A 380,365-nucleotide genomic window follows, 5' to 3' on the forward strand; every position below is an offset into this window, starting at 1 on the left:
CGTCTTCGTCGAACGAGGTCCACTCTTCGGTGTTCCGGTATATGTCCAGTCTCCTCCGGATCAGGCCCGAGTCAAGCCCTGAACCCCAGGTAGTGGAGATATTCTGCCGAGATCCCGGTGGTTCGGTGCGGCAATCTCCCGGGTGAATTCCCCGGGTCCCGCGCCCAGCGTGACGCCGTACTCCGGGTGTGTGACGGCCAGGTGCGGCGAGGCGGCGGTTCATCTCTCGTGCTCGGTCGGCTGCGAGGCGTCGGAACCTGTGCCGACCTGCGTCGATATCCATTCCGACTCGTGCGCGGCGGCCCGGCGTATTTGCCGTGCACCGTCGTTCGGTGATGTTCTGCGGCGGTGACTTTCCCTGTACTTGCCCAGCTCGACCCACCGCGCCCTCGACGGTTCCTGGCCACCGTGCTGGCTGCGTCCGCGCTGGCATTCACCGCTGCCTGCGATTCCCAGGCGGAGTCCGCGGCGCCGTCCGACCCCGCAGGTGTCACCGCGCCGGCGGCCACCACCCAGGCATTCGCCGATCTGGAGACGACCCACGGTGCGCGGCTGGGTGTTTTCGCCCTCGACACCGCTTCCGGTCGCAGCGTCGCGTACCGCCCGGAGGAACGGTTCCCGATGGCCTCCACGTTCAAGGGTCTCGCCTGCGGTGCCCTGTTGCACGAGCATCCGCTGTCGTCGGGGTTCTTCGACCAGGTGATCCACTATCCGCGGCATGAAATCGTCGAGTACTCGCCGGTGACCGAGCAGCATATCGACACCGGAATGAAGGTCGCCGACCTCTGCCACGCGGCGATCACCGTATCCGACAACACCGCCGGCAATCAGCTCCTGAAACTCCTCGGCGGCCCCGCCGGCCTCACCGCGTTCCTGCGCTCGATCGGCGACAACACCTCCCGGCTGGACCGCTGGGAAACCGAACTCAACACCGCCATACCCGGCGATGAGCGCGACACCACCACACCGTCCGCGCTGGCCACCGACTACCACACCCTCGTCGTCGGCGACGCTCTCCGGGCACCCGAACGCGACCAACTGAAGTCCTGGCTGGTCGCCACCACCTCCGGTGCCGACCGCATCCGCGCCGGCCTGCCCGCGGACTGGACTGTAGGCCACAAGACCGGGACCCCCGCCTACGGCTCCGCCCTCGATGTCGCCGTCGCCTGGCCCCCGGGCCGCGCCCCCCTCGTGATCGCGGTACTCAGCACCAAATCCGAGCAGGACGCCGAACCCGACCCCAGCCTCCTCGCCGCCGCCACGCGGGAGGCGGTCGCGGCACTCGGAACCGGCGAAACCGGCTGAGAAGCGACAGCGCGGGAGTCGAGTGCCGCGGCGGTCCTCATCGCGAGCGGTGATCGCCGAGCGCGCGGCGCAGACCGTAGACGAGGGCCCCCACCACAACGACCCCCGCGCCGGTGAGCACCGAAGGCGGCGGCAAGGTGACCGCCAGGACGACGCAACCGGTCAGGCCGACGGCCGGGATGACCCGCGGTGGCCGGTTCTCGCCACGGGTCAGCGTCGCGGCCGCGGCGTTGGCGATCGCGTAGTAGAACAGCACACCGAACGAGGAGAACCCGATGGCGGCGCGGATATCGGCGGTCGCGGCCACCACGGCGACGACCACCCCGACGGCCACCTCGGCGCGGTACGGCACCGCGAACCGCGGATGCACCGCCGCCAGCGCGGGTGGCAGATGCCGGTCGCGGGCCATCGCCAAAATGGTGCGGGAGACCCCGAGGAGCAGTGCAAGCAGCGCACCGAGCGCGGCCACGGCCGCCCCGGTGCGCACCACCGGCTCCAGCCATCCCGCCCCGGCCGCACGCACGACCTCCGACAGCGGTGCGGTCGCGGTAGCGAGCCGGGCCGGCCCCAGCACCAGCAAGGCGGCGACGGCGACGAGCGTGTAGACGATCAGGGTGATGGCCAGGGCGATCGGGACGGCGCGCGGGATGGTGCGGGCGGGGTCACGGACTTCCTCACCGAGGGTGGCGATGCGCGCGTATCCGGCGAACGCGAAGAACAACAATCCCGCCGCCTGCAGGACCCCGGCCGTGGTGATATCGGAGCCGAGTGCGAGCCGTGCGGTGTCGGCCTCGCCGGACCCGAACGCGACCACCACGACGGCGGCCAGTACCGCCAGCACGAACCCGACGATTGCCCTGGTCAGCCAGGCCGATTTCTGCACACCGGCGTAATTGACCGCGGTCAGTGCGACCACCGCGCCGACGGCCACCGCATGCGCATACTGCGGCCAGGCATAGAAGCCGACGGTGAGGGCCATCGCCGCGCAGGAGGCGGTCTTCCCGACCACGAACGACCAGCCCGCGAGGTAACCCCAGAACTCGCCGAGTCGTTCCCGCCCGTACACGTAGGTGCCGCCGGATGCGGGATACCGTGCCGCCAGCCGCGCGGACGAGGTCGCGTTGCAGTAGGCGACCACCGCCGCGATCCCCAAGCCCAGCAGCACCCCCGACCCGGCCGCCCGGGCAGCGGGCGCGAGGGCGGCGAAGATCCCGGCGCCGACCATCGCACCGAGTCCGATGACGACGGCATCACCGACACCGAGCCGTCGGCGCAAACGGCTCGTCCCCGCGCCACCGGATGTGGCGTCGATACGGTCGGCTGCGGCCATCATGCTCCATACCGTATTCCAAGGCGCTCCCGCACGGGCGCGGGCAGATCATCATCCGGCGCCATGAGCGCCCGGACACCAGTCGGTCGAGCTCGGGATCGTCAATCGTCACCATCCATCCGGCGCAGACCGATTGCCTGCCTCGCTTCGGTCGGGTCCGTGCCGCCGACGCGAATTTCGCCGCTGTTTCGTAGCGCCGTTGGCGCGGTGGAGGTCCCGCATCTTCTGCGACCGGTGGTTAGAATCGACGTATTCGCAGGCCGGCGTGACGGGCTTCGTGTCACGTGACTTTTCGATTCAACTCACCGGGTCCATCGACGAATCGGGTCAAGGATCGACCATGACAATGTCGAACACAGTTTTCCGCGGCGGGCAGCCAGGGCGGGTGCCCGGATGAACACGGCGGCCCGGGTCTCGGACCTCGGGTATGCGGCGGCGTGGCGGCTGATCCGTCTGCTGCCGCAGCGGTGGGCCTTGCGCTCGTTCGAGATCGCGGCCGATCGTGCGGCCCGCGATGGCGGACCGGACCAGTTGCGCCGCAACCTTTCCCGGGTACTCGGAACCACTCCGGACGCGGTACCCGACGACCTCGTCCGCGCGAGTCTGCGCTCCTACGCCCGGTACTGGTGTGAAGCGTTCCGGCTGCCGTCGATGGATCCCGTGCGACTGGCCGACACGATCGAATCCTCGGCCACCGGGGTCGAGCACATCCGTGACGCGGTCGCGCGGGGTCGGGGCGTATTGCTGGCGCTGCCGCACAGTGGAAACTGGGACCTGGCGGGGGTCTGGGTGGTGCAGCGGGTGGGCCCCCCGACCGTCGTGGCCGAACGGCTGGCACCGGAATCGCTGTTCCAGCGGTTCGTCCGGTTCCGGGAAGGTCTGGGGTTCGAGATCATCCCGCTCACCGGTGTGGAAACGCCACCCTACGAACAGTTGACGGCCCGGCTCCGGCAGGGCCGGGTGGTGGGTCTGCTGGGCGAACGCGACCTGTCCGGCGCGGGCGTCACGGTCGACTTCTTCGGCGAACCGGCCACCATGCCCCCGGGGCCCGCCAAGCTGGCAATCGACACCGGCGCGCCCCTGTTGCCGGTGCACTGCTGGTTCACGCCCGGCGGCTGGGGGTTCGATATCGGCGCGCCGGTCGACACCACGGGTGGCGTCGCCCCGACGACGCAGCGGCTGGCCGATCGATTCGCCGCGGGTATCGCCGCGCACCCCGCCGACTGGCATATGTTGCAACCGGTGTGGACCGCCGACTTCAGCGCCGAGCGGCTCGCCCGGATGGAAGCCCGCCGCAGCCGATCACGCTGACCATCGCCCTCCGGGATCCGATTTCCCCTGGTCATACCCGCGGCGCCATGCGATGTTTCGTTGCGAGGGGGGCACTGTCCGGGATTCCGGCTCGCGCCGCCATCTCCGGAGTGAAGACGACGAGGACGTCATCGGTGCCGAGAGAGAACTCCGATGCGGCCCCGGGGTCCGCGGGGCGTCCCGCGATTATCCACACCGCCGAGTCGCGGAGGCCGAGGTGGACAGCCACGGGCTCCCGAACCGTGCCGAGCGGATCTTTGGCCCAGCAGATATCGGCGGTGACGATTTCCTGTCCGATCAGCTTCACCCACTCCGGATGCCCCGAAACCGGGACCGCCATCGAGCCCCATGGCCGGCCGGCAGTGAGGATTTCGGTCATCGGTTTCGGATAGGTTTCGAGCGCGTAGTAGGTGAAGGTGTGATCCCAGATCATCGAGTAATGCTGACCGGAATCGGTGATCAGCTCCACGCCCATCGTCGGCACATGCCAGTCACCGAAGTCCCATTCCTCGGGGAGTTCTCCGTTGTCGCCCTCGCTCAACACGTAGTACACGACATCGGCAAGGTGCTGCTCGCGCAACTGCGCCACCGTTGCTTCGAGCTGTTCCGCGGCAATCTCCGATGATGAAGGCACGCCCTGGATTCTCCTCGAAGCTCGGGGTCGCCGTGACGAGTGGTAGCGACGGATCGTGCTCCGAAACGAACTCGGCGCATTCGCCGTCCCGGACGGGTTTGCCTGGGAGCACGCCAGAGCGAGCCGGTTATCCGGGTAGTGCGGCCGGTTCCGGCGGCGTGGGTCAGTCGTCGGTTTTGATCTTTTTCATGATCAGGTGGGAATCCACCCGGGCGACCGCCCGTAGGCCCATGAGTTTGCCGGTCAGGAAGGTTTCGAAGGTCTCCGGGTCGGTCACCGCGACGCGGACGAAGTAGTCGGGGCGGCCGAAGAGACGGTGGAACTCCACGACCTCGTCGTAGGAGGCGATGGCGTTCTCGAATTCCTCCACCGTCTGCAGGTCGTTGATGCTGATCTCCACCGAGACGATGACCTCGAACCCGCGGCCCATGGCGGCCGGGTCGATCCGGGCCCGGTAGCCGCTGATCACTCCGGATTCCTCGAGCCGCTTCACCCGGCGCAGGCATGGAGGCGGTGTCAGCCCCACGCGTTTGGCCAGTTCGACGTTCGTGAGCCGACCGTCCTGGTGAAGGTGAAACAAAATATCTCTGTCCACCGAATCGAGGTGCATATATGTCTCTCGATCGCCGATTTCGATCAGATCCGGAAACCATATTACGCGGAGAAAAACATAAAATAACCAGGTGAGTACGGCACAGACGACATCATCCGGTACGGCGGTCTCGCCGCACCCCGGGCCACCGCGGTCGGATCTGCGGTCGGCGCTGGTGGATACCAGCTCGGTCGGACTGGCTCTATTTCCGCTCGGTCTGGCGCTCGGAATTCTGGTGGTGCACAGTCAGCTGGCCTGGTGGTGGGCGCCGGTATTCGCCGGTCTCGTCTACGCGGGATCGCTGGAATTCCTGCTGATCGGACTGGTCACTGCCGCGACACCGCTGGCGCAGGTGGCGTTGACGGCATTCCTGGTCAATTTCCGTCATGTCTTCTACGCCCTGTCCTTTCCGCTGCACCGGGTCCGTGGCCGGTGGGCCAAGGGCTATGCGACCTTCGCGTTGACCGACGAGGCCTACGCCCTGACCACCGGCCCATCGGCCCGGCGCTGGAGCGGCCGGCGCATCCTGTGGCTGCAGGTTCTGTGCCAGGGCTACTGGGTTGCCGGGGCCACCGCCGGCGCCGCGGGCGCGGCGCTGATCCCGGTGCAGCTCGACGGTCTCGATTTCGCCTTGACCGCCCTGTTCATCGTGCTCGCCGTGGACGGTTACCGAGCGAACCGGGATATCCCGGTTCCGGTGATCGCCCTCGTCTGCGCGCTGATCGCCCGGTTCCTGCTGCCCGGGCAGATGTTGCCCGTCGCGCTGGGGCTCTTCCTCGCGGCGTTGCTGATCAGGCGAGTCCGTGCCGGGAAGGTGGTGCCCGGCCATGCCTGACACCGGTTATCTGATCGCCGCCACCGCGCTGTGCTCCGTGATCACCTGGTCGCTGCGCGCGCTGCCGTTCGCCGTGCTGGCCCCACTGCGGGCCAGCGGCACCGTCGAATATCTCGGCCGGCATATGCCCGTCGGGGTCATGCTCATCCTCGCCGTGTACACCCTGCGCGATATCGCCCCGGCGCAACTACTGGTCACCGGGCCCGCCCTCGCGGTCACCCTCGCCCTGCACCTGTGGCGCCGCAACGCCGTGCTCAGTGTGCTGACCGGCACGGCGCTGCACGTCGCGCTGACCACGATCCTCGCCCACACCTGACCGCATGCCCGGCTTCGGAGCACTCGCGGTGGTGCGTTCGGGCTGCTCTCAGCGTGCCCGGGTGCGGGCGAGATTCCAGCTGTTCCAGGTGTCGTCGTCGAGTTGGTACTCGAGCCGGTTGCGGAGGTCCGTGCGGAGCGGCGCGGGAAGCCGGTCGATCGCGGGGACGATATCGGCCGACAGCCCCGCCAGGTAATCGATATCGAGCTCTTCGCCGCGCTGCCAGCGGTCGATGTTCTCGGCGGCGACCAGGCCCTCCGGGTTCAGCGCGGCGAGTGCCAGCAGCGCGGCCACGGCGGTCGCGACGGTGGTGCGGGGAAGCCAGGCCGTTTCCAGACGCAGGACGGCGACGATCACCAGGACGTACACGATGCCGAGCCAGAGTTCGCAGGTGCCGACCAGCAGCCGCAGCACGGTGAACCCGTATGCCTGCTGGTAGGTCCACATGCGGCCGAGTGCGGAAACGATCATCACCAGGGTGAGCCCACTGATGGCGCACAGCAGGATCCGCAACCACAGGCGGTCCACGGCCGTATCCCGGGCTGCCCTGTGCAGTACAGGCAGGATGACGGCGAGGGTGAGCACGGTGACCGCGGACAGTTGCCAGAACCCGCCGCGAGCGTATTCGGCGTAGGTCAGGCCGGCGGTGCGCTGTACGTAGTCGTCGCCACCGAACAGGGCCACCAGCTGCGCCCCGACGAACAACGCGAACACCAGTGTCAGCGCACCGACAGGCAGACCCCATTCCAGCCGCGCCAGGGTCCGATTCGGAACTTTCGACTGTGCGTTCTCAGGGGTCGGCGGCCCGGCGAGCAGATACACGGCGCTCAGACTTCCCGTGGCTGCCAGCAGGAACACCACGATCCACCGCGTGACGGTGATGCCGTCCATCCGCGGTATCAACCCGTCGACGAACGCGGCGAAAGTAGCGTCGGCGCCGGCCAGCAGGGGCACGAATACCGCCAGCAACGCGACGGTGACAGCCACGGAGACTCCCAGACGCCGGTTACGCAGGCCGCCACCGTTCCGGCGTCTGCCCTGCTCGGTGTATGCCCAGGCGACGGCTCCGAACGAGGCCAGCGGGACGGCGACCACATCGTGGAACAGTCCGTGCACCGATCGCCGGCCCACCACCGCGAGCGACCCGGCCACGGCGGCCGCCGCCACGCACAGGACGAACAACCACCCGGCCGCCCGGAAGGTGCCGACCGCCAGCAACGCCAGCGCCGCGATCGCCCACACCAGACTCTCCCGAGTCGGGCCCGCCGTCACCGCTTCCCGCCGTTCCGGCCGGGCCTCCGCCGCTTCGCGCGGATTCCCGCTCGGTCCCGCCCCGTCGTGTTGCTCGGGGTTCGGTCCCGCCGTGTCGTGCTGCTTCGGGTTCGGTCCCGCCGTGTCGTGCTGCTTCGGGCTCGGCTTCGCTGTTTTGTGCTGGTTCCGGCCGGCCGCCACCGTTTCGGGTGGGTTCTGGCTCGGCTCCACCATTTCCTGCCGTGTTCGGTCCGGCGCTACCGGTTCCTGCCACTCGCTGTTCGCGGCTCGGCGGGCGCGCCGATGGACCACGGTCACCGCGGCTGCCGTGGCGGAACCCGCGAGCAGCCAGCCGATACCGGGTCGATCCAGGGGAACGGTCGCCGCCGCGACCAATCCGGCGATCCCCGCCGCGGGCAAGACGCCGGCCGGGTAGGCGACCCGCTGCCATCGTGGTGGCGGGGGCGGCGGGAATGTTCGATTCGGGTACTCCGGCATACCCGCAGCCGCCGGTATCTGCCAATGCGCTCGGCTGCTGGGGCTCGCGTCGACGGCGGTGGGCGGAGCGCCGGTGGGTTCCGCTCGAGGCACGCCGGGTTCGGAATTCGCGGCCGCATCCGGCTCGGTGGGGGAGACCACGGTCGAATCGTGAGCCGCGGCCCGTGACCAGTAGGAAACGGTCGAACTACTCGGGGACTGATCCGTTGGTGCTGCGCCCCATGCCGGGCTCGTGGTGCCGGCCGGTGCTGCACCGTCGCTTGGTGTCGCAGTGTTGCCGGGGGTCGCACCGTCGGCTGGTGCCGTGGTGCCGACGGGTTCGGCGGGGTCTGCTGGATCCGCCGATTCGACTGTGTCTGCGGGTTTTATCGATTGCGCTGGGTTCGGCCCCGTCGGTCTCGCTGATTGCGGCGAGTCCGTCCGGTCCGCGGTGTCGTCGTCCGGGGTGGGTTGGTCGGGCATGGGTCCCCTCCTGTGGGTGTGCGGTATCGACCCGGGGCCGAGCGGCAGCCGGGTTCTGGAGATCGGAGTGTCAGGGTTCGGGTGAGTCGGCGGTCGGCAGGATCACGCGGATCCGGGAGCCGGGATCGGCCACGGCGATGGAGCCGCGGTGCAGGTCGATCACCCAGCGCGCGATGGCGAGGCCGAGGCCCGTACCGCCGCCGTCGGTGCGGCCGCCGCGAGTGAAACGGTCGAAGATCCGTTCCCGTTGCGCCGGCGGGATGCCGGGTCCGTCGTCGTCGACATCGATGACGAGGTCCTTGCCCGCGGTGTGCGCGCGGAGCCGGACCTCGCCGCCGGCCGGACCGTGCCGGGCGGCGTTGTCCAGCAGGTTCAGCAGAACCTGGTGGAGGCGGGCGCGGTCGGCGTACACGGTCGCGGTGCCGGGGTCGGTGTCGCCGTGGAATCGGATACCGCGGCCGAGGGCGGCTGTCATCACCTCGGCCTCCGCCACGACATCCGCGAACAGCGGTGCGATGGCGAATTCTTCGCGGTCCAGCGGGACCGCCCCGGCCTCGATGCTGGAGAGGTCGAGGAGTTCGGAGACCAGCCGGCCGAGCCGTTCGGTTTGGGCGAGCGCCGTTTCGAGTGTTTTCGGCTCGGGTTCGGACACCCCGTCCACCAGGTTCTCCAGCACGGCGTTGAGCGCGGTGATCGGGGTGCGTAGCTCGTGCGAGACATTCGCGATCAGCTCACGGCGCTGCCGATCGGCGGCGGCGAGATCGGCCGCCATCCGATTGAACGCCTCGGCCAGCTGACCCACCTCGTCCCGGGAGGACGCGCGTACCCGGCTCGTGTAGTCGCCGCGTGCCATTCGCTGGGCCGCGGCGGTCATTTCCCGCAGTGGCATGGTGATGCCGTGTGCCAGGAACTGCGAGGTCACCAGGGCTATGACCATCGCGGTGAGCGTGGTCATCGGCGGCAGCCAGCCGATCTGTAAACGGAAGTAGCCGAAGGCGAGCCCACCCGCGAAGGTCATCAGCACGGCCAGCTTGAGTTTGATGGAACGGATCCGGTCCAGCGGCCGCGGCAGGACCGCCGCCACCCGGTCCGACGTCCGCCGCACCCCGCCCAGAACCCGGACCTTGCGGCCGGCACCCGGCCGCGTGGCCACCTGCTCGCTCATCTGGCCTCCAGGGCGTAACCCACACCGTGGACCGTCCGGATCACGTCGGCCCCGAGTTTCCGGCGCAGCGCCTTGATATGACTGTCGACCGCGCGGGTTCCGGCGGCATCGGCCCAATCCCATACCTCTTCGAGGAGGCGTTCGCGGGCGAGTACCGCGCGCGGCCGCTGGGCCAGCCGGGCCAGCAGATCGAATTCCAGCGGTGTCAGCTGGGCTTCGACCCCGCCCCGCCACACCCGGCGCTGGTCGGCATCGATCCGTAGATCACCGACCACGATGCTCGCGCCGTTCGGTGTCCCGGCGCGTTCGACCCGGCGCAGCAGGGCGTGCACGCGGGCGGTGAGGACCCGCAGCGAGAACGGTTTGGTCAGATAGTCGTCGGCCCCGACGCCGAGCCCGATCAGCTGATCGGTTTCGTCCGTCCGCGCGGTGAGCATCAGCACGGGTATCGAGCGTTCGGCCTGAATCCGCCGGCAGACCTCCAGCCCGTCATAGCCGGGCAACATGACATCGAGTACGACGAGGTCGGGTTCGAAGGTTCCCGCGGCCGCCACCGCCGCGGGTCCGTCGTGTGCCGTCTCCACCGTGAATCCCTCGGCCCGCAGCCGCGCCGCCACCGATTCCGCGATCGTGGGCTCATCGTCCACCACCAGAATCCGCCGCGCGGCCGCTCCCCCTACCGGTGCCTTCTGTTCCATGCTCGGGGAGCCTAGCTACCCCGTGTGGAGAGAACAGGTGCCAATTGTGGAGATTTCGTGTGCCCGGGCCGAGCGGGAACCCGGGCGAACGACCGTGCGCGACAGTTTCCGCGGTGCCGGCTCAGAGCGCGAGCACCGCGGGAATCGACAGCACCGCCACGTAGTAGCCCATGAACAGCACCCCGGCGTGGATCTTGAAGAACCGGGTCAGTAGTCCACCCACGAGGCCGACCGTGAGTGTCACGGCGAGTCCGAGGATTCCGCCTTCCCACACGCTGATCACCACGACGAGGCCGGCGAAGGTGGCAATGATCGCCTCGTGGCTCACGTAGCGCACGACGATACTCGCGGCGCGATGGGCGAAGTTCATCGCGAAGGGGTAGGCGATGACCGCGGCGATGGCGACGGCGGCGAGTCCGTACAGGAGGAACTCGGTGTTGGTGAGGGCCGTGGACAGATTGTCGATATTGCCGTTGCCGTCGTCGGTGGTGAACACCGGTGGTGCGTTGAACAGCGGTGCGGCGGGACCGGCCGCGACCGGGCTCAACGGGAGCCCGAACGCGATGAGCGGGATCAGCGCTTCGGCGATATAGGTCGATTCGGTGGTGCCGTTGCGGGCGGCGATCACCGAGGTGAGGCGGCGGTAGCCGTGTTTGATGCGGGTACCGACCAGCTCGCCCATCAGCACCGTCATGGCCACGGGGCTGAAGACGAAGGTGGCGCTGGAAACGGTGGCCGTGGCCGCGACATAACCGGTCTGTCCGCGGTCGAGAATCCGGAACGGGTTGGGGAAGTAGCCCTTCCAGGTTTTGACATCGGGAGCGAGCCACACCGTCGCCGGTTCCTTGCGCGCCATGTCGGCGCGTCCCTGCGGGCCCAGCGACAGGAAGAGGTCGGCGATCAGCGGTCCGACGGCGATACCGAGGAAGTAGCTGATGTTGAGCGCGACATCGTAGGACTCCGTGAGTTGTTTGAGACCGAGGATGAGGACGACGAACGGAACGAGCGCGACGACGCCCGCCCATTTGCCGGGTGACGCGTAGGCGATGCCGATGGCGGCCAGCAGGAACAACCACGGCGCGGCGGACTGGACGGTGTCGGAGATCGGGGCCATCAGCGTGGCGAACAGGACCGCGGCGGGCACGGCGATCACCGCGGCGATGAGCGCCGCCGAGATCGCTTTGCGCAGTGCGATATGCGGTACGCCCAGCGCGCGCAGCATCCGCGCTTCGCGCATGAGCGGGACCGCCATCGTGTCCCCGGGGATGCCCAGGAGTGTGGTCGGCGCCGCGTGCGTCATATGTTTGGCGACGGCTCCGGCGAGAAAGAATGTGAACACGGCGGCCGGCGGCGCGCCCAGCAGGATGACCAGCAGCGTCAGCGGGGCGATGGTCGCGGTTTCGTCGGTACCCGAAACCATCCCGATCAGCGAGAAGACGATCGCGCCGATGATGCCGAGGATGAGGGCCAGCGCGATATCGCTGGTGAGGATCGAACTCATGACACAGCCCCGGTGTTGTCGCGTTCGGCTTGGGCGAATCGCTCGTGCAGACCGAGCTCGTCGAGTTCGCGGCGGGTGTGCTCGGGCAGCTCGTCGAGCGATCCCAGGCCCTGGCGTTCTTCGCGCAGCGTGTTGATGACCTCGCCGACCGCCGCGTCTTCGGTTACGTCGGTGACCACGATCCGCTTCGGCCGGAACAACCGCCCGCAGATCAGACCGGCGATCACACATCCGGCGATCCCCACGAGCAGGGCGTAGGCGTCGGCGAGCGAATCGTTCGTCACGAAGGAGGAGAACGCCCAGTTGGACAGCAGGAGCGCGGCCAGGCTCACCCCGACGCCGATGACCACGGAGACGGCCAGATGGCGGCCGACGACGGTGTCACCCCACACCTCCAAGTACTGCGGGTGTTCACCGCCGGGGTCGGCCGGTGTGGTGGCGGGCGGGTCGGCCGGTGCCGCCACGGCTGGTGGCGAGGGGTCGGTGGGCATGGGTACTCCGTCGGCGTCGAGGGGGTCGGGCAGGTCAGGAAGTCGAGGCGAGGGCGGTGACCACTCGCGAGGGGCTGGGCCGGCCGAGGACGCCGGCCATCCACCGGGAGGTCGCGGTGAGCGCGTCCAGGTCGATACCGGTGGTGATACCGAGGCCGTGCAGCATCCACACCAGGTCCTCGGTGGCGAGGTTGCCGGTGGCTCCGGCGGCGTACGGGCAGCGGCCCAGACCACCTGCGGCACTGTCGAATTCGGTGATACCCGCGGTCAGGGCGGCATAGACGTTGGCCAGCGCCTGACCGTAGGTGTCGTGGAAATGCACGGCCACGGACTCCGGGCGGACACCTCGCGCGAACAGGGTGTCCAGGAGGTCGTGGACGTGGCCGGGAGTGGCGACTCCGATGGTGTCGCCGAGCGAGATCGAGTCCACCCCCATATCGAAGAGGCGTTCGGCGATATCGGCGACCGTCCCGGTGTCGACGGCGCCCTCCCAGGGGTCCCCGAAGGCCATCGAGATATACGCACGACTGGCGAGCCCGTGTGCGCCGGCGCCGTCCACTACGGGGCGTGCGGAGTCGAGCGCGCCGTCGACCGTGGTGTGCAGGTTCTTATCCGCGAATGTCTCGGTCGCGCTGACGAACACCGCGAGTTCCGTGGCACCGGCCGCCAGCGCCCGGTCGAGCCCGCGGCGGTTCGGGGCCAGGACGACCTGCCGGATATCGCCGGGCAGCTCGAGCTCGGCCAGCAGTTCTCCGGCATCCGCCAGCTGGGGTATCCACCGCGGTGAGACGAAGCTGGTGAGCTCGAGTTCCGTGACGCCGGCGGCGACGAGCCGCCGGCAGAATTCGGCCTTGGCCGAGGTCGGCACGACGGTGGTTTCGGCTTGCAGACCGTCGCGGGGGCCGACTTCGTAGACGCGGACCGCGGCCGGCAGACCGGGCCTGCGGTGTACGTGTGGTGCGGGCCGCCGGGTGGCGGCGATATCCGAGGTCATCAGCTCCGGCCCCGCAGATCCGCGAGTACCTTTTCGGCGTGCTCGACCCGGATGTTCTTGTCCTGGATGAGTTGTGCGACGACGACATCGAGTTCCGCGGTGCTCGCGCCGGCGGTCACCGCGATGGTCCGGGCATGCAGGCTCATATGACCGCGCTGGATACCTTCGGCGGCGAGGGCGCGGCAGGCACCGAGGTTCTGGGCCAGCCCGACCGCGACCACGACCTCGGCGAGTTCGGTCGCCGTGGTCACGCCGAGGATCTTGATCGCTGCCTGCGCGACCGGATGTGCTTTGGTGGCGCCACCCACCAGGCCGACCGCCATCGGCACCTCCAGGGTGCCGGACAGATGTCCGTCGGCGGTCTTCTCGAAATGCGATAGCGCCGTATACCGGCCGTCGGGGCCGACGGCGTGCGAGTGACAGCCCGCTTCGACGGCGCGGGTGTCGTTGCCGGAGGCCAGCACCGCGGCGGTGATGCCGTTCATGATGCCCTTGTTGTGCGTGGCGGCGCGGTAGGGGTCGGCTTCGGCGAGCGCGGACGCGTGCACGATATCGTCGACGACCTGTTCCCCGCCCAGCAGTTCCCGGTCGAACACGGCGCGGGCCCGCACGATTCGCCGGTCGGCCATATTGGTGAGAATGCGGAGCAGGGGCCGGCCGCCGGCGATGGCCGCGAGCCGGGGTGCGATGGCTTCGGCCATGGTGTTGACCGCGTTCGCGCCCATCGCGTCGCGGACATCGACCACCAGGTGCACCACGAGATGGGTGCCGGTCCGCGTCGGGATCAGGCGAACCTGCAGGTCCGTGGCGCCGCCACCGAACCGGACCAGGGTCGGGTCCTGCTCGTTGGCGAGGTCGACGACGGCCGCGCGGTGTTCCAGGATGCGTAGTCGCGCGGCCTCGGGGTCGGGTAGGTCGAGCAGTTGGATCTGCGCCTGCATCACCGGCCCGGTGCCGGAGGTGAAGAATCCGCCCTGTTCGCGGGCCATCCGTGCGGCATTGCTGGCCGCGGCGACGACCGACGGCTCCTCGGTCGCCATGGGAACCAGATAGTCCCGGCCGTTGATCCGGAAATTGGTGGCGATGCCGACCGGGATACCCATCACACCGATCACGTTTTCGATCATGTGATCGGCATGCTCGGTATCCAGGCCCCGCATGGGTTCGAGAACATCCAGGTCCGTGACGGCAACCCCGGTCCGTTCGGAAACCACCGAGCGGCGCTGCTCGGCGGACGAGTCCTTGAATCCGGGAATCCTGCTGTTGACCGTCACTACGCCCTCCACATCGCGGGGTCACGGTATCCGCGACCCCGGTGAATATCTACCGAGGTACGACGCTACGACCGCGCTGTAATCCGCGACATGTAGTCAGAGCACATGAAATCTCGATCTCGGTGGGTGGAGGACACATTCTCGCTGGTCACTGCCGAGACACCGAACGCAACTCGTCCAGCCGGGTGGCGAGCGAGATGCGGAACAGGTGTTCGTCCCGGCGCCAATCCTCGCCGAGCAGGGCTTTGAGGCGGTCGAGGCGCTGCAGGATGGTGTTGGTGTGGTAGTTGAGCGCCCGCGCGGTCTTCGTCGGGCTCGCCTCGTGCCGCACGAACATGCGCAAGGTGGTGAGCAGATCGGTGCCGTGCCGGGCGTCGTAGTCGACGACCGGCCCGATGGTGAGGTCGAGGAAGGACTGCAAACCCTCCGGATTCGCCCCGAACAGCACGGTGTACGGGGCGTAGGCGTCGGTGGCGACCGCCCGGTTGTCGATTCCCAGCCCGGCCAGCAGGCGCACGGTCTGTTGCGCGGTGCGGAACAGGCGCGGGAGTTCGTCGGGTGAGTCGGCCCGCGGTGGTGCGACAACCAGGACCGGGGCCCCGAGCGCGCCGATGAGGTGGGTTCGGAGGTCGTTCGCCAGGACCATCGGATCGGCCGCCGCCCCGATGACCGCGATGGCGGCGGTGTGCTCGCCCACCAATCCGTCGTCGCCGAGAAAACCCGCGGCGGCGCGTTCGGCGCTCGCCCGCCGGGCAGGGGGTACCTCGACGAGGAGGACGGTGTTCAGTTCGGACAGGGTCAGGCGGTGGCTACGCGCCCGCTGTTCCATATCGCGACGCCGCTCCGGCGACGTATCCAGCAGATCGGCGATGAGTTCCCCGCGCTCCCGCCGGTAGGCATCGGTGACCGCCCGCTGCTGCAGCGCGAGCAGGGCCGCGACCTGCGCCGCCCGCTCGATCGTGCGCTGCTCCACCGGGCCGAGGTCCACACCACCCGGGGTGAGCAGCAGGGCACCGAAATAGAGTTCACCGGCGGTCACGGCGGCGACCACCTCGACCGACCTGTTGTTCTCGACCGACCGGCAGTGCCCGCTCGCCCGGCTCAGGGAGATCGCGCCGCGCACCTCCGGCGACAGGCTCATCGTCACCTGCTCCTGGCCCGCCGCCGCGGACGTGGCGATCGGAAAGGACTCGCTGTCGATGATCGTCACCCGCCGGTCCAGCGCCGCCGCCAAGGTGCCCGCGACCTGGGTGAAGCCGCCGCCGGACAGGACTGCGTCGACGAGTTCCTGATGGACCGCGCTCGACCGGTCGCGGGCTTCCAGGTGCGCGGTCAGCTTCTCCAGGGCGCCGCGGGTGCGGTCCTGGGACTCCCGGAGTTGCGCCAGGATATTCGCGGTCTGCAGGACCACCGAGGCGTGGTCGGCCAGCGCCGACAGCAGCGCGATCTCCTCCGGGGTGAACCGGTGTTCCTGCCGGGTCGCGGCGAACAGGACTCCGAGCACGGTGCCGTCGGAGAGCATGGGCACGCCGAGGATGGAGATGATCCCTTCGGCGAAGACGGCATCGTCGATGGTGTGCTCGTGGGTGCCCTCCACGTATTCGCTGTACCGGGGCACCCACTGCGCCGACCGGGTATCCGCGACCCGGCTCGCCAGTCCCGTACCGGCGGGGACGTGCAGATCCTGGAATTGCGGGGTCACCGATCCCATCGTCTTGCGGACGTGCAGGTCGCGGGTGGTGGGGTCGAACTCCGACAGGTAGGTCACGTCGGTGCCCATCATCTCGTGCGCGCGGGCCACCAGCCGGGCCAGCAGCGCATCGATATCGCGTACCTCCGCGAGATCGCGGGCACTGGAGAACAGGGCGGTGAGTTCCTGTTCGCGCCGTCGCAACCGCGCGACCTCGGCCCGGTCGCGCCGCGCCCGGGCGACGATATCGCCGATCGTCCCGGCGTCCAGGCCCAGCTCGGTCAGCGAGCCGGCCAGTGCGGTGATATCCGGCTCGCCATGAGTGACGGTCCGGAGGACTTCCTGGACGATCCGCGCGACGTCACTGCTGCTCATGGCTTACAGACTGCCTCTACGCTGCCGGCCCGGGCCACCGCGCACCCCTGGGAGCAGCGCCGGGTTGCCTTGTGTGCGCCTTCGCGGGGTGTGGATCGCGACGGCCAGGGTGGTGTCGCCCTGGCCGTAGTAGGCCAGCCGGCGTCCGTGGAAGTGGACCAGCTCCTCGACGAACGTGACACTGCCGGCGAGCCCGCCGGTTTCCGCGGACGTCGTCGGCCGGAGCCACGGTTCCGGGTGGATGACCACGGCTTTGCTCCACGGCCGGCCGGGTCCGTAGGGCAGGGTTCTCCAGGTGTTGAAGCCGGGGAAGAGGGGGCCGTGCTCGGTCCAGGTGCGCAGATCGCTGGAGGTGGCCAGGCACAGCTGGGCGGTGGTCCCGTCGAAACCGGTGTAGGTCAGGTAGAAGATGCCGGCGATCCAGGTGATGCGCGGGTCCTCGCAGCCGGCGCTCTCGTACGGGTGCTCGGGCACCGGGACGGGGCGGGGTTCGCGGTCGAACCGGATACCGTCGTAGCTCCAGGCGAGCCCGGTCCGCGAGACGAGGTCGGCGGCGTGCGCGCGGTACAGGAGTGCCACCCTATGGCGTGACTCGGAAGGGACTCATGACGACTCTCACCCTCGACCTTGCCGGATCTCGCGTGCATCGTCTGGGCTTCGGTGCGATGCGGCTGTCCACCGAACCGGATGATGCCCGCTTCGCTTCGATCGGGTTGCTGCGCAGGGCTGTCGAACTCGGTGTCACATTGATCGACACGGCGCATCTCTACGGTTGGGGCGCCAACGAGGAACTCGTCGCCGAGGCCCTTCATCCCTATCCCGAGGGGCTCCTGGTGGCGACCAAACTCGGCGTCGAGCGCCGGCGCGACCACCCCGACGGGGCGGTTTACAACGGCAGTGAACGTTTTCTGCGCCGTCAGGTCGACGATGCTCTGCGTCGGTTGCGGGTGGACCGGATCGCCCTCATGCAACTGCACCGCATCGACCCGGCTATTCCGCTCGCTGACCAGGTCGGGGTGCTGGGCGACCTGCGTGATGAGGGAAAGATCGGCCACATCGGCCTGTCGGAGGTCACCGCCGCGCAGCTCGCCGAGGCTCGCGAAACCGTGGAAATCGTGAGTGTGCAGAACCGCTACAACATCCTCGACCGCGAATACGACCCGGTCGTCGATGCTTGCGAGCAAGCCGGTATCGCTTTCCTGCCGTGGCGGCCTGTGGTCGCCGGCACTGCGGGCGCGACTGCCGTGATCGCTGCGGTTGCTCGCGAGCTCGACGCTACCGCCACCCAGGTCGTCCTCGCCTGGCTGTTGCGTCGGTCGCGCGTCGTCGTGCCCATCCCGGGCACCGCCTCGCCCAGCCACCTCACCGAGAACCTCGGGGCAGCCCGTTTGGAACTCACCGACCATCAGTACGAGCGTCTCGACCGTATCGCCGCATCGAAAGGCCGATGATCCGAGTCACTCGTCGGACTGCCCGGCACATGGGGTTCGAACCGCCTGATTCCGGCGGCCGGGGTTCCGGTAGTAATCGCCGAAAAGCAACCGATATGCCCATTCTCCCTGGTCGCTGTAGCCGCAAAGGAGAGAACGAGCAGGCGCTGGTCGGCTCGCGGCGCGCGACTGTCGGCGCCGCGAGCCCGCGCGCCGCGGTGCGGTACGGGTTCACCGTGGCAGGGCAGGTGCGGGTTCCCTGGGCTGTGTGGCCGGGTTATGGGTTTCCGAGCGCAGGTAACTGCGGGTGAGAACGGCGGATCGGAGACGGCAGAACCCGGAGGGTTCGGCCGGGTCGAGTCCGGTCAGCTTGGCGATGCGCTGGAGCCGGTAGTCCACGGTATTGGTGTGCACGTGGAGCGCGCGGGCGGTGCGCCGGCGATTGAAATCGGTGGCGATATGGCATTCGAGCGTCCGCAGCAGATCGGGGTGTGCGTCGAGCGGATCCAGTACCGCGCCGAGCGATTTCCGGGCGGGACCGCGGCGAGTGAGCTGGAACTCCAGGGCCAGATCGTCGAAGCGGTGCAGGCCCCGGCGATAACCGAGGCGGTAGACCATATCCAGTAATTCGCGAGCCTGCTCGGCCACGGCGGGGATTCCGGGGCCCGACCCCGTGACTGCGGCCGCGAGGACGGGGAGGCCGAGCGCGTCCGAGAGCCGGGCGATCAGATCGTCCAGGGTGTGGGCGTGCATCGCGGAATCCGGGAGCATTATCGTGCCACCGTTATCGGACACCTGGGACAGCGCCGAGTCGCCGTATATTTCGGCAAGGGTTTCCCTGACGCTTGCCGCATAATGCCCGGACCCGTTGTGCCGGTGCGTTTCCGGGTCGTCCGAAGCCGGGATCATCAGCGCCAGCACCGAATAGGCGCCGTCGATATCGAATCCGATTTCGCGAGCCACCGCCGAGGTGCGGCGGCCCGCCAGTAGTGTGGAGACGAGGGTGAGTGCGCTGCTGTGCTGTTCGTCGCCGATCGCCTGCAGTTCGCTGAGGTAGGACCGGGACAGGGTCGCGGAGATGGTGCCGAGCGTGTCGATCATTGCGCGGGTCGTGCGGCGCAGGGTCTCGAACGCGTCGGCGGAGTCGGGTGGTCGATCTGTCGAGGCAATACCGAGCAGGAAGCCCTGGCAGACGGCGTGGTGAACGTCTTCGATCGGCCGGCCGGTGCGCGCGCTCCAGGCGGCGGCCTGCTGGAATCGTGCCAGATCGAGTTCGGGTAATGCGCCGTCGAGGATGCTCTGGGCGGACTCGATACACATTCGCAGGATCATGGATTTCCTACTGCTGGAGCTTCGTCCCGGGGGTGGGCCGGACGTGCGTGCGCACGGAGTGCCGGTCGATTCGATGGATGAGCAATCGGATCGCCCCTTCGAGAATTATCGACGTGAATAACGAGAAGATAACTCGTGGATTAAGAGAATAACATTCTCTCAGCCAGGTAAACATCCTCTCTTTGTAACCCCCGTTGCGCCGATGTTCCGCTGTGTTCCCACCTGGACCCGCCTGGTGGCCGACGGTCGGACAGCCCACCCCGCTGCTGCCGGAACCGGCCGGCGGCAGCGGAATCGCAGGAGCCCGGCCGGGCGGCGGGTTGTCCGGTGTATGGCTTCTCCCCGAGGCGACGGAGCCTAGTCGGGGAGCCCCGAGACTCGTTCCACCACTACGAGGGGGATCTCCCGCTCGGTCTGCTGCTGGTGCGCGGCCATATGGGGAAACCGGTCTTCCAGCATTCCGAACAGGCGCTCGCGTTCGGCCCCGGTGGCGGTGCCCGCGGTGCCGGTGAACAGGTCGATACCCGCCGGGGTGGGCCGTTCCACGATGACCTGCGGATTGGCGACCAGATTCCGGTACCACGCCGGGTGTTCGGCCGCGGCCATGTTGGACGCCCACAACACGATTCGATCGTCGTCGATCAGGTAGCCGAGCGGCACGATATGTTGCCGCCCGCTCCGGCGGCCGACGGTGGTCAGCAGGACGAGATCGGCCCCCTTCAGCATCCCGTCCATCGTGATCTCCCCACCGCCCGCGCGGAAGTTCTCCACCACTGACCGATTGAACGCAGGCATATCACTCGGCAACGACATCTGCCGGATACTAGTCGCCGCAAGGAGCGGGCCGTCACCGCCGCCCGCTCGAATCGCCGTTCCGCCGCGACGGCCGCGTGTCTCAGCGGTGCCGGATCTCCAGATCGATGATCTCCAGGTCCTTTTCGATCTGGGCCTTGGTGTCGAGCAACAGGGGGACGAAGGTCCGGTCGGCGGGCCCGGTGAAACGCGCGGCATGGCTGGATACCGACACCGCGCCCACGGCACGACCCGCGCGGTCGTTGATCGCGACCCCGACAGCCGCGACGCCGCGTTCGGTCTCCTCGAAGTTGATGGCGAACCCGCGTGCTGACACCTGTGCGAGAGTCCGTGTCAGGGAATGAAATTCGTCCTCGTCGAGAATCGCGGTGCCGCTGGGACCCGATCGGCGATAGAGCTGACGTAGCTCTTCCTCGGGCAGGGTTGCCAGCAATACCTTTCCGCCCGACGCCCGGTGCGCCGGCATCACTACTCCGTTGCGGTCGTTGGTGGCGTACACCGACTGGGCGCGGACCGTGACCAGGAACCGTACGGTGTCGCGGACCCGGAACATCAGGTTGGCCGATTCGCCGCTGCGCCGGGACAGGACTTCGAGATGTGGCTGGCAGAGCGCGCGGAAGGTTTTGGTCCAGGCGAGCCGGGCCGGCGCCGCGTCGAGCGAGGGGCCGGGGAAGTAGACGTGGGATTCGTCCTTTACCGCGAAGCCTCGGTAGGCCAGAGTCTGCAGCAGCCGGTGCGCGCTGGAACGGGAAATATCCAGATCGGCGGCGGCGTCCATCACCCGCAGGCTGCCGTAGTCGCGCAGTAGTTGCAGCAGGCGGAGTCCGCGGTCGAGGGAGCCCACCGCACTGGGCGGCCGTTCGGGCAGTGGTGGGTTGCGCATAGCGGAATCTTATTCCGTCCGCCGGGGCGCTGCACTCATGCTTCTTCGCATGATTGAGTGTGACCTGGATAACGGTGTCCTGGTGGTCGGTGGAGGCATCGGCGGTCTCGCGACCGCACTCGGCCTCGTCCGAGCCGGCCGGAAAGTCGTGGTAGTAGAGCAGGCCGGCGAGTTCGGTGAGATCGGCGCCGGGCTGCAGCTCGGTCCGAACGCCACCCGGATCTTGGATTCGTGGGGCCTGCTGGATCGGGTGCGGGCGGTGGGTGTGGCGCCGGAGAATATCGCTATGCGGGACGCGATCTCCGGTGCGGAGATCGCCCGGCTTCCGCTGACCGAGGATTTCCGCGCCCGCTACCGCACCCCGTACGTGGTGATCCACCGGACCGATCTGCACGCGATCCTGCTCGACGCCTGCCGCAAGGCGGGGGTCGACTTACGCACCGATGTGCGGATCGAACGGGTCGACACCACGCCCACCGGGACCGTCGCCCACGCCGCCGGCGGCCGGACCTTCGCCGCGCAGGCCACGATCGGCGCCGACGGTCTGCATTCGGTCCTGCGGCAGGCCATCGTCGGCGACGAACTCCAGCCGTCCGGGTATGTCGCCTACCGCGGCACCGTCCCGATCGACGAGGTTCCCGCGGGTGATCGCGAACTCGACGATGTGCTGGTCTGGGCCGGGCCCGGCTGCCATCTGGTGCAGTACCGGCTGCGTTCCGGCAAGGTACTCAACCAGGTCGCGGTCTTCGAATCACCGGGCTTCCTGCGCGGCGATGCGGACTTCGGCGGGGTCGACGAACTCGAGGCCGCCTTCGCGGAATGCCATCCGCAAGTGCGGGCGGCGATCGCGCATATCGGCAAACAACGCCGGTGGCCGCTCTACGATCGGTTGCCGGCCGACGACTGGGGTCGCGACCGCCTGGTCCTCACCGGCGACGCGGCCCATCCCATGCTGCAGTACCTGGCCCAGGGCTGCTGCCAGGCACTCGAGGATGCGAGCACCCTCGAAACGCTGGTCCGCGAGCGATCCGGCGATATCGAATGGCCGGAGGTGATCCGCCGCTTCACCGAAGCCCGGATTCCGCGGACGGCCGAGGTGCAGACCAAGGCGCGCATGTTCGGCGAGATCTGCCACGCCCGCGGCGTGCACCGCCACGTGCGCAACGAACTGCTCGACCGGCTCGATACCGCCGACCTCTACGACCACGCGGATTGGGTCTATCGCGGCCCCCTCTTCGACCCGGTTCCCGAACCGGTCCACTCCTGAGCCCGAATTCTCTCCCAGACAAGGTATTTCGCTCATGCGTCTAGCAGTTCTCGACGGCGATCGCGCCGCCGTCGTCTCCGGTGGTGGCGTCTACGACGTCACCGAACACCTGCCCACCACGCCCGGTCCCTACGGCGGACCTTGGCTGCCGTGGCTCGAACAGGGCGGTCGGGTGGCCGACCTCGTCGCCATAGACTCGTCCGCATGCCCCGTCCAACCGCTGGACGGCGCCGCGTTACGGGCACCGCTCTCGCGTCCCGGCAAGATCGTCGCGGCTCCGGTCAACTACCTCGATCACAAGGTCGAGATGCACGAGCAGAAGACCATCGCCGAATACGGTGTGTTCCTCAAGGCCAACTCCTCGGTGATCGGCCCGGGGGAGCAGGTGGTGCTCCCGTACAGCGATATGCGGACCGACCAGGAAGGCGAGCTCGCGATCGTCATCGGCCGCACAGCGCGGAACGTGAGCGTCGACGACGCGCTCGACCACGTATTCGGTTACACCGGGGTCCTCGATATCACCGTGCGCTCCACCGAGGACCGCTCGACCCGCAAATCGTTCGACACCTTCACCCCGCTCGGACCGTGGATCGTCACCGCCGACGAGATCGGTGACCCCGGCAACCTGTCGCTGCGCTGCTGGGTCGACGACGAGCTACGGCAGCAGACCGACACCTCCGAGCTGATCTTCTCGGTCGCCGAACTCGTCGCCTACAGCAGTTCGGTGATGACCCTGCACCCCGGTGACATCATCGCCACCGGCACACCCGCCGGTGTGGGCCCGCTACACGACGGTGCGCGGATCCGGTTGGCGATCGGCGGTATCGGAACGCTGGAGGTCGGCGTCACCGGGCGGGACGCCATCGCCTATGCCGACCGGCCCGGCGCCCGGCACGACGTCCATGCGGCCAGGGGATAAGACCATGGATATCAAGTCTCGGATCGAATCGTCGCCGATGCGGCCGGTGCAGTACGCCGTGGTCGCGGTATGCGTACTGCTGAACATGCTCGACGGATTCGATGTCCTCGCGCTGGCGTTCAGCGCCTCGCATATCTCCGACGAATGGGAACTGTCCGGCTCCCAGCTGGGGGCGCTGCTCAGTGCCGCGCTGATCGGGATGGCCGTCGGGTCGATCGTCCTCTCGCAGGTCGCCGATATCGTCGGCCGCCGCCGGACCATCGTGGTGTGCGCGTTCGTGGTCGCGGCCGGGATGGCGCTGTCCGCGCTGGCCACGGGGTTCACGATGCTGCTCGCCGTACGGGTTCTCACCGGGCTGGCCATCGGCACGCTGCAGGCCTGCCTGAATGTCATGGTCGCCGAATACTCTTCGGCCCGCTCCCGGTCGACCGCGATCAGCGTCTACACGGCCGGCCAGCCGATCGGCGGTACGGTCGGCGGGATCATCGCGGGTGTGCTGCTGGCGCAGTTCGATTGGCGGGCAGTGTTCCTGTTCGGTGCCGCGGCGACGCTGGTGACGGCGCTGGTCGCACTCGCGGTACTGCCGGAATCGCTCGACTATCTGCTCACCCGGCGTCCGGCGAACGCGCTGGAACGGGCGAACGCGATCCTGGTCCGGCTGGGTCAACCGGAACTGGCGACACTGCCACCGGCACCGCAGCGTGCCCGCGGCTCCGCCGGCCGCTGGAAAGAACTCGCCACGGGTGCGAATCCGGTGACGACCCTGCTCCTGGGATTCAGCTTCTTCGTGCTCATGGCGGGCTTCTACTTCGCCAATTCGTGGACACCGAAACTCGTCACCAGCAGCGGCTTCACCAACGCCGACGGTGTGCAGGCGGGCGTGTTGTTCAGTGCCGGCGGAATCGCCGGTGCACTGATCTTCGGACCCCTGGCCGGCCGGTTCGGTGTGCGCCGGACCCTCACCGCGCTGTTCGTTCTGGCGGGCGCCGCCTTCGGGCTGTACGCGGTCTCCGTGGAATCGCTGAACGCGGCCTTCGCGACCGCCGCGCTGCTCGGCCTGACCACCAGCGCAGTGATGGCGGGCATGTTCTCGATCGGGCCCATGTACTACGGATCCTCGATCCGGGCGACGGCGGTCGGCCTGATCATCGGCCTGGGCCGCGTGGGCGCCATCCTGTCGCCGATACTCGCCGGTGCGCTCCTCGACCTCGACTGGGCTCCCCGCAGTATCTACTTCCTGTTCGTGCTGCCCATGCTCGCCGGTGCCGTCGCGATCTACGCCATGCGCACCCGCCGCCCGGTGCTCGCGGAACGCCGCGGCAGCGCCGCCGAACCGGAGCCCGGCGCGGGCGCCTCTGTTGTCGCGCGCTGACCGGCGAACCCCTCCCACTCCACCTACCGAGGAATATTCGTGACCAGCGAGAACATCACCACCGAGGAATCGACTGCCGAACTCGACCGCCTCTACGCCGATTTCGCGCGCAACTCGACGGCACCCCTGTGGACCCAGACCGGCGATCTGATGCCCGCCGCCCCGGCCCCTGCCGCACTACCGCACGTGTGGGAATGGTCGGAGCTGCTCGATATCGCCCGGCGCTCGGGCGAATTGGTGCCCGTGGGCCGCGGCGGGGAACGCCGGGCGATCGGGCTGGCCAATCCCGGTCTGGCGCCCACCGCATACGCCACCCCGACGCTGTGGTGCGCGATCCAATGGCTCGGGCCCCGCGAAACCGCCCCGGAACATCGGCACGCCCAGAACGCCTTCCGTTTCGTGATCGAAGGTGAGGGCGTGTGGACGGTCGTCGACGGCGACCCGGTCGCGATGCGGCGCGGCGATCTGCTGATGACCCCGGGCTGGTGCTTCCACGGCCATCACAACGAAACCGACGAGCCGATGGCGTGGATCGACGGCCTCGATGTCCCCCTCGCCCACGATCTCGATCTCGGGTTCTTCGAATTCGGCCCGGAATCGGTGACCGATACCAGCACACCGCCGGTGTCGCGGTCGGAGCGCTTGTGGGCGCATCCGGGCCTCACCCCGCTCGTCGCGCGGGAACCATCGGGGTCGACCCCGATAGCCGCCTACCGCTGGGAACACACCGACCGGGCGCTCACCGAACAACTGCTGCTGGAGCAGGAGGGCTACGCGGCCACCGTCGAACCGGGTCATGCGGCGATCAAATACACCGACCCCACCACCGGCGGCGATGTCCTGCCGACGATCCGCTGCGAGTTCCACCGCCTCCGCGCCGGGGCCGCCACGGCGCCGCGCCGCGAGGTCGGTTCCTCGGTCTGGCAGGTGTTCCAGGGTGACGGCCGGGTGACACTGGGCGCCGAGGAACGTGCCCTGACCACGGGAGATCTCTTCGTGGTCCCGTCGTGGGTGCCGTGGTCGCTGGAAGCCGATACGGAACTGGATCTGTTCCGCTTCTCCGATGCACCGCTGGTCGAAAAACTGCACTACCACCGGCCCCGGGTGCCGTCGGCCTGATCGGCGCGCCGCACAGTGGCTGCCTCGGCACGGGCGCTGTGTTCGCCCACGGCCCGGACTTCCCGGATCACGACCGGTGCGGTCCGGGCCGTCCCGGTGTGTGCTCGCCGGCGGCGCCGAGTTCGGATCCCACCTCGCGCAGGACGGTCCGCAACCACTGGTGGGCCGGGTCCGCGCGATGGGTGGGATGCCACCAGAACGCCTCCACCAGCGGCACCACCTCCCATGGGCAGGGGAGTATCCGGACGTTCGCCGCGGCGGCCAGCCGGTCGGCGAGCCGGCGCTGGAGCAAGGCGACGCAGCGGGTGCCGGTGACCATGAACGGCACGGCGAGGAAACTCTGCACCACCACGCGGATATCGGGTTCGATACCGATCATCCGCAGCTGCCGGGCCGCGGGGGTGAAGGCGGTCGGCGCGTGATAGGTGACCACCCAGGGCAACTCGGCGAGCTGCTCGAGAGTGACCGTGTCACCGACCTCGGAATTGTCCGCCGACACGATGAGCACCCAGCTGTCGGTGAACATATCGATGGACGGTATATCGGACAGGAAACCGTGCGGCAGGAAGGTGCCGTCGGCGGTGCGCAGTGATTCGGGGGCCTGGTCGATATGGGCGCCGGTCTGCTGGTCCAGGCGTAGCCGCACGCCCGGGGCCCGGTCGGCGAGGACGGTCGCGAGCTGGTCGCAGAAGACCGTCGCCGCGTAGTCGGAGACCAGCACGGTGAACTCCCGGCTGGACCTGGCGGGGTCGAAGGTGGGGACGGCGTCGAAAACCCGCTGGATCCCGACCAGGGCCGCGGCGGTCGGCTCGCGGAGCTGTTCGGCCAAGGGGGTGAGTTCGTATCGGTTACCGCTGCGGTGCAGCAATTCGTCGTGGAAATGGCGGCGTAGGCGCCGCAGCGCGGCCGAGACCGCGGGCTGGCTCAGGCCCAGCTGTTCGGCGGCGCGGGTGACGTTGCGGTCGGTCAGCAGCGCGTCGAGTGTTGTCAAGAGGTTCAGATCCAGGTTTCGCAGCGCGCCGGAGGTCATACCTCGAACCATAAACGCGATGGATGGTGAGCATAAGTGATCTGCTCTTCCGTGATGGTGATCTGGGTCGCAGAGTGGTCGCTACCACCTCGCTGCGGAGGACGCGGCGAGGTCACGAGAGCCACTGGAGTCTGTTGTGTCTGCTGTCCGGAATGTGTTGGTGATCGGCGCGGGTTCTGCCGGTACGGCCACCGCGATCCTGCTCGCCGAGGCCGGAATATCGGTCGATCTGGTCGAGTCGAAGCCTGATATCGCTGCCCTGGGGTCGGGTATCACTCTGCAGGGCAATGCGTTACGAGTCCTTCGTCAGCTGGGGGTCTGGGAGCTGGTGCGGTCGAAGGGCTACGCCTACGACACGCTGGGCCTGCGCGCCCCGGACGCCGAGGGCACCCTGCTGGTCGAACTCGACGAGCTGCGCTCCGGCGGGCCGGACCTGCCGGCCAATATGGGGATGTTCCGCCCGGACCTGGCCCGCATCCTGGTCGACCGGGCCCGCGCGGCGGGTGCGAAGCTCCGCTTCGGGCTCGCCCCCACCGGCCTGGCCGCCGACGAAAGCGGCGTGGCTATCGATTTCTCCGACGGGTCCGCCGGCCGCTACGACCTCGTCATCGGCGCGGACGGAATCCATTCGTGGACGCGTCGCGCCCTCGGTATCGATATCGAGCCGCGGCCGACCGGTATGGGTATCTGGCGGCTGTTCGCCCCGCGCCCGGCCTCGATCACCCGCACCGATCTGTATTACGGCGGCCCGGCCTATATCGCCGGTTACTGCCCGACCGGGCCGGACACCCTCTACGCCTACCTGGTGGAAGACGCCCGCGACGACGCCCGGCCCACCCCGGAACACGGGCTGGCCGCGATGCTGGAGCTGGCTTCGGCGTACCACGGGCCGTGGGACGAGGTCCGGGCCTCGATGACCGATCCGAACCGGATCAATTACGCGAAATTCGAAAGCCATGTGATCGACGGCCCCTGGAATCGCGGCCGGGTCGTGCTGATCGGCGACGCCGCCCACAGCTGCCCGCCGACCCTGGCACAGGGGTGCGCGCAGGCCCTGGAAGACGCCGCGGTACTGGCCGATCTGCTGACCACACACGATGCGGTGTCCGAGGACCTGTGGCGGGAGTTCACCGGCCGCCGGCTGCCGCGCGCGAAGGATGTCGTCGAATCGTCGGTCCAGCTGGGGCAGTGGCTGCTCGACGGGGAACGGGGCGATGTCGCCGGCCTGATGACCCGTATCTCCCACCTGGTTTCCGAGCCCGCCTGAGCAGGGTCCGGGAATTGGTTCCCGGGCAAGTCAGCGACCCGAAAGGAAGGGCAACAGCATGAACGAACGACTGATCACCCATTTACGCCATGTCGATCTGGCCGTCCCCGACTACGACAAGCAGTTCGAGTTCTACACGAATATGTGGGGGCTGGAACCGGAGACGACCGAGAAGGACGTCGCTTTCCTGGCCGCGGCCGGCTCGCCCGAACAGTATTCGGTGCGGTTGCGCAGGGCCGAGGAGAAGCGGCTCGACCTGATCGCGTTCGGCGCGGCGACTCCCGCCGATGTCGACACCCTGGCCGAACGGCTGGGCGCCGACGGGGTGCGGCTGGTGACACAACCCGGTGAGTTGCAAACCCCTGGTGGTGGTTACGGATTCCGCTTCTTCGACAACGACGGCCGCACGGTCGAGGTGTCGGCGGAGGTGGCGGTGCGGCAGCACCGCCGGGTCGAGATGGGGGAGGCGGTGCCGGTCAAGCTGTCGCATGTCGTGCTCAACTCACCGAATCCCGAAGCGACCGTAGCCTTTTACGAGAAGCATCTGGCGTTCGCGCTGTCGGACACGCTCATGCACCCGCATATGGGGAAGATGATGTGGTTCCTGCGCACCAACCGGTTCCACCACAGCATCGCCATCGCCCGCTGCCCGCACGTCTCGCTGCACCACGCCTCGTTCGAAATGCGCGGTATCGACGAATACATGCGCGGTACCGGCCGGCTGCTGCGCGGTGGGGTCGAGAAGGTGTGGGGCCCCGGCCGGCACATGGCGGGTAACAACACCTTCAGCTACTTCCTCGACCCGCACGGCAACACCGTCGAATACACCACCGAACTGGAGGAACTGGACGAGGACACCTGGCATCCGCATCTGTACGACTTCTCCGATCCCACGGTGAGCGACCAGTGGGGGACCGCGAACCCGATGGAGGAATTCGTGGCGAAGAAATCGTTCAACGACCCCGATCGCGGCTGCTTCGTCGCGCCTCCGGTCTGATGCGGCTCGCGACATTCACCGCGCCCGGCCTCGCGGAAACCCGGGTCGGGGTCGTCGACGGTGACACGGTGTACCCGTTTCCCCCGGGCCTGAGCATGCGGGATGTGATCGACGCCGGATTGCCCGAGGCACACCGGCTGGCGGAACATGCACGCGCGCAGGCGACCGCGCTCCCGCTGGACGAGGTGCGGCTGCGGGCCCCGCTGCGGCCGGCGTCCATTCGCGACAGTGTGGCGTTCGAGGAACACGTCGAAGGCGTGCGCCGCAGCGTGGACGGCAAGTCCGGGGTGCCCGAGGCCTGGTACGACGCGCCGACGTTCTACTTCACCAACCCGCACGCCGTCCTCGGTCCGGACGAGGAAGCACCGTTCCCGGCGAGTTGCGTGGTCCGCGATTTCGAGCTCGAGGTCGCCGTGATCGTGGGCCGGGCCGGCCGGTCGCTCACCGAGGAGCAGGCGCGGGAGGCGATCTTCGGGTACACGATCATGAACGACTGGTCGGCGCGGGATCTGCAGAGCCGGGAGATGCAGGTTTCGCTCGGGCCGGCGAAAGGTAAGGATTTCGCGACGAGTCTGGGGCCGTGGATCGTCACCGCCGACGAACTCGACCCGTACCGCGACACCGACGGCTTCCTCGACCTCGCCTGCGCAGTCACGGTGAACGGGAACGAAATCGGCCGCGATGTGCTCAGCAATGCGGGCTGGACCTTCGAGTCGATGATCGCCTACGCCTCCCGCGACAGCCGGGTCGTCCCCGGTGATGTGATCGGCTCGGGCACCGTCGGCAACGGTGGCTGCCTCGGCGAACTCTGGGGCCGGCGCGGCGAACAGGACCCGCCGCCGCTGCAACCGGGCGATGTCGTGACGTTGACCGTCGAGGGCATCGGTTCCCTGAGCGGCCGGGTCGGAATCGCTGATCCCGCACCTGCCCTGAGTTCGGTACGGCGCCGGGACTACCCGGCATTCCGGAGAGGAGCGGTATGACGCTCGCCGGACGCACCGTGGTCGTCACCGGGGCCGGGTCCGGGATCGGTGCCGCGGTCACAGCGGCGGTCACTGCCGCCGGCGGCCGGGTGATCGCGGTGGATCGAGTCGCGGGGACCGATATCCGCCGGCTCGACGTGCGTGACCCGCGGGACTGGGCGGCGCTGGCCGCCGACCTCGCCGGTGCACCGGTCCACGGTCTGGTCAACTGCGCGGGTGTCACCTGGCGCGCGCGGCTCGGGGATGTCACCCCGGACGCCCTCGCCGACACCCACGCGGTGAACGTCGGCGGTCCGCTGCAGGCGATCCAGACGCTGGCTCCGCTGATGCCGGCCGGCGGCTCGATCGTTCTCATCGGGTCCCTGGCCGGCAACCAGGGGCACTACCCGCTGGCCTATACGACCAGTAAATGGGCGGTCCGCGGGCTCACCCGGACGGCGGCGCTGGAACTCGGCGAACGCGGAATCCGAGTGAACACCGTGCATCCCGGTTTCATCGAAACCCCGATGACGGCATCGGCACCCACGGAATTCCGGGCCGCTTCGATCGCGGCCGCGCCGCTGGGCCGCGCGGGCAGCCCGGACGAGGTCGCGTCCGTTGTCGTGTTCCTCCTCGGCGACGGCGCCTCGTATGTGACAGGTGCCGAGATCCCCGTCGACGGCGGTACCGCTTCTCACGCGGGCGCAAAACCCGTCTCCGACGCCCTGCGCCCGCTCTACCAGCCCCCACATTCCACCCACTGAACAGAGGAAATCATGTTCGAATACTTCCCGGGCAATTACGTCTGGAACCTCGGCGTCGTCGCGACGCTCAACAGCGGCGGCCTGATCGACGAGGTCGACCGCGCCTGCCGGCCCATCCGCGAACTCGCCGCCCAGGGCTCCGATGTGGGTACCGCCGAATTCATGGCGGCGTGGCGGGCCGTGGCCGACCGGCTCGAACAGCAGGCGGCGGACGCGGAGAAAGCGGGCCACCCGCGCACCGCCGGGCAGGCGTATTTCCGCGCCTCGGTGTATGTCGCGCAGGCCGAGCGCATGCAGCGCGCCGGGGATCCGAGTCGCAATGCCGAATATCAGCGCAGTGTCGATCTGCTGCTGAAGTCGTGCGCGCTGATCGACCCCGCGACCACCAAGGTCGCGATCCCCTACGAGGACACGACTCTTCCGGCGTACTTCCACAACGCCTCGGCCGACGGTTCCCCGACCCCGGTGATCATCATGTGGAACGGCCTGGATTCCACCAAGGAGATGATGGTCGGCGCCGGAATCCATACCGAGCTGGCGGCCCGCGGTATCTCCACGCTGATGGTCGACTGCCCTGGCAGCGGCGAGGCGCTGCGGCTGCAAGGGCTCACCGCGCGGATCGACACCGAGGTGTGGGCCGCCGCCTGCGTCGATTGGCTCGAAGCTCGCGCCGATATCCGCAACGACCGGATCGGGCTGGCCGGCTGGTCGCTCGGCGGCTACTACGTGCCGCGGGCCGCGGCCTTCGAGAAACGCCTCGCGCTGTCTGTGGCCTGGGGTGCCAACCACAACTGGGGCGCGGTGCAGAAACGGCGGCTCGACCGCGAAGGTGAGAACCCGGTCCCGCACTACTGGGATCACGTGCTGTGGGTGTGGGGGCAGCCCGATATTCCGACCTTCATCGAGTTCGCCGAGGATATCCACCTCGACGGCGTCGTCGAGAAGATCACCGTGCCGTTCCTGATCGCCCACGGGGAGAAGGACCGGCAGATCCCCCTCGAATACGCGCACCGGTCCTACGACCAGGCGGTCAACAGCCCCAAACGGGAGCTGCGGATCTTCACCCCGGAGGAGGGCGCGACCGAACACATCGGCCTCGACCACCTACCGCACGTCACCACCTTCGTCGCCGATTGGGTGAGCGACACCTTCGCCGAACTCGACGAGGGACGGCTGTCGTGAACCCGGACGAACTGGACCGCACCGATCCCGAGGCCGCCATCGCCGCCGCGGCCGCCCGGGTCTCGAATTGGGGCCGCTGGGGCACCGACGACGTCCTGGGCACCATGAACTACCTCGACGACGCCACCCGCCGCGCGGCGGCCGCCTCGATCCGCACCGGCCGGTCGTTCTCCCTGTCGCAGTCCTTCGATATGGACGGCCCGCAGAAGGGCTGGCGGCGGCGCACCAATCCGGTGCACACCATGCTCGACACCGGAACCGACGCCGTCGCCGGGATCCAGGGTTTCCCGCACGGACTCGGCGGCGCCGACGATGTAATCGCCATGCCCCTGCAATGCTCGACCCAGTGGGACGGACTCGGCCATATCTTCGACCACGGCCACGCCTGGAACGGCCGCCCGGCCGACCAGGTCGTCACCAGTCTCGGCGACCAGGTCACCGGTATCGAAACAGTCGCCGACGTCATCTGCGGTCGTGGCGTCCTGCTCGATGTGGGCCGGGCGATCGGCGAAAATGGTGAACTTCCGGACGGTTTCGCGATCACCCAGGCCCATCTCGAGCAGACCATCGCCGCACAGGGACCCACATCGGAGGTCCGCCGCGGCGATATCGTCGTGCTGCGCACCGGCCAGTTGACCCGCGTGCGCCGCGAAGGCTGGGGTGAGTACGCGGGCGGCCCCGCCCCGGGCCTGTCCTTCACCACGGCCGACTGGCTACACGACACCGAGATTGCGGCAATCGCCACGGACACCTGGGGTTTCGAAGTACGGCCGAACGAATTCGACGTTGCCTTCCAGCCCCTGCATCAGGTCGCGATCCCGAATATCGGTCTCTTCCTGGGCGAGATGTGGGACCCCGACGCGCTGGCGCAGGCCTGCCGGGAAGACGGACATTACGATTTCTTCCTGACCGCCGCCCCGATCAAGGTAACCGGCGCCGTCGGCGCACCCGTCAATCCGATAGCGGTCCGCTGAGCGGCAGGCTCCGGAAAGTCGCCCTGATCACCGGAACTGCCGGTGATCAGGGCCGGGTCGCGGCCCGGTGAATCCACCGGATTTTCATCGGACCTGTTGATCACCGGCACACTATTTGTAAAAGCCGTCGCGCAGGTTGATTCCGTGCTCGACCCACATCTTGAGGGCGGCCAGCATTCCGGTCCATCCTTCGCAGTTGCCGAAGGCGTTCTTCGCGCCCTCCTCCGACGGCCGCCACGCGGATTCCGTGATGGTGACGAGGGTGCGGGTGTCGTCGTCGATCGGTTCGAATTCGAATGTCGTGGTGGTGACGCCGGCCTCGCCGGCCGCCGCTTCGCCGCCCCACTGGATGACGATGGTGCGGGGTGGGGCGGCTTTCAGTACCTGTACCGGGAAGGCGCCCGGGAAGTCGTGGAAATCCCAGGTCACCTCGGATCCCGGGGTGAGCCGTCCGCGCGCGCCGCCGGTGGTGAAGTACCTCGACAGCTGGGCGGGATCGGCGACGGCCTCGTACACCTCGGCGCAGGGGCGGGCGACTCGGCCGGACACGGTGAAGGAGAGTTCTTTCAAATCTGACATGTGATAAATTTACAACATGTCTGCGGTTGATGACAAGGACCCCGACGACCTCGTGTTCAAAGCGCTGGCGTCGGCGACTCGGCGCGCCATGCTCGACGCGCTCAGGGAATCGCCACGCACCACGGGTGGGCTGTGTGAGATTTTTTCCGCACTGGACCGCACGACGGTGCTGCAGCATCTGCGCGTGCTGGAGCGGGCGGGCCTGGTGACCGGCCGCAAAGTGGGCCGTGAGCGTCATCTGGCGCTGGCCCCGATGCCGATCAAACGGATCCACGATCGCTGGATCGGCGAATACACCCGCGCCGCGGTCGAACTACTCGATCAGCTGGAGGCCGAGTAGTTCCGGCCGGCGGGCGGGGTTCACGAGATTTGTTGAACTGGAGTGCTATTCGCGCAGAACGGGCTGGTGGTCAGCGACGGCGGCCGGCGCAGGGGGAGTGCTTGGCGTGCTTGGCCTGATCGACCTCGTCGTCGGTCAGCGCGCGGACCGGTAGTTCCCGGCGCGGGACCGTATCGGTGCGAATGCCGTTGAGCGCGATCGCCATATAGCGCCGCCAGATCTCGGGATTGATCGGTTTGGCGAACTCGGCGAGGCCGTCGACCATATGGATCATCGCGAAAAGGTCCGACGGTTCGATATCGGGCTGCAGGACTCCGGCGTCGCGCGCGCGGGTGACGATCGCGGCGACGGCCGGTTTGATCCGGTCGCGCAGGCGGTGGAACCGCTCGGTGTCGAGGTCGAGCTCGAGAATGACATTGCTGAACCCGCGATTGGCGGCCAGGTGCCGGCAGGCGTACTCGACGAACTGGACGAGCCCGAGCCACGGGTCGGGTTCCCGTTTGCTCGCTTCGGCGGCTCCGGCGAATTCGTCGAGGTGGTGTTCGAAGACCTCGGAGATGAGTTCGGTCTTGTTCGCGAAGCGGCGGTAGACCGTGCCGACTCCCACGCCCGCGCGTTCGGCGACATCGTCGAGGGTGATCTCGAGCCCGCGGTCGGCGAATAGCTCGCGGGCGGCCTCGACGATGCGTAGCTGATTGCGGGCGGCGTCGGCACGCAGACGCCGAGGTGAGCGCAGGGTCGTGGCGGGTTTCACAGCCGCAGTCTATCAACGCCGGGATTAAGTGGAGGTGTTATCTCCGTTATTGTGTTAGCGTTCAGGTAAGCGGAGGAACCTCCTCCGGTTGAATCATACTTCAAGGGGCGAGATGACCACCACGATCGATCGCGGTCCATCCGCGCAGGAAATACCGACAGGCAGGCGCGGTTCGCACGCGCTGCGATGGTGGGTCCTCGCCGTGCTCGGTGTCGCCCAGCTCATGGTCGTGCTCGACGCGACCGTGGTGAACATCGCACTCCCCGAGGCCCAGCGCGACCTCGGTTTCGACGACGCCAGCAGGCAATGGGTGATCACCGGCTACGCCCTGGCCTTCGGCAGCCTGCTGCTGCTCGGCGGCCGGCTCAGTGACCTGTTCGGCCGGCGCAACACCTTCATCATCGGCCTGATCGGGTTCTCGGTGGCGTCCGCGCTCGGCGGTGCCGCCGCCAACTTCGAGATGCTGGTCGCGTCCCGGGTCGGCCAGGGCGTCTTCGGGGCGCTGCTCGCGCCGGCGGCATTATCGCTGCTCACGGTCACCTTCACCGAACCGTCCGAACGGGCGAAGGCCTTCGGTATCTTCGGCGCCGTCGCCGGTACCGGTGGCGCCATCGGCCTGCTGCTCGGCGGCGCGCTCACCGAATGGGCCTCCTGGCGGTGGGTGATGTTCGTGAACCTGATCTTCGCGGCCGTCGCCCTGGTCGGCGCGGTGCTGCTGCTGGCCAAGCATGCCGGCGGCGCGCGGCCGAAACTCGATATCCCGGGCACGGCCGTGGTCACCGCCGCGCTGTTCAGCATCGTCTACGGGTTCTCGCACGCCGAGAGCGAGGGCTGGACGGATTCGGCCACCCTCCTGTTCCTGATCGGCGGCGCGGCACTGCTCGCCCTGTTCGTCTGGCTGGAGACACGGGTGGCCCACCCGCTGCTGCCACTGCGTATCGTGCTCGACCGCACCCGGGGCGGCGCGTACCTGGCAGTGTTCGTCATGGGAATCGGGATGTTCGCGATCTTCCTGTTCCTGACCTACTACATGCAGCTGACGCTGGGCTACTCGCCGATCATGACCGGTGTGGCGTTCCTGCCGATGGTGGCCGGGATGGTGGCCTCGTCCACCACGACCCCGTCGCTGCTGCTGCCGAAGGTCGGCCCGAAGGTAGCGGTCGCCGGCGGATTCGGGATCGCCGCGATCGGCATGCTCTGGCTGACGCAGATCGGTCTCGATACCGGATACGCCACCCACATCCTGCCGGCTCTGGTGCTGCTCGGGCTCGGCCTCGGTGCGGCGATGTCGACCGCGTTCCAGAGCGCGACCGCCGGGGTGCGGCACGACGACGCCGGGGTCGCGTCGGCAATGATCAACACCAGTCAGCAGGTCGGCGGTTCGATCGGCACGGCGTTGCTGAGCACCATCGCGGCCTCGGCCGCCGGTGACTACCTGGCCGGCCGGACACCGGACGGGATCACCGTCGCGCAGTCGGCGATCGAGAGCTACATCACCAGCTTCGCCTGGGCCGCCGGTGTGTTCGTCCTGGGCGCGGTGGTGCTCGCGGCACTGCTGCCGAACACGCTCCCCGCTCCGGCCGAGGGCGAACCGGTGCTCGCGCACTGAGCCACCGGTCGACACGATTGCCCGCCTTCGCGATACGCGGAGGCGGGCAATCGTGCTTTTCGCCGAGGGGTGGTGATCGCCGAATAGCGGCCACCGGTGCTATGGCCGCGTGCAGACGAACGGGTCGACAGCGTGGCCGGGCTGAGGTGTACGCGTCGAGTGGTGCGCCCGAAATGTAATTCCGTTGCGGTGCTGTTGTTTTCGCTACCGATCAGGACTCGGGCGGGAGGATGGGGGAGGAGAACACGTCCTCCAGCGGGGTCGGTCCGGTGTAGCGGCGGCAGTGGCACTGAACCCACTCGCGCAAGCCGTGGGTGCCCCTCCGGGAATCCTCGGCGTGACAGGTACCGGTGGCACGGTCGTGCAGCGCCAGATCATGACCGCAACCACAGCGCGCGGGAAGTTTCCGCCCCGATCGTGCCCGGCGGACCCCGAACCGGCCACCGGCCCAGCCGATTACTACGAGGCCGGCGCCGACCGCAAGGCTGAGGGGATCAAGCATTGCCTGAGTATATGTACGGGCACAGCGGCAGTACTACTCGCTCTGCGGGACAGGATCTGGCTGCTGATCACCTTCGGCGCCGCGCTGCTGTTCGCGTTCCTGGTGGCCGGCAGGCCTGGTTGGCGCCCGGAATATCAGGCTCCGCTCGCACCATCCGTCGGGTGGACCACACGCTCACGGTCGCGGGATCGGGGTGGGCAGGGTGTACCCGCGCTCGGTCAGCAGGGCACGCAGTTCGTCCGGGCGGTTCGTGATGAGACCGTCTACGCCGAGATCCAGCAGGTGGGCCATGGTAGCGCGATCGTCGACGGTCCACGGCACCACCCGCATGCCGTGGCGGTGCGCGGCATCGACGAGAGTCGCGGTGGTGAAGGGCTCGTAATCGGGGTCGGTGATCGCACCGTCCTGCGGGTTACCGTGCACCGGGGAGACCGCGTCGGCGCCGAGTGCCGCGGCGGCGGCCACGAACTGCTCCGGCAGGGAACCCGCGAAATCGTCGATATCCATCCCGCCCAGCCACGGTGAGGCGCCCGGCCGGCCGGGCTGCAGGAATTGCGAGCCGTTGGTGAGCGCCACGATCGGCAGTTCGGGGGCGCGGTCGCGCACCAGGCGCAAGGTCGCCCAGTCGAAGCTCTGCACCGTCACCTGATCCGCCAGACCGGCGCGCCGGATCTCGTCTACGACGATGCGGGCGAAATCGTCACGCGGCATGGTTTCGTGGGGTGCCGCGGCCTCCACCTTCGTCTCGATATTGAGCATCACCGATTCGGCGCGATAGGTGTGGACGAGGTCGAAAACCTCCGACAGCTGCGGCATCCGCGCACCGGGGGCCTGCCGTTGCCCGGGATAGCCGGGCAGCGGCCGGGAACCGCAGTCGATCGTGCGGACCTGCTCGAGGGTGAGCTCGCGGATCAGTGCCGGTCCGGATACATAGGGGAATTCGGGATCGTCCGGGAAAGCGGCCGTGGTGTCGGCGCATTTGGCGGGGTTCGGGTCGCGGTCGTGGGTGACGACGGCGTGTCCGTCCGCGGTGATCTGCACGTCCAGCTCCAGTGTGCTCACCCCGAGTTCGAGCGCGTTGCCGAACGCGGCCAGGGTGTTCTCCGAGACCAGGCCCAGCCCGCCCCGATGCGCCTGCAGGTCGAAGGTGTGCCGGTTGTGCGGCTCGTCGGTTCCGCCCGGAGCGCATCCGGTGACGAGAACCAGCAGCAGCACCAGGCTCGTCCATCGCATATCCCCATGCTGTCGCAGACTCGGCGACGACGGCTCCGGTAATCCGGGACCGTCCCGGGTTGTTCACGAAACGTTCGCACCGACCGCCGAGGCAGCGTGCGCGGGATCGTGCGGGGAACCACGGCCCAGCGATAATCGCCAGCTGCCTTCCGGGTGTGCGACGCGGTAGTGGGTCAGCCGGGATAGTTCCGGACGCCTATCGCGTCCGGCCGAAATCGGTCACCTGCGCCGGACCGGCAGAAATAACCGATGCCCCCGGCACAGGGCCGGGGGCATCGATCAGGGGTTTCGGTCAGCCTGTCGGCCGGGTTGCCCGGCGCGGGTGGCGGCTCCGCGCGGCGTCGCCGGTCGCCCCGGTATTCGCCGCCGCCGAACCGGTGGCGCGGTTGGCGCCCGATGCTTGCTTCCGTGCCGGGGTGGCGGGCCGCTGCGGGGCCTCATGGCTCGACCCGGCCGCCCGTGTCCCGGAGCGACCGGCGGAGTTTCCGCGCCGCCCGCTCGACCCGCGCGCCCCGGCGTGTTCGGCCGCACCGGACCGTTCACCCTGCCGCGAGCGGTGACCGCCGCCTTCCGGCCGCCGCTCACCTGTCCGTGCGGCATCCGACCGCACCGAACCGGAATTGCCCGCGACGCCGCCGCCGGCCGTCGTGCGCCGGCCACGCGATCCGCGCCTACTTCCGCCACGGGTGTTTGCGTTCGCCGCGCGCGAGGTGTCCCGACCGGAAACGTCCGGCCACGACTCGTCCGGAACCGGCGCAGTGAACACCGCACCGCCCGAGAGGTCGGCGATGATCGGCGAATCGACGGTCACCGCGCGTGGTTTCACCGTGATACCGGCTTTGCGCAACAGCGCCGCGACATCCTTGCGCTGCTCGGGCAGCACCAGCGTGACCACGGTGCCCTCGGTACCGGCGCGCGCGGTGCGGCCGGATCGGTGCAGGTAGGCCTTGTGCTCGGCCGGCGGATCGACGTGCACGACCAGTTCGAGTTCGTCCACGTGGATGCCGCGCGCCGCGATATCGGTGGCGACCATCACCCGGGCGGTGCCCGCGGCGAAGGCGGCGAGGTTGCGGTCGCGGGCCGGCTGGGAGAGATTCCCGTGCAGGTCGACCGCGGCGATACCCGCCTTGGTCAGTTCCCCGGCCAGCCGCCGGGCGTGATGTTTGGTGCGCATGAACAGGATGCGCCGGCCGCTGCCCGCGGCCAGCGCCCGGACGATGTCCTTCTTCGCCGCGGCACCCGCCAGTTCGAAGACGTGATGTTCCATCTTCGGCGGCGGTGCGTCGATATCGTCGACCGAATGCGTGACGGGCTCCCGCAGGAAGCGGTCGACCAATTTCCCGACACCGTTGTCCAGCGTGGCCGAGAACAGCAGACGCTGACCGCCCGCGGGCGTCGCCGCGAGGATGCGTGTCACGCCGGGGAGGAAACCGAGATCGGCCATATGGTCGGCCTCGTCCAGGACGGTGGTCCGCACGGCGTCCAGTGCGACCGCCCGCTGCTTCATCAGATCTTCGAGCCGGCCCGGGCAGGCGACAACGATATCCACACCCTGCTTCAGGGCCTTGACCTGACGGTTCACCGGGATACCGCCGAACACGGTGGTCACCCGCAGCCCGCGCACCGCGGCCAGCGGGGTGAGGGTGGCGGCGATCTGGGTCGCGAGCTCACGGGTCGGCGCGAGGATCAGACCGGTGGGCCGTCCGGGTACCCGGCGGTCACCCGCGAGCCGTTCGACCAGCGGGATCGCGAAGGCCAGCGTTTTTCCGCTCCCGGTCTTGCCCCGGCCGAGCACATCGCGGCCGGAGAGACTGTCGGGGAGGGTGGCGGACTGGATGGGGAACGGCGCGGTGATACCCGCGGCGGTGAGTTCGTCGACGATCCCGGTGGATACGCCGAGGGAGGAGAAAGACTGCGCGACAGCAGCGTGGGCAGGCATGAAAGTATGGGCGCCTTTCGGCATCGGAGGTGATACCGCGACGTCCGATCGGACCGATGTCCGCGCCTACACGAGGTGGCGGCGTCGCGGGTCCCGACGCGAAAGGTTGTGATCAGATCCGCGACGGAGTACTTGCAGCTCGCCGGCGCAGGTACTCGGATCACCCTACAGCACGGGCGCCGCGGTTCCGGCATCCTGCGCGCCGCCGGCAGCGCCGATCGGTATTCGGCATGCGGTATTTCCGCATGTCCGCGCCGGTATGCGCCGTGCCGCCGAACGCGACGTAAGTCACGTCGGCGCCTGCCGGGGCTCTGCGCGCCGGGCCGGTGTTCACGGTGTCAACGGGTCCCGTACTCGTCGCCGTTCCGCATTCCCGCCGGACCCGGAATTCGGCGGCTGTGGCAATCCGCCGAATCGTCCGAACCCCGCACCGAATCGGACGCGGGCTCCACCGGCCGGAATGGTCTGGTCCTATGTTGCTGAATTATCAATGCGCACCGCGTTTTTCGCGATCTGTGCGGACATAACCGCATTGCCGGGATTACGCTGTCCCCGGCGGAACAACCGACCGAAGCGCTCCAATTCCATACGCCTGCCGGGCGTGGTATATCTCTGCTGCGGCGTCCGTCCGGGCTCCGGCGAGTTCGTTGAAGAAGAGTGTGCGCGTGTCCAATCCAACCGATCCCACCCGCGGGCAGAATTCGAGTACCCGCTCACCGGCACGTGTCGCTCCGGGCGCCCGGGCCGATGATCCCGTGCAGCGCGTGATGCTCGTCTCAGGGATCGGCGTCGTTCTGGCGATCGTGGGTTTGGTCGTCTCCCTTCTCGTCGCCCCGGCGTCGGGCGAGGCGGATTCCGAGACCTCCGTCGACGCGTCCGCCACCGAAAGCCAGGCCGCACCGCAGCCCGCCGCGCCGGTCCCGGCCGCCACGGCGCCCATCCAGCAGTACCTGGCCGATCTGCCGCCCGTCGGCAGTACCGCCTACACCGGGGCGATCGCGGTGAACGGCGTGTCCTATCCGCACGCGATCTACCAGCAGTTCAGTGGCTGTGCCACGGAGGTGAGCCACACCTATGACCTGAACGGTGAATGGTCGCGTTTCTCCTCGTCGATCGGGGTGGCCGACGGCGGAAACACCGGATCGGTGTTGCGGTTCGAGGTGATCGCCGACGGTGCATCGGTCTTCTCATCCGGAAATATCCGGGTGGGCGAGCCGCCGAAGGTCGACGTCCCGGTGGCGGGCGTGCAGGACCTGACGATCGGCTTCACTCTGGTGGACGGCAGTTCGGCGAGCTGCACCGCGCTGGGTAACGGCGTCTGGGGAGATCCGACACTCACCAAGTAAGCCCGGCCTGCGCTACGGGGCGAATCGATCATCAGCGCCCAAGATTTGGTCGTCCGCGCATTCTTCGGCTGTGGTGGAAGCGACGGCTTCCGACGAGCCTGTTGGCCATAACCGGTATTTAGCGGACGATTTCGCGAAAAAATACACGGCCGGGCCTGCGCGCAGCTATTTCTGGTAACCGTCGATCGGTGTGACTCTCGATCATCTCGGGGGTACTACGGACCCGCATCCTCTTGGGTTCGCCGACGGCTGTGCCGGGCTCGAAAGAGGTAGTGTTTCTGTTCTCGGCGGTGCAAAAGTGAATCCGGTCGGTTCTGCATCCACCCCGGTGTAGTCGCAGCCAGTGAATCCACACTTCGCACCCGCTGGCCCGGGCACACAACTGAAGAATCGTTCCACACATCTGAATACCGCAAACGAACTGAGACTCTTCGAGTTAGGGGATGCAGATGCGGGTGATGGTTCTGGGTGGGGACGGATTCTGTGGCTGGCCGAGTGCGCTGCACCTTTCGGCATCCGGCCACGACGTCACGATCGTGGACAGCTTGGTTCGCCGGGAAACAGACGATGAGCTGGGGGTTCGATCGCTGACGCCCATCCATGAGCCCGTCGAACGACTGGCCGCGTGGCGCGAGGTGAGCGGGCAGGACATCGATCTGGTGCGCTTGGATGTCGCCCACGACTACGAGCAGCTCACCGAGGTGCTCGCCGCGGTGCAACCCGATACCGTCGTGCACTTCGCCGAACAGCGGTCCGCGCCGTATTCGATGAAGTCGCCGTGGCACAAGCGCTACACGGTCGACAACAACGTCAACGGGACGCATAACCTGCTCGCCGCGGTGGTGGCGCTCGAACTGGATGTTCATATCGTCCATCTCGGGACGATGGGTGTGTACGGCTACGAAAGTGTCCCGGTGGACCTGCCCGAGGGTTATCTCACCGTCAGCTATCCCGGCCGGGACGGCAGAATGTATTCGCGCGAGATCCTTTATCCCACGAAGCCGGGCAGCGTCTACCACCTGACGAAATCGCTGGACCAATTGATGTTCCAGTTCTATGCCCGCAACGACGGAGTGCGGATCACCGACCTCCATCAGGGAATCGTCTGGGGCACGCAAACCGAGGAAACCGCCCGCGATCCGCGCCTGATCAATCGTTTCGACTATGACGGTGAATACGGCACCGTGCTCAATCGGTTCCTGGTGGAGGCCGCGATCGGCTATCCGTTGACGGTGTACGGAACAGGCGGGCAGACAAGGGCATTCATCAATATCAACGATTCGATCCGCTGTATCCGGATGGCGGTCGAATCGGGGGGCGAGGTCGGCACATCGGTGCGGGTGATGAATCAGATCACCGAAACCCATCGGGTCGCCGATCTGGCGCGGCTGGTGTCCAGAACGATCGGTGCCGAGATCCACCGGGTTCCCAATCCCCGGCAGGAAGCCGTCGAGAATGAGCTGGCGGCCCGGAACGACCACCTGCTGGAGCTCGGGTTGAATCCGATAGCACTGGATTCGTCCCTGCTGGAGGCCGAAGCCGAGGTAGTCCGGAAATACTGCGACCGAGTCGACTCCAGCCGGATACCCAGTCACTCGTACTGGAACGAGGCCCGTAAAACCGTGGTCGAGGAGCAGGAGGTTTGAGCGAAGACGACAAGGAACCGGCAGGTACACCGAACGACCGGACGCAGAAACCCGAGTCCGAGTATTTCCCGGGGGAGCGCGGGCGCACCGTTCCCCGCTCCGCCTGGTGGATTCTAGGTTTCGCGCTCGTTGTGCTGCTCGCTTTCGTCGTCGTCCGGCCGGCCTGGTTCACCCGCGATTTCGACGACAACAGTCTCCATGTGCCCGCGGAGCGTCATTTCACCGAAACCCTCGCCGGCCTGGGTTACCCCGACGGGACCTGGCTCACCGACGGCTCGCCCTCGCTCAGCTTTCCGGTGACGCTGCCGGTCGATTCCACCCGGGAACAGACCCGGCTGCGGCTGCGCGGATCGACGCAGGTGGCGCAGGACAGCACGGTCTTCCTGGTGGTCGAGATGAACGGCCGGCAGGTGTACAAGAGCGAACTCGCCCGCGGGGACAACGGGCTCGACGTCCTGGTGGACGTCCCCGAGCACCTGGCCGAGGACGGGCAGCTCCGCGTCCGGGTGCGCGCCGAAGGCACACTGAACAACCAGGTATGCGTGAACGACAGTTCCGCGGGCATGCAGGTTCATCTTTCCCCCGAGACCGTGGTCGAGGCCGCGCTCGAGGAGCCGATCCACACCATCCGGGATGCCGTGGCGGCCTGGGACCGCCGGTTGACGGTGTTGCTCGCCGACCGGAGCGATATCTGGCGCACCACCGCGGCTCAGCTCGGGGTAGCCCTGACCCGCGCCGGGTACGAGGTGGAGTTCACCGACCGGCTCCCGGAGTCCGACGTGCACAGTCTGCTGATGGTCGGCCCGTCGCCGCGGCTGACCGAGCTGACCGGCTGGGACGCCGGGGACACCACCGGGAACGGAATCGGGCTGGGCACGGTCTCGGATACCGCCGTCCTCGGGGTGATCGAGCCGGACGGGGGACCGGCCGCGGATTTTCTGACCGACCCGGTGTCGATCACGGCGGATTCCGCCGGTAGTGCGCCACGCGCCCTGGCCCCGCCGCCCGTTTCAGGAGACCAGGTGAGCCTGGAAGCGCTCGGCGCGGATATGTCGGTCGCGCAGATCGCCGAATCCCATCGGTGGCGGGCCGGGTATTCGCTCGCGGACCTCCCCGGTGGCCGGCTGCCCCGGGCGGTCCGGGTGGCGCTGCAGCTGCCCGCCTCGCCCGACGATCTCACCTGGGTGCTGAATGTCGACCTCAACGGTCAACTCCTCGACAGCCGGCGGCTCGACCGGAACGCGGCCGAGGTCGTCATCCCGCTGTCCGCCGAGGCCCAGCGGCTGGACAACCAGCTGACTTTGACCGTCCAGCGCGATCGCGACCTCGGTGGCTGCGATGTGCGAATTACCAGCTACCCGATTCAACTGACCGGCGCGTCCGCCGTCGAACTGGGCGACGAACCGGCGCCGGGTTTCACCGGACTGCCCCGCGAGCTGGCCGGCGGTTTCTCGGTCTACGTACCCGAGGCGCCGGACGCGGAGGTCGTGAACCTGCTGAACGCGACCGTTCCGGTGCTGAGCGAGTTCGTTCCGGCGCAGTACAGTCCCGCGTTCTTCTGGAACTCCCAGCCGGAACCCGGTAAACCTTTCGTGCTGATCGGGCAGAGCCCGGAGGTGGACCCGCCGGTGAATGTCCGGGAGGGGCGGCTCGTGGCCGGCCCGGGGGAGCCGGCGCTGGATATCTCCTCGTTCGACAATGGGATCGTGGTCGAACGCGCCACCGGCCGCAGCGGCGCCGCCGGACTCGTCATCCAACCCGTCGGCGATATCGGACCGGTGCCACTACCCGCCTTCGGACCCGAGAACGCCCAGGTAGTGACCGCTCAGGGCAGCTTCGTTGTGAACGTCGACGGTAGCGTCGCCGCGACCGGAACCGGGCGCACGGATCGACCCAGATGACCGACGTGCCCGCCCCCGCCCAGTCGCCCTCGGCGATCAGCGATTACTTCCGTTCGGTCGACAGCGCGCCCGCCGAATACGCCGTGGACCGGCCGGCCGCCGCCGCCAACGGCTTCCTGATCACCTTTGCCGGTTTCAGTGTCCTGGCCATGTGCCTGCGCACCTGGCTGGTCCATGTGGAGTTCTTGATCCAGCCGGCCGACTTGATCTTCTTCGCCGACGACCGCGGAAAGGTCGCCGTACCGACGCGGCTGTTCATCATCGTCTTCTTCGCGACATACGCCTTCTATGCGTACTCGAACATCTGGCGCAGGGTGTTCCTCGGGTTGGCCCTGCTGGGAAAATTCGCCGTGTTCTGCCTCGTTGTCGATTTCATCGGCTGGGCGCTCGACCACGTCGACCTCGTCGCCATCCCGGTGCTCGGCCTGCAGGCGGCGTCCGGCCTCGCTGCCCTGGGCATCTTTCCGCATACGATCCTGAAACAGGCGCAGTTGCCCGATCGTGGCCCGCCGCCGCTGAACCCCCGGACACCGCTGTCGGCGTATTTCACCTTGTTCGCCTGTCTGACGGTCGCGGCCCTGGGAGCCGTTGCCGCGATGGAGCTTTTCTTCGGTGCGGTGGTGACGATGCGGGCGTGGGCACTGCTCGGCGGTATCGGCCCCGGTGTCTTCCTGGTCCAGCAGATCTTCGCGGTCTCGACCGCGCTGTTCGGGTGGCGAATGCTGCGGCGGTCCCGGCGCGCCGAATTCGCGCCACCGGTCGCGGTGCTCGTCCCGGCGCACAACGAAGCGCACGATATCGCGGCAACTATCGAGTCGGTCGATCGCGCGGCCCGCACCTATACGGGCCGGATCCGCCTCTATATCGTCGACAACGCGTCGAGCGACGATACCGCCGCGGTGGCACGGCAAGCGATCAGCGAATGCACCGCCATCACCGGCGAATTACTCGACTGTCCCAAGCCCGGGAAAGCCATCGCCCTGAACCTGGGAATTCAGCGGATCGCCGAGGACTTCGTGGTCCGGATCGACGCCGATACGGTGATCGGTCCCGGCTGCCTGCAGACCGCGATGCGGCATTTCGCGAACCCGCGGGTGGGTTCGGTGGGGGGTATGCCGATGCCCGCCGCGGAAAGAACGTGGATCGACAAGGTCCGGCTGGTGGAAGTTCTCATGCGCCACGGCTTCTTCCAGGTTTCCCTGGACGGTTACCAAGGGGTGCTGGGCGTTCCGGGGATGTTCGCGATATACCGGCAGAGCGCTTTACGCAAGGTCGGCGGAATGGTGGAGGGCATGAACGGTGAGGACACCGATATCTGTATCCGGCTCACCGCCGCCGGATACCACACCCTCGCCGACCCGAAAGCGGTCTATTTCAGCGAGACCCCGCTCTCCTACGCGCATCTGCGCGAACAGCGGGTTCGCTGGTTCCGCAGTATTTATCACATCACCGCCCACAACCGATCGACCTTGCTGGACCGGCGATCGATGACAGGGACCTTCGTGCTGCCGTTCCAGCTGGTCAACGCCGCCCGCCGGGCGATGCTCGCCTCCCTGCTGCTGTTCGCGTTCATCGCCCAGTTCGGTTTCCAGGCGATTTTCACCGGGATGCGCTGGGAGCCGGTATTGGCCACCGTGCTGGGGATGCCGCTCCTCATGACGGTATTCATCTGCCTCCTACTGCGGCCGAGCGCACTGAAATACGTTCCGGCCTACCTGTGTTTCCGAGTGCTGCGCAGCTACTTCACGCTGGCCGCCGCGCTCACCCTGGTCTATCCCCCGATGCATCCGCGGCGCGGACTACCTCGCTTTCGCGAGCGGATGCGAAATATTGTGCGATAGCAGGTTTCCTGTCCGGGGCCGGTCTACCCGCGGCGCAGCGGGATCTCGAGGTGCACCGTTTGGAAACCGCTGTGTGATCCGCGGGCGTCGTGGATGATCCGGCCGAAGGTGAGCCAGAAGTCCAGGGCGCCAGGAGTTCTGGCATCAGTATGGAGGTACAGGCGGTCGAACTCCGGTGCCGCTCGGACGTGGTCGACCGCGGTGCGGACCAACCGGCTGGCCAGGCCGCGCCGATGGTGCTCGGGCCGCACGTAGACCCGGAACAGTTGCGCGGTGCCGCCGTCGGGGAACTCGTCGGCCAGCCACGCCGGATGTGGTGGGTGGCGCGGGCCTTGTGCGCGGATCGCGGTGGTGGCGACGATGCGGCCTTCGTGCTCGGCGATCCAGAGCCGGTTCAGCGGATGACGGAGATACACCGTTTCCGGGTCGATCACGTCCTGGTGGTGCTCGGGCAGATAACCGATGCCGAACACCTCGTAGAAGGTGTCGAGCATAACGCTGCGGGCGCCGGGCAGATCCTCGGCGCGGGCCACCCGCAGCCGATAGCCGGTGGTTGCGGGCGCGCTCACGGCTGCGCCTCCAACTCTCGATCCAGCACCTCGAGACCTTCGACGGCGACCGGCCCGGGACCGGTGTAGCCGAACGGGACCGCGATGACCCGGTTTGCCCGGATCGCCCGCAGCCCGGCCAGTTCGGGACGTGCGCGCAGAGCGGCGCGGGCCGATTCCGGGGTCTGACTGCCCTGGGTGAGCAGGATGATCACCTCGGGATCGCGCTGGATCAACGTTTCGGTATTGGCATCGAAACTGCGTTTCGCGACCTCACCGAAGACGTTGTCCAATCCGAGGATTCGCATCTGGGTCGCCACGGTGCTGGTGCTGCCGTAAGCACTGAGCTTGGCACCGTCGCGGGAGATGATCAGGGCCGCCGCGGACCGGGCCGCCCGGTCGTCGCGGTGGCGGTCCGTGACCGCGGCAACTTGCTGTTTCAGTGTCGCCACCTCGGCATTCGCCGCCGCGGATGTGCCGAACAACCGGCCGTACAGCTCGATATCGGCGAAGATATCGTCGAAGCCTCCCGAGGCGTCGCGGCAGTAGCCGCGGCTGACCAGCAGCGGAATATTCACCTGCGCCAGATCGTCCGGTGTCACCGCGGCGCCCTCGAAACTCACCACGAGGTCGGGCGTGCGGGCGATGATCTCCTCGCGTGCGAGTTCCCCGGTGGGGGCGGTGACTTCGATGCCCTGCAGCGCTGCGCCGTACCGGCCGGGAAAAGGGGCAGTTTCGAAGGTGCGGGTGGTGATGCGGTCGGCGGCGCCCGCGGCCGCGATGAGCGGGCCCGCGACGGATCCGACCGTGACCACCCGCTGCGGCGGGGCGGGGAAGGTCACGTCGCGCCCGCAACTCGAAATCGTCATCGGGAAACCTTCCGACGTGCCGGCGACGGTGGGGCCGGGGCCACCGCAGCCGGTGAGCAGCGCCGCGGTGAGCAACGCGACCGGTAACGGCGCGAACCTGGTGAGACTGGTGGACACGATGATCGGTGTTCCTTTCCTGCGCAATCGGTTCAGTGGAGGGGCTGCCGGGATCGGCGGATCAGCACCAGCAACAGCGGAGCCCCGACGACAGCGGTGACAATTCCCAGGGGAAGTTCCCGTGGCGCGAAGACGACGCGGGCCGCAATATCCGCGATAACCAGGAACAGCGCCCCCAGTACGGCCGCGAGCGGGATCAGCCGGCGATGCGTCCCGCCGCCGCACAGGCGGGCGATATGCGGCACGATCAGGCCGACGAAGCCGATCGCACCTGCGACCGCGACGACGGCGCCGACCGCGAGTGCGACGATGCCCAGGGTGAGCATGCGGAGCCGGACGGGAGAAAGTCCCAGCGCGCGTGCGGTGTCGTCACCCGCTGCGAGCACGTCCAATCGCGCAGCGAGCAGCAGCAATGCCCCCACCGCGGCCGCCGTGACCAGTGCGGTGGTGGCCACCGACGACCAGCCGGCCGAACTCAGCGAGCCGAGCAGCCAGAACAGGACCGTCCGGGCACCTTCCTGGTTGTCGGACGCGAAGATCAGGAAACTGGTGGCCGCCGAGAACAGGTAACCGATCGTGACCCCGCCCAGCAGCAACCGCAAGGAGGTCATTTGCCCGTTGATCCTGGCGATGGCGAACAACAGGACCGTCGCGGCCAGCGCGCCGGCGAACGCGCTGGCCGCCAAGGCGCTCGCCGTGGCCGCGGTGACACCGAACAGCAGTGACACGGCCGCGCCGGTCGAGGCACCGGAGGTGACGCCGAGGATGTGCGGGTCGGCGAGGACATTGCGTACCAATGTCTGCAGCACCGCACCCGCGACCGCCAGTGCCGCGCCGACCATGGCACCGAGCACTACGCGCGGCACCCGCACCAGCCAGACGATGGAGTCCTGGGCCGGCGTCCAGTCCGCCACGGCCGGCACCGCGAACAGATGGTGGCCGACGATGCGTGCGACGGTGCCGGGTGGCACCCACACAGGGCCGAGCCCGGTGGCCACGATCAGCACCACGACCAGTGCGGCCCCGAGCCCGCCGAGCCACAGTACGGTCGTCCTACGGTGCCGGGCATGGTCCAGATCGTCGGGGTCGTCCTCGGTGCGGGGCAGGGTCGCGGTCATCGGGCGGCCGCCTTTCCGGTATCGATCATCTCCGCGGGCGTTTCCGCGGCGCGCGGGCCGAACAGCAGTTGGATCGCGCCGAACGCGGACGACATGTGGACGGAGACGTTGTAGACGGGTTCCAGGACGGCCGGTGTCAGCACTTCGCGGACCGGGCCCGCGGCGGCGACCCGGCCCCGGTTCAGCAGCACCAGCCGGTCGCAGTAGCGGGCCGCCAGATTGAGGTCGTGCAGCACCACCAGCGTGGTCGTGGTGCTCAGTTCCCGGATCAGGCCCAGCAACTCGTGCTGGTAGCCGATATCGAGATGGTTGGTCGGTTCGTCGAGCAGCAGATGGTCGGCCTGCTGGGCGAGCGCCCGGGCGATCAGCACGCGCTGGCGTTCTCCACCGGAGAGTGCGGTGTAGGGGCGATCGGCCAGGTGCCGGGCGCCGACCCGGGCCAGCGCTGTCGCGGCGGTGATCCGGTCGGCCCGTGAGTAGCCGTGCAGCGCACCGGCCCAGGGGGCCCGGCCGAGCAGCACCGTCTCGGCGACCGTGATCGGAGTTTCGGCGGGCGACTCCTGCGCGACCACGGCCAGCCGCTCCGCCAGCGCCCGCCCGCGCAGCGCCGCGACCGGAACATCGTCGACGGCCACCACACCCGACCGCGGCCGCAGTGCCCGGTAGAGCAGGCGGAGCAGGGTCGATTTGCCCGAGCCGTTGGGCCCGATGAGGCCGACAGTGGTGCCGGGCTCGGCGACCAGCCCGACACCGTCGAGCACCACCTGACCGCCGTAGGAGAAGGTCACGTCGTCGACTGTGATCATCGGCCCGCCCCCGACATCAGGAACCGGGCCGGTGCGGTCCAATCCGGCGGTGCGGGCTGCCACGTGCGATGCACGGTGACCGCCGTGGCGAATCCGGCGCAGATCCGGCGGGCGGCCCCGATCTTCGCTGGCAGCGCCGGATCGGCCTCGTCCAGCAGGATGCCGGTCACGGTGCCGCTATGCGCGACGACCACCCCCGCCGCGCCCAGGTTCCGGGCCGCGGTGATGGTCGCGTCCAGATGTGGCCGCGCCCGCAGCACGGTACTCAGTTCCGCGCTGCGGGTCGCCACCGCACCGATGGCGGTGACATCCCGGCGGGCGACCGCGGCGGTGAGTTCGGTGAGCAACGCGCTGTATTCGCGTTTGGCGGCCGTGGTGAACCCGGGTCTGCGCCGGTTGAAAGCGACCGTGTCGACGTGGCCGCCTTCGTCTCCGGTGACAACGGTCAGCGGTGGCAGAGTGCCGAGCGGCGCCAGCAGCCGCACGTCCCGGTGGTAGAAGGCCACCGCGCCGGGATACATCACTCCGTCGGAGGGTTCGATCCGCCGGAGTTCGGATTCGATCTCGGCGGAGCGGATCGGCCGTCCCTCGGCGTCGGCGACGGCGCGGGCGGTGGCGACCAGGTCGGCGGTGGAACTCGCGAGTCCTTTGCCCTCGGGCAGATCCCCGAGCAGGGTGAGCACGCCGCCCCGGAGGACCGCGGAACGCGCGAGCAGCGCCCGGGCCAGCATGCGGGATTTGGTCTTGTGCGCGGGAATCACGCTGACCGTGCGCCGGTGCGGATCGGGTTCGAAGATCGCGACCGTGCCGCGCGTAATGGGCAGGGTGACCAGGAAATCGCGGTCGTGCTCCGCGGTGACGCCCTGTAGCAGCTCCCCGCAACTGCCGAACGCACTGCCGACACCGACCCGCGGGTCGCCGGTCATCGCGGCCCCGCGCCGGTGCGCCGCGCGACCACGTGCAGCCGGTCGCCGTCGAGCCTCTCGGACAGCACGCCGTCGGCGGGCCAGCCCGGTGTGGTCAGCGGTCCCGGCGCGTCGAACAGTGCGAGCACCTCGAATCCGGCACCGGTCAGCAGATGGCGCAGCTCCTGCGGGAACAACAATCGCCAGGCGGTGTGCTGGGTGACCGGCTCGGGACAGCCCGGCCAGGTCCAGACTCGTTGCCTGCGCAGCAGTTGGGCCGGCAGGTCGAGGGCGAGCGAGGTATGCGAGGTGTAGGTGACGCCTTCCCAGTCGACGTTCCTGACCAGCTGCTCGTCGAGCAGTTCGCGCCGCCCGCGATCGGTCAGCAGGAAAGCGCCGTTGCGCATTTCGAGGATCAGCAGACCGCCGGTGCGCAGGCAGGTCGCGAAACGGCCCAGGGCGGCGGCCAGATCGGCGGTGTCGTGCAGGTGCAGCAGGGTGCTGCCCAAACAGGTGAGTACATCCACCGACGCGTCCGATCGCAGGGTGCGGGCGTCGCCGGTGCGGAAATCGACTGCCGGATAGCGGGTCCGGGCGTACTCGACCATTCGCGGTGCGATATCCACTCCCCGCACCCGATACCCGAGCTCGGTCAGGTTGGCCGCGTCGCGACCGGTGCCGGACCCCACATCGAGCAGATCGGCGAGCGGGCCCGTGCCGAAGCGGTCGAGCAGATCGGCGACGAAGCGCGCATTGCGTTCGCCGGTGCCGGGAAAGGTGCGTTCGTAGAGCGCGGGATTATCGGTCAGCAGGTTTTCGCTGAGCACGACCGGCCCCTGATCATGGGCTGTCATCGGGCGGAATCGCCTTTCGCTGTGGTGCGACTCGGGGTCGCGTTGATCGGTCGGGGGTGCGCTGTTGTGGCCGCGGGAAGGCAGCCGCGCCTGCGCAGTAGCAGTACGGCGCCGGCGGAAAGTGTTCCGATGGCCACGCAGAGCAGGGCAGGCGGCCAGGTCAGCGGCCCACCCGCGTAGTCGACGGCGGTACCGGTGAGGGTTGTGGACGCCACCGTGAATACACCGGAGGCCAGGTAGAACGCGCCGAAATAGGTGCCGGTCAGCTGAGGCCCGCTGAAGCGCGGGATCGCCTCGTTCACGAAGGGCTGCACGGCCATCACCCCGAGCGCGAGCACCACCGCGGCGGCCACGACCGGCGCGACCCGCACCACCACGGCGACCGGACTGTCGCCCTCCGGCGCCAGCACGGCTCCCGCCGGCGGGATCAGGAAGGCCGCCCCCGCTACGGCCATTCCCAGCGCCATGGCCGAACCCCGGTCGGTGCGCCGGGAGAGCAGCCGGGTGATCGGAACCTGTAGCGCCACCACGGCGATCGTCTCGACAACGAACAGCGCCGCCACCGCCGCCGGTCCGGCGAGATCTTGTACCTGCAGGGTGAACAGGAAATAGATCTGGCTCTGCAGGGCGAACATGCCCATGAGGGCCACCGCGAACGCCCAGAACCGGCCGTCGGCGAACACTCGCGCGAAATCCGCGCGCAATGCGGTATCCCGGGGCGGCGCCGGCCGGGCGGGCAGCAGGAGGAGCTGCGCGACGGTCAAACCGGCGAAGACCGCGGCCGCGGCGACCGCGGTCAATCGGAATCCGACCCCGACCAGCAGGGTCCCGACGAGAGGTCCGAGGGCTGAACCGGTATTGCCGAAGACATTGAACAGGGCGAACGCATCGGCCGCGCGGTCACCGCTGTCCCGGGCGATGTAGGCCCGCACCGCCGGGTTGAACAGGGCTCCCGCGAACCCGGTGAGCACCGACGCGAGCAACACCACCGGCAGGGACCCGCCGACAGCGAAGAGTGCGAAGCCGGCCGCCCGGATTCCCGCGCCCACGATGATCACGCCGCGTGCACCGAGGCGATCCGCTGCCGAACCGCCGATCAGGAACAGCCCTTGCTGGCTGAGATTGCGTACCCCGAGAACGATCCCGACCACCGCGGCCGACAGCGCCAGATCGGTGCTCAGGTACTCGGCCAGGAACGGCACCAGCATGTAGAACCCGGTGTTCCCGATGAGCTGGTTCACCAGCAGCAGCCGCACCGAGAGCGGAAACGAACCGAACAACCGCAGCCCCGTCATGCGATCGCTCGCACGCGCCGCACCCCGAGCCCGGGTCCCGCGGGGCGCCGTAATACGCCGTCCGCTCCACCCAAGCCTGTCCACGGATCACGCGCCAGCAGCAGGTGACCGTCCAGATCCACCCAGCGCGCGGCCCCGGCGAGCTGCACTGCGGGCGCGATGCCCAGCGAGCTGGCGACCTGGCAACCCAGCATCACCGGCAGCCCGCGCGCTCGGGCCCAGCCGAGCATGGTGCGGGCCGCGTCGATTCCCCCGCATTCGGCGAGTTTGATGTTGATGCCGCCGATGCCCGCCGGGAGCCGATCCAGATCGGCGATCGACCCCGCGTCCTCGTCGGCGAGGACCGGTATCGGGACCCGCCGGGCGACTTCGGCGAGCTGTTCGGGAGCACCGGCGGCGACCGGCTGCTCCACAGCGGCGATGCGCTCGCCGGCGAGCGCATCGAGCACCGCGACGGCGGTGCCGACGTCCCAGGCGCCGTTGGGGTCCAGCAGTAGTTCCGTGTCCGGTGCCGCGGCGCGCACCGCGCGGACCCGTGCGATATCCGCGGCCGGGTCCGGGGCACCCGCCTTGACCTTGAGCACGGTGAATCCGGCGCCCGTCATCCGGCGCGCGGCGGCCTCGGCCTCGGCGGGGTCCCCGAGGCCGATCGTGTACGCGGTCGGCACCGAAACCCAGGGCGGCAGACCGAGGTACTCGGCCAGCGGCAGCCCCGCGCGACGGGCGAGCGCATCGTGCACCGCGCTGTCGAGCGCGGCCACCACCGGCAGCGGGAACTCCGAGCGCAACCGCGGAAGCAGCGCCCGGACCTGTTCGTGGCCGGTGCAGCGCGCGATCCGAGCGGCGATACCGTCCAGCGCGGTACCGATCGTGGCGCGGTCGAGGCCGAGACGGGGGCTACCGACGACCTCACCCTGCCCGGTCTGCCCGCCGGCGGTCAGCGAGACCCACACCGCGACCCGATTCGCCATCGTCGCACGCGAAATACTGAGGGGCCGATCCAATTCCAATGTTTTCGAAGTCCACGTCAGATCCATGCGCGGACCTCCTTGCCCAGCGGATCGCGGATGACCGCACAGCGGGCCCACCCGCGCGCTTCCGCCGCATCCGGTTCGGGAAGTTCCACCGGTTCGGTGACCGTCGCGCGGAACAGGTCGTGACGCCGGCACCAGTGGTCGTCGTAGATGCTGCGCAGATAGCGGTGTGGTCCGTCGGGGAAGACGGTGAGTACGCGGAGGCCCGGCTCGCGTCGCGCGACCCATCCCGCGACGAGTGCGGTCGCCCCGGTGCTCCAGCCACCCGCGATACCCGTTTCGGCGGCCAGCCGCCGGCAGGAAGCCACGGCTTCGGCCGGACCGATCCAGTGCACCTCGTCGAAGTCGCCGTAAGCGACATTGCGCGGCAGGATACTGCTACCCAGGCCGCGCATCAGCCGTGGGCGGGCCGGCTGCCCGAAGATCCGCGAGCCGACCGAGTCGACGCCGACCACCCGCAGGTCCGGCCATCGCGTGCGCAGACTCCGGGTGAGGCCGGCGCAATGGCCGCCGGAGCCGACACCCGCGACGAGCACATCGGCCCGCTCGACCTGTTCGATCAGTTCGCGGGCCATATCCGCGTAACCGGCGGCGTTGTCGGGGTTGTCGTACTGGTCCGGCCAGTACGCGCCGGGGGTCGCCTCGAGCAGTTCGGCCAGCCGGTCGAGCCGGGCGCGCTGCCACCCGCCTTCCGGGTGCGGGTCGCGGACCACTTCCAGGCCGACGCCGAAGGCGGTGAACAGGGCCCGCATATCCGGCTCGAGTTCGTCATCGACCACGAGCACTACGGGACAACCGAATGCCTTGCCCGCCAGTGCGAGTCCCAGTCCGAGTGTGCCGCTGGTGGATTCGATCACCGTCGAGCCCGGAGCCAGGTCACCGCGGGCGCGGGCGGCGCTCAGCATGGACACCGCCGCTCGCGCCTTCATCCCCGCGATACTCGCGGCCTCGAGCTTGGCCAGGTAGCTGCCTGTTCCGGCCGGAATCGGAACCACCGGGGTGTGGCCGACCAGCCCGAGGAGCGCGGGTTGCGGGGCTGTTATCGGGTCCACGGGGGTCCTTCGTGTCGATAGTGGTACAGGGTGCTGGGGCCGCCGTCGAGGGAGAAGAACGGATACGGTTCGGCGGAGACCGCGGTGACGCCACGGCCCAGGAACCACGGCAGTACGGCACTGCCGGTCTGGGCGAACAGCACCAGCGGTAGCGACCGGCCGGCCGCCTCGGCCAGCAGGGGGTCGAAGGTGTCGTTGCCCAGCGTCATTCCGGTCACCAGCAGGGCGTCGTAGTCCGGCGGCGCCGCCGCGATATCGCGGTACACGTGCTCGTCGAATTCGGTCCGGCCGCCGGCGAGATCGCACGGGTAGTAGGCGATACCCCGGTCCCGCAGTGCCGCCAGCAGCGAACCGACCACCCCGACGACCAGCACACACCGCACGCCCGGCGGCAGCAGACCCACGACTGCCTCGGCACGCCGCCGGGACTTCTCCAGGGAATTCGCCCCCGCCACCTCGACGAGCTCGGCGGTGGCACCGCCCGCACTCGGATGGGGTCGCAGATGCATGAGATACGCGTCCAGTACAGCGATCCGGACCGCCCGCTGCGGGTGGTTCAGCAGCTGCCCCACCGTCGCGCCGACACAGTCGTCGAGCACGTCCACATCGCCGGTGCCGGGCTCGATCCCGCAGGAGCCGACGGCCGCACCGATGCGAACGCTCAGTACCGCGTTCCGGTAGCCACCGCGCCGGCCGGTGTGCCGGGTCCCGTAGTGGGTGTGGAAAGCGCTGGTCACTGTCGGACCGGCCGGATCGGCTCCCGGGCGGGCCGTCCGGGCCCACTCGAGGAGTTCACCGACCGAGTGTGGTCGCGGGGTCACCGTGTGGTCCGTGGTGGTCACGACGAGACCGCCACGGCGAGATCATCGATGAGACCGGACGCGAGAGCGCCTGCGGTTCCAGGTCTTTCGTCGACCACCATGACATGACCGAGGTAGGTGTTGTTATCGGTCGCGATCCGGACCCGGGTGCCCGGCTCGGCGAGGGTGTGCTCGACAACGCGGGGATCGCCGGCCCACGGCTCCGCGCCCGATATCGCGGTCAGCACACCCGCGCGATCCGCTACCGCGAAGGCGATGGCGGCACTGCCTGTGCCGGTCGGGCGCGGTGTCAGATCAGGTATGCCGCCCGCTGCCACCTCGGCATGGACGGCGGCGAGGTCGATGCCGGTCACCCTGCGTACCAGTTCGGTGATGCGATTACCGGCGGGCCGGGGATTCACCTCGATCAGCCGCGGACCGTCCGCGGTCCATTTGATCTCGGTGTGCGCGACCGTGTCGTCGAGCCCGAGTGCCGCGATCGCCGACCGGGCCACCGCGCTCACCGCCGCCTGCTCGCCGGGGCCGAGCGCGGCCGGGAACATATGGCCTGCCTCGATGAACGCGGGTGCGCCGGTCAGTCGCTTGTCGGTTACGCCGACCACGGTGGTCCGGCCGCGGACGGTGACCGTCTCGACGCTGAATTCCGGCCCGTCCAAACATTCTTCGAGCAGGATCTGCGGTGCCCGGACCTGTCCGCGCGCGTTGACCGGGAACCCGGTGATCCGCTCGACGGCTGCCCGCAACTCTTCCTCGTCGTCGACACGCCGGACATACATGCCGCCGCACAGGTCCACCGGCTTGACGACCAGTGGGTATCCGAGATGCCGGGCCGCGCGGGCCGATTCGTCCGGGCTCTCGGCGACGGCGAAGGCCGGGCCCGGCACACCGGCGGCCCGGCACAGCGTGCGCGTCCGGTGTTTGTGACAGGCCGCGGCGACGGCTTCCCTGCTGGGGCCGGGTAAGCCGAGGTCCGCGGCGATCGCCGCGACGTTGGGCAGGTAGTAGTCACACGAGGAGAGCACCCCGTCGAAGCCCAGTACCTCATGCAGGTTGCGCACATAGCGCACAAGCGTTGCCTCGTCGTTGGTTTCGGCGGTGACGATATTGGCCGCATCCAGTAGTGGATGGGTAGCCGGCTTCCCGCGCAGGTAATGACCCAGATCTCGGGTGAGGAAGCTGAACCTGTGCCCTCCGTCGCGAATGCCGGCCGGAAGCAGTGTGCTCATCGAGCCCACCCAGCTCTCCACCATCAGTAGATGTCCCACGAACCCTCCAAGCTACGAGCAGGGCATAATGATAACCGTTTTCATTAGCTTGGCAAGGGGTTTCAGTTCGATGCGGCTTTCGCTCTGGGCGGAACCCTGGGCTTTCGTAACGGCGTAATCTTGTAATCAAGTAATCGACGAGAAAACGAGAAGGTGATCCTATGAGGCACGGACACCGGGGGCGTGGCTTCGGCCGGCCGGGTGGCTGGCAGCAGGCCGACCTGCCCGAGGCGACCGATGTACCGGAGTGGTTCGCGGGACGTCTGCCGAGCGAGTGGTTCACCGGACCGCCCGTCATCGAGATCGACCGCGACGAGATCGTGGTGATCGGCGAACTGCCGCTCCCGCAGCCGGAAGCGACATCCGGCGACAAGGAATCCGCGGAAGGGGAGGCTGCTCCCGTTCCGGACGCGACGAAGGAGGGGGCGGTCGCCCGGTTCCGGGAATCCACCCGGTCGGCGCGGATGCAGATCGCGGACGAGGCGCAGGAGCGTTACCGGCGCAGTGTCGCGTGGGGTGTCTCGATCGACGGACAGCGAATCCTGTTCACCCACTTGGCCGTACCGGTGATGACCCGTCTGCGGCAGCCGGAACGCAAGGTGCTCGACACCCTGGTGGATGCGGGCGTCGCGCGGTCGCGGGCCGATGCGCTGGCCTGGGCCGTGCGGCTGGTCGGTGAACACACCGAATCGTGGCTGGACGAGTTGCGCGCGGCCATGCGCACGGTCGACGATCTGCGTTCGCAAGGTCCGCAGGGGCTGTAAGAGAACCTCGGTGCGGGAGGACGCAGCCTCCCGCACCGGGGTGCACCGGGATCGAAGGTCAGCTGGGCCGATAGGTCATGCAGCGCGCGGAGTGCTCGCCGCTGCCCGGGCCGACCCGGATCTCGCCGGCGGTGCATTCGAGGTCGGTGTTGTGCGTGCAGTCGGCGCGCTGGCAGGCGCCGACCATGCTGGTGACCGTGTCCAGGCCGCCCTTGGTGGCCAGCGGGATGAACGTCGCGCAGTCGGCGCTGCCGTTCTGCCCGGAGACATTGATGGCGTAGGCGTGGCAGCCGTCGTGATCGTTGTACGAACAGTCGTTCACTGTGCATTCGCTGACGTGCGGCATTTCCATGGTTGTCATGCGCTTCGTCCTCCTGGGCTGTGGGAGTCTTGCTCATGCGGCTACCACAATAGACCCCGGTGGCTCGCTGCTGAATACCTGATGACGGCTGTTCTCGCGCCATCGCGTCAAGGTTCGCCCGTGATTTGCAAAAGATTAGCTGCAGGGCGGTTCGGGTAGGTTCGCGCGATTAAGTGAACGCAATTTACTAAAGGGTGTTCACAAATGATGTGTGGTGTGGTTCACTCCTGGTAGCCGTGTTCCCCGAGGAGTCGTAGCGATGCCATACCCCCTTCGCTACGGCGTCCGCGAACCGCATGCACCAGCCCTGAAGGAGTTAGCGTGACCGCACCGTCCCTGTCCCACGACTTCGATTTCACCGACCCCGACCTCCTCGCCACCCGGCTGCCCATCGAGGAATGGGCCGAGCTGCGCCGGGCCGCACCCGTCTGGTGGGTCGATCAGCCCGACGGTGTCAGCGGGTTCGACGACGGCGGCTACTGGGTGGTCAGCAAGCTCGACCACATCAAGGAGATCTCCAAGAACTCCGAGGTCTTCTCCACCCACGCCAATACCGCGGTGATCCGCTTCAACGGCGAGATCACCCGCGACGAGATCGATATCCAGCGCGCCATGCTGGTCAACACCGACCCGCCGGAACACGACAAACTGCGCCGCATCATCTCCCGCGGTTTCACCCCCCGCGCGGTGCAGAGCCTGCGTGACGCCCTGCACGAGCGCGCCGAGCGTATCGTGCACGAGGCCAAGAAAACCGGCGGCGGCGATTTCGTCGAACAGGTCGCCTGCGAACTGCCGCTGCAGGCCATCGCCGAACTGCTCGGTGTGCCGCAGGACGACCGCGGCAAACTCTTCGAGTGGTCGAACCAGATGATGGGCTACGACGACCCCCAGTACGCCGACAGCTACCGCATGGCCAACGCGCAGGTCATGGGCTACGCCTGGAACCTCGCCGAAGAACGCCGCGGCTGCCCCGCCGACGACATCATCACCCAGCTGCTCAGCGCCGATGTCGACGGCGAGGCCCTGAGTTCGGAAGAATTCGCCTGGTTCGTCATCCTGCTCGCGGTCGCCGGTAACGAAACCACCCGCAATGCCACCACCCACGGCATGAAAGCCTTCATCGACAACCCGGACCAGTGGGAGCTCTACCGGGCCGAGCGTCCCCGCACCGCCCCCGACGAGATCGTCCGCTGGGCCACCCCGGTCATCGCGTTCCAGCGAACCACCCTGCAGGACACCGAAATCGGTGGCCAAGCCATCAAGAAGGGCCAGCGGGTGGGCCTGTTCTACTCCTCCGCCAACTTCGACGAGGACCACTTCACCGAACCGTTCAAATTCGACGTCACCCGTAACCCGAACCCGCACGTCGGTTTCGGCGGCACCGGCACCCACTACTGCGTCGGCGCGAACCTCGCCCGCCTGCAACTGGACCTGATCTTCAACGCCATCGCCGACGTGATGCCGAATCTGCGTGAGGTTTCCGAGCCGGTTCGGCTACGGTCGGGGTGGTTGAACGGAATCAAGAGCTGGCAGGTCAAGTACGAATGACACCACCCGCGCGGCGGGGCCGGATGCCCGCGGTCAGCGACGCGGACATCCGGCGCGTAGCCGCGGCACTCCTGGTCGAACAGGGTGCAGAGGCGTTGTCCCTGCGCGCCATAGCGCGTGAACTGGGCATCACCGCCCCCGCCCTCTACCGCTACTACCCGTCCAGGGAAGACCTCCTTGTCACCCTGCGCCGCGATATCTGCAAACGGCTGGCCGACGACCTTGCCGGGCAGGTCGCGGAGCTCCCCGACGACGGTGTGGTCCGATTGTTCGCCATCTGCCGTGCATTCCGGCACTGGGCCCTGGCCCACCGCAACGAATTCACCCTGGTCTTCGCATCACCGACCGAAAACGGCTCGGGTACGGTGCGGCGCTTCGACGAATCGTTCGGCCTGGTCTTCCTGGAAGCCGCAGGCAAACTGCTCGCGGCCTACGACCTGGCAACTCCACCGGTCGAATCGATCCCGGAAGCGCTCCGCACGGACCTGCTCGCATTCCAGGGCGAACTCCTGGCGCTGCTGGCGGGGTCGGACCAGAAGTTCCCGGCCGAGAAGTTCGACCTCGGAGTGGCGTACCTGATGATGACGGTCTGGGTTCGGCTATACGGTCACGTGACGCTGGAAGTCTTCGGCAACTACCCGATGCCCGTGAGCGACCCGGATGTACTGTTCGATGCCGTACTCACCGACCTGGCCGCCGGAATGGGTCTCACTACCGGAGGAGTCGCGTAGATCCAGGCCCGTCCAGGATGGCCGTAGCCGAGGCGGTACCGATCTGCCGAAACGTGACGTGCAAACCGAGGCATGATTCTGCCATGCCATCGACCCGGATCACCGTCACTCTGCCTTCTGAGCAGGTCGAAGGACTGCGGAAGATCACCGACAATGTGTCGTCCTATGTCGCTGTCGCGGTGGATCGGCAGATCCGCCACGATCTGCTGGACGAAGACCTCCGCCAGTACGAACAGGAACACGGCGAATTCACCGAGGAGGAACTCGCGGCGGCCCGAGCTGAGCTCTCGGCCGACGGCGCCGAGGACCGCACCGCGTGACCTCACCACCGGTGGAACCTTTCTCGATCCGGTCCGTGGTCGACCCGGCCGTGCACATGTGGCAGTATCTGATACGGACATCTCGGAAAACGTAGGGGGGCTACGATGCACAGACACCTTTAGTCGAAACTCGAGACCTTTCATCGAGTAGAGAACATGTAGATTCGCGGAACATACGAATCTGTTCCCGTGGCGAACCAGACGAAGGTTGATGTGGTTTACGAATTCAAGGTGGTGCCCGCTCATTTGGACTTGGCGGCACGTGACCTGTGGAAACTGAGTGAGGACAACCCGCAGGCTGTGGCCTATGCCAAGCAATGGCTGACCCTGGATCAAAGCGCAGGCGAGATCCTCAAACCCGTGTTCTCGGGGCTCCAAAAGGCTGGCGAACGGCTGCAGAAGAATTATGAGACGTTGGGTCGTGTCACGGACTCGTCATCGACAGAACTGACAAATTCCGCCGCAATGTATAGGTCGACGGATACGCAAACTGCCGAAAATTTGGATCGCAGCTACGAAAAACCGGAGTCAGGAAATTGAGCACCGAGTGGCCGGTGGCCAAACTTGCCGCACCGAGCGAAGATACAGATCCCGTATCCAACTTGGCCGAACTGATGCTCAACGGCAACGGTGTGAGCATGAGTTACATGATCAATGCTGTAATCTCGTACGTCACCGGATTCGACCCCATCGGCACAGTGACGAACTATGCTTCGGGTGATTGGTCCACTCTGTACCAGTCGGCAGAAGCGATCCGGAACATGGCAGGTTACAACAGCACCTACCAGGGTTCCATCGACTCGGCCGCAGCCCACTTCGCGGCATCATGGACAGGGAACGCGGCGGATAACGCGCGCACGTTTTTCACGACATTAGGCGACAGTCTGACCGGGCAAGTCGATCCGATGAACGAGATGGCCGACAAGATAGAAGAGTTCGCCCTCAACTCATACGAGATGGCCAACGGTATCGCCGCTGCGATCCAAGGGCTGGGTGACCTGGCAATTGTGTTCCTGGTGAACCAGGCAGCGGCTCGCCTTCCGACTCCCAGTGCAGCAGTATTCCAAGCCGTCGCGGCCGCGATCGCAGCAGTGATGGCAGTGAAAACCGTGCAGGTCATCAGCGCATTCGGCAATTGGTACAGCGGCGGGATGGCGCTACTCAGTTACCTCGAGAGCGGCGAGAATTATCAGGTCAGCATTCCCGAACTTCCGGAGCAGACCTACGACCACCCCGGAGTGTCATGAACAAGCGTGAAGAACCGATGCTCGATCCGAGCGGAGATATCGGTGTATCTCGGGTGCTCTCACAGGCATTGAAGGTCCTTGCCGACAATACCGTCGACAAGAATCTGGAAAAGCAGTTGCGGGAAATCCGCAACGGAACCGGAAGTTTGCGCGATCTGGAGGCCAGCGAATCGTTCTTGCGGCTCGGTGACTCGGTACTCGAGCAGGTACGGCAAGACCAGGCGAACCGGACCGACGAGGAGAAGCAGCAGCTGGTCGACTCGGGCAACGCCATCCTCGAACGCTACCGGCGCGAGGATCCCCACACCGCGGATCACGAAGCACCGGTAGCTCCGCAAGCCCACCCCGCGCTCGAACGCCCCGTCGAGCCCGTTCCACCACACAATCCAGCGCCCCGGCCGGCGAGCAACCCGCGACAATCCTGGCGCGATGTCGTTGTCACTCCTGACGAGCCAGATGAAGACGACCTCTATTTCCAGGAGCGGCGGCAACGCGGCTGGTTGCAATGAGTGAGGTGTCGGACCCCGGGCAGCGTCGCCAGATCAACGCGTACGGCCGGACCTGGCTGTATTCGGAACATCCGGTGCGCAACCCGGGCGCGGCCGGGCGGGAAGGACAGCACGAAACGGCGGATGCGGCCATCCCGCTCCGCCGCCGACCGAGCTCGCAGGGCGATGCCAAACCTCTACTCCGGATGTCACGACGACGACTTACCGGAAACGTGGTGCCACTCGACCTGGAGTTCGCGCAACCGCTCCCGAATGTCTGTACCGCACACGGCCGGCCCGGTGTGGCGTGGCTGCGGATGAGATCTGTCTTCTACGAAACCGCGGTCCACCCCCGCGACCCGCACCTATCGTTCCATGCACCGCATCGGTATCCGCCGCCCTCGACCGTGGTCGAAGGCGAGTGGCCTGTATGCGACCTGTGTAGCCGCTATCGACGTCGCTACCGCTGGGTGGCCGGGCTTCTCGCGTTAGTCATGGTCATCAACCTGATCGCGGCGGTTGTCGTCGCGCGGATCGTGCACTACGACCCGCTGATACCGCCACTGGCACTCGGCGTATTCCCGGGTTCGATTCCGCTCGGATTGCTCGTCATGTCGTGGCTCTACAAGAAGGGCGATCCTCGGATGACACTGCGGCCCATCGACGATGAACGTTTCTTACGGGTCGCGGCGCACCCGAACTTCGGAGCCGCCATCCAACGTGTGATCACGGCGCCCCAGAGCGAGCCTCCCGCCGTGCAGCACTATCGCCTCGAACACGGCCGGGTGGTGCCGGACCATTCGGCGCAGAGCGGGCAAACAGGCGCGGGTCCCTACCGTATGGAGAACGGCAGAATCGTACCGAACTATGCCGCGAGGCCCGAAAATGATCTCTGACGCGCGTAATGGTGCCGGTTCGAGAAGGTGTCCGAACCGCGTATAGGCTGCGGGCTGAACGCAGTTCGAATCTGAGGGTGGGGAATCAATGGTGCAGCGGGTAGGGATTCTGGTGGCGCTCGCGCTGGCCGCGGCGGGTTGCGTGGACGGCTCATCGAGTGCACCGGCACCGGTCGTCGAGACCGAGCCTTCGGCCGAGGCGCTGGCCCGGCTCCGCGATACCGATATCTGTGCGCTGATACCGCGCGCCACTTTGGCGGAGCACGGCGTAACCGCGGTCGGCACCGATGAACTGTACGGTTGCACCGCGGCGCTCGGCGGCGGCTCCGGGCAGTCCAGCAGAGCCGATTGGGTGGTGCGGGCGCTCGGCGACACCAGCCTGGATTCCGGCGAAACCGTCACCATCGATGGCGTCGTTGTCACCCTGCTCGGCGACCACCATGTCCTCTCGCCCGAAGAGATCGCCACCTTCCCGCAGCGAACGTGCACCGCGTATGCGCCGTTGCCGACAGGAGGTTCGCTCGAGGTCGAGCTCACCCTCGGCCCGGACACTGCGCCGTGCACCGCGGTTCAGCCCCTGGTCGGTGCTGCGTTGTCCGAATGGAAACGCCACCCACCATCGGGCGAATCGCCGGCCACGGTGCACACCGCAGTGACCGGCGCGGACCCGTGCGACATGCTGACCCAGCTGCCCGACGCTCGGCGAAGTGAGACACAGTGGGTTGATCGTTGCTGGTTCGATCTCGACGGCGATCACATGTACGTGGGCTACAGCCACGCCACGGCCCGCGAATTCCAGAATTACGAACCGGTCGAGATCGCCGGGCGACAGGTATTCCTGACAAGTGAAGACGGGTCACCGTCCTACATCGTCCGAGTCGGCCCGACCTTCGACCCGGTCGCCGACGGCTACGAATTCGACGATGTACCCGCAGTACGAATCCAAGGACAAGATCACGCGGCGGTGGAGAAGGCCGTGGCCGCGGTACTCGACACCTTCCCGGAAGCCGGGTGAACAGCGCCGACGCGTTAGAAATATCCGGGCGATCAGCCTCCGGGCGACAGCAATTTTGAATTCCCCGCTACAGGCGTAGGAGTCGACGAGCCGCCCGACGTCGTACCGACCTCACGGGAGGACGGATCGCCGACATGAAAGGTCGTTCCTCGAGTCCGACGAGCGGTACTGGGCTACTGCTAGATTGACATTTCCATGCGCGTTCGCGCTGGTCCACGCGCTGACCCTCCCGGTTGCCGCGGTCATGTCCAATGTGAATGTCCTTGACAACGCAGAAGCGCCGGCAGCGGCCGCCACACTTCTCGCAGTCATGCTGGTGATGGCGATCTTGCTGGCCCGGTCTCGATCGCTCGTGATTCGCGGCGCAGCGTGTGGTCTCTCGCCCGCAGGTCTGCTGGTCATGGTCGCCGGCGTGATCGCGTGAAATCCGCTGGTGCAGGTAGGTCTGTCGATGCGGAACGGCCGGTCGCCGGTGGCTGGTTCGGCCCGGCCGTGCGACCGTAGTCCTGGTGTTCTCGATGCTGTTCCTTCTGGTTTCGATGACCGAGAGCTTCGAAGCCTCCGGCTGGTGGTGGCTCGTATTGGCTGCGTTGGGTTTCGGTGCGCCGCTGACCTTGTCCCATGGTGCCGCCCGGCAGATCGGAGTCGCACTGATCGTGGCCTCATCGGCGGTCGTAATTCCATACTCGGTCTACCCGATCCTCGCTGTACTGCTGTTTGCCGTGCCCATCGCCTCGATCTGCGCCCTTGTCGGGGGAGCCCCGTATCTGGTCTGGCTCCGTCGCCACCGACGAAATTCAGAGTGATCCGGTCCGGTTAGCCATGTTCGATGCGCTTCGCACTGTCCGATGGATCCAGCGGCCGTAGGGCCCGGGTCGGCGCGGCAATTGGAGGGTGACAGGGCGAGCGGTACTACGACCATTGCGAGGTGAGCCGGCCGCAGTATTCCGCGCTGACGCGGTGTGGAGCCCAGGCGTGTAGTGGTTAGGCTGAACCGGGCCTCGATAGTCACTGGCCGGATAAAGCCAAGGGGGGAACATGATCGGACGTCTCGTCGCTCTGTGTCTGCTTCTCGGGTGTCTTACCGCGTGCGGCTTCGGATCCGGCGACGTCAGCAATGTCGACGACTACTGGCTCACCGAGTCGGCCACCGATGCCGAACGGCTGGAGTTATTGCGGCGCGCGCGTGACGTCGACCCGTGCGCGCTACTGCCGCGGGAAAACCTTGCCGAATTCGGCACGGTGCTGCGCGTATTCAACCACGGGCCGAGTGCATGTACCGCCACCCTCGACTCCGACGAGATAAGCGAGCGCACACAGTTCCGCTTTTTCTTCTTCGTGCGGAAACCCGGTGTCCCGGCCCATGTAGCAGGCGCGCCGGTCCGGACGGTCGACGGTGTGGAAATGACGTCCGTCCGCGAGCTGGACCAGCTCGGCGAGGAGTACGAGGACCAACTACTCGAGCGCACCTGCGTAGTGACCGCCGGTTTCCCGTCTCTGCTGACATTCAAGCTCCACAGTTCGAACCCTCTCGGCGCCGAGCCCTGCCCGGTCGGCGAGCAGGTGATGCACGCCGCGCTCGCGACGTGGAAGGCTGAGCCGCCTATGGGCTCCTCACCGGACACCGCGTCCACGGTGGTCGACGAGGTCGATCCCTGTGGCCCGGCCGCTGCCCTCGGAGTCACGGCCCCGGCGGATCGCCAGTCCACGTGGTCGTGCGAGTTCGAGTACCGCGGCGATCGGATCTCTCTCGAATATGTGTACGTCGCGGAGAGATACACCATGGGACCGCCGACATTCTCTGTGGGCACGCACCGGGCCTACCGCGTCGACGAGCCCGGCGACGACCTCGTTCGCTACTACGGCCGGATCGGCCCACCGATCGAGAACGCCGACAAGGTGGGGTACACGGGGCCGAGCTTGCCCACGATCACAGTGACGGGCAAGGATGTCGCGGCGGTCGAAGATGTGGTCCGCCGAGCGTTTTCGCTGATTCCGGGATGGTAGGAAGCCGAAGGATATCGGTTGTCGCCACGACCAGGCAATGCCGTATCGGCGGCCCCGCATCGGCGGTCCGTGAGCGTGGACGGAGTAGGCGGCACGGACTGCGAACGGAAGTGCGAGCACGCTCGGCTCTATGAGGAGACCCGGGAGAGGCCGAACTGATCATGGCTGTCATCGAGGGCAGTCCAGGTGAATTCGTCGTCCCGGTCGGTCGACGGGATAGATACCGAGGGTGTTGAGAATTCAGCACCGGTCGATGAGAGTTCCGTGGCGCGATCGACCCTCGGGCCAGTTCGTGTGTGACGATCATAAATATGCCCTGGACATGCAAGGAGAACGATGCCTGCTATTCGTCGCGTGCACTTGTGCTCGCGAGGAACTCGTCGCCACTTGGCACGGATAACGCAGTGAATTCTTGGCTCACCTACCGGATTGAGCACTGTCCGAGCCTCGACTGGTGCGGCGAGAGTTCCCCGCGTGGAAAGCAGGGATCCGTGAGGGCACAGACCGGACGCCACGGGCTTTGAAACTGAAACTGCGGAAGTCCCAGGTCAGCGAAACGGTCAGTGGCGTCTGGTGGACGTTACGAACGCGTCCCACTCGGCGGGAGAGAAGACGAGTACCCCGGCGTCCAGGTTCTTGGAATCACGAACCCCAACCGCTCCGTCGTCCAAGTGTGCGATCTCGACGCAATCCTTCGTTCCGGTGCTGTAGCTGCTCTTGAACCAATTCACGCTGGATAGGTCATGCACGTTCGTACTCCTCTGCGATCTCCCGGATCAGAGCCCGGCTGCCTTTGTTGTCCAAGGCCCGGCGACCGATCTCGGCACGGACTTCACGATACTGGGCGATCTCGGTGGGTTTCTCGAGGTATAGGTCCCCGGTGTAGCCCTGCACGTACACCACCGGTGGCGTACTGAGGTCGGCCTTCGGGTGGCGGGGGAACTCCAGTAGCACGAAGGAGCCGACGATCAGCCCTTTGTATGTGCCGATCGAGGTGGGTACTACTCGGATCGAGACGTTGGGTCGTCGACTGATCGCGTCGAGATGTCGCAGCTGTCCGGCCATGACTGCGGTACTGCCGGTGGCTCGGCGCAGCACGGATTCGTCGATCAGGACGTCCATGTCCAGCGGATTTCGGTCGTCGGTGAGGCGCGCTTGACGCTGGAGTCCGCCGGCCAGCGTTCGTTCGACCTCATCGGCGGGCGCGTTGGGTAGTTCCAGCCAGATGAGCGCGCGGCGATACTCGGGGGTGTGCAGCAGGCCTGGCAAGAATGTGGTCTGGTACGAGGTGAGTCGATTCGCGGAATCCTCCAGGCCGACGAACAGGCCGAAATCCTTCGGAATCGTATCGGTGAAGGCACGCCACCAGCCGTTGGTCTTGGTTTCCTCGATCAGTCCGAGTAGCGCGGAGGTCACCTCCGGGCCGGCGCCGTACAGCTGGCAGAGCCGTTCCAGCAGCACGGGGTTGAGTCGAACATGCTGTCCGGTTTCGATCTTCCACAGCGTCGACTTGCCGACCGCGATGGCTGCCGCGGCAGCAGCCATTGTGATCCCTGCTTGTTCTCGTAGCTCCGCCAACTGTCTTCCGAGCAGTCGTCGCGGAAGTGTCGCCCCAACAGTCAATGCCCCACCCTCTTCGGCCTTCGCGGTTTCAGTTGAAACCAGAATCGCACCTCCACCGAAACCGTGGACGTTTTTGACGAAACGTTTTAGTTGGAACCTTGCACCTAGGGCAGCCGAGGCGTTCTCTGGAGGTCGGACCCGACATGAGTTCCGAATATGTTCCGACACAGCCGCTTCTAACCGGCACTCATCGAGCCCGGGTCGATTCACCCACACCCTTGAGGAGGGCACACTTGTGTCTGTTTCCGTTGATGCCGCCCGCCGGCGGGCGGCGATCGCCTATGTCCGGCGCGATCTGCCCGGATCCGGTGCCGATCTCCACGCGCTCGCCGAACGGCACGGGTACCGGCTGGTATTCACTGTGGTTGCCGATACCGGGCCGATGGTGTCTGGGCTCGTTGTCGCTCAACATCTTTACGAATACGACGCCTGGGCGGTCGTCGTTCCGGGTTTCGAGCACGCCGAGGCGATCCGGACCCTCGTCACGGACCTTGCTGCGCTCATCACCCCGATGCAGCTCTATCCGCGCGGGTTTCGCTGGCTGGTAGCCGATTCCGGAGACAGGTGATGTCGATCTGGGACCTCCTGCTGGTCATCCTGGCGCTCGTGCTGGTGTGGTTCACAGTGGCGCTGTTCCGTACCGGCGATGATCGTTGACGGGTTGATACCGCGCTGCCGGGCTCGGCGACCGCAGGAGAATTTCAGATGTCCGGCTGCTCCGAATGCCGACCCTGGTCGACAAGAGCCCAGCCTCCGGAACCGTGCTTCCGCGGCTGCCATGCGAACGGCCCTATCTGGACCCTGATCGACGGGTACGATCCTTCTGACGCTGGCGGCGGTATCGAATAACGTTTCCGCACAACCCCGTCGGGCGGTATCGCAGAGGGGAAGCGGTCATGGGGTCCGAGGTTTTCATCAGCCACGCATCGGGTGATGCGGTGCTGGCGGAGGCGATTGTGCATGCGCTGGAGGCGGCCGAGCTGTCCTGCTGGATCGCGCCCCGGAACATCCTCGCGGGTACCGACTACGCCGAAGCGATCATCGAGGCGATCGAAGAAGCTGCGGTGATGGTGGTCGTGGTGTCCGATCAGGCGAACCGGTCGCGGCACGTGCCGCGGGAGGTAGAGCGGGCGATCGCGCGCGATGTGAGTCTGGTGCCGTTCCGGATCGCTGATATCGCGCCGTCGAAATCGTTGGAGTACTTCCTGTCCAGCCAGCACTGGCTGCACGCGTTGCCGCCGCCCGTCGAGGCTCATATCGGCAAGCTCGTGGACGCCGTGTCGGCTTTGGTGCGCCTGCGCCGGGCGGGGACGGCGGATACGTCGGTGGCCACCATCGCGAACGCGGTGCGACGTCGTCCGATAAGGGTGCCTGCGCCCGTTGGAGTGTTCACCGGGCGCGCCGGTGAGCGGGAGAAGATCGCACAGGAGTTGAGCCGGACCACGGTGGTCACCCTCGTCGGGCCTCCGGGGGCCGGGAAATCCGAGCTTGCCCGGAGGGCCGCGGCCGACCTCGGTGCCGGGGTGGTGTTCGTCGATCTGTCGACGGTGACTGTGACCAGCTCGCTGACGTCGGTGGTCGCCGCGGCGTGCGGGTTGGATCCGGCTTGGGACTGGCGCGATGTGCTGGCGGCGCTGGACGACACCGACACGGTTCTGCTGCTCGACAATGCCGAGACCGCGTTGTCGGTGGACGCTTCAGGATTCCGGCAGGTCGTCCGGGACGTGGTGACGGAATGTCGTCGTGTGCGGGTGCTGGCCACCTCGCGGGAGCGGATCGGGCTGCACGGGGCCGAGTCGCTGTTGCGGGTGGGGCCGCTGCCGGATGCCGAGGCGGAGGAGCTACTGGGCAAGCTGCTGTCCGGTGGGTCGGTGGTGCTCGGCAAGAACGACGAGCAGGCGGTCGCTCAGATCCGTTCTCTCGCCGACGGACTGCCGCTGGCCCTGGTGATCTCCGCGGCCTGGCTGGCCGAGATCCCGGCAAGTGCATTTCTGCGCTCCTGGGAGCGGTCGCGGGAGATGCTGTCGACACTTCCGGGTTTCGAGGAGGCGGATCGCGCCGCGAGTATTTACGTCTCGGTAGCGGTCTCCGTCGACGCGGTCGGCATCGAGGCACAGCGGCTGCTTCGTGTGCTGTCGATGCTGCCGGCCGGTGCCTCCAGCGAGTTGCTCGACGTCGTACTCGGTGAACATTCGCTTTCCGCTACGGCCGAGCTGGTGCGGAAATCTTTGGTGGAGAGGTCAGGAACGCAGCTGAGGATGCTCGTGCCGATCCGTGAGTTCGTGCTGGCGCGTGCCGGTGTGGAATCGCTGAGCCCGCTGGTGCGCGCGGCGATCGCTGTCCATATCGATAAGCTCCGGGACATCACCGGGTCGGCGTATCGGCTCGATACCGCGGCCGAATGGGACTCCCTTCAGGACACGCTGGCGAACGTCGGTGCGTTGGTGGATCGCGGTCTCGGCGACTCGACAACCACGGAAGTTGCTATCCAACTGGCGGTGGCCGCCGCACTCGCATTCCGCGCCACCGGACGGATCGGTGAGGGCGTCGACCATCTTCAGAAGGCATTGACGCGCGTACCGGCGAACAGTGAGACAGCGGGCAACCTCCAGGAGGAGAGCGGGCATGTGCTGCGTGCGGGTGCTCGTCTGCAGGAAGCTGCAGCGTGTTACCAGGCGGCACTGACAACCTGGACCGAGCTGGGGCGGACGGATCGGGAAGCCGTATGCCGGCTGCGGCTCGGTGATGTGCTTCGACTACTCGGTCGCTACCCCGCTGCCCACGAGAACTACACGACCGCGCTGGGTCTGTATCGGACTTTCGACGATCAACTCGGTCTCGCGGACGCTTATGAATGTGTCGGCGATGTGGAATGTATGACCGGCGAATTCGCGGCGGCCGCGCGGCACTACGAGCAGGCACAGGATATGTTCCGAGCGATTCCCGACGGGACGGTCGGGATGGTCAACACGGCCCACAGCCTGGGTGAAACCAGGCTGGCCATGGCCGATGTGGCCGGGGCGCGCGTCGACTACGACCAGGCCCTGTCGATCGCGACGCGAATCGGTGATCTCCAGGGCCGGGCGAACGCGCTGCTGGGTCTCGCGAAAACGGATCTCCACGAGGGCGAACTCGAAACGGCGCGTGACCGGATCGATCAGGCGGAGGGTCTCTACCGGCAGATCGATGACCGGCTCGGCCTCGCGAATACGCAGATTGCCCTCGGCGACCTCCACGCCGCTACCGGGGACTCGACGGCTGCGGACGCGGCATACGAACGGGCAGAGGTAGCGTTGACCGCGATGGCCAGCCCGGCCAACCGGATCCTGACCTCGCTGCGGCGGGTACTCGGACGGCAGCTCGCCTGGGACAGTCCGCAGGTTGTGCGGATCCGGGACGAGTTCGCGCGGCTGGTCGACCGCAGCGTCGATGTGGAGGAGTGTCGCCGATGGCCGTTGGAGCGGAAGGGAAGCGTCTTCCACGGTGGGCTGGAGCTGTCGAGCTGAACCCGATACTCGCCACCGTCACGCCCTTCACCAGCGACTATCGAGTGGATACGGGTGCGCTCGGCGACTACCTCAACTTCCTTCACGAGTCCGGGGTGCGGACTGTCCTGGTCAACGGCACAACGGGGGAGTTTCCCGCGCTCACGGTCGCCGAGCGGAAGTCGGTCCTCGAATTCACCCGGTCCCAATGGTCCGGACAGCTCATCGCGCATATCGGCACATCGGCCGTCGGTGACGCGATCGAGTTACTCGACCACGCACAGGACCATGCGAACGCGGTCGCTGCCATCTCTCCCTACTACTTCGCCGAACCGCCCGAAGCCGGTATCCGCGAATTCTTCCGCCTGCTGCTCGACCGGACGAAGTTGCCGCTGCTGGTGTACAACTTTCCCCGCCATACCCAGTCACTCCTCTCGCCGGCGCTCCTCGGCAGTCTCGCCGCGGAATATCCGATGCTTGTCGGAGTGAAGGACTCGGGGACCGATCGTGGGGTCACTCGGGACTATGCGGACACCGGACTCTCGGTGTTTGTCGGGTCCGATGGTGCTGCTGCGCACATCGCCGAGCACGGTGCACTCGGGATCGTCTCGGGCGGTGGTAGCCCGGTGCCCGAGCTGCCGGTCCGGATCGCACAAGCACTGCGAACCGGCGACCAGAACGAGGCGAGCCGGTGGCAGACGGTGTTCGACGAATGCCGTGCACTGCGCCGGCAATCCGGCCTCACCGATACTGCGTTTGTGAAAGCTGCACTTGCCGAGCGTGTTCCGCGTTTTCCGGCAGTGGTCCGGCCGCCGCTGGTGGCGGCGGACAGCGTGCAAAGGCAGGAGATCGGCACCTACCTCCGCGCCAAGATCCTGCCGCAGATCGACGCGAGCTGATCATGGCTCGACTCGGCGTGACCGGTCATATCCATCTCACGGCGGATACGGTCGATCTCATCCGGCGGGAGCTCTCGACTCGGCTGCAGAGGTATGGCGGCGACGTCGTGGGGGTCAGCTGTCTTGCGCCCGGTGCGGACACGATGTTCGCGGCCGCCGTCCTGGCCGCTGGTGGGCGGCTCGAGGTAGTCCTGCCGGCCCGCAGGTATCGAGATCATGCTGTCCCGGCAGAGGCACTGGACGTCTTCGACGAGCTGCTCGCCCGAGCGGAGACGGTCCAGGTGATGTCATATGAGGACCCCGCTGCAGACGCCTACCGTGCAGCCAACGAAGCGGTCCTCGGCTCGATCGAACATCTCTTCGCAGTGTGGGATGGCGGCGGGGGCGGGACGGGTAGTACAGCCGAGACAGTGAAATCCGCCCGCGATCGCGGCATACCAGTGGATATCGTGTGGCCTGCCGGATCTCGTCGTGAGGTGAAATAAGCCGTTCGGCAACGTAATTGGACAAGCCAAATCGAAAGCTGTGCACGTGCCGCCCTGCTACGGTGACACCATGATCGCCGTCGAAACCGGTCGATGCGATGCTCCGGAATGAGGACCTGCCCGGTCTTTTCCAAGCCGCCGATGAAGCGGCAGTAGGGGGTCAGCGCTCTTACCTGCGCAACTATGGTCTCCGGCTGGTGCTCGCAGTCGTCGCCGCCGTGTGCGCCGCACTCAGTCTGCGGGTGGGTTCACACGCCACTGATCTGGCAGCGCTCGGTACAGCTCTGGCCTTTGTCTGCATCCTCACATTGGATATCGGGTTGCTCAGCTCCCGGCCCAACAGGACATGGCACGAAGGCCGCGCGCTGGCCGAATCGGCGAAAACCCTGGCCTGGAAGTACGCGGTAGGCGGCGCTCCGTTCGACCACATGTTGACAGGATCAGCAGCCGATACGCAGCTGATCGACCGGACTTGGCAGCTACAGCACAGCTTTCCGGAGGTCCAGCTCGAGCCCACCACGGTCGCCACAATTTCCGACCGCATGCGTGAACTTCGCGGCTGCACATTCGCTGAGCGCAGACAGGCATATCTGGAGCACCGTATCCAAGACCAGCAACGTTGGTATGCCGCAAAATCGAAACAGCACCGTCGTCGCGGGGGCAACCTCCGGGCAGCCGCCCTGGTTCTCGAGATCGCGGGCATCGCCGCCGCGCTGGCGAAAGCGTTCAACGCTATAAATTTCGATCTGGCCGGCGTAGTCGCCGCGGCCATCGCCGGTATTGCTGCCTGGACGTCCGCCCGGCAGGACAACCGGCTCTCCGCAGCCTATGCGACCACGTCGAACGAACTGGCGCTGATCGCCGAAAACATCCGCAACTCCAGCGAAACAGACTGGGGTGCGGACGTATCCGGCGCGGAGGAAGTGATCAATCGTGAGCATGCGCTGTGGCGAGCCTCCCATGTCGAGTAGCCCGGACGAGATGGTGGGAAGACAGCCGCACTCACGCGATCTCGACCGCTGTCAGCCGATGGTCGAGCGCGGGATGCCTTCGAGCTCAACCGGGTTCTCACGAATCGCTCAGTGATTCATATATCGATCATTCGGCGTTTGTGGGCTGATGATCGTTTTATGTATCACCGCGGCTCCTCTACCGGGCGTGTCATCCGGTAGTACCTTGCGGCACGTCGGCCTAGCATGCTCCTCATGAGCGCTCCCGAGATCACCCAGCGGGATCTGCGGAGCAAGTCCCGAGAGATCATGGACGCTGTCCAGAACGGGCAGACGTTCACGGTCACCCGCAACGGGCACCAGATCGGGCAACTCGTTCCGCTTCGCCGCCGCCGTTTCGTCTCTCGCGACGAATTCGCGGCGATGTCGAGGACCTCCGGGGATATCGACCTGGAGGGATTCCGGGAAGGTCAGGACGTCAACGCCGAGAGCTATGCGGACAGATCCTTTGACCGCTGAAGCGGAGACAACCACTGGGGCCTGATCGGCGCGATCGCCATCGCCGAAGGTCTACCGTGCTTCACTACCAATCCCGACGATTTCAGGGGGTTCGACAACCTGCTCACCGTCGTTTCGGTGACTCGGCCCAGGGTTCCCCACGAGGGCTGATCAGTGCTCGACGACAGGCTGGACGGCGGCGGAACTCCCTGCGTGGTCGCGGTGTAGCTGAGTACTGCTGTGCGTAGGATCGCCTCCATTGTGTGCCGAGCAAGCCCACTCCGTGGGCGGACGCGAACCACAGGAGGCGGGCCTTGCGTGGACTGTCGAGGGTGGCGGCCGGGATGGCCGCCGTAGCGTTGGTCGCGGTATCCGGGACGGCCTGTGGACGGGACAGCACGGAAGGTCTCGTGGTCCACGCTGCTGCGGACACGATGAAAGTTGTCTACGGAGATCATCGCGACAACTACGGGATTCTGCATCTGCCGGAAGGGGCGGGGCCGTATCCGGTGGTGGTGATGGTGCATGGGGGTGGGTGGCTGGAGGATCACGATCTGGGCTACTTCGAACCGCTGGCGGCTTCGCTGGCCGAGGCGGGGGTTGCGGTGTGGAATATCGAGTATCGGCGGGTGACCGGGGAGGGTGGCTGGCCGGCGACCCTGGCCGATGCCGATGATGCCACCGAAGCGCTGGCCACCGTGGTTCAGCAGGCGGCGGGGGGACGGCTCGATCTGGGGCGGGTGCATCTTGCCGGGCATTCGGCCGGTGGGCATCTGGCGGCCTGGATTGCGGGGCGGCACACCCTCGGGCCGAGCGCTCCCGGGGCGCAGCCGCGGGTTCGTCCGCGGAGCGCGACCATTATGGCCGGTGTGTTCGACCTGGCCCTGGCGGTGCGCAAGGGGCATGACGAATTCGTCGGAGGGTTGCTCGGCGGGGCGCCGTCCGAACAGCCCGCGCGTTATGCCATCGGATCACCCATCAGGCATCTGCCGGTGGGGATTCCGGTGGTCGCCGTGCACGGGTCGGCCGATTCGGTGGTCGACCCGGTGCAGTCCCGGGCCTATGTGCGGGCCGCGCAGGCCGCCGGGGATCCCGCGCGCCTGGGGTGGCTCGAGGGGGTCGGTCATGCCGACTTCGGTGATATCGATTCGCCGGCCTGGGCTACGGCCCGCGCGATCATTCTCGAGCATGTGACAGGTGCGCACGCCCATCGGTGAATGGGATGACGCGCCGCCCGTCACGCGGGGGTTCCGGAAAGGCCACGAGCGGGTCGCAGATGACTTTTGGGTCGCGGACCGGTCATAACCAGCGACGGAACGCAGTGAAAGGACGGATCGATGAAGCTCACCGTGCACGAATTCCTCACTCTGGACGGAGTGATGCAGGGGCCCGGTGCTCCCGACGAGGATGTCAGTGGTGGTTTCGAGCGTGGTGGATGGCAGGTGCCGTTCACCGCGGACGAGGACTTCGGGCGGATCGTCGGCGGGTGGTTCGAACAGGTCGAGGAGTTTCTGCTCGGGCGCAGTACCTACGACATGATGTACGAGTACTGGTCGCAGGTCACCGACCCCGGCGATATCGTGGCGACGAAGTTGAACGGGCTGCCGAAACATATTGTGTCGAGCACCCTGGTCGATCCGGAGTGGCAGAACGCGACCGTGATCGGCGGGGAGGTCGTCGAGCGGGTGCGGGCTTTGAAGGAGCGGCCGGGTGGCGAACTGCAGGTGCACGGGAGCTGGCAGCTGGTGCGTACGCTGCACGCGGTGGGGTTGATCGACGAGTATCGGCTGATGGTCTTTCCCGTGGTGGTCGGCCCGGGGAAGCGGTTGTTCGACTCGGACTCCCCGGCCTCGGGGTTCAACCTGGTCGACAGTGCAGTGACCGGCTCGGGGGCGGTGTATCAGGTGTTGCGGCCCGCGGCGTTCCGGGCCGGCCGGTATCTGGTCGAGGACGGTCGTGAGGTTTCCGAGGTCGGTTGAGCGCAATTCGAACCGGCCAGGTGGTGAGCGGGGATGCATGGCCGCCCGCGTCGGAAGGCTTCGGGCCGTCCGGGAGATGACGGCTCGGGGTCGGAAACTCGCAGTGTGACGACCACGTGGGGCTAGACTCAGTGGCCGTATGACCTGAGCGCCCCAGATCTTGGCGCTGACCTGCTCGAATTCGTGAGAAACCGATCGAGACCGGACAGGGAAACCATGACCATATTTCGCACTGTGCGCGTTGCGTTGTTCACTGTGATCGTTGCTATGGCCGCGGCGCTGGGGGGCGCGATTCCGGCGGCTGCCGCCCCGCTGCCGACCGTGGTGCTGGTGCACGGCGCCTTCGCCGATCCGACAGGCTGGGACGGTGTCGCCGCGCAGTTGCGCGGGCAGGGGTATCCGGTGTTGACACCGTCGAATCCGCTGCGTGGGCCCGCGCACGATGCCGCGGCCATCCAGTCGGTTCTCGACACCGTGGAAGGCCCGGTGGTGCTGGTCGGGCATTCGTACGGCGGGTTCGTGATCAGTAATGTGCACGACCCCGACGTCGTGTCGATGGTCTATGTCGCGGCGTTCGCGCCCGCCCAGGGTGAGGTCGCGCAATTGGCGCTGGATCCGATCCGCTTCCCTGGTAGCGAGCTGCTGCCGCCGACGCTGCAGGTGGAACTCGTCGACGACCCGCAGGGGCCGATGGGCCGCAACCTCGACGGGTATGTCGCTCCGGATCGTTTCCACGATGTGTTCGCCCAGGACGTGGACGACGCCACGGCCGCCGATATGCTCGCCCATCAGCGTTCGATCGCTGTCTCCGCCAACCTGGAACCTTCCGGCCCGCCGGCGTGGGCCGACGTGCCGACCTGGTATCTGGTGTCATCCCAGGACCGGGTGATTCCGGCGTCGTCGCAGCGGTTCATGGCGGGCCGGATGGGTGCGCAAACCACTGAACTCGACTCTTCGCACGCGTCGCTGGTCTCCCATCCCGACGAGGTGACGGCGGCGATCACGGCCGCGGCCGGCTGACCAGTGGAGTTCTGGGCCGGGACGACTGGTGAGCCGGTTCAGAGCAGATCGTCGAGGACTGTGGGTGCCAGGCCCAGGGCGGTGGTCATGCCGATACCGGAGGTCACCGAGACGACTCGGACGCCGGGCATGGGTGTGGCGACGAGGAAGTCGGTTTTCGGGGAGTCGGCGTAGATCCCCCGCCACCGGCGCCGGACGGTGAGCCGGTCCGTGCCGAAGAGGCGGGCGCCTTCGCGGAGCAGCAGTGCGGTGACCGACTCCTCGTCGAAGGGGAGGTGGGTGCGGCTGTAGTGGTGGGTGTCGCCGAGGACGATGGCGCCGTCGGGGCGCTGGGTGAACATGAGGTTCATGACCACGTCCAGCGTTTCGGGGGCGCGGTCGGTGATTTCGCGGCGGACCTCGGTGGCGGCGGAGGTGGCGGCGAGGCCGCCGTAGCGGAGCATCGAGTAACCGGTGAGGACGGCGGGGTCGATCCGGACGTCGCCGGGTGGGTCGATTTCCAGCATGTGCAGGCGGCAGCGGCGGACGTCGTATTCCTCGGCGAGAGTGGGGAACAGGCGGTCGACGTCGTGTCCGGTGGCGTGCACGATGGTTGTTGCAGGGAGGTCGCCACGGGCGGTGTGCACGAGGCCGGGGGAGAGTGCGCCGGCGTGGGTGTGCCAGTGGAATTCGACGCCGTTTTCGGCGAGCCAGGCCGCCACTGCGGGGATTGCGGCGCGGGGGTCGACCCGCAGGTCCAGCGGGAGATGGGCGCCGCCCTCGCTCTCGCTTCCGGTGCGGGCGGCGGGGAAGGAGCGCTCCACGCCGGCGCGGTCGAGCAGACGCACATGGTCGGTGCCGCGAGCGGCGGCGAATTCCTCGAGGACACCCATCTCGGCGGCGCTGCGGGCGACCACGAGTGTGCCGGCGCGGACGATATCGAAGCCGGCCTTGTCGGAGAGCTGTAGCCATTTCTCGCGAGCCGCCATGGCGTAGTCGAGGGCGGTGCCGGTCTGCGGGGTGGCGCAGAGATGACCGAAGTTGCGGATCGACGCGCCGACCGCGCGGGCGTCGCGTTCGACGACCGCGACCCGCATCCCGCGCTCGACCGCGTCGACGGCATGGGCGAGGCCGACGATGCCGGCGCCGACGACGGCGAGGTCGACCGGCTGGGCCGGCAGGGTGGGGGAATCGGGTGGCGGGGCAGCTGTCATGGCTGGAATGGTCGCAAGTCCGATCGCAATGGCTCAAGAGTCGCGGCCAACTTGTATAGATAAGTTCATCCGCTATTTCATGAGGCCAGCAGGATAGTTGGATCCGACAGGTGGTCGTATCTCTACACTTGTCTGGTCAAGTAAGGGGCAGATTTAGCGAACCGGGAGGACGATGTGGCCGTACCGCTGCACGCCAGGGTTTCCGCCGAACTCCGGGAGCGGATCCACCGCGGCGAACTCCCGCCCGGTGCGTCCCTGCCCTCGGAGGCGCGGTTGTGCGACGAATTCGGTGCCTCCCGGGGCACGATTCGCAGTGCGCTGGCGACCCTGCGCCACGAAGGGCTCATCGTCGGCGGGCAGGGCAGACCGCCCGTGGTGCGCGATACCGCGCTCGGGCAGCCGTTCGAAACCCTGCTCTCGTTCACCGCCTGGGCGGAGCGGATCGGCCGGACCCCCGGGCAGCGCACCGTGGAGATCGCCCGGCGCGGCGCATCCGCCACCGCGGCGGCGGCGCTGCGGATCGACGAGGGCACTCCGGTGGTCGAGATTCTGCGGGTGCGGCTGCTCGACGGCGAACCCGTTCTGCTGGAACGTGCCGCGTTCGTCGAGGCGGTGGGCCGGCTGCTCTTCGATTTCGACCCGGACACCGCCTCGATCTACGCCTCCCTCGCGGACCGTGGCGTGGACCTGCACTCGGCCCGGCACACCATCGACGCGGTCGGCGCCGATCAGGGCGACGCGGCACTGCTGGGAATCACCCCGGGGGCACCGCTGCTGCGGGAACGCCGGTACACCTCCTCCGCGGCGGGCGTCGTGCTCGAATACGGCGACGACCGCTACCGGCCGGACCGGGTCAGCTTCACCATCGACAACACCCGGGACGCGGCGGCCGGCCGGGATCTCCGGGTCCTGAAGCAGGCGCACCGGTGACGAAAGAATGACGGCGGCGTCACCGGCGAAGGGCGCCCCGAAATGCGGAGCCGGAACGAATTCGCCTGCTCATCCATGATATCGACGGGGCCACACCGACGTTCCGTGTCGCCGTACCGAAGCCGTCGAACCGATTGAGCGCGAGAGGGTTTGGTTAGCCTCGGGCTCGTGGCGGCACTGCCCGCGTCACGGACAGAGCGTCTGTACCGGACCTGCCTCGAAGGCCGGAAGGGCATCGCATAAACCGGGCACCGCGTAGCTCCGGTGAAAGGAACGAACATGGAGAACACACCAGTGAACGAATCCGCCGGCAACGGCGTAGCACCGGAAACCTCCTCGGCCCCGGGCATGATACAACTGCTCGCCGGCTTCCAGATCTCGCAGGCGCTGTATGTGGTCGCCCAACTCGATATCGCCACCCAACTCGACGACGGGCCCCGGACCATAGACGATCTCGCGGCGACCTGCGGCGCGCGACCCGAGGTGTTGCGCCGGCTCGTGCGGAGCCTGGCCCCGCTCGGTGTCTTCCGCGGGCTGGACGGGGACAAGGTGGAGACCACGCCGCTCGGCGCCACCTTGTCCACCCGGCGCCCGGATTCACTCCGGGATATCGCCATGTACTGGATGGAGACGCACTACCTGCCGTTCAGCGAGCTGCTGCACACCGCCCGGACCGGGGAGACGGCGGCGCACCAGTATCTGGGTCAGCCGTTCTTCGACTGGGTCGTCGCAACCCCGGGCATGCCCGAGCTGCAGAGCCGGGCGATGGCCGGTCTCACCAGTGGACTGCGCGACCGGATGTTCGAGGAATACCGTCTTCCCGCAGGCGATGTCGTCGCCGATATCGGCGGAGCCGACGGTACTATCCTGGCCCGGCTGCTCCAGGCCGATCCCACTCGCCGCGGAATCCTGTTCGACCTGCCCGAGGTGGTCCAGTACGCGCAGAAGAAGATCGCGGAGCTCGGGATGGCCGATCGCATCGACACGGTTGCCGGAGACTTCTTCGAATCCGTGCCGCAGGCCGACGTGTATGTGATGGCTGCGATCCTGCACGACTGGGACGACGCCGCCTGCGTCCGCATCCTGAACTCCATCAAGAGTGCCGCGGCTCCGGGCGCGCGGGTCGTGCTGATCGAGGGCATCGTGCCACCGGGCGACGAACCGCACGCCACCAAATTGATCGACTTGACCATGCTCGGCGTCAACACCGGAAAAGAACGCAGCGCCGCCGAGTTCACCGAACTCCTGGCCTCCGCCGGGCTCACCCTGGACCGGATCGTTCCCACGCCGGAGCAGTACTCGTTCATCGAGGCGCATTTTTCGTGACGGCCCGGCCGGCGGCGGCCCGGAACTTACGGTTCGGTGCGCGGAAGTATCGGTAGTCGGCAGAATCCCCGGCACCGTTTGTGCGGTGCCGGGGTGCATCGGACACTGGCGCGGTAGATCGAAAAGACCAGGGAGGCAATATGTCCGAGTCGCGAATTCTGCTGCCGACTCCCGGTGAGTCCATGCTCCGGACCCACGAGCGCATTCTGCAGGCCGGTGAGATCGTTCCGGTCGAACTGCCCGGCGGGGTGCCCGCGTGGATCGCGGTCAGTCATCGCGCGGTCAGCGAAGTGCTCGACGACAAGGTGTTCCCGAAACACCATTCGCGGTGTCCCGCACTACACGACGGCACCATTGCCGCGGACTGGCCGATGCGGCCGCTCACCGATGCCGAACATATGCTCAACCAGGACGGTGCCGCGCATCGCCGGCTGCGCCAGACCATCAACAAGGCGTTCACCCCGGCCCGGGTGGCGGCGATGGAACCGCGGATCCAGCAGATCGCCGACGAACTCATCGACAGTTTCCCGGCCGGCGACGAGATCGACCTGATCGCGAACTACACCACGCCGCTGCCGGTCCGGGTGATCTGCGAACTGTTCGGAGTGCCGATCGACGAGCAGTCCCAGCTGAAGAACTGGACCCTGACGATCGTCTCGGCCACCGCCACCGGTGCGGAAACGCAAGCGGCCATGATGGCCATGAGCGGGTACTTCGCCGAACTGCTGCAGCGTAAACGCGCTGAGCCCGGCGACGACCTCACCTCGGCGCTGCTGGCGGCCAACACGGACAACGAGCTCACCGAAGAGGAACTCATCAGCATGCTGTGGCTGGTGATCGTTGCCGGGCACGAGACCACGGTGCATCTGCTGGGCAGCGCGGTGGTCGCGTTGCGGGAGTTCCCCGAACAGCTCGCTCGCGCGCAGGCCGAGAACCGCTGGGCCGATGTGGTGGAGGAGGCGCTGCGCTACCGGTCCTCGGTGGTCGGCGCGCTCATGCGCTATCCGCAAACCGATGTGACGGTCGCCGGTGTGGACATCCCGGCCGGCAGCATGATCATCTGGCACGGCGGCGTGGGCCGCGACCCGCTGAAGTACCCCGATGCCGGTACTTTCGATATCGATCACGACCACAAGGATCAGCTCGCGTTCGGCCGCGGCCCGCATTTCTGCCTGGGCGCCCCGCTGGCCCGGCTGGAGAGCCGGATCGCCCTGTCCACGCTGTTCACCCGGTATCCCGGCCTGACTCTCGCGGTGGACCCGAAGGACATCGAGTACACCGTGCAGATCCCCACGGTCGGCCCGGTCACGCTGCCGGTGCGGCTCGGGTCCGCGGAGTAACCGAGCGACGAGGTGGGTCATGCCCGCTGGGCGGCGATCTCGCCGCGGCGGCGCTGCCGGAACTCCCGCGGCGTCTGACCGAAACGTTCCTTGAATGCGGCGGAGAACCAGGCGGGCGTGAACCCACAGCGGGTCGCGAGTTCGGCGATGGTCAGGGTGGTGCTCGGGTCCTCCAGCATGTCCCGGGCGACCCGCAGCGCTTCCTCGCGCCGGACATCGCGGAAGGTCGTGCCCGATTCCTGGAGCAACACGCGCAGTTGACGTTCCGACCAGCCGAGCGCATTCGCGACTGCCGGTAGGCGCACATCGCCGCGGCCGATATGCGCCCGCAGATAGCGGCGAATGCTCTCGGCCACCTCGGCACGATGCGCGCGCTGCGGTTCGGTTTCCCCGGCCACCATCATGCACAGCAGTTCGGTGATCCGATCGCACACTGCGTTGAATTCGCGTTCGGACAGCCGGGACTGCTCGGCGTGCGCGCCGCGGATCATGGCGTCGGCGACGCGGCCCAGCCCGCGGGTCATATCGAGGACGACGTTCATATGCGCGCGCGGGCGCACCCGGTGGTCGAATTCGGTGCGCGGCACCTCGAGTGCGTAGGCCGCGGTATCGGGGATATCGATCCGGCACGGGATCTCGAGGCCGACCACGGCCGCCTGCCCGGTTTCGGCGCGGGTGATGGTGTCGCGGAAACGCACGCCGAACGAGTGGCGCTCGGGAATCACGACCCAATAGAAGTTGTCGCCGGGGTCGGCACGGATATGCCTGCCGCTTCGGTTGCACCGGCGCCGGCCGTGTTGGTCCCAGCGCAGCAAGGTGTAGGTGCGGGACTCCTGTGTGGTGAGGTCGGCCTGCCAATCCGGTTCGTCACCGAATTCGTGTGCCATCGGCACGAATCCGTCGGCCAGGCCCGAGAACGATTCGGGACCACACCCGGCCACGCTGTGCCAGCGCAAAGCGACCCTCCCGTCGATCCGGATCGGCCGCTGCCCGCCGATACGATCCGCGCAATCACCATACTGGGCCGGCCGGTCACCGGCCCGCCGAGCGCGCTCGCGGGCCTGTGTTCACGACAGGGCCGCGACCACCTCGCGGTATCGGGCGGCGTCGGCGGGCCGGTCGTCCTCGATCGACCAGGCGATCTCCTCCACGCCCCGCAGATACGCCCAGGCGCGGGCGCGTTCCCGGTCCACCTCGAGACCGTCGGCGGTGGCCGCGACCATCCGGCTCGCCCTGATCGGATCGGGTTGTGTTTCGACCTGTTTCAGGATGAGGAAGCCGGCGTCGAAGGCTGCCTCACCCAGGAAGGCTTTGGGATCGATGAGTAGCCACGGCTCGCGTTCGGCGGCCACGATATTGCCGAGATGGGTATCGCGGTTGACGATCACCAGCGGCCCGTCGGGGACGGTCAGCCAGGCGCGGAGCTCGCGGGCTCGTGCGGTGACCGCCAGGGGGAGGTAGCCGGTCAGTGCGGGGGCGGACAGCTGCTGTTCCCACTCGGACACGATATCGGTCACCAGCGGCAGCGCGGGAAATCCCGCCGGTATCTCGGTGGGTGGGCGGCGGAGCCGGCGATACAGCGCGCAGGCGATCTGGATCTTCCTCGCGTTCTCCGCCTTGCCCTCCAACGGGATTCGCGGCTGCGCGATCAGCGGGATCCCGGGACGCGCCCATTCGAGCAGCAGGGCGCCGCTGCCGGGATCGAAATCGTACAGGTGCGCGGCACCGTCACCCCGGTAGCAGTACATCCCGGTGGCTTCGCCGGCGTTCTCCTCATCGGGCACGGCGATCTTCAGCACCGCGACCGAGCCGTCACCGCGCCGCACCGGCGCCACGAAGGAATGGGTACCGCCGGCGAACGGGCGGCCGATCAACTCCAGCTCCCACGCCCGGCGCCGCCGGTCCACCAGCGCGGGCAGCTCCGCGAGCCAGCGTTCGCCCTGTTCCGCGAAGATCGTCCGGATGGTGTCCACCACATCGGGCGGGAGGCCGAGCGTCATCGGACCAGCTTGCGTATCCGGCGGGCGATCGACAACCGAATTTCCGGGACAGCCGGCGCGAACCGCGCGATACAGCGGGCCCGGCTCGCGTACGCTGCGGAAGCCGGGCAGATCCGGGCCCGGTTCGACAGCGAGAGGACGGCTTGTCGGTGCCTTCGAATACTTTCCACCCTGAACTGCGCCTTGCCCGGCTGCTGCCACGGTCCATCGTGAGCCCGCGCACCCTTCCCGTCATCCGCCGCCTGCAGATCCGCTCCGGGAAAGCCCAGCCGGTGGGCGGGCGGATCGAGCGGGTCGACGAGACGGTGACGGTCCGGGTGTTCCGTCCCGCGGCGAGCGGGCAGCCCGTGCCGGCGCTGCTGTTCATCCACGGCGGCGGTTACGTGATCGGCAACGCCGCGATGGGGGACCGGTTCTGCCGGCTGGTCGCCGACCGTCTCGGGGTGGTGGCGGCATCGGTGGAATACCGGCTGGCGCCCGATCACCCGTACCCGGCACCCCTGGAGGACTGCTACGCGGGCCTGTGCTGGCTGGCCGGGCAACCGGACGTCGACCCGGACCGGATCGCGATCGCGGGCGAGAGCGCGGGCGGTGGCCTGGCCGCGGCGCTGACGCTGCTGGCCCGGGACCGCGGTGAGGTGCGGCCGGTGTTCCAGCTGCTGTCCTATCCGATGCTGGACGACCGGACCTCCGCGCGCGCCGATCTAGATCCGCGCCGGATGCGCATGTGGAGCCCGCGGAACAACGAGTTCGGATGGTCCTCCTATCTGGGCGGCGTGGCGGCCGGCGAAGTTCCGTCGCCGGCTCCTGGGCGTCGCGACGATCTCGCGGGTCTGCCGCCGGCTTGGATCGGGGTCGGTACCAACGACCTCTTCCACGCCGAGGACGTGGCCTACGCCGGCCGGTTGCGCGCCGCGGGTGTGCCCTGCGAGCTGTACGAGGTCGACGGGGCCTACCACGGTTTCGATCTGGTCGAAGGCCGCGCGGGTGTCGCGCGCGCGTTCCTGCGGGCGCGGATCACCGCGCTCTCGGCGGTGCTGGGCGAAGGCGAGCGGGTGTCGTAGCATCCGGCCGAACCCCGGTCCACCGCTCGGTCTGCCGCCACGACGAGCGCAGAGACTGTTCCGGTGTGCCCTGGTCCGGCCGGTTACGCCGGTGTCTCCGGCCTCACCGGTGATGTCGGCGTCCCTGGTTCCGCCGGTGGTCGAAGCCCCGGCCCGCGTCCAGTACACCCGCGACCACGCCAGTGAGCACATCGCCGCCGAGGTGACAGGCGGGCCGGCCGCCCTGCTGTGGCTACGCGACCGCCTCACCGGCGTACCCGCCGCACCGGGCTGCACCACCACCGATGTGCCCACCATGCCGACCACGCCGGGCGAGTTACCTTTCCTGGCTTCGGTATTCGGTGAAACCGTGGCATCGTTCTTCGGCAAGCCGATCGGAAACCCGCTGACTTGATCGGTACCGGTGACCGAAGGCGCCCGGTGACAGTGGTGACGGTGGGGGTCCCGCCGTTACCGGCCTCGTTACCGCTCCCGTCGGCAGGCGGCGGTCAGGTTCGGCGCGACCGGGCGGACCCGTACTGTCGCAACACAACCGGGACCGTCACGACCAGCGCGACCACCAGCCAGACCGCGGACGCCGTCACCGGTTCCCGCAGCGGCCACGCCGCATCGCCGGCGACCGTGCCCGGTGCGCCGAACAGTTCCCGCAACGCGGCGACGACGGCACTGATCGGATTCCACTCCGCGAAGGCGCGCAGGGGGCCGGGCATGGTCTCGGTCGGGACGAAGACATTGGAGAACATGATCGTCCCGAAGATCAAAGGTGCGGTCTGCTGGAGCATCTGTTCGTCCCGGATCACCGCGCCGAGACAGATCCCGGCCCAGCTCAGCGCGAACCGGAACAGCAGCAGCAGGATCACCGCGGCGAGTATTTCCGCGGGTGTCGCATCGATCCGCCAGCCCGCCACCAGGCCGATTCCGGCCATGATGAGCAGGGCGAGACCACCGGTGAGGGTTTCGGCGAGCGCGAGTCCGGCGGGAACCGACAGGGCCGGGAGCGGTAACGCCCGGAAACGGTCGGTGAGGCCGCTGTGCAGATCCGCGTTGGCGGTCGACGCGGTGGCGGTGAGCCCCATGGCCGCGACGAGGACGAGAACACCCGGGGTGAGATAGGACCGGTAGGCCGCGGCGTCGGCGGTTCCGGCGAGCGCGCCGCCGAAAACGAAGCCGAACAGCAGCATCATGCCCGCCGGTGCGGCCAGGGTGATCGCGAGCAGGCCGGGGGAGTGGCGGTAGGCCGACAGGATTCGCACGAATGCGGTCGAGGTGGCGGCGGATACGGAAGGGGAGCGCGGAGCGAGCGTGTTCATCGGGGCGTCCTTGCGGTGGGTCCGGTGAGGGTGAGGAAGGCATCGTCGAGGGTGGCGCGGCGGCGGCCGATATCGTGCACCTCGATACCCACCGCGTCGAGCGCGCGCAGGATGGGTAGTAGCGGTATCTCCGCGTCGGGGAACGAATATGACAGGGGCGCACCGAGTTCGGGATCGCTCGCCGAATCGCCGGCCGGTGCGGCGATCCCGCCGAAATCGGCCAGCACGGTGTCGATCTCGCCGCGGTGGCGTGGATCGGCCACCAGGTCCAGGCCGCCGCCGATACTTGCCGTGAGCTCGTGCGGGGTGCCCGTCGCGATCACCCGGCCGCCGTCGAGGATGGTGACGGTATCGGCGAGGCGGTCGGCTTCGTCCAGGTACTGGGTCGTGAGCAGCACGGTGGTGCCCTCGGTCACGAACTCCTGGACGTACCCGTAGATCTGGTTGCGGCTGCGCGGGTCGAGCGCGGTGGTCGGCTCGTCCAGGAACAGGACGCTGGGGCGGACCACCATGGCCGCGACGATATCCAGCCGCCGCCGCATCCCGCCGGAGTAGTCCCGGGCGAGGTGATCGGCAGCGTCGGCGAGGTCGAATCGTTCGAGCAGTTCGCCGGCGTGGGCGCGGGCCCGGCGGGCCGGGAGTCCGTTCATCCGGCCGAACATGGTGAGGTTCTCCAGGCCGGTGAGCCGGGGGTCGACCGCATGGAACTGCCCGACCAGGCCGATGCGTTTCTTGACCTCGGTGGTTTCCCGCACGGTGTCGTAACCGGCGACGCGGGCGGACCCGGCATCGGGGCGCAGCAGGGTGGCCAGCATCCGCACCGTCGTGGTCTTCCCGGACCCGTTCGGCCCGAGCAGGGCGTGCACCCGGCCCGGGTCCACGTGCAGGTCGACGTCGTCGACGACGGTCCGTTCCCCGTACCTCTTCGTCAGTCCGCCGGCCTCGATCGCCGTCATATCCACTCCTCAATTGGGAACACCGTTCGCATATAACGCTAGCTGAATGCGAACGGCGTTCGCAACTGGCTCGAGGCATGCTTACCGGATGCCATCCGCTGAACCGACGAACGCGCTGTGGCTACGGGCCGGCGATTCCAAACCCGGCCCCCGACCCGCCCTGACCCTGGACGACATCGCGGCGGCCTGCGTCCGGCTGGCCGACGCGGAAGGTATGCGGTCACTCTCGATGCGGCGGGTCGCCGAGGAACTCGGCACCGGCGCCGCCTCCCTCTACCGCTACGTCTCGGGCAAGGACGACCTGGTCTCGCTGATGTACGACCGGGTCGCCGCGGAGTACGAATTCGGGCCCCCCACCGGCGATCTGCGCGCCGACGTCCTGGCCGTCGCCGAACAGGCCCGCGCGATGCACCGCCGCCATCGCTGGCTCACCGAGGTCACCCCGGGCAGCCTCGGCCCGAACGGCCTGCGCTACCTGGACCACATGGTCGCGATCCTGGCCCCCGCCGGCTTACGGCCCGCCGAGACGATGACCGGTATCGCCATGCTCTCCGGCTGGGTCACCGTCTTCGCCGGCCAGGAAGCCGCGGGCCGGCCGGTACCCGCCACGGGCGGCGGCGCCGAGCACATCTCCGCGATGCTGTCCCTGGGCAACTACCCGAACCTCACCGCACTCTTCACCGAGCCCGACGCCCCCGGCGAATCCGGTGTGGACAACGACGCCGTCTTCCGGGCCGGCATCGACGCCCTGCTGTTCGGTATCGCCGGCCCACGCTGACGCACCGCGGCACGGATTCCGTGTCCGGCGGCCGGGCGCCGTGGGTGGCAGACTGCGGATATGAGTACACCCGATTGGGCGGACGTGGACCGGTACGTGGTGGATCATCTGGTGCGGGATCCCGAGGCGCATGCGACCCTGGCGGCGAATGCGGCGGCGGAACTGCCGGCCATCGATGTTTCCGCGGCTCAGGGGAAATTTCTGTATCTGCTTGCCAGGTCGACGGGGGCGCGGCGGGTGCTGGAGATCGGGACGCTGGGCGGGTTCAGCACACTGTGGCTGGCCCGTGCGGTCGGTGCGCAGGGGCGGGTGACGACGCTCGAATTCGAACCGCGGCATGCCCAGGTGGCCCGGGAGAATCTGGACCGGGCCGGGGTCGGGAGTGTGGTCGATATCCGGATCGGTGCGGCGATCGAGAGCCTGCCGGTGCTGGCGGACGAGCAACCCGATCCGTTCGATCTGGTCTTCATCGACGCCGACAAGGTGAACAACAGCAACTACGTGCAGTGGGCGCTGCGGTTGGCCCGGTCCGGTGCGGTGATCGTCGTCGACAATGTGGTGCGCGGGGGCCGGTTGGCCGACGAGACCTCCGACGACCCCGCGGTCCGGGCGAGCCGGGACCTGGTCGAACTGCTGGAGAAAGAACCGCGCCTGGACGCCACGGTGGTGCAGACGGTCGGGTCGAAGGGCTGGGACGGGTTCGCCTTCGCCGTGGTGAATTGACCTGCGGACTCGCCGAGCGCGTTTCGTAGGTGGCGATCGTGGCTTGGGGCGCGGTCGCGCAGGCCCAGCTCGTCCGATGTCCGGTCGACGTGGGTTTCACTCGCTGATCACGGTCCGAGGTGAGCCGACCGGGTATTGGTCCACGGGCCGATCTTTGTGAGTAGCCCCGGAGAGCGACCGGCGCGAAGGCCGGGCTAGGTGGTGGCCGGGGCCGCGGCGATCCGGTCGTCCGATATCGCTTGGAGTAGTGCGGTGTGGTCGAGGGCGCTGAGTTCGGCGTAGTCCTCGGCGAAGGTGGCCATCGCCGTATCGAACTCGTCGCCGGAGCCCAGATAGCCCGCGATGGCGAAGCGGTCGCCGCCGCGTGCGTGTGCCTGGGCCAGGACTCGCGCGCACAACCGGCCGTACAGTGCCATCAGGTCGGGTGACATGGTGTCGATCTCGGCAGAACCCTTGCCGTCGCGGAGCTGGCGGATGTAGAAGTCGCGCGGGACGCCGTCGGAGTCGGGTCCCTGATGCCAGCCCAGGAAGATATCGCTGGTCGCCTGCATCAGCCGCTGACCGGTCACCACCCGTTCCGCCTGGTTGGGGTAGGTGGGACCACCGACATAGCCGGCGAGTACCGAGGGCGGCGCTTCCTTGGCCTGCAGGAACAGCGGGTCCCCGGCGGGGCCCTGCAGCAGGACGATCCAGCAGCGGGTGCCCACACTGCCCACCCCCACGACCTTGCGCGCCGCGTGCACATAGGCGAACCGGTCGAGCAGGAACCGGCGGTCGGCCTGCAGGGTGGTGCGGTAGTCGACGAGGCGGTTCCGCATCGTCCGGTGCACCTGTTCGGCGTCGGCGCCGCTGAACAACTCCTCGACCGGGACGATCAGCGGCGGCATGCTCACGATCCGCGGCTGCCCGTCGGAGCCGGTGGTGGTGAGTTTCGACAGTGCATGCGCACTGTCGCGGCCCCACGCCTTGTCGATCGTCTTCTCGACCCGTTTCCGCGCCGAGGCGTCGAGTACCGCACGCAGTTCGGCCATCCCGGTCTCGGCTTCGATATGGGAGTACCAGACCGGGAGCTCACCGAGTCCGGCCTGGTAGGTCATGGTTTCGCGGTACTCCGCCGCGCAGGCATGGAGGATGCGCTGCCGGTGTTTGGTCTTGAAACCGTTGTCGCGACCGGCGACAGCCAGGCTCGCGACGAGTCGTTTGACGTCCCATTCGAAGGGACCCGGGTAGGTCTCGTCGAAATCGTTGACATCGAAGGCGAGCCGGCGTTCGGGTGTCGCGAACAGGCCGAAGTTGCTCAGATGCGCGTCCCCGCACAGTTGGGTGTGCACGCCGGTGCTCGGGGTGCGCGCCAGATCGTCGGCCATGACCAGCGCGGCGCCGCGGAAGAACGCAAAGGGTGAGCTCGCCATCCTGCCGTAGCGCACGGGGACGAGCTCGGGCACGCGGGTGGTGGCTTGGGATTCGAGGAGGGCGAGCGGGTCGCGGCCGCCGCCGGGATCGACGGTCGCCAGCGCCTCGAACGAGGTCCGCTCGCGCTGCCGGGCCCCGTACTCGGTCCGCTCCGCGCAACCGGCTCCGGCGGTCACCGCGGGCTCGGCAGCTGAGTGAGGTCGGGCCATGGTGGGACGTTAGGCGCGATACGGCCGGCCCGTCGTCACCCGTCGCGGGTGAGCTGTTCTCGCATCTGACGAGCCCGAAATACCCGGTGCGGTTCCAGTGGGACGCGCACAGTGTCGCGTTCTGGGACAACCGGGCCACCACGCACCAGGTTTCGCCGCGACTACTTCAGGGTGCGGTCGAACAGTTCCCGCAGCTCCTGGAAGTGACGCTCGGCGGCCGCCTCCTGATAGGCGGCGGTATCGGCCATGGTGTAGCCGTGCAACGCCTCCGGGTAGACGGCGGTGCGGTAATCGACGCCGGCGGCCTTCAATGCGGCATCGAAGGCGGCGATCTGCTCGGGAGTATTGGAGCCGTCGTTGTCGGCATGCCCGGCCAGCACGGCGGCCCGGATCCGGGGGACCACGGTGAGCGGGCTGTCCGGGTCGTCGGTGACGATCCCGCCGGTGTGGAACATCCCGATCGCCATGACCTCGTCCGGGCGGTGCGCGGCCAGGCGCAGCGCGATCCGGCCGCCGAAACAGTATCCGGTCGCACCGACCGCTGTGCCGGTCACACCGGGCAGCCCGTGCAGAGTGTCCAGCCACACCTCGCCGTCGGCCCGCAGCACATCCGGCGTGAGCCGGGCCATCCGCGCGCCCACCCCGGAGGCGAAGAACGCATCACGACTCGCCGGATCACGCAGGTCGACGGTGGGCGCGAGTTCCGCGGCTCGCCCGTCGCGCCAGAAAACGTGCGGCGCCAGTACCACATAACCCCACGATGCGATCCGATCGGCCATCCGCTCGATCTGCGGACGCAACCCGATCGCATCCTGGAAGAGGAGAACGCCCGGACCGGACTCACCGGCCACATAGCCCTCCGCACTGCCACCGGGAAGCGATATCTCGATCATCGTCACGCCCGCGACCCTACCGTCCGCGAAGGAAAGTACCGGCTTGCCTCAGGTTATCGGTTTGGTCGGTTCGCCCGGGGTGATCCCCGCGATACGGCGATACCTGTCGGCTCTTCCTGCTGCTCGGTGTATTCGAGCAATCGCGACCCCCAGAAGGTGTGATACCGGTATTGCTTGTCCGCGACGACCCGGCCCGCGGTCATGGTTTCCCGGGCCAGCATGTACCGGGCGTATTCCTCGACATCCGTGAACGCGCACAACCAGCCGAGCCCGCCGGAACGGACGAGGAACAACCGGTCGTCCTCGGTTACCGGAACCAGCAGTGCGGCCTCCCGCAGCGCCGACACCAGCGCGGTGGGCTGTCCGAAACCGGCGTAATACGATCTGATCTCGTCGCGGAGCACCGCCGGCCCGTCGTTCTCCGGGACCCCCGCACTCCCTCGTGACGGATCCCCAGCCCGATTAACGAATACGACCCATGCTACGTATCCGTCATTCCGCTGTAACCGTTATCGGGTGGTGGCCGCAAGATGGGCCACCAGGCGTGTCCCCCTCTGTCCGCACGTGTTATCGCCGATACTCGGCGGATGACCGGCACCCGCGAGGCCCTCGACACCGCGCCGACGCTGGACAGTCGCCGCCGCAACATCGTCTTCGTGACGATCGTGCTCGGCATGCTGATGGCCGCGCTGGACCAGACGATCGTGGCGACCACCCTGCCGACAATCGTCGCCGATCTCGGCAGCGCCGGTCATATGGCCTGGCTGGTCACCGCCTATATGCTCACCGAGGCGGTGGCCACGGTGCTGGCCGGAAAATTCGGTGATCTCTTCGGCCGCAAACTCGTCTTCCAGCTCAGTGCGGTGATCTTCATCGCCGGGTCGGTCCTGGCCGGGTTCGCGCAGGACATGCTGACGTTGATCATCGCCAGGGGGATCCAGGGTGTCGGTGGGGGTGGGCTGATGGTGACCGCGATGGCCTTGATCGCCGATGTCATCCCGTTGCGGCAGCGCGGAAAATATCAGGGGGCGATGGGGGCGGTTTTCGGAGTCACCACGGTACTCGGGCCGACGCTGGGTGGTCTGTTCACCGATCACGCCAGCTGGCGCTGGTGCTTCTACGTGAACGTGCCGATCGCGGTGGTGATGATCGCGCTGGCCGCCAAAACCATTCCGACTGTGCGCCCGGCGAGCCGTCCGGTCGTCGACTACCTCGGGATCGCGCTGGTCGCGCTCGGTGTGGCCGGCTTGATCCTCGGATTGGAATGGGGTGGTTCCGAATACGCCTGGGGTTCGCCCATGATCATCGGGCTGTTCGCGGGCTCGGTGGTACTGCTCGCGGCGTTCGTTCTGGTGGAGACCAGAGTGCCCGAGCCGATGCTGCCCATGGGCCTGTTCCGCAACCGGGTGTTCACGGTGTGCTCGATCCTCAGTTTCATCGTCGGGTTCACGATGCTCGGCGCGATGACCTACCTGCCCACGTATCTGCAGTACGTGGACGGTGTCTCGGCCACCGAATCCGGACTGCGCACGCTGCCGATGGTGCTCGGCCTGCTCGTCACCTCGATCATCTCCGGCAATATCGTCTCGACCACGGGTCGCTACAAACCCTTCCCGATCGCGGGCGCCGCGGTGATGGCACTCGGCCTGTACCTGATGTCGACGATGGGCCGGGATACCGGAATCTGGCTGGAATCGCTGTACATGCTGATCTTCGGGCTCGGGATCGGGCTGTCCATGCAGGTGCTCACCATCGTCGTGCAGAACACCGTGCCCTACGCCCAGCTGGGCACGGCGACCTCCGGGGTGACCTTCTTCCGGACGGTGGGAAGTGCCTTCGGGACGGCGGTATTCGGCACTCTCTACACCGGCAAGCTCGATCCGGCGCTGGCCGCGGCGCTGGCCGGAACCGGGATACCGCCGGAAGTCGCGCAGAGTCCGGCGGCGTTGCGGGCGCTACCCGACGAGGTGTCGGCGCCGATCGTCGAGGCGTATACGGCCGCGATCGACAGTGTCTTCCGTTGGGTGGTGCCGGTGGCGCTGGTCGGATTCGTGGTGGCGTGGTTTCTCCGGGAGATACCGCTACGCGACAGCACCCGGGCCCGCGCCACGGAACTGGGGGAAGGGTTCTCGATGCCCGATTCCGCGGACCGGGTCGACCAGCTCGAACACGCCATCGCGCAGGTGCTCCGGCGGGAGCAGCGGAAAAAGACCGGCCCGCCGGGGCCTTCGGTGCGTGTGCTCACGGGCGGGACCGTCCCGGAGACCCTTGTCTGGGCCATCGGGGCGGTACATCTACGCACCCGGGTGCGCGGTGGCGCGACGCTGACGGGTATCGCCGAAGACCATATGGTTCCGGTAGGTGTACTGGAACCGGTCTACCGGGAGGCATCACAGGCCGGATTCGTGGCCATCGAGGGTGATTCGCTGCGCCTGACCGACAGTGGTGCGCAGCAAGCCGCGGTCTTCCGGCGCGTGTGGCGCGTCTGGCTCGACGGAAAGCTCGAGGACTGGACCTTCGACGATCCCGCCGACCGGGCACTGCTCGACCCGGCCCTGGACAAGATCGCCGGCGACCTGCTCGACGAACAGAGCAGCCGGCCCGCGTTCGCCCCGCTCACCCGATAGGACCGGGCCGGCAGACGTGCGGTGACGAGCTGCCGGCGGACTGTACGGGCGTCTCGGTGACGATGGTCCGGTCGGTGACCTCCGCCGGCATCCGGGCCCAGTCCGGATAGGCGCGCACCTTCGCCAGGTGCAGGTTCTGGATCTTCTCGGCGAGTTCGGGATCCGGGTCGTCGGACAGGCGGACCGCGGACAGGGTCGAGAAGAAGAGGCGGCATCCTGCGCGTGCGAGCCCGGCAGTTTCACCTGCTGCGGCGGAGCGGCACGATTGTCTCCTTCGGAAGCCCGAGCTGGTCGCCGTAGCTCCGAACCCACTCGGCGAGCGATTGGAGCGGACCCGCCACCAGGCTCGCGCCCAGTGCGGTGATTTCGTACTCCACTCTCGGCGGCGCGCCCGGGTGGGGCTGCCGGGACACCAGACCGCGTGCCAGCAGCCGCCGCAGGGCCTCGGTCAGTGCCTTATCGCTGATACTTCCGATTCCGGCGCGCAGCGCGGCGCGCCGCCGGGGGCCGTCGCGCAGGGCGGCCAGGACGACCGGATCCCAGGTGTGGGCGAACAGGTCCAGTGCCCCGCGCAGGCGGCAATCGGCGATCGGCTCGTAGTGGTTGTCGGCGGTCATCGCTCACCAGCGTTATCGGTCGTTTCGCACCGATCGGTGCGTATCGGAGTACCTACGGTAGCCGTCGAACGGAGAACACGGATGTGGAGGAGTGCGACGGTGCGGATCGGAATTCTGGGAGCGGGCAACCTGGCCGAGGCTCTCGGCGGGTGCTGGGTGCGGGCGGGGCATCGGGTGACGGTGGCCGGACGGTCGGCGGAGCGGGCGGCCACCCTGGCGGGACGGCTCGGCGGGACGGCGCGCGCCGCCGCCCCGGTCGAGGCGGTGCGCGACGCCGACGCGGTTCTGCTCGCCGTGCCGTGGGGTGCTGTCGACGCTGTGCTGCGGGAAGCGGGTGCGGCGCAGGGGTCGCTGGCGGGCGTCACGATCATCGATCCGATCAACGCTGTCGAACACGGAGTGGGCGTCCTGCTCACCGAACCGGGCGCGTCCACCGCGGGCCGTATCGCCGATCTCGCTCCGGGGAGCCGGGTGGTGAAGGGTTTTCATATGGTTCCGTCGACGCAGTGGGGTGCGGCATCGATCACGGTGCCGCTCTGCGGTGACGACCCGGCGGCCCTCGCCGTGGCCGAGACCCTGGTGCGCGATACCGGCGCCGTTCCCGCGGTGGTGGGCGGATTGTCGCGGGCCCGGCAGCTCGACGAGGCGGCGGGGCTGTTCATCTCCCTGGCGTTCGCGGGCGTGGATCCCCGGACGGTGCTGCCCGCGGTGCCGCCGGTAGGCCCGTAAACCCGCTGGCTGCAAGGTGTTCCGCGGTTCGACCCCCGCGCCGCCCGGTCTCATCGTCGCCGATCCGGTCTCGCGGGCGCCATCCGCGGCAACGGTGGTACGAACAGTTCTCCATACTCGACGAGAACTCGCTCCGCCACGCCCTGGACAGCACCGGCATCCCGCGATGCCCGCGGGCCCGGGTCGTCCGGACCTGCGGTGGTCGCGCATGACCCGAAACGTTCTGCTCGACCGAAGCAGGGCGGCGTTCGAGTCACCGCGGTTACGAGGGGACTGCGTTCCGATCGATCTGCTGTCCGCGCGCACCAGCTTCGTGCGGTAACCGATGACGGAACGCAGTCAGGATCCCCGCCACCTGTTCCGGGTGGGTGAGATGCGGGTAGTGGCCGGTGCCGTCGATCACCGTGGTCGGTGCCGCCACCGGGGTGGCGAGCGGGTCCTGGGAGCCGACGATGATGTGCACCGGCACCGCGACCTGCTCGAGCAGCCGGCGGGCGGCCGCGCGGTGGCGCGGCCGGCTCGCGGCGCGCAGGGCGGCGACGGTGCGCCGCGCGACTCCGGGGCGGCGCAGATTCGCGCTTGCGCTCTCGATCGCCGGGCCGGCCGGCACTCCCAGGATTGTGGCGAGCCGTTCCGGGGTCAGGCGGCGCAGAATCGGGGTGGTGATCGGGGACCGGGTGAGCCATGAACCGCGGGTCTGCAGGAAAGCCGGTGCTACCAGGACGATTCCGGAGATCCGTTCGGGGTGGGCGGCCGCGTAGCGCAGCACCGGCAGGCAGCCCAGTGAATGCCCGACCAGGATCGGGCGGCTGGTCACGGTGGCGAGGAGACGGTCCGGCCGGAAAGCGGCCGGGTCGGGTCCGGGTGCGGAACGGCCGAGGCCGGGCAGGTCGACGGCGTAGGTGGTGGTATCGGTCGCGTCCGTGACCCTGCGCCAGGCGTCGCTGTCGGTGGGCAGTCCGTGGAACAGGACGATATCGGGCGTGCGCCGATCACCGGTGCCCCAGAGGCCGTGGTCGAAACCCGCGGACGGGTCCGCCTCGGTGGCGCCGAAGCGGCTGCTGATCAGGTGATCCGCCCAGTTCTGCAGTGTCACCGTGACGGGTGGCATGGTGAGTCCGGCGGCCGCGGCGACCGCGTCCGCGGCCGAGGTGTCGTATCGGTCGTCCGCGATGAAGGTCAGACGCTCGCGGTCCACCCCGGTCAGCCGCCGCGGTAGCCGTGCGACGAGATCGGCCGGGATCGTGAAACGTGGTGCGCGGACGTGCAGATGGCGGGCCAGGACACCGATCAGCTCGGGGAGTGGGGGAGTCGCCTGGTCCAGGACGGTGTAGGACCGGCCCGAGGTGTCCGGGGATTGCGGGAGAAGGGTGAGGAATTCGACGAAATAGTCGAGGTCCAGGACGGGGAGCAGGGTGCGGGAGTTGCCGGGCAGGGCGGGTAGCTTGCCGTACCACAGGTCCCGGGCGAGTTCGGCCAGGCCGATGTACTGGCCGGGCCCGATCACGGTGCTCGGGTCGGCGACGGTCAGCGGGACCGCGGCGGCCGCGGCGCGTTCGCGCAGGACGGTATCGGCTTCGGATTTCGAGGCCTCGTAACCCCCGACCTCGTAATCGTGCTCGGCGGAATCGGGGATGCTGGCCCGATACCCGGTGATATGGACCAGCCGGCGCAAGCGGGGCAGTCGCTGTGCCCAGTCCAGAACATGCAGTGCGCCGTCGACATTGACCGCGCGGGCGAGCGCGGCGTCGAGTCCGAACGCGAAGCGGGCGGCGCAGTTGTACACATCGCGCACCGCGCTCAGCTCCGCCCGGCCCACGGCGCCCAGGCCGGGATCGGTGATATCGCAGTCGATCACGGTCAGCCGAGTTCGATCGACCTGCTGGTTGTCCAGCCAGGTGGTGAGCCGGGCGGCGGTGCCGGGACGGACCGCGGCCGCGACAGCGTGGCCCTGGGTCAGCAGGCGGGCGACGAGGGCGCGCCCGATGAATCCGGCGGCGCCGAACACCGCGGAATCGGGAGAGGTCATGACTAGCTCCTAACTAGACTGGTCTACATATTTTGTGGATATGCCGAAAGCGCGGACGTGCAATGCGGGGTCAGAGCAGGCTTCGCGCGACCCGGGCCGCGCGGTTCAGTGGTTCACGGTTGCGATGGGTCTGGGCGAGCAGGAGTGCACCCTCGATCAGGGCCAGTAGCGACACCGCCAGATCCTCCGCATTCCGGTAGCCCGCGGTGTGCAGGCTGATGCGCAGGGCCTCGGTCCATCGTTCGTACACCTGGGTGCAGGCCTGCTGCACCGCGTCGTTGGTGCCGGCGATCTCCAGCGCGACGGTCGCGACCGGGCAGCCGCATTCCCATCCGGACGCCTCGAGCCGGTTGCCGAGCAGGGCGATCAACTCGGTGACCGCGCCGGCCGGATCGGTGATATCGGCGGCCGCGATCGCGGAGTCGATAACGCCCGACGTCTGGGTGATCGCCGCGGCGACGAGTTCGTCCTTACCGCCGGGGAAATGGAAGTACAGCGAACCCCGCGGGGTATCGCTGTCGGCCAGTATCTGGTTGAGTCCGGTGCCGAAATATCCGCGGCGCTCGATGGATGCCCGAGTGGCCTCGATCATCCGCTGCCTGGTTTCGGCGCCTTTCGTACCCATCCCTGAAAAGTAGACCGGTCTGCATAAAAAGTCAACCAGCCGGCGGCGGTGCACACGCCGGTCAGGAGCGGGAGCGTGCGGACTTGTTGCGGTACATGGCGGTATCGGCGGCCTGCATCGCCTCATCGATGTCCATCGGCGCATCCTCGAGATACGCCGTGCCGATACTCGCGCCGATGGTGATCGTCCGGCCGCGGATCTCCATGGGTGCGGTCAGCGCGGCGAGCAGATCGTTACTGAGCGCGGACAACTCGCCCGTTCCGGCGCACCGCTCGACCACGGCGATGAATTCGTCGCCGCCCAGCCGGGCCGCGAGCCCGCCCGCGGCGGTGACGATCTGCCGCAGCCGCGCGCCGGCGATCCGCAGCACCTCGTCCCCGACGGTGTGTCCCCAGTGATCGTTGACCTCCTTGAACCCGTCCAGGTCCAGGTAGGCCACTCCGACCGGCGGGGTGGCCACGGCCAACCGGTCGAAGAAATGGCCGCGGTTGGGCAGGCCGGTGAGTTCGTCGTGATTGGCGTCGTACCAGAGCCGGGCGGCCAGTTCCCGGCGTTCGGTGACATCCACCGCCACGCCGATCAGAAAACGGACCTGCCCGCTGTGGTCGCGGACCGCGGACATGGACAGGTCGATACCGGTGGTCGAACCGTCGGGGCGGCGATGGTCGAGCTCCATCCGGAAATGGTCGATACTGCCCGCCAGCAGACGCGTCATCCGCGCATATGCGTCGCCGATGTTGGCCTGTCCGACCAGGTCCGCCACCGGCCGGCCGGGCATCTGCCCGACCTCGAGGCCGAGCATTTCCGCGAACGCGGCATTCGCCTCGAGAACCTGACCGTGGGTGTCGACGGTGCCGATACCCACCGAGGCGCCGGCGAACACCGCCGCAAACCGGGCCTCGGACAGTTCGCGGCGTCGCTCGGCTTCCTGGGCGGCGGCCAGCGCCGCGGCCAGGGTGGCTTCCTGCTCCGAGAGCGAGACCGAGCGCAGCGCCGCGGTGAATCCCGTGGCGAACTCGGCGCCGACACGCACGGCCCGGTCGTGCACCGCACCGCCGGCACCGCCGGTCGCGCGGACGTAGTCGGCCAGGTCCCGGCAGATCAGCGGGACCGTTCGCCCGGCCACCCGGGGGTCGCGGTAGTTCGCCGCGACCAATGCCTCGGCCACATCCTGGGCACTCTCCGGTTCGGCGGTGCCGCGCAGCGCCTCGAGTAGCCGCTCGACCAGCCGGGTCAGCAGATCCTCGATACGGTCCCGGGTCAAGGTAGGCGCCACGGTGCCGTCGAGCGCATCGGCCCAGCCGACCGCGAGTTCCCGTGCCGTCACCCGGATCGCCCGCGCCGAGCCGCCCGGGTCAGGACTTGCACGCCACGCCGGCCAATCCGAGGGAGCGGCCCGCTGGTTCGTGCCGGTCCCGGTCCGATTCCGGTCGCCAGTCGGGCAGTTCGACCACACCGGGCTCCATCAGATCCCAGCCGTCGAACATCGCGGTGATCGCGGGCCGGGACCGGAACTGGATCCCGACCTGGTTGCCCTCCCGCGAGGATCGGTGCAGGGCCGCGGCATCGTCGGGGCGCAGTGCGGAGGTCAGATGAGAAATGGCGACATAGCTTCCGGCGGCTACCGCGTGCCGGAGCGCGGCCACCTGCGCCGCGGGCCGATCGTCGTCGGCGAGCAGATGCAGTACCGCGATGAGCAGGATGCCGACCGGCTGCCCGACATCGATCAGCCCGGTCGCGCGGACCCGGTCCAGCAATTCGGCCGGTTCCCGGAGATCGGCTTCGACAGCGCCGTAACGCTCGTCACCGACCAGGATCGCCCGGGAATGAGCCACGGCGATGGGATCGATATCCGCGTACAGCACCCGGGCGTCCGGTGCGCATTCCCGGACGATCTCGTGCACGTTGCCGGCGGTGGGGATGCCCGAACCGATATCGAGGAACTGGGTGATACCCGCATCCGCCAGGAAACGCACTGCCCGGCGCAGGAATGCGCGATTGCTCAGTGCGAGCCGGGGGAGATCCGGAACCAACCGGCTACCGCGCTGCGCGGCCATCCGGTCGACCTCGAAGTTGTGCGACCCACCCAGCAACGCGTCGTACATCCGTGCCGGGCTCGGCTGCATCATATCGACACCCTCGGGTGCCCATGCCGGCCTGTCCATCTCGTCCCCTCTGCGCTCGATATCCGTATCCGGCGGCAGCATTGCTCCGCCGTGCACGAGACCCCTGCGCTGCGCTCCGGGCCGTCAGTGATGCGAGGGCCCCGGTGCCGACCGGCCGGAGGTTTGCTCCCGCCGGAAGGCACTGTGCGAATAATAGCCGGTGCGTGCGGGGCCGGTCGGTCGAGTGGACACCGGGCGTACTCGGGGGCGAAAGGTCTTACCGAGCAGCCGAACCGGCGACGGCCGGGGTGGTCGCCGGGAGTTCCGCACGCGGGATATCGGATGAGGCGCCGGTGGAGTCCGGATGCACTCGGGTGAGGAACAAGAAGGAGAGTATGGGCTTCTTCCTGGATGTGGAGATGCAAACCCATAACAGTTATGAAAACATATATATGTCAAAAGATGCGATACCCTGGCCTCATGAACTCCGATCGTCACGCCCACGACGGCCGTGACCTGCCCACGGTCCTGCGTGATCTGGCCTGGACGGTGCACCGGCTCGTTCCGGAAGTCGCGGGTGTACCGCATCTGCCGACCACCGAACTGGCGGTGCTCAAACAGATATTGGCCGCGCCCGGTATCACCGTGACCGAACTGTCGGCCCGGCTCGGTATGCGGCAGAGCAATGTCAGTGTCGCGGTCCGCGGATTGGTGGACCGTGGACTGGTCGCGCGCTCGGCAGATCCGGCCGACCGCCGAGTGACCCGCCTGGCGCCGACCGAGAGTTCCTTCGACGCCCGGGAAACCATCCGATCCGTCTGGTCGGGCACGGTCGAGCAGGCCATGGCGCGACTCGACGATCACCAGGTCGCCGCGCTGCGGTCGGCCGCCGACGCGCTCGAGGCGCTGGACCGGGTACTACGCGACGAGCGCGGCGACCCTCGAGTTCCACTGCCCCGATCGGTATCCGGGTAGACCCCGGCCCGGGGTTGGGTCGCGCCGCGTTCGAATCCGCGCCGGTGAGCCCGCCCGCGGTTACCCGATACCGGGCACGACTCCGCGCGGCTGGATCAGCGGCAGATCGGTGTACGTGACGATTTCCGGGGGTGCAGCCACCACGGCCGGAATCGCATTGATCACCGGCATCGCCGTCATGATGTGACCCAGGGTCATGAAATCGGCGATGGTCTCGGCTTGGAAATCCGCGGGCGGCAGGAAACTCACGATGTTCTTCACCGTCGGCCTGCCGTCCACCTGGAGTACCCAGCCGTCCTGATCGATCTTCCAGTCGGGTTCCAGCGTCTGGCCCTTGCGCCAGCGCACGGTCAACTCGACCAGCGTCCGGCCGGCGACGATACCCTTCCAGCTCGCGAACACCCCGGCCACGCAGCCGGCCGGGATGGTCCACGAACCGAGGTCCAGATCGGCTGTGGTCTGCGCGTATTCGGCGTCGCAGCGCACCTCGTCGAGCTCGGCGCCGAGTGCGTCGGCGATCATCCGGACCGCTTCGCCGAATACCGCGGTGCCCTCGGCGGTCATATCCGGCAGCCCCGGGTGGTCGATCGGCTGCCCGAAACCCACCGGCCGTTCGGTGGCCGGGGAATCGTAGAACGTGGTGTCCGCCGCTTCGGTCACGGTCACTTTGTCGACGCGGTCGCATATTCCGGCCGAGACGATGGCCAGTAGATTCACGAAGCCCGGGCTGATCCCGGAACCGAACATCGTCGCGCCACCGCGGCGGCAGGCCTCGATGATGCGGTCCCGCCCGGGGCCCTGGCGATGGCCGGTGATGAACGACGCTGTCGCGACGACGTTCACCCCCGCCTCCAGGATCCGGACCAGTTCGTCGACATCTATCCACATCGGGTTGTAGACCACGCAGTCCGGCTTCAGCGCGAGCAGAGCGCCGATGTCATCGGTGGCCGCGATGCCGACAGGGTCGATTCCGGCGAGTTCGCCGATATCGCGGCCCACCTTGTCCGGTGACCACGCATAGCAGCCCACGAGCTCCAAAGTCGGATTCGCGACTATCGCGCCGACCGAGCTTTTTCCGACATTGCCGGTCGTCCACTGGACGACCCGATACCGACGATCTTTGGGCACGCGCTCAGCATAGGGCTCGGCACCCAGGTTAGGAACGAATACTCTGAAATTTGAGAATATGATTCTCATGCAGGGCGGTCGAGCCGGGCGAGTGCCGAAGCCGTCACGGAAGTGGTTTGTGTCACGATGAGACGGTCGGCGCACCGGCCGGTCGTGAATCCGGCGTGAACCACAGGTGAATCTGTGCGTTTGCCGAGTCGTTCGTCACAGTGCCCGGGGTGCTAATCGTTCGCGTGCGCCCGTGTTCCGGGGCGCCGTTGAGAACCGTTTGTGGGCATGCCGAATTCCCTGGTCCGCAACCGTGTTCACCCGAATGGACCGGTCCGGCTCCCGGTAGCCGGTGAACTCCCTGCGTATGGGCCCGGCGCGAGCTGTGGAATCGCTCGACTCCGGTCAACGTGTGTAATGAGTAGGTCACGGCGCGGTAATATCGAGTAGTTCGTCCAGACAGTTTCGGGCGAGCCCCGCCCGATCGAAGGTTGGTGAGACCACCCATGTCGGTATCGATGTTCGACGAGACCCTGCCACGTGGTGAACAGGACGGGGTCGGGCTGCGGGTCGGCGCGATCATTGATCGGGGCGGTGAGGTCCTGCTGCTGGAACTGCCCAGTACCGGTCCGATTCGGCCCACCCGTAAGCTTCCCGGCGCCACCGTGGAACCGGGGGAATCGGTGGCAGGCGCGCTGATCCGCGGTGTGCACGAAGAAACCGGGCTCACGGTGACCGATATCCGGCATCACATCGGCGACTTCGACTATCTGTCACCCGCGGGTAAACCGGTGCGGCGGCTGCATTTCGCCGTCGAGGTGGAATCGCCCGGTCCGGTGGTACTGAGCGCCCACGCCGGCTACGTCTGGGCACCACTCGATGGTGACGGCCTGTCGGTCACCTCCTCCATCCAGAAGATCCTGGACGACTACCGCGAACTCGTCTATCCCCGGTAGCCCGACTGCCGGAGCGAGCCGGAATTCGATCCGGCGGCCGGTGCATCGCCGGTCACGGCAGCCTGAGCCCGTTGTGCGGAAATCGCATCGTCCGGGTAGTCGTGCCCCCGGCTCGCACCGGAAACCGGAGGCCGGCGCAGCCGGCTACGCACCGCGCTGCCGGCGCACGCGATCACCGCGAGGGCGCCGAGTGCGGTCGCCCAGGTCAACTGTTCGCCCAGCAGGAGCGCGGCCCAGCAGAGCGTGAAAACCGGCTGGGCGAGCTGCACCTGGCTGACCTGTGTCATCGGGCCGAGCGCCAGGCCGCGGTACCAGGGGAGAAAGCCGAGGAACATGCTCACCACGCCGAGGTAGGCGAACGCGGACCACTGCGCCGGAGATCCGGTCGGCGGCTGCTGGACCACGGAAATGCCCGTGAGCACGGCCATCACCGGTGTGGACAGGACCAGGGCCCAGGAAATGGTCTGCCAGGCGCCCAGTTCGCGGGCGAGAAGCCCGCCCTCGGCGTATCCGGCGGCCGCCGCGCCGACCGCGGCGAGCAACAGCAGATCGGACCAGCGCGGTCCGCCGAATCCGTCACCGCGGAACGCGGCGAACCCGACCGCGGCGAATGTCCCGGCCAGCGCGGTGAACCAGAAAGCCCGCGGCGGCCGCTCCCGTCCGCGCAGCACCGCCAGCACGGCGGTCGCGGCCGGGAGTAGTGCGATCACGACGGCGCTGTGACCGGCGGATGTCTCGGTGAGCGCGAAGGTCGTGAGCAACGGAAACCCGGCGACCACGCCCCCGGCAACCACTCCCAGCCGGATCCACTGCCCGCCGCGCGGCAGGCGCTGTCTGGTGAGCGCCAGCGCGGATACCGCCAGCAGGGTGGCCACGATCGCGCGTCCGGAGGCGATGAACAGCGGGGAGAGGCCGTCGTCGGCGACTGCGTATTTGGTCATCGGGACGGTGAACGAGAAGGCCGCCACACCGAGTAGTCCCCAGGCCGGGCCCGCCCACCGGGGCGATAGCGGAGTGGTGTCCGTTCCGATAGCGCTACTATGATCCTTCATGTCTGACGATAGCAGCTCCCGGATCGCCGCGGACCTCCGTGACTGGATCGCCGCGGCCCCGCCCGGCGCGCAGCTGCCGGCCACCCGCGCCCTGGTGACGCGTTATGCCGCGGGTCCGGTCACGGTGCAGAAGGCCCTGCGGATCCTCACCGCGCAGGGCCTGGTCGAAAGCCGGCCCGGAGTAGGGACGTTCGTCCGCACCGTGCGCGCCGCCCGGCCCCACGACTACGGGTGGCAGACCGCGGCGCTCGGCGCGCCGCGCAACCGGGTGACCCTGTTCAGCGCGCTCCGGACGGTCCCGAACGACCGCATCGCGCTGCACTCCGGCTACCCGGACCGGGAGCTGCTGCCCGAACGACTGGTCCGGAGCGCCTTCGCCCGTGCCGCCCGCGGCGACGCCGCGGTCAATCGCCCACCGAGCGGCGGTCTGCCGGATCTGCAGGCGTGGTTCGCCACCGAACTCGCGGCGGTGACACCGGCCGGGGTGATGCCGCCGTCGCCGAGCGATGTCGTGATCTTCCCGGGCAGTCAGAGCGGGCTCAATACGACCTTCCAATCGCTGGTCGGCTCCGGGCGGCCCTTACTGGTGGAATCACCGACCTACTGGGGCGCGATCCTCGCCGCGACTCGAGCCGGTGTACGGGTGGTGCCCGTCCCGAGCGGTACCGACGGGCCGCGGCCGGAGGATCTGGCGCGGGCATTCCGGCAGACGGGCGCCCGCGCGTTCTATGCCCAGCCACACTTCACCAATCCCACCGGCGGCCAGTGGAATCCGGAGAGGTCGGCGGGGGTTCTGGAGGTGGTTCGCGAGCACGGCGCGTTCCTGATCGAGGACGACTGGGCACACGATTTCGGTATCGACTCCGTGCCGATTCCGCTGGCCACCCGGGACGACGCGGGTCATGTGGTGTATCTGCGGTCGCTGACGAAGAGCGTGTCCCCGTCGGTCCGGATCGCCGCCGTCGTCGCCCGGGGACCGGCCCGGGAGCGGATCCTGGCGGATGCCCAAGCGGAATCCATGTACGTGAGCGGCCTGCTCCAGGCCGTCGCCCTCGATGTGGTGACCCATCCCGGCTGGCGGACGCATCTGCGCGCGCTCGGCCGTCAACTCGCCGGCCGGCGTGACCTCCTGATCACCGCGGTGCGCGACCACATCCCGGACGCGCATCTGGCGGTGGTACCGCGCGGCGGGCTGAATCTGTGGGTGCGGTTGCCCGAACCTGTCGACCTGCCCCGGCTGGTCCGGGATTGTGAGGACGACGGCGTCATCATCGCGCCCGGCGACGAATGGTTTCCCGCCGAACCGACGGGCGCCTTCCTGCGCCTCAACTATTCCGGCCCGAATCCGGGGGCCTTCCCGGAGGGCGCCCGGCTCATCGGCCGGGCGCTCGCGCGACAGCGGTAACAGGACTGCGGACGGCCCGGAAACGGTCGCGAGGACAGTTCGCGCGACCGGGCCGAGGTCGTGGATCGGGCCGGGCGAATAGAAACGGTGCCCCGGCACACCGCGTGCCGCCGCAGCTTCGGTACGTCGTCAGGCCTCCACGTGGTCCTCGACGAACACCTTGCGACAGGACGGGGCGCAGAACGCGTAATCGACCCCGTCGTGGGTGTAGGTGAATTGCGCGGTGGCCCATTCGACCTGCATTCCGCACGTGGGGTCGACGGTGAAACCCTCGGGGGCGGTGGGGCGGAGCCCGGATTCGCGGAAGTCCTGGGTCATCAGGCGGGTGAGTTCGGTACTGGTGGTGGAGTGGCCGAGCAGGCCGACACAGTGTTCGCGCAGACCGACGATCTGGACGACACAGTGGGGTTCGCGGAGCAGCCGGCCGGGGTCGGGTTCGGTGGCGGCGATCGCCTCGGTGATCATCGGGACGATGTTCTTGCCGAATTCCGGATCACCGCTCCAGGAGCCCGGCACCGTCAGCCGGACCAGGTAGCGCGGTGCGGAATCCGTGGTGGGACCGCCGGTGATCCAGGTCCGGGGCCGGTGCACCAGGACGTGGGTGAATTCGCGGGCCTTGCCCATGGTCTCGTCCGGCGCGGTGTCGTAGCCGGTGAGCGTCGCCAGAACGCGGTCGGCGAGATCGCGTTCGGCTTCGGCGTCGAGTTCGCGGCCGGTGACCGATATTTCGAGGGTCATCATGCTGGGTCAGTCCTTCGGTGAGGTGGTGGGGATCGGGCTGCCGGGTGCGCCCCGGCGGGTGGCGAGGGTGAGCAGGTCGTCGACCGACCACTGGTCGTCGGCGTGGGCGCCGTACTTCGCGGCCAGGACCGTGCCGTCCGGATGGATCAGGAAATCGGCGGGCAGACCCAGCCGGCCGCCGTCGGGCCGGGCCGGGGGAGCCGGTTTGTCGCCGCGACCGGACAGTTCGGCGCCGACCGCGCGGGCGATGGTGGTCCAGCCGCGTGGGTCCAGCAGGGCGCGGGCGCCGCTTTCGACGCCGAATTCGCGATACAGCTCCCGTTCCGGGTCGGCGATGAGGTCCAGGGGCAGGTCGGCGGCGTATCGGCGGAGCTCCTCGGGCCGGGAGTGGAAGAGCACCACCTCCCGGATGCCGGCCGCCCGGATCTCGTCCCGGCGGGTGACGACGGACCGCAGGTGCAGGGTGCAGACCGGGCAGCCGGCGAAACGCCGGAACTGCAGATGGGTCAGGAGCGTGGGATCGGGGACGGGTATCGGCTCACCGGTGAGGCTCGTCAGGGTGCGGGCCGGTACCGGGTTCGGCGGTGACATCGGATCTCCTTTAGGTGTACTACGTACGCTTACAGTCGAGTATCCGCGTATCCAGTACGCTGTCAATCCGTGCCCAGGCCGCGTTCCCTTACCGACGAGCAACTGGTCGGCGCCGCACTGCGGGTGATCGATCGCGACGGCCTGCCTGCGCTGACCATGCGCGCCGTCGCCGGAGAGCTCGGGATCGCCACCATGGGGCTGTACCGGTACGTCGCCGACCGGGAGGCGCTCGAAGTGCTCGTCGTCGATCATGTGTTCCGGACCGTCGACCTGACGCTGCCCCCCGCGAGCTGGACGGACCGTATCCGGGCGCTGATGGACCGATTGCGGATCGCCGTGGCCGAACATCCGGCCGTGGTGCCGCTGGTGCTCCGGCACCGGCAGGCCGCGCCGGGTTCACTGCGGTTGATCGAGACCATGCTCGCCGTACTCACCGAGGGCGGCTATACCGGTGTCGACCGGGTCGTCGCCCAGCGCACCCTGATCGATTATCTACTCGGGTTTCTGCAGAACGAGCACTACGCGGCGCTGTCGGGGACGGGCACGATCACCATGTCCGAACTGGCACCGGAGCAATTCCCGCACCTCGCCCGCACCGCGACCGACGCGCGGACGTTACCGCCCGGCGAGGAATTCCGGCGCGGGCTCGATGTCGTCCTGCGCGGTCTGGCCGGCTGACTCCCGGTATCCGCGTACGGTCACCGGGAGTTGCCCGGGTCCGGGTCGCGGTCATCGTCGGATGCCGCGGCATCGGGGCAGTTCCCGGACAGGATCGCGCCCAGTCGTGCCCGTTCGGGTGGCGTCACAGCCTCCTCGAGGATGGCCAATATTTCCGCTTCCGTGCTGCGGCCGTGGTTCGTCGCGCGTATCCGCAGGGCGCGGTAGATCTCGTCCGGTACATGTCGAACAGAGAGCGTCACCATGGAGTCGTCTTTCCTCGACGGTGGTCGGTAGCCCGATTATATTTCCGCCGGGTACGCGTTTCCGGTTCTGCCGGAGTCTCGTTCTGATATCGAGTCGCCTCATCTCACTCCGCCTCGCTGGGCCGGGGCGTGTCCGATACCGCCGATAATCCGAAAGACCTTCCGGCGCTGGGAATTATGGCGCAATATCGACACCTGTCGATGCGATAGGAAAGCCGGGCCGGATGGTCCGGCGCGGTGCGCGGTCGCGTGATGCGCGCATCCGGAAAGTGGGGCGAAGATGAATCACAAACTCTGGTTGCTCGGACGGCTGGTCGCGGTAGGCGGGCATATCGTCGGGGAGAAGATCACCGGGCATCGTGCGCGCACGATCGACGATGTGCCCGCGTCCGGTGCGGCACTGACTACGGAATGGCTGACGGCGGTCCTGTGCCGGGACGCGCCGGATGCGGAAGTGGTCTCGTTCGAGACCGACGGCGGGAGCAGCGGAACATCCACCCGGGTCGCGATCCGGGTGGCGTACAACGAGGCGGGGCGCGCGGCCGAGCTACCGGAGGCGCTGTTCGCGAAGACCACCACATCGCTCAGTCAGCGCATCCTGCTGGGTGGCGGCAAGATGATCGACGGCGAGACCAGGTTTTTCCGGGATTTCCGGCCGAAACTCGATATCCAGGCGCCGCTCGGCTATTGGGGGGCCTCGGATTCCGCGTCCTGGCGGTCGATCGCGTTGATGGAGGATATCGCGGTAACCCGCGGCGCGGTATTCAGCGAGCCCACCGAGCCGATCGGCCGCGCGGAGATGGAGGATCTGGTCCGCAACCTGGCGCGGTTGCACGGCACGTTCTGGGAGAGCCCGGCGATCGAGCCGCTGAAGACGACCAACGAGGCGCTGGCCGCTTACCTCGCGGCGATCGATATGAAAACCCGGTGCGGGGTGGGCCTCGAACGGGCGGCGGAGGTGGTTCCCGACGCGTTGCACGGACAGGCCGATCGGCTGTGGACGGCCGTGGAGCGGGCGGTGGACCTGGCGACTCGGGAGCTGCCGCACACTCTGCTCCACGGTGACCCGCATATCGGTCAGACCTACCGGACGGCCGAGGGGCGGATGGGGTACGTCGACTGGCAGGTGGTGATGCGTGGCGGCTGGGGGCACGACTTCGCGTACACCGTGAACTCCGGATGTGAGCCCGCGGACCGGCGTGCCTGGGCCGAGGATCTGCTGAGGGCCTATCTGGACGAGCTGTCCCGCGCCGGTGGTCGCGCCCCGGCCTTCGACGATGCGTGGCTGATATACCGGCAGCAGTCGATGTTCGCGTATGCGGCATGGGCATTCACGATCGGCCGGGCGGCCTATCAGCCGGAGATGCAGTCGCGGGAAACCTGTCTCACCTTGATGCGCCGGATCACCACAGCGGTGGACGACAACAAGTCGCTGGACGCGCTCGGCGTATGAGGCCCGGGGGCCGGGCGCCGGACCCGGCCCCCGTCCTGCGGGTGGCCGTTCCGGGCCCTCGAAAATGTGCGGACTGAACCAATGAATTCGCCGAAAAGTGCGGCTGTACAACATAATTAGAAGTTGAGCAGATACCCGGTCTATGTCATACCATCGCTTGGTTCCGGCTCGAGTCAGTTTTGCAGGAGGAGGCTCGAACCGGTGCCCGGCCGGTGGAAAACCATCGGTCCCGCTACCAGTGCATGGAGTTTGTCTCTTGACCGGACCGGACTACCGACCACATGTCCACGCTCCGATCGGACCCGGTTCGCCGGGCGATTTCGACGATCCCGGAGTCGCCCTTTACGGCCCGGAGTTCGCTGCCGATCCGCATCGGTTCTATCGGGCTATGCGCAGCCGCTACGGATCGCTCGCTCCGGTGGAACTGGCGCCGGGGGTGCCCGCCACTTTGGTGATCGGCTATTCGACGGCGTTACGAGTACTCAACGATCCGGACCGCTTCCCCGCGGACCCGCGTACCTGGCAGAAGGACGTTCCGGCCGGCTGCCCGGTCCTGCCGATGCTGGAGTGGCGGCCGATGGCCAGTCGCTGCGCCGGGCAGGAGTTCCTGCGCTACCGGCAGGCCATCACCGCCGCGGTCGACGAGGTCGATATGTATGCCATCCACTCCGTGGTGGAGAGCCTCGCCGGTCCGCTGATCAATTCGTTCTGTGCGGACGGCCGGGCGGAGCTGATCCAGCAGTATGTTTTCCCGCTGTCGTTCCAGGTGATCAACTATCTGCTCGGCAGCCCTCCGGAAATCGGTCAGCAGGTCGCCGCAGGCATCGCTGCCATGCTGGAGGGAGAGGATGCCGAAGCGGGCAGCCGGATGCTGGGTGAGGCCCTGATGAACCTGGTATTGCTCAAACACGAGGAGCCCGGCCGCGATATCACCTCGGTCCTGTTGCGGCATCCGGCCGAGCTCTCCGACGAAGAGGTCTCCCACCATGTGTCCCAGGTGTTCGGCACCGGGATCGAATTCGAACTGAACCTGATCGTCAACACTCTGCTGCTGATCCTCACCGACGATCGGTTCGGGGGCAGCGTGCTCGGGGGCAACCTGACCTCGCGCGACGCGTTGGACGAGGTCTTGTTCAACGACCCGCCGCTGGCCAATCTGCTGGTGACCTATCCGCGGATGCCGATTCTGCTCGACGATGTCTGGCTGCCCGCCCATCAACCGGTCGTGATCAGCATGGCCGCATGCAACAACGATCCCGCCATCCGGGCATCGGAATTGACCGGCAACCGCGCCCATCTGGCCTGGGGATTGGGTCCGCATGCCTGCCCCGCGCAGTCGCTGGCCTACATCATCGCGGAGGGCGCCATCGACCAGCTGCTGGACGCGCTGCCGGAGATGCGCGCGGAATTTCCCGGCGGTGAACCGGCCTGGCGGCCGGGCCCGTTCCATCGGTCACTGGCGGCCCTTCCGGTGACCTTTCCACCCGGGATTCCACTGGCCATGGAGGGGGATCCGTCCGCCCGTCCGGCTGTGCGTCAGTGACGGATGGTGGGTGCGGGACGTCCCGCGAAAGTTGAATCCGGATTCAACTTCGTTTACCGTCGGAGGCGTCGAACGCCCCGCCGCAGGCGCATCGAGCCGCGCCCCGAAGATCGGAGTTCCGAGTGGAACTGTTCACCTCGACCGACCGTGCTCGCGAATACCACCGGACCCTGCTCACGTTCATGGACGAATGTGTGTACCCGGCCGAACCGGTCTACGCCGAGCAGATGGCCGCGGCCGGCGATCCGCACCATCACCCGCAGATCCTCGAGGACCTGAAAACCGAGGCCAAGAAGCGCGGACTGTGGAATCTCTTCCACCCGCACGAAGAGTGGGGCCCCGGGCTGACCAACCTGGAGTACGCGCCGCTCGCCGAGATCATGGGTCGTAGCCCGGCGCTCGCCCCCGAGGCGTGCAACTGTTCGGCACCCGATACCGGGAACATGGAGGTGTTCACCCTCTTCGGCACCCAGGAACACAAGGAACGCTGGCTCGAACCGCTGCTCGACGGCACCATCCGGTCGGCATTCGCGATGACCGAGCCCGGGGTGGCCAGTTCCGATGCGACGAACGTCGAGATGCGGATGGAACGCGACGGCGATCACTATGTGCTCAACGGCCGGAAATGGTTCGCCTCCAACGCCATGCACCGCAATTGCAAGGTGCTGATCGTCATGGGCAAAACCGATCCGGAGGCGCCCAAACACCGGCAGCAGTCGATGATGGTGGTGCCGATCGACGCGCCGGGGGTCCGGGTCGTTCGCAACCTCCCGGTGTTCGGTTATGTCGACCGCGAGGGTCACGCCGAAATCGATTTCACCGATGTGCGGGTGCCGCTGGCCGACGTCCTCAAAGGGGAGGGCGAAGGGTTCGCGATCAGCCAGGCGCGGCTGGGCCCGGGCCGTATCCATCACGCGATGCGTGCCATCGGGATGGCCGAACGCGCCCTGGAACTCATGTGCGCCCGCGCCGAATCCCGCACCACCTTCGGCCGGAAGGTCAGTGAACGCGCCAATATCCGGGACTGGATCGCCGAGGCCCGGATCGATATCGAACAGGCACGGCTGCTCACCCTGAAAACCGCCTGGATGATGGATACGGTCGGCAACAAGGAGGCCCGGACCGAGATCGCCGCCATCAAGATCGCCGCACCGGTGATGGCGCTGCGCATCGTGGACCGCGCGATCCAGGTCTACGGCGCGGCCGGTGTCACCGAGGATTTCCCGCTGGCCAGCATGTACGCGCATCTGCGGACCCTCCGCATCGCCGACGGACCGGACGAGGTCCACAAGCTGACGATCGCCCGCGCCGAACTCGGCAAAGCCCGCGCCGCCGCCGAAGCCGCCGGCTGACGACGTAGCTCCGCCGCACGGCCCCGCCACCGGATACGTTGAATATGTCCGGTCGGCACCCGCCAGGCGCCGTCACGGACGCTCACGAGGAGGCAATCTATGACGGTCGAGACCGGTACGGAACCGCGGCGCCGGCGGCATATCCTGCTGGAACTGGGCTTTGCGACCACGCTGGTGGGTGAGGAACTGCACGGATCGGCGACGATCACCCCGCAGATGCTCGTGCCCGGTACCGAGCGGCTGCGCACGTCCGTGCTCGCCACCTGGACCGATACGGTGACCGGTCTGCTGGCCGCGCTCACCCTGGGGCCGCGGGTGCCCGTCACGCTCGAACTCGACGTGCATCTCTACCGGCCCGCGCCCGGTGCCGGTGAGGTGCGGGCGGTGGGTCGCAAGATCAAAGCGGGGCGTTCGGTCTTCGTCGCGGAGGTCGAGTGGACCGTCGACGGTGAACCCTTCGCGTTCGGCGGCGGGTCGTTCATGGTGTCGCCGAACGAGGAACTGCGGCTACCGGAGGAGCTGAGCATCGATATGCCGGTCTCCGACCGGTTGCTCGCCGTACCGCTGGCCGAGCGGGCCGGCTGCGAGCGGCGGGCTCCGGGAACCGCGGTGCTGCCGCGCACCGACGACGGGCTGAACGCCTCGCGCACGGTCAACGGGGGCCTCATCGCGCTGGCCGCCGAGGAAGCGATCCTGTCGCTGGCACCCGGCGCGACCCTGAGCACGCTCGGCCTGCGCTACCTGCAACCTGCCCGGGTGGGTCCGGTGGTCGCCGACGCGACCCTGCGGGCCGATGTCGGGCGGGCGACTCTGCGCGACGCCGGAAACGGCGACCGGATCACCACCTTGGCGACCGGCCGGCTCTTCCCGGCCTGAACGGCGGCTCGGCGGTCGGGCACACGGTCGCGTGCGATGTCCCGGGAGGCCGGACCGCGAAGCCGAGACCGAGACCCGCGGCGCCGCAAGTAAACACAGTTGTACGATCCAGCGATCCCAGACAATCGAGGACGGCGAGTAATCGGTGAATGCCCAGGAAGACAGCGCTTCTGCGGGCACAGCGGCCGATTCCGGACAGGGGTCGCCGACTGCCACCGCCCGCCCGGCCCCGAAGAGCCGGCGCGGTATCCGGACCCGTGCCGCTCTGGTCACCGCGGCGCGTCAGGTTTTCGAAGCGGATGGGTTCGTGGACGCCCGGATCAGCGATATCACCCGGACCGCGGGTGTCGCGTCGGGTTCGTTCTACACCTATTTCGACAGTAAGGAAGAGATCTTCACCGAGGTCGTCGCGCAGGTACGGGACGAGATGTTGCACCCGCACGTCCGGGCCCGGGGCGGTAGCGACGATCCGCGGGACTGGATCGCCGCCGCGAACCGCGAGTACCTGCGCTCCTATCGGCGTAATGCCCGGTTGATGGCGGCACTGGAACAGGTCTCCCGGGTGGATCAGCAGTTCGCGGCCCTGCGCGCCGAACGGGCCTCCGCATTCATCGACCGCAACGCGGCCCTGATCCGGGATCTGCAGGAGCGGGGCCTGGTCGCCACACAATTGGACGCGCGGGTGACGGCACTGGCGCTGTCGAGCATGGTCAGCCGGATGGCGTCCCTGGTTTTCGTCGAGGGCGAGAAGATCGGTTTCGAAACGCTGCTCGACACGTTGAACTGGATCTGGTTCAACGCCCTGCGATTGCCCGGCGCGCAGTGAGGTCGTGCGGGGCACCGCTGTCCGGGCGCGGAGTCGAGTTGCGCCCGGGGTATGGGCCCGGCGCGGGCCGCCGTGGACCGGCATGAGTGTTCGGGCCGCCCGCGCCCGGGATTCTCACCCGTTGCGGGTGACGGCGAATCCCCGGAACTTGCGCAGATAACCCACGATCCGGCGCAGCGGGACGGCGCGCGGCCAGTCGTCCGGGCGGAAGTAGGCGTCGGTGCCGCCGTCGACGAAAAGTATGCTGCCGCAGAGGAACTCGGCTGACGGGGAAAGCATCATGCAGACCCAGTCGGCGATGTGCTCGGGTTTGCCGAAGCCGCCGGTGGGCACCGGGAAGGCTTCGACGGCCTTGGCTTGTGTGGCGGATGCCAGCTGGCTTTCCAATAGCGGGGTGAGTATCGCGCCCGGGGCGATGACATTGAGCCGGATACCGGCCCCGGCCCATTCCGGGCGGACGGCGTGGCGGCGCACCCAGCGGCTCACCGCGATCTTGGACGCCGCGTAGACGAACGGCGCGGCCTGCCGGCCGAAGATCTTCACGCTCCGCACGGCGCGGTCGGTGTCACCGGCCAGGAAGGCTTTGACCGTCCGGCCCGGGACCGCGGGAACCGTGGTGGAGGAATTGCTGCCGAAGGCCACCACGCGCGCGGCGCCGGTCGCGGCCAGCGCCGGTCGCCAGCCCTCGAGCAGATCGACCACGCCGAGATAGTTCACGGCGGCGATCATCGGTAGCCGGGCAGGATCGGGTACCGGTCCGAGGCCGGCAGCCAGGACGGCGCCGTCGAGCCGGCCGTCCGCCGCGGCGAGAACGTCGTCGATCGCGTTGCGCCGGCCCGCGGCGGTGGAGAGGTCGGCGACGATATCGGTTTCCTGGATATCCACGCCGATCACCCGGTGTCCCTCGGCGGTCAGCTTGTCGGCGACCGCCCTGCCCATACCCGAGGCCGCTCCGGTCACCGCGTAGACACCCATCCGAAATCCCTTCGTCCGACCCGGCCGACGCGCCGGGCGATTTCGTCGGAGTCTGTCAAAAGTCCGGAGTCTGTCAAGAGCGCTGGAACCCTCGCAGTCGGGTTCGTGCCCCTGCGGCAAGGGGACGGGTGGGCCGGCGGCCGAGGTCAGAACGGCAGGTGCACGTGTTCGGGCAGGGTGAAGCAGATGATGCCGAAGTCGTATCCGGTTGCGACATTCACTGTGGTGGAGGCGCCGTCGGCGGAGACGGTATGCCTACCGGTGACGGCCGGGCTCCAGTCGGCGCTGAAGACTCCGGGCTCCTCCTCCTCGACCGGCCCGAAGGTGCCGCCGGATTGCCCGTTCACCTGATCCACGAAGGTGACCGCGTCGCCGGGCGCGCCGGTGGCAGTCACCGTGTAGGTGCAGTCGACGCCGTACTGGACGAAGCCGAGGCCGAACCCCCCGTAGATGGCGACGTCGGTGATGGTGGCGGAGGCGGTGGCCGGCAGGCCGAAAACGGCTGCCGCGGCGAGCGCGCAGGCGGTGAGCCCGGATCGAATACTTCCCGCAGAGTTCATGGCCGGCTCCGGTCGTCTCGGCAGTGCATCGGACACCCTGATAAGTAGTGCAGCACTTCCGGAACGCCGGGCACAGACCCCTTCGGTCACGAAGCGTGTGCGCGGGTCACGAATCGGGTACTGATTGCGCAGTGGATCGCGACATTCGGGTGCACGTGTAACGGATGCGGGCCCGCTCATGAATAACGGTGCGTAAATGTTATCGGGCAGTACGGATAGCCGGGCGAATGCTGACGGCCCCGTGGATCCCCTGCGGAAGATATCGCAGAAGCGTATAACCTTTGCACCGGGGAGTCCGGGTGAATTCCACTCGCGAAAAGCGGTTATTCTGTAGCAATTTAAATGACGAATATTCCTGTTAAATTCCGATATGCATCTGGACGCCGAATATCGGTATGGTCCTGTGCGCGAAGTGAAATCGCAGCCACCCGGGTTCGGGAGGTCCCCGTGAGAAGGAATAGAGCGTCATGAAGTTCGGCACTTTCGCCGCAACCGCACTTCTGTCCGTCGCCGCCGTCGGTATGTCGGCCGCGACCGTGCATGCCGAACCGGCCGCGCCGGCCCCGGTGCTCGAGAGCGAGGGCGTCGACCAGGGCGTTGCCTACGAAACCAGCGTCGATCAGCGGACGCAGACCATCACCACCGAGGTGGAGAACGGTCTGTTCGAACTCGCCCCCGACGGCACCAAGGCGATCCTGAAAGCCGTCAGCGGCGCCGTGGTGGCCGAGCTGCCGCTGCAGTACGAGGTCTCCGGCAGCGAAGTGGCTGTGGCACACGAGATCAGCGAGGACGGCGCCACTCTTGCGCTGACCCCCACCGTGACGGCCGAGAACATCGGTGAGATGCGGCCGGTCAGCTCGATGACCCGGCTCACCGCCGAACTGGAGAAGAACGTGACCGGCGTCGCGGTCGGCGCCGTGCTGGGCGGTCTGCTCGGCGCACTCGTCGGCCTCGGCTTCCTGAGCATCCTCACCGGGCCGATCGGACTGGTCGTCGGCGGGATCGCCGGTGGTTACATCATGGGTGGGCAGTCGTTCGGTGACGCCGTGACGGCGGTCCTGCGCGGCGAGCCGTGACCGAACCGGTACCGGGTGAGGGTGGCGGGCAGCCGCCGCTCTCGCAGCAAGAAAAACGCGCCCGGGTCGGGGCCACCGCGGCGGCCATCGCCATTGCCGCCGTGGTGACCTCGATCGTGCTCGGTATCGGTATCGCCGCGCTCATGGCCACCGCCGGTGGCGACGACCAGGCCACCGAGGACCTGGCCGTCCCGAGCACCGAGGGCACCACCGCGGTCGCCGGTACGACCGCGACCCCTGCCGCTCCGGTGGCGCCGCCGCCGGCCTCGGGGGCGCCCAGCGCACCTCCCACCACCACGACAGTGGTGCTGGGTACGGCGGGTGAGGCCAACAAAGAGGCGAAGGAGGCCCCGCCGAAGGTCGAGGTGGTAGCCGGGGAATGTGTGAGCGGATTCGGCGAGAAGGAAGTCACCGAAGCGTCTTGCGGTAGTGCGGAATCCCGCTACAAGGTGTCCGCGGTCGGCCCGGCGGGAACGGCCTGCCCCACCGACTCCGATTCCAGTCACACCATCGCCGACACCACCCTGTGCCTCGATATCGACTGGGTGGTGGGCAGTTGTGTCGACGTCTCGGGCGACGAGCCGCAGCGCACCGAATGCGCCCCCGGTGGGGTGCAGGTGATCAGCATCCTGCCGGATACCAACAGCGTGAACGCCTGCCCGTCGGCGGATAGCGGTTTCGCTTACGACCAGCGCCGTTTCGTGGTGTGCTTCGCCGACCTCTAGTCCGCGCCCGGCCGGTCGGTATCGTCCCGGCCTGTCGCCGCCGCGCCGCGCTGCCGGGTATCCCGGCCGCGGGATAATCTGAGCTATGGACCTGTCCCGTCGCGCACTGCTGCACACGGGTACGGCCGGTGCCGTCGCGGTATTGGCCGGAGCGGGCCTGGTGAGCAGTGCCCCGTTCCGGGCCCCGCGCACGCTGGGCGATCCGTTCACCCTGGGCGTGGCCTCGGGTGATCCACTACCCGACGGTGTGGTGCTGTGGACGCGACTGGCTCCTGACCCCTTCGCCCCCGACGGGCTGGGCGGGACCGGGCGGGCGCCCGTCACTGTTGACTACGAGGTCGCCGAGGACGAGCAGTTCCGCCGGATCGCCGCCCGGGGGAGTACGGTCGCCACCCGGGAACTGGGCCACAGTGTGCACCCGGAGGTGCGGGGTCTCGCCCCGGATCGCTGGTATTTCTACCGGTTCCGAGCGGGTTCGGCGATCTCGCCGGTGGGCCGCACCCGGACCGCCCCGGCTCCGGGAGCACGGGTGGATCGGCTCCGCTTCGCGTTCGTTTCCTGCCAGCACTGGAGTTCCGGTTACTACACCGCGTACCGGCATCTGTGCGACGAGGATCTCGAACTGGTCGTGCATCTCGGCGACTACATCTACGAAATGGAATGGGCCCGTGGCCGGGTGGGGGCCGCGATACCGGACACCCTGCGCGCGGAGGCGGCCGACCTCACCGGATATCGGCTCCGGTACGCGCAGTACAAGGCCGAACCCGAACTGCGGGCCGCGCACGCGCTGTTCCCCTGGGTCTGCACCTTCGACGATCACGAGATCGACAACAACTGGGCCGGTTTCGAGCCGGGCGCCGGTATCGATATCCACCTGCTGCCCGCGCTGTTCCGACGCCGCCGCGCCGCCGCCTTCCAGGCGATGTACGAACATCTGCCACTCCGGATCGAACAGTTGCCGTCGGGGCCCTACGCCCGGATGCACCGCCGATACACGTTCGGCGACCTCGCCGACCTCACCATGCTGGACACCCGCCAGTACCGCTCGCCACTGGTCTGCGGCGACGGCGCGAACCTGGTGGTGGACTGCCCGGACCGTTTCGCCGCCGACCGGACGATCCTGGGCGGCGAGCAGCGTCACTGGTTGATCGACGGTCTCACCCGGTCCCCGGCACGGTGGCAGATCCTGGGCAATCAGGTCGCCATGGCGCAATCGGATTACGACCCCGGCCCGGCGGTGGCGGTGGGGACCGACGCCTGGGACGGTTACGTCGCCGACCGCGACGCGGTACTGGCCGCGGCCGCTGCCCGCGGCCGCGGCGATCTGGTGGTGCTCACCGGCGACCGGCACGAGAACTATGTGGTCGATATCCGCGGGAACTACCGCGACCCGGACGCACTGGTCGTCGCCACGGAATTCACCGGGACCTCGATCACCACCGGCCGCGACGGCGCCGATCTGACCCCGCGCGGCCGGACCTTGCTGGCCGCCAATCCCGATATGAAGTTCTTCAACGGCCAGCGCGGCTATGTGCGGGTGGCGGTTGATCACGACCTGTGGCGCAGCGATTTCCGGGTGGTGCCCTATGTGCGGGAACGTGGCGCGCCGGTGACCACCCGCGGCAGCTTCGTCGTCGAACACGGCGTGCCGGGCGCCCACGCCGCCTGGGACCCGGGACAGGAGCAGGCGGGAGGGGCGCAGGCTTCGGAAGAGGTCGAAACGGCCGGTCGCTGACCGGTTGCGCGGCCGCGGTCGAGTGCGCGCGTCGCCCGGTCGGTGGTCGAGTACGGGGCGGAGCCGGCGACTCGGACGGGCTGGAGTGCGAGGTGAGGCGCCGGTGACCCGGATGCGCGACACTGGCTCGCGACCAGTTCGAATCCCGATTGCGGCGGAGGTTGGCCGGAATTGCCGATTTCGTGTCCGCGGGTATGTTCCCACCGGGGTGACCCAGGCCATAGTCTCGGAAGAATGTCCAGTTCCGCAACAGGGCCCAATGCTGGGCCCGGCCAGACCTTCGACTACGACGTGCTCGTCATCGGCTCCGGCTTCGGGGGCAGTGTGAGTGCCCTGCGGCTGACCGAAAAGGGGTACCGGGTCGGCGTGCTCGAGGCCGGCCGCCGCTTCGCCGACGACGAATTCGCGAAAACGTCCTGGCGGGCCAGGCAATACCTGTGGGCGCCCTATCTCGGGTGCTTCGGTATCCAGCGGCTGGCGCTGTTGAAGGACACCTTGATCATGGCCGGGTCCGGGGTCGGCGGGGGCTCGCTGGTCTATGCGAACACGTTGTACGAACCGCCGGAGAAATTCTTCCGCGACGGCCAATGGGCGCACATCACCGACTGGAAGGACGAGCTGGACCCCTACTACGACCAGGCCAAGCGCATGCTGGGCGTGACCACCAACCCGGCGACCACCCCCAGCGACCGGGTGCTGCACGAGGTCGCCGAGGAACTCGGGGTGGCCGATTCCTATCAGCGCACGCCGGTCGGGGTGTTCTTCGGCGGTCCGGGCGCCCGCCCCGGCGAGGATGTGGCCGACCCGTACTTCGGCGGCGTGGGCCCCGCCCGGCGCACCTGCACCCACTGCGGTGAATGTATGACCGGCTGCCGCCACAACGCCAAGAACACCCTGGTGAAGAACTACTTGTACCTGGCCGAGCGGGCGGGTGCGACGGTGCATCCGCTGTGCACCGTCACCGATGTGCGGCCGCTCCCGGAGGGTGGATACGCGGTGCGGACCGTGGCGACGGGCCGCTGGGTGCGGAAGAAGCGCACCACCTTCACCGCCGAACAGGTGATCTTCTCGGCCGCTTCGCTGGGGACGCAGCGGCTGCTGCACAAACTCCGCGATTCGGGGTCGCTGCCGAATATCTCCGATCGTCTCGGGTTCCTCTCGCGCACCAACTCCGAGGAGTTGCTCGCGATCCGCAGCCGCGACAAGAACAGCGATTTCACCAAGGGCGTGGCGATCACTTCCTCGATCCATCCTGACCCCGACACCCATATCGAACCCGTGCGCTACGGCAAGGGCAGCAATGTGATCTCGCTGATGGGCAGTGTCATGGTCGACGAGGAGCCGGGGGTCTCCAAACGCCGGTTGTGGCTGCGCGAGATGTGGCGCAGCCGTCGCGATCTCCCGCATCTGCACAATCCGCGCGGCTGGTCGGAGCAGATGATCGGCCTGCTGGTGATGCAATCGGTGGACAACTCGATCACCACCTACACCAAGCGCGGTCTGTTCGGGCGCAAGATGACCACCCGGCAGGGCGAGGGCGCCCCCAACCCGACCTGGGTCCCGGCCGGTCACGAGGTCGGACGCCGGGTCGCGGAGAAGATCGACGGTATTCCGGGCGGGGCCAGCAGCAGCGTGTTCAATATCCCGATGACCGGTCATTTCATCGGTGGTTGCGTGATCGGCGACAGTGCCGAATCGGGTGTGGTGGATCCCTACCACCGGCTCTACGGTCACCCCGGCCTGCATGTGATCGACGGTTCGACCATTTCGGGCAATCTGGGCGTCAACCCGTCACTCACCATCACCGCGCAGTCCGAACGGGCTGTCGCGCTGTGGCCGAACAAAGGCCAAGCCGACCCCCGGCCGCCGCTGGGATCGTCGTATCGGCGGATCGCGCCGGTCCCGCCGGTTGCCCCGGCGGTGCCCGTCTCGGCGCCGGCCGCTCTGCGCCTGCCGCTGGTGGAGGTGAAACACCGCGCGCGTCCGGAGGCCGTCGCGGAGCAGTCGCGCTGATCTGTCCTGCGGTGGCGCGGGCGCCGTGGCCTCGGGGTGCCGAGCGGCATTCGCGGGGCCTCCCGGCGACCTCGTGGGCCGATGTTCCCGGTGCGTCGCAAGCCCACAACCGCGACCGTGTGAGTGCCTTCACTTAAGCTGGGAAGTAGCTGGTCGGAGCCGTTGCGCGGGTGGGTCCGGAGCGGGTCTGCGTTTACCCCCGGAAAATCCCGGGTAACGGTTTGTAGTCGATACTCGCCGGAACCCGGTCGCCGGCGGGCGCGACACCACAGGTCGGCCGGGCCGACATGGCCGCGCACGCCGGAGAGGACTGACCGTGACGGAGCAGCAGCCGGAAGCACCACAGTTCGAGAAGCAACCAGAAGTGGTGCCACTGGAACAGCAGCCGGAATCACCACATCTGAAGAGGTCCGTAGCGGCCTCGGCAATGGGTAATGCCACCGAATGGTTCGACTACGGCGTCTACGCCGCGACGGCCACCTACTTGACGGACGCATTCTTCCCCGGCGACCTCGGCACCCTGGGCACCATGCTCGGGTTTGCGATCTCCTTCGTCCTGCGCCCGGTGGGTGGCATGGTCTGGGGGCCGCTCGGTGACCGAGTGGGCCGCAAAGTGGTCCTGGCCACCACCATCCTGCTGATGGCCGCCGCTACCGGCCTGATCGGTGTCCTGCCGACGCACGGCCAGGTCGGGGTACTCGCCCCAATTCTGTTGATCCTGCTGCGCGTGGTGCAGGGCTTCTCGACCGGTGGCGAATACGGTGGCGCCGCCACCTACCTGGCGGAATGCGCCAGCGACAAGAAGCGCGGTTTCTTCGGCAGCTTCCTGGAGTTCGGCACGCTCGGCGGGTTCGTCGGGGGTTCGGCGGTCGTGCTGCTGTGCCAGTTGATCCTCGGTACCGACGCGATGCACGACTGGGGCTGGCGGATTCCGTTCCTGATCGCGATTCCGCTCGGTGCCATCGGCTGGTATCTGCGGACGAGGCTCGACGAATCGCCGGTGTTCACCGAGGTGAACGAGAAAGAGCACCCCGACAGCGGGCTGCGGGTCCTGCTCACCACCTACTGGCGCGAAGTACTGATCCTGGGCGGCCTGGTCGTCGCGCTGAACGTGGCGAACTACACGCTGCTCACCTACCAGCCGACCTACCTGCAGAACACCATCGGCCTCGGGGAGTCCACCACCACCGCCATGATGCTGGTCGGCCAGGTGATCATGATGCTGTGTGTGCCGTTCTTCGGCCGCTTGTCCGACCGGGTCGGCCGTCGGCCACTGTGGTTGTTCTCGCTGGTCGGGCTGGCCGTATTCGCGATCCCGATGTACTGGCTGATGGGCGTGGGCACCGGCTGGGCGATCTTCGGCTTCGTGGTGCTGGGCCTGCTGTACGTCCCGCAGCTGTCGACAATCAGCGCGACCTTCCCCGCCATTTTCCCGACCCATGTCCGGTACGCGGGTTTCGCGCTGGGTTACAACCTGTCCACGGCCGCGTTCGGCGGTACCGCGCCGCTGGTGAACGAGGCGGTGATCGAGGGCACCGGGTGGACGCTGTTCCCCGCCGTCTACATGGTGGGTGCCGCCCTCGTCGGCCTGGTCGCCTGGGCGTTCCTGCGGGAGACCGCCGGTACCTCGCTGCGCGGAACCGAGGTACCCGACGCCGCCGATCCGGAACCGGCCGAGCCGAAACAATCCGTCGCATGACCCCGGAAGGGCCGGCCCTGTGATGAGTGACACCCGCACCCCGCCCATCGCCGAGATCGTGAACTCGGCGCTGGAGCAGACCATCCCGGTGGCCCACCGGATGGGCGTGCACGCCGAGGAGGTGCGGCGCGGCTACGCCGCGGCCACCGTGCCCGTCGAGGGCAACGGCAATCATTTCGGGGTCATGTACGCCGGGGTGCTGTTCACGGTCGGCGAGATCCTGGGCGGCGCGATCGCCGTGGCGAGCTTCGACACTGCGAAGTTCTATCCGCTGGTGAAAGATTTGCGGATCGCGTTCCGGAAGCCCGCCACCACGGCGGTGCGGGCACAGGCGACGCTGGACGAGCCGGAGATCGAGCGGGTCGCCGCCGAGGCCGCCGCGAACGGGAAGGCCGATTTCACCTTGCGCGCGGTGCTCACCGATGTCGACGGTGTGGTGGTCGCCGAGACCGAGGGTTTGTACCAGCTGCGCGCACACACCTGATCCGAGCGCTACCCGGCGAGCCCGGTTCCCGTCACCCGGGGACCGGGCTCGCCGGGCGCACGGCTCAGAAGCCGGCCGAACCGGTGGGTGCGGGCGGCACCATCCGCCACGGCCCGCAATTGGTGGTTTTGAAACCGGCGTCGGTCGGTTTCACGGTCACCCGGATGGGGCCCAGCTTCGTGTAGTTGTTCTCGATGATGTACTCCATATTCGTGTTGTCGCCCTCGACCAGCCGCAGCCGCCGCCAATCGCAGCTCTTGGCCGGGTCCACCGGACCGGGCGATTCCCACACTCCGGGCCGGATATCCACGCCGACCCGGTAGACGCCGTCGTTCGGTATGAAATCGGCGGGTTGGGCCGCCGCACTACCGCTGCCCAGCACGGTCGCCGCCGACAGCAGGGCTGTGGCGACCAGCAACGTGCCTGCACGCATTCGATACTCCTAGATAATTCTGTTTCTTTTCTTCTGCAGCCGAGATTCCCCGCGATCTCCCCGGCACATTTACCAGAATCGCGATACCTATTTCAGGGAATCGCAATTCTTTACGGCATTCCACCAAGAGGAAAACCGGTGAACGGGATACCGGTACAGTCCGGAAATTTGAAACGTAAACAATTCTGTTGGGCGACCCCGGCCGGGACGCCGTGCGGCACTCAGTAGGGTGGTCGGGTGGCTGAGCGCATACCCGTGGTGATCGTGGCCGGATTCCTGGGCGCCGGGAAGACCACCCTGCTCAACGATCTGCTGCACAACAACCGGGGCACCCGGATCGGCGTGGTGGTCAACGATTTCGGCTCCGTCAACATCGACGCGATGCTGGTTGCCGGGCAGGTCGACGCGATGGTTTCGCTGGGCGGGGGGTGTGTCTGCTGTGCGGTGGATGTCAGCGAACTCGACGATCTCTTCACCCGGCTCACCGATCCGCGTGCCGGGATCGATGTGATTGTGGTGGAGGCCAGCGGATTGGCCGAACCGCGGAACCTGGTGCGGATGGTGGTGGGCAGCGAGAACCCCCGGATCCGCTACGGCGGGCTGCTCCAAGTGGTCGACGCCGCCGAATTCGCGAGCAGCCGCGACCGGCATCCGGAGCTGGCGAGCCACCTGCGGCTCGCGGATCTGGTGGTGGTCAACAAGGTCGACCGGCTCGGTGCGGACGACGTGGAGCGGCTGCGGTCCGAGATCGCGGCGATCGCCGACGGTGCGCCGGTCTACGCCACCACCCGCGGCCGGATCGACCCCGGGCTGCTGTTCGACACCCGCGACCGCGACGCCCCGCGGATCGGTGAGCAGCTGAGCCTGGACGAACTGCTGCTCGACCACGACCATCACGACGGCGACGGGCACCGGCACCTGCACGACGACTACACCAGCGCAGTGTTCAACTCCGGGACGGCGCTGCATCCCCGCCGCCTGATCGACTTTCTGGAGAACCCGCCCCGAGGGTTGTTCCGCGCCAAGGGATTCGCGACATTCGCGGTACCGGGTGCGCAGCGGTATGTGGTGCACCTGGTGGGCCGGGCGATCACCCTGGAACCGGTCCGCCGGGGCCGGGCCGGGGATACCGAGCTGGTGCTGATCGGCACCGGTCTGGACACCGAGGCGGCACTCGACCGGTTACGCGAGACCGTGCACACCGGCCCGGAACCGCTGGACGAACAGGCCCTGCTCGCCGTCTGGCGCTACGTTCCCGAGGAGATCACGGCCTGAGTCCGGTCAGCGAGGGACCGCAGCGCGGACTCATTTGTGGGGGACGAAGTCAACCGCAGGCGTTCACCCATTCGGACAGCCCGTCGGCGAACATCTGCCGCTTCCAGATGGGCACCTCGTGTTTGATCCGGTCGACCAGCGCCGCGCAGGCCGCGAACGCCTCGGCACGATGCGGCGCCGCCACCGCCGTGACGATCGCCAGATCGCCCACCTCCAGATTGCCGATCCGGTGCACGGCCGCGACCGGCAGACCCGTCGATTCCGCGACCGCGGCACAGCATTCGCGCAGGAACCGGGCCGCCTCCGGATGCGCCGAATACTCCAGCGCCGAGACGGCCTGACCATCGTCGTGATCGCGGACGACACCGGTGAACACCACGACCCCGCCGTAACTCGGACCGCGGACCGCGGCGTCCACCACGGCGGGATCCAGTGTCCGGTCGCTGATCTCGGCGAGCCGGACCCCGCCGCCGGTCCCGCCCCGTTCCGGGTGCTGCGCGGATAGTTCAGGCATGAGCGCTCTCGTTTCCCCTCTTGGCATCCGGTGCCCCATGGCTGTTCTCGTGCGCGCCACCGCCCGCCACCTGCGCCAGCAGATGCGACAGCAACGGTTCGAGCACCGCGATACCGTCTTTCACCCCGCCCGGTGAGCCGGGCAGATTCACCACCACCGACCGTCCGGCCAGTCCCGCGATTCCCCGGCTCAGCGCCGCGAGCGGGAACTTCGCGGTACCCCGCTGCCGGATGGCCTCGGCTACCCCGGGCAGTTCCCGATCCAGGAGTGCCGCGGTTGCTTCCGGGGTCCGGTCGGTAGGTGACGCGCCGGTACCGCCGGTGGTCACCACCAGGGCCGGTCGCGTCCGCAGCGCCTCGGTGAGACCTTCGGCGATATCCGCGTCCGCGTAGACCAGGGGGCCGCGCGTGGTGTAGCCGAGGTTGCGCAACCAGGACACCAGCTGCGGTCCGGTGGTGTCGGTGCGCGTCCCCGCGGCCGCCCCGGTCGAGGCCACCACTACCACCGCGGTGCCGTCCGTACCGTCGTCGCGGGTGGGAGGCTCGCTGTCCGGAACGCGCGTGTGAGGGCCCCGTGCCGGGGCGGGCGCGCGGGATTCGTCGCCGGTGGTGTGTGCGTGCGTGTCGCCCGCGGTGGCGTGCGCGTGGGAGTCGCCACCGGACCTGCCTACGTGCGTGTCGCTGCCGGGGGTGCGCGCGTGGGAGTCGCCTACGGGGGTGTGCGCGTGGGACTCGCTGCCGGCGGCGGTCGCCTCGGTGCCGTGCTGTGGCCGGGAGTCCGCGGTCGTGCCGGGGCGGGTCCAGTGTCCCCGTTTACCGCCCTCTTTGGTGAGCAGCCGGACGTCGTTCAGTACTGCCGCCGGATCGACCGCTTTCACCATGTCGTGCAGGGTGAGTCCGGCGACCGCCACGGCCGTCAGGGCTTCCATCTCCACGCCGGTCGGGCCAGTGGTCTTCGCGGAGGCTTCGATCGTGATCGCGGAATCGGTGAAACCGAACTCCACCTTCACCGAGGACAGCGCGAGCTGATGGCACAGCGGAATGAGTTCGGACGTCTTCTTGGCCGCGGAGATACCGGCCAGCCGCGCGGTCGCCAGGACATCGGCCTTGGGCATATCGTCGGCGCGCACCAGCGCCAGCACCTCGGGTGTGGTCCGCAGTTCGCCGCCCGCCACGGCGATCCGGGTGGTGTCGGCCTTGGCGCTGACGTCCACCATCCGGGCCCGCCCCCCGGAATCCACATGCGACAATTCGCTCATAACGTCCACACTCGCACAGTCGCCCCGGCCGGAAGTTCGGTGACCGCCGCCGGGATATCGATCAGGACATCGGCCGCCGCCATACTCGCGACCAGATGCGATCCGGGCCCGGAGACCACCTCCACCGCATGCGGTCGCGAACCCTTCCACACCAGTTTGCCGCGCAGGAACTGACGCCGCCCCTCCGGTGACCGGTGCACCGCACCGAGCAGCGGTAATTCGTATTCGGGTACCGGTCCCAGCCCTGCCAGCCGCCGCAGGATCGGCCGGGCGAGCACCTCGAAGGACACCACCGCGCTCACCGGATTACCCGGGAAACTGAGTACCGGCACACCGTCCACCACGGTCAGCCCCTGCGGCCCGCCCGGTTGCATGGCGATCGAGCCGAAGTCGCCGCCGAGCGGGATCAGCACCTCCCGTACGACCTCGAAATCTCCCTTGGACACGCCCCCGGTGGTGATCACCAGATCGGCCGCCGCCGTCGCGGAGTGCAGCAGCCGGCGGAATTGCGAAAGGTCGTCACCACTGTGTTCCACCCCCACCACGGTGATGCCGTTCGCGGTGAGGGCCGCGGCCAGCGCGATACCGTTCGAGTTGTAGATCTGCCCCGGTCGCAGCGTGCTGCCCGCCGCGACCAATTCGTCGCCGGTACTGATGACCACCGCCCGGACCGGCGCGAACACCGGCAGTCGCGCCAGCCCGGCCGCGGCGCATGCCGCGATATGCCGCGGCGCCAGGGTCGTCCCGGCGGGCACCAGTTCGGTGCCGGTGCGCACATCGCTGCCCGGTTCCCGGACGAACTCACCGGCCGCACGCCCGCGCGTGATCCGCACCGTATCGGCGTCGGCGGTCGTATCCTCCACCGGAATCACGCAGTCCGCGCCGACGGGCACGGGGGCGCCGGTCATCACCTTGCGCGCCGTCCCCGGTGCGAGCCGCTCCAGCCCGGGGTCGCCGGCGGCCACCACCCCGGTCGACGGCAGGACGACCGGCGTGACGGCCACATCCTGCGCCCGCACCGCGTACCCGTCCATCGCCGAGTTACGGAACACCGGCAGATCGATCGGGGCGTGCGTATCCGCGGCCAGCTGCCTGCCGAGCGCCTCGGCCACCGGCACGGTGTCGACCGACCGGGCGGCGAGCGGGCGCAACAACTGTTCGATGGTGTCGCGGTAGTCGTCCGCCGACCGGACCGAGGGACTGGCGGGCCGAGAGATCATCTGCTCAGACTAGTGGCGGCGGCCGGGCGGGCGTCACCGTATCGGCCGCCGTTACCGGGACGGCCGCCACGCCCGCGCGATGGCCGGGCCGGGCATTATGGGTCGATCGCGCGGAGGAAGGGTGCGCGGCGCGAGCCGACGTCCATAATGGAGGCGTGACGCTGGTCGATATGGGCATTCCCACAGTGCGGTCCGGGCGCCCCTCGCTGGACGGGCGCCCGGAAACGCCGCTGCTGGTCGATCGCTTCGGCCGCATCGCGCGTGACCTGCGGGTTTCCATTACCGAGAAATGCTCGCTGCGCTGTACCTACTGCATGCCCGAAGAAGGTCTGCCCGCGATTCCGGCGGAGGAATTGCTCACCGCCGGCGAGATCGTCCGGCTGGTCACCCTCGCGGTGCGTGAGCTGGGAATTCACGAGGTCCGGTTCACCGGCGGCGAACCGCTCATGCGGCGCGATCTGGAGGAGATCGTCGCCGGTTGTCATGCGGCGGTGCCGGAGATCCCGCTGGCCATGACCTCCAACGGGATCGGTTTACAGCATCGTGCGGCCGGATTGGCGGCCGCCGGATTGTCCCGGGTCAATATCTCCCTGGACACCGTGGACCGCGACGGTTTCGCCCGGCTCACCCGCCGCGACCGCCTGGAATCGGTGCTGTCCGGTATCCGGGCCGCGAACGCTGCCGGATTGGCACCGGTGAAGGTGAACGCGGTACTCATGCGCGAAACCCTCGACGGTGCCGCCGACCTGCTGCGCTGGTGCCTCGACGAAGGCTGTGAACTGCGGTTCATCGAGGAGATGCCGCTCGACGCCGACCACGAATGGGCGCGCGCGAACATGGTGACCGCCGCCGAACTGCTCGACGTACTCGGCACCCGCTTCCGGCTCTCCGCCGCCGGTCGCGCGGATCCGTCCGCGCCCGCCGAGACCTGGCTGGTGGACGACGGCCCGGCCACGGTCGGCATCATCGCCTCGGTCACCCGCAAGTTCTGCGATACCTGCGACCGCACCCGGCTCACCGCGGACGGTATGCTCCGATCCTGCCTGTTCAGTGATCAGGAGTTCGACCTCCGCGGCATTCTGCGCGCGGGCGCGGGCGACGAGGAGCTGGCGCAGCTGTGGCGCGGTGCGATGTGGCAGAAATGGGCGGGTCACGGTATCGACGCCGCGGACTTCGTCCCACCGGAACGCACGATGGGAGCAATAGGTGGTTGAGGTCCGCTATTTCGCCGCCATCGCCGACGCGGTCGGCAAGGATGCCGAAACCCTGGACCTGCCGCCCGGCGCCACCGTCGCGGACCTCCGCACCCGCCTCGCCGCGACCTACGGCCCGGACCTGGACAAGATGCTCGCCGTCTGCGCCTACCTGGTGGGCGACGAGCTGACCCGCGACACCACGGTCTCGCTGACCCCGAGGGTGGACGTCCTGCCACCCTTCGCCGGCGGCTGAGCGCACCATCGGCGTTCGTGGCGCCGGGCAGCGTCGATTTGTAGGTCGGTGACGGCGCACACGCCCGGCTCGCGCTCTCGATGTCGTGGTGCCCGGCGGTTCGTTCACCCCGATGCGCCGCGGTTCGCCGAACTCTCCGGCGTGGCGTTCGCCGGGACAACGCGCACCGGTCGCGCGGTCCGGCGGCGGTTTCTCGAACCGAATATCGCCGGCCCTGTCGAAGAAATGCCTCTCCGCTCGTCGCATTGATGAGAGGGGTATCGCACTCCTCCGGTACGCGGAAGGATGATGTTATGCATTACCTGGCATTGCTGACCGGCAACGAAGGCGAAACCGTGCCACAACCGGGCACGGCGGAGTTCGACGCGGAGGTGGAACAGTACGCGGCGTTCGACGCCAGGGTCGCCGAGGTCATCGCCGGCGGGGCCGCGCTGTATCCGTCGGAAGCCGCCGTCACCGTTCGCCGCAACGGCGCGGAAACGCTGGTCACCGACGGGCCGTTCGCCGAGCATGCCGAAGTGGTCGGTGGGTTCTATGTGTTCGAGGTGGCCGATCTGGATGCGGCGATCGACCTGGCTCGGCAGCTGCCGGCCGTAGCGACGGGATCGGTCGAACTGCGGCCGCTGGCCCAGTGGCTGCCCCATGACGAGCCGGGGCCGGACTGGTGGATGGCGCTGCTGTGGGAGCAGGCGGATTCGACGCTGACACCGGGAACACCGGAGTGGGACACCGCCGTCGCCGAGCACGAACGATTCGGTGCCCGAGCCGGGGCGGTGCTGCGCGGCGGCGGCGCCCTGCACCCGCCGACGACCGCGACCACCGTGCGCGGCGCCGACGGTCCACCGCTGCTCACCGACGGCCCGTTCACCGAAACCGCGGAGGTGGTGTGCGGTCTGTACCTGTTCACGGCACCGGATCGCCGCGCCGCAACGGAGATCGCCGCGACGATCCCGATCGCACCCGGGGGCGGCACGGAGCTCCGTCAGGTGGTGGATCTCGCGGCATGAGCGGGTCGGGCCCGGAGGCGGCAGCGGAGCGTCACCACGCAGGGTCCCCGCTCATGCCCGATGGGCACAGCATGAGCGGGTCAGGCCCGGATATCGGAACGGAGCATCACCACGCAGTGCCCATGTACAGGTGGGCACAGCATGAGTGGTGAGCGGCCGGTGGTCGATCTCGACGGTGTATATCGCGCCGAGTTCGGCCGCGCCGTGGCTACTCTCGCGCGGTTCACCGGTGATATCGACCTGGCCGAGGACGCGGTGCAGGAGGCATTCGCGATCGCGTTGCGTACCTGGGACCGCGACGGTGTCCCGGCGAATCCGGGCGCCTGGATCACCACGGCCGCCCGTCGCCGCGCCCTGGACCGGTTGCGCCGGGAGTCCGCGCGGCACGGGAAGGAACACGAGGCCGTGCTGTCGGCGCCGGGGCCTGCGGATATCGAGGTGAGCGAATTGCCCGACGACCGGCTGCGGATGATCTTCACCTGTTGCCATCCGGCGCTGGCCCCCGAATCCCGGGTGGCCCTGACCTTGCGGTTGGTGTGCGGTTTGCGGACCGCGGAGATCGCCCGTGCTTTTCTGCAATCGGAGGCGACGGTGGCGCAGCGGATCAGCCGGGCGAAGGCCAAGATCCGGCAGGCGGGGATACCGTTGCGGGTCCCGCCCGCGCGCCTGTTACCGGAACGGGCGCCGACGGTGCTCGCTGTGGTGTACCTGATGTTCACCGAAGGGTATTTCGCGACCGCCGGGCCCGCCGCGGTGCGCGACGAACTGTGTGACGAGGCGCTGCGCGTCGGGCGTTTGCTGTGTGCCCTGTTACCGGCCGGGGAACGGGCCGTGCGGGCGGAGGCGCACGGGCTGCTGGCCCTCATGCTGCTGACCGACAGCCGGCGCGCACAGCGCCGGACCGGGGACGGCGAACTCGTCCCGTTGGACGAGCAGGACCGCAGCAGGTGGGATCGCCGGGCCATCCGGGCCGGGCTGAACTGTCTGCTGACCGCGGCCGAAGGCGGAGGTCCGTATCTGGCACAGGCCCGGATCGCCGCGGCGCACGCCGTCGCACCGAGTTGGGCAGCCACCGATTGGCGGGCCATTGTCGCGGCCTACGACGAACTGCTCGGCTACACACCGTCACCGGCGGCACGGGTGAATCGAGCGGTCGCCGTGGGCTTTCGCGACGGCCCGGGCGCGGGCCTGCGGGCGCTGGACGAGATCGCGGGAGACAGCCGAGTTGCCGGCGGACAGCCGGTAGCGGCCGCCCGCGCCGATCTGTACCGCCGGGCGGGGCGGTTCACCGAGGCCGCACAGAGCTACCGGACCGCGCTGGCGGCCGCCGGAAACGATGCCGCGCGCCGATATCTGCGGCGCCGGTTGCGCGAGGTCGAGGACCTGGTCGGGGGCAGGATCAGCACCTGAAGCGTGGGCCGGAAGCTGTGCGGGGCGGATAGGGTCGACGATCTGCACCGGAGCCTGAAGCGGAGTTGCCGGCCCCCGGCTTCCCTGCCGCCCGGGCGGGGCCGGGCAGGATATGGGCAAGGGCTGCTTGCGCTTCCGCGGATCCGCCGGGCCGGACGTCGAGCTGGTGCGTGACCTGCTGCGCGCCGTGGCTCGTTGTCCGGGCGGCCGTGTCTGCTGAATCGCCGGTCAGCGCCACCAGTCGTCGAGCGGGGTGACCGGGACCGCTCGCTTGTGCCGGGTGTTGGTGAAGGTCGTCTCGATCCGCTCGGCGACCTCGGCGGTGACCTCTTTGCCTTCGAGGTAGTCGTCGATCTCGCTGTAGCGCAGGCCGAGGGCTTCCTCGTCGGGCAGGGCGGGGCGGTCGTCCTCGAGGTCGGCGGTCGGCACCTTGGACCACAGCCGCGACGGCGCGCCCAGCTCCTGCAGCAGGGCGGCGCCCTGCCGTTTGGTCAGGCCGGTCAGCGGGGTCACGTCGACACCGCCGTCGCCGTATTTGGTGAAGAATCCGGTGACCGCTTCGGCGGCGTGGTCGGTGCCGACCACCAGCAGGTTGTCCTGCCCGGCGATGGCGTACTGGATCACCATCCGCTCGCGGGCCTTGATATTGCCGCGCACGAAATCGCGGAGCTTGCCGACCTTCAGCGCCGAAGCCACCTCGGCCGCCACCGCGTTGGCGCCGGGCCGGACGTTGACCACCACCGATTCATCGGGTGCGATGAAGGTCATGGCGACCCGGGCGTCCGCCTCGTCGGCTTGCACACCGTAGGGCAGGCGCACCGCGACAAAGCGTGCTTCGCCCCCTTCGGCGCGCAGTTCCGCGGCGGCCAGCTGGCAGAGTCTGCCGGTGAGCGCACTGTCCTGACCACCGCTGATGCCCAGGACGAAACCCTTTGCGGGGGTGGCGCGCAGGTAATCCTTCAGGAAATCGACGCGGCGCCGCACCTCGTCCTTGGGTTCGATGCTCGGTTGTACACCCAGTTCGGCGATGATCTGATCACGCAGGTTTCCCATGCCGGATCACTCTACTGCGCGAGTTGTCCGGTGACCCGGCGAACCAGGGCTTCCCAGTTGTCGCCGATCTGTTCGCGCGTGTACCCGAGTGTCCGGATCTGGTGCAGGATCAGTCCGGCGGCGAGCGCGGACAGCAGCGCGTCGGTCAGCAGTCCGCTGTCGCCGGGGGTGTCCGCTTCGCGGAGCAGCATCGCGACATGGGTTCGCAGCACGCGATACGGCTGGCTGCTGTAGTGCCGTTCAGGGGACCCCAGTTCGGCTGCCCGATACAGTTCGCCCTCCACTTCGATATCGAGCAGGCGCGCCCGCCCGAACGCGATGAGCCGGTCCACCGGTGGGGCGCCGGGCCCGAGCGGTGGCGGGCCGAAGATGAAGGCCTCCTGTGCCAGGCTCTCGGAGTGGTCCAGCAGGGCGTACATCAGGCCGGTGCGGTTGCCGAAACGGCGGAATACAGTGCCTTTGCCGACGCCGGCCCGTTTGGCGAGGGCGTCCATGGTGAGTGCGTCCACGCCGTGTTCGCGGACGAGTTCGCGGGCGGCATCGAGCAGTCGCCTACGGTTGCGGGCGGCGTCGGCGCGTTCGGCCGGTTCGGTGATGCCGGGGAGGTGCGGACCGATCTGCCGGCCCGGCCGGAGGGGTACGAGGGGCAGCATGCTGTCTGCCGGTGGCTGCTGGAGCCGGGAGGTTTCGCCGGGGCTCGCGGGATCCGCCGGGCCCGGACGGGTTGTGTCGTAGTTCACGGCGGGGAGCGGGCCTCCGGGGAATGTAGCGGACCGTGGTCCGGTTAACTTGGACAGTGCGATCACCACACAACTAGTACCGCAGGAGTGAACATGAGCCAGACCCGTATCGTCGTTCTCGTCGGCAGCCTTCGTGGCGCCTCGATCAGCCGGCAGCTCGCCGAGGCCGCGGTCTCCACCGCACCCGCGGGTGCCGACGTCTCCATCTACGAGGGTATCGGCGAAATTCCCTTCTACAACGAGGACATCGACGTCGAGGGTTCGGTGCCGGCCTCCGCCGGGGCGCTGCGCGACGCGGTCGGCGCGAGCGACGGCCTGCTGGTGATCACCCCGGAATATAACGGGACCCTGCCCGCCGTACTGAAGAACGCGGTCGATTGGCTCTCGCGGCCGTACGGCGCCGGTGCCATCAGCGGTAAGCCGGTCGCGATTCTGAGCGGGTCCATCAGCCCGAACGCCGGCAAGTGGGCGCACGGGGATTCGGTCAAGAGCGTGGGGATCGCCGGCGGCAAGGTGGTCGACTCGGCGCATCTGCACTTCGCGTCCTGGGGCGATACCTTCGGCGCGACCCACCCGCGCGAGCATGCCGAGACCCAGCGTGAGCTCAGCGAGGCGCTGCAGGCTCTGGTCACCGCAGCGAGCGGCGAACTGGTCGACGCCTGATCGCACGAGCGAGTCGGGCTCGGGACCGGCAGCGCCGCGTAACCACGTAGGGCCCTCGCTCGTGCGTCCATAGGCAGAGCGCTAGCAAATCGTGCGATACGTTCTCCTGCGCTATGGCCTCCGCGGCAGGGTGACGGCCCATTGCCGCCCTGGCTCATGCGCAACAGGTATGTAATAGGATCTGACATCCCCGGCTTCGTGAAGGCCGCCCCGTCATCTACGGGGCGGCCTTCGGCTTTGCTGGGCTCGGGCGTGCTCCGGCCGGGGCTCGAGCGCTTGCTGGGGCTCCGGCGACTGGTGTGACAGACGGTGCTCCTGCGTTTGCTGAAAAGGAACTGGCCCGGGAAATTGTGATCTGGACCACGGTGAATTCGGCGTGTCGCAGTGCTGTCCTGCGGCTTACAGCCGTGAAATCACATGCTTGTGACTCGCAACATGTCGTGTTGTTTCTTTCTGTCGGCCACTAGGTGTAGTGTCATCGGTACCCGAAGGCGGCGGTGCGACAGACCCGCTGGAGTCGGGCGGAACCGGCCCGGACATGGCGTTTCAGGGCTGGTCCTCGGAGTTTGCGCAGGATCATCCGATCGTGCCGGCACCGCGCCCCGCATCCCGGATCAACCGGTTGCGGATCAGCCACGCGGCGGGCACAGAGGCGGCGGTCGGGCACCACGAAGACCGCGAAACACCGCACATTGGCACAGGAGAGAGGGACTCGAATGATCACCGTGTACACCAAGCCCGCTTGCGTCCAGTGCAATGCCACCTACAAGGCTCTCGACAAGGCCGGGGTGGACTACGAGGTCGTCGATATCTCCGAGAACGCCGATGCCCGCGACTACGTGATGGCACTCGGCTACCTGCAGGCCCCCGTCGTCGTCGCCGGTGACGAGCACTGGTCCGGTTTCCGCCCGGACCGCATCAAGGCCCTGGCCACCGTCGCCGCCTGAGCGCGTCAGGCCCGGAGGCGGTAGCGCAGCGTCACCACGCAGGGCTCGCGCTCAGGCGCAACAGACACAACCCGAGCGAGTGTCGCGCCCGATTCGGTTCGGGGAACAGGGGAGGTGAGTGGATGTCCGAAACGCATACGCTGGTCTATTTCTCCAGCGCTTCGGAGAACACACACCGTTTCGTCCGGAAGCTGGACCTGCCGGCCCAGCGGATCCCCCTGCACACCACCGAATCGCTGCGCGTCGACGAACCCTACGTGCTGATCGTCCCCACCTACGGGGGCGGTCGGCACGTCATGGGTTCGGTGCGCTCCGACAAGGAATTCGTACCGCGCCAGGTCGCCAAGTTCCTCAACGATCCGCACAACCGCGCCCTGTTGCGCGGGGTGATCGCCGCCGGGAACACGAACTTCGGCGACACCTTCTGCTTCGCAGGTGATGTGATCTCCCGCAAATGCGGGGTGCCCTACCTGTACCGCTTCGAACTCATGGGAACCGCTGAGGACGTCGCCCGCGTCCGAGAGGGATTGGGATTGTTTTGGCAACAGCAACAACGACAGCACCAGCAGGTATGACGGCCCGGCTGGAGCAGCGCGAAGGCGTAACCGGTGAGGTGCTGGACTATCACGCCCTCAACGCGATGCTGAACCTGTACGGGCCGGACGGCGAGATCCAGTTCGACAAGGACCGCGAAGCCGCCCATCAGTACTTCCTGCAGCACGTCAACCAGAACACCGTCTTCTTCCACAACCTCGACGAGAAACTCGACTACCTCGTCGAGGAGAACTACTACGAGCCCGAGGTGCTCGAGCTGTACAGCCGCGCCTTCGTGAAGAAGCTGTTCCAGCAGGCCTACGCCAAGAAGTTCCGGTTCCCCACCTTCCTCGGCGCGTTCAAGTACTACACCTCCTACACGCTGAAGACCTTCGACGGGAAGCGTTACCTGGAGCGGTTCGAGGACCGGGTGTGCATGGTCGCGCTCACCCTCGCCGCCGGTGACGAGGTACTCGCGGGCAAACTCGTCGAGGAGATCATCGACGGCCGCTTCCAGCCGGCCACCCCGACCTTCCTCAACTCGGGCAAGAAGCAGCGCGGCGAGCCCGTGTCGTGCTTCCTTCTCCGCATCGAGGACAATATGGAGTCCATCGGGCGCTCCATCAACTCCGCACTGCAGCTGTCGAAGCGCGGCGGCGGGGTTGCGTTGCTGCTCAGCAATATTCGGGAGCACGGGGCGCCGATCAAGAAGATCGAGAACCAGTCCTCGGGCGTTATTCCGATCATGAAGCTGCTGGAGGATTCGTTCTCCTACGCCAACCAGCTCGGGGCCCGGCAGGGCGCGGGTGCGGTGTACCTGCACGCCCACCATCCCGATATCTACCGCTTCCTGGATACCAAGCGGGAGAACGCGGACGAGAAGATCCGGATCAAAACCCTCTCGCTGGGTGTGGTGATCCCCGACATCACGTTCGAACTGGCCAAGAACAACGAGGACATGTATCTGTTCTCGCCCTACGATGTGGAACGCATCTACGGGAAGCCGTTCGCCGATATCGATGTCACCGAGAAGTACTACGAGATGGTCGACGACAAGCGGATCCGCAAGTCGAAGATCAAGGCGCGCGAGTTCTTCCAGACCATCGCCGAGCTGCAGTTCGAATCCGGCTACCCCTACATCATGTTCGAGGACACGGTGAACCGGGCCAACCCGATCGCCGGCAAGATCACGCACTCGAACCTGTGCTCGGAGATCCTGCAGGTCTCCACCCCCTCGGTCTACAACGATGATCTGACCTACGCCGAGGTGGGCAAGGACATCTCGTGCAACCTGGGGTCGCTGAACATCGCGAAGACCATGGACTCCCCGGATTTCGCCCGCACCATCGAGGTCGCGATCCGCGGGCTGACCGCCGTGTCCGATCAGACCCATATCCATTCGGTGCCCTCGATCGAACAGGGCAACAACTCCTCGCATGCCATCGGCCTGGGGCAGATGAATCTGCACGGCTTCCTGGCGCGGGAACGGATCCACTACGGGTCCGACGAGGGCCTGGATTTCACCAATATCTACTTCTACACGGTGGTCTACCACGCGCTGCGCGCCTCGAATCTGATTGCGCGGGAACGGGGTACCTCGTTCGGTGGGTTCCCGGAGTCGAAGTACGCCAGCGGTGAATACTTCGACAAGTACACCGATCAGGTGTGGGAACCGCAGACCGAGCGGGTGGCGACGTTGTTCGCCGACGCCGGCATCCGGATTCCGACCCAGGACGATTGGCGGCAGCTGAAGGCCGCGGTCATGGAACACGGCCTCTACAACCAGAACCTCCAGGCCGTCCCGCCGACCGGTTCGATCTCCTATATCAACCACTCCACCAGTTCCATCCACCCGGTGGCGTCGAAGATCGAGATCCGCAAGGAAGGCAAGATCGGCCGCGTCTACTATCCGGCCCCGTACATGACCAACGACAACCTGGACTACTACCAGGACGCGTACGAAATCGGCTACGAGAAGATCATCGACACCTACGCCGCCGCCACCCAGCACGTGGACCAGGGCCTGTCGCTGACTCTCTTCTTCAAGGACACCGCCACCACCCGTGATCTCAACCGCGCCCAGATCTACGCCTGGCGCAAGGGCATCAAAACCCTCTACTACATCCGCCTCCGGCAGATGGCGCTCGAGGGCACCGAGGTCGAGGGCTGCGTGAGCTGCATGCTCTGATCGGTCCGCCAGAACAGGCAGTGGCGCGCAACGGCTTCCGAGCTGTTGCGCGCCACTGCTGTCAGCGGCTCAATCGCCCAGCCACTGCGTTGCATCGAGCCGGAACGCGTTGGGGGCGGCCACGGCGCGCAGACCGTCTTCCATCGCGCGTAACTGTTGCTCGCCCAGTGTCTCTGCCCACTGCTCACGCAATCGGTCGAAGATCGCGGCCGAGCGGGCGAGCATGTCGTATCCGTGCGCGGTGAGGCGAACGAGCCGGCGGCGCGCGTCGGCGGGGTCGGCGGCGCGTTCCGCGTAGCCGAGTGCGATGAGGCGGTCGACGGTTTTGCCCGCGGCCTGTTTGGAGATGCCGAGCCGGCGGCCGATATCGCTGGCTGTCGCTCCGTCGGATCCGATCGCCTGCATGGCGAAGCCGTGGGCGGGTCGCGCCTGGGGGTGGCCCCGGCGTGTGAGTTCGGCGTGTAGTTCGTCGATGAGGGTGCGGAAGCCCGCCAGGAGCAGCAGTGGGAGTTCGTAGCCTGCCACGGGGCGGTCCATGTCTTCCTTGGTCATCGCACCGCCTTGGCATTATGGACAACCTGGTTTACCATCATCTCGTCAACCATGTTGTCTATAGTAGGAGGCCGGGATGTTCGCCCCGCATACACTCGAAACCGCCCCGGAGGGATCGCGCGCAACGATGGCGGCCATGGCCGACGCCGGGGGTGGGGTGGTGCCCGATGCTGTCGCCCAGTTGGCCGCCTCACCGGAACTGCTGACCGGATTCCTGGATATGACCGCGCGATTCGACCAGTGCACGCTGGAACCGATCGCGCGGGAAGTGGTCATCATGACAGTGGCGGTCCACAACGACTGCCATATCTGCATCGCCATGCACGCCGGGAAGCTGCGCAAACTCGGCGCTGCGCCGCAACTGGCCGCGGCCCTGCGCGAGAAACGCGCACTCGACGACGAGCGCCTCGAGGCGATCCGGGCATTCACTCTCGAGGTCATGGCCACCGCCGGGGCCGTGGATGCTCAGGCGCTCGAGGCTTTCTCGGCGCACGGATACACGGAGCGCAACGCGCTCGAGGTCGTCCTGGGCGTCGGCACCTACACGATCTCGACGTTCGCCAACCGGCTGGTCAGGGCTGTGTAATCCGGCGCGTCCGACGTAGGCAACGCGGGAGGCAGCTACCGAGTTGCTGCTCCGCCGGCAGGTGAAATCCGCAGCGCGGCCGTTCATCGAAATGATCTTCAGGCAGTTCTCACCCCGCCGACAGTGTTCCTGCGTACCCATGCGGCACATGAACTGGCGCCGCCCGAGGCCAGGGTACGGCGGCCGCACGCCCGGCCGCGGCCCCTCTGTGCCCGGATCGCCGATCAGGTCAGCGCCGGAATGACCTCGCGTTCCAGGAGTTCGATACCGCTGGTGTCGTAGGCTGCCTCCGGGAAGTTGAAGATGGCGTACCCCAGGCCGCGATCGCGGACGGCGGACAGTTTCTCCACGATCTGTTCCGGGGTTCCGACAGCAGCACCGCCATTGGTGAGGTTGTCGATGTAGGCGCGGGCCTTCTCCTCGCCCAGGACCGGGGCCAGCCGTGCCGCGTTCTCGGACTTGCGCTGTTCGACTTCGGCCTCGGTGGCGCCGATGACGACATTGAAGTTGGCGCTGCGCACGATGGCGTCGAAATCGGTGCCGACATCGGCGCAGTGGTCGCGCAGGATCTCCGATTTACGGGTGAACTCCTCGGGGTTGCCGGCGAAGTTCGTGTAGTTGGCGTATTTCGCGGCGATCCGCAGGGTTTTCTTCTCGCCGCCCCCCGCGATCCACAGCGGGATACCGCCCTCCTGCACCGGTAGCGGGCGCACGATTGCCCCGTCGACCTGGTAGTACTTGCCGTCCAGGGTCGCGCTGCCCGAACTCCACGCCTGCCGGAAGATCTGCACGCCCTCGTCGAGCCGGCCCAGCCGCTCACCGGCGGTGGGGAAGCCGTATCCGTAGGCCCGCCACTCGTGCTCGTACCAGCCGCCGCCGATACCCATCTCGGTTCGGCCGCCCGAGATCAGGTCTACGGTCGCCGCGACCTTCGCCAGGTAGGCCGGGTTGCGGTAGCTCATCGCCGTACACATCTGCCCCAGACGCACCCGCGACGTGGTGGCCGCGAACGCCGACATCAGGCTCCACGCCTCGTGTGTGGCTTCCTCGCTGGGCTCCGGGACGGTGTGGAAGTGGTCGTACACCCACAGCGACTCCCACACCGGGTTCGCGTCGGCCCGGGCCGCGAGCCCCCGCATCACCTCCCACTGCGCGGCGGGTTCGATACCCACCAGATCCAGCCGCCAGCCCTGGGGGATGAAGATTCCGAAGCGCACAGCACTCTCCTCAGTTGTCGGGCCCGCGGGCCACACGAGACATACCTCGTTCTCCACTCTGTCGGCCGAGCGCCCTCCGGGCAACGATTCGGCGCCCGGCGCGCGTAATCGATACCGCGGCGTCCGGCAGCCGAGCGTGGGCCGCGCCTGCTCTTGACTACGACCCAGCGTCACACCTCACGCTTGACGGCATGAGGATCAGCGAAATAGCCGCGGCCGCCGGAACGACCCCGCGCGCCGTCCGCCACTACCACCGATTGGGCCTGCTCCCGGAACCCGGCCGCCCGGACAACGGTTACCGCGACTACGGCATGGCCGAACTGACACGGCTGATGCGTATCCGCTGGCTGGCCGGCAACGGTCTGCCGCTCGGTGCGGTGGCCACCGTGTTCGCGAACGAACACGGTGGCTCGGACACCGAGGACCTGCGGGCCGATCTCACGGCGCTGCACGACGAGATCACCCAGCGCATCACCCAGCTCACCCGCAAACAGGAGGGTGTGGCCCGGATGCTGAGCGCGGTCGCCGCCGGCCGCCGCCTCACCGCGCTCCCGGACGAGGTCGCCGACGCCTTCGACCGGGCCCGCGAGCAGGCCGACGAACCGGAACGCGCCGCGCTCGACCAGGAACGCGACATTCTGGAGGTTTTCGCGCTCTCCGGTGACACACCCGCCGAAATGTTCACGTGGTTCACCCACGCCCTCGCCGACCCGGCCGCCCGCACCGGTTACCGCCGGTTGCTGCGCGGCTGGGAGAGGTTGCACGGCCGCCCGGTGGCGCAGTCCGCCGAACTGATCGAGGAGATGGCCCAGGAAATCGCCGGACAGTTACGGCGGCTCGGATTCGACAGCGTGATCGCGGCGACGGCGAATATTCCGGAAAGTGCATCGGCGCTGACGGAGGACACCCTCGTACCCGACCCGGCGCAACGCCAGGCGGTACGCCGCGCGATGGAATTGCTGAACATCGCCCCGGACACCGGCGGGGGAGCGTCGTGACCGGGTTCCCGCGGCTCCTCCGCAACCAGGCCCGCCTGTATCGGGGCCTCTGGCTGTGGCTACGCCGTACCACCGACCGCGGCAGCCGCGAGCGGCAGCCGCTCACCGCCACCCGCGGTGTCCTCGCCCTGCCGATGGCCTTCCTCGCGGCGACACTGATCGAAGTGGTGGTGCTGCACCTGGTGATCCCGTGGGCGTGGCTCGGCATCACGCTGGCCGTACTGTCCCTGTGGTCACTCGTGGTGCTGTTCGCCGTGGCCGTCGCCGATATCGCCTATCCGCACTATGCGACCGGGCAGGAACTGGTGCTGCGCCGGTCCGGCCGGGTGGTCGCGCGAGTGCCCCTCGACCGGATCGCGGCAGTAGCCGACTGCCGCCGCTACAACCACACCGCGACCGCGTTCGAGAACGGCCGGTTGTTCCTCGCGGGCCCGGACGGCACCACTGCCGACCTGACCCTGCGCGTCCCCGTCACCGTGCGCATCGACTCCCTGCTGCCCAGTGCTCGCATCGCTGCCGACGCGACCCGGATCAGCCTCGCACTCGACGACCCCACCGCGCTGCGCAGCGTGCTGAACGCAGCACGCACCGCCCCGGCCACGGATAGTCAGCCGAGCCGGTAGAAACGCCAGAAACCGAAGTCCTCGATCGGCAGGACATCGAATCTCGTGAAACCGGCTTCGAGCGCGTACGCCCGCAAGGTCGCCGGCCGCATCACCGTGCCGGTTCCCGCGCTCGGTGGGCTCGACATCCCGTCGGGCAGGCAGACGAACAGGCTGAAGCCGTACATGAGCCGTTCCAGATCGTCCCCGCCGGGCGCGAAATCCGGTGCGACCGCCTCGTCCATCACCACCACGATCCCGCCGGGCCGCAGTGCCCGGCGCACGGACGCGAGTACCTCGACCGGCCGGGGCATATCGTGCACGCATTCGAACGCGAACGCGATATCGAACCCGCTTGCCGGAAGCTGAGCGGCATCGGTGACCGCGAAATCCGTCCGATCCGCGACCCCTGCCGCGGCGGCATTGGCGACGGCCATCCGAACGGAAGGCGCATCGATATCCACGCCCTGGATCCGGGCTGCCGGATAAGCACGTGCCAATGCGATGGCCGACCAGCCCGCACCGCAGCCGACGTCGAGGATCCGAGCACCGTCGGCACGCAGGACGTTCGCCACCTCGGGGACCCCGTTCAACGCGTCGGCGAGTCGATGCTCGTACCAGGGCCGGTTACCGTCGGCCTGCGCCTCCCGCGCGTCGTCACCGAGATCGTCCCAGCTGACCCCGCCGCCGGTGCGGTAGGCGTCGAGCAGTTTCGGCAGCACCGGCCCGGTAGCGCCGAACAACCGGCTGAACGGTGCCAGGTAGTCGAGGCTGTTCTCATCGGTGAGCACCTCCGCGGTCCCCGCCGGGATGGCGAACATCCGCTCGTCGGCCGAGCCGTCCCGGTGCACAGTCAGCAACCCCGTCACCGCCTGCTGTTCCAGCCACTCCCTGGTGTACCGCGGATGGGTCGCGGTACGGTCGGCCAGTTGTCCGGCTGTCGCCGGGCCGTCGTCGGCGAGGCTTCGGTACCAGCCGAGCCGGTCGCCGACGAAGATCGCCAGCATATCGACGGCGCCGAGGACCGCATGGAAAACCCGGTCGGCCACTGCCGTCGCGGAACCCCTGTCGGTGTCCATGCCGCTACTATCCTCCGTCACCGGCATCCTGTCAGCTAACGGATGGCGGTGAGCCTGTGGTCGCCGGAGCTGCCCGTCGGTTGCGTGCGGGGCTGTGGCGGAACCGCGTGGTGTCCTGGGCCGGCCGGTCCGGGTACGGTGCCGAGCCCTCGACCACCTGGATATCCGCCGGCGCGCAGATGTCGGCGTCGGCGGGCACGACCGCCGAGAGGGCGTTCGTCCCACTGCACACGAAAAGAACTGGCCGGTCCTGGTTCTGTGGCTCACACTGAATACGAAATGAATAGAGATAGACCGAGACTCGGAATAGATTTCGGCCGAGTGATTCAGGGGGCGGCGCTGCCCGACGGCGGCGCGGATACGACGTTTCTGTCGGGTGGTGAGGCGGCAGCGATGCGAACACCGCCCAGCGACAAGGCTTTCGACGTGCTGGCACGGTTGGTGAAATGCTTCGCGGGGGAGGCGTGGGTGATTTCCAAATGTGGGCCGCGGGTGCAGCAGCGCACGGTGCGGTGGCTCGACCACCACGACTTCTACCGGCACACCGGCGTGCCCCGCGGGAATGTGCGGTTCTGCCGCAAACGTGCCGATAAGGCGGCGCACTGTGCCGACCTCGGTATCACCCATATGATCGACGACCGGATCGAGGTGCACGAGGCGCTCCGCGGCCTGGTACCTCACCTTTTCGTCTTCGGGGTACATACCGGGCCGATACCGTCCTGGGCCCACCACACGCGCACCTGGCCGGAAGCCGAGGTCGCGGTGCGGGCGACTCTCCGTCCCGGATAGTTCACCGATGCGGGCCGAACCGTTGCGTGATGTGCGGCGCCGATTGCGGAATCCGCCTCGCATCGGTCCGTCGATACGGCCGTGAGCGGGTATCCGAGCCGATCGTGGGCAGGCGGTTCGGTCGTATGCGGTGCATCCGAACCAACCGATAGGGCCCCGTTTTTCGAGGCCTTGTTCGACAGGAGCCGCCGCTGGTGCGCTGTTATAGTTCAGAATCAGCCGGCCGCCGGTGTCGTACCCGGGAGGAGTTCGACGGCGGGCCGGAGACAGTTGAGCGGGAGGGAAAACCCTGTTGAGCGTCGCCGAAGGTTCGACCTTCGCCGGCTATCGGATCCAGCGCCGCCTCGGTAGCGGGGGTATGGGCACAGTCTATGCGGCAACCCATCCGCGGTTGCCCCGCACGGACGCGCTGAAGGTTCTCTCCGATACCCGTGCCGGCGATCCCGAGTTCCGCGCGAGATTTCTGCGGGAGGCCGAACTGGCCGCGCGGGTGCAACATCCGAATCTCGTGGCGGTGCGTGACCGTGGTGAATCCGAAGGCCGGCTGTGGATCGCCATGCAGTACGTGGAGGGCGTGGATCTGCGGGAGCTGATCCGGCGCGGGCCCCACGTGCTCGATCCCGCCCGCGCCGTCGGGATCATCACTCAGGTCGCGCAGGGACTGGACGAACTGCATCGGGCGGGCCTGCTGCATCGCGATGTGAAACCGGCCAATATCCTCGTCGCCGAACAGGCCGACGGTATCGACCGGGTCCTGGTCACCGATTTCGGGATCGCGCGCACCGCAGACGACGCCGAAACCATTTCGGGATCGGGTGGTTTCGCCGCGACCCTCGCATATGCCGCCCCGGAACAGCTCACGGGCGATCCGGTGGACCGGCGCGCGGATATCTATGCCCTCGGCTGCACCCTGCACCAGATGCTCACCGGCAGTGTGCCGTTTCCCCGGCACAGTCCGGGTTCGGTGCTCTACGCACATCTGCACGAGCCGCCGCCCCGGCCCTCGCGGGTGAACCCCCGGGTGTCGCGGGCCTTCGATCTGGTGATCGCGAAGGCCATGGCGAAACGACCGGAGCACCGCTATCCGAGTTGTGCTGCACTGGCGGCGGCCGCGGCGACCGCGCTGGCGGCGCCGGTCACCGCACCGGCCGGGACGAGCGTCCGGCCGCGGCGGGGCCGCTTGCCGATCGCGCTGGCCGGACTGCTGGTTTTCGCGGTGACTGCGGCGTTCCTGTGGTCGTGGACGAGCGACCCGGCGGTTTCCCGGGCGGTCGAACCGGTGGCCGCGAGTACGGACCCGGCACACTGGGGCGGCTACGCCTATATCCCGCAGACCTTTCCGGAGTTGCTGCCGCCCTGGCCGTACGGGGCGGGCTATCAGGATCTGTCGAACTGCACCCCGCAGAGCGAGAAGTACGAAAGCCTCCCGCTGGACGGGTCCGTCGCGGTGGCCCGGCTGTTGTGCACAGGTGATCGCGATCCGGTCGAATCCGTCGAGGTCGTCTGTAATGCCGACCGTTCCCCGATCGGCCTCGCCCGTCCGCCCCGCCGCCCGGAGGGTGACGAGCACTGGACGCGAGCCGGTGGAACCGGTCATGTGTTCTGGGGGAGCACGTTTTTCGCCCCGGACGGGTCCGATACCGGTGGCCGCTGGTGGGGTGTGCTGGAGGTCTACTTCGACGATCCCGGCCGTAACTTCTGCCGGGTGGAGGTTATCGGTGAAGGTCCCAGCGGGTCGGCACTGCTGGAGAGGTGGTGGCCCGATGCGCCGCTGTAATCGGGCGGGCGGCACGGGTATCGCCGCGATGCTGCTGGTCACCGCGCTGCTGTCCGGATGTGCGGGCCGCCCGGCCGACACGATCGATCTCGCCGCACTGGACACCGGTGACTACGGTGTGGAACCGCTGGAGGTACCGGACAGCGGCGATCTCCGCCGCGGCCGCATCCTGGAATCGGTCCGGATGACCGAAGCGCTCATCGACCCGGTCGAGGTGGATCCGGTGTTACGCAGCTCGGCCGATGCGGTGGGGCTCCTGCCGCTACCGACGCCTGCCAAGGTCGCGTCGATCGTGCTCGCCGAACAGGTCGGTGATGTGCTCGAACGCCACGGGATGCTGGCCGGTGCCGCGGTGACCGGAGCCGATATCGAACCCGGCACGGATCGGCCCGCGGTGGGCACGGCGCGGGTCCTGCTGGTACTCGTCCTGCGCTTTCCGGATACCGCTGCCGCGCAGCGGGCGGCGCGGGAGATCGATGCGGCGGATGCCGCAATGAACCGGGACAATGTTCCGATCGCAATTCCGGATCACCCGGCGGCGCACGGGCATTGGCGGCCCGGTGTCCCCACGCTGGCGGCGTCGATCGCCCACGAATCCTATGTGGTCAATGTCCTGGCCGGGGATACGGCACCGGATTCGGCGGTGCTGGGTGATCTCGTCGCACGGGCCATGGACACCCAGATTCGCCGGCTGCGCGAGTTCGTGCCGACACCGCCCGACCGGATAGCGGACCTGCCGCTCGACCCGGACGGTCTGGTCCGCCGGATGATCCCGCAGGCGCCGCGACGCTGGGAGTATCCCGCGGTCACCGCGATGTCCAGTCAGCGCACCGCCGGCTGGGAAGCCACCGCGCAGGTGTCCGGGGTGTCTTTCGGCCCACGAGCGACCTATCTGCGGGGAAACCGGAAACAGCCCCTCATTGCGGAGGCGAGCGCGGTGAGCGGATTCAATCAGCTCCGCCGCTATGCCGATCCGGCGGCGGCACGGACGGCGTTCGACGGGCAGGTCCGCTTCAATCTCGACGGCGGACTGCTTCCGGTCGAAGGGCCGGTGGGCGTTCCCGACGTGCGCTGTCTGGAGAATCCGGACCTGGATCTGCTTTCGCTCACCCGGTTCGTCTGCCATGTGCACTACGGCCGCGACCTCGTCACACTGTTCGCCCGCGAGGTCGGTAGTGCCCGGCAGCGGGCGGCGGCGCAATACGGTCTGCTGGTGAACGGTGGGTAGGCGATGACCGGAACATGGGACCCCGGAACGGTGATCGGGGGATACCGGATCGAGCGGGTGCTCGGCGGCGGGGGGATGGGCACCGTGTACTCGGTCGCCCACCCCCGGCTGCCGCGCCGGGACGCGCTGAAGGTACTGGCCCGGGAACACGGCGCCGATCCGGAATTCCGGGCGCGGTTCCTGCGGGAGGCCGAACTGCTGGCCCGGCTGGACCACCCGAATATCGTCGCCGTCCGCGATCGCGGTGCGGAGGGCGAGTTCCTGTGGCTGGCCATGCAATTCGTGGACGGTATCGATGCCGCCGAGCTGCTGCGCCGCCATCCCGGAGGGCTCGCGCCGGCGGTGGTGGGGCATATCGCCGAGGAGGTCGCCCAGGGTCTGGACGAGGCTCATCGGGCCGGTCTGCTGCACCGCGATGTGAAGCCCGCCAACATCCTGCTCGAACCACGGCCCGGCGCCCCGGATCGTGTGTATGTGACCGATTTCGGTATCGCGCGACCGGCCGAGGGCACCTCGCTGACCGAGACGGGCATGGTCCTGGCGACGCTCGCCTATGCCGCGCCGGAGCAGATCAGGGGCGTGGCGGTGGATGTCCGCGCCGATGTGTATTCCCTCGGCTGCACCCTGTACGAACTGCTGGCCGGTACCAAACCCTTTCCGCACGAGGATGCCGTCGCGGTGATGCGCGCGCACCTGGAGGAGCCGCCGCCCCGGCTGTCGCTGGCCGATCCGCGCCTGCCGGCTGCCGTCGACGAAGTGTTCGCGACCGCGCTGGCCAAGGACCCGGCGCACCGCTATCCGTCGTGCGGTGCGCTGGCCCGAGCCCTGGCGGAGGCGTTCGCCCCCGGTACGCCCGGGACCCCGTCGTCCGCTCCGCACGATCCGCCGCCCGCTCCACCGGACCGGCCGTTCGTTCCGCGACCGCTGCCGGACCTCACCCCGCCCCCGCCCGCCCGGCGCACCGGTGTGTTCGTGGCCGGCGCCGCGGTGGCGCTGGTTCTGGTGATCGTGGCGGCGGTCGCGGTGTTGCGCGGCGGCGATACACCAGGGTCCGAGAGCGATTCCTCCGGTGGCGCCACTCCGACCGTGGCCGGGCCGGGTCCGGCGACCTGGGGTCAGTACGATCCCTTCCTCGCCGAGTTCCGCGAGCTGCTGCCACCGGCACCGATCTCCGGCGGGTACCAGGGGATACGTTGTGCACCGGTGAATCGGGAGCTGGAACCGATCGAGGTGTCGGCGCCACTCGATTCCCTGATTCAGCTGGACTGTTACGGCAACGGGGACCCGGTCGGCTCGCTGATGCTGGTGTGCAATGGGAACCGCACTCCCATTGTCGTTCGCGCCTTCCCCGATATGGTGAATATCCGGGAGGAAGCATGGGAACGGCCGTCGGGACGTGGCCGGGTGCTCTGGGGCGACAGCCGGCGCGGGAACGGTTCTCCGACCGGGACGCTGCGGGTCCAGTTCGACGATCCCGACCGGAACTTCTGCAGCCTGATGGTGATCGGCGGGGCATCGGGACAAGAGCTCGCGGATCGGTGGTGGCGTGATGCACCGGTGTGATCGAGGGGCGTCGTGCTGATGCGATACCTCTGCCTGCGCTGCGGCCTCCGCCGACCGCAGGCAACAGTTTCGGAGGAGGCGCCATGACGAGCGTGGGGGAAGCGACCGTTGCCGAGATGGTGCCGCGGGGATCGCTCGACGGAGCGCGGACGGTCCGGATCGTGGCCGAGATCGCTCGTCAGCTGGGGGAGTACCGGCGGGCGGGGCACCCGGTGCCCGGTCTGGATATGACGCAGATCCTGGTCGCGGAGCAGCCCGGTGCACCCGATACGGTTCGGCTGGCGCCGTTGGTGGCCGCACCCCGATATCGTGCGCCCGAACAGCTCGCGGGCGGTCCGGGGGACGAGCGCACGGATGTGTACGTGCTGGGCTGCGTACTGTTCGAGATGCTCACCGGCCGGGAACCGTTCGCGCCGGGCGACGGCGGTCCGGGTGTCGCCCCGCCCGCCGTCACCACGGTGAATCCCTGGGTACCGGCGGCCTTCGATACGGTCGTCGCGAAGGCGCTGACCGCGGATCCGGCCGGGCGCTATGCCGATGGCACCGCACTGGCGACTGCGGCCCGGGCGGCCGCGGCGCCGCGGCCGGAAGCCGGCCCGCCACCGCCGGATCGACGGCGGCGGACCGTCGCGTATGTGGCGGTTGCCGTGGTGGCGGTGCTGATCGCGGTGATCGCCGTGGCGGTGGTGCGCCGGCCCGCCGATCCGCCGCCGAGTGCCGCGGCGACGACGGAGACTCGCTCCCCCGAATTGAAAGCGGCGCTGTGGGGTTCCTACGCCTATATCGCCGACGCCTTCCCGGATCTGCTGCCCATCTCGGTGGACGGGATCGGTTATCAGGGCCTGGTCGATTGCCGGCCGGTCGACAGAGTCCTGAATTTGGTATCGCTCTACGAACCGCCGGAGGTGGGCGGGGTGGCGTGTTACGGCAATTACGAGCCGGTGGTGCTCGTCATCGCGACCTGCCGCGCCGACCTGGCACCGATCGCCCCGGACTCGAGTCCCTGGGACATCGCCGGACAGGAAAGCTGGACCCGGCCGTCCGGGGCGGGCCGGCTGGCCTGGGGCGAGATCACCACCGTCGGCGGTGAGCGGCGCGGCCGTCTCGATGTGTTCTTCGACGATCCCGGCCGGGATCACTGCCGGCTCGAGGTGAACGGGGTCGGTACCGGTGCCCTGCTACACGATCGGTGGTGGCCCGATGCCCCGCTCTGAGTTCGGATCCCGGCGGGTGCGGGCTACCGTCGCCGCCGTACTCCTGCTGGCCGGAGTGGCCTCCGGGTGCACGGTCGACGGGAATCCCGTGGCGGCACTGCCTGACCTGACCGCCCTGGATACCGGTCCCTACAGCCTCGACCCGCTGGTCCCCCCGGACGACCACGACGACAAGTACGGCCACATCCTGGAGTCGATGCGGCTGGGGGAGGCGGTCATCGATCCGGTGGAGGCCGATCCGAGCCTGACCTTCGGTCTCGGCAGCACCGCCTCCGTGCCCATCCCGACCCCGGCCGCTGCCGGTTTTCTCGCGCGTCCGGTGCGTGCGGTGCTGGAGCGGCACGGCATGCTCGCCGGTTTCTCCGTGGGCGGAATGGACCAGGGCATTCAGACCGAACTGGCAGTGGGCCGGGCCCGGCTCCTGACCGTTCAGCTCCTGCGCTTCCCCGACGACGAGTCCGCCCGGCAGGCTGCCGCCGAGATCGATTCCGCCGATGCCGCCGTCAGCGCGGACAATGTTCCCGTCGAGATTCCGAATCATCCGGAGGCGCACGCTCATTGGCGTCCGACCGTGCCGACGCTGGCGGCCGGTCTCGCGCACGGTCCGTTCGTCATCAGCGTGCTGGCGGGCCACACCGGCCCCGACGCGGCGGTTCTCACCGGTCTGGTGGACGCGGCGTTCACCGCCCAGGTCCGCCGGTTGGCGGATTTCGTGCCGACCCCGCCCGATCAATTCGCCACCCTGCCCCTCGACCAGGACGGAATGCTGGCCCGCCTGCTCCCGGAGGCGCCCGGAGTGTGGCCGTATCCGGTGGTGCTCACCGACCGGAGCGACCCGAATGCGGGCTGGCGGACCGGATTCGATATCCGCGGAGTGGTGTACGGCCCGCGTGCGGGCCTTCGCTGGGGTGACTGGGAGAAGACCGGGTCGGGCCGGGGATTGATGCTGGCGGTGAACGGCCGGCATCATCTGGTGCGGCATCCGGATGTGGTGGCGGCCCGCAACGGTTTCACGGATACCGGTGAGATGGAGGCCGTGGAATCGGGGGTGCGGGCGGCGCCGGCACCGTTCGGGCTGCCGGACGCACGGTGCCTGGAATCGCTGACCGTGCCACCGCATCACGTGCGGTTCGCCTGCCGGGTGCTGTACCGGGAGTACGAGGGGATCGTCTACGGCCGGACGATCCGGGATACCCAGCAGCGCGCCGCCGCCCAGTACGTGCTGCTGGTACGCAGTGATCAGGCGGACGGGTGACCGAACCCCGGCCCGGCACCCTGTTCGCCGGCTATCTGATCGAACGTGCCCTGGGCGGTGGCGGTATGGGGACGGTGTACCTGGCACGCCATCCCCGGCTGCCGCGGTACGACGCGATCAAGGTGCTCTCCGCCGAACACAGCGCCGACCCCGGCTACCGTGCCCGGTTCATCCGTGAGGCCGAGCTCACGGCACGGCTGAACCATCCGAATATCGTCGCCGTGCACGATCGCGGTGTCCAGGACGACCGGCTCTGGATCGCCATGCAGTACATCGCGGGCACCGATGCGGCCGCGCTGGTCCGTGCCGAGATATCCACCGACCCACGGCGAGCCGTGCACATCGTGGTGCAGGCCGCGCGGGGGCTCGACGAAGCCCACCGCGCCGGAATGGTGCACCGGGATATCAAACCCGCGAACCTGCTGGTGGATTCGGCTCCGGGGCGTCCCGATCGGGTCCTGGTCACCGATTTCGGGATCGGCCGGTCCGCGAGCGAATCCACCGCGCTCACCGAGGAGGGCGCGGTCCTGGCCACCCTGGCGTACGCGGCGCCGGAACAGCTGCGGGGTATGCGCGTCGATCATCGCGCCGATATCTACGCGCTCGGCTGCACCCTCTACGAATTGCTCACGGGCGTGAAACCTTTCCCCAGGCCCACGCCCGCCGCGGTGATCAACGCCCACTTGGTCGATCCGCCGCCGCGGGCGAGCGCGGTGAACCCCGCATTACCGCCGGAGCTCGATATCGTCATCGCCCACGCGCTGGCGAAGGATCCCGGTCACCGCTTCGGCACCTGCGGGGCATTCGCCGCCGCCGCCGAGGCCGCGCTGTCGGGAATCCGCCCGGCCGCACCGGCACCGGGAGGTCGTCCCGACGCCGTGTCCGCGCCGACGGGGACCACGCGGACGTCCGGCGCGGTCTCCGATTCCTGGGGCAGGGCCGCCGCCCCGCCGGACGGTACGGGCGCCGATCCGTGGCGGCATGCCGCCGGTGGCGGAACCGATCCGTGGACCGGTGTCCGCGAGCCGGTCCGCCGGCGGTCCGCCCGGGTCGCGGCGGTGGTGGGTGCGCTCCTGCTCGCGGTCGTCCTGGCCGTGGTGGTCGTTGTCGTCTCGACGAGAGATACCGGGGGAACGGACGCTGCGGCATCGTCGGCCACGACACCCGCCGCCGCTACCTCGACGTCCGCGCCGCCGGTGGCCGGCTGGGGCAGCCACACGTATATCGCGAAGGCATTCCCCGGTCTGCTGCCGGCGACTCCGGAGGAAGCCGGTTACGGCGGGATCCGCTGTTCCGCGGTCGACGGCGACCGCCGTCCGGTGGATATGAGCCGGCCGGCGACCGGGGTGAACCGGCTTGCGTGCAACGGTGACAAGAACCCCTTGCACGTGCTCCGGGTGCAGTGCTTCGCGGATCGCAGTGCGGTGACCGAACCAGGCCTGACCGGCGATGTGACGCCCATCGGCCGGGAGCGCTGGGAGCGGCCGTCCGGTACCGGGGAGATCGCCTACGGTGATGTGCCCGCCCCCGACGGCACACCCTCGGGTGGTTTTGTCGCGATCTTCGACGACGGCATCCGTGCCCCGTGCCTGCTGCGCGGGTACGGCGGTACGTCCGGCCGGGACCTGGTCGACCGGTGGTGGAATTCCGCGCCGATCTGAACGCAACAGGCCGTCGTGGCCGGCCGCTGTCCAGCCCGGTGGACACGCCCGGGTGTGTGAAACGCCGTGTGACGGACATTGCGATGCGAACATCCCGGCTGGGGGATGTATCCTGCACAGGAGTGCGTTCGCATTCCTAGACTATTGATCCGGATGAGCGGCGCGCCCCAGCGCGCGGCGGCGACCGAGAAGGAGGTGGTGTTGCAATGCGCAGCGAACCTCCCAGTCGAAGGCCGCGCGGCGTCGTCCGTCCGCGTTTCCGCTAGCGGTATCTGCCGGCGGAGCGGCCCGGCTCGGCGCCTCGCGGTGTGACTTCTTTCGAATCACTCGCTACTCAACGCTGTGCCGAGGACCTCTCATGTCGCAGATCGAACTCATCGAAGCGCCGACGACGCTGTCGGAATCCCTCCAGAATGTCGTCGAAAGCCATCGCGTCGACGCCGCATTGCACTGGCTGGACAATCATCCGCCGCACGTCATCGCCGATGAACTCGCGCGCATGGACGCGGTCGAGGCCGGGGTGGCGTTCCGCCTGCTGGACAAAGATCTGGCGCTGGCGGTGTTCGAGGAACTCGAACCCGTCGATCAGCAGCAGATCCTGCAGGGCCTGCGTGACCAGAGCTTCCGCGAACTGGTCGAGGGCATGGCCCCCGACGACCGCGCCCGCATGCTGCGCGAAGCGCCCGCCAAGGTCGCGAAGAAGGCACTGGCCGGGCTGAGCCCGCGCGAGCGGCGGATGACCGCCGCGCTGCTGGGCTACCCGGAAGGGTCGGTCGGGCGGTATATGTCGCCGGAGGTCGTGGCGATCCCGGGCACCCTGAGCGTCGCCGAAGCGCTGCGTACTGTGCGGGTCAAGGGCGGCAACGCCGAAACCGTATACACCCTGCCCGTCGTCGATTCCGGCCGCCGGTTGCAGGGCATCGTCGAACTGCGGGAGCTGGTACTCAGCGGTCCGGAGACGATGGTCGCGGAGCTGGTCGTCACCGAACCCGCGTTCGTCCGCGCCACCGATTCGGCGGAGAAGGCCGCGCGGCTGATGCGCGAGACCAACGACATCAACCTGCCGGTGGTCGACAGCGAGGACCGGCTGGTGGGGTTGCTCACCATCGACGATGCCGTCGAGGTCATCGAAGCGGCGGACAGCGAGGACGTCGCCAAGCAGGCGGGTTCGGCGCCGTGGGAGGGCCACTACATGGCGGCGGGTGTTTTCCAGCTCGCCCGCTACCGCGCACTGTGGCTGATGCTGCTGCTGGTCGCGGCCACGCTCACGGTCAGCGTCACCGGTTTCTTCGAGGCCACCCTCGAACAGGCCGCCCAGCTGGCGCTGTTCATCCCGCTGCTGATCGGTGCCGGCGGTAACGCGGGCGCCCAGGCCGCCACGGCCTGCGTGCGTGCGGTCGCCGTGGGCGAGGTGCGCGGTGGCGACCTCTTCAAGGTGATCTGGCGCGAGTGCCGGGTGGGCTTGGTGCTTGGCTCCATGCTGGCCGTGGTGGGTCTGGTGATCGGCGGCCTGTTCGTCGGGCCGAAGGTCGCGGTGGTCGTCGGGGTCACGCTGGTACTGATCTGCGCCTGGGCCGCCACCATCGGCGGAACCATGCCGCTGCTGGCCAAGCGGCTGCGAATCGACCCGGCCGTGGTGTCGGCGCCGATGGTCACCACCCTGGTGGACGCGACCGGCCTGATCATCTACTTCACCACCGCGAAGCTGGTCCTCGGAATCTGAACGCCCGACTCCGCATTACGTAGGGCCGGACCCCTACGTAATGCGCAGTCTGTGGGATCGCCGCCCAGCCGATCATCTACCGCTGCCTGCGCTGACCAGGCGCAACGAGACCTCCCACAGTTTCCGGGCGGCTTCGGGGTCCAGGGCCCATTCCTTGACGCCGTGGCTGTTGCCGAACAGATCCGCGTCGTCGGGCACGGTGTGGGCCTCGCGTCCGTCGTCCAGGTAGTGACCGCCCGTGTGGGCGAATTCCGGGGCCACCGCGGCAACGAGTGTTGTGGCCGCGCCGTGCTGGGGGGTCTTGTAGGTGAAGACGCCGGAGGCCTCGGCTTCGGCCAGGTAGTCCTTTTGTTCCTGCGTGAAGTCTCTTTGCAAGCGGGTGGCAACGCCGCCCGGGTTGACCGCGTTCGTGATGATTCCGTCGGCGGACCACCGGCGCGTGGCCTCGACCGCGAAAAGCGAATTGGCGGTCTTGGATTGCGAATACGCGGCCTGGGGGTCGTAGGCGCGTCGCTCGAAGTGGATATCGTCGAAGACGACCGGCGACCGCATATGCGCCGTGGAGCTGACCGCGACGATACGGGCTTCGCCCCGTTCCCGGGCGCCCGCGGCGAGGGCTTCCTGGAGGCCGAGACTCAACGCGAAGTGGCCGAGATGGTTGGTGGCGAATTGCTGTTCCCAGCCGTCGGGGGTCCGGGACAGGCCGCTCACGATGATCCCGGCGTTGTTGATCAGGATGTGCAACGGCCCGGTCCAGCGGTCGGTGAACCCGGCGATGTAGGAACGGTCGAGGAGATCCAGCGTGCGGACGCGCACAGTGTGGTTACCGGTCGACGCGGTGATGTCCCTGGCGGTCCGCGCGCCCGCGCCGGGGTCGCGAACCGCGAGCGTGACCTCGGCACCGGCCCGCGCGAGGGAGCGGGCCGTCTCTACGCCTATTCCGGACGATGCGCCGGTGACGACGGCGCGGACACCGGTGAGGTCGACTCCCGCGACGACGTCGTCGGCGGTGCTACCGGCGTCGAATCGGGTGGTGATCAGTTGCTGAGGTGTGGGCACGGAAACTCCAAGGAGTGGGCGAACGAAGCGGCGCGGCCGATCGTGGCCTGGTGAGAGAACCGCTGCATCAACTGTACTCAATATGTCTACTCTGTCTAGTATGCCTATCGCTCGGTATGCTCGTCTCCGTGAGCGAACCGCAGCCCGCCGTCGCCGACGAGCACCGGACCGAGAGCAGTCGACGGGAGCACGTCCTGGCGGCGGCGCTGGAAACCTTCGCCCGCTACGGGTACCGGAAGGCGTCGATGGACGACATCGCCGCGGCCGCGGATATCTCCCGTCCCGGCCTGTACTTCCTCTTCACGTCGAAGCAGAACCTGTTCCGGGCCGCGGTCACCCACGCCCTCGACCGCGACGTCGACGCCGCGAAGCGCTCTCTGGCCGACGCCGGCCGACCGCTCCGCGATCGACTGATCGACGCTTTCGACCTGTGGACCGGTCGCTATATCGGTCCCATAGCCAAGGAAGTGGCCCTGTTGATCGAGACCAATCCGGACCTGCTGGGCCCGGTTGTCGTGGACTATCCGAAGCGTTTCCGCGAGATGGTCACGGAGGCCGTCGCCACCGATCTGTCCTCCGGGCGCGCGGCCACGGCGGACGATGTCACCCGGACCTTGCTGAGCCTCGCCGCCGGCATCAAACACGAGGCTCGCACCCGGGAAGATTTCGTCGCGCGGATGACCATCGGCATCGACCTTCTCCTGCCCGCCCTCGAATCCGGCCGCGGCAAGACCGGTCGGAGACCGTAGGAATCGCCCCGGTTCCAGGTGACCGCCGCGGCCGGTGCGCTGCGAGTAGGCTGGTCAGCACTGTGCTCCGACGTTCGAAGGAGTGCGAGCAATGGAGTGGATCCTGATCGCTGTGGTGGTCGTCCTGGTGGCGTTCTACCTGGTGTGGCGCTCCCAGCAGCGCAAACAACGCGACGCGACCGAACTGGCCGACGCGCTGGCCGACGCCCGCCAGGTCAACGAACGCCTCGGCGGCCAGATCTACAACCTGACCGGCAGCAATACCGCCGCTCAGCAAGCACTCGCCGACGGCGCGGAACGCCACATCGCCGCGGGCTCGCAGCTCGAACAGGCCAGGAGCCCGAGGCAGGCGCGGCTGGCGAAACAGACCGCGGTCGAGGGCCTGTACTACATCCGCGCCGCCCGCACCGCCATGGATATGGACCCTGGCCCCGCCATCCCCGAACTCGAGGGCCGGGCACCCGCGGGCGAGGTCAGCGAGGACCGCGTGATCGACTTCGAGAACCGCCGCATCGCCGCCTCACCCAAGCCCTCCTCCGCGACCCCGAACTACTACCCGGGCGGCCGCGTCGCCGGACGGCCGGTACCGGCCGGCTGGTACTCCGAACCCTGGTGGAAACCGGCCATGGTCGCCGGCGTCTGGGGCGTGGGGTCGGCGTTGCTGTTCACCTCGCTGTTCTCCGGTATGGCCGGGGTCGGCTACGGCGCCCAGGGTTTCGAGAGCGGGTACGGCGAGGGATATGAAGACGCCATGAACTCCGGAGATATGGGCGATGCGGGAGGTCAGGACAGCTGGGGCGGCGATTCCGGCGGCGACTGGGGCGGGTTCGACGGTGGCGGTTTCGATGGCGGAGGTTTCTGACTTCTGAACCCCTGCCCGCCGGGCCGATGTGCTTATTCACCGCAAAATTTGCGGTGAATAAGCGGTATTATCACCGCATGGTATCCGAATACCGCAGGTACATCTGGCAGCATGCCGACTGGCCGGCATTCGGATACGACGCTGCGCGATTGGCTGCCCCGCTCGCGGACGTCGCGCACCAGCAGGGACGGCTGCTCGGCCGCCTCACCGAAACCGCCGAAACCGTGCAGGACGAGGCAAGCCTGGCCGTGTTGACCCAAGACGTGGTCAAGACCAGTGAGATCGAGGGCGAACTGCTCGATGTGGCCTCCGTTCGCTCTTCTCTCGCGCGCCACCTCGGCGTGGATATCGGGGCGCTCGCTCCGGCTGATCGGCATGTGGACGGTGTAGTCGAAATGGTCCTCGATGCCACCGCGCATCACGACCACGCGGTCACTGCGGAACGGCTGTTCGGCTGGCACGCCGCGCTCTTTCCGACGGGATATTCCGGCAGAACCCGGCTCACCATCGGTGCCTGGCGCACCGACGACTCCGGCCCCATGCAGGTGGTTTCCGGCGGCTACGGCCGGGAGCGGGTCCATTTCGAGGCGCCTCCAGCAACGCGGCTGGACGCCGAAATGCGGCAGTTTCTGAACTGGGTGAACACCGATGCCGTCGAACATCCGATCGTGAAAGCGGGTTTAACGCATCTGTGGTTCGTCACCGTGCATCCCTTCGACGACGGAAACGGACGTATCGCGCGCGCCCTCGGAGACCTGTGGCTGGCCCGCGCCGACCATAATTCCCGGCGTTTCTACAGTCTTTCCGCGCAGATCCAACACGATCGCGCGGCGTACTACCGGATTCTGGAGCGTACGCAGAAGGGCGCCCTCGATGTGACGGACTGGCTGATCTGGTTCCTCGAGGCGCTACGCCAGGCTATCCAGAACTCGGACGAAACGGTCGACGAAGTCCTCCGGAAAACCCGTTTCTGGCGACACTGGCAGCCCGCCCCGATGAACGACCGCCAGATCGCCATGCTGAACCGGCTCCTGGACGGGTTCGACGGCAACCTCACGACCCGCAAGTGGGCGATCATCACCAAATGTTCCCAGGACACCGCGCTCCGAGATATCAACGAACTGGTCGATCTCGGTGTGCTCGAACGGTCGAACTCGGGCGGCCGCAGCACCTCGTATGACCTTGCCGGATCGTGACGCCTGCCGCCGGGAACTCAGCGCAAATTCGGCCTCTTCCTGATTTCTGCCGTTGAGAAGGCCCACTATCTCGTCGAGGTCATCACAGAGAATGCTCAGCGTATCGCCCTGGATCAGCAACCCCGGAAACCGTCGCCCGACATGGGCGACGCGGGAGGTCAGGACAGTTGGGGCGGTGATTCCGGTTCGGGATGTTCAACGGCGATCGAGTCCGGACAGACGCCAGGCCAGGCGGTTCCGCACGGGCGCGACCTTGCCCGCCAGCGCCATGGCTGTGTTGCGCATCGGCCGCACCCGTGCCGACGCGGTGGCCAAATCGGTGAGCCGGCTCGCGATGGAGACCACAGCTCCGGCCGTGCGGTGACGGATCTCGGCGTATTCGTCGAGCAGGGTCTCCGGTTCACCGGCCAGAACGCGGGACAGGGTCGTCGCGGCCGTCACGGCGTCCTCGATACCGAGGTTCATCCCTTGTCCGCCGGCCGGCGAGTGCACATGGCCGGCATCACCGGCGAGCAGGACCCGGCCGTGCCGGAAGGTGTCGGCAATGCGGTGGTGTACGCGGAAACGCGAACCCCACACCACTTCTTCGACCGTGGCCGGATGAGCCTGCGGACCGCGTTCGTCGAGCAGTCCTTGCACGAACGCGATGTCCGGTTCGTGCGGCGCCTCGTCCACAGTGGCCACGATCCGGTACCTGCCGTCGGGCAGCGGCGCGACCACGACGAGCCCGGCCGGTGAGAAGTACAGGATGACCTCGTCGGCGGGTACCCCACCGGAGAGGCGGACATCGGCGAGGGTGAACGATTCGGCGTAGGTGCCACCGGTGAATCCGATACCGGACTGTTCGCGGGCCAGGCTGTGCATACCGTCGGCGGCCAGCAGATACCGCGCCTGGATCGGGTTCCCCTCCGCCAGGGTGGCGGTGACCACGTCCGGCGATTGCGTTATCCCGGTGACCGTGGCCGGGCGGGTCACCTTCCCGCCGAGTGTGGTGAGCCGGTCCAGCAGGAACTTCTCCGTATCGGCCTGGGAGATCATCAGCGTGTACGGGTAGGCAGTGGGCAGGTCGCTGAACGGGACCTTCATCAGCAGCCGGTCCCTGTCGCGGATCGCGAAAGCCGGGGTGTGCACACCACGGGCCACCAGTGCCGGGACCACGCCGTAGGGCTCCAGTATTTCCAGGGTGTGCGGGTGCACCACGGCCGCACGGGAAGTGTTGGCGCCCTCGGCCTGCTGGTCGACGATCACGACTTCGTGGCCGAGTTGTTCCAGCACGACCGCGGCGGTGAGGCCGACCGGGCCCGCTCCGACGATCAGCACGTCTGCGATCGGGTTGTTCATGACGACTCCTTGAGGTCAACGCTTGTTGTCATAAAAGTAGAGGGTGAGTTCACCAATGTCAACGCATGTTGGCCAACGGGTGTTGACATTGGCGTGGGTGGCCGCCTGTCAGTCGCCACACCGGGGGCGAGCAGGTGCGGTGGCGATCCGGGATCGCGCCGGATTTCCCCCGCCGGCCGCTCGCTCACCGGCGATCGGCGCGACTCAGCGCAGGAATGTGGTGATGAGCGGGTTGGTTTGCGCGGGGCAGTCCTCGTGGACGGTGTGGCCGCAGTTCTGCAGGACGGTGGCCCTGGCCTCCGGGATGCGTTCGGCCAGGCGACCGGCCTGGGATGCCGGCAGCCAGGTGTCCGCGCCACCCCACAGGACGAGCGTGGGTGCCGTGACCTGTGCCAAGCCGGCGTCGGTGAGCCGGTAGTCCAGGTTGCGCCACAACGAGAGGAATCCGGCGCGGTTCGCGGGGCGGGAGAACGGCGCGTAGAGCTCGTCGATCACTTCTTCGGTGACCAGGTGGTCGTTCTGGAAGGTGCCGCGGATATTGTCGGCGTAGAACGACCGGGTGGTGAGATTCGTGGCCACCTCACCGAGCAGCGGTGTGGTGAACAACGGTGTGACAGGAGCTTTTTCGGCGTCCAGGCCGGGTGAGTCGAGTAGGACGAGGCGCTCGACTCGGCCGGGGTGCTGCTCGGCGAAGTACAGGCTCCAGGCACCACCCCACGAGTGGCCGACCAGCGCGGTGCGCTGCAGGCCGACAGCGTCGAGGAACGTCCCGAGCGCCTGCGACATCGCGGGCAGATCGTAGGCGAAGTCGCCGTGCACGTCGGTGAATCCCTGGCTGGGCAGGTCGACGGCATACACGGTGTGCTCGGCGGCCAGCGCCGGGATCACGTCCCGCCAGGAGTACCCCCACAACCCGCCGCCGGCGACGAGCACGACGGGAGATCCCGTCCCGGTTCTGGTGTAGTGGAAACGAGCGAGGCCGGTATCCACATAGCGGGATTCCACCCGCGACAGGTACTGCGACTGGTAGTCCGAAGTCGGTGGCTGCCCATACGCCACGGGCACGATGAGTACCGTGAGCGCGCCGACCAGCACCGCGGCGATCGCGGCCAGCCTTCTGAATGCCGGTTTCGATGTCATGGCACAACTTTCTGATCAGTGGACCTGGCAACCCCTTGGACGAGCCACCGCTGGCCGCCGTGACGGGGCGTGTGGCACATCACATCTCGGCCGCGTGGTTGCGCCGGCGCGTCAGCCGATCGTCCACAGCCGGAGCTTGTCGGGATTGCGGACCGCCCACAGTCGAGTGATCCGGCTGTCCGCGATATCGAACGCGACCACCGTCGCTGTGGTCCGATTCGCCTCGACTACGAGCCCGGGCCGGCCGTTGACCGTGCGTTCCAGGATCGTCAGGCCGGGTGTTCTGCCGACGAAGTCCGCGAGGTGGCGGGCGATGTGTCCGGCGCCCTCGATCGGGCGCAGTGCGGCCGCGGCCAGTCCGCCGCCGTCGGCGATTCCCGTGGCGTCGGGGTCGAGGAGCCCGACCAGGGTTCTGATGTCCTGAGCCTCCCACGCCTGCTTGAAATCCCTGACGAGTCCGGCCTGCCGAGTCGCCGGAGCCACGGGTGCCCGCGAAGTATCGACGCGGCGGCGGGCCGAGGTGGCCAGTTGGCGGCATGCCGCGGGACTACGGCCGACGACCTCGGCCACGTCCGCGAACGGGTATCGGAAGATGTCGTGCAGGATGAACGCCACCCGCTCGGCCGGGGTCATCGATTCGAGCACGACGAGGAAGGCCATGCTGACCGACTCGTCCAGGGTGATCCGGTCCGCGGGGTCGGTGCCGGACCGGCCGCCGGCCCATTCTCTGCGGTCCGGTAGCGGTTCGGGAATCCATTCGCCCACATAGCTTTCCCGCCGGACGCGGGCCGACCCGAGCAGGTCGAGGCAGATGCGGCCGGCGACCTTCGTCAGCCAGGCAGCGGGGTTGGCGATCGCGTGCTGGTGTACCCGGGACATGGCGTACCAGCGGGCGTAGGTCTCCTGCACGACATCCTCGGCGTCGGCCAGGGAACCGAGGAGCCGGTAGGCGAGATTGATCAGCTGACGGCGCTCACTCATGATCGCGTCCAGGCTCGCATCGGATCGGTCGTCCGCCCGCTGCGGTTCCGTTGACATGATGTCGCAACCTCCTTCTTGCCCGGCGACGCTCACCACAACGACGAGACAGCCCCGCGGAATGTGAGGCCGGCACCTCGCCTCACATTCCGCGGGGCCGTGTCGTCGTACTGGGCGGGGGCGGTGCCGACTCGGCCCGCACCACAACCCCGGCAGGAAGTGAGTCGATCATGGACGCGGTGAACGTCGCGATCATCTACTACAGCGCCACCGGCACCGTGCACGCTCTGGCGCGGGCCGCCGCCGAGGGCGCGGAGAAGCACGGCGCACAGGTCCGGCTGCGCAAGGTCGCCGAAACGGCGCCACCGGAGACGATCAACGCCCGCGTCGAATGGGCCCAGCACCTGAAGGACACCGCCGATGTCACCGAGGCCGCGCACGACGACCTGGAGTGGGCCGACGCAGTACTGTTCGGCACCCCCACCCGCTTCGGCAACCCGGCCGGCCAACTGCGGACATTCATCGACACCACCGGCCCCCTGTGGTTCCACGGCAGGCTCGCGAACAAGGTGTACTCGGCATTCACCGCGTCCAACACCGCCCACGGTGGACAGGAATCCACCCTGCTGGCGCTGAGTAACACCTTTTACCATTGGGGCGGCATCATCGTGCCCCCGGGCTACACCGACCCCATTCAGTTCGAATCAGGAAATCCGTACGGCGCCTCCCACGTGGCCGGCGCCGGCGCGCCCGGTGAAGTGGCCTTGGAAGCGGCCCGCTACCATGCCCGCCGCGCAGTCGACGTCGCGGCCGCACTCCGAGTCGGCCGGACAGCCTGAAGCTCGGCGTTTTCCAAGCATCCTCGTGAACCCGCGCAATCTGCGCGGTGTCGCACCGCACCCGGATCCTGTCCGGCGGTCGGGCTGTTGCGGACCGTCCGGCACGCAGGGGCCGAATCTGGTGTGCACGGTCTGCGGTCTCGAAGTCGCGACGGAACAAGCCGATTGCTGGACCGTTCGGTCCGCCCACCTCGAACCGGGAGCGGTGACGGTGCGTGGGGGTCGTGCGATCCCCGCTCTGGCGGATTCCGGCTGTTCCGGTCTGCGCCTCGCCGGTTCACGCAAGAACGCTGGGCGGACCCGGAATCGCCGTGCCGGTCCGCCGGCTGTCGGCTGATCTTGGCTGTTCGAGGGAGTTACGTGACGATGGGTCCGTCCGTTCACAACCAGTACGTAGCCCCCGAAGTCGCCGCGGGGGCTACGGTCGACCCGGCGGCGGTGGGGGTGGTAATGCGTCGGCGGGGGAGTCGACGACCGCGCGGCAGGGACCGTGGACCTATTCGATGAGGGGGATCGACAATGCGTGCGATCTGGTCGATCCCACACCGTTGACCAGGTGGTCGCCCACGCCGGAACACGCTCCGGTGCATGAGGAGACCCTGCCGTCCGGATACTCCAACGGCCTCCTGAGCTGCGAAGTCAGCTACACCAGCCGTACCGATGACGTGCTTGCCGAGTTCTCCATGAATGAAGCCGGCATGCTCGTCGAGGCCGAAATCGCCGCGGGCACGCCCTCGTTCGGCCACCTCTGCACGAAACCGGCCTCCACCGGAGTGACGATCGGCGAGATCACCGGACTCGGGACCCGCGCCTGCTGGATATCGGATGAGTTCGGCGATCTCGTCGAGAACATCTACTACACGGTGGAGGTAGTGGACGGCAATGTCGGTGTGCGGGTGCGGATCAATCTGACGCGGGAGCAGGGTTCGCCTCCGGTGAGCCGGGACGAAATCGATAGGGTCGCCAGGTCCCAGGTGCGCCGGACATTGGACGGTTTGCACCAGAATTAGCGGCCACCGCTTCCCACGGGTCGCGACTGTGACGACGGCTCGGCGCGGGCTGGAATACGATCGGTGCGCGAGTGCGGCCGGTGTGCGGCCGTTGCGTAATCGAAGGGACGACGGGGGATGACCGATTCCCGGCACGAAGCCGGCGGTCCGGCGATGCCCGGCAGCAGCGAACCCACTGATCGGCAACCATTTCCGCCGGCAAGTGGCTGGGCGCCCCCGGACTCGGGCAAACCTCCACCGGGGCTTGCCCCCGGTCAACCGGTCACCGGGTTGGGCCCGCCCGGTCCGGGATATCCGCCGCAGCCCTCGTATCCGCCACCGCCGACCGGTAACAGCAGGACGGGGCTGATCATCGCCGGTGTCCTGGCGTTGGTGCTGGTGCTGGCCCTCGGCGTGGTGATCGGTTTTGTCGCCAGTGGGGGTGGCAGTGATGGTGAGCCCGGGGCGATCACCGCCGCGTCCGAGGCCGCGGTCTCGAGCACCACGACCCCGCCCACCACGACAGCGACCCCGGTACCGGCGCCGGGAATCTATTCGATGAGCGGAATCACCAACGCGTGCGACCTGGTCGACCCCACACCGTTGCACCGGTGGTCGTCCACACCGGACAAACCGCCCTACCACGTCGAGAACCCGCCGGGCACCCTCGACCGAGCCGGTGACCTGACCTGCCAATTCACCTACCAGACCCTCTCCAGCGATGATGCCCACTACTACCAGGTGGGCATAGAACTCGAAGCCGAATTCACCGCGACCGGAGCCGCTCCCGCCTACGACGAATGGAAGCGCGGCCACACCGCCGACGCCGAACCTGGCCATGCCTCGGGAGCGACCACCGGACTCGGTGCCCAGGGTTACTGGGCGACCTGGGTAAAAGACCAGGAGTACTACGGTGGAATGACTTATATCGTGGGCGTGCAGGACAGCAACGTCTCGGTGAAAGTGAAAATCGCTGTTCTACGGCAGCTCGGTGAGCCCCAGGTGAGCCTGGACGAGCTCGGTGCCATCGCCCGCAGCCAAGCACAGCGGGCTCTCGACGGGCTGAAGGCGAGGTAGTCGAGCCTGAAGACCTTGTGTCATATCCGGCGTGCACGATCGGCACTCGGCGGGCCGCTCGCCGCCCGCTAGGCGGCATTACAGGTTGTCGGACGCCCCGGGCGCTCGTGCCCGGTCGACGGATGGCGTGATTTCCCCCTCGGGTAGAAGCCGTTTGAGGGGAGGGTAGATCGGATACGGATGGTGTCCGAAAAGGTAGTCGCGGAAGGCGCGCAGATATTCGGTCTGCTGCTGTTGATCAACGAACGCGGTCGTGTCCGGGTCGAACCAATCGCTCGGTGCCGGTCGTCGCGCGATCACGCAGTCGAGGGCTTCGCGCACCATGCCCCCGTAGCCCGGCTCGCTGATGATGGCCTTGCGCAGTTCCGGTGCGTAACGCCACATCTGATCCCCGAGGTGGGTGTAGGGCATATTGCCGACCGGCCACAGCAGACTGTCGACATGCGGAATCTCGTCCCACCACGGCGGCAGTGGGTCCGGGCGCATACTGGCTCCCGGCTGCGTGGGCGAATTCGTAAGGCGCTCCGGACCGAAAGTGGGTGCGGCGGGATTTCGGCCGACGCCGCGGGGACGCCACGTAGGCCCGGTCCGGAGATTACTGGGCGGATACCAAACGCCTCGCCACACAGGAACTCCGAGAGCGAGCCGGTTCACAGGGAGTTCCTGGGCCAGCGAGATATCGGCAGTGATACGGCGCGCCGGGGGTAACTCGTCTCCATCGGAAAGCAGATCCGCCACCATCGCAAGGCAGTCCCGCTCATCGAAGCCGGTTACACCGGTATACCTGCCCCACCAGAGAACGGCTGCGTGGCCTGCATCGAATTCGATCCAGAACCGGCGCACTGTGGGCATAGTGCCCTCCTCCCACGGCATCTACTGCCGAGCGCCCACACCCCGATATCAACGTCCGGGAGTTGGTGGTACTCCGGGGAAGACCGGCGTCTCCACCCCTGCTGAGCCGGGTCCTTACATAGGACTCTGTTTTCCGGGCAAGACTTCGATCTGTTGGAGCAGTCCATAGCTGAAATCTGCGCCGTACCGCACGCCGGAGAGATCCTCGAATATGAACTCTTCCCACGGTGGGAATGCATCCGTGCAGCGAAGCGTCGGGAACTCACTCTCAAGATCCTGAATGCATACGCTCCACGGTTCGAGGTTGCCTGGCGCTGACAGGTCGGGGGCCGGAGCATCTGCCGCCCGTACAAAACGAGCCATCGACCAGTGGCCCGATTCGCTCGTGACCACGAAATTGAAATCGGGCCACAGGTTCAGGCGATAGGACAGGGTCGGATTTTCTCCACTGCCGGGATCGATATCCAGGATCCTGCGGAGGTTCTCGAACTGATCGCGACCGAACTGAAGTTTCGTATCTACCTGCTTGGCTATGTCCTTTGCTGTGCCGAAGCTTATTCCGAGCTCTTGGAGCTTCGACTCTTTGAGGCTGTCTTCGCAGCGCATGCCCAGGAGTAGATCAATTTCAAGGTCGAGCGGATTAGGAAATTGCGAATCAGGCACGAGCGTCTCATTTCTCATGTCCTCAATCGATCAGAACTTCCACCATGGCATCGGGCTTGGGGACCGGGAGGCGTGCAGTTCCGGGCTGGTGTTGCGTGGGCTTGTTTAGCGCCGGTAACCGCTGGGGCGAGCCCGGAAGAGATTGGCCACGCCGGTCAGGTCGTAATGAACGGGTGTTTTAGGTTGGACGCCGCCATTTGAATCCGGTTAACCGAAGGTGGTCACAACCTCCAGTGCGGCGATAATACCGATGAACCACTGCTTGATCAGCTGTCCCAGCGTCGGATAGGTGCCGTCCTTCTGCCGTAGCCGGAGGCCGAACAAAATCTTACCGAGCGTGGTCCTGATTATTCGCTGGACGAATGTGCGGTGGACGAACGAGGCGGCGATACCGGCGAACACACCCGACATGATCGGATTCCACGGTGGCTCCGGGGAGTGGTCGAAGGTGTACCACACTGCTGCGCCCACCGCGATATGCAGCAGCATATCCAGGAGGAAGCCAATGGCGACCAGCGTGTACCTGAGTGGCTTCGAGGCGTAGGGTGTCGCCCAACCACCCGCCATGAGGTCGTCTGTGGCGTTTTTGGTGCCGGCACGGGCACCGGTGCTGCCGCCGGCGCGTATTTTGTGCCTCATGGGGTTTACTGGGCGCTTATCCAGATTCACTGCTGAGTCCTCAGTCCCGGCTCCGGCCCGGTGAGCTGCCGCGATGTTTCGTTGCTGTGTTCCGTCAGAGCGCAAGACTGGAACTCCGACTGTCCGATGGCGGTTGCGGGAAGGTTACCGACGCCGCCATATCGAGAACCATCCCGCGGTATTGCGGCCCGATTCCGGGGTCGGCGGTCGAAAGCTCCACCACGGCGATCGCGGTGCCGTCTCGGGAAGGCACTGTCGCCTCGATCTGAAACACTTCCGGAGTATCTCCGGCCGCCGGATAGCTCGCGATAGCCGGTGCCGCATGCTTTTCGGTCCACTCGAAGTAGAGGATCGGGACGGTTGGTGATTCCACCATCGCGAGTTTCCCCTGTGCTTTCGTGTCAGCTTTGGCCTTGATCAGCTCACTGAGTACCAGTCGCGGGTTCCGTTCTTCGCCGTAGTCGAAGGAGGAAACGGTCAGCCAGGAGACGGCCATTCGCCCGGCCTCCGGTTCTGCGGTGCGGTGCAAGCCGATACCGCTGTACAGAGCGTTGTTCGAGGCCAGTGTGGCGAGCATGAAATGTAGTGTTCCCAGTATATTCGGTACATCGTCGCGCATCTGGCCGGGAACGGAGTCGGTGATCACCGGGCCGACAGTCTGCATGAGAGTATCGAGGTCGTCGAGCGGTATCTCGTTGTATCCGGGCGGGATATCGATACCGATGGTCGGGGCCGGGCGTAGTTTGTCGTTCGGCATCTCGGTGCGCTACTCCTCCCCGCCGAGGCCGGCCAGCTTGTACACAGACGAACCGGCCCTGGTCAGGATCGCCATAGCGGGTGCGGCGCTGGGTAAAGGGGAAGTGCCGGCGATGTCGGCCACCTGCAGAATCTTGTAGACCGGGGCAATCGCCGGAGCGCTCTGCGCCGCTGCGCTGAGCGCCGAATCGACCGGTACTGCCAGACCTTTCATTACGATGCCGGGGTCGTGCGCACCCGCTTTCCAGGCGTTCAGCATCCCCTCCATTCGGCCGATATCGTCGAGACCCCGGACGCCGACCCACGCAGTCTTGCCCAGGGCGGCGCCGCCGGGAATGACGCTGAGTGCATCCCCGCCCACGGTCAGCCATGCTTTCGGGTCACCGGACATGAGACCCTCCCGTATCTGCGGATCGGTGAAATCGAGAGCGAGCGCACCGGCACCCGCGGCCAGTGACACCCCGAGCGCGATCGCGGAGACCGGTGGAGGTGTGACCAGCGCGAGCAGGCCGGCGATGGCCGCGGTGGTGGAGAGTGCGGTGTGGATTCCTTCCCGGTGCTCGTCGATCCATTCGCCGATTGCCCCGATCGCATCTTTGATCTTGTCCCAGATGCTCTTGTCCGGCTCGCTCGGAGCGAAGTCCTTGGCTGCGGTGTCCAGGTCGGAAGCGATCCGTTTGGCGACGTTCTCGTGTTCGGTGGCCAGATCGCGGACCCGGGCGGCTATCGAATCCTGTGCCCCCAGGCAGTTGTCGAGCGTGGTGTTGGCCGCGTTCACCCGTGCGACGGCGGCGTTGAGCCGGGTCTGTGCTGCCTGTAGTGCGGCGGGGTCGTCGAACTGTTGATTCGCCAAGCCGAGATCGGGATTGGCATTCGCGTTCTGGACTTCCGTGACGGCCTTGTTGACATTCGCGGCCGCAATTCCGGCTTCCTGATCCAGTGCCTTGGCCTGGTCGCGGAATCCGGTGAGTGCGGTGTTCCATTCCCCGAGGACGGTAACCGCACGTTCCAGCGAACTCTGGGCATAACCCAGATCCTGGGCGAGAGTGGCGTCGAAATGGCTGCGGAAGGCGTCACCGGCCTGGCCCCGCCACACCTCGTCGTTACTGTTGCGGAGCCGGGCCAGTAGGTCGTTGGTTTCGCGCACCGCGTCGGCGGCGGTCTTGACCCGGTTGCTCAGGCCGGCAACATCGTCGGGTACGCCGGGGACCGGGTTGTAGCCCAGGTTCGGGTACGGGTTGTCGGTCACGGCTGCCCCTGTTCACCTGTGGTGACGGGTGTGCCGTTGACCTGGCCGAGAGCGGCCGCCGTCGTATTGTCGACCGCCTGATAAGCAGCAAGGCATTGATCCACGCCGTCGGCGGTGGTCCGGGAGAGCTCGCCGATGCGCTGCACCCCGAAACGCCATCGCCGCTGGAAACTGTCGGCGGCGTCGTCGAGGGCCTGGGTGCCGATACTCGCTGCCCCCACATCGGCCATCGCCTTCATTGCGTCTTCGAGGATCTGCTGTGAATTCCTCAGCCCGGTTACGGTTTTCGTCAACACATCGATATCGACCTGGAGCGGACTCGTCACCCGACCCCCCCTTCGTTCCTGCCGAGCCGGTTGGTCGGACGATACCAGCTCGCGTTCAGGTGGATCGTGTCGCTGACGCATCGGCGCCGAGCTGTCTATGCTTCACAACGGCTGGTCGGCGCCGGCTCCCGGGCCGATCGAGTGTTCTGCGCATCATGACGGAAGAAGCGGGTGACTGACGGACGTTGGCGGCCCAGCCGCCGACCAGGCCGAACACACCCTGGAGTGGTACGACATTGCCGGTGACGGGCGCTACACCGAGCAGCGCGGTACGCACGCGACGGTGCGCCCGGTGCAGTCACGGTGCTCATCAGGCCGAATTCGAGTCCTCGGTACCAGTGCGCAGCCCCAGCAAGGCCGCGTGGTTGGTTATGTCTAGGGCGAGCGCGGCTGTCCAGAGCGAAGCATGAATACCGTCACCATCGGGAATTCGCCAGTCCTCCGGTGGAACGGCGGGTAGATGGACAATGATCGGGTCCAGGCCGGGGATGTGCCGGGGGACCACCGCCCACCACTGCCGGCCGGTTGCGTCGATGAGCGCGGCGGCGATCAGATCCTCGGCGGCGGGCAACCGCTCGGCCGCCGCCCGGACCGGTGCGGGAATATGGCGGTTGTGCGGACGGGCGTCGAGTTGATCGGCGAACACCGGAAAGACGAAACCGAATCCGAACATCCCGGCTCCGAGAACGGTGCGCAGGTGGGCGGCTTTCACGTGCAGTGGGTTGGGTTCGTCCGGCCCGCGATCACGGTCCAACTCGACTCGCACGCAGTCCGTATCGATCGAATTGCCGTCGAACCGGAACCCGTACAGCATGGGCAACAACCCGGCGGGCATGGCGAGCAGGTAGTGCGCGGTGATTTCGGCGAGGGATTCGTCGTCGGGGTACTGGATGGTCCTCATCCGGTGCGGTCCTCCGGGTTCGTACTCGCCCAAAACTCACGGCGGATCGCATCCCACAATCGGGTGTGTTCGGGGAATCGGTCACGCATCTCCGAGAGATCCGGGACGTAGGGACCGGGGGTCGCCAGTTCCACCGGAGCGCCGGAAGACAAGCGCACCTGCAGGATTTGGATGCACTCGCACCCGCAACGCCACGCGGCCACCCACCCGTCGGCCTCCGTGTACCGGGTGCCCGGAGCCGCCGGAGCCGGCCTCGCGAGTTCTGCCGTCGGCTGACCGGCAGCCGCTCTTCGCAGTGGCGGGCTGGCGTGTGCGGAGCACGAAAACCCATCGGCAATCGCGCCGAACCGGGTGGAGTTCATCGGATCGGCACCATGCATTTGCGGTAATGCTCGTTTGCGCCAACGGCTTCCGTGTTTCTTCGGCATGTGGTTAGGTTGCTGCACGTCAGGGGCTCGGAAATGCTCGCCGAGAGGCCTTCGCAGGTTTGGTGTATATGCCCAGCACGGCTCCCGGGGCAGGCCTACGATGATTCTCGACCTGAGAAACGCCGAGCGATTCCAATGAGAAACAGGGGAGGCGCTATGCCGGGCAAGGCGGATCTCAGCGGCACCACACTGCCGCGCCGACAACTCGGGCGGGCCTTGCGCGACGCCCGCCACGCACTGGGGTCCACGCTGGACCAGGTGGCGCGGGAAACCGAGTTCAGCCGGGCGACGCTCAGCCGGATCGAGCTGGGACAGTACGAGAAGGTCAAGGTTCGCGAGGTCGAATACCTCTGCGGTTACTACTGTCTGCCGAAGGACCGCACGGCTTATCTGATGGCGATGGCGGCCGAGGCGAAGAACAAAGTGTGGTGGCAGAACTACCGCCACTTTCTTCACGAGGGTTTCAGTTCATACCTCGAGTTGGAGTCGTACGCCACGGACTTCCGATTCTTCCAGCCACTGCTGATTCCGGGGCTTCTGCAAACACCCGACTACGCCAGAGCCGTTTACCGCGCTTCGGCGCCGAATGATCCAGAATCCGAGGTCGACAAATGGGTCGAAATGCGGGTCCAGCGTCGGGTGAGACTGGTACAGCGACGTCGGAAGGTTCACCTCGAGTACCTGCTGCACGAAAGCATCCTGCACACGGTGGTCGGCTCGAATCGCACCATGGCTGCGCAGTGTCGGCATATGGCAGATGCGAGCACTCAGGAGAACGTCGTGCTCAGAGTCGTTCCTTTCACTGCGGGGCTTCCGACCGGCCATGTGGTTCCGCCGTTCATCGTGCTCGACTTTCCGGATAAGGAGCCTTCCGTGGTGCATACCGAGGGTGCCATCGGGTCGATGACGTTCGAAGAGGCCGACGACGTAGAACGCTTCCGGTCGTTGTACGACACGCTCCGGTCGGCAACCCTGGATGATATTCGTTCGCGCGATCGGATCAGGAAGATAGCAAGGAGATACGACCAGTGAAGAACGATCTATCGAACGCGCAGTGGTTCAAGTCATCACACAGCGGAAGTGGTGGAGACTGCGTCGAAGCTGCATGGCTCGACACAGGACTTGTCGGTATCCGCGATTCCACGAACCCCATCGGGCCCATACTCATGTTCACCTCGGCAGAATGGGCGGCCTTCACTGCACGGATGAGGAAGCACCCGGGGCCTTGGACTTCGCACTGATCTGGGTCTGGCGGTTTGCGCACTCGACGCGGTGCAATACATGGTCGGCCGGGGCGCCGAGGTCCTGGTGATCTCGTTCCTCGACGATGGCCGGACCGCGCATGACCGGAACTGCCGGCAGCCCGCGCCACGGCCGCCGCCGATGCTTCAGATGGCCTGGTCGAGCTGCCGTGTTCGAGTCGAGGCTGTGCGGTTCTCACCACCTCGTGGTGGCCGCGGGTCCGCTTGCGGCGCTGGACGGGCGTCCGATAGGTTCGGGAGTGAGCTCGCGGGGGCGGAGGAGCCGGTCCGGTCTTGCGGGAGGTGTTCCAGGATCGGCGCAAGGGGAACGAATTGGGCATCTGGCGACGGTCGGCGTATGGGGTGACCGCCGGGATCGGTGTGGTGCTGCTGGCTGCGGGGTGCGGAACGTCGACGGAGGGGTCCGCGGAGCCGTCGGGTATCTCGGTGGCCGCGCCGCAGATTCCGGACAAGTTCGATCCGTGCACGGATATTCCGCAGGAAATTTTGGATACCGAGGGCCTGCATTCGACGAATAGTTCGACGTCGACGGATGAGATGCGACGCGGTGATATCGCGTGGAGCGGTTGCCGGTGGGTGGTCTCCGATGGCTACGCCACAAGTATCAGCGCGACGAATCTGACCATCGAAATGGTTCGGAAGCGGGGTGTGCCGGGTAGCCGGGAGGTTGTGGTGGATGGCCGAAAGGCGATTCTCACCCAGTCCACCGGACCGGAGGCCTGCGGGTTGAATGCAGAGCTGGTAGGCGGAAGCCTCGAATTCGCGGTCGACAATCCGTCCTCCAATCGGTTGACCGGAGATCAGGATCCATGTGACATTGCGATGCGATTGGCGGAGAAGGTTCTTCCGCTGGTTCCGGAAGACGCATAGGGGGAGTGGTAGTGAACTATTCGAGCACTGATGCGGGGGTGGGTTATGGCGGATGAAGAGAAGCCGCGTCCGTTCCAGACGCAGATCGATGCGGCAAATGAGGGCCAGTTGTCGATGTCGTTCAGTGACGATATCCGCATGAACGCGGAGGAATTCGTCTATATCGACCGCGACTGCCAGGCGATGAAGGACAAGATCCGCGAGTTCCAGCAGATTGCCGATCGGATCGCGGATCGTGAGGTGTGGGGTTTGGGTGAGGACCCGAATGGTTGGATCAGATCGGGCAAGGTCCTGGTCCAGCGGTTCCGTGAGAAGGCGAAGGGTGACCCCGCAGGAAACAGTGTGCACGCTATTTTGGAGCGGCACTACCTGATTGTCGAGGGTATTCAGCAGTTGCATCGGGTGATCGCGCAGCGGTATGTGGAGTCCGATAGTGAGTTCGCGTCGCGGTACAACGAGGTGATGGCGTCGGCGCCGCAGGGATTTCAGGGGAAGTCATGAGTGACCCCGGTTATGAGCAGGCGCGGATCGTTGCACAGGATGCGAAAGATAATGTCGGGGGCCGCTCGCAGGACGATATCGTGGTGGCGTTCGAGGGTATGGTTCCGACGGAGGCGTCGTCTGCCAGCGACGATTACGCCAGTATTGCCTCCGGTTGGCAAGAAGCCATCACCACGTTCGCGGCGCGGATCCGGCGGTCCAGCCAGTCGGCGTGGGAAGGTCCGGCCGCGGAGGTGTCGCGGCAGGCGATCAATGATTATGCGACCGATGCGGTGGACGCGACACTGGGTTTCCAGCGGATGGCGAACCGTGTCGACGACGGCGCCACAGCAGTGATCGACACCAAGAGCAAAATGCCCCCGAGGGTGCACGATCCGCAGTCCTCGTGGAATCCGGGGGACTGGTTCGACGGCGATGACCCCGAGGGTGATGCCGAGGCCGCAATTCGAGCGCACTTCGAGTCCGCGTACTTGAGTCCGGTGCTCAATGCGGATTCCCAGATTCCGGTATTGCCCCAGCCGAAGGATCCGGCGGCCGTGCAGGCGCCGGGCCCGGGCGATCCTGGTGGTCCGGGTGATCCCGGAGGGCCCGGCTCGGGCGACCCCGGGACTCCGCAACCCGGTGATACCACCGATCCGGAGGCACCGGGCGAGCAGAACCCGGAAGAGCAGCCGGGCGAGCAGCAGCCGGCGGGTGAGGACACCACGTCCGAGACGCCCACCTCAACCGATACCGCATCCAGCACCCCACAGTCGACGGTTCCGCAGACCACCGGCAGCCCGGCGGTGACGCCGTCGTCGACCACGACCGGTGCTCCGCCCGGTTCGCCGGGCAGCCCCGGTTCGCCGGCGGGAACTCCCGGTGTGCCGGGCGCGCCGATGCCAGGCCGCACCGTGCAGGGCACACCCGGTGCACCCGCCGGGATGCCCGCCGCGGCGGCTGCGGGTTCCCCGTCGGGCTCGCCCGGGACGCGGGGCGGGATGCCGATGATGGGTGCGCCCGGAGCGGGTCGCGGTGGTGGCGGCGACGACCAGCGCGACCGGCAGACGCCGGAATATTTGATCAACGAGGAGAACACCGCCGAACTCCTCGGCGAGGAACCGCGGACGGTCCCCGGAGGTGTGCTGGGCGCGGATTCTCCCGCCGCGCAGCCCGTTCAACGACCACCCGGTTCCTGACCGCCGGGCCAGTCCGGGAGTGCACTGGTACGCCGGCCGGCCCGCCTGGTATCCGGGTTCCGGGCCCGCTCACCCGCCGAGTGGCGGACCGGTGCGCGACCGCCGCGCATCGATCGCAGCACCCGGCCGCCGCCACCCCCGTGATACCGCCTCGCCGAGACCGTCTACCGCTTCGGCCGTGGTCGACCGATCACCGGCCCGAATTCGCCTCTTCTGGAATGGATTACACTCGCATGACCTGGACTTGGGACCCGGACACCTTCGCCGCGCACTGGTTCGACCCCGGCCGCGACCGGATGCCGTCGCCTTTGCGTTACCGCAGCCGGTTCCCCACCGTCGGTGGTCTCGAGGCCCACGGCGCTGCTGTCCGCGCCGGCCTCGATATCGACGAGCGCGAGCGGATCGCGCTGCTCGTACACACGCTCGAGCACTGCGATATGCGGATCGAGATTCGGTTCGGGTCGGTGAAACACCGTGGCGGCGACGGCCGCACCAGCAAAGATCTGCGTCTCGTCGGCGCCCGCACCCACAGCCACGCCGTCGTGCTCAGTCAGACCGCGGTCCACGACACCGACAGCGATATCCGTGCCCAGTTGCTACGGGCCGACCAGCTCCCCACCGCCGTTGCCGCGGGGATCCCGCCGTGCGAACCCGGCCGTGACAAGTCCGCCACCTTCGACCTCTCCGATATCGGACCCGCCGAGGAGAGCGGGTATGTCGCCCACACCGACCCCCGCAGCCCGCGTCGGCGCTTCCAGGAGTTGGTCGCCCGCCCCCGCGACGGCGCCGGGCGCGCCGTCCTGCGCCTCGGTAACTTCCTCGCCCCGCACCGCCGCCACCGCGCCCTGCAATGGTTCGATTTCACCGGTGACGGCCGTTACGTCGAACAACGCAACCGCACCCATCTCGAATTCCGCCCCGCCACAGCATCGGGTTTCGCGTCGATATTCGCCGGCTGGATCGACCATGCCACCCGCACACTGCAAGATATCGAAGACGACGCCCGCTACTGACAGCCACGGGGCCGCCGAGTCCCGCGCTCGGTATCGATCGCGGTCGGCGACCCGGCCGGCCGATGCGGTACCGTCGGCACGTTCGCTGGTGACAGAGGGAGTGTCGATGCTCGGGGTGGGTGCCACCTTCGCCGGATACCAGGTGGAAGGTGTTCTGGGCCAAGGTGGGATGGGGACCGTCTATCTTGCCCGGCATCCGCGTCTGCCACGCAGTGTGGCGTTGAAACTGTTGAACCGGGAGGTGTCCACCGATCCCGAGCTGGTTCAGCGGTTCGAGCGGGAAGCCGATGTGGTGGCTCGCCTGGAACATCCCGGAATCGTCGGAGTTCTCGACCGCGGTGCCGACGACGGTCACTTGTGGATCGCGATGCAGTACGTTCGCGGCACCGATGCGGCGTCTTGGAAATCGGCCGGTCAGTCTCCCGCCACGGTAGTTCGCCTGCTCGGCGAAACAGCAGTGGCCCTGGACTACGCGCACAGTCGCGGAGTTCTGCACCGTGATGTCAAGCCCGCCAACATCCTGATTGCCGAGGCCGACGGATTCCGCGAGATCCGCGCGATACTCACCGATTTCGGTATCGCACGTCTCACCGATGCGGACAATACGAAACTCACGGCCACCGGAACCTTCACCGCCACCCTCGCTTACGCATCACCGGAACAACTGTCCGGAGCAGCCGTCGATCATCGCAGCGACCAGTATTCGCTGGCCTGCACCATGTTTGCGATCCTTGCCGGGCGTCCACCATATGCGTCGACGAACCCGGGCCAGGTCGTCATGGGTCATATCGCGCAGCCCGTGCCGCCGCTGACCGCCGCCCGGCCTGATCTGCCGCCGGCGATGAACGCGGTGTTGGAACGGGCGATGGCCAAGAACCGTGACGAGCGGTTCCCCTCCTGCGCGGCATTCAGCGCCGCGGCCGTGGATGCGCTCGCGGGCCGGCATACCGCGGCTGATCTGGCACGTTCGGCGCCCACCGCGCTGAACATGTCGCCGCACGGTCACGGGGTGCCCGCTCCGCATGCGCCGGTGATGAGCGCGGGAGCATGGGGTGCTTCTCACCAGGATCCAGACCACTACGTCGGCGATCCCGCGGTGCAACTCGGCTCGGCGCCCCCGAAAGCGACGGCTGTTGCCGCGGGGATCGCAACGCTGATTGTGGGGCTGATTCCGGCGGCGGTGCTTTTTGTCCTCGTCGCAACGATCATCGGTGATTGGCAAGGAGTCCAGGCCAGTGGCGACGGGGCTGCCTCTGTGCTCGGATCCGCTCTTTGCCTGATTCTGATGCTTTTGTGGTTCACCGCCGCTTCCCTGTTGCTGGCCAGCAGAAGCGCCGGACGGGTGCTGACCATCATCTGCTCGTCGATCGGTACGCTTTTCTTTGCCGGTGCGCTGTTCTATGTCACAGCCAAAGGGCTCGCCTTCCTCCCTCGCGCCGTGATTCTCGGACCTCCCGCACTGGTGTCGGCAACCGGCCTGATATTCGCCTCGTTGGGTGCAACGGGACGCTGGATCGCCTACCGTACCGCCGTCCGGATAGACAAGTACGGGTACTGACAGCCGGGGCTTTCGCGTGACAGCCGTCGGTGCACGCCGTTATGCCCGCAAAAGGGTGATGGTCCGGCCCGCCGGAGAACCGACTTCGCTGAACTCGGTGCGTTCTGTGATCGGAGCCGCCTTATTGCGGCGGTCGAAGATCACCAGGACCCCGGTGGGCAGGTTGATGCGGTCGAGGTACTGATCGAGCTGGGTGAGGCCCTGAGGGAGGGGGTCGGTGTGTTTGTCGCGCCAGACTTTGAGTTCGAAGGCGAGTCGTTGTTCAGCGCGCCGGCCGTCGGGGTCCGTCCAGGGTTGGCGGATCATCAGGTCGATGCGGCCGCGGCCGACCCCGTATTCCCGGTCGATATAGCCGCCGCCGTTGACGATGCGGTGCAGGAACGCCATGAGGACGAGTTGCGGGGCGACTTCGTGGTAGCGCTGATCGCCGGCGAGGATTTCGCCGTGAAGTTTCCAGAAGTCGGCGAATTCGGTGAGCAGGCGGGGGAAGTCGAGGCGGCCGTCGGGGAGCCGGAACTGGGACGGCCCCGAGAGGATGTTCTCCTCGATACCCGAACCGAGAACGCGGATCAGCACCTCGTTGTAGATCGGATTCGCCACCCGCAGTGGTTTCGTGCGTGTGACGAGCCCGAGGTCGCGCACGTAGGCGACAGCGTCGTTGAAGGCGGGGTCCGCATCGATCGGGAGACCGGCGATGAGGGGTTCGATGACCTGCTGAACAGCGGGTTGGGTGAGTTTGTCGACGAGGGAGTCCAGGTGGGTGGCGCGGGCGACGATCAGCCGTTCTTTGGCCTGGTCGATGTGGTCGTCGGTGATCGTGGTCGTGACCTGCATCTTCCGGATGATCTCGGCGGCGAGAGCGTTGACGAGCCACGGCTGGCCCTGGGTGTAGTGGTAAGCGAGATCGACGGCGCGGGGGCTGAACTGCTGGCCGGTCTCGGTGGTGTGCTGGCCGTACAGGGCGGTGACTTCGTCACGGGTGAAATCGCCGAGGCGAACGGATTCGACCTTGATATTGAACGGACTCGAACTACCCAGGCGGGACGGGTCGCCACCGGAGGCGGCCTTGTAGTCGCGCACATCGCGCAGTCCGCACAGCACGATCGAGTGCACGAACCCGTCGCGGTTGATGGTGTAGCCGTCACGCAGTTGCCGCAGGATATTGGTCAGGCTCGCGCCGACGAGTGAATCTATTTCGTCGAAGAACAACACCAGGGGCAGTGGGCACCGGGTGACCCAGGCGGTGAGCCCGTTGACCAGCGCTGTTCCGGGTGCCGCATCCGGCCAGGGGGTCGGCGGAAGCAGCTCCGGCCGGTCGGTGGCCACCTGCGCGGAGGCTCGGATCCGGTCCAGGATGCCCTGTTCGGTAGCGCTGATGTCGTCGCCGAAGGAACTGGCGGCCTCACAGGAGAAATGGACCGCCAGATACTCGCCTTCGGCGGTGAGGGTGCGGGCGAGATCGGCCAGGCTGGTGGTTTTACCGGTTTGCCGGGGTGCGTGCACCACGAAGTACTCGCCGTCGTCGACGTAAGTCCGGGCGTCCGGGATGCGTTCGAGCGCCGGCACCATGTAGTGCCGTTTCGGAGTGCATGGTCCGGTGGTGTTGAACTTCTTGCGCACGATCCTCCCCAGCCTCGTCACGAGCCGGCAGGTGCCGCCGGTTTCCGCAGCTTACCGGGCTTTGTCCGGCGATCATGTGTGGTTCGGTGCGGGATCACGGTGGATGCCCAGCCGGGCAAGGGGCGCCCCATGCGGTACCGTCGGCACGTTCGCTGGTGACAGAGGGAGTCGTAATGCTGGGGGTGGGTGCCACCTTCGCCGGATACCAGGTGGAAGGTGTTCTGGGCCAAGGTGGGATGGGGACCGTCTATCTTGCCCGGCATCCGCGTCTGCCACGCAGTGTGGCGTTGAAACTGTTGAACCGGGAGGTGTCCACCGATCCCGAGCTGGCTCGCCGGTTCGAGCGGGAGGCCGATGTCATTGCCCGGCTGGAGCACCCGGGGATCGTGGGAGTTCTCGATCGGGGTATCGAGGACGGGCATCTGTGGATCGCGATGCAGTTCATTCGTGGCATGGATGCGGCGTCCTGGGATGCTGCCGCGCAGCCACCGGAGCGCGTGGTGGGTTTGCTCGCCGGGATCGCCTCGGCGCTGGACTACGCGCACAGCCGCGGGATTCTGCACCGTGATGTGAAACCGGCCAACATCCTGATCGCCCAGGGTGACGATTTCCAGGAGGCCCGGGCGGTGATCACCGATTTCGGTATCGCCGGGCTCACGGATTCGACCGATACGAAACTGACAGCTACCGGTACGTTCACGGCGACGCTGGCTTATGGCTCGCCCGAGCAGTTGTCGGGCGAAACGGTGGATCACCGCAGCGACCAATATTCACTGGCTTGTACGCTGTTCGCGCTACTGGCCGGGCGGCCACCCTATGCCGCGACGAATCCGGGGCAGGTGGTGATGGGCCACCTCACCCAACCGGTGCCCCCGCTCGCCACGGTCCGCCCCGGTCTGCCCGTGGCCCTGGACTCCGTCTTGGGGCGGGCGATGGCCAAACAGCGCGAGCAGCGTTTTCCCACCTGTACCGAATTCATCACCGCGGCCGCTGCCGCGCTCGACGGCCGGGGTGGAGACGAAACGCTCGACTACGCGCGAATCTCGCCGACCGTATACAACTCCGCACCGATCGGATATCAGCAGGTGGGCGCGGTGGGTCCGGCTCATCCGCAGTGGGTGCCACCGGCCGCTCAGCCCGGTCCAGGGCCGTACGCGGCGCCCCGCGATAATTCAGAGCCCTACGCCCCGGTGCGTCGAAGAAGGTTCCCGGTCGTACCAGCCGTGATCATCGGCCTGGTGGTGATGCTTGTCGGCGTCGCAGCCGTTGTCTTCGTCGTCCGAGCCGTTTACGAGAACACCAGGTCGCCCTGGACGATTGCGCAAACCACGCGGGACGCATTCCCTGATCTCGTACCCGCGGAGCCGTCCGATCGAGGTTGGCGTGACGTGTCGTGCCGCGCTGTTGATCACGGCGAGATCTCCTGTGCGCATATGGACGATTCCGGGATCGTTTTCTCCATCGAGGATTTCGGAGACTATTCGGCTGCGGAGGCCGAGTTGAATTCCGATAAATTGCACAACACGTACCAGGTACCGGAAATCGAGGATACCGAGAAACTGGCGCTCAACCCCACGCTCGCCGGAACCGCGAAAATGACCGTGCCGGCCGAGGCTTCGATTGCGGAGGGCGCGAACCTCCACATCGCCTACTTCTCGTTCATGGCGGACATGGATCGCGCACAGTACCTGATCAAGGTCAAATGGCCTGGTCACACTGCTGACGAGCTTCTCCGGCACTGGTGGTCCCAAGCTCCTCTCGGTAAATGAGGTGACGTCGCCGTTGGGGATGCGGCCGACTTGTTCGAGGAGCCCGGCGACCGAGCTCGCGTCGAGACCGGGGCCGTTGTCGCCTTTGGCGGTGACCGGTAGTGCCATCCCGGAGTCGTAGAGCGGTTCGGAAGCACTCGGTCGGGGTGGTTCGGGTCCGCTGGCGTGGCGTGGTCGGCGTGCCACCAGTTGTAGCCGCCGGCGGTGGCGCCGGCCAGGACGAACGTCCTCGGTGCCGGGCGGCGCGCTCGTTCATCACTCCGCAGGTCGTGCGCCGCCGACTATGCTGGTGGCGAGCGGTGGCGAGGATTTCTATCGAGCTGCCGATCCGGGGAATTCAGCGAGGGCCGGCGACGGGGCGTAGGCAGCTGGCCGGGGGGTCGACGAGGAAACAGGGGGCCGGGGCGTGGGTGGGGCGGTAGTCGCCGGGGACGCCACCGGCCGCGATGGTGCCGGTGTAGGTGGCGACGGCGTCGGTCGGGCGGCGGGTGAGGCTCGGGTCGGTGGTGGTGTCGACGGTGTAGAGGCCGAATCGGGGACGGAAGCTGCCCCATTCGTAATTGTCGGTGATACTCCAGTAGTTGTAGCCGATCACGTTCATGCCGTCGGCTTTTGCGCGTTGGATCCAGTAGACGGTGTCCTGGAGGTGGGCGCTGCGGGTGTAGCCGTCGGCGCGGGGAAGACCATTATCGGTGGCCATACCGTTTTCGACAATGTAGAGCGGTTTGCCCGGGAAGCGGTCGGCATAATGGCGCAGGGCGAAGTAGATACCTTCGGGACGGATCGGCAGATCCCAGATCGCGGGGCCCGGCGGGACGGCGGAACCCACGGCGCGGCCGAGGGATTCGATGATCGGCCGTGCCGGGTCGTATCCCCAGTAGTAGTCGATGCCGACGTAGTCGAGGCGGGCGCCGATACGGTCGATGAGCGGGCCGTTGATCTGGGCCTCCGCCCCGGCGACGTAGCCGACATTGGCGGTCACCTGGGCGTTCGGCCGGACCTGGTGGATGTAGTCGTAGATGCTGTTGTGCGCCTGGGTGATCCGGTCCAGCATCTGCGGGGCGTCGGCGCTGCCGTGGCCGGTCTCGTGGGAGATGTAGGCGACGGGTTCGTTCACGGTGACCCACAGCGGGTCGTGGGCGGCGTACCGGTCGACAACGGAGCGCATATTCGCCAGCCAGTCGTCGACGATGGTGGGGCTGCGCCAGCCGCCCCGGTCGGCGATCCAGCCCGGATACACCCAGTGGTCGAGGGTGATCATGGGTCGCATACCCGCCCGGACGATGCTCGCGACCACCGAGTCGTAGAAACGGAAAGCACCCTCGTCCCACACTCCCGGGGCCGGCTGCAAGCGTGCCCATTCGATGCCGATGCGGAATACCCGGACACCCAGGTCCGCGGCGAGGCGGATATCGGATTCGTAGCGGCTGTAGAAATCCACCGAGTTCCCGAGACGGTCATAGGCGGGGTTCGCGGCGATATACCGAGTCCAGTTGCTGTCGGGCGCATGGCCCTCGGACTGGAACCCGGAGGCGGCCACACCCCAGAGGAAGCCGGGGTCCACCGGTGGTAGGCCACCGGCGGTGGAGCGCGGTGCGGCGGCGGAGTTCGAACAGAACAGGACGGTCGAGACGAGGACGGTAAGCGAGGCTACGCAGTACCGACGGAGCCGTGTGCGCATCGGGCCAGGGTAACGCCGTATGTACCGGTCCCGCCGCGAATTCGGCGACAGCACGCCCAACGGTTTCGGCAGTGTGGTGCACGACCACATGGACGGGCTCGCTAGCCGGGTCCTGCTCCTCGCGCAGAGGTCACCTCCCAGGCTGCCTCGTGGCCGGGAACTTGTTCGATGCGCTCGCCGAGGCCGCCGGCCTCATCTCACGGGGAAAGGTGCACATCCCGAGAAGTTCTACTCCCTCGCCGACGCCGCGGCGGCGGCGCATATCGACAGCCGAGCCGGTCACACGCGCGGGCATCGGGTCCTGGTCATCTGAGTGTTGTCCTGCGATGAGTGGTGCCGCCGGCGCTCGCCGGTCCGGCCTGTTCGACGCGATACCCGCCGATCGACCGGCGATGGTTGTGGCCGACGGCCCGGCCGGGCATCGAGCCACGGGTCATCGGCGGGGCTTTCAGGCGCTGGGCACGACGGACGTACGGCCTGCCATCGCCGACGAGACCAAATTGCTCTTGTTCAAAGGCGCCCCGGAGCGCAGGGCGTCGATCCATTCGGCCGTCGTGCCCACGGCCGCGTAATTGGATTGCAGCAGCACCATCAGCGTCGAGTGCAGAACCTCCGCCGAAACCTGCCCGGCCTCGTTGGTGAGGTGGACGGCGCCGGTGGCGTCCGAGAGGACCTCTGCGGTGAAGCCGTGGCCCTCCGCCTCTACTGCGGTGGCGAGGTCGCAGTTGTTGGTCATATAGCCGGCGATTGTCACGGTGTCGATCTCGCGGGCGTGCAGCCACTCCGCGAGGTCGGTGCCGGCAAAGGCGCTGCCGTACTGCTTGTGCACATGTTTGCTCGCCGCTGCGGCGCGTTCCTCGACCGCTGGGTGCAGCGCCCAGCCCGCGGTGCCTTCCACGAAGACCGGTGCACCGGCGGGGCTGTGATGCTGGATGATGATCACCGGGATTTCGTGAGTGAGCGCGGAATCGATCGCGGCGACGATATTGGCGAGTGATTCGTCGCGCGGGGGGAACTGGATCTCGAGCGGTCCGGCGAAGTATTCCTGCTGGACGTCGACGACGATGAGGGCGCGGCGGGGGGTCGACATAAGGATTCTGCTCCTCGGGGGTCGGCGGTGGCACGCCGGGCAGGCGCACCACTCGATTTTTCGCCCCCGCCCGGATCGCCGCGAGTGGCACGAATGCATACTTTCGATGGAATCAGGCCACAATGGGAGCGCGGATGCGAATCGCTGTCTACACGTTCGACGAGATCACCATGTTCCACCTGGCGGCGCCACTGATGGTGTTCGGCGAGGTGACCCGGCTCGGGCTCGCCGCCGACTGGGAGACCCGGCTGTGGTCGTCCGGCGGTGGATCGATCCGAACAGCCGAGGGATATCCGATCGGTGATGTCGCCGGTCCCGATCTCGTCGACGACGCCGATATCGTGATCGTTCCCTCCTGGTCGCTCCCGCCCGAGCCGACCGATCCCGAACTGCGGGAGCAGCTCGCCGTGGCACACGGGCGCGGGGCGACGATCGCCGGACTGTGTCTGGGCGCGTTCCCGCTGGCCGACGCGGGCCTGCTCGACGGGCGCGAGGCCGTCACCCACTGGGAGGCGATGCCGCTGCTGGCCGGGCGCAGCCCCGGGGTCCGGGTGGATTCCTCGGTGCTCTATATCGATCACGGCGATGTGCTCACCTCGGCGGGCACGGCGGCCGCCCTGGACGCCTGCCTGCACCTGGTCCGCAAGCATCTCGGCGCCGCCGCCGCGACCAGGGTGGCCCGGTCGCTGGTGGTCGCACCGCACCGGGAAGGTGGGCAGGCCCAGTACATCGAACGCCCGCTGGCCCGGCCCGCCACCGGGGGTGCGCTGGGGGAAGTGCTCGACTGGGCCCTGGCCAGGTTGGACCAGCCGCTCACCGTCGACGTGCTGGCCGAGCAGGCGCGAATGAGCCGGCGCAGCTTCGTCCGGCATTTCCAGCAAACCACCGGCACGACACCGGCCCGCTGGATTCTCGAACGCCGCCTCGACGAGGCGCGAGTGCTGCTGGAAACCACCGACTGGGGCATCGACAATCTCGCCGCGGCATGTGGTTTCGGCAGTACGGTCACCTTCCGGCAGAACTTCACCGCAGCGTTCGGCACCACGCCCACCGCCTACCGTCGGCGGTTCACCACCGATTCTGCTGGTCTGTGAGAAGGAAAGCTGCCGGGCATCGCGTCGGTAGAAGCTGTTCCTGCTACCGTTCGGCCATGGTGGGCAGCGCGGACTTCCGCCCGGTCGGCGAGGTACTAGCGGGGCTGGACGCGGTGTTCGCGCAGGCGGAGCGGCCGGTGCGTATCGAGGCGTGCCCTTGCTGCCTTCGCCCGGACGCGATCGAGGTGCTGCTGCGCACGCCACGACATATGTTGAGTGTCGACGATATCCGGCAGTATGCGGTTGTCGCGATGCTGGGCGCGGGGTCGGCCGCGGATCTGCGGTATTTCACGCCGCGCATCCTGGAGTTGTGCCATACCGGGGAAATGGACTTTCCGGATCTCGAGATCGTGTACGACCATATGCATCGCGCGGACTGGAAATCGTGGCCGGAGGCGGATGCCATAGTCGAGTTGATGGACGCGTTGTGGGCCGAAGTCCTCACCGGCTACCCGGATTCCGATGATCCGAGTGTGCTGCTGCCCGCGTTCGGGGCGGCGACGGGCAGTGTCGCGGCGAACCTGGCGAGCTGGTCGCGGCTGGAGACTGCGGCGGCCGGGCACAGCCTCCGGGATTTCCTGACCGATCATGTGGTGCTGCGGGATGGCATCCTTGTGCCGAACAATCCTTTCTGGAATGCGGACGGGGACGCGTACCACGAGGTCGTCCGATGGCTCAACAGCGGCGAGGCCCGGCGCGCCGTGGTCAGAACTGGAAGCGATGCACGGTCTCGGGGTGAATGACGAGCCGGACCTGATCGGTGGCCAGGATCCCGGCGAGGTCGCCGGCGCGGGCCGGGTCGTCGAGGTCCCAGTAGCGTGCGGCCAGGCGGGCACACAGATCGTGTGCGCCGTCCGGTTCCACGGTGGTGCGGCCGGCGATCGAAAGCCAGCGCTCGCGTTCACCGACCGGTGCGGCGACGACGATCGAGGCGCGGGGGTCGCGGTGCAGGCGCCGCACCTTCAGCGCGTCCGGGGCCGTGAACAATTGGATCGTGCCCGCGGCGGTGGCCTCGAACCACACCGGCCGGGGCTGCGGCGGAAGGGGCCCCGCGGCCACCGACAGGAACCCGTACAGGGGGCGTCGGAGGAACTCCAGGTCCTGGGTGGTCAGTGAACTCGCGTCGGTGCTCATCACAGCCCTTCCGGTCGGCGAGGGAATGGTTCCGCCGTCATTGAACACGGCCGAACCGGGCAAACCCATGGTCGAGAATCCAGGTCACCTGTGTATTCGTCCACTGCCACGGGGTGACACAACCGGCGGCCCGGTGGCGTCAGATCACCGGGGTCGAGCGTTCGAGACCGGGGATTTCGCCGTTGCGGAAGGCGTCGACGAATAGTTCGTGATCCTGGCGGGTGCGGCGGGCGTACGTCTGACCGAAATCGACCATATCGCGGACGAATTCGTCCTCGTGGGAGCCGATGACCGCCATGATCGCCTCCTCGCTCTGGAATTCCACCAGCGACTGATCGGAGTCGGCGTCGGAAACACAGTGCATACCGGCGGTGGCCTGGCCGAGGTATTCGATCACCGGCTGCATTTCCTGCGGTTCGGTGAGATCGGACCAGTCCAGGTCGCTGACGTAGGGGGAGAGCTCGGAAACGATGTAGCCTTCGCCGTTGATCTCCGTGTAGCCGAGCCACGGGTCGGCGTGGGCTTGGAGTGCGCGTTGCGATACGGCGGTGCGGTGCCCGTGATGTTCGAAGTATGTGCGAATTCGATCGTCGTGGACGATCCGGCTCGGCGCGGCCACATTTCCCTGTTTCATCGACAGGATCACATCGTTTTCCAGGGCTTCGGTATGCCCCTCCACGAGAATGTTGTAGGCGGGCAGGCCCGCCGAACCGATCCCGAAACCTTTGCGGCCCACAATATCCTTCACCCCGTAGGTGATGCTCCCGAACCGTTTGTGCTCGGGGATTGTGTCGAGATACCGGGTGAACGCGTCCAGCACCAGTGCGCGCTCCTCCTCGCCCACCATGCGCACACCCTTGCCCGGGCGGAAGCGGCGCTCGTAGTTCTCTACCATCGTATTGGCGGCCAGCAGTTCGATACGGGTGTTCATCCGGGCGTCGAGCAGCACATCGTGCACCGGGCCGTCGGTGTTGCGCAGATGCAGCTTGAAATCCTGCTCGTCCCGGCTGCCGTCGTGGAACGCGCGCACCATGCGCACGTATGAGCGCACGTAGGTCTCGATCAATGCCTCGATATCGGCGTCGGAGACCGCCTTCCGCCGGGCCAGCAGCGCGATACTCGCGCAGAACCGTTTGATATCCCAGGTGAACGACCCGACGTAGGCTTCGTCGAAATCGTTGACGTCGAAGACGAACTGGCCCGCCGAATCCATATAGGTGCCGAAATTCTCCGCGTGCAGATCGGCCTGGATCCAGATCCGGCTGGTGCGCTCATCGGCCCATCGATCCTCGGCCGTGGCCATATCCCGGTAGAACAGGCAGGCGGCGCCGCGGTAGAAGGCGAACGGGTTATCGGCCATCTTGCGGAATTTCTTGCGGAACGCGCCCGGGTCGGTGGCGATCATGTCGCCGAAGGCTTCGACGAAAACCTCGATGATCTCGGCCTTGCGGTCGTGCGCGATGCGTTCGCTCAGCGGCGTGCTCACGGCTCGGTCCTCTCGTCACGACGTCGGGGCGCGTAGCGTTCCCGCAGGCAGGCATCCGGAAACCCCCGCTTCAGCGGTCAGCGCGGATTCGATCGTGCCAGAATCCGCTGCGCTTCGCCCGGTCGGGTCCTATGGGGATCGTGACGATCGACCGCACCGAACAGGCCGTTCGCCCGGTAGCTGCCGCCGACGTCCCGGTAGGCCGCGCCGCGGCCGCTGTGCGGGTCACCTGACCTCCGGTCGAGGTGCTGGATAGCGTCGGCGGAACTAGGCTGCCGACGTGCGCCCTTCGCCTACGTTCGTGAACCTGCTGGACGACGCTGCTTTTCTGTCGTTCGAACACCAGCTACACCTGGCCGACGTGCTGGGGCAGCACTCCTGGCAGGTGAACCTGCAGGACAGGGTCTTCACCTTCGACACCGAACACGGCCGCGTCGAATGCACCGATTTCCATTTTCTCGGTTCGGCCGCGCCCGGTCCGCACCCGGGTCAGGGCTCGTGGTTGTGGTCGTGGGCGAACCAGTCCGGTTTCCCGGCAGAGGTTTCGACGCTCGCGAAAACGGTGCGCGATTTCGGTATCGAGCACGGGATCGGCGAATTGGCTGCCGCGGAACTGCCGTTCGATACGTTCTCCTTCGATGAGCCGGACCCGCATCAGGTCACCTCGGTGCAGGTCGAAGCGGCCAAGGCCGTGACCGGTCGCTGGACCGGCTACAGCGGCCCGGCCGGCACCGACGGCACCCGCGCGGCATTTCTGGTGGAGCATCCGGATTTCCGGCTGCCGCCGCCGGAGGGACCCCGTGTCATGCGGACGCTGACCGAGGGTTTGTCGGGGCCGGCGCTGCACGATCATCGCCGCGCGGTGAGCACCTACCTCTCGCTGCGCGGTCTGAGTGCGACGTTCTCACCGGACGAAAGTCAGCTGATCGTCGACTCGCCGATACTTTCCGGCATCATCGGATTCGATGAATACGGGCGTACTGCCTCCCTCGAAATGACCGTGCCGGCGTCGCAATAAATCAACGCCGGCGCCGAGCGCTCCTCTCACGTCCGGCAGCCGCTGCAGCAGGTCTACGACCGGCTACCGGTACCCGCTGCTGACGAACGAGTTCGTGGGCTGATTCTGCAGGGAGGCGAGAAACTCGTCGGTACGTCCGACGTCCGCACGATCGTAGGTACTGACACTTGCGAGGATTTCGGAGGCGCCGGTTCGATCGAGAAGATCGGTGAGTGAGTTCGCTACCAGGTCAGGGGTGCCTGCGACCGCTGTGGCCAGCCAGGCACGCACGGTATCGGCTTTCTTCGTGCTGCTCGTGCTCCCCAGCATCCGGCGCACTTCCTCGAGGGGCTGCAGCGCGCGGAACTCACCGATCTCCCGGGAGTCGGCATAGGCCCAAGCCTCCGGCAGCAGGAGGTCGCGGGCGCGCTCGGTGGTCTCCGCGACGGCGATATCGACACTCACCATCAGGTACGGCTCCGCTGTCCGTGGGCCGGGGCGGAAGTTCCGGAAGTAGGCGTCGATCTTGTCCGCGTCGTGGAGGAGAGGACCCCCGATCACCGCGGGCAACCCCAGGTCGGCGGCCAGGGTCAGTCCGTTTCCGCCGGCGAGCAGGAACACCGGCGGAGGTTCGACCCGGGGCCTGACCGTGATATCGGCGCGTCCGTCCAGATAGGCCCGGATCTCCTCGACGGCGGCCGCGTACTCGCCCTCGCGCAGGGTCGTCCGCCCCAGTGCCCGCCGGACCGGAGCGGTGAACCCGAGCGAGCCGCCGAGTCCGATATCGACTCTGCCGGGATACAGCGCTTCGAGGAGTAGCGCCTGCTCGGCGATCACCAGCGGGCTGTGATTGGGGACCATGATCCCGCCGGTGCCGAGGCGGATACTGCGCGTGCGTGCCCCGATCGCCGAGAGCAGCACGGTAGGGGCCGCGCCGGCGATACCCGGGACGGCGTGATGCTCGGCTGTCCAGAACCGCTGAAAGCCGAGCTCCTCCGCGCGCACCGCCCTGTCGACCGTGGTGGCCACGGCATCGGCGTCGGACTCACCGCTGCGGGTCCGTGCGCGGTCGAGCAGAGAGATACGCATCAGCGCTGGTCTCCTTCCCTGCGGGGCGCAACGCGTCCTCTTCCGGTGTCGTACGGGGGGCAGGGGCATCCGGGTCGTCGTTTGGGTGGGCCGGCTGCTCCGTCCGTTGCTGTTTCGAACATCCCGGCGGGCCGTGCGATTCCCTGGCATGCGCGGTCGCCCGTGCCGAAAGTTTGGGCGGGGCCACCGTGCAGCCCGGGCTCGCGACACCCCTCACCGCGGAGTTCCTCGCGGCGCGGTCCGAGCACAGAGTTACGCGGCGCGGACACTTTTGTCCGGCTCGGTGGACTCATGGTCGAGCAGGTCCGTTCGTCGGGGCAGCAGGAGTGGGGTGGCGAGTAGGAGAACGCCGGAGATGGTTATCGCGGTGAGGGGGCTGGTGAGGGTGGCGAGGACGCCCCAGAGCGCGGTCAGGCCGGCCTGGACGAATTTGCTGCTCACACTCCAGGTGCTCAGGACCTGGGTGGCGTGATCCAGGGGTGTCCGTTGGAGGCGTTCGGTCGCGTTGATCGGGTTGAAGATGCCCATGCAGGTGATCAGCAGGGTTTCGACGATGATGACGGTGAGGAGCCCGGTGAGGCCGGGCTGGATGAACGCGAGACCGAGCGGGAACAGCGATCGCAACCGGCCGGACACGGTCATCACCCGGTACTGGCCGTAGCGTTCGACGAGCGGTGCGCAGAGGCGGGCCCCCACGAACCCGCCGACTGCCGGGAGGCCGAAGGCGAGACCGTATTGCCAAGCGGGGAAATGGAATTCGCCGAGGAGCAGGACGGCCAGGAGGGGGACGGTGGCCATGATCAGGCCGCTGACCAGGATCGAGTTGAGGAACAGGCGCCGCAGTACGCGGTCGTGGCGGATGAACCGGAAGCCGCCGAGCAGGTCGGCTGCGCGGATTCCGGTGGCCCGGGTGCGGGGTGCTGCGATGTCGCCGGCGCGGATGCGGAGGACGGCGACCGCGGACAGTAGGTAGCTGAGGGCGTCGGCCAGAACCGTGATGACCGGGCCGAGCAGCCCGATCAGCGCGCCGCCGAGGGGTGGGCCGACCGCCGTCGCCACCCAGTTCGTGCCCTCGAATCTGCCGTTCGCGGCGAGCAGGTGATCGCGGTGGACGAGGTGTTTCAGGTAGGCGCCGGAGGCGGCGGTGAACGCGATACCCGCGGTGCCGGAGACGACCGAGACGATCAGCAGCTGGCCATAGGACAGTGCGCCGAGAAAGTAGGCGGCCGGGATACTCGCCATCGCGACGAACCGGATCAGGTCCATCGCGATCATCACCGGACGCTTCGCCCGGCGTTCGACCCACGGCCCGAGCGGGAACGCGACGATCGCCGACATCGCTAGCCCGGCCGCCCCCAGCAGCGACACCGCGAAGGCCGGCGAGTGCAGCACCTGAACCGCGATCAGCGGGAACGCGCCGAAGGCGAGCCACGTGCCGTAGGTGCTGACGGCGTACGCCGACCACAACCACCCGAAATCCGACCCGAATTTCACAGCACCCGACTCCTTCGCCACAACCGACGTGCGGTCTGTGAATCACACCGGTTTCCGGAATTCAGTTCAAACAACCGGCTACCGGTCGGCCACAACGATCAGTTGTGCGTGCTGGGCCGAAGGGGTACCGAGGCCGAAACAGTGGTCGCGCAATGCCGAGTTGCCGGTCGATCCGGTCCGTTGTGCCGCCGTATCAGCCGTCGAGGAAATCCAGCAGTTCCGCAGTGACGAACCGGGGGTTCTCCTCGACGAGCCAGTGCCCGGCGTTCGGTATGTCCACCGCCCGCACGATATTGCTCATACGTGGGGCCACGGTGGCGCGGACCGGGTCGAGCTGGCCCTGGGCGGTCATGAGCAGGGCCGGGATATCGGTCGGGGCTGCCGCCGTGGTGTCGTGGACGTCTTGGCCGAGGGTGCGGTAGAGCTCGAAACCACCGGTCAAGGCCTCCGGGCGGCGGTATGTCCGGGCGTATTCGTCGATTTCGGCGGCGGTGAACGGGGATCGGTCCGAGGTGCCCCCGAAGGCCGTGCCGCCGTAGGAGACCTGGGGATAGAACAGTGCCAGGTACTCGCGGACGTCGTCGCCGACCACCGCCTCGGGGACCTGCCGCTGGGAGTGGAAGGCGATATGCCAGCTCATCGTCCGGTAAGTGGACGCGTCGATCGCGGGTCCGGGGAGCGGCAGGTCCAGGTAGCCGAGGCGGGCGGTGTCGGCGGGGAACTGGGTGGCGTACTGGAAGGCCACCGCGGCGCCGAAATCGTGTCCGACGACGCGGGCGTCGCGTACCCCGAGTCGATCGGCGATCAGGGTGTGGATGTAGCGGGCCAGGGTCGCTTTGTCGTAGCCGGTCGGGGAGCCGGTACTGTCACCCAGCCCGGGGAGGTCGACGGCGTACACGGTGTGGTGTTCGGCGAGGGCCGGCATGATCTGCCACCAGCCGAACCAGGTCTGCGGCCAGCCGTGGATCAACACCACGGGGGTGCCGCTGCCGCCGGTCACGTAGTGCATCCGGACGCCGTCGATATCGGCGAACTCGTGCCGGAAGGTGTTCTCGAAGTCCGGGTCGCCCTGGGTGGCCGCGGCGTACGGAGGGGCAGTGGTGGCGGTCGGTGCGGAGCAGGCCGCGGTACCGAAGGTGAGCAGGAGGGCGAGTGTGACGGACACCGTCGTGCGTGCGGACGGGACGGAGCGGCGCGACGGGGGCCGGGTGGCGGTGATCATGTGATCAGCCTTTCCGAGCACACCACCAGCTGGCACGAAATCTTGCGGTTCCGGCAAGATGGAGCGGTGGACCGGGAAACGGAAGAGGTACTCGACGTCGTGGGCCCGAGGTTGCGGGCCTTGCGTCGCGAGCGCGGCATCACACTCGCCGAACTCGCGGCGACGACCGGGATCTCGGAGAGCACGCTCTCCCGGCTGGAGAGTGGCCAGCGCCGGGCAAGCCTGGAACTGCTGCTACCGCTGGCCCGGACCTACGACGTCCCGCTGGACGACCTGGTCGGCGCCCCGCGCACCGGCGACCCCCGGATCCACCTGAAGCCGATCCGGAAATCCGGGATGGTGTTCGTCCCGCTGACCCGTCGGCCGGGCGGTGTGCAGGCGTTCAAGATGATCATCCCGGCCCGGCCGCAACCCCTGGCCCCGACACCACAAACGCACGACGGCTTCGAATGGTTGTATGTGCTCAACGGCCACCTGCGTCTGGTCCTCGGCGACCGCGACCTGACCCTGCCGCCCGGTGAGGCCGCCGAATTCGATACATCCCTGCCGCACTGGCTCGGCAGCGCCGACGGCGGCGCAGTCGAGTTACTCATCCTGTTCGGCCCGCAAGGAATGCGCGCGCATGTGCGTCCCGGAGAGGGCAGGTCCGGGCTTCGGCGGCTGCCCGCCCGGCAGCCGTCCTGATATTCTTCGGGGCGCGGAGAGCCGGCCCGAGCGTGCCGGTATCGAGTAGCGTCGGCGTCTCGCGGCCGGCCCGGAAGACCGCGACCGGGGTGCGGGGGACACCGGCACGAAGGGGCGGATGTGGTTCTGCGCATCGGTGAGGACTTCGCGGGTTACCGGATCGACGGGGAACTGGGCCGCGGCGGAATGGGGGTGGTGTATCGCGCGGTTCACCCGCGACTGCCGTCGAAAACCGTGGCGCTCAAGGTGTTCGACATCGAGCGTGGCGGCCCCCGCGGACTCCACCTCTTCGGCAGGGAAGCCGATCTGGTGTGCGGGCTGGCCCATCCGAACATCGTTCGGGTCCACGATCGGGGGGATGCGGCCGACGGATTGTGCTGGATCGAAATGGAATACGTCGAAGGTGACAATGTCAGAGACATACTGCGCCGCGAACCCACCGGATTGGATCCGCAGCGCGCCGTCCGCTTCATCGCCGACGCCGCCGCCGGAATCGACCACGCGCACCGCAACAAGGTGGTGCACCGCGATATCAAACCGTCCAATCTGCTGGTCTCCACCGCCGACGGGGTCGAACGGGTACTGGTCGCCGATTTCGGTCTCGCTCGCAGCCTCGACGAGGAAGCCACCGTCACCGGTGGCGGGCAGCGGGAATACTCACCGCACTACGTCGCCCCGGAACGTTTCCTCAGCTCCCTGCCCGACCACCGCTCCGATGTGTACTCCCTCGGCGCGACCCTGTTCCAACTGCTCACCGGCTCTTTCCCCTACCCGAACCGTGGTGACCTGGAACTGATCCACGCGCACCGCTACGAACCCGTCCCGGTGCCCAGCCGGATCCGCCACGAACTGCCCACGGCTGTCGATACCGTGATCGCCCGGGCGATGGCGAAGGAACCGGATGACCGATACCAGAGCTGCGAGGAATTGGCCCTCGCCGCCGGTGCCGCCCTCTCCGGTGCGGAGATACCCGCCGCCTCCCCACCCGCCGACCCGGGACCGCCACCCGTCGCGACACCCGAGCCGATCGAACTCGAATCGGCCACCGGAACGGAAACTGTTGTCTCCCAAGGTGCTGCGTCCGAGCCTCGCGGCCGCTGGAGGCGAATCGGTGTCGCCCTCACGGCAGTGGCCCTCGTGCTCGCCGGCGGGTGGATTCTGATGGACCGGGCCGACCCCGCTCAGCGAACGCCCCCGGAAACCGGCACACCGCGCACCGGCGGTGTCTTCCTCACCGCCCGCTGTTACTGGACGGTCCGGCAACCCGTCGCCGCCGGAACCTACCTGGAACTGCCGTCCGGCAATGCCACCGCGGACGAACCGAATTGCATTCTCAACCTCGACGACAACACAGCCGCCGTGGCCTCCGTACAGCGCGCAATCACCCTGTGCCACAACGTCCCCGTGCAGGTGTCCGGCCGCTACGATTTCACGACCAAATCCGCTATCAGGCAGTTGCAGCAGAACGCGGGCGTCCCGGCCGACGGAATATACGGCCCGAAGACCCGCGCTACCGTCCTGCACTGGCCGGTGCTGCGGGAAGCGGACGGGGGCTTCGAAGGGGTATGCCGGAGCCCCCGCTGAACGCGCTACGGTCGTCCCGGGAACAGTTCGATCGTGGCCGCATCATCGTCGAAAGACAAGGGCCGCATAGTGATCGGAGTCGAACTACCCGTGCTGAGAGTGGTGGTGCCGCCTGCTCCGGTCGTACCGCGCAGAGTGGTGCCGGGGCCGTAGGCTTCCCAGGTCACCGAGTCCGACGTCACCTCGGACACGATCACCTCGGGAAAACCGAATACCGCGGCGTCGACGGGGATGGTGGCAGGCGCGGTCACGGTCAGGGTGCAGCTGCCGTCGAAACAGGGACCGAAATAACCGCTTTCGTCGACAGCCTGGAACGAAACGGTGGACGGGGCCGGGGCGGGTGCCGTACCGGTCGGCGTCGTGGTCGCTGGTATCGGCTCGCTCGAGGAATAGCCTGCTCCGCAGGCGGTGAGCGCAAGACCGAGTGTCAGTGCCGCGGCGGACACGATCGCACGGTGCGAGCCGCGGGTTACAGCGAGTGTGCGGTGGACAGGACGAGGAGACGGTAACGGAAACATAGGGTCGGATCCTTCGGCCGGAGGGTCGGTGGGGAAGTAGCCGAGACAGCACGGCGCGTCGCCGTGGCTCGACTGGGTGTGATCGTGTTGCCGATGCGGCCCGCAGGTTCGCGGACCCTCACTCCGGTATCCGAACCGGGAGCGGCGAACGTTATCGGCTACGCCGTGTGAGATCATGGGGGTCACACGACGGAGGGAATCGTCCCTGCCGGACTCCTGCATCGAAGCGATGCCGACCCGAGGCACCTTCGTTCTTTCAGGAGTGCACCATGACCACGATCAGCTGGACCGAGAACGGATCGGCCTTCTCGGCGCGCTGGCATTCCGAGAACGGGTCCCCGGCGCCTGCTCGCGTTGTCGTCGTCGACGATCGCACCAGCGCGAACGCTGCGCACCGCCTTGCCAGGGCGGAGACGGGTCTGCTGTGGCGGGGAGATTTCCACAATGCGCGCCAGCTCAGCCGGGCGCTGGAGCGTCGTCAGCAACGCAGTCCTCGCTCCGCCGCGGCGGGCGGTGATGTGGCGTCACTCTTCACCGGTCATCGTGCTACCCGGGCCGCGCGAGCCGAACTGCTGGGGAGGGTGCTGGTTGTCCTGGAGCCCGACTATTCCCTCGGGCTACGCCGGGCACCGGATGTGCGGAAGGCCTGTGATCACGCCTATGGCACCGGAGACCCGGCCGGCCGCGATACCGAGCGGACCTGCGTATCGCTACCGGAACTACTCGGTGTGCTCAGCGCCTACCAGTGGCATGTGAAAGGCGTCGATATCCCCGCGCTGGATGCACGCATCCATCCGGACTACGGCGTCTTCTCACCGGTCCGCGGCGAATACATCGATCTGGTCGCCCGAGCACCGTTACCGCCGGGCGTCGAGCAGCCGCAGGCATTCGACCTCGGCACGGGCACCGGAGTGCTCGCCGCCGTCCTCGCTCGCCGGGGCGCACAGGTGGTGGCCACCGATATCAACCGTCGTGCGGTGACGTGCGCGCGGGAGAACCTGCGGCGGCTCGGCCTGGCCGACCGGGCCCGGGTCGTCGAGGCCGACCTGTGGCCGGAGGGACGAGCCGACCTGGTCGTCTGCAACCCACCCTGGCTTCCCGCGCAGCCGACCTCCGCCCTCGAACTGGGAATCTACGACCCCGATTCCGAGATGCTCCGCCGGTTCCTGCACGGTCTCCCGGACCATCTCACGCCCGGTGGTGAGGGCTGGCTCATCCTGTCCGATCTCGCCGAGCGCCTCGGCCTGCGGACCCGCGCGGAACTCCGCACCCACATTGCCGACGCAGGTCTGCGCGTCGCCGGCCGCCACGACACCGCACCGCGGCACCCCCGGGCCACCGACGCCGCCGACCCACTCCATGAAGCCCGGCGGCACGAGGTCACCTCACTGTGGCGATTGGTGTGCGGGTGAGCAAGAAGACCCTGGTCGCCACGATCGGTGTCGCCGGCTGATCGGCGCATTCGGCTCCGCCGGGGACCTCTGCCGCCGGAATCGCCTGCCGGGCCGGCACTCGACTTCGGGTGGCAGTCGCGGAGAGGCGCTGCCGCGGCGCGCGTCCCGGTGAGCGTTCGGGAAACCTGGCGTTCGAGTCGGTTGTCGTGGCGTTTCGGTCGCGTGGCGGGCGGCGCTCGCTTGTTGTATCGGGCATGACAACGAGCACTCTCCCGACCGGCGCGGCGACGCCGGAATCGGCCCGGCGGGCGCGGCCTGCCTTGTTCATCATGTTCCTGGGCAGCTTTTCTCTGGTGACCGCCGAATTCCTGCCTCCCGGTGTATTGACCACGCTCGCCGAGGATTTGCGTGTCGCCGAGGGGGTGGTCGGGCTGTCGGTGAGCGCGACCGCGCTGACCGCGCTCCTGGCCGCGCTCGGGTTGAGTTCGCTGTTCCCCCGGGTCGACCGGCGCACCTTGCTGGTGGTGCTCACCGTCGGTGCCGCGGTGTCCAACCTCGTGGTGGCGCTGGCACCGAATATCGTTCTGTTGCTGATTGCGCGGCTGCTCCTCGGTGTGGCCGTCGGCGGTTACTGGTCGATGGCTTTGGTGATCGCGTCGCAGCTGGTGCCGGCGGCCAGGCTCGGTAAGGCGATGATGATCGTGAACGCCGGCACGACGGTGGCGACGGTGGCCGGTGTTCCGCTCGGTGTGCTGCTGAGTACCTTCGCCGGCTGGCGGGTGGTGTTCGTGGTCGCGGCCGGGCTGACTGTCGTCGCGGCGGTGGCGGTGCATCTGGTGCTGCCACCGATCGCGCCGACACCGGGTATCGGCTGGGCGGCCATGGGTGGCGCGCTGCGCGCCCCGGGAGTGGCGCTGGGTCTCGTCAGTGTGGTCGCCGTGATCGGCGGGCATTTCGCGGGGTACACCTATATTCGCCCGGCGCTGGCCGAGTTGCTCGGCGCCGGTCCGGCGGTGATCCCGGTACTGCTGGCATTGTTCGGAATCGGGGGCCTGTTCGGGAATTTCGTCCTCGGGGCGCTCGCTGATCGACGGCTCGGTGTGCTGCTGCCGGCGGTTCCGGCTGCTATCGGGTTGTCGCTGGTCGCGATAATCGCCTCCGGTGCCGTTCCGGCCCTGGGCTATGTGGCCGTGGTGCTGTGGGGTGCGGCGTTCGGCGGCATTCTCAACCTCGTGCAGGTGTGGGTGTCGCGGCTGCTGCCCGATCGGGTGGAGGCCGGCGGCGGGCTCGTGGTGGCCGGGTTCCAGCTGGCGATCATCCTCGGTTCCGCGGTCGGCGGCCGCGGGGTGGACAGTATCGGCCTGGCCGCGACCTACGGTCTGGCCGCCGTCGCGGCGGTGCTCGGCGGGATAGCGATCCGGGTCTCGCTCAGCCGGGCGCCGCGGTAGCGGTCTCCGCCGAGGACATATGGGCCGCACGCCGCCATTCGGACGGCGTGAGGCCCGTATGCCGTCGAAACGCCCGCCCGAACGCGGTATCCGATCGGTAACCGAGTCGCCGGGCCACCGCCCCCACCGAGGCATCTTTCTCGACCAGGAAGCGCTGCGCTCGTTCGACCCGCAGTTTCGTCAGATAGCGGCCCGGCGTGAGCCCGGTCGCCTCCTGAAACCGTGCCGCGAAACCGGATCTCGATGCCAACGCGACCCGTGCCAGCGCTTCGACGGTCCACTCCTGCCCGGGGTCGGCGTGCATAGCGGCCACCGCCCGCGCGACCCCCGGCTCGTTCACCCGCAACAGCCACCGCTTCGGGGCGCAGCCGCGGGAATGCCAGGATTCGATCGCCATCGACGCGATCAATGTCGCCACCCGGTCGCCCTGCACTCCGTTCGGGTCCGGGCATTCTTGGACCAGATGCTGCATCATCGTCGCGGCCAGCGACGCATGCCGGGTGAAGTCGGTCAGCAACACCCGTGGCGGGAGCGCATCCATGGCACTGCCCGTGCCTACCGGCGTGAGCTGTATCCGCAGCACCTGAGCTTCCGACAGCGCATTGAGCGCGAACCGGACGTCGTGCGGAACGAACAGGAAATCCCCGTGTGCCAGATCCTCGGCGTCACCGAGACCTTCGACCCGCACCAGCCCTTCGGAGACGATGAGCGCACTCGGCTCGCCGGCCAGAAACTGCCATCGACCCGGTTCGAACGTGAAGACATCCCGCCGGACGAACCGCCACTGCAGATCTGCCAGCACGTCCTCGAGTCCCCGCCCGCCCGGATCGACCACTGTCACTGCGCACACCCTTCTCGGTGCCGATCTTGCCGGATTCACGGTATCAAGACCGGCGGGGCCCGACCGTCCGGCGAGGGCCGTTGCTCAGGTTCGCCCGCCTGACTCAAGGGTCGAATATTAGCTCTGAACTGCAGTTATTATCCATAAGGCGCCCAAGTGGCGCCGGTCCGCGCCAAATTTGAGCCATTGTGGCTTGCGATGGCGCCATATCGGTGCCATACTGGTGCCATGGACTTGACCAGCTACGTGAGCAACCTCGGACGTGAATTCGCGACACTCGCCGAAGCCGGTGGTGACGAATCCCGCGCGTTGGTCGAGCGCCTGACCGGGTCGCTCGAATCGGCGATCCGGATGACCTTGCTGGACGCGTTGTCCGCCGCCGCCGACGAGATCACCCGCGACCTGGCGCCGGGTTCGGTGGAGGTGCGGCTGCGGGGACGCGACCCGAATTTCGTTGTCACCACGCCGCCCACCGAACCGGTCGAGGTGACCGCCGCGAAGGACGATCCGGCGCCGGTGGACAGTGCACCGATCTCCGAGGACGGCCCGACCGCGCGGATCAATGTCCGGCTCCCGGAACAGCTCAAGACCGCGGTCGAGGAGGCCGCCGCGAAGGAAGGTCGCTCGGTCAACGCGTGGCTGGTCCGTGCGGCGTCGGCCGCGCTGCGGCAACCCGGCCGCGAACAGCCCGCCGAACCGCGCGGCACGAAGACCACCCAGCGGCTCACCGGTTGGGTGCGCTAGCTACCCGCCGCCCACTACACCACGCCCCCGACCTGCGGGGACGCATCACCTACTCCTATTGAGGGGACAGCTATGCCCACATTCGAAACACCCGAACCGATTGCCGTGACCGTCGAGCTCGGCGTCGGCAATCTGCGGATCACCGCGAGCGACCGCGCCGACACAGTCGTCGACGTACGGCCGAGCGACGAATCCGATGAATCCGACGTGCAGGCCGCGCAGCGGGTCCATGTCGACTACGCGAACGGCGCGCTGCAGATCACCGGGCCGAAAGCGCGGATGTTCGACTTCTCCCGCAAGACCAGGTCGGTGGAGGTGACTATCGACCTGCCCCAGGGTTCGCACGTGACCGGCAACGTGGAGATGGGCCACCTCACCGGCACCGGCCGGCTCGGCGAATGCCGGTACAAGACCGGTGCCGGGAACATCCGGCTCGACCGGACCGGCCCCTTGCGGTTGGACACCGGGGCCGGCCAGCTCACCGTCGGCGATGTCGTGGGCAGCGCCGAAATCCACACCGGCACCGGGAAGGTCAGTCTCGGCGAGGTCGAGGGCTCGGTGGTCGTGAAGAGCTCCAACGGTGACATCGTCATCGGCGCGGCCGCCGCCGACACCCGGGTACGCACGGCGAATGGCGATATCTCCGTCGACCGGGCCGGTGCGGGGGTCGAAGCGAAGACGTCCAGCGGCACCATTCGCCTCGGTGAGGTGGCTCGCGGCTCGGTCGAACTCGGGACCGCCATGGGCGAACTGGAGATCGGTATCGCTGAGGGCACCGCCGCCTGGCTGGATGTGAACACCTCGTTCGGCCACGTGCACAACCTGCTGGACAGCGCCGCTCAACCCGAAAAGTCCGACGAAACCGTCGAGGTGCGGGCCCGCACCGCATTCGGCGATATCACGATCCGCCGTTCCTGAACCACTACCGGCTCTGAAGAAGGAAGAACATGACCACCGGACAATCTCAACCGGCCATCGCGGTGACCGGATTGCGCAAATCGTACGGCGACCACGTCGTCCTCGACGGTATCGACCTGAATGTCCCGCAGGGAACGGTGTTCTCGCTGCTCGGCGCGAACGGCGCCGGGAAGACAACCACCGTGAAGATCCTGTCCACCTTGATCGGCGCCGACGGCGGGGAGGTCCGAGTCGCCGGTCACGACGTCACCCGGGAAGCCGACGCGGTGCGTGCCGCGATCGGTGTCACCGGCCAGTTCTCGGCGGTGGACAATCTGCTCACCGGCCGGGAGAACCTGCTGATGATGGCGGATCTGCACCACCTCGGCCGCGGCGACGGCCGGCGTCGCGCCGCCTACCTGCTCGACCAGTTCGACCTGGTCGACGCGGCCGGAAAGCCGGTCTCGACCTATTCGGGAGGCATGCGGCGCCGACTCGACCTCGCGATGACCCTGGTCGGCAGCCCGCGGGTGATCTTCCTCGACGAGCCGACCACCGGCCTCGACCCGCGCAGCCGCCGTGCCATGTGGCAGATCGTCCGGGATCTGGTGGCCACCGGCGTCACCATCTTCCTGACCACCCAGTACCTGGAGGAAGCCGACGAACTGGCCGACCGGATCGCGGTCCTCGACCACGGCCGGCTGGTCGCCGAGGGAACCGCGGACGAGCTCAAACGCCGCATCCCCGGAAGCCATATCCGGCTGCGGTTCGCCGACGCCCGCGGCGTCGACGCGGCTGTCCGGGTGCTGGGCCAGGTTTCGCGCGACAACGACGCGCTCGCCCTGCGCGTGCCCGGCGACGGCAGCCTCCGGTCCCTCGAGACCTTGATCGGCCGGCTCCGCGAGCACGCCATCGAGGTCGACGAACTCTCCGTGCACACACCCGATCTCGACGATGTCTTCCTCGCTCTCACCGGCAATTCCGACAACCAGAAGGTGACCTCCCGATGAGCACCCCCGCCCTCGCCGCCCCGGCGAACCTCAGATTCCACCCGCTGCGTGATTCGGCGACGATGCTGCGCCGCAACCTCAAACATATGCTGCGGTACCCGTCGATGACCGTCATGCTCATCGGGATGCCGGTCGTATTCCTGCTGCTGTTCGTCTACGTGTTCGGCGGCACGATGGGTGCCGGGCTCGGCGACGGGTCGGGAGGACGCGGCGCGTACGTCGACTACGTTTCCCCCGCGATCATCCTGATGACCATCACCGCCGCTGTTCAGGGAACAGCGATCTCGGTCGCGATGGATATGACCGAGGGCATCATCGCGCGATTCCGGACCATGCATATCGCCCGCGTCTCCGTGCTCACCGGACACGTTCTCGGCAGTCTCATCCAGACCGTGCTCAGTATCGCGGTCGTCATCGGGGTCGCGCTGCTCGTCGGCTTCCGGCCCACTGCAAGCCCGGCCGAATGGCTGGCCACGGCCGGTTTCCTGGTGGTGGTGACCTTCGCGCTCGTCTGGTTGTCCGTGGCGCTCGGACAGGTCAGCAAAACTGTCGAGTCCGCAAGCAATGTGGGTATGCCGCTGCTCCTGCTGCCCTTCCTCGGCAGCGGGTTCGCTCCGACCGACTCCATGCCTGCCGGGCTGCGCTGGTTCGCCGAGTACCAGCCGTTCACGCCGATCATCGAAACCCTGCGCGGCCTGCTCCTGGGTACCCCGATCGGGAACAACGCGTGGATGGCGCTCGGCTGGTGTGCCGTCATCACCCTCGGTGGATACCTCTGGTCGAAGAAGCTGTTCAATCGCGAATACACCGGTTAGTGGCACGGTTCCCGGTCAACCGGTCTGCTCCGGATGACGCCGCACACTGACACCACCGGTCGTCCGGTGTCCCGCACAATCACGCGGGACACCGGACGATCTGTCGTATCGGTTCAGCGGCCGGGGTCCGGTGGCGGATACTGCGGTGCCGGAAACTGCTGCGGCGGACTCTGCGGTGCCGCGAATTGCTGTGGCGGATACTGCGGGGGCGCGTACTGCATGCCGTACGGGGCCGGCCGACCGGGGCGACCGGCGGAAACGGATCGCGCGATTCCGCTGACGACACTGGCGAACAGCGCGGCGAACAGGAACAGCACTGTCGCCAGGTGGGCCCAATGGAAACTGAACGCCTCCGATATCGCCTTCCGACTCGTGCGAGGTGAGAGCGATCTTCCTCGCCGCCGGCAACCCGGATCGCGCGTCGCCGGCGGCGCGGTGAACAGACCCGGCAAAAAAAGTTCGAAAAAGTTCGGTGGTGGATGTCGAGAACGTCGTGACGGTTCCGTCCCAGGGGTGATCGACCAACTAGGGTCGCATCCGAAGGGAGAATGTCATGGCCAAGTACCTGCTGCTCAAGCACTACCGCGGCGCCCCGGCGTCCGTCAACGACGTGCCGATGGACCAGTGGACGCCCGCCGAGATCGAAGCGCATATGCAGTACATGCAGGACTTCGCGGACCGCCTGGAAGGTAGCGGCGAATTCGTCGACGGCCAAGCGCTGGCGGCGGAGGGCGCATGGGTCCGGTACGACGGTCCGGGCAAACCCCCGGTGACCGACGGCCCGTTCGCGGAGACCAAGGATCTGATCGCGGGCTGGATGATCATCGACGTCGACTCCTACGACCGTGCCGTCGAGCTGGCCGGTGAGTTGTCGGCGGCGCCCGGTGCCGGCGGTAAGCCGATCCACGAGTGGCTGGAAGTCCGGCCGTTCCTGACCGCCCCGCCGACAGTCACCGAATGACGGCTGCCGGCGCGGTGGACGAGGCACAGCTGCGGGACCTGATCCCCGGCGTCCTGGCGGCCCTCGTCCACCGCGGGGCGGATTTCGCGACCGCCGAGGACGCCGTTCAGGAAGCATTGATCCGGGCCGTCGAGACGTGGCCGGACCGGCGTCCCGACGATCCCAAAGGGTGGCTGATCACCACGGCGTGGCGTTGTTTCGTCGATCTCGCCCGATCCGAGAGCGCACGCCGGAATCGGGAGATGCGGGTTTCCGATCAGCCGCCACCCGGCCCGTCCGCCTCCGTCGACGAAACGCTGCAACTCTACTTCCTGTGCGCGCACCCGAGTCTCACACCGTCCTCGGCGGTCGCCCTGACGCTGCGCGCCGTCGGCGGCCTCACCACCCGCCAGATCGCGCAGGCCTACCTCGTCCCCGAAGCGACGATGGCGCAGCGGATCAGCCGGGCCAAACGCACCGTCGGCGCGGTGCGGCTGGACCGTCCCGGTGATCTCCACACCGTGCTGCGGGTGCTCTACCTGGTGTTCAACGAGGGATACAGCGGCGATCTCGACCTCGCCGCGGAAGCGATCCGGTTGGCCCGGCAGCTGGCCGCGACCACCGACGATCCCGAGGTCGCGGGCCTGCTCGCCCTGTTCCTGCTGCACCACGCGCGGCGTCCGGCCCGCACCCGGGCCGACGGCAGCCTGGTGCCGCTGGCCGAGCAGGACCGTAACCTCTGGCGGCGCGATCTGATCGCCGAGGGCGTGGTCGTGCTCCAGGCCGCGCTGGTCCGCGACCGGCTCGGCGAATACCAGGCACAGGCCGCCATCGCGGCGCTGCACGCCGACGCGCAGGCAGCCGAGGAAACCGATTGGGTGCAGATCGTCGAGTGGTACGACGAACTGGTCCGGCTCACCGACAGCCCGATCGCGCGGCTCAACCGGGCTGTCGCCGTCGGCGAGGCGGACGGACCACGGGCGGGGCTCGCCGCACTCGCCGAACTCGACCCCGAACTCCCGCGATACACCGCCTCGGCCGCCTACCTCCACGAGCGAGCCGGCGACACCGCCACGGCGGCGCGGCTCTATGCCGAGGCCGCCGCACAGGCGCACAATCTCGCGGAACGCAACCACCTCACCCTCCGGGCGGCGACCCTCCGCCACCGTCCCTCGGTCCGAGAGGACTGAGCGCCCGTACCGTCTCTCGACGTCGTGGTCGTGCCGGGCCACATGCGGGGGCGGGGTCTGCCACCCGCTCGCGGGACGGGACGTCGCTATGCCGGTGCTGACGAGCCCAGGCCGACCGCCGGTGCTGCTGTGGATTCCGCCCTGCTGATCGGCCATGAGCGCCCGAGAAACGCCGCCAGTCGTTCGGTGGGCCCGGCCTGGGCCCGTGGCTCGACCGGAGAGCCGAACGGCGAGCCCGGTCCGCGGAACGCCCCGGACAGGGCCCGGTCGGCGACGGCCTGTGCCTTGGCGGCCAGTGCCGGGTGTGCCTCGGCGTTCTGCCCGGTGGCCACGGCCAGATCCCAGCCGTGCGCGACGGTTTCCATGAGGTAGGCGCCGACCGCGAGCCCGCCGGGGGCTTCACCCCAGGGGGCGGTGACCGTGCTGGTCAGGAGCGTATCGTCGGCCCACCGGTCGAGTGCGGCGGTCGCCCGTTCCAGGTAATCCGCGCCGGGCCGGTTCTCGTCGATATCGGCGCGGGCGGGCAGCCTGCGGGGGTCTGCGCCGTCGGCCGACGCCGCGATCTTGGCGGGGTGGCAGGAGAGGTGTGCGAGGAGGGCGCGGACGTCGAATTCCGCGCAGGGCGTCGGGCCCGTCCACTGCGCGGGCTCCACCGCGTCCATGAGCCCGGCTACCCACCGGTGAGCCGCGGCGAGGTCTGATCGGAAATCCGGAATCTGTGTCATGGCATCAGTCTCCGACCCATCAGGTGACATCTGATGTCACCTTTCCGTGGGATTCTGGAGGAGTGCGCGCGGACCGGCTTCTCCAGATCGTCCAGTTGCTACGACGGCACGGGACGATGAGTTCCGCGGAGTTGGCTCGTCGGCTCGAGGTCACCAAACGGACCGTGCTGCGCGATATGGACGCGCTGTCGACCGCCGGTATCCCGGTGTACGCCGAACGCGGCCGGGGCGGCGGATTCGCGCTCGTCCCGGGTTTCGAACCCGATGTCGAACAGCTCACCAGTGCGGAGGCCAGGGCATTGTTCGTCGCCGGCGGTCGCGGCACGGCCGATGCGCTCGGGCTGGGTGGATCGTTCTGCAGCGCACTCCACAAACTCGCCACCGCCCTCCCGGACGATGAGCACCGCCTGGTCACCCATGTCCGCGAGCGGATCGTTCTCGACAGCGGCGGCTGGCACCGCGACCCGGACACTCTCGACGCGCTGGCCGAGGTCCAGGCAGCGGTCCTGGACGACGAACGGATCCGGATCCGCTACCGGTCGAAGGCCGCCGCCGCGCCGGGGGACCGGACCGTCGACCCGTGGGGGCTGCTGCAGGTCGGCACGACCTGGTACCTCGTCGCCGCGCACCGCGGCCGCCCGCGCAGCTACCGGATTTCCCGGATCAGCGCGGTGCGGCGGCTGGGTGAGCCGAGCCGGCGACCACCGGACCTGGATCTACCGGCCGTGTGGCAGCGGATGCGCGACGATTTCCGCCGCGCTCCCTCGACCGAGATCGTGCTGCGGATCCACCCGCCGCGGATTCCGATGGTGCTGCGGTCGCTCGCGGTGACCACCCTCGGCGATCCGGAACCTGTCGCAGGAGATCCGGATGTCGTGAGAATCCGGGTTCGCAGTGTGCGTGCCGCGGCAGCCATGCTGGTGGGCTTCGGTGCCGAGGTCGATATCATCGGCCCGGAAATACTGCGCGACACCGTCATCGCGCTCGCCGAGGAAGCGCACCGGCACCACCGGAACACCGCTCGGGATACCGGGCGGCAATGACCGGCGATCAGAGATGGGCCGCGGCTCGGTTGTAGTCGGCAGCAGTGACCGGTTCGGCCCAGACCACATCGTCGCCTTCCCAGAGTGCGAGGTGGGTCATGAAGTGGTCGGGCCCGGCGCCGTGCCAGTGTTCCTCACCCGGCGGGCACCACACGGTGTCGCCGGGATTCAGGACGGCGACCGCGCCGGCGCGGGTGACGACCAGCGTGGTCCCTTCGGTGACGTGCAGGGTCTGGCCGAGACCGTGGGTATGCCAGTTCGTGCGGGCACCGGGGGCGAAGTGCACGGCATTGAGCCGGGCCCGGGAAGGATCTTCGCCGCGGTAGATGGTGTCGAACCAGACGGGACCGGTGAAGATTTCGGCGGGTGCTTTGGTGGTCGGCGGCTTACCGAGTGTGTCCATGGGTTCTCCCAGGTTGTGTGTCAGACGGTCAGCAGGACTTTGGTGGCGCGGCGTTCGTCCATCGCGCGGTAGCCCTCGGCGGCCTCGTCGAGCGGCAGGGTCAGGTCGAAAACCTCACCGGGGTCGATGTCGCCGCGGACGATGAGGTCGATCAGGTCGGGCAGGAAACGGCGAACCGGCGCCGGGCCGCCGTGCAGGTGGACGCCCGAGAAGAACAACTGCATACCGTCGAGCTCGACACCGTGGGCGACACCGACATAGCCGACGTGCCCGCCGGGACGGGTGGCGTGGATGGCCTGCTCCATGGACTCCTGGGTGCCGACGGCCTCGATCACCGAATGCGCCCCGAGCCCGCCGGTGAGCTCCTTGATTCTCGTCACGCCGGCCCGGCCGCGTTCTTCGACGATATCGGTGGCGCCGAACTTGCGGGCCAAGGCCTGGCGGTCGGCGTGACGGCTCATTGCGATGATCCGCTCGGCGCCGAGTTGTTTCGCGGCCAGCACAGCGAGCAGCCCGACGGCGCCGTCGCCGACGACCGCGACCGTTTTCCCGGGTCCGGCCTCGGCGGCCACCGCGGCGAACCAGCCGGTACCGAGCACATCGGAGGCCGCGAGCAGGCTCGGGTACTGCGCGGGACTCGGTGTGCCGGGGACGGTGACCAGGGTGCCGTCGGCGAGCGGAATACGGGCTCGCTCCGCCTGGGTACCGATCGCGCCCATCGGCACGCTGTGCACGCAGCGGCTCTGATAGCCGGCCCGGCAGATCTCGCAGGTGTTGTCGGAGGCGAAGAACGAGCCCACGACGAAATCGCCGACCGCGACGTTGTGTACGTCCGAGCCGATCTCTTCGACGACACCGATGTATTCGTGCCCCATCGGCGCGGGTCCTTCGGTCTCCTCGATGCCCCGGTAGGGCCACAGATCCGACCCGCAGATGCAGGTGGCGGTAATCCGGATGACCGCGTCGGTGGGTTCGACGATCGTCGGGTCCTCACGTTCTTCGACCCGCACGTCGCCGGGGGCGTACATGATGACTCCACGCATTTTCAGGTTCTCCTTCACCGATGTTTTCCGGGATCGTCCCGTTGCCGGGCCGCCACCTCGCGGCACCACGCGGTGGCGTGACCAGGCAGAGACCGCGCCGAGCGGGTACCCATCTGATCGGCGGATCACCGGGGCCGCGGCCCGGGACGTAGGGCGGTTGTCCGCCGGTGGGACCAAGTCAACCCCGGTGACGGCGATCCGGGGAGTCTCCCTCGAGAGGTGTACCCGCAGGGCACCCCACCTGCGGTGACGCCGTCCTACGCTGTGGGTATGGGCAACCGGGAGGAAGTGCGCGAGTTCCTGATGTCGCGGCGGGCCAAGATCACCCCCGACCGAGCGGGACTTCCGGCGGCACCGAATCGCCGCGTTCCCGGATTGCGGCGGTCGGAGGTCGCGGCGCTGGCAGGGGTCAGCGTCGAGTACTACGCCAAACTGGAACGCGGTGCCATCGCGGGCGCCTCCGCATCGGTCCTGGACGCGATCTCCCGGGCGTTGCAACTCGACGACACCGAACGCGCCCACCTCCTCGACCTCGCCCGCGCCGCCGACGGAATCCCGACCTCGGGCCGCACCCGCCGCCGCGCCGCCAAACACGCCGTGGCCCGCCCGAGCCTGCAGTGGGCGGTGAACAGTATCCGCGACGCGGTCGCCTTCGTCCGCAACCCCCAGCAGGACCTCCTGGCAACCAACGAACTCGGCCACGCCTTCTACTCACCGTTGCTGGGTACCGCCGGACGCACCCCGAACCTGGCACGCTTCCAGTTCCTCGACCCCGCCGCCCGCGACTTCTACCCCGATTGGGACCTGTTCGCCGAAATGTGTGTGGCGATCATGCGCACCGAAGCCGGCCGCGACCCTCACGACCGCGGCCTGCAGGACTTGGTCGGCGAACTCTCCACCCGCAGCGAAACCTTCCGCCGGCTGTGGGGCACCCACGATGTCCGAACGCACGGCTCGGGCACCAAACGTTTCCACCATCCCGAAGTCGGCGAACTGGTCCTGGCCTACGAAGAACTCGCCATCACCGCCGAACCCGGCCTCATCCTCATGATCTACACCCCCGAACCCGGTTCCCCCTCCGCCCAGCGCCTGCAGATCCTCGCCTCCTGGGCGCGCACAGCAGAACCCGCTCCCTGAGGGACCCTTGGATACACTCCGCCAGGACACCCGCCGCCGTCCCGGCGCGGCGGCCGAACTCTGCTACCGAGGAGAACTATGTCGCCTGCACCGCTACCGCAATCCGAGGAAGCCGATCTGGCTGGGCGGGTTGCGCGGCTCGAGGCCGTCGAGGCGATCAAGGCACTCAAGCATCGGTACCTGCGGGCCTGTGATGCCAAGGACCCGAAAGCATTTCGGGACTGTTTCGTGGCGGCGGGAGCGGCGGTCGACTATGGGGTGCTCGGATCGTTCGATGCCGACGGGATGGCGGCGGTGTTCGAGAAGATCGCCTTGCAGAAGGTCGACGGGAAGAATGTGATCCTCGATATGCATCACGGGACGCATCCCGATATCACCGTCCACGACGAGACACATGCGTCCGGACAGTGGACGCTGAAGTTCCGTCAGGTGAATCTGATCGAGAACACCGAGACGGTGATCACGGGCGAGTACGACGACGAGTACGTCGTCGAGAACGGCCGCTGGAAGATCGCCGCCTGCCGGTTCCAGCAGTACTGGTCGATCACCCGGCCGGTCGACGACACCTGCCGGGTCGTCCAGTAATTTCGCGCAGGCCACAGGCGGTGGCGCGAATCAACAGGGATCCCCGGCCTTTTCGATGAGCCGGCGTCAGGCGTCGTCGATCCGGAAGAGCACGCACCGGCCGGCGAGTGCGGCGAACTCGTCCGGGTCGTCGCTGGTCACCACCCCGGACTTGATCATGACCGGGACACCGGTGGGCACGAGTCGGGGGAATTCCCGCAGTACCGGAACGCTCTCGGCCGCGGGGATCTCCACCAGCCGCACCGTCCGTGTGCGCCGCCCCACCTTCAGTTCCGCGGTGCCGGCGGCCTGCACGTTCTTCACCCAGTCCGCACCGGGAATACCACCCAGAACGTATTCGACGCCGTCGTATTCGAACGGTGTCACCGGCGTGGTCCGGGGTTTCCCCGATTTACGGCCGGGAACGGTGAGCAACGGCATCGGCAGGGAAACGCCTATGCGGCTGACTGCAACCATGGCGCGGTTCATCGGTTTGAGCCAGCGGGGAATTCTGACGCTGTCGCCACCTGCCATTGCGTACTCCTCCCGATCGGGCGTCTCGTCCACGCCCCGCAATCGATAGCGAGCCGCGTGGTGCGGCCCGCGCTCTCGCAGCGTAGCGGCCCATGACGTCTGCTGATGCTATGGAGTGGAGGTGAGGTCGGGGATCGGTGTCGGGTGGGAGTTGTTGCGCAGGGACTGTGCGCCGAGAATGCCGACCAGGGAGGCGGCTACGGCGGGTCGCACGGGTATCAGCGGGGGTTCGCCGTATTCGACCGTGGCCCGGAAACCCTCGAGCACCCGGACCGTGCCCACGGCCTTCGGCTCGACGGTGGCACCGTCGAGCAGGAGGGGCGCGGGTGTGCGCTCCTGTTCGCGCGCAACGTCTTCGGCGGCGGCCCATGCCTCGTGCCGGACCCGGACCGACCACGCGCGGTCACCCGCGGCGCGTACCGACTCGGCGAGGCCCTCGGTACCGCGCACCGAAACCCAGCTCCAATGACTGTCGGGCTCACCCTGGAGGAATCCGTGCCGGGTGACTGCCAGCCCGCCGCCGGTGAGTCGCACCAGCAGCACCACGGCCGCACGAGGATCGGCGGAATCCACCGGGAACGCCGTGACCTCGGTCGGTAGCTCACCGGTAAGGGCGAGGACCGGGGACACCGTGTGCGTACAGTAGGCCGTCGGCGCGATCCGGCCGCGCCAATGGCCCGGGTCGCGGATCAGGGCGGTGACGTCGCCGGGGGACATCCCGTGCAGGTAATCGGCCTCGACCAACGTGATACGGCCGATCTCCCCGGCGTCCACGGCATCGCGAACGAGCTGGACATGCGGGTGGAACACATAGTTCTCGGCGAACGAATATGTTGCGGCGGAACGCTGTTCGGCTGCGATGAGGGCCTGTGCTTCGTCCACGCTCGCACACGCCGCGGACTCGGAGAGAACATGCACACCGTGATCCAGGAAGGCGATCGCCGGCGGTGCGTGTTCGTCGAAGTTGTTGGCCAGCACCACGCCGTCGAGGTCCTCGTGCAGCAGCTCACGCCAGTCCTCGGCCAGCGTGATGCCGGGCAGTTGTGCGGCCGCTTCGGCGCGCCGGTCGGGATCTCGATCGCAGCCCACCACCACGTCCATTCCCAACCGGCGGCACCACGTAGCCAGATACAGACCCATCCGCAATCCGACCACACCCACGCGCATGGTCCCGCACGGTAGTGAGCGGGTGTCTGCTTCGCCAGCAGATTTCTACCGCACCCTCCGGCGGGCCTGCTGTCGCAGTATTGCGGTTCCGGCAGGCAGGCCGGCCCGGGTCAGAAGTCCCAGTCTTCGTCCTCGGTGTTGACCGCTTTACCGATCACGTAGCTCGAGCCCGAGCCGGAGAAGAAGTCGTGGTTCTCGTCGGCGTTGGGGGAGAGGGTCGAGAGAATGGCCGGATTGACGTCGGTTTCGTCCTTGGGGAACAGGCCCTCGTAGCCGAGTTCATCAGCGTCTCGCACGACCGCCCGCAGTTCAGCGCGGCATCTCTGCCGCCCGGAGGATCTGTGCCGTGTACGGGTTGAGCTCGATCGGCTCGTCCGCACCGACGATCACGGTGCCGCCGAGGTAGGCAAGGTGCCGTCCGAAGACGTAGTTGGGCTCCAGGGCAAAGGTCATCCCGGGTTCTAGCGCCAGATCGCCGGAGAGGGTCGGATGGTCGGCCTCGGGCGGGTAGGCCCGCGCGCCGGCCAACCGCCGACTGGCGTCCGCGGCGAAACCGCTGAGCGCGATCATCGGGTTGAGCGCGTGGAGGCAAGGTCCGAACTCCCAGCCGCCCGCATCGCGCAGCGGCTCGCGGAGGGCGTCGACCGCCTCCCCGAAGGTCCGGCCGGGGCGCAGCACCTGTAGGCACGCGTCGTAGGCCGCGCGGGCGACCTCGGCCGCCCGATGCAGGTCCTCGTGTGGTTCGCCGATGGTGATCGTGGCCTGGTGCTGGGTATGGCGGCCGCCGAAATTGCTGAACACTTCGGCGGAGATCGTGTCACCGTCCTGCAGGATGCGGGGAGATTGTGGGCGGTAACCCCACTGCGGCAAACCCGATGCGAGCGGATCAGGGCCCGACCAGAAATGCATGGCTGCGGGAATCGTTCCGCGCATGTATCCCGCGGCCATACCCGCCGCATACACCTCGCTCTCGGAAACACCTGCTGCGGCAGTGTCGACCATGGCACGCACCATATCGTCGCCAATGCTCGCAGAGTGGCGGACGACGGCTATTTCTTCGGGGCTGAGCGGCATGATGAGCCGAGACAGGGCCATGGCTACCGGCTCGAACCGCACACTGGGGAACTCCTGCAGGATGGTGTTCCACAACCGGTAAGGCACGATGCCCTCGGGGTGCCAGGGGGGATAAACCTCCAAGCCGACCACCCCGATCGTTGCCTGCGCCAGCGCCGATTCGTTGAGAGCCTCAGCGATCGCGCGGGAATCGCGAGACGCTCGAATGTTTTCCGGCGGGATCCAGATGATGTCGCCTCGACGCGCGGATTCGAGGTGGTCCTTTGTGAACATCTCCATGGGAAACAGTGCGACCGGGTCGGCGTCACGGTGGAAGAGGACTGTCGTCCCGGCTCGTCCGTTGGTGAACCACGTGTCGTAAGCGAACGGGGCTGGTCCGGCGTCTTCGTGCTCGCCGAAGACGAGCAGCGCGTCGAGGCCTTCGCGCCGCATGAACGCACGCGCCAGGTTCCATCGGCGATCACGTTCGGCCATCGAGAATGCCGGTACCGCTGGGTGCTCCATCGCGTTCGTCCCGCTTACCACGGGAGGGCGCCGAGACGGTCGCGGTACTGCGCGGTGTGCCCGGGTGAGGTGGTCGCGAACTCGACGATGGCGTCGGTGCCCTCGGTGACCGTCTGGGTTCCCTGGTGGGCGTTGAGATCGGTGGCGGTGAAACCGGGATCGGCCAGGTTGAAGCGCACATCCGGAATACCCTTGGCGTACTGGACGGTGATCATGTTCAAGGCGGCCTTGGAGACCGGGTACATCAAATGTGGGAAGGTCGACTCCTTGCGCTCGGGGTTCGTCGTGATCGTCAGCGAACCGGCGCCGCTGGAAACCATCACCACTCGCGGATCGTGGGCGGCCCGCAGTAGTGGCAGGAACACGCCGGTCACGCGGATCGGACCGAGCACGTTGACGCGGAACACCGGAATGAGGTGCTGCGGCAATGTTTCCTCGGGACCGATGAGCTCGCCGGTGATCCCGGCGTTGTTGACGAGGACGTCGAGGCGATCGGTGTGCTCGCGGACAATCCGGGCAGCCTCGGTGACCGAATCGTCGGAGGTGACATCCAGCTGCACGAAGGTGACGTCCGCGCCGCCGGCGCCGAGCCGCTCCGCCGCTCGGCGCCCGCGGGTCTCGTCCCGTGCGCCGAGGAAGACCCGCCAGCCGAGTTCGCCGAGGCGGCGCGCCGTCTCGTAGCCCAGGCCCTTGTTGCCGCCCGTGATCAGGACGGTGGTTGTGCTGTTCGAGGTGTTGTGTTGTTCGCTCATGCCTTCACGGTGTCTCGAGGACGCACCGCTATCCAGGTACGTGTGAGAGGGGGAGCGGCCGTACCAGGATCCGCCGCGTCGAGGGGAGGAAGATGGACCCATGGATCGCGTCGAGCTCGCCCGCCTTCTCAAGGCCGCCCGCGCACGAATCGCGCCCGAGGAGGCCGGCCTGCCGGCCGGCCCGCGGCGACGCGTAACCGGTCTGCGTCGTGAGGAGGTGGCCCAGCTCGCCGGGCTGAGCGTCGAGTACGTGACCCGCCTCGAACAGGGCCGCGGACCGCAACCGTCCACCCAGGTGCTCACGGCACTGACCCGGGTACTGCGGCTCGAGCGCGACGAACGCGACCAGGTGTTCCGCCTCGCCGGTAGTTCACCGCCGCTGGCCGGCCGGGTCGAGATGTCGATCCGGCCGAGCGTCCTGCGGCTGCTTCAACGGCTCACCGGCCTGCCCGCGATGGTGCTGTCCGCCAAGGGAGACGTACTGCTGCAGAACCAGACGGCAGTGTCGTTGCTCGGCGACCTCTGTCGCTGGCCGGTGGCGCAACGCAACCTGGTCTGGCAGCGATTCCTCGGTGCCGGTGTTACTCGCGTCGCGGTGCGGCCGGCGGAGGACGAAGCGTCGGCGCGGCAGGCGGTCGGGATGCTGCGTACCGCACTCTCGCGCTACCCGCACGACCCGGATGTACGCGCGCTGATCGAGGAGCTGATTGCCGGCAGTGAACGGTTCTGGAGCATGTGGGAGCAGGGGCGCTCCACGATGTCGCGGTCGATGCACAAGACGATCGACCACCCCGAGCTCGGGTATCTCACGCTGGACTGCGACACCCTGCTGCTTCCCGACACCGATCAATCGATGATCGTCTACTCCGCCGCCGAGGGCACGCGCGAGGCCGCTGCCCTGGAAACACTCCGCGTCAACGGCACCGGACAGAGATGCGATCCGGGCCTCGAAGTGCCGGCAGTCGCCGGTGCTGCACCTCGGAAAGACATTCCCGCGCATCACCTCGCCCTGGGGCACGTATACGGCGTGAAATGACTTACCTTCGCCCGGCTTGCGATCGCGGCCTAGCGGTTACGTACGACACCCAAGACCGAGCCGCCCGACGCGGCTCGCTCGCTCAGCGAAGTGGGTTCGGCCCGGGTCAGAAGTCCCAGTCTTCGTCCTCGGTGTTGACCGCTTTACCGATCACGTAGCTCGACCCCGAGCCCGAGAAGAAGTCGTGGTTCTCGTCGGCATTGGGGGACAGTGCGGACAGGATGGCCGGGTTGACTTCGGTTTCGTCCTTGGGGAACAGGCCCTCGTAGCCGAGGTTCATCAGGGCCTTGTTGGCGTTGTAGCGGAGGAACTTCTTGACGTCCTCGGTGAGCCCCACCTCGTCGTAGAGGTCCTGGGTGTACTCGACCTCGTTGTCGTACAGCTCGAACAGCAGCTCGAAGGTGTAGTTCTTCAGCTCGTCGCGTTCGGCCTGGGTGACCTGCTCGAGGCCGCGCTGGTACTTGTAGCCGATGTAGTAGCCGTGGACGGCTTCGTCGCGGATGATCAGGCGGATCATATCGGCGGTGTTGGTGAGCTTGGCCCGCGACGACCAGTGCATCGGCAGGTAGAAGCCCGAATAGAACAGGAAGCTCTCCAGCAGCGTCGACGCCACCTTGCGCTTGAGCGGATCTTCGCCGCGGTAGTACTCCAGCACGATCTCGGCCTTGCGCTGCAGATTGCGGTTCTCCTCCGACCAGCGGAAGGCATCGTCGATCTCGCGGGTGGAGCACAGGGTGGAGAAGATGGAGCTGTAGCTCTTGGCGTGCACCGATTCCATGAACGCGATATTGGTGAGCACCGCCTCTTCGTGCGGGGTCAGGGCATCCGGGATCAGGCTGACGGCGCCGACGGTGCCCTGGATGGTGTCGAGCAGGGTGAGGCCGGTGAACACCCGCATGGTGAGTTGCTTCTCGTCCGGGGTGAGGGTGTTCCAGGAGGGGATGTCATTGGACACCGGCACCTTCTCCGGGAGCCAGAAGTTCCCGGTGAGCCGATCCCAGACCTCGGCGTCCTTCTCGTCGGGTACCCGATTCCAGTTGATGGCCGAAACCCGATCGATGAGCTTCATGCTGCTTCCACACCCTTCCCGACGAATCCGACGACAACCCTGCCAACGCTGCGCGTGCCGTAACACTACCCCTTGTGGGGCGGATAGCCGAGCGCCACCACAAGTTGTGTTTCAGGTGTCGAATGCGCTAGGGGAACGGGGACTTCGGCGCGCTCCGACCGCAGGCGCCGAGCGTACTTCAGTCGTCGGGGGGAGGTTTGCGGCGGCCGCCGGATCCGTCGTCCCCCGAGGGGGACGGTGACATGGCCAGGCCGAATGCCAGGCCGAACCCGATGCCGAGACCGATACCCACGGCGAGATTGTCGAGAACCGCCAGGCCCAGGCCGATCCCGATCGCCAGGCCGATGGCGATTCCGATACTCAGCCGGTATGCGAGTGAGCGTTCGCCGGCAGCGTTATCGCCCATACTTCGACGGTACCGGCGACTTGGTCGTTTACCTGCTGTTACACCATTTCGCTATGGTATCGAGGCGGTCGCGAGCGGGTGTCCCGGACGTTGTCCGCGCACCGGGGCGTCACTCCAGGACGTAGGCGTTGAGGCTGTCCCGGATATCGCTGAGGACCGCGCGCGCCGACGTCAGGCCGGTGGTGTGCCAGAGCGCGTCGTCGACCACGAAGGTGCGGCCGTCGGACACCGCGCCCAGGTCCTCCCACTCCGTCGACCGCATCACCGATTCGCCGTGTTCCCGGCCCTCCGGGCCGGCGAACATGACATAGATGAGGTCGCCCTCCGCGGTGACCGGATCGGACTCGTCCACCGGGGCGGACGTCTCGCGCTGTGCGCTGGGCCGTTGGGCGCCGGTATCGGCGAGGACCTGCGCCGCGAAGGTTTCACCGCCCATGGTTTCGGTGCCGGTGGCGTTGAAACGGACGAGAGACGCCTGGGTCATCGCGGCATTGATCGAGGTACCGGTATCGGCGGCCTCGGTGCGATAGGCGTCGAGTGCCGCCTTGCCGGCGCCGGCGCGGCCCATGGCACCCGCGAACGCGCTGAACTGCTCCTCCCAGGTGTGATCGGTTCCGACCAGGACCGTGGGCGCGATAGCGCTCAGCGCGGCGTAGTCGGCGCGGCCGGTCGGGACCTCGCCGACGATGAGATCGGGATCCAACTGGGCGATGAGCGCCGGGTCGGGATCGGTGACCGGGCCGACACCCGGGATCTCCAGCACGCCGTAGCCCAGATAGCCCGGCTGCGGGGCCGGCCCGGGGACAGTGGTCGCGCCCACGACCCGCTCCCACAGGCCGACGGCGCAGGTCGCGTCCAGGGCGGAGGTGCTCAGCACGACGATGCGCTGCGGGTCGGCGGGCACCCGGGATTCGCCGGACGCATGGTGGACGGTGCGGGTGGGGCCGACGGCCGGATCGGGGGCGGTGGGGAGCGAACAGGCCTGGGTGGTGTCCCGTTCGATCCCGACCACGCCGGCGCCCGCGATCTTCGTGGTGGTGCGGATGATCGACGCCGAATTATCGGGTTGGCTCGCGCACCCGGCCACCGTCACCGCGAGGCAGGCGAGTGCGACGCCCGCGAATCGGCGGGCGCGGCGGGCCCGTGCGGAGATCCGGGGATTACGCACGGCTGGGGTACGGACAGCGGGGCTCACCGGCATGCCGGGAAGGGTACATGCCCACCGGGATTCACTGCGCGCCAGCGGTGACCGCCCATCCGTGAGTACGGGCCATCCGCTGCTCGTGACCGCTGCTCCGGTGCGCGCGTGCGCGCGGAGAGGGCAGGTGGCGCGGTCGCGGGAGATCGACGACAGGCCTGAGTACGACACAGAGTAGGACCCGTTGGCCCCTCTCTCGACGGACGGTTTACGATTCGAGAAGCGCAAGCTAACCGTTGGCTGTCCCGTGCGACGGGGCAGCGGGCAAACAGTGGAGCCTGCGGAGCGACCCTAAAGGCACCTTTCAGGAGGATCAGTGACTGCCGTAGAGCCCAAGCCAGTCCCACAGGGGGTGGAAGCGACTCGGCCATTCCCGGCGCGACTGGGGCCGAAGGGGTCGTTCATATACAAGATGGTGACCACCACGGACCCGAAGGTCCTGGGCGTCATGTATCTGACCACCTCGATGGCGTTCTTCCTCATCGGCGGCCTGATGGCCCTGATGATGCGCGGTGAGCTCGCTCGCCCGGGTCTGCAGTTCCTCTCGCCCGAGCAGTTCAATCAGCTGTTCACCATGCACGGCACGATCATGCTGCTGTTCTACGCGACCGCGATCGTGTTCGGTTTCGCCAACATCATCCTGCCGCTGCAGATCGGCGCCCCCGACGTCGCCTTCCCGCGCCTGAACGCCTTCAGCTACTGGCTGTACGCGTTCGGCGCCACCATGGCGACCGCGGGCTTCATCACCCCGGGCGGCGCCGCGGACTTCGGCTGGACGGCGTATGTGCCGCTCACCGATATCCTGCACTCGCCGGGTGTGGGCACCGACCTGTGGATCCTGGGCCTGGCCGTATCCGGTCTGGGCACCATCCTCGGCGGTGTGAACATGCTGACGACCGTGGTCTGCCTGCGCGCTCCGGGTATGACCATGTTCCGGATGCCGATCTTCACCTGGAACATCGCCGTCACCAGCGTGCTCGTACTGCTGGCCTTCCCGCTGCTGACCGCCGCCCTGATGGCGCTGGCCTACGACCGGCACCTGGGCGGTCACATCTACGATCCGGGCACCGGCGGCATCCTGCTCTACCAGCACCTGTTCTGGTTCTTCGGGCATCCCGAGGTGTACATCATCGCGCTGCCGTTCTTCGGCATCGTCTCCGAGGTGTTCCCGGTGTTCAGCCGGAAGCCGATCTTCGGCTACACCACCCTGGTCTACGCGACCCTGGGTATCGCGGCCCTGTCCATCGCGGTGTGGGCGCACCATATGTACGCCACCGGCGCGGTGCTGCTGCCCTACTTCTCGTTCATGACCTTCCTGATCGCGGTCCCGACCGGTGTGAAGTTCTTCAACTGGATCGGCACCATGTGGAAGGGGCAATTGACGTTCGAATCACCGATGTTGTTCTCGGTGGGCTTCCTCGTCACCTTCCTCTTCGGTGGTCTGTCGGGTGTCATCCTGGCCAGCCCGCCGCTGGACTTCCACGTCACCGACTCCTACTTCGTGGTCGCGCACTTCCACTACGTGCTCTTCGGCACGATCGTGTTCGCCACCTACGCCGGTATCTACTTCTGGTTCCCGAAGATGACCGGCCGCATGCTCGACGAGCGCCTCGCCAAATGGCACTTCTGGACGACGTTCCTCGGCTTCCACCTCACCTTCCTGGTGCAGCACTGGCTGGGTGCCGAGGGTATGCCCCGGCGGTACGCGGACTACCAGGCCGGTGACGGGTTCACCACGCTGAACACGGTCTCCACGATCGGCGCGTTCGTCCTGGGTGCCTCGATGCTGCCGTTCCTGTGGAACGTCTTCAAGAGCTACCGCTACGGCGAAGTGGTCACCGTGGACGACCCGTGGGGTTACGGCAACTCGCTGGAATGGGCCACCAGCTGCCCGCCGCCGCGGCACAACTTCTACGAACTGCCGCGGATCCGGTCCGAACGTCCCGCCTTCGAGCTGCACTACCCGCATATGGTCGAGCGGATGCGCAAGGAAGCGCACGTCGGATTCAACGGCGGGGCCAAACACCACCCCGAGGAGACACTGGTCAAGTCCTGACCGCTCCCGCAGTACGGATGCGCCCGTCGGCCCAGGTCGGCGGGCGCGCCTGCGTTTCCGGCCCGTGGGGATCCGGGGGGCGTCGGCAGTTGGCCGACAGCAGGACGCTTAGATGGTGATGGGCCCTGCACTGATCTTCAGGTCCCGCAGTGGGCGCAGCGCAGCGCCTTACCTTCGGTTGGCTACATCTGTGGTTCGGGGCCCGTCTCGATTCTGGAGCGACAGAGCGGGGTAGCGAAGCGGAGGAGCGGCGGAGTGAAGAATCGAGACACGAGGGGGCCCCGAACCCCGCGCCGCCGGAGGCGGCGCCATGTAACAGAGAGTGAGCACTCACCTTGGCCGAGACGACCGTTCTCGTCACCGTGACCGGGCCCGACCGTCCGGGTGTGACGTCGGTACTGCTGACCGCGATGTCGCGGCATCGGGTGAGCCTGCTCGATATCGAACAGGTGGTGATCCGCGGCCGGCTCACGCTGGGCGTGCTGATCAGCTGCCCGTCCGATCCCGAGGCCCTGCAGGACGAACTCGAAGAGGCGATGAACACCGTCGGCATGCAGGTCGATGTGGATGTCGACGCCGACTCCGCGCGGGCACCCGTATCGACGCACGCCGTAGTGGTGCTGGGCGCGCCGGTGACGGCACGGGCGTTCAGTGCCGTCTCCCGGGAATTGGCGGCACTCGAGGTGAATATCGACCTCATCCGCGGCATCGCCGACTATCCGGTCACCGGGATGGAACTCATGGTCACCGCGCCGGACCGGCCCGGTGATACCGACGCCCGGCTGCGGACGGCGCTGGCCGAGGTCGCCGTGACCGAGCGGGTCGATATCGCCGTGGAACGGGCGGGACTGGCGCGGCGGGCCAAACGACTGATCGTGTTCGATGTGGATTCGACGCTGATCCAGGGCGAGGTCATCGAAATGCTGGCGGCGTACGCGGGCGTCGAGGAACAGGTGCGCGCGGTCACCGAGGCGGCGATGCGCGGTGAGATCGATTTCGCGGAATCGCTGCGCCAGCGGGTCGCGACACTGGCCGGGCTCGACGAATCGGTGATCGCGGAGGTCGCGGCGACGATCGAGCTCACGCCGGGCGCGCGCACGACGATCCGGACGTTGAAGCGGCTGGGCTTCCGCTGCGGTGTCGTATCGGGCGGGTTCCGGCAGGTGATCGACCCGCTCGCGCGGGAACTCGACCTGGATTTCGTCCGGGCGAACGTGCTGGAAGTGGTCGACGGCACACTCACCGGGCGGGTGACCGGCCAAATCGTGGACCGCGCCTACAAGGCGACCGCACTGCGGGCATTCGCGGCCGAATCCGGGGTGCCGATGGAGCAGACGGTGGCGGTCGGGGACGGGGCCAACGATATCGACATGCTGAACGCGGCGGGCCTGGGTGTGGCGTTCAATGCCAAACCGGCGCTGCGTGAGGTCGCCGATACGGCGCTCTCGCATCCCTATCTGGACGCGGTGCTGTTCATCCTGGGTGTCACCCGGGACGAGGTGGAGGCGGCGGACGCCGAGGACGGGCTGCTGCGCCGGGTACCGCTGGGCTGAGTTCCGGGAGTCGGCACCGCGCCGGGCTGTTTGTTGGGTGCGTGGGTAGGCTGTCGTCCGGTGTTGGTCGGGTGCTGGGAGGTTTTGTGTGATGCTGCCGGATAGCGAGTCGGATGTGGCGCCGGATCTCGCGGCCGACCCGGAAATCGACTTCTACAGCGACCCAGGGTTTTCCGAGCGGCACGCCGAGCTCGCGGCGGGGTACGGAGGGTCGGGCGATCCGGACGATCCCGCTCAGGTCCAAGCCATGCAGATGGTGTTGCATCTGCCCAAAACCGATCCGCCGGCGCGCAGCGATGTGCTCGCGGCCGCGGCCGGTGCGGCGGTTGCGCTGTGCCTGGACCCGCGGGTCGGTGCCGCGGGCGAATGGGAGCAGCCGTACTTGGCGTGGAAGCGGTCGCGGATCAGGAAGGTGGCGCGCCGGGCGCGGGGCGCGCAGTGGGCGGGCGCGAACGAGGTGCCCGGGGTGACCGTCGAGAGCGGCGGGGCGCTGGTACGTGCGCTCGTTCCGGGGCCGGTGGGGGCGGTCGATCCGCGCATCCGGCGGCTCCAGATCGGCGGCACCGACCTCGAATCCGACGATCCCGGAGCCGTCCCGCTGGATGTTCCGGTGTTCTGGGTGAACGCCGCGCTCGGTATGACGGTCGGCAAGGCCGCCGCGCAGGTCGGGCATGCGAGCATGCTCTTCGCGGGCGCGCTTCCGGTGGAACAGGCGCGGACCTGGGCGGAGCGTGGGTTCGCCTGCGCGGTGCGCGAAGCGGGCCCGGACGAGTGGGAGATGCTGCGGACGGCGGTGGCGCGCAGTGCGGCGACCGCGGTACGCGACGCGGGTTTCACCGAGGTCGCCCCCGGCTCGACGACGGTGATCGCCACCCGGCCCGCACGACTCGATCATTGGTAGCGTGCCCGGTGCCGTGATCGCGGACGGCTCGAGACAAGATGGAGGCCGTGGCGCACCCCGATCCAGATTTGCTCATCGACTTCACCAACGTTTCCATCCGCCGCAACGGGCACACCCTCGTCGGTCCCGTCACCTGGCAGGTCGAACTCGACGAACGCTGGGTGGTGTTGGGTCCCAACGGCGCCGGGAAGACGTCGTTGCTGCAGATCGCGGCCGCCGAAACGCATCCGTCCTACGGCACCGCCTACGTTCTGGGTGAACGCCTCGGCAAAACGAACGTCAGCGAACTGCGGCCGCGGATCGGTCTGTCGTCGGCGGCGCTGGCCGCCCGGATCCCGGCGGACGAACGGGTGGCGGATCTCGTGGTCTCCGCGGGCTACGCGGTACTCGGCCGCTGGCGCGAACAGTACGACGAGATGGACACCGACCGGGCGATCGACATGCTGGAAAGCCTGGGCGCCGAACATCTTCTGGACCGCACCTACGGCACGCTGTCGGAGGGTGAACGCAAACGGGTGCTGATCGCCCGCGCGCTGATGACCGACCCGGAACTCCTGCTGCTCGACGAACCGGCGGCCGGCGTCGACCTCGGCGGCCGTGAAGAACTGGTCGAAAGCCTCGGCGACCTCGCCGCCGACCCCGATGCCCCGGCCCTGGTCCTGGTCACCCACCACGTCGAGGAGATCCCGCCCGGCTTCACCCACTGCATGCTGCTGAGCGAAGGCGAGATCGTCACCCAGGGCCTGATCACCGATGTCCTGACCGCCGAAAACCTCAGCGAAGCGTTCCGCCAGTCCATCGCCCTGGACCGGATCGACGACCGCTATTTCGCCCGCCGCAAACGCCGCCTCGGCCGCCACCGCTCCCGCTGAGCTGTGTTTTTTGGCGGCGCCTCCGGCGCCGCGGGTTCGGGGCCCCCTTGGTCTCGAATCTTCACTCCTCCGCTCCTCCGCTCCTCCGCTTCGCTCCCCGCTCCGTCGCTCCAGATCCGAGACGGGCCCCGAACCACCGGATGCGGACCGTCCGCATGCGCAGAGACGGGGTGAAGTCGGATGCGGACAGACCTGTGGGCAGCATGTCCACCGGCCAACTTCGCGGACTGGCCTGCTGGACAGGCTCGCATCCGCACCGAGCCCGGCCGGTGGTGGGCGGTCGGGTGGGTCGGAGGGCACGGGTTACTGTGCAGGGGTGAGTGAGACGACTGTGCCGGATTCCCGTGAGGTGCCCGAGGCCAAGGACGCATCGACGGTGATGCTGGTGCGCGACGGTGCGGACGGTCCGGAGGTTTTCCTGCAGCGGCGGGCCGGCGCCATGGAGTTCGCCGCCGGGATGACCGCCTTCCCCGGTGGGCGGGTGGATCCCGTGGACGCCGAGGTCGAGATCGAATGGGCCGGACCGGCGCCGAGCTGGTGGGGGCAGCGGTACGGGGTGTCCGCGGCGCGGGCCAAGGCGCTGGTCTGCGCGGCGGTGCGGGAGACATTCGAGGAGTGCGGGGTGCTGCTGGCCGGCCCCACCGCCGCGACCGTGGTCGCCGATACCGCCGGCTATCGGGGGCAGCGGGAGCGGATCGAAGGCCGGGATCTCACGCTGGCCGAATTCCTGGCCGAGGAGAAGCTCGTGCTGCGGGCCGATCTGTTGCGGCCGTGGGCGCGCTGGATCACCCCGACCGTGGAACGCCGCCGCTACGACACCAATTTCTTCGTCGCGGTGTTGCCCGAGGGCCAGCTCGCCGACGGCGCGACCTCGGAAACCGACCTGGTGACATGGTCGACTCCGGCCACCGCGCTGGCCACCTGGAAAACCGGGGAGCATGTGCTGCTGCCCCCCACCTGGTCGCAGCTGACCTCGCTCAGCGGCTACGCGAATACCGCGGAAATCCTGGCTGCCGAACCGGCCATCGAGCCGATCCAGCCGGAATTCGGTGAAGTGGACGGCAAGAAACTGCTGAAGTTCCCGGACAATATGCGCTACTTCGCCGACCTACCGGATCCGTCCCGGCTGCGGGGGTCCAAAGGAATGCGCGATACGGACCCGTCGCTGCTCGGTGGTTCCGGGCCCGGCGGCGGCGGTTCGGGCGCCCGGTAGCGTATCGGCCCATGGCCGAATTCGTATCCCTGTCCCGGCTCGAGCCCGACCACGCCGACGGTTCCGGCCGCGGTGTGGCGGTGCTGCGGATCGCCCGGCCGCCGCTGAATCTGCTCGGCACCCAGCTGATCCGCGAGATCGCCGAGGCTGCTGAGACCTGCGGCGCCGATCCGTCGATCGCGGCACTGGTGGTCTACGGCGACGAGCGGGTCTTCTGCGCGGGCGACGATCTGGCCGAACTCGCCGAGCTACCGGCCGAGCAGGCCGCGGCGATGGCCGCCGATCTGCAGGCAGCTCTCGGGTGCCTGGCCCGGATTCCGCAGCCGACGGTCGCGGCGATCAGCGGCTATGCGCTCGGTGCCGGTCTGGAACTCGCGCTGGGCGCGGACCGGCGGATCATCGGTGACAATGTGAAGCTCGGGTTGCCGCAGATCGGCACCGGGCTCATCCCGCTCGCCGGTATCCGGCGCCTGTCCCTGCTGATCGGCCCGGGTGCCGCCCGGGATCTTGTCTTCACCGGGCGTTTCGTCGAACCGGACGAGGCGGCGCGGCTGGGCTTGGTCGATCAGGTGGTCGCACCCGACGACGTCCTCGATTCCGCGATCGCCTGGGCCCGGCAGTTCGTCACCGGCCCGGCGCGGGCGCTGGCGGCGGCCAAGGCGGTGTTCGAGGCGGGCCCGCACGGTCACGAACGCGCCCGCGACGAATGGGCCCGGCTGTTCACCACCGCCGATCAGCGCGTCGGAACCCGCTCCCACCTGCGGGACGGCCCGGGCTTCGCCGAGTTCACCGGCGCCTGAACGAGGCGTGGCCCACCCGGACCTACCCGGTGGTATCAACGCCGTGACTGGCAAAGGATAGGCTGTCCGACCATGACGGTACGCCCCGACGACCCCGCACCACATCCGCACGCCACCGCCGCGGAGGTCGCAGCAGCATTCGAGGACACCAAGCTCGCCCAGGTGCTCTATCACGACTGGGAAGCCGAGACCTACGACGACAAATGGTCGATTTCCTATGACGAACGCTGTATCGACTACGCCCGCGGCCGGTTCGACGCCGCGGTCGGCGAGGTGGATCTGCCGTACGACCGGGCCCTGGAACTGGGCTGCGGGACCGGGTTCTTCCTGCTGAACCTGATGCAGTCGGGGATCGCAAAGAGCGGTTCGGTCACCGACCTGTCGCCCGGCATGGTCAAGGTCGCCTTGCGCAACGCCGAACACCTGGGCCTCGATGTGGACGGCCGGGTCGCCGACGCGGAGACCATCCCCTACGACGACGACACCTTCGACCTGGTCGTCGGGCACGCGGTCCTGCACCACATCCCGGACGTGGAGCAGTCGCTGCGGGAATGCCTGCGGGTGCTCAAGCCGGGCGGCCGCTTCGTTTTCGCCGGTGAACCCACCACCATCGGCAACCTCTACGCCCGCAACCTGGGCAACATCACCTGGAAGGCCACCACCGCCGTCACCAAACTCCCGTTCCTGCGGGATTGGCGCCGGCCCCAGGAGGAACTGGACGAATCGTCGCGCGCCGCCGCCCTGGAGGCCGTGGTCGACCTGCACACCTTCGATCCGGCCCAGCTCGAGGATATTGCCCGTTCCGCGGGTGCGATCGAGGTCGCCGCGAAAACCGAGGAGTTCGCCGCCGCGCTGTGGGGCTGGCCGGTGCGCACCTTCGAGGCCGCTGTCCCGGACGAGAAACTCACCTTCGGTTACCGGATGGCGATGTACCGGGCGTGGCTCGGGTTGAGCTGGCTGGACGAGAACGTCATGCGCCGGGTGGTCCCGCGCCAGTTCTTCTACAACGCCATGATCACCGGAGTGAAACCGGCCGCCGCCGGAAAGTAGTGGGATACGGCTTCAGCGCGGCCGATATCGCCTACCTGGCTTCGCCGCCGGGTGTGGCCGCGCTGGCCGAGGTCGCGGAACTCGAACTGACCTCGGCCTCCCAGTTGCGCGATGTGGCGGCGGTACGCCGCACCCACGGGGACCGGGCGTCCGCACTGATCGAAACGGTCCGCCTGCGCCGCCGGGCGGCCGTGAAACTGTCCGGCGCGCAGCACTGGCTGTTCACCGACGACGCGCTCCAACAGGCCACCCCGACCCGGGTCGCCCGGCACCGCGCCCGCCGGCTGGCCGGACGCGACGTCCACGATGTGACCTGCTCGATAGGCGCGGAACTGGCCGAGCTGGTCCGAGTCTGTCCCCGCGTCGTCGGCAGCGATCTGGATCCGATCAGGCTCGCCATCGCCCAGCACAACGTGCGCGACGCCGGTGCCGTCGCCGAAAATGCAGCAGAGGTCGGGGAAAGCGGCCTCCAGGGCCCGATGGGAACAATTCTGCTGGCGCAGGCGGACGCGTTGGTGCCGTGCACGTCCGGCACGGCGATCATCGCTGATCCCGCTCGCCGGGCGGGTGGTAGGCGTACGCACGATCCGAGCGCGCTGCAGCCGCCGCTACCGGATCTGCTCGACGCCTACGCCGGTCGTGATCTGGCGGTGAAATGCGCTCCCGGACTGGATTTCGACCTGCTCGCCTGGGCGGGCGAGGTCGAGGTGGTGTCGTTGGACGGTGCGGTGCGTGAAGCGTGCCTGTGGTCCCCAGGTCTCGGTGAACCCGGCGTGACCCGCCGGGCCACCGTGCTCACCGGCGCGGACGGTGTCACCACCCTCACCGATGCCGACCCCGACGATATCCCGGAGCGGGCGCCGGGGGAGTGGATCATCGACCCGGACGGTGCGGTGGTCCGCGCCGGGCTCGTCCGCCACTACGCCGCACGCCACGGACTGTGGCAGCTCGATTCCCGCATCGCCTACCTCACCGGCGACCGGGTTCCCGACGGTATGCGCGGGTTCCGGATCATCGATCGCCTCGATGTCCGCGAGAAAACCCTGCGGACCGAACTCCGGCGCCGGGACTGCGGCGCCCTGGAGATCCTGGTTCGCGGTGTGGACGTCGATCCGGATGCCCTGCGGCGCCGGCTGAAGCCGTCCGGTTCCGAGCCTTACACCCTCGTGATCACCCGGATCGGCCGTACCGCGGCTGCGTTCTTGTGCCGTGCCTCCCGCGCGTGAGAGGTGGCGGCGGGTTCGCCGTGGCCCGCGGGGAATCGTCCCGTTCGTCGGAAGCATCCGCTGCGCGCCGGAAACACACTGGCCTCGACGTGCCCGCCCGGGTAAACAGACTGCAGCCGACACCGAGGAGTGCCATGGGTAGCGAGTACTGGCAGCGTCCCCCGACATTGCGCGGCGACCACGTGCTGGTGCGGCCGCTGGAGCCCGGCGATGCGGACGGGTTGGCCGCCGCGCACGACGACCCGGACACCCTCCGGTACTTCCCCGAGGGCATCGAATCACAGCCGCCGTCACCGGAAACCGTCGCGCACGCCCTGTCCTCCGGCCGTCAGGTGCTGGTACCGGTAGACCTCCGCGACGGCCGGATCCTCGGGACCACATCGCTGTACAACATGGACGAGCGGCACGGCCGGGTGACCATCGGCTTCACCTGGTATTCGCGCCGGGTCCGCGGCACCGTCTGCAATCCGGAAACGAAATTACTGCTGCTGGACCATATTTTCGGCACCCTCGGGGCGCAGCGGGTGGAGTTCACCGTCGACGATCGGAACATCCGCTCCCGCGACGCCGTGACCGCCCTCGGCGCGGTGCAGGAGGGAATCCTGCGGCAGCATGCCCGGCGCCGGGACGGTAGCCGCCGGAACACGGTGGTCTATTCGATCCTCGCCGACGAGTGGCCGCAGTCCAGGATCCGGCTCACCGACCGGATCGCTCGCCGCGTGGCAGCCACGGACGGGCCGGTCTCCTAGCTACCCGCTACTTGTCACGGACAGCCCCACATACTCCGGTCGTTCCCCGACATTGGCTTTCAGGATGAGAATGGGTTTTCCGGTCGGCAGCCCTTGTTCGTCGAAGGACAGCATTCCGCTCGCCCCGCTGATCTGGGCGGCCTCGTGTAGCCCTTTCAGCGTCTGGATCACTTGGCCCGGTGTCACGACGGTGCCGGCGTAGTCGGCCGCCTGCCGGATCGCGTGGACGGCGGTCAGCACGGCATCGTGTTCCATGACGGCGGCGAAATCGTCCAGCGGATCGGCGGACAATGCGCGATAGCAGAGGTCTCCCGCGCATTCGTCCGCGAACCGTGCGACGGCGACCTGGTTGAACAGGTCCGGGCGCAGGCGCCAGGCCTCCTCGTGCACCAGCCCGGTGTACAGCACCGACACCCGGTTCTCCAACGCGATTCGGGCGGGACTGTCCGCGAGGTTGTAGTAGGCCATGTCATCGCCGGTGACCACCTGGATCTGTAGTTCCGGGCAGGTGCGTTCGGCCAGCACGGTCAGGAAGCTGAGCGCGTGGGCGGCCCGGCCCGCGAAATAGATGGTGTCCGGGGTGTTCCGGCAGATGTTCGGCAGCATGCCGCGGAATGCGGTGGCCACGTTGCCGACTTCGGAATCGTAGGGTGCCACTCGGCCGACGATCCGTTGCGGCTGTTCGGCAAAGCGTGCGCGGAAGGCCGCGTCCAGAGCGCGGCCGTAGTGGTCGGTCGGATTATCGTCGCGGACGACCATGATCCGGTCGGCATCGGTGGCCAGGTACTCGGCGGCGGCGCGCGCGTGACCGGCGGCGGTGGGCGAAACCCGATAGAACCCCCGGACCACCGGCAGGTCGTCGGCGGTGAGCGTGGAGCCGATCACCGGGATCTGCAGCGCGGAAAGGCGCTCGACCGCCCGGCCGGCGTCCTGGACGCTGAACGCGATACCGGTGACCGCGACGATATGGTCGGCCTCGCGACGTTCCTCGATCTTGCCGACGGTGGTTTCCCATTCGCCGAACAGATTGCCGGGGTGCGCCACCAGCAGTTTGATCTTGGGTGTGGCGGCGGCTCGGTTCTCCGCCAGCTGGGCCAGATGCGCGCCCTCGAGCCGATGCCGGATCCCCGCCATGGTGACAATGCTTTCGTCGCCCTCGCCGGCCGTCATCGGCGACATCGTCACCACGCTCACGTACGGATCCCCGGAGGTTTCGACGCGGCGGTTCTCGTCGAGGATGCGCTGCTCGATATCGCGGAGTTCCGTGGCGAAAACATGACTGCCGTCGGTGACTCCGACGCATTCGCGGTCCGGCCCGCTGTACACGACTCCGGGGCCGCAGCTGTTGTCCTCCCGGAAGAATGTGGGTACCCAGATCGCCGCGCCCACGACCAGCGCCACCACCACGAAGGTAGCCGGAACCCACCACCATTTCCGGTAGCTCGGGGGTGGTGGCTGGATCAGGGTGCTCATCGATATCTCTCCGCCCGTTCGTACAGCAGCAGTGCCCCGCGGCCGAGACCGCGGGCCAATTGCCGGATTTCGTTCTCGATGGTGCGGTTCAGGGTTCGCTGCGGATCGCCCAGCGGATCGTTGGACACCCACAGCGCCGCGATCAGCCAGGCGATATCGTCCGCCGGGTCCATCCCGTTGTCCCGGACGATCGTTTCGACCTGCGTGAACGGGGTTTCCTCGCTGTCCGGCCGGCGCGGGGCCGAGGTGATCAGGTCGAGATCGGAGAGCCAGGCGGTGGCCGCGGTCCGGCTGAATTCGGGGTGTCCGGGTACGAACGGGCGGCTGAGGTATTCGACGGCATCGCCGAGGCAGCCGAGCGCGAGATCGTGGTAGACGGCTTCGACTTCGGCCGCCGCCTCGCCCTCCGCGAAATGGCGCCGATACAGGTCGCGGCACACCTGATGGGTGCTGTTCCAGTCCCGGGGGTCGTCCGGTTCACGGTCGGCGAGTTCGCAGAGCAGGATGCGGCGTAACCAGGTGTCGAGCACCATCTCCGGTTCCGGGCCGTCCAGGGTCCGGATCCAGAGCCGGTTGCGCAGTTCCTGCAGCAGTGCCTCGCCGTCGGGGAGCGCGGAATCCAGGACTTCCGGGTGATAGAGCGTATCCACGGTGCGGCCCGCGGCGGCGGTCACCAGGTCGCGCAGACTCTCGGCGTCCAGGAAATCGCCGAGCAGCCGTTCCCGGGCACGCTCGAGTACGGTGCCCGGAGCTTCCAGCGGTTCGTCGAGCGGATCGTGCCGGGTGCCCACGGGTGTGGTCAGTACGGTGCGGGCGCCGGTGAGCGGGTCGTCCTCGCCGGACTGGTCCAGAGCGGCGATGACATCGGCGGTTCCGGCCGCGTTCCCGCCGGTCAGCGCGCGGACGAAAGCCGCCACCCGGGGAACCGAACGGAGCCGCTGTTCCGCGGCGAGGTCACCGGTGGTCTGGACGCTCAGCCGGCTCAGGTCCACCAGATACCAAGGGAACCAGTGGGCGGCGGGATCGTCGGTGGCCGCCCAGTCGGTACCGATATCGGGCGGATTGCGCGGGGACGGCCATTCGATCCCGCCCGTCCGGTGTTCGGGTTCGCGGCGCTCGTTGTCCTCGCTGAAACGGTGCATACCGGGGCGGTGCCAGCATTCGCTCCATGCGGGCAGCCACTGGGCACTGGTCGCGACGACCACCAGCGGATCGGGTTCGGAGCCGTCGCGGCGCCGTGCCTCGCGCAGGGACTGCAGGAACATCCGGCCCGACGGGGTATGCGCGTTGTCCAGCAGCAGTACGGAATTGAGTGTCCGGCGCGTCCCGCGCACCCCGCTGTAGGCGTGCCGCAGATCGTGCAGGAACGCCATCCCGAAGATCGCGTCGGCCTCGGCGCGCGATTCCTCGTCGCCGTGCGCCCACTTGGCGAGGTCGATGAGCATATCCGCGCGTTGGACCTGATCGCCGGTGAGCCGCGGCCCCTGGCTGATCCGGCGCCGGATGTTCAACCGGGTCAGGCTCTGCAGCAGGGTTTCCACGGCCATCCCGACCCACGGGGACAAACCTTCCGGTACCTGTCCCGCGGCGTCGAGGATATCGGTGACCCCCTTGCTGCGCGCCTCCATCGGCTGCGCACTGGAGATGACATCGCGCAGATTTCGCAGCGACGCACGACGATTGTCTTCCTGCATATGCAGTGTGCTGCCCACGGCCACCAGGCACAGCCACAATTGCGGGAAGGTGATCCGGCCGAATTGCCGCCGGTGCCTGCCGAGTTCGAAGGCGAGTTCGCCGAATACTTCGCGCGGAGCGCGTTCGCCTTGGGCCAGGTCGATATGGGCGAGTGGGAGTTTCGCGCAGCGCTGCGCGAGTGACTGCAACAGAACGGTTTTCCCGCTACCAGGGGGACCGACGGCCACCACCACCGGCAGCGACCGGCTCCGCCCCTCCGGCCGCTGCACCAGCTGTTCGATCAACGTCCCGGTGATCGGTTCCAGGCCGTGCAATTTCGGGCCTTCCACAGGTATCGCCCCTCCCGGCTCCGCCATCGATCTCCGGTTTATCGATTCTCGGTACCATAAGCGTCCCGGACGCTCGCCGCGCGCCGGGTGAACCGGTCGGAGATATCGATCAGTAGAACTATCGTAGGTTCTGCTGTGCGCGTGAACATGTGGATGGCCCGATCAGCGGTACCGAGCGGGCGGATCTCGGTAGATTGTGCTGTCGGATCGGTTGCGGAAATCGAAATGTGAAACGGAGGAATACGTTTCGTATTGCGTGGTGGGGCGGTGCCGCGCGGGCGGCGGGTACCGGGGATGGGGACGATGATCCGGCAGTAGGCCCGGGGACGGGGGAGTCCTCGGGCCTACTGCCGGGTGCAGTGTTCTCGGGTCGGGGCGCGCTCAGTCCCCCGACACCGAAGCCGACAACGACGACAACAGGCACAGCGGGGTCGGGGGGTACTGCATTGTGCAGACGACCCCGATATCTGTGGGCACCTCCCGCTGCTCCACGACCGGCTGTGACTGTGGCACTACCGGCAGAGCCGAGGAAGTGGCCGCGGTCGCGGCCGGGATGGTCAGCAGGGCCGCCGCGAGGAGGCCGGCTCGGAGAATTCGACGCATAGCTATTTCCTTTCCGACCGGGCTGTACCGATCAGAAGGGAAGGTAGCGACATTCCCGGCCGGAACACAGACCCGAGTTACCCTGCCCGTGATTCTCTGGGCACCCGGGATTTTCCCGGGAACGGGCCGGGCGGGGGTGTCGGTCCCCTGGAGTACGGTCGGCCCATGACAAGATACGCGGCGTTGCTACGCGGGATCATGCCCAGCAATCCGAATATGAGCAACGAGAAGCTGCGCGGGGTGTTCACCGGGCTCGGCTTCGAATCGGTGGCGTCGGTGCTGGCCAGCGGCAATATCGTCTTCGCCACGGAAACCACTCCCGGCGCCGAACTCGAGGACCGTATCCAGGACGCGTTGAACGCGGAACTCGGAATTCCGGGCGGCACGATAATCCGCGATTATGCCGAACTCCGTGCTCTGCTCGACCGCGACCCGTTCGCCGGTTACACCCACGGCCGCGAAACGTACCTCACCGCGACCTTCTTCAAGGACGCCGCGCATCCCCGGGTCGAATTACCCACCGAGTCGGATCCGCTGACACAAGTCGTCGGTTACGACACCGAGGCCCGGGCGTTCCTGGCCATGAGTGACAATTCCACGCCGAAAACCCCGGACTTCATGTCGTGGCTGGAGCGTAACTACGGGAAAGACATCACCACCCGGACCTGGCTCACCGTGCAGCGCATTGTGAAGAAGATGGAATCGGTGAAATAGCACCGGCGCGGCCCCGGGCCGCGACGAAGCAAAGTCGCGCCGCGGTCCGGTATCCGTTCACGCGTCCTGCGCGACCCCGTTCTTCTTCCGTTCGATATCGGCGAGCGCGGCTTCCCGGGCCGCGCGTTCGGCGGCGCCGGCCTCCCAGGTCGATTTCCGGTTCTTGACCACCCGGGCGGGGGCGCCGACCGCGATACTGAAATCCGGGATCTCGCCCTTCACCACCGCGTGTGCACCCAGGACGCAACCGCGCCCGACCCGGGTTTCGCGCAGGACGGTCACCTTGGCGGCGATCCAGGTGTCGGGGCCGATGCGAACCGGGCTCTTCACGATGCCCTGGTCCTTGATCGGCATGGTGATGTCGTCCATCCGGTGATCGAAGTCGGTGATGTAGCACCAGTCCGCGACCAGCGTGGATTCCCCGATTTCGATATCGAGGTAGGTGTTGACCACGTTGTCCTTGCCGAACACGACTTTGTCGCCGATCCGCAGCGATCCCTCGTGGCAGCGGATGGCATTACCGTCGCCGATATGGACCCAGCGGCCGATCTCGAGCCGGCCGAGACCGGGGGTGGCGTGGATTTCCACCCGTTTACCCAGGAACACCATGCCGCGCAGGATCACATGCGGATTGGCCAGCCGGAATTTCAGCAGCCGGTAGTAGCGCACCAGGTACCAGGGTGTGTAGGCGCGGTTGGCCAGGACCCAGCGCAGCGAATCGCGGGTGAGGAAACGGGCCTGCCGCCGGTCCCGTCGCCGGGAACCCTGCCAGCGTGTGCGCAACGGTGCGCCCCACATGCTCGTCACGACGTCACTCCTGTTTCTCTGGGGTATCCCGTGGCCACTACGCCGAACAGCCTACTTTCGAACTCCGCGAGCCCGGCCTATACCCTTCCGTTAATCTCACACACAGGTGGGCCCGGGGAGACTGGACGACGGAGGAGACCAGCAGGTGCGTATCGGCGGCGGCGTACGAACCGTGTCCTGGCTCGCGGTGACGGTGGCGGTGGTGGGTGTGCTCACCGCCTGCGGTACCGATGTGGACGACATCACGGTCGGGCGGGGGCTGGGCTGGCCCGCGGCGGGGCACGAGGCCCGCAACAGCAGCAATACCCAGGTCACCGGGTCCCGGGCGTTGAGTCTGAGGTGGTCACGTCCGGTCGGCGGCCCGATCACCCAGCCGGTGACGGTGGGCTCGGAGGGGCAGATCTTCGTCACCAGTCGCACGGATATGAACTGCGAGATCTTCTCCTACCAGATGCGCACGGGCCGGAAACGGTTCTGCAACCCGCTCGGCCCCCATTCGATCTACTCGCCGACGCTGCTCGACGGTGCGAGCAATGTGTACGTCGGGCTGGACAGCGCGGTGGAATCGGCGAACCAGCTCGGCCAGCCGCGCTGGCGGACCCCGGTCGCCGGGGTGCCGACCGGCATGCAGTTCACCGGTGACGGTCATCTGCTGGTGATCACCCAGTCGGGCCAGGTGGATGTGCTGGAACGGCAGACCGGTAAGCGGATGGTCCCCACCCAGCAGTTGCTGCCGCGCCCCGATTTCCTGCAGACCCCCAACCTCGATTGGCCACCGGCCGGGGAAGGCATGGAGGACTGCCGGACCGGTGGCCCGGACTGCGCGGTGGCCACTATCGCCGCGATGGACGTCGACACCGGGCGGATCTATGCGACGGTGCGCAAACCCGGCGAATCCGATGCCTCCCTGGTGGCCTTGCGCTACGCGGACGGCAAGGTCGAGCAGGAGTGGAGCAGCAAGATCCTCGCGGACGGCAGCGCCACCGATCCCGCTCTCTCCGCCGACGGTGAGACGCTCTACATCGGGGACAACAGCAAACGCCTGCTGGCGGTGAACACCGCGGACGGTAAGCCGAAATGGGAGGCGCATCTGGACTGGGCGCCGCGCCGCGGTATCTCGGTCTCCGATGACGGGCTGATCCTGCCGGCGGGCGACGACGGCTATCTGATGGCCCTCCGGGATACCGGCACCAGTTATGAACGGGTCTGGGAGCGCAAGGATCTCGCGTTGCGCGGGACTCCGGTGCAAACGGCCGGCGGTACGGGCTACGTCACCGCCGCCATCGGCGAAGGTCTGAATCTGATCACCTTCGACACCGAAACCGGCGCCACCCTGGATTCCGATGTACTCCCCGGCGCGGCGGGCACCACCACCGGTACCGCGGTGGGCGCCGAAGGTGAAGTCGTGGTCGCGACCCGGATCGGCGAGATCTTCGCGTTCCGCGAGAAAGCCTGATCCGGTCGGCCGCCGACACCCGGAACCGGCGCGAGGACGCGACGCCGGTCGCAGCTCCACGAGAGCAAAACCCGGCCGTGCACGGAATCGGCACCCTTTCACCCGATCGGCGTACCGACGATCGTCGAGCCGAGTGCGCAGTTCCGGCGGACCGCCCGTGTATTCGGCAGACGGGCGCAACTACATGCGTTGCTCGGCCCCGACCGACCCCTCAGGGGCGGTGCTCGGGGAAGGTGCTCATATCGGCTGGCCGGGATCGCGTTCGGGGAGCGGGCGGCGGTCGATCTCGGGGCGGCCGAGCGGCGTGCGAACGCGGCGTTTGGCACCCGAGTAGACCCCGGCGGTTTCCGCGGCGACCACATCCCAGGCGAAGTCTTCGGTGAGCCGGTCGCGGGCGGCGCGGGCACGCTGTTGCGCGGCGGTGGGGTCGTCGAGTACCGCCACCACCGCCTCCACCAGGCCGTGGACATCCGCGGGTTCGAACGAGGCCCCGGTGATCCCGTCGATCACGGCCTCGCCGAGCCCGCCCGCGGTCGAGGTGACCAGCGGTGTCCCGGCGGCGGCCGCTTCCAGTGCGACGATCCCGAACGGTTCGTAGCGGCTCGGCAGCACGATGGCGTCGGCGCCGTGCAGCCAGCCCAGGAGTTCGGCATGGTCCAGCTGACCCGCGAAATGCACCGCCCGGGCCACCCGGTGCGTGCGGGCGCGTTCGCGCAGCCATTCGAACTGGGTGCCGACCCCTGCGATGGTCAGGGTGGTCCCGGGATGGGCGCGGCGGATCCGGGGGAGCGCGGCGATGGCGTCCTGGATCCCTTTCTCGTATTCGAGCCGCCCCACGTAGAGCAGCCGCGGCGGCCCGCTGCGCGGCGGCCGGGCACGGAAGGTCCAGGCCCCCACGTCGATTCCGTTGCGGATCACATGCACCGGGACCCGATCGGGACGGTAGAGGCGCTCGACCTCGTCCTGCATGGACGCCGAACAGGTGATGAGGGCGTCCGATTCGTTGGCCAGCCACCATTCGACCGAATGCACCTGCCGGTTGACCCGGCCCGCCACCCAGCCGCTGTGCCGGCCGGCTTCGGTGGCGTGGATGGTCGACACCAGCGGGACGTCGTAGTACTCGGCCAGCGTGATCGCCGGATGCGCCACCAGCCAGTCGTGCGCGTGCACCACATCGGGGGTCCAGCCCTCACCGATGCCGGGTTTGTCCAGCGCGGTACCGGCACGCACCATGGCATGCCCCATGGCCAGCGTCCAAGCGAGCATGTCCTCGCCGAAATCGAAGATCGGCGGATCCTCGGCGACCGCCACCACCAGGACGCCCTCGGCGACGAACGAATGGGTGGGATGGGTGGCCGGGCTGGTGCCGGTGGGGCGCCGGGCCAGCACCACCACTTCGTGGCCGGCCGCCGCGAGCGAGGTCGCCAGATGGTGGACATGCCTGCCCAGCCCACCGACAACGACCGGTGGGTACTCCCACGACACCATCAAGATCTTCATCGGGGTCCTTCTGCTGGGGTGACGCGTAGCCTACGCGCGTCCAGGGCCGGGAACATCCCGTCGGCCACAGCCCATCCTGCCGCCAATTCCCGGGCCCGGTCGAGTTGTCCGGCTCCAACGGCGCCAGCGATCTCCCGGACGGCGTGCGCGTGCTGGTGCGCGCGGTCCCGGGCGTAGCCGGCGGCGGAATCCTTACTGACCATGAACGCCCAATCGCTGGACACCGTGAGAATGGCTTCGCGCACGAGCTGATCGGCGACCGGATCGCGACCCGTGGGTGCGGCGGCGCGCATCTTCGCGGTCGTGTCCAGGGCGAGCCGGACGATATCGTCGTTCAGATCCACCAGGTCACGCACCTGATCGCCGGCCCAGACCCGCCAGTCCTTGCCCGATCCCCAGGACGAATCGGATAGCGGTACCGGATCTCCGACGAATCCGCGGTCGCGGGCGTCGGCGAGCGTTCCCACGGTGACTCCCGCTTCCGGGAGTGCGCGCAGTACCTGGGCCAGCCACTGCGGGCCCTCGTGCCACCAGTGCCCGTAGAGCTCGGTATCGAAGGCCGCGACCACCAGGGCGGGCCGCCCGATCCGTTCGGATTCGGTGATCAGCCGCTCGCGCACGGTCGCCACGAAATCGGCCACATCCCGTTCGACCTGTGCGGCGGCCAGTTCGGGGTCGTAGGGCGCCTTGTCCGGGCCGGCCACCGTTTTCCCGGTGACCCGTGCGGGTTTGAGGCCGGTGGCGTGGTCGTAGTGGTGGAAATCCCGGTAGGCGCCGTTGCCGGGGTAGCCGGATTTCGGCGACCACACCCGGTAGCTCACGGTCAGATCGCGCCCGAACGCCACCACGGGGGAGTCCCGCACCGGTCGTCCGAGGCTCGTATCGCCACGCAGGGCGGGCCCGTCGACCATGAAATGCGTCACACCCGCGGCGGCGTAGCCCTCCTCCATACCGGGGGTGAAACCGCATTCCGGCGCCCAGATTCCCGACGGGGTGTGCCCCCAGCGCAGGCGGGCATCGGTGAGGCCTTCGCGGAGCTGGAAGTCCCGCAGCCGCTCGTCCAGCAGTGGCTGGAACGGGTGAGCCAGCGGGCCGCCGAGCAGTTCGATGGTCTCGGCGTCGAGCAGCTGCCGCCAGACCGGTGCCGCCCCGTGCCGCCAGTTCTGCTCGAATTCGGTCAGCGCCGCGGCCGCGAGCCGGTGCTCGTGGCGGCCGAGCGCGGGGTTACCGGACATGGCGGCCTCGTCCGCCCGCAACTGCCAGTTGCCCAGCCAGTGGTGCATCCCCGCCAGCGAGTGTGGATCGTCCAATTGTGCTGCGAGAACAGGAGTTATCCCGAGCGTCAGCAGATGTGAACGGCCTTCGGCCGCGAGGGTGCGCAGCACCTCGACCACGGGCAGGTACGACGCCGCCCAGGACTGGTAGAGCCATTCCTCCCCGACCGGCCACCGTCCGTGGTGGGCCAGCCAGGGCAGATGGGAGTGCAGGACGAGGGTGAACTGCCCCGGTACCGCATTACCGGTGTTGTTGCTGCTCAAGGCTTCACCGCGCGCGCGACGAGGTCCAGGCTGGCGTCGATGTCGACCGGGGTCAGCGCGAAATCGTCGACGGTGATACCCGCGACATCGGCGGTGAGTTCGGCCGGCCAGGGCTCACCGGCCAGTGCGCGCTCGATCTGCGCGTCGATAAAGGAGCCGCCGTGCTTGTCGTCCAGTGCGCGCAGGCTCGGGCCGTGATGGACGCCGGTCATCAGTTCCACGCGAAAACCGGCTTCTTCGAGCAGTCCGGTCAGTTCGGCGGCATCGAGCTCACGGGTGTGGAACGGGTTCAGCGGGGTGTCGCGGCCGGGGGAGAAGGTGATCCGGTTGGGGGTGCTGATGAGCAGTTCACCGCCCGGGCGCAGCACCCGCAGGCATTCGCGCAGAAACTGCACCTGATCCCAAAGATGTTCGATCACTTGGAAATTCACGACGGTATCCACCGCGTCATCGGGCAGTGGGAGAGCGGCCAGATTGCCGCGGATCATCCGCACTCGTGGGTATCGCGCGCGCACATGTGCTGCCGCGCTGCGGTCGTAGTCGAGCCCGACCACGGCCGTCGCGACGCCGGCGATCATATTCGCGCCGTACCCTTCGCCCGATCCCGCTTCGAGGACCACCCTGTCCGCGCAGCGTGACAGCAGCCGGTCGTAGACGATCTCGTGCCGCCGGAACCAGTAGTTCTCCTCCGCGATACCCGGCACCGTCCGCTCGCCGGTCAACGGCAGCGGCTCCAGTACGTCATGGGTTGCCGGTGCGGCGGGAATCACAGCCTCGCTCATTGCGACGAGGTTACTGGTACTGCCCGGTACACGGGTTGCGTGGGGCCGTGCTTGTAAGTTACCCACGAGTAACTTAACGTAGGGTAATGTCTCGGCCTGAGCTACTCATATGGACGTACGGCCGCTGGAGATCGTGCGACCGCCAATACAGGTAACCAGAACAGGAGGTCGACGAAGACCGATGCCGAATATCGTCGTACTCATCAAGCAGGTGCCCGATACCTGGTCCGAGCGCAAGCTGACCGACGGTGACTTCACCCTCGACCGTGAAGCCGCCGACGCGGTGCTCGACGAGATCAACGAGCGCGCCGTAGAGGAAGCCCTCCTGATCAAGGAGGCGCAGGGTGGCGAGGTCACCGTGCTGGCCGCCGGTCCGGACCGGGCCACCGAGGCTATCCGCAAGGCGCTGTCCATGGGCGCCGACAAGGCCATCCACATCAACGATCCGGCCATCCACGGCTCCGATACGGTGCAGACCGCATGGGTCCTCGCCGGTGCGCTGGGTCAGGTGGAGGGCGTCGAGCTCGTCATCGCCGGTAACGAGGCCACCGACGGCCGCTCCGGCGCCGTCCCGGCCATCATCGCCGAATACCTGGGCATCCCGCAGCTCACACATCTGCGCAAGCTGACCGTCGACGGCGAGAAGATCACCGGCGAGCGGGAAACCGACGAAGGCGTGTTCAAGCTGGAGGCCACGCTGCCGGCCATCGTCAGCGTCACCGAGAAGATCAACGAACCGCGCTTCCCCTCCTTCAAGGGCATCATGGCCGCCAAGAAGAAGGAAGTGCAGACCTTCACCCTGGAAGACCTGGGTATCGACCCGTCGACCGTGGGTGTGGCCAATGCGGGCACCGCGGTCACCGCGTCCACCCCGAAGCCGCCGCGCACCGCGGGCGAGAAGATCTCCGACGAAGGCGACGGCGGCACCAAGATCGCCCAGTACCTGGTCGGCCAGAAGATCATCTGAGACCCGCACCCGCAGCGACTTCTAGGAGAAGAGAGAAATGGCAGAAGTACTTGTGCTCGTCGAGCACGCCGACGGTGCGGTCAAGAAGGTCAGCACCGAACTGCTGAGCGCCGCCGCCACTCTGGGTGAGCCGTCGGCCGTGGTGCTGGGTGCGCCCGGCACCGCCGACAAACTGTCCGACGCGCTGGCCGCCGCCGGCGCCGCCAAGATCTACGTCGCCGAATCCGACGATGTGGACAACTACCTGGTGACCCCGAAGGTCGATGTGCTCGCCGGCCTGGTCGAATCCGCCTCCCCGGCGGCCGTCCTGGTCGCCGCGAGCGCCGAGGGCAAAGAGGTCTCCGGCCGCCTGGCCGCCCGCATCGGCTCCGGCCTGCTGGTCGACGTGATCGACGTGAAGGCCGACGGCACGGCCCTGCACAGCATCTTCGGTGGCGCCTTCACCGTCGACGCCAAGGCCACCGGCGATGTCCCGGTCATCTCGGTGCGCCCGGGTTCGATCGAGGCCAACCCCTCGGCCGGGGCCGGCGAGAAGGTCACCGTCGAGGTGCCCGCGCAGGAAGAGGGCGTCGTCAAGGTCACCAGCCGGGAACCCGTCGTCGGCGGCGACCGGCCGGAACTCACCGAGGCGAATATCGTCGTCTCCGGTGGCCGCGGTGTCGGTTCGGCCGACAACTTCTCCGTGGTCGAGGCCCTGGCCGATTCGCTCGGCGCGGCTGTCGGCGCGTCGCGTGCCGCGGTCGACTCGGGCTACTACCCGGGCCAGTTCCAGGTCGGCCAGACCGGTAAGACGGTCTCCCCGCAGCTGTACGTCGCTCTCGGTATCTCGGGCGCGATCCAGCACCGGGCCGGTATGCAGACCTCGAAGACCATCATCGCGGTCAACAAGGACGAAGAGGCGCCGATCTTCGAGATCGCCGATTACGGCATCGTCGGTGACCTGTTCAACGTCGCCCCGCAGCTGACCGAAGAGGTCAAGAAGCACAAGGGCTGAGCCCCGCGGCGACTGTCCGCGAAGGGTCCTTACCGTGCCCCGGCTGGGTTCACCGGCCGGGGCACGGTGCTGTCTGGGCTCCGCCGCCTCGCCCGTCAGCGAGTGCGTACCCACGGCGGTGCGCCGCTGTCGCGGTTCGTGCCTTTTTCGATGAACACCATGTTGTGGTAGAAGTGCAATCCTTTGACCTGTGTATCGGTATCGCACGGTGTTCTGCCGCCGATCTCCGCGTGGTTGAGGCCGTCGATCAGCCCCGTGACGAAATCCATGGCCGTCGGTGATCCGGGTCCTTCGGCGAAGCTCGGCCAATAGGCGGTCTGCAGATCTTCGATCACATACCAGCCGCCCGCGCGGAGGACGGGGAACAGGGTATGGAACGAAGTGATGATGTGCGAACCGATATGGCTGCCGTCGTCGATGACGATATCGAGCGGTCCGGTGATCGCGGCGACCCCGGCGAGATCGGCGGGTGCGGACTGATCGCCGCGGAGCACCGTCATACGCTGTTCCGACAGGGCGGTCTTGTCGACGATATCCATCCCATAGACGGCGGCGCGACAGAAATAGTTGCGCCACATGCGGAGTGATCCCCCACCCTGCCGCGGGTCGGAATAGCCGCCGACGCCGATTTCCAGAACGGTCAGGGGGCGATCCCGGATCGCCTCGAAATGGTGTTCGTAGTGCCGGGTGTACTGGTGCAGCCCCCATTTGTCGGAACCGGCCGCGGTGCACAGTTCGCTCAGCCCGGGGGAGTACGGGCGATCGATCGAATCGAGGACCCGCCGGACGGTATCGAACATCGGCAGTGCGGTGCCGAAGACGGCGCCGGTATCGCGCCAGGTGATGGACCGGGTCGCGGATGTCGTTGTGCCGCGCGGTCCGAACAGGTTCCCGGCGACCTCCGCCAGCGACTGTGTCACGGTGGCGTCGGTGTCGTTCACCGGGCCGGCGGAATGGAATGCCTCGAACCGGCCCGCAGGGTCGATGTGGATCCGGGTGGCCCACGATTCGGTGCGGTGCCCCAGTACCAGCGCGATATCGGCCGGCGCGCCCGCGCGCGGAACAGTCCGGCAGCGCAGCTCCGCGATCACCAGGCGGGTGACGTGTTCGGCGCCGATCTCGTCGATGACGCTGTCGAGCCGGCCCCCGCCCGCCGCGGCGATCAGATCATCGAGCGCGGAGCGGGTTTCGCTGTGTGGGGCCGGTGTGCCGGCGGCGGCCGCTCGACCGGCCGGCTCCACCGGCCGGTGGTGTGCGGTGGTGGTGTTCCCTGCTGGGGCCGGGGGGGACGAGGGACCTCCGGTCCGCCAGTAGACGCCGCTGCCGTCGATATCGTGTATCCGGTCGGTGATGCCTTGTGCCGCACGGTAATCGTGGACGGCCCGGCGGCAGCCCTCGACGGCGTGGTAGTCGTCGACGATGAGGAACCCACCCGGGGCGAGTTTCGGATAGAGGCCGGTCAGCGCATCCCACGTCGATCCGTACATATCACCGTCGAGGCGCAGGACCGCCAGCTGCTCGATCGGGGCGGTGGGCAGTGTGTCCCGGAACCAGCCCTCGAGGAACCGCACCTGATCGTCCAGCAGGTCGTATCGGCGGAAGTTCTGCCGGACGGTTTCCGAAGGCACAGCGAGGAATTCGATGGTGTGGTGGGTGTCGCCGGTGTCCGCCGGGTACCGTTCCGGGTCGGGTGGTGGCAGGCCCTCGAAGGAGTCGGCCAGCCACACCACCCGGTCGGTCACCTCGTTGGCCGCGAGTACGCCGCGCATCAGGATCGCCGCGCCGCCGCGCCACACACCGGTTTCGATCAGATCGCCCGGAACCCCCTCGTCGAGCACGGTTTGCACGCAGAACTGCACATTGTCCAGCCGTTTCCGGCCGATCATGGTGTGTGCCGCGCTCGGCCAGTCCACACCGTCGGCCCTGGCCTGTTCGTCATAGCCGGCGAATCGCCACGGTGCGACGTTCGCATCGCCGTAGATCGTATTCGCCAGTGCCCGTTTCAGCAGGTCCAGATACTGTTCCCGCAGGGTATGGTCGCGCATATGGTCTACCTCGTGAATGGTGCTGTACCGGCGATGTTTCCCGCGGAGCCTACTCGGCACAGCAGGGTCCGGCGCAGGACCTGGGGTGACCGCTGACCTACGCGGTGACGAACGCTGCGACAACGAATGTCGCGCCCGGCCGACCGCGCAGCCGCACCGCACCGGGCAGCTGTCCGAGATCAGGCGCTGTTCGCCGCGCCCGCCCCGGCGTCGATCGGGAAGACCATTCCGGTGAGGTGGGCGCTGGCTTCGGCGGCGAGGAAGAGGACGACCCGGGAGACCTGCTCGGGCTCGATCGCGGCTATGGGCAGCAGGTGGGTTTTCGCGGCGAGGACCGGGGCGACGTCGTCCCAGGCCGGGTTCTCGAGGTCGGGGCGGAACTTCCGGTACATGGAGTCGTTCATGACCATCGGGGTCGCGATATTTCCGGGGGCTATCGAGTTCACCGTGATGCCGTGCGGGGCGAGTTCCACCGCGGCGGCTTTGGTCAGGCCGATCACACCCCATTTCGACGAGACATAGGCGGACATCGCCGGGCTCGCGGTCCGGCCCATCATCGATGAGGTAGTGATGATCCGCCCATAGCCCCGGGCGATCATGCCCGGGGTGACCGCGGCGAGGGTATGGAAAACACCGGTGAGATTGCTGCCGATGACTTCGTCCCAGAGTTCGCCGTTGTGCTCGCCGAGCATCGAAATACCGGTGACACCGGCGTTCGCCACGGCGATATCGATGGATCCCAGCTCCTCCTCGGCCCGCTGGACGAGGGCACGCATGGCGGCTTTGTCGGCGGTATCGGCCCGCACGCTCAGGCAGCGCCGGCCGAGGGATTCGACCATGGCGGCGGTCTGTGCGAGATCGGCCTCGGAAGCGAGGGGGTAGTCGAGTGCGTCGCTGTCTGCACAGCGATCGCAGATCACGATATCCGCGCCACGTTCGGCGAAGGCCAGCGCATGCGAGCGACCCTGGCCGCGCGCTCCGCCGGTGACGAGTGCGACCCTGCCCTGGAATTCCTGCGACATCTTCTCCCTTTCGTAGGCGCCGCCCCCGGACGGCCGGTGCCGGCCCGCGCGGCCGGGCGATCACACTAGGACTCGAACGCTTGCCGAAGGACCGCGTTCTCACTGGTCGGGAGTGCGGAGGCGGATCTCACTCAACGGAAAGATCCGTCCTCCGGACGGGGAACCTGGCAGCATGAGGGCATACGGTGCGTGGCCGGACCAGGAAGGAATGCGATGCCGAGAATCGCCGAAGCGCGCGATGCCGCGGCACCGAGTTCCACCGAACAGCGGGCCCGGGTCGAGCGGATACTCGCGGCCGCCGCCGAACTCGCGAGCGAGAACGAACTCGAACGAGTCCAGATGAACGAGGTGGCGAAAGCGGCGGGTGTCGCGGTCGCCACGCTGTACCGCTACTTTCCGTCGAAAACGCATCTGTTCGTGGCGGTGATGCTCGATCAGATCGACCGGATGCGGGAGCGGTTCGCGAGTAGAGCCCGTCCGGAGCGCAGTGCCAAGGACGCGGTCCACGATACGTTGCTGCAGGTGGTCCGGGCGCTGCTGCGCCGTCCCCTGCTGTCGGCCGCGATGATCCAGTCGAACAGTATGGCCAAGGCGTCCGCCGTACCGGATACGGCCCGGGTCGACCGGAATTTCCGGCAGCTGATGTCCGACGCGGCCGGAATCGAGCGGGTGACGGAACGGGACGCGGCGTTGCTGCGGTTACTGATCCACGCGGTTTTCGGGATCATCCAGTCCTGCCTCAACGGGCGGATCACCATTCCCGACGCGGAAACGGACCTTCGGGAGTTGTGCGATCTACTGCTCGCGGAATGGCCGGAAACATTCACCGCCACATGATGGTCGACGCCCTGCGGTGGGCTCATCGGTCGCGGGTGGACCGTCCGACGCAGGCAGCGGCGCCGCAGGGGGCGCCCGGTTCACCGGCCCCGGCAGGGTGGCCGGGGGTGATCGTCAGACCGTCAGCCCACGGCGGATCACCTTGCCGGTCGCATTGCGGGGCAGGTCCGTTGTGGTGATCCGCCAGCGGGTCGGCACTTTGAAATAGGACAGCCGCTCGGCCGCGTACTCGCGCAGTTCCCGCTCGGTGACCGTCGCATCGGGTTTCGGTACGACCACCGCCCCCACCTCCTGGCCCAGATCCGGGTGGTCGACGCCGAGCACGGCGCATTCCTGGACCGCGGGATGTTCGTCGAGGCACTGTTCGATCTCGGTGGGGTAGATGTTCTCGCCGCCGCGCAGGATCAGGTCGGACCGGCGACCGGTCAGCCGCAGCACGCCGTCCTCGAGCAGGCCGAAATCGCCGGTGCGCAACCAGCGGTCGGGGGTGATGGTCGCGGCGGTCGCGGCGTCGTCTTCCCAGTACCTGAGCATGACGAACGGGCTGCGCACGCACACTTCCCCTTCCACCCCGGCCGGCACGGGTTCGCCGAACGGGTCGCGGATCTCCAGGCTCACGGTGAGGATCGGCCGGCCGAGCGCGCCGGGATTGCGCTGCAGATCGGCGGGGGTGGCGACCGCGATCGCCGTACTGCACTCGGTGAGGCCGTAGCTGTCGACCAAAGCGTTGCGGGCGAACGGGAAGCGTTCCCGGAGCCGGTCTTTCAACGCGATCGACGACGGGGCGGAGGCCAGCGCGAACGCCGTCAGTGACGACACATCGTATTTCTCGAGATCGCCGTGCTCGAGCAGTCGCGAGGCCATCGTCGGCACCGCTCCCCAGTTGGTGACCCGCTCCCGTTCGATGAGGCCCAGGGCGGTGTTCGCGTCGAAGGCGCCCTGATACATCACCACCGCGCCGCCCGTGGCGAGCCGCGGTACGACCAGGTTGTGCAGGCTGGCGATATGGAACAGGGGCGAGGTGAGCAGGTATCGCAGCGGGCTCGGCTCGGTGCCGGTATAGGGCCGGCCGGCGAGTTCGGTCGCGAACGCGTCGGTGAAGCGGTGGTAGTCGACGACGGCCAGCAGGTTGCGGTGCGAATGCACGGCGCCCTTGGGCCGGCCGCTGGTCCCGCTGGTGTAGAGGATGACCGCGGGATCGTCCTCGTCGATATCGGCTTCCGGAAGTTCGGCGCCGGAGTGGGCGGCGATCAGCCGCGGCAGGTCCGTCTCGACGGTGAGGACGGTGATACCGGAGGTGTCGATATCGGCCAGCAGGGCGGCGCGCTTGGCGTCGACGATCAGGACGGCCGGCCGGCAGTGCTGTAACCCGTACTCGATCTCGCGGGGCACCCACCAGCTGTTGAGCCCGACACCGATGGCGCCCAGGCATTGCGTCGCCCAGAACGCGATCACCCATTCGGGGCAGTTGGCGGCCAGGATCGCGACCCGATCGCCTTTCGCCACCGCGTAGTTGTCGCGCAGGGCGGTCGACAGGGCGGCCACCGAGTCGAGGTGCTGCGCATACGATATGCGGCGGTCGGCGGTCACGAGATAGTCGCGGTCGCCCCAGGCGCGCGAGGCGGCCACCAGGGTGCCGACCGTCCGCGCGCGGTGGCGCATCACCGGTATCGGAGTGCCGAGGACGTCTTCGACGGCGATTTCGAACCGGCCACCGGGTCCGGTCAGCTCCGTGACGATCTCGGTCATGCGCAACTGGGCGTCGGCGGGTGTCGTCATGGTGCCGGCCTTTCTTTCTGTGGGCGTATCGGCAGGCAATTTCTCATGCCCGGCCGAGCCGCTGACCGGTCATTATCACTCAGCGGGACCGCGCACACCCCGTGTTCGGGCAGCCGGCTGGGCGCTCGTGCGTTCCTGCTGTCCCCGGCACGCACCCGAGCGCCGATACCGGCCGGGCACCGGCTCCCGGGACCGACGCCCGTCGCCGCTCGGACGGCATCTCGTCGTTTCCGCTCCGCGACCGGACCACAGTGCTACGGTGGTGCGAGAATGAATTTCAGTTCTTGCCTCGCGCGAGCTGTTGACCAGCGTATTTGGAGAAATCAGTGGATATCATTGATTCGGGAAATGTCGCCACTGTGCACAGCCGGACGCCGGATGTTCCGACGTCCATGGTCGAGCGGATGACCCGGATTCTGGATGCGTTCGACGGTCACCAGGTGCGTCTGTCGCTCGAAGAGGTCGCCTACCGTGCTCAGTTGCCTCGCTCCACCGTCTACCGCATCCTGCATCAGCTGGTGTGTTCGGACTGGGTCGAGCACACCTCGTTCGGTTATGCCCTGGGACGCCGCGCGGCCCGCCTCGGCGGCGACGAGCGCGGCCGGATCCGGGCGGCGTCGGCCCCGCTGCTGCACGAGCTCCATCTGCGGACGGGCATGGTGGTGCACCTGACGGTGCTCGACGGTGGCGACAGCCTGTATCTCGACAAGATCGGCGGGTCGTTCGCCACCCGGCTGCCGTCCCGGGTGGGCGGTCGCGCCCCCGCCTACTCCACCGCCGGCGGGAAAGCGATTCTGGCGTGGCTGGAGCCGGAGGTGATCGACGGTCTCTACGGCCGGTCCTTCCAGCGACGCACCGACCGCACGATTACCGAGCCGGCAGCGCTGCACCACGAACTGAACCGGATCCGGCTACGGTGCGGTCTCGCGTTCGAGCGCAGCGAATCGGTGTCCGGGGTGGTCTGCGTGGGTGCCGCGGTGCGCGGTCCGGAGGGGCCGGTCGCCGCTGTCTCACTATGCGGGGACGCCCGTAGCACGCAGCTCGACCGGGTGGCGCCGCTGGTGGCCGGGGCGGCCGGGGAGGTGTCGCGAACGCTGTTCCCCGATATCCGGATCCGCACCGGCGACCGCGGGAAATCGCCGCGGCGATCGGAACGGGACTGGCTGTCCGGGGCAGCCGATCGGCTGCTCTCGGCCGAGGCCGGGTAGCCGACCGCGGTGGCACGGGCCACCGCCCGACCCATCGATTCCCATGCCTGTGCTCGATCGGAGTTCCATGATGTCTGCTGTCCGCCGCCCCGGCGCCCGGAAGTGGTACCCGGCGGCGGTGTTCGCCACCCTGGTTCTGGCCCTCGCCGGATGTGCCGATGCGCCCGTACCGCCCGAGCGCGCCGAGCCGGGCGCGCTGATCACCGCGACACCGATCCCGGCAGCACCGGGTGCGAACTCGCCGGCTTCCGTCGCCGGCCGAGCCGAGCGCATCACCTATCTGTCGGAATCCGCCTCCGGACAGTCGATCCTGGTTTCGGGAACGGTGGCGATTCCGGCGGGCGACCCGCCCGAGGGCGGCTGGCCGATCATCAGCTGGGCGCACGGCACCACCGGTGTCGGTGACGCCTGTGCACCGTCGGCCGACAGTGCCGGCGGGCCCGCGCACGATTACCTCGCCGTCACCGACCCGGTGCTGGCTCGGTGGGTGCACGACGGATACGCGGTGGTGGCCACGGATTACGAAGGACTGGGCACACCGGGCGGCCATCCCTACATGAACGGCGTCAGCGCCGCGCATACCGTCACCGATATCGTCCGTGCCGCACGCGAACTCGACCCCGGGATCGGCGCGAAATGGGTGGTGGCAGGACACAGCCAAGGCGGGCACGCCGCGCTGTTCACCGCCGCCGATGCCGCACGGCGCGCCCCGGAACTCGACCTCCTCGGCGCCGTGGCCTACGCACCGGGCAGCCGCACAAGCGAGACCGCCGCCTATATGGCGGCCGGTGGCCCCGGGGTACGGGCGGCGGTCCCGTTCCTGCCGGTACTGCTGCTGGGAGCCGAGGCCGCCGACCCGGCCCTGGTGGCCGAGACGATGATCAGCGACGCCGCGAAACCGCTGCTCGGTGCCGCACGGACGGGCTGTATGGACCAGATCAGAGCGGCAGCGGCCACGATCCCGGCCGGCGGTCTGTTCGCCCCCGGCGCGGATACCGCCGCGCTCACCGCCTACTTCGCCGGCCAGGAGCCGGACACCCTCTCCCTGACGGTCCCGACCATGGTCGCGCAGGGCACCGCCGACGCTCTGGTCGCCGAGCCGGTCACGAAACAGATCACCGCCTCGTTGTGCGCCAACGGCTCGCCCCTGGACTATCGGACGTACGAGGGCGCCGACCACCGCGCTGTCCTCGAGGTCGCGCGTGGCGATGCCGATGCCTTCCTCAGCTCCCTGTTCGCCGGACAACCGCCCGGCACGGTGTGTGGGTCCTGACTGATCCGAGATCGGCCCGCTGATCCCGCCCGGAATGCAGTCACCGGAGACAACCGAACGTCAGCTTTCGGCCCCGTGTGCTGCATGAGCGGTCTCGCCGACGTCAGCGTTTGCCGCACTTCGGATCGGACACACGGAACGCCGCGGCCGGGCGACAGCCGTGTCAGTTCTCCCGTTCGGTCCGGGTGACGACCAGGGCGGCGACGAGCAGAAGTGCCAGCAGAATCACGGCCAGCAGTACCTGGGGGTGCAGGCCGATGATCGTCTCGGTGTCGAATTCGGGGTCGTGCACGGCGGTACCGGGGAACAGCATCGCACCCAGCAGGCCCAGCCACGGCGTGGCCAGGATCGTGCAGGCTGTCCACACCCGCGACCGGGTGCCGCCCCCGCGCCGGGCCAGCAGTACCAGTGCGACCACGCCGAGCAGGATCGATAGGACGATGTACTGGGCGTCGTGGAACTTCGCGTGCGGCGGCCATGCGTCGTTGCGCAGGTGCTGGGCCGCGCCGGCCGGGATGACGAAATCGGCCAGCAGCGCGCCGAACGCGGTGACGAGCGCGACCAGTACGGCGAGAAGGCGCGGGGCGGAGAGGTTTCTGGTTACCGGAGTCGTCATGTCACGAGATTCCTTGCTGGTGTGGGGGTTTCGTGGAATGGCAGCGCAGGAAATCGTCGACGACATCGTGCACGTAGTCGAGTTCGAAGGTGCGATCGGCGACCAGTCGCCGGAAGAACAGCGGACCGTGCAGTTGATCGAGAGCGAGGTCGATATCGAGCGCGGCCGGCAGTTCGGCGCGAGTGACGGCATCGGTCAGGATCGCGCGCACCACCTGGGTGCCGGAGCGGTACAGGGCCTCCTTGGCCTCCGCGAATTTCGGGTCGACAGCGGCCCTTTCGATCATCACGCGCATCCCCTGCTCGCTGGCCGGTTCGTGCAGCATCGCGCGGGTTCCGGTCAGTGCGGTCCGCAGGTCGGCCCGCAGGTCGCCGGTCGTCTCCGGCTGCGCCAACGCGATATGCCAGGTCAGCGTGGCGCGGACCAGATCTGCCGGTTCGGGCCAGAGCCGGTACAGCGTGGCCCGGCTGATACCGCTGCGGGCCGCGACGGCGCCGTGGGTGAGACCGGACATTCCCTGCTCGATCAGCAATTCGCGGGCCGCGGTGAGTGCCGCCTCGCGACTGCGCACCGTGCGTGGGTCCGGGGGTCGCATCGCACCTCGCTATGAGACAGTTTGTTTTGAATCTTCGAAACAAACTGTATCGCACCTCCGGAGATCTGAGAAGAGATGTGGGCCCGGACAGCTGTCACGGTCGTTCCGGGTCAATAGTGATTCAGGTCACCATCCCGCGCGGCCGCCCCCGAACGGGGTGCGGCCCGTGCTCTCCGGAAGGTCGCGGCTCGAAGTCTCCGCGGAACCGGGCCGTACTACCCGGGATCGAGGTGAGGATCGAACTCTAGGCGGATGCTTTCTCCGGCCGGGGGAGCAACGATGGTGGTGTCGCCCACCGTGCGGGTGGGTCCGCGGAATGTGGAGGGTTCATGAAACTGGAAGCCGGTCAGGTCGCCGTTGTCACCGGTGCCGCGAACGGGATCGGCGCGGCAGTGGCCACCGCGCTGGTGGAGCGAGGCCTGCGGGTGGTGCTGGCCGATATCGACACCGATGCGCTGACCGTCACCGCGACCGGCCTCGGCGATCACGCCACCGCAGTACCGACCGATGTCGCCGATATCGATCAGGTACGCGCCCTGGCCGACCGCACGCTCGCCGAGTTCGGCCGCGTGGACCTGGTGGTCAACAACGCAGGCATGGGCGGCGGCGGGCCGAGCTGGGATATCACCCCTGCCGACTGGAACCGCGTCTGGGCAGTGAACGTCGGTGGTGTCGTGAACGGAATCCACGTGTTCACACCCCATCTGATCGCCGCCGGCCACGGCCATATCGTCAACACCGCCTCGCTGGCGGGGCTGACCGTCGGCCTGTTCGGCGCACCGTATGCGGCCAGTAAGGCCGCGATCATCTCGCTGTCGGAATCCCTGCACGGCGAACTCGGCCTGGTCGCCCCGAATATCGGTGTGACGGTGGTGTGTCCGGGCCCGGTGGACACCCAGATGTTCCGCGGTCTCGCCGAACTCGCCGGTCCGCCGGAGGGCGCGGCACCCGAGTCGGCGCTGCCTCCGGAGGTGATGGACAAACTGGGGCCGATGATGGAGGCGATCACCGAGATGTCGAAAGAGATGCTGCCCGCCGCGCAGGCGGCACAGATCATCCTCGACGCGGTGGAGGCCGGAAAGCTCTACGAGACTACGCACCCGGGCATGGCACAGGCCGCCCGGGAACGGGCGAACACGATCCTGGAATCCTTCGGCACACCCGCCTGAACCGGATCCCCAACGCGCCGGTTTGACCATGCCGTGGCGGCATAGTTTTGACTGTCCGTGCGAGGGCGCGTCCGCGCCGGCGTGACCGAACATCACGAACACCGAAAGGAGTCCGGCGCATGGCGGCACAGTGGGAGCACAAAGTGTTGCGGTACAAGCTCAGCATGAAGGGCTTCGACTACGACAAGATCGAGCAGGACCTCAACGACCTCGGCCGCAAGGGCTGGGAAGCGGTGGGCACGCTCGCGCCGAGCTTCGGTTCGGGCCAGGCCATCGAGATCGCCGTCATCCTGAAGAAGCTCAACGGCTGACCCTGAGCGACGTACTTGTACTCGGCCCGAGTCAGCGTCGGGCGGGTTCGGCGATCAGTTCGGACGGGGCCTCGCCGGACGCTTGCGCGGCCACCGCGGCGAGCTCTTCGCCCACGGACTCGTGGGTCTTCTCGCTGTCCGCCTTTTCCGGCCGGCGTCCCACGGTGAAGAGTGAGAAGACCGCACCGAGTACGCAGCAGATGAGCGCGAAGGTGAAGGCGGCGCTGAGGCCGTCGGCGAACGGGTCGCTGATCAGGTGGGGGAAGAATTCCAGCCCGGTCAGGTGGTCGATGCCGGCCTGCGGCAACCCGTTCAGCGCACCGCCACCGATCTGCTCTATGGGGTTGTAGCCGAGGAAGGCCGCGAACAGGATGCCGACCGTCGGCAGCCCGGCGATCCCCTGGGCGGAGGCGTCCGGCATCCCTCCTGCGGTCAGTCCGTCGAACAGCGCGGCCGGGAGATGCGCACTCAGACCGGCGATCATCAGCGAGAAGAACAGTCCGATCGACAGCACCTGCGACGCATTCTGGAAGGTCGTCATCATGCCGGCTCCCGAACCGCGGGAGGTGGTGGGCAGTGAGTTCATCACCAAGGCGCGGTTCGGTGAGGAGAACAGGCCCTGGCCGATCCCGTTGATCAGCAGGATCACCGCGAAGATCCCGTAGGTGAAGTCGACCGGTAAGGCGATCAGGGCACCGAACGTCGCCGCGGTGATCAGCATTCCGGATGTCGTGAACCATTTGGTGCCGAGCCGGTCCGACAGTGCCCCGGAGAGCGGGGCGCTGAGCAGGAAGCCGACCGTCATCGGCAGCATGTAGATACCCGCCCACAGCGGGGTGCGGGAGTAGTCGTAGCCGTGCTGCGGTAGCCAGATGCCCTGCAGCCAGATGATCAGGATGAACTGCAGGCCACCGCGGCCGATCGACCCCATCAGGTTGGCCGCGTTACCGAACGCGAACGCGCGGTTCCGGAACAGCGACAGTTCGAAAAGCGGGCTCTCGACCTTCGTTTCGATGTACACGAACGCGACCAGTACGACGAGACCACCGATGATCGCGGTCAGCACCCACGGGTTGCCCCATCTCATATCCGAGCTGCCGTAGGGCTGGATCCCATAGGTGATGCCGACCAGGATCGCGATGAGGCCGATGGCGAACGTCAGATTGCCCCACCAGTCCATCTTCGCCTTCTTGCGGACCCCGGTGTCGCGGAGTTTCAGGTAGGCCCAGACGGTGCCGATCACCCCGAACGGGACGGACACCAGGAAGATGTAGTGCCACTGGATCGGTGCCAGCACACCGCCGACGAGCAGGCCCAGGAACGAGCCGGCGATGGCGGCGACACCGTTGATGCCCATGGCGAGCCCGCGCTGGTGGGCGGGAAATGCGTCGGTGAGGATGGCGGAGCTGTTGGCCATGAGGAAGGCGCCGCCGATGCCTTGGATGATCCGCCAGGCGATCAGCCAGATCGCCGCTTCGGTCCCGTCGAACCAGGTGATCGCCAGGAAGATGGAGGAGAGGGTGAAGATGGCGAAGCCCATGTTGTACATGCGGGCTCGGCCGAACATGTCACCGAGGCGGCCGAAGCTCACCACCAGCACGGCGGTGACGACCAGGAAGCCCATCATCATCCACAGCAGGTAGCTGGTGTTCCCGGATTCCAGCGGGTTGAGGTGGATGCCTTTGAAGATATCGGGCAGCGCGATCAGCACGATGGAGGAGTTGATCGTGGCGATCAGCATGCCGAGGGTGGTGTTGGACAGCGCGATCCACTTGTAGTGCGGTCCGAGGTCGGCGGCGCCCGCGGTGGGCTCTCGGGTGGTGGGCGAAGTCATGGAGGGTTCCTTTGCAGGGATGGTCCAGGGAATGGCGGCAGGGCGCGACGCCTCATCGGTGCGGGTCGGGCGGGCCGGTGGTCCTGAGGGCGTCGGCCAGGATCGTGAGTCCGCGGCCGACCGTCACGCGATCGTCCGGGGCGAGCCCGTCGATGGCCTCGGCGAGCACCTGTGCCTTCCTGGTCCGGGCGTTGCTGATCAATTCGATCCCGTCCGGTGTCGGATTCAGCAGGCGGGCACGTCCATCGTCCGGGTCGGGGGTGCGCGCGATGTACCCCTGGGCCTCGAGGGCGGCCACGATTCGGGACATCGTCGGTGCGGAGACGGATTCGCGCTCGGCCAGGACAGAAAGCCGGACCGGGCCGTGATTGACGATCGTCCACAGGGCCGAGGCGACGCCCGCGCTGAGGTTCCGGCTCGCGCCGCGGGCGCGCAAGGTTCGGTTGATCCAGGTGAGCAGGTGGTACAGGGTCGCGACTTCGTCGGGGGAGCCGGGCTCGTCCGCTGTGGAGATGTTCTGCATGGCGCCCCCTCTTTCGTCTGTTCGATCGCAAGAGACTGGTGTTGACATAAGGATTATTAGTTGCTTCGGCTAACTAAATTAGTAGTGTACACCCGGAGCGCCCGAGCGGTCGGTCCGAGTGCCGGCGGCGCCCGCGGTGATACTGATGGTGTGGGCCTGGATATATCGCACGGGCGGCCGGCGTGGCGGAGCACCGGGAACTGGCGCTTTCCGCTGGTTGCCGAGGTGGCCGGGGAATGGTGGGTATTGCGGATCAACGGTTTCCCGGACCACGACCTGTGGACCCTGTTCATCGACGGAGTCGTGCGCGGTGATCTCACGGCGGTGCCCGCCGGCTGGGGAAAGCTCGATATGTGGGCGGCGCCGACGCTGGAACCCGCCCTCGTGGCAGCGGTGCTGGCGCCGGTCGCGGGTTTCGCCGTGTACGGCAGCGAAGTGGGGCAGCCCTGCGACGGTCCGTTCTGCTGCGGCTGACGGCCGGTTCTCGGAGGGCTCAGGTTCCCAGCCGACTCCCAGCTCGGTACGCAGCTGGGGCACAGGGAAGGGAATTACCGTCGCAGACATCGGAGAGCCGGTCGCCCGATCGGCGGAAAATCTGGTGTGACAAGGAGTTCCATGGTGAAGCTGAAGCCGGCGAGCAGGGCCTTCGCAGCTGTGGTGTGCGGGGCCGGGGTAGCAACCGCGGCCGTTGCCGGAGCAGGCGCGGCGGGCGCCGATCCGGGGCCCGGCCACAAGAAAGTCATCATCATCAACGGGCAGGAACGGTCCGATATCGATCGGGTGATCCTGCGCGAGGACATCGGCCGGGATCTGCCCGGGTATCAGCTGCCCCCGGGGAGTCCGGGAGTGATCATCCTGCGGAGCGGAGAAGTCCAGCCGGTACCCGAGGGTGCGGTACTCAGGCAGCGCGACGGTCGGTAACCGTCCCTGCCGCAGATGAACCACCGTCGGACGACGGTGCACGAGACAACCCGAGGTGGGGTCCCTCGCCACTCGGGTTTCACGGTGGCCCGCCGCGCCGAACCGGCGGTGTCACCGGCCCCGGCGGCCACTGCCCGGCCGTGGGGGCGCGACCGGCCCGGTGCGCCACGGCACCGGGCCGGTCGTCGTGGGGGCAGGGCCTTACCGTCGGTGTATTCCGCCGCCTACGCCCCGTGTAATCCGTCCAGCAATGTCGCGAGGATGGGAGTGCGGCGGGTGTCGGCGCGCAGCACCGCGGAGACGGGGATGCGCAGACGCTGGTCGGCCAGGGCGAGAGTGGCGATCCCTTCCGTCGAGCTGTTCGCGTAGAGCGCGGTCCAGGCGTCGGGGTGGTTGATCAGTTCCATCGTGGCGGTGTGGTCGGGGGGAATGGGGGGTCCGTAGGTGGGGCCGACGGGGAGGTCGGCGAAGGCGGCACGGATGACATTGTGGATGAGGACCTGCTCGGACTCCGGGGGAAGCAGCAGGGGGTAGTCGCTGAGTTGGGCGAGGGTGACATCGGTGCGGCCGGCGAGGGGATGCGCGGGGGCGGTGGCGAGGGTGAGGTCTTCCACCCACAGTTGTTCCACGACCAGCCCCGCCTGCTGGACGCTGCCGCGGATCAGCGCCAGATCGCAGTCGCCGTCGGATACCGCGGCGATGCGTTGCCGGAAGGGTTTGATGACGAATTCGATCTCCGCCCCGGGATGGGTTTCTCGGGCGCCGGCGATAGCGGACAGTGATCGGGTGGCGAAGGACATATTCGCGGTGAGCCGGACCCGCGGGCCGGTGGTCCGGATGGAGGCCCGGATGGCCGATTCGAGCCCTAGCATTTGCTTTGCTAGCGGTAGTAATCTTGTGCTCGCGTCGGTGGGGACGACCGATCGGGTCGAGCGTTCGAAGAGCTGGACGCCGAGGTCGTGCTCGAGCCGGGCGATCTGATGACTGATCGCCGATTGCGAGATGAAACAGCGGGCCGCGGCCCGGCTGAAACTGAGCTCCTCGCACACCGCGACGAAGTACGTGAGCTGGCGAAGTTCCATCTCAACCCCATTCATGACGAGATCAGATAAGAGTCATCTCAATTATGCGCCCTGAACCCTGAAATATCTGCGTTCTGGATGACGGTTAGTCATGAGTGAAGGAGGCTGTCATGCAGAACGTCACGGAAATCGGTGCCGGTGTCGAGTACGCGGATGTGGTGATCATCGGATCGGGTTTCGGTGGGCTCGCCGCCGCCAAACAGCTGGCGAAGGCGGGTGTCGATTATGTCCTGATCTCGAGCACGCCGGAACACCTCTTCCAGCCGCTGCTGTACCAGGTCGCCACCGGGGTGTTGGCGTCCGAGGAGATCGCGCCCCCGATCGCGAACATCCTCCGCCGGCACAAGGAGGCGGATGTGCGGTTGGGTCAGGTCACCGCCATCGAGCCGGATGCGGCGATCCTCACCTATCGGACTCCCGACGGCGACCGGCGGATCCGCTACGGGTCGCTGATCGCCGCGACGGGCGCCAGCCAGTCGTACTTCGGACGTGACGATTTCGCCGATAAGACCTATTCGCTGAAAACCATCGACGACGCGAAGCTGCTGCGCGCCCAGATCGAGCGAGTCTTCCGGGAGGCCGCGGACGCAGACGAGGAGACCCGCCGGCGGCTCCTGTCGTTCGTGGTGGTCGGCGCCGGAGCCACCGGTGTCGAGGTGGCCGGGCAGTTGAAGGAGCTGGCGAAGCGCCACTTCCACCAGGAGGTCTCGGTGACCCTCGTGGAAGGTGCGGGCGCGGTGCTGCCGCCGTTCGGTGGAGGGCTTTCGGAGTACGCGAAGAAAACGCTGACCCGCAGTGGTGTGGAGGTGCTGTTGGGCACCTTTGTCACCGATATCGAGGCCGGGCAGGTCACTGTCAAGGACAAAGAGGGGCAGCAGCGGCAGATCGACGCCGAGACCATCGTCTGGTCGGCCGGTGTGCAGGCGGGCGGGTTCGCGAAACTGCTGGCCGAGGCCACCGGATGTGAAACCGACCGCGCCGGGCGGCTGCTCATCAATCCCGATCTGACCGTCGGCGGCTATGCCGATATCTACGCGATCGGCGATATGACCTCACTCAACGGCTACCCGGGACAGTCGCCGGTCGCCATGCAGGAGGGCCGGCACGCCGCCGATATCATCAGTCGCGACAAACATGCCGGAACACCATTCGTGTACTGGGACAAGGGCAGCATGGCGGTGATCAGCCGGTTCAGCGCGGTCACCAAGCTGAACGAGCGCATCACCTTCCGAGGGACGCTCGCATGGATCATCTGGCTGGCAGTGCACCTGTTCTATCTGGTCGGCTTCCGTAACCGGTTCGCCGCGGTCCTCTCGTGGCTGGTGGCGTTCATCGGAACCGGCCGCCCCGGGTTCGAAGAGGTCGACGAGCAGTGGCGTGACCGAGTCCGGGAGCCGGAACGTTTCGTCGCGTAGACCAGGGCCCGGTCGGCTCGGTTGCACCCGCCGCGTTCCGCGGCGGGTGAGTACGGACCACCGGCAGTTCTCGCGGGCAGGGCCGGTCGAGTGGGGCGCGATTCTCAACGCGCTCGGTGCGCATTCGGTTCCGAGCGCGAGGCGACTCGCATTCGCCCGGCGGACGAACCGGTAGGAACCTGCTGGTGAACGCTCGGTGTGATCTGCATCTCGTTCACCGAACCGGCATACCCGCGACACTTCGCGGACGCCCCGGCGCAGTGTCGGACTGGCCTCCTTAGCCTTATGGCTATTACGTCCGTGCTGACAGCGCCGGCTCGACCGGCCGGCAGCGAGGATCACCGGTCCCGATACGCACTGATCGTCTCCTCCGATTCCGACCATCGCATCGCGGCGCAGCGACTGCGGTACAACGTTTTCGCCAACGAACCCGGCTTCGATATCCCCGACGACGGTACGGGGCTGGACGCCGACAGATTCGACGACCACTGCGACCACATGCTGGTGCGCGACGAGGTCACCGGCGAATTCGTGGGCTGCTACCGGATGTTGCCGCCGGACAAGGTCGCGGCGGCGGGCGGCTACTACACGGCCACCGAATTCGACCTGACACGCCTGGATCCGGCGGGGCTGCGGGTCGTGGAAATGGGACGGGCGTGTGTGGTGCCCGACCACCGCAACGGGTCGGTGCTCACCCTCATGTGGGCGGGGATCCTGCACTACATCCAGCTCACCGGCTACGACTGGGTGATGGGTTGCGCGTCGGTGCCGATGCGCAGCCGCCCGGACGAGCCGGCCGGCGTGAATGTGCGCGGGGTGCGCGATTTCCTGCTCGCCAAACATGCCTGCGCACCGGATAAGCGGGTGCGGCCGTACCGGCCCGTGGTGGTGGACGGTGTGCCGCTCGACGATCTGCCGGCCCCGGCCCGGCCGAAACTGCCGCCGCTGCTCAACGGCTACCTCCGGCTCGGCGCGGAGATCTGCGGGGAACCGGCGCACGACCCGGATTTCGCCGTCGCCGATTTCGTGGTGCTGCTGGGGCTGGACACCATCAACACCCGGTACCTGGATCGTTTGCGCGGGGCAGCCGCGAACTTCGACGGTGGGCGGTGAGCGGATGTCGGGGAAAACGCTGGAACAGCGGCCCGCCGAGGTGGATCTACCCCAGCACGCCTGGATGCCGTCGAGCCCGTGTGTGACCGGATGCGTACAGCACAGCGCCGAGGTCGGGGTGCTGCGCGCCGGGATCCGGGCCGCCGGCGCGCTCTCGGTGCTGGCTGCCTATCCGTTCGCGCATGTGGTCACACCGTCGTCGCGGCGTTCGGGGGTGCAGCGGTACTTCGCGGGAATGCTGCTGCGCAGCTGCGGTATTCGACTCCGGGTGGTGGATCGCCGGGAGGGGACGGGCCGGTCGCGGTTCGCGCAGCCGGGTACGGGTGTGCTGGTGGCCTGCGGGCATATCGGGTGGGCGGACATCATCGTCCTGGCATCCGTGCAGCCGCTGGCGTTCGTGGCGCGCGCCGATCTCATCGACTGGCCGTTGCTGGGACGGCTGGCCCGGATCATGCGGGTCATCCCGATCGAGCGGGAGCGGCTGCGCCGGCTACCGGATGTGGTGGATCAGGTGGGGCAGCGGCTGACCGCCGGGGAGCGGATCGGTTTCTTCCCGGAGGGCACCACCTGGTGTGGCCGGGCCTACGGGAAACTGCGGCCCGCGTTGTTCCAGGCCGCGGTGGATACGGCGACCCCGGTGCAGCCGGTGCGGTTGCGCTACCTGGACCGGCACGGGCACCGGTCGACCGTTCCGGGTTTCGTCGGTGACGATACGTTGCTCAGCTCGGTGATCCGGGTGCTGCGGGCGCGGGGGCTGACCGCGGAGGTCGTTCTCGCCCCGGTCGAGCCGGCGGGGGACGACCGGCGGGATCTGGCGCGCCGTTGTGAACGGGCGGTCCGGGCGGAGGATCTTTCCGATGCCGCGCATGCGGTGCTCGCCGCGGCGGACCGGCAGTTGATGAAGGCGGTCGCCACGTCTGTGTGATCGCCGGTTGACAAGGGGCCGGGCCCGGGTACGGGCCCGGCCGATCGTTCTATCTGGTGTCTCACTTATAATCGTGCCGTTAGATAACGGCAACTTACTTGCCGGGATCAGAACGCGCTGCCGGTTCCGGGAAGGCCGGCCAGAGCCGGGATGCCCGGCAGTGGCAGATGCGGCAGGGACGGCAGGAACACCTGCGGAGTCGGCACCAGGGCGGGCGGAGCCGGCGGAATGTAGGGGTTGGGCACATTCCACGTCTGGTTCGGGGTCCCGCCGCTGTGGTTTTCGCGATCCCAAACGGCCGGTGCGTCGTAGTCGCTGCCGCGGTTGCCGCCGTAGCCGGCGTGCGAATCGCGGTCCTCGCGGCCGTTGTGACCGGTGTTGAACTGGTCGTTCCAGCCGTCGTAGTTGTGCTGGTTGTGGTCGCGGTATCCGTACTGGCCGTTGTCGTCCCAGCCGAAGTCGTTGTCGCCGACGCCGTGATTACCGAAGCCGTTGTCGCCGAAGCCGTGGCTGTCGTCGTTACCGAAGCTGCTGGAATCGTCGGAGTCGCTGATCGCGGTGGCCGGGCCCGCGAGGGCGGGGCCGGCGGTGACAGCCAGCGGCGCCAGGGCGATGACCGCGAGCGCGGCGATCCGGGTGGCGATGCGGCGGGTGCGAGGTGCGGGATTGCGATTCATGGGGGGTCCTCACTCGTCACGCCCCGGTTCGGCTGATAGGGCGGTAGCACTTCCGGGGTGCTTTATTGATACGTTCACTACCGTACCGCTGAATAACGGCACATTCAATAGGTAGGAAGAATCTGGCTGAGCTTTTTTGTTCCGGCACCCCGCGTCCGCACTGCGCCCAGTTGTGGCCCGGACCTGAGAACTACGGCTACGGTGGTTGTGAACAGGTCGGATAAGCCGTTCGGCTCGCGAGATCGACAGACGCTGCAACCGGGTGAGTCCGGAGATGTCGCCGTGACAGCACTCCAGCCCGGTCGCGGCTTCTCGGCTGACACCGCTGACCACTGTCAACGGTGATTCCACGACGGTTCCGGATCCGGAACCGGGCCACTACCCAGGAATGTGGGGCCAGAAAAGTATGGCGATCAGCCAGGTGGCGGTGTATGCGCACCTGAGCGCCGCCGAGGTCGAGGCGCTCGGGCAAGAACTCGCCGAGATCCGGCAGGACGTGCTCGACGGCCTCGGCGCGCGCGACGCGCGGTACATCCGGCGCACCATTGCCTGCCAGCGGGCGCTCGACGCGGCGGCGCGGATGACGATCGGATTCAGCCGGCGGCGCACCGGCTGGATCGCCGGGACCGGCGGGCTGGCGCTGGCCAAGGTTATCGAGAACATGGAGATCGGCCATAACGTGAGCCACGGCCAGTGGGACTGGATGAACGATCCGGAGATCCACTCCACCTCATGGGAATGGGATATGGCCGGGCTGTCCGCGCAGTGGCGGCACGCCCACAACTATCGGCACCACGTCTTCACCAACGTGCTGGGGATGGACGACGATATCGGGTTCGGTGTCATGCGGGTGACACGTGACGAGCGATGGCAGCCCGGGCACCTGGTGCAGCCGCTGCGAAACCTGCTGCTGGCGGCGTCTTTCGAATGGGGGATCGCCTCCCAGGGCTGGTACCTGGAGCGTAAGTTCGGGCGCACGGCAGCGGGCGGAACCGGCTCGGCGCGGGTGCTGGCGGGGAAGATCGCCCGGCAGGTGGGCAAGGACTACGTCCTGTTCCCGGCGTTGAGCGGCCGCCGGTGGCGTCGCACCCTGACCGCGAATGCCGTCGCCAATCTCGTCCGAAATATCTGGGCGTATCTGGTGATCTCCTGCGGTCACTTTCCCGACGGCGCCGAAAAATTCGCGCCCGCGGTCCTCGAGAACGAGACGCGGGCGCACTGGTATCTGCGGCAGATGCTGGGCACCGCGAACTTCGACGCCGGCCCGGTGCTCGCCTTCCTCAGCGGCCACCTCTCCCATCAGATCGAACACCATCTGTTCCCCGATCTGCCCAGCAACCGATACCCGCAGATCGCGACCCGGGTCCGGGCTCTCTGTGCGAAATACGATCTGCCGTACACCACCGGATCGCTGCCGCGCCAAGCCCTGCTCAGCCTGCGCACGATCCACAAACTGGCGCTCCCGGACAGCCTGTTGATCGCGACCTCCGACGATGCGCCGGAAACCGCGTCGGAACGTAAATTCGACGGCCCTGACCGCAGAGATGATGCTCAGCCCGTCCGCGGGTTACTGACCGCGCTCCGGCTGCGCAAGGAAACTCGCGGGGTAGCGCGTAGGCCGGCGGGGTAGCGCGTAAGGTGGATATGGCCGCGCACGCCGCGCATCATCCGGCGCAGGCCGCGAATATCGGGTCACGCGCAATCCGGTCCGCTCGGACCGAGTCAGGAGTATCGATCACAGCACCGGATCCGATCGGGGACCCAGGCGCTGTTCAGGACGCTAGTTCCGGAGGTCCGGCACCCGCCGGGCCGACACCGGGCCACGGCGGCGATCCGCCGAGCCGGGCGACCTGACCACGGCAGGCCCGACCCGCAGACGATGCGGGGCCTTCGTTGCCGGACGGTACGCGTCCGCGATCCCGCGCACTGCGCGAGAGCTGAAAACCATCTACGACCGGAGTATCGATATGCAAGAAAACAACCCGAGCCTGTTCAGTCACACCCCCGCGGAACCCGAGGTCTATCCGGTCTCGGCCATCGCGCACCAGCCGGTGTTCTCGGCGGCCGAGAACGGGTCGGGCGCCGACGCGACACCCGACGACGGCGCCGAGCGGTCCTGACGGGCGCCGTAAAGCGAAACCCTCCGCAGCAACGCCCGGCCGGAGCGGCCGCGGAGGTCGCCCGTCGGGCGAACCACCGCGGGCCTCGCATCGCGACCCTGCCTGCCGCGACTCTCACCGGCAGCGCACACCGCAGATCGGAGCACGAATATGCACGACAACAACCTCGGACTGTTTAGTCATGTCCCCGCTGAGCCCGAGCCGTACGCGATAGCGGCCGATGCTCCGCAGCCGGTCGTCGACGAACTGTGCGAGCGTATCCTCGGCCATGCCAGAGGTGCGGTGGAGATCGATGACGTCGTCTTGCTCGACCTGTGTACCGCCGCTGTGCGGCGCCAGGGTGAACGACTCCGCTGACAGATACGGCGGCGCCTCCCGACACCACGGTGTCGGGAGCCGCCGCGTGGGATGTGGTCATCCGGTGGCGGCCAGCGCGGTCCGTAGCCGGTCGACGAGGAGAGTGCGGGCGGCCTTGCCCTCGGGAGTCGGGGTCAGCGGGTATACGTGCACATGCCCGGGTGCCTCGTGGTATTCGACATCGACAGTGGCGGCTCGAGCCTTGTCGACGAGCAACCGGTTGTCCGGATTCAGAATGTCGTTGGTACCGCAGAAGACCGTCAACGGTCCGAGCCCGCGCAGATCGGCGGCCAGGGGACTCACCCGGGGGTCGACGAGCTCGAGCTCGCCACGCCAGTGCTCGATCAGCACCAGGGTTCCGTCCCGGCCGAGCCACGGATCGGCGGGCTGCACCAGGTCGATGTCGGGATTGGTGAGCGAGAGGTCGACGCAGGGCGAGATCAGCACCAGGGCAGGAAGCCGGACCCGGTATTCGTCGCGGAGCACGATCGCGGCCGACAGGGCGATCTGACCGCCGGCGGAGTCGCCGGCCAGGCACGTTTCGCCATATCGGGCACGGCAGTCCGCGACCAGTGCGGCGGTCGCCGCGACGACCTGCGCGGCGGTGCCGAACGGTATCAGCGGATAGATCGGGACGACGACGGTCGTTTCGGCGCTCGCCGCGATGTCGGCGGCGAGGTTCCAGTGCTGCGGTGCGATTTCGTGGATCCAACCGCCGCCGTGGACATAGACGACACTGCCGCGGGAGCGGCCCGTACGCGGAGCGAGGGTGTAGACCGGCCTGCCGTCTTGATGCTCGACCGACACCGAGACGTCCCTGCGCAGGCGCGCGGGCGGGCCATAGGGACGCGGGCGCAGGGTGCGTTCCCGAATCCGCTCCCGCGCATGAGCGGGGCTGACGAACGGGCGATTCGCCCGCTTCAGTCGCAAAAAGGCGGTGAGCGCGCCAACGGCGAGGCTCGGCACTGTTGTCTCCTTCGATAGTCGGGCCGGTGCGCGACAAGCCTTGCGCTACAAGGCACCGCGCTCTGTGTGCTCGCCCCGGTCGGCCGACTGGGCAAGGCGGCGGACCGCGAGTTCGGCATAGACCGCCGCGCCGTCCGCGAGTACCGATTCGTCGAATACGGCCAACGGCGAGTGGTTCATCGGCGCCTTGTCGACGTCGGTGCCGCTCGGAGTCGCCCCGAGGGCGATCATCGCACCGGGGACTTCGGCGATGACCCGGGAGAAGTCCTCCGAGCCCGCGCCTGGGCGGTCCTGCCAGGCCCACCGTTGCGGCCCGCAGACCTCGGCGACGGTAGCAGCGGCGAAGTCGGTTTCCTGATCGTCGTTGACTGTCACCGGGTACAACTGGGCGTAGTCGATCTCGACCGACAGTCCGTGCGCGGCGGCCACACCGCGCACCGTGCGGATGAAACCGTCCTTCACCCGGGCGTGCGACTCGGGTGAGTACGAGCGCACCGTGGCCTCGAAATGGGCCTCGTCCGGGATGACATTGTCCTGGGTACCCGCGTGCAGGGCGCCGACGGTGATCACCACCGGATCGTGGATATCGATGCGGCGACTGACCATGGTCTGGAGCGCGAGCACCATTTCGCAGGCCGCGGGGATGGGGTCGAGTGCCTGATGTGGCATCGAACCATGTCCGCCCGCTCCGCGCACGGTGACCCGGACCGTGTCGGCCGCGGACAGGAACGGCCCGCGTCGCGCGGCGAAGACTCCGGCGGGGATGTGCTGGCTGATCACGTGCAACGCGTAGGCGGCCACCGGCCTGCTGCCGGTGGCGTCCAGCACGCCTTCGCCGAGCATCTTCCCGGCCCCGTCGAAGCCCTCCTCGCCGGGCTGGAACATGAACACCACATCCCCGGCGAGCCGGTCGGCGCGGGCACTGAGCAGTTGCGCGGCACCCGCCAGCATGGCGGTGTGCAGGTCGTGTCCGCAGGCGTGCATGCGGTCGGCCTGCGCCGCGAAGTCCACGCCGGTCCGTTCGACGACCGGCAGCGCGTCCATATCCCCGCGCAACAGCACCGTCGGCCCGGAGTGCGCGCCACGCAGGACCGCGGTCACCGACGACAGCGACGTTCCGGTGCCGATCTCGAGACCCAGTCCGTCGAGCACCGTCAGTACCTTCTCCTGGGTGCGTGGCAGGTGCAGTCCGAGTTCCGGCTCCCGGTGCAGGGCACGTCGCAGCTGCACGAGATCGCCCTGTAGGGCTGCAGCATCCTCACGAATGGACATGTGTTGGGACTCCTTACTGAACGGTTTCGGTGAACAGGCGGACCTTGGTCACCGTGTGGGTTGCGGCCAGCAGCGCGACTGCCGCGACGAACACGTAGCCCGGGATCACCCAGCGCAGATCGAAGGCATGCAGAGCCTCGGCGACCATCGGGAAGGTGCCGCCGAACACCGCGACCGTCACCGTGGCCACCACGCCCGCGCCGACTGCCCGCACGGCGGTCGGCAGCAGCAACGCGCTCAGGACACTGCCGACCGCCGCGAAGCCGGCCGCGCCGAGCCCGAGCGTGAGCGCGACGACTTCGAAGGGAAGCGCGCCATGGATCAGCGCGAAGGTCATCGGCAGCACCCCGATGACGTTGAACGCGAAGGTGATTCGCATGAGCGGGAGTACGCCGAACCGGTCCGCGCACGCCCCGACGATCAGCATGGCGACCAGCACCACGATGAGCACGATGGTCATGAACGAGGTGGCCGACGCCGTGTCGGCCCGCCCCGCCGCTGCGGCGAACTTCGGCAGGTAGACGAGTGTGTAGTAGTAGGTCACCGTGCCGCCGAGGGTAAGCAGGAAGATCGTCAGCAGGGCGGTGCGGTGTTCGCGGAAGACCACGGTCAGGGCAGGGGGCCGCGCCGCGACGGCCGCCCGGCCGCCCTCGAACTCGCTGCTTTCCGGCGCGTAGGCCCGAATCCACAACGCCAGCAGGCCGAGCACACCGCCGACGACGAAGCCCCATCGCCAGCCCCCCGCGCGCAGTGCTTCCTCGCCTATCGTCGCGTTCAGCACGGCGACGGTGAGGAAGACCAGCATCGACCCGAACATGATCCCGCCATAGGAGATCGCGCTGAACAGGAACCGATGGCGCCGCGGTGCCGTCTCGGCGACGTAGGCCGCGATGGTCGGCCCCTCACCGCCGTAGGCGAGGCCCTGGACGATGCGCAGGGCGACCAGCAGCACCGCCGACCAGATACCGATTGCCGCCGCCGGGGGAACCAGGGCGATGCCGATACTCGCCACCGAGATGATCGACATGCACAACAGCAGATTGAAGCGCCTGCCACGGGAATCGCTGACCCGTCCGAAGAACAGGCTGCCGAGCGGACGGGCGACGAAGCCGACCGCGAAGCCGCCGTAGGCGACAATGGTGGCGCCGAGCGAATCGGAGCCGAACAGGTCAGCAGTGAAGAAGGCCGCGAAGATCACGTACACGGTCCAGTCGAACGATTCGACGATGCCGCCGACGGTGGCCGCGGCGAGTTCGCGGCGCGGCAAGCCGGGGCGCTGCCTGGCGGAATCGTCCGGCGTCGGCGATTCGGTGATGGTTCGTTCGGTCATATCCTCGGTTCCCTTCCAGACCACTGACGGCCCTGGCACTGGTCGTCTCAGCGGTGGGGGGAGGCTAGCGTGTAGTCTCGAACTGACCTCGGATTTCGCATGAAGTTGCTATCTGCTGGACGGTAAATGCAGGAATCATTCAATCTTGACGAGCTGGAGCTGCAGTTGGTCAACGCGCTCCAGCTCAATCCGCGCGTTCCGTGGAAGCTGGTCGGCGGTGTGCTCGGCGTGGATCCGGTCACGGCGGCGCGCCGGTGGGAGCGGCTCGCCGCCGCCGGCCTGGTCTGGATATCGGTGTATCCCGGCACTCCGTGGGATTGGGATGTCGTCGGCGCGAACATCTATGTCCGGTGCGCGGCGGGTCAAGCGGGTGCCGTGGCCGACACCCTGCGCGGCGACTACCGGGTCGCGACCATCGAACACATCACCGGTGACGGCGATCTCTCGCTCACCGTATTCACGCCGAATCTGGCGGATCTGTCGTCGTATGTCCTCACCTCGCTGGGCGCAATCCCCGGTGTTCGTGATTGCCGGACCCATGTGATGACCGCGGTCTATACCGAAGGCAGCAGGTGGCGGTTGCGCGCGTTGACCGCCGCGCAGCGCGCCCGCATTTCGGCCTCGCGACCGGAATCGCTGCCGAAAGCGGGGGTCACGCTCGACGCGGTCGATCAAAAGCTCTACGCGGCACTGGAATTGGATGGCCGCGCCAGCTTCTCTGAGCTGGGCGAGCGCGTCGGCATCAGTGTCTCGACCGCACGCCGTCGCGTCAACGCCCTGCTCGGCGCCGGCCGCATCGTCATGCGTTGCGAGGTGGCACAGCCGGTATCGGGATGGCCGATCAGTGCGTCGCTGTGGTGCCGGGTGCGGCCGGCCGACCTGGACAATGTCGCAACCCAGCTGGCCCGACTGCCCGAAACCCGCTCGTGCTCCTCGGTGACCGGCGGCCGTGCGAATCTCCTGCTGTCGGTCTGGCTGCGGTCGGCCGCCGATATCCACCGGCTGGAGGCGGCGCTCGCCGAGCAGGTCGACGATCTGCAGATCATCGACATCGCGCTGTCCTTGCGGCACGTCAAGCGGATGGGCAGGCTCCTCGACGACCATGGCCGTGCTGGCGGCGTCGTTCCGCTCACCACGCCCGAGGGGAGCGATCGCGCGTAGCCGGTCGTCGCTACCGGTGAATGTCCCTGTGTGGGGGTGGGCACCGGGATAGCGTCTACCCGACTGAACAGTCAGTCGGATTGCTACACTGCGTTAGACGCGAGGTTCGGTGTGGTCATGCGCTCTCCGGGCGGGGCCGTCAGCAGCCGCCGACAGTACGGAGTGATCACTAGATGAAGCTGCCCGATACCTTTCTGTGGGGAGCGGCGACCTCGCCGCACCAGACCGAGGGCAACAACCTCAACAGCGACTGGTGGGCGCTGGAAACCGGTGCGCCACAGATACTTCCCGAACGCAGTGGCGACGCCGTCGACAGCTACCACCGGTATCACGAGGACATGACGCTGCTGGGGCAGGCCGGCCTGAACGCGTACCGGTTCGGCGTGGAATGGGCGCGGATCGAGCCCACGCGTGGACAGGTTTCGCGGGCGATGCTCGACCACTACCGGCGGATGATCGACACCGCGCTCGACCGCGGTCTCACCCCGGTGGTGACGCTGCACCACTTCACCGGCCCGGCGTGGTTCGCCGATTCTGGTGGATGGGCCAGTTCCGATGCCGTGGGGCGCTTTTCCGATTTCGTGACCGCGGTCGCGCCGATTCTGGTGGATGTGCCGTGGGTGTGCACCATCAACGAACCGAACATGGTTGCGATCATGGCGTCCGTGCAGCAGATGGTGGCAGACCCGCAGGCGGTACGCGTCATCGCGGCCGGCGCGTTGCCCGAGCCCGACCCGGACATCGGCCGGATTCTGATCGATTCCCATCACGCCGCGACGGCGATCCTGCGATCGGAGACCAGCGCAGCTGTCGGATGGAGCATCGCGCAGCAAGCGTTTGTCGCCGCGCCCGGCTGCGAGCGGCAACTGGCGGAGGCCAACCGCGTGTGGGAAGACCCCTATCTGGAAGCGGCCGCGGGCGATGACTTCGTGGGCAGCCAGGCCTACACCAGCCGGACGGTGGGGGAGGACGGCATCGTCGCGCACCCCGATCATCCCGACAACACCCTGACCGGCTGGGCCTACCGCCCCGACGCGCTCGGCATCGCCGTGCGCCACGCCTGGGAGGTGACCGGTGGAACCCCCGTGCTGGTCACCGAGAACGGCATAGCCACCGACGACGACACTCGCCGCATCGCCTATACCGGAGAAGCTCTCGCGCACCTTCGCGCGGCGATGGCCGACGGTGTCGACGTGCGCGGCTACCTGCACTGGTCGGCCTTGGACAACTACGAATGGGGCCACTGGCGACCGACCTTCGGGCTGATCGCCGTCGACCGCCGGACCTTCGCCCGCACCCCGAAGCCGAGTCTGGCCTGGCTGGGCGACCTCGCTCGGGCGAACACATTGCCCACACCGGAGCACCTGAACCTGTCGAACTGACCGACCCGCGCTGTCGACTTCGCGTGGAGAAGGACACATGTTGGTGTACAGACTGGGTCGCTGGTATCTGCTCGAGACATCCATGGCGATGCGAGCCTCGCAATTCGCGCGACTACCCCCGCCGACAGACCGCCTGATCTTTCTCGGCGATCCGTCACCGCGCGCCCTCCGCGCCGCTGTTCGTCCAGAGCGTCATGCCGAGGCGCGCCCGGTTCGGCGACCGGATACGCGAGCTCAATGACGCGTACCGGGGGATCGCCGCCGACTCGGACGCGGTCTACATCGATCTGTGGCCCGCACTCGCTGATTCCGGCGGTGTGCTGCGATCCGCGTTCACCCGTGATGGTCTGCATCTGTCCGGTGCCGGGTACGCGGTCTGGGTCGATGCTATGCGGCCGTACGTCTCCCGGCTCGCGTGAGGCAGACCACGTCCGAACGCTGCTGCCCGGAACGCCGGACCGTTCCGGGCAGCAGCAGTGGAAGCGGGTGTCAGGTCAGCTCAGCGGGCTGCCTCCCGTCAGCGAGGATCGCATCGATCTCGATCTGCTCACCGGTGCACGGCAAGAACAGCACGGCGAGCACACCGAGGAACGCGACGGCGGCCGCGATCAGGAATCCGACGGTGATGCCGGTATCGGTGTAGAGCACCTGGCCGTTGAGCATGGCGGCGATCGCCGGCGGAAACTCGGCAGCGTACGAGCCGTTCAGTACCGCGAAGACGATGATCGGCCCGATCGCCGGGATCACGGACTGGAAGACGCCGGTGAGTACCGCACCGCTCGCCTGAAGTTGCGGCGGCCGGGTGACCCAGCCGCCCCGTCGGTGCCGAATTCATTCCTGATGCCGTCCATCGCGTTCGACACCAGCATCGGGATGAGCGCCGGCATCTCGAGCACCAGCACGATCGCCAGGAGGGAGGCTGCCCGGCCCCACACACGTTCCAGCCTCGGCTGGGTGTCGGCGCCGGACTGTGGTTCCGAATTGTCGGGCCTCTGTCGCCGGGGACCGTGGTGTCGGACGGGCTGGCACCCGATGTCCACGTGACGAAGTGTCAGCGCGCACCCTTGATGGGCAGGACAGCGAGCGCGCCGACGACGGTGATGACCGCCGCCGTCGCGAAGACCGCGCCGTAGCTGCCGGAGACAGTGACCACCGCCGCGGCCAGCGCAGGGGCGAGCACGCTAGGCAAGGAGACCGCGATATTGAGAATTCCGAGATCTTTGGCGAAATCGTCCTTGGCGGGCAGGACCTCCGAGATCAGCGCGACGTCGACCGCGGTGAATATGCCGAAGCCGATGGTCGCTACCATGCCGAAGGCGAACATTCCCGCCACCGTCGGCGCGGCCAGCGGAATCAGCAGCGCCGCGGCCACGATCAGGCCGCCGACCAGAACGAGTGGCTTGCGGCGGCCGATGCGGTCCGAGAGCGGTCCGGATACGACGATGGCCAGGACGAAACCGGGCATTCCGGCCGCCCCGATCAGCGGAACCAGCTGTGCGGCCTCGGTGACGTCGAGGCCCACATAGCCCTGCATCAGATAGAGCAGATAGGTCAGCACCATGAAGTAACCGCCGAATATGAGTAGACGGCCCAGAAATGCCCAGCCGAAGTCGGGATAGCGGCGGGGGTCGACCCAGAGGTCGGCCAGGAATGCGCGGGTGGAGAAGTGCGGCCGGGGGAGCGCACGGTTGTCGACGTCAGGATTCACCAGGACGAACAGCACCGCGACGAGGACGATCATGCCGGCGGCAGTGCTGTACCCCAGGGGAATCCGGTCGACGAACAACGATGCCAGGATCGGTCCGAGAATGGCGGCGCTGATCGAGCCGAGTCCCGCCAGCGTCGAGTACCTGCCGCGGAGCTGGGTGGGTACCCGATCGGGCAGGATCGCCGACAACGGACCACCCAGGGTGTTGATTCCGAATTGGATGATCATGGCGGCCACGACGAGCATGGCGATGGTGGTCGAAAGTCCCGCGGTGATCAGGCCGGCCGACCCGATCACCGCGCCGGTGAGGATCCAGGGCGTACGTGCTCCCGCGCGGGTGCGGGTGCGGTCGGACAGCAGGCCGATCAGGGGTTGGGCGATCATGGCGGCGACCGCGCCGACCGCGTGTACGAGGGCCAGATTGCCGACCTTGGCGTCGGCGTCGATGGCCTGGATCTGCAGGGCCAGGAAGTACCCCGAGACGGAGACGCCGAGGTGGACGGTGGCGGTGGCGAACGGCACCGTGGACAGCAGGCGCCGCATCGGCCGGTCGACCACGGCGGGTCCGGAGGGTGAGGGCAAGTCGGTGGGTTCGGTCACCCGCGCCGCCGAGCTGTGGCCGGGTACGGATTGTTCATCCATCTCGCGGTGTCCTAGCCGGCGTTGGTGATCCAGGTTTGGGCGAGGTCGCCGAGCGCATCGTCGGTGAGGCGCCACATCTGCTCGACTTGTCCGCGGAAGTTCTCGCTCGTCTCCTCGGGAAGCGCGAAGACCAGCGGCGAATCCCGCAGGATGCCTTCCGCGGCGGCACGCGCGACGGCCCGCGGTTCGATCGCCATCGGGATCGGCCCGGTGCCGAACGGTTCACTGGCGCGGCGGCCGAATGTCTTCGGGCGGTTACGCTGGGAATCGAGAATGCGGGTAGCGGCCTGGCCCGGGCACAGCAGCGTGACCCCGACACCGTCGGCGGCCAGTTCACTGCGGAGTCCGAGCGTGAGCGCGAGGACGGCGTGTTTGGTAGCGCTGTAGAGCGCACTGTTGGCGGTGTCCGGGAGAAAAGCGTGCGTGGACGAGGTATTCATGACGTGGCGCCATCCGGTGGCGCGCCGCATGCGGGGGAGAAAGGCGTGTAGGCAGTTGAGCGTGCCTTCGATGTTCACCGACGACAGCCACTTCCAGTCGCCGAGCGAGGATTCGGAAATACCGCCGAACAGCAGTACCCCCGCGTTGTTGCACAACAGCTCGACGGACCCGAATTCGGTGTAGGCGATGTCCGCGAGCGCGGCAACCGAGTCCGGATCGCTCACATCGACACCGACGCCGAGCGTCCGAACCTGCTCGGTTCCCAGCTCCGCCGCCATCCGGCGGACCCCGACCTGATCGATGTCGGCCAGCACCAGCGACATTCCCCTGGCGGCGAGCTCGGTCGCGAGAGCCGCACCGATACCGGAGGCCGCGCCGGTGATCACCGCGGTGTGGCCGGTGAAGGGATTGCCGGTCATGCGTGTCTCTTTCGTCGGGTCGGTCTCGCTGGGAGAACGGGCATACTGACTCGTTAGTCGGTAAGCTTAGCGGGTAACCCCCGTCACGTCGAGCGAATCGCATGACCCTGTCCGCTGATTCAGCGGCAGGCGTAGCCGCTGTCGGTCCCTTCGCTGCGGGAGAAGAAGTCCCAGGCCGGCCCGCGTGGATCCGAGGATCGCCCGGGGGGCCTGTGAGCCGCTGGGCCAGGGGTGGCCCCGCCGTGGATGGTCACCGCGGTCGCGGCCCTGCGGCCGTGCACCATGGTCAGCGGGCGCCTGCTGTTCTCGGGCGCTGGGCCGCGACCGCGCCTGATGGGTGTAGGTCGGACCCCGTCCCTGGTGACTCCCGGTGTCGGTGCCGCGAAACCCGGCAACCGTGAACGCTTCTTCTTTCCCGCCGCGGCGGGCCGTGCGGTGTACATAGCTGCACGCGCCACATGGACGAGAACGCGTGGGTCGAGATGGTTACCTGGCCGGTTCGGAATGGCGCCCGGCCAGTGACTCGGTACTGCGGCCGATGCTGCGATGGAATCCGCGATCCGCCGCTCTACTATATTCCTGAGAATATAGTAGACCCTCTGTCGATTAGAGCGCTCGTGAGTTCAGAGATCCCTGCCCCGCCGCCTGCCGAGCCCGCCGCTCCCGTGGACTACCGATTCACGCTGGCCAACGAGCGGACCTTCCTGGCCTGGATACGCACCGCCCTCGGGTTGCTGGCCGGGGCGGTCGCGGTACACGCCCTGGTCGTGCCGATCGACACCGGTGGAGTGCTGCGCGCCGCTGTTTTCGGGTGCCTGGTCCTCGCCGTGGTGCTCGCGCTCGGGGCCTACCGGCGCTGGCGGATCGTCGAGCGGGCCATGCGCGGCGGTGGCCCGCTTCCCACCTCCGGGTCGGTGCCCATCCTCGCGGTCGGTGTCGGGGCGGTCTCGCTGCTGGCCGCGGCGTCGGTCGTGCTGTGGTGACCGCTTTCGGCGGCGCCGACACCGGGTTGGCCGCCGAGCGCACGGCACTCGCCTGGCGGCGGACCGCCGCCAGCGCCTGCGTGGTCTCGGCGCTACTCGGCCATCACGTTCTGGTGTCCGGACGCGCAGCTTTCGGCGACGACGGATCGACGTGGTACCGAGTGACTTCCGCGCTTGTGCTGCTGGCGGCGGCCGTCATGCTGCTGGGAGTCTCGATTCTCGGCTGGCTGCGCAACCGTGCGCTACGCCGTGGTGACCGCCGAGCCGCCGAGGTGCCAGTGGCCTGCGTCGCCTGCGCGGTCGCCGCGGTCGCGACGATCGCGCTGCTGTCGGTGCCGCTCGGCTGACGACGCCGAGGCTGGATGACCGGACAGTAGGCTTGCCGGGACATTCAGCGCGGGAGAACCCGCTAGGCAGCTGGGAGGCCCGGATATGGCGAGAACACGTGACGCCGAACAAGCAGGGGAGGCCCGGCGGGCCAGAATCCTCTCGGCGGCCATGAAGCTGTTTGCGGAGAACGGATACCGCGGTACCTCGTTGGCGGCTGTCGCCGCGGCGGCCGGAATCACCAGATCCGGAGTGCTGCACCATTTCTCCAGCAAGGAGGCGCTGCTGGCCGCGGTTCTCGCCGAACGTGACGAGCAGGCGTTCGACGCGGTCGAGGTCGACCGGGAGTACGAGGGTCCCGCCGCGCTTCGCGCCTTCGAGATCATCGACCGGCTGGCGGCTCGCAATGAGACCGACCGGGACTTCACCCGCCTCAGCCACCTCGCGCTGTTCGGGTCCGTCGATGCCCCTGAGCTGGCGCAGGACTGGTCGAACGAGCGGCTCCGCACCTATCGCGACAACCTCGCGCGGGTGCTGGAGGACAGTGTCGAGGCCGGCGATATCCGCTCCGGCATCGACGCCGAGGCGATCGCCTTGCTACTCGTCGGCGCGCTGACCGGTTTGACCGAATTGTGGTTGCGTGACGAATCGCTCGACATGGTGACCGCGGTCCGGACCCTGACCGGCATGTTGCGCCGGGATCTGGTGCCGGACCGTGGCTGAATTCCTCACCGTGGCAGGGGAACCGGACGATTCAGGTCGACATCGACGACCGATCCGCCCGCCGTGAAGCGCTCGCGCAGGAATTGATGTGCCGCGGCCTCGTGCCCGCCCGCCAGGAGATGGCTGCCGGAGGGGTTGCGGGCGGTGATGATCGACGTACCGCCCTTTCGCCACGCCGCGACCAGATCGTCGGCCTGGGCGACCGGCACGACCTCGTCGGTGTCGACGTGGTAGTTGTAGATCGGCATCGTCGGCGCGATGGTGCCGAGCGCGTTGCGGCGCAGCACCTTGCTCAGCGTCGAGTCCTCGCGGAACTGGTCCTCGACGGTGGCGTCGGCCAATCGCCAGAACGGGAATCGGAACAGCAGTTCGAGCACGCACAGATCCGCGGCAGCCGCGGCATCGGCGCGACCGCGGTCGTTGAGCATGCTGTCGAGACGGAGTTCGGGGAATTCGCGCGGACCGGCGACCAATGCCCCGACGAGGAAACCGGAGAAGGGCCCACCGTCGACGTTCTGCACGACCGCGGACAGGTTTGCGGGAACGCCGCCGAGCACGGCGCCGACAAATCGCAGTTCGGGTGCGTAGGTCGGCTGTAGCTGCGCCGCCCAGCCGGTGGCCGCTGCGCCGCCGGAGTATCCGTCCATAGCCCATGGGGTGTCCGCGCCGAGCCCGGCCGGCGCGAACTGCCCAACCGCTCGAACGCCGTCCAGTACCGCATGACCCGAGAGTGCCCCGGCGAGGAACGCCGATTCGGGCCCCTCGAAGTCGGGAACCGCTACCGCCCAGCCGTAGCCGAGCATCTTCGCGATCTGGTTGCCTGCCTGCGAGGTGCCGGTGGCGAACCCGTAGGACGGCGCGCACCTGCTCCCGGTGGCGTCTTCGGGAATCTGCTCGGACACGGCCGGCCGTGGACCGGGGCCGGTCCACGGCGCCGTCGGCACCATGACGGTGGTGACGGCGAGTAGCGGACTACCGTGTGAGTCGTTGGTGCGGTACGACAATTGCCAGGCGCGCACCTCGACCGGCATCCGGGGAGAGAATTCCCTGGCGGCCACCAATTGGCCGTCCCGGTAGGAGCCGATGTCGGCAGGTGCGGCGTAGAACGGATCGAGTTCCGGCACAACGGAACCGGCGGGCAGGGCCGGTTCCTCGGCGCGTACGGCGGGCGCGACAAGGGCGGATGCCAGGATGACCAGCGCTGCCATGCCCGCGAGCCGTGCGATCGACGACCGCACGGTCACGCGGACACGGCCCTGACCCCATCGCGGAGATCGGATTCGGCGGTCGGCACCGGACCCGGCGCTGGTGGCGGCCGTAGCGGATCGGGGTTCGGTGGAGAGCATGATCGTCCTTCCGGGATGGGTCGTCAGGGTTTACTACTGATCGCTGGAGCCGCTGGAGCCGCTGGCGCCGCCCCCGCTGCTGCCGGAGCTGCTTCCGGCGCCGAGGCCTTTGGGCAACCGCAGGGTCGCGTCCGGAACGCCGGTACCGTTCGGATCGAGCATGCCGCCCTGCCCGGCGTAGGCACTCTCGCCGGGTTCGGCCTGCACGGTCGTGATGTATTTCCACAATCCGTCGGCGAGGGCCGCACCGCCGGCGATCAACGTGCCGAGCACGCCACCGGCCCCCGCGAAGGCACCGATGGCGGCCGGTGCGGTAGCCAGACACACGGGCCCAACCACCAGGCACGAACCAAGACCGATCACCGCGCCGACGAGCGCGCCGATCACCGCACCGGCGATGGTGCCCAGCGGGACTTTGGCCATGCCGGAGGCGAAGTCGTTGAGCGCCAGCTGGTTTTCCATGGCGGAAGCGACCGGCCGCACCACCGTGGCGGGGGTGAGGACCAGCGCTCGTCCGGCGTCGAGCACCTGATACCGGATCGAGTGCTGCGTGCCGTCGAGCAGGAACTCCGTCGGCAGGCTCAGGACGGGATCTCCCGCGAGGGTGCGGATTTCCACCGCCCGCCCGTCCGCGGTGGTGCTGAACAGTGCCTGATCGAGGACGGTCACAACGAAGTCGCCGATGATAGCGGAGGCGTAAGCCGGTGCCGTGGGTGCGGGGTCGGCGTTGGCGGCGCCGGACGCCGTGGTGACCGCGCAGACGGACAGGGCGGCAACACACAGGGTGGATCGCAGTTTCATCTCGGTGGCCTCGAGTCTTTCCGCTAGTTTCCGGCCGCGGGCGCCCCGGCCGGAACGCCGGGCCTGCCCTGCAGATCCGGCGCGTAGACGCTCTCGCCCGGTGCGGCATTGAGGGTGGTGACGTACTGGTAGAGCGCGACCGCGACGCTCGGCGCGCCGGCGATGACCAATCCGGCGATCCCGCCGACGCCGGCCGCGAGGCTGACGATGGGCAACACGGCCACCACGCATCCCAGACTCAGCACCACGCAGGATGCGCCCGCCAGGGCGAACCCGATGCCGATGCCGAGCGTGGCGCCGATCGCCGTGCCGATCAGGCTGCCGATGGAGGTGGTGACGCTGACCGTATTGATCAGGTCGTTCATGGCCAGCTGATTCTCCAGCGGAGAGGCCACCGGGCGCAGGGCCGAGCGGTCCACCGCGCTGACATCGGGAGTGAGGCGCAGGGTGCGCCCGTCCGCGGAGATCTGCTCGCGGATCGGCAGCTGTTGCTCGTCGATCGTGTAGCTCAACGGCAGGGTGTCGAGGACAGTGCCTGCCGCGTCCTGGATTCCTACCGAGTTCTTCTCTTCGGCCCGGACGAACGTGCCGTGCTCGAGATCGACAACCACCGTATTCCCGGACAGGGTCGCCTGATAGCTCACCTGTGGGGGAGCAGGCGGTTCCGGGGTCGCGATCGCGGTGGCGGTAGCGACGGTGATCCCGGCTGCGGCGATGGCCGCGACCAGACCCGCATGACGGATTTTCATGAGGAACCTCATCATCTTTCGTTGTGCGCCACCGACGCATCCGGTGGCATGCCCTCGGTTCGGGCGAATCACGGCCGCTGTTCGGTCGGCGATGGGGAAGTTCCGAGGTCGGCGGTCGAGCGGGACGCGATGCCGGAGAGCGTACCGACTGAATAGTCGGTCTGCTTGAGATTGCGGAATTCCGGCAGGAAGCGGCTCATCCGTGCCTGCGGTGCGGCGCTCGCCGCCGGTCGGCTAGCGCTCGTCCGTGTTGGGGAGACAGCGGACGGCGGGGTGCCGCAGAGGGTCGAGAGCGTTCAGGACCAGATCGACGGTCCGGGGATCGGTCGATTCGGCCAGATGCCCCGCCCAATCCTCTGGACAACCGTCCTGGATCAGGATATTGGTGACGTTCGGTGCGTCGACGAAGGAAGCGGAAGGCGGCGACACGATCTGGTCGTAGGTCGAGGCGAGCATGGTGTAACGCACCGCGGGGGCGGTCATCGGGCCGCTGTTGAGTTCGGTGAGATAGGGGGAGCCGACCAGCATGTCGCGAACCGCGGCGCGGTCGAGCAGGTTCAGCGCGGGAGTTTGTGCGCCGAGTGGAGTGATATCCACTCCGCCAATGGATTTGGTGCCCCCACGCTGTGGTCCGCTGATGGCGACGACCTGTCGCAGCGGATGTGGATCGGTGAACTCCACACTCACCGCCCTTGCGATCAACGCTCCCTGCGACTTCCCGACCACATCGAGGGCGGTGGTGCCGTTGATCTCGCGGATTCGCTCGACGGCGGCCGTGAAGTAGTCCACGGACAGCGAGATCGGTTGCATGGAATCGTATTCGAGCCCGTACACGCAGCGTCCGTCGTCGAGCAGGGCCTGGCGAACCGGGCCGAGGCTCTTCTCTACCGTCGCATTCGTGCCGGGGATCAGGAGAACCGGTGCGTCCTCGAGAGTTCCGGCTGGGCACGGTTCGATCCCGGTGAGTGGTGTGATGCTCGGCGGGGCGGGTTCGGCGGCCGCCACGGCGGTGCAGGCGCCGCCCACGACGGCCAGGGCGACGGCCAAGCTGAAAAATGTGCGCAAGGACAACCTCCGTTAGGGGGAACTATCTTCCTGAGCATATAACACAGCCAGGTTCTACCTTGGGGGGAATATGTTGGTCCGACCCTAGGTGTTGAGGGGGTGCCGCAATCGCGGCAGGTGGGTACATCGCAGCCGATGTGCGCGGGTCGCCGCCGTGTGGGCAGCCGTTGCGTGGAAAAGCCGTGACTGTCGCGGGCCGTCCCCTCTAGATCCCCCATCGAGCTTAAATATGTGCGTAGGAATCTATAGGAAAGGGTTTCTACCTGGCAGTAGATCGTGTAAGAACAGTGTGTCCGCAGATTATCGAGGACGATGCGCGCTCGGTACGCGCCGGAAGCTCCGGCGACCGAGCAGCGCGTCGGCGAATCAATCAGAAGGAATGGTCCATGCGAGCGATCATGGTGATGTTCGACAGCCTGAACAGGCACCTGCTGCCGCCCTACGGTGGCGACTGGACGCATGCTCCCAACTTCGCGCGGCTCGCCGAGCGCACGACCACCTTCGACAACTGCTGGGCCGGGTCCATGCCCTGCATGCCCGCACGCCGCGAGATTCACACCGGCAGGCACAACTTCCTGCACCGCAGCTGGGGCCCGCTGGAGCCCTTCGACGACTCCATGCCGGAGATGCTGAAACAGGCCGGCGTCTACACCCATTTGGCCAGTGATCACCCGCACTACTGGGAGGACGGGGGCGCCACTTACCACGGCCGCTACAACAGCTGGGAGTTCTTTCGCGGCCAGGAAGGCGACCCGTGGAAGGGGCAGGTCGCCGATCCGGTCATTCCCGAGGATGTCAAGCGGATGCGCCGCGGGGCCTATCGCCAGGATTGGGTTAATCGCCAGCACCTGGACACCGAGAACAGGCATCCGCAGACGCTGACCTTCGACGCGGGAGTGGAGTTCCTGCACACGAACGCGAGGCAGGATCGCTGGTTCGTCCAGATCGAGACCTTCGATCCGCACGAGCCCTTCTTCAGTCACAAGAAATACAAGGACCTCTACCCGCACGACTACGACGGCCCGCATTTCGACTGGCCGGACTACAAGCAGGTCACCGAAACGCCGGATCGGGCGCAGCACGCACGTTTCGAGTACGCGGCGCTGCTATCGATGTGCGACTCCTCGCTCGGCCGGGTTCTCGACATCATGGACGAATACGACATGTGGCAGGACACGATGCTTATCGTGTGCACCGACCACGGGTTCCTGCTCGGTGAGAAGAGCTGGTGGGGCAAATCGGTGATGCCCTGGTACAACGAGCTGGTTCACCTGCCGCTGTTCGCGTGGGATCCGCGGGCCACCGAGGGGGCGGGCAGGCGCAGTGGATCCCTGGTGCAGACCATTGATCTCGCGCCGACACTGCTGGAGTTCTTCGGAGTCGACCGCACCGGCGATATGCGGGGCGCACCGTTGCCGATCGCCGCGGACACGCGGGTGCGGGAGGCCGGTCTGTTCGGGATTCACGGCGGGCACGTCAATGTCACGGATGGTCGCTATGTCTACATGCGCGCGCCGGTATCGCCGCAGAATCAGCCGCTCGAGGAATTCACCCTCATGCCGACCCATATGCGTGCCCGCTTCGGCACCGACGAACTCGCCGATCTCACCCTGGCGGATCCGTTCACCTTCACCAAAGGTGTCCGGACGCTGCGCATTCCCGGTCGTAGCCTGATGAGCGCCTATCAATTCGGCACCTTGCTGTTCGACCTGGACACCGACCCCGGGCAGCTCGATCCGATCCAGGACGACCATGTCGAACTGCGCATGGCGAGGCTGATGGTCGAGCTCATGCGCGACAACGACGCGCCTGCCAGTCAGTTCGAACGGCTGGGACTGCCGGTCACCGGCCCGGTCACCGAAGCGCACCTGCTGGTGGCCGCACAGCGCTCGCTGTCCCGCGAGAACCTCGCGCCGTTGCCGAAACCCCAAGAGTTCGCGGGTGGCGGGGCGGCATTGCTGGTTCCGGTGCGTGAGATGCTGGCAGATCCGGTCACCGGGCCGATACTGCGACGGCATCTGCCGATGCTCGGCGACACCGAGGTGCTGCAGTTGATCGGAGACGCCGGTCTGCTCGATATCGCCGCGGCCGTTCGGGGCGCGGTGCCGGTCGCCGAGCTCCATGCGATTGCGTCGGAGCTGGCCGCTCCGACGGCCGGGGTTCGGAACCCGGCATCGACCCGGCAATGACGAGTGGTGGCCGGAGTGGGCCCGCTACCGGGGAATCCTCCTCCGCTACGTACATTCGAATGCATCAGCCCGGATCGTGGCGAACGGAGGACTCAGTGGAGCAGGCCGAGCGGCCGAGCTGTTGCATGCCGGCTCGCGCGGGTGCCCATTCGCCCGGAACCGGTGCGAAGGCCCACCACGTGCCGGTCGCTGCCGGAGTCGCGGACACGGCGGGCATGGTTGCGCTGTCCGGCGGGGAGTTCCTGATGGGCAACGCGCACGGCGACGGCTATCGATCCGATGGCGAAGGGCCGGTGCGTCCAGTCCGGCTCGACCCGTTCCATCTCGACGCGAGGGCTGTCGATAACGCCCGGTTCGCCGCCTTCGTCGCGGCGACCGGCTACCGCACCGAGGCCGAGCGTCTCGGCTGGTCGTATGTCTTCGCCGGATTCCTCCCCGCCACGGTTCGCCGGCGATCACAACGACCCGACCGCACCCCATGGTGGTGTGCGGTCGAGGGCGCGGTGTGGGACCACCCGGAGGGGCCGGGCAGCGGCCTGGACGATCGCGGCGACCATCCGGTGGTCCACGTGTCCTGGAACGACGCGCAGGCCTACTGCGACTGGGCGGGCAAACGGCTGCCGACGGAGGCGGAGTGGGAATACGCCGCGCGAGGCGGCCTGGTCGGCGCGCGCTATCCGTGGGGCGATGAACTCGACGCCGGTGACGAATATCGGTGCAACATCTGGCGCGGCAGCTTCCCGGCCAGGAACACCGCGGCCGACGGCTACCGCGGCACCGCCCCGGTCGACGCGTTCGCGCCCAACGGATTCGGGCTCTACAACATGACCGGCAATGTCTGGGAGTGGTGTGCGGACTGGTGGACGACCGAACACGGTGCGGGATCGCTGGCGAATCCGGCCGGTCCGGCCGCCGGTGATGCCAAGGTGATCCGCGGCGGTTCGCATATGTGTCATGACTCGTACTGTTTCCGCTACCGGGTCGCTGCCCGTTCGGCGAATACCCCCGACAGCTCCAGCGCGCATACCGGATTCCGCTGTGCGCTGTCGACATTCGCCGCCGCGTGACCCCTTGACATGGCGAACTACCGATGCAATTCTCAATGCTAAGTTCCTAGGAACATAGGAGACCACACAATGCAGCTCGACTACGTGATCCTCGGCGCGCTCGCCCTCGGCCGGTACTCCGGCTACGACCTGCGCCGCTGGATGGACGGCGCGGGCCGCTATATCGGCTACGGCGTCCAGTTGCCGCAGATCTACCGGCGATTGGGCGTCCTCGTCGAGCGCGGGCTGGTCGAGTTCGAGGTCGACCAGCGTTCGGGTCGTCCGGACGCCAAGGTCTACTCACTGACCGATGCCGGGCGGACCACGCTGCTCGACTGGGCCAAGTCGCCATTCGAACCCTCCCCGCGACCGATGGATCCGGATTTCAAGCTGCGCTTCTTCTTCGCCGGGCAACTCGATCGCGAGATCGCGATCGACGTCGTCCGGACCGAGCTCCGATACCGGCTCGAGCACGACAACCTCTCGGCCGACGCCCCGCTTCCCGAGAGCTACCGGCCGCAGATTCCGGGTCTCGATCCGGAATGGGCGCGCGAGGTGCATACTCTGGCCCACGAGCACGGCTACGCCTCCACGGCGTCCTACATCGCGTGGCTACAGCTCACGCTGGCGCGACTGGAGTCCGGCCGCTCGCACTGAGCGCAGACGCTCCACCCGCGGTGACTTCCCACCGCGCACACCCTGAATCGCCCTGACCCGCGGGCGCTCACCCTACTCACACCGCACCCCGGGAGCTTTGCCATGCGCATTATCTATATCGATGTCGACACCCTACGTGCCGATCACACCACCCCGTACGGCTACCACCGGCCGACCACGCCCAATCTGCAACAGCTGGCAGACAAGTCGGTGGTCTTCGACCGCTACTACTGTTCGGATTCACCGTGCATGCCCTCGCGCACCGCGTTGACAAGCGGGCAGTTCGGCATCACCAACGGAGTCATCGGCCATTTCGGTCAAGCGGCCCAGTTCCGCTTGGACGCGGGGCATGCGCCCGAGCCTGATCGGCCGATGCTGGGGCAGGCATTGCAATTCGGTGGCTACTACACCGCCGCCGTCTCGGTCTTCGCCGAACGCCACCGGGCGTACTACTTCCACGCCAATTTCCGCGAAGCCATTCGCGCCACCGGCAATTGGGGCGACGAGGATGCCGCCGACGTCAATCGTGCCGCGATCGACTGGATCCGCCGCCACGCCGACGAGGACAACTGGTACCTGCATCTGACGTACTGGGAACCGCATACCGACTACACCCAGCCGGTGGAGTGGACAACGAAGATGGCCGAGTCCGGACCGGTGCAGGCCTGGCCCGACGCCGAAACCATCGCGGCGCACGCCGAGGTCTACGGACCGCGTAGCGCGCTGGATCTCAACTACTCCCTCGCCGGCACCGGAACCTCGCCGGTCCCGCACAATATGCCCGACGCGATCACCTCACGCGCGGATTTCGAGCATCTGATCAACGGGTTCGACGGTTCGATCGCATACTGGGACCACCATTTCGGGAAGCTCATGGCAGCCCTGGAAGAACTCGGGATCGCCGAGGACACCGCGGTGATCGTCAGTGCCGATCATGGCGAGTCCTTCGGCGAGAACGGTTCCTATGCCGAGCACGGTCTGGCCAACGAGCCGACCCATCGGTTGCCACTGGTCGTCTACTGGCCCGGTGTCACCGACGGCCTGAGCGCCGAACAGCGGCGCAACGACGCCCTGCTCTACAACATCGACCTCGCGCCCACGCTGTGTGATCTGCTCGGGCTCCGGATCCCGGCGGGATGGCAGGGCGAATCCTTCGCGGAAGCCTTGCGCGGCAACGCTATCGAATCCCGCGACTACCTCGTCTTCGGTCACGGCGCGCACACCTATCAGCGCGCGGTACGCACGCGCGACCACCTCTATATCCGTACCTATCACCCCGGCTGCTTCCGGGCCGAATGGGAACAGCTGTTCGATGTCACCGCCGATCCGTATCTGACGCGCGATATACTCGCCGACGAACCCGAACTCGCCGTCGCGATGCGGGCGCACCTGGCCGAATGGTGGAACACCTACGCCGGACATCCCGGCGCCCTGCCCGATCCGATGCAGACGACCCTGCAGACCGGGCCCACCTACTACAACGACCCGGTGTGCTACGCACAACACCTCCGCGATACCGGGCGCGCGCATCTGGCGGACGACCTCGAAGAACGATTGCGGAGCCTGACGATCCCGGTCTCCTGGCAGGCCCCCGATCGGCCGCGCGTCGAGGCGTTGCGCAATCGTTGGATGGAGGTGCTGTCCGAGGCGGCAGCAAGTTCCTGACTACCCAACCCCCAGCACCCGAACCGACATGTTCAGCCCGCGTCTGACGGTGCGCGGCGGTTCCCCGAACGCCCGTCACCGACCAGACAAGGAAGGCCGGACCGATGTCCCGCTCCCTGCCGCCGAAGCCGGCGCCCGGCTCCGCCGCTGTCGAGCCGGGCGCGGTCACCGTCCCCGGCGCCCTTGCGTCCGGCGCGCCGCCGGTCGCCGGCAGATGGCGCAGGGTGCTGGTGGCCGCGCGGGTCAGGCGCAAGAACGTGCTGGTGGTGTTCTGCGGACTCTGGGGCGTCTGGTCGGCCGCGGCCGGATTGTCCCAGAACTTCGCCCAGCTCCTGGTGCTCTACGGCATCGCCGCGATGGGCTTCGCCGCAGGTGGGCCGCTGATCAACGGCATTCTCGCGGATCTGTTCGACGACAACAGCCGCGGCCGGGCGTCCGGCCTCCTCTACGGCGGGTTCGCGTTGCTGTCGGCGATCAGCGGACCGCTGCTCGGTCAGCTGTCGCGGGTTCCCGACGGCTGGCGCTATGGCTTCTTCGTTTCGGGCGGGCTCACCGTCGTCAACGGCCTGTTCATGTCCGCGATGTACCGGCCGTACATCCGCGAATCCGCGAGCGTAGGAGCCATTGTGGTGGCCCGCAACAGAGAGAAGGGTTTCGCGTGACCACTCGCCCCAACTTCGTCGTCTTCATTCCTGATCAGCTGCGCGCGGACGCCCTCGGCGCGTTCGGCAACACCCATGTCCGTACGCCGAACATCGACGCGCTGGCCGCCCGTGGCACGACCTTCACCAACGCCTACGTGCAGCACCCGGTCTGTTCGCCGAGCCGTGCGTCATTCCTGACCGGCTGGTATCCCCACACGGCCGGGCATCGCACGCTCACCCATCTGCTCCAGCCGCACGAGCCGAATCTGCTCCGGACGCTGAAGGAGTCGGGATATCACGTGACCCTGGCCGGGATGCGCGGTGATGTGTTCGCCCCGGGAGCGACGGAACCGAGCTGTGATGAGTACGGATTCTCGGTGTCGCCGACGGTGTTCCACGGCGCAGGTGAAAGCTCCGACGGGCCACGACTGTTCTATGGCGGTCTGGTCCCCCATGACGCGGGCATCGACCCGGATGAGGCCGCGATCCGTACCGCCGAAGCGTGGTTGGCGGATCCGCCGGCCCAGCCATGGGTGCTTTTCGTGCCGATGATCGCGCCACACTGCCCGTTCCAGATCGAGGAGCCGTACTTCTCCCGGCTGAATCGCGATGACCTGCCGGATCCGGTCGCACCCGGCGATCCGGCGACCGAACCCCGATACATGGCGGCGATCCGCGAACGCTATCAGCTCGGCGAGGTGACCCCCGCACAGTGGCGGGAGGTCACGGCCACCTACTACGGGATGATCGAGCGGCTCGACGCGCAACTCGGCCGCGTGCTCGCCGGGGTCGAGCGCGCGGGCGTCGCGGAAGACACCGTCACGCTGTTCTTCGCCGACCACGGCGAATATCTGGGCGACTATGGGCTGATCGAGAAATGGCCGTCGGCGATGCACGAGTGCATCACTCGCGATCCGCTCATCATCAGCGGCGCGGGCATCCCCGCCGGCCGGCGGTGTGCCGCGATGGTGGAGCTGATAGACATCCTCCCCACCGTCCTCGAGCTGGCCGGAACGACCGCGCAGCATCGGCATTTCGGGCGAAGTCTGGTCCCGCTGCTGCACGACCCCGACCGCGAGCACCGCGAATTCGCCTTCACCGAGGGCGGATTCACTCGCGAGGAGGAACCGCAGCTGGAGAACGGTGGGTTCCCCTACGAGCTCAAAGCCGCCTTGCAGCACGAAGACCCGACGCTCGTCGGCAGGGCTGTGGCGGTCCGGGATCGGACTTGGACCTACGTGTGGCGGCTGTACGAGCAGCCGGAGCTGTACCGGCGCGGCGAAGATCCGCACGAGCAGAACAATGTGGCCGGGCATCCGGACTACACCGATGTTCAACAGCGCATGCACGAAGCGATGGTGCGCTGGCTGGTGGAAACCGGCGATGTCATACCGCTCGCGGCCGATCCGCGCTTTTCTCGAGTGGACCTGCCGGTGCCGGGGGCGCGTTGAGCGCGCTCCGCCCGCCGGTTTGTTCAGGAACAACGAAGGAACTGTCATGTCTCTGCATCCGCTCATCACCGAACTGACCGACGCCGAGAAGGCCGCCCTCTGTACGGGCGCGGGTTTCTGGGATCTCACCGGAGTTCCCAGGCTGGGAATCGATGGCATCAGTGTGGCCGACGGCCCGCACGGCCTGCGCAGGCAGGACGCGGACGCCGACCACCTCGGCACGACCGATTCCCGGCCGGCGACCTGTTTCCCGACCGCGTCCGGATTGGCGAGCAGTTTCGACCCGGAACTACTCGCGCGGATCGGCGCCGCGCTCGCGATCGAGGCGCGGGCGGCTGGGGTCGGAGTCCTGCTCGGGCCTGGTGTCAACATGAAGCGGTCCCCGCTGTGCGGGCGCAACTTCGAGTACTTCTCCGAAGACCCCTATCTCGCGGGAGAACTCGGTGCGGCGATGGTAGGCGGACTGCAGGACAACGGGATCGGCGCGTCGCTGAAGCACTTCGCGGCCAACAACCAAGAGCACAGTCGGATGACGGTCTCCGCCGAGGTCGATGAGCGGGCGCTGCGAGAGATCTACCTCCCCGCGTTCGAAACCGTGGTGCGCAAGGCGCAGCCGTGGACGGTGATGTGCTCCTACAACCGGCTCAACGGCACCTATGCCGCCGAGAACCGATGGTTGCTCACCGAGGTGCTGCGCGAGGAGTGGGGTTTCCAGGGCCTGGTGGTGTCGGACTGGTTCGCCGTCAACGACCGCGCGGCCGGAGTCGGCGCCGGCCTCGACCTCGAGATGCCCGCGAGCTCGGACGGGCCCGCCCGGGTGCTCGCCGCGCTGGAATCCGGGGAACTCGACCGTGCCGACCTCGATCTTGCCGCGTCGCGGGTGCTGACCTTGATCGACCGGGCGCGCGCCTCCGACGGACCCGCGGTCGTCGATACCGATGCCCATCACGAGCTGGCGCGTGATGCCGCCCGCCGATCCGCGGTGCTGCTGCAGAACGACGGCGCGCTGCCGCTGGCGGGGACCGGCGCTCCGATCGTGGTGTGCGGCGCGTTCGCCGTCACGCCGCGCTATCAGGGGGCGGGGAGTTCGCGGGTGGTGCCGACCCGGCTGGACAACGCCCTGGACGCGCTGCGTACGGCGTTGCCCGATCGCACCATCGAGTACTTCGCCGACTACGATCTGGCCGCCGCGACGGCTGCCGCGGACGCGGCCGAGGTCGTGGTCTTCGCCGGACTGCCCGATTCCGCCGAGTCCGAGGGCTACGACCGATCGGTGATCGATCTGCCCGCCGATCAGGTCGAGTTCCTGGATACGCTGCGGCAACGGCGCGGCCGGCTGACCGTCGTCGTCCAGGCGGGCTCCGCGGTCACCCTGCCGTTCGCCGACCACGCCGACGCGATCCTGCTCGCCTGGCTCGGCGGCCAGGCAGGAGGCACCGCCGTCGCCGACCTGCTGTCGGGCGCGCACTCGCCGACGGGCAAACTCGCCGAGACCATCCCGCTGGACCTGCGGCATACCCCTGCGTACACGGCCTTTCCCGGTGACGGCAACACGGTCGAGTATCGCGAGGGCATCTTCATCGGCTACCGCTGGTACGAAACCCGCGGCCTTCCGGTCGCCTTCCCCTTCGGGCACGGTCTCACCTACACGACGTTCGCCTACTCCGACCTGGAGGTGACGGTCGAAGGGAACAGCGCCACGGCGGAATTCACCATCACCAACACGGGGCAGTGCCCGGCGGCGGAGGTGGCGCAGATCTACGTCGCCGACCCGGAGTCGGATCTCGCCCGCCCCGTCCACGAGCTGAAGGGGTTCACGCGGGTCGAGCTCGGCCCCGGCGAATCCCGTCGGCTGCGGGTCGAACTCGATCGCCGCGCCTTCGCCTACTGGCATCCGCGGAAGGGCTCCTGGCACGTGGAGGCGGGCGAGTTCGTCATCCAGGTCGGCGCGTCGAGTACCGATATCCGGGTGACCCAGACCATCCAGCTCGACGGCGAGGCCTTGCCCAGCCGGCTCACCCCGACCTCGTCGACGGGCGCCTGGCTCGCCGACCCGGTCCATGGGCCCACGCTCCGCGAGATCCTGGGCCGGGCTTCCGGCGGCCTGGCGGGGGTCCTGCTGGACAACCCCGAACTCGACTTCGGCCGATACAGCATGCTGGTCGGAACTCCGCTCAACCGGCTCTGCCGGATCGACGCGGTCGACTTCGACGTCGATGCGATCAACGACATCATCACCACCGCAACAGCTCCGGTTCCGCAGACGCACGCCGCAGGCTGAGCTGGATCGCCTGCGTCCAGTAGATCGGTAGTCACGCGCAATGCTCGGCTGGGATATCCCCGCCGAGCATTGCGCGTTGTGGGCGGCGAGTTGGTGGGCGATGCGTACAAGACCAGGACGTCCCATAGTCTCTGCCCGAGCGTGCGCCGGCCGGATGGTCGAGACGGCTCCCGGCTCGGACAGCGCAGATCGTCCTCGGCGGGCAAGGTACGTGCGCGGCCGGTGGTCCAGCGGCGTCGCTCGCGGAACGCCCATCGCTACCGAAGCTTCGGTGACCTGCTGACACCCGAACCCGGCGACACCTCCGCAAAAGCGACACGGTCGCCGCAACCATCCTGTCGGAAAGTTGCGACGACTGTGGAAGTCGCTGTTGAGCCGGTGGTGTCCGAGGTCAGTTCCTGGACGAGATGGTGATCGAATGGGCCGGACGTGGTGCGGCGGCGTCTGCGGGCACCAAAGTGCTCGCCGCGATCGTCGCGATGAGCATCGTGATCACCGCTGTGACCGCGGGGATGACGAAGCGCCGCCGCGCGCGCAGATCTCGCCGGCCGAGTACGAAGGAGATCGTCAACACGATCGCCCCGGCGATGAGCGGGGCGGGGAAGGCGGCGAACAGGAACGTCGAAGCGATCGCGATCGCGGTGAGCAGGATCGGAACGGCGGACATTCGGGACGGTGCGATCACGGCGCCTCCTGGAGTGCGGTGGACCGACCGGCGGTGGGCGGTTCGGCGGGATTCCGCTCGTGCGTTTGCCCGCGTTGCCGTCGTCGCTCGCGTTGCCGGGCCGGGTCGGCGACAGGGGAGGCGAAAAGCAGGTCGCGGGTGAACGGGTGCTGTGGGGACTCGGTGACCGCGGCGCACGATCCCGACTCGACGATCTCGCCCTGACGCATCACCGCGACCCGGTGGCTGATGTGGCGGACCACCGAAAGATCATGGGAGACGAACAGATAGGCGACGCCCGTCCGCTCCTGGATGTCGACAAGGAGTCGCAGGACTCGATCCTGGGTGCTCAAATCGAGAGCCGACACCGGCTCGTCGCACACGATCAGTCTCGGCTGCAGCGCGAACGCCCGCGCGATCGCGATACGTTGCCGCTGCCCGCCGGAGAACTCGCAGGCGTAGCGCGCACCGGCATCGGCGGGCAGGCCGACCGCGTCGAGGAGCTGTGCGACCCTGTCGCGGGACTGCGGTCCTGATCGTCCGGCAGCGGTCAGCGGCTCGGTCAAGATGTCGGCGATCGTCATGGACGGATTGAGCGAGGTATAGGGATCCTGGAAGATCACCTGGATCTCGGAGCCGAGTCGACGGCGCCGAGTTCGGGTGGTGTGGCTGATATCCTCGCCGTCGAACGCGATCGATCCCTGGGTGACCGGTGCCAGACCGAGGACAGCGCGTCCGATCGTCGTCTTTCCCGACCCGGAGCCGCCTACCAGGCCAACAGTCTCACCGGCGCGGATATCGAGCGAGACGTCGCGGACCGCGGTGAAGGCCGCGGTGCGCCGATTGCGGCGGGGATAGGTGACTGTGAGGTCACGGATGTCGAGCAGGGTCATAGGGTGGTCTTCTCCATCCGGATCGCGTCATCGGCCTGCTCGCGGTCGAACGGCGCCCGAATGTGGTCGGGATCCGGCATCGAGTCCAGCAGTTGCCGGGAGTACGGGTGTTGCGGGTTCGCGAAGAACTCCTCGACGGTGGCGGTTTCGACCACCGCACCCTCCCGCATGACCGCGACGTCGTCGCACAGGTCGGCAACGACACCGAGGTTGTGGGTGACGAGCAGGATCGACATCCCGAGTTCGGCTTGCAGGTCACGGAACAGGTCCAGGATCTCGGCCTGCACGGTCACATCGAGGGCGGTCGTCGGCTCGTCCGCGATGAGTACCGCCGGATCGGTCGAGACGGCACCGGCGATGAGGACACGCTGGGCCATACCGCCGGAGATCTGATGGGGGTAGGCCGCGAACGTGCGTTCCGGTTCGGGTATCCCGACGCGTGCGAGTAGCTCGAGCGCGCGCTTGCGGGCCTTGTCCTTGCTCATGCCGCGTACACGTAGCGGCTCGACGAGCTGGAATCCGATCGTGAAGGCGGGATCGAGATTGCTCATCGGTTCCTGCGGAACATACGCGACCCGCGACCGGACGAGCTTGCTTCGTTCGGCAGTGGACAACGTCAAGGTGTTCACGCCGTCGAGCCACACCTCGCCGTGCTCGACTCGCGCGGCGGCGGGCAGCAGGTCGAGGATCGCGAAGGCCGTCTGCGTCTTACCGGAGCCGGACTCGCCGACCACGCCGAGGGTGCGTCCGCGCCGGAGCTCGAACGCGGCCGAGCGCACCACCTCCCGCCCCTGTCCGGCGCCGGGGTAGGCGATCACCAGATCGCGGACGGCGACCACGACGTCGGGAGACGGTGCGGCAACTGCGCTGTGCGGGACCGGGGTCCGGGCAGCGGAACCAGCACCTGCGGGTGCGTCGTCGCCGGTGCGGGCGAACGTGTCCCGTATCCCGTTGCCTACCAGCATGAAGGCCGCGATGGTCAGGGTGAGAGTGACTCCTGGCCAGATGAACAGCGCCTTGTTGCTGTAGAAGACGAGGAATCCCTCGTTCATCATCTGGCCCCAGGTCGCGGTCTCGGTGTCACCCAGACCGATGAAATCCATGCCGGCTTGTGCGGTGATCGCGACACCGCACAGGATCGAGGTCATGATCACGATCGGGCCGCGCACTACACCGAACACATGGCGCGCGATGATCCTGGCGTCGCGCAGCCCCGAGATCCGGGCGGCATCGACGTACAGCTCGTTCTTGACCGCGATGACCTGACCGCGGACCAGCCGGAATACCGCGGGGAACATCAGCAGCCCGAGGAATGTCATGACGGTGCTGGTAGCTGAACTCGTCACCGACACCAGCGTGATGAGCAGCAGCAGCGAGGGCAGCGACATGATGAGCGCGGCTACCCATTGGCTGATGGCATCGAGCTTCCCGCCGAAGTATCCCGCGGACAATCCCAACGGCACCGCCACCGCCAGCGCCACGCAGACCGCCAGCGCCGCCCCCAGAATCGTCGTCTTCGAGGCGACGACAAGACGCAACAGGACGTCACGGCCTGCGGTGTCGGAACCGAGCAGGTGACCTCCGACCCCGGGTGCCCCGTTGCGATAACTGAGATCACCACTGATGCCTGCTTCGGGGTGGAACCACTCCAGGTAGAACGCGCCGAGTACACACGCCGCGACGACGAGCAGAATCGCGAGCCCTACGTGTGTGGCGGAGTTGGTTACCAGATCCGCACGGATGTCGTGGCGTTCGCGCGGGTCGGTTGGGTCGGGGCCACCGGCAGCGGGGGGCCCAGGGATATCGGTCATGAGACGCGTGCCTTCGGAATGGCCCAGGCGAGGGCGAGATCGACGAGGAGGTTGACGGTTGCGACGAACACCGTCGTGAGGATGACGATGCCCATGAGCACCGGCCGGTCGCCGCTGAGCGTGGCATTGACCGCCATGCTGCCGAGACCCTCCATACCGAAGACCTTCTCGATCATGAACGATCCGCCGATGAGACCGATGAGCTGCAGCGACAGCGTGGTCAGCCAGGCTGGGGAGGCGTTGCGCATCGCATGCCGCCACAGCAGTGAGCGCTGGGAAATGCCCCGGGAGCGCAGCGTGCGGATGTAGTCGGAGGCCAGGACATCGACCAAGGCACCGCGCGCCTGCTGCGCGCTGGCCGCCACGCCGGCCAGCGCCAACGAGACGACCGGAAGCGCCAGCGAAGCTCCCCAAGCAAAGGGTGACACCGTGAGGGGGACGAAACCGGCGGCAGGGAACAGCTGGAGACCCACGGCAAGCCAGGACGCCAGCAGCATGGCGACGAGGTAATTCGGGATGGCATGGGCGACGATCGATCCGGCCTGGATCACGCGGTCGACCGCGCCTCGCCGGGTCGCGGCCAGAATCGCCAGCCCGGTGCTGGCGAAGGCGACGACCACGATCGTCAGTGCCATCAGGGAGAACGTCACCGGCAGTCGTTCTCCCACGACGTCGACAACCGGCTGCTGGCTGAGGTACGACCGGCCCAGATCGCCACGGGCCAGGTCACCGAGCCAGGGGAGGAACTGCGCGATCAGTGGCTTGTCGAGGCCGAGTTCGCGGGTCAGGTCGTCAACGGCCTGGGGCGTCGCCGCTTCGCCGAGGATGTTTCGAGCCAGATCGTCGTTCCCGCTACTCAGGATGAGGAAAGCGAGGATCGACACTGCGAAGATCATGCCGACCGCTGCCCCGAGCCTGCGCAGAATCAGCAACGTCATCGGCGATCACCGCCGCTCGTGCTGTCGATGGTAGCCAGGAAATCGATCATTTCTGCACCGGCTGGAATCGCGAGAGGTCAGGCACCGAACCGGTGAGCTGATATTCGGTCGTAATCCCCGGAGTGAGCGCGAAGTACTTGCCAGGGCGGAACAGTGGGACGAACCAGGCGTTCTCCACCACATATCGATTGACTGCCTTGTACGCGGCGGCCGATTCTTCCGGGCCGTTGGCGACGCGGACCCGCTCGATCAGTGCGTTGAGCTCTGGGGTTTCCGTGCGCATCGGATTATAGCCCGCGCTGGGAGCGACCGAATTCGTGATGGTCTGCCATGGTGTGTTCGACGCGAGCTGGAAAAGCGTCACCGGAATCTTGCCCGAGGTGATATCCGAGGTCATCGTGGTCGGGGAAATTCGCTGCCACTCGACGGTGACGCCGATCGCATTCAAAGCCTGGTCGATCGTCTTGTTGATCGCGGGTCCGAGAATCGCACTGAGGTCGGGCAGTGGCAAGGTGAAACCGTCGCCGTATCCGGCTTCGGTGAGCAGTGACTTGGCCTTGTCGACGTCGTAGTTGTAGTGACTCTCCAGCGCCGGGTCGTAGGCGATGGAATCCGCGTTGAAGATTTGCGCGGTCGGCACCGGATTACCGTCGGTGATCGAACTGATGTAGTCGCGATCGAACGCATAGTTGAGGGCCTGCCGAACCCGGACGTCACCGAGCGCGGGCACGGACGTTCCGGCCCGATCGAGCAGGAGCAGCCCAGCCCACTCCGTGGATTCACTGATCACCTTCACGCCGCTCGCCTCGAGTTCCTCGGTGACGGCGGCACGCACCATCGCGGCGTCCACCTGCCCGGTCTTGAGCTGATTGAGGACCGGATTGACATCAGCGAAGTACTTGATCTCGACCGTGTCGAAAGGGTAGGCGGCCGGATCGATATACGCGGCATTGCGTTGATAGAGCTTCCGTTCGGCGCTGGACTCGCCCGCCTGGAGGGTGTACGGACCCGAGCCGGTCGGCGCGGTCGCGAGATCGCCGCGGGCAATCGCGGCGGGTGCGGCCATTGCACCGAGCGTGCTGCTCAGGTTGGTGAGCAGGCCCGGGTCCGGCCGCCTGAGGTGGATGACCACCTGGTGCGTGCCGGCGACCTCGACGGACTCGATCGCAGTGGTCATCGGGCCGTTGGGTCCGGGTGTCGCCATGAAGTGATCGACGTTCGATTTGACCGCCGCGGCATCGAAGGCGCTGCCGTCGCTGAAGGTGATGTCGTCGCGCAGGGTGAGGGTGAGATTCAGCTTGCTCTCGTCATAGGACCACGCCGACGCCATTCCCGGCAGTGGCTCGCCGTCGACGTCGCTGTGCAGGAGGGTGTCATAGACCGCCTGCCAGTACAGGGCCTGTGGTCCGACCCGCATCAGCGGTGGGTCGAACGATGTGTTGGGCTGATTCGTGACCAGGACAAGGTTCTCGTCCGGTCCGGCTAGGTTGCCTCCAGCGCCCGCGCACCCGGCGGCGGTCAGCATTGCGGAGACAGCGAGCGTGGCGACTTTCACTCTCATTTTCATCGGTCCTTGGCAGTACAGGCTGGGCAGTGTCGCGCCAGCTCGAAAGGTCGCCGACCGATCAGACGGTAGGCGTGTTGGGTGGCGTGTCGGCTGAGCTGAATGCAGCTACGAAGGCCCTATCACGCCGGGGCGCCGACATATGCGTGGTTGTCCCCGGCACGTGGACCACCCGGGTATGCGGTGGGGCAACAGCTCGCCGCCGGGTCTCGGTGGGCCGGCAACGCCGCGTGGGAGGGGTGGTGTTGTGGTCGTTGCTCGGACGTCGTCCCCGATGCAACCGTTTGTTATATGCATGCGTATCTAGAGTGCCTTCATGATGGGCATCACGCACTTGGCCTTGACCAACATAGATCAATGTTGAACGAGTTTCTGGCGGATTCGCGTGCGAGCTGCAAAGGGACTCCTATGTTCCTGCAAATCTATGTGCACAGCATCACATTGGGGGTTGTCGGTGTCAAGGTGCCGGCGATTCGGGACGCTGGCGGTCACAGTGATATCGCGGCTCGATCCGCGACCCTGGCCCGCCTGGTGGCGCGGAGTCGGTGCGCAGGAACAGAAAGTCTGCGGGCGCGTTCAACCACCGGTACCGGTCAACGGCTTCAGGCGGGTCACTGCTTCGGCCGCCCGTATCCTGATTTCGGCCATGTGGCCGGCCGCGATGACCGCAACGCGGGCGTCAGGCCCGGAGTGACGATGAACTGTGCGATGAGGTCGATGGCCGGCAGTGCTGCGCCGGACGGTGCCGGTGTGGCAGTGGGCAGGACATCGGTGGCGCCGTTGTCCAGGTAGCCCGCTACGGCACGGGCGGCACAGGATCTGGCCCTGAATCTGTCCGCCTCACACGCAGAGTGCTACTGCTTCCTGTCCCCTGAGGTTCCTGTCCCCTGAGGCCGGGCGGGGTAGCCGCGGTGGCGGCACCCGTTCAGATGCCCGGTTCGTCGATTCGGCCGGGTGATCCGGTCCCTCTCGTGGGTGCGTGGAGTCTGCATTGTTGGGTGCAGCCAAGTCTTCTACGGGACCACATGGATCCGGGAATGCCAGTGGTGCCTGCACTGTTGTGGATCGTGTGCAAATCGTAGAAAAATCGTAGAAGCAGGGGGGAGACCCCGAAGATTCCCAGGTCAACGGTGGTATAGGCTGAATCGGTCATGAAATCGGCTTTCCCGGGTGCGGTCAACGGTGTGCCCACGACGGTTTACCTCGATCATGCGGCGACCACACCGATGCTGTCGGCCGCCATCGAGGCGATGAACGCTGTCTTCGGGCAGGTGGGGAACGCGTCCTCGCTGCACGGGTCGGGCCGGGCGGCCCGGCGGCAGCTCGAGGAGGCGCGCGAATCGATCGCCGCGGATCTGGGGGCCCGGCCCTCGGAAGTCATTCTCACCTCCGGGGGAACCGAAAGCGATAATCTCGCGATCAAGGGCATCTACTGGGCGCGGCGGGACGCCGACCCCCGATGTCGCCGGATCCTGGCCGGGGCCACCGAGCACCACGCGGTGCTCGACGCGGTGGAATGGCTGGAACGGCACGAGGGCGCGCAGGTCACCTGGCTGCCGGTGGACACCGACGGGATCGTCTCGCCCGAAACGCTGCGCGCCGCGCTGGCCGAGCACCCCGACGAGGTCGCTCTGGTGACCGTTATGTGGGCGAACAACGAGGTCGGCGCGATCCAGCCGGTGTACGAGCTGGCGGCGCTGGCGCGCGCGGCGGGGGTGCCGATGCACAGTGACGCGGTACAGGCCGCGGCGCAGCTGCCCATCGATTTCGGTGCCAGCGGGCTGGCCGCGGCGAGTTTCGCCGGACACAAGCTGGGCGGCCCGCACAGTGTGGGGGTGCTGCTGCTGGGACGGCAGGTCGGGTGCGTCCCGATGCTGCACGGCGGGGGGCACGAACGGGATCTGCGGTCGGGGACTTCCGATGTCGCCGCCGCCGTCGGGCTGGCTGCCGCGCTGCGTCAGACCTCGGTGGAAATGGCCTCCCGGACAAAGGAACTGACGGCGCTGCGGGACGAGCTGATCGCCGGGATCCGGCAGATCGTGCCGGATGCCGTGCTGAACGGCCCGGACGGCGACAGCCGGTTGCCGGGTAACGTGCATTTCACCTTTCCCGGGTGCGAGGGCGATTCGCTGCTCATGCTGCTGGACGCGGCGGGTATCGAATGCTCCACCGGTTCGGCGTGCACGGCCGGGGTCGCCTCACCGAGCCACGTCCTGATCGCCATGGGGGTCGATTCCCGGGAAGCGCGCGGATCGCTGCGGTTTTCCCTTGGACATACCTCGCGGCGATCCGATATCAAGGCCCTGTTGGAAGTATTACCGCAAGTGGTGGAACGAGCCAGGGCCGCGGGCCTGGCCGGTGCGAGAGGAGGTGCGTAGCGTATGCGCGTACTCGCCGCGATGAGTGGTGGAGTCGATTCCGCGGTGGCGGCGGCACGGGCTGTCGACGCCGGACACGAGGTGGTCGGGGTGCATCTGGCGCTCTCGTCGGCGCCCGGCACGCTGCGCACCGGGTCGCGTGGCTGCTGCTCCAAGGAGGACGCGGGTGACGCCCGCCGGGCCGCGGATGTGCTGGGGATCCCGTTCTACGTCTGGGATTTCGCGGACCGTTTCAAAGAAGATGTGATCGACGATTTCGTCGCCGCCTACGCCGCGGGCGAAACACCGAACCCGTGCCTGCGGTGCAATGAGAAGATCAAGTTCTCCGCGCTGGCCGACCGGGCGGCGGCTCTCGGGTTCGACGCGGTCGTCACCGGCCACTACGCCCGGCTCGCCGACGGTGTGCTGCGCCGGGCGGTGGACGCGGACAAGGACCAGTCGTATGTGCTCGCGGTACTGACCGCCGAGCAGTTGCGGCGCGCGATGTTCCCGGTGGGCGATACACCCAAACCGGAAATCCGCGCGGAGGCCGCCGAGCGGGGCCTGGCCGTGGCGAACAAGCCGGACAGCCACGACATCTGCTTCATTCCTTCCGGTGACACCCAGGCGTTCCTGGGTGCGAAGATCGGTATCCGGCCCGGTGCCATCGTCGATCCGCAGGGCGCCGAACTGGGGCGACACGACGGGGTGCACGGGTTCACCATCGGCCAGCGCAAGGGTCTCGGCCTGCCGGGGCCCGGGCCGGACGGGAAACCCCGCTACGTCACCGAGATCGATCCGGACTCCGGCACCGTGCACGTGGGCTCGGCCGACGACCTGCAGGTGTGGTCGATCGAAGCCGGCCGCGCCGTGTGGACCAGCGGTTCGGCACCCGAGGGACCCGTCGACTGCATCGTCCAGGTGCGGGCGCACGGGGGTACCGCGCCCGCCACCGCGGAAGCGGTGGGCGACGGCATGCTGGTGCGGTTGCACGAGCCGCTGAGCGGTGTCGCGCGCGGTCAGGCGGCGGTGCTGTACCGGCCCGACGCCGCGGGTGACGCGGTACTGGGGAGCGGGACCATCGCGGCCACCGCGCGCACGGCACCGGCCGGCGCGCCCCGATGACAGCAGCCGGTTTCCCGGCGGGGGTGGCAACGGGGGTCGGGTCGTGGCCGGGTACCGATCCGCGGGAGGCCGCCGCGGTCATCGTCGGTGAGCTGCCCGGGCTGCCGCATCTGGTGGAACTGCCCGCGCGGGGTGTGGGCGCGGATATGGTCGGGCGGGTCTCGGCCCTGCTGGTCGATATGCGTTTCGACACCACACCGCGCGGCTACCGGCTGGCCCCCCGGCCGGGATCGGTGTCCCGGCGGGCGCACGATCTGCTGCGCACCGATCTGGACGCACTGCAGGAAGCCTGGGAGAACGCCGGACTGCGCGGGGCCGGGCGGACGGTGAAGGTGCAGGCGGCCGGTCCGCTGACCCTGGCGGCGCAGGTGGAACTGGCCGGCGGTCATCGGGTGCTCACCGATCGGGGTGCCGTGCGCGATCTGGCGGATTCACTGGCCGAAGGGCTGGCGGCGCATATTGCCGAGGTGGGTGCCCGGCTGGAGGCTGAGGTCGTCCTGCAGTTGGACGAACCGTCACTGGCCGATGTGCTGAACGGCTCGCTGCGCGGGGCCAGTGTGCTCAACACGATCGCCGCGGTGCCCGAGCCGGAAGCGCTGTCGATCCTCGACTCGGTCCTGGAACCGCAGCGGGTGCCGACCCTGGTACATACCTGCGCGAATCGACCGCCGCTGGAATTTCTGGGCAGGTCGACGGCCGCCGCGCTCGGGTTCGATCTCGCGACGCTCGCCGGGACAGCCGGGCTCGACGCGGTCGGTGAGGCGCTCGACCAGGGCAAAATCCTGGTACTGGGGATGGTGCCCACCGTCCGGCCCGGCAACCCGGTGACCTGGCGGGAGATCGCCGAATCGGGCGCGCGCCTCGTGGACCGGCTCGGTTTCCCCCGGGCCGATCTGGCGCGGCGGGTGACGGTGAGCCCCGCCTGCGGGCTGGCCTGTGCTTCGGGGAGCTGGGCTCGGGACGCACTTCGCCTGGCCTCGGATACCGCGAAGGCCTTCGCGCAGGATCCGGAATCGCTCGTCCCGCAATAGCAGTCGGCGGCATCGGTCGCTCGAGGCCGGCGTGCTGCAGAACCGGAAGCCCGTGCCGCCACCCGCGGTACGGCCGTCGGCCCGGCACCTCGATCCGGCGGCACAGGCGACGACGTGCGGTTATGGTGACCGGAAGCGTCGGCGGGCTGGACTAATCTGCGTGGTGTGAGTGAGACCTCGAGCCCCACCGAACCGGATACCGCCACCGGCGAGGCCGCGCCCGCACCGGCCGCCGGGGAAGAGCGGGTGCGCTGGCAGGAACTCGCCGATACGGTGCGCGAACACCAATTCCGGTACTACGTCCGGGACGCGCCGATCATCTCCGACGGTGAATTCGATCAGCTGTTCCAGCAGTTGCTGGCGCTGGAGGAGAAATATCCGGATCTGCGGACCCCCGATTCGCCGACCCAGCTCGTCGGCGGTGGGTTCGCCACCGATTTCACCGCCGTCGATCACCTCGAGCGGATGCTCTCGCTGGACAATGCGTTCTCCGCGGCGGAGATGCGGGCCTGGGCCGCGCGTGTCGAGGAGGAAACCGGCCCCGAACTGCACTATCTGTGCGAGGTCAAGATCGACGGGGTGGCGCTGAACCTCGTGTATCGCGACGGCAAGCTGGTACGCGGCGCCACCCGCGGCGACGGGCGCACCGGTGAGGATGTCACCCTCAACGCCCGGACCATCGAGGACATCCCGGGCGAGTTGACCGGCACCGCGGAATTCCAGGTCCCCGGCCTGCTGGAAGTTCGCGGCGAAGTGTACTTCCGGCTGGCGGATTTCGAAACGCTCAACGCGGCGATCGTGGCGGAGGGAAAACCGCCGTACGCCAACCCGCGCAATACGGCCGCCGGTTCACTGCGCCAGAAAGACCCGTCGGTCACCGCCCGGCGGCGGCTGCGGATGATCTGCCACGGGCTGGGACGCACCGAAGGTTTCACCCCGCGGTCACAGCACGATGCCTATCGGGCGCTGGCGGCCTGGGGGCTGCCGGTCTCGGCGCATACCGAACTGGTCAGCGGGGTCGACGCGGTCCTGGGCCGGGTCGCGTATTGGGCGGAGCACCGCCACGATATCGAGCACGAGATCGACGGCTTGGTGGTGAAGGTCGATGAACTGCTGTTACAGCGCCGCCTCGGATCGACCTCGCGGGCGCCGCGCTGGGCCATCGCCTACAAGTACCCACCCGAGGAAGCCACCACCACACTGCGCGATATCGCGGTGAACGTCGGGCGGACCGGGCGCGTCACGCCGTTCGCGGTGATGGAACCGGTGTTCATCGCCGGATCCACGGTCTCCATGGCGACCCTGCACAATGCTGCCGAGGTGGTGCGCAAAGGTGTGCTGATCGGCGATACCGTCACCATCCGCAAAGCCGGGGATGTGATCCCGGAGGTGCTGGGTCCGGTGGTGGACGCCCGCACCGGCGGTGAACGCGAATTCGTGATGCCCACCCACTGCCCGGAGTGCGGTACCGAGCTGGCCTACGAAAAGGAGGGCGACGCCGATATCCGCTGCCCCAACCAGCGCACCTGCCCTGCCCAGCTGCGGGAGCGGGTGTTCCATGTGGCAGGTCGCGGCGCGTTCGATATCGAGGCGCTGGGCTACGAGGCGGCCGTCGCGCTGCTGAACTCCGGCGCGATCGGCGACGAGGGTGATCTGTTCGATCTCGACGCCGAGCGCCTGAAGAGTGTCTCGCTGTTCACGAACAAGAACGGCAGCCTCTCGGCCAACGGCCGCCGCCTGCTCGACAACCTGGCCGCCGCCACGGACGTCCCGCTCTGGCGCGTGCTGGTCGCCCTGTCCATCCGCCACGTCGGGCCGACCGCCGCGCGGGCCCTGGCCGCCGAATTCGGCAGTCTCGAACGGATCGAACAGGCATCCCTGGAGGAACTGTCGGGTGCGGAGGGTGTCGGCCCGACCATCGCGACCGCGGTTGCGGAATGGTTCACCGTCGACTGGCATCGCGCGATTGTGGACAAATGGCGCGCAGCCGGGGTGCGGATGGCCGACGAACGCGACGAGTCGATCCCCCGCAACCTCGAAGGCCTGTCCATCGTGGTCACCGGATCGCTGCAGGGGTACTCCCGCGACGGCGCCAAGGAGGCGATCCTGCAGCGCGGCGGGAAGGCCGCCGGATCGGTATCGAAGAAGACGGCATTCGTGGTGGTCGGCGATTCCCCCGGTTCCAAGGCGGCCAAGGCCGAGGAACTCGGTGTCCCGGTCCTGGACGAGGACGGGTTCCGCACACTGCTCGAATCCGGTCCGGACGCGGTGCGGACGCCGGACGACACGAGCCCCGCAGCGGATACCGCGGGGGGCTAGTGCGGACAGCGTCCTTCCCGGGTGTCACCGCATAGTGGTCAGCTCAGGCCGAAGTCCAGCCCGAATGTGACGCGGAGCCATTTGAGGAAAAGGTCGAGGCCGACGCCGAAATCGAATCCGAAGGAACCCATTGCTCTCACCTCCTTCCGGCGATCGAAATCGCTACTGATCCCCGCACCCATATATCGCTGGTAAGAGCGCTTCTGATACGGGTGGGACCGCGTGCCTGCGACCGGGAGGCAGCAACGATCACCCCGCCCGGCACACGCCGCTGATATCCGATACCGCGCTGTCCGGTGACGGCGCGGCAGGATGGTGGGATGCTGCGCAGTTTTCGGGTGTCCAACCACAAATCGCTGGCCGACCTACAGGAATTGCGGTTGACCCGCGGCAGTGCGCCGGTGGCGGTGCCGGTGACCGCGGTGCACGGGGGCCCGGCGGCCGGTAAATCGAATCTGGTCGACGCGCTGGGGCATATGCGGGATGCGGTATTGCGGTCGGTGACCGGATGGGACCCGTATGCCGGGCCGGAGCGTGCGCCGCATCTCGGCCACACCGGGCAGCCCTCCGAATTCGAGGTGGTGTTCGTCGCCGAGGAGGTTCCGTACACGTACGGGTTCCGGCTGGACGCCGCCGATATCGCGGCCGAATGGCTCTACAGTCATCCGCGGTCGCGGAAACGGATCGTTTTCGAACGCGAGGGTGAGGCGGTGCGCGTCGGGCCGATGTTCGAGGCCGCGCGGTTCGGGATCACCGCGTTGATACCGCTGGTGCGCCCCAACGCGCTGCTACTGAGCCTGGCCGGGCAGATGTACGCGGAGGCGCTGGTGCCTGCCTACCGCTGGTTCGAAACCATGCTCGAGGTGCTGCGCGGTAGCGGCGAGATCGACTCGGTCGAGCTACGGGTGGGCTCGCACCTGTCGCGGTCCACCGAGAACGCGGCCCGGTTGCTGACCCTGCTGCAGACCGCCGACCTCGGGATCACCGATCTGCTGATCGCACAGAACGATCCCGGCTACGCCGACTACCTGCGCGACCTCGACGCCGATATCGCCGCGCTGAGCGAACAGACCGATAGGGCGGCCGGTTCGGCCGCCTACGCGGGGCAGCTGGAACAGGACAGCGGGCTGACCGCGGCGCAGCTGGCGCGGGAACTGACCAATATGCGCAATGCCCGCGACGCGCTCTACACCCGGATGGTCGCGCGGCGCGGGGTGGGGCTGCGCCTGGTACACACCGGTGTGGAACCGGTGTTCACCCTGGCCGAGGAATCCTCGGCGACGCTGGCCCTGCTGCGGCTGCTGCCGGTGGTGCTCGACGCCCTCGACGCCGGCCGGGTGCTCGTGGTCGACGATATCGGCGAGGGACTGCCCGTCGAAGAGGCCGACCGGCTGGTGCAGCTGTTCCAGAATCCCGAAACCAACACGCGTGGTGCGCAATTGGTGTACACGACCGCGGACCGCGTACTGGTCGACCGCGGCAACGGTCGTTCGGCGCGAACCCGCACGGGTGTCTGGACCGTCCGCCGTTCCCGCTACGGCACCAGCACACTCACCCTGTCCTGAGGGGCTGTGTTTTCGGCGCGCGGGGGTTTCGGACCCTAGGGGCTCGGTTTCGGGAGTGTGCAGCCCATTTTCGGGTTGAGTCCCAGGTAGTTGAGCGGTCCGGCGACGATGGTGACCGCCAGTGTCGCGACGTGGGAGCAGTGGCTCGGCGGTTCGTTGAAGTAGCCCCGCTGCCAGGTGGCGAGTATCCCCGCGACGAACCATATGAGTATGACGAGGCTGACTACGCGGCTGCCCATGGCACCTGCTCGAATAGATGAGGCCGACATATCGATCGCTTCCTTCCACATCCGATGACTGGGGAATACCCGGTTGCGGCCGCCTGATGCGCGCGGTGGTGGGTCCCGCAGAATCCACGGTTCCGGCGGAAGCGGCCGATCTTTTGTCACCGCAGGGGGTTTCGCGCGGATAATCTGCCGATCCGGTCCACCGGGCCGGCCTACTGTGCTGCACCGAGTCCGGTATGCGGTGCCGGCACCGAGCGGATGATCGGCGCGCAGGTGGTGGAAGTACACCGCGCGCGTACGCCGGGTGCCGTGCGGAGATACGCATAGCATGGGGGAGTGTTCGAATTCGCGATGCTGGCGATCATGGTGGCCGCGCTGGTGGGAATGCTGGTCCTGGTCTTCCGCGGCCGGCGGGGTACCGCGCTGCCGCAGGACGCGGAGGTCGGATCGCTGTACCTCACCGGGGTGAGCCCGCGGCCGGAGGCGATGGGCGAACAGTTCGTCACCATCACCGGTAATCTCTCCGGCCCGTCCGAACCGGGGACGGTGGTGTACGGGCGCCTGGTCTGGGACGCCGCCTATTGGCCGGCCATCGGCGACACTCTCACGGTGGCCTATCCGCCCGGTAAACCGGACAGGTGGCGGATCATCGAACCCGGTGCGTAGCGGTTGTGCCGCGCCGGCGCAGGCCCGCGCTCCGGTGCCGGTGGCTCAGCCCAGGACGGTGGCCACGATTCCGGCGAGATAGCCGAGACGCGCCACCTCCGACGGCCGGAAATCAGGTCCGCCGGGGCGGCCGAGCAGTAGCGCCTGGCTGGACGGGCCCAGCGGTGCGGCGGCCAGTTTGGTGTCCATATCGCGCCAGATCTCGGGCACCCAGTCCGCGTCGGCGTCGAGGGCCATGGGCTTCTGCAGCGGCATCCACGGCACCGAACCCGCCTGGGTCTGGGGTGCGCTCTGGCTGCCGACCACGCGGTAGCCGCCCTGCGGTCCGATATCGAGCACCGTGCTCCAGCCGACCCGCAGCACCCGCGGAATACCGTCGACCAGTACCTGGAGGCGGTCGTCGCGGGCGTTGGCCACGTTATCGATGAGTTCCAGCTCGCGGTGGGTGTCGAGCACACCGGAATAGGGCCGGATCGAATCGACCCGCACATCGCCGAGCGATTCCGCGGCGGTGATGAGGGTATCGGGGAGGGCGCCCGGGGCGATCTCGACCACCAGGTCGTCCACCGCGAAACCGGCGCCACGTTCGACGACGTCCAGCGAGAGGATGTCGGCACCGACGGTGCCGAGGGCTACCGCTAGTGATCCGAGGCTTCCCGGACGATCCGGAAGTTGCACGCGGAGCAGATATGACACGTGCGTTTCCCTTTCCTTCAGCGGCCGAGGCTATCAACGGATACCCGGTCTGCTCATCCTTACACCCATTACGGAAGGTTATCGACTCGAATTGTGCGCCCTGACCCTCCGGACGCGCCACCGGTATGCGGCTCGGGGCCTCCGGGCCACCTCCCGCCGGCGGTCACCATTAGGCTGTTCGATGCTCGTGATCCGTAATCCGAACTATCGCCGAAAGGGGTTCGCGGTGACCGCCATCTCCCGCGACGAGGTCGCACACCTCGCCCGGCTGTCCAGGCTCGCCCTGTCCGAGGCCGAACTCGATCAGTTCGCCGGACAGCTGGATTCGATCCTCAGCCATGTGCAGACCATCTCCGAGGTGGCCGCCGCCGATGTCCCGGCCACCGCGTCGCCCGACCCGGTGACGAATGTGACCCGCCCCGACGAGGTGACGCCGGGGCTCAGTCCCGAACAGGCCCTGTCGGGTGCGCCCGCCAGCGAGGAACAAAGGTTCCTGGTTCCGCAGATTCTGGGAGAGGGCGAATGAGCGCCGAACTGACCGAGCTCGGCGCGGCTGAGCTCGCGGGCAAGATCCACGGCGGGGAAGTGTCGTCGGTGGAGGTGACCCGGGCGCATCTGGACCGGATCGCCGCAGTCGACGGTGAATACCACGCGTTCCTGCACGTCGCCGGTGAGCAGGCGCTCGCGGCCGCGGCCGAAGTCGACGCCGCACTCGCTGCCGGAAATGCTCCCGCGTCGCCGCTGGCCGGCGTGCCGCTGGCGCTCAAGGACGTGTTCACCACGACCGATATGCCCACCACCTGCGCCTCGAAAATCCTCGAGGGCTGGGTGGCGCCGTACGACGCCACGCTCACCGGCCGGCTGCGCGCCGCCGGTATCCCGATCCTCGGCAAGACCAATATGGACGAGTTCGCGATGGGGTCATCCACCGAGAACTCCGCCTACGGGCCGACCAAGAACCCGTGGGACACCGGGCGTATCCCGGGCGGGTCCGGCGGTGGTTCGGCGGCGGCGCTGGCCTCCTACCAGGCGCCCCTGGCGATCGGTACGGATACCGGCGGGTCGATCCGGCAGCCCGCCGCCGTCACCGCGACGGTCGGCACCAAACCCACCTACGGCACCGTGTCGCGGTACGGGCTGGTCGCCTGTGCGTCGTCGCTGGATCAGGGCGGCCCGTGCGCGCGGACGGTGCTGGACACCGCGCTGCTGCACGAGGTGATCGCCGGGCACGATCCGCGCGATTCCACTTCGCGTGATGTGCCGGTTCCGGCGGTGGTCGAGGCCGCCCGGCAGGGTGCGTCCGGTGATCTGCGCGGTGTGAAGATCGGGGTGGTCAAGGAACTGCACTCCGACAGCTACCAGCAGGGTGTGCTCGCGTCCTTCGACGCCGCCGTGGGAGTGCTGAAGGATCTCGGCGCGGAAGTGGTCGAGGTGTCCTGCCCGCACTTCGAGTACGCGCTGGCCTCGTACTACCTGATCCTGCCCAGCGAGGTGTCGTCCAATCTGGCGCGCTTCGACGCCATGCGGTACGGGCTGCGGGTCGACGACGACGGTAAGCACAGCGCCGAGCAGGTCATGGCCGCCACCCGGGCCGCCGGGTTCGGGCCGGAGGTCAAACGGCGCATCATGATCGGCACCTACGCGCTGTCCGCCGGGTACTACGACGCCTACTACGGGCAGGCGCTGAAGGTGCGTACTCTGATCGCGCGCGATTTCGACAAGGCCTACGAACAGGTCGATGTGCTCGTCTCGCCGACCAGCCCGTTCACCCCGTGGAAGCTGGGCGAGAAGGTCGACGATCCGCTGGCGATGTACCTGTCGGACCTGTGCACGCTGCCCACCAACCTGGCCGGGCATCCGGCGATGTCGGTGCCGTCGGGCCTGAGCCGTGACGACGGGATGCCGGTGGGTCTGCAGATCATGGCGCCGGCACTGGCCGACGACCGGCTGTACCGCGTCGGTGCGGCCTACGAGGCGGCGCGCGGCGCGATCGTCTGAGTCCGAGCGCCGATCACTGAGTGTGGTCGCGGGCGGTGATCCGGTTGCGGGTCACCGCCCGTGGCGTATTCAGGCCGCGTGGCGCCGTTCGGCTTCGCGTTCTACGGCAGTCGTCATACCGGGGAACCCGCGGCGGAAACCGCGGCCGAACAGCAGGCCGACCAGCGGCGCCAGCCAGCCGGCGAGTTCGAAATGCGATTCGTAGCGGGTGCGGTCGCCGGTGAGCGGGGTCAGCGTATGGCGGCGGTTGCTGCGCAGGGCGCCGAACGGGATCGGTTTCATGGAATAGCCGAATTCCCGGCCGGGGGTGACGCTGTGGATCCATTCGCGCATGGGGATCGGCCGGGGTGCCAGCTGCTGGACCCGCATATCGATCGGCGCCCCGACGGTCAGCTCCGCGCGGCAGCGACTGATGAACGGATTCCAGTCGCCGTACCGGTCGAAATCGGTCAGGACCGACCAGACCACCTCGGCGGGGGCATCCACTTCGACCACATCGTCCACAACAAGCACGCCCTAAAACTAGAACGCGTTACAGGTGGGGTCAACCGGCGGCTCTGCCCGGCCCCTTTCCGGACACCGACAGCAGCGGCAGATGTGGGAGCGGCAGGTGCGGGAGCGGGGGCGGATCGATGGGCAGCCGCACCATTCCCGGCACGAACAGCCGCGGGCGCCGGGTGGCACGCCCGGGCGCCGCGATCTCGCCGGGGCGGACCGGCAGGCCGAGCCGGTCACCGGCCCCGGTGACCGCCGACCGGCGGACCCGGCGGTGCAATCGGCGGAGGCCCAGCGCCAGCCCGGCGACCGCCGCCAGCCCGAGCGCGACGCCGCGCAGCAGCCACGGCTGGGTGGGGTGTTCCGTGGCGACCTGGGTCGCCGCCTGCGTGAAGGTCTCCACCACCGGCACCCCGTAGTGCTGGCGGCGGGAATTCAACTCCACCGCGGTGGCCGCGATCCCCGCGAAGGTTTCGCAGCGGGTCCGGACCATCGGCTCCGCATGCGCGTCGCAGGCCTGGTGCAACCGCACGCCCAGAGTCCGGTCCAGGGCCTGACGGGCCCACGGGCCCAGCGGAGCGCCGGTGCTGTCGGCATAGCGGAGCAGGTCGTACCCCAGGTCGTGCGCCATACAGGCCGTATCGAATTCCGGCGGCAGCTCGACCGGTGACGAACAATTGCCATCCGGTGCCACGAGCAGGCCCTGCCGGACCACGGGCTCGTAACCGGCGTAGTTCGCGAAATCGCGCGGTATCCCCGCGGCGGTGGAGATACTCGGGCCGTCCGAGGTCAGATCCAGCACCGCGAGTCCGGCGGGACCCGAGACCGATCCGTCGATACCGACGGCCTCGGAGGCGGGAGCCGATACCGCCGGGATCGCCAGACTCAGCAGCGCGGCGGCGGCGAGCGCGGGCGGCGAGATGCGGCGGAACCAGCGCCTCTTCCGGCGCGGGTGGTCGTAACTCGGTGAAGCCATGGTGGGACACCCTAAGCGCAGAACCTGTGTGTGACCGAACGGCCGGGTCCGCCCCGGGCGGGTGCGCAGCCCGCGGTGCGCGCCCGCATCCGGTGAGCAAACCGCGCGGGCGCGGGATTGTTGTTCGGCACGGTTACGCACACGCGGGCAGGGTAGTGCCCTGGTCGCTGCCGTATCGATGACCGTGGCCGGGCGGCGTGCCGAGCGCGCCCAGCAAGTCGGCGGTTGTCTGCACGAAACTCACCACAGGTAGCCAACCAGGTGTGGGGGCGTCGCGGCGGGCGGCGGTGAGGTCCGGTGGGCGCCACAGCAGGTCGAGTGACCAGTGCACGACCGGGTCGGAGGCATTGGCCAGTACCGCGGACCGCGCCCCGGGTTGCGGACCACCACCGCCGGGCAGTCCCGCCCACAGCACCGAACACACCCGGCGGTTCTGTTCCTCGGCGCCAGCGAATACCGCGCTACCGCCGAGCGCGCCCAAACTCTGGCCGTACATATACAGCCGCGGTGGGTCCGGCAGCGTCGCGATGTGTTCTTCGACGGCCGTCAGCAGTGCCCGGGCGGAGGCGGTCGCGGAGTCCCGGCCGACGAGGAAGGTCGCCCAGCTCGGCAGCCGCGAATACTGCAGTGCGACCACCGCGACATCGGCCCCGAACCGCGCACCGAAACCGCGCAGTGCGCGGGCGTCCACCCACCCGGACCCGGTGGGTACGGCCACGACCAGATGCGAGCGGTCGAAACCACCGGCGCGATCGAGTTCCCGGACCGCCAGCTCGGCCCGGGCCGCGAGGTCGGGTGCGGACTGCAGCCCGACGTAGACCCGCACCGCCCCGGAGGGTTCGGTCGTGACGAACCGCTGTCCCTCCCGGCCGAGCGAGGCCCAGCTCACCATCGACTCGGCACTCCCGGAGCGGGTCACCACCGCCGGACGGACCAGGGCCGGGTCGGCGGAACTGCTCGCCCCGCCGGGGACGGGCACTCCGAACAGTGCCATCGGCAGACCGGCGACCACCGCCATCACCAACCCCCGCGACCAGCCGATCCGCCGCACCACCCGCCCGATCCAGGATCCGGCGGTCACCAGCGTGACGGTGAGCAGCAGCGTCCCGGCCGCCCAGCACAACCAGTACCCGGGTCCTGTCCGTGCCATATCCATGGCATCGCGCAGGGTGTTCTGCCACAGAGCCGCATGGGCCGTCGCGCCGAGCACCCCGGCAGTTGCGGCGGCGAAGAGCAGAGGCCGCCGGTTCGTCGCGTCCGGCGCATCGACAGCCGCGGCCACGACCCCCGGACTTCGCCGCTCGATCGTGCCGGGTACCCGGGCGGTTGCTGCGACTACCGCGCGGCGCTGGTAAGCGGCCGGGTCGCCGAATGTACCCGAGCGGGCGACGGCCGGTGCCGAAAGCCGTCGCCCGCGGGCCGGGTTGCTGTGTGAACGGCAGATGCGGACGGCGGGTCCTCGGCGGAGCGGGACCGTGACCGGATCGATCTGTGCGCCGGTGGTGTGGACGGTGACGGGATCGGCCTGCGCGCCGGTGGAGTGAACGGTGCAGGTCCGGCGTGCGCCGTCGGTAGCGCGTTTACTGCCGGTGCGGCGGGCGAACCGGGCGATCCGGGCGACCGCGAGCAGCGCGATGATCAGCACAGAGGTGAGCACGGCTTGCGCTGGGGCGGTGCGGGGGAGCAGGCCCGGGGCCAGGGACAGGATTGTGCCGCCGGCTACCGCCAGAGTGGTGCCGGCCGAGGGCCATCGGCGTGGCAGACGCTTATGGGCCGCCTCGCGCAGTCGGAGTGCGGATCGTGCCGACGGTGTGTGCCCGCTCTCGGTGGGTCCGGTGCCGAGTGTCGTCCGGACTTCGGGTGAGGGTTTCATGCGAACCTCCGGCGGGGAGAACTCAGCGGGTAGCCGGGGCGCGCGAGAGCGCGATGACCGGCGTCCACCCGGTTGCGCAACCACTCGCGACGCCCGGGCACTTCCCGGCGTGGAATGCGACCGCCGGCGACGGCACGCCAGACCAGCAAGGCCGCGAATGCGGCCAGGACCAGGGCGGAAACCCGCGGCAGCCAGGTAGCCGCCGTCTCGGCAGGCGAGAAATGCTCGACCACCGGAACGCCGTAATCCTGCCGTCGCGAGTTGAGGTCGACCGCGACCGCCGCGACTTCGGCCATGGCGGAACAGCGGGCGCGGGCGAGCGGGTCGGTCCGGTGCGTGCAGGTGGCACGCATCCGGCCGGCGAGCGTGCGGTCCAGATCCCGGCGGGCCCAGGAGCCCAGGGGGTGACCGCTGTGCTGCGCGTAACGCAGCAGGTCGTACCCGAGGTCGTGGGCCTTGCAGGCGGTCTCGAACTCCGCCGGCAGCGGAACCGGGGATGAGCACGAACCGTGCGGGGCGATCAGCATGCCCTCGGCGAGCGCCGGACGGTATCCGGCGATATCGCCGAAGTCGTCCGGTATCCGCAGCGCGGACGCCGGGGCCGGGGAGGTCAGCGCATGGACGGCGACCGCTGCCGGCGTGCCGGCGGGTCCGGCGGCATCGGCCGCGGGCGCCGGCAGCAGCGAGACCGCCGCGGCGACCCCCGCCGCCGCGAGCACCGCGTACCGATACGGCGGAGTCCGGCGCGCGGCATTGTTCGAGACAACCATGGTCTGGACGTTATGAATCGATACCGGTCGCGGCCGTCCCGCTCGGGAGGGTTTTCCGTCCCGGTCCGCGCGGCGAGACCGGATCGTGTCTACCCCGGGTGTACGGGCCGGAATTCACCCCACGGTATGAGGTGTGCGCGGGTGGCGGTTCGTAGTGTCGGAGTCATGATGGAGTACAGCGTCGCGCAGCCGGTAGCGAAGTCACCGGGCTTCTGGGGCCGCCTCGCCCGTCTCGGTCTGCGGTGGTGGGTCGATGCGGGCACCGTGCTGGTCGTGGTCGCGTTGTTCGCCGTGGCGTGGCCGACGCTGCACCTGACCCACCAGGTGCCCTGGCCGATAGCCCCGCTCATCGCCGCCTTCGCCGCGCTGCCGGTGCTGCTGATCCGCGGGAACGCCCCGCTGGGCTGGGCCGTCTCGGCGGGTTCGGCGCTGCTCATCGCCCTGGCCGTACCGAACCAGACCGGTGAGGCCATGCCGTTCCAGGTGGTGCATATCGTCGCCCTCTACTTCCTGGTCTTCGCGGTGGCCCTGCGGTCGCCGCCGCAGTTGACGGCGGTGGTATGGGCGGCGACCTCGCTGCTGCTGGGCGCGGCCTTGTCGGCCGAGGGGGTAGGTGCCGACCCGTGGGCCTGGCCGGTGTCGCTGGGCGGGACGGTGTTCGTCGGGCTGCTGCTGCGGTCGCTGATCCGGTCGCGGTCGGAGTTGAACCGGCAGACCGAAGTCAGCGAACTGGAACGGGCGCGGCGCACCATCCTGGAGGAGAAAGCCCGGATCGCACGTGACCTGCACGATGTGGTCGCGCACCACATGTCGCTGGTGGTGGTGCAGGCGCAGACCGCGCCCTACCGGGTGAACGGTGTGAACGAGGCGGCGCGGGCGGAATTCGAATCGATCGGTGCCACCGCGCGCGAAGCGCTGAACGAGATCCGCGGTCTGCTCGGGGTCTTGCGCAGCGACGGTCAGCTCGCCGAGCACGCCCCCCAGCCCACCGCGGCCGACCTGGAAGCGCTGTTCCTCGGCGCCGCCCGCGCCGGGGTGGACCTCACCTGGTCGGTCGAGGGCACCCTCGCGGTGGTCCCGGATACCGTCGGCTCGGCGCTGTACCGGATCGTCCAGGAATCACTCGCCAATGCGGGCCGGCACGCACCGGGTGCCGCGGTCCGGGTGACCATCGATTGCGCGGAAACCGTCGAACTCACCGTGGTCAACGGCCGGGGAACCGGCCCGGCCCCGGCCGGTATCGCCGGGCTCGGTATCGCCGGAATGCAAGCCCGCGCCCTCGCGGTCGGCGGCCGGTTGACCGCGGAGCCGACCCCGGACGGCGGTTTCCGCGTCAGCGCCCGCCTCCCCCGCACCACTGCCGTGGACCTGCCCCTGGCAACAGTCCCCGAACAGCCCACCCCGGCCTGATCTGCCTCCGCGACAACACCGGGCCGTTGGGCAGCAATTATGCTGGGCGCGTGGCAATAACCGTGTTGATCGCCGACGATCAGGCTATGGTCCGGCAGGGGTTCGGCGCCCTGCTGGCCGCGCAGCCGGATATCAGTGTCGTCGGTGACGCCCCCGATGGGAAAGTGGCGGTCGCCGAGGCGGCGCGGTTGCGGCCCGATGTGGTGCTGATGGATGTCCGGATGCCGGAGATGAACGGGCTGGACGCCGCGCGTTCGATTCTGGCCGCCGGCTTCGACCCCCCGGTGCGGGTACTCATGCTGACCACCTTCGATATCGACGACTACGTCTACGAGGCGCTCGGGGCCGGGGCCAGCGGCTTTCTGCTCAAGGACGCGCCCGCCGAGGAATTGGTGCGCGCGGTGCGCGTTGTGGCGGCGGGTGAAGCCTTGCTGGCGCCGACCGTGACCCGGCGGTTGATCGCCGAGGTGACGACACGGCGGTCCGCGCGGCGGACTCCGGCGCCGGCGCTCGCGGCACTGACCCCGCGGGAGCGGGAGATTCTGGAATTGGTCGCGCGGGGGATGTCCAATACCGAAATCGCCGAAGCTCTGTTCATTGCCGAGCAGACGGTGAAAACCCATGTGTCGAAGGTCTTCACCAAATTGGCTCTGCGTGATCGCGCACAGGCGGTGGTGCTGGCCTACGAATCCGGTTTGGTCACGCCCGGCTGAACGGATCATCAGGTTTTCATGAACTGCCCGGATTACCGTTGTCACGGCGGAACCGGCGTCGTGAGCCCGGTAGGCTCACGAGTCTGTCAGTCACCCGAAGGGGGTCGTGTTGCTCAACAGCGGTGACGTGTTCGCCGGGTTCACCATCGAGCGTTTACTCGGTGAAGGCGGAATGGGCGCCGTATATCTGGCCCGGCATCCCCGGCTGGGGAAACTGACTGCGCTCAAATTGCTCAAACCGGAACTCTTCGCCGATGCCGCGATCCGGACCCGGTTCGAACGGGAAGCCGATCTGGCCGCCGCGCTCGACCATCCGGGGATTGTCACCGTCTACGACCGCGGGGCCGAGGGCGAGCATCTGTGGATGTGTATGCAGTACATCGACGGCGCGGACGCCGGCACAGTCAATTCTCTGACATTGCCGCCGGAAAAGGCGGTGCAGATCATCAGCGGGGTCGCCGACGCACTCGATTACGCCCACGGAATGGGTGTGCTGCACCGTGATGTGAAACCGTCCAATATCCTGCTCGCCCGCGCCAATACCGGCCAGGGTGAGCGGGTTTTCCTCACCGATTTCGGGCTGGCCCGATTACGTGCCGAAACGGTCCGGTTGACGCAGACCGGGATGTTCACCGCGACGCTGGCGTTCGCCTCGCCGGAGCAGATGACCGGCGGCGATATGGACGGCCGTTCGGACCAGTATTCGCTGGCCTGCGCGTTGTACTGGCTGCTCACCGGGATGGCTCCGTTCGATTCGCCCAATCCCGCCGATATCATCCACGGAAATCTGCAGTTGGCGCCGCCGCCGCTGGCGGTCAAACGGCGGGGCCTGCCACCGGGGCTGGATCCGGTGCTGGCCAAGGCCATGGCCAAACAGCCCGGGCACCGGTACCGCACCTGTGTCGAATTCGCGGCGGCCGCCGACCGCGCCCTGACGACACCTGCGCCGGCCTATCCGCCGGTCACGGAACGCACCGGACCCACCGCCGCGTATCCCGGCCCGGCGGTGGGTTTCCCTGCGGTGCAACCTGTTCCGGTTCCTGCGCCCGGTGGGCCACCGGGGGGTTACCCACCCGAAGCCCGGCATCCGGGCGGCGTGCCATCCGGATCGCCGGGGGGCCCGTCCGTGGAGCAGACCGGCAGCTCGGCGTTCGGCCCGGCCGGCATACCCCAGCCCGCGGGCGCGCCGCCCGGTCCGCCGAGGACCGCGTCTGTGGAGCAGACCGGCGCGGTACCCGCGCGAGCCGACGGAACGGTCCGGCCGGGTGATATCGATCAGACCGGGGCACAACCCACGGTCGCGATCACCCGGCCCGCGCCGTCCGCGAACCGCCCGGGACCGGCCGTCGAGCAGACCGGCGGGTTCGCTGCCGTGCCGGTGGGTGCCGAGCACACCGGAGGTATTCCGGTCCAGGCCCGGCCACAATCCGAGACCGACGCCGGCCAGCCGCCCGGCTCCGGCTACCTTGCCGAATCCCTGGAGAACACCGGAGCCGGGACCGCGCGCCACGGTGGCTATCCGCCGAGCCCGCCCGCGTATACCGGGCCGGCGCCGACGGGCGGCTACCCCGCGTCGCCCGTGCGGCGCAGCCGGGCGCCGTGGATCGCGGCGGCGATCCTGGTGCCGCTCATCGTTGTCGCGGTGATCGTGGCAGCGGTGCTGGTGGTAGTGAAATCCGCCGGATCGGGTTCGGACAGTGCACCGGCGGCCGCGCAGCCCTCGACCCTGGAAAGCGAATCCACCGAGACAACCGATCCCGGCGATTCGCCCGGCGGGGAGCCCGGCGACCGAACCCGCCGGCTGTTCCCGGCTCTACTCCCGCAGGGGTCCGAACTCGACGGCATCGGATATCAGAACTCGCGCTGCGGCGCGTACGAACCCGGCGAGCAGATACCGGTCCTCCCCGATGTGCCGGTATTCGACGAGATCCTGGAATCCCGGCCCTGGGAGGCGATCTGGGATTGCCGCCAGCCCCAGCTGCAACCCACCCGGATGGACTACACGATCATCACCTACCCGGACGCCGAGACCGCCCGGGAGGTGGTCGCCGGCCTGCCCCCGCACGATTCGGTATCCGGCGGTAAGGACGGTGAGCCGTACACCGCCCACTTCTGGGACGATACCGGCGACCGCGGCCGGTTCACGGTGAATATGCTGGTCGCCTTCGGTTCCGGGGTCGATTCACCGCGCAGCAATTCCCTGCTGTTCGTCCGCAAATGGGGTTCGACAGCACGTCAGGACATCGAAGAGTGGTGGGCGGACGCGCCCCTGTGATTTCGGCGCGCGGGGTTATGCGCCGATCGTGTGGGACCGGGTGCGCTCGTCCGAGCCGATGCGGCCGTCGCCGAGGGTGACCACCCGGTCGCAGTAGTCGACGGCGCCGCGATCGTGGGTCACCATGACCACGGAGTTCCCGGATTCGGCGACCTCGGCGAGTAGTTCGAGGATCGCGGCGCCGGTCTTGGAATCCAGGTTTCCGGTGGGTTCGTCGGCCAGGATGAGCGGCGGATCCATGGTCAGGGCGCGGGCCACCGCCACCCGTTGCATCTGCCCGCCGGACAGTTCGGCGGGCCGGTGCTCGGCGCGCGACCCCAGCCCGACCCGGTCCAGTAGTTCCAGGGCGAGCGGCTTTGCCTTGCGTAATCCGGTGCCGTCCAGCAGTTTCGGCACCGCGACGTTCTCCCAGGCGGTCAGCGTGGGCAGCAGGTTGAAGAACTGGAAGACGAAACCCACGCGATGGCGGCGGAACTCGGACTGCTTCTCCTCGTCCAGGGCGCCGATCTCGATGCCCTGGAACCGGATCGATCCGGAATCCGGCCGGTCGAGCGCGCCGAGCATATGCAGCAGTGTGCTCTTACCGGACCCGGACGGACCGATCACCGAGGTGAACTCACCCGACTCCAGCCGCAGGCCGATTCCGTCGAGCGCACGGACCGGCTGGTCGCCGACGCGGTACTCCTTCACGACATCGGTCAGTTCCAGCATGGCCGGCTGCGTCATCGCCACCCCCCGTTTCCTGCGGTATTCGTCCGGCCCGACCCGCTCACGCTCTGTCCATTGAGCGTGAGCGGGGGCCCTGCGTGGTTACGCTGCGCTACCGCCTCCGGGCCTGACCCGCTCACGCTACCAGCACCCGCGACGCCGTCCGGGCGTCGAGCACCGCGCGCAGGACGGGCTGTTCGGCCGCCAGTTCGAGGTAGGCCTCGTCCACGGTCATGCCCTGGTCTGCGCGCAGCTCCAGTTTGGCGTCCAGATGAATATTCCACCGATAGCGCAGGGCCGCGAGTACGCCGTGCGGGCCGCCGAACAGGCGGTCGAGGTGCGGGATACCGTCGAAGAGGTCGGCTCGGGCGGGGTCGAGGGTCGCCCGGTCGAGAACGGTGTGCAAGATCTCGGTGCGAAGGTGCTGCTCTGTCCAGGACATGATCCGTGCCCTTTCGGTCGGGGGCCTGGTGTTCGCCGGCCGGTCCGGCGCGGCGTCGGCAAGTTCCACGCTACGGTTCCGGTTCCCGCGTTTCGTCGTGCCGCGGGCGTGAATCGATCTCCTACCGGGGGCGGAGTCCGGGCCCGGCCGTGGGAGGATGTCCGGCCGGTCCCGGCTGATTATTCTGGACATATGCCCGAGAGCCACCTCACATCCGGCGCCGCGGTGGACGACTCCACGCGACGGGCACCCGAGGACGTGGCGGGGCCGCCGGAAGCGGTCCGGCCGCTGGGCGCGGGGCCGATCGGGAACGGTGCGGTGTCCCCACACAACGCGCCGTCCGGTGGTCGGATCACGAGGGCGTGGCGCGGAGCCCGGAGCCGGGTCGCGGCCGGGAGGGTGCGGATAACGCTGCATCCCCTACGGGAACTTCCGTTCGACTATCCGCCGAAGGTGGTCTTGTTCGCGGATCTGGCGTTGCTGGTCCTGGGCCTGGTCTCCTGCCTGCAGCGGCACGAATACTTCCCGACGGTGCTGCCACTGCTGGCGCTGGTACTCCTGTTCGTCTCGGTGCCGTCGTTCGTGCTGTTCGGGATCGTGCCCAGACCGCTACCGCTGTTCACCGCCACGATGGTGGCCGCCGGATTGTTCTTCGCCCAGCCGGTGGAGTCCGATTTCGCGCCGTTCGTCCTGATGGTCGTGACCGCGGAGATAGCGGCGATCGCCCCGAAGCGGGTGAGCGTTCCGCTGGCGTTGCTGGCGACCGCCGAACTGGTGGCCTTCGCCGTCCTGCTGCAGGCGCTGTGGGAAAACGACATCCTGCGCACCGGTGTCCCGATGTACGCGCTGGGGATCCTGCTCGGCTGGCTGGTCGGGGTGATGCTGCAGTACCAGCGGCTGTTCCTGTATCAGGAACGCGAGAATCAGAACGCCCGGGCAGCCCAGGCCGCGGCCGCCGAACGCAACCGGATCGCTCGAGAGGTGCACGATGTCATCGCCCATTCGCTCACCGTGACCCTGCTGCATGTCACCGCGGCCCGGCACGCCCTGACCAGCGATCGTGATGTGGACGAGGCGGTGGACGCCCTCGCCGACGCCGAACGCCTGGGCCGCCAGGCCATGGCCGATATCCGGCGCACCGTGGGGCTGCTGGATTCGGGACCGGCGGCCGCCGGGCCGGAACCGGGCGCGGACGATATCCCCGCCCTGATCGACGACTTCGTCAACGCGGGCCTGACCGTGCGCCGGCAGTTCGCCGGCGATCTGAGCCGGGTGTCCGCCGCGGTCGGACTCGCGCTCTACCGCATCTGCCAGGAATCGCTGGCCAACATCGCCAAACACGCCCCCGGCGCGGCCGTCGACTTCGCGGTGGAGGTGGGGGCACACTCGGTGGTCGTGCGGGTACGTAATTCCCTGCCCGCCGGTCCGGCCCCGCGGGCCGGGCACGGTAGCGGCGTCGCGGGGATGCGGCAGCGAGCCGAAGGTCTCGGTGGCCGGATCCAGGTCGGGCCCGACGCCGGCGCCTGGACCGTCCGAGCCGAGTTCCCGTTGAACGACCGGCCGGCCGCCGCGGACGGTTCGCCTGCCTCGGACGGAGACGGCCGCTGCCCATGGACGAAAACGATCGGGGGGACACGATGACCAGGGCCGACAGTGATCCGGGCGCCCTCGAGGTGCTGATCGTCGACGATCAGGAACTGGTGCGCGGCGGGTTGCGCCGCATTCTGCGCCGCCGCGACGGGTTCCGGATCAGCGAATGCGCGGACGGCGACGAGGTGCTGCCGGCCGTCGCGGCGCAGATCCCCGATATCGTGCTGATGGATCTGCGGATGAAACGCGTCGGCGGTATCGAGGCCACCCGCCTGCTGCGGGCCCGCGCCGACGAACCTCCGGTACTGGTCCTCACCACCTTCGACGACGACCAGCTGCTGTCCGGGGCGTTACGCGCCGGTGCGGCCGGATTCCTGCTCAAGGATTCGCCCGCCGAGGATCTGATCCGGGCCGTCCGCACCGTCGCCGCGGGCGGGGCCTGGCTCGACCCCTCGGTCACCGGCCGGGTCCTGTCGACCTACCGCACCTCGGCCGCGCCGGACACCCCGGTCGCGCCACCGCCCGGCGGTGAGCTGACCGGCCGCGAATACGAGGTACTGGCGCTGATCGGCCGCGGCCGGGCCAACAGTGAGATAGCCCACGCCCTCGGAATCTCGGAGGTCACCGTGAAATCCCATGTGGGACATATCTTCGGCAAACTGGGGTTGCGGGACCGCGCGGCGGCCATCGTGTACGCGTTTGACCACGGTGTGGTTTCCCCTGGACAATCCAGGGTTTGACGGGCAGCCCGGCCGCGATTCCGCGACCGATGGATACGGCGCCCGCGCTGTGGAGAGGATGACGGGGTGCAGGCGCCAGGTTCCGAGGTCGGTAGGCGGTTCGGTCCCTACGAACTGCGCTCGTTGCTGGGTAACGGCGGAATGGGCGAGGTCTACGAGGCCTACGACACCGTCAAGGACCGGGTCGTTGCGCTCAAGCTGCTCGCCGGTGATCTGGTCGGCGACCCGGAATATCAGATCCGCTTCCGCCGCGAATCGCAGGCCGCGGCCCGGCTGGCCGAACCGCATATCATCCCCATTCACGACTGGGGGGTAATCGAGGGCCGGCTGTTCATCGATATGCGGCTGGTGCCCGGCACGGACCTGCGCACGATTCTGCAGGCCGGTGGGCCGCTGAGCCCGCAGCGCGCGGTCACCGTGATCGAACAGATCGCTGCCGCCCTGGACGCCGCCCACACCGACGGGCTCGTGCATCGCGATGTGAAGCCGGCGAACATCCTGGTCACCGACGCCGATTTCGCCTATCTCGCCGATTTCGGTATCGCCCGCCACGAGGGCGATACCGGCGTGACCCAGGCGGGGGTGGCGATCGGCTCCTACACCTACATGGCACCGGAGCGGTTCGACCGCGCACCGGTCACCGGGCGCGCCGATATCTACTCGCTGGCGTGCGTACTGCACGAATGCCTCACCGGTGCCGTTCCGTTCGAAGCGGGCAGTATCGGCATGCTCATCCGCGCACACCTCGCCGATCCGCCGCCGCTGGCAAGTGTTCAGCGAACCGGGTTGCCCGGTGCGTTCGACGATGTGATCGCATGTGGCATGGCCAAGGATCCGCACGAGCGTTTCGCCACCGCAGGGGAACTCGCCGTCGCCGCCCGCGACGCGCTCAACTCACCGGCGCGTCCGCCGCGGCCGGAAGAACCCGCGGGGAGATCCGGCGAATTACCCGCAACCCCCGTGCCTCCCGCGGACGCATCCCCGCCGACCGGCGGCATACCGACCCTCGTGGTGCGGATGCCGCGGCTCGACGACGAGGGCGCGCCGGATCAGACCACCACCCTGCCCGCGATCATTCCGGGCGATCCCACCTCCGTCCGTCCGACCGAATTCGACTTCACCCCACTCACACCCGACGAACCGGCGCCCCCGCCCGCCACCACCGGTATCCGGCCCTTCCCCGACGCCCACCTGTTCCAGAACGAGCAGTTGCACCCGGCAGCCGACCCCGCGCAGCATCCGGATCCGGGGCCCGCGACCGGCGGGATTCCGGTCGCGGATTTCTACCCGCCCGACCAGGCGACCCGTGTCTACGGGCAGGGTCTCGGTCACGCCGCGCCCGGCGCCGAGGAAACCACCCGCATCTTCGAGCCGATGGAAGCGGCCCCGGGGTCCGCGGACCACACGGGCGCGGAGACCACCCGCGTCTTCGGTGTGGACGATCGCGCTCACCGGCAGAGCGAGCACGGTGACGGACCGGGCGAACCCGGTTACCGGTCGGACGAGCACGCCACCTACAGCTCGGACCAGTACAGCTTCGGCGCATATGACCACGCCGCCGGCGCCGTTCGGCACAGTTACCGCACGGACGAGCGCGGTGACAACGCGGACCAGCAGGGCTACGGCGCGGATATGCGCGGCTACGACGCCGGCGAGCAGGTGTACGGCGCGGGGGAGCAGGCTTACAGCGCGCACGATTACGACGCGGGCGAGGACCCTTACGGCTCCGGTGAGCAGAGCTACGGCGCGGGGGAGCAGGCTTACAGCGCGCACGATTACGACGCGGGTGAGAACTCTTACGGCTCCGGTGAGCAGAGCTACGGCGCGGGTCAGCAGGCTTACAGCGCGGGTCGGCAGGGTTATGGCGCGGATGAGCGCGGTTACGGTCCGGACGCGCACGGTTACGATGCGGATCAGCGCGGTTATCGTCCGGGTGAGCGTGGTGACGGCGCGGATGACACCGTCTACGGCGCCGGCGGGGGGTACCGATCCGATGAGACCCCCGGGCCCGCAACCGGCGACTGGTGGACCGCGGAAAGGGCAGACCGGCGCGATGATCCGCAACCCGCCCCGGCTACCTCGCCGGGGCCCGGCGGACTATCCGGCTACAGCGGCGAGCACTCCGGTCCGGCAGCTCCACCACCCGACCCGTACGCCGCCGCCTACGAGGCCGGCTACCGCGACAGCTATGTCGCGAACGCGGCCCGGCCCCCTGCGCCCGGCCCGGACGAACAGCGCTCCCGGTTCGTCCCGATACTGACCGGTGCCGGTGTATTCCTGCTCGTCGTCCTGGTGGCGGTGCTCGGATTCCAGTTCCTCGGTTCCGGCGGCGAATCGTCGAACGCCGCCGAGTCCACCGGGGCCGCCGCCACCACCGCGGCCGCACGCAGCAGCGCCTCGGCCGCCACCACCACCCCTACGGGCACCTCGGCGACCACCACCGCCGCGCGCGCCGATCTGCCGTCGGGTGCGCAACCCTGCACTGCCACCTCCGCGGGCAGCGGCCCGTACGGCTCGGCGGCCGCAGGGACCACGGTGACCAGCTGCGAATTCGCCGAAGCGGTGCGGCAGGCGTATCTGGATCCCGAGGTGGTCTCGGCCGAGGGCGACCCGGTAGCCATCGAGGCCACCAGCCCCGTGACCGGTCAGTCCTACACGCTCGAATGCGTCGCCGCGGACGGTCTGGTCACCTGCCGTGGCGGCAACAATGCCGTCGTATACCTGTACTGATCGGCCCGCGGACGCGGATCGGGTCGCCGCTGCGCACAGTTCGCGGCCCGATCCCGGCCGGGTTAAGGTCGCCGATGGAGTACGGTTTTTCGACCGGGTAGAAACCAGCGGGACTGTGGGAGATCGCAAGAGCCATGCGCAGAGTTGTGTCGACCGAGACGAAACGGGAACTCTCCCCGGCCCGGCGCTTGGTCGCCCTCCTCGGCTGTCTCGCGGTCGCGGCCGGTGCCGCCGCCTGCGGAGCCGATACCGAGCCGCGGGCGGCGGTATCCAGCTCGGTGACCCAGGCGGCGGCCGACTCTCCGGGTGGCGAGGTGCTGATCACCATCCCCGGCACGCTGGCCGCGGATTTCGTCGACCTGGAAAAGGCGGAGAAGGGCGCGCTCGGTTTGGCGATCATGCCGGTCGGCGGTGACAGACTCGTCGGGCTCGGTGAGTGGTCCACCGGCCCGGCCTGGTCGACGATGAAGGTTCCGTTGGTCGTCGCCGCCGAACGGAAGAATCCCGGTGGGCAGAGCTATGCCACATCGGCCGCCATCACCGCCTCGGACAATTCCGCCGCCGATTCCCTCTGGTCGGGGCTCGGTTCCCCGCGGGAGGCGGCGCTGTCGGTGCAGGCCGTGCTGCGCGAGGGCGGCGACGCGACGACCGTGGTCCAGGAGAAGCGGACCCGGTCGGAGTATTCGGCGTTCGGTCAGTCCGAATGGTCGCTTGCCGATCAGGTGCGTTTCGCGTCCAAACTGCCCTGCCTGCCCGGTTCGGACCGGGCGGTCGAGCTCATGGGCTCGGTGACCGCGAACCAGCAGTGGGGCCTGGGTTCGGCGTTCGATTCGGCCGAATTCAAGGGCGGCTGGGGCCCGAACCCGGACGGCGCGTATCTGGTGCGCCAGTTCGGCCTGGTCCCGGTGGCGGGTGGCAGCATCGCGGTTGCGCTTGCGGCGCAACCGGATTCGGGCACCTTCTCCGACGGTATGGATCTCCTCGACAAGATGGCCGGTCTCATCTCGCGGCATCTGGGCGAATTCACCGGCGGTTCCTGCCCGGCCTGACAGCGCTCGGCCGGACGGCCGTACCCGGCGTTACCCGACATTCACGGGCCCGACGCGGCGCGGACCGCCGGAAGCGGGCAAGATGGGCGCCATGCGCATCGGAATCCTGACCGGCGGTGGGGACTGTCCGGGACTGAACGCGGTGATCCGTGCCGTGGTCCGCACCGCGAACGGCCGCTACGGCGACGCCATCGTGGGCTTCGAGGACGGCTGGCGCGGGTTACTCGAGGACCGCAAGATCCGCATCCAGAACGACGACCGCACCGATCGCCTGCTCGCCAAGGGCGGCACGATGCTGGGTACCGCCCGTACCAACCCGGATGTGCTGCGCGAGGGCCTGGGCCGGATCCGGCAGACCCTCGACGACAACGGGATCGAAGCGCTCATCCCGATCGGCGGCGAAGGCACCCTGACGGCCGCGAGCTGGCTCTCGGAGGAAGGCGTCCCGGTGGTCGGCGTGCCGAAAACCATCGACAACGATATCGATTGCACCGATGTCACCTTCGGGCACGACACCGCGCTGTCCATTGCCACCGAAGCCATCGACCGGTTGCACACCACCGCGGAATCCCATCAGCGGGTGATGCTGATCGAGGTGATGGGCCGGCACGCCGGCTGGATCGCGGTGCACGCCGGGATGGCGGCGGGCGCGCACCTGACCCTGGTCCCGGAGCAGCCGTTCGATGTGACCGAGGTTTGTGCGCTGATCAAGAGCCGTTTCCAGCGGGGCGACAAACATTTCATCTGCGTGGTCGCCGAAGGCGCGCATCCCGCCCCCGATTCCGGGTTCACGCTGCGGGAGGGCGGGGTCGACGAATTCGGGCACGAACGGTTCACCGGGGTCGCCCAGCAGCTCGGCCTGGAGATCGAACGCCGGATCGGCAAAGAGGTCCGCACCACCGTGCTCGGGCACGTCCAGCGCGGTGGCAGCCCGTCGCCGTACGACCGGGTGCTGGCGACCCGGTTCGGCCTGCACGCCGCCGAAGCGGTGCATGCCGGGCATTTCGGTCAGATGGTGGCGTTGCGCGGCACCGAGATCGGGCTGGTCCCGCTGCACGAGGCGACCAAACAACTCAAGCGGGTCCCCCTCGACCGCTATCAGGAAGCACAAGCCTTCTTCGGCTAGACGCACCTCCGACTCGCGCCGGCCGCGCGGCCGAACAGCGGTGCCGAACAACTCGGCGGCGATACAGTCGAGCCATGCGCCATCGCAGGGGAGCGTTGCCGGTAGCTGTTGTGTGGTTGCTCGTCTCGATGCTCGTCGGCTGTGCCGACCCGTCGGTGGACGAGCGGGTGGGCGGTCAGTGGCACGGGGCCATCGAGGTGCCTGGGGCGCCGATGCTGGTCGGGGTGGAATTCACCGGCCGGCACAGCGGAGTCATCGATTTTCCTGTGCGGCAGGCGAGCGGGCTCGCGCTGTCCGATGTGGTGGCCGAACCCGATCAGGTGAAATTCGGTATCCCGGATATGCCCGGCGACCCCCGTTTCGCCGGGCACCTGGACGAATCCGCCGGCACGATCGTCGGGGATTTCAATCAATCCGGCCAGTCCTTCGGGCTCACCCTGAGCCGGAACCCGGTGCCGCCGCCGGCCCGCCCGCAGGAGCCGCAGCCGCCGTATCCTTATATTTCCGAAGATGTTTCGTATTCGAACGGTGGTTTCACCATCGCCGGCACGCTCACCCGGCCGGATACCGCCGACCCGGTGCCCGCGGTCGTACTGGTCACCGGTAGCGGGCCGCAGGATCGCAACGAGGAAATCTCCGGGCACCGCCCGTTCCTGCTGCTCGCCGATACCCTCACCCGCGCGGGTTATGCGGTGCTGCGCACCGACGATCGCGGGGTGGGCGGTACCGGCGGCAACCTGAACCAAGCCACCTACGCCGATCTTGCCGCCGATATCGAAGCCGGTCTCGGATACCTGCGCGGCCGCCCCGAAATCGACCCGGCCCGGATCGGCCTGCTCGGGCACAGCGAAGGTGGGTTTCTCGCCCCGATGGTCGCCGCCCGGCCCGAGAACGATATCGCGTTCGTAGTCCTCATGGCCGGGCCCGCGATCACGGGCACCGAGATCGTCCTCGACCAGGGCACCCGGGGTTTCACCATGGCCGGTGCCACGCCGGAACAGCTCGACGCCAACCGTGCCTTCCTGATGGACTGGACCGGGGCCCTGCGGGCCGGTCAGCTCACCAAGGCCGCCCGGCTCGCGGAAACCTACAATCGTTCGCTACCTGATGATCTGCGCGCCGTGAGCGAGTCGCTCACCAGTCAGAACACGCCGTACATGGCCGCGCTGGTGTCCTATGATCCCGCGCCGGCGGTCGCGGCGCTGCGGATGCCCGTCCTGGCATTCTTCGGGTCGAAGGATGTCCAGGTGGTCGCCGACCAGAACGCGGATCCGATGCGCACCCTGCTGGCCGGTAACCCCGACGCGACGGTCCGGGTATTCGACGGCCTGAACCATATGATGCAGCCCGCCGACAGTGGCCTGTCCATCGAATACGAATGGATCGAGACCACCATCGACCCCGTGGTTCTCGATACCGTCACCGGCTGGCTCGGCGAACGGGTTCCGGCGGGCTGAGGTGTCCGATCGGCGGGGGAGGTGCCCGCATAGACTGTTCGCCATGAGCGCACCCACCGTCGAACTCATGGATTACGCCGATGTCGTGACCCGGTACGAGCCGGTGCTGGGCATGGAGGTCCATGTCGAGCTGAACACCGCGACCAAGATGTTCTGCGGTTGCCCCACCACGTTCGGCGCCGACCCCAATACCCAGGTCTGCCCGGTCTGCCTCGGTCTGCCCGGGTCGCTTCCGGTGGTGAACCAGCAGGCGGTGGAGTCGGCGGTGCGGATCGGGCTGGCGCTGAACTGTTCCATCACCCCGTGGGGCCGGTTCGCGCGCAAGAACTACTTCTACCCCGATCAGCCGAAGAACTATCAGATCAGCCAGTACGACGAGCCCATCGCCACCGGCGGCTACCTGGAGGTCCCGCTCGACGACGGGACCACCTTCCGGGTCGAGATCGAACGCGCCCATATGGAGGAGGACACCGGTAAGTCGGTGCATGTCGGCGGTGCGACCGGCCGGATCCACGGCGCCAGCCATTCGCTGCTCGATTACAACCGGGCCGGGGTGCCGCTGATCGAGATCGTCACCAAACCCATCACCGGCGCCGGCGATAGGGCGCCGGAGGTGGCCCGCGCCTATGTGACCGCCCTGCGCGAAGTGCTGAAATCCCTGAACGTGTCCGATGTCCGGATGGAACACGGCTCGCTGCGCTGCGACGCCAACGTCTCGCTCATGCCGGTCGGCGCGGAGGTTTTCGGCACCCGCACCGAAACCAAGAACGTGAACTCGCTGAAGAGTGTCGAGGTCGCGGTCCGGTTCGAAATGCGCCGTCAGGCAGCCGTTCTCGCGACCGGCGGGGAGATCATCCAGGAGACCCGGCACTTCCACGAGGCCGACGGTTCCACCTCCCCGGGCCGCCGCAAGGAAACCGCCGAGGACTACCGCTACTTCCCCGAACCGGATCTGGAACCGGTTGCCCCCGACGCGGCCTGGGTGGACGGGTTGCGCGGAACCATCCCCGAATATCCGTGGCTGCGGCGTGGGCGGATCCAGACCGAATGGGGTGTTTCCGACGAGGTCATGCGTGATCTGGTCAACGCGGGCGCGCTCGACCTCATCATCGCCACCGTCGACGCCGGTGCCCCGGCCAAGGAGGCGCGCTCCTGGTGGGTCGCCTATCTCACCGAGAAGTCGAACGAGCGCGGGGTCGCGCTCGAGGATCTGCCGATCACCCCGGCTCAGGTAGCCGAGGTGATCGCCCTGGTCGAGGCCAAGACGGTGAACAACAAGGTGGCCAAGCAGGTCGTCGATCTGGTGCTCGACGGCGAAGGGGATCCGGGCGCGATCGTCGAGAGCAAGGGCCTGGGCATGGTCAGCGACGACAGTGCCCTGCAGGCCGAGGTGGACAAGGCGCTGGCGGCCAACCCGGATATCGCCGACAAGATCCGCTCCGGCAAGGTCCAGGCCGCCGGCAAGATCGTCGGGGATGTCATGAAGGCCACCCGTGGCCAGGCCGACGCCGCTCGCGTCCGGGAGCTCGTCCTGGCGGCGTGCGGAAGCTGAGGCGGCATCGAATGATGCGGTGACCGGAAACGGCCCGGCCGCCTGCGGCGTCCGATGGACATCGCAGGCGGCCGGGCCGCTTTCACTTTTCCGGTTGAGCCGTCACAGGACAGCGAAGGCAATACCGGTGGATGTTATGGCGGCGAGCCCGGCCGCGCCCATAGCGAGGGGCAGCTGGGTTTTCACGTGGTCCATGACATCGCCACCGCAGGCAAGGGCGGACATGATCGTCGTATCGGAGATCGGGGAGCACTGGTCGCCGAATACCGCACCGCCGACGACAGCCCCGAAGCACAGGTGCATGAACGTCGCGCTGGGGTCGATCGAGTAGGCCAGTGGCATCGCGATCGGGAAGACGACCGCGAAAGTGCCCCAGGACGAGCCGATCGAGAACGCCACCGCCATGCAGATGCCCATGAGGATGGCGGGCAACAACGGGCCCACCACCAGATCCGAGGTGGTTTCGACGATGTAGTTCGCGGTGCCGAGCTGCTTGGACACGAATCCGAGTGTGACGGCCAGCGCAAGGACCAGCGCACCGACGGTCACGCCCTTGCAGCCGTCGACGAAACCGTCGATGGCTTCACCGAGCGGGAGCCCCTTGATCAGCGCGAGCACGATCGCAACGATCACTGCCAGACCGAACCCCTGGGCGATCAATACGTCGCCAGTGAGGATGTAGGAGCCGATCACGACTGCGAGCAGCACGCCCATGGGAAGGGCGAAATCGATCACGCCGGGCTTGTAGTCCTTCGGCAGCTTCATGGTGACCAGCTCTTCGGAGGTGATCGGTTTCGCGGTCGGCGCATTCAGCTGTCCGGTGGTGCGCGCCCGGTGCATCGCCTTCCGCATGGCGCCGCCGACCCAGGGCAGCTTGCCCCAGGCGAACAGCAGTGTCGCCAGCAGTGCGAAGATCGCGTAGAAGTTGAACGGGATCGAGCTGATGAAGAACGCGACACCGTCGTCCTCGTTGAGGAAGAGCGGCGTCGTGCCCACCACCAGGCCCGCGACGTAGAGCGGCCAGGCATTGAACGGAAGGACTGTCGCGACCGGGGAAGCGGTGGAGTCGACGATGTAGGTCAGCTCTTCCTTCGACACCTTGTGCTTATCGGTGAGCGGACGCACGGTGGTGCCGGCGAGGATCGTCGAAATCGTGCCGCCCTGGTGGAACAGCACGCCCACCAGCCATCCGAAGACCCGGGCACTGACCGGTCCGCGAACCAGCGTGCGACCCGCCAGTTCGGCGAAGGCCTGAGCGCCGCCGGTGCGGGTCCACAGGCCGATCAGTCCGCCCAGCGCCCACAGGTAGACCAGCAGGATTGTCGCGAACGAGACGGTGCCCAGCGCCGGGAGCATGAAACCGTCGACGACGTTGTACTCCGCACTGACGACACCGCCCGTGATGACGCCCAGGAACAGTGCGGCCACCACGTTCTTGGTGGCGAAGACCACCACCAGCGTGACCACCGCGGGCAGCAGGCTGAACACGCCCACATGCTCGCCTTCGCCGGGAAGCTTTCCGGGAGAAAGGAATCCGAGCGCGATCAAACCGATCGCCAGCGCCACCACCCCGAGGATTGTGCGCGAATTGCCCAGCCGGGAGGTATCGAAGAGTTTCTTCAGGCCGGTGGGAGGGGCCGGGGTACTCGCCGCGTCTGTGGGCGGGTCGGAATCTCGACTCGGATCTTCGACTTCGGGTGTTGTACCGGTGCTGACCGTGGACATTGCGACCTCCAATAAGACCCGGATGCGCTCGGCCCCGGGGATGCGCGCCGTATTCGGATGGACCGTGCAGACGGTCCTGGTGGGTGGAGTGGTTCGAGCCCCGCCCCATGGGGCGGGGTGTGTCTGCGTCGACTCGGCCGATGGGTACCGATCAAAGGTGTGCCACCGTGCCACCGCTGTAGTGCGACGGAGCTCTAGGTGTGCGACGCCGTACTACCTTCCCTCAATTAATGCGCCGCTGAATAACGGTACGATAGATCTTGGGCTTTGGGAAGGTCGGATTGCCCCTTCCCGCTGGCGGGAAGTGTTGCTGCGCTGCGGAATAGGGCGGCCTCTGGGGTGCGCTGCCCGATGGGTGGTGTCATCCGGGATCTACGGGGAAGGTACCTACCGAGCCGTTATCTGACGGCTCGGTAGATGGGATCATGGGATCTGTCGGTCTGATCCGGGCTGTTCCGGCGATTCCGCCTCGCCTGCCGCCGAACAGAGATCGCCGGGGACTGGCCCCCTTCCCCGTCGAGCCCGGTGGGCCGGGCCGGGGGAGTCGTGCTCCTTGCGGCCTGTACGGGCGGGGTTCACTGTGCCTGTGACGCTGAGCCGCGAGGGCCAGCGGGTGGGCCGCCGCTCGAAGGGGCGGAAACGAGCCCCGCTCTGCAGGCTCGCGACCGTGTTCCGGTGCGCCGGCCACGGGTGTTTTCGAGCCCTCGGTGTCACCGTTCAGCCCTCGGGACTCGCGCCTGCGGCGTCTGCGCTTCGAGGGCATGAACGACAACGCGGGCCGAAATCTTCACGGGCCGTACAAGACCCGGCGCCGCAGCTGGGTCCGCTGGGTTCGGTGGGGGCCGGGCTGTTCCTAGTCCGGGCCGCCGCCACCACCGGCGGACGGGGGTGGAATCCGGACCACCCGGTCGTCGTTGGGGGTGGGCTGGCCGCCGTCGGATTTGTTCGCGGTGGAGACCCAGATTGTGCCGTCCATGGCGGGGGTGGCGCCGAGCAGGCGGCCGTACTTGTTCGCGATGAAGATACTCGGGGGCGAGGTCACCGCGAAGGTCGTCGGATCCGGCGCTGCCATGGCGAGTGCTTTCGCGTCGGTGAGGGCGATCGCCACCCCGTCGGGGGTGACCGCGCAGCCGGCGACTCCGGGGCGGTCGGGCCAGGTCCATGCCGTGGTGACCACGCCGTCCGGGCCGATCCGCTGCAGCCGGTCCAGTGCCGGAGTGCGATCGGTGAGCCAGATCTGATCGCCGCCGAGGCAGATATCGCCGGCCGAGCCGATCCCCGATACCGCGACTTCGGTGGGGGCGTTCCCGTTGGAGGTCGGGTTGTTCACCCGCAGCAGCTTGCCCGCCGTACTGGCCGGGTCCGTCGCGGCCGCGGGATCCCCGGCATCGCCGGTGAGTACCAGCATCTGATCCGGCGCCGACCATTCGATGGCACCACGATTACCGGTGGCGCCCTTCGGAATTCCCGTCAAGACAGGTTTCGGCGCGCCGCCGCCCTCGGCAATCCGCACCACCCGGTTGTCGCTCGGCGTGGTGACGTAGGCGTAGAGCAGGCCGTCCTCGTGATAGGTGGGGGAGATCGCGATATCGCTCAGCCCGCCGTCCCCGGCCGGGTCGACGTCGACACGGGCCACTTCGACCGGCGGTTGTTCCGGAGTCACCTTCAGGATGCGGCCGGTGCGGCGCTCGGTGACCAGCGCGTACCCGCCCATCTCCACCAGACCGCCGGTCGTGTCCAGGCAGCTGACCACCACGGCCGGGTCGGGGTCGATACACGGTCCGCTCGGGCGGGTGGTCGACGGTTCGGACTGCCTGGGTTTCGTCGGTTCGAGCTCGGCGGCGTCGAGGGTCGGCTCCTCGGTGAACGGACTGGACGCGGAATCGTCGAATCGCGCGCACCCACCGAGCATCAACCCCGCGAGTACCAGCCCCACCGTCACGCGCCGTGCGCCAACCGACCTCATAACGTCCCAACGTAGTGGAAATGTCCCCACCCGCGCCCCCAAGCCCCGCGGTAGTGCGCGACCCGACCGGTCCGCGAGCTAACGGAGCCGTCGATCCGGGTACCCGTTGCGGAGTCGGACACGGCGGGGAGCGGCATGGCGCGGACACGCCGTTGTTTCAAAGGGACCGGAGTGGTTAATCGGCCTACTGTTGAAGAGTGAGTGCCAAGGCGAGAAACGGATCCGTACCTTCGTCCGGGCCCGGGAATCCGTCTACCGCAGAACAGCGCGCGGTGTCGACGACCGCGGGCGGGGTGCACAGCCCCTACGATTCACCGACCGGCCAGTTCCCCAGAGTGGCCATGACCAAGGAGATACCGGCAATGGCTTCGGTCGCCTCGGGTGACAAACCCGGCGAAACCCCCGGTCCGAACGCTCCCGGAGGTGCCGGGGGCGATCCCAGTACCTACACCTACGCGAGTATCCCGCCCGCGGGTACCCAGCCGAGTGGCGCGCTGCGCCGTCGGAACGGGGACGGCCGGCGCGGCACCCTCGATCTCGGCCTGTTCATCCTTCGTCTCGTCGTCGGCGGTACGTTCCTGTACCACGGCCTGCAGAAGCTCACGGGCTGGTTCGACGGTCCGGGGCTGGACGGCACCAAGGACATGATGGAGAAGGGCGGCTGGGACCATCCGTCTGTTGCCGCCGCACTGGTCACGGCCGGTGAGGTGGGCGGTGGTGTCCTGCTGATCCTGGGGCTGGCGACACCGCTGGCCGCCGGGGCGGTGCTCGCCGTGATTCTGGACGCCTGGATGTTCAAACAGGGGATGGTCCCGGACTTCCAGTACGCCACGGGGGAGACCGCGGTCGAAATAGACACCATCCTGGCCGGTGCCGCCATTGCCATTATCTTCACCGGTCCGGGCCGGTGGGCGCTGGACCGCGGCCGTGGCTGGGCCACTCGTCCCGGCACCGGCTCTTTCGTGGTGCTGATCCTGGCGTTCGCCGCCGCGATCTTCACCTACTGGTATCTCCAGGACGGCAACCCGCTCGTCGGGATCGGTCCGTTCGAGTGATCGACACCGGTCACCTGGAGGCGCGGTTTCGATAAACGCCGCCCCGATTCGAAACGGCGCCCGCTCGAATACGAGCGGGCGCCGTCTTTGTTGTCCCGGGCCGGTCGGGGTGCGCGCCGGGCAACGGCCCTCGTCGGTGGAGATCGCCATCGACGCGCAGGCGCGCTGGTCGCTGGTGATCGGACCGACTCCCGCTTACGCGACCGGCGTGCAGCTCATTCGCGCGTACAGCCACGATCCGAAGATATCGCGGGTCCGCGCACCCTCCGGCAGACGGGAAGGCGTCCCACTCGAACTCGGGTGGGACGCCTTCTGTGTCTCAGGGGTTCGATCAGGGCACGTGCCGGACCGCGCCCTTGTCTGCGGAGGTGGCCAGGGCCGCGTAGGCGCGCAGGGCGGTGGTGACCGGGCGCTCCCGGTTCACCGGCTGCCACGGGCGTTCCCGGGCCTCCATCTTGGCGCGGCGCTCGGCCAGCACCGCGTCCTCGACCAGCACCTCGAGGGTGCGGGTGGCGACATCGATGCGGATCCGGTCACCGTTCTCCACCAGCCCGATGGTGCCGCCGCTGGCCGCCTCGGGGGAGATGTGCCCGATGGACAGGCCGGAGGTGCCGCCGGAGAACCGGCCGTCGGTGATCAGCGCGCACACTTTGCCCAGGCCCGCGCCCTTCAGGAAGGCGGTCGGGTGCAGCATCTCCTGCATGCCGGGCCCACCGGCCGGGCCCTCGTAGCGCACCACGATCACATCGCCCGGCTGGATCTTCTTGCCGAGGATCGCCGAAACGGCCTCCTCCTGGGATTCCACCACCACGGCCGGGCCTTCGAAGGTGAACAGGTCCTCGTCGATTCCGGCGGTCTTGAGGACCGCGCCGTCCAGGGCGATGTTCCCGCGCAGCACCACCAGCCCGCCTTCGGCGGTGTAGGCGTGTTCGAGATCGCGGATACAGCCGCCCGCGGCGTCGGTATCCAGGGACGACCAGCGGTTCTCGGTGGAGAACGGTTCGGTGGTGCGCACTCCGCCGGGCGCGGCGTGGAACAGTTCGAGCGCTTCCGCGGACGCCTTACCCGAGCGGATATCCCAGGTATCCAGCCATTCGTCCACGGACGAGCTGTGCACCGTGGTGACATCGGTTTCCAGCAGTCCGGCGCGCCGCAGTTCGCCGAGGATCGCCGGGATACCACCGGCGCGGTGCACGTCTTCCATGTGATAGTCGGAGTTCGGTGCCACCTTCGACAGGGTCGGCACGCGCCGGCTGATCTCCTCGATGGTGTGCAGATCGAAATCGATCTCACCCTCCTGAGCGGCGGCCAGGATGTGCAGGACGGTGTTCGTGGACCCGCCCATCGCCACGTCCAGCGCCATCGCGTTGCGGAAGGCCTTCTCGTTCGCGACATTGCGCGGCAGCACCGAGGCGTCATCGTCGCGATACCAGCGGTTCGCGATATCGATGATCACGCGCCCGGCTCGCTCGAACAGCGCGCGCCGCGCCGCGTGGGTGGCCAGGGTGGAGCCGTTGCCCGGCAGCGCCAGGCCCAGCGCCTCGGTGAGGCAGTTCATCGAGTTCGCGGTGAACATGCCCGAACAGGAACCGCAGGTCGGGCAGGCACTGCGCTCGACCTCGCTGAGACCCTCGTCGGTCACCGCCGAATTCGCGCTGGCCGAGATGGCGGTGATGAGATCGGTCGGCGCCTGGGCGACGCCCCCCACGACCACGGCCTTACCGGCCTCCATCGGACCGCCGGAGACGAACACGGCGGGGATGTTCAGCCGCATGGCCGCGTTCAGCATGCCCGGCGTGATCTTGTCGCAGTTCGAGATACACACCAGCGCGTCGGCGGTGTGCGCGTTCGCCATGTACTCCACGGAGTCGGCGATGATCTCCCGGCTGGGCAGCGAGTAGAGCATGCCGCCGTGACCCATGGCGATACCGTCGTCGACCGCGATGGTGTGGAATTCGCGCGGTACCCCGCCCGCTGCCCGGACCGCCTCCGCCACGATCTCCCCGACGTTCTTCAGGTGCACATGCCCGGGAACGAACTGCGTGTAGGAGTTGGCGATCGCGACGATCGGCTTACCGAAGTCGGAATCGGTCATACCGGTGGCCCGCCACAGGGAGCGGGCGCCGGCGGCATTGCGGCCGATGGTGGTCGTACGGGAACGAAGCGCTGGCATGGGTGTCCTCGGTCTGGTCGCGGGGGCTGAGAATTGCGACTTCGCCGTATCGCCCGGCGGCGCGGAACCGCCTTCCGGTGCGATCGGCGTTTCCTCAGGCTACTCCCGTTCGGAAGTGGATTCGGGGCCGGTATCGCCGGTGGGGGAGCCGGAGTCGGCTGCGCGCGTGTCTTTATCAGTGGATACCGCACCGGAGTCGTCGTCCGCGGGTTTCTCGCCGGCGGGTTTCTCGCTCATGGGCTCGGCGCCGGATTTCTCGGCCGCGGGATCGGCGGTCGTATCGGAATCCGGGAGGGCGAAGGGGTCGGGAATCCGCCCGCCGGACGCGTCCACCAGATCGCGCAGGCGGTCGTAGCTCACCGCCGGCAGCGGTACTTCGGTGTCGTCGTCGAGGTGGGCCCGCACGTATCCGCGCTTGGGGATGCTCAGTCCCTGCACCCGGTCCCAGTCGATATGCCGGGAGGAGAACAGCGACCGGAGATCGAGGCCGCGCGGCGACACCGTGGTCTGTGTCCGCAGGATCCAGACGATCACCGCGATCGGGATCAGCACCAGCCAGAAGAACCCGGCCGGCGAGCCGACGATCGGGAAGAACACACACAGCGCCAGGATCACCACACCCAGGAACGCCAGCCGTGTCGTGCGGATCACACGCGTCGGACCCGGCGGCGCCGTATCCCCACCCGTTACCTCCGCGGCCGCGGGGATATGGGACGATTCAGGAGGTGGCACGGACTGATGCGGTGATGACACACCACCATCCTCGCATCATGGTGGACGGGCGTGAGCACCCGCTACCTTCTCACATAATGGGAAGACAGCGGTGAGCTGTTTGACTCTGCACCACACGCACACATACCGTCATGCGCGTGAATCGAAACGAGTTGCTCGTAATCGGCCGGCGCGTCCAGCGCTGAGCCAGACGATCCGCATACGTCAGCTCGCACTGCGACGCGCCACCCTCGAACAGCCACCGGCTGTCGGGGGATTTTTTATGTCGGGACCAGTGAACGACAAGCAGTAAGGAACCAAGACGGTGAGCGCACCAACTACCAGGCCCGGGCCCGCGGCCCGCAAGCCCGCGCCTTCGAACCCGCCGGCCCCGGCGGGTGCTCCGACCACCCCGGCGAATCGCCGCCAGGTCCCGCCCGAGCGGGTCACCGGCGCGCAGTCCGTCGTCCGCTCGCTCGAGGAGCTCGGCGTCGACACGGTATTCGGCATTCCCGGTGGCGCTGTCCTTCCTGTCTACGACCCGCTCTTCGATTCCACCAAGGTCCGCCATGTGCTCGTGCGTCATGAACAGGGCGCGGGCCACGCGGCGACCGGATACGCCCAGGCCACCGGCAAGGTCGGTGTGTGTATGGCCACCTCCGGTCCGGGCGCGACCAACCTGGTGACCCCCATCGCGGACGCCCAGATGGACTCCGTGCCGATGGTCGCGATCACCGGTCAGGTGGGCCGCAGCCTGATCGGCACCGATGCTTTCCAGGAAGCCGATATCTCCGGCATCACCATGCCGATCACCAAGCACAACTTCCTGATCAAAGACGGGGTCGATATCCCGCGGATGCTCGCCGAGGCTTTCTATCTGGCCTCCAGCGGACGCCCCGGCGTGGTGCTGGTCGATATCCCGAAGGATGTGCTGCAGGAGCAGACCACCTTCAGCTGGCCGCCGGAGATGCGGCTGCCCGGCTACCGACCGGTCACCAAACCGCACGGTAAGCAGGTGCGCGAAGCGGCCCGGCTGATCGCCGAGGCCACCGCCCCCGTGCTCTACGTCGGCGGTGGCGTGATCAAATCCGAGTCCTCGGCCGAACTGCTGGAGCTGGCCGAACTCACCGGTATCCCGGTGGTCACCACCCTGATGGCGCGGGGCGCGTTCCCCGACAGCCACAAGCTGAACCTGGGTATGCCCGGTATGCACGGCACGGTGGCCGCGGTCGCCGCCCTGCAGAAATCGGATCTGCTCATCACCCTCGGCGCGCGTTTCGACGACCGGGTCACCGGCCAGCTGGATTCCTTCGCCCCCGACGCGAAGATCATCCACGCCGATATCGACCCCGCCGAGATCGGTAAGAACCGCTACGCCGACGTCCCGATCGTGGGCGACTGCCGCGAGGTGCTCACCGAGCTCATCGAAACCCTGCGCGCCGACCCGGCCGGTATCGACCTGGACCTGACCGCCTGGTGGACCTACCTCGACGGAGTTCGCGAGTCCTACCCGCTGGGCTGGACCGCGCCGTCGGACGGGGCGCTCTCCCCGGAGTACGTGATCGAGACCCTGGGCCGCCTGGCCGGACCCGATGCCATCTACTGCGCGGGCGTCGGCCAGCACCAGATGTGGGCCGCCCAGTTCATCAAGTACGAGAACCCCCGCACCTGGCTGAACTCCGGCGGCGCCGGAACCATGGGTTACGCGGTGCCCGCCGCCATGGGCGCCAAAATGGGTAAGCCCGACAGCGAAGTGTGGGCGGTCGACGGTGACGGTTGCTTCCAGATGACCAACCAGGAACTCGCCACCTGCGCGGTGGAGGGTGTGCCGATCAAGGTCGCGCTGATCAACAACGGCAACCTGGGCATGGTCCGTCAGTGGCAGACCCTGTTCTACGACAAGCGCTACTCCAACACCGACCTCAAGACCCACGGCCTGCGCATCCCCGATTTCGTGAAACTCGCCGAGGCACTCGGCTGCCACGGCATCCGGGTGGAGAAGGAAGAGGATGTGGAGGCCGCGATCCGCGAGGCCCAGTCGATCAACGACCGGCCCGTGGTGATCGATTTCATCGTCGGCAAGGACGCTCAGGTGTGGCCGATGGTCGCCGCCGGCACCAGTAACGACGAGATCATGGCCGCGCGCGGGATCCGCCCGCTGTTCGACGAGGACGAGCAGGCCGCCGAGCCGGCCGTCATCCACGAGGCCATGACCCGCGAGCAGAAGGAAACCGAGGGCAATCCGTCATGAGTACCACGCACACCCTCAGCGTTCTGGTCGAGGACAAGCCGGGCGTGCTGGCCCGCGTGGCCAGCCTGTTCTCCCGTCGCGGATTCAATATCGAGTCCCTCGCGGTCGGCGCGACCGAGGTCAAGGAGATCTCCCGGATGACCATCGTGGTCACCGTCGATGATCTGCCGCTCGAACAGGTCACCAAACAGCTCAACAAGCTGGTGAACGTCATCAAGATCGTGGAGCAGGATCCGGAAACCTCGGTGGCCCGCGAACTGATCCTGGTGAAGGTCCGCGCCGATGCCAGTGTGCGCACCCAGGTCATCGAATCGGTGAACCTGTTCCGCGCCAAGGTGATCGACGTGTCGCCCGACGCTCTCACCGTCGAAGCGACCGGTACCCGCTCCAAGCTCGACGCCCTGCTGCGCATGCTCGAGCCGTACGGCATCCGCGAGATCGTGCAATCCGGGGTGGTGGCTGTGGGCCGCGGACCCAAATCCATCACCGCCACCCGCTGAACCACGGCCGGGCGCACCCCGCGCCCGGCCGTCTTTCACGCCTCGTTTACCGTTTCCCGCGTTTCGCGGGTTCGAAATAGTCAGAAGGGATACCACCAAGTGGCAGTCGAGATGTTCTACGACGACGATGCCGATCTGTCGATCATCCAGGGCCGTAAGGTCGCGGTGATCGGGTACGGCAGCCAGGGGCACGCGCATTCGCTGAGCCTGCGTGACTCCGGCGTCGAGGTCCGGATCGGTCTGAAGGAAGGCTCCAAGTCGCGGGCCAAGGCCGAAGAGGCCGGGCTGACCGTCGGCACCCCTGCCGAGGTTTCGGAGTGGGCCGACGTCATCATGCTGCTGGCCCCCGATACCGCGCAGGCCGCGATCTTCAGTAACGAGATCGAGCCCAACCTGAAGGACGGCGACGCGCTGTTCTTCGGCCACGGTCTCAACATCCACTTCGGCCTGATCAAGCCGGGCGCCGAGATCACCATCGGCATGGTGGCCCCCAAGGGCCCCGGCCACCTGGTGCGCCGCCAGTTCGTCGACGGCAAGGGCGTGCCTGCGCTCATCGCCATCGAGCAGGACCCGAAGGGCGAGGGCCAGGCCCTGGCGCTGTCCTACGCCAAGGGTATCGGCGGCACCCGCGCCGGCGTCATCAAGACCACGTTCAAGGAAGAGACCGAAACCGACCTCTTCGGCGAGCAGGCCGTGCTCTGCGGCGGCACCGAGGAACTGGTCAAGACCGGTTTCGAGGTCATGGTCGAGGCCGGTTACGCCCCGGAGATGGCCTACTTCGAGGTGCTGCACGAGCTGAAGCTGATCGTCGACCTCATGTACGAGGGCGGCATCGCGCGGATGAACTACTCGGTCTCCGACACCGCCGAGTTCGGTGGCTACCTGTCGGGCCCGCGGGTCATCGACGCCGACACCAAGAAGCGCATGCAAGACATCCTCAAGGACATCCAGGACGGCACCTTCGTCAAGCGCCTGGTCGCCAACGTCGAGGGCGGCAACAAGGAGCTCGAGGGCCTGCGCAAGCAGAACGCCGAGCACCCGATCGAGGTCACCGGCAAGAAGCTGCGCGACCTGATGAGCTGGGTCGACCGCCCGATCACCGAAACCGCCTGATCCGGCCGCATACGCTGAAGGGCCCGTCCGCGACCTGCGGACGGGCCCTCTTCGCGTTCCCGGTACCCTGTTTTCAGATCGTATTCTGAGTTATTCTCGGTACGTGAGTTCGACTGCGGACGACCACGTCACCTTCTCCGACCTATCGCGGCATCCAAAAGAGGTCGCCGAGCGGGCGACCCGACTCGGCCGGGTGCGGGTCACCCACCGAGATGCGGTGGACTTCTACCTGACCGCGGCCGACCGGCAGGATCTACGCGACGAGTCGCTTTCAGCGGCTTCCCGGTTGTTCCTTGCGCTCCTCAAACACGACCGATCCGCCCGCACTCTGATGCTGGCGATGCCGGACGTCTTTCCCTGGGTGCGCCACCTCTCCGAGCAGGAGACCAAGGAATTCACGGTAGAGCTGGCCGAAGTACTTTCTGACGCCGCCGAACTCGATGCGGACCTCGCGGTTCGCGAAACCCTGGCAGGTTGGCGGGCCACAGCCCGAATCAAGGCAGATCCCGCGGCGTACCGGGCAGCTCAGGCCCCCACCGAGGGCGATTTCGGCACAGTGGGTTTCGGCGTATGAGCCCCAAACGCGGCGATCGCGTGATCGTACCTTCAGCGGCTCGCGGACCAGGCCGGGTCGCGGCCGATGAATGCCATCAATCGGTCTTGCGGGGATGCGTCCGGGGCGACGGGGACGGCAGTGCCGAACTGGCCGCTTTCGCGGAGCATCGGTTCTATCGGCTGCATGCCTGCCAGCGTGGTGGCGCAACGGTCCTGGCCGAGGTCGGGTTCGTGGCCGAGGGCTTTGGCCAGGTCCCAGGTGTGCATCCAGATGTCCGGGGTGTAGAACTCGTCGATGGCCTCGTCGACGGGGCGTTCCCCGAAATGCGGGTTGCGCAGGACCCGGCCCGCGGGGTTGTCGAGTATTGCCTGGATATCGGCGACGTGCCGCTGCCAGGCGGCGGCGGGGTCCGCGGCGACGTCGAGGGCCGGGAGTTCGATACCGGCGCCACCGAGGAAGCCCCGGGACCACTCGATCAGATGGGTCACGATATCCAGCGCCGTCCACTCGGCGACCGGGCTCGGGCGCGACCAGTCACCGGGGGCGGCGGATTCGACGAGAGCGGTGAATCCGGCGGCGTCGTGCTCGTGCCGTTCGGCCGGACCTGCCGCCGTCATGCCCGCTCCGCGAGCAGTTCGTCGAGTTTGGCGTAGCCCTCTTCCACCCCGACGTTCATTCCGCTGGCCAGCATGCCGTCGCGGATCTCGAAACTTTCGACCACGCTCAGCACGCGCAGCCGGGTGCGTCCGCCCGCGAGTGCTTCGAAGGTGAGCGTTTCCAGTGCGACGCCGTCGGGTTCGCCCTCGTAGGTGAAGGTCCAGACGATTCGTTCGTTGGGGCGGACCTCGTGGAAGCTGCCGAAGAAGGTGGCGATTTCGGCGCCGTCCCGGTCGTTGGCGAAGGCCCACGCGCCGCCGGTGCGGGCATCCCAAGCGGTGATTCTGGTGGTCACACTGCGCGGACCGACCCATTGCGCGTAGAGCTCGGGATCGACGTGGGTGCGGTACACCTGTTCGGGGGTGGCGTCGAATTCCCGGATGATCTCGATCGTGGGGACTTTGTCGTCCGCGATGATCTCGGTGGTGGTCATGAAGCGTCCTTCTTTCGGCTCGTGTGGTCGGTGTCGGTCATTCGGCTCAGCAGGGTGTCGAGGCGCTGATAGCGTTCCTCCGCTTTCCGGCGGTAACGTTCGATCCACTTCGTCATCAGGCTGAATACCTCCGCGTCGAGATGGACCGGCCGGCGCTGGGCATCTCTGCTCCGGGTCACCAGTCCGGCGTCCTCCAGGACTTTCACGTGCTTCGAAATCGCCTGAAGGCTCATGTCGTACGGTTCCGCCAGCTCGCCCACGGTGGCGTCCGCATCGGCGAGCCGGGCCACGAGCTTGCGCCGGGTCGGGTCCGCCAATGCCGCGAACACCCGGTTGAGCTGTTCGGTGTCTTCGTCCACTGTCTTCCTCAACTCTTGAGTTGAATAACACCATAACGCGATTTCGACGAGTATTCAACCAATGGGTTGAATAAGGTGTCGAGCGATCCCGGCTGGGGGAGCCTGTGCGGGCGTTCTGAGAGCCGAGTCGACCGGCCGATCACCGAAACAGCCCGAGCGGTCCACTGATACAGCGCTGAAAAGGGGCCCTTCCGCGGTGGCGGGAAGGGCCCCTTGCTGTCCGTGCCGAATCAGGTGAAGTGGTCCGCCGCGGGTCTCCGCTCCTACTTTCCTGTCGAACTCACTGCATGATTTCCAGGTGCGGGTGGTCGAAGGACGTGGGGCAGATGTAGATCTGCATGTTGTAGCCGCGGCCGATCTGCACCATCGGTGGGTTCCACGGCTCGCGCAGTCCGAAGGGGGCCGCACTGGACTCGCGGTCTTCGAGTGGGATCCAGCTACCGCTTCCCCCATCCCATTCGCCGGTACTGATGGTGAGCAGCGGCCGGTACTCGGCATCGCAGGCTTTGCATTTCATCGGCCAGGGGTCGGTGAAGCTCCACGGTCCCCAGCCGCCGACCTTCCAGCCGGGAGCGACGGAGTGCTCGTACTGGTAGTAGGCGGACCCGGGGCCGTCTTCCTGCTCCTGGCCTGTCCCGGAATGCTGGCTCAGGCCCCAGTCGTGCAGGCGCTCCCTGAGTTCCCTCGGTAATTCGTGTGGTGCCGGGTACTCGTCCACAACCTCAGGATGCACGATGCACGGCTCGGGAACGTACAGTCCGTAGTGGTCGACATCGAGGGGTTCCGGTGGGTCGGCGAGCAGATCGCGGACGCTGCCGGAATCGCGCCAGACAAGGTGGGCCGCGGGAAGACACATCTCGTCGTGATCCAGGGGACACCACAGCACTTGCAGTAGGTCCGTTCCCGCGGGACCGGTCAGTCCGGGTATATCGCGGATGTAGAGCTGAGCGACCGGGAGCAGCGCATTCGGCTCGTCGTCGTGCTCGGGATGCCCTGCTTCGAGTTCGGCCAGGCGTGCCCGCTGTTCGGAGGTGAGCAGGTCCTCGCCGGAGGCGCGCGGCCGGAGCCAGGCTTCTTCCAGCATCGCCCGCTGCTCGCGGATGTCGGCAACGGAGCTGGGCATCTGCCAGTGGTCGTGCTCTTGTACGCAGACCGGCCATTCCTCGTCGGCTGGCCACAGCAACGGACCGCCGATGGAGCTCTGGTGAACGGTGGGTAGGCCGGGACGGGGGTGCAGGCGAACTGCCTGCCGCACCAACGGAGCCAGCTCAGGAAAAACCGACGCGATATCGACCGGCCGAGGTGGGGTTGTTCTCGCCATCGGTACTCCTTCACCGCTCACCGACGAGTTTCGGACGGCACTCTATTCCGTCCCCCGGCCCGGCACGGCTCGGGTACTTCCCAGAGCTGACCGGGTCAATCCTCGACGCTGAGTGCCTGCCGGTACGTCAGACGCCCCTGCGTCTGCATCAGTGAGCGGCGATAGATCCGCTCCGCGACGACCACGATTCCGTAGGCCGCGGCCGCCATGACGGCGAGGGCGACGAGCGGCTCCCACCACGCGGCCGTCCCTTCGGCGAGGCGGGCGGGCATGGTGACGATCGAAACGATCGGCACGTAGGACAAGACGGTCTGCGCCGTGCCGGAGGAGAAGATGCCGAGGAACAGCACGATCATGATCAGCATGCTCAGCGGGGTGGAGGTCGACTGCAGGTCCTCGTTGCGGGTCGCGAGGGAGCCGGCGACGGCCCACAGGCTGGCCAGGGCGAGGAATCCGACGATGAAGAAGACGAGGAACCATCCTGCCGCACCGGCGATCTGGGTGATGCGTTCGGTATTTCCCATCACCGCCAATCCGGCCAGACCCGCGCCCGCGAACAGGACGAGCTGCCCGAACGCCATCACGGTATTGCCGACGATCTTGCCGATCAGCAACTGCCGCAGGGGGATCGCGCTGGCGAGGATCTCGACGATCCGGTTCTGCTTCTCCTCGACCACGCTCTGCGCGATGGACATTCCGAACAGGAGCGAGGCGACATAGAACAGGAACGCGAACACGAACGTCATGATTTTCGCGAACGCGGGGTCGATCGTGGACTCGTCCAGCAGGTCGTAGGTCACCTGGGCGCCCTGGGACAGCTCTTGGAGCGAGGTGCCCGCGGCCGCGGCGTTGCGTTGCAGTGCGAGTTGCTGGGCGGCGGTCGTCACATAGGTGCTGACCTCGTCGTTCACCGATTCCTTGCCGATGAGCCGCCACCCGCCGGGTGCGGCTGCGAGGCCCGCATCGACCTCTCCGTCGCGCACCTGCTGTTCGACGGCGGCGAGGTCGGCGACCGGACGGGCGGCGAAGGTGACATCGCCGCCGGCGTTTTCGGCGAGGACCCCGGCCGTCTGCACCACTTGGCCCGCGTCCGTCCCGGTGAACGCGATATCGACGGTCTCGGTGCGCCCGCTCATGAATCCGCTGACGGCCAGCGACGCGACGATCGCCACGATTGTGATCACCGTCGAGATGAGGAAGTTACGGTCGCGCAGCTTGACCATCACTTCCCGTTCCGTGACGATCCGCCACACTCCGCGCGGCGCGGCATCCGCAGCGATCTCGTGGTTATCCGGCCGGTCCGATTCGCTCATGCCGTCACCTCTCGGAAGATCTCCGCGACCGACGGCCGCACCTCGGCGAATTCCTGCACCGACCCGCGCGCCAGCGCCTCGGTGAGTACCTGGTCGGTGGTCGCACCGGTGAGCTCGAGCAGCACCCCCGACCCGTTGCGTTCGACCACGCTGACCCCGGCGAACTCACTCAACCAGCCGGTATCCGCACCGGCCCGCAGCCGGTACCGCAGCGCACCGGCCGCCCGCAGCTGCGCCGCCGAGCCTTGCGCGACGACCCGGCCGTTCGCGAGGATCACCAGCCGATCGCACAACCGCTCCACCAGATCCAGTTGATGTGAGGAGAACAGCACCGGCACACCCTGTGCCGCGTATTCGGCCAGCAGTTCCGCCATCGAATCGACGGCGACCGGGTCCAGCCCGGAGAACGGTTCGTCCAGCACCAATGCCGACGGCTGCGCGACCACCGCCGCGGCGATCTGCACCCGCTGCTGGTTGCCGAGCGACAGCGACTCCAGCTTGTCCTTGCCCCGATCACCGAGCCCGAACCGCTCCAGCAATTCCGCGGTCCGCCGCCTGCCCTCGGCCGCCGAAAGTCCGCGCAACCGAGCCAGATACACCAGCTGATCCAGCACGGGCTGCTTCGGATACAACCCGCGCTCCTCCGGCATATACCCGAACGAACGCCGGTCGGCGACAGTCACCGGCCGACCGTCCCAGCGCACCTCGCCGCCATGGATGGCCAGCACTCCCATGATCATCCGCATGGTCGTGGTCTTGCCGGCCCCGTTGCCGCCGACGAACCCGGTGAGCGCACCCGCCTCCACCTCGAACGACACATCGTCGACCGCTGTCTTGTCGCCGAACCGGCGCACCAGATGTGCTACCTCGAGCATCGAACCTCCCCACTCGTTGATGGGGCCGACACTACCCGGATGCTGTCGTGCAGGACGGCGCCCAGCTCGATCAGTCCTCGGCCGACGATCATCGGATCCTGTCACCTGGGCCGCGCGATGGGCACGAAAGTTGTTGCCCGCAAGTACAGTAACGGTGTGGCACTGGAGTGGCTGGCGGTTGCCGGAACGTTGGGCGGGGCGCTTGTCGGGGCGGGCTCCACCATGATGGTCGAGACCTTGCGCGCGCGGCGGGAGCGACGGAGCCGGCTCGAGGACACCCGGCGACAGGTGTATGTGAAGACCTTGACCGCGCTGACGCAGACCGACACCGCGATGCAGGCGCTCGCGATAGAAGGGCCGACACCGCTGGGCCGGGCCGACGCCACCGCCGCATTCCGTTCCCATAATCTCGTCGCCGCCGTCTACGAACTGGAGCTGATCGCGCCGAAGGCGGTCAGCGATGACGCGTGGCAGGTGTACCGGCGGTTGCGTGATATGCGCGAGTTGCTGATCGCGCAGCCTGTCGTCGTCGACCGCGCCGGTTCGGGTTCATCGGAATGGCAAGCGGTCCACGATCCGTTCCTGGCTGCGCTGGACAGGCTCCGCGCGGCCATGCGAGACGAGCCGGGCGCCCTCTCGCAGCCCCGGAGCGATAACGCGGCTCGCAACGGCTGACCGCGGGGTGCCGGCCCCGGTGCCCAGGTCGCGTCAGCGCGCCGCGGCGCCGTCCAGTACCAGATCAACTGCCGCCGCGAGATCGTCTTCGTGCACTGCGTCGGCGCGCAGGAAAAGGCGGAACCACATGGCTCCCGCGAGCATGTCCATGATCAGCCGGGGGTCGGTGTGTTCCGGCAGTTCGCCGCGGTCGATCGCCCGGCGGAAGATCGGGTGCTCGCGCTCGGCGCGGTCGGCGAAGAACGCGCGGCCGATGGCCGCGAGCGCGGGGCTGTGCGGTGCCGCTGCCAGGACCGCGGCGGCGATGGGGGCGGTTGCGCTGCTGGTGAGCAGGGTGTGGATGCTGCGGCTCGTCTCGACGAGGTCGCCGCGCAGGCTGCCTGTATCGGGTACGGAGAAGGTGAGTAGATCGGAGTGGGTGAGGGCCGCGGCCAGGACCTCGTCCTTGGACTTCCACCACCGGTACAGCGTGGTCTTGTTGACCTCGGAGCGTAGGGCGATTGCCTCCATGGTCAGGCCCTCGTAGCCCTTGTCGGCGAGGAGTTCCAGAGTGGCGGTGAAGATTGCGTCGGCGCGCCGCGGCCGGCCACTCGTGTTCCCGTCGGAGGCGGTATCCATGTCGGAACCATACAACGCAACGTTGCGTTGGGTTGAATGACGCGCTACGTTGCAACACAACGTTGCGTTGCATTTGGAGGTTTTGATGACCCTTCCCGTGGTCTTGGTGCACGGCATCCGGCTGAGCGGCCGATGCTGGGTTTGTGTGACCGAACAAATAGGAGCCGAACGCCCGGTGACGACCGTGGACCTACCGGGTCACGGCCGCCACCGCGGCGAACTTTTCACGATGAGCGCCGCCGTCGACACTGTGCGCACGGCTGTCGAACAGGCCGGCGGCCGCGCCCTGCTCGTCGGACATTCACTGGGTGGGTATGTCGGTATCGCGGCGGCGGCCGAACTCGGCGAGCAGGTGGCGGGTCTGGTGCTCGCCGGTTCCACCTGCGTGCCGAGCAAAGCCATGGCAGTGCCCTTCCGCCTGGCCCATCTGTTCCTCTCGACCCGGCGCGACGGCGGTGAGCGGATCGGCAACCGAATGTTCGAGGCTGCCCTCCCGGCCCGTGTGGCCTCCGCCGTGGGGGAAGGTGGGATAGCCACCGAGGTCATTCCCGATATCGCCCGCGCTTTCAGATCTTTCGATCCGCTTACCGAACTCGGCCGGTACGGCGGCCCGGTGTGGCTGCTCAACGGCAGTCGTGACCATTTCCGTATCCATGAGCACCGTTTCGCCGCTGCCGCAACCCGGTCCCGCCTGCTCGTGGTGCCCCGGGCCGGCCACTACCTACCACTCGCCGAACCACAGCTGTTCGCCCGGCTGATCCGGGATATCGCCGACAGCTGCGATACCCGAATCGACCGATGAATCCTGACCCGCCGACGGCGGTGCCGATTCGCGTGCCGGACCGGTTTTCAGTCGCCGACCGCCTGCAGTGCGTCCAGGTCCATGATCGCGGTGGCGGTGCGGTGGACGATCGCCCGGCAGATGTCGGCGGGCTGGAATTCCGGCATCAGCGAGCTTCGGCCGATGGTGATCATCCAGGCGAAATACGGGTAGAGCGATTGCTGCCGGTAGGCCAGCCAGGCGGAGTCGAAGGACAGGGCGGGCCCACCGGCTTCGCGCAGGGCGTCGATATACAGCGCGATGAGATCGGGTTCCCACGACCGGCGGTCCTCGACCTGGAGTCCGGAGGTGATCGTGTATGCCACGTCGAACGCCCAGCTGCCGCGCATCACCAGCTGCCAGTCGGTGAAACCCACACTGCCGTCGGCGCAGACGTAGGCGTTGCCGATATGCGGGTCACCGTGCAGCAGAGTCTGCGGGCTCTGTTCGGCGATCTGCAGCGCCCGGTCGCAGGCTGCGTAAAGCTTGTCCTGTACGGGCGGCAGGGTCTCGGGCACGATTTCGGGTGCGCGTTTCAACCCGACTGTCGCCCGCTTCTGCATACCGAGCAGCCGGTCGAAGTTACGGAAATGCGCACCCGGCGTCTTCAACCACTCCCGCGCCTTCAACTCCGGCGATTCCCAGTAGTGACCGTGCCAGCGCGCCATATTCCGCAGCAGGCTCTCGATCTGCTCCCGCGTGACCCGCTCCAGCGGCGTGCAGAAATGCGCACCCCGGGTGACACTCACATCCTCCAGCAGTGTCAGCGACCGGCCGGTCCGCAGATCGGCGGCCCCGAAATATCCGCGCGGCGCCTCGATATCGAGTTCCGGCCGCAGATGCTGGAAGAAATTGGGTTCACCGGGAAGCGCATTCGCCAGGTACTGCGTCAGACGCTGGGTGAAAGTGAGGGTGGTTTTGGCGAAGAGGTGTTCCGGCAACCGCGCCCGGCGGCCGGTCTCGTTGTACTGGACCGTCGCCTTCCAGCGGCTCGTCGTCCCGCCTTCGGCGTCGACGATCTCGAATGATTCCACTTCCGCGCCGGGATAGCCGTCCGTGAGCACCCGGTTGAGCCATTCGGCGTCGACCTCGCTCTTCTTCATCGGGATTCCGCCGTCCCGGCGGCGGAACGTCTTCTCGGCCAGTACATGTCCGCCGAGCTTCAGCACTCCCGGCAGCACACTGTCCCCGGGACCACTGGTATTCGTCTCACCCATCCGATCGCCTTCCTCGGCTCGTTCTGCCGCACAACTGCCCGGCGGATCGAAAGTATGGGCTCGCGGCCGGGGTCCCGCAGTGCTCGTCCATGCCTCCCGGGAATCGCGCACAACGCTCCGGTGCCACTATGACCTGCGGTTATCCGTCGTCAACCGGTCGCGGTGCGGACCGGAACTCGGCGCGGTCGGCACCCTCATCGGCGTGTTCGGCTCCGAACACACGCTGCGGCAGCAGCTTCGGTGGCCGCTTCCCCGGTTGTGACTGCCCGGCCTGTCCCGATCGGTGGCATTGCGGCACAGGCCGAGTCGCGGGGGCGCCGATAGGACCGGGTTACTTCCGTCCGTTCCACCGCTGCCGGGCCCGGCGCAGTGCGCCCGCATCGGCGAATCCGGCCCGTCTGGCCAGCGCCGCCTGCGTAACGTCCGGACTGTCCTGGAACCGCTGTGCGACCACCGCGCTGCGCGCCCGGTCGAGTTCCCGGGTCCAGGTGGTCCCTTCGTCGGCCAGGCGCCGTTGCAGGCTGCGACTGCTCGTGGCCAGATACCGGGCGACCCGTTCGATCGTCACCCGCCCGTCCCCGAGCAGCATCGCCAACGCCTGCTGCACCTGCCCCGCCCAGCTGACCTCCAGCCGCGGCGGTGGCGGCAGCACTGCCGCGCACCGGCCGAGGATCGCGGCGAGTGCGGGGTCGGCGGTGCGCAGCGGGAGCTCGAGATCCGCCGTCCGGAAGGTGATCTGATCGGTAGGTGCCCCGAAATCGACCCGGCGTGTACCGAACATATCGACGAACGATTGGTAGCGCCGCGGCGCGGCCTGCCGGAACCGGATACGCACCGGATGCACATCCCGCCCGGTGGCGTTGCGCGCCCGTGTCACCACCGCCGCCAGCGCGAATTGCGTGGCGAGTTCCCGGCCGCGCCCGTGCCCGTTGCGCAGCCGGACATCCGCGTTCGCTTCCTCATCCGATTCCGATTCCCCCGACACCTCGAACCCGATATTGGTGGTGATCAACTGCGCGTACTGTTCCGACCGCGCCAGCCCTTCGGCGAGGGTCGGTGCCGTGCTGAACAGGTAGTCGTGTAATCCGAAATTCCCCAGTGTATTCCGCTGACCGATCCGCAGCGCCACATGCGGATCGTCCAGTTCGTGTTCCACCAGTTTCCACAGGTTCAGCTGGTAGATGCTGGACACCATCGTGTCCCCGGCCGCCAGGACCCAGTCCGGCAGTTCCGCGGCCCGCGCGAGTCGCCGCCGTGCCGCGTCGGCCAGTCCGGCGCTGTCGAGGATGAAATTCGAAAACGCGACATTCTCAACCGTATCCACCTGCGAAACACACCTACTCAGAACGTAGACCTCCCCGGCCCGCATGCGGGCCGCTGCCCGACGACGATATCCCGGCCCGCGGTATCCGGCTGCGTGACGGCCCCGGCCGGCCACAGCGAACGCACCGTTGCGAAAGCATGGCGCGATCCGCCTCTGCGGGGGCGCGATCGGCACTATCGGTCCGGTGCCGCCGATGGCACCATGTCCGTGCCGGTGCCGCCGGTGCGGAGTGTGCAGAACAAGCGGTGAGGACGAACAATTGGTACAGCGCAATCCCGCGTATCTCCCGGCTGCGGCGGTAGCGCCGCGCTCGCCGCTGGATTCCCCCGAGGACCGGGTCCCGCTGCATGCACCCGAATTCGCTGCCGACCCGCATCGCGCTTACCGGGAAATGCGCCGGCGCTGGGGCTCACTCGCGCCCGTCGAACTCGCCCCCGGCGTACCCGCGACCCTGGCCATCGGATACAGCACCGCGTTGCGCATCCTCAACGATCCCGACCGTTTCCCCGCCGACCCGCGCACCTGGCAGAAAAACATCCCCGCCGACTGCCCCGTCCTGCCCATCATGGAGTGGCGTCCCACCGCGAGCCGCAACACCGGCGCGGATTTCCACCGCTACCGGGAGGCCATCACCACCAGCATCGGCAACGTGGACCTGCACGCCCTGCACACCACGGTGGAGCAGGCCGCCGTCCCGCTGATCAACGATTTCTGCGAAACCGGGAGCGCCGACCTCATCTCCCAGTACGTCTTCCCGCTCACCTTCGCGCTCGTGAACGCCCTCCTGGGCTGTCCCGCGGAAATCGGCCAGCGGGTCGCCGCCGGTATGGCGGCCCTCGTCGAAGCCGTCGACGCCGAGAACGGCAACCGCATGATCAGCGAGGCGATGCTGGAACTGGTCGACCTCAAACGCGCCGACCCCGGTAACGACATCACTTCCCAGCTGCTGCACCACCCCGCCGCGCTGAACCAGGAGGAGATGGTGCACCAGGTCGCCGGGCATTACGGCGCCGGTATCGAATTCCAGCAGAACCTGATCGCCAACACCCTCCTGTTCATCCTCACCGACGACCAGGTCGGCAACGGTGTCCTGGGCGGCAGCCTGTCCACCCTCGACGCCCTCGACGAGGTCCTGTTCAACGATCCGCCCCTGGCGAACTTCCTCATCACCTACCCCCGCCACCCCATCCTCGTGGACGACGTCTGGCTCCCCGCCGACCAACCGGTGCTGGTCAGCATGGCTGCCTGCAACAACGACCCCGCCATCCGCGCCGACGACCACGTAGGCAACCGCTCCCACCTGGCCTGGGGTATCGGCCGCCACGCCTGCCCCGCCCAATCCCTCTCCTACCTGATCGCCCAGAACGCCATCGACCAGCTCCTCGACGCACTCCCGGAAATGGAAGCCGCGCTACCCGGCGGCGAACCCACCTGGCGGCCGGGCCCCTTCCACCGCGCCCTGGCCGAGCTGCCGGTCCGCTTCACCCCCAGCGTCAGGTTGAACCTGTAACGCCTCCCTGGCCGCTACGAGCGGACGCGCCGATTCCGAGGACAACGGCGCATCCCTCCGCTGTCATCCCGCGGTCGAGAAGGCGGCGAACGCAGCATCCAGCAGTGTGCCGGGGTCCTCCCGGCCGTCGCTCGCACTCCACTGCCCGAGGACGATCCACAAGCATTCGAGCGCCGCCGCGACGCGAACGTCGGCGACGACCGATGACCTGTGGGCCGGAGAGGTCGTCTTCTGCAGTCGGGCAACGATTCCTGGTCGCCATCCGGTCTGCTTCTCGCGGAGCCGCGCGCAGAGGGCCGGGGTCTGCTCGATGAGGCCGAGGATCGTGACGATGTGCTCGACATCGCGCACGAGGAACGTCACGGCCGACTCCAAGGCGTTGCGCAACCTGCTCCAGTCGTCCTGGTCGGCCCGGCCGGCCTCGAGCGCGTCGGCGATGACGTCACCGACCGGGTCGAAGACGAACAGGACGACGTCTTCCTTGGTGCCGAAGTAGCGCAGGAAGGTGCTCCGCGAGACTCCGGCGGCTTCGGCGAGGTCGGCGAAGGTGACCTGGTTGAAGCCGGTGAGGCAGAACCGGTTGAACGCCACGCGGGCCAGTTCTGCCCGCACCGCGTGACGGCCGATCTCCCGGGTACCGACTGGTGCTGCGCTCATGGAAACAAGTGTACGTAGTCACACCTGTTTGCTCCTTTGGGTACAAGCTCATAATCTGATACTCAGTGTCAGTCATGGCGCTGAGTATCAAATGTCATTCCGGCGGGCGACCCAGTCACGCGCCCTCCCTTTACCGCGAAGTGGAGCTACCCATGAGCTACGACGACCTCCCCGCCCTGACAATCGACGTTTCGGACGGGGTCGCGACGGTGACAATCGATCACCCGCCGCTCAATCTGATGGACGCGGTCCTCCTGCCGTCACTGCGGGCATTCATCGCGCGTGTGCGCCACGACACCGACGTCCGCGTCATCGTTTTCGAGAGCGCTGACCCGGAGTTCTTCGTCGCGCACGGTGACATGGCCTACCTCACCGACCCCGATGCGCTGCCCGCGGCCACTCGCGCCGCGATCGCGGCCGCACCGGACGCGGTCATCCCCGAAGGCATGAACATCCTTCAGGCGATGAGCGTGGAGGTCCGCTCACTGCCGCAGGTCACCATCGGCAAGCTCGCGGGCTTCGCGCGCGGCGCGGGTAACGAGTTCTTCATGTATCTGGACATGCGATTCGCGGCGATCGGCAAGTCGGGGCAGGGGCAGCCGGAGTCATTGATGGGAATCCTGCCCGGGGGCGGCGGCACGGTGAACATGACGCGCCTGGCGGGCCGGGCCCGCGCGCTGGAGCTCATCCTCGGCGCCGAACTCGTGGGGGCGCAGCTCGCGGAACGGTACGGACTGATCAACCGTGCCCTGCCCGCCACGGAACTCGATGCGTTCGTTGGCACCCTTGCCCGGCGGATAGCCGGCCTGCGGCCGGAGGTAATCGCCATCACCAAGGCCGCGGTCGACACGGTCGCGCCGCCGATTCCGCATGCAGCGTACACAGTGGAGAACGACGGCCTGTTCGCGGCGTTCGGCGATGAGGTCACCGAACTCGCGCACAAGCTGCTCGCCGCCGGTATCCAGACCCGCGAGGGCGAACGGGACCACGAGCGCATCGCCAACAGCATCTGAGCCCCCGAGCTATCGCCTGTCCGGGCGATCGGCTCACAGCCGTTGACCTCTACACCGGTGCAGATGCTTTCCAGCATCAGGAAGGGAGCTATGTTCTCCCGCTCGACAGCTAGTGAAGGACGCGAGTTCGCTTGCTGACGAGCGGGATTCGCTCCGCCGGTCTGCCGCCGGCGGTGCGGCTGCGACCGGTCACCAATAGCATCGACGGATGTGACCAACCATTGGCAGCAGGCCCAGCAGTTCCAGACCCCACCTCAGGTTCCGGTCGATGTCGAAGTCTCGGGGTCCACTCCGGTCGGGCGGGCTTTCGCGATGCCGGTGCTGGCCGAATTCGCCCCGGGCCTCCGGTTCCGGCTCTCGAAAGGCCGTAACCAGCTTCTTCTTCCGCCCGGCCGGTTCCACGCCCAATTGTGGTCGCAGTACACGTTCTGGCGAGTGGGCAAGGCGAGTCTCGACGTGGACACCACGCGCGGACCCGTTGTGTTCCACTACGCCGCGCCGCACACCATCTATCACCGGGGCGCCGCCGGATATGAGCCCCAGCAGCGTCTCGGGCTATCGGTCGCGCGAGCGTGGACGATCACGTACTGGTCGTTGCTCGCCGCGGGCCTTCTACTGGCTGTGCTCGCAGTGGTTCTCAGATAACCCGCCGTTCGGGGCACCGGCAGGGGCTCGGTACCGCAGGCGTTGGGTTCGGCTCGACGTTCTGGGTTACGAAGTCCTACATGTGCGAATACCAGCGGTTCCGATCCCAGCCCGTCGCCGGCCCGAAGTCGGCGCGATGCGCGACTGCGGGGGACAGATCGACGGGCTGAAGTCCGGCGCCCTCAACTGTGTGCTGCAACCCTGCGGATGAACGCATTCCATGCGCTCGGCGCGAAGACGAGGGCCGGACCGGCGGGGTCCTTCGAATCACGCACACCGACCGCATCGGCAACGTGCGCCACTTCCACACAGTCTCCGTCAGCCTGGCTGAAACTGCTTTTGTACCAGCTCGCTCCGGATAGATCCCTGCTCACTGCGCATACTCCTCTGCGATCTCCTGCACCAGACGCCGCGTGTCGTCCTCGTTCAACGCTACCGCGTCGAGACCGGACGCAGCTTCCCTGTGACGGTCGATCGCTCCGCTGTCCTCCAGGAAGAGCGCGCCGGTGAAACCTTCCACGAATGCGACAGGGGGTTCCGGAGGGCGCCCGGTACGGAGCGACGGGAACTCGAACAATGTGAAAGATTGGACCACAAGCCCGGAATGAGGACCTGCCCCGAACGGGATTACGCGAAGCGAGACATTGGGAACCTGCGACATGCTGACGAGGTGTCGCAATTGCTCGGCCATCACCGCTCGGCCACCGATTTGGTGCCGTAGGGCTGACTCTGAGAGCATCACGCGCAGCGAAAATTCGGGGATCTCATGTATTCGACGTTGCCGACGTGCGGTGAGTTCGAGCCGTCGCTCGACATCGACCTCAGGGATGCCGTTATGGGTCTGCGTGACGATCCACCGACGGTAAGCAGGGGTCTGCATCAGGCCGGGCAAAAGCGTGAGTTGGAAGGCCGTCATCTGTGAACACGCCTGCTCCAGACTCATGAAGTGGTCGAATTGTGGATTCACGACGTCGGCGTAGGCCCGCCACCATCCGCGGGACGGGTCGCCCTTGGCCGCCTTCACCTCCTGGAGGAGACCCAGTACCTCGTCCCGCACGGAGTCGTCCGCGCCATAGAACTCCAGTAGATCCCGGAACTGCGCGGTGCTGATCCGCACCGGCTGTCCCTCTTCCAGTCGCCCGATCCCTTGCTTGGACACCTCGATCGCGAGCCCCGCGGCCAGCTGACTCTTCTTCGATTCGAATCGCAGTTCCCGCAACCTCCGCCCCAATGCGCGCCGCGGAAGAGTCGATCCAATAGCCATGCCCACCCTCGCTATCTCGTCGTGGTCCAGAACGGACCTATGTTTTCTGGACCTACCCATACTGGACCGCCGGCAATATCGACAGATGGGTCCGAATGGTCTTCTTAGTGAACAGCTTTCGGTGTCTACTATATCCACCCGCTGACCGGAACCTCGGATAAATTTCGAGCGCAATTACTTTCATCGCGAATACTGCCGGACGCCGACTCACCGCTCCCGGCAGTAACAGCCGCGCCCGGTCTACGGACCCACCCCAATTCTCCGAAAAGGGTTCGAATAAATGACGATACGTCCGGAATGTAAGAATTCGCACGCGCACCGCCCCCGCGCGATCGGCTACCTCCGCACCGACCTCTCCCGAGACCGGCAGCCCCGCCACACCGACGCAATCCGCCGCCTGGCACGCCACCAAGGTCTCACCCTGATCTACCTGGTGCGGCTCGGCCCCGACTCCGTTCCGGACCTGATCGGTCACGTCCTCGATCTCGTCCGCGCCACCACGGCGACGACACTGATCGTCCCCGACCTCGCCCATCTCGAAAACCACCCCGGCCGCATCTGCGACACCTGCGACCTCATCACCGTCTGCCCGGAACAGCTCTGGATGAAAGCCGGCACGAACACTCGTGCCGAGACCGGTGAACCCCTCTGGCTACCGGAGATCTGGCACAGCGAACCCGACACCCGGCTGTGCATCGCCGAAGCACACCGGATCATGCAGGCCCACCGAACCTGCAACCCCTTGGACTGCCCCCGCAAAGCCGCCGCCTTCGCCCTCCTCGCCGAAATCGGAAGACTCGTCCCCGCCACCCGCAGCCCCCGCGAACGAGCCGCCGCCCGCGGCATCCCTTACCCACCGGCCGAACCGGCCGCCACGAGCACAAGCCCTTCGATCGCGGTTCTCCAGCAGTTGCTCACCGGCCTCACCCGGGCACAATGACCGCCGACCCGACCCCTGGGCCCAGCGCCGACGTCCACCTCACTGTCTTCCTCCACGACCTCCGCCTCGACTACCGCGCCCACGCTGCTGCCGCCCAACTCTTCCTCCGAGAATGGACAGCCCGCCACGGCGCCCACAGCGCCGCCCTCCTCCCCGGCGAGCCCCACGGATTCCCCCGTCTTCCGTGTGAACGCCTGTACCTCGACTCCTGACCGGCGTGGCCGGCTCCATCCGTGCGTAGAGCGGGCAGATACGGGTCCGCCGCCCGGTCCGAGGCTTCTACCAGGACTCATGCAGGATACGAATCAGTGAAGGTGTCCCGACGGCGTCGGCCACTGTGCCATCCTTGACAGTCGACATGCACTGAGCAGCACCTGACACGCAACCAGCCGCAGCGTTCGCCAGGAGGCATGATGATGCGATCCCTCCGCCTCCGCTACGGGCCCCGCCGACCGGATGAACCTGTTTCGAAGGAGGCGTCATGACCACAGGTGGTTTCGACCCGATGTACGGCCAGGCCGACCCGACGTTCGGCCAGACGACGGGAATCAAACCGGGCGGCCTCGGTAAACGTGCGGGCGCCCGATTCATCGATTGGATCCTCGCCGGCATCATCGGCGCAGTCTTCTTCTGGTTGCTGGGGGTGGTCGCGGACCTGCCCGACTGGGTGTCCGTCCTCCCGGGCGCAGCCTTCGGCTGGCTCTACTTCATCGCCTTCGAAGTCTCCTCGGGCTCGACGCCCGGGAAGAAGCTGCTCGGGCTGCACGTCAACGGCTCGGACAATGCCCCGAAACCCAGCCTCAAGGACTCGGCGGTCCGCAACCTCTACATGCTGCTGAACCTGATCCCGTGGATCGGCGGGTTGCTGTGGTTCGTCGCGGCGATCGCCATCGCCTTCACGATCAGCTCCAGCCCGACGAAACAAGGCTGGCACGACAAGGTCGCGGGCGGCACCCAGGTCATCGACGAATAGCCCTGGCTTCGCCTTCACCCGACTTCCGGATCGGCGGTCCGGACACCGGTGGAAGCCGGTCGGCGAATACTTGTCGGCCGGACTCACCCATCGAAGGGGTGCGGCCTCACAGGCGGGGGATCCCACATCGGGTTTCGTGGACCGTAGAGACGCAGCATGAGCCGGAAAGGGCCCGGCGGGCACGGTAGCCAGTTGACGCCCGGCCGGGTGGGCCGCTGCGTTTGCAGATGGATGGTGAGGGAACCGTCGGCGCCCACATGTAGTCCAGGTGTGCGATCGGTGATCGCGTAGCGGTCGATCGCATTGTCGTAGAGCAGGCCGCCCGCGTGGTAGACGGTCAGCGACCAGAACTGGTCGACCGGCGGGCGGTTCCCGCGTTCGAACCGGACGGTGTAGCAGCGGGTTCCGGTCAGCGGCCTGCCGTTGTCGTCGCGTTCACACACCGGGTACAGCGCTTCTTCGGCTGGGTTGATATAGATCTGCGAATAAGCCACGGCGGCGCGCAGCAGGTGGTCGCCACCGAAGTCGGTGCCGCGATCGTTGATCGACCACCCGTTCACTGTGAGGCCGAGCGCGGCGACATGTTGTTCGATTGCCCGTAGCCCCTCCGCGAGTCCCAGATCGGCCGAACGTCGTAGTGCCGGATCGTCCAGGGTCCTAATTACGGTGCCGAGTGCGTCAGTGGCCCAATCCGGCACCTCGGTCGGCTCTGTATCGGCGAGTACCGCGCTCAACGAATCCAGAAATGCGGCCGTGTCATGGGTTTCGTCCCGCCGTTCTCGTTCGATGAGGCGACGAGGTGGTGCGCCCGCCGGCGTGCCCGGTCCGCTGAGTTCGATTCGATCCTGCAATTCGTGGACCGTTCGGAGATCGTCGCCGCGACCGGGGTCGACGAGTATCCGGATCGCCACCATGACGAACCGTGACCGGCACGCGATCGTCGTGACGCAATCTCCTTCGGACACCGGACGACTGCGGTGGTGCACCATGATCTCCGGCGTTTGCGGGCCGTGCGTGCGTTGTCCGAGAATCGCCGCGGTGGAGGAATCGGCCTCACCGATCTGGATGCTGTAATACCGGTCCTCGAAATCGGGTAGCCGGAGCCGGAAGGCGCCGCAAGCGAGGTCCAGGAATGCCAGCGAGTAGAGCGTGTCCACATTGGGGGCGACCCCGCTCGTGAGCGTCGGATCCGAGAGTCTTCGCTGGTGGCCGAGGCGATTCACCGCCGCGCCCGCCGAGGTATCCGGCCGCGGAGCATCCGGGGTGAGCGGCAGCGTGAAGCGAAATCGCAGGCGCTGGGCGAAAACGTAGGGATAGCCCCAGATGTGCAGATCCGCGGCTCGGCCCGCGATCTCGTCCGGCTCGAGGTGCTGTTTCCGGCTGTTCATAGGTCACCCATCTTAGTGAACTGACTTCAATTAGACTGATCTGGTGAGCCGAGGGCCGAACCTTCGGTCGTACTGGGTCGGTGAGAGGAGACGCCGTGGTGGCCGATGCGGAGTACAACGTCCGGCGGCGATTTCCCGCGCGGGTCTACGGTCGCGGCGCCGAGCCGGACGCCCGGTTCAGCCTCGCGAACGAGCGCACCTACCTGGCCTGGATACGCACCTCGGTGGCGTTGATGGCGGCCGGGGTGGCGCTGCAGGTCTTCGGGATCGGCGGCCGTTCCGGTCCCGGCGTGCTGGCTTCGACTCTGCTGATCGTCTGCTCGATCGTGCTGCCGGTTGCCGCCTGGGTGAGCTGGGCCCGGGTCGAGCGGAGCTTGCGTGAGGACGCTCCGTTGCCTGCGCCGAGCATGGCCGGACCGTTGGCTGTGGTACTCGCCGTCGCCAGTGGTCTGGTACTGGCGGCGGTCCTGCTGTGATCATGTGGCGTCGTCCCCGCAGGCCACAGGGGGCGATCGCGCTCAACGACGGAGGGCTGCAACTCGAACGCACCGCCCTGGCGTGGCGGCGTACCGGATGTTCGCTGATGATCTTCGAATTGGCGGCCGCCCGGGTGGTGGCCGAATGGGGCCAGGGGTTCGTCGCCGTCCTGTTCATCGCGGCCACCGCGCCGACGCTGGTGGTCATGCTGAGCGGGTGGTCGCGACCCGCGACAGCCGGTCACCTGTTGGCCGAGGACGAGCACGGCGTGGTGTATTCGAGCTCGTCGACCGGTCTGCGCGGTCTCTTGCTGGCACTGCTCGTGGCACTGTTCGCAATTCTCTGTCTGCTGGTGCTGTCGAGTGGTGCGGCCGAGGTCCGGCCGACCGGCGAATCCAGCTGACCGGGGCCGGGCTGCTCCGGGGGGATCGAATCCGTCAGCCCTGGAACAGCTGCTGCCATTCTGTCGAGGATCGGTCCACGTACTCCGGGGTCAGCTTCGCGGGGTCGGGTACACGAACGTCGTGTGCGTCGGCGGTGGCGGCGGGGATACCGGGCAGCGCGGTGGCTACGCCGATCGCCTGTGCGGCCTGCGCTTCCGGGCCCACCATGAAATCGGCGAGCAACTGAGCTGCGTTCGGATGCGGGGCGGTCGCGGTGATGTGCCCATAGAAAGGCACACCCCACGACGGCTGCGGCAGCACCCAGTTCACCGGTGCGCCCTTGGCTTTCTCCTGAACCATCGGCTGCACCGTGGGTGAGGCGACGACCTCACCGGATGTCAGTGCCTGCGCAACTCCCAAGGCGCTGGGATAGATACGTGGTTGCAGTGCCGCGAGCCGGTCGACGTAATCGTCGCCGAAGTTCTCTCGGTAGTAGTCGTAGAGATCGATGAACGAGGCGATCCCGGTCGGGTTCACCACACCGATCTTGCCGGTGTACTTCGGATCCAGCATGTCGCGCGGATCGTCGAACCCGCCGGGCACCGCATCGGTATTCCATCCCAAGCTGAATGTGGCGGCGACGTCCAGGAAGAAGCGGTCGTTCTTGATGCTGCGGTCGGGTCGATACTCCGGTCGTTCACGGTTGGGACCGCGCAACGCCTGTGAGTAGCTGCCCGACTCGGCAGCGTTCGCGATCCACGAGGTATCGGTGACGACGTGTACGTCCGCGGTTCCGCGGCCGGTCCGGTTCTCGGTTTCCACGCGCGGGATCAAATCGGCATCCGTACCGCGCACGAATTCCAGCGTGATATCCGGATACTTCTCGTTCCACGCCTTCTTCAGGCTTTCCAGGATCGCCGGGTTCTGGCTCGAATACAGCAGCACCGAGCCCTCCTCCCGCGCCGCGGCCACCACATCGTCCCAGCTGCCCTCGACCGAAGAGGTCGTGCCGCCGCCACCGCATCCCGCCGCGACAAGCGCGGCGCCGATGATCACCGCAAGCCTTCGTCTGAATCCCGCCACCGCAATCTCACTCTCTAGAGTCGAACTGACATCAGTTCAGCAGATATGGCAGAGTGGTGTCAATCACGTTCCGGGGCCCATGGGGCGCACGGTGGTGATCGACAGCGAGGAGTGTGAAGCCGATGCACAGCGGTCGGGACGAGAACGAGCCGTCAACTGATCTGCGGACCTATGAGCCCGGTTCGGCAGACCAACTGACCGCCTCACCGCGGCCCGATATCGTTCCGCACGATTCCGGCGCCCGGGAGCTGCTGACACGCATGCTGACTCTGCAAGCGGTTGTCTACGGATTGCCGAGCGTCTACCAGTACGCAAGCATGTGCGCCCAATGCGCACCCAGCGGCGCCGACGACCTGTGGCAATTGAACGAGTTCGCCCACAGTCGAGAGCCGGCCGGTCCGGACTATCAGGCATTCCGTGTGCCCAACGTCGACACCCTGTACTCCAACGCCTGGCTCGATCTCACCCACGGGCCCGTGCGGCTCGATCTCCCCGACTTCGGCAACCGCTACTACACCCTGAACTTCCTCGATGCCTACAGCAATGCGAGCAACATCAGCGCCCGCACCCACCCGGGCCACAACCGCTTCCTGATAGCCACGACCGACTGGACGGGCCCGGTGCCACCGGACTGCACCCTGTTCCGTGTGGCCACCCCGCTCATGTGGATCCTGTTGCGTATTCAAGTGTTCGAGCCCGACGACCTGCCGAATGTCCACCGGCTCCAGAACGCCGTCCACATCCACCACGACGACGACCGCCACAGAACATGGCCCGTGCTGGATCAGGCTCAGGTCGAAACCTCGCCCGAAGCCTTCTTTCGCGCCCTGGACGCCTCGTTGCGGATCAACGGCACGCCCCTCCGCGACGCGGCGCATGTCAGGCAATTTCGCGCGCTCGGCGTTTGCGCCGCCGACGGAAACCCCGGCGAGCCGGACGAATCGAGCCGCAAGGGTATGCGAGCGGGCTTCGACGACGCGCTGGGACTGCTGGCGCAGTCGCGGTCACTGCTCGGCGAATCGGTCGGCACCGGTTGGACCCAAGTCCTGGACAAGGGCGCCCATGGCGACAACTTCCTGGCCCGTGCCGTAATGAACTTCGTCGGGCTCGCGGCGAATGTCGTCGAGGAAAACTGTTCCTACAACACCTATGTCGACGTCACCGGCGAACCGCTCACCGGAGCCGGCGATCACGCCTACCGCATCGATCTCGCCGACCCGCCGCCCGCCGAGGCCTTCTGGAGCATCACCCTCTACGAAGCCGAGACCGGCCGGCTCTACGACGCGCCGCGCGCCCGGTACTCGGTCGGAAGCGGCGCCGGCTCCGAACATGCGGCCGCTTCCGATGGCCCGGCGGTGATCACAGTGAGTACCGCACCGCCCACCGACGAGAGCGCCTGGTTACCGTGCCCGCCATACCGGTTCTTCCTGGTCCTACGGATGTATCAGCCGAAGGTCGCCGCCATGACCGGGCGGTGGAGGCCGCCGCCGGTATCGCGCACGGGTTCGGTCGGTGATCGACGATAGGAGCCAGCATGTGCGAGTGCCTCGGGATGGGACCGTGCCCCGACGGGTAAGGTAGTTGTATGGCCAAACGTAAGATAACGGTGACCATCGACGAAGAGGTCTTGGCGAAGGCGCGTGAACTGGGAGACGCGCACCTATCCGCCGTTGTCAATGCGGCCCTGGCAGAGCACGTGGATCGGATGGCGCGTCGAGACGCCCTTCGTGATCTGCTCCACGGCTGGGAGCAGGCTGTCGGCCCGGTCGGCGACGACGATGCACGTGACGCGGCTGCCGCCTTCGACGAGCTCGAGGGCATCGGATTCGGCCGCGAGATCGCCTGATGCTGCCGGTAGTCCTCGATTCCGCCGGGCTCTCCGCGGCCTGTGAGCCGAAACCGCCGAAACGGGTGCAGGCGCTTCTCTCGGAGGCGTACCGCCGCGGAGGTGAGGTCCTGGTGCCGGCCGTGGTCTGCGCCGAGGTGTGTCGTGGCGTCGCCCGCACGCGGCAGGTGGAAACGCTGGTTGCTCGCGCGCTACGCGACAGCGCAGCGCATCGACCGGTGCGGATGGTGCCCACCGATTTCGATCTCGCCCGCCAGGTCGGCGCGATCCTCAACAGCGCGAAGGTGGGCAGCCGATATCTGGCCGATGCGCATGTGGTCGCGGTGTGCGTTCAATATGGCGGTGGCCTGGTGATCACTTCGGATCCCGACGACATCATGCACCTCGCGGCCGCGGTTCCGGCTGCCCGGATCATCACCCGCAGTCCGGGCTGATCCGCCGTGCGCAGCATTCGAGCAGGTGGTTGTAGACGCTCCTTGAAAGCCTCGGCAGTTCTCCAGCCGAGGGTCTTGCGTGTTCGGGTGTTGAGAGTATGAGCGATCGCTGCGATCTCTTCAGCATCCCATCGGGATAGGTATGCGCCCTGTGGAAAATACTGTCGCAGACGCCTATTCGTGATCTCGTTAGGACCGGACTGTCATGGGCTGTTCGGCGCCGAAGAAGACTTGGACTCCGGTGGTGACGGTGAAGCGGGCAGGATCGAAGATCTCTTGCCGCGATCCCAGGTCAGTGATCGCCGCAGTTATTCGGGCAGCGTGGTGATCGCTCATGCGAGAGTCGTCGTGACCGCTCCGTAGCCGGCGAGAGTGAGACCGTTCTTCGTGCGCGGATTGAGGACGTAACCCTGCTCTAGAGTCCGGCCTCCAGGATATGAGGGGAATCGCAGATGAGAGTATGTAGGGAAGGGATGAACGAGTCAGGAAGGGCGGGGCCTGATGGTCGGACCACGATTCATCGATGTGTGTGCGGGCGCCGGAGGACTGGCGTTGGGGTTGGAGCAGGCGGGATTCGAGCCGGTGCTTCTCCTGGATAATAAGCGGGTGGCGTGTGACACGCTTCGCTTGAACCGGCCGACATGGGAAGTTCTCGAAGACGATTTGCGAGTCTATGTCCCTTCGGCGACCCTGCGGGACGTGGATCTCTTGTCGGCGGGGTTGCCGCGCGTGAAATCGAACGCGGGCGGGTCTAGATCCAAATCTGACGACGAACTGTCCCTGGTGAAGGCGACCGTATCCCTGATGCATGAAATCCAGCCGAAGGCTCTACTGCTCGAAAATGTTCCGAACCTTGCAACGGCACGGGAATACGAAGATATCCGTAGATTCGTTCGGGAGGAACTTGAGCATTTAGGTTATCGGTTCATGTGGTTTGTGCTGAATGCGGCCAACTTCGGCGTGCCGCAAGATCGCAAGCAGGGTGTGCTCGTCGCTCTCGCGAAACCGTATTTCGAAGCGTTCCGTCCGCCGGCGCCAACTATACGGGAGCATCGGTCGGTCGGCGCCGCACTGGGTCCGTCCATGGCTTCCCGAGGGTGGTCCCAAGTCGAGCAATGGGCGGCCCAGGCAAATCGCGTCGCACCGACTCTCGTGGGTGGCTCCGAGAGGCGAGGCGGTGCGGACCTCGGCCCAACGGGTTCGAGGAGGGCATGGGCAGGTATCGGAGTTGATGGGAGTGTCCTTGCTGATATAGTGCCCGGCTCCGACTTCATCTGGGCTCCCGAACAAGGCCGCAGCGGTATGGTTAGAATCACGGTGGATCAGGCTGCGCTTCTCCAAGGGTTTCCGCCAGAATGGAAATTCGCTGGCAAGAAGACGGCACGGTACAGGCAGGTCGGGCACGCTTCGCCACCACCGGTGGGTAAGGCGCTAGGTCTTGCGATCCAGGCGGCCCTGAATGAACCGAAAAGCGTTGTCGCCGGCTAGACTTCACGCCCATGACCGACCAGGGAGCACGATTCAGTCACATGAGCGACATTCGCGTTCTGGACCTTTTCGCGGGGCCGGGGGGACTCGATGTGGCGGCGCACTTCCTGGGGTATAAGAGCATCGGCATCGAGCTGGATTCGAATGCATGCGAGACGCGCTACGCGGCGGGGCTGCCGACGATCCATGCGGACGTGACCGCGATGCGCGAGACCCGCTTCGACGAGATCCCCAGGTCGGTGGACATCCTAACCGGGGGGCCACCGTGCCAGTCCTTCTCCGTCGCCGGGAAGGGAGCCGGTCGTCGGGCTCTGGACACCGTGAAAAAGTTCATGTCGCGGCTCGTCGACGGTGAAGACGAGGCGCAGATCGACAAAGAGCTGCGTGATCTCGATGACCCTCGTACCGCGCTGGTCCTGGAGCCGCTACGGTGGATCATCAAAGCCCTCGAAACCGACGGTCGCGATCCGTACGAGGTGGTCGTCCTCGAGCAGGTACCTCAGGTCATGCCGCTTTGGGAACTCTATGCAGAGTTGCTCCGCGGTGGTGAAGGGCGGCTCTCCGGCGTCAAGTACGAAACCGAGACCTGGAAGTTGAAGACCGAGGAGTTCGGGGTACCGCAAACTCGGACACGGGCCGTGTTCGCAGCGCGTCGTGTGGAACGCGGACCCATCGGAAGGATCGAGCGGACACACAGTGCCTTCGATGTAACTCGGCGCAAGCGCCGTGCCTCGCAACCCGAACCAGTGCTGAGCGACTTTGCGGTTCCTCGGAGCCCAACAAACTGGGTTTCTATGGCAGAGGCCCTGGAATCTGCTGGCCAGCTGCCTGATTCGCCCGTAGATACATCCCGATTGCAAACAGGCGAGGACCTGAAGTTTTTCGTTGTTTCAAATTACGGTTCCGGTGGGATTTCGACGAACAGAGGTGAACGCCAATCTTCTGAACCGGCTTTTACGGTCACTGGCAAAGTTTCGCGAAACAGAATTTATAAGAGTCGAGAAGATTACGACGCTGGGCGTTGGGACCGTTTCACGCTCCCGGAATCCGGAGTTCTGCAGACCTTTCCCCACAACTTCCCGTGGTCTGGAAAGGACCAGGCGCAGCAGATCGGTAACGCCGTTCCGCCTTTGTTGGGTATGCACGTACTCAGTGCGGCATTGCATGGCTGCGCGCCCGCTCCAGAGCAGCTCGCAGCGGCGAATACCTGGCCAGCGGTGTCCCAGAGCACATCCGAGGAACTACGGCGGCTCGGGTGCGGTGATCGAAGCCAGTGTCCTCCCAAGACACACAAGGTTATTCACCCGGAACAGGGTTCCGCCCCCTGACCGGAACTTCGTTGAACAGCTCAGCAAAGTGGCCGACCAGTGTCTCGACCGACTCGGCCGGAGCTTGTTCTTCCTCCGGCCCCTCGGGCAGGACGTTCCTCGGTGAGGGCAACGCTCGCTCTGCATCTGCAATCCAGTCGCGAAGTGCCTCACCATCTCGATCCACATCGGGAGCGAGTACGTCGTACATGAGCGTTGCCGCTGCGGCATTGACAGCCGTGGTTAGGGCATTGACTTCACGGCCGGTACGCACGGCTCCCCGTGTCATCAGTTCGACGAGCGCCAGCGCGGTCGGACGATGGTCGATGATATCGAGACGAAGAGCGGAGTTGAGCATGTCCTGGTTGCTGCACGCCATTACGACCGGTTGATAGTCGGGACCGTCGCGGAACAGTTCGGCCGCCCACCACAGCCGCGCGAAGGTCTGCTTGAAGTGGGGTCCGAGGAACCTGTCGCGGGCAACGCCACTGCGCCGGACGTTCGACTTCGGCTCGGACATATGCCGCCACACAACATAATCCGGCGCGACCCCGAGAGCGATGTAGTTCCAGAAACGCCTGTCGGCCGCCTCCCGCCGGGTTAGCCGAAGGGTTTCGTGCAGGCGTGGTGCCAGCCAGGCATCCGCGGTGGTGGGACGTTCGTCGCGAAACCTGTTCATCGCATCGTGGATCAACTCACGGACGCGCCGTGATTCCATGCGTCGATCATTGACCGGAAGTTCGTCCGCGACCTTGTTGAGCGCGATGGACTTGACGTCTTCCTGCCCCTCGAGTAGTCCCGTCGAGAGGAATTCGGCAGCTTGCGCGTCGGATAGCAGTGCCAGCCGTTCCGGAAGGTATTCGGGGCGCGCCGTCATGGGTGAATCTCCTGATCGAGTTCTGCGATGCCACGGACGGTAGCCGCGAGCGTCGTCGGAATCTCGGCTCGACGTGCGGCGGCATACTGAATGCGCGGTTGGAGGTCTGCCCAGTTTCCGTGACCGGCCCGCCGCGTGTGCACCTCCCGCAGCGCATCCTGGATGGACCGGCGGGGGAAGATGTCCGGGAGCATCTCGCGCAGCACCGCACCTCGCCAGTCGGGTGGAAACAGCGGAGTCCCATCGTCTTCGATCTCCAGATCGCCGATGGCAGTGTGGAATACGGATGTCCAAACGTCGGCGCATACCTGGGCCAACAGCATCCTCCCTAGCATCTGCTCTGTCTTCGAGCCCTGACCTTCGATCAGTGCGACCAGACCGTCGAAATCCGAGTTCATGCGGAGGACAGGCATATTGCCCGAGGTCTCCACAATCCAGGGCGTGTCACGCAGGCTCGCGAGCCATTCGGTGCTGCGTGCGAAACTCACCGTGTTGACTTCGATCTCACGTTCTCTGATCGGGTTGTCGGAGGTCAGGTCGACGATCCACTCCCGGTCGCTGGAGCCGATGATCCGGCCTGCGACGCCATTGACGGTCGCCACCACGTGGACGAAAAGCGAGGCTCGGTCCAAGTGGTCATCGCGCTCGAATTCGAGCGCGCCCGTCCACTCCTTGCTGGATGCGTCGGGTCTCAGTCGCGCTACCGTGCGCGTGCTGGTGGCCCCTTCGGCGAGAACCGCGACTACCGCAATGTCGGTCCAGTCGCTGGTCCGCGCTACTTCACGATCGGGCACGGTCGCGGTCAGGACGATTCGAGCGGTGTGCCAGTCGTTACGTTCGGCCCGACCGAGCGCGACGACTTGTTCGATCACCGAGTACGCCTTGGTGTCCAGCTGTTCACGAGCGTCTCCGGGTCCGCGTAGTCGGACGGCCGTGACCCGTGCCGTAACCGGACCGGCGAGCCGCGGGTATGGGTAGACTCTCATCGATCGCCCCCTTTGCTTTCCTGCAATTCCACCACGAGACCGGTCAGCCCGGCCCGCACCGGATGCGTGGATACGTCGGTCGTCCCCTGGAATGTTGCTCGACGAGAGTTCGGTTTGAATTCCAGTGCGCCATCGTTCAGCTCGCAGTTTCGGACAGGGACGAGCTCGGCCCACTGAACCACGGGGCGTGAACCGGAGCGGACCTCGAGCTTTGCGACGGGGTACATGCGCCATACCTCGCCATCGGAGGGCACTTTGACTTCCGCAGTAACCTTCCAGGCGCCCGAGGCGTCGACCTCGGCTTCCAACTCGGCCAATTCGGGGGGAGTCGACTTTCCCCTTGTCTTGGCCGGTGCCTTCCCGGAGATCTTTAGCCTGCTACGCACGTTGGATGTACCGTTGCGCTTCTCCTTCGGTATGGCGACCAGCTCGCGAACAGCACGATTCGTTTCCGTGGTCAATGCAGCAATTCGGCGATGGGCCGAGGGAGAGTAACGCATGCGCAACTCTTCTGTCTGGCCCCACTTATTGTGTTCGGGCGGTTCGGCGGCACGGAGAAACATCTCTGTGTCGTCGGCGAACGGGGCATCTTCTCCTGCGGCGCGGCCGGTGAGCAGAACCGCCTGAAATGGATTCGTGCCCATTGGTAGGTCGGTGACCCGGCTGGTCTTGACGGTCATTCGGTTGCCACGCATCGCGGTGACCTGGTTGATCTTGCCGTCGGCATCGGTGGCGTCGGTGACGAGCAGGACAGCCCGGTGCTCACCGGCGGTGCCGGCGCGGCCATCACGATGGGGAAGTCGCAGGGCGACAGTGGTCTGTGCCACTTGGCCCGCCTCGACGAGCCGATCCACTGTGGTGCCGTTGATAAACGCTTCCAGCGCGCGGGTCCGGGCGGGTTGGTGTACATGCGGTTCGACGCGCTCTTCCGCGAGGACTTCTGTGCCGTTGCGCAAGGTTCGCACGGATGTCTCCAACAGAGGCGGCTGATCGGTCCCCGCCGTCATGGCCGCCCAAAAATTGCGACCGAGCGCCTGTACCAGTCTGCGGTGCATACGCTCCAGGTTGTCTTCGTCATCCTCGGCGTCACCGTCGAGTTCCAGACCCGCCGCAGCGAGACTGGCCACATCGTGCGCCCCCACGATCAAGAAGGATGTGCCCGGTTCATCACCGTCGCGCGTCAGATGCAGCTCTTCTACCGCGTCTTCGGTTGCCCACCACGACCGGACGACCTTCGAATCCCCCTTCTCCGGATCCTGGGTGCCCAGCCATCCCGGGCCCGCGAAGCCTTTTCCATCCACTTCGCGCCACGGAAGATCGAGCCGTCCGATGACCCGTCGTTGGGTGTGTCCCTCATGCGGTTCGGAAAGTGTGGAGTTGATGAGAACGAGCCCGAGCCTGCTGGTGCCCCAGAGCGTAGCCTTGCCCAGCCCGTACGATCCGCCCGCGGACGAATCCGCCTTGCGGCTCTCGAGTTGGCGCCGGACTACGGCGGCGAAGCGCCCATCACCGTAGTCGTCGCCGGTCAGGCCTGCCGCGTTGTAGTCATCTATGCGCAGCAAGACCAGACGGTCGCGCTCACCCATCATGTCACGCAGTCCCGAGCCGATGATGCGTCCGACCTTCTGGTCTTGTGCGGCGGCTGCTCTGTAGTGCGGGAGGAGGTCGTCCCAGCGGAGGGCAGTGCGGAATCGGTCGAGCGTGGCGCCGGTCAGCTCATGAAGGGTGTAACGGACTCGAACCGGCTCGTCATTCTTGATCCGCTCGTCCAAGCTGTTCTGAGTCGCCTCGCGGGCCAGGATCTCCAGATCGGCCTCGAAGGCGAAAGCCGCGGCATTGCCGAACTCCCGGCCACCGTCTCTGTGTCCTGGACGGTGATACCACGTAATTTCCGGTGCGCTCGCCTCGGTCAGGATGTTGCCGGATACCGGAAGGATCTCGCCTTCATTCCTCATAATCTTGTCCACCTGAGCTACGACATCCGGTCGAGGCTCGGACCGCCCGGCCAGCCAGGCACTGATGATTGCCGGATGTACCCCTAGCCGCTGCGCCAGGTCCGTCGGGTCTGTGCCTTTGCGTCGAAGACGCTCGGCCAACCATTGACCTCGCTCGGTTCTGTTCGAGTTCAACGCTCCTCCTCGCCTGCCGGTTTGTCCTCGTGTTGCTGCACTACCGGTGCTGCTACGACGCGGAGACGACAGATTTATCCTGCGTTTCAGATGTATTCTCGCGAGCCACTCGGCTTTCGATGCTCGTGCCGCCGTCAGTCGACCTCGAGGAAGCCTCCGATGTGAGTGCTGAGCGACTGCCGCACCTCAGGTAGTACTGCCTCCAAGAATCCTGGAACCTTGCTTCCGCCGAGTACCACTTGACGGTCGAGTAGACGGTTGCCCGATTCGCATGACGTCTCGCTGATGAGCGTGCAGCCGTGGCAAGCGGAGAGGTTGAGGTGAGCGCTGCCCTGCCGGTCGCTTTCGATGCAGACGGGATCGTTGGAACAGACATCGGCATCGTCCAGAGCCGAGGTGAGTAGCGGGATAATTCGTTTCGGCTCACCGAGTCGTACGAGGCCTCCCAGGGTTCCCTGAGCATCACCTGCTGCAGTGTAGATCAGGATTCCTGCCATAGGATCTGGCCCGTCTGCGTTGGCGTAGATCTTCTCCTGGAGTGCTGCCGACGAGTAGCCGCTGGCGAACGCCAGACGACGGATGAGGAGGTGGGCGAGAGTGTGCAGGGCGACGAACCGGGGGGTCGGTACTTCGAGTCGCTGCGTCCACGGTGCCTCTTGGCGACGTCTCCCCAGAATTTCGGCCCGGGCCTGGACTGGGTCGAGACGTTCCCAAGTCGCGACAGCCTCCTCGTCGAACTGGAGAAAGATCCCTTCGCCGTACAACTCGATGGCGGGATACACCGGTTGCCTTTTCTGGTCCGGCCCGAGATCGACGTGGATGAGGGCTGAATCCGGGGAGTGTCGTCGGAATCCACGCAGGGCACGGACTTCTCGCACGCGCCGCACCTGTCCGATCCCAGCGATCGCCTGGATCAGTGTCTTCGGTCCGGGAGTCTCGCCCGACACTTTCCACCCGTCTACGACGAAGTCGCCTCCGGTACGGTCCCGGCCGCTGTCCATCTTCTTGACGAATGCCGCCCACTCTCCGTCCCGCAGACCGGCGATCGATTGTTCCACCGACATACCTTCGCCTGCGGCAAGGGCAAGAACAGCTTCGGGCGACACGCCGAGCTCATCGGCGATCCAACCGGCGACCACCTCCGCCTGCGGGCCGCCATTGTCGGCCACGACTTTGTCGAAGTAGATGTGGCTTCGGACTCTCGACGCCAACTCCTCCGACTGCGGCGTCTCCTCCGGGATATCGAGGGCCGAGACCCGCTCAGCGATATAGTTCCCGGTCGCCCCACGCTGAACGGCGATCAGGTGGTGGTCACACACATCCTTGGCAGCTTCCTCGTCCTCCCAAGGCTGGCGCCCACCACACCTGATGCCATCTCTGTGAAGTGCGTCTTTCCCGACGAGCTCGGACAACGGCCGCGAACGTTTGCATCCACCGCAATTGATACGTAGCGAGGCAAGGCCCTCACCGTGTTTTACCGATCGGACGAATGTGAGCTCCTTATAGGCGCGACAGAATCGGACCTCCTCCGTCACGTCGGCATCACGACCTCGGTGCGCCCACATGAACCAAGGAATGTCCTGTACGTGGCTGCCTTTCGTGCAGACCGCGACATACCGCATGGGAACGAGTCCGCCGCCACAGTTGCAGGTATTGGTCCAGCGGCCCTTGTATTTGCCCGTGAGCATTGAGAGTTTCGAACACCGTTCGCAGAACCGCCAGGCAGGAAAGCGCCAGTACAGCAACCCCTCTGTCTCCTTCGCTGCCCGGCCGGCATGCGTCGGAGGTTGTCTCAGTTCGCCGGGGCCGAGTCGTGCGAGGAGCCGATCACAGCTGATCCGGGGCGAGTGTTTTCGATCCCACCACGATGTGTCGGGAGCGATGAGGGACTCGCCGCGCACGTCGACGATCGCGCCGACACCGAACGGGGTGATCGTCTCCGAAAGCCGCAGGTCATGCTTGATCTTCTCCACGGAAAATCTCCTCACGTGGCTCTTGTACGGACACAGCGACATTCGGTTCGACCGAGCGCATCGAGTCAGCGACGAGCCACCCCTCGTTGGGTTGACCAAATCGCTTCAACAAGGATTCGTCCGTGCCTGAACGGCGGTCGTAGCGTAGGGGGTAGTTCTGCTCGCGGGCCTGTGCGGCGCGCCGGTCCCAATCCCGCAGAAGCCTCCTCAGCTCATCCTCGGTCTCGTCCTTTTCGATGGCGTCGGATCGAGACACGAGTTCGAGGAAGCGGGTGACCTGCTTGTCGATGGCCTCTGCCAGCCCGGAGTTCTCCAGGTCGAGCATGCCGGCAGAGGTGTCGGCGGCGAGCGACGGGAGTGTATGCCGTATCAGTACGACCAGGGCTCCCGCCAGAGAGCGCTGCCGTGAGGACAGGGACCACGGAGTGACACTGGTGGGTTCCACGCTGCGATACAGGGCGTCGTGGTAGCCGCGAAATGTCTCGAAGTGTGAACGATCGCGCGCGCGATTCGATCGGAACAGAGTCACCACAATCCCGCTGTTGTCACCGCGCCCCACACGGCTGGTCGCCTGGATGTATTCCGCTGTGGTCTTGGGCTGTCCGACCATGAGCATGAGTGCCAGGCGGGGGATGTCTATGCCCACGGAGAGCATGTTCGAAGAAAGGACCACGTCGATCGCTTCGGTCGAATCGTCCGCACTCGTACGCAGTTCCCGGAGATCATTGGGCAATTCCTCGGGTCGTCGGCGACTGGTCAGTTCCAGTACCTTGTCTTTTCGGATACGTCGCAGTGGAAGCCCTATCCGTTCTGCGCGAGTCTCCAAGCGACCGTTCACGTCATCGACGACGAGGGTGCCGGTGCGTCCGAGCTCCCGAAGAGAGTTGTGGTACATGACCAGCGTCCAGTACGCGTCACGTGAGCTGGGCGGCTCCGGCTGCGCATCGACGACCGTTGGCAGTTCGGCCAGAGGTGCCGCTGCGGCTACCAGTGCGGTCACCTGCGGCAGCGATTGGGGCATCAATCCGACGTAGAGACGGCCTGCACCATTCTCCACCGGCTGCGAGAAGAAGGTCGTATCGTCGTCGAGACCCGCCGGGGGGTACAGCGCGACGTCGCGACCGTAGAGCCCTTTGATCTGCTCTTGCGAGGCTCGAATGGTCGCGGTGGATGCGACGATCTTCGGCCTGATGCCGTTCTTGCTCAACAGAAGCTGAATCACCGCGTCGAATACGGCGACCGTGGTCCCGAGTGGCCCGGATAGGAGGTGCAGCTCGTCCTGGATGATCATGGATGGTTGGTGGTAGCTCATATCGAGTCCGAGCAGTTTTCCGGATTCGGGCTTGAACTGCAGTCGCGCGAACTTGTCGACTGTTGCGAGGAGGATGGTCGGAGGTTCGTCGTACAGGAGGTCGTCGACGACTGCCAAGGGCAATTCCGCGGCGAAATGGCAGTTCCTGTCCGTGCAGTGAATGACGATGTCCCGACCGATCAATTTCATGCCGTACCGGCTCGGGTCATCTGACCTCTGTCGCGGTACGAGCGGGGTCAGACACCAAGGGCAGCTCTCGACCTGGAATTTGTTCGCTTCCTCGGGTCGAGCTGCCTTTAGCAACCGTTCGAGGGCTGCTTTCGCATCGGGACGCGTGGCGGGAGTTGCTTCGTTGCCGACCCACAGACCGATGGAGAACCGGGCCATACCCTTCACCCTGGGATCGGAACCGCGGAGGATCTCCATCGCGCAGACGAGGGCGGCGGCGCGCTGGAATTGCTGGGCGGTCAAGAGACGCAGGGTATAGCGCGTAATAACGGCTGTACCCGCACCTTTCATACCATGGACAAGACGGCGTCGAAATATCTCGATCGCTGCGAGACCGAGATATGCCTCTGTCTTTCCGCCGCCCGTCGGAAACCAGATCAGATCGACCAGTGCGCGATCAGGGTGGCCTTCCTCGACGGTCGATGCCAGGGACACGAGCAAGAACCCGAGCTGGAAGGGGCGCCAGGCCGGCTCACCCGGAGTATTGCCCCGGTTTACGGCAGCCTGCTGCATCTGAAGTCTCATGGCCGCCATCGCGAGCGCGAATGCTGCGCGGACAGCTGGCTGACCCGAGTTCCGCAGTAGTTCTACCCCTGTCGCCATCCGGTCAGCCGCGACCCGCGAGCGGTCGGTTATGTCACGTGCGACCTTGGCCTGGTCGCCGAATGTCTCGACGCGAGACTCCTGAACCGACACCCACGTCGAGAACGCGGCCACGAACGCGTCGAGCATCGGTAGCACCGCGTCTGGCTCGCTGTCGATACGCGACAGCAGGTCGAGACGCAGAGCACGGGCTTCCTCCGTGTCTGGATCGAATCCGGTGGTTTCTACGCCCGGAACTATGAAGGACGGGAGCGGTGTTAGGAATATTTTGGTGCATTGGCCAGATTCGGATTCCCAATCGGCGGCCATACCGTGGCCTACGGCGTAGACCGTGCGGTTCCGATAGCGAAGGCGAAGTTCGGCGGACTCCTCGTCGAGATCAAGGGTGCGGTGTGTGTCGTATTCGATGAACTGACCGCCGTCGGCGGTGCGGACCGCGAGCTCGACCTGGAACAGCATGCGGTCGATGTCCAGCTTGTCGTTACCGGTCGAGGATTCGGTCAGTCGTACATGGACAGTGACCAGGTGCGCGTCACCGCAACGTCGCCAGCGTGATCCGATCTCGAAGGGTACTCGTCCTGCCGTAAACCGTTGTGGCGGTCGGTCGGCGTTGACTACTACGTCCGAGTATTCGGACGGGCGGCGCCGCCATCGAGGCGGCCCATCGTCGGCGATCGCCTCATACGTACCTCCCGAGAAGTCGCAGACGGCGGTATCGGAATCGGTCACGAACGAGATCGCGATGGAAGAGGGCCGCCAGTCCTCAGGCAACGGGACGCCGGCACCGTCCTCCTCGACATCGCCGGTCGGGACCGCTGAGGAGAGAGCGGCGCCTTCGTCTGCGGCCTCCGAGGGCGGCGGTGTCGACTCGACGGGGAACAACATCCCGATCGAGTACTGCAGATTCGGTCTGTTCTGCAGCACCTCGTCTTCGCCGTGCTCGGGTCCGACATAGGCGGCGTGAAGGTGGTCGAGAGCGAGCTTCTGTCCGCTGGTGAGGGTCACTGCGCTGCCCCTTGCCGTCGAAGAAGTCCCTGAAGGCGGTGCTTGTCCTTGACCGATGCGAGGATGTGAAGGGAGACGCGCGCACGCGTTACCGCGACGTAGAAGGCAGCGATCCCCGTGTCGTCATAGTCCTCCGGCAGATCGCACACGATGACGTGCTCTGCTTCCAGCCCCTTGGTGTACCGAGGACTGGTTACCGTGATCCGGTCGTGCGTAGACGAGGGCTCCGCCGTTGAAGAGGCGCTGATTATCCAGATCCCCGATCGCGAGCATCCGTCGCCGATCAGGCGGCGCGCAACCTCTGCCGCCTGCTCGACGTCAGCGGCACCCTTGGACCACCGCCATTGAACTCTGTCGCCGTGGACGATTCCCGGATCGCCCACATCTGCGCCGAGATACTCCTGGACCACATGCACGATCGCCTTCGTGTTGCGAACGTTCCGTTGCAGGTCGAACGACGGAGCCTCGGTTTCGACCAAGTCGTACACATCTTGGTCGAAGCGGCCATCGACATGGGCCTGGTTGTTCGGATCGAGAAACATACGCCACCGGCCATCGGAACGGCCGCCTGCCATGACCGTGTCCAGCCGATCCATAGCCTCGGCGTTCATGAGGTCTTGTGCTTCATCGATCAGAACAACGTCGTAGGTCTTGCTGTCCGTCAACTCGTCGAACGGTATGAGGTCGATGTCCCTGTCTGCAATGAGTGGCGTGAAAAGCTTTGTGAGGGCAGGGGAATGGAAGGTGATCAGAACTGACCGGCCGGCGTTCGCCTCCTGCTTGGCCGCCTCGGCAAGCACCAGTGATTTTCCGGTTCCGGCACCTCCCAGCACCAGCATTCTACGATTCCGGGCCAGCGATGAGAGCACTCGCGCCTGTTCCTCGGTGGCTCTGTTCTGCTCTTCCAGCACCGCGCCTCGTTGAGCATCGATCACCGGCATACGGGTGAACTCGCCGAAAAGCCGATCCCGGAGATCCTGACTGCGGGCCATCTTCTCGCCGTACGGTGCCTCTCGTCTCGCCTCGGCGATCGCAGCGAATGCGTCGGTCAAAGCGCCGACGCCCATATTGTCCTTCGCCAGCCAGTGAGTCGACTTCCACTCGATCGAGTGGGGCGGCGCATCGATGTCAGGGGTGATGACGACCGCCTCGTGACCGAACCACCCGACCCCTTCACCTCGGAGAATGTCGCGCAGAGCGAACATTGCCGAGCGTGCTTGGTCCACCGGGGACGAGGTGAGTTTGTTCCAATCCCCTCGGCGATCGACGGAGTACCAGACTCCGTCGTACTTCTTCACACCGCCGCCCTTGACCTCTACGACGATGATCATGTTGTCCCACAGGATCACGAAGTCCGCTTCGGCCTGCTGCTTATACGCGTGTGACCGCAACTTCACCGAGTAGAACGCCACGGTATCCGGCGGGCCGGCGATCCGATGCAGGAGCGAGGCGACTCGACGTTCCGCCTCGCTCTCGGCGATTCGGAGAATCTCCGGCAGGTCCGGAATCAAGATCATTCTGCCCCCCTGTTCCACAGGTCCTCGTACTCGCGGAAGCCGAGCAGATCGTTGATATCACCGAAGTTGTCGTCCATGTCGACGATGAGACATTTCTCCTTGCCGCCGTTCAGAGGCCCCCGAAGTCCGCGCCCTGCCATCTGGATGTATGCGCTGGGGCTGAACGTCGGACGCGCGATGTAGAGCGCGCGGACACCAGGCGCATCGAACCCCTGGATCAGTACATCGCAGTTGGTAAGCACACGGATCTCACCGTCCTGGAACTGCTGAATGATCTCTCGGCGTTCCTGTCGCCCCGTCTGACCACTGACGGATGCTGCACTGCGACCCTGGTAACGAATCATCGCCGCAAGGACCTGGGCAGATAGGACATTCGGAGTGAACACCAGTATCGGCCACTCCGGATCCTGGTCCAGGATATGGCTGAGCAAAACCGACATACGCGCCCGGTCCTTGGCAATCCTGTCCAGGACACCTTGATTAACGCGCCCCATACGCGTCATTTGGTTACGCTCCTCCCTCGAGAGCGCCACTTCAGCGCCGGGGAGCACATCATGTTCTACGTGGGCCAGGAATCCGCGTTCGGCCAGGATCTTGTAGGGGTTGTCATCGAATGCGCTGATCTTGGTGTCACCGAATCTGCTGACAAGACTTCGTGTTCCCGCTTCGGACCTGCCCTTGAAGGGCGTCGCTGACAACCCGACCAGTGGTCGCTCCCACCCTCGGCCCGCGACACCCAGCCAAGTCAGAATTCTGGTGTAGCGTTCCGAATCGCCGGCGCGATGTGCTTCGTCTACTACCACCGCGGCTGGCTCTATCAGCCAAGAGTACTCGCTGTCGCCGTTGCTGATTATTTCGTCGAGCTGTGCATCAGTAGCTACGATCACACCGAATTCTGTTTCGGGACGGTGAACCTCGTTCCCTTCCCAGAGACGACCGATGGTCAGCGGATGTTCGGCACGGATCCCGCGCCACACCACACTGAAAGTCTGAACAGCTTGCTCACACAATTCTTGGGACTGAGCTATCCAAAGGATGTTGCCGGTCAGTCCGCCCTCGATGAACAGGCGGAGGATGGTTTCCGAGGCGACCCGGGTCTTACCCGCTCCAGTCGGGAGTTCGACCATGGCCTTGCTTGCACGCCCCTTCTCATCACGCCTTGTAAGGACTTCGCGCAGTTTCAGGCTGATTTCCTCCTGGAAATCGTGTAATGGACTGAGTTCAGTTACGCCGGGAACCACGAACTCGGCGTCTTGACGTTGAGCTCTACGCCCGGCGTATTTGGCGCTGAAGCCCATTTTTCGGAGCCAGGAAATCGTGGCGGCCCCGCCGGCCCACTCCTTAGGTACGTCTGGAAAACCTTCCCGCCTGAAAAGTTCCGCAAGAAACTTGATGGAATCCGAGCCGCGGACCGTTAGGTGCAGCTCCCCGATGGAAGTTGAGGAATCGACCAGGTCCTGAGCTTCGAGCGCTTGCCACAGCCCTCTGGGGAGTTCCTCACGTAGGTCGTCTTCGCCGAAGTAGATCTCAAGTCGCTCTGCATCGGTGGTCGCAGCCTGGGCGGCCTGGCGGGCTTGTTCGAGGCGATGGTCCAGGCCGACCTGGCGAACTTTGGCGAGTTCGGCATTGCTCAAATTCAGCTCGAATGCCTCATTTACGATCTTGAGCACACGCTCCTCACCGGTGGCGCTCTGAATGAAGAGTTGCACTCCATCCGCCAGGTGCCACTCGAGTGACTTGTCTTCAACACCATGCTCCGTAGTGGTGTACTTCGTGATGTTTGCAGCACGAGTGACTGTTGCGGGCATCAATCTATCGGCTGCAGCGGTGTTCCGAAGTCCAGTGAGTACGTCGAGTATCGACTCTCCGGCCTGCTGTCCTTCCGAAACAACGGAGAATGTGAAGGCATCTTCGAATTTTCGGCATCCCACAGTTTCTACAACGTCTGCGACGGTTTTTTCTGTGGCTACCAAATACGGTCGTTGCCGAGCGACGAGGAACTCGCGTTCCTCGTCTGTCACGGCCACGAAAACAGACTTTGTCGACCGTAATTCGATTACACGTCCCACTCGAGCGGGGATGCGAGGTGGCTTTCTTCCAGGGTATGCCAAACGGCTGGCTGAAACGATGAACTCGGTAAGTACTGAGTCGCTTATCTTGTCGGATACAGCGTCGGACTCAAGCCCTTCTCGTAGAAGTTCGGGGGGTACCTCCTCGAGCTTGTCGGGGAGGTTCAGAATATCTACCAGTGGCCGCGGACCGGTGAACAGGGGCAGAAATTCCCCATATTTCGTCAGTGATGGTGCAACCACCTCGCCGGGATACCGGATTCCTTTCAATGAATCCACCAGACCAGCTTTTTCCAAGGCCCACCGCACCGGGGAGGGGACGGGAAATACGTTGCCCGAGTCGAGGTCCTCGCAGTCCCATTCCGCATCGCCGAAGCCGAGGAGCTTGTATGTCCACGCAACGCGCAGTCGGAACGATGCTTGGGCTTCGTCGAGGAGGATCAGCATGGAAAACGGCCCCGGTGATCCACCGTGCCTCGGTTGGACGGAAATCCGGTCGAGCGGACGCTCGCCAGGGCCGAGGCCCTCGTTGACGGCCTTCAAGACCGAGGAACAGTATTGATCGTATAGCGGTTCGTCTTCGATGTTGTATTTCCCGAGGGGCTCGCGGACAACACCGATGGCGTGCGCGACGTCGGGAACGCATCGTGACCGGTCGAGCTGCAAGTAGGCGTACTCCGCAGCCAGAGGTTCGTCTATGTCGATGACCTGTTGTGGCCACGACCAACTGCCGTTGCACGTGGGAACTTTGACCACCGTTCGGGAGTGGTCTCTGATCACGCTTACCGCCTGTTGGACAGTGAGGTTGAGTGCGGCGTCCCAAAGTCGGGACAGTTCGAGGTCGTCGGGGTCGACCGACAAGTGGTATACACGAGCATTGAAAATGGCAATGGGATCGAGGTTTCGGAAGCCCTCCTTGAGTAGCAAGGCTTTGATTCCCGGCTGCGCAAGAAATAGAGGTTCCACGAACTCGGCATCCTCGATGTCGATATCTTCTTCGCGTTCAAGGAAGACACTGTCCTTGTTGTGCAATCCACATAGTCCAGCCGTGGTCGGGATCACTTTTGCTTGCGCGAACCCGGACGGGTTCTTCTGGTTCAGAATGAATTTCAGAGCATTGGCAGCAGAGGTGAAGTCGCTGCCTTCCGACCACTCCCTCAGCCATGAAAGGATCCCACGTGTAGGCATATTCTCCAGCGCGCGTTTCATGTCGTGGTCATCGCTCTCCGCAACGCCGGGATCGAAACCGTATGCCATCAGTTCGCGCAGGCGTGTCACTCGTTGAGGTGAGGTGTAGCAACGCCAGTGGGGCACATCGTTGCCCGTATTGGGCGACTCGATCCATGCGCGATGTACGATTTCATTCACCGTGACTTCCGTCCGAGGATCGAGTGGACGGATATCTTCGGCTCGCGCGAGCGCTCCGTGCGCGTCGGGGATCAACGCAACCCTGGCGTACTGGCGTGGGATTGCCGCATACAAGACGGTGTCGCCGAACGAACGCTCCTCGCGCCCACGCGCGGGCAGGTAGTCCAAGTGAGCAGCGGGATCGGTGGGGGTACTGAGGCGGGGCAACAGGTCTACAAACATCTCGGCCAGCGTCCTGAGTATCTCGCGGTTGTAGTCGTTGCGCAGCAGAGTGGTGCGGTCGTCATTCACGCTCCACGGCGCATTGAACAGCGCGGATGCCGACGTCTGGTCCTGGAGCGGGAAGTACGACCAGAATTGCCCAAGGCGGAGCTGAGCGTGGTTCACTGGCATGGCCACGGTAACCTTGACCGCAGAGCGTGAGACGGCCTCACCAACTTCTTTCCGGGCCTTGTGAGACGGCGAATGCATCCGGTCTTCGACCAGCCACTCGTCTCCGGTGCCGTCCGGACGCTCGATCTTGAAGAGGCCGTTCCCGAGCTCCCGGGACACGTGACTCGTCTCGAAACCGTCTTCGCCGAGTACGCGGAGCCTCACTTCTCGTACGGAGCTGACGAACAAGAGAAATTCCGAGGAGAAGGACTCGATCTCCTTCCGAAGCCGGTTGAGGCTCATTGCATCGGGAAGCTTGACGACGGTTGTCGCCCATTCTGAGAGCTCTTCGAGAATGGTGTCCTCGGCGAAATGTTCGTGAGCGTCGATAAGGGTCGGTGTGCGCAGGACAGGGTATCGCTTGACCTGGGCTCCGATACCGGCGATCGCGTTCTTCGCCTCGGGTGAATTGAACTCGAAGGACACCGACCTGCTGAAGACCTGAGGTGTTTCGGTCACAGCGAGTACCGACTTGAAGCCGAGACCGAACCGTCCGATCTCGTCACCTCGTTTGCCACTCAGGTGTGCATGCGCGATCGCGACCAGACCGTTCTTCGAGAAGGGGCGGCCCGCGTTCGCGCAGTAGAGTGCCCTGTTGTCGGGATCCAAGATGATCTCGACCCTGCCTGTGTCGGTGTGATCGCCTGACATAGCATCGGCGGCGTTCTGCACGAGTTCTAGAAGCGTCCGGTTCGCGTATCCGCCAACCCGAATGATCTCCTCGTGGTTGGCATGCTCGGTGATGAGGTTGCTGTTTGCCTCGTACGACTCGATCGCCCTGCGGAACTGTGCGTCGACCTCGCCGGCAAGGCCGCTGTCATGGGTCCATGGAGCCATAGCTCATGCTCTTTCCTGGGTCAATTAGGTGCTCGGAGTTCTGGATCGCAGGTGGCGAACTTGCGAATCGCATCTCGACCGGCGTTCCAGAGGTTCGAAGATGTCGAGAATGGCTGTGGTGGAGGGGGTTCGGTGGTCAATGTCGGCGGGCGGCCGGTGCAACCCTGAGGCGATCCCGCGACATGGAGTCCCGCCTTGGCGGCGTCGGCACCATCGCGTGCAGGTCGGTGCGGTCGATTTCGTGGTTCACCACCGGGTCCAAACTCCTCGGTCCTGTTTCCTGTTACGTCGCGGCAACCCTCCCCCGGCGGGCGGGAAGGGGACGTCGCCCTGGTGATCGCCATGAGTGGCACTGCTGTTACCCCCTTGATGTCCCGATAGTGCCAGATCTCCCCGTGAATTTGACGGACAACGCCCGAATTGGGGTACGGTCTCGGTTGCTGGGGCAATGCTGAGCGTTCGAGGGTAACTCTGAAATGCCCTCGGAGTCAGGACCTACCGTGGGCCGCGCAATCTGGTAGAAGCTTGTGCGACGGTCGAATGAACATTCGATAAAGATAAAATATCAGTATTTCAGATTCGCACTTCGGGGTCTTTTCGGTGGTGAAGGTGTTGTCGGCGATTCCTCCGCGATCCCGTTCCCGACGTTTCTGCTCTGTCATCGGGATCTCTGATGCGGCCTCTGCTCCGCCTATTCTTGATCCACACCTGCTGCAAGCAATGTTTGAGCAAATCAAACTTGGGTTGGATGTCGTGCCTGTGGTGCGCGCTGTGAGGGCCGCAGGCCGAACTGTCACGCAAGACGATCTCGACGCCGGGATGCTCCCGCAACCAGTTTTCCTGGGTGTCGGAGCGGTGGGCCGGGCAGAACATCAACACGCTGGTGGGTCGCGCGGTCGATCGCACGGTGGCATAGCGGTGACGGCGCAGCAAGGTCAAATCATCCACACCGACCACCGCCCGACCATTCGGACCGCGGCCTGCCCGGCCAGATCCCGCACCACCGCACGCATCTGCCCGGTCAACCGAGTAGTGCACCGCTGACGGTGCTCCAACACGCCGGGTACCTGTTCCCGGAACATGCGCCGGCACCAATACTCACATCGCACACTGGGCCATCGTGCCGCAGTCACCTCACCGGCACTACCGAAAGTGGCCAGAGCCCTGAAGAATCCGCAGTTCCGGCGAGTACATCTACAGCGGGTTCTATCGGGTCTCGCGGCTGCCCGGGTCCGATCAGCCGAGTGTGCATGTGTCGTTTCCGTTGCCGTTGGGGAATGTGCAGGTTTTCCTGCGGCCGGAGGTCGGGGAGGGTGGGGCGTTGCGCCTGGTGTCGCCGCCGGGTGCGTTCGGGGCCGACGGTGCCTATGTCACGGTGGTCGAGGGTGATCGGTGCTGGGCGGCGCGGATTCCGATCCATGAGGAGTTCCACGTGTTCGCCGACGGCGCGAACCTGCTGCGCACCGACCACACGTTGGCGCTCGGTCGTGCGACGGCGCTCCGGCTTCACTATCTGCTCATGCGTGATTGAGCTCGGTGTTCGGTGCCGGTAGCTCCGATTAGCCTCAGCACGAGCGCAATTCTGGCCCGGGTCCGCGCCGGAACTTAACGTCACGGCCATGACCGCCGGAACTTCCTCGCTCAACGACATCACCGCTGCCACTGCCGACGCGGTGGCACAGGATCCGGCGAATGCCGCGGTGGCATTCCGCGTATCGGGGATTCCGCAGGGCACGGTGGGTAGCGCCATCACCGCGGGTGCTCATGGGTTGCGGGTGGACGAACCCGCGGCGCTCGGTGGGGAGGACACCGCGCCGAATCCGGTGGAGGTCTACCTGGGTGCGTTGATTTCCTGCCAGATCGTGACTTACCGGTTCTGGGCGCAGCGGCTGGGGATCGTGGTCGACGATCTGTCGATCGACGCCGAAGGCGATCTGGATGTGCGCGGGTTCTTCGGCTTCGACGACCGGGTTCGTGCCGGGTTTCAGGCGGTGCGGGTCCGGGTCCGGATCACCGGGCCAGAGACCGCCCAGCGGTATGCGGAACTGCAGGCCGCCGTCGATGCCCACTGCCCGGTACTGGACGTCACCACCGGTGCGACACCGGTCGAGACCACGCTCGAAACAGCCTGAGCTCCCGGCCGACTTGGCGGCGGTGCGACAGATACCTCACCGCCGCGTTCACAACATCAGTCCGCCTGGCAGACGAACATCCATTCGGTGCCGTAGTGGGCGGCGGAATCTTCGTCGAGGTGCACCCACTCGTAGTGCCCCGGTACGCCGCCACCGGGGGTGCACGGGTCGCCGACCTTCTTGCCGTCCGGCGGTGGGGGCGGGCCTGGCTGTTGCGCGCCCGGGAGTCCGGGTAGATCGGCGCTGCCGGACGGGAGCGCGGCGGCCGTGGCCCCCGCGAAACCCATGGCTGCCAGGGACATTGCCGCGATCACGCAGGCCTTCTTCATCAATGCCTCTCCACTCGGCGTTCGTGCAGGGTCGGCCCGGCGACCGGTTGGTCGCCGGGATCGGCCGGAGCACGCCGCCTGCGTCCGAACCGGCCGGTCGTAGGAGTCGGGTGTCAGGGTAGTGGTGGGGCAGGTGTCCCGCGAACCGGTGCGTAAGCAGCACCGTGAACAGGTTCCGCCGATAGGCGCCTCTGATCGCCACCCGGATTGCCACGGCCGGGTTACTGTTTGATCTTCTCCACGGGATAGCCGACGAGCGTGGACACGGTCAGTCCGTAGACAGCCAAGCCGATCAACACCGGAAGTGGGATGTGACCTTCCGGATCGAAGGCTATCCACAATGCGTAGGCGGCGGGTGGCACATACAGGATCGCCGCAGCGGTTTCGCACCACGCAACCAGGTTGTTCGGCTTTCTGCGGCGTACGGGATCGGAGAGAGTGGTGTCGGGTATATCTTCGCCGTAGCCCTCGGTGGTGCTCGTCGCTACACCGCGGAACCCCAACGACGCCAGATATGAACAGAAGAGAGTCCCTGCGACAAAGGCCAGGCTGACGATGAATGCCTGCACTTCTCCACCATAGACCCACGGCTGTCGGTAACGGTCTCGGAGACGAGAGCGCTGGAGGCCGCGATGCGCTACTCGGAGTAGCAGGCTGCCGTCGACACTCACTGCCCGGTATCGGTTCTCACCACTCCGGTGGAGACGACGTTCGAAACCGTCCGACCCACCGGCCTGTTCGGTCCCGACCGACCTGGCTCCCGCGTCGACGCGTCGAGTGGCCGAGTCGCTCGTCGAAGCCCGTCTCTCCCATCGGCCGGTGGCCGGTGCGGTAGTGGGGGGCGGGGGCCGGGCGCCCCCCCCCCCCCGCCCGCGCCCGGCGCGCCCCCCCCCCCCCCCCCAAAACCCCCCGACCGTGTGGGGGGGCCCCCCCCCGGCGGGGCGCCCCACAAAAAAAAAACCCACCC

The 380,365-nt window shown here is 67.4% G+C and carries 357 protein-coding genes and 9 pseudogenes (1 of these 366 running past the window's edge); 199 read left to right on the forward strand and 167 right to left on the reverse strand.

The features are described from left to right. Positions 1–146, forward strand: the end of a protein-coding gene (locus ACIA75_RS18860; protein WP_397105572.1) for a helix-turn-helix domain-containing protein. The gene continues 664 nt to the left of window position 1, outside the view; 146 of the gene's 810 nt are visible here — the last part of the coding sequence; the start codon falls outside the window, past its left edge; the stop codon is at positions 144–146. A 280-nt stretch (positions 147–426) separates the two neighbouring features. Continuing rightward, positions 427–1,305, forward strand: coding sequence for a class A beta-lactamase (gene bla / locus ACIA75_RS18865; protein WP_397106676.1), 879 nt, complete (start codon positions 427–429; stop codon positions 1,303–1,305). Between the two features lie 37 nt (positions 1,306–1,342). On the opposite strand, the gene ACIA75_RS18870 is transcribed toward bla, so the two are convergent. Beyond that, positions 1,343–2,635 carry an APC family permease gene (locus ACIA75_RS18870; protein ID WP_397106679.1) on the reverse strand — a complete coding sequence of 431 codons (1,293 nt, stop codon included), beginning with the start codon at positions 2,633–2,635 and terminating at the stop codon, positions 1,343–1,345. Positions 2,636–3,028: 393 nt separating this feature from the next. On the opposite strand from ACIA75_RS18870, the gene ACIA75_RS18875 reads away from it, so the two are divergent. Then, positions 3,029–3,946: a phosphatidylinositol mannoside acyltransferase gene (locus ACIA75_RS18875; RefSeq protein WP_397105574.1), complete on the forward strand. Its 918-nt coding sequence runs from the start codon at positions 3,029–3,031 to the stop codon at positions 3,944–3,946. Between the two features lie 31 nt (positions 3,947–3,977). Here ACIA75_RS18875 and ACIA75_RS18880 read toward each other — a convergent pair whose 3' ends face one another. Together ACIA75_RS18880 and ACIA75_RS18885 are read right to left on the reverse strand one after the other, a co-directional pair. Then, positions 3,978–4,580, reverse strand: a complete 603-nt coding sequence (locus ACIA75_RS18880; protein ID WP_397105576.1) for a hypothetical protein — start codon at positions 4,578–4,580, stop codon at positions 3,978–3,980. A gap of 163 nt (positions 4,581–4,743) precedes the next feature. Then, complete coding sequence (locus tag ACIA75_RS18885; RefSeq protein ID WP_397105578.1) at positions 4,744–5,190, reverse strand: Lrp/AsnC family transcriptional regulator; 447 nt, start codon at positions 5,188–5,190, stop codon at positions 4,744–4,746. Between the two features lie 73 nt (positions 5,191–5,263). On the opposite strand from ACIA75_RS18885, the gene ACIA75_RS18890 reads away from it, so the two are divergent. Both ACIA75_RS18890 and ACIA75_RS18895 read left to right on the forward strand, forming a co-directional pair. Continuing rightward, on the forward strand, positions 5,264–6,007 hold the full coding sequence (locus tag ACIA75_RS18890) for an AzlC family ABC transporter permease (protein ID WP_397105580.1): 744 nt from the start codon (positions 5,264–5,266) through the stop codon (positions 6,005–6,007). Continuing rightward, complete coding sequence (locus ACIA75_RS18895) at positions 6,000–6,323, forward strand: branched-chain amino acid transporter permease (protein ID WP_397105582.1); 324 nt, start codon at positions 6,000–6,002, stop codon at positions 6,321–6,323. Before ACIA75_RS18890 ends, ACIA75_RS18895 begins: the two co-directional genes overlap by 8 nt. Positions 6,324–6,371: 48 nt before the next feature. Here ACIA75_RS18895 and ACIA75_RS18900 read toward each other — a convergent pair whose 3' ends face one another. From ACIA75_RS18900 to ACIA75_RS18940, 9 genes are all read right to left on the reverse strand, one after another. Then, complete coding sequence (locus ACIA75_RS18900; protein WP_397105584.1) at positions 6,372–8,213, reverse strand: DUF4153 domain-containing protein; 1,842 nt, start codon at positions 8,211–8,213, stop codon at positions 6,372–6,374. A gap of 391 nt (positions 8,214–8,604) precedes the next feature. Then, on the reverse strand, positions 8,605–9,552 hold the full coding sequence (locus ACIA75_RS18905) for an ATP-binding protein (protein WP_397106681.1): 948 nt from the start codon (positions 9,550–9,552) through the stop codon (positions 8,605–8,607). Positions 9,553–9,695: 143 nt separating this feature from the next. Then, positions 9,696–10,397 (reverse strand): response regulator, encoded by a 702-nt coding sequence (locus tag ACIA75_RS18910; RefSeq protein WP_397105586.1) that lies wholly within the window; start codon positions 10,395–10,397, stop codon positions 9,696–9,698. A gap of 121 nt (positions 10,398–10,518) precedes the next feature. Then, the gene (locus ACIA75_RS18915) at positions 10,519–11,898 is read right to left on the reverse strand and encodes a tripartite tricarboxylate transporter permease (RefSeq protein WP_397105588.1); all 1,380 of its coding nucleotides are present in this window, start codon (positions 11,896–11,898) and stop codon (positions 10,519–10,521) included. Continuing rightward, positions 11,895–12,389 carry a hypothetical protein gene (locus ACIA75_RS18920; RefSeq protein ID WP_397105590.1) on the reverse strand — a complete coding sequence of 165 codons (495 nt, stop codon included), beginning with the start codon at positions 12,387–12,389 and terminating at the stop codon, positions 11,895–11,897. Before ACIA75_RS18920 ends, ACIA75_RS18915 begins: the two co-directional genes overlap by 4 nt. A gap of 34 nt (positions 12,390–12,423) precedes the next feature. Next, positions 12,424–13,383, reverse strand: coding sequence for a hydroxymethylglutaryl-CoA lyase (locus tag ACIA75_RS18925; RefSeq protein ID WP_397105592.1), 960 nt, complete (start codon positions 13,381–13,383; stop codon positions 12,424–12,426). Then, on the reverse strand, positions 13,383–14,657 hold the full coding sequence (locus ACIA75_RS18930; protein ID WP_397105594.1) for a hydroxymethylglutaryl-CoA reductase, degradative: 1,275 nt from the start codon (positions 14,655–14,657) through the stop codon (positions 13,383–13,385). The genes ACIA75_RS18925 and ACIA75_RS18930 overlap by 1 nt, the downstream gene beginning before the upstream one ends. A gap of 148 nt (positions 14,658–14,805) precedes the next feature. After that, positions 14,806–16,722 carry a helix-turn-helix domain-containing protein gene (locus ACIA75_RS18935; RefSeq protein ID WP_397105596.1) on the reverse strand — a complete coding sequence of 639 codons (1,917 nt, stop codon included), beginning with the start codon at positions 16,720–16,722 and terminating at the stop codon, positions 14,806–14,808. Positions 16,723–16,725: 3 nt separating this feature from the next. Further along, positions 16,726–17,301: a hypothetical protein gene (locus tag ACIA75_RS18940; RefSeq protein WP_397105598.1), complete on the reverse strand. Its 576-nt coding sequence runs from the start codon at positions 17,299–17,301 to the stop codon at positions 16,726–16,728. 26 nt (positions 17,302–17,327) lie between these two features. On the opposite strand from ACIA75_RS18940, the gene ACIA75_RS18945 reads away from it, so the two are divergent. Next, a complete protein-coding gene (locus tag ACIA75_RS18945) occupies positions 17,328–18,173 on the forward strand; it encodes an aldo/keto reductase (RefSeq protein ID WP_397105600.1) in 846 nt (281 codons plus the stop codon). Between the two features lie 210 nt (positions 18,174–18,383). Here the strand turns inward: ACIA75_RS18945 and ACIA75_RS18950 are convergent, their stop codons facing one another. The 3 genes from ACIA75_RS18950 to ACIA75_RS18960 form a co-directional block, all read right to left on the reverse strand. Continuing rightward, positions 18,384–19,472, reverse strand: a complete 1,089-nt coding sequence (locus tag ACIA75_RS18950) for a PucR family transcriptional regulator (RefSeq protein WP_397105602.1) — start codon at positions 19,470–19,472, stop codon at positions 18,384–18,386. A 369-nt stretch (positions 19,473–19,841) separates the two neighbouring features. Further along, positions 19,842–20,297 carry a nitroreductase/quinone reductase family protein gene (locus tag ACIA75_RS18955; RefSeq protein WP_397105604.1) on the reverse strand — a complete coding sequence of 152 codons (456 nt, stop codon included), beginning with the start codon at positions 20,295–20,297 and terminating at the stop codon, positions 19,842–19,844. A gap of 82 nt (positions 20,298–20,379) precedes the next feature. Further along, a complete protein-coding gene (locus ACIA75_RS18960) occupies positions 20,380–21,180 on the reverse strand; it encodes an IclR family transcriptional regulator (RefSeq protein ID WP_397105606.1) in 801 nt (266 codons plus the stop codon). A 49-nt stretch (positions 21,181–21,229) separates the two neighbouring features. Between ACIA75_RS18960 and ACIA75_RS18965 the strand changes: the two genes are divergently transcribed. The 4 genes from ACIA75_RS18965 to ACIA75_RS18980 are packed head-to-tail and all read left to right on the forward strand — an operon-like array spanning position 21,230 to position 25,857. Then, complete coding sequence (locus ACIA75_RS18965) at positions 21,230–22,447, forward strand: FAD-dependent monooxygenase (protein ID WP_397105608.1); 1,218 nt, start codon at positions 21,230–21,232, stop codon at positions 22,445–22,447. Between the two features lie 34 nt (positions 22,448–22,481). Beyond that, complete coding sequence (locus tag ACIA75_RS18970) at positions 22,482–23,366, forward strand: fumarylacetoacetate hydrolase family protein (RefSeq protein ID WP_397105610.1); 885 nt, start codon at positions 22,482–22,484, stop codon at positions 23,364–23,366. Between the two features lie 4 nt (positions 23,367–23,370). After that, positions 23,371–24,738: an MFS transporter gene (locus ACIA75_RS18975; RefSeq protein WP_397105612.1), complete on the forward strand. Its 1,368-nt coding sequence runs from the start codon at positions 23,371–23,373 to the stop codon at positions 24,736–24,738. Positions 24,739–24,777: 39 nt separating this feature from the next. Continuing rightward, positions 24,778–25,857 (forward strand): cupin domain-containing protein, encoded by a 1,080-nt coding sequence (locus ACIA75_RS18980; protein WP_397105614.1) that lies wholly within the window; start codon positions 24,778–24,780, stop codon positions 25,855–25,857. 67 nt (positions 25,858–25,924) lie between these two features. On the opposite strand, the gene ACIA75_RS18985 is transcribed toward ACIA75_RS18980, so the two are convergent. Further along, complete coding sequence (locus ACIA75_RS18985; RefSeq protein WP_397105616.1) at positions 25,925–26,887, reverse strand: LysR family transcriptional regulator; 963 nt, start codon at positions 26,885–26,887, stop codon at positions 25,925–25,927. A 136-nt stretch (positions 26,888–27,023) separates the two neighbouring features. On the opposite strand from ACIA75_RS18985, the gene ACIA75_RS18990 reads away from it, so the two are divergent. From ACIA75_RS18990 to ACIA75_RS19015, 6 genes are read left to right on the forward strand one after another with little or no spacing between them, the layout of a single operon-like run. Beyond that, positions 27,024–28,154 (forward strand): FAD-dependent oxidoreductase, encoded by a 1,131-nt coding sequence (locus tag ACIA75_RS18990; RefSeq protein WP_397105618.1) that lies wholly within the window; start codon positions 27,024–27,026, stop codon positions 28,152–28,154. Between the two features lie 58 nt (positions 28,155–28,212). Continuing rightward, positions 28,213–29,151 (forward strand): VOC family protein, encoded by a 939-nt coding sequence (locus tag ACIA75_RS18995; RefSeq protein WP_397105620.1) that lies wholly within the window; start codon positions 28,213–28,215, stop codon positions 29,149–29,151. Then, entirely contained in the window at positions 29,151–30,134 is a 984-nt protein-coding gene (locus tag ACIA75_RS19000; RefSeq protein ID WP_397105622.1) for a fumarylacetoacetate hydrolase family protein, read from the forward strand. Before ACIA75_RS18995 ends, ACIA75_RS19000 begins: the two co-directional genes overlap by 1 nt. Next, positions 30,131–30,877 carry an SDR family NAD(P)-dependent oxidoreductase gene (locus ACIA75_RS19005; RefSeq protein ID WP_397105624.1) on the forward strand — a complete coding sequence of 249 codons (747 nt, stop codon included), beginning with the start codon at positions 30,131–30,133 and terminating at the stop codon, positions 30,875–30,877. Before ACIA75_RS19000 ends, ACIA75_RS19005 begins: the two co-directional genes overlap by 4 nt. Positions 30,878–30,889: 12 nt before the next feature. After that, positions 30,890–32,059, forward strand: a complete 1,170-nt coding sequence (locus ACIA75_RS19010) for an alpha/beta hydrolase family protein (protein WP_397105626.1) — start codon at positions 30,890–30,892, stop codon at positions 32,057–32,059. Beyond that, positions 32,056–33,033: a cyclase family protein gene (locus tag ACIA75_RS19015; RefSeq protein WP_397105628.1), complete on the forward strand. Its 978-nt coding sequence runs from the start codon at positions 32,056–32,058 to the stop codon at positions 33,031–33,033. Before ACIA75_RS19010 ends, ACIA75_RS19015 begins: the two co-directional genes overlap by 4 nt. Before the next feature lie 111 nt (positions 33,034–33,144). On the opposite strand, the gene ACIA75_RS19020 is transcribed toward ACIA75_RS19015, so the two are convergent. Continuing rightward, a complete protein-coding gene (locus ACIA75_RS19020) occupies positions 33,145–33,612 on the reverse strand; it encodes an SRPBCC domain-containing protein (RefSeq protein WP_397105630.1) in 468 nt (155 codons plus the stop codon). Between the two features lie 16 nt (positions 33,613–33,628). On the opposite strand from ACIA75_RS19020, the gene ACIA75_RS19025 reads away from it, so the two are divergent. Next, on the forward strand, positions 33,629–33,952 hold the full coding sequence (locus tag ACIA75_RS19025) for an ArsR/SmtB family transcription factor (protein ID WP_397105632.1): 324 nt from the start codon (positions 33,629–33,631) through the stop codon (positions 33,950–33,952). A gap of 70 nt (positions 33,953–34,022) precedes the next feature. Here ACIA75_RS19025 and ACIA75_RS19030 read toward each other — a convergent pair whose 3' ends face one another. After that, the gene (locus ACIA75_RS19030; protein WP_397105634.1) at positions 34,023–34,706 is read right to left on the reverse strand and encodes a TetR/AcrR family transcriptional regulator; all 684 of its coding nucleotides are present in this window, start codon (positions 34,704–34,706) and stop codon (positions 34,023–34,025) included. A 112-nt stretch (positions 34,707–34,818) separates the two neighbouring features. On the opposite strand from ACIA75_RS19030, the gene ACIA75_RS19035 reads away from it, so the two are divergent. Beyond that, on the forward strand, positions 34,819–36,315 hold the full coding sequence (locus tag ACIA75_RS19035; RefSeq protein WP_397105636.1) for an MFS transporter: 1,497 nt from the start codon (positions 34,819–34,821) through the stop codon (positions 36,313–36,315). Between the two features lie 211 nt (positions 36,316–36,526). On the opposite strand, the gene ACIA75_RS19040 is transcribed toward ACIA75_RS19035, so the two are convergent. The 3 genes from ACIA75_RS19040 to ACIA75_RS19050 form a co-directional block, all read right to left on the reverse strand. After that, positions 36,527–36,817 (reverse strand): hypothetical protein, encoded by a 291-nt coding sequence (locus ACIA75_RS19040; RefSeq protein WP_397105638.1) that lies wholly within the window; start codon positions 36,815–36,817, stop codon positions 36,527–36,529. Positions 36,818–36,991: 174 nt separating this feature from the next. Next, complete coding sequence (locus tag ACIA75_RS19045) at positions 36,992–38,050, reverse strand: glycerophosphodiester phosphodiesterase family protein (protein WP_397105640.1); 1,059 nt, start codon at positions 38,048–38,050, stop codon at positions 36,992–36,994. Positions 38,051–38,342: 292 nt separating this feature from the next. After that, entirely contained in the window at positions 38,343–39,989 is a 1,647-nt protein-coding gene (locus ACIA75_RS19050) for a DEAD/DEAH box helicase (protein ID WP_397105642.1), read from the reverse strand. 665 nt (positions 39,990–40,654) lie between these two features. Between ACIA75_RS19050 and ACIA75_RS19055 the strand changes: the two genes are divergently transcribed. The 4 genes from ACIA75_RS19055 (at position 40,655) to ACIA75_RS19070 (ending at position 46,723) form a co-directional block, all read left to right on the forward strand. Further along, positions 40,655–41,335, forward strand: a complete 681-nt coding sequence (locus ACIA75_RS19055; protein ID WP_397105644.1) for an NPCBM/NEW2 domain-containing protein — start codon at positions 40,655–40,657, stop codon at positions 41,333–41,335. 449 nt (positions 41,336–41,784) lie between these two features. Further along, complete coding sequence (locus ACIA75_RS19060) at positions 41,785–42,981, forward strand: NAD-dependent epimerase/dehydratase family protein (protein ID WP_397106684.1); 1,197 nt, start codon at positions 41,785–41,787, stop codon at positions 42,979–42,981. Next, a complete protein-coding gene (locus tag ACIA75_RS19065; RefSeq protein ID WP_397105646.1) occupies positions 42,978–44,882 on the forward strand; it encodes a hypothetical protein in 1,905 nt (634 codons plus the stop codon). The genes ACIA75_RS19060 and ACIA75_RS19065 overlap by 4 nt, the downstream gene beginning before the upstream one ends. Further along, complete coding sequence (locus ACIA75_RS19070; protein WP_397105648.1) at positions 44,879–46,723, forward strand: glycosyltransferase; 1,845 nt, start codon at positions 44,879–44,881, stop codon at positions 46,721–46,723. The genes ACIA75_RS19065 and ACIA75_RS19070 overlap by 4 nt, the downstream gene beginning before the upstream one ends. 23 nt (positions 46,724–46,746) lie before the next feature. On the opposite strand, the gene ACIA75_RS19075 is transcribed toward ACIA75_RS19070, so the two are convergent. The 11 genes from ACIA75_RS19075 to ACIA75_RS19125 are packed head-to-tail and all read right to left on the reverse strand — an operon-like array spanning position 46,747 to position 57,407. Then, positions 46,747–47,292, reverse strand: a complete 546-nt coding sequence (locus ACIA75_RS19075) for a GNAT family N-acetyltransferase (protein ID WP_397105650.1) — start codon at positions 47,290–47,292, stop codon at positions 46,747–46,749. Next, a complete protein-coding gene (locus tag ACIA75_RS19080) occupies positions 47,289–48,257 on the reverse strand; it encodes an ABC transporter substrate-binding protein (protein WP_397105652.1) in 969 nt (322 codons plus the stop codon). Before ACIA75_RS19080 ends, ACIA75_RS19075 begins: the two co-directional genes overlap by 4 nt. Before the next feature lie 32 nt (positions 48,258–48,289). Further along, the gene (locus ACIA75_RS19085; protein ID WP_397105655.1) at positions 48,290–49,375 is read right to left on the reverse strand and encodes a FecCD family ABC transporter permease; all 1,086 of its coding nucleotides are present in this window, start codon (positions 49,373–49,375) and stop codon (positions 48,290–48,292) included. Continuing rightward, positions 49,372–50,181 (reverse strand): ABC transporter ATP-binding protein, encoded by an 810-nt coding sequence (locus ACIA75_RS19090; RefSeq protein ID WP_397105657.1) that lies wholly within the window; start codon positions 50,179–50,181, stop codon positions 49,372–49,374. The genes ACIA75_RS19085 and ACIA75_RS19090 overlap by 4 nt, the downstream gene beginning before the upstream one ends. After that, entirely contained in the window at positions 50,178–51,107 is a 930-nt protein-coding gene (locus ACIA75_RS19095) for a hypothetical protein (protein WP_397105659.1), read from the reverse strand. Before ACIA75_RS19095 ends, ACIA75_RS19090 begins: the two co-directional genes overlap by 4 nt. Beyond that, entirely contained in the window at positions 51,104–51,940 is an 837-nt protein-coding gene (locus ACIA75_RS19100; RefSeq protein ID WP_397105661.1) for a class I SAM-dependent methyltransferase, read from the reverse strand. Before ACIA75_RS19100 ends, ACIA75_RS19095 begins: the two co-directional genes overlap by 4 nt. Next, positions 51,937–53,235: an MFS transporter gene (locus tag ACIA75_RS19105; protein ID WP_397105663.1), complete on the reverse strand. Its 1,299-nt coding sequence runs from the start codon at positions 53,233–53,235 to the stop codon at positions 51,937–51,939. Before ACIA75_RS19105 ends, ACIA75_RS19100 begins: the two co-directional genes overlap by 4 nt. Continuing rightward, complete coding sequence (locus ACIA75_RS19110) at positions 53,232–54,272, reverse strand: mandelate racemase/muconate lactonizing enzyme family protein (protein WP_397105665.1); 1,041 nt, start codon at positions 54,270–54,272, stop codon at positions 53,232–53,234. The genes ACIA75_RS19105 and ACIA75_RS19110 overlap by 4 nt, the downstream gene beginning before the upstream one ends. Next, the gene (locus ACIA75_RS19115; protein ID WP_397106686.1) at positions 54,263–55,312 is read right to left on the reverse strand and encodes a PLP-dependent cysteine synthase family protein; all 1,050 of its coding nucleotides are present in this window, start codon (positions 55,310–55,312) and stop codon (positions 54,263–54,265) included. The genes ACIA75_RS19110 and ACIA75_RS19115 overlap by 10 nt, the downstream gene beginning before the upstream one ends. Next, complete coding sequence (locus ACIA75_RS19120) at positions 55,309–56,163, reverse strand: hypothetical protein (protein WP_397105667.1); 855 nt, start codon at positions 56,161–56,163, stop codon at positions 55,309–55,311. The genes ACIA75_RS19115 and ACIA75_RS19120 overlap by 4 nt, the downstream gene beginning before the upstream one ends. Continuing rightward, positions 56,160–57,407 carry an ATP-grasp domain-containing protein gene (locus ACIA75_RS19125; protein WP_397105669.1) on the reverse strand — a complete coding sequence of 416 codons (1,248 nt, stop codon included), beginning with the start codon at positions 57,405–57,407 and terminating at the stop codon, positions 56,160–56,162. The genes ACIA75_RS19120 and ACIA75_RS19125 overlap by 4 nt, the downstream gene beginning before the upstream one ends. A 161-nt stretch (positions 57,408–57,568) precedes the next feature. On the opposite strand from ACIA75_RS19125, the gene ACIA75_RS19130 reads away from it, so the two are divergent. Beyond that, positions 57,569–58,171: a hypothetical protein gene (locus tag ACIA75_RS19130; RefSeq protein ID WP_397105671.1), complete on the forward strand. Its 603-nt coding sequence runs from the start codon at positions 57,569–57,571 to the stop codon at positions 58,169–58,171. Between the two features lie 58 nt (positions 58,172–58,229). On the opposite strand, the gene ACIA75_RS19135 is transcribed toward ACIA75_RS19130, so the two are convergent. Continuing rightward, entirely contained in the window at positions 58,230–58,532 is a 303-nt protein-coding gene (locus ACIA75_RS19135; RefSeq protein WP_397105673.1) for a DUF1540 domain-containing protein, read from the reverse strand. A gap of 321 nt (positions 58,533–58,853) precedes the next feature. On the opposite strand from ACIA75_RS19135, the gene ACIA75_RS19140 reads away from it, so the two are divergent. The 11 genes from ACIA75_RS19140 (at position 58,854) to ACIA75_RS19190 (ending at position 66,784) form a co-directional block, all read left to right on the forward strand. Then, a complete protein-coding gene (locus ACIA75_RS19140; RefSeq protein WP_397105675.1) occupies positions 58,854–60,080 on the forward strand; it encodes a cytochrome P450 in 1,227 nt (408 codons plus the stop codon). Continuing rightward, positions 60,077–60,811, forward strand: coding sequence for a TetR/AcrR family transcriptional regulator (locus tag ACIA75_RS19145; protein WP_397105678.1), 735 nt, complete (start codon positions 60,077–60,079; stop codon positions 60,809–60,811). The genes ACIA75_RS19140 and ACIA75_RS19145 overlap by 4 nt, the downstream gene beginning before the upstream one ends. 83 nt (positions 60,812–60,894) lie before the next feature. Continuing rightward, a complete protein-coding gene (locus ACIA75_RS19150) occupies positions 60,895–61,131 on the forward strand; it encodes a hypothetical protein (RefSeq protein ID WP_397105680.1) in 237 nt (78 codons plus the stop codon). Positions 61,132–61,320: 189 nt separating this feature from the next. Beyond that, complete coding sequence (locus tag ACIA75_RS19155; RefSeq protein WP_397105682.1) at positions 61,321–61,671, forward strand: type VII secretion target; 351 nt, start codon at positions 61,321–61,323, stop codon at positions 61,669–61,671. Beyond that, the gene (locus ACIA75_RS19160) at positions 61,668–62,378 is read left to right on the forward strand and encodes a hypothetical protein (RefSeq protein WP_397105684.1); all 711 of its coding nucleotides are present in this window, start codon (positions 61,668–61,670) and stop codon (positions 62,376–62,378) included. The genes ACIA75_RS19155 and ACIA75_RS19160 overlap by 4 nt, the downstream gene beginning before the upstream one ends. Next, positions 62,375–62,887 (forward strand): hypothetical protein, encoded by a 513-nt coding sequence (locus ACIA75_RS19165; protein ID WP_397105686.1) that lies wholly within the window; start codon positions 62,375–62,377, stop codon positions 62,885–62,887. The genes ACIA75_RS19160 and ACIA75_RS19165 overlap by 4 nt, the downstream gene beginning before the upstream one ends. Further along, complete coding sequence (locus ACIA75_RS19170) at positions 62,884–63,762, forward strand: hypothetical protein (RefSeq protein ID WP_397105688.1); 879 nt, start codon at positions 62,884–62,886, stop codon at positions 63,760–63,762. Before ACIA75_RS19165 ends, ACIA75_RS19170 begins: the two co-directional genes overlap by 4 nt. Positions 63,763–63,850: 88 nt before the next feature. Continuing rightward, positions 63,851–64,777, forward strand: coding sequence for a hypothetical protein (locus ACIA75_RS19175; protein WP_397105690.1), 927 nt, complete (start codon positions 63,851–63,853; stop codon positions 64,775–64,777). 184 nt (positions 64,778–64,961) lie between these two features. After that, positions 64,962–65,201, forward strand: coding sequence for a hypothetical protein (locus tag ACIA75_RS19180; RefSeq protein ID WP_397105692.1), 240 nt, complete (start codon positions 64,962–64,964; stop codon positions 65,199–65,201). Positions 65,202–65,286: 85 nt separating this feature from the next. Then, positions 65,287–65,583, forward strand: coding sequence for a hypothetical protein (locus ACIA75_RS19185; protein ID WP_397105694.1), 297 nt, complete (start codon positions 65,287–65,289; stop codon positions 65,581–65,583). Positions 65,584–65,815: 232 nt separating this feature from the next. Beyond that, entirely contained in the window at positions 65,816–66,784 is a 969-nt protein-coding gene (locus tag ACIA75_RS19190) for a hypothetical protein (RefSeq protein ID WP_397105696.1), read from the forward strand. Positions 66,785–67,344: 560 nt separating this feature from the next. Here ACIA75_RS19190 and ACIA75_RS19195 read toward each other — a convergent pair. Both ACIA75_RS19195 and ACIA75_RS19200 read right to left on the reverse strand, forming a co-directional pair. Next, positions 67,345–67,533, reverse strand: a complete 189-nt coding sequence (locus tag ACIA75_RS19195) for a DUF397 domain-containing protein (protein ID WP_397105698.1) — start codon at positions 67,531–67,533, stop codon at positions 67,345–67,347. Further along, positions 67,526–68,407: a helix-turn-helix domain-containing protein gene (locus ACIA75_RS19200; protein WP_397105700.1), complete on the reverse strand. Its 882-nt coding sequence runs from the start codon at positions 68,405–68,407 to the stop codon at positions 67,526–67,528. The genes ACIA75_RS19195 and ACIA75_RS19200 overlap by 8 nt, the downstream gene beginning before the upstream one ends. Positions 68,408–68,642: 235 nt before the next feature. On the opposite strand from ACIA75_RS19200, the gene ACIA75_RS19205 reads away from it, so the two are divergent. The 9 genes from ACIA75_RS19205 (at position 68,643) to ACIA75_RS19245 (ending at position 77,723) form a co-directional block, all read left to right on the forward strand. Further along, positions 68,643–68,975, forward strand: coding sequence for a hypothetical protein (locus ACIA75_RS19205; RefSeq protein ID WP_397105702.1), 333 nt, complete (start codon positions 68,643–68,645; stop codon positions 68,973–68,975). Between the two features lie 328 nt (positions 68,976–69,303). Then, on the forward strand, positions 69,304–71,913 hold the full coding sequence (locus tag ACIA75_RS19210; RefSeq protein ID WP_397105704.1) for a tetratricopeptide repeat protein: 2,610 nt from the start codon (positions 69,304–69,306) through the stop codon (positions 71,911–71,913). Next, positions 71,856–72,791, forward strand: coding sequence for a dihydrodipicolinate synthase family protein (locus tag ACIA75_RS19215; protein ID WP_397105706.1), 936 nt, complete (start codon positions 71,856–71,858; stop codon positions 72,789–72,791). The genes ACIA75_RS19210 and ACIA75_RS19215 overlap by 58 nt, the downstream gene beginning before the upstream one ends. A gap of 2 nt (positions 72,792–72,793) precedes the next feature. Beyond that, positions 72,794–73,276 carry a hypothetical protein gene (locus tag ACIA75_RS19220; RefSeq protein WP_397105708.1) on the forward strand — a complete coding sequence of 161 codons (483 nt, stop codon included), beginning with the start codon at positions 72,794–72,796 and terminating at the stop codon, positions 73,274–73,276. Positions 73,277–73,374: 98 nt separating this feature from the next. Next, positions 73,375–74,247 carry a DUF4231 domain-containing protein gene (locus ACIA75_RS19225; protein ID WP_397105710.1) on the forward strand — a complete coding sequence of 291 codons (873 nt, stop codon included), beginning with the start codon at positions 73,375–73,377 and terminating at the stop codon, positions 74,245–74,247. Between the two features lie 234 nt (positions 74,248–74,481). Continuing rightward, positions 74,482–74,745: a type II toxin-antitoxin system Phd/YefM family antitoxin gene (locus ACIA75_RS19230; RefSeq protein ID WP_397105712.1), complete on the forward strand. Its 264-nt coding sequence runs from the start codon at positions 74,482–74,484 to the stop codon at positions 74,743–74,745. A 293-nt stretch (positions 74,746–75,038) separates the two neighbouring features. Further along, complete coding sequence (locus ACIA75_RS19235) at positions 75,039–75,941, forward strand: alpha/beta hydrolase family protein (RefSeq protein ID WP_397105714.1); 903 nt, start codon at positions 75,039–75,041, stop codon at positions 75,939–75,941. A gap of 120 nt (positions 75,942–76,061) precedes the next feature. Next, positions 76,062–76,703 (forward strand): dihydrofolate reductase family protein, encoded by a 642-nt coding sequence (locus ACIA75_RS19240; protein ID WP_397105716.1) that lies wholly within the window; start codon positions 76,062–76,064, stop codon positions 76,701–76,703. Between the two features lie 216 nt (positions 76,704–76,919). Next, positions 76,920–77,723 (forward strand): alpha/beta fold hydrolase, encoded by an 804-nt coding sequence (locus ACIA75_RS19245; RefSeq protein ID WP_397105718.1) that lies wholly within the window; start codon positions 76,920–76,922, stop codon positions 77,721–77,723. A gap of 38 nt (positions 77,724–77,761) precedes the next feature. On the opposite strand, the gene ACIA75_RS19250 is transcribed toward ACIA75_RS19245, so the two are convergent. Further along, positions 77,762–78,916 (reverse strand): TIGR03364 family FAD-dependent oxidoreductase, encoded by a 1,155-nt coding sequence (locus ACIA75_RS19250; RefSeq protein WP_397105720.1) that lies wholly within the window; start codon positions 78,914–78,916, stop codon positions 77,762–77,764. Positions 78,917–79,090: 174 nt separating this feature from the next. Between ACIA75_RS19250 and ACIA75_RS19255 the strand changes: the two genes are divergently transcribed. The 3 genes from ACIA75_RS19255 to ACIA75_RS19265 all read left to right on the forward strand — a co-directional run bounded on the left by ACIA75_RS19255 (position 79,091) and on the right by ACIA75_RS19265 (position 82,512). Then, positions 79,091–79,846, forward strand: a complete 756-nt coding sequence (locus ACIA75_RS19255; protein ID WP_397105722.1) for a GntR family transcriptional regulator — start codon at positions 79,091–79,093, stop codon at positions 79,844–79,846. A gap of 279 nt (positions 79,847–80,125) precedes the next feature. Beyond that, positions 80,126–81,172, forward strand: coding sequence for a methyltransferase (locus ACIA75_RS19260; protein WP_397105724.1), 1,047 nt, complete (start codon positions 80,126–80,128; stop codon positions 81,170–81,172). A gap of 140 nt (positions 81,173–81,312) precedes the next feature. After that, positions 81,313–82,512 carry a cytochrome P450 gene (locus tag ACIA75_RS19265; RefSeq protein WP_397105726.1) on the forward strand — a complete coding sequence of 400 codons (1,200 nt, stop codon included), beginning with the start codon at positions 81,313–81,315 and terminating at the stop codon, positions 82,510–82,512. Between the two features lie 17 nt (positions 82,513–82,529). Here the strand turns inward: ACIA75_RS19265 and ACIA75_RS19270 are convergent, their stop codons facing one another. Next, a complete protein-coding gene (locus ACIA75_RS19270) occupies positions 82,530–83,399 on the reverse strand; it encodes an AraC family transcriptional regulator (RefSeq protein WP_397105728.1) in 870 nt (289 codons plus the stop codon). Between the two features lie 180 nt (positions 83,400–83,579). After that, a complete protein-coding gene (locus ACIA75_RS19275) occupies positions 83,580–84,512 on the reverse strand; it encodes an aminoglycoside phosphotransferase family protein (protein ID WP_397105730.1) in 933 nt (310 codons plus the stop codon). Positions 84,513–84,661: 149 nt separating this feature from the next. Here ACIA75_RS19275 and ACIA75_RS19280 point away from each other — a divergent pair, with 149 nt between their 5' ends. Together ACIA75_RS19280 and ACIA75_RS19285 are read left to right on the forward strand one after the other, a co-directional pair. Next, complete coding sequence (locus tag ACIA75_RS19280) at positions 84,662–85,576, forward strand: alpha/beta hydrolase (protein ID WP_397105732.1); 915 nt, start codon at positions 84,662–84,664, stop codon at positions 85,574–85,576. Between the two features lie 112 nt (positions 85,577–85,688). Continuing rightward, a complete protein-coding gene (locus tag ACIA75_RS19285) occupies positions 85,689–85,970 on the forward strand; it encodes a lipase family protein (RefSeq protein ID WP_397105734.1) in 282 nt (93 codons plus the stop codon). Positions 85,971–86,064: 94 nt separating this feature from the next. On the opposite strand, the gene ACIA75_RS19290 is transcribed toward ACIA75_RS19285, so the two are convergent. Then, positions 86,065–86,886: an ABC transporter permease gene (locus tag ACIA75_RS19290; protein ID WP_397105736.1), complete on the reverse strand. Its 822-nt coding sequence runs from the start codon at positions 86,884–86,886 to the stop codon at positions 86,065–86,067. Then, complete coding sequence (locus ACIA75_RS19295) at positions 86,883–87,842, reverse strand: ATP-binding cassette domain-containing protein (protein ID WP_397105738.1); 960 nt, start codon at positions 87,840–87,842, stop codon at positions 86,883–86,885. The genes ACIA75_RS19290 and ACIA75_RS19295 overlap by 4 nt, the downstream gene beginning before the upstream one ends. 88 nt (positions 87,843–87,930) lie before the next feature. Between ACIA75_RS19295 and ACIA75_RS19300 the strand changes: the two genes are divergently transcribed. Together ACIA75_RS19300 and ACIA75_RS19305 are read left to right on the forward strand one after the other, a co-directional pair. After that, positions 87,931–88,620, forward strand: coding sequence for a TetR/AcrR family transcriptional regulator (locus ACIA75_RS19300; protein WP_397105740.1), 690 nt, complete (start codon positions 87,931–87,933; stop codon positions 88,618–88,620). Between the two features lie 60 nt (positions 88,621–88,680). Further along, positions 88,681–89,343, forward strand: coding sequence for an O-methyltransferase (locus ACIA75_RS19305; protein WP_397105742.1), 663 nt, complete (start codon positions 88,681–88,683; stop codon positions 89,341–89,343). Between the two features lie 194 nt (positions 89,344–89,537). Here the strand turns inward: ACIA75_RS19305 and ACIA75_RS19310 are convergent, their stop codons facing one another. Continuing rightward, entirely contained in the window at positions 89,538–90,965 is a 1,428-nt protein-coding gene (locus tag ACIA75_RS19310; protein WP_397105744.1) for a DUF2252 domain-containing protein, read from the reverse strand. Here ACIA75_RS19310 and ACIA75_RS19315 point away from each other — a divergent pair. Continuing rightward, positions 90,947–91,054: pseudogene (locus ACIA75_RS19315) on the forward strand (hypothetical protein); the annotation flags it as partial. The gene ACIA75_RS19310 and the pseudogene ACIA75_RS19315 sit on opposite strands and share 19 nt — an antisense overlap. Before the next feature lie 72 nt (positions 91,055–91,126). Here ACIA75_RS19315 and ACIA75_RS19320 read toward each other — a convergent pair. Beyond that, complete coding sequence (locus tag ACIA75_RS19320; RefSeq protein ID WP_397106689.1) at positions 91,127–91,858, reverse strand: dienelactone hydrolase family protein; 732 nt, start codon at positions 91,856–91,858, stop codon at positions 91,127–91,129. A gap of 53 nt (positions 91,859–91,911) precedes the next feature. Beyond that, entirely contained in the window at positions 91,912–92,262 is a 351-nt protein-coding gene (locus tag ACIA75_RS19325) for a hypothetical protein (protein ID WP_397105746.1), read from the reverse strand. A 183-nt stretch (positions 92,263–92,445) separates the two neighbouring features. On the opposite strand from ACIA75_RS19325, the gene ACIA75_RS19330 reads away from it, so the two are divergent. After that, positions 92,446–94,485, forward strand: a complete 2,040-nt coding sequence (locus ACIA75_RS19330) for an MDR family MFS transporter (protein WP_397105748.1) — start codon at positions 92,446–92,448, stop codon at positions 94,483–94,485. A gap of 239 nt (positions 94,486–94,724) precedes the next feature. Here ACIA75_RS19330 and ACIA75_RS19335 read toward each other — a convergent pair whose 3' ends face one another. Then, positions 94,725–95,102 carry a winged helix-turn-helix transcriptional regulator gene (locus ACIA75_RS19335; protein ID WP_397105750.1) on the reverse strand — a complete coding sequence of 126 codons (378 nt, stop codon included), beginning with the start codon at positions 95,100–95,102 and terminating at the stop codon, positions 94,725–94,727. Between the two features lie 99 nt (positions 95,103–95,201). Here ACIA75_RS19335 and ACIA75_RS19340 point away from each other — a divergent pair, with 99 nt between their 5' ends. Further along, entirely contained in the window at positions 95,202–95,831 is a 630-nt protein-coding gene (locus ACIA75_RS19340) for an NADPH-dependent F420 reductase (protein ID WP_397105752.1), read from the forward strand. Positions 95,832–96,093: 262 nt separating this feature from the next. On the opposite strand, the gene ACIA75_RS19345 is transcribed toward ACIA75_RS19340, so the two are convergent. The 4 genes from ACIA75_RS19345 to ACIA75_RS19360 form a co-directional block, all read right to left on the reverse strand. Beyond that, positions 96,094–97,860: an alpha/beta fold hydrolase gene (locus ACIA75_RS19345; protein WP_397105754.1), complete on the reverse strand. Its 1,767-nt coding sequence runs from the start codon at positions 97,858–97,860 to the stop codon at positions 96,094–96,096. 70 nt (positions 97,861–97,930) lie between these two features. After that, positions 97,931–98,485: a TetR/AcrR family transcriptional regulator gene (locus tag ACIA75_RS19350; RefSeq protein ID WP_397105756.1), complete on the reverse strand. Its 555-nt coding sequence runs from the start codon at positions 98,483–98,485 to the stop codon at positions 97,931–97,933. A 61-nt stretch (positions 98,486–98,546) separates the two neighbouring features. Then, positions 98,547–99,812, reverse strand: a complete 1,266-nt coding sequence (locus tag ACIA75_RS19355) for a diguanylate cyclase domain-containing protein (RefSeq protein ID WP_397105758.1) — start codon at positions 99,810–99,812, stop codon at positions 98,547–98,549. A gap of 28 nt (positions 99,813–99,840) precedes the next feature. Next, positions 99,841–100,692 (reverse strand): SAM-dependent methyltransferase, encoded by an 852-nt coding sequence (locus tag ACIA75_RS19360; RefSeq protein WP_397105761.1) that lies wholly within the window; start codon positions 100,690–100,692, stop codon positions 99,841–99,843. Between the two features lie 378 nt (positions 100,693–101,070). On the opposite strand from ACIA75_RS19360, the gene ACIA75_RS19365 reads away from it, so the two are divergent. Next, complete coding sequence (locus tag ACIA75_RS19365) at positions 101,071–101,565, forward strand: MarR family winged helix-turn-helix transcriptional regulator (RefSeq protein ID WP_397105763.1); 495 nt, start codon at positions 101,071–101,073, stop codon at positions 101,563–101,565. A gap of 60 nt (positions 101,566–101,625) precedes the next feature. Here the strand turns inward: ACIA75_RS19365 and ACIA75_RS19370 are convergent, their stop codons facing one another. Beyond that, positions 101,626–102,693 carry a dihydrodipicolinate reductase gene (locus ACIA75_RS19370; RefSeq protein WP_397105765.1) on the reverse strand — a complete coding sequence of 356 codons (1,068 nt, stop codon included), beginning with the start codon at positions 102,691–102,693 and terminating at the stop codon, positions 101,626–101,628. 494 nt (positions 102,694–103,187) lie between these two features. On the opposite strand from ACIA75_RS19370, the gene ACIA75_RS19375 reads away from it, so the two are divergent. After that, positions 103,188–103,637, forward strand: coding sequence for an NUDIX hydrolase (locus tag ACIA75_RS19375; protein WP_397105767.1), 450 nt, complete (start codon positions 103,188–103,190; stop codon positions 103,635–103,637). On the opposite strand, the gene ACIA75_RS19380 is transcribed toward ACIA75_RS19375, so the two are convergent. After that, complete coding sequence (locus tag ACIA75_RS19380; protein WP_397105769.1) at positions 103,625–104,689, reverse strand: DMT family transporter; 1,065 nt, start codon at positions 104,687–104,689, stop codon at positions 103,625–103,627. The two genes, ACIA75_RS19375 and ACIA75_RS19380, sit on opposite strands and share 13 nt — an antisense overlap. On the opposite strand from ACIA75_RS19380, the gene ACIA75_RS19385 reads away from it, so the two are divergent. After that, entirely contained in the window at positions 104,688–106,094 is a 1,407-nt protein-coding gene (locus ACIA75_RS19385; RefSeq protein ID WP_397105771.1) for a PLP-dependent aminotransferase family protein, read from the forward strand. The genes ACIA75_RS19380 and ACIA75_RS19385 overlap by 2 nt on opposite strands. A gap of 129 nt (positions 106,095–106,223) precedes the next feature. Here the strand turns inward: ACIA75_RS19385 and ACIA75_RS19390 are convergent, their stop codons facing one another. Continuing rightward, positions 106,224–106,835 (reverse strand): ATPase, encoded by a 612-nt coding sequence (locus ACIA75_RS19390; protein WP_397105773.1) that lies wholly within the window; start codon positions 106,833–106,835, stop codon positions 106,224–106,226. Between the two features lie 6 nt (positions 106,836–106,841). After that, positions 106,842–107,426, reverse strand: coding sequence for a peroxiredoxin-like family protein (locus tag ACIA75_RS19395; RefSeq protein ID WP_397105775.1), 585 nt, complete (start codon positions 107,424–107,426; stop codon positions 106,842–106,844). Positions 107,427–107,495: 69 nt separating this feature from the next. On the opposite strand from ACIA75_RS19395, the gene ACIA75_RS19400 reads away from it, so the two are divergent. Then, positions 107,496–108,104: a TetR/AcrR family transcriptional regulator gene (locus tag ACIA75_RS19400; protein ID WP_397105777.1), complete on the forward strand. Its 609-nt coding sequence runs from the start codon at positions 107,496–107,498 to the stop codon at positions 108,102–108,104. A 20-nt stretch (positions 108,105–108,124) separates the two neighbouring features. Here ACIA75_RS19400 and ACIA75_RS19405 read toward each other — a convergent pair whose 3' ends face one another. After that, positions 108,125–108,349 carry a FitA-like ribbon-helix-helix domain-containing protein gene (locus ACIA75_RS19405; RefSeq protein ID WP_397105779.1) on the reverse strand — a complete coding sequence of 75 codons (225 nt, stop codon included), beginning with the start codon at positions 108,347–108,349 and terminating at the stop codon, positions 108,125–108,127. Between the two features lie 280 nt (positions 108,350–108,629). Here ACIA75_RS19405 and ACIA75_RS19410 point away from each other — a divergent pair, with 280 nt between their 5' ends. The 5 genes from ACIA75_RS19410 to ACIA75_RS19430 all read left to right on the forward strand — a co-directional run bounded on the left by ACIA75_RS19410 (position 108,630) and on the right by ACIA75_RS19430 (position 114,399). Further along, positions 108,630–109,802 carry an aminoglycoside phosphotransferase family protein gene (locus tag ACIA75_RS19410; protein WP_397105781.1) on the forward strand — a complete coding sequence of 391 codons (1,173 nt, stop codon included), beginning with the start codon at positions 108,630–108,632 and terminating at the stop codon, positions 109,800–109,802. A 256-nt stretch (positions 109,803–110,058) separates the two neighbouring features. Continuing rightward, entirely contained in the window at positions 110,059–111,345 is a 1,287-nt protein-coding gene (locus tag ACIA75_RS19415) for a cytochrome P450 (RefSeq protein WP_397105783.1), read from the forward strand. 182 nt (positions 111,346–111,527) lie between these two features. Beyond that, positions 111,528–112,697 carry an acyl-CoA dehydrogenase family protein gene (locus tag ACIA75_RS19420; protein WP_397106692.1) on the forward strand — a complete coding sequence of 390 codons (1,170 nt, stop codon included), beginning with the start codon at positions 111,528–111,530 and terminating at the stop codon, positions 112,695–112,697. Positions 112,698–112,796: 99 nt separating this feature from the next. After that, the gene (locus ACIA75_RS19425) at positions 112,797–113,573 is read left to right on the forward strand and encodes a hotdog domain-containing protein (RefSeq protein ID WP_397105785.1); all 777 of its coding nucleotides are present in this window, start codon (positions 112,797–112,799) and stop codon (positions 113,571–113,573) included. A 145-nt stretch (positions 113,574–113,718) separates the two neighbouring features. Beyond that, positions 113,719–114,399, forward strand: coding sequence for a TetR/AcrR family transcriptional regulator (locus ACIA75_RS19430; RefSeq protein WP_397105787.1), 681 nt, complete (start codon positions 113,719–113,721; stop codon positions 114,397–114,399). Positions 114,400–114,513: 114 nt separating this feature from the next. Here ACIA75_RS19430 and ACIA75_RS19435 read toward each other — a convergent pair whose 3' ends face one another. Next, complete coding sequence (locus ACIA75_RS19435) at positions 114,514–115,374, reverse strand: SDR family oxidoreductase (RefSeq protein ID WP_397105789.1); 861 nt, start codon at positions 115,372–115,374, stop codon at positions 114,514–114,516. A gap of 146 nt (positions 115,375–115,520) precedes the next feature. Continuing rightward, positions 115,521–115,934 carry a hypothetical protein gene (locus tag ACIA75_RS19440; protein WP_397105791.1) on the reverse strand — a complete coding sequence of 138 codons (414 nt, stop codon included), beginning with the start codon at positions 115,932–115,934 and terminating at the stop codon, positions 115,521–115,523. A gap of 467 nt (positions 115,935–116,401) precedes the next feature. On the opposite strand from ACIA75_RS19440, the gene ACIA75_RS19445 reads away from it, so the two are divergent. From ACIA75_RS19445 to ACIA75_RS19470, 6 genes are all read left to right on the forward strand, one after another. Beyond that, positions 116,402–117,010, forward strand: a complete 609-nt coding sequence (locus ACIA75_RS19445) for a hypothetical protein (protein WP_397105793.1) — start codon at positions 116,402–116,404, stop codon at positions 117,008–117,010. Beyond that, a complete protein-coding gene (locus ACIA75_RS19450; protein ID WP_397105795.1) occupies positions 117,007–117,735 on the forward strand; it encodes a hypothetical protein in 729 nt (242 codons plus the stop codon). The genes ACIA75_RS19445 and ACIA75_RS19450 overlap by 4 nt, the downstream gene beginning before the upstream one ends. Before the next feature lie 85 nt (positions 117,736–117,820). Further along, on the forward strand, positions 117,821–119,470 hold the full coding sequence (locus ACIA75_RS19455; RefSeq protein WP_397105800.1) for an alkaline phosphatase D family protein: 1,650 nt from the start codon (positions 117,821–117,823) through the stop codon (positions 119,468–119,470). Between the two features lie 234 nt (positions 119,471–119,704). Beyond that, the gene (locus ACIA75_RS19460) at positions 119,705–121,483 is read left to right on the forward strand and encodes a GMC family oxidoreductase N-terminal domain-containing protein (protein WP_397105802.1); all 1,779 of its coding nucleotides are present in this window, start codon (positions 119,705–119,707) and stop codon (positions 121,481–121,483) included. Positions 121,484–121,799: 316 nt separating this feature from the next. Continuing rightward, entirely contained in the window at positions 121,800–123,182 is a 1,383-nt protein-coding gene (locus tag ACIA75_RS19465) for an MFS transporter (RefSeq protein ID WP_397105804.1), read from the forward strand. A 22-nt stretch (positions 123,183–123,204) separates the two neighbouring features. Next, positions 123,205–123,666, forward strand: coding sequence for a PaaI family thioesterase (locus ACIA75_RS19470; protein ID WP_397105806.1), 462 nt, complete (start codon positions 123,205–123,207; stop codon positions 123,664–123,666). 64 nt (positions 123,667–123,730) lie between these two features. Here the strand turns inward: ACIA75_RS19470 and ACIA75_RS19475 are convergent, their stop codons facing one another. Beyond that, positions 123,731–124,099 (reverse strand): hypothetical protein, encoded by a 369-nt coding sequence (locus ACIA75_RS19475; protein WP_397105809.1) that lies wholly within the window; start codon positions 124,097–124,099, stop codon positions 123,731–123,733. Positions 124,100–124,336: 237 nt separating this feature from the next. Here ACIA75_RS19475 and ACIA75_RS19480 point away from each other — a divergent pair, with 237 nt between their 5' ends. After that, positions 124,337–125,374 carry a CobW family GTP-binding protein gene (locus tag ACIA75_RS19480; RefSeq protein WP_397105811.1) on the forward strand — a complete coding sequence of 346 codons (1,038 nt, stop codon included), beginning with the start codon at positions 124,337–124,339 and terminating at the stop codon, positions 125,372–125,374. Positions 125,375–125,423: 49 nt separating this feature from the next. Here ACIA75_RS19480 and ACIA75_RS19485 read toward each other — a convergent pair whose 3' ends face one another. Genes ACIA75_RS19485 through glp form a run of 3 tightly spaced genes read right to left on the reverse strand, consistent with a single transcriptional unit; the run spans position 125,424 to position 128,366 of the window. After that, positions 125,424–125,888 carry a molybdenum cofactor biosynthesis protein MoaE gene (locus ACIA75_RS19485; protein ID WP_397105813.1) on the reverse strand — a complete coding sequence of 155 codons (465 nt, stop codon included), beginning with the start codon at positions 125,886–125,888 and terminating at the stop codon, positions 125,424–125,426. Next, on the reverse strand, positions 125,881–127,146 hold the full coding sequence (moaCB, locus tag ACIA75_RS19490; RefSeq protein ID WP_397105815.1) for a bifunctional molybdenum cofactor biosynthesis protein MoaC/MoaB: 1,266 nt from the start codon (positions 127,144–127,146) through the stop codon (positions 125,881–125,883). The genes ACIA75_RS19485 and moaCB overlap by 8 nt, the downstream gene beginning before the upstream one ends. Continuing rightward, positions 127,143–128,366, reverse strand: coding sequence for a gephyrin-like molybdotransferase Glp (gene glp, locus ACIA75_RS19495; protein WP_397105818.1), 1,224 nt, complete (start codon positions 128,364–128,366; stop codon positions 127,143–127,145). Before glp ends, moaCB begins: the two co-directional genes overlap by 4 nt. Before the next feature lie 170 nt (positions 128,367–128,536). On the opposite strand from glp, the gene moaA reads away from it, so the two are divergent. The 4 genes from moaA (at position 128,537) to ACIA75_RS19515 (ending at position 132,232) form a co-directional block, all read left to right on the forward strand. After that, positions 128,537–129,580: a GTP 3',8-cyclase MoaA gene (moaA, locus tag ACIA75_RS19500; RefSeq protein ID WP_397106694.1), complete on the forward strand. Its 1,044-nt coding sequence runs from the start codon at positions 128,537–128,539 to the stop codon at positions 129,578–129,580. Next, a complete protein-coding gene (locus tag ACIA75_RS19505) occupies positions 129,573–129,815 on the forward strand; it encodes a MoaD/ThiS family protein (protein ID WP_062979278.1) in 243 nt (80 codons plus the stop codon). Before moaA ends, ACIA75_RS19505 begins: the two co-directional genes overlap by 8 nt. A 293-nt stretch (positions 129,816–130,108) precedes the next feature. Further along, positions 130,109–130,822, forward strand: coding sequence for a YciI family protein (locus tag ACIA75_RS19510; protein ID WP_397105821.1), 714 nt, complete (start codon positions 130,109–130,111; stop codon positions 130,820–130,822). A gap of 141 nt (positions 130,823–130,963) precedes the next feature. Then, complete coding sequence (locus ACIA75_RS19515; RefSeq protein ID WP_397105823.1) at positions 130,964–132,232, forward strand: RNA polymerase sigma factor; 1,269 nt, start codon at positions 130,964–130,966, stop codon at positions 132,230–132,232. 228 nt (positions 132,233–132,460) lie between these two features. Here ACIA75_RS19515 and nadE read toward each other — a convergent pair whose 3' ends face one another. Both nadE and ACIA75_RS19525 read right to left on the reverse strand, forming a co-directional pair. Next, the gene (gene nadE / locus ACIA75_RS19520; protein WP_397105826.1) at positions 132,461–133,285 is read right to left on the reverse strand and encodes an ammonia-dependent NAD(+) synthetase; all 825 of its coding nucleotides are present in this window, start codon (positions 133,283–133,285) and stop codon (positions 132,461–132,463) included. Positions 133,286–133,296: 11 nt separating this feature from the next. After that, on the reverse strand, positions 133,297–134,025 hold the full coding sequence (locus ACIA75_RS19525) for a TetR/AcrR family transcriptional regulator (protein WP_397105829.1): 729 nt from the start codon (positions 134,023–134,025) through the stop codon (positions 133,297–133,299). 93 nt (positions 134,026–134,118) lie between these two features. Between ACIA75_RS19525 and ACIA75_RS19530 the strand changes: the two genes are divergently transcribed. From ACIA75_RS19530 to nrdE, 4 genes are all read left to right on the forward strand, one after another. Next, positions 134,119–134,688, forward strand: coding sequence for an NAD(P)H-dependent oxidoreductase (locus tag ACIA75_RS19530; protein ID WP_397105831.1), 570 nt, complete (start codon positions 134,119–134,121; stop codon positions 134,686–134,688). Between the two features lie 716 nt (positions 134,689–135,404). After that, on the forward strand, positions 135,405–135,635 hold the full coding sequence (locus tag ACIA75_RS19535) for a redoxin NrdH (protein ID WP_397105833.1): 231 nt from the start codon (positions 135,405–135,407) through the stop codon (positions 135,633–135,635). Between the two features lie 122 nt (positions 135,636–135,757). After that, entirely contained in the window at positions 135,758–136,210 is a 453-nt protein-coding gene (nrdI, locus tag ACIA75_RS19540; RefSeq protein ID WP_397105835.1) for a class Ib ribonucleoside-diphosphate reductase assembly flavoprotein NrdI, read from the forward strand. Beyond that, a complete protein-coding gene (gene nrdE, locus ACIA75_RS19545; protein ID WP_397105838.1) occupies positions 136,207–138,357 on the forward strand; it encodes a class 1b ribonucleoside-diphosphate reductase subunit alpha in 2,151 nt (716 codons plus the stop codon). The genes nrdI and nrdE overlap by 4 nt, the downstream gene beginning before the upstream one ends. Positions 138,358–138,426: 69 nt before the next feature. Here nrdE and ACIA75_RS19550 read toward each other — a convergent pair whose 3' ends face one another. Then, complete coding sequence (locus ACIA75_RS19550) at positions 138,427–138,909, reverse strand: MarR family winged helix-turn-helix transcriptional regulator (RefSeq protein ID WP_397105840.1); 483 nt, start codon at positions 138,907–138,909, stop codon at positions 138,427–138,429. A 76-nt stretch (positions 138,910–138,985) separates the two neighbouring features. On the opposite strand from ACIA75_RS19550, the gene ACIA75_RS19555 reads away from it, so the two are divergent. Continuing rightward, on the forward strand, positions 138,986–139,495 hold the full coding sequence (locus ACIA75_RS19555) for a carboxymuconolactone decarboxylase family protein (protein WP_397105842.1): 510 nt from the start codon (positions 138,986–138,988) through the stop codon (positions 139,493–139,495). 224 nt (positions 139,496–139,719) lie between these two features. On the opposite strand, the gene ACIA75_RS19560 is transcribed toward ACIA75_RS19555, so the two are convergent. Further along, positions 139,720–140,712 carry an LLM class F420-dependent oxidoreductase gene (locus ACIA75_RS19560; protein ID WP_397105845.1) on the reverse strand — a complete coding sequence of 331 codons (993 nt, stop codon included), beginning with the start codon at positions 140,710–140,712 and terminating at the stop codon, positions 139,720–139,722. 191 nt (positions 140,713–140,903) lie between these two features. Between ACIA75_RS19560 and ACIA75_RS19565 the strand changes: the two genes are divergently transcribed. Together ACIA75_RS19565 and ACIA75_RS19570 are read left to right on the forward strand one after the other, a co-directional pair. Continuing rightward, positions 140,904–141,710 carry a MerR family transcriptional regulator gene (locus ACIA75_RS19565; RefSeq protein ID WP_397105847.1) on the forward strand — a complete coding sequence of 269 codons (807 nt, stop codon included), beginning with the start codon at positions 140,904–140,906 and terminating at the stop codon, positions 141,708–141,710. Continuing rightward, complete coding sequence (locus ACIA75_RS19570; protein ID WP_397105849.1) at positions 141,707–142,333, forward strand: hypothetical protein; 627 nt, start codon at positions 141,707–141,709, stop codon at positions 142,331–142,333. Before ACIA75_RS19565 ends, ACIA75_RS19570 begins: the two co-directional genes overlap by 4 nt. Here the strand turns inward: ACIA75_RS19570 and ACIA75_RS19575 are convergent. Further along, the gene (locus tag ACIA75_RS19575; protein WP_397105851.1) at positions 142,318–143,391 is read right to left on the reverse strand and encodes a methyltransferase domain-containing protein; all 1,074 of its coding nucleotides are present in this window, start codon (positions 143,389–143,391) and stop codon (positions 142,318–142,320) included. The two genes, ACIA75_RS19570 and ACIA75_RS19575, sit on opposite strands and share 16 nt — an antisense overlap. Before the next feature lie 321 nt (positions 143,392–143,712). Between ACIA75_RS19575 and ACIA75_RS19580 the strand changes: the two genes are divergently transcribed. From ACIA75_RS19580 to mgtE, 8 genes are all read left to right on the forward strand, one after another. Next, a complete protein-coding gene (locus ACIA75_RS19580; protein ID WP_397105853.1) occupies positions 143,713–144,180 on the forward strand; it encodes a hypothetical protein in 468 nt (155 codons plus the stop codon). Between the two features lie 292 nt (positions 144,181–144,472). Further along, complete coding sequence (locus ACIA75_RS19585; RefSeq protein WP_397105855.1) at positions 144,473–145,957, forward strand: serine/threonine-protein kinase; 1,485 nt, start codon at positions 144,473–144,475, stop codon at positions 145,955–145,957. Next, positions 145,944–147,185, forward strand: coding sequence for a hypothetical protein (locus ACIA75_RS19590; RefSeq protein ID WP_397105857.1), 1,242 nt, complete (start codon positions 145,944–145,946; stop codon positions 147,183–147,185). Before ACIA75_RS19585 ends, ACIA75_RS19590 begins: the two co-directional genes overlap by 14 nt. Positions 147,186–147,188: 3 nt before the next feature. Further along, entirely contained in the window at positions 147,189–148,748 is a 1,560-nt protein-coding gene (locus ACIA75_RS19595) for a serine/threonine-protein kinase (protein WP_397105859.1), read from the forward strand. Positions 148,749–148,831: 83 nt separating this feature from the next. Further along, positions 148,832–149,962 (forward strand): hypothetical protein, encoded by a 1,131-nt coding sequence (locus ACIA75_RS19600; RefSeq protein WP_397105861.1) that lies wholly within the window; start codon positions 148,832–148,834, stop codon positions 149,960–149,962. Continuing rightward, complete coding sequence (locus ACIA75_RS19605) at positions 149,949–151,217, forward strand: hypothetical protein (protein WP_397105863.1); 1,269 nt, start codon at positions 149,949–149,951, stop codon at positions 151,215–151,217. Before ACIA75_RS19600 ends, ACIA75_RS19605 begins: the two co-directional genes overlap by 14 nt. Beyond that, positions 151,214–152,878, forward strand: a complete 1,665-nt coding sequence (locus tag ACIA75_RS19610) for a serine/threonine-protein kinase (RefSeq protein ID WP_397105866.1) — start codon at positions 151,214–151,216, stop codon at positions 152,876–152,878. The genes ACIA75_RS19605 and ACIA75_RS19610 overlap by 4 nt, the downstream gene beginning before the upstream one ends. Positions 152,879–153,236: 358 nt before the next feature. Continuing rightward, positions 153,237–154,601, forward strand: coding sequence for a magnesium transporter (gene mgtE, locus ACIA75_RS19615; protein WP_397105868.1), 1,365 nt, complete (start codon positions 153,237–153,239; stop codon positions 154,599–154,601). Between the two features lie 72 nt (positions 154,602–154,673). Here mgtE and ACIA75_RS19620 read toward each other — a convergent pair whose 3' ends face one another. After that, positions 154,674–155,660, reverse strand: coding sequence for an SDR family NAD(P)-dependent oxidoreductase (locus ACIA75_RS19620; RefSeq protein WP_397105871.1), 987 nt, complete (start codon positions 155,658–155,660; stop codon positions 154,674–154,676). A gap of 128 nt (positions 155,661–155,788) precedes the next feature. Between ACIA75_RS19620 and ACIA75_RS19625 the strand changes: the two genes are divergently transcribed. The 3 genes from ACIA75_RS19625 (at position 155,789) to ACIA75_RS19635 (ending at position 158,467) form a co-directional block, all read left to right on the forward strand. Further along, on the forward strand, positions 155,789–156,409 hold the full coding sequence (locus ACIA75_RS19625) for a TetR/AcrR family transcriptional regulator (RefSeq protein WP_397105873.1): 621 nt from the start codon (positions 155,789–155,791) through the stop codon (positions 156,407–156,409). 91 nt (positions 156,410–156,500) lie between these two features. After that, entirely contained in the window at positions 156,501–157,271 is a 771-nt protein-coding gene (locus tag ACIA75_RS19630; RefSeq protein WP_397105875.1) for a DUF1542 domain-containing protein, read from the forward strand. A 77-nt stretch (positions 157,272–157,348) separates the two neighbouring features. Next, positions 157,349–158,467, forward strand: coding sequence for a Fic family protein (locus tag ACIA75_RS19635; RefSeq protein ID WP_397105877.1), 1,119 nt, complete (start codon positions 157,349–157,351; stop codon positions 158,465–158,467). A gap of 39 nt (positions 158,468–158,506) precedes the next feature. Here the strand turns inward: ACIA75_RS19635 and ACIA75_RS19640 are convergent. From ACIA75_RS19640 to sigJ, 4 genes and pseudogenes are all read right to left on the reverse strand, one after another. Beyond that, positions 158,507–158,647, reverse strand: a pseudogene (locus ACIA75_RS19640) (DUF6959 family protein); the annotation flags it as partial. A gap of 15 nt (positions 158,648–158,662) precedes the next feature. Further along, positions 158,663–159,808: an FAD-dependent oxidoreductase gene (locus ACIA75_RS19645; RefSeq protein ID WP_397105879.1), complete on the reverse strand. Its 1,146-nt coding sequence runs from the start codon at positions 159,806–159,808 to the stop codon at positions 158,663–158,665. A gap of 204 nt (positions 159,809–160,012) precedes the next feature. Beyond that, positions 160,013–160,948, reverse strand: a complete 936-nt coding sequence (locus ACIA75_RS19650; protein ID WP_397105881.1) for an alpha/beta fold hydrolase — start codon at positions 160,946–160,948, stop codon at positions 160,013–160,015. Between the two features lie 111 nt (positions 160,949–161,059). Further along, positions 161,060–161,986: an RNA polymerase sigma factor SigJ gene (gene sigJ / locus ACIA75_RS19655; protein ID WP_397105884.1), complete on the reverse strand. Its 927-nt coding sequence runs from the start codon at positions 161,984–161,986 to the stop codon at positions 161,060–161,062. Between the two features lie 170 nt (positions 161,987–162,156). Here sigJ and wrbA point away from each other — a divergent pair, with 170 nt between their 5' ends. The 3 genes from wrbA (at position 162,157) to ACIA75_RS19670 (ending at position 164,831) form a co-directional block, all read left to right on the forward strand. After that, positions 162,157–162,765, forward strand: a complete 609-nt coding sequence (gene wrbA, locus ACIA75_RS19660) for an NAD(P)H:quinone oxidoreductase (RefSeq protein ID WP_397105886.1) — start codon at positions 162,157–162,159, stop codon at positions 162,763–162,765. 503 nt (positions 162,766–163,268) lie between these two features. After that, positions 163,269–163,775, forward strand: coding sequence for a hypothetical protein (locus ACIA75_RS19665; protein ID WP_397105888.1), 507 nt, complete (start codon positions 163,269–163,271; stop codon positions 163,773–163,775). A 117-nt stretch (positions 163,776–163,892) separates the two neighbouring features. After that, positions 163,893–164,831 carry a hypothetical protein gene (locus ACIA75_RS19670; RefSeq protein ID WP_397105890.1) on the forward strand — a complete coding sequence of 313 codons (939 nt, stop codon included), beginning with the start codon at positions 163,893–163,895 and terminating at the stop codon, positions 164,829–164,831. A 78-nt stretch (positions 164,832–164,909) separates the two neighbouring features. Here ACIA75_RS19670 and ACIA75_RS19675 read toward each other — a convergent pair whose 3' ends face one another. The 7 genes from ACIA75_RS19675 to ACIA75_RS19705 form a co-directional block, all read right to left on the reverse strand. Then, the gene (locus ACIA75_RS19675; RefSeq protein WP_397105892.1) at positions 164,910–165,317 is read right to left on the reverse strand and encodes a hypothetical protein; all 408 of its coding nucleotides are present in this window, start codon (positions 165,315–165,317) and stop codon (positions 164,910–164,912) included. Between the two features lie 480 nt (positions 165,318–165,797). Then, on the reverse strand, positions 165,798–166,346 hold the full coding sequence (locus ACIA75_RS19680) for a hypothetical protein (protein ID WP_397105894.1): 549 nt from the start codon (positions 166,344–166,346) through the stop codon (positions 165,798–165,800). A 207-nt stretch (positions 166,347–166,553) separates the two neighbouring features. After that, a complete protein-coding gene (locus ACIA75_RS19685) occupies positions 166,554–167,015 on the reverse strand; it encodes an RDD family protein (protein ID WP_397105896.1) in 462 nt (153 codons plus the stop codon). Positions 167,016–167,079: 64 nt separating this feature from the next. Further along, a complete protein-coding gene (locus ACIA75_RS19690; protein WP_397105898.1) occupies positions 167,080–167,742 on the reverse strand; it encodes a hypothetical protein in 663 nt (220 codons plus the stop codon). A gap of 9 nt (positions 167,743–167,751) precedes the next feature. Continuing rightward, positions 167,752–168,990 carry a hypothetical protein gene (locus ACIA75_RS19695; protein ID WP_397105900.1) on the reverse strand — a complete coding sequence of 413 codons (1,239 nt, stop codon included), beginning with the start codon at positions 168,988–168,990 and terminating at the stop codon, positions 167,752–167,754. Beyond that, complete coding sequence (locus ACIA75_RS19700; protein ID WP_397105902.1) at positions 168,987–169,316, reverse strand: hypothetical protein; 330 nt, start codon at positions 169,314–169,316, stop codon at positions 168,987–168,989. Before ACIA75_RS19700 ends, ACIA75_RS19695 begins: the two co-directional genes overlap by 4 nt. A gap of 310 nt (positions 169,317–169,626) precedes the next feature. Beyond that, entirely contained in the window at positions 169,627–170,217 is a 591-nt protein-coding gene (locus ACIA75_RS19705) for a hypothetical protein (protein WP_397105904.1), read from the reverse strand. Between the two features lie 584 nt (positions 170,218–170,801). On the opposite strand from ACIA75_RS19705, the gene ACIA75_RS19710 reads away from it, so the two are divergent. The 7 genes from ACIA75_RS19710 to ACIA75_RS19740 all read left to right on the forward strand — a co-directional run bounded on the left by ACIA75_RS19710 (position 170,802) and on the right by ACIA75_RS19740 (position 177,027). After that, on the forward strand, positions 170,802–171,677 hold the full coding sequence (locus ACIA75_RS19710) for a helix-turn-helix domain-containing protein (protein WP_397105906.1): 876 nt from the start codon (positions 170,802–170,804) through the stop codon (positions 171,675–171,677). After that, positions 171,674–171,886, forward strand: coding sequence for a DUF397 domain-containing protein (locus ACIA75_RS19715; protein WP_397105909.1), 213 nt, complete (start codon positions 171,674–171,676; stop codon positions 171,884–171,886). The genes ACIA75_RS19710 and ACIA75_RS19715 overlap by 4 nt, the downstream gene beginning before the upstream one ends. A 384-nt stretch (positions 171,887–172,270) precedes the next feature. Then, on the forward strand, positions 172,271–172,777 hold the full coding sequence (locus ACIA75_RS19720) for a DUF3558 domain-containing protein (RefSeq protein WP_397106696.1): 507 nt from the start codon (positions 172,271–172,273) through the stop codon (positions 172,775–172,777). A gap of 45 nt (positions 172,778–172,822) precedes the next feature. Beyond that, positions 172,823–173,278 carry a hypothetical protein gene (locus ACIA75_RS19725; protein WP_397105911.1) on the forward strand — a complete coding sequence of 152 codons (456 nt, stop codon included), beginning with the start codon at positions 172,823–172,825 and terminating at the stop codon, positions 173,276–173,278. Continuing rightward, positions 173,275–174,456 (forward strand): hypothetical protein, encoded by a 1,182-nt coding sequence (locus ACIA75_RS19730; RefSeq protein ID WP_397105913.1) that lies wholly within the window; start codon positions 173,275–173,277, stop codon positions 174,454–174,456. Before ACIA75_RS19725 ends, ACIA75_RS19730 begins: the two co-directional genes overlap by 4 nt. Positions 174,457–174,689: 233 nt before the next feature. Next, positions 174,690–175,469 carry an ESX secretion-associated protein EspG gene (locus ACIA75_RS19735; RefSeq protein WP_397105916.1) on the forward strand — a complete coding sequence of 260 codons (780 nt, stop codon included), beginning with the start codon at positions 174,690–174,692 and terminating at the stop codon, positions 175,467–175,469. 106 nt (positions 175,470–175,575) lie between these two features. Then, entirely contained in the window at positions 175,576–177,027 is a 1,452-nt protein-coding gene (locus ACIA75_RS19740; protein WP_397105918.1) for a protein kinase, read from the forward strand. A gap of 39 nt (positions 177,028–177,066) precedes the next feature. Here the strand turns inward: ACIA75_RS19740 and ACIA75_RS19745 are convergent, their stop codons facing one another. Further along, positions 177,067–178,647 carry an ATP-binding protein gene (locus tag ACIA75_RS19745; protein WP_397105920.1) on the reverse strand — a complete coding sequence of 527 codons (1,581 nt, stop codon included), beginning with the start codon at positions 178,645–178,647 and terminating at the stop codon, positions 177,067–177,069. 173 nt (positions 178,648–178,820) lie between these two features. Between ACIA75_RS19745 and ACIA75_RS19750 the strand changes: the two genes are divergently transcribed. Continuing rightward, complete coding sequence (locus ACIA75_RS19750; protein WP_397105922.1) at positions 178,821–180,416, forward strand: serine/threonine-protein kinase; 1,596 nt, start codon at positions 178,821–178,823, stop codon at positions 180,414–180,416. A gap of 337 nt (positions 180,417–180,753) precedes the next feature. On the opposite strand, the gene ACIA75_RS19755 is transcribed toward ACIA75_RS19750, so the two are convergent. Beyond that, the gene (locus tag ACIA75_RS19755) at positions 180,754–182,097 is read right to left on the reverse strand and encodes a family 1 glycosylhydrolase (protein WP_397105924.1); all 1,344 of its coding nucleotides are present in this window, start codon (positions 182,095–182,097) and stop codon (positions 180,754–180,756) included. Between the two features lie 152 nt (positions 182,098–182,249). Here ACIA75_RS19755 and ACIA75_RS19760 point away from each other — a divergent pair. Continuing rightward, positions 182,250–182,410: pseudogene (locus tag ACIA75_RS19760) on the forward strand (zinc-binding dehydrogenase); the annotation flags it as partial. Between the two features lie 135 nt (positions 182,411–182,545). On the opposite strand, the gene ACIA75_RS19765 reads toward ACIA75_RS19760, so the two are convergent. Next, entirely contained in the window at positions 182,546–183,187 is a 642-nt protein-coding gene (locus ACIA75_RS19765; RefSeq protein ID WP_397105926.1) for a cysteine hydrolase family protein, read from the reverse strand. Positions 183,188–183,321: 134 nt separating this feature from the next. Between ACIA75_RS19765 and ACIA75_RS19770 the strand changes: the two genes are divergently transcribed. Together ACIA75_RS19770 and ACIA75_RS19775 are read left to right on the forward strand one after the other, a co-directional pair. Then, positions 183,322–184,281 (forward strand): GlxA family transcriptional regulator, encoded by a 960-nt coding sequence (locus ACIA75_RS19770; RefSeq protein WP_397105929.1) that lies wholly within the window; start codon positions 183,322–183,324, stop codon positions 184,279–184,281. A 56-nt stretch (positions 184,282–184,337) separates the two neighbouring features. Further along, positions 184,338–185,024 carry a hypothetical protein gene (locus ACIA75_RS19775; protein WP_397105931.1) on the forward strand — a complete coding sequence of 229 codons (687 nt, stop codon included), beginning with the start codon at positions 184,338–184,340 and terminating at the stop codon, positions 185,022–185,024. Here ACIA75_RS19775 and ACIA75_RS19780 read toward each other — a convergent pair. Together ACIA75_RS19780 and ACIA75_RS19785 are read right to left on the reverse strand one after the other, a co-directional pair. Further along, positions 184,987–185,415, reverse strand: coding sequence for a pyridoxamine 5'-phosphate oxidase family protein (locus ACIA75_RS19780; RefSeq protein ID WP_397105933.1), 429 nt, complete (start codon positions 185,413–185,415; stop codon positions 184,987–184,989). The genes ACIA75_RS19775 and ACIA75_RS19780 overlap by 38 nt on opposite strands. A 139-nt stretch (positions 185,416–185,554) precedes the next feature. Beyond that, complete coding sequence (locus tag ACIA75_RS19785) at positions 185,555–186,820, reverse strand: DUF2252 domain-containing protein (protein ID WP_397106698.1); 1,266 nt, start codon at positions 186,818–186,820, stop codon at positions 185,555–185,557. Between the two features lie 361 nt (positions 186,821–187,181). On the opposite strand from ACIA75_RS19785, the gene ACIA75_RS19790 reads away from it, so the two are divergent. Further along, the gene (locus tag ACIA75_RS19790) at positions 187,182–187,919 is read left to right on the forward strand and encodes a DUF6882 domain-containing protein (RefSeq protein WP_397105935.1); all 738 of its coding nucleotides are present in this window, start codon (positions 187,182–187,184) and stop codon (positions 187,917–187,919) included. A 63-nt stretch (positions 187,920–187,982) separates the two neighbouring features. Here ACIA75_RS19790 and ACIA75_RS19795 read toward each other — a convergent pair whose 3' ends face one another. From ACIA75_RS19795 to ACIA75_RS19805, 3 genes are all read right to left on the reverse strand, one after another. Further along, the gene (locus ACIA75_RS19795; protein WP_397105937.1) at positions 187,983–188,987 is read right to left on the reverse strand and encodes an MsnO8 family LLM class oxidoreductase; all 1,005 of its coding nucleotides are present in this window, start codon (positions 188,985–188,987) and stop codon (positions 187,983–187,985) included. 252 nt (positions 188,988–189,239) lie between these two features. Continuing rightward, entirely contained in the window at positions 189,240–190,481 is a 1,242-nt protein-coding gene (locus ACIA75_RS19800) for an MFS transporter (protein ID WP_397105940.1), read from the reverse strand. Between the two features lie 193 nt (positions 190,482–190,674). After that, positions 190,675–191,703 carry an alpha/beta fold hydrolase gene (locus ACIA75_RS19805; RefSeq protein ID WP_397105942.1) on the reverse strand — a complete coding sequence of 343 codons (1,029 nt, stop codon included), beginning with the start codon at positions 191,701–191,703 and terminating at the stop codon, positions 190,675–190,677. Positions 191,704–191,769: 66 nt separating this feature from the next. Here ACIA75_RS19805 and ACIA75_RS19810 point away from each other — a divergent pair, with 66 nt between their 5' ends. Together ACIA75_RS19810 and ACIA75_RS19815 are read left to right on the forward strand one after the other, a co-directional pair. Next, positions 191,770–192,387 (forward strand): helix-turn-helix domain-containing protein, encoded by a 618-nt coding sequence (locus tag ACIA75_RS19810; protein WP_397106700.1) that lies wholly within the window; start codon positions 191,770–191,772, stop codon positions 192,385–192,387. A 120-nt stretch (positions 192,388–192,507) separates the two neighbouring features. Then, positions 192,508–193,971 (forward strand): serine/threonine-protein kinase, encoded by a 1,464-nt coding sequence (locus tag ACIA75_RS19815; RefSeq protein WP_397105944.1) that lies wholly within the window; start codon positions 192,508–192,510, stop codon positions 193,969–193,971. A gap of 5 nt (positions 193,972–193,976) precedes the next feature. Here ACIA75_RS19815 and ACIA75_RS19820 read toward each other — a convergent pair whose 3' ends face one another. Continuing rightward, complete coding sequence (locus ACIA75_RS19820) at positions 193,977–194,417, reverse strand: hypothetical protein (RefSeq protein WP_397105946.1); 441 nt, start codon at positions 194,415–194,417, stop codon at positions 193,977–193,979. Positions 194,418–194,758: 341 nt separating this feature from the next. Between ACIA75_RS19820 and ACIA75_RS19825 the strand changes: the two genes are divergently transcribed. Both ACIA75_RS19825 and ACIA75_RS19830 read left to right on the forward strand, forming a co-directional pair. Continuing rightward, on the forward strand, positions 194,759–195,901 hold the full coding sequence (locus ACIA75_RS19825) for a methyltransferase (RefSeq protein WP_397105948.1): 1,143 nt from the start codon (positions 194,759–194,761) through the stop codon (positions 195,899–195,901). 236 nt (positions 195,902–196,137) lie between these two features. After that, positions 196,138–197,331, forward strand: coding sequence for an MFS transporter (locus ACIA75_RS19830; RefSeq protein ID WP_397105950.1), 1,194 nt, complete (start codon positions 196,138–196,140; stop codon positions 197,329–197,331). Here ACIA75_RS19830 and ACIA75_RS19835 read toward each other — a convergent pair. Then, positions 197,312–198,172: a helix-turn-helix domain-containing protein gene (locus ACIA75_RS19835; protein WP_397105953.1), complete on the reverse strand. Its 861-nt coding sequence runs from the start codon at positions 198,170–198,172 to the stop codon at positions 197,312–197,314. The two genes, ACIA75_RS19830 and ACIA75_RS19835, sit on opposite strands and share 20 nt — an antisense overlap. Positions 198,173–198,400: 228 nt before the next feature. Here ACIA75_RS19835 and ACIA75_RS19840 point away from each other — a divergent pair, with 228 nt between their 5' ends. The 6 genes from ACIA75_RS19840 to ACIA75_RS19865 all read left to right on the forward strand — a co-directional run bounded on the left by ACIA75_RS19840 (position 198,401) and on the right by ACIA75_RS19865 (position 203,768). Then, complete coding sequence (locus ACIA75_RS19840) at positions 198,401–198,916, forward strand: YlcI/YnfO family protein (protein WP_397105955.1); 516 nt, start codon at positions 198,401–198,403, stop codon at positions 198,914–198,916. Between the two features lie 72 nt (positions 198,917–198,988). Continuing rightward, positions 198,989–199,834 (forward strand): DUF4097 family beta strand repeat-containing protein, encoded by an 846-nt coding sequence (locus ACIA75_RS19845; RefSeq protein ID WP_397105957.1) that lies wholly within the window; start codon positions 198,989–198,991, stop codon positions 199,832–199,834. 29 nt (positions 199,835–199,863) lie between these two features. After that, positions 199,864–200,823 carry an ATP-binding cassette domain-containing protein gene (locus ACIA75_RS19850; RefSeq protein ID WP_397105959.1) on the forward strand — a complete coding sequence of 320 codons (960 nt, stop codon included), beginning with the start codon at positions 199,864–199,866 and terminating at the stop codon, positions 200,821–200,823. Further along, entirely contained in the window at positions 200,820–201,638 is an 819-nt protein-coding gene (locus tag ACIA75_RS19855) for an ABC transporter permease (RefSeq protein ID WP_397105962.1), read from the forward strand. The genes ACIA75_RS19850 and ACIA75_RS19855 overlap by 4 nt, the downstream gene beginning before the upstream one ends. Positions 201,639–202,191: 553 nt before the next feature. Continuing rightward, positions 202,192–202,599 carry a YciI family protein gene (locus ACIA75_RS19860; RefSeq protein ID WP_397105964.1) on the forward strand — a complete coding sequence of 136 codons (408 nt, stop codon included), beginning with the start codon at positions 202,192–202,194 and terminating at the stop codon, positions 202,597–202,599. Further along, positions 202,596–203,768: an RNA polymerase sigma factor gene (locus ACIA75_RS19865; protein WP_397105966.1), complete on the forward strand. Its 1,173-nt coding sequence runs from the start codon at positions 202,596–202,598 to the stop codon at positions 203,766–203,768. Before ACIA75_RS19860 ends, ACIA75_RS19865 begins: the two co-directional genes overlap by 4 nt. 86 nt (positions 203,769–203,854) lie before the next feature. On the opposite strand, the gene ACIA75_RS19870 is transcribed toward ACIA75_RS19865, so the two are convergent. Beyond that, complete coding sequence (locus ACIA75_RS19870) at positions 203,855–204,493, reverse strand: TIGR03086 family metal-binding protein (protein WP_397105968.1); 639 nt, start codon at positions 204,491–204,493, stop codon at positions 203,855–203,857. Between the two features lie 62 nt (positions 204,494–204,555). Here ACIA75_RS19870 and ACIA75_RS19875 point away from each other — a divergent pair, with 62 nt between their 5' ends. Next, positions 204,556–205,536 carry a helix-turn-helix transcriptional regulator gene (locus tag ACIA75_RS19875; protein ID WP_397105970.1) on the forward strand — a complete coding sequence of 327 codons (981 nt, stop codon included), beginning with the start codon at positions 204,556–204,558 and terminating at the stop codon, positions 205,534–205,536. A gap of 7 nt (positions 205,537–205,543) precedes the next feature. Here the strand turns inward: ACIA75_RS19875 and ACIA75_RS19880 are convergent, their stop codons facing one another. Both ACIA75_RS19880 and ACIA75_RS19885 read right to left on the reverse strand, forming a co-directional pair. Next, positions 205,544–205,939 (reverse strand): cupin domain-containing protein, encoded by a 396-nt coding sequence (locus tag ACIA75_RS19880; RefSeq protein WP_397105972.1) that lies wholly within the window; start codon positions 205,937–205,939, stop codon positions 205,544–205,546. Positions 205,940–205,959: 20 nt separating this feature from the next. Then, complete coding sequence (locus tag ACIA75_RS19885) at positions 205,960–206,982, reverse strand: zinc-dependent alcohol dehydrogenase family protein (protein ID WP_397105974.1); 1,023 nt, start codon at positions 206,980–206,982, stop codon at positions 205,960–205,962. Positions 206,983–207,252: 270 nt separating this feature from the next. On the opposite strand from ACIA75_RS19885, the gene ACIA75_RS19890 reads away from it, so the two are divergent. Next, complete coding sequence (locus ACIA75_RS19890; RefSeq protein WP_397105976.1) at positions 207,253–208,119, forward strand: helix-turn-helix domain-containing protein; 867 nt, start codon at positions 207,253–207,255, stop codon at positions 208,117–208,119. A 78-nt stretch (positions 208,120–208,197) separates the two neighbouring features. Continuing rightward, positions 208,198–208,704 carry a nuclear transport factor 2 family protein gene (locus ACIA75_RS19895; RefSeq protein WP_397105978.1) on the forward strand — a complete coding sequence of 169 codons (507 nt, stop codon included), beginning with the start codon at positions 208,198–208,200 and terminating at the stop codon, positions 208,702–208,704. Between the two features lie 66 nt (positions 208,705–208,770). On the opposite strand, the gene ACIA75_RS19900 is transcribed toward ACIA75_RS19895, so the two are convergent. The 5 genes and pseudogenes from ACIA75_RS19900 to ACIA75_RS19920 all read right to left on the reverse strand — a co-directional run bounded on the left by ACIA75_RS19900 (position 208,771) and on the right by ACIA75_RS19920 (position 212,714). Further along, positions 208,771–209,217 carry a nitroreductase family deazaflavin-dependent oxidoreductase gene (locus ACIA75_RS19900; protein WP_397105980.1) on the reverse strand — a complete coding sequence of 149 codons (447 nt, stop codon included), beginning with the start codon at positions 209,215–209,217 and terminating at the stop codon, positions 208,771–208,773. A gap of 108 nt (positions 209,218–209,325) precedes the next feature. Further along, a complete protein-coding gene (locus tag ACIA75_RS19905) occupies positions 209,326–210,384 on the reverse strand; it encodes a Gfo/Idh/MocA family protein (RefSeq protein WP_397105982.1) in 1,059 nt (352 codons plus the stop codon). A 110-nt stretch (positions 210,385–210,494) separates the two neighbouring features. Beyond that, positions 210,495–210,662 (reverse strand): annotated as a pseudogene (locus ACIA75_RS19910) (ribonucleotide-diphosphate reductase subunit beta); the annotation flags it as partial. Positions 210,663–210,693: 31 nt separating this feature from the next. Beyond that, positions 210,694–211,932: a M24 family metallopeptidase gene (locus ACIA75_RS19915; RefSeq protein WP_397105984.1), complete on the reverse strand. Its 1,239-nt coding sequence runs from the start codon at positions 211,930–211,932 to the stop codon at positions 210,694–210,696. Positions 211,933–211,976: 44 nt separating this feature from the next. Further along, positions 211,977–212,714 carry an SDR family NAD(P)-dependent oxidoreductase gene (locus ACIA75_RS19920; RefSeq protein ID WP_397105987.1) on the reverse strand — a complete coding sequence of 246 codons (738 nt, stop codon included), beginning with the start codon at positions 212,712–212,714 and terminating at the stop codon, positions 211,977–211,979. A gap of 100 nt (positions 212,715–212,814) precedes the next feature. Between ACIA75_RS19920 and ACIA75_RS19925 the strand changes: the two genes are divergently transcribed. Next, positions 212,815–213,750 (forward strand): helix-turn-helix transcriptional regulator, encoded by a 936-nt coding sequence (locus tag ACIA75_RS19925; RefSeq protein WP_397105989.1) that lies wholly within the window; start codon positions 212,815–212,817, stop codon positions 213,748–213,750. Between the two features lie 106 nt (positions 213,751–213,856). Here ACIA75_RS19925 and nrdF read toward each other — a convergent pair whose 3' ends face one another. From nrdF to ACIA75_RS19940, 3 genes are all read right to left on the reverse strand, one after another. Next, the gene (gene nrdF / locus ACIA75_RS19930) at positions 213,857–214,819 is read right to left on the reverse strand and encodes a class 1b ribonucleoside-diphosphate reductase subunit beta (RefSeq protein WP_397105991.1); all 963 of its coding nucleotides are present in this window, start codon (positions 214,817–214,819) and stop codon (positions 213,857–213,859) included. 178 nt (positions 214,820–214,997) lie between these two features. Beyond that, positions 214,998–215,225 carry a hypothetical protein gene (locus tag ACIA75_RS19935; protein ID WP_397105993.1) on the reverse strand — a complete coding sequence of 76 codons (228 nt, stop codon included), beginning with the start codon at positions 215,223–215,225 and terminating at the stop codon, positions 214,998–215,000. Between the two features lie 109 nt (positions 215,226–215,334). After that, positions 215,335–216,378: an ABC transporter substrate-binding protein gene (locus ACIA75_RS19940; protein WP_397106702.1), complete on the reverse strand. Its 1,044-nt coding sequence runs from the start codon at positions 216,376–216,378 to the stop codon at positions 215,335–215,337. A 361-nt stretch (positions 216,379–216,739) separates the two neighbouring features. Here ACIA75_RS19940 and ctaD point away from each other — a divergent pair, with 361 nt between their 5' ends. From ctaD to ACIA75_RS19985, 9 genes are all read left to right on the forward strand, one after another. Then, positions 216,740–218,479 carry a cytochrome c oxidase subunit I gene (gene ctaD, locus ACIA75_RS19945; RefSeq protein ID WP_397105996.1) on the forward strand — a complete coding sequence of 580 codons (1,740 nt, stop codon included), beginning with the start codon at positions 216,740–216,742 and terminating at the stop codon, positions 218,477–218,479. Positions 218,480–218,814: 335 nt separating this feature from the next. Continuing rightward, complete coding sequence (gene serB / locus ACIA75_RS19950) at positions 218,815–220,032, forward strand: phosphoserine phosphatase SerB (protein ID WP_397105998.1); 1,218 nt, start codon at positions 218,815–218,817, stop codon at positions 220,030–220,032. Positions 220,033–220,123: 91 nt separating this feature from the next. Next, entirely contained in the window at positions 220,124–220,933 is an 810-nt protein-coding gene (locus ACIA75_RS19955; RefSeq protein ID WP_397106001.1) for an aminoacyl-tRNA hydrolase, read from the forward strand. Between the two features lie 38 nt (positions 220,934–220,971). Continuing rightward, positions 220,972–221,805: an ABC transporter ATP-binding protein gene (locus ACIA75_RS19960; protein ID WP_397106004.1), complete on the forward strand. Its 834-nt coding sequence runs from the start codon at positions 220,972–220,974 to the stop codon at positions 221,803–221,805. A 379-nt stretch (positions 221,806–222,184) separates the two neighbouring features. Further along, positions 222,185–223,018, forward strand: a complete 834-nt coding sequence (locus ACIA75_RS19965; RefSeq protein WP_397106704.1) for an NUDIX hydrolase — start codon at positions 222,185–222,187, stop codon at positions 223,016–223,018. Positions 223,019–223,029: 11 nt separating this feature from the next. Next, positions 223,030–223,818 (forward strand): enoyl-CoA hydratase-related protein, encoded by a 789-nt coding sequence (locus ACIA75_RS19970; RefSeq protein WP_397106006.1) that lies wholly within the window; start codon positions 223,030–223,032, stop codon positions 223,816–223,818. Positions 223,819–223,890: 72 nt separating this feature from the next. Beyond that, positions 223,891–224,868 carry a class I SAM-dependent methyltransferase gene (locus ACIA75_RS19975; RefSeq protein ID WP_397106009.1) on the forward strand — a complete coding sequence of 326 codons (978 nt, stop codon included), beginning with the start codon at positions 223,891–223,893 and terminating at the stop codon, positions 224,866–224,868. Beyond that, on the forward strand, positions 224,868–226,094 hold the full coding sequence (locus tag ACIA75_RS19980; RefSeq protein ID WP_397106011.1) for a class I SAM-dependent methyltransferase: 1,227 nt from the start codon (positions 224,868–224,870) through the stop codon (positions 226,092–226,094). Before ACIA75_RS19975 ends, ACIA75_RS19980 begins: the two co-directional genes overlap by 1 nt. A 134-nt stretch (positions 226,095–226,228) precedes the next feature. Further along, positions 226,229–226,843: a GNAT family N-acetyltransferase gene (locus ACIA75_RS19985; RefSeq protein WP_397106013.1), complete on the forward strand. Its 615-nt coding sequence runs from the start codon at positions 226,229–226,231 to the stop codon at positions 226,841–226,843. Here the strand turns inward: ACIA75_RS19985 and ACIA75_RS19990 are convergent, their stop codons facing one another. The 3 genes from ACIA75_RS19990 to ACIA75_RS20000 form a co-directional block, all read right to left on the reverse strand. Continuing rightward, entirely contained in the window at positions 226,844–228,316 is a 1,473-nt protein-coding gene (locus ACIA75_RS19990) for an ABC transporter substrate-binding protein (RefSeq protein ID WP_397106015.1), read from the reverse strand. Beyond that, complete coding sequence (locus ACIA75_RS19995; RefSeq protein ID WP_397106017.1) at positions 228,313–230,367, reverse strand: hypothetical protein; 2,055 nt, start codon at positions 230,365–230,367, stop codon at positions 228,313–228,315. Before ACIA75_RS19995 ends, ACIA75_RS19990 begins: the two co-directional genes overlap by 4 nt. A 354-nt stretch (positions 230,368–230,721) precedes the next feature. Next, entirely contained in the window at positions 230,722–230,943 is a 222-nt protein-coding gene (locus ACIA75_RS20000; protein ID WP_397106019.1) for a hypothetical protein, read from the reverse strand. A gap of 165 nt (positions 230,944–231,108) precedes the next feature. Here ACIA75_RS20000 and ACIA75_RS20005 point away from each other — a divergent pair, with 165 nt between their 5' ends. Then, entirely contained in the window at positions 231,109–231,657 is a 549-nt protein-coding gene (locus ACIA75_RS20005; RefSeq protein WP_397106022.1) for a DUF1697 domain-containing protein, read from the forward strand. A 57-nt stretch (positions 231,658–231,714) separates the two neighbouring features. On the opposite strand, the gene ACIA75_RS20010 is transcribed toward ACIA75_RS20005, so the two are convergent. Then, a complete protein-coding gene (locus tag ACIA75_RS20010; RefSeq protein ID WP_397106024.1) occupies positions 231,715–232,464 on the reverse strand; it encodes an acyltransferase in 750 nt (249 codons plus the stop codon). Positions 232,465–232,609: 145 nt separating this feature from the next. Here ACIA75_RS20010 and ACIA75_RS20015 point away from each other — a divergent pair, with 145 nt between their 5' ends. Further along, the gene (locus tag ACIA75_RS20015) at positions 232,610–233,920 is read left to right on the forward strand and encodes a PQQ-binding-like beta-propeller repeat protein (RefSeq protein WP_397106026.1); all 1,311 of its coding nucleotides are present in this window, start codon (positions 232,610–232,612) and stop codon (positions 233,918–233,920) included. A gap of 237 nt (positions 233,921–234,157) precedes the next feature. Here the strand turns inward: ACIA75_RS20015 and ACIA75_RS20020 are convergent, their stop codons facing one another. Genes ACIA75_RS20020 through ACIA75_RS20030 form a run of 3 tightly spaced genes read right to left on the reverse strand, consistent with a single transcriptional unit; the run spans position 234,158 to position 237,740 of the window. Continuing rightward, positions 234,158–235,420: a glycosyltransferase family 4 protein gene (locus ACIA75_RS20020; RefSeq protein ID WP_397106028.1), complete on the reverse strand. Its 1,263-nt coding sequence runs from the start codon at positions 235,418–235,420 to the stop codon at positions 234,158–234,160. Beyond that, complete coding sequence (locus ACIA75_RS20025) at positions 235,417–236,958, reverse strand: 1,4-alpha-glucan branching protein domain-containing protein (protein ID WP_397106030.1); 1,542 nt, start codon at positions 236,956–236,958, stop codon at positions 235,417–235,419. Before ACIA75_RS20025 ends, ACIA75_RS20020 begins: the two co-directional genes overlap by 4 nt. Next, the gene (locus ACIA75_RS20030; protein ID WP_397106032.1) at positions 236,955–237,740 is read right to left on the reverse strand and encodes a class I SAM-dependent methyltransferase; all 786 of its coding nucleotides are present in this window, start codon (positions 237,738–237,740) and stop codon (positions 236,955–236,957) included. Before ACIA75_RS20030 ends, ACIA75_RS20025 begins: the two co-directional genes overlap by 4 nt. A 181-nt stretch (positions 237,741–237,921) precedes the next feature. On the opposite strand from ACIA75_RS20030, the gene ACIA75_RS20035 reads away from it, so the two are divergent. Both ACIA75_RS20035 and ACIA75_RS20040 read left to right on the forward strand, forming a co-directional pair. After that, positions 237,922–238,707, forward strand: coding sequence for an electron transfer flavoprotein subunit beta/FixA family protein (locus ACIA75_RS20035; protein ID WP_397106034.1), 786 nt, complete (start codon positions 237,922–237,924; stop codon positions 238,705–238,707). 37 nt (positions 238,708–238,744) lie between these two features. Beyond that, positions 238,745–239,701 (forward strand): electron transfer flavoprotein subunit alpha/FixB family protein, encoded by a 957-nt coding sequence (locus ACIA75_RS20040; RefSeq protein WP_397106036.1) that lies wholly within the window; start codon positions 238,745–238,747, stop codon positions 239,699–239,701. A gap of 95 nt (positions 239,702–239,796) precedes the next feature. Here ACIA75_RS20040 and ACIA75_RS20045 read toward each other — a convergent pair whose 3' ends face one another. The 3 genes and pseudogenes from ACIA75_RS20045 to ACIA75_RS20055 form a co-directional block, all read right to left on the reverse strand. Continuing rightward, positions 239,797–240,942, reverse strand: coding sequence for a hypothetical protein (locus tag ACIA75_RS20045; RefSeq protein WP_397106706.1), 1,146 nt, complete (start codon positions 240,940–240,942; stop codon positions 239,797–239,799). 63 nt (positions 240,943–241,005) lie between these two features. Beyond that, a pseudogene (locus ACIA75_RS20050) lies at positions 241,006–241,746 on the reverse strand (TylF/MycF family methyltransferase); the annotation flags it as partial. A 179-nt stretch (positions 241,747–241,925) separates the two neighbouring features. Beyond that, positions 241,926–242,768, reverse strand: a complete 843-nt coding sequence (locus tag ACIA75_RS20055) for a mycofactocin-coupled SDR family oxidoreductase (protein ID WP_397106038.1) — start codon at positions 242,766–242,768, stop codon at positions 241,926–241,928. 213 nt (positions 242,769–242,981) lie between these two features. On the opposite strand from ACIA75_RS20055, the gene ACIA75_RS20060 reads away from it, so the two are divergent. After that, positions 242,982–243,605, forward strand: coding sequence for a TetR family transcriptional regulator (locus ACIA75_RS20060; RefSeq protein WP_397106040.1), 624 nt, complete (start codon positions 242,982–242,984; stop codon positions 243,603–243,605). Positions 243,606–243,719: 114 nt separating this feature from the next. On the opposite strand, the gene ACIA75_RS20065 is transcribed toward ACIA75_RS20060, so the two are convergent. Continuing rightward, positions 243,720–245,384 carry a class I adenylate-forming enzyme family protein gene (locus ACIA75_RS20065; protein ID WP_397106042.1) on the reverse strand — a complete coding sequence of 555 codons (1,665 nt, stop codon included), beginning with the start codon at positions 245,382–245,384 and terminating at the stop codon, positions 243,720–243,722. Positions 245,385–245,710: 326 nt separating this feature from the next. Here ACIA75_RS20065 and ACIA75_RS20070 point away from each other — a divergent pair, with 326 nt between their 5' ends. Both ACIA75_RS20070 and ACIA75_RS20075 read left to right on the forward strand, forming a co-directional pair. Continuing rightward, entirely contained in the window at positions 245,711–246,592 is an 882-nt protein-coding gene (locus ACIA75_RS20070; protein ID WP_397106044.1) for an IclR family transcriptional regulator, read from the forward strand. Between the two features lie 67 nt (positions 246,593–246,659). After that, the gene (locus tag ACIA75_RS20075) at positions 246,660–247,865 is read left to right on the forward strand and encodes a lipase family protein (protein ID WP_397106046.1); all 1,206 of its coding nucleotides are present in this window, start codon (positions 246,660–246,662) and stop codon (positions 247,863–247,865) included. A 163-nt stretch (positions 247,866–248,028) separates the two neighbouring features. On the opposite strand, the gene ACIA75_RS20080 is transcribed toward ACIA75_RS20075, so the two are convergent. After that, on the reverse strand, positions 248,029–248,481 hold the full coding sequence (locus tag ACIA75_RS20080) for a DUF6640 family protein (RefSeq protein ID WP_397106048.1): 453 nt from the start codon (positions 248,479–248,481) through the stop codon (positions 248,029–248,031). A gap of 1 nt (position 248,482) precedes the next feature. Further along, positions 248,483–249,076, reverse strand: a complete 594-nt coding sequence (locus tag ACIA75_RS20085) for a TetR/AcrR family transcriptional regulator (protein ID WP_397106050.1) — start codon at positions 249,074–249,076, stop codon at positions 248,483–248,485. Positions 249,077–249,405: 329 nt separating this feature from the next. Here ACIA75_RS20085 and ACIA75_RS20090 point away from each other — a divergent pair, with 329 nt between their 5' ends. Together ACIA75_RS20090 and ACIA75_RS20095 are read left to right on the forward strand one after the other, a co-directional pair. After that, positions 249,406–250,245, forward strand: a complete 840-nt coding sequence (locus tag ACIA75_RS20090; protein WP_397106052.1) for an SDR family oxidoreductase — start codon at positions 249,406–249,408, stop codon at positions 250,243–250,245. Between the two features lie 119 nt (positions 250,246–250,364). Further along, the gene (locus tag ACIA75_RS20095; RefSeq protein ID WP_397106054.1) at positions 250,365–250,556 is read left to right on the forward strand and encodes a DUF4177 domain-containing protein; all 192 of its coding nucleotides are present in this window, start codon (positions 250,365–250,367) and stop codon (positions 250,554–250,556) included. 31 nt (positions 250,557–250,587) lie between these two features. Here ACIA75_RS20095 and ACIA75_RS20100 read toward each other — a convergent pair whose 3' ends face one another. Next, positions 250,588–252,390 (reverse strand): MFS transporter, encoded by a 1,803-nt coding sequence (locus ACIA75_RS20100; protein ID WP_397106056.1) that lies wholly within the window; start codon positions 252,388–252,390, stop codon positions 250,588–250,590. Positions 252,391–252,442: 52 nt separating this feature from the next. Further along, positions 252,443–252,913, reverse strand: a complete 471-nt coding sequence (locus tag ACIA75_RS20105) for a MarR family winged helix-turn-helix transcriptional regulator (protein WP_397106058.1) — start codon at positions 252,911–252,913, stop codon at positions 252,443–252,445. Positions 252,914–253,063: 150 nt separating this feature from the next. Between ACIA75_RS20105 and ACIA75_RS20110 the strand changes: the two genes are divergently transcribed. After that, positions 253,064–253,387, forward strand: coding sequence for a hypothetical protein (locus tag ACIA75_RS20110; RefSeq protein ID WP_397106060.1), 324 nt, complete (start codon positions 253,064–253,066; stop codon positions 253,385–253,387). Positions 253,388–253,528: 141 nt separating this feature from the next. Then, a complete protein-coding gene (locus ACIA75_RS20115) occupies positions 253,529–253,834 on the forward strand; it encodes a hypothetical protein (protein ID WP_397106062.1) in 306 nt (101 codons plus the stop codon). 224 nt (positions 253,835–254,058) lie between these two features. Here the strand turns inward: ACIA75_RS20115 and ACIA75_RS20120 are convergent, their stop codons facing one another. After that, positions 254,059–254,916 (reverse strand): LysR family transcriptional regulator, encoded by an 858-nt coding sequence (locus ACIA75_RS20120; RefSeq protein ID WP_397106708.1) that lies wholly within the window; start codon positions 254,914–254,916, stop codon positions 254,059–254,061. Between the two features lie 110 nt (positions 254,917–255,026). On the opposite strand from ACIA75_RS20120, the gene ACIA75_RS20125 reads away from it, so the two are divergent. The 3 genes from ACIA75_RS20125 (at position 255,027) to ACIA75_RS20135 (ending at position 258,369) form a co-directional block, all read left to right on the forward strand. After that, entirely contained in the window at positions 255,027–256,331 is a 1,305-nt protein-coding gene (locus tag ACIA75_RS20125; RefSeq protein WP_397106064.1) for an NAD(P)/FAD-dependent oxidoreductase, read from the forward strand. Positions 256,332–256,616: 285 nt separating this feature from the next. Next, positions 256,617–257,444 carry a GNAT family N-acetyltransferase gene (locus tag ACIA75_RS20130; protein WP_397106066.1) on the forward strand — a complete coding sequence of 276 codons (828 nt, stop codon included), beginning with the start codon at positions 256,617–256,619 and terminating at the stop codon, positions 257,442–257,444. A gap of 4 nt (positions 257,445–257,448) precedes the next feature. Next, complete coding sequence (locus ACIA75_RS20135; RefSeq protein ID WP_397106068.1) at positions 257,449–258,369, forward strand: lysophospholipid acyltransferase family protein; 921 nt, start codon at positions 257,449–257,451, stop codon at positions 258,367–258,369. Positions 258,370–258,476: 107 nt separating this feature from the next. On the opposite strand, the gene ACIA75_RS20140 is transcribed toward ACIA75_RS20135, so the two are convergent. Then, positions 258,477–259,046 carry a hypothetical protein gene (locus ACIA75_RS20140; RefSeq protein ID WP_397106070.1) on the reverse strand — a complete coding sequence of 190 codons (570 nt, stop codon included), beginning with the start codon at positions 259,044–259,046 and terminating at the stop codon, positions 258,477–258,479. Between the two features lie 406 nt (positions 259,047–259,452). On the opposite strand from ACIA75_RS20140, the gene ACIA75_RS20145 reads away from it, so the two are divergent. The 3 genes from ACIA75_RS20145 (at position 259,453) to ACIA75_RS20155 (ending at position 261,523) form a co-directional block, all read left to right on the forward strand. Then, positions 259,453–260,676 (forward strand): fatty acid desaturase family protein, encoded by a 1,224-nt coding sequence (locus ACIA75_RS20145; protein WP_397106072.1) that lies wholly within the window; start codon positions 259,453–259,455, stop codon positions 260,674–260,676. Positions 260,677–261,013: 337 nt separating this feature from the next. Further along, positions 261,014–261,166: a hypothetical protein gene (locus ACIA75_RS20150; protein ID WP_397106074.1), complete on the forward strand. Its 153-nt coding sequence runs from the start codon at positions 261,014–261,016 to the stop codon at positions 261,164–261,166. 150 nt (positions 261,167–261,316) lie between these two features. Further along, positions 261,317–261,523: a hypothetical protein gene (locus ACIA75_RS20155; RefSeq protein ID WP_397106076.1), complete on the forward strand. Its 207-nt coding sequence runs from the start codon at positions 261,317–261,319 to the stop codon at positions 261,521–261,523. A 57-nt stretch (positions 261,524–261,580) separates the two neighbouring features. Here ACIA75_RS20155 and ACIA75_RS20160 read toward each other — a convergent pair whose 3' ends face one another. The 3 genes from ACIA75_RS20160 to ACIA75_RS20170 are packed head-to-tail and all read right to left on the reverse strand — an operon-like array spanning position 261,581 to position 265,091. Further along, the gene (locus ACIA75_RS20160; protein ID WP_397106078.1) at positions 261,581–262,489 is read right to left on the reverse strand and encodes an alpha/beta hydrolase fold domain-containing protein; all 909 of its coding nucleotides are present in this window, start codon (positions 262,487–262,489) and stop codon (positions 261,581–261,583) included. Between the two features lie 45 nt (positions 262,490–262,534). Then, entirely contained in the window at positions 262,535–263,761 is a 1,227-nt protein-coding gene (locus tag ACIA75_RS20165) for a M20 family metallopeptidase (protein WP_397106080.1), read from the reverse strand. Between the two features lie 13 nt (positions 263,762–263,774). Beyond that, positions 263,775–265,091, reverse strand: coding sequence for an MFS transporter (locus ACIA75_RS20170; RefSeq protein WP_397106082.1), 1,317 nt, complete (start codon positions 265,089–265,091; stop codon positions 263,775–263,777). A 126-nt stretch (positions 265,092–265,217) separates the two neighbouring features. Here ACIA75_RS20170 and ACIA75_RS20175 point away from each other — a divergent pair, with 126 nt between their 5' ends. The 3 genes from ACIA75_RS20175 (at position 265,218) to ACIA75_RS20185 (ending at position 268,053) form a co-directional block, all read left to right on the forward strand. Beyond that, positions 265,218–266,252, forward strand: a complete 1,035-nt coding sequence (locus tag ACIA75_RS20175; protein ID WP_397106084.1) for an Lrp/AsnC family transcriptional regulator — start codon at positions 265,218–265,220, stop codon at positions 266,250–266,252. A 173-nt stretch (positions 266,253–266,425) separates the two neighbouring features. Next, the gene (locus ACIA75_RS20180) at positions 266,426–267,634 is read left to right on the forward strand and encodes a glycoside hydrolase family 1 protein (RefSeq protein ID WP_397106087.1); all 1,209 of its coding nucleotides are present in this window, start codon (positions 266,426–266,428) and stop codon (positions 267,632–267,634) included. Between the two features lie 149 nt (positions 267,635–267,783). Further along, complete coding sequence (locus tag ACIA75_RS20185; protein ID WP_397106710.1) at positions 267,784–268,053, forward strand: GDSL-type esterase/lipase family protein; 270 nt, start codon at positions 267,784–267,786, stop codon at positions 268,051–268,053. 70 nt (positions 268,054–268,123) lie between these two features. Here ACIA75_RS20185 and ACIA75_RS20190 read toward each other — a convergent pair whose 3' ends face one another. From ACIA75_RS20190 to ACIA75_RS20200, 3 genes are all read right to left on the reverse strand, one after another. Then, positions 268,124–268,381: a hypothetical protein gene (locus ACIA75_RS20190; RefSeq protein ID WP_397106089.1), complete on the reverse strand. Its 258-nt coding sequence runs from the start codon at positions 268,379–268,381 to the stop codon at positions 268,124–268,126. Positions 268,382–268,685: 304 nt separating this feature from the next. Then, on the reverse strand, positions 268,686–269,984 hold the full coding sequence (locus tag ACIA75_RS20195) for an MFS transporter (RefSeq protein ID WP_397106091.1): 1,299 nt from the start codon (positions 269,982–269,984) through the stop codon (positions 268,686–268,688). An 11-nt stretch (positions 269,985–269,995) separates the two neighbouring features. Beyond that, the gene (locus tag ACIA75_RS20200) at positions 269,996–270,844 is read right to left on the reverse strand and encodes an SDR family NAD(P)-dependent oxidoreductase (RefSeq protein WP_397106094.1); all 849 of its coding nucleotides are present in this window, start codon (positions 270,842–270,844) and stop codon (positions 269,996–269,998) included. Between the two features lie 629 nt (positions 270,845–271,473). On the opposite strand from ACIA75_RS20200, the gene ACIA75_RS20205 reads away from it, so the two are divergent. The 3 genes from ACIA75_RS20205 (at position 271,474) to ACIA75_RS20215 (ending at position 272,877) form a co-directional block, all read left to right on the forward strand. After that, the gene (locus tag ACIA75_RS20205; protein ID WP_397106712.1) at positions 271,474–271,827 is read left to right on the forward strand and encodes a YidH family protein; all 354 of its coding nucleotides are present in this window, start codon (positions 271,474–271,476) and stop codon (positions 271,825–271,827) included. After that, a complete protein-coding gene (locus ACIA75_RS20210; RefSeq protein WP_397106096.1) occupies positions 271,821–272,174 on the forward strand; it encodes a DUF202 domain-containing protein in 354 nt (117 codons plus the stop codon). The genes ACIA75_RS20205 and ACIA75_RS20210 overlap by 7 nt, the downstream gene beginning before the upstream one ends. A gap of 85 nt (positions 272,175–272,259) precedes the next feature. Then, positions 272,260–272,877, forward strand: coding sequence for a TetR family transcriptional regulator (locus ACIA75_RS20215; protein ID WP_397106098.1), 618 nt, complete (start codon positions 272,260–272,262; stop codon positions 272,875–272,877). A gap of 5 nt (positions 272,878–272,882) precedes the next feature. Here ACIA75_RS20215 and ACIA75_RS20220 read toward each other — a convergent pair whose 3' ends face one another. The 4 genes from ACIA75_RS20220 to ACIA75_RS20235 all read right to left on the reverse strand — a co-directional run bounded on the left by ACIA75_RS20220 (position 272,883) and on the right by ACIA75_RS20235 (position 276,838). Beyond that, the gene (locus ACIA75_RS20220) at positions 272,883–274,223 is read right to left on the reverse strand and encodes a lipase family protein (RefSeq protein WP_397106100.1); all 1,341 of its coding nucleotides are present in this window, start codon (positions 274,221–274,223) and stop codon (positions 272,883–272,885) included. A gap of 33 nt (positions 274,224–274,256) precedes the next feature. Then, positions 274,257–275,024, reverse strand: a complete 768-nt coding sequence (locus ACIA75_RS20225; protein WP_397106102.1) for a hypothetical protein — start codon at positions 275,022–275,024, stop codon at positions 274,257–274,259. A 23-nt stretch (positions 275,025–275,047) separates the two neighbouring features. Further along, entirely contained in the window at positions 275,048–275,773 is a 726-nt protein-coding gene (locus ACIA75_RS20230) for a hypothetical protein (RefSeq protein WP_397106104.1), read from the reverse strand. 234 nt (positions 275,774–276,007) lie between these two features. After that, complete coding sequence (locus ACIA75_RS20235; protein ID WP_397106106.1) at positions 276,008–276,838, reverse strand: esterase/lipase family protein; 831 nt, start codon at positions 276,836–276,838, stop codon at positions 276,008–276,010. Positions 276,839–277,224: 386 nt separating this feature from the next. On the opposite strand from ACIA75_RS20235, the gene ACIA75_RS20240 reads away from it, so the two are divergent. From ACIA75_RS20240 to ACIA75_RS20270, 7 genes are all read left to right on the forward strand, one after another. Beyond that, a complete protein-coding gene (locus tag ACIA75_RS20240) occupies positions 277,225–279,027 on the forward strand; it encodes a sulfatase (RefSeq protein WP_397106108.1) in 1,803 nt (600 codons plus the stop codon). A gap of 215 nt (positions 279,028–279,242) precedes the next feature. Beyond that, positions 279,243–280,094 (forward strand): formylglycine-generating enzyme family protein, encoded by an 852-nt coding sequence (locus ACIA75_RS20245; RefSeq protein WP_397106110.1) that lies wholly within the window; start codon positions 279,243–279,245, stop codon positions 280,092–280,094. A gap of 69 nt (positions 280,095–280,163) precedes the next feature. After that, positions 280,164–280,730 carry a PadR family transcriptional regulator gene (locus ACIA75_RS20250; protein WP_397106113.1) on the forward strand — a complete coding sequence of 189 codons (567 nt, stop codon included), beginning with the start codon at positions 280,164–280,166 and terminating at the stop codon, positions 280,728–280,730. A 102-nt stretch (positions 280,731–280,832) separates the two neighbouring features. Then, complete coding sequence (locus tag ACIA75_RS20255; protein ID WP_397106115.1) at positions 280,833–282,395, forward strand: sulfatase; 1,563 nt, start codon at positions 280,833–280,835, stop codon at positions 282,393–282,395. Positions 282,396–282,499: 104 nt separating this feature from the next. Next, positions 282,500–283,057 (forward strand): MFS transporter, encoded by a 558-nt coding sequence (locus ACIA75_RS20260; RefSeq protein WP_397106117.1) that lies wholly within the window; start codon positions 282,500–282,502, stop codon positions 283,055–283,057. Then, positions 283,054–284,490: a sulfatase-like hydrolase/transferase gene (locus tag ACIA75_RS20265; RefSeq protein WP_397106119.1), complete on the forward strand. Its 1,437-nt coding sequence runs from the start codon at positions 283,054–283,056 to the stop codon at positions 284,488–284,490. The genes ACIA75_RS20260 and ACIA75_RS20265 overlap by 4 nt, the downstream gene beginning before the upstream one ends. A gap of 46 nt (positions 284,491–284,536) precedes the next feature. Continuing rightward, entirely contained in the window at positions 284,537–286,771 is a 2,235-nt protein-coding gene (locus ACIA75_RS20270; RefSeq protein ID WP_397106121.1) for a glycoside hydrolase family 3 N-terminal domain-containing protein, read from the forward strand. Between the two features lie 391 nt (positions 286,772–287,162). On the opposite strand, the gene ACIA75_RS20275 is transcribed toward ACIA75_RS20270, so the two are convergent. The 5 genes from ACIA75_RS20275 to ACIA75_RS20295 are packed head-to-tail and all read right to left on the reverse strand — an operon-like array spanning position 287,163 to position 292,638. Continuing rightward, positions 287,163–287,456 carry a hypothetical protein gene (locus ACIA75_RS20275; RefSeq protein WP_397106123.1) on the reverse strand — a complete coding sequence of 98 codons (294 nt, stop codon included), beginning with the start codon at positions 287,454–287,456 and terminating at the stop codon, positions 287,163–287,165. Then, positions 287,453–288,328 (reverse strand): ATP-binding cassette domain-containing protein, encoded by an 876-nt coding sequence (locus ACIA75_RS20280; RefSeq protein WP_397106125.1) that lies wholly within the window; start codon positions 288,326–288,328, stop codon positions 287,453–287,455. Before ACIA75_RS20280 ends, ACIA75_RS20275 begins: the two co-directional genes overlap by 4 nt. Continuing rightward, complete coding sequence (locus ACIA75_RS20285; RefSeq protein WP_397106127.1) at positions 288,325–290,139, reverse strand: dipeptide/oligopeptide/nickel ABC transporter permease/ATP-binding protein; 1,815 nt, start codon at positions 290,137–290,139, stop codon at positions 288,325–288,327. The genes ACIA75_RS20280 and ACIA75_RS20285 overlap by 4 nt, the downstream gene beginning before the upstream one ends. Further along, positions 290,136–291,077, reverse strand: coding sequence for an ABC transporter permease (locus tag ACIA75_RS20290; RefSeq protein ID WP_397106129.1), 942 nt, complete (start codon positions 291,075–291,077; stop codon positions 290,136–290,138). The genes ACIA75_RS20285 and ACIA75_RS20290 overlap by 4 nt, the downstream gene beginning before the upstream one ends. A 46-nt stretch (positions 291,078–291,123) precedes the next feature. Next, the gene (locus tag ACIA75_RS20295) at positions 291,124–292,638 is read right to left on the reverse strand and encodes an ABC transporter substrate-binding protein (protein ID WP_397106131.1); all 1,515 of its coding nucleotides are present in this window, start codon (positions 292,636–292,638) and stop codon (positions 291,124–291,126) included. A gap of 1,154 nt (positions 292,639–293,792) precedes the next feature. On the opposite strand from ACIA75_RS20295, the gene ACIA75_RS20300 reads away from it, so the two are divergent. The 5 genes from ACIA75_RS20300 to ACIA75_RS20320 all read left to right on the forward strand — a co-directional run bounded on the left by ACIA75_RS20300 (position 293,793) and on the right by ACIA75_RS20320 (position 301,038). Further along, positions 293,793–295,019 (forward strand): cysteine desulfurase family protein, encoded by a 1,227-nt coding sequence (locus ACIA75_RS20300; RefSeq protein ID WP_397106133.1) that lies wholly within the window; start codon positions 293,793–293,795, stop codon positions 295,017–295,019. Positions 295,020–295,022: 3 nt separating this feature from the next. Further along, complete coding sequence (mnmA, locus tag ACIA75_RS20305) at positions 295,023–296,123, forward strand: tRNA 2-thiouridine(34) synthase MnmA (RefSeq protein ID WP_397106135.1); 1,101 nt, start codon at positions 295,023–295,025, stop codon at positions 296,121–296,123. Next, the gene (locus tag ACIA75_RS20310) at positions 296,120–297,154 is read left to right on the forward strand and encodes a methionine synthase (protein ID WP_397106137.1); all 1,035 of its coding nucleotides are present in this window, start codon (positions 296,120–296,122) and stop codon (positions 297,152–297,154) included. The genes mnmA and ACIA75_RS20310 overlap by 4 nt, the downstream gene beginning before the upstream one ends. Positions 297,155–297,319: 165 nt before the next feature. Then, positions 297,320–299,473, forward strand: coding sequence for an NAD-dependent DNA ligase LigA (gene ligA / locus ACIA75_RS20315; protein WP_397106139.1), 2,154 nt, complete (start codon positions 297,320–297,322; stop codon positions 299,471–299,473). Positions 299,474–299,793: 320 nt separating this feature from the next. Continuing rightward, on the forward strand, positions 299,794–301,038 hold the full coding sequence (locus tag ACIA75_RS20320) for an ATP/GTP-binding protein (RefSeq protein WP_397106141.1): 1,245 nt from the start codon (positions 299,794–299,796) through the stop codon (positions 301,036–301,038). Between the two features lie 35 nt (positions 301,039–301,073). Here the strand turns inward: ACIA75_RS20320 and ACIA75_RS20325 are convergent, their stop codons facing one another. Continuing rightward, a complete protein-coding gene (locus ACIA75_RS20325; RefSeq protein WP_397106143.1) occupies positions 301,074–301,277 on the reverse strand; it encodes a hypothetical protein in 204 nt (67 codons plus the stop codon). Between the two features lie 324 nt (positions 301,278–301,601). On the opposite strand from ACIA75_RS20325, the gene ACIA75_RS20330 reads away from it, so the two are divergent. Continuing rightward, positions 301,602–301,931 carry a hypothetical protein gene (locus ACIA75_RS20330; protein ID WP_397106145.1) on the forward strand — a complete coding sequence of 110 codons (330 nt, stop codon included), beginning with the start codon at positions 301,602–301,604 and terminating at the stop codon, positions 301,929–301,931. A 45-nt stretch (positions 301,932–301,976) separates the two neighbouring features. Here ACIA75_RS20330 and ACIA75_RS20335 read toward each other — a convergent pair whose 3' ends face one another. Then, positions 301,977–302,627, reverse strand: a complete 651-nt coding sequence (locus ACIA75_RS20335) for an amino acid-binding protein (RefSeq protein WP_397106147.1) — start codon at positions 302,625–302,627, stop codon at positions 301,977–301,979. A 226-nt stretch (positions 302,628–302,853) separates the two neighbouring features. On the opposite strand from ACIA75_RS20335, the gene gatC reads away from it, so the two are divergent. After that, positions 302,854–303,153 carry an Asp-tRNA(Asn)/Glu-tRNA(Gln) amidotransferase subunit GatC gene (gene gatC / locus ACIA75_RS20340; RefSeq protein ID WP_397106149.1) on the forward strand — a complete coding sequence of 100 codons (300 nt, stop codon included), beginning with the start codon at positions 302,854–302,856 and terminating at the stop codon, positions 303,151–303,153. Beyond that, positions 303,150–304,625, forward strand: a complete 1,476-nt coding sequence (gatA, locus tag ACIA75_RS20345; protein WP_397106151.1) for an Asp-tRNA(Asn)/Glu-tRNA(Gln) amidotransferase subunit GatA — start codon at positions 303,150–303,152, stop codon at positions 304,623–304,625. The genes gatC and gatA overlap by 4 nt, the downstream gene beginning before the upstream one ends. 69 nt (positions 304,626–304,694) lie before the next feature. Here gatA and ACIA75_RS20350 read toward each other — a convergent pair whose 3' ends face one another. The 4 genes from ACIA75_RS20350 to ACIA75_RS20365 form a co-directional block, all read right to left on the reverse strand. Beyond that, entirely contained in the window at positions 304,695–305,138 is a 444-nt protein-coding gene (locus ACIA75_RS20350) for an SRPBCC family protein (protein ID WP_397106153.1), read from the reverse strand. Between the two features lie 31 nt (positions 305,139–305,169). Continuing rightward, positions 305,170–306,096, reverse strand: a complete 927-nt coding sequence (locus tag ACIA75_RS20355; protein WP_397106155.1) for a hypothetical protein — start codon at positions 306,094–306,096, stop codon at positions 305,170–305,172. A 133-nt stretch (positions 306,097–306,229) separates the two neighbouring features. Then, entirely contained in the window at positions 306,230–307,969 is a 1,740-nt protein-coding gene (locus ACIA75_RS20360) for an alpha/beta-hydrolase family protein (protein ID WP_397106157.1), read from the reverse strand. Next, complete coding sequence (locus ACIA75_RS20365) at positions 307,966–308,739, reverse strand: hypothetical protein (RefSeq protein WP_397106159.1); 774 nt, start codon at positions 308,737–308,739, stop codon at positions 307,966–307,968. Before ACIA75_RS20365 ends, ACIA75_RS20360 begins: the two co-directional genes overlap by 4 nt. Positions 308,740–308,904: 165 nt before the next feature. Here ACIA75_RS20365 and ACIA75_RS20370 point away from each other — a divergent pair, with 165 nt between their 5' ends. The 3 genes from ACIA75_RS20370 (at position 308,905) to ACIA75_RS20380 (ending at position 313,137) form a co-directional block, all read left to right on the forward strand. Then, complete coding sequence (locus ACIA75_RS20370) at positions 308,905–310,149, forward strand: sensor histidine kinase (protein ID WP_397106161.1); 1,245 nt, start codon at positions 308,905–308,907, stop codon at positions 310,147–310,149. A gap of 50 nt (positions 310,150–310,199) precedes the next feature. Next, on the forward strand, positions 310,200–310,862 hold the full coding sequence (locus ACIA75_RS20375; protein WP_397106163.1) for a response regulator: 663 nt from the start codon (positions 310,200–310,202) through the stop codon (positions 310,860–310,862). Between the two features lie 106 nt (positions 310,863–310,968). Next, positions 310,969–313,137, forward strand: a complete 2,169-nt coding sequence (locus ACIA75_RS20380; RefSeq protein ID WP_397106165.1) for a protein kinase — start codon at positions 310,969–310,971, stop codon at positions 313,135–313,137. 15 nt (positions 313,138–313,152) lie between these two features. Here the strand turns inward: ACIA75_RS20380 and ACIA75_RS20385 are convergent, their stop codons facing one another. Then, positions 313,153–313,863 carry an ABC transporter ATP-binding protein gene (locus tag ACIA75_RS20385; RefSeq protein WP_397106714.1) on the reverse strand — a complete coding sequence of 237 codons (711 nt, stop codon included), beginning with the start codon at positions 313,861–313,863 and terminating at the stop codon, positions 313,153–313,155. 118 nt (positions 313,864–313,981) lie between these two features. Next, positions 313,982–314,287: a hypothetical protein gene (locus ACIA75_RS20390; RefSeq protein WP_397106167.1), complete on the reverse strand. Its 306-nt coding sequence runs from the start codon at positions 314,285–314,287 to the stop codon at positions 313,982–313,984. 192 nt (positions 314,288–314,479) lie between these two features. On the opposite strand from ACIA75_RS20390, the gene ACIA75_RS20395 reads away from it, so the two are divergent. From ACIA75_RS20395 to gatB, 7 genes are all read left to right on the forward strand, one after another. Further along, positions 314,480–315,928, forward strand: a complete 1,449-nt coding sequence (locus tag ACIA75_RS20395) for a sensor histidine kinase (protein ID WP_397106169.1) — start codon at positions 314,480–314,482, stop codon at positions 315,926–315,928. After that, on the forward strand, positions 315,925–316,617 hold the full coding sequence (locus ACIA75_RS20400) for a response regulator (protein ID WP_397106171.1): 693 nt from the start codon (positions 315,925–315,927) through the stop codon (positions 316,615–316,617). The genes ACIA75_RS20395 and ACIA75_RS20400 overlap by 4 nt, the downstream gene beginning before the upstream one ends. A 66-nt stretch (positions 316,618–316,683) precedes the next feature. Then, positions 316,684–319,347, forward strand: a complete 2,664-nt coding sequence (locus tag ACIA75_RS20405) for a protein kinase (protein ID WP_397106173.1) — start codon at positions 316,684–316,686, stop codon at positions 319,345–319,347. A gap of 146 nt (positions 319,348–319,493) precedes the next feature. Next, positions 319,494–320,396 (forward strand): hypothetical protein, encoded by a 903-nt coding sequence (locus ACIA75_RS20410; RefSeq protein WP_397106175.1) that lies wholly within the window; start codon positions 319,494–319,496, stop codon positions 320,394–320,396. Between the two features lie 91 nt (positions 320,397–320,487). Further along, positions 320,488–321,522 (forward strand): ATP-dependent 6-phosphofructokinase, encoded by a 1,035-nt coding sequence (locus ACIA75_RS20415; RefSeq protein ID WP_397106177.1) that lies wholly within the window; start codon positions 320,488–320,490, stop codon positions 321,520–321,522. Between the two features lie 74 nt (positions 321,523–321,596). Beyond that, on the forward strand, positions 321,597–322,979 hold the full coding sequence (locus ACIA75_RS20420) for an alpha/beta hydrolase family protein (protein WP_397106179.1): 1,383 nt from the start codon (positions 321,597–321,599) through the stop codon (positions 322,977–322,979). A 43-nt stretch (positions 322,980–323,022) separates the two neighbouring features. Continuing rightward, positions 323,023–324,531 carry an Asp-tRNA(Asn)/Glu-tRNA(Gln) amidotransferase subunit GatB gene (gatB, locus tag ACIA75_RS20425; RefSeq protein WP_397106181.1) on the forward strand — a complete coding sequence of 503 codons (1,509 nt, stop codon included), beginning with the start codon at positions 323,023–323,025 and terminating at the stop codon, positions 324,529–324,531. Between the two features lie 102 nt (positions 324,532–324,633). Here gatB and ACIA75_RS20430 read toward each other — a convergent pair whose 3' ends face one another. Both ACIA75_RS20430 and ACIA75_RS20435 read right to left on the reverse strand, forming a co-directional pair. Then, the gene (locus ACIA75_RS20430) at positions 324,634–326,256 is read right to left on the reverse strand and encodes a Na+/H+ antiporter NhaC family protein (RefSeq protein WP_397106183.1); all 1,623 of its coding nucleotides are present in this window, start codon (positions 326,254–326,256) and stop codon (positions 324,634–324,636) included. Between the two features lie 853 nt (positions 326,257–327,109). Continuing rightward, positions 327,110–328,222: a PQQ-dependent sugar dehydrogenase gene (locus ACIA75_RS20435; RefSeq protein ID WP_397106185.1), complete on the reverse strand. Its 1,113-nt coding sequence runs from the start codon at positions 328,220–328,222 to the stop codon at positions 327,110–327,112. Between the two features lie 272 nt (positions 328,223–328,494). On the opposite strand from ACIA75_RS20435, the gene ACIA75_RS20440 reads away from it, so the two are divergent. Beyond that, the gene (locus ACIA75_RS20440; protein ID WP_397106187.1) at positions 328,495–329,277 is read left to right on the forward strand and encodes a DoxX family protein; all 783 of its coding nucleotides are present in this window, start codon (positions 328,495–328,497) and stop codon (positions 329,275–329,277) included. Between the two features lie 331 nt (positions 329,278–329,608). Here ACIA75_RS20440 and ilvD read toward each other — a convergent pair whose 3' ends face one another. Beyond that, positions 329,609–331,450 carry a dihydroxy-acid dehydratase gene (ilvD, locus tag ACIA75_RS20445; protein WP_397106189.1) on the reverse strand — a complete coding sequence of 614 codons (1,842 nt, stop codon included), beginning with the start codon at positions 331,448–331,450 and terminating at the stop codon, positions 329,609–329,611. 99 nt (positions 331,451–331,549) lie between these two features. Further along, a complete protein-coding gene (locus ACIA75_RS20450; RefSeq protein ID WP_397106191.1) occupies positions 331,550–332,101 on the reverse strand; it encodes a PH domain-containing protein in 552 nt (183 codons plus the stop codon). Positions 332,102–332,486: 385 nt separating this feature from the next. Between ACIA75_RS20450 and ACIA75_RS20455 the strand changes: the two genes are divergently transcribed. The 4 genes and pseudogenes from ACIA75_RS20455 (at position 332,487) to ACIA75_RS20470 (ending at position 336,599) form a co-directional block, all read left to right on the forward strand. Continuing rightward, positions 332,487–334,412, forward strand: a complete 1,926-nt coding sequence (locus ACIA75_RS20455; protein ID WP_397106193.1) for an acetolactate synthase large subunit — start codon at positions 332,487–332,489, stop codon at positions 334,410–334,412. Then, entirely contained in the window at positions 334,409–334,912 is a 504-nt protein-coding gene (ilvN, locus tag ACIA75_RS20460; protein WP_030521893.1) for an acetolactate synthase small subunit, read from the forward strand. Before ACIA75_RS20455 ends, ilvN begins: the two co-directional genes overlap by 4 nt. An 81-nt stretch (positions 334,913–334,993) precedes the next feature. Beyond that, positions 334,994–336,025: pseudogene (gene ilvC, locus ACIA75_RS20465) on the forward strand (ketol-acid reductoisomerase); the annotation flags it as partial. Positions 336,026–336,128: 103 nt separating this feature from the next. Further along, on the forward strand, positions 336,129–336,599 hold the full coding sequence (locus tag ACIA75_RS20470; protein ID WP_397106195.1) for a hypothetical protein: 471 nt from the start codon (positions 336,129–336,131) through the stop codon (positions 336,597–336,599). Positions 336,600–336,631: 32 nt separating this feature from the next. Here ACIA75_RS20470 and ACIA75_RS20475 read toward each other — a convergent pair whose 3' ends face one another. The 6 genes from ACIA75_RS20475 to ACIA75_RS20500 form a co-directional block, all read right to left on the reverse strand. Then, on the reverse strand, positions 336,632–337,198 hold the full coding sequence (locus ACIA75_RS20475) for a maleylpyruvate isomerase family mycothiol-dependent enzyme (protein ID WP_397106196.1): 567 nt from the start codon (positions 337,196–337,198) through the stop codon (positions 336,632–336,634). Then, positions 337,195–337,671 (reverse strand): SRPBCC family protein, encoded by a 477-nt coding sequence (locus ACIA75_RS20480; RefSeq protein WP_397106198.1) that lies wholly within the window; start codon positions 337,669–337,671, stop codon positions 337,195–337,197. The genes ACIA75_RS20475 and ACIA75_RS20480 overlap by 4 nt, the downstream gene beginning before the upstream one ends. Next, on the reverse strand, positions 337,668–338,030 hold the full coding sequence (locus tag ACIA75_RS20485) for an ArsR/SmtB family transcription factor (protein WP_397106200.1): 363 nt from the start codon (positions 338,028–338,030) through the stop codon (positions 337,668–337,670). The genes ACIA75_RS20480 and ACIA75_RS20485 overlap by 4 nt, the downstream gene beginning before the upstream one ends. A 280-nt stretch (positions 338,031–338,310) precedes the next feature. After that, complete coding sequence (locus ACIA75_RS20490; RefSeq protein WP_397106202.1) at positions 338,311–339,351, reverse strand: hypothetical protein; 1,041 nt, start codon at positions 339,349–339,351, stop codon at positions 338,311–338,313. Between the two features lie 95 nt (positions 339,352–339,446). After that, the gene (locus ACIA75_RS20495; RefSeq protein WP_397106204.1) at positions 339,447–340,664 is read right to left on the reverse strand and encodes an ABC transporter permease; all 1,218 of its coding nucleotides are present in this window, start codon (positions 340,662–340,664) and stop codon (positions 339,447–339,449) included. Further along, a complete protein-coding gene (locus tag ACIA75_RS20500; protein WP_397106206.1) occupies positions 340,661–341,539 on the reverse strand; it encodes an ABC transporter ATP-binding protein in 879 nt (292 codons plus the stop codon). The genes ACIA75_RS20495 and ACIA75_RS20500 overlap by 4 nt, the downstream gene beginning before the upstream one ends. Positions 341,540–341,695: 156 nt before the next feature. Here ACIA75_RS20500 and ACIA75_RS20505 point away from each other — a divergent pair, with 156 nt between their 5' ends. Further along, the gene (locus ACIA75_RS20505; protein ID WP_397106208.1) at positions 341,696–342,214 is read left to right on the forward strand and encodes a hypothetical protein; all 519 of its coding nucleotides are present in this window, start codon (positions 341,696–341,698) and stop codon (positions 342,212–342,214) included. A 33-nt stretch (positions 342,215–342,247) separates the two neighbouring features. On the opposite strand, the gene ACIA75_RS20510 is transcribed toward ACIA75_RS20505, so the two are convergent. Further along, positions 342,248–342,832: a TetR/AcrR family transcriptional regulator gene (locus ACIA75_RS20510; RefSeq protein ID WP_397106210.1), complete on the reverse strand. Its 585-nt coding sequence runs from the start codon at positions 342,830–342,832 to the stop codon at positions 342,248–342,250. An 85-nt stretch (positions 342,833–342,917) separates the two neighbouring features. Between ACIA75_RS20510 and ACIA75_RS20515 the strand changes: the two genes are divergently transcribed. Continuing rightward, entirely contained in the window at positions 342,918–343,634 is a 717-nt protein-coding gene (locus ACIA75_RS20515; RefSeq protein ID WP_397106212.1) for an alpha/beta fold hydrolase, read from the forward strand. A gap of 47 nt (positions 343,635–343,681) precedes the next feature. Here the strand turns inward: ACIA75_RS20515 and ACIA75_RS20520 are convergent, their stop codons facing one another. Together ACIA75_RS20520 and ACIA75_RS20525 are read right to left on the reverse strand one after the other, a co-directional pair. Then, positions 343,682–344,869 carry a phosphotransferase gene (locus ACIA75_RS20520; RefSeq protein WP_397106214.1) on the reverse strand — a complete coding sequence of 396 codons (1,188 nt, stop codon included), beginning with the start codon at positions 344,867–344,869 and terminating at the stop codon, positions 343,682–343,684. 331 nt (positions 344,870–345,200) lie between these two features. Further along, positions 345,201–346,193 carry an AraC family transcriptional regulator ligand-binding domain-containing protein gene (locus ACIA75_RS20525; protein ID WP_397106216.1) on the reverse strand — a complete coding sequence of 331 codons (993 nt, stop codon included), beginning with the start codon at positions 346,191–346,193 and terminating at the stop codon, positions 345,201–345,203. A 229-nt stretch (positions 346,194–346,422) separates the two neighbouring features. Between ACIA75_RS20525 and ACIA75_RS20530 the strand changes: the two genes are divergently transcribed. Beyond that, entirely contained in the window at positions 346,423–347,703 is a 1,281-nt protein-coding gene (locus ACIA75_RS20530) for a cytochrome P450 (protein ID WP_397106218.1), read from the forward strand. Positions 347,704–347,766: 63 nt separating this feature from the next. Here the strand turns inward: ACIA75_RS20530 and ACIA75_RS20535 are convergent, their stop codons facing one another. Next, the gene (locus tag ACIA75_RS20535; protein WP_397106220.1) at positions 347,767–348,360 is read right to left on the reverse strand and encodes a TetR/AcrR family transcriptional regulator; all 594 of its coding nucleotides are present in this window, start codon (positions 348,358–348,360) and stop codon (positions 347,767–347,769) included. Positions 348,361–348,512: 152 nt separating this feature from the next. On the opposite strand from ACIA75_RS20535, the gene ACIA75_RS20540 reads away from it, so the two are divergent. After that, a complete protein-coding gene (locus ACIA75_RS20540) occupies positions 348,513–349,373 on the forward strand; it encodes an enoyl-CoA hydratase/isomerase family protein (RefSeq protein ID WP_397106222.1) in 861 nt (286 codons plus the stop codon). 210 nt (positions 349,374–349,583) lie between these two features. Further along, a complete protein-coding gene (locus ACIA75_RS20545) occupies positions 349,584–350,018 on the forward strand; it encodes a hypothetical protein (RefSeq protein ID WP_397106224.1) in 435 nt (144 codons plus the stop codon). A gap of 182 nt (positions 350,019–350,200) precedes the next feature. Here ACIA75_RS20545 and ACIA75_RS20550 read toward each other — a convergent pair whose 3' ends face one another. Then, on the reverse strand, positions 350,201–350,392 hold the full coding sequence (locus ACIA75_RS20550; RefSeq protein ID WP_397106226.1) for a DUF397 domain-containing protein: 192 nt from the start codon (positions 350,390–350,392) through the stop codon (positions 350,201–350,203). Beyond that, positions 350,389–351,282 (reverse strand): helix-turn-helix domain-containing protein, encoded by an 894-nt coding sequence (locus ACIA75_RS20555; RefSeq protein ID WP_397106228.1) that lies wholly within the window; start codon positions 351,280–351,282, stop codon positions 350,389–350,391. Before ACIA75_RS20555 ends, ACIA75_RS20550 begins: the two co-directional genes overlap by 4 nt. A 280-nt stretch (positions 351,283–351,562) precedes the next feature. Here ACIA75_RS20555 and ACIA75_RS20560 point away from each other — a divergent pair, with 280 nt between their 5' ends. From ACIA75_RS20560 to ACIA75_RS20570, 3 genes are all read left to right on the forward strand, one after another. After that, the gene (locus tag ACIA75_RS20560; protein ID WP_397106230.1) at positions 351,563–352,222 is read left to right on the forward strand and encodes a hypothetical protein; all 660 of its coding nucleotides are present in this window, start codon (positions 351,563–351,565) and stop codon (positions 352,220–352,222) included. Then, positions 352,219–352,434 carry a hypothetical protein gene (locus ACIA75_RS20565; RefSeq protein ID WP_397106232.1) on the forward strand — a complete coding sequence of 72 codons (216 nt, stop codon included), beginning with the start codon at positions 352,219–352,221 and terminating at the stop codon, positions 352,432–352,434. Before ACIA75_RS20560 ends, ACIA75_RS20565 begins: the two co-directional genes overlap by 4 nt. A gap of 269 nt (positions 352,435–352,703) precedes the next feature. Further along, positions 352,704–353,195 carry an RDD family protein gene (locus tag ACIA75_RS20570; RefSeq protein ID WP_397106234.1) on the forward strand — a complete coding sequence of 164 codons (492 nt, stop codon included), beginning with the start codon at positions 352,704–352,706 and terminating at the stop codon, positions 353,193–353,195. Between the two features lie 83 nt (positions 353,196–353,278). Here the strand turns inward: ACIA75_RS20570 and ACIA75_RS20575 are convergent, their stop codons facing one another. Beyond that, the gene (locus ACIA75_RS20575) at positions 353,279–354,583 is read right to left on the reverse strand and encodes a DUF1254 domain-containing protein (protein WP_397106236.1); all 1,305 of its coding nucleotides are present in this window, start codon (positions 354,581–354,583) and stop codon (positions 353,279–353,281) included. Between the two features lie 95 nt (positions 354,584–354,678). Here ACIA75_RS20575 and ACIA75_RS20580 point away from each other — a divergent pair, with 95 nt between their 5' ends. Together ACIA75_RS20580 and ACIA75_RS20585 are read left to right on the forward strand one after the other, a co-directional pair. Further along, positions 354,679–355,059 (forward strand): YidH family protein, encoded by a 381-nt coding sequence (locus ACIA75_RS20580; protein WP_397106238.1) that lies wholly within the window; start codon positions 354,679–354,681, stop codon positions 355,057–355,059. Positions 355,060–355,061: 2 nt separating this feature from the next. Then, the gene (locus ACIA75_RS20585; protein WP_397106240.1) at positions 355,062–355,463 is read left to right on the forward strand and encodes a DUF202 domain-containing protein; all 402 of its coding nucleotides are present in this window, start codon (positions 355,062–355,064) and stop codon (positions 355,461–355,463) included. A gap of 34 nt (positions 355,464–355,497) precedes the next feature. On the opposite strand, the gene ACIA75_RS20590 is transcribed toward ACIA75_RS20585, so the two are convergent. Then, complete coding sequence (locus ACIA75_RS20590) at positions 355,498–356,526, reverse strand: ABC transporter substrate-binding protein (RefSeq protein WP_397106242.1); 1,029 nt, start codon at positions 356,524–356,526, stop codon at positions 355,498–355,500. A gap of 122 nt (positions 356,527–356,648) precedes the next feature. Here ACIA75_RS20590 and ACIA75_RS20595 point away from each other — a divergent pair, with 122 nt between their 5' ends. From ACIA75_RS20595 to ACIA75_RS20605, 3 genes are read left to right on the forward strand one after another with little or no spacing between them, the layout of a single operon-like run. Further along, a complete protein-coding gene (locus ACIA75_RS20595; protein WP_397106244.1) occupies positions 356,649–358,052 on the forward strand; it encodes a DUF1254 domain-containing protein in 1,404 nt (467 codons plus the stop codon). Between the two features lie 59 nt (positions 358,053–358,111). After that, entirely contained in the window at positions 358,112–358,372 is a 261-nt protein-coding gene (locus ACIA75_RS20600) for a type II toxin-antitoxin system CcdA family antitoxin (RefSeq protein WP_397106246.1), read from the forward strand. Continuing rightward, positions 358,372–358,806 (forward strand): type II toxin-antitoxin system VapC family toxin, encoded by a 435-nt coding sequence (locus ACIA75_RS20605; protein ID WP_397106248.1) that lies wholly within the window; start codon positions 358,372–358,374, stop codon positions 358,804–358,806. Before ACIA75_RS20600 ends, ACIA75_RS20605 begins: the two co-directional genes overlap by 1 nt. 32 nt (positions 358,807–358,838) lie before the next feature. On the opposite strand, the pseudogene ACIA75_RS20610 reads toward ACIA75_RS20605, so the two are convergent. Further along, positions 358,839–359,222: pseudogene (locus tag ACIA75_RS20610) on the reverse strand (transposase); the annotation flags it as partial. Positions 359,223–359,307: 85 nt separating this feature from the next. Here ACIA75_RS20610 and ACIA75_RS20615 point away from each other — a divergent pair. Both ACIA75_RS20615 and ACIA75_RS20620 read left to right on the forward strand, forming a co-directional pair. Next, positions 359,308–360,294, forward strand: a complete 987-nt coding sequence (locus ACIA75_RS20615; protein WP_397106250.1) for a DNA cytosine methyltransferase — start codon at positions 359,308–359,310, stop codon at positions 360,292–360,294. An 11-nt stretch (positions 360,295–360,305) separates the two neighbouring features. Continuing rightward, positions 360,306–361,622: a DNA cytosine methyltransferase gene (locus ACIA75_RS20620; RefSeq protein ID WP_397106252.1), complete on the forward strand. Its 1,317-nt coding sequence runs from the start codon at positions 360,306–360,308 to the stop codon at positions 361,620–361,622. On the opposite strand, the gene ACIA75_RS20625 is transcribed toward ACIA75_RS20620, so the two are convergent. The 9 genes and pseudogenes from ACIA75_RS20625 to ACIA75_RS20665 form a co-directional block, all read right to left on the reverse strand. Beyond that, entirely contained in the window at positions 361,591–362,478 is an 888-nt protein-coding gene (locus ACIA75_RS20625) for a DUF6339 family protein (protein WP_397106254.1), read from the reverse strand. The genes ACIA75_RS20620 and ACIA75_RS20625 overlap by 32 nt on opposite strands. After that, positions 362,475–363,350, reverse strand: a complete 876-nt coding sequence (locus ACIA75_RS20630) for a hypothetical protein (RefSeq protein ID WP_397106256.1) — start codon at positions 363,348–363,350, stop codon at positions 362,475–362,477. The genes ACIA75_RS20625 and ACIA75_RS20630 overlap by 4 nt, the downstream gene beginning before the upstream one ends. Positions 363,351–363,460: 110 nt before the next feature. After that, complete coding sequence (locus tag ACIA75_RS20635; protein ID WP_397106750.1) at positions 363,461–365,431, reverse strand: transcriptional regulator; 1,971 nt, start codon at positions 365,429–365,431, stop codon at positions 363,461–363,463. Between the two features lie 9 nt (positions 365,432–365,440). Continuing rightward, a pseudogene (locus tag ACIA75_RS20640) lies at positions 365,441–365,593 on the reverse strand (helix-turn-helix domain-containing protein); the annotation flags it as partial. 134 nt (positions 365,594–365,727) lie between these two features. Beyond that, the gene (gene drmB / locus ACIA75_RS20645) at positions 365,728–367,566 is read right to left on the reverse strand and encodes a DrmB family protein (protein ID WP_397106258.1); all 1,839 of its coding nucleotides are present in this window, start codon (positions 367,564–367,566) and stop codon (positions 365,728–365,730) included. Next, positions 367,547–370,714 (reverse strand): helicase-related protein, encoded by a 3,168-nt coding sequence (locus ACIA75_RS20650; RefSeq protein ID WP_397106260.1) that lies wholly within the window; start codon positions 370,712–370,714, stop codon positions 367,547–367,549. Before ACIA75_RS20650 ends, drmB begins: the two co-directional genes overlap by 20 nt. Further along, positions 370,711–372,231 (reverse strand): NERD domain-containing protein, encoded by a 1,521-nt coding sequence (locus ACIA75_RS20655; RefSeq protein WP_397106262.1) that lies wholly within the window; start codon positions 372,229–372,231, stop codon positions 370,711–370,713. Before ACIA75_RS20655 ends, ACIA75_RS20650 begins: the two co-directional genes overlap by 4 nt. Further along, positions 372,228–376,937 (reverse strand): sacsin N-terminal ATP-binding-like domain-containing protein, encoded by a 4,710-nt coding sequence (locus ACIA75_RS20660; RefSeq protein ID WP_397106264.1) that lies wholly within the window; start codon positions 376,935–376,937, stop codon positions 372,228–372,230. Before ACIA75_RS20660 ends, ACIA75_RS20655 begins: the two co-directional genes overlap by 4 nt. A gap of 783 nt (positions 376,938–377,720) precedes the next feature. Continuing rightward, a pseudogene (locus ACIA75_RS20665) lies at positions 377,721–377,909 on the reverse strand (ISL3 family transposase); the annotation flags it as partial. 280 nt (positions 377,910–378,189) lie between these two features. Here ACIA75_RS20665 and ACIA75_RS20670 point away from each other — a divergent pair. Both ACIA75_RS20670 and ACIA75_RS20675 read left to right on the forward strand, forming a co-directional pair. Further along, positions 378,190–378,468, forward strand: a complete 279-nt coding sequence (locus ACIA75_RS20670; protein WP_397106266.1) for a hypothetical protein — start codon at positions 378,190–378,192, stop codon at positions 378,466–378,468. 88 nt (positions 378,469–378,556) lie between these two features. Then, positions 378,557–379,069: an OsmC family protein gene (locus ACIA75_RS20675; protein WP_397106268.1), complete on the forward strand. Its 513-nt coding sequence runs from the start codon at positions 378,557–378,559 to the stop codon at positions 379,067–379,069. A 56-nt stretch (positions 379,070–379,125) separates the two neighbouring features. On the opposite strand, the gene ACIA75_RS20680 is transcribed toward ACIA75_RS20675, so the two are convergent. Then, complete coding sequence (locus ACIA75_RS20680; protein WP_397106270.1) at positions 379,126–379,398, reverse strand: hypothetical protein; 273 nt, start codon at positions 379,396–379,398, stop codon at positions 379,126–379,128. A gap of 221 nt (positions 379,399–379,619) precedes the next feature. After that, positions 379,620–379,967, reverse strand: coding sequence for a hypothetical protein (locus ACIA75_RS20685; protein ID WP_397106272.1), 348 nt, complete (start codon positions 379,965–379,967; stop codon positions 379,620–379,622). Between the last annotated feature and the right edge of the window lie 398 nt (positions 379,968–380,365).

The organism is Nocardia sp. NPDC051750 (assembly GCF_044453135.1).
Lineage (GTDB): Bacteria > Actinomycetota > Actinomycetes > Mycobacteriales > Mycobacteriaceae > Nocardia.

Excerpts from the sequence above, each read along its gene's own strand:
- ACIA75_RS18870 (WP_397106679.1), bottom strand. The coding sequence starts at position 2,635 with ATGGCCGCAGCCGACCGTATCGACGCCACATCCGGTGGCGCGGGGACG.
- ACIA75_RS18875 (WP_397105574.1), top strand. The coding sequence starts at position 3,029 with ATGAACACGGCGGCCCGGGTCTCGGACCTCGGGTATGCGGCGGCGTGG.
- ACIA75_RS18885 (WP_397105578.1), bottom strand. The coding sequence starts at position 5,190 with ATGCACCTCGATTCGGTGGACAGAGATATTTTGTTTCACCTTCACCAG.
- ACIA75_RS18895 (WP_397105582.1), top strand. The coding sequence starts at position 6,000 with ATGCCTGACACCGGTTATCTGATCGCCGCCACCGCGCTGTGCTCCGTG.
- ACIA75_RS18905 (WP_397106681.1), bottom strand. The coding sequence starts at position 9,552 with ATGACCTTCGCGGGTGGGCTCGCCTTCGGCTACTTCCGTTTACAGATC.
- ACIA75_RS18910 (WP_397105586.1), bottom strand. The coding sequence starts at position 10,397 with ATGGAACAGAAGGCACCGGTAGGGGGAGCGGCCGCGCGGCGGATTCTG.
- ACIA75_RS18915 (WP_397105588.1), bottom strand. The coding sequence starts at position 11,898 with ATGAGTTCGATCCTCACCAGCGATATCGCGCTGGCCCTCATCCTCGGC.
- ACIA75_RS18920 (WP_397105590.1), bottom strand. The coding sequence starts at position 12,389 with ATGCCCACCGACCCCTCGCCACCAGCCGTGGCGGCACCGGCCGACCCG.
- ACIA75_RS18925 (WP_397105592.1), bottom strand. The coding sequence starts at position 13,383 with ATGACCTCGGATATCGCCGCCACCCGGCGGCCCGCACCACACGTACAC.
- ACIA75_RS18935 (WP_397105596.1), bottom strand. The coding sequence starts at position 16,722 with ATGAGCAGCAGTGACGTCGCGCGGATCGTCCAGGAAGTCCTCCGGACC.
- ACIA75_RS18945 (WP_397105600.1), top strand. The coding sequence starts at position 17,328 with ATGACGACTCTCACCCTCGACCTTGCCGGATCTCGCGTGCATCGTCTG.
- ACIA75_RS18950 (WP_397105602.1), bottom strand. The coding sequence starts at position 19,472 with ATGTGTATCGAGTCCGCCCAGAGCATCCTCGACGGCGCATTACCCGAA.
- ACIA75_RS18955 (WP_397105604.1), bottom strand. The coding sequence starts at position 20,297 with ATGTCGTTGCCGAGTGATATGCCTGCGTTCAATCGGTCAGTGGTGGAG.
- ACIA75_RS18960 (WP_397105606.1), bottom strand. The coding sequence starts at position 21,180 with ATGCGCAACCCACCACTGCCCGAACGGCCGCCCAGTGCGGTGGGCTCC.
- ACIA75_RS18965 (WP_397105608.1), top strand. The coding sequence starts at position 21,230 with ATGATTGAGTGTGACCTGGATAACGGTGTCCTGGTGGTCGGTGGAGGC.
- ACIA75_RS18970 (WP_397105610.1), top strand. The coding sequence starts at position 22,482 with ATGCGTCTAGCAGTTCTCGACGGCGATCGCGCCGCCGTCGTCTCCGGT.
- ACIA75_RS18975 (WP_397105612.1), top strand. The coding sequence starts at position 23,371 with ATGGATATCAAGTCTCGGATCGAATCGTCGCCGATGCGGCCGGTGCAG.
- ACIA75_RS18985 (WP_397105616.1), bottom strand. The coding sequence starts at position 26,887 with ATGACCTCCGGCGCGCTGCGAAACCTGGATCTGAACCTCTTGACAACA.
- ACIA75_RS18995 (WP_397105620.1), top strand. The coding sequence starts at position 28,213 with ATGAACGAACGACTGATCACCCATTTACGCCATGTCGATCTGGCCGTC.
- ACIA75_RS19000 (WP_397105622.1), top strand. The coding sequence starts at position 29,151 with ATGCGGCTCGCGACATTCACCGCGCCCGGCCTCGCGGAAACCCGGGTC.
- ACIA75_RS19005 (WP_397105624.1), top strand. The coding sequence starts at position 30,131 with ATGACGCTCGCCGGACGCACCGTGGTCGTCACCGGGGCCGGGTCCGGG.
- ACIA75_RS19010 (WP_397105626.1), top strand. The coding sequence starts at position 30,890 with ATGTTCGAATACTTCCCGGGCAATTACGTCTGGAACCTCGGCGTCGTC.
- ACIA75_RS19020 (WP_397105630.1), bottom strand. The coding sequence starts at position 33,612 with ATGTCAGATTTGAAAGAACTCTCCTTCACCGTGTCCGGCCGAGTCGCC.
- ACIA75_RS19025 (WP_397105632.1), top strand. The coding sequence starts at position 33,629 with ATGTCTGCGGTTGATGACAAGGACCCCGACGACCTCGTGTTCAAAGCG.
- ACIA75_RS19035 (WP_397105636.1), top strand. The coding sequence starts at position 34,819 with ATGACCACCACGATCGATCGCGGTCCATCCGCGCAGGAAATACCGACA.
- ACIA75_RS19040 (WP_397105638.1), bottom strand. The coding sequence starts at position 36,817 with ATGCTTGATCCCCTCAGCCTTGCGGTCGGCGCCGGCCTCGTAGTAATC.
- ACIA75_RS19045 (WP_397105640.1), bottom strand. The coding sequence starts at position 38,050 with ATGCGATGGACGAGCCTGGTGCTGCTGCTGGTTCTCGTCACCGGATGC.
- ACIA75_RS19050 (WP_397105642.1), bottom strand. The coding sequence starts at position 39,989 with ATGCCTGCCCACGCTGCTGTCGCGCAGTCTTTCTCCTCCCTCGGCGTA.
- ACIA75_RS19060 (WP_397106684.1), top strand. The coding sequence starts at position 41,785 with ATGCGGGTGATGGTTCTGGGTGGGGACGGATTCTGTGGCTGGCCGAGT.
- ACIA75_RS19070 (WP_397105648.1), top strand. The coding sequence starts at position 44,879 with ATGACCGACGTGCCCGCCCCCGCCCAGTCGCCCTCGGCGATCAGCGAT.
- ACIA75_RS19085 (WP_397105655.1), bottom strand. The coding sequence starts at position 49,375 with ATGACCGCGACCCTGCCCCGCACCGAGGACGACCCCGACGATCTGGAC.
- ACIA75_RS19090 (WP_397105657.1), bottom strand. The coding sequence starts at position 50,181 with ATGATCACAGTCGACGACGTGACCTTCTCCTACGGCGGTCAGGTGGTG.
- ACIA75_RS19095 (WP_397105659.1), bottom strand. The coding sequence starts at position 51,107 with ATGACCGGCGACCCGCGGGTCGGTGTCGGCAGTGCGTTCGGCAGTTGC.
- ACIA75_RS19100 (WP_397105661.1), bottom strand. The coding sequence starts at position 51,940 with ATGACAGCCCATGATCAGGGGCCGGTCGTGCTCAGCGAAAACCTGCTG.
- ACIA75_RS19105 (WP_397105663.1), bottom strand. The coding sequence starts at position 53,235 with ATGACGGGGCTGCGGTTGTTCGGTTCGTTTCCGCTCTCGGTGCGGCTG.
- ACIA75_RS19110 (WP_397105665.1), bottom strand. The coding sequence starts at position 54,272 with ATGGATCTGACGTGGACTTCGAAAACATTGGAATTGGATCGGCCCCTC.
- ACIA75_RS19130 (WP_397105671.1), top strand. The coding sequence starts at position 57,569 with ATGAGGCACGGACACCGGGGGCGTGGCTTCGGCCGGCCGGGTGGCTGG.
- ACIA75_RS19135 (WP_397105673.1), bottom strand. The coding sequence starts at position 58,532 with ATGACAACCATGGAAATGCCGCACGTCAGCGAATGCACAGTGAACGAC.
- ACIA75_RS19145 (WP_397105678.1), top strand. The coding sequence starts at position 60,077 with ATGACACCACCCGCGCGGCGGGGCCGGATGCCCGCGGTCAGCGACGCG.
- ACIA75_RS19150 (WP_397105680.1), top strand. The coding sequence starts at position 60,895 with ATGCCATCGACCCGGATCACCGTCACTCTGCCTTCTGAGCAGGTCGAA.
- ACIA75_RS19165 (WP_397105686.1), top strand. The coding sequence starts at position 62,375 with ATGAACAAGCGTGAAGAACCGATGCTCGATCCGAGCGGAGATATCGGT.
- ACIA75_RS19170 (WP_397105688.1), top strand. The coding sequence starts at position 62,884 with ATGAGTGAGGTGTCGGACCCCGGGCAGCGTCGCCAGATCAACGCGTAC.
- ACIA75_RS19175 (WP_397105690.1), top strand. The coding sequence starts at position 63,851 with ATGGTGCAGCGGGTAGGGATTCTGGTGGCGCTCGCGCTGGCCGCGGCG.
- ACIA75_RS19190 (WP_397105696.1), top strand. The coding sequence starts at position 65,816 with ATGATCGGACGTCTCGTCGCTCTGTGTCTGCTTCTCGGGTGTCTTACC.
- ACIA75_RS19210 (WP_397105704.1), top strand. The coding sequence starts at position 69,304 with ATGGGGTCCGAGGTTTTCATCAGCCACGCATCGGGTGATGCGGTGCTG.
- ACIA75_RS19215 (WP_397105706.1), top strand. The coding sequence starts at position 71,856 with ATGGCCGTTGGAGCGGAAGGGAAGCGTCTTCCACGGTGGGCTGGAGCT.
- ACIA75_RS19220 (WP_397105708.1), top strand. The coding sequence starts at position 72,794 with ATGGCTCGACTCGGCGTGACCGGTCATATCCATCTCACGGCGGATACG.
- ACIA75_RS19225 (WP_397105710.1), top strand. The coding sequence starts at position 73,375 with ATGCTCCGGAATGAGGACCTGCCCGGTCTTTTCCAAGCCGCCGATGAA.
- ACIA75_RS19230 (WP_397105712.1), top strand. The coding sequence starts at position 74,482 with ATGAGCGCTCCCGAGATCACCCAGCGGGATCTGCGGAGCAAGTCCCGA.
- ACIA75_RS19240 (WP_397105716.1), top strand. The coding sequence starts at position 76,062 with ATGAAGCTCACCGTGCACGAATTCCTCACTCTGGACGGAGTGATGCAG.
- ACIA75_RS19245 (WP_397105718.1), top strand. The coding sequence starts at position 76,920 with ATGACCATATTTCGCACTGTGCGCGTTGCGTTGTTCACTGTGATCGTT.
- ACIA75_RS19250 (WP_397105720.1), bottom strand. The coding sequence starts at position 78,916 with ATGACAGCTGCCCCGCCACCCGATTCCCCCACCCTGCCGGCCCAGCCG.
- ACIA75_RS19260 (WP_397105724.1), top strand. The coding sequence starts at position 80,126 with ATGGAGAACACACCAGTGAACGAATCCGCCGGCAACGGCGTAGCACCG.
- ACIA75_RS19265 (WP_397105726.1), top strand. The coding sequence starts at position 81,313 with ATGTCCGAGTCGCGAATTCTGCTGCCGACTCCCGGTGAGTCCATGCTC.
- ACIA75_RS19270 (WP_397105728.1), bottom strand. The coding sequence starts at position 83,399 with ATGGCACACGAATTCGGTGACGAACCGGATTGGCAGGCCGACCTCACC.
- ACIA75_RS19275 (WP_397105730.1), bottom strand. The coding sequence starts at position 84,512 with ATGACGCTCGGCCTCCCGCCCGATGTGGTGGACACCATCCGGACGATC.
- ACIA75_RS19285 (WP_397105734.1), top strand. The coding sequence starts at position 85,689 with ATGTCGGCGTCCCTGGTTCCGCCGGTGGTCGAAGCCCCGGCCCGCGTC.
- ACIA75_RS19290 (WP_397105736.1), bottom strand. The coding sequence starts at position 86,886 with ATGAACACGCTCGCTCCGCGCTCCCCTTCCGTATCCGCCGCCACCTCG.
- ACIA75_RS19295 (WP_397105738.1), bottom strand. The coding sequence starts at position 87,842 with ATGACGGCGATCGAGGCCGGCGGACTGACGAAGAGGTACGGGGAACGG.
- ACIA75_RS19300 (WP_397105740.1), top strand. The coding sequence starts at position 87,931 with ATGCCATCCGCTGAACCGACGAACGCGCTGTGGCTACGGGCCGGCGAT.
- ACIA75_RS19305 (WP_397105742.1), top strand. The coding sequence starts at position 88,681 with ATGAGTACACCCGATTGGGCGGACGTGGACCGGTACGTGGTGGATCAT.
- ACIA75_RS19310 (WP_397105744.1), bottom strand. The coding sequence starts at position 90,965 with ATGGCCCGACCTCACTCAGCTGCCGAGCCCGCGGTGACCGCCGGAGCC.
- ACIA75_RS19320 (WP_397106689.1), bottom strand. The coding sequence starts at position 91,858 with ATGATCGAGATATCGCTTCCCGGTGGCAGTGCGGAGGGCTATGTGGCC.
- ACIA75_RS19330 (WP_397105748.1), top strand. The coding sequence starts at position 92,446 with ATGACCGGCACCCGCGAGGCCCTCGACACCGCGCCGACGCTGGACAGT.
- ACIA75_RS19335 (WP_397105750.1), bottom strand. The coding sequence starts at position 95,102 with ATGACCGCCGACAACCACTACGAGCCGATCGCCGATTGCCGCCTGCGC.
- ACIA75_RS19345 (WP_397105754.1), bottom strand. The coding sequence starts at position 97,860 with ATGACCTCTCCCGATTCCGCGGTGTTCGGCGCCGCCGGATTCATCGGG.
- ACIA75_RS19350 (WP_397105756.1), bottom strand. The coding sequence starts at position 98,485 with ATGGGTACGAAAGGCGCCGAAACCAGGCAGCGGATGATCGAGGCCACT.
- ACIA75_RS19360 (WP_397105761.1), bottom strand. The coding sequence starts at position 100,692 with ATGCTGCCGCCGGATACGGATATCGAGCGCAGAGGGGACGAGATGGAC.
- ACIA75_RS19365 (WP_397105763.1), top strand. The coding sequence starts at position 101,071 with ATGAACTCCGATCGTCACGCCCACGACGGCCGTGACCTGCCCACGGTC.
- ACIA75_RS19375 (WP_397105767.1), top strand. The coding sequence starts at position 103,188 with ATGTCGGTATCGATGTTCGACGAGACCCTGCCACGTGGTGAACAGGAC.
- ACIA75_RS19385 (WP_397105771.1), top strand. The coding sequence starts at position 104,688 with ATGTCTGACGATAGCAGCTCCCGGATCGCCGCGGACCTCCGTGACTGG.
- ACIA75_RS19380 (WP_397105769.1), bottom strand. The coding sequence starts at position 104,689 with ATGAAGGATCATAGTAGCGCTATCGGAACGGACACCACTCCGCTATCG.
- ACIA75_RS19390 (WP_397105773.1), bottom strand. The coding sequence starts at position 106,835 with ATGATGACCCTCGAAATATCGGTCACCGGCCGCGAACTCGACGCCGAA.
- ACIA75_RS19395 (WP_397105775.1), bottom strand. The coding sequence starts at position 107,426 with ATGTCACCGCCGAACCCGGTACCGGCCCGCACCCTGACGAGCCTCACC.
- ACIA75_RS19405 (WP_397105779.1), bottom strand. The coding sequence starts at position 108,349 with ATGGTGACGCTCTCTGTTCGACATGTACCGGACGAGATCTACCGCGCC.
- ACIA75_RS19410 (WP_397105781.1), top strand. The coding sequence starts at position 108,630 with ATGAATCACAAACTCTGGTTGCTCGGACGGCTGGTCGCGGTAGGCGGG.
- ACIA75_RS19420 (WP_397106692.1), top strand. The coding sequence starts at position 111,528 with ATGGACGAATGTGTGTACCCGGCCGAACCGGTCTACGCCGAGCAGATG.
- ACIA75_RS19425 (WP_397105785.1), top strand. The coding sequence starts at position 112,797 with ATGACGGTCGAGACCGGTACGGAACCGCGGCGCCGGCGGCATATCCTG.
- ACIA75_RS19435 (WP_397105789.1), bottom strand. The coding sequence starts at position 115,374 with ATGGGTGTCTACGCGGTGACCGGAGCGGCCTCGGGTATGGGCAGGGCG.
- ACIA75_RS19440 (WP_397105791.1), bottom strand. The coding sequence starts at position 115,934 with ATGAACTCTGCGGGAAGTATTCGATCCGGGCTCACCGCCTGCGCGCTC.
- ACIA75_RS19445 (WP_397105793.1), top strand. The coding sequence starts at position 116,402 with ATGAAGTTCGGCACTTTCGCCGCAACCGCACTTCTGTCCGTCGCCGCC.
- ACIA75_RS19455 (WP_397105800.1), top strand. The coding sequence starts at position 117,821 with ATGGACCTGTCCCGTCGCGCACTGCTGCACACGGGTACGGCCGGTGCC.
- ACIA75_RS19460 (WP_397105802.1), top strand. The coding sequence starts at position 119,705 with ATGTCCAGTTCCGCAACAGGGCCCAATGCTGGGCCCGGCCAGACCTTC.
- ACIA75_RS19470 (WP_397105806.1), top strand. The coding sequence starts at position 123,205 with ATGAGTGACACCCGCACCCCGCCCATCGCCGAGATCGTGAACTCGGCG.
- ACIA75_RS19475 (WP_397105809.1), bottom strand. The coding sequence starts at position 124,099 with ATGCGTGCAGGCACGTTGCTGGTCGCCACAGCCCTGCTGTCGGCGGCG.
- ACIA75_RS19485 (WP_397105813.1), bottom strand. The coding sequence starts at position 125,888 with ATGCCTGAACTATCCGCGCAGCACCCGGAACGGGGCGGGACCGGCGGC.
- moaCB (WP_397105815.1), bottom strand. The coding sequence starts at position 127,146 with ATGAGCGAATTGTCGCATGTGGATTCCGGGGGGCGGGCCCGGATGGTG.
- glp (WP_397105818.1), bottom strand. The coding sequence starts at position 128,366 with ATGATCTCTCGGCCCGCCAGTCCCTCGGTCCGGTCGGCGGACGACTAC.
- moaA (WP_397106694.1), top strand. The coding sequence starts at position 128,537 with ATGGGCATTCCCACAGTGCGGTCCGGGCGCCCCTCGCTGGACGGGCGC.
- ACIA75_RS19510 (WP_397105821.1), top strand. The coding sequence starts at position 130,109 with ATGCATTACCTGGCATTGCTGACCGGCAACGAAGGCGAAACCGTGCCA.
- ACIA75_RS19515 (WP_397105823.1), top strand. The coding sequence starts at position 130,964 with ATGAGTGGTGAGCGGCCGGTGGTCGATCTCGACGGTGTATATCGCGCC.
- nadE (WP_397105826.1), bottom strand. The coding sequence starts at position 133,285 with ATGGGAAACCTGCGTGATCAGATCATCGCCGAACTGGGTGTACAACCG.
- ACIA75_RS19530 (WP_397105831.1), top strand. The coding sequence starts at position 134,119 with ATGAGCCAGACCCGTATCGTCGTTCTCGTCGGCAGCCTTCGTGGCGCC.
- ACIA75_RS19535 (WP_397105833.1), top strand. The coding sequence starts at position 135,405 with ATGATCACCGTGTACACCAAGCCCGCTTGCGTCCAGTGCAATGCCACC.
- nrdI (WP_397105835.1), top strand. The coding sequence starts at position 135,758 with ATGTCCGAAACGCATACGCTGGTCTATTTCTCCAGCGCTTCGGAGAAC.
- nrdE (WP_397105838.1), top strand. The coding sequence starts at position 136,207 with ATGACGGCCCGGCTGGAGCAGCGCGAAGGCGTAACCGGTGAGGTGCTG.
- ACIA75_RS19550 (WP_397105840.1), bottom strand. The coding sequence starts at position 138,909 with ATGACCAAGGAAGACATGGACCGCCCCGTGGCAGGCTACGAACTCCCA.
- ACIA75_RS19555 (WP_397105842.1), top strand. The coding sequence starts at position 138,986 with ATGTTCGCCCCGCATACACTCGAAACCGCCCCGGAGGGATCGCGCGCA.
- ACIA75_RS19565 (WP_397105847.1), top strand. The coding sequence starts at position 140,904 with ATGAGGATCAGCGAAATAGCCGCGGCCGCCGGAACGACCCCGCGCGCC.
- ACIA75_RS19575 (WP_397105851.1), bottom strand. The coding sequence starts at position 143,391 with ATGGACACCGACAGGGGTTCCGCGACGGCAGTGGCCGACCGGGTTTTC.
- ACIA75_RS19590 (WP_397105857.1), top strand. The coding sequence starts at position 145,944 with ATGCGCCGCTGTAATCGGGCGGGCGGCACGGGTATCGCCGCGATGCTG.
- ACIA75_RS19595 (WP_397105859.1), top strand. The coding sequence starts at position 147,189 with ATGACCGGAACATGGGACCCCGGAACGGTGATCGGGGGATACCGGATC.
- ACIA75_RS19600 (WP_397105861.1), top strand. The coding sequence starts at position 148,832 with ATGACGAGCGTGGGGGAAGCGACCGTTGCCGAGATGGTGCCGCGGGGA.
- ACIA75_RS19605 (WP_397105863.1), top strand. The coding sequence starts at position 149,949 with ATGCCCCGCTCTGAGTTCGGATCCCGGCGGGTGCGGGCTACCGTCGCC.
- mgtE (WP_397105868.1), top strand. The coding sequence starts at position 153,237 with ATGTCGCAGATCGAACTCATCGAAGCGCCGACGACGCTGTCGGAATCC.
- ACIA75_RS19630 (WP_397105875.1), top strand. The coding sequence starts at position 156,501 with ATGGAGTGGATCCTGATCGCTGTGGTGGTCGTCCTGGTGGCGTTCTAC.
- ACIA75_RS19635 (WP_397105877.1), top strand. The coding sequence starts at position 157,349 with ATGGTATCCGAATACCGCAGGTACATCTGGCAGCATGCCGACTGGCCG.
- ACIA75_RS19645 (WP_397105879.1), bottom strand. The coding sequence starts at position 159,808 with ATGAACAACCCGATCGCAGACGTGCTGATCGTCGGAGCGGGCCCGGTC.
- ACIA75_RS19650 (WP_397105881.1), bottom strand. The coding sequence starts at position 160,948 with ATGACATCGAAACCGGCATTCAGAAGGCTGGCCGCGATCGCCGCGGTG.
- sigJ (WP_397105884.1), bottom strand. The coding sequence starts at position 161,986 with ATGTCAACGGAACCGCAGCGGGCGGACGACCGATCCGATGCGAGCCTG.
- wrbA (WP_397105886.1), top strand. The coding sequence starts at position 162,157 with ATGGACGCGGTGAACGTCGCGATCATCTACTACAGCGCCACCGGCACC.
- ACIA75_RS19665 (WP_397105888.1), top strand. The coding sequence starts at position 163,269 with ATGAGGGGGATCGACAATGCGTGCGATCTGGTCGATCCCACACCGTTG.
- ACIA75_RS19670 (WP_397105890.1), top strand. The coding sequence starts at position 163,893 with ATGACCGATTCCCGGCACGAAGCCGGCGGTCCGGCGATGCCCGGCAGC.
- ACIA75_RS19675 (WP_397105892.1), bottom strand. The coding sequence starts at position 165,317 with ATGCGCCCGGACCCACTGCCGCCGTGGTGGGACGAGATTCCGCATGTC.
- ACIA75_RS19690 (WP_397105898.1), bottom strand. The coding sequence starts at position 167,742 with ATGCCGAACGACAAACTACGCCCGGCCCCGACCATCGGTATCGATATC.
- ACIA75_RS19705 (WP_397105904.1), bottom strand. The coding sequence starts at position 170,217 with ATGAGGACCATCCAGTACCCCGACGACGAATCCCTCGCCGAAATCACC.
- ACIA75_RS19710 (WP_397105906.1), top strand. The coding sequence starts at position 170,802 with ATGCCGGGCAAGGCGGATCTCAGCGGCACCACACTGCCGCGCCGACAA.
- ACIA75_RS19725 (WP_397105911.1), top strand. The coding sequence starts at position 172,823 with ATGGCGGATGAAGAGAAGCCGCGTCCGTTCCAGACGCAGATCGATGCG.
- ACIA75_RS19730 (WP_397105913.1), top strand. The coding sequence starts at position 173,275 with ATGAGTGACCCCGGTTATGAGCAGGCGCGGATCGTTGCACAGGATGCG.
- ACIA75_RS19735 (WP_397105916.1), top strand. The coding sequence starts at position 174,690 with ATGACCTGGACTTGGGACCCGGACACCTTCGCCGCGCACTGGTTCGAC.
- ACIA75_RS19740 (WP_397105918.1), top strand. The coding sequence starts at position 175,576 with ATGCTCGGGGTGGGTGCCACCTTCGCCGGATACCAGGTGGAAGGTGTT.
- ACIA75_RS19750 (WP_397105922.1), top strand. The coding sequence starts at position 178,821 with ATGCTGGGGGTGGGTGCCACCTTCGCCGGATACCAGGTGGAAGGTGTT.
- ACIA75_RS19755 (WP_397105924.1), bottom strand. The coding sequence starts at position 182,097 with ATGCGCACACGGCTCCGTCGGTACTGCGTAGCCTCGCTTACCGTCCTC.
- ACIA75_RS19765 (WP_397105926.1), bottom strand. The coding sequence starts at position 183,187 with ATGTCGACCCCCCGCCGCGCCCTCATCGTCGTCGACGTCCAGCAGGAA.
- ACIA75_RS19770 (WP_397105929.1), top strand. The coding sequence starts at position 183,322 with ATGCGAATCGCTGTCTACACGTTCGACGAGATCACCATGTTCCACCTG.
- ACIA75_RS19775 (WP_397105931.1), top strand. The coding sequence starts at position 184,338 with ATGGTGGGCAGCGCGGACTTCCGCCCGGTCGGCGAGGTACTAGCGGGG.
- ACIA75_RS19780 (WP_397105933.1), bottom strand. The coding sequence starts at position 185,415 with ATGAGCACCGACGCGAGTTCACTGACCACCCAGGACCTGGAGTTCCTC.
- ACIA75_RS19785 (WP_397106698.1), bottom strand. The coding sequence starts at position 186,820 with ATGATCGCCACCGACCCGGGCGCGTTCCGCAAGAAATTCCGCAAGATG.
- ACIA75_RS19795 (WP_397105937.1), bottom strand. The coding sequence starts at position 188,987 with ATGCGTATCTCTCTGCTCGACCGCGCACGGACCCGCAGCGGTGAGTCC.
- ACIA75_RS19805 (WP_397105942.1), bottom strand. The coding sequence starts at position 191,703 with ATGATCACCGCCACCCGGCCCCCGTCGCGCCGCTCCGTCCCGTCCGCA.
- ACIA75_RS19825 (WP_397105948.1), top strand. The coding sequence starts at position 194,759 with ATGACCACGATCAGCTGGACCGAGAACGGATCGGCCTTCTCGGCGCGC.
- ACIA75_RS19830 (WP_397105950.1), top strand. The coding sequence starts at position 196,138 with ATGACAACGAGCACTCTCCCGACCGGCGCGGCGACGCCGGAATCGGCC.
- ACIA75_RS19840 (WP_397105955.1), top strand. The coding sequence starts at position 198,401 with ATGGACTTGACCAGCTACGTGAGCAACCTCGGACGTGAATTCGCGACA.
- ACIA75_RS19845 (WP_397105957.1), top strand. The coding sequence starts at position 198,989 with ATGCCCACATTCGAAACACCCGAACCGATTGCCGTGACCGTCGAGCTC.
- ACIA75_RS19850 (WP_397105959.1), top strand. The coding sequence starts at position 199,864 with ATGACCACCGGACAATCTCAACCGGCCATCGCGGTGACCGGATTGCGC.
- ACIA75_RS19855 (WP_397105962.1), top strand. The coding sequence starts at position 200,820 with ATGAGCACCCCCGCCCTCGCCGCCCCGGCGAACCTCAGATTCCACCCG.
- ACIA75_RS19860 (WP_397105964.1), top strand. The coding sequence starts at position 202,192 with ATGGCCAAGTACCTGCTGCTCAAGCACTACCGCGGCGCCCCGGCGTCC.
- ACIA75_RS19865 (WP_397105966.1), top strand. The coding sequence starts at position 202,596 with ATGACGGCTGCCGGCGCGGTGGACGAGGCACAGCTGCGGGACCTGATC.
- ACIA75_RS19870 (WP_397105968.1), bottom strand. The coding sequence starts at position 204,493 with ATGACACAGATTCCGGATTTCCGATCAGACCTCGCCGCGGCTCACCGG.
- ACIA75_RS19880 (WP_397105972.1), bottom strand. The coding sequence starts at position 205,939 with ATGGACACACTCGGTAAGCCGCCGACCACCAAAGCACCCGCCGAAATC.
- ACIA75_RS19885 (WP_397105974.1), bottom strand. The coding sequence starts at position 206,982 with ATGCGTGGAGTCATCATGTACGCCCCCGGCGACGTGCGGGTCGAAGAA.
- ACIA75_RS19890 (WP_397105976.1), top strand. The coding sequence starts at position 207,253 with ATGGGCAACCGGGAGGAAGTGCGCGAGTTCCTGATGTCGCGGCGGGCC.
- ACIA75_RS19895 (WP_397105978.1), top strand. The coding sequence starts at position 208,198 with ATGTCGCCTGCACCGCTACCGCAATCCGAGGAAGCCGATCTGGCTGGG.
- ACIA75_RS19900 (WP_397105980.1), bottom strand. The coding sequence starts at position 209,217 with ATGGCAGGTGGCGACAGCGTCAGAATTCCCCGCTGGCTCAAACCGATG.
- ACIA75_RS19905 (WP_397105982.1), bottom strand. The coding sequence starts at position 210,384 with ATGCGCGTGGGTGTGGTCGGATTGCGGATGGGTCTGTATCTGGCTACG.
- ACIA75_RS19915 (WP_397105984.1), bottom strand. The coding sequence starts at position 211,932 with ATGGCCGAACGTGATCGCCGATGGAACCTGGCGCGTGCGTTCATGCGG.
- ACIA75_RS19920 (WP_397105987.1), bottom strand. The coding sequence starts at position 212,714 with ATGAGCGAACAACACAACACCTCGAACAGCACAACCACCGTCCTGATC.
- ACIA75_RS19925 (WP_397105989.1), top strand. The coding sequence starts at position 212,815 with ATGGATCGCGTCGAGCTCGCCCGCCTTCTCAAGGCCGCCCGCGCACGA.
- nrdF (WP_397105991.1), bottom strand. The coding sequence starts at position 214,819 with ATGAAGCTCATCGATCGGGTTTCGGCCATCAACTGGAATCGGGTACCC.
- ACIA75_RS19935 (WP_397105993.1), bottom strand. The coding sequence starts at position 215,225 with ATGGGCGATAACGCTGCCGGCGAACGCTCACTCGCATACCGGCTGAGT.
- ACIA75_RS19955 (WP_397106001.1), top strand. The coding sequence starts at position 220,124 with ATGCTGCCGGATAGCGAGTCGGATGTGGCGCCGGATCTCGCGGCCGAC.
- ACIA75_RS19960 (WP_397106004.1), top strand. The coding sequence starts at position 220,972 with ATGGAGGCCGTGGCGCACCCCGATCCAGATTTGCTCATCGACTTCACC.
- ACIA75_RS19965 (WP_397106704.1), top strand. The coding sequence starts at position 222,185 with ATGCTGGTGCGCGACGGTGCGGACGGTCCGGAGGTTTTCCTGCAGCGG.
- ACIA75_RS19970 (WP_397106006.1), top strand. The coding sequence starts at position 223,030 with ATGGCCGAATTCGTATCCCTGTCCCGGCTCGAGCCCGACCACGCCGAC.
- ACIA75_RS19975 (WP_397106009.1), top strand. The coding sequence starts at position 223,891 with ATGACGGTACGCCCCGACGACCCCGCACCACATCCGCACGCCACCGCC.
- ACIA75_RS19985 (WP_397106013.1), top strand. The coding sequence starts at position 226,229 with ATGGGTAGCGAGTACTGGCAGCGTCCCCCGACATTGCGCGGCGACCAC.
- ACIA75_RS19990 (WP_397106015.1), bottom strand. The coding sequence starts at position 228,316 with ATGAGCACCCTGATCCAGCCACCACCCCCGAGCTACCGGAAATGGTGG.
- ACIA75_RS19995 (WP_397106017.1), bottom strand. The coding sequence starts at position 230,367 with ATGGCGGAGCCGGGAGGGGCGATACCTGTGGAAGGCCCGAAATTGCAC.
- ACIA75_RS20000 (WP_397106019.1), bottom strand. The coding sequence starts at position 230,943 with ATGCGTCGAATTCTCCGAGCCGGCCTCCTCGCGGCGGCCCTGCTGACC.
- ACIA75_RS20005 (WP_397106022.1), top strand. The coding sequence starts at position 231,109 with ATGACAAGATACGCGGCGTTGCTACGCGGGATCATGCCCAGCAATCCG.
- ACIA75_RS20020 (WP_397106028.1), bottom strand. The coding sequence starts at position 235,420 with ATGAAGATCTTGATGGTGTCGTGGGAGTACCCACCGGTCGTTGTCGGT.
- ACIA75_RS20030 (WP_397106032.1), bottom strand. The coding sequence starts at position 237,740 with ATGAGCGAGGCTGTGATTCCCGCCGCACCGGCAACCCATGACGTACTG.
- ACIA75_RS20035 (WP_397106034.1), top strand. The coding sequence starts at position 237,922 with ATGCCGAATATCGTCGTACTCATCAAGCAGGTGCCCGATACCTGGTCC.
- ACIA75_RS20040 (WP_397106036.1), top strand. The coding sequence starts at position 238,745 with ATGGCAGAAGTACTTGTGCTCGTCGAGCACGCCGACGGTGCGGTCAAG.
- ACIA75_RS20055 (WP_397106038.1), bottom strand. The coding sequence starts at position 242,768 with ATGTCGCAGGAATTCCAGGGCAGGGTCGCACTCGTCACCGGCGGAGCG.
- ACIA75_RS20060 (WP_397106040.1), top strand. The coding sequence starts at position 242,982 with ATGCCGAGAATCGCCGAAGCGCGCGATGCCGCGGCACCGAGTTCCACC.
- ACIA75_RS20065 (WP_397106042.1), bottom strand. The coding sequence starts at position 245,384 with ATGACGACACCCGCCGACGCCCAGTTGCGCATGACCGAGATCGTCACG.
- ACIA75_RS20075 (WP_397106046.1), top strand. The coding sequence starts at position 246,660 with ATGATGTCTGCTGTCCGCCGCCCCGGCGCCCGGAAGTGGTACCCGGCG.
- ACIA75_RS20080 (WP_397106048.1), bottom strand. The coding sequence starts at position 248,481 with ATGACGACTCCGGTAACCAGAAACCTCTCCGCCCCGCGCCTTCTCGCC.
- ACIA75_RS20085 (WP_397106050.1), bottom strand. The coding sequence starts at position 249,076 with ATGCGACCCCCGGACCCACGCACGGTGCGCAGTCGCGAGGCGGCACTC.
- ACIA75_RS20090 (WP_397106052.1), top strand. The coding sequence starts at position 249,406 with ATGAAACTGGAAGCCGGTCAGGTCGCCGTTGTCACCGGTGCCGCGAAC.
- ACIA75_RS20095 (WP_397106054.1), top strand. The coding sequence starts at position 250,365 with ATGGCGGCACAGTGGGAGCACAAAGTGTTGCGGTACAAGCTCAGCATG.
- ACIA75_RS20100 (WP_397106056.1), bottom strand. The coding sequence starts at position 252,390 with ATGACTTCGCCCACCACCCGAGAGCCCACCGCGGGCGCCGCCGACCTC.
- ACIA75_RS20105 (WP_397106058.1), bottom strand. The coding sequence starts at position 252,913 with ATGCAGAACATCTCCACAGCGGACGAGCCCGGCTCCCCCGACGAAGTC.
- ACIA75_RS20115 (WP_397106062.1), top strand. The coding sequence starts at position 253,529 with ATGGTGAAGCTGAAGCCGGCGAGCAGGGCCTTCGCAGCTGTGGTGTGC.
- ACIA75_RS20120 (WP_397106708.1), bottom strand. The coding sequence starts at position 254,916 with ATGGAACTTCGCCAGCTCACGTACTTCGTCGCGGTGTGCGAGGAGCTC.
- ACIA75_RS20125 (WP_397106064.1), top strand. The coding sequence starts at position 255,027 with ATGCAGAACGTCACGGAAATCGGTGCCGGTGTCGAGTACGCGGATGTG.
- ACIA75_RS20130 (WP_397106066.1), top strand. The coding sequence starts at position 256,617 with ATGGCTATTACGTCCGTGCTGACAGCGCCGGCTCGACCGGCCGGCAGC.
- ACIA75_RS20135 (WP_397106068.1), top strand. The coding sequence starts at position 257,449 with ATGTCGGGGAAAACGCTGGAACAGCGGCCCGCCGAGGTGGATCTACCC.
- ACIA75_RS20140 (WP_397106070.1), bottom strand. The coding sequence starts at position 259,046 with ATGAATCGCAATCCCGCACCTCGCACCCGCCGCATCGCCACCCGGATC.
- ACIA75_RS20145 (WP_397106072.1), top strand. The coding sequence starts at position 259,453 with ATGGCGATCAGCCAGGTGGCGGTGTATGCGCACCTGAGCGCCGCCGAG.
- ACIA75_RS20150 (WP_397106074.1), top strand. The coding sequence starts at position 261,014 with ATGCAAGAAAACAACCCGAGCCTGTTCAGTCACACCCCCGCGGAACCC.
- ACIA75_RS20155 (WP_397106076.1), top strand. The coding sequence starts at position 261,317 with ATGCACGACAACAACCTCGGACTGTTTAGTCATGTCCCCGCTGAGCCC.
- ACIA75_RS20165 (WP_397106080.1), bottom strand. The coding sequence starts at position 263,761 with ATGTCCATTCGTGAGGATGCTGCAGCCCTACAGGGCGATCTCGTGCAG.
- ACIA75_RS20170 (WP_397106082.1), bottom strand. The coding sequence starts at position 265,091 with ATGACCGAACGAACCATCACCGAATCGCCGACGCCGGACGATTCCGCC.
- ACIA75_RS20175 (WP_397106084.1), top strand. The coding sequence starts at position 265,218 with ATGCAGGAATCATTCAATCTTGACGAGCTGGAGCTGCAGTTGGTCAAC.
- ACIA75_RS20180 (WP_397106087.1), top strand. The coding sequence starts at position 266,426 with ATGAAGCTGCCCGATACCTTTCTGTGGGGAGCGGCGACCTCGCCGCAC.
- ACIA75_RS20195 (WP_397106091.1), bottom strand. The coding sequence starts at position 269,984 with ATGGATGAACAATCCGTACCCGGCCACAGCTCGGCGGCGCGGGTGACC.
- ACIA75_RS20200 (WP_397106094.1), bottom strand. The coding sequence starts at position 270,844 with ATGACCGGCAATCCCTTCACCGGCCACACCGCGGTGATCACCGGCGCG.
- ACIA75_RS20215 (WP_397106098.1), top strand. The coding sequence starts at position 272,260 with ATGGCGAGAACACGTGACGCCGAACAAGCAGGGGAGGCCCGGCGGGCC.
- ACIA75_RS20220 (WP_397106100.1), bottom strand. The coding sequence starts at position 274,223 with ATGCTCTCCACCGAACCCCGATCCGCTACGGCCGCCACCAGCGCCGGG.
- ACIA75_RS20225 (WP_397106102.1), bottom strand. The coding sequence starts at position 275,024 with ATGAAACTGCGATCCACCCTGTGTGTTGCCGCCCTGTCCGTCTGCGCG.
- ACIA75_RS20230 (WP_397106104.1), bottom strand. The coding sequence starts at position 275,773 with ATGAAAATCCGTCATGCGGGTCTGGTCGCGGCCATCGCCGCAGCCGGG.
- ACIA75_RS20240 (WP_397106108.1), top strand. The coding sequence starts at position 277,225 with ATGCGAGCGATCATGGTGATGTTCGACAGCCTGAACAGGCACCTGCTG.
- ACIA75_RS20245 (WP_397106110.1), top strand. The coding sequence starts at position 279,243 with ATGGTTGCGCTGTCCGGCGGGGAGTTCCTGATGGGCAACGCGCACGGC.
- ACIA75_RS20250 (WP_397106113.1), top strand. The coding sequence starts at position 280,164 with ATGCAGCTCGACTACGTGATCCTCGGCGCGCTCGCCCTCGGCCGGTAC.
- ACIA75_RS20255 (WP_397106115.1), top strand. The coding sequence starts at position 280,833 with ATGCGCATTATCTATATCGATGTCGACACCCTACGTGCCGATCACACC.
- ACIA75_RS20260 (WP_397106117.1), top strand. The coding sequence starts at position 282,500 with ATGTCCCGCTCCCTGCCGCCGAAGCCGGCGCCCGGCTCCGCCGCTGTC.
- ACIA75_RS20270 (WP_397106121.1), top strand. The coding sequence starts at position 284,537 with ATGTCTCTGCATCCGCTCATCACCGAACTGACCGACGCCGAGAAGGCC.
- ACIA75_RS20280 (WP_397106125.1), bottom strand. The coding sequence starts at position 288,328 with ATGACCCTGCTCGACATCCGTGACCTCACAGTCACCTATCCCCGCCGC.
- ACIA75_RS20285 (WP_397106127.1), bottom strand. The coding sequence starts at position 290,139 with ATGACCGATATCCCTGGGCCCCCCGCTGCCGGTGGCCCCGACCCAACC.
- ACIA75_RS20290 (WP_397106129.1), bottom strand. The coding sequence starts at position 291,077 with ATGACGTTGCTGATTCTGCGCAGGCTCGGGGCAGCGGTCGGCATGATC.
- ACIA75_RS20295 (WP_397106131.1), bottom strand. The coding sequence starts at position 292,638 with ATGAGAGTGAAAGTCGCCACGCTCGCTGTCTCCGCAATGCTGACCGCC.
- ACIA75_RS20300 (WP_397106133.1), top strand. The coding sequence starts at position 293,793 with ATGAAATCGGCTTTCCCGGGTGCGGTCAACGGTGTGCCCACGACGGTT.
- mnmA (WP_397106135.1), top strand. The coding sequence starts at position 295,023 with ATGCGCGTACTCGCCGCGATGAGTGGTGGAGTCGATTCCGCGGTGGCG.
- ACIA75_RS20310 (WP_397106137.1), top strand. The coding sequence starts at position 296,120 with ATGACAGCAGCCGGTTTCCCGGCGGGGGTGGCAACGGGGGTCGGGTCG.
- ACIA75_RS20320 (WP_397106141.1), top strand. The coding sequence starts at position 299,794 with ATGCTGCGCAGTTTTCGGGTGTCCAACCACAAATCGCTGGCCGACCTA.
- ACIA75_RS20325 (WP_397106143.1), bottom strand. The coding sequence starts at position 301,277 with ATGGGCAGCCGCGTAGTCAGCCTCGTCATACTCATATGGTTCGTCGCG.
- gatA (WP_397106151.1), top strand. The coding sequence starts at position 303,150 with ATGAGCGCCGAACTGACCGAGCTCGGCGCGGCTGAGCTCGCGGGCAAG.
- ACIA75_RS20355 (WP_397106155.1), bottom strand. The coding sequence starts at position 306,096 with ATGGCTTCACCGAGTTACGACCACCCGCGCCGGAAGAGGCGCTGGTTC.
- ACIA75_RS20360 (WP_397106157.1), bottom strand. The coding sequence starts at position 307,969 with ATGAAACCCTCACCCGAAGTCCGGACGACACTCGGCACCGGACCCACC.
- ACIA75_RS20365 (WP_397106159.1), bottom strand. The coding sequence starts at position 308,739 with ATGGTTGTCTCGAACAATGCCGCGCGCCGGACTCCGCCGTATCGGTAC.
- ACIA75_RS20370 (WP_397106161.1), top strand. The coding sequence starts at position 308,905 with ATGATGGAGTACAGCGTCGCGCAGCCGGTAGCGAAGTCACCGGGCTTC.
- ACIA75_RS20385 (WP_397106714.1), bottom strand. The coding sequence starts at position 313,863 with ATGACGCAGCCGGCCATGCTGGAACTGACCGATGTCGTGAAGGAGTAC.
- ACIA75_RS20390 (WP_397106167.1), bottom strand. The coding sequence starts at position 314,287 with ATGTCCTGGACAGAGCAGCACCTTCGCACCGAGATCTTGCACACCGTT.
- ACIA75_RS20395 (WP_397106169.1), top strand. The coding sequence starts at position 314,480 with ATGCCCGAGAGCCACCTCACATCCGGCGCCGCGGTGGACGACTCCACG.
- ACIA75_RS20400 (WP_397106171.1), top strand. The coding sequence starts at position 315,925 with ATGACCAGGGCCGACAGTGATCCGGGCGCCCTCGAGGTGCTGATCGTC.
- ACIA75_RS20415 (WP_397106177.1), top strand. The coding sequence starts at position 320,488 with ATGCGCATCGGAATCCTGACCGGCGGTGGGGACTGTCCGGGACTGAAC.
- ACIA75_RS20420 (WP_397106179.1), top strand. The coding sequence starts at position 321,597 with ATGCGCCATCGCAGGGGAGCGTTGCCGGTAGCTGTTGTGTGGTTGCTC.
- gatB (WP_397106181.1), top strand. The coding sequence starts at position 323,023 with ATGAGCGCACCCACCGTCGAACTCATGGATTACGCCGATGTCGTGACC.
- ACIA75_RS20430 (WP_397106183.1), bottom strand. The coding sequence starts at position 326,256 with ATGTCCACGGTCAGCACCGGTACAACACCCGAAGTCGAAGATCCGAGT.
- ACIA75_RS20435 (WP_397106185.1), bottom strand. The coding sequence starts at position 328,222 with ATGAGGTCGGTTGGCGCACGGCGCGTGACGGTGGGGCTGGTACTCGCG.
- ilvD (WP_397106189.1), bottom strand. The coding sequence starts at position 331,450 with ATGCCAGCGCTTCGTTCCCGTACGACCACCATCGGCCGCAATGCCGCC.
- ilvN (WP_030521893.1), top strand. The coding sequence starts at position 334,409 with ATGAGTACCACGCACACCCTCAGCGTTCTGGTCGAGGACAAGCCGGGC.
- ACIA75_RS20475 (WP_397106196.1), bottom strand. The coding sequence starts at position 337,198 with ATGACGGCGGCAGGTCCGGCCGAACGGCACGAGCACGACGCCGCCGGA.
- ACIA75_RS20480 (WP_397106198.1), bottom strand. The coding sequence starts at position 337,671 with ATGACCACCACCGAGATCATCGCGGACGACAAAGTCCCCACGATCGAG.
- ACIA75_RS20490 (WP_397106202.1), bottom strand. The coding sequence starts at position 339,351 with ATGGCGAGAACAACCCCACCTCGGCCGGTCGATATCGCGTCGGTTTTT.
- ACIA75_RS20495 (WP_397106204.1), bottom strand. The coding sequence starts at position 340,664 with ATGAGCGAATCGGACCGGCCGGATAACCACGAGATCGCTGCGGATGCC.
- ACIA75_RS20500 (WP_397106206.1), bottom strand. The coding sequence starts at position 341,539 with ATGCTCGAGGTAGCACATCTGGTGCGCCGGTTCGGCGACAAGACAGCG.
- ACIA75_RS20510 (WP_397106210.1), bottom strand. The coding sequence starts at position 342,832 with ATGGATACCGCCTCCGACGGGAACACGAGTGGCCGGCCGCGGCGCGCC.
- ACIA75_RS20515 (WP_397106212.1), top strand. The coding sequence starts at position 342,918 with ATGACCCTTCCCGTGGTCTTGGTGCACGGCATCCGGCTGAGCGGCCGA.
- ACIA75_RS20520 (WP_397106214.1), bottom strand. The coding sequence starts at position 344,869 with ATGGGTGAGACGAATACCAGTGGTCCCGGGGACAGTGTGCTGCCGGGA.
- ACIA75_RS20535 (WP_397106220.1), bottom strand. The coding sequence starts at position 348,360 with ATGAGCGCAGCACCAGTCGGTACCCGGGAGATCGGCCGTCACGCGGTG.
- ACIA75_RS20540 (WP_397106222.1), top strand. The coding sequence starts at position 348,513 with ATGAGCTACGACGACCTCCCCGCCCTGACAATCGACGTTTCGGACGGG.
- ACIA75_RS20555 (WP_397106228.1), bottom strand. The coding sequence starts at position 351,282 with ATGGCTATTGGATCGACTCTTCCGCGGCGCGCATTGGGGCGGAGGTTG.
- ACIA75_RS20560 (WP_397106230.1), top strand. The coding sequence starts at position 351,563 with ATGACGATACGTCCGGAATGTAAGAATTCGCACGCGCACCGCCCCCGC.
- ACIA75_RS20565 (WP_397106232.1), top strand. The coding sequence starts at position 352,219 with ATGACCGCCGACCCGACCCCTGGGCCCAGCGCCGACGTCCACCTCACT.
- ACIA75_RS20570 (WP_397106234.1), top strand. The coding sequence starts at position 352,704 with ATGACCACAGGTGGTTTCGACCCGATGTACGGCCAGGCCGACCCGACG.
- ACIA75_RS20575 (WP_397106236.1), bottom strand. The coding sequence starts at position 354,583 with ATGAACAGCCGGAAACAGCACCTCGAGCCGGACGAGATCGCGGGCCGA.
- ACIA75_RS20585 (WP_397106240.1), top strand. The coding sequence starts at position 355,062 with ATGTGGCGTCGTCCCCGCAGGCCACAGGGGGCGATCGCGCTCAACGAC.
- ACIA75_RS20595 (WP_397106244.1), top strand. The coding sequence starts at position 356,649 with ATGCACAGCGGTCGGGACGAGAACGAGCCGTCAACTGATCTGCGGACC.
- ACIA75_RS20600 (WP_397106246.1), top strand. The coding sequence starts at position 358,112 with ATGGCCAAACGTAAGATAACGGTGACCATCGACGAAGAGGTCTTGGCG.
- ACIA75_RS20605 (WP_397106248.1), top strand. The coding sequence starts at position 358,372 with ATGCTGCCGGTAGTCCTCGATTCCGCCGGGCTCTCCGCGGCCTGTGAG.
- ACIA75_RS20615 (WP_397106250.1), top strand. The coding sequence starts at position 359,308 with ATGGTCGGACCACGATTCATCGATGTGTGTGCGGGCGCCGGAGGACTG.
- ACIA75_RS20620 (WP_397106252.1), top strand. The coding sequence starts at position 360,306 with ATGACCGACCAGGGAGCACGATTCAGTCACATGAGCGACATTCGCGTT.
- ACIA75_RS20625 (WP_397106254.1), bottom strand. The coding sequence starts at position 362,478 with ATGACGGCGCGCCCCGAATACCTTCCGGAACGGCTGGCACTGCTATCC.
- ACIA75_RS20655 (WP_397106262.1), bottom strand. The coding sequence starts at position 372,231 with ATGATCTTGATTCCGGACCTGCCGGAGATTCTCCGAATCGCCGAGAGC.
- ACIA75_RS20660 (WP_397106264.1), bottom strand. The coding sequence starts at position 376,937 with ATGGCTCCATGGACCCATGACAGCGGCCTTGCCGGCGAGGTCGACGCA.
- ACIA75_RS20675 (WP_397106268.1), top strand. The coding sequence starts at position 378,557 with ATGACCGCCGGAACTTCCTCGCTCAACGACATCACCGCTGCCACTGCC.
- ACIA75_RS20680 (WP_397106270.1), bottom strand. The coding sequence starts at position 379,398 with ATGAAGAAGGCCTGCGTGATCGCGGCAATGTCCCTGGCAGCCATGGGT.